General features: G+C 60.4%; 356 protein-coding genes, 3 tRNA genes, 2 rRNA genes, 3 pseudogenes and 2 riboswitches (2 of these 366 cut by a window edge). Of the genes and pseudogenes, 210 read left to right on the top strand and 154 right to left on the bottom strand.

Going from position 1 to position 390,104, the window contains the following annotated elements; genetic code table 11:
• From QEO92_RS22955 to QEO92_RS22915, 9 genes and pseudogenes are all read left to right on the top strand, one after another.
• A 23S ribosomal RNA gene (locus QEO92_RS22955) occupies window positions 1-2,246 on the top strand; it begins 704 nt to the left of the window's first position.
• Between the two features lie 274 nt (window positions 2,247-2,520).
• Window positions 2,521-2,635: ribosomal RNA gene (rrf, locus tag QEO92_RS22950) — 5S ribosomal RNA — on the top strand.
• Window positions 2,636-2,898: 263 nt separating this feature from the next.
• Window positions 2,899-2,975 (top strand) — tRNA-Met (locus tag QEO92_RS22945).
• A gap of 31 nt (window positions 2,976-3,006) precedes the next feature.
• Window positions 3,007-3,297: pseudogene (locus QEO92_RS22940) on the top strand (IS3-like element IS426 family transposase); the annotation flags it as partial.
• An 80-nt stretch (window positions 3,298-3,377) separates the two neighbouring features.
• Window positions 3,378-3,848 (top strand): IS66-like element accessory protein TnpA, encoded by a 471-nt coding sequence (gene tnpA / locus QEO92_RS22935; RefSeq protein WP_227704569.1) that lies wholly within the window; start codon window positions 3,378-3,380, stop codon window positions 3,846-3,848.
• A complete protein-coding gene (tnpB, locus tag QEO92_RS22930) occupies window positions 3,845-4,201 on the top strand; it encodes an IS66 family insertion sequence element accessory protein TnpB (RefSeq protein ID WP_227704568.1) in 357 nt (118 codons plus the stop codon). Before tnpA ends, tnpB begins: the two co-directional genes overlap by 4 nt.
• A gap of 48 nt (window positions 4,202-4,249) precedes the next feature.
• Window positions 4,250-5,824, top strand: a complete 1,575-nt coding sequence (tnpC, locus tag QEO92_RS22925) for an IS66 family transposase (protein ID WP_227704567.1) — start codon at window positions 4,250-4,252, stop codon at window positions 5,822-5,824.
• Window positions 5,821-6,384: a UPF0149 family protein gene (locus tag QEO92_RS22920; protein WP_227704566.1), complete on the top strand. Its 564-nt coding sequence runs from the start codon at window positions 5,821-5,823 to the stop codon at window positions 6,382-6,384. Before tnpC ends, QEO92_RS22920 begins: the two co-directional genes overlap by 4 nt.
• Window positions 6,385-6,831: 447 nt before the next feature.
• A protein-coding gene (locus QEO92_RS22915) for an IS630 family transposase (protein WP_227702725.1) occupies window positions 6,832-7,789 on the top strand; the annotation gives its coding sequence in 2 pieces (ribosomal slippage) (window positions 6,832-7,173 and window positions 7,175-7,789; 957 coding nt in all).
• 12 nt (window positions 7,790-7,801) lie between these two features.
• Here QEO92_RS22915 and QEO92_RS22910 read toward each other — a convergent pair.
• The gene (locus QEO92_RS22910; RefSeq protein ID WP_227704565.1) at window positions 7,802-8,590 is read right to left on the bottom strand and encodes a LysR family transcriptional regulator; all 789 of its coding nucleotides are present in this window, start codon (window positions 8,588-8,590) and stop codon (window positions 7,802-7,804) included.
• A 102-nt stretch (window positions 8,591-8,692) separates the two neighbouring features.
• Here QEO92_RS22910 and QEO92_RS22905 point away from each other — a divergent pair, with 102 nt between their 5' ends.
• Window positions 8,693-9,700, top strand: a complete 1,008-nt coding sequence (locus tag QEO92_RS22905; protein WP_037156321.1) for a zinc-dependent alcohol dehydrogenase family protein — start codon at window positions 8,693-8,695, stop codon at window positions 9,698-9,700.
• A gap of 451 nt (window positions 9,701-10,151) precedes the next feature.
• Here QEO92_RS22905 and QEO92_RS22900 read toward each other — a convergent pair whose 3' ends face one another.
• Window positions 10,152-11,144 carry a LacI family DNA-binding transcriptional regulator gene (locus tag QEO92_RS22900; RefSeq protein WP_227704564.1) on the bottom strand — a complete coding sequence of 331 codons (993 nt, stop codon included), beginning with the start codon at window positions 11,142-11,144 and terminating at the stop codon, window positions 10,152-10,154.
• A 182-nt stretch (window positions 11,145-11,326) separates the two neighbouring features.
• Here QEO92_RS22900 and QEO92_RS22895 point away from each other — a divergent pair, with 182 nt between their 5' ends.
• Genes QEO92_RS22895 through QEO92_RS22870 form a run of 6 tightly spaced genes read left to right on the top strand, consistent with a single transcriptional unit; the run spans window position 11,327 to window position 19,015 of the window.
• Window positions 11,327-13,174 carry a glycoside hydrolase family 2 protein gene (locus QEO92_RS22895; protein ID WP_227704563.1) on the top strand — a complete coding sequence of 616 codons (1,848 nt, stop codon included), beginning with the start codon at window positions 11,327-11,329 and terminating at the stop codon, window positions 13,172-13,174.
• A gap of 28 nt (window positions 13,175-13,202) precedes the next feature.
• The gene (locus QEO92_RS22890) at window positions 13,203-14,150 is read left to right on the top strand and encodes a carbohydrate ABC transporter permease (RefSeq protein ID WP_227704562.1); all 948 of its coding nucleotides are present in this window, start codon (window positions 13,203-13,205) and stop codon (window positions 14,148-14,150) included.
• A gap of 5 nt (window positions 14,151-14,155) precedes the next feature.
• Window positions 14,156-15,016: a carbohydrate ABC transporter permease gene (locus tag QEO92_RS22885; RefSeq protein WP_227704561.1), complete on the top strand. Its 861-nt coding sequence runs from the start codon at window positions 14,156-14,158 to the stop codon at window positions 15,014-15,016.
• 53 nt (window positions 15,017-15,069) lie between these two features.
• Window positions 15,070-16,362: an ABC transporter substrate-binding protein gene (locus tag QEO92_RS22880; RefSeq protein WP_227704560.1), complete on the top strand. Its 1,293-nt coding sequence runs from the start codon at window positions 15,070-15,072 to the stop codon at window positions 16,360-16,362.
• Between the two features lie 53 nt (window positions 16,363-16,415).
• Window positions 16,416-17,909 carry a sulfatase family protein gene (locus QEO92_RS22875; RefSeq protein WP_227704559.1) on the top strand — a complete coding sequence of 498 codons (1,494 nt, stop codon included), beginning with the start codon at window positions 16,416-16,418 and terminating at the stop codon, window positions 17,907-17,909.
• Window positions 17,906-19,015 carry an ABC transporter ATP-binding protein gene (locus tag QEO92_RS22870; protein ID WP_037156328.1) on the top strand — a complete coding sequence of 370 codons (1,110 nt, stop codon included), beginning with the start codon at window positions 17,906-17,908 and terminating at the stop codon, window positions 19,013-19,015. The genes QEO92_RS22875 and QEO92_RS22870 overlap by 4 nt, the downstream gene beginning before the upstream one ends.
• 119 nt (window positions 19,016-19,134) lie before the next feature.
• On the opposite strand, the gene QEO92_RS22865 is transcribed toward QEO92_RS22870, so the two are convergent.
• Entirely contained in the window at window positions 19,135-19,353 is a 219-nt protein-coding gene (locus tag QEO92_RS22865; RefSeq protein WP_037156329.1) for a tautomerase family protein, read from the bottom strand.
• A 24-nt stretch (window positions 19,354-19,377) separates the two neighbouring features.
• Window positions 19,378-20,118, bottom strand: a complete 741-nt coding sequence (locus QEO92_RS22860) for an SDR family oxidoreductase (RefSeq protein ID WP_227704558.1) — start codon at window positions 20,116-20,118, stop codon at window positions 19,378-19,380.
• Between the two features lie 101 nt (window positions 20,119-20,219).
• Between QEO92_RS22860 and QEO92_RS22855 the strand changes: the two genes are divergently transcribed.
• Entirely contained in the window at window positions 20,220-21,113 is an 894-nt protein-coding gene (locus QEO92_RS22855; protein WP_227704557.1) for a LysR family transcriptional regulator, read from the top strand.
• Between the two features lie 12 nt (window positions 21,114-21,125).
• Here QEO92_RS22855 and QEO92_RS22850 read toward each other — a convergent pair whose 3' ends face one another.
• The 6 genes from QEO92_RS22850 to QEO92_RS22825 are packed head-to-tail and all read right to left on the bottom strand — an operon-like array spanning window position 21,126 to window position 28,602.
• Window positions 21,126-21,581, bottom strand: a complete 456-nt coding sequence (locus QEO92_RS22850; RefSeq protein WP_037156332.1) for a MaoC family dehydratase — start codon at window positions 21,579-21,581, stop codon at window positions 21,126-21,128.
• 13 nt (window positions 21,582-21,594) lie between these two features.
• Window positions 21,595-23,244 carry a long-chain-fatty-acid--CoA ligase gene (locus tag QEO92_RS22845; RefSeq protein ID WP_227704556.1) on the bottom strand — a complete coding sequence of 550 codons (1,650 nt, stop codon included), beginning with the start codon at window positions 23,242-23,244 and terminating at the stop codon, window positions 21,595-21,597.
• 28 nt (window positions 23,245-23,272) lie between these two features.
• Window positions 23,273-25,036: an acyl-CoA dehydrogenase C-terminal domain-containing protein gene (locus QEO92_RS22840; protein ID WP_227704555.1), complete on the bottom strand. Its 1,764-nt coding sequence runs from the start codon at window positions 25,034-25,036 to the stop codon at window positions 23,273-23,275.
• Window positions 25,037-25,060: 24 nt separating this feature from the next.
• Entirely contained in the window at window positions 25,061-27,358 is a 2,298-nt protein-coding gene (locus QEO92_RS22835; RefSeq protein ID WP_227704554.1) for a 3-hydroxyacyl-CoA dehydrogenase/enoyl-CoA hydratase family protein, read from the bottom strand.
• A gap of 2 nt (window positions 27,359-27,360) precedes the next feature.
• Entirely contained in the window at window positions 27,361-28,482 is a 1,122-nt protein-coding gene (locus QEO92_RS22830; RefSeq protein WP_227704553.1) for a thiolase family protein, read from the bottom strand.
• A 27-nt stretch (window positions 28,483-28,509) separates the two neighbouring features.
• Window positions 28,510-28,602 (bottom strand): hypothetical protein, encoded by a 93-nt coding sequence (locus tag QEO92_RS22825; RefSeq protein ID WP_280107526.1) that lies wholly within the window; start codon window positions 28,600-28,602, stop codon window positions 28,510-28,512.
• On the opposite strand from QEO92_RS22825, the gene QEO92_RS22820 reads away from it, so the two are divergent.
• Together QEO92_RS22820 and QEO92_RS22815 are read left to right on the top strand one after the other, a co-directional pair.
• Window positions 28,582-28,713, top strand: a complete 132-nt coding sequence (locus QEO92_RS22820; protein WP_280107531.1) for a hypothetical protein — start codon at window positions 28,582-28,584, stop codon at window positions 28,711-28,713. The genes QEO92_RS22825 and QEO92_RS22820 overlap by 21 nt on opposite strands.
• 164 nt (window positions 28,714-28,877) lie before the next feature.
• Complete coding sequence (locus QEO92_RS22815; RefSeq protein WP_227704552.1) at window positions 28,878-29,504, top strand: TetR/AcrR family transcriptional regulator; 627 nt, start codon at window positions 28,878-28,880, stop codon at window positions 29,502-29,504.
• Between the two features lie 303 nt (window positions 29,505-29,807).
• Here the strand turns inward: QEO92_RS22815 and QEO92_RS22810 are convergent, their stop codons facing one another.
• The 3 genes from QEO92_RS22810 to QEO92_RS22800 all read right to left on the bottom strand — a co-directional run bounded on the left by QEO92_RS22810 (window position 29,808) and on the right by QEO92_RS22800 (window position 32,763).
• The gene (locus QEO92_RS22810; protein ID WP_227704551.1) at window positions 29,808-30,605 is read right to left on the bottom strand and encodes a DUF3313 domain-containing protein; all 798 of its coding nucleotides are present in this window, start codon (window positions 30,603-30,605) and stop codon (window positions 29,808-29,810) included.
• A gap of 149 nt (window positions 30,606-30,754) precedes the next feature.
• A complete protein-coding gene (locus QEO92_RS22805; protein WP_227704550.1) occupies window positions 30,755-32,092 on the bottom strand; it encodes a sensor histidine kinase in 1,338 nt (445 codons plus the stop codon).
• The gene (locus QEO92_RS22800; protein WP_227704549.1) at window positions 32,092-32,763 is read right to left on the bottom strand and encodes a response regulator transcription factor; all 672 of its coding nucleotides are present in this window, start codon (window positions 32,761-32,763) and stop codon (window positions 32,092-32,094) included. The genes QEO92_RS22805 and QEO92_RS22800 overlap by 1 nt, the downstream gene beginning before the upstream one ends.
• A 535-nt stretch (window positions 32,764-33,298) precedes the next feature.
• Here QEO92_RS22800 and fdnG point away from each other — a divergent pair.
• From fdnG to QEO92_RS22760, 8 genes are all read left to right on the top strand, one after another.
• Window positions 33,299-36,388 (top strand): formate dehydrogenase-N subunit alpha, encoded by a 3,090-nt coding sequence (gene fdnG / locus QEO92_RS22795; RefSeq protein ID WP_227704548.1) that lies wholly within the window; start codon window positions 33,299-33,301, stop codon window positions 36,386-36,388.
• On the top strand, window positions 36,385-37,356 hold the full coding sequence (gene fdxH / locus QEO92_RS22790; protein WP_280107476.1) for a formate dehydrogenase subunit beta: 972 nt from the start codon (window positions 36,385-36,387) through the stop codon (window positions 37,354-37,356). The genes fdnG and fdxH overlap by 4 nt, the downstream gene beginning before the upstream one ends.
• Window positions 37,356-38,042, top strand: coding sequence for a formate dehydrogenase subunit gamma (locus tag QEO92_RS22785; protein WP_227704547.1), 687 nt, complete (start codon window positions 37,356-37,358; stop codon window positions 38,040-38,042). The genes fdxH and QEO92_RS22785 overlap by 1 nt, the downstream gene beginning before the upstream one ends.
• Window positions 38,043-38,132: 90 nt before the next feature.
• On the top strand, window positions 38,133-39,053 hold the full coding sequence (fdhE, locus tag QEO92_RS22780) for a formate dehydrogenase accessory protein FdhE (RefSeq protein WP_227704546.1): 921 nt from the start codon (window positions 38,133-38,135) through the stop codon (window positions 39,051-39,053).
• A gap of 4 nt (window positions 39,054-39,057) precedes the next feature.
• The gene (gene selA / locus QEO92_RS22775) at window positions 39,058-40,458 is read left to right on the top strand and encodes an L-seryl-tRNA(Sec) selenium transferase (protein WP_227704545.1); all 1,401 of its coding nucleotides are present in this window, start codon (window positions 39,058-39,060) and stop codon (window positions 40,456-40,458) included.
• Window positions 40,445-41,239 (top strand): tetratricopeptide repeat protein, encoded by a 795-nt coding sequence (locus tag QEO92_RS22770; RefSeq protein WP_227704544.1) that lies wholly within the window; start codon window positions 40,445-40,447, stop codon window positions 41,237-41,239. Before selA ends, QEO92_RS22770 begins: the two co-directional genes overlap by 14 nt.
• Window positions 41,236-43,221 (top strand): selenocysteine-specific translation elongation factor, encoded by a 1,986-nt coding sequence (selB, locus tag QEO92_RS22765; RefSeq protein WP_227704543.1) that lies wholly within the window; start codon window positions 41,236-41,238, stop codon window positions 43,219-43,221. Before QEO92_RS22770 ends, selB begins: the two co-directional genes overlap by 4 nt.
• A gap of 158 nt (window positions 43,222-43,379) precedes the next feature.
• Complete coding sequence (locus tag QEO92_RS22760) at window positions 43,380-43,553, top strand: hypothetical protein (protein WP_227704542.1); 174 nt, start codon at window positions 43,380-43,382, stop codon at window positions 43,551-43,553.
• Window positions 43,554-43,599: 46 nt separating this feature from the next.
• Here QEO92_RS22760 and QEO92_RS22755 read toward each other — a convergent pair whose 3' ends face one another.
• From QEO92_RS22755 to QEO92_RS22740, 4 genes are read right to left on the bottom strand one after another with little or no spacing between them, the layout of a single operon-like run.
• On the bottom strand, window positions 43,600-44,070 hold the full coding sequence (locus tag QEO92_RS22755; protein WP_227704541.1) for a hypothetical protein: 471 nt from the start codon (window positions 44,068-44,070) through the stop codon (window positions 43,600-43,602).
• Entirely contained in the window at window positions 44,067-44,396 is a 330-nt protein-coding gene (locus QEO92_RS22750; protein WP_227704540.1) for a hypothetical protein, read from the bottom strand. Before QEO92_RS22750 ends, QEO92_RS22755 begins: the two co-directional genes overlap by 4 nt.
• 27 nt (window positions 44,397-44,423) lie before the next feature.
• Window positions 44,424-44,618 carry a hypothetical protein gene (locus QEO92_RS22745; RefSeq protein WP_227704539.1) on the bottom strand — a complete coding sequence of 65 codons (195 nt, stop codon included), beginning with the start codon at window positions 44,616-44,618 and terminating at the stop codon, window positions 44,424-44,426.
• Between the two features lie 9 nt (window positions 44,619-44,627).
• Window positions 44,628-44,822, bottom strand: coding sequence for a hypothetical protein (locus QEO92_RS22740; RefSeq protein ID WP_227704538.1), 195 nt, complete (start codon window positions 44,820-44,822; stop codon window positions 44,628-44,630).
• 128 nt (window positions 44,823-44,950) lie between these two features.
• On the opposite strand from QEO92_RS22740, the gene QEO92_RS22735 reads away from it, so the two are divergent.
• The 4 genes and pseudogenes from QEO92_RS22735 to QEO92_RS22725 all read left to right on the top strand — a co-directional run bounded on the left by QEO92_RS22735 (window position 44,951) and on the right by QEO92_RS22725 (window position 46,650).
• On the top strand, window positions 44,951-45,199 hold the full coding sequence (locus QEO92_RS22735) for a helix-turn-helix domain-containing protein (RefSeq protein WP_227704537.1): 249 nt from the start codon (window positions 44,951-44,953) through the stop codon (window positions 45,197-45,199).
• Window positions 45,192-45,290, top strand: a pseudogene (locus QEO92_RS33150) (hypothetical protein); the annotation flags it as partial. The gene QEO92_RS22735 and the pseudogene QEO92_RS33150, both read left to right, overlap by 8 nt.
• A 99-nt stretch (window positions 45,291-45,389) precedes the next feature.
• Complete coding sequence (locus QEO92_RS22730) at window positions 45,390-45,644, top strand: hypothetical protein (RefSeq protein WP_227705239.1); 255 nt, start codon at window positions 45,390-45,392, stop codon at window positions 45,642-45,644.
• A gap of 43 nt (window positions 45,645-45,687) precedes the next feature.
• Window positions 45,688-46,650, top strand: a complete 963-nt coding sequence (locus QEO92_RS22725; RefSeq protein WP_227704536.1) for a site-specific integrase — start codon at window positions 45,688-45,690, stop codon at window positions 46,648-46,650.
• A gap of 37 nt (window positions 46,651-46,687) precedes the next feature.
• Here QEO92_RS22725 and QEO92_RS22720 read toward each other — a convergent pair whose 3' ends face one another.
• The 4 genes from QEO92_RS22720 to QEO92_RS22705 all read right to left on the bottom strand — a co-directional run bounded on the left by QEO92_RS22720 (window position 46,688) and on the right by QEO92_RS22705 (window position 48,180).
• Window positions 46,688-47,164 (bottom strand): DUF2335 domain-containing protein, encoded by a 477-nt coding sequence (locus QEO92_RS22720; RefSeq protein ID WP_227704535.1) that lies wholly within the window; start codon window positions 47,162-47,164, stop codon window positions 46,688-46,690.
• Window positions 47,115-47,366, bottom strand: a complete 252-nt coding sequence (locus QEO92_RS22715) for a hypothetical protein (protein ID WP_280107475.1) — start codon at window positions 47,364-47,366, stop codon at window positions 47,115-47,117. The genes QEO92_RS22720 and QEO92_RS22715 overlap by 50 nt, the downstream gene beginning before the upstream one ends.
• A 128-nt stretch (window positions 47,367-47,494) precedes the next feature.
• Window positions 47,495-47,857 (bottom strand): hypothetical protein, encoded by a 363-nt coding sequence (locus QEO92_RS22710; RefSeq protein ID WP_227704534.1) that lies wholly within the window; start codon window positions 47,855-47,857, stop codon window positions 47,495-47,497.
• Window positions 47,854-48,180, bottom strand: a complete 327-nt coding sequence (locus QEO92_RS22705) for a hypothetical protein (RefSeq protein WP_227704533.1) — start codon at window positions 48,178-48,180, stop codon at window positions 47,854-47,856. The genes QEO92_RS22710 and QEO92_RS22705 overlap by 4 nt, the downstream gene beginning before the upstream one ends.
• 181 nt (window positions 48,181-48,361) lie before the next feature.
• Here QEO92_RS22705 and QEO92_RS22700 point away from each other — a divergent pair, with 181 nt between their 5' ends.
• Complete coding sequence (locus QEO92_RS22700; protein ID WP_227704532.1) at window positions 48,362-48,901, top strand: hypothetical protein; 540 nt, start codon at window positions 48,362-48,364, stop codon at window positions 48,899-48,901.
• On the opposite strand, the gene QEO92_RS22695 is transcribed toward QEO92_RS22700, so the two are convergent.
• The 6 genes from QEO92_RS22695 to QEO92_RS22670 form a co-directional block, all read right to left on the bottom strand.
• Entirely contained in the window at window positions 48,896-49,609 is a 714-nt protein-coding gene (locus QEO92_RS22695) for a DUF3102 domain-containing protein (RefSeq protein ID WP_227704531.1), read from the bottom strand. The two genes, QEO92_RS22700 and QEO92_RS22695, sit on opposite strands and share 6 nt — an antisense overlap.
• 95 nt (window positions 49,610-49,704) lie before the next feature.
• On the bottom strand, window positions 49,705-49,893 hold the full coding sequence (locus QEO92_RS22690; RefSeq protein WP_227704530.1) for a hypothetical protein: 189 nt from the start codon (window positions 49,891-49,893) through the stop codon (window positions 49,705-49,707).
• Complete coding sequence (locus QEO92_RS22685; protein ID WP_227704529.1) at window positions 49,890-50,117, bottom strand: hypothetical protein; 228 nt, start codon at window positions 50,115-50,117, stop codon at window positions 49,890-49,892. The genes QEO92_RS22690 and QEO92_RS22685 overlap by 4 nt, the downstream gene beginning before the upstream one ends.
• Window positions 50,101-50,352, bottom strand: a complete 252-nt coding sequence (locus QEO92_RS22680; protein ID WP_227704528.1) for a hypothetical protein — start codon at window positions 50,350-50,352, stop codon at window positions 50,101-50,103. The genes QEO92_RS22685 and QEO92_RS22680 overlap by 17 nt, the downstream gene beginning before the upstream one ends.
• Window positions 50,342-50,620: a hypothetical protein gene (locus tag QEO92_RS22675; RefSeq protein WP_227704527.1), complete on the bottom strand. Its 279-nt coding sequence runs from the start codon at window positions 50,618-50,620 to the stop codon at window positions 50,342-50,344. Before QEO92_RS22675 ends, QEO92_RS22680 begins: the two co-directional genes overlap by 11 nt.
• Window positions 50,617-51,054 carry a DUF5681 domain-containing protein gene (locus QEO92_RS22670; RefSeq protein ID WP_227704526.1) on the bottom strand — a complete coding sequence of 146 codons (438 nt, stop codon included), beginning with the start codon at window positions 51,052-51,054 and terminating at the stop codon, window positions 50,617-50,619. Before QEO92_RS22670 ends, QEO92_RS22675 begins: the two co-directional genes overlap by 4 nt.
• A gap of 296 nt (window positions 51,055-51,350) precedes the next feature.
• Between QEO92_RS22670 and QEO92_RS22665 the strand changes: the two genes are divergently transcribed.
• Complete coding sequence (locus QEO92_RS22665; protein ID WP_227704525.1) at window positions 51,351-52,292, top strand: hypothetical protein; 942 nt, start codon at window positions 51,351-51,353, stop codon at window positions 52,290-52,292.
• A gap of 12 nt (window positions 52,293-52,304) precedes the next feature.
• On the opposite strand, the gene QEO92_RS22660 is transcribed toward QEO92_RS22665, so the two are convergent.
• Window positions 52,305-55,187: a tail fiber domain-containing protein gene (locus tag QEO92_RS22660; RefSeq protein ID WP_227704524.1), complete on the bottom strand. Its 2,883-nt coding sequence runs from the start codon at window positions 55,185-55,187 to the stop codon at window positions 52,305-52,307.
• Window positions 55,188-55,468: 281 nt separating this feature from the next.
• Here QEO92_RS22660 and QEO92_RS22655 point away from each other — a divergent pair, with 281 nt between their 5' ends.
• Window positions 55,469-55,813: a hypothetical protein gene (locus QEO92_RS22655; protein ID WP_227704523.1), complete on the top strand. Its 345-nt coding sequence runs from the start codon at window positions 55,469-55,471 to the stop codon at window positions 55,811-55,813.
• Between the two features lie 61 nt (window positions 55,814-55,874).
• Here the strand turns inward: QEO92_RS22655 and QEO92_RS22650 are convergent, their stop codons facing one another.
• The 7 genes from QEO92_RS22650 to QEO92_RS22620 all read right to left on the bottom strand — a co-directional run bounded on the left by QEO92_RS22650 (window position 55,875) and on the right by QEO92_RS22620 (window position 59,527).
• Window positions 55,875-56,252: a hypothetical protein gene (locus tag QEO92_RS22650; protein ID WP_227704522.1), complete on the bottom strand. Its 378-nt coding sequence runs from the start codon at window positions 56,250-56,252 to the stop codon at window positions 55,875-55,877.
• 238 nt (window positions 56,253-56,490) lie between these two features.
• A complete protein-coding gene (locus QEO92_RS22645) occupies window positions 56,491-57,084 on the bottom strand; it encodes a hypothetical protein (RefSeq protein ID WP_227704521.1) in 594 nt (197 codons plus the stop codon).
• Window positions 57,081-57,344 carry a hypothetical protein gene (locus QEO92_RS22640; protein ID WP_227704520.1) on the bottom strand — a complete coding sequence of 88 codons (264 nt, stop codon included), beginning with the start codon at window positions 57,342-57,344 and terminating at the stop codon, window positions 57,081-57,083. The genes QEO92_RS22645 and QEO92_RS22640 overlap by 4 nt, the downstream gene beginning before the upstream one ends.
• Window positions 57,345-58,156: 812 nt before the next feature.
• A complete protein-coding gene (locus QEO92_RS22635) occupies window positions 58,157-58,492 on the bottom strand; it encodes a helix-turn-helix domain-containing protein (RefSeq protein ID WP_227704519.1) in 336 nt (111 codons plus the stop codon).
• Window positions 58,489-58,644 carry a hypothetical protein gene (locus tag QEO92_RS22630; protein WP_227704518.1) on the bottom strand — a complete coding sequence of 52 codons (156 nt, stop codon included), beginning with the start codon at window positions 58,642-58,644 and terminating at the stop codon, window positions 58,489-58,491. The genes QEO92_RS22635 and QEO92_RS22630 overlap by 4 nt, the downstream gene beginning before the upstream one ends.
• On the bottom strand, window positions 58,641-59,333 hold the full coding sequence (locus QEO92_RS22625; protein ID WP_227704517.1) for a DUF1376 domain-containing protein: 693 nt from the start codon (window positions 59,331-59,333) through the stop codon (window positions 58,641-58,643). Before QEO92_RS22625 ends, QEO92_RS22630 begins: the two co-directional genes overlap by 4 nt.
• On the bottom strand, window positions 59,330-59,527 hold the full coding sequence (locus tag QEO92_RS22620) for a hypothetical protein (RefSeq protein WP_227704516.1): 198 nt from the start codon (window positions 59,525-59,527) through the stop codon (window positions 59,330-59,332). Before QEO92_RS22620 ends, QEO92_RS22625 begins: the two co-directional genes overlap by 4 nt.
• A 331-nt stretch (window positions 59,528-59,858) precedes the next feature.
• On the opposite strand from QEO92_RS22620, the gene QEO92_RS22615 reads away from it, so the two are divergent.
• The 4 genes from QEO92_RS22615 to QEO92_RS22600 all read left to right on the top strand — a co-directional run bounded on the left by QEO92_RS22615 (window position 59,859) and on the right by QEO92_RS22600 (window position 62,096).
• Window positions 59,859-60,374 (top strand): hypothetical protein, encoded by a 516-nt coding sequence (locus tag QEO92_RS22615; protein ID WP_227704515.1) that lies wholly within the window; start codon window positions 59,859-59,861, stop codon window positions 60,372-60,374.
• Window positions 60,371-61,534, top strand: coding sequence for a site-specific integrase (locus QEO92_RS22610; RefSeq protein ID WP_227704514.1), 1,164 nt, complete (start codon window positions 60,371-60,373; stop codon window positions 61,532-61,534). Before QEO92_RS22615 ends, QEO92_RS22610 begins: the two co-directional genes overlap by 4 nt.
• Window positions 61,535-61,602: 68 nt before the next feature.
• Window positions 61,603-61,698 (top strand) — tRNA-Sec (locus tag QEO92_RS22605).
• A gap of 14 nt (window positions 61,699-61,712) precedes the next feature.
• Window positions 61,713-62,096 (top strand): hypothetical protein, encoded by a 384-nt coding sequence (locus tag QEO92_RS22600; protein ID WP_227704513.1) that lies wholly within the window; start codon window positions 61,713-61,715, stop codon window positions 62,094-62,096.
• Window positions 62,097-62,142: 46 nt separating this feature from the next.
• Here the strand turns inward: QEO92_RS22600 and QEO92_RS22595 are convergent, their stop codons facing one another.
• From QEO92_RS22595 to QEO92_RS22560, 8 genes are all read right to left on the bottom strand, one after another.
• Window positions 62,143-63,213, bottom strand: coding sequence for a transglutaminase-like domain-containing protein (locus QEO92_RS22595; protein WP_227704512.1), 1,071 nt, complete (start codon window positions 63,211-63,213; stop codon window positions 62,143-62,145).
• Between the two features lie 112 nt (window positions 63,214-63,325).
• Entirely contained in the window at window positions 63,326-63,670 is a 345-nt protein-coding gene (locus QEO92_RS22590; protein WP_227704511.1) for a hypothetical protein, read from the bottom strand.
• Window positions 63,671-63,735: 65 nt separating this feature from the next.
• Complete coding sequence (gene selD, locus QEO92_RS22585) at window positions 63,736-64,785, bottom strand: selenide, water dikinase SelD (protein WP_227704510.1); 1,050 nt, start codon at window positions 64,783-64,785, stop codon at window positions 63,736-63,738.
• A gap of 301 nt (window positions 64,786-65,086) precedes the next feature.
• A complete protein-coding gene (locus QEO92_RS22580) occupies window positions 65,087-66,229 on the bottom strand; it encodes an OpgC family protein (protein ID WP_227704509.1) in 1,143 nt (380 codons plus the stop codon).
• The gene (locus tag QEO92_RS22575) at window positions 66,213-67,850 is read right to left on the bottom strand and encodes a thiamine pyrophosphate-binding protein (protein WP_227704508.1); all 1,638 of its coding nucleotides are present in this window, start codon (window positions 67,848-67,850) and stop codon (window positions 66,213-66,215) included. Before QEO92_RS22575 ends, QEO92_RS22580 begins: the two co-directional genes overlap by 17 nt.
• Window positions 67,851-67,915: 65 nt before the next feature.
• Window positions 67,916-68,719, bottom strand: coding sequence for a CE1 family esterase (locus QEO92_RS22570; protein WP_227704507.1), 804 nt, complete (start codon window positions 68,717-68,719; stop codon window positions 67,916-67,918).
• A gap of 44 nt (window positions 68,720-68,763) precedes the next feature.
• Window positions 68,764-69,246 (bottom strand): hypothetical protein, encoded by a 483-nt coding sequence (locus QEO92_RS22565; protein ID WP_227704506.1) that lies wholly within the window; start codon window positions 69,244-69,246, stop codon window positions 68,764-68,766.
• Window positions 69,247-69,275: 29 nt separating this feature from the next.
• A complete protein-coding gene (locus QEO92_RS22560) occupies window positions 69,276-70,604 on the bottom strand; it encodes a tetratricopeptide repeat protein (RefSeq protein WP_227704505.1) in 1,329 nt (442 codons plus the stop codon).
• 250 nt (window positions 70,605-70,854) lie between these two features.
• On the opposite strand from QEO92_RS22560, the gene QEO92_RS22555 reads away from it, so the two are divergent.
• A complete protein-coding gene (locus QEO92_RS22555) occupies window positions 70,855-71,352 on the top strand; it encodes a hypothetical protein (protein WP_227704504.1) in 498 nt (165 codons plus the stop codon).
• Complete coding sequence (locus QEO92_RS22550) at window positions 71,321-72,184, top strand: DUF1109 domain-containing protein (RefSeq protein WP_320443043.1); 864 nt, start codon at window positions 71,321-71,323, stop codon at window positions 72,182-72,184. The genes QEO92_RS22555 and QEO92_RS22550 overlap by 32 nt, the downstream gene beginning before the upstream one ends.
• Before the next feature lie 82 nt (window positions 72,185-72,266).
• Here QEO92_RS22550 and QEO92_RS22545 read toward each other — a convergent pair whose 3' ends face one another.
• Window positions 72,267-74,213, bottom strand: coding sequence for an FAD-binding monooxygenase (locus QEO92_RS22545; RefSeq protein WP_227704503.1), 1,947 nt, complete (start codon window positions 74,211-74,213; stop codon window positions 72,267-72,269).
• A 233-nt stretch (window positions 74,214-74,446) separates the two neighbouring features.
• Between QEO92_RS22545 and QEO92_RS22540 the strand changes: the two genes are divergently transcribed.
• From QEO92_RS22540 to QEO92_RS22525, 4 genes are all read left to right on the top strand, one after another.
• Window positions 74,447-74,956, top strand: coding sequence for a MarR family winged helix-turn-helix transcriptional regulator (locus tag QEO92_RS22540; RefSeq protein WP_227704502.1), 510 nt, complete (start codon window positions 74,447-74,449; stop codon window positions 74,954-74,956).
• 163 nt (window positions 74,957-75,119) lie between these two features.
• Window positions 75,120-75,290 (top strand): hypothetical protein, encoded by a 171-nt coding sequence (locus tag QEO92_RS22535; protein WP_161784793.1) that lies wholly within the window; start codon window positions 75,120-75,122, stop codon window positions 75,288-75,290.
• Window positions 75,291-75,386: 96 nt separating this feature from the next.
• Window positions 75,387-75,593, top strand: a complete 207-nt coding sequence (locus tag QEO92_RS22530) for a hypothetical protein (protein ID WP_227704501.1) — start codon at window positions 75,387-75,389, stop codon at window positions 75,591-75,593.
• A gap of 167 nt (window positions 75,594-75,760) precedes the next feature.
• Window positions 75,761-76,504, top strand: coding sequence for a GGDEF domain-containing protein (locus QEO92_RS22525; protein ID WP_037156379.1), 744 nt, complete (start codon window positions 75,761-75,763; stop codon window positions 76,502-76,504).
• On the opposite strand, the gene QEO92_RS22520 is transcribed toward QEO92_RS22525, so the two are convergent.
• From QEO92_RS22520 to QEO92_RS22425, 20 genes are all read right to left on the bottom strand, one after another.
• Window positions 76,501-77,907, bottom strand: a complete 1,407-nt coding sequence (locus QEO92_RS22520; protein ID WP_227704500.1) for a M20 family metallopeptidase — start codon at window positions 77,905-77,907, stop codon at window positions 76,501-76,503. The genes QEO92_RS22525 and QEO92_RS22520 overlap by 4 nt on opposite strands.
• A gap of 18 nt (window positions 77,908-77,925) precedes the next feature.
• The gene (locus QEO92_RS22515; RefSeq protein ID WP_227704499.1) at window positions 77,926-78,933 is read right to left on the bottom strand and encodes an ABC transporter ATP-binding protein; all 1,008 of its coding nucleotides are present in this window, start codon (window positions 78,931-78,933) and stop codon (window positions 77,926-77,928) included.
• Entirely contained in the window at window positions 78,930-79,910 is a 981-nt protein-coding gene (locus QEO92_RS22510; protein WP_227704498.1) for an ABC transporter ATP-binding protein, read from the bottom strand. Before QEO92_RS22510 ends, QEO92_RS22515 begins: the two co-directional genes overlap by 4 nt.
• On the bottom strand, window positions 79,907-80,851 hold the full coding sequence (locus QEO92_RS22505) for an ABC transporter permease (RefSeq protein ID WP_227704497.1): 945 nt from the start codon (window positions 80,849-80,851) through the stop codon (window positions 79,907-79,909). The genes QEO92_RS22510 and QEO92_RS22505 overlap by 4 nt, the downstream gene beginning before the upstream one ends.
• Window positions 80,848-81,819 (bottom strand): ABC transporter permease, encoded by a 972-nt coding sequence (locus QEO92_RS22500; RefSeq protein WP_037156390.1) that lies wholly within the window; start codon window positions 81,817-81,819, stop codon window positions 80,848-80,850. The genes QEO92_RS22505 and QEO92_RS22500 overlap by 4 nt, the downstream gene beginning before the upstream one ends.
• A 9-nt stretch (window positions 81,820-81,828) precedes the next feature.
• Window positions 81,829-82,998: an acetylornithine deacetylase gene (gene argE, locus QEO92_RS22495; protein WP_227704496.1), complete on the bottom strand. Its 1,170-nt coding sequence runs from the start codon at window positions 82,996-82,998 to the stop codon at window positions 81,829-81,831.
• Window positions 82,998-84,605 carry an ABC transporter substrate-binding protein gene (locus tag QEO92_RS22490; protein WP_280107474.1) on the bottom strand — a complete coding sequence of 536 codons (1,608 nt, stop codon included), beginning with the start codon at window positions 84,603-84,605 and terminating at the stop codon, window positions 82,998-83,000. The genes argE and QEO92_RS22490 overlap by 1 nt, the downstream gene beginning before the upstream one ends.
• Window positions 84,606-84,918: 313 nt before the next feature.
• Complete coding sequence (locus QEO92_RS22485; RefSeq protein WP_227704494.1) at window positions 84,919-86,880, bottom strand: 3-hydroxyacyl-CoA dehydrogenase NAD-binding domain-containing protein; 1,962 nt, start codon at window positions 86,878-86,880, stop codon at window positions 84,919-84,921.
• Between the two features lie 6 nt (window positions 86,881-86,886).
• On the bottom strand, window positions 86,887-87,282 hold the full coding sequence (locus QEO92_RS22480; protein ID WP_227704493.1) for a RidA family protein: 396 nt from the start codon (window positions 87,280-87,282) through the stop codon (window positions 86,887-86,889).
• The gene (locus tag QEO92_RS22475; protein WP_227704492.1) at window positions 87,260-87,691 is read right to left on the bottom strand and encodes an acyl-CoA thioesterase; all 432 of its coding nucleotides are present in this window, start codon (window positions 87,689-87,691) and stop codon (window positions 87,260-87,262) included. The genes QEO92_RS22480 and QEO92_RS22475 overlap by 23 nt, the downstream gene beginning before the upstream one ends.
• An 8-nt stretch (window positions 87,692-87,699) precedes the next feature.
• A complete protein-coding gene (locus QEO92_RS22470) occupies window positions 87,700-88,875 on the bottom strand; it encodes an acyl-CoA dehydrogenase family protein (RefSeq protein ID WP_037156399.1) in 1,176 nt (391 codons plus the stop codon).
• Entirely contained in the window at window positions 88,875-89,717 is an 843-nt protein-coding gene (locus tag QEO92_RS22465) for an enoyl-CoA hydratase family protein (RefSeq protein WP_227704491.1), read from the bottom strand. The genes QEO92_RS22470 and QEO92_RS22465 overlap by 1 nt, the downstream gene beginning before the upstream one ends.
• 63 nt (window positions 89,718-89,780) lie before the next feature.
• Window positions 89,781-90,227 carry a cupin domain-containing protein gene (locus QEO92_RS22460; RefSeq protein WP_037157218.1) on the bottom strand — a complete coding sequence of 149 codons (447 nt, stop codon included), beginning with the start codon at window positions 90,225-90,227 and terminating at the stop codon, window positions 89,781-89,783.
• 43 nt (window positions 90,228-90,270) lie between these two features.
• Window positions 90,271-91,068, bottom strand: coding sequence for an SDR family NAD(P)-dependent oxidoreductase (locus QEO92_RS22455; RefSeq protein WP_037156404.1), 798 nt, complete (start codon window positions 91,066-91,068; stop codon window positions 90,271-90,273).
• A gap of 10 nt (window positions 91,069-91,078) precedes the next feature.
• Window positions 91,079-93,427 carry a bifunctional salicylyl-CoA 5-hydroxylase/oxidoreductase gene (locus QEO92_RS22450; protein WP_227704490.1) on the bottom strand — a complete coding sequence of 783 codons (2,349 nt, stop codon included), beginning with the start codon at window positions 93,425-93,427 and terminating at the stop codon, window positions 91,079-91,081.
• A gap of 113 nt (window positions 93,428-93,540) precedes the next feature.
• On the bottom strand, window positions 93,541-94,368 hold the full coding sequence (locus tag QEO92_RS22445; protein ID WP_037156408.1) for an ATP-binding cassette domain-containing protein: 828 nt from the start codon (window positions 94,366-94,368) through the stop codon (window positions 93,541-93,543).
• On the bottom strand, window positions 94,368-95,228 hold the full coding sequence (locus QEO92_RS22440; protein WP_037156411.1) for an ABC transporter ATP-binding protein: 861 nt from the start codon (window positions 95,226-95,228) through the stop codon (window positions 94,368-94,370). Before QEO92_RS22440 ends, QEO92_RS22445 begins: the two co-directional genes overlap by 1 nt.
• The gene (locus QEO92_RS22435) at window positions 95,225-96,121 is read right to left on the bottom strand and encodes an ABC transporter permease (protein WP_227704489.1); all 897 of its coding nucleotides are present in this window, start codon (window positions 96,119-96,121) and stop codon (window positions 95,225-95,227) included. The genes QEO92_RS22440 and QEO92_RS22435 overlap by 4 nt, the downstream gene beginning before the upstream one ends.
• Window positions 96,114-97,121 (bottom strand): ABC transporter permease, encoded by a 1,008-nt coding sequence (locus tag QEO92_RS22430; RefSeq protein WP_037156415.1) that lies wholly within the window; start codon window positions 97,119-97,121, stop codon window positions 96,114-96,116. Before QEO92_RS22430 ends, QEO92_RS22435 begins: the two co-directional genes overlap by 8 nt.
• A 173-nt stretch (window positions 97,122-97,294) precedes the next feature.
• On the bottom strand, window positions 97,295-98,830 hold the full coding sequence (locus tag QEO92_RS22425) for an ABC transporter substrate-binding protein (protein ID WP_227704488.1): 1,536 nt from the start codon (window positions 98,828-98,830) through the stop codon (window positions 97,295-97,297).
• Window positions 98,831-99,159: 329 nt separating this feature from the next.
• Here QEO92_RS22425 and QEO92_RS22420 point away from each other — a divergent pair, with 329 nt between their 5' ends.
• The 4 genes from QEO92_RS22420 to QEO92_RS22405 all read left to right on the top strand — a co-directional run bounded on the left by QEO92_RS22420 (window position 99,160) and on the right by QEO92_RS22405 (window position 106,918).
• Entirely contained in the window at window positions 99,160-101,313 is a 2,154-nt protein-coding gene (locus QEO92_RS22420; protein ID WP_037156417.1) for an indolepyruvate ferredoxin oxidoreductase subunit alpha, read from the top strand.
• A 10-nt stretch (window positions 101,314-101,323) separates the two neighbouring features.
• The gene (locus QEO92_RS22415; RefSeq protein WP_227704487.1) at window positions 101,324-102,871 is read left to right on the top strand and encodes an indolepyruvate oxidoreductase subunit beta family protein; all 1,548 of its coding nucleotides are present in this window, start codon (window positions 101,324-101,326) and stop codon (window positions 102,869-102,871) included.
• 94 nt (window positions 102,872-102,965) lie between these two features.
• Window positions 102,966-105,548, top strand: coding sequence for a bifunctional lysylphosphatidylglycerol flippase/synthetase MprF (mprF, locus tag QEO92_RS22410; protein WP_227704486.1), 2,583 nt, complete (start codon window positions 102,966-102,968; stop codon window positions 105,546-105,548).
• Window positions 105,545-106,918 carry a virulence factor family protein gene (locus QEO92_RS22405; protein ID WP_280107473.1) on the top strand — a complete coding sequence of 458 codons (1,374 nt, stop codon included), beginning with the start codon at window positions 105,545-105,547 and terminating at the stop codon, window positions 106,916-106,918. The genes mprF and QEO92_RS22405 overlap by 4 nt, the downstream gene beginning before the upstream one ends.
• 1 nt (window position 106,919) lies before the next feature.
• Here the strand turns inward: QEO92_RS22405 and QEO92_RS22400 are convergent, their stop codons facing one another.
• The 3 genes from QEO92_RS22400 to QEO92_RS22390 are packed head-to-tail and all read right to left on the bottom strand — an operon-like array spanning window position 106,920 to window position 109,896.
• The gene (locus tag QEO92_RS22400) at window positions 106,920-107,429 is read right to left on the bottom strand and encodes a MarR family winged helix-turn-helix transcriptional regulator (protein WP_227704485.1); all 510 of its coding nucleotides are present in this window, start codon (window positions 107,427-107,429) and stop codon (window positions 106,920-106,922) included.
• A 31-nt stretch (window positions 107,430-107,460) separates the two neighbouring features.
• The gene (locus tag QEO92_RS22395) at window positions 107,461-109,050 is read right to left on the bottom strand and encodes a phytoene desaturase family protein (protein ID WP_227704484.1); all 1,590 of its coding nucleotides are present in this window, start codon (window positions 109,048-109,050) and stop codon (window positions 107,461-107,463) included.
• Window positions 109,051-109,110: 60 nt separating this feature from the next.
• Window positions 109,111-109,896 carry a cyclase family protein gene (locus QEO92_RS22390; protein ID WP_210056070.1) on the bottom strand — a complete coding sequence of 262 codons (786 nt, stop codon included), beginning with the start codon at window positions 109,894-109,896 and terminating at the stop codon, window positions 109,111-109,113.
• 321 nt (window positions 109,897-110,217) lie between these two features.
• Here QEO92_RS22390 and QEO92_RS22385 point away from each other — a divergent pair, with 321 nt between their 5' ends.
• Window positions 110,218-111,795 carry a phytoene desaturase family protein gene (locus tag QEO92_RS22385; RefSeq protein ID WP_227704483.1) on the top strand — a complete coding sequence of 526 codons (1,578 nt, stop codon included), beginning with the start codon at window positions 110,218-110,220 and terminating at the stop codon, window positions 111,793-111,795.
• 67 nt (window positions 111,796-111,862) lie between these two features.
• The gene (locus QEO92_RS22380) at window positions 111,863-112,378 is read left to right on the top strand and encodes a MarR family winged helix-turn-helix transcriptional regulator (protein WP_227704482.1); all 516 of its coding nucleotides are present in this window, start codon (window positions 111,863-111,865) and stop codon (window positions 112,376-112,378) included.
• Window positions 112,379-112,382: 4 nt separating this feature from the next.
• On the opposite strand, the gene QEO92_RS22375 is transcribed toward QEO92_RS22380, so the two are convergent.
• Together QEO92_RS22375 and QEO92_RS22370 are read right to left on the bottom strand one after the other, a co-directional pair.
• On the bottom strand, window positions 112,383-113,057 hold the full coding sequence (locus tag QEO92_RS22375) for an amino acid ABC transporter permease (RefSeq protein WP_037156432.1): 675 nt from the start codon (window positions 113,055-113,057) through the stop codon (window positions 112,383-112,385).
• A gap of 69 nt (window positions 113,058-113,126) precedes the next feature.
• On the bottom strand, window positions 113,127-113,924 hold the full coding sequence (locus QEO92_RS22370) for an ABC transporter substrate-binding protein (RefSeq protein ID WP_037157224.1): 798 nt from the start codon (window positions 113,922-113,924) through the stop codon (window positions 113,127-113,129).
• A 372-nt stretch (window positions 113,925-114,296) separates the two neighbouring features.
• On the opposite strand from QEO92_RS22370, the gene QEO92_RS22365 reads away from it, so the two are divergent.
• Window positions 114,297-115,001, top strand: coding sequence for a hypothetical protein (locus tag QEO92_RS22365; protein WP_227704481.1), 705 nt, complete (start codon window positions 114,297-114,299; stop codon window positions 114,999-115,001).
• Window positions 115,002-115,031: 30 nt separating this feature from the next.
• Here the strand turns inward: QEO92_RS22365 and QEO92_RS22360 are convergent, their stop codons facing one another.
• From QEO92_RS22360 to QEO92_RS22345, 4 genes are all read right to left on the bottom strand, one after another.
• Window positions 115,032-116,888, bottom strand: a complete 1,857-nt coding sequence (locus tag QEO92_RS22360; RefSeq protein WP_037156442.1) for a dipeptide ABC transporter ATP-binding protein — start codon at window positions 116,886-116,888, stop codon at window positions 115,032-115,034.
• A 1-nt stretch (window position 116,889) separates the two neighbouring features.
• A complete protein-coding gene (locus QEO92_RS22355; RefSeq protein ID WP_037156444.1) occupies window positions 116,890-117,747 on the bottom strand; it encodes an ABC transporter permease in 858 nt (285 codons plus the stop codon).
• A 1-nt stretch (window position 117,748) separates the two neighbouring features.
• A complete protein-coding gene (locus tag QEO92_RS22350; protein ID WP_227704480.1) occupies window positions 117,749-118,765 on the bottom strand; it encodes an ABC transporter permease in 1,017 nt (338 codons plus the stop codon).
• Between the two features lie 77 nt (window positions 118,766-118,842).
• On the bottom strand, window positions 118,843-120,378 hold the full coding sequence (locus QEO92_RS22345; RefSeq protein WP_052183078.1) for an ABC transporter substrate-binding protein: 1,536 nt from the start codon (window positions 120,376-120,378) through the stop codon (window positions 118,843-118,845).
• Between the two features lie 401 nt (window positions 120,379-120,779).
• On the opposite strand from QEO92_RS22345, the gene QEO92_RS22340 reads away from it, so the two are divergent.
• The 6 genes from QEO92_RS22340 to QEO92_RS22315 all read left to right on the top strand — a co-directional run bounded on the left by QEO92_RS22340 (window position 120,780) and on the right by QEO92_RS22315 (window position 126,536).
• Window positions 120,780-121,208: a hypothetical protein gene (locus tag QEO92_RS22340; RefSeq protein WP_037156446.1), complete on the top strand. Its 429-nt coding sequence runs from the start codon at window positions 120,780-120,782 to the stop codon at window positions 121,206-121,208.
• Window positions 121,209-121,218: 10 nt separating this feature from the next.
• A complete protein-coding gene (locus QEO92_RS22335) occupies window positions 121,219-122,832 on the top strand; it encodes an AMP-binding protein (protein WP_227704479.1) in 1,614 nt (537 codons plus the stop codon).
• Window positions 122,833-122,903: 71 nt separating this feature from the next.
• Entirely contained in the window at window positions 122,904-123,329 is a 426-nt protein-coding gene (locus tag QEO92_RS22330; protein ID WP_280107472.1) for an organic hydroperoxide resistance protein, read from the top strand.
• Window positions 123,329-124,507, top strand: a complete 1,179-nt coding sequence (locus tag QEO92_RS22325) for a thiolase family protein (protein WP_227704477.1) — start codon at window positions 123,329-123,331, stop codon at window positions 124,505-124,507. The genes QEO92_RS22330 and QEO92_RS22325 overlap by 1 nt, the downstream gene beginning before the upstream one ends.
• Entirely contained in the window at window positions 124,504-125,748 is a 1,245-nt protein-coding gene (locus QEO92_RS22320) for an SDR family NAD(P)-dependent oxidoreductase (protein ID WP_227704476.1), read from the top strand. Before QEO92_RS22325 ends, QEO92_RS22320 begins: the two co-directional genes overlap by 4 nt.
• Entirely contained in the window at window positions 125,745-126,536 is a 792-nt protein-coding gene (locus tag QEO92_RS22315; protein WP_227704475.1) for a cyclase family protein, read from the top strand. Before QEO92_RS22320 ends, QEO92_RS22315 begins: the two co-directional genes overlap by 4 nt.
• Here the strand turns inward: QEO92_RS22315 and QEO92_RS22310 are convergent.
• Entirely contained in the window at window positions 126,515-127,057 is a 543-nt protein-coding gene (locus QEO92_RS22310; protein WP_227704474.1) for a winged helix DNA-binding protein, read from the bottom strand. The two genes, QEO92_RS22315 and QEO92_RS22310, sit on opposite strands and share 22 nt — an antisense overlap.
• Window positions 127,058-127,153: 96 nt before the next feature.
• Here QEO92_RS22310 and QEO92_RS22305 point away from each other — a divergent pair, with 96 nt between their 5' ends.
• On the top strand, window positions 127,154-127,960 hold the full coding sequence (locus tag QEO92_RS22305; protein WP_227704473.1) for an aspartate/glutamate racemase family protein: 807 nt from the start codon (window positions 127,154-127,156) through the stop codon (window positions 127,958-127,960).
• Between the two features lie 3 nt (window positions 127,961-127,963).
• Here QEO92_RS22305 and QEO92_RS22300 read toward each other — a convergent pair whose 3' ends face one another.
• From QEO92_RS22300 to QEO92_RS22290, 3 genes are read right to left on the bottom strand one after another with little or no spacing between them, the layout of a single operon-like run.
• Window positions 127,964-128,890 carry an NADP-dependent oxidoreductase gene (locus tag QEO92_RS22300; protein WP_227704472.1) on the bottom strand — a complete coding sequence of 309 codons (927 nt, stop codon included), beginning with the start codon at window positions 128,888-128,890 and terminating at the stop codon, window positions 127,964-127,966.
• A gap of 3 nt (window positions 128,891-128,893) precedes the next feature.
• Window positions 128,894-129,853, bottom strand: coding sequence for a C-terminal binding protein (locus tag QEO92_RS22295; protein WP_227704471.1), 960 nt, complete (start codon window positions 129,851-129,853; stop codon window positions 128,894-128,896).
• Window positions 129,854-129,862: 9 nt separating this feature from the next.
• Window positions 129,863-130,618: an HpcH/HpaI aldolase family protein gene (locus QEO92_RS22290; protein ID WP_037156465.1), complete on the bottom strand. Its 756-nt coding sequence runs from the start codon at window positions 130,616-130,618 to the stop codon at window positions 129,863-129,865.
• 252 nt (window positions 130,619-130,870) lie between these two features.
• Between QEO92_RS22290 and QEO92_RS22285 the strand changes: the two genes are divergently transcribed.
• From QEO92_RS22285 to QEO92_RS22275, 3 genes are read left to right on the top strand one after another with little or no spacing between them, the layout of a single operon-like run.
• A complete protein-coding gene (locus QEO92_RS22285; protein ID WP_227704470.1) occupies window positions 130,871-131,578 on the top strand; it encodes a GntR family transcriptional regulator in 708 nt (235 codons plus the stop codon).
• Window positions 131,575-132,669, top strand: a complete 1,095-nt coding sequence (locus tag QEO92_RS22280) for an LLM class flavin-dependent oxidoreductase (RefSeq protein WP_037156467.1) — start codon at window positions 131,575-131,577, stop codon at window positions 132,667-132,669. The genes QEO92_RS22285 and QEO92_RS22280 overlap by 4 nt, the downstream gene beginning before the upstream one ends.
• Window positions 132,666-133,175, top strand: a complete 510-nt coding sequence (locus QEO92_RS22275) for a flavin reductase (RefSeq protein ID WP_280107471.1) — start codon at window positions 132,666-132,668, stop codon at window positions 133,173-133,175. Before QEO92_RS22280 ends, QEO92_RS22275 begins: the two co-directional genes overlap by 4 nt.
• Before the next feature lie 40 nt (window positions 133,176-133,215).
• Here the strand turns inward: QEO92_RS22275 and QEO92_RS22270 are convergent, their stop codons facing one another.
• On the bottom strand, window positions 133,216-134,493 hold the full coding sequence (locus QEO92_RS22270; protein ID WP_227704469.1) for a cysteine desulfurase-like protein: 1,278 nt from the start codon (window positions 134,491-134,493) through the stop codon (window positions 133,216-133,218).
• A gap of 242 nt (window positions 134,494-134,735) precedes the next feature.
• Between QEO92_RS22270 and QEO92_RS22265 the strand changes: the two genes are divergently transcribed.
• Window positions 134,736-135,422, top strand: coding sequence for a GntR family transcriptional regulator (locus tag QEO92_RS22265; protein ID WP_227704468.1), 687 nt, complete (start codon window positions 134,736-134,738; stop codon window positions 135,420-135,422).
• Window positions 135,423-135,464: 42 nt separating this feature from the next.
• Here the strand turns inward: QEO92_RS22265 and QEO92_RS22260 are convergent, their stop codons facing one another.
• A complete protein-coding gene (locus QEO92_RS22260; RefSeq protein ID WP_227704467.1) occupies window positions 135,465-136,283 on the bottom strand; it encodes a sugar phosphate isomerase/epimerase family protein in 819 nt (272 codons plus the stop codon).
• Window positions 136,284-136,780: 497 nt separating this feature from the next.
• Between QEO92_RS22260 and QEO92_RS22255 the strand changes: the two genes are divergently transcribed.
• The 12 genes from QEO92_RS22255 to QEO92_RS22200 all read left to right on the top strand — a co-directional run bounded on the left by QEO92_RS22255 (window position 136,781) and on the right by QEO92_RS22200 (window position 149,092).
• Window positions 136,781-137,455: a TerC family protein gene (locus QEO92_RS22255; RefSeq protein ID WP_227704466.1), complete on the top strand. Its 675-nt coding sequence runs from the start codon at window positions 136,781-136,783 to the stop codon at window positions 137,453-137,455.
• Window positions 137,456-137,726: 271 nt separating this feature from the next.
• Window positions 137,727-138,683, top strand: a complete 957-nt coding sequence (locus tag QEO92_RS22250) for a VOC family protein (protein ID WP_227704465.1) — start codon at window positions 137,727-137,729, stop codon at window positions 138,681-138,683.
• 17 nt (window positions 138,684-138,700) lie between these two features.
• The gene (locus tag QEO92_RS22245; protein WP_227704464.1) at window positions 138,701-139,429 is read left to right on the top strand and encodes a PIG-L deacetylase family protein; all 729 of its coding nucleotides are present in this window, start codon (window positions 138,701-138,703) and stop codon (window positions 139,427-139,429) included.
• Window positions 139,429-140,100, top strand: coding sequence for a 4-carboxy-4-hydroxy-2-oxoadipate aldolase/oxaloacetate decarboxylase (locus QEO92_RS22240; protein WP_227704463.1), 672 nt, complete (start codon window positions 139,429-139,431; stop codon window positions 140,098-140,100). The genes QEO92_RS22245 and QEO92_RS22240 overlap by 1 nt, the downstream gene beginning before the upstream one ends.
• A gap of 175 nt (window positions 140,101-140,275) precedes the next feature.
• Window positions 140,276-141,331 (top strand): 4-oxalomesaconate tautomerase, encoded by a 1,056-nt coding sequence (locus QEO92_RS22235; protein ID WP_227704462.1) that lies wholly within the window; start codon window positions 140,276-140,278, stop codon window positions 141,329-141,331.
• A gap of 15 nt (window positions 141,332-141,346) precedes the next feature.
• Window positions 141,347-142,219, top strand: coding sequence for an NAD(P)-dependent oxidoreductase (locus QEO92_RS22230; RefSeq protein ID WP_227704461.1), 873 nt, complete (start codon window positions 141,347-141,349; stop codon window positions 142,217-142,219).
• Between the two features lie 176 nt (window positions 142,220-142,395).
• A complete protein-coding gene (locus QEO92_RS22225) occupies window positions 142,396-143,130 on the top strand; it encodes a GntR family transcriptional regulator (RefSeq protein WP_407721752.1) in 735 nt (244 codons plus the stop codon).
• Between the two features lie 146 nt (window positions 143,131-143,276).
• Entirely contained in the window at window positions 143,277-144,689 is a 1,413-nt protein-coding gene (ligM, locus tag QEO92_RS22220; RefSeq protein WP_227704460.1) for a vanillate/3-O-methylgallate O-demethylase, read from the top strand.
• 90 nt (window positions 144,690-144,779) lie between these two features.
• On the top strand, window positions 144,780-145,703 hold the full coding sequence (locus tag QEO92_RS22215; protein WP_227704459.1) for a methylenetetrahydrofolate reductase: 924 nt from the start codon (window positions 144,780-144,782) through the stop codon (window positions 145,701-145,703).
• Window positions 145,704-145,782: 79 nt separating this feature from the next.
• Window positions 145,783-147,033: a LysR substrate-binding domain-containing protein gene (locus tag QEO92_RS22210; protein ID WP_227704458.1), complete on the top strand. Its 1,251-nt coding sequence runs from the start codon at window positions 145,783-145,785 to the stop codon at window positions 147,031-147,033.
• Between the two features lie 92 nt (window positions 147,034-147,125).
• The gene (locus tag QEO92_RS22205) at window positions 147,126-147,905 is read left to right on the top strand and encodes an IclR family transcriptional regulator (RefSeq protein WP_227704457.1); all 780 of its coding nucleotides are present in this window, start codon (window positions 147,126-147,128) and stop codon (window positions 147,903-147,905) included.
• Between the two features lie 173 nt (window positions 147,906-148,078).
• Window positions 148,079-149,092: an amidohydrolase family protein gene (locus QEO92_RS22200; RefSeq protein ID WP_227704456.1), complete on the top strand. Its 1,014-nt coding sequence runs from the start codon at window positions 148,079-148,081 to the stop codon at window positions 149,090-149,092.
• Between the two features lie 54 nt (window positions 149,093-149,146).
• On the opposite strand, the gene QEO92_RS22195 is transcribed toward QEO92_RS22200, so the two are convergent.
• Window positions 149,147-149,959: an MBL fold metallo-hydrolase gene (locus QEO92_RS22195; RefSeq protein ID WP_227704455.1), complete on the bottom strand. Its 813-nt coding sequence runs from the start codon at window positions 149,957-149,959 to the stop codon at window positions 149,147-149,149.
• Window positions 149,960-150,146: 187 nt separating this feature from the next.
• On the opposite strand from QEO92_RS22195, the gene QEO92_RS22190 reads away from it, so the two are divergent.
• Complete coding sequence (locus QEO92_RS22190) at window positions 150,147-151,253, top strand: acyltransferase family protein (protein ID WP_227704453.1); 1,107 nt, start codon at window positions 150,147-150,149, stop codon at window positions 151,251-151,253.
• A 6-nt stretch (window positions 151,254-151,259) separates the two neighbouring features.
• Here QEO92_RS22190 and QEO92_RS22185 read toward each other — a convergent pair whose 3' ends face one another.
• Window positions 151,260-151,742: an Lrp/AsnC family transcriptional regulator gene (locus QEO92_RS22185; protein WP_227704452.1), complete on the bottom strand. Its 483-nt coding sequence runs from the start codon at window positions 151,740-151,742 to the stop codon at window positions 151,260-151,262.
• Between the two features lie 124 nt (window positions 151,743-151,866).
• Between QEO92_RS22185 and QEO92_RS22180 the strand changes: the two genes are divergently transcribed.
• Entirely contained in the window at window positions 151,867-152,499 is a 633-nt protein-coding gene (locus QEO92_RS22180) for a LysE family translocator (RefSeq protein ID WP_227704451.1), read from the top strand.
• Here the strand turns inward: QEO92_RS22180 and QEO92_RS22175 are convergent, their stop codons facing one another.
• The gene (locus QEO92_RS22175; RefSeq protein WP_227704450.1) at window positions 152,500-153,408 is read right to left on the bottom strand and encodes a LysR family transcriptional regulator; all 909 of its coding nucleotides are present in this window, start codon (window positions 153,406-153,408) and stop codon (window positions 152,500-152,502) included. It abuts the gene before it with no gap.
• A gap of 235 nt (window positions 153,409-153,643) precedes the next feature.
• Between QEO92_RS22175 and QEO92_RS22170 the strand changes: the two genes are divergently transcribed.
• The 20 genes and pseudogenes from QEO92_RS22170 to pbpC all read left to right on the top strand — a co-directional run bounded on the left by QEO92_RS22170 (window position 153,644) and on the right by pbpC (window position 182,578).
• Complete coding sequence (locus QEO92_RS22170) at window positions 153,644-155,707, top strand: hydantoinase/oxoprolinase family protein (protein WP_227704449.1); 2,064 nt, start codon at window positions 153,644-153,646, stop codon at window positions 155,705-155,707.
• Between the two features lie 4 nt (window positions 155,708-155,711).
• Window positions 155,712-157,421: a hydantoinase B/oxoprolinase family protein gene (locus QEO92_RS22165; protein ID WP_227704448.1), complete on the top strand. Its 1,710-nt coding sequence runs from the start codon at window positions 155,712-155,714 to the stop codon at window positions 157,419-157,421.
• Window positions 157,422-157,432: 11 nt separating this feature from the next.
• Complete coding sequence (locus QEO92_RS22160) at window positions 157,433-158,545, top strand: M24 family metallopeptidase (protein WP_227704446.1); 1,113 nt, start codon at window positions 157,433-157,435, stop codon at window positions 158,543-158,545.
• Entirely contained in the window at window positions 158,542-159,597 is a 1,056-nt protein-coding gene (locus QEO92_RS22155; RefSeq protein WP_227704445.1) for an aminopeptidase P family N-terminal domain-containing protein, read from the top strand. Before QEO92_RS22160 ends, QEO92_RS22155 begins: the two co-directional genes overlap by 4 nt.
• Window positions 159,594-160,880, top strand: a complete 1,287-nt coding sequence (locus QEO92_RS22150; RefSeq protein ID WP_227704444.1) for an MmgE/PrpD family protein — start codon at window positions 159,594-159,596, stop codon at window positions 160,878-160,880. The genes QEO92_RS22155 and QEO92_RS22150 overlap by 4 nt, the downstream gene beginning before the upstream one ends.
• A 63-nt stretch (window positions 160,881-160,943) precedes the next feature.
• Window positions 160,944-161,924: an ABC transporter substrate-binding protein gene (locus QEO92_RS22145; protein ID WP_227704443.1), complete on the top strand. Its 981-nt coding sequence runs from the start codon at window positions 160,944-160,946 to the stop codon at window positions 161,922-161,924.
• 60 nt (window positions 161,925-161,984) lie between these two features.
• Entirely contained in the window at window positions 161,985-162,779 is a 795-nt protein-coding gene (locus tag QEO92_RS22140) for an ABC transporter ATP-binding protein (protein WP_037156518.1), read from the top strand.
• Window positions 162,776-163,591 (top strand): ABC transporter permease, encoded by an 816-nt coding sequence (locus QEO92_RS22135; RefSeq protein WP_227704442.1) that lies wholly within the window; start codon window positions 162,776-162,778, stop codon window positions 163,589-163,591. The genes QEO92_RS22140 and QEO92_RS22135 overlap by 4 nt, the downstream gene beginning before the upstream one ends.
• Window positions 163,588-164,364 (top strand): ABC transporter permease, encoded by a 777-nt coding sequence (locus QEO92_RS22130; RefSeq protein ID WP_227704441.1) that lies wholly within the window; start codon window positions 163,588-163,590, stop codon window positions 164,362-164,364. Before QEO92_RS22135 ends, QEO92_RS22130 begins: the two co-directional genes overlap by 4 nt.
• An 18-nt stretch (window positions 164,365-164,382) precedes the next feature.
• The gene (locus tag QEO92_RS22125) at window positions 164,383-165,393 is read left to right on the top strand and encodes an amidohydrolase family protein (RefSeq protein WP_227704440.1); all 1,011 of its coding nucleotides are present in this window, start codon (window positions 164,383-164,385) and stop codon (window positions 165,391-165,393) included.
• Between the two features lie 103 nt (window positions 165,394-165,496).
• Window positions 165,497-166,303 carry an SDR family NAD(P)-dependent oxidoreductase gene (locus QEO92_RS22120; RefSeq protein ID WP_227704439.1) on the top strand — a complete coding sequence of 269 codons (807 nt, stop codon included), beginning with the start codon at window positions 165,497-165,499 and terminating at the stop codon, window positions 166,301-166,303.
• A gap of 303 nt (window positions 166,304-166,606) precedes the next feature.
• A complete protein-coding gene (locus tag QEO92_RS22115) occupies window positions 166,607-168,475 on the top strand; it encodes a TRAP transporter large permease subunit (protein ID WP_407722157.1) in 1,869 nt (622 codons plus the stop codon).
• Window positions 168,476-168,522: 47 nt separating this feature from the next.
• On the top strand, window positions 168,523-169,542 hold the full coding sequence (locus QEO92_RS22110) for a TRAP transporter substrate-binding protein (RefSeq protein WP_227704438.1): 1,020 nt from the start codon (window positions 168,523-168,525) through the stop codon (window positions 169,540-169,542).
• Between the two features lie 34 nt (window positions 169,543-169,576).
• The gene (locus QEO92_RS22105; protein WP_227704437.1) at window positions 169,577-170,458 is read left to right on the top strand and encodes an IclR family transcriptional regulator; all 882 of its coding nucleotides are present in this window, start codon (window positions 169,577-169,579) and stop codon (window positions 170,456-170,458) included.
• A gap of 16 nt (window positions 170,459-170,474) precedes the next feature.
• Window positions 170,475-171,644, top strand: a complete 1,170-nt coding sequence (locus QEO92_RS22100) for an acetyl-CoA acetyltransferase (protein ID WP_227704436.1) — start codon at window positions 170,475-170,477, stop codon at window positions 171,642-171,644.
• Window positions 171,641-173,269: pseudogene (locus tag QEO92_RS22095) on the top strand (acyl-CoA synthetase); the annotation flags it as partial. The gene QEO92_RS22100 and the pseudogene QEO92_RS22095, both read left to right, overlap by 4 nt.
• A gap of 111 nt (window positions 173,270-173,380) precedes the next feature.
• Entirely contained in the window at window positions 173,381-174,145 is a 765-nt protein-coding gene (locus QEO92_RS33145; protein WP_320443054.1) for a PCC domain-containing protein, read from the top strand.
• A gap of 2 nt (window positions 174,146-174,147) precedes the next feature.
• Entirely contained in the window at window positions 174,148-174,897 is a 750-nt protein-coding gene (locus tag QEO92_RS22085; protein ID WP_227704435.1) for an SDR family NAD(P)-dependent oxidoreductase, read from the top strand.
• Window positions 174,898-175,033: 136 nt separating this feature from the next.
• On the top strand, window positions 175,034-180,481 hold the full coding sequence (locus tag QEO92_RS22080) for an alpha-2-macroglobulin family protein (protein ID WP_227704434.1): 5,448 nt from the start codon (window positions 175,034-175,036) through the stop codon (window positions 180,479-180,481).
• A gap of 15 nt (window positions 180,482-180,496) precedes the next feature.
• Window positions 180,497-182,578 carry a penicillin-binding protein 1C gene (gene pbpC, locus QEO92_RS22075; RefSeq protein WP_227704433.1) on the top strand — a complete coding sequence of 694 codons (2,082 nt, stop codon included), beginning with the start codon at window positions 180,497-180,499 and terminating at the stop codon, window positions 182,576-182,578.
• On the opposite strand, the gene QEO92_RS22070 is transcribed toward pbpC, so the two are convergent.
• The 5 genes from QEO92_RS22070 to QEO92_RS22050 all read right to left on the bottom strand — a co-directional run bounded on the left by QEO92_RS22070 (window position 182,579) and on the right by QEO92_RS22050 (window position 187,973).
• Complete coding sequence (locus tag QEO92_RS22070) at window positions 182,579-183,424, bottom strand: ABC transporter ATP-binding protein (protein WP_227704432.1); 846 nt, start codon at window positions 183,422-183,424, stop codon at window positions 182,579-182,581.
• The gene (locus QEO92_RS22065) at window positions 183,421-184,278 is read right to left on the bottom strand and encodes an ABC transporter ATP-binding protein (RefSeq protein ID WP_052183085.1); all 858 of its coding nucleotides are present in this window, start codon (window positions 184,276-184,278) and stop codon (window positions 183,421-183,423) included. The genes QEO92_RS22070 and QEO92_RS22065 overlap by 4 nt, the downstream gene beginning before the upstream one ends.
• 2 nt (window positions 184,279-184,280) lie before the next feature.
• Entirely contained in the window at window positions 184,281-185,186 is a 906-nt protein-coding gene (locus QEO92_RS22060) for an ABC transporter permease subunit (RefSeq protein WP_152601265.1), read from the bottom strand.
• 27 nt (window positions 185,187-185,213) lie between these two features.
• Complete coding sequence (locus QEO92_RS22055) at window positions 185,214-186,218, bottom strand: ABC transporter permease subunit (protein WP_037156546.1); 1,005 nt, start codon at window positions 186,216-186,218, stop codon at window positions 185,214-185,216.
• A 159-nt stretch (window positions 186,219-186,377) separates the two neighbouring features.
• Window positions 186,378-187,973: an ABC transporter substrate-binding protein gene (locus QEO92_RS22050; RefSeq protein ID WP_227704431.1), complete on the bottom strand. Its 1,596-nt coding sequence runs from the start codon at window positions 187,971-187,973 to the stop codon at window positions 186,378-186,380.
• Between the two features lie 519 nt (window positions 187,974-188,492).
• Here QEO92_RS22050 and QEO92_RS22045 point away from each other — a divergent pair.
• From QEO92_RS22045 to QEO92_RS22020, 6 genes are all read left to right on the top strand, one after another.
• Entirely contained in the window at window positions 188,493-189,926 is a 1,434-nt protein-coding gene (locus QEO92_RS22045) for a M20 family metallopeptidase (protein ID WP_227704430.1), read from the top strand.
• A gap of 133 nt (window positions 189,927-190,059) precedes the next feature.
• Window positions 190,060-191,415 carry an aspartate aminotransferase family protein gene (locus QEO92_RS22040; RefSeq protein WP_037156550.1) on the top strand — a complete coding sequence of 452 codons (1,356 nt, stop codon included), beginning with the start codon at window positions 190,060-190,062 and terminating at the stop codon, window positions 191,413-191,415.
• An 80-nt stretch (window positions 191,416-191,495) separates the two neighbouring features.
• On the top strand, window positions 191,496-192,956 hold the full coding sequence (locus tag QEO92_RS22035) for a phospholipase D-like domain-containing protein (RefSeq protein WP_227704429.1): 1,461 nt from the start codon (window positions 191,496-191,498) through the stop codon (window positions 192,954-192,956).
• A 73-nt stretch (window positions 192,957-193,029) separates the two neighbouring features.
• Entirely contained in the window at window positions 193,030-193,860 is an 831-nt protein-coding gene (locus QEO92_RS22030; RefSeq protein ID WP_227704428.1) for an endonuclease/exonuclease/phosphatase family protein, read from the top strand.
• Window positions 193,861-193,947: 87 nt separating this feature from the next.
• Complete coding sequence (locus QEO92_RS22025) at window positions 193,948-194,922, top strand: threonine ammonia-lyase (RefSeq protein ID WP_227704427.1); 975 nt, start codon at window positions 193,948-193,950, stop codon at window positions 194,920-194,922.
• A 175-nt stretch (window positions 194,923-195,097) separates the two neighbouring features.
• Window positions 195,098-195,241, top strand: a complete 144-nt coding sequence (locus tag QEO92_RS22020) for a hypothetical protein (RefSeq protein WP_227704426.1) — start codon at window positions 195,098-195,100, stop codon at window positions 195,239-195,241.
• Between the two features lie 75 nt (window positions 195,242-195,316).
• Here the strand turns inward: QEO92_RS22020 and QEO92_RS22015 are convergent, their stop codons facing one another.
• Window positions 195,317-196,480, bottom strand: coding sequence for a M20 aminoacylase family protein (locus QEO92_RS22015; protein WP_227704425.1), 1,164 nt, complete (start codon window positions 196,478-196,480; stop codon window positions 195,317-195,319).
• Between the two features lie 438 nt (window positions 196,481-196,918).
• On the opposite strand from QEO92_RS22015, the gene QEO92_RS22010 reads away from it, so the two are divergent.
• The gene (locus tag QEO92_RS22010; RefSeq protein ID WP_227704424.1) at window positions 196,919-205,423 is read left to right on the top strand and encodes a glycoside hydrolase family 94 protein; all 8,505 of its coding nucleotides are present in this window, start codon (window positions 196,919-196,921) and stop codon (window positions 205,421-205,423) included.
• Window positions 205,424-205,506: 83 nt separating this feature from the next.
• On the opposite strand, the gene QEO92_RS22005 is transcribed toward QEO92_RS22010, so the two are convergent.
• A complete protein-coding gene (locus tag QEO92_RS22005; protein ID WP_227704423.1) occupies window positions 205,507-207,276 on the bottom strand; it encodes a glucan ABC transporter ATP-binding protein/ permease in 1,770 nt (589 codons plus the stop codon).
• Window positions 207,277-207,578: 302 nt separating this feature from the next.
• On the opposite strand from QEO92_RS22005, the gene QEO92_RS22000 reads away from it, so the two are divergent.
• The 6 genes from QEO92_RS22000 to QEO92_RS21975 all read left to right on the top strand — a co-directional run bounded on the left by QEO92_RS22000 (window position 207,579) and on the right by QEO92_RS21975 (window position 216,523).
• On the top strand, window positions 207,579-208,319 hold the full coding sequence (locus QEO92_RS22000; protein WP_227704422.1) for a LuxR family transcriptional regulator: 741 nt from the start codon (window positions 207,579-207,581) through the stop codon (window positions 208,317-208,319).
• Between the two features lie 134 nt (window positions 208,320-208,453).
• Window positions 208,454-211,915, top strand: a complete 3,462-nt coding sequence (gene pyc, locus QEO92_RS21995; protein WP_227704421.1) for a pyruvate carboxylase — start codon at window positions 208,454-208,456, stop codon at window positions 211,913-211,915.
• A gap of 178 nt (window positions 211,916-212,093) precedes the next feature.
• Window positions 212,094-213,281 carry an MFS transporter gene (locus QEO92_RS21990; protein ID WP_037156565.1) on the top strand — a complete coding sequence of 396 codons (1,188 nt, stop codon included), beginning with the start codon at window positions 212,094-212,096 and terminating at the stop codon, window positions 213,279-213,281.
• 128 nt (window positions 213,282-213,409) lie between these two features.
• Window positions 213,410-214,660, top strand: a complete 1,251-nt coding sequence (ispG, locus tag QEO92_RS21985; RefSeq protein WP_227704420.1) for a flavodoxin-dependent (E)-4-hydroxy-3-methylbut-2-enyl-diphosphate synthase — start codon at window positions 213,410-213,412, stop codon at window positions 214,658-214,660.
• A gap of 3 nt (window positions 214,661-214,663) precedes the next feature.
• Window positions 214,664-215,731: a histidinol-phosphate transaminase gene (hisC, locus tag QEO92_RS21980; protein WP_227704419.1), complete on the top strand. Its 1,068-nt coding sequence runs from the start codon at window positions 214,664-214,666 to the stop codon at window positions 215,729-215,731.
• 126 nt (window positions 215,732-215,857) lie between these two features.
• Window positions 215,858-216,523 (top strand): YiaD family glycine zipper/OmpA-like lipoprotein, encoded by a 666-nt coding sequence (locus tag QEO92_RS21975; protein ID WP_037156571.1) that lies wholly within the window; start codon window positions 215,858-215,860, stop codon window positions 216,521-216,523.
• 79 nt (window positions 216,524-216,602) lie between these two features.
• Here the strand turns inward: QEO92_RS21975 and QEO92_RS21970 are convergent, their stop codons facing one another.
• The gene (locus tag QEO92_RS21970) at window positions 216,603-217,517 is read right to left on the bottom strand and encodes a polyprenyl synthetase family protein (RefSeq protein ID WP_227704418.1); all 915 of its coding nucleotides are present in this window, start codon (window positions 217,515-217,517) and stop codon (window positions 216,603-216,605) included.
• A gap of 130 nt (window positions 217,518-217,647) precedes the next feature.
• Here QEO92_RS21970 and mtgA point away from each other — a divergent pair, with 130 nt between their 5' ends.
• The 4 genes from mtgA (at window position 217,648) to QEO92_RS21950 (ending at window position 219,977) form a co-directional block, all read left to right on the top strand.
• Entirely contained in the window at window positions 217,648-218,388 is a 741-nt protein-coding gene (gene mtgA / locus QEO92_RS21965) for a monofunctional biosynthetic peptidoglycan transglycosylase (protein ID WP_407722155.1), read from the top strand.
• Window positions 218,389-218,461: 73 nt separating this feature from the next.
• Window positions 218,462-219,109 (top strand): glutathione S-transferase family protein, encoded by a 648-nt coding sequence (locus QEO92_RS21960; RefSeq protein ID WP_227704416.1) that lies wholly within the window; start codon window positions 218,462-218,464, stop codon window positions 219,107-219,109.
• 147 nt (window positions 219,110-219,256) lie between these two features.
• A complete protein-coding gene (rpmF, locus tag QEO92_RS21955; protein WP_003535764.1) occupies window positions 219,257-219,442 on the top strand; it encodes a 50S ribosomal protein L32 in 186 nt (61 codons plus the stop codon).
• A gap of 127 nt (window positions 219,443-219,569) precedes the next feature.
• Window positions 219,570-219,977, top strand: a complete 408-nt coding sequence (locus QEO92_RS21950; protein WP_227704415.1) for a hypothetical protein — start codon at window positions 219,570-219,572, stop codon at window positions 219,975-219,977.
• A gap of 15 nt (window positions 219,978-219,992) precedes the next feature.
• Here the strand turns inward: QEO92_RS21950 and phaR are convergent, their stop codons facing one another.
• Entirely contained in the window at window positions 219,993-220,568 is a 576-nt protein-coding gene (phaR, locus tag QEO92_RS21945; RefSeq protein ID WP_227704414.1) for a polyhydroxyalkanoate synthesis repressor PhaR, read from the bottom strand.
• A 249-nt stretch (window positions 220,569-220,817) separates the two neighbouring features.
• On the opposite strand from phaR, the gene QEO92_RS21940 reads away from it, so the two are divergent.
• A complete protein-coding gene (locus QEO92_RS21940) occupies window positions 220,818-221,999 on the top strand; it encodes an acetyl-CoA C-acetyltransferase (RefSeq protein ID WP_227704413.1) in 1,182 nt (393 codons plus the stop codon).
• A gap of 127 nt (window positions 222,000-222,126) precedes the next feature.
• On the top strand, window positions 222,127-222,855 hold the full coding sequence (phbB, locus tag QEO92_RS21935) for a beta-ketoacyl-ACP reductase (protein WP_227704412.1): 729 nt from the start codon (window positions 222,127-222,129) through the stop codon (window positions 222,853-222,855).
• A gap of 247 nt (window positions 222,856-223,102) precedes the next feature.
• On the opposite strand, the gene QEO92_RS21930 is transcribed toward phbB, so the two are convergent.
• On the bottom strand, window positions 223,103-223,357 hold the full coding sequence (locus QEO92_RS21930; protein ID WP_037156587.1) for a YMGG-like glycine zipper-containing protein: 255 nt from the start codon (window positions 223,355-223,357) through the stop codon (window positions 223,103-223,105).
• A gap of 40 nt (window positions 223,358-223,397) precedes the next feature.
• Entirely contained in the window at window positions 223,398-223,553 is a 156-nt protein-coding gene (locus QEO92_RS21925; RefSeq protein ID WP_081952972.1) for a DUF3309 family protein, read from the bottom strand.
• A gap of 701 nt (window positions 223,554-224,254) precedes the next feature.
• On the opposite strand from QEO92_RS21925, the gene QEO92_RS21920 reads away from it, so the two are divergent.
• The 5 genes from QEO92_RS21920 (at window position 224,255) to QEO92_RS21900 (ending at window position 230,444) form a co-directional block, all read left to right on the top strand.
• Window positions 224,255-227,359 (top strand): helicase-related protein, encoded by a 3,105-nt coding sequence (locus tag QEO92_RS21920; protein ID WP_227704411.1) that lies wholly within the window; start codon window positions 224,255-224,257, stop codon window positions 227,357-227,359.
• Between the two features lie 4 nt (window positions 227,360-227,363).
• Window positions 227,364-227,732, top strand: coding sequence for an RNA-binding S4 domain-containing protein (locus QEO92_RS21915; RefSeq protein WP_227704410.1), 369 nt, complete (start codon window positions 227,364-227,366; stop codon window positions 227,730-227,732).
• Window positions 227,733-227,970: 238 nt separating this feature from the next.
• Window positions 227,971-228,309: a ferredoxin FdxA gene (fdxA, locus tag QEO92_RS21910; RefSeq protein WP_227704409.1), complete on the top strand. Its 339-nt coding sequence runs from the start codon at window positions 227,971-227,973 to the stop codon at window positions 228,307-228,309.
• A gap of 389 nt (window positions 228,310-228,698) precedes the next feature.
• Window positions 228,699-229,271 carry a CarD family transcriptional regulator gene (locus QEO92_RS21905; RefSeq protein WP_037156593.1) on the top strand — a complete coding sequence of 191 codons (573 nt, stop codon included), beginning with the start codon at window positions 228,699-228,701 and terminating at the stop codon, window positions 229,269-229,271.
• A gap of 309 nt (window positions 229,272-229,580) precedes the next feature.
• Complete coding sequence (locus QEO92_RS21900; RefSeq protein WP_037156595.1) at window positions 229,581-230,444, top strand: RNA polymerase factor sigma-32; 864 nt, start codon at window positions 229,581-229,583, stop codon at window positions 230,442-230,444.
• A gap of 11 nt (window positions 230,445-230,455) precedes the next feature.
• On the opposite strand, the gene QEO92_RS21895 is transcribed toward QEO92_RS21900, so the two are convergent.
• The 7 genes from QEO92_RS21895 to QEO92_RS21865 all read right to left on the bottom strand — a co-directional run bounded on the left by QEO92_RS21895 (window position 230,456) and on the right by QEO92_RS21865 (window position 239,037).
• The gene (locus tag QEO92_RS21895; protein ID WP_227704408.1) at window positions 230,456-231,922 is read right to left on the bottom strand and encodes a M48 family metalloprotease; all 1,467 of its coding nucleotides are present in this window, start codon (window positions 231,920-231,922) and stop codon (window positions 230,456-230,458) included.
• 329 nt (window positions 231,923-232,251) lie between these two features.
• Entirely contained in the window at window positions 232,252-232,959 is a 708-nt protein-coding gene (locus QEO92_RS21890) for a thiamine ABC transporter ATP-binding protein (protein ID WP_037156597.1), read from the bottom strand.
• A complete protein-coding gene (gene thiP, locus QEO92_RS21885) occupies window positions 232,952-234,571 on the bottom strand; it encodes a thiamine/thiamine pyrophosphate ABC transporter permease ThiP (protein WP_227704407.1) in 1,620 nt (539 codons plus the stop codon). The genes QEO92_RS21890 and thiP overlap by 8 nt, the downstream gene beginning before the upstream one ends.
• Window positions 234,572-234,581: 10 nt before the next feature.
• Window positions 234,582-235,571: a thiamine ABC transporter substrate binding subunit gene (gene thiB, locus QEO92_RS21880; protein ID WP_227705233.1), complete on the bottom strand. Its 990-nt coding sequence runs from the start codon at window positions 235,569-235,571 to the stop codon at window positions 234,582-234,584.
• A gap of 56 nt (window positions 235,572-235,627) precedes the next feature.
• Window positions 235,628-235,729, bottom strand: a riboswitch (TPP riboswitch).
• Window positions 235,730-235,948: 219 nt separating this feature from the next.
• Complete coding sequence (locus tag QEO92_RS21875) at window positions 235,949-236,404, bottom strand: response regulator (protein ID WP_227704406.1); 456 nt, start codon at window positions 236,402-236,404, stop codon at window positions 235,949-235,951.
• Window positions 236,405-236,562: 158 nt separating this feature from the next.
• Complete coding sequence (locus QEO92_RS21870) at window positions 236,563-238,383, bottom strand: ABC-F family ATP-binding cassette domain-containing protein (protein ID WP_227704405.1); 1,821 nt, start codon at window positions 238,381-238,383, stop codon at window positions 236,563-236,565.
• A 3-nt stretch (window positions 238,384-238,386) separates the two neighbouring features.
• Window positions 238,387-239,037 carry a thiamine diphosphokinase gene (locus QEO92_RS21865; RefSeq protein WP_227704404.1) on the bottom strand — a complete coding sequence of 217 codons (651 nt, stop codon included), beginning with the start codon at window positions 239,035-239,037 and terminating at the stop codon, window positions 238,387-238,389.
• A gap of 100 nt (window positions 239,038-239,137) precedes the next feature.
• Here QEO92_RS21865 and QEO92_RS21860 point away from each other — a divergent pair, with 100 nt between their 5' ends.
• The 4 genes from QEO92_RS21860 (at window position 239,138) to QEO92_RS21845 (ending at window position 243,408) form a co-directional block, all read left to right on the top strand.
• Window positions 239,138-239,977 (top strand): AAA family ATPase, encoded by an 840-nt coding sequence (locus QEO92_RS21860; RefSeq protein ID WP_227704403.1) that lies wholly within the window; start codon window positions 239,138-239,140, stop codon window positions 239,975-239,977.
• Window positions 239,978-240,030: 53 nt separating this feature from the next.
• Window positions 240,031-240,108, top strand: a riboswitch (SAM riboswitch).
• A gap of 70 nt (window positions 240,109-240,178) precedes the next feature.
• The gene (metA, locus tag QEO92_RS21855; RefSeq protein WP_227704402.1) at window positions 240,179-241,117 is read left to right on the top strand and encodes a homoserine O-acetyltransferase MetA; all 939 of its coding nucleotides are present in this window, start codon (window positions 240,179-240,181) and stop codon (window positions 241,115-241,117) included.
• Window positions 241,118-241,123: 6 nt separating this feature from the next.
• Window positions 241,124-242,305, top strand: coding sequence for a vWA domain-containing protein (locus QEO92_RS21850; RefSeq protein ID WP_227704401.1), 1,182 nt, complete (start codon window positions 241,124-241,126; stop codon window positions 242,303-242,305).
• Between the two features lie 80 nt (window positions 242,306-242,385).
• Window positions 242,386-243,408 carry an aldose epimerase family protein gene (locus QEO92_RS21845; RefSeq protein WP_037156611.1) on the top strand — a complete coding sequence of 341 codons (1,023 nt, stop codon included), beginning with the start codon at window positions 242,386-242,388 and terminating at the stop codon, window positions 243,406-243,408.
• A gap of 299 nt (window positions 243,409-243,707) precedes the next feature.
• Here the strand turns inward: QEO92_RS21845 and QEO92_RS21840 are convergent.
• From QEO92_RS21840 to QEO92_RS21825, 4 genes are all read right to left on the bottom strand, one after another.
• Window positions 243,708-243,782 (bottom strand) — tRNA-Gly (locus QEO92_RS21840).
• 193 nt (window positions 243,783-243,975) lie between these two features.
• On the bottom strand, window positions 243,976-244,629 hold the full coding sequence (locus tag QEO92_RS21835) for a cytochrome c family protein (RefSeq protein ID WP_227704400.1): 654 nt from the start codon (window positions 244,627-244,629) through the stop codon (window positions 243,976-243,978).
• 13 nt (window positions 244,630-244,642) lie between these two features.
• Entirely contained in the window at window positions 244,643-246,796 is a 2,154-nt protein-coding gene (locus QEO92_RS21830; protein ID WP_227704399.1) for a xanthine dehydrogenase family protein molybdopterin-binding subunit, read from the bottom strand.
• A gap of 3 nt (window positions 246,797-246,799) precedes the next feature.
• Entirely contained in the window at window positions 246,800-247,258 is a 459-nt protein-coding gene (locus QEO92_RS21825) for a (2Fe-2S)-binding protein (protein WP_037157263.1), read from the bottom strand.
• A 307-nt stretch (window positions 247,259-247,565) separates the two neighbouring features.
• Here QEO92_RS21825 and QEO92_RS21820 point away from each other — a divergent pair, with 307 nt between their 5' ends.
• The 4 genes from QEO92_RS21820 (at window position 247,566) to QEO92_RS21805 (ending at window position 250,100) form a co-directional block, all read left to right on the top strand.
• Window positions 247,566-248,075: a prolyl-tRNA synthetase associated domain-containing protein gene (locus QEO92_RS21820; RefSeq protein WP_037156618.1), complete on the top strand. Its 510-nt coding sequence runs from the start codon at window positions 247,566-247,568 to the stop codon at window positions 248,073-248,075.
• A 54-nt stretch (window positions 248,076-248,129) separates the two neighbouring features.
• The gene (trxA, locus tag QEO92_RS21815) at window positions 248,130-249,119 is read left to right on the top strand and encodes a thioredoxin (protein ID WP_037156620.1); all 990 of its coding nucleotides are present in this window, start codon (window positions 248,130-248,132) and stop codon (window positions 249,117-249,119) included.
• Between the two features lie 107 nt (window positions 249,120-249,226).
• Window positions 249,227-249,904, top strand: coding sequence for an LON peptidase substrate-binding domain-containing protein (locus tag QEO92_RS21810; RefSeq protein ID WP_227704398.1), 678 nt, complete (start codon window positions 249,227-249,229; stop codon window positions 249,902-249,904).
• 7 nt (window positions 249,905-249,911) lie between these two features.
• Window positions 249,912-250,100 (top strand): Trm112 family protein, encoded by a 189-nt coding sequence (locus QEO92_RS21805; protein WP_037156625.1) that lies wholly within the window; start codon window positions 249,912-249,914, stop codon window positions 250,098-250,100.
• Window positions 250,101-250,194: 94 nt separating this feature from the next.
• Here the strand turns inward: QEO92_RS21805 and QEO92_RS21800 are convergent, their stop codons facing one another.
• Window positions 250,195-251,409 carry a ubiquinone biosynthesis hydroxylase gene (locus QEO92_RS21800; RefSeq protein ID WP_227704397.1) on the bottom strand — a complete coding sequence of 405 codons (1,215 nt, stop codon included), beginning with the start codon at window positions 251,407-251,409 and terminating at the stop codon, window positions 250,195-250,197.
• An 87-nt stretch (window positions 251,410-251,496) separates the two neighbouring features.
• Between QEO92_RS21800 and tesB the strand changes: the two genes are divergently transcribed.
• The 6 genes from tesB (at window position 251,497) to QEO92_RS21770 (ending at window position 258,915) form a co-directional block, all read left to right on the top strand.
• Window positions 251,497-252,381 (top strand): acyl-CoA thioesterase II, encoded by an 885-nt coding sequence (gene tesB / locus QEO92_RS21795; RefSeq protein WP_227704396.1) that lies wholly within the window; start codon window positions 251,497-251,499, stop codon window positions 252,379-252,381.
• Window positions 252,382-252,593: 212 nt separating this feature from the next.
• Window positions 252,594-252,944, top strand: a complete 351-nt coding sequence (locus QEO92_RS21790) for a P-II family nitrogen regulator (RefSeq protein WP_037156631.1) — start codon at window positions 252,594-252,596, stop codon at window positions 252,942-252,944.
• Window positions 252,945-252,974: 30 nt separating this feature from the next.
• On the top strand, window positions 252,975-254,336 hold the full coding sequence (locus tag QEO92_RS21785) for an ammonium transporter (RefSeq protein WP_227704395.1): 1,362 nt from the start codon (window positions 252,975-252,977) through the stop codon (window positions 254,334-254,336).
• A 243-nt stretch (window positions 254,337-254,579) separates the two neighbouring features.
• Window positions 254,580-257,270, top strand: coding sequence for an FtsK/SpoIIIE family DNA translocase (locus QEO92_RS21780; RefSeq protein WP_227704394.1), 2,691 nt, complete (start codon window positions 254,580-254,582; stop codon window positions 257,268-257,270).
• 75 nt (window positions 257,271-257,345) lie between these two features.
• Window positions 257,346-258,005, top strand: a complete 660-nt coding sequence (locus QEO92_RS21775; protein ID WP_037156637.1) for an outer membrane lipoprotein carrier protein LolA — start codon at window positions 257,346-257,348, stop codon at window positions 258,003-258,005.
• Between the two features lie 106 nt (window positions 258,006-258,111).
• Complete coding sequence (locus QEO92_RS21770; RefSeq protein ID WP_227704393.1) at window positions 258,112-258,915, top strand: exodeoxyribonuclease III; 804 nt, start codon at window positions 258,112-258,114, stop codon at window positions 258,913-258,915.
• A 93-nt stretch (window positions 258,916-259,008) separates the two neighbouring features.
• Here QEO92_RS21770 and QEO92_RS21765 read toward each other — a convergent pair whose 3' ends face one another.
• Both QEO92_RS21765 and QEO92_RS21760 read right to left on the bottom strand, forming a co-directional pair.
• Window positions 259,009-259,464: a cyclic nucleotide-binding domain-containing protein gene (locus QEO92_RS21765; RefSeq protein WP_037156640.1), complete on the bottom strand. Its 456-nt coding sequence runs from the start codon at window positions 259,462-259,464 to the stop codon at window positions 259,009-259,011.
• A 16-nt stretch (window positions 259,465-259,480) separates the two neighbouring features.
• Window positions 259,481-260,164, bottom strand: coding sequence for a response regulator transcription factor (locus tag QEO92_RS21760; RefSeq protein ID WP_037156642.1), 684 nt, complete (start codon window positions 260,162-260,164; stop codon window positions 259,481-259,483).
• Between the two features lie 241 nt (window positions 260,165-260,405).
• On the opposite strand from QEO92_RS21760, the gene QEO92_RS21755 reads away from it, so the two are divergent.
• Window positions 260,406-260,954: a L,D-transpeptidase family protein gene (locus QEO92_RS21755; RefSeq protein WP_227705232.1), complete on the top strand. Its 549-nt coding sequence runs from the start codon at window positions 260,406-260,408 to the stop codon at window positions 260,952-260,954.
• Between the two features lie 17 nt (window positions 260,955-260,971).
• Here the strand turns inward: QEO92_RS21755 and QEO92_RS21750 are convergent, their stop codons facing one another.
• The 3 genes from QEO92_RS21750 to QEO92_RS21740 form a co-directional block, all read right to left on the bottom strand.
• Complete coding sequence (locus QEO92_RS21750; protein WP_227704392.1) at window positions 260,972-261,520, bottom strand: SixA phosphatase family protein; 549 nt, start codon at window positions 261,518-261,520, stop codon at window positions 260,972-260,974.
• Between the two features lie 110 nt (window positions 261,521-261,630).
• Entirely contained in the window at window positions 261,631-263,040 is a 1,410-nt protein-coding gene (leuC, locus tag QEO92_RS21745) for a 3-isopropylmalate dehydratase large subunit (protein WP_227704391.1), read from the bottom strand.
• A 78-nt stretch (window positions 263,041-263,118) separates the two neighbouring features.
• Window positions 263,119-263,247 (bottom strand): hypothetical protein, encoded by a 129-nt coding sequence (locus QEO92_RS21740; protein ID WP_152601252.1) that lies wholly within the window; start codon window positions 263,245-263,247, stop codon window positions 263,119-263,121.
• 117 nt (window positions 263,248-263,364) lie between these two features.
• Here QEO92_RS21740 and ppk2 point away from each other — a divergent pair, with 117 nt between their 5' ends.
• Together ppk2 and QEO92_RS21730 are read left to right on the top strand one after the other, a co-directional pair.
• Window positions 263,365-264,279, top strand: a complete 915-nt coding sequence (gene ppk2 / locus QEO92_RS21735) for a polyphosphate kinase 2 (RefSeq protein ID WP_227704390.1) — start codon at window positions 263,365-263,367, stop codon at window positions 264,277-264,279.
• Window positions 264,280-264,517: 238 nt separating this feature from the next.
• The gene (locus tag QEO92_RS21730; protein WP_227704389.1) at window positions 264,518-265,330 is read left to right on the top strand and encodes a phytanoyl-CoA dioxygenase family protein; all 813 of its coding nucleotides are present in this window, start codon (window positions 264,518-264,520) and stop codon (window positions 265,328-265,330) included.
• 180 nt (window positions 265,331-265,510) lie between these two features.
• On the opposite strand, the gene QEO92_RS21725 is transcribed toward QEO92_RS21730, so the two are convergent.
• The 3 genes from QEO92_RS21725 to rplS all read right to left on the bottom strand — a co-directional run bounded on the left by QEO92_RS21725 (window position 265,511) and on the right by rplS (window position 267,812).
• The gene (locus tag QEO92_RS21725; protein ID WP_227704388.1) at window positions 265,511-266,326 is read right to left on the bottom strand and encodes an amino acid ABC transporter permease; all 816 of its coding nucleotides are present in this window, start codon (window positions 266,324-266,326) and stop codon (window positions 265,511-265,513) included.
• Between the two features lie 4 nt (window positions 266,327-266,330).
• A complete protein-coding gene (locus QEO92_RS21720; protein ID WP_227704387.1) occupies window positions 266,331-267,128 on the bottom strand; it encodes a basic amino acid ABC transporter substrate-binding protein in 798 nt (265 codons plus the stop codon).
• Between the two features lie 138 nt (window positions 267,129-267,266).
• The gene (gene rplS, locus QEO92_RS21715) at window positions 267,267-267,812 is read right to left on the bottom strand and encodes a 50S ribosomal protein L19 (RefSeq protein ID WP_037156656.1); all 546 of its coding nucleotides are present in this window, start codon (window positions 267,810-267,812) and stop codon (window positions 267,267-267,269) included.
• Window positions 267,813-268,072: 260 nt separating this feature from the next.
• On the opposite strand from rplS, the gene QEO92_RS21710 reads away from it, so the two are divergent.
• Window positions 268,073-268,819, top strand: a complete 747-nt coding sequence (locus QEO92_RS21710) for a sulfite exporter TauE/SafE family protein (protein WP_210053482.1) — start codon at window positions 268,073-268,075, stop codon at window positions 268,817-268,819.
• Here QEO92_RS21710 and trmD read toward each other — a convergent pair.
• The 6 genes from trmD to QEO92_RS21680 form a co-directional block, all read right to left on the bottom strand.
• Window positions 268,801-269,496 (bottom strand): tRNA (guanosine(37)-N1)-methyltransferase TrmD, encoded by a 696-nt coding sequence (trmD, locus tag QEO92_RS21705; protein ID WP_227704386.1) that lies wholly within the window; start codon window positions 269,494-269,496, stop codon window positions 268,801-268,803. The genes QEO92_RS21710 and trmD overlap by 19 nt on opposite strands.
• Window positions 269,496-270,056, bottom strand: coding sequence for a ribosome maturation factor RimM (gene rimM, locus QEO92_RS21700; protein WP_227704385.1), 561 nt, complete (start codon window positions 270,054-270,056; stop codon window positions 269,496-269,498). Before rimM ends, trmD begins: the two co-directional genes overlap by 1 nt.
• A gap of 117 nt (window positions 270,057-270,173) precedes the next feature.
• Window positions 270,174-270,548 carry a 30S ribosomal protein S16 gene (gene rpsP, locus QEO92_RS21695; RefSeq protein ID WP_037156665.1) on the bottom strand — a complete coding sequence of 125 codons (375 nt, stop codon included), beginning with the start codon at window positions 270,546-270,548 and terminating at the stop codon, window positions 270,174-270,176.
• Between the two features lie 60 nt (window positions 270,549-270,608).
• Entirely contained in the window at window positions 270,609-270,926 is a 318-nt protein-coding gene (locus QEO92_RS21690) for a chorismate mutase (RefSeq protein WP_210053491.1), read from the bottom strand.
• A 15-nt stretch (window positions 270,927-270,941) separates the two neighbouring features.
• On the bottom strand, window positions 270,942-272,531 hold the full coding sequence (ffh, locus tag QEO92_RS21685) for a signal recognition particle protein (protein ID WP_227704384.1): 1,590 nt from the start codon (window positions 272,529-272,531) through the stop codon (window positions 270,942-270,944).
• A gap of 230 nt (window positions 272,532-272,761) precedes the next feature.
• Window positions 272,762-273,091, bottom strand: a complete 330-nt coding sequence (locus QEO92_RS21680; RefSeq protein ID WP_037156674.1) for a nuclear transport factor 2-like protein — start codon at window positions 273,089-273,091, stop codon at window positions 272,762-272,764.
• 829 nt (window positions 273,092-273,920) lie between these two features.
• Between QEO92_RS21680 and dapF the strand changes: the two genes are divergently transcribed.
• The 5 genes from dapF to QEO92_RS21655 are packed head-to-tail and all read left to right on the top strand — an operon-like array spanning window position 273,921 to window position 278,979.
• A complete protein-coding gene (gene dapF, locus QEO92_RS21675) occupies window positions 273,921-274,823 on the top strand; it encodes a diaminopimelate epimerase (RefSeq protein WP_227704383.1) in 903 nt (300 codons plus the stop codon).
• A complete protein-coding gene (gene mtaB, locus QEO92_RS21670; protein WP_227704382.1) occupies window positions 274,820-276,094 on the top strand; it encodes a tRNA (N(6)-L-threonylcarbamoyladenosine(37)-C(2))-methylthiotransferase MtaB in 1,275 nt (424 codons plus the stop codon). The genes dapF and mtaB overlap by 4 nt, the downstream gene beginning before the upstream one ends.
• Window positions 276,095-276,114: 20 nt before the next feature.
• On the top strand, window positions 276,115-277,689 hold the full coding sequence (gene ftsY, locus QEO92_RS21665; protein WP_227704381.1) for a signal recognition particle-docking protein FtsY: 1,575 nt from the start codon (window positions 276,115-276,117) through the stop codon (window positions 277,687-277,689).
• A 52-nt stretch (window positions 277,690-277,741) separates the two neighbouring features.
• Window positions 277,742-278,392: a septation protein A gene (locus QEO92_RS21660; RefSeq protein WP_227704380.1), complete on the top strand. Its 651-nt coding sequence runs from the start codon at window positions 277,742-277,744 to the stop codon at window positions 278,390-278,392.
• Between the two features lie 44 nt (window positions 278,393-278,436).
• Complete coding sequence (locus tag QEO92_RS21655) at window positions 278,437-278,979, top strand: DUF2585 domain-containing protein (protein WP_244446965.1); 543 nt, start codon at window positions 278,437-278,439, stop codon at window positions 278,977-278,979.
• Here QEO92_RS21655 and QEO92_RS21650 read toward each other — a convergent pair whose 3' ends face one another.
• The 5 genes from QEO92_RS21650 to ccmA form a co-directional block, all read right to left on the bottom strand.
• Complete coding sequence (locus tag QEO92_RS21650) at window positions 278,980-279,585, bottom strand: DsbE family thiol:disulfide interchange protein (RefSeq protein WP_037156686.1); 606 nt, start codon at window positions 279,583-279,585, stop codon at window positions 278,980-278,982.
• Window positions 279,582-279,767, bottom strand: coding sequence for a heme exporter protein CcmD (gene ccmD, locus QEO92_RS21645; RefSeq protein ID WP_037157268.1), 186 nt, complete (start codon window positions 279,765-279,767; stop codon window positions 279,582-279,584). Before ccmD ends, QEO92_RS21650 begins: the two co-directional genes overlap by 4 nt.
• A gap of 5 nt (window positions 279,768-279,772) precedes the next feature.
• On the bottom strand, window positions 279,773-280,531 hold the full coding sequence (locus QEO92_RS21640; RefSeq protein WP_227704379.1) for a heme ABC transporter permease: 759 nt from the start codon (window positions 280,529-280,531) through the stop codon (window positions 279,773-279,775).
• Window positions 280,532-280,575: 44 nt separating this feature from the next.
• Entirely contained in the window at window positions 280,576-281,235 is a 660-nt protein-coding gene (ccmB, locus tag QEO92_RS21635; protein WP_227704378.1) for a heme exporter protein CcmB, read from the bottom strand.
• Between the two features lie 322 nt (window positions 281,236-281,557).
• A complete protein-coding gene (gene ccmA, locus QEO92_RS21630) occupies window positions 281,558-282,202 on the bottom strand; it encodes a heme ABC exporter ATP-binding protein CcmA (RefSeq protein WP_037156692.1) in 645 nt (214 codons plus the stop codon).
• A gap of 269 nt (window positions 282,203-282,471) precedes the next feature.
• Here ccmA and acnA point away from each other — a divergent pair, with 269 nt between their 5' ends.
• The 4 genes from acnA to QEO92_RS21610 all read left to right on the top strand — a co-directional run bounded on the left by acnA (window position 282,472) and on the right by QEO92_RS21610 (window position 287,868).
• A complete protein-coding gene (gene acnA / locus QEO92_RS21625) occupies window positions 282,472-285,165 on the top strand; it encodes an aconitate hydratase AcnA (RefSeq protein ID WP_037157272.1) in 2,694 nt (897 codons plus the stop codon).
• Between the two features lie 317 nt (window positions 285,166-285,482).
• Window positions 285,483-286,220, top strand: a complete 738-nt coding sequence (locus QEO92_RS21620) for a sulfite exporter TauE/SafE family protein (protein WP_200884000.1) — start codon at window positions 285,483-285,485, stop codon at window positions 286,218-286,220.
• Window positions 286,221-286,431: 211 nt separating this feature from the next.
• Window positions 286,432-287,181: a DUF1223 domain-containing protein gene (locus QEO92_RS21615; protein WP_037156694.1), complete on the top strand. Its 750-nt coding sequence runs from the start codon at window positions 286,432-286,434 to the stop codon at window positions 287,179-287,181.
• 297 nt (window positions 287,182-287,478) lie between these two features.
• Window positions 287,479-287,868, top strand: a complete 390-nt coding sequence (locus QEO92_RS21610) for a DUF2794 domain-containing protein (RefSeq protein ID WP_210053518.1) — start codon at window positions 287,479-287,481, stop codon at window positions 287,866-287,868.
• Window position 287,869: 1 nt separating this feature from the next.
• Here the strand turns inward: QEO92_RS21610 and QEO92_RS21605 are convergent, their stop codons facing one another.
• The 4 genes from QEO92_RS21605 to QEO92_RS21590 all read right to left on the bottom strand — a co-directional run bounded on the left by QEO92_RS21605 (window position 287,870) and on the right by QEO92_RS21590 (window position 292,757).
• Entirely contained in the window at window positions 287,870-288,427 is a 558-nt protein-coding gene (locus QEO92_RS21605; RefSeq protein ID WP_227704377.1) for a GNAT family N-acetyltransferase, read from the bottom strand.
• A 108-nt stretch (window positions 288,428-288,535) separates the two neighbouring features.
• Window positions 288,536-289,273 (bottom strand): Bax inhibitor-1/YccA family protein, encoded by a 738-nt coding sequence (locus QEO92_RS21600; protein ID WP_037156701.1) that lies wholly within the window; start codon window positions 289,271-289,273, stop codon window positions 288,536-288,538.
• Window positions 289,274-289,506: 233 nt separating this feature from the next.
• Window positions 289,507-292,050 carry an ABC transporter permease gene (locus tag QEO92_RS21595; protein WP_227704376.1) on the bottom strand — a complete coding sequence of 848 codons (2,544 nt, stop codon included), beginning with the start codon at window positions 292,048-292,050 and terminating at the stop codon, window positions 289,507-289,509.
• Complete coding sequence (locus QEO92_RS21590) at window positions 292,047-292,757, bottom strand: ABC transporter ATP-binding protein (RefSeq protein ID WP_037156705.1); 711 nt, start codon at window positions 292,755-292,757, stop codon at window positions 292,047-292,049. The genes QEO92_RS21595 and QEO92_RS21590 overlap by 4 nt, the downstream gene beginning before the upstream one ends.
• A gap of 77 nt (window positions 292,758-292,834) precedes the next feature.
• Between QEO92_RS21590 and QEO92_RS21585 the strand changes: the two genes are divergently transcribed.
• The 3 genes from QEO92_RS21585 (at window position 292,835) to QEO92_RS21575 (ending at window position 294,750) form a co-directional block, all read left to right on the top strand.
• On the top strand, window positions 292,835-293,500 hold the full coding sequence (locus QEO92_RS21585; protein ID WP_037156706.1) for an arylesterase: 666 nt from the start codon (window positions 292,835-292,837) through the stop codon (window positions 293,498-293,500).
• A 66-nt stretch (window positions 293,501-293,566) separates the two neighbouring features.
• On the top strand, window positions 293,567-294,157 hold the full coding sequence (gene thpR / locus QEO92_RS21580) for an RNA 2',3'-cyclic phosphodiesterase (protein WP_037156708.1): 591 nt from the start codon (window positions 293,567-293,569) through the stop codon (window positions 294,155-294,157).
• A 185-nt stretch (window positions 294,158-294,342) separates the two neighbouring features.
• A complete protein-coding gene (locus QEO92_RS21575) occupies window positions 294,343-294,750 on the top strand; it encodes a YkvA family protein (protein WP_037156710.1) in 408 nt (135 codons plus the stop codon).
• A gap of 11 nt (window positions 294,751-294,761) precedes the next feature.
• Here QEO92_RS21575 and QEO92_RS21570 read toward each other — a convergent pair whose 3' ends face one another.
• Window positions 294,762-295,319 carry a sigma-70 family RNA polymerase sigma factor gene (locus tag QEO92_RS21570; protein ID WP_037156713.1) on the bottom strand — a complete coding sequence of 186 codons (558 nt, stop codon included), beginning with the start codon at window positions 295,317-295,319 and terminating at the stop codon, window positions 294,762-294,764.
• Between the two features lie 337 nt (window positions 295,320-295,656).
• Between QEO92_RS21570 and QEO92_RS21565 the strand changes: the two genes are divergently transcribed.
• The 5 genes from QEO92_RS21565 to QEO92_RS21545 all read left to right on the top strand — a co-directional run bounded on the left by QEO92_RS21565 (window position 295,657) and on the right by QEO92_RS21545 (window position 300,458).
• Window positions 295,657-296,160 (top strand): invasion associated locus B family protein, encoded by a 504-nt coding sequence (locus tag QEO92_RS21565; protein WP_227704375.1) that lies wholly within the window; start codon window positions 295,657-295,659, stop codon window positions 296,158-296,160.
• 218 nt (window positions 296,161-296,378) lie between these two features.
• Complete coding sequence (rlmN, locus tag QEO92_RS21560) at window positions 296,379-297,617, top strand: dual-specificity RNA methyltransferase RlmN (protein WP_463139868.1); 1,239 nt, start codon at window positions 296,379-296,381, stop codon at window positions 297,615-297,617.
• Window positions 297,618-297,704: 87 nt separating this feature from the next.
• Complete coding sequence (locus QEO92_RS21555) at window positions 297,705-298,658, top strand: ABC transporter substrate-binding protein (RefSeq protein ID WP_227704374.1); 954 nt, start codon at window positions 297,705-297,707, stop codon at window positions 298,656-298,658.
• A 127-nt stretch (window positions 298,659-298,785) separates the two neighbouring features.
• Window positions 298,786-299,667: an ABC transporter permease gene (locus QEO92_RS21550; RefSeq protein ID WP_037157277.1), complete on the top strand. Its 882-nt coding sequence runs from the start codon at window positions 298,786-298,788 to the stop codon at window positions 299,665-299,667.
• A complete protein-coding gene (locus QEO92_RS21545) occupies window positions 299,664-300,458 on the top strand; it encodes an ABC transporter ATP-binding protein (RefSeq protein ID WP_037156721.1) in 795 nt (264 codons plus the stop codon). The genes QEO92_RS21550 and QEO92_RS21545 overlap by 4 nt, the downstream gene beginning before the upstream one ends.
• 5 nt (window positions 300,459-300,463) lie before the next feature.
• On the opposite strand, the gene QEO92_RS21540 is transcribed toward QEO92_RS21545, so the two are convergent.
• The gene (locus QEO92_RS21540; protein ID WP_037156723.1) at window positions 300,464-301,105 is read right to left on the bottom strand and encodes a LysE family translocator; all 642 of its coding nucleotides are present in this window, start codon (window positions 301,103-301,105) and stop codon (window positions 300,464-300,466) included.
• Window positions 301,106-301,174: 69 nt separating this feature from the next.
• Window positions 301,175-302,032 carry an SDR family NAD(P)-dependent oxidoreductase gene (locus QEO92_RS21535; RefSeq protein ID WP_037156725.1) on the bottom strand — a complete coding sequence of 286 codons (858 nt, stop codon included), beginning with the start codon at window positions 302,030-302,032 and terminating at the stop codon, window positions 301,175-301,177.
• A 194-nt stretch (window positions 302,033-302,226) separates the two neighbouring features.
• On the opposite strand from QEO92_RS21535, the gene QEO92_RS21530 reads away from it, so the two are divergent.
• A complete protein-coding gene (locus QEO92_RS21530; RefSeq protein WP_227704373.1) occupies window positions 302,227-303,450 on the top strand; it encodes an argininosuccinate synthase in 1,224 nt (407 codons plus the stop codon).
• A 52-nt stretch (window positions 303,451-303,502) separates the two neighbouring features.
• On the opposite strand, the gene QEO92_RS21525 is transcribed toward QEO92_RS21530, so the two are convergent.
• Window positions 303,503-304,678 carry a multidrug effflux MFS transporter gene (locus tag QEO92_RS21525; RefSeq protein WP_037157279.1) on the bottom strand — a complete coding sequence of 392 codons (1,176 nt, stop codon included), beginning with the start codon at window positions 304,676-304,678 and terminating at the stop codon, window positions 303,503-303,505.
• A 22-nt stretch (window positions 304,679-304,700) separates the two neighbouring features.
• The gene (locus QEO92_RS21520; RefSeq protein ID WP_037156729.1) at window positions 304,701-305,165 is read right to left on the bottom strand and encodes a MarR family winged helix-turn-helix transcriptional regulator; all 465 of its coding nucleotides are present in this window, start codon (window positions 305,163-305,165) and stop codon (window positions 304,701-304,703) included.
• Between the two features lie 148 nt (window positions 305,166-305,313).
• Here QEO92_RS21520 and QEO92_RS21515 point away from each other — a divergent pair, with 148 nt between their 5' ends.
• Entirely contained in the window at window positions 305,314-305,955 is a 642-nt protein-coding gene (locus QEO92_RS21515) for a LysE family translocator (RefSeq protein WP_227704372.1), read from the top strand.
• Between the two features lie 14 nt (window positions 305,956-305,969).
• On the opposite strand, the gene QEO92_RS21510 is transcribed toward QEO92_RS21515, so the two are convergent.
• On the bottom strand, window positions 305,970-306,392 hold the full coding sequence (locus QEO92_RS21510) for a hypothetical protein (RefSeq protein WP_227704371.1): 423 nt from the start codon (window positions 306,390-306,392) through the stop codon (window positions 305,970-305,972).
• Between the two features lie 187 nt (window positions 306,393-306,579).
• Here QEO92_RS21510 and QEO92_RS21505 point away from each other — a divergent pair, with 187 nt between their 5' ends.
• From QEO92_RS21505 to ppa, 7 genes are all read left to right on the top strand, one after another.
• Window positions 306,580-308,670 (top strand): M3 family metallopeptidase, encoded by a 2,091-nt coding sequence (locus QEO92_RS21505; protein WP_227704370.1) that lies wholly within the window; start codon window positions 306,580-306,582, stop codon window positions 308,668-308,670.
• A 141-nt stretch (window positions 308,671-308,811) separates the two neighbouring features.
• Window positions 308,812-309,927 carry an ABC transporter ATP-binding protein gene (locus QEO92_RS21500; protein WP_227704369.1) on the top strand — a complete coding sequence of 372 codons (1,116 nt, stop codon included), beginning with the start codon at window positions 308,812-308,814 and terminating at the stop codon, window positions 309,925-309,927.
• Window positions 309,920-310,879: an ABC transporter substrate-binding protein gene (locus tag QEO92_RS21495; RefSeq protein WP_227704368.1), complete on the top strand. Its 960-nt coding sequence runs from the start codon at window positions 309,920-309,922 to the stop codon at window positions 310,877-310,879. Before QEO92_RS21500 ends, QEO92_RS21495 begins: the two co-directional genes overlap by 8 nt.
• 11 nt (window positions 310,880-310,890) lie before the next feature.
• Window positions 310,891-312,573: an ABC transporter permease gene (locus QEO92_RS21490; RefSeq protein WP_227704367.1), complete on the top strand. Its 1,683-nt coding sequence runs from the start codon at window positions 310,891-310,893 to the stop codon at window positions 312,571-312,573.
• A 132-nt stretch (window positions 312,574-312,705) separates the two neighbouring features.
• Window positions 312,706-314,523, top strand: a complete 1,818-nt coding sequence (gene typA, locus QEO92_RS21485; protein WP_037156742.1) for a translational GTPase TypA — start codon at window positions 312,706-312,708, stop codon at window positions 314,521-314,523.
• Window positions 314,524-314,723: 200 nt separating this feature from the next.
• The gene (locus QEO92_RS21480; protein ID WP_037156744.1) at window positions 314,724-315,230 is read left to right on the top strand and encodes a GNAT family N-acetyltransferase; all 507 of its coding nucleotides are present in this window, start codon (window positions 314,724-314,726) and stop codon (window positions 315,228-315,230) included.
• A 151-nt stretch (window positions 315,231-315,381) separates the two neighbouring features.
• Complete coding sequence (gene ppa / locus QEO92_RS21475) at window positions 315,382-315,918, top strand: inorganic diphosphatase (RefSeq protein WP_037156746.1); 537 nt, start codon at window positions 315,382-315,384, stop codon at window positions 315,916-315,918.
• Window positions 315,919-315,928: 10 nt separating this feature from the next.
• Here ppa and QEO92_RS21470 read toward each other — a convergent pair whose 3' ends face one another.
• Together QEO92_RS21470 and QEO92_RS21465 are read right to left on the bottom strand one after the other, a co-directional pair.
• Window positions 315,929-316,240 (bottom strand): DUF167 domain-containing protein, encoded by a 312-nt coding sequence (locus QEO92_RS21470; RefSeq protein WP_227704366.1) that lies wholly within the window; start codon window positions 316,238-316,240, stop codon window positions 315,929-315,931.
• Entirely contained in the window at window positions 316,237-316,527 is a 291-nt protein-coding gene (locus tag QEO92_RS21465) for a YggT family protein (protein WP_037156750.1), read from the bottom strand. The genes QEO92_RS21470 and QEO92_RS21465 overlap by 4 nt, the downstream gene beginning before the upstream one ends.
• Before the next feature lie 140 nt (window positions 316,528-316,667).
• Here QEO92_RS21465 and QEO92_RS21460 point away from each other — a divergent pair, with 140 nt between their 5' ends.
• Window positions 316,668-317,903 (top strand): MFS transporter, encoded by a 1,236-nt coding sequence (locus tag QEO92_RS21460; protein WP_227704365.1) that lies wholly within the window; start codon window positions 316,668-316,670, stop codon window positions 317,901-317,903.
• A gap of 14 nt (window positions 317,904-317,917) precedes the next feature.
• Here QEO92_RS21460 and QEO92_RS21455 read toward each other — a convergent pair whose 3' ends face one another.
• The 6 genes from QEO92_RS21455 to hemC all read right to left on the bottom strand — a co-directional run bounded on the left by QEO92_RS21455 (window position 317,918) and on the right by hemC (window position 323,810).
• Complete coding sequence (locus QEO92_RS21455; protein ID WP_407722151.1) at window positions 317,918-318,682, bottom strand: glutamine amidotransferase; 765 nt, start codon at window positions 318,680-318,682, stop codon at window positions 317,918-317,920.
• A gap of 17 nt (window positions 318,683-318,699) precedes the next feature.
• Complete coding sequence (locus QEO92_RS21450; protein WP_037156756.1) at window positions 318,700-319,179, bottom strand: tellurite resistance TerB family protein; 480 nt, start codon at window positions 319,177-319,179, stop codon at window positions 318,700-318,702.
• A 21-nt stretch (window positions 319,180-319,200) separates the two neighbouring features.
• Window positions 319,201-320,820: a heme biosynthesis protein HemY gene (locus QEO92_RS21445; protein ID WP_227704363.1), complete on the bottom strand. Its 1,620-nt coding sequence runs from the start codon at window positions 320,818-320,820 to the stop codon at window positions 319,201-319,203.
• Window positions 320,821-320,828: 8 nt separating this feature from the next.
• Entirely contained in the window at window positions 320,829-322,076 is a 1,248-nt protein-coding gene (locus tag QEO92_RS21440) for a COG4223 family protein (protein WP_227704362.1), read from the bottom strand.
• A gap of 89 nt (window positions 322,077-322,165) precedes the next feature.
• Entirely contained in the window at window positions 322,166-322,876 is a 711-nt protein-coding gene (locus QEO92_RS21435; protein ID WP_227704361.1) for a uroporphyrinogen-III synthase, read from the bottom strand.
• Window positions 322,877-322,880: 4 nt separating this feature from the next.
• Window positions 322,881-323,810: a hydroxymethylbilane synthase gene (gene hemC, locus QEO92_RS21430; RefSeq protein WP_227704360.1), complete on the bottom strand. Its 930-nt coding sequence runs from the start codon at window positions 323,808-323,810 to the stop codon at window positions 322,881-322,883.
• A gap of 84 nt (window positions 323,811-323,894) precedes the next feature.
• On the opposite strand from hemC, the gene tsaD reads away from it, so the two are divergent.
• From tsaD to QEO92_RS21405, 5 genes are all read left to right on the top strand, one after another.
• Window positions 323,895-324,992 carry a tRNA (adenosine(37)-N6)-threonylcarbamoyltransferase complex transferase subunit TsaD gene (tsaD, locus tag QEO92_RS21425; RefSeq protein WP_227704359.1) on the top strand — a complete coding sequence of 366 codons (1,098 nt, stop codon included), beginning with the start codon at window positions 323,895-323,897 and terminating at the stop codon, window positions 324,990-324,992.
• Window positions 324,989-325,978: an NAD(P)H-dependent glycerol-3-phosphate dehydrogenase gene (locus QEO92_RS21420; RefSeq protein ID WP_227704358.1), complete on the top strand. Its 990-nt coding sequence runs from the start codon at window positions 324,989-324,991 to the stop codon at window positions 325,976-325,978. The genes tsaD and QEO92_RS21420 overlap by 4 nt, the downstream gene beginning before the upstream one ends.
• 76 nt (window positions 325,979-326,054) lie before the next feature.
• Window positions 326,055-326,348 carry a YciI-like protein gene (locus QEO92_RS21415; RefSeq protein ID WP_037156768.1) on the top strand — a complete coding sequence of 98 codons (294 nt, stop codon included), beginning with the start codon at window positions 326,055-326,057 and terminating at the stop codon, window positions 326,346-326,348.
• Between the two features lie 8 nt (window positions 326,349-326,356).
• A complete protein-coding gene (locus QEO92_RS21410) occupies window positions 326,357-326,797 on the top strand; it encodes an EVE domain-containing protein (protein WP_227704357.1) in 441 nt (146 codons plus the stop codon).
• Between the two features lie 5 nt (window positions 326,798-326,802).
• Window positions 326,803-327,447, top strand: a complete 645-nt coding sequence (locus QEO92_RS21405) for a class I SAM-dependent methyltransferase (RefSeq protein ID WP_227704356.1) — start codon at window positions 326,803-326,805, stop codon at window positions 327,445-327,447.
• A 627-nt stretch (window positions 327,448-328,074) separates the two neighbouring features.
• Here the strand turns inward: QEO92_RS21405 and QEO92_RS21400 are convergent.
• A complete protein-coding gene (locus QEO92_RS21400) occupies window positions 328,075-328,659 on the bottom strand; it encodes a glutathione binding-like protein (RefSeq protein WP_227704355.1) in 585 nt (194 codons plus the stop codon).
• A 125-nt stretch (window positions 328,660-328,784) separates the two neighbouring features.
• Between QEO92_RS21400 and QEO92_RS21395 the strand changes: the two genes are divergently transcribed.
• The gene (locus QEO92_RS21395) at window positions 328,785-329,153 is read left to right on the top strand and encodes a winged helix-turn-helix transcriptional regulator (RefSeq protein WP_227704354.1); all 369 of its coding nucleotides are present in this window, start codon (window positions 328,785-328,787) and stop codon (window positions 329,151-329,153) included.
• Window positions 329,154-329,207: 54 nt separating this feature from the next.
• Here the strand turns inward: QEO92_RS21395 and QEO92_RS21390 are convergent, their stop codons facing one another.
• Complete coding sequence (locus tag QEO92_RS21390; RefSeq protein WP_227704353.1) at window positions 329,208-329,612, bottom strand: hypothetical protein; 405 nt, start codon at window positions 329,610-329,612, stop codon at window positions 329,208-329,210.
• Window positions 329,613-329,897: 285 nt separating this feature from the next.
• On the opposite strand from QEO92_RS21390, the gene sdhC reads away from it, so the two are divergent.
• From sdhC to QEO92_RS21310, 16 genes are all read left to right on the top strand, one after another.
• Window positions 329,898-330,290 carry a succinate dehydrogenase, cytochrome b556 subunit gene (gene sdhC / locus QEO92_RS21385; protein WP_227704352.1) on the top strand — a complete coding sequence of 131 codons (393 nt, stop codon included), beginning with the start codon at window positions 329,898-329,900 and terminating at the stop codon, window positions 330,288-330,290.
• A gap of 12 nt (window positions 330,291-330,302) precedes the next feature.
• A complete protein-coding gene (sdhD, locus tag QEO92_RS21380) occupies window positions 330,303-330,683 on the top strand; it encodes a succinate dehydrogenase, hydrophobic membrane anchor protein (protein WP_037156781.1) in 381 nt (126 codons plus the stop codon).
• A gap of 7 nt (window positions 330,684-330,690) precedes the next feature.
• The gene (sdhA, locus tag QEO92_RS21375) at window positions 330,691-332,532 is read left to right on the top strand and encodes a succinate dehydrogenase flavoprotein subunit (protein ID WP_227704351.1); all 1,842 of its coding nucleotides are present in this window, start codon (window positions 330,691-330,693) and stop codon (window positions 332,530-332,532) included.
• A gap of 13 nt (window positions 332,533-332,545) precedes the next feature.
• Window positions 332,546-333,463, top strand: a complete 918-nt coding sequence (locus QEO92_RS21370) for a glycosyltransferase family 25 protein (protein ID WP_227704350.1) — start codon at window positions 332,546-332,548, stop codon at window positions 333,461-333,463.
• Entirely contained in the window at window positions 333,456-334,235 is a 780-nt protein-coding gene (locus tag QEO92_RS21365) for a succinate dehydrogenase iron-sulfur subunit (RefSeq protein ID WP_227704349.1), read from the top strand. Before QEO92_RS21370 ends, QEO92_RS21365 begins: the two co-directional genes overlap by 8 nt.
• 265 nt (window positions 334,236-334,500) lie before the next feature.
• Window positions 334,501-335,028 (top strand): protease inhibitor Inh/omp19 family protein, encoded by a 528-nt coding sequence (locus tag QEO92_RS21360; protein ID WP_037157288.1) that lies wholly within the window; start codon window positions 334,501-334,503, stop codon window positions 335,026-335,028.
• Between the two features lie 28 nt (window positions 335,029-335,056).
• The gene (zapE, locus tag QEO92_RS21355; protein WP_037156790.1) at window positions 335,057-336,220 is read left to right on the top strand and encodes a cell division protein ZapE; all 1,164 of its coding nucleotides are present in this window, start codon (window positions 335,057-335,059) and stop codon (window positions 336,218-336,220) included.
• A gap of 176 nt (window positions 336,221-336,396) precedes the next feature.
• Window positions 336,397-337,359 (top strand): malate dehydrogenase, encoded by a 963-nt coding sequence (gene mdh, locus QEO92_RS21350; RefSeq protein ID WP_037156792.1) that lies wholly within the window; start codon window positions 336,397-336,399, stop codon window positions 337,357-337,359.
• A gap of 36 nt (window positions 337,360-337,395) precedes the next feature.
• Window positions 337,396-338,589, top strand: coding sequence for an ADP-forming succinate--CoA ligase subunit beta (sucC, locus tag QEO92_RS21345; RefSeq protein ID WP_037156794.1), 1,194 nt, complete (start codon window positions 337,396-337,398; stop codon window positions 338,587-338,589).
• Between the two features lie 19 nt (window positions 338,590-338,608).
• Complete coding sequence (gene sucD, locus QEO92_RS21340; RefSeq protein WP_037156796.1) at window positions 338,609-339,514, top strand: succinate--CoA ligase subunit alpha; 906 nt, start codon at window positions 338,609-338,611, stop codon at window positions 339,512-339,514.
• A 181-nt stretch (window positions 339,515-339,695) separates the two neighbouring features.
• On the top strand, window positions 339,696-342,692 hold the full coding sequence (locus tag QEO92_RS21335; protein WP_227704348.1) for a 2-oxoglutarate dehydrogenase E1 component: 2,997 nt from the start codon (window positions 339,696-339,698) through the stop codon (window positions 342,690-342,692).
• Between the two features lie 58 nt (window positions 342,693-342,750).
• Complete coding sequence (gene odhB / locus QEO92_RS21330; RefSeq protein ID WP_227704347.1) at window positions 342,751-344,004, top strand: 2-oxoglutarate dehydrogenase complex dihydrolipoyllysine-residue succinyltransferase; 1,254 nt, start codon at window positions 342,751-342,753, stop codon at window positions 344,002-344,004.
• A gap of 15 nt (window positions 344,005-344,019) precedes the next feature.
• Complete coding sequence (locus QEO92_RS21325) at window positions 344,020-344,436, top strand: MAPEG family protein (protein WP_227704346.1); 417 nt, start codon at window positions 344,020-344,022, stop codon at window positions 344,434-344,436.
• Between the two features lie 5 nt (window positions 344,437-344,441).
• On the top strand, window positions 344,442-344,945 hold the full coding sequence (locus QEO92_RS21320; RefSeq protein WP_227704345.1) for a hypothetical protein: 504 nt from the start codon (window positions 344,442-344,444) through the stop codon (window positions 344,943-344,945).
• 39 nt (window positions 344,946-344,984) lie between these two features.
• Window positions 344,985-346,391, top strand: a complete 1,407-nt coding sequence (lpdA, locus tag QEO92_RS21315) for a dihydrolipoyl dehydrogenase (RefSeq protein WP_227704344.1) — start codon at window positions 344,985-344,987, stop codon at window positions 346,389-346,391.
• Between the two features lie 365 nt (window positions 346,392-346,756).
• Window positions 346,757-347,257: a cytochrome b gene (locus tag QEO92_RS21310; RefSeq protein ID WP_227704343.1), complete on the top strand. Its 501-nt coding sequence runs from the start codon at window positions 346,757-346,759 to the stop codon at window positions 347,255-347,257.
• Between the two features lie 3 nt (window positions 347,258-347,260).
• On the opposite strand, the gene QEO92_RS21305 is transcribed toward QEO92_RS21310, so the two are convergent.
• Together QEO92_RS21305 and QEO92_RS21300 are read right to left on the bottom strand one after the other, a co-directional pair.
• The gene (locus QEO92_RS21305; RefSeq protein ID WP_227704342.1) at window positions 347,261-348,340 is read right to left on the bottom strand and encodes a TraB/GumN family protein; all 1,080 of its coding nucleotides are present in this window, start codon (window positions 348,338-348,340) and stop codon (window positions 347,261-347,263) included.
• Window positions 348,341-348,419: 79 nt separating this feature from the next.
• Complete coding sequence (locus QEO92_RS21300; RefSeq protein ID WP_227704341.1) at window positions 348,420-349,355, bottom strand: tyrosine recombinase XerC; 936 nt, start codon at window positions 349,353-349,355, stop codon at window positions 348,420-348,422.
• Between the two features lie 151 nt (window positions 349,356-349,506).
• Between QEO92_RS21300 and QEO92_RS21295 the strand changes: the two genes are divergently transcribed.
• From QEO92_RS21295 to QEO92_RS21255, 9 genes are all read left to right on the top strand, one after another.
• Window positions 349,507-350,412 carry a GNAT family N-acetyltransferase gene (locus QEO92_RS21295; protein WP_227704340.1) on the top strand — a complete coding sequence of 302 codons (906 nt, stop codon included), beginning with the start codon at window positions 349,507-349,509 and terminating at the stop codon, window positions 350,410-350,412.
• A gap of 28 nt (window positions 350,413-350,440) precedes the next feature.
• Window positions 350,441-351,577 carry an AAA family ATPase gene (locus QEO92_RS21290; protein WP_227704339.1) on the top strand — a complete coding sequence of 379 codons (1,137 nt, stop codon included), beginning with the start codon at window positions 350,441-350,443 and terminating at the stop codon, window positions 351,575-351,577.
• Between the two features lie 49 nt (window positions 351,578-351,626).
• On the top strand, window positions 351,627-353,849 hold the full coding sequence (locus QEO92_RS21285) for a primosomal protein N' (protein WP_227704338.1): 2,223 nt from the start codon (window positions 351,627-351,629) through the stop codon (window positions 353,847-353,849).
• A 70-nt stretch (window positions 353,850-353,919) separates the two neighbouring features.
• The gene (locus QEO92_RS21280; protein ID WP_037156820.1) at window positions 353,920-354,303 is read left to right on the top strand and encodes an AGROH133_08824 family phage infection protein; all 384 of its coding nucleotides are present in this window, start codon (window positions 353,920-353,922) and stop codon (window positions 354,301-354,303) included.
• Window positions 354,304-354,565: 262 nt separating this feature from the next.
• Complete coding sequence (locus tag QEO92_RS21275) at window positions 354,566-355,132, top strand: F0F1 ATP synthase subunit delta (protein ID WP_227704337.1); 567 nt, start codon at window positions 354,566-354,568, stop codon at window positions 355,130-355,132.
• Entirely contained in the window at window positions 355,132-356,661 is a 1,530-nt protein-coding gene (gene atpA / locus QEO92_RS21270; protein ID WP_037156825.1) for a F0F1 ATP synthase subunit alpha, read from the top strand. Before QEO92_RS21275 ends, atpA begins: the two co-directional genes overlap by 1 nt.
• A gap of 42 nt (window positions 356,662-356,703) precedes the next feature.
• Window positions 356,704-357,585 carry a F0F1 ATP synthase subunit gamma gene (locus QEO92_RS21265; protein WP_227704336.1) on the top strand — a complete coding sequence of 294 codons (882 nt, stop codon included), beginning with the start codon at window positions 356,704-356,706 and terminating at the stop codon, window positions 357,583-357,585.
• Between the two features lie 23 nt (window positions 357,586-357,608).
• On the top strand, window positions 357,609-359,039 hold the full coding sequence (gene atpD / locus QEO92_RS21260) for a F0F1 ATP synthase subunit beta (protein ID WP_037156829.1): 1,431 nt from the start codon (window positions 357,609-357,611) through the stop codon (window positions 359,037-359,039).
• Window positions 359,040-359,213: 174 nt separating this feature from the next.
• Window positions 359,214-359,621, top strand: a complete 408-nt coding sequence (locus QEO92_RS21255; protein WP_227704335.1) for a F0F1 ATP synthase subunit epsilon — start codon at window positions 359,214-359,216, stop codon at window positions 359,619-359,621.
• A 53-nt stretch (window positions 359,622-359,674) separates the two neighbouring features.
• Here the strand turns inward: QEO92_RS21255 and QEO92_RS21250 are convergent, their stop codons facing one another.
• Window positions 359,675-360,571 carry a LysR substrate-binding domain-containing protein gene (locus QEO92_RS21250; protein WP_227704334.1) on the bottom strand — a complete coding sequence of 299 codons (897 nt, stop codon included), beginning with the start codon at window positions 360,569-360,571 and terminating at the stop codon, window positions 359,675-359,677.
• Between the two features lie 70 nt (window positions 360,572-360,641).
• Between QEO92_RS21250 and QEO92_RS21245 the strand changes: the two genes are divergently transcribed.
• The 10 genes from QEO92_RS21245 (at window position 360,642) to QEO92_RS21200 (ending at window position 372,986) form a co-directional block, all read left to right on the top strand.
• A complete protein-coding gene (locus QEO92_RS21245) occupies window positions 360,642-361,826 on the top strand; it encodes an iron-containing alcohol dehydrogenase (protein WP_227704333.1) in 1,185 nt (394 codons plus the stop codon).
• On the top strand, window positions 361,826-363,325 hold the full coding sequence (locus QEO92_RS21240) for an aldehyde dehydrogenase (protein ID WP_227704332.1): 1,500 nt from the start codon (window positions 361,826-361,828) through the stop codon (window positions 363,323-363,325). The genes QEO92_RS21245 and QEO92_RS21240 overlap by 1 nt, the downstream gene beginning before the upstream one ends.
• 14 nt (window positions 363,326-363,339) lie before the next feature.
• Window positions 363,340-364,464 carry a mandelate racemase/muconate lactonizing enzyme family protein gene (locus QEO92_RS21235; protein WP_227704331.1) on the top strand — a complete coding sequence of 375 codons (1,125 nt, stop codon included), beginning with the start codon at window positions 363,340-363,342 and terminating at the stop codon, window positions 364,462-364,464.
• Window positions 364,465-364,532: 68 nt separating this feature from the next.
• A complete protein-coding gene (locus QEO92_RS21230) occupies window positions 364,533-365,426 on the top strand; it encodes a LysR family transcriptional regulator (protein WP_227704330.1) in 894 nt (297 codons plus the stop codon).
• A 168-nt stretch (window positions 365,427-365,594) separates the two neighbouring features.
• Complete coding sequence (locus tag QEO92_RS21225) at window positions 365,595-366,074, top strand: formate dehydrogenase subunit gamma (protein ID WP_227704329.1); 480 nt, start codon at window positions 365,595-365,597, stop codon at window positions 366,072-366,074.
• A complete protein-coding gene (locus tag QEO92_RS21220) occupies window positions 366,071-367,627 on the top strand; it encodes a formate dehydrogenase beta subunit (RefSeq protein ID WP_037156842.1) in 1,557 nt (518 codons plus the stop codon). Before QEO92_RS21225 ends, QEO92_RS21220 begins: the two co-directional genes overlap by 4 nt.
• Window positions 367,628-367,631: 4 nt before the next feature.
• Window positions 367,632-370,511 carry a formate dehydrogenase subunit alpha gene (fdhF, locus tag QEO92_RS21215; protein WP_037156843.1) on the top strand — a complete coding sequence of 960 codons (2,880 nt, stop codon included), beginning with the start codon at window positions 367,632-367,634 and terminating at the stop codon, window positions 370,509-370,511.
• A 4-nt stretch (window positions 370,512-370,515) separates the two neighbouring features.
• Window positions 370,516-371,343: a formate dehydrogenase accessory sulfurtransferase FdhD gene (fdhD, locus tag QEO92_RS21210; RefSeq protein ID WP_227704328.1), complete on the top strand. Its 828-nt coding sequence runs from the start codon at window positions 370,516-370,518 to the stop codon at window positions 371,341-371,343.
• A complete protein-coding gene (locus QEO92_RS21205; protein WP_227704327.1) occupies window positions 371,333-371,677 on the top strand; it encodes a formate dehydrogenase subunit delta in 345 nt (114 codons plus the stop codon). Before fdhD ends, QEO92_RS21205 begins: the two co-directional genes overlap by 11 nt.
• Before the next feature lie 259 nt (window positions 371,678-371,936).
• Window positions 371,937-372,986, top strand: a complete 1,050-nt coding sequence (locus QEO92_RS21200; RefSeq protein ID WP_227704326.1) for an aldo/keto reductase — start codon at window positions 371,937-371,939, stop codon at window positions 372,984-372,986.
• Window positions 372,987-373,054: 68 nt separating this feature from the next.
• Here the strand turns inward: QEO92_RS21200 and QEO92_RS21195 are convergent, their stop codons facing one another.
• The 6 genes from QEO92_RS21195 to QEO92_RS21170 all read right to left on the bottom strand — a co-directional run bounded on the left by QEO92_RS21195 (window position 373,055) and on the right by QEO92_RS21170 (window position 383,422).
• Window positions 373,055-373,534, bottom strand: a complete 480-nt coding sequence (locus QEO92_RS21195; protein ID WP_037156852.1) for a chemotaxis protein CheW — start codon at window positions 373,532-373,534, stop codon at window positions 373,055-373,057.
• Complete coding sequence (locus QEO92_RS21190; RefSeq protein ID WP_227704325.1) at window positions 373,534-375,321, bottom strand: methyl-accepting chemotaxis protein; 1,788 nt, start codon at window positions 375,319-375,321, stop codon at window positions 373,534-373,536. Before QEO92_RS21190 ends, QEO92_RS21195 begins: the two co-directional genes overlap by 1 nt.
• 233 nt (window positions 375,322-375,554) lie before the next feature.
• The gene (gene rocF, locus QEO92_RS21185) at window positions 375,555-376,484 is read right to left on the bottom strand and encodes an arginase (protein ID WP_227704324.1); all 930 of its coding nucleotides are present in this window, start codon (window positions 376,482-376,484) and stop codon (window positions 375,555-375,557) included.
• 39 nt (window positions 376,485-376,523) lie between these two features.
• Window positions 376,524-381,026, bottom strand: coding sequence for a translocation/assembly module TamB domain-containing protein (locus tag QEO92_RS21180; protein ID WP_227704323.1), 4,503 nt, complete (start codon window positions 381,024-381,026; stop codon window positions 376,524-376,526).
• Window positions 381,027-381,055: 29 nt separating this feature from the next.
• Window positions 381,056-382,981, bottom strand: coding sequence for an autotransporter assembly complex protein TamA (locus tag QEO92_RS21175; protein WP_227704322.1), 1,926 nt, complete (start codon window positions 382,979-382,981; stop codon window positions 381,056-381,058).
• Window positions 382,982-383,155: 174 nt separating this feature from the next.
• Window positions 383,156-383,422, bottom strand: a complete 267-nt coding sequence (locus QEO92_RS21170) for a glycine zipper domain-containing protein (RefSeq protein ID WP_037156862.1) — start codon at window positions 383,420-383,422, stop codon at window positions 383,156-383,158.
• Window positions 383,423-383,699: 277 nt separating this feature from the next.
• Between QEO92_RS21170 and QEO92_RS21165 the strand changes: the two genes are divergently transcribed.
• The 4 genes from QEO92_RS21165 (at window position 383,700) to hemA (ending at window position 388,900) form a co-directional block, all read left to right on the top strand.
• Entirely contained in the window at window positions 383,700-384,188 is a 489-nt protein-coding gene (locus tag QEO92_RS21165) for a (2Fe-2S)-binding protein (RefSeq protein ID WP_227704321.1), read from the top strand.
• Window positions 384,189-384,308: 120 nt separating this feature from the next.
• The gene (locus QEO92_RS21160) at window positions 384,309-386,654 is read left to right on the top strand and encodes a xanthine dehydrogenase family protein molybdopterin-binding subunit (protein ID WP_227704320.1); all 2,346 of its coding nucleotides are present in this window, start codon (window positions 384,309-384,311) and stop codon (window positions 386,652-386,654) included.
• Between the two features lie 13 nt (window positions 386,655-386,667).
• The gene (locus QEO92_RS21155; RefSeq protein ID WP_227704319.1) at window positions 386,668-387,465 is read left to right on the top strand and encodes an FAD binding domain-containing protein; all 798 of its coding nucleotides are present in this window, start codon (window positions 386,668-386,670) and stop codon (window positions 387,463-387,465) included.
• Window positions 387,466-387,685: 220 nt separating this feature from the next.
• Window positions 387,686-388,900, top strand: coding sequence for a 5-aminolevulinate synthase (gene hemA, locus QEO92_RS21150; RefSeq protein WP_227704318.1), 1,215 nt, complete (start codon window positions 387,686-387,688; stop codon window positions 388,898-388,900).
• 33 nt (window positions 388,901-388,933) lie between these two features.
• On the opposite strand, the gene dxr is transcribed toward hemA, so the two are convergent.
• Window positions 388,934-390,104: the 3' portion of a 1-deoxy-D-xylulose-5-phosphate reductoisomerase gene (gene dxr / locus QEO92_RS21145; protein ID WP_265105720.1), read on the bottom strand. 17 nt of this gene lie beyond the right edge of the window; only the last 1,171 of its 1,188 coding nucleotides appear in the window; its start codon lies off the right edge, out of view; the stop codon is at window positions 388,934-388,936.

Below are 390,104 nucleotides of genomic sequence, written 5' to 3'. Positions count from 1 at the left end.
CCTACAAGCAGTCGGAGGGCGCAAGCCTGACGGCGTACCTTTTGTATAATGGGTCAACGACTTAGTGTAACTAGCAAGCTTAAGCCGGTAGGTGTAGGCGCAGCGAAAGCGAGTCTGAATAGGGCGATTAAGTTAGTTGCATTAGACCCGAAACCGAGTGATCTAGCCATGAGCAGGCTGAAGGTTGGGTAACACCAACTGGAGGGCCGAACCCGCATCTGTTGCAATAGATTGGGATGACTTGTGGCTAGGGGTGAAAGGCCAATCAAACTCGGAGATAGCTGGTTCTCCGCGAAATCTATTTAGGTAGAGCGTCGAGCGAATACCTCAGGGGGTAGAGCACTGGATGGGCTATGGGGACTCACCGTCTTACTGATCCTAACCAAACTGCGAATACCTGAGAGTACTACTCGGCAGACACACGGCGGGTGCTAACGTCCGTCGTGAAGAGGGCAACAACCCTGACCTCCAGCTAAGGTCCCCAAGTCATGGCTAAGTGGGAAAGGATGTGAGGATCCCAAAACAACCAGGATGTTGGCTTAGAAGCAGCCATCATTTAAAGAAAGCGTAACAGCTCACTGGTCTAATCAAGGGTCTTTGCGCCGAAAATGTAACGGGGCTAAAGCCATGCACCGAAGCTGAGGCTTATGATCTTCTAACGAAGACATAGGGGTAGCGGAGCGTTCCGTAAGTCTGTGAAGGCGGACCCGTGAGGGCTGCTGGAGATATCGGAAGTGCGAATGTTGACATGAGTAACGATAAAGAGGGTGAGAGACCCTCTCGCCGAAAGACCAAGGGTTCCTGCTTAAAGTTAATCTGAGCAGGGTTAGCCGGCCCCTAAGACGAGGCAGACATGCGTAGTCGATGGGAACCACGTTAATATTCGTGGGCCTGGTGGTAGTGACGGATCGCGAAAGTTGTTCACTCTTATTGGATTGAGTGGGCAGCGGGGCGGTTCCAGGAAACAGCTCCACCTTATAGACCGTACCCGAAACCGACACAGGTGGTCAGGTAGAGCATACCAAGGCGCTTGAGAGAACGATGTTGAAGGAACTCGGCAAATTGCACGCGTAACTTCGGAAGAAGCGTGACCCCAGATTGGGCAACCATTTTGGGGTGGCACAGACCAGGGGGTAGCGACTGTTTATCAAAAACACAGGGCTCTGCGAAGTCGAAAGACGACGTATAGGGTCTGACGCCTGCCCGGTGCTGGAAGGTTAAGAGGAGGGGTGCAAGCTCTGAATCGAAGCCCCAGTAAACGGCGGCCGTAACTATAACGGTCCTAAGGTAGCGAAATTCCTTGTCGGGTAAGTTCCGACCTGCACGAATGGCGTAACGACTTCCCCGCTGTCTCCAACATCGACTCAGTGAAATTGAATTCCCCGTGAAGATGCGGGGTTCCTGCGGTTAGACGGAAAGACCCCGTGCACCTTTACTATAGCTTTACACTGGCATTCGTGTCGGCATGTGTAGGATAGGTGGTAGGCTTTGAAGCGGGGACGCCAGTCTTCGTGGAGCCATCCTTGAAATACCACCCTTATCGTCATGGATGTCTAACCGCGGCCCGTCATCCGGGTCCGGGACAGTGTATGGTGGGTAGTTTGACTGGGGCGGTCGCCTCCGAAAGAGTAACGGAGGCGCGCGATGGTGGGCTCAGAGCGGTCGGAAATCGCTCGTCGAGTGCAATGGCATAAGCCCGCCTGACTGCGAGACTGACAAGTCGAGCAGAGACGAAAGTCGGTCATAGTGATCCGGTGGTCCCGCGTGGAAGGGCCATCGCTCAACGGATAAAAGGTACGCCGGGGATAACAGGCTGATGACCCCCAAGAGTCCATATCGACGGGGTTGTTTGGCACCTCGATGTCGGCTCATCGCATCCTGGGGCTGGAGCAGGTCCCAAGGGTTTGGCTGTTCGCCAATTAAAGCGGTACGTGAGCTGGGTTCAGAACGTCGTGAGACAGTTCGGTCCCTATCTGCCGTGGGTGTAGGAATATTGACAGGATCTGTCCCTAGTACGAGAGGACCGGGATGGACATATCTCTGGTGGACCTGTTGTCCTGCCAAGGGCATAGCAGGGTAGCTATATATGGACGGGATAACCGCTGAAGGCATCTAAGCGGGAAACCCCCCTGAAAACGAGTATTCCCTATCAGGGCCGTGGAAGACGACCACGTTGATAGGAGGCGTGTGGACGTGCAGCAATGCATGAAGCTTAGCCTTACTAATCGCCCGATCGGCTTGATCGTTCTCATTGACCATGCTCATCAAGCGGAGCTTGATGATGCTTTTGTTCAGCGCTCACGCGCGTACGCCCTTCGGGCTGCGCTCCGCGGGGGCGCCGGACGACCGGCGACGGACTAGCGTCCTGTATGGGTGCCATACGCACCGCAGTACGAAATCCGTCCCAATCGACGTGTTCATAAAAACCAATCACTACCGACAGTTCACCAATCACTGTCGGAGTGAACCAGCTTCTCAACAATCTCCGGCCTCAACGGCCGGAGCATTGCCCTTAGCCGACCTGGTGGTCATGGCGGGGTGGCTGCACCCGTTCCCATTCCGAACACGGCCGTGAAACACCCCTGCGCCAATGGTACTTCGTCTCAAGACGCGGGAGAGTAGGTCGCTGCCAGGTCTGCTAAAGGCAATGCCGCTGAAAAAACAAAGCAAACAATCTTCTCATCACGAAAACAAACGGCCCATGCCGATCCCAAGGGCCGCCCGCAAAGCGGCCTTTCTGCTTTGCAGAACTGATGTGAATATGAGGAAAACGTCCCGTTATATCACCGGTGCGTCCCTCACATGAAACAACTTGGCAAAACCAAGTTGATCAGGCAGAAGATGCAAGCGCTTCGCGCTTACATCACCGCGATAAATCCCAAAGGGATTTACGCTTGGCGCGGGGTGGAGCAGCCCGGTAGCTCGTCAGGCTCATAACCTGAAGGCCGCAGGTTCAAATCCTGCCCCCGCAACCAGTTCCCCATCACAGATCTCGTTTCGATGGCGTCCGGCTCTGACATCCGTGACATGACGCCGGAGGCTGTTGAGAAACGCTTCGGCGCAACCCGAGCGCCGCATGCCATCGAGCATCTTTCTGATACCTGTTCGCCTTACACGGCGCGGGAAACCAGATTGTTCGCCCCGGCTCTTGATCTGACGCCATGCTTCACACCCGTCGCCAGTCCGCAATCGAACGGCATCTCCGAAGCCTTCGTCAAAACGATCAAACGTGACTATATCCGCATCTCAACACGTCCGGACGCTGAAGCCGCGCTCCGGCAGATCGATGGATGGATGTGAGCGCGACGAACACCCCACCTTTTCTTTTGTGAATGAGGCCGCGAGATAAGCTCCTTCATCTGCAGGAGTGGAATGGAATGGTTGGAGATCGCGCTGATGCCATGCTTGAAGTCATGGATGAAGGCATGGATGAAGCCAGGCATGAGGGAAGGTATCGTCGGATCGAGGTGATCACCGGTCGGCGCCAGCGGCGGAATTGGACTGACGAGGAGAAGGCGCGGATCCTTGCGGAGAGCGCAGAACCTGACGTGAACATCTCGGCCGTTGCCCGGCGCTGGGGCGTCAATCGCGGTTTGCTGAACGTCTGGCGTCGGGAAGCTGGACTGACGTCTCGTCGCTCTGCCAAGACCTTCGCGCAGCAGGCGATGTTCGTGCCGGTGACGGTGGTTGGCGATCGAGCGCCTCCCCAGAGCGCGTCGTCGGATATCGCTTCCGTTGCTTCCGGCCGAATTGAGATCGAGATTGCCGGAGCACGCATGACCGTGATTGGCTCGGTGGCGCCCGAGTTGGCGCAGGCGATCGTGGCAGCGTTGCGAGGACGCCGGTGATCGGAGTTTCGCCAAATGGCGTGAAGATCATGGTGGCGACGCAGCCTGTCGACTTCCGGCGCGGCATGAATGGCTTGGTGGCTTTGGTGGCGTCAGCGCTTGCGGCCGATCCCTATTGTGGCGATGTGTTCGTGTTCCGCGCCAAGCGTCTGGATCGGTTTCGCTGCATTTACTGGGACGGATCAGGCATGATCCTGGCAACGAAATGGTTGGAGGCGGGCAAGTTCGTTTGGCCGCCGATCCGCGATGGCGCGATGCAGATGAGTGCCCAGGAGTTATCGCTTCTACTAGCCGGCATTGACTGGACGCGCGTCAAGCGAAACGCGGTGAGGAAACCGTCAAAAGCAGGCTGATCCTATTGGTTTTGCTTGAAGATTCAGGCTCATATGGTAGGGTCTGTCATGCCGCTTCGACCCGATCCCTTGCCCCAGGATGCTGCGCAATTGACCCGGATCATTCTCTCGCTCGACGAAGAGAATGCCGATCTCAAGGCGCGCGTTGCCTTCCTTGAGCGCCAGCTCTTCGGGACGAAATCGGAGAAGATGACGGTGCTCCACCCGACGCAGGTGGCGCTCGATTTTGGCGATCTCAATGAGATTCCCGTTGCGGCCAATGACGATGTCGCGCCTGTCGCCGAGGACAAAACGAAGGCACGGCGATCGCCAGCCCGCAATATCGGCCGTTTGCCCAAACACCTTCCTCGTTATGACGAGATCATCGAACCCGAGAACAAGCTCTGCCCCTGCTGCTCATTCGAACTTCATTGCATCGGCACGGATGTCAGCGAGGCGCTCGACATCGTGCCGGCGGTTGTCCGGGTGAAGCGGACGATCCGGCCGCGCTATGCATGCCGGGCCTGCGAAAGCGTTGTTGTGCAGGCGCCCGCGCCGGCACGCGTGATGGACGGCGGAATGGTGACTACGGCGTTTGCCGCGCATGTCGCTGTTTCGAAGTTTGCCTGGCATTTGCCGCTCCATCGCCAGGCGCAGATGCTGGCCTCCTGCGGCGTGATCATCGATCGCGGCACGCTCGGTGCCTGGGTGACGCGGGTCGCCTGGTGGCTAGAACTTCTCTATGACGAGCTGCTTGCCTTCATCCGCTTGCAGCCGAGGGTGTTTTGTGACGAGACGCCGCTCCCGCGGCTTGATCCAGGGCGCAAACGCACCAAGGTCTGTCAGTTATGGGCGCAGGCGATCGACGATCGCCCATGGAATGGTCCGGCGCCGCCGGCGGTGGCCTATATCTTTGCCGAAAGCCGCAGTGCGCGCGAGATCGAGGGGCAATTGGCGTCCTTTGCTGGCCTGCTGCAGGTCGACGGATACCAAGCCTATAAGACCATAGCCAGGCGCCGAAGGAAGAGTAATGTCGCGCCCATGCGGCTGGCCTTCTGCCTTGCCCATGCCCGGCGCAAGTTTGTCGATGTCGTCAAGCTTACCGGCTCCTCGGAGGCTTTATCGATCCTTGCCAGGATTGCCGAGATCTATCGGATCGAAGCGAGACTACGCGGCGAAAGTGCCGATATCCGGCTCGTCGTGAGGCGTCGCGAGGCAGCTCCAGTCATGAGAGAACTGAACGCCCATCTCACCGAATTGAGCGACGAGGTGTCGGCGAAATCGGCGCTTGGCAAGGCCGTCACCTACACGCTCAACCACTGGAGCGGACTGGCAGCCTTCCTGGAGGATGGCCGGATCGAAGTGGACTCCAATGTGGTCGAGCGTTCGATGAAATCGGTGGCCCTGACGAGGAAGAATTCGTTGTTCGTGGGCAACGAGCGCGGTGGCAAGACCTTCGCGGTCCTCGCATCGCTCGTCAACACCTGTAAACTGAATGGTGTGGACCCCGAGGCCTGGCTTGCCGATGTGCTGGAACGCATCATCGCGGGCAAAGTGAAAGCCAGCGAGATGGAAGGTCTCCTGCCGTGGAGCTGGAAGGCTGAGCGCGAGACGATAACAGAGCAGGAGCGACGGGCGGCATGACGCACAACAGCCAAGAGACGACCGCACGACCGAAGCTTGATGATGAGGCGTTCGAGGCGTTTATCAGGGCACGTCGTCCAGCATCGCCAATCTGGTCAATGAGCGGTCTCGATGGTTATCTTACGGCTCTCATCATCGGCCCGAAGTTCATCGACCCACGCAAATGGATCCTGGAACTGACCGGCCCGGATGCCCTGAACCTGCCGATGGAGACAACGGAACATCGGGCCGTGCAGACGATCGTTGCGGAGTATAACCGCATCTCGGCGAGCCTTTCCGAAACACCGAAAGACCACCGGCCCAGGTTCACCAGGATCGATGATCAGACCTTTGATCCGTTCGATTGGGACCTCTGCTTTTTGTTGGGAACAGGATACGCGCCGAGGCTTTGGCAGCCGGTTCTTCGAGGTCATGCCGTCACTGGCGATATCATCGCGCCCATCCGCAACCTCGGCGAGACAAAACGGAAAGCGACCCGCCAGGATGCTACTGCCGTCGCCGAAGCACTCGTCAATATCCGAACCTACTTTATGCCGAAGCGGGCAAAGCAGACGTTCTAAAAGAAAGTGCTATTGCGATCCCGTCAACGCCGAAAGCAGTGGGCTGTTCGTCGCGCTCACGGATGGATCGAGGATCACATCGAAATCCATCCTCATTTCGCGCCAAGATGACTTCCCCTCGGCAGTTCATCCGGGCAAATCAACCCAGCCGGCTGTCTGGTGAAATGGGGAGCACTCCCGCCAGACTCTCGTCCATTCTGGAGGAAATTCGCAGTGGCGGGTCACCGGTCCGGACAAATGATCCGATTTCCAGAGATTCGCTTCCAGATTTCAGTTTGCGCCGTCGGCAGGCTACCCTCTGGTGATCCTCTTGAGGATGAGATTGAGCAAGGCGCGCAGGCGCGGCAATCTCTTGAGATCCCGATGATAGAGCGTCGGGCGGCTTTTGTGAATCTGTGGATTCCACTGGCTCCGATTTTATGATTCAACATGGCAGGAGGACTTGCCATGTCTCGGGCGTATTCATCTGATCTTCGTCAGCGGATTGTCGATGCGATATCTGAAGGCAAAACGCGGCGAGCGGCTGCGGCGGCCTTCAAGGTTTCGCCCGCCACGGCGGTACGGCTCAAGCAGCGTTCGGATCGAACGGGTTCGGTCGAGCCGTCCCGACGAGGACGGCCCAGCGGAGGCGGCAAACTGGGTCCTTACCGGGACGGCCTGATTGCCAAGGTGGAGGCACAACCGGATATAACCATGCCCGACCTAGCGGCGTGGCTGGAAGAGCGGCATGGCGTGAAGGCCGATCCCTCGAACCTGTCGAAACTGCTCTGCCGGGCAGGCTTCACTTATAAAAAAAACGATGATGGCATCGGAACGCGAACGCGCCGACGTGCGCCGAGAGCGTGATGAATGGCGCCGGCATCGCCAACCCGCGATGCAGAAGAACCCCGGACGTCTCGTCTTTGTGGATGAGACTTCGGTCAAGACCAACATGACGCCGCTGCGTGGCAGGAGCAAAAAGGGCCAGCGTTTGCAGGCGGATGCCCCTTTCGGCAAATGGAATACCCAGACCTTCATCGCCGGTCTGCGCTGCGATGCCATCACCGCTCCCTTTGTCGTCGATGGCGCCATGGATGGCGACAAGTTCGACACCTATGTGCGAACTCAGCTGGCACCGACGCTTCAGCCGGGCGACGTGGTGATCTGGGACAATCTCAACGTCCACAAGAGCCCCAGAGCGGCGGCGGCCATCGCCGAAAGAAAGGCATGGATATTGTTTCTGCCGCGATATTCGCCAGACAACAATCCGATTGAAATGGCCTTCTCAAAGCTCAAGACACTCCTGCGAAGGCAGAAAGCAAGAAACTACGACGATCTCTGGAAGGCCGTCGGGAAAGTCTGCGACCTGTTTACGCCACAGGAATGCTGGAACTATTTTCGGCAAGCCGGATGCGTTGCATATTAATCGCCCGACGCTCTAGCCGATCCAGGTGTCGCGGGATGGAGGTTGTTCACCCAAATCGATCAGTCGGAGGCCTGCGGTCGCATCCCCCAGCGGGCGGGGCAGCACCGCCAGCCCGGCGCCAAGGGCACAAAGTCGTGCCTGGATCTCCCGACTGTTGCTTCGGCACACGATCGTCGCGTTCGGAAGAGCCCGCGTCACCCATGCGACATCCGGCATACCGCCGAAAGCGGTGTCCATCAGGATCAACGGGCATCCCGCGCCGTCGCCTCTTCGCGCATTCGGGTGATCTGACCTGGCATAGAGACCGTAGGGAATTGTAACCAGCTTGCGCGCAATCACCTCCGGCTCGTCGAAGGGCGCGATGCGCATGACGATATCCGCTTCGCGGCGGGCGAGACTGTAGAGACGTGGATCGGTCAGTAGTTCAACGGTGACTTTCGGATGGAGTTGAGCGAACTCCGCAAGCACGGGGCTGAGCATGGTCGCGCCGAACCAGTCGGAGCATGACACGCGCAACAAGCCTTCGAGCCCGCCGACACTGCCAGCCAGCTTGCGCTGCATGGAAAGCGCCTCTTCTTCCATGCGGACTGCATGCGCAAACATCGCCTCACCTTCGTCGGTCAGGACGAAACCATCGCTGGTGCGCTGGAACAGCACCAACCCGACCGCTTCTTCGAGCGCGCGGAGCCGCCGGCCCATGGTCGGCTGCGTTTGTTTCAGGCGACGGGCGGCCGCTCCAAGCGTGCCCTCTCGAGCGATCGCGAGGAAGATGGGCAGATCGTTCCATTCAAGAGTGCGCATCGCGTTACCCATACATTTTCGCATGCTTTTCGTGCGATATTTATGATGGTCATGCAATTGAGTTGAGCACATATCTGGGCAATCAACAAGGAGACATGTCCCATGACCAATCCTGCGCAGAGAATGAAGGCCGCGTTCGTTGAGACAAACGACGGCCCCTTCCGCCTTGCCGAAGTTGCTCGCCCGACCGTCAATGCCGGCGAGATTCTCGTCCGTATTCATGCCAGCGGCGTCAATCCACTGGACGCCAAGATCAGAGCGGGTGCCGCAGCCCACGCCCGCCATCCGTTGCCGGCCGTGCTGGGCCTCGACCTGGCCGGCGTAGTGGAGGCGGTGGCTGCCGATGTCACGGCTTTCCGCCCCGGGGATGAGGTTTATGGCATGATCGGCGGTGTCGGCGGCATTCAGGGCACGCTGGCCGAGTATGCCTCCGTCGACGCCAGCCTGCTGGCGATCAAGCCGGCCAATCTGACCATGCGCGAGGCGGCCGCTTTGCCGCTCGTCACGATCACGGCCTGGGAAGGCCTCGTCGATCGCGCAAAGGTCCGGTCGGGACAGACGCTCCTCGTGCAGGGCGGCGCCGGTGGCGTCGGCCATGTCGCGGTCCAGATCGGCCTCGCGCTCGGCGCGACGGTATTCGCGACCGACCGCGCGGCCAAGGCCGATTTTATCCGCTCGATGGGTGCAACGCCTATCGACTATGCCAGCGAGTCGATTGAGGACTATGTCGGTCGCCATACCGGCGGCGCAGGTTTCGATCTGGTGTACGACACCGGCGGTGGCGCCATTCTGGATGCGTCGTTCCAGGCGGTCAAGCGTTTCGGCCATGTGGTGAGCAGCCTTGGCTGGGGCACGCATGCCCTGGCACCGCTTTCGTTCAAGGCCGGAACCTATTCGGGCGTCTTCACCCTTGCGCCGCTTCTCGATGGTGTTGGCCGCGCCCATCATGGCGAGATACTCAAGGCCGCTGCGGCACTGGTCGAGGCCGGCAAGCTCGTTCCGCGCCTTGATCCGCGGGTCTTCTCGTTCGACACTGTGACCGAGGCCCATGCCGCAATTAGCGATCGGACGGCTGCGGGCAAGATCGTCGTTTCCATCGTGGAGGCCTGATCCGCGCCAGGGCGTGCGTCATGGTTCGAAGGAGTAGCCACATGAGGAGCATTGAGGCGTGACCCATTTCATTTCGGATTGTGGCTGATTAAAATGATGCCGCTGGCGAAGTGAACCTTACCGCTGCAGCGCCATGACCGTTGTTCAATGAGGTTAAGCTCCGGAAAAAAATGCCGCTGGGTCGCGGGCTGTCCCGGTTACACGTGTGCGATCGTGCGCGATGCCGCGTTCGACGACTGCTCTTTCGCGTTTGTGGAGCCGGCTTTCATAGCGAGATGATTTTAGGTGGATGGCCTGTTTCCATATCGGTATATGCGGCCGCCGGCATCGACATAATCCGTACTGCCTGCCGAAGATTTGTTGCTCTAAGCAGGCCTCCCACCACGATCTCTTTCTCGCCGGAGTAATCAAAGATACGATTGATCAGGAGAGGTAGATATCTTCTACCTGTTCATTTGTTGGTGCTCATGCGCGCAACGAGCCGGCCCTGGATGGTCACCGTCTTGTCTGCCAGGTCAGCGTTGCCTGCCAGTTCGGCCAAGGCTCGCTCCCCCATTTCCGCAAAGGGCAGTGTCACGCTGGAGATTCCCAGGTCCCGCGAGAACTCGCGGTCGTCATAGCCGATAATAGCGAGGTCTTCCGGCACCTTCCGTCCCATATCGCGGGCCGCTGCCATGGCGCCGCGTGCGACGATGTCGTTGTGGCAAAAAATGCCGTCCGGCGGCTCTGAAAGCGCCAACAGGTCGCGTGCTGCGGCATAGCCGCTGGCATGGCCCCAATCGCTGGCACGCTCGAATTGGGTGCCGAGATTCAGGCCGGCCCGGTTGAGCGAACGATGATAACCGGCCAGGCGCTCAATGCTGGCGATCTGCCAGGGGTCGCCGGTGATCGTGGCGATGCGCCTGCAGCCGATCTCGATCAGGTGATCGGTCGCAAGCATGCCGCCATGGCGTTCAGCCGGCAGGATGGCAAAACCAATGCTGTCTTCACGGCGGCAATTGACCAGGACGTGGCGAAAATTGCCGAGCGAGGCCGGCGGCGAAACGATGGCCGTGAACGTGTTGGCATAGATGACGCCCTCGACCCCGAAACGGGCAAAGTTTTCAAGCGCCGCAATTTCACGGTCGGCGACGCTGTCGGTCACTTGAAGAACAATCTGCAGCCCTTGCGCATCGGCCCAGTTCTGCAGGCCATAGATCAAGTCGATTGGATAAGCTGCAGAGATTTCGTTGATCAACACGCCAAAGAGCCGCTTTCGCTCGGGATCAAGGTTTTCAATCAGCGGACCCGGCGAATAACCCAGTTCGCGTGCGATCTGCAGCACACGCTGACGCGTCGCCTCCGCGATCCGCACGCCCGGAATGCCGTTCAGGACGAGTGATACGGTCGTGCGCGAAACATTCGCAGCCCGCGCTACATCAACCATTTTGATTCGTTTTTTCATTCCAACCCCTGTTTTGCATAACCTCCTTGACAACAGGATTTTCGTCAAGCAGGTTGCTAAACAAATTTAGCAACCGCTCCTGAGGGCGGTTTCATATCTTCTCGCTGGGCGAACGGACGACGCAGACAAGTGTTTGCGCGGAGGGTTTCGTTTGTCCTTCGGGAACCGGAGGAGGATGTATCGTGACGATTCAGTGGCCTGTCATGGCCGAGTTCGCGCCCAACCCGCAATTCCATCGGGAGGGTTTGATCGATCTTTGCGGCCAGTGGGGCTTTGCTTTTGACGACGCCGATCTCGGCATGCTGGAAGGCTGGTGGAAACGAGCCGATGTCTTCGACAAGGCCATAACAGTCCCCTATCCGCCGGAATCGAAACTCTCCGGGATCGGTGCTCCCGGCTTTCATCCGGTGATCTGGTACCATCGCACTTTCCAGACCCGAAAGCTTGCACGCGATGAGCGCCTGTTTCTCCATTTCGGAGCTGTCGATTATGCTGCAAGCGTCTGGGTCAATGGCCAATGCGTTGCGACCCATCGCGGTGGCCACGTGCCGTTTTCCGCCGACATCACCGGTGTATTGATTGGAGAAGGCGAGCAGACGGTCGTCGTCCGGGCGGAAGATCAGCCGCGGGACGTCCGGGTCCCGCGCGGCAAGCAGGACTGGCTCGAAGACCCCCACGCCATCTGGTATCACCGCACCAGCGGGATTTGGCAGCCTGTCTGGCTGAGCGTAGTGCCGGCCCTGCATTTCACCGATATCCATTTCGTCCCCGACCTCATCAACGCCCGGGTCCGTTGCGAGGTCCGGCTCAATGCCGCGCCGATCGAGCCGACCTGGCTGACGTTGAAATTCGGCGTGAAGGGAAAGTCTCTCGCCGAACAGAGCGTCATGCTGGCCGATAGCGAACTGTGCTTCGATATCTCCATTCCGCAGATCGAGCACGGGACCTATCGCGATCATCTTCTCTGGACGCCGGAGAAGCCGAACCTCGTTGACGCAGAGATCACCCTCGAAGGAAAGATGCCGGACCGGGTGAAGAGTTATCTCGGCCTGCGCAGCGTGAGCGTCGGCAATCACCTCTTTCTGCTCAATGAGCATCCCTATTACCTGCGCCTCGTACTCGGGCAGAATTACTGGCCGGAATCGCATCTCGCTGCACCCGATGCCGCCGCCCTGCGCAAGGAGGTGGAACTCATCAAATCCATGGGCTTCAATGGCGTCCGCGTCCATCAGAAGATCGAAGATCCGCGTTTCCTCTATTGGTGCGACGTGCTGGGCCTGCTTGTCTGGGAGGAGATGCCGAGCGCTTATGCCTTTTCCAGTTCCATGATGGAGCGCTTGTCTCAGGAATGGATGGAGGCGATCCGCCGCGACAAGAGCCACCCGTGCATCGTCGCCTGGGTTCCGCTGAATGAAAGCTGGGGCGTCTCTCATATCGCCACGCGCGAGGATCAGGCACATTTTGCATCTGCGCTCTATCATATGACCAAGGCGCTCGATCCGAGCCGCCCCGCGATTTCCAATGACGGTTGGGAACTGGTCGAAAGCGACATCTGGTCGGTCCATGACTATGCCCCCGACGGCGAAGGGCTGAGCAGCCGTTTCCACAATCGGGAGGACATGGAGGCCATGCTGAAGGGGATGGGGCCAGCGCGCCGTCGTCTTGTTCTCGGGGGACGGGAACTCGGCGACAAGCCGGTCATGCTGACCGAGTTCGGCGGGCTGAGTTACACCCCGAAGCAAGGGGACAACTGGCATGGTTATTCCACCGTGAGCGATCCCCAGGAGTTCGAGGCTCGCCTGCGCGACCTGTTCCTGGCAATTGCCGCAAGCCCCAATCTGGCCGGCTACTGCTACACGCAGGTAACGGATACGGAGCAGGAGGCGAACGGACTGCTGACCGCCGCCCGCGTTCCGAAACTTCCCCTGGAAACCATTCGTGACATCACCACCATGCCTGCCGCCATCATGCCGCAAGAGAAGGTCGACAACGCCCGTCGCGTGGCGCGCAAGGCCGCCGGTCACGAATAGCCGAATAGATGTTGCGGGAGGCGACAGGATGGAGACGGTACAGACATCCCGATTGTTTTTCAGGCGCAAGCCGGTGCCGGTCGATGCACTCGCGCCGTCTCACCGTGGCGAGGCTCGCACCGCGTTCGTCTTTCTTCTGCCGTGGCTGTTGGGGCTGATCTTTCTGACCGCGCTTCCGATGGTTGGCTCCTTCGTCCTGAGCTTCAGCCATTACGACCTTCTTTCTCCGCCACAGTGGATCGGGCTGGAGAATTATGAGCGTCTCTTAGCACACGATCCCCGCTATCTGAAATCCCTCGAGGTGACGACGACTTATGTGCTCGTCTCGGTGCCACTCTCCATCGCAATGGCGCTGGTGATTGCGGTCACATTGTCGCAACAGACACCCACCGCCAATCTCTTTCGCGGCATCTTTTATCTGCCCTCGCTGCTCGGCGGCAGCGTCGCAGTCGGCGTGCTGTGGCGCCAGATCTTCGGCGGCAACGGGCTCGTCAACATGATGCTCGGCGGCCTTGGTTTCCAGACCACCAGCTGGATCGGTGATCCGCGCTACGCGCTCTCGACACTCATCATTCTCCATATCTGGCAGTTCGGTGCGCCCATGGTGATCTTTCTTGCGGGTGTGCGCCAGATCCCGAAGGAGATCGTCGATGCCTCCATCATGGACGGTGCAAGCCCCGTGCAGCGGTTTTTCCGTATCACGTTGCCGCTTCTGAGCCCGCTGATCCTTTTCAATCTCGTGATGCAGACGATCAACGCCTTCCAGGCCTTCGTACCGGCATTCGTGATCAGCGACGGCACCGGCGGACCGATCGACTCGACGCTTTTCTATACGCTCTACCTTTACGTCGAAGGCTTCCGGAACTTCCGTATGGGGTACGCGATGGCAATGGCCTGGGTGCTGCTCGCGATCATCGCCGTCTTCACCGCGATCTCCTTCTACGCCTCGCGCTTCTGGGTCCATTACGAGAGCTGACAGAGATGAGCACGATCACGGATATCAACACCGCTTTTCCGATCCGCCGTCTCATTCGCGTCGGCCTGCTTGCCGCTATCGCACTGTTGATGAGTTATCCGCTGCTCTGGCTGGTATCGAGCTCTTTCAAACCGGAAAGCATCATCTTCAGCGACGCGGGCTTCGATCTCAACCACTTCACCCTCCAGAATTATATCGAAGGCTGGACCAAGCTCGGAATGCCGTTCGGCGTCTTCATGCTGAATTCGGCGTTCATCTGCCTGCTTGCAATCCTCGGGAACCTCTTTTCCTGTTCGCTCGCTGCCTATGCCTTCGCCAGGCTGCAGTTTCCCTTTTCCAAGACGGCCTTCGCGATCATGCTGGTGACCCTGATGCTGCCGATGCATGTCACCATCCTGCCGCAATATATCGCGTTCCAGAGCATCGGCGCCGTCAACACGGTTCTGCCTCTGGTTCTGCCGAAGTTCTTCGCGGTCGACGCCTTCTTCATCTTTCTGCTGGTCCAGTTCATTCGCGGCATTCCACGCGATCTGGACCAGGCGGCTGAAATGGACGGCTGCAACAAGTACCAGATCTTCTGGTACATCATCTTTCCCGTCTGCCGGCCAGCTCTGGTCCTCGTTGCCATCTTCTCGTTCCTCTGGACTTGGAACGATTTCTTTTCGCAGCTCATCTACTTGAGCTCGGCCGAGAACTACACGGCGCCGCTGGCTCTCAATCTGTTCATCGATGCGACGAGCGGGGAATCCGCCTGGGGCATGCTCTTTGCGATGTCGGTGATAACCCTGCTGCCGCTGTTCGTGCTGTTCATGCTGTTCCAGCGGCAGCTCGCTGAGGGCATCGCGACGACTGGCCTCAAGGGCTAGGTCCGGCGGAACGCGTGATTATGAGGAGGAATGAAATAATGAGGAGGAGTGAAATGAGTTCAAGGAAATACGGCCTTTCCCTCGACCGGCGGCAATTGCTGAAAGTCAGCGTCGGCGGCACGGCCGCCCTTTGGCTGGGGCTCGGCGAGCAGGCTCTTGCCGCGAATGGCGGGGTGAAGGTGTCCTGGTATGGGGGGCAGGATACTCATGAGCGCATGCAGAAAGCGCTCAAGCTGTTTACCGAGAAAAATCCCGACATCCCGACTACGGTCGAATTCGCGCCTTTCAACGAGTTCTGGGACCGCTTGCCGGTGCAATATGCGGGCGGCGGGGCGCCGGACATGCACCGGCACTCGATGACCTATCTCTACAGCTATATCAAGCGCGGGCTGCTTGCCGATCTTGCTCCTTATATCGGCTCGACCATCGACATCTCCAAGCTCTATCCCGGTGTTGTCGATATCGGGACAATGAACGGCAAGACCAATGCAATCGGCAACAATCAGATCGCGTTCGCGCTTTTCTACAACAGGGAAAAGCTGGACAAGGCTGGTGTTACCGGCAAGCTCGACAATCTGACGTGGGATGGCTTCCGCGAAATTTCAATCGCCCTCGGGAAGGCCGGCGGCAATCGACACTATGGTACCAATGACAGCGGCGGTGTGCTGGCATTTCTCGAATTGTTCGTAACCCAGCGTGGCAAGTCGCTGTATGCCGAAAACGCACTTGGCTTCGAACAGCAGGATCTCGTCGACTGGTTTGCATTCTGGCAATCCATGCGCGATGAGCAGGGCGCTCCGCCGCCTGCCATTACCTCGGAAAGCACCGGCTTTCAGAACGCGCCCATGGTGCGCGACATGGCGGCTATGCAGACCGGCTGGTGCCAGCAACTCGTCTTCTTCCAGGCGCTGATGAAGCAGGAACTCGGCATTCACGCCTGCCCAAGCCCGGCGGAAGGCCCCGACAATGGCCATCTCATCCGCGCGCTCGACTTCTGGGCCGTGCCGGCGCGTTCGAAGAACGTCGACAAAGCAGCAAAGCTCATCGATTTCCTGCTGAACGACGAGGAAGCAATCGAAATCCTGGGGCTGACGCTCGGCGGTCCCGCCTCTGACAAGGCTTCCGATATTCTGTCGAAGTCCGTCGACAAGACGAGCGGCATGGTTCTCGACTATCTGAAGGGCCTGCGGGCTCATGCGTCGAAGAAGACACCGGGATGGATCGCCGGCCATGGGGAGCTGGAATCACTCCTGAAGCGCCTCAACGAGTCGATCGGTTTTGCCCAGACGACGCCCAAGGACGCTGCAGATGAGTTCTTCTCGCAGGCGGTTTCTATCCTCAGATGACGTGATGACGGCGGGCGACGCGTCCGCCGTCGCCTAATCAATGGAGCATGTCCGTGAATAGCAAACCCAATATCGTGCTGATCATGACAGATCAGCAACGGGCTGACTTCTTCGCCTCTGAAGGTTTTCCCGTCGATACCATGCCGCGTGTCGAGGCGCTCGGCCGGTCGGGCATGCGCTTCCGCCGCGCCTACACGCCGATGCCGACCTGCACGCCCGCCCGCACCAGCCTGATGACCGGGCGTTTTCCCAAGGCGACGCGTGTCAAGCAGAACTGGTCGCCGCAAGAGAATGTAACCTATGCCGTCGATCTGCCGCAGGTTCTCCGCGCGGCCGGCTATACGGTCAATCTGGCCGGCAAGAACCACAGTTATCTCGCTCCTGAGGATTTCGATTTCTATGGCGGTCCCTATAGCCACACGGACGGGCCCACGAACGGTGCAATGCCGCTTGCGAAGGAGTTCGACAAATGGCTCTTCGATCTCGACCATCATGTCTCGGCGGAGCCGACACCGTTCCCGCTGGCAACCCAGCTTTGCTCCCGCATTGTCGACGACGCCATACGTTGCGTCGACGACAATAGGGAAAAGCCCTTTTTCCTTTGGCTTTCCTTGCCGGAACCCCATAATCCCTATCAGGCGCCGGAACCCTACTTTTCCATGTTCCCGCCCGAGCAGATGCCCGGCCGTTACGGTTCGCGCGAAACCGCCATTACACGCGGAGGTCAGTGGCGATGGCTCGCCGATCTCTTCGAGGAAAAGCGCCCCGGTTATGATGCCGAATGGCGGCGTTATCGTGCGGTCTATGCCGGGATGATCCGTATGCTGGACGATCAGATAGCCCGTTTTCTCGATCATCTCGATGCGAAGGGTCTCGCCGACGATACGGTCCTGATCTTCGTCTCCGATCATGGCGACTATGCCGGCGACTACGGTCTGCAACGGAAGGGTGCGGGCCTGCCGGAATGCCTGATCCGCGTGCCGATGTTGTTCAGCGGACCCGGCATCGTCGCGCAGGAGAACGGAACCGACTTCGTCTCGCTTGTCGATATCTTCCCGACCATCTGCGAGATGATCGGTTCGCCGATTCCTGCCGGCGTCCAGGGCCGCAGCCTCTGGCCGATGCTGACGGGGGCCGAATATCCGAAGCGCGAATTCGACAGCATCTATTCCGAGCTGGGAATAGGCGACCTGCCTTACGAGCCGGGCGAACGGCCGGAACTCCATTTTCCCTATGAGGGCCGAAAGCTCGACGAACTGAATGCCGCGACACAGAGCGGGAACCTGAAGATGGTCCGCAGGGGCGACTTCAAGCTGACTTTCGATGTGATGGGCCGGGCCGAGCTATTCGATCTCAGCCGGGACCCTGGCGAGCTTCACGATCTTTACGGCGACCCGAGCCATGCCGCCACAAAGGCGGAGATGCTCGAGGCCCTCCTCGCCTGGGCGATACGCACGGAGGACAGCCTCCCGCGCGCCAAATACATCCCCAAGGTCGCCAGGCACGGCTGGTACTGGCTGGGCGAGAATGCAGGAGCAGGACAATGACCGCAATCAGCCTCAAGGATATCCGCAAGTCGTACGGCTCGCTGGAGGTGATCAGCAGCATCGACCTCGATATCGAACGGGGAGAGTTCGTCGTCTTCGTTGGACCGTCGGGTTGCGGAAAGTCGACGCTGCTGCGGATGATCGCGGGCCTCGAAGGTATCAACTCGGGCGACCTTATGATCGGAGACGTGCGCGCCAACGACGTACCTCCTTCCCAGCGCGGCATCGCCATGGTCTTCCAGTCGTATGCGCTCTATCCGCATATGGATGTCTACGACAATCTTGCGTTCAGTCTGAAGATCGCTCATGTCGACAAGGCGGAGATCGACCGCCGCGTCCGGCTCGCCGCGGAGATGTTGCAGCTTGAACCCTATCTCAAGCGCCGCCCGCGCCAGCTCTCCGGTGGCCAGCGCCAGCGCGTCGCGATCGGCCGCGCCATCGTGCGCGAGGCCGAGGTCTTTCTGTTCGACGAACCCCTGTCCAATCTCGATGCTGCGCTGAGGGTCGCCACCCGTATCGAGATCGCCAGGTTGAAAGAACGGCTCCCGGACACGACGATGATCTATGTCACCCACGACCAGGTCGAGGCGATGACGCTGGCCGACCGGATCGTCGTCCTGAACGGCGGCCGCATCGAACAGGTCGGCCGGCCCGTCGAGCTCTACGACAGCCCCCGGAACGTGTTCGTGGCCGGCTTCATCGGCTCGCCGGCCATGAACTTCCTGCCGGTCGATCTGGTGTTCGAGGGCGATGTCGCGCGCATTGCGCGCAGTGGCAAGCCTCTTCCGCTCGTTCGCTTCGCGGCCGGTGGCCGGACAGGCTGCGAGCGAGGCATCCTCGGCATCCGGCCCGAGCATATGCGGATCGGCACGGCCGAGCAGGCGCTGATTTCCGGACCGGTCGATCTGGTCGAACATCTGGGAGAGGTGACGATTGCCTATCTGCGGCTGTCCGACGATATTTCCGTAACCGTCAAGTTCGAGCGTACACGGGATTTGAAGAAAGGGGAGGTCCTGCACCTGACCGCCGATCCGGCCGATCTTCACGCCTTCGATCAATCGGGCTTGGCGCTGGCTCGTCCTGGCGGCGTTGAGGCAAGTGCTTAGACAGGAGCCGGAGAGACGCCGCACAGGCGGAAAGCAGGCATGGCAAAGTTTCGCTATTCCAACGGTCGTCAACCCGCCGTGAAATAGAGGATCGTTTCGCCATACCGGCATCCGGCCGCTTAACTGTTTTCCTTGCTGCGATAAATGTCCGGCAGGATGAAGATTTCGTCGGCGCGGCCGTATCCACCGTCCTTGACTTCCTCGATCAGGACCATCGTATGCGGTCGCGCTGCCTCGCTGAAATATTCGACGAGCATGTCCGTTGCGCGATGCACGATCTCTTCTTTCTGTGCGCGGCTAAGGGCGCCTTCCGGTGTCTTGATGTTCACGAATGGCATGGGGTTCTCCTGGTTCCTGAGGTATTAAATCATGCCGCCATTGGCGCGGATCACCTGACCGTTTATCCAGCCGCTTTGCGGGCTGGCGAGGAAGGCGACGACCGAGGCGATGTCATCCGGTTGGCCGAGACGGCCGAGCGGAATTGTCCGGGTGATGTTCTGCACCAATTCGTCGGACTTGCCCGTCATGAACATATCGGTTTCCACGGGGCCCGGTGCTACCGTGTTGACGGTGATCTTGCGCCGGCCGAGTTCCTTGGAGGCGACATGGGTCATGGCTTCGACGCCGGCCTTGCTGGCGGCATAGGCGCCGTAGGCCGGCCCATAAACGCCAACGACGCTGGAGGAAAAGTTGATGATGCGGCCGTCGTCGCGGAGCCGGCGGCCCGCTTCGCGAATGCCGCGGAACGTGCCGGTCAGGTTGACGGCAATATGCTGCTCGAAGGTTGCGTCATCCATGTCGGCAAGCGGCGCGAGCTTCATCATGCCAGCGTTGTTGACGAGGATGTCGACACCGCCGAAGCTTTTCTCCGCGGCGTCGAACAGATCGGCGGCAGCGGTCGGACTACCGATATCCGCCTGTACGGCAACCGCCTTGCCGCCGCTCCTTTCGATCTCGGTGACGACCGCGTCGGCAGCCTTGCGGCTTGTCGCGTAGTTCACCACGACGGCGATGCCGTCTCTTGCGAGCCGGAGCGCAATGGCTCGGCCGATGCCCTTCGATGCGCCGGTGACGATCGCGACGCGTTGTCCGTTGGTAGTCATGGCAAATTCTCCTTCGTTGATGAGCAAGAGATATTGCTGACACCAATCGAGAACAATTGTGAGCGAATTGACATGAGAATTCGTCTGTGGTGAACAAAGCCATGGATCGTCTCGACCGCATGCAGCTCTTCACCCGAATTGTGGAACGGCGTAGCTTTTCCGCTGCCGCTTCCGATCTCGGCCTTGCCCGCTCAACCGTGACCGAGTCGATCAAGCAACTGGAGGATGATATCGGCGTGCGGCTTCTCGAGCGGACGACCCGCCACGTTACGACGACGCTGGATGGCCGCGCCTTTTACGAGCGGTGTCTGGCGATCCTTGCCGAAGTCGACGAGGCGGAGAACATTTTTCGAGATGCCCAGCCGCGCGGCCTGCTCAGGGTCGATGCGCACGGATTTCTCACCCGTACGTTTCTGCTGCCGCGGCTCCACGAATTCCTCGACCGTTATCCGCTGCTCGAACTGCAGATCGGCCAGGGCGACCGATTGGTGGATCTTGTGCGCGAAGGAGTCGATTGCGTCATCCGCGCCGGCGAGGTGGCCGACAGCGGGTTGATCATGCGGCGGCTGGGCACGATCAGCGAAATCACCTGCGCCAGCCCGGCTTATATCGAAAGGCACGGCATGCCGCAGTCGCCCGATGCGCTGGCCGGGCATGCAGCGGTCGGTTTCATCTCGTCTCGCACCGGGCAGATCATGCCATTGGAATTCATGGTTGGGGGCGAAGTGCGTTATGTCACCCTGCCGGCCCGGTTGACGGTCAACAATTCCGACACGCTGATCGATCTCGCGCGACGGGGCTATGGCCTCATGCAGGCACCGCGCTACCGCCTGCAGCCGGATATCGACGAGGGCGCCTTGGTCGAGGTTCTCGCCAGCTTTCCGCCACCGCCGACACTGCTTTCGGCGCTCTACCCGCAGAACCGCCAGCTTTCGCCGCGGGTGCGCGTCTTCATCGACTGGATTGTCAAGGTGTTCGCCGAAGCAGGGCTTTAAGCTCAGCCAGGTTCATTTCCGCCACGCTACGATTCTCGGCGTGAAGACTTGTACGATCTCGCCCTTCTGGTTGATCGTCTCGCTGCGGAAGGTGACGAGCCCGCGCTCGGGCCGCGAGCGCGAAGGCGCGATACTCACCACCTCGCTTTCGACATGGATACGGTCGCCGGGCCATGTGGCGCGCGGCCAGGAGATTTCCCCGCCCGCGCCGATCAGCCCGCCGGCAAGCGGCAGGCTCTGCACCAAGAGCCGCATGGTGATCGCGGCCGTATGCCAGCCGCTGGCCGCAAGCTTGCCGAACAGGCTGTTGCGCGCCAGTTCCTCGTCGAGATGGAAGAACTGCGGATCGTAGCGTCCGGCGAATTCACGGATTTCGTCAAGTTCCATCACATGGGAAGGGCTGGTGAAACGCTGTCCGAGTTCGAGGTCGTTGAGATAGAGCTTCACCGTCTGCGCATCGTCGGTCATTTCGCTTTTCTCCTCAGCCGGCCAGCGTCCCGTCCGGGGAGCGCCTGGCGTATTCGTCGAGAACGATCTGGCGGATCGCGGTCTTGAGCAGCTTGCCGGTCGCCGTATGCGGCAGTTCCTCGACCACGATCACGTCGTCGGGAATGCTCCACTTGGCGATCTTGCCGGTATAGACGTCGAGCATGTCGTGGCGGGTGAAGGTCTGGCCGGGCTTCACCACCACCACGAGGACCGGACGCTCGCCCCAGCGGGCGTCGGGCGCGGCGACCACGGCCGCTTCCTTGATCGCCGGATGGGCCTGCGCGATGTTTTCGAGCTCGATCGAGCTGATCCACTCGCCCCCGGATTTCACCACGTCCTTGGTCCGGTCGACGATCTGCACGAAGCCGTCAGCGTCCATGGTGACGACGTCACCGGTGTCGAACCAGCCTTCGACGGCATGCGCCGGGCTCTCCGGCGTGTTGTAGTATCCGGCGGCGATCCAGGGGCCGCGCACCAGCATGGCGCCGAAGGCCTTGCCGTCGCGCGCCACCGGCTTGCCGTCGCTGCCGTCGACGCGGAACTCCATGCCGAACAGCGGACGGCCCTGCTTGGATTCGCGCATGAGCCTCTGCTCCGCCGAAAGCGACTGGTGCTTCGGAAGAAGCGTTGCCGCAAGCCCGATCGGGCTTGTTTCCGTCATGCCCCAGGCATGACGAACCGTGACCCCCATGTTGTGAAAGCGGCTGATCATGATCGGCGGCGAGGCGGAACCGCCAATGGCGACGCGCTTCAGCGTCGAGAAGCTCTGGCCGTGGGCGTCCATCCAGTCGAGCAGACCGAGCCAGACCGTCGGCACGCCGGCGGTAAAGGTGATGCCCTCGCTTTCGAACAGTGAGTGAAGGCTAGCACCGTCGAGGTTCGGGCCGGGCATGACCAGCTTTGCGCCGACCATCGGGGCGGCAAAGGGCAGGCCCCAGGCATTGACATGGAACATCGGCACGACAGGTACCACGGCATCCGTGGCGGAGAGATTCAAGACATCGGGAAAGCTGATCGCCATGGCATGCAGCACGCTGGAGCGGTGACTGTAAAGCACGCCCTTCGGGTCGCCGGTGGTGCCGGAGGTGTAGCACAGGCCCGACGCCGTATTCTCGTCGAACTCCGGCCAGTCGAATTCGTCGGATTCAGCCGCGATCAGCGTTTCGTAGCAGACGAGGTTCGGTAGAACCTCCGACTTCGGCATATGCGCCTCATCGGTCATGATGACCACGGCCGTCAGCGGCGCCAGTCGGTCGGCCAGCGCTTCGAGGATCGGCAGGAAGGTGAGGTCGGAGAAGAGCACGCTGTCGCCGGCATGTTCGATGATGTAGCCGATCTGCTCGCGGAAGAGGCGCGGATTGATCGTGTGGCACACGAAGCCCGATCCGGAAACGCCGTAATAGAGCTCCATATGCCGGTAGCCGTTCCAGGCAAGCGTGCCCACCCGGTCGCCATGCTGCAGGCCGAGCTTCTGCAGAGCGTTGGCAAGCTTCTGGCTGCGCTTCGAAAGATCGGCGTAGGTGTAGCGATGGATGGGGCCTTCAACGGTCTTCGAAACCACTTCCGTGCCGCCGTGATAGGTCGCTGCATGACGCAGGATCGATGACACGAGCAGCGGTGCATTCATCATCATGCCAAGCATGGTCTTCTCCTCCCAGGGAACGGTTCAATCAGAACAGGTCGGCGTCGAGCGCCATGATGTCAGATGCGCCGGCGCGGACGGCCGCGTCGAGCGCCACGGTCTGAGGCAGCAGGCGGGCGACAAAGAAGCGGGCAAGCGCAAGCTTGCGCTGCTTCAGCGGCGTCGTTGCATCGGCTGCGGCCTTTTCGGCCATGCGCACCCAGAGCCAGCCGAAGCTCACCAGCGCGAAGAAGCGCAGGTAGTCGGTGGCGCTCGCTCCGGCCTCCACCGGATCGACGCCCCTGGCCAGCAGGTCTTCCGTCAATTTCTCGAGCCGGGCAAGGGCCTCGATGACCGAGTCCTTCACGGCCTCGAGTTCGGCCGAACCCTTCGTTGCCGAAAGCCCGCTGCGCACCAGTGCGAAGAAGCCGCGCGCCACATTGCCGTTTTCCATCGGCAGCTTGCGGCCGACGAGATCCATGGCCTGCACGCCGTTGGTGCCCTCATAGATCTGGGCGATGCGGGCATCGCGCACATACTGCTCCATGCCCCATTCGCGGATATAGCCGTGGCCGCCGAACACCTGCTGCGACATGACCGCGATCTCGAAGCCGAAATCGGTGAAGGCGGCCTTCACCACCGGCGTCAGGAGCGCGACGAGACCATCGGCCTTGCGGCGTGTCTCCGCGTCCGGATGACGGGCGGCGATGTCCATCTGCAAGGCGGTCCAGACGGCAAGCGCACGGCCGGCTTCGGTCAGCGATCGGCCGGTCAAGAGCATCTTGCGCACGTCGGCATGTTCGATGATCGGCACGGGACCACGCGCGCCGTCTGCGGAGCGGCCCTGCAGGCGTTCGCGGGCGTAGGCGACGGCCTTCTGGTTGGCGGCCTCGCCGATGCCGAGACCCTGAATGCCGACGAACAGTCGCTCGGCATTCATCATCGTGAACATGGCGTTGAGGCCGCGTCCGGGCTCGCCGACCAGCCAGCCGATGGCGCCGTCATAGTTCATCACGCAGGTCGGCTGGGCGTGAATGCCCATCTTGTGCTCCAGCGAGCCGACCGACATGCGGTTGCGCTCACCGAGCGAGCCGTCTTGCCTGACGAGGAACTTGGGCGACAGGAACAGGCTGATGCCTTTCACGCCCTTCGGCGCGTCGGACAGCCGTGCCAGCACCAGATGCACGATGTTGCCGCCGAAATCCTGGTCACCGGAGGAGATGAAGATTTTCGTGCCCTTGATGGCGTAGGAGCCGTCCCCCACCGGCTCGGCGCGGGTGGTGAGCAGGCCGAGGTCGGTGCCGGCTGAGGATTCGGTGAGCGCCATGGCGCCCGTCCATTCGCCCGAGATCATCTTCGGCAGATATGTCTGCTTCAGCTCGTCGCTTGCATGGTGGGAAATCGCCTCCACCGCGCCGCGCGTCAGCCCCGGGAACAGGCCGAAGGAGAGGTTGGCCGACGACAGCATCTCGTCCAAGAGGATCTGCAGCACGCGCGGCAGACCTTGTCCGCCGAAGTCCGGGTCGCCGGAAAGCCCGCCCCAGCCGGCCTCGACGAAGGACTTGTAGGCCGCCGCGATGCCCTTCGGCGTCGTCACCAGCCCGTTTTCCAGCTTGCAGCCTTCCTCGTCGCCGGGGCGGTTGAGGGGTTCGAGGATCTCGGCGCAGAACTTGCCGCCTTCTTCCAGAACGCTTGTCGCCAGTTCGGTGTTGACCTCTTCGTAACCGGGCAATGCCGCCATCCGGGCGTCGAAGTCGAAGACCTCGCCGAGCAGGAACGTCACGTCGTCAACGGGGGGGATATAGCCAGCCATGGGAGTTTCCTTGCCTCTTCTTGTTCAGTTGCGCAGCGGCTTGCCGGTCGCCAGCATGTGCTTGACGCGGTCGACGCTTGCAGGCGTTGCGAGCAGGTCGATGAAGGCCTCGCGCTCCAGCGCGATCACATCGTCTTCCGTGAGCGGTTTCAGCGGATCGGCGGAAGGGCCGCCGGTCAGGACGTTGGCGAGCGCAAGCCCGACGACGCGGTCATGGGCGGTGGCGCGTCCGGCCATCGTCTCGCTGTCGAGAATGTTGCCGATGGCGGATGCTCCCGACGAGCCGGCCATGGCGATCACCGGCGGCTCCGGCGTCACATAGTTTTCAGCGAGCGCCAGCGCCTTCGCCTTGGCGTCGGCGATCAGCCGGCTGCGGTTCGTGGTAATGCCGTCGGACGCCCTGAGGAAGCCAAGATTGCGGGCGTCGAAGGCGCTTGTCGAAACCCTGGCCGGCGCGATCAGGTTGAACGCGGCAATCGCCGGAGCGACCGGCCCGCGCAGGGCGGCGGTGGAGGCCGAGAAGCGCAGCATCATCTCCTTGCAGCCGCCCCAGCCCGGCACCACGCCGATGCGGGTCTCGACGAGGCCGATGGAAAGCTCCGCATGGGCCTGGATGGCGTCGCAGTGGAGCAGGATCTCGCAGCCGCCGCCGAGCGCCAGCCCGGCCGCCGCGCCGACGACCGGGAAGGGGGCGTATTTCACCGCCTTGAAGGTGCGGTGGCCATGGTCGATGAAGGCGCTGAGCGCCTCGCGACCGCCCTTTTCCACCGTGTCGGGGAACACCCGCAGGTCGGCGCCTGCGCTGAACACCGGGGAATCGCTGCCGATCACCAGCGCCTTGAAATCCTTGGCCGTCCGTTCGACCGCCTTGTTGACGGCGTCGAGCAGGGCCGGATTGTAGGTGTTCATCTTGGTGCGGAATTCGAGGCAGGCGACGCCGTCGCCGAGATCCCAGAGGCTTGCCGCACCCCAGTCCTCCACCGGCTTGCCGGCGAGCTTGAGATCGGAGAGGAGCAGCACGCCGTCACCCTTGGCGACAGGCTCGACCTTGCCGTTCGGCAGTAGGTTCGCGCGCCGGCCGTCCACGACCGAATAGAACCCGCCCCTTTCGGCGGCGAGCGAGAGATAGGCGGGAACGGCAAGGCCGCGCGCTTCAAGCCGTGCCTTCAGCCAGCCGGCGCCTAGCCGGTCGATCAGCTCGAACGGACCCTGCTTCCAGCCGTAGCCGGTGCGCATGGCCTCATCCACGGCATCCGGCGTATCGGCGATCTCCGGCACCAGCAAGGCGGCATAGGCGAGCGATTTTTCCATGACGATCGCGGCATAGCGGCCGCCGAGGCCGGGATGCTCCATCAGCGCGCGCGGATCGCCGCCGCAGGCATCAAGGCTTTCGGAGGAAACCGCCTTCTGCGGCCGGTAGTCGCCGGTCTTGAGATCGGTCACATCGCGCGACTTGCGGTCGGGCGAAAGGCGCACGAAGCCCGCACCGCTTTTGCGGCCGAGGCGGTTTTCCGCGATCATGCGGGCGATCAGCGCCGGTTCGGCGTCGTAATCCTTCACTGCATCGCCTTCAGGCGTCGCGTTCTGCAGGCTGCGCAGGATGGTCGGCATCAGGTCGATGCCGACCAGATCCAGCAGGCCGAAGATGCCGGTCGATGGAATGCCGAAGGGCTTGCCGATGATCGCGTCGGCTTCCTCGACATCGAGGCCGAGTTCGATGGCCTCGTTCTGCGCCACCACCATCCAGTAATTGCCGATGCGGTTGCCGATGAAGCCGGGTGTGTCCTTGCAGTTGACGACGCTCTTGCCGAGGCCACGATCCGCGAAATCACGGATCGTCGCGGTCACCTCGGGCTTGGTTGCCTTGCCCGATACCAGTTCCAGCAGCCGCATGATGCGCGGCGGATTGAAGAAATGGGTGATGAGGAAGTCGCCGGCGAAACCCTCCGGCAGGCCTTCGAGCAGCGAATGCAGCGGAATGGTCGAGGTGTTGGAGGAGACGATCGAGCCCGCCTTGCGCACGCCGTCGACGGCGCGGTAGAGCGTCTGCTTGATCTCCAGCTTTTCCGCGACCGCCTCGACGATCCAGTCGGCATCGGCGAGAAGCGCCAGGTCGTCTTTGGTGGAACCGGTGCGGATTCGCTCCGCAAAGGCCGGGTCCATGAAGCCGCCCGCCTTGAGCTGGCGGGCGACGCCGCCGTCGGCGAACTTTTTCTCCATGTCGAGCAGGACGACATCGAGCCCCGCATTGGCGAGATGGGCGGCGATGCCCGAACCCATGACGCCCGCGCCGATGACGGCGGCTTTCCTGATCGTGGTCATGATCACGCAGCCTCCAGAACCATGGCGATACCCTGGCCGCCGCCGATGCATTGGGTGGCGAGGCCGTAGCGTCCGCCGTCGCGCTTCAGGAGCAGGGACGCCTTGCCGACGAGGCGGGCGCCGGTGGCGCCCAGCGGATGGCCGAGCGCGATCGCGCCGCCGTCGCGGTTGAGGCTCTTCGGATCGATGCCGAGGTCGCGGCAGCAGGCGAGAACCTGCACGGCAAAGGCCTCGTTCATTTCGATCACATCGAGGTCGGCAGCGGAAATGCCGGCGCGCTTGAGCGCTTTGCGGCTGGCTTCCACCGGGCCGATGCCCATGATTTCAGGCGCGCAGCCGGCGACGGCATAACCGGAGATGCGGGCGAGGGGCTCAAGGTTATGGCGCTTCACGAAGTTTTCCGAGCAGACGAGCGTCGCGGATGCGCCGTCGGTGAGCGGTGAGGAATTGCCGGCCGTCACCGAGCCGCCGGCCTTGAAGGCCGTCTTGAGGCCGGCGAGCTTTTCGGCATCCGTCTCGCGCGGGCAGCCATCGGCGGTGACATCGCCGACGGGCGTGATCTCGGCGGCCAGCCGGCCATCGGCGCGGGCGGCGAGCGCCTTTTTCTGGCTTTCCAGCGAATAGGCGTCCTGCTCCTCGCGCGAGATGGCGTAGCGGTCGGCGAGGTTCTCGGCGGTGAAGCCCATGTTGAGGAAGGCGGTGCGCTGGGTGTCGCTCCAGGCCGGGTTCGGCATCGGGTTGAAGCCCATCATCGGCACACGGCTCATGCTTTCCACGCCGCCGGCGACGAAGACCTCGCCTGCGCCCATCGCGATGGCACCGGCGGCCATCTGGATCGCCTGCATGGAGGAACCGCACCAGCGGTTGACGGTGGAGCCGCCGACCGATTGCGGCAGGCCGGCAGTCAGCGCCGCGCAGCGGGCGATGTTGAGGCCCTGTTCGCCTTCCGGAAAGGCGCAGCCGAGGTTCACGTCCTCGATTTCCGCCGGGTCGATGCCCGAGCGACCGACCAGCGCCTTGATGACGCCGGCTGCGAGATCATCAGGACGAACGCCGGCAAGCGCGCCGCGATAGGCGGGCGTAAACGGGCTGCGCAGGTAGTCGACGATATAGATTGCGGTCATGGTCTTTTTTCCTGTCCGGAACGGGCGTCACATGGTGGGATAGTTCGGGCCGCCGCCTTCGGGCGGGACCCAGGTGATATTCTGCGACGGATCCCCGTGATGTCGCAGGTGTTGAAGCACGCAGTTCTGCTCGTTGATCGCGAAATGGGGATTAGTCCCCGCCTGCTCGTCGACGTCGGCGGCATAGCCGGGCCGGCTCGGGTGTCGCTCAATCTCTCCTCCTCCAGCTGACGGTGGCATTTGTATCAAACGATTGTTACAGTTCGCAAGTGCGAAAATCGGCGTGACTGCGGCGGAGCCCTGTGGAGAGCTTTTCGAGCGGCATTTGGGAAAAGCGCGTGTCTGCGCTAAGAGCGTGACGAGAGCTATGCCTGCAGTAGGATAATGAGAGAGTAATGACCGACGAGAGCAGCCGGGAAGAAGCAGCGGCGCCGCGGAGCCGGTTGGCCGATGCTTTGGTGGAAAGCGGTCTGAGCCAGCGGCATCGCGACATCCTGGAAGCCGCTGCGGCCCTCTTTGCCGAGCGCGGCTATGCTGCGACCTCGGTTCGCGATATCGGCGAGCGGGTGGGGCTGCTCGGCGGCTCGCTCTATCACTACATCAAGTCAAAGGAAGCGTTGTTCGTCCGCATCCACGATATTGCGCTGCAAGTGGCCGGGGATCGCATTCTTGCCGCCGTTTCGAAGCTCTCCGATCCCTGGGAGCGGCTGGAAGCGGCTTGCGTTACGATGCTGGAGATCCAACTCGATCCGAATTCGCTCACCATGCCACTGATGAACGACTTCGCCTCCGCGCCGCCGGAGATCCGTGGGCGGTTGGTCGAAAAGCGCGATGCCTTCGAGTTGATTTTCCGCGATCTGATAGCGGACCTGCCGCTCGATCCGTCACTCGATCGCGGCGTCTATCGCCTCTTGCTGCTCACGCTACTCAACAATGTCAGCGGCTGGTACAGGCCAGGCCGGATGACACCGGAGCAGATCGGCCGCCAGATCGTCCGAATCTTCCACCATGACGGTGACTAAAGGAAAGCTGCGCGAAGCGAGGCTGGAGAATTCCGTCTGCACACCTCTTCCATTGCCGTGCCGGTGATCGTGTCCGGAACAACGGTCGCTTGCGTTTCGATGATCTGGATCCGGTCTGCCATGACTCTTAAAGAGACTGTGGTGCGGTATATCGGCCCGTTGTCCGAGATTGCGAAACGGATCGCCAAAAGCGCCGTTGCCGGTTAGGCGGATCGAGGAGACGGGTTGCGAGTTCAGCGGCGATGGCACTTGGCCAATTGTGATTTGATACGCCTCCGCACCGCCGCCTGCGTGTATGATCGGTCAATGTGTCACGATCGGTTTGGGCTTCTTCTCGGTCCATTGCGGCGGCGCGCCATATTTGGAGGCCACGGCTCCGATCAGGCCAGGTGCCCGGCCGAAGGCATCGCAGGCGGCATATTTAGGCTTGCCACCAAACCAGGATTGCATGCGCTGCCTGGACGGGAGCGAGATATCCAATCCCTTCGGTTCCTTGCCGGCGATCAGCACTCGCGAGAAGTCGCTCGCAAACTTCGTCGCCAGACCATAGGCGTCGCCGACTTCGGAAACGCGCGGGTTGTTCTGAATCGAGTTCGCCCCGCGCGCCCACAACATCGCGGCGCTCTGGACGCCATTGCTATCCACCGCTTCAGCTTCGACGGCCAATCCTCCAAGGCCGAAAGGCAGGCGTGGCACGCTGACGGGCAGGATGAAGCCTGTCCCGACACTGACGACAGTCGCAGCGCCCGCCATCGCCTTGTTGGTTGGAACAATGTCAGCGACGACCGAGCGGACCGTCAGATCGGCTGGTTCACCGGCTGAGACCATTTGATATTTATCGCTCAGCGATACACAAAGCGCCCGGTCGAGAGCGTTCGACACCAATGCGCGATCGGTCTCCGATTTGATCCGCACCGCGGCGCCGAAGGAGAAGGTTGTCGGCACGATCCGAACCGTCTTCACCCGGGCGAGCTGTTGCCCATCGACATAGAGCCGCTTCTTGGCAATCGTTCCCTTGGGAGGGCCGAGATTGCTGTAGGAGGTCAGCGTTCCGGTCTCCTTTATGGGCACCGAAGTGCATCCGCTGATCACCATGGCCATGAGCAGTGCCAGACACGCGAATAAAGACGGTCTCGGCGGGTTGTGGAAAAATCGGCGAAATGGATGGGGGTTGCTGTGCACGCTCTCTGGCCTCCGTCGGTGATACTGGGAGGACAGTGCGAGCGAAGAATTGCCGCAGCATTACGAACTCAAAGCTGCATTGCGACCTGCGTTCCCGCAGAGCTGCTTTTCATGCTGACCCGGCCCCCGTGATTGGCAACGACCTGCTTCACCAGGCTCAGACCAAGGCCCGCGCCTGTGCTCTTGGGGGTGACGCGATAGAACGGTTCGAAAACGAGTTCCTGATGTTCAGCCGGTATGCCAGGCCCTTCATCGGCCACATCGATCAGCCCGTCGGCCGAGACCGAAATCGTGATCATCCCGGCATTGCCCCCGTGGTCGATCGCATTGCGGACGAGGTTGCTGACCGCTCTTTGCAAGGCCGAGCAATTGCCCTTGCGTTTGACGCTCTCCACGTCGCTCTGAAAGGAAATCTGGTAGCCAGCAGCGATCGCTAGCGGAGCGAGGTCCGCTACTACCGTCCGGGCAATTTCGACGAGATCGATCGTTTCATCGAGATCCGTCGCTTGATCGTTACGCTCGAAATCGAGGAGCTGCTCAGCAGTCTCAGCTAGGCGCGCCACGTCTTGCAACAACCGCCTGCGTTCCTGGCCTTCGGACATTCCATCGATCCGCGTCTGCATGATGGCGATCGGCGTCCTGAGCTCATGTGCCGCATCGATCAGGAAGCGTTGGCGTTTCCTGAATTCACTCTCAAGCCGTTCAAGCGCATCGTTGAATGCGATCACCAGCGGAGTGACCTCCTTTGGGATGCCATCCACCGGAAGGCGTGTTCCCGGCCGACGCGGCTCGATCTGCGATGCCTTTCGAGCGACGTCGCTCACACGCGCAAGGGCGCGGCCCACAATTCGAGGAACGGCAAGAAAGATCGCAGGCAGGGCAAGCGCGAGCAACGAAATGTAGATCGGGTAGGCCCTGCTCAGAAGGGCGAGGACGGGCCAGCCCTTGTCCGCGACGCCGCCAAACAGAATTCTAACTTCACCCACTGCCGCTTCGGCGGTTTCGACAGTTGCGATCTCGTTTGTCATTGCGGACCCCCGTATGTCCGCGTCATCGAACAGATGAACCAGGCGGGCGAGTTCGGCATAGGCAGGGGGGATGGCGCCATAGGATACGAAAGCGCCATCCGTGGTGGCCGCGACATACCATAGCTGGCCGTTCTGCTCCTTCAGCGCCTTGAGCTCCAGCGTTTCCCGCAGCTCCAGATGTCCCTGTCCATCGCGTGCCGCAGCTCCGGCTATCACCGAGCCAATCGTTTCCTCCATGGCGATGTTCGGCGACATGATGGTGGTGGCCCAGATGCAAAGACCGATGATCACTGCGGCGATCACGGCGATGATGACGAGATTGAGCTGCCAACTCAGCTTCCACCATAAGGATGGGTTAGGCCTGTTTGCCGCGCGCATTATTCTTCCTTCAGCAGATAGCCGACGCCTCGGATGTTGTGGATCGTCACACCGGCACCGGCATCCAGCAATCGCTTCCGCAATCGGGAAATATGTGCATCGAGTGCATTGGATTGGATTTCTTCCTCATAATTGTAGACTGCGGCCTCAAGCGTCGGTCGAAGGACCGTTTTGTCCTTCCGCTTGGCGAGCGTCACCAGAACCAGGAGCTCGCGCCTTGGAAGATCGAGCGGCATCGAGTCTATCGTGACATTCAGATGCAGGGGATCAATCGTCATCCGACCGGCGGCGATGCCGGGCTCTGCGAGATTGGACGGCCTTCGAAGGACCGCACGCAAACGCGCCAAAAGCTCTTCGACAAGAAAAGGCTTGCCGAGGTAGTCGTCTGCGCCGGTCTCCAATCCCTCGACGCGTTCCAATGGTTCATTCCTTGCCGTCAGCACGATGATCGGTGTGTCGGTTCCCGATCGCCGCAATTTCGGAATGAGCGTCAGCCCTTCGCCGTCGGGCAGGCGCCGGTCCAGCAGGATTGCATCATAGGGGTGCTGCCGCGTCAGTTCGGCGGCGTCTGCGAGATGCATTGTATGGTCGGTGAGGATGCCGTGCTTGGTCAGTGCCACCGACAGCGCATTTGCCAGCTCCTTCTCGTCCTCTATCAGCAGAATTCTCATCGCCCCTTAGCCTCTCGTCCTGCCTCTTGTCGGCTGCAAAGGTTGCAGCGGCATTACGGAGCTTGAAAGGCAGTCAGGTAATGCAGCCGCAATTGTCGAAGCTTACCAAACAAGACATCCGCCCATCGAACGTCGGCGGCTCGCAATAGCGAATTATATGGTCTGGAAAAACAGTGAGCTATCTCGAACCTATTCTGTGCTTCGTGGCCAGGTATTTCCTGTCAGCCATTATATTGGGCGCGCTTTTGGGAGGGCCGCTCGCCATCCTGCTCATGAAATGGAGTTCGATCAAAGCGCTCATGTGATAGCGTTTCCATCCCTCCGCGATCTTGTCCGTGCCCGTTGCTATTTCGAAAGCCGGCCCGCGATGCATCCCAGTCTTTACGACGGGTCCGGCCACTTCGGCGATCAACGTCTCCCGGGATAGAATCGAGTGAAGACCGATCAAATTTTATAAGCTATAATCGTGACTTGACTTCATAATACCTGAACATACAGTTTCAACTGGTCATATCTCGAATGGAGGAGGCTACCCATGAATGTCGACCTCTCGCGGCGCAGCTTTCTGAAGCTGGCTGGAGCAGGTGTTGCGGCAACGTCTCTCGGTGCGATGGGTTTTGGCGAGGCTGAAGCCGCCGAAGTCGCGCATGTCCGGCCTTTCAAGCTGACGACGACCGCCGAAACGCGCAACACCTGTCCGTACTGTTCCGTCGCCTGCGGCGTCATCATTTATTCGAAGGGCGACCTTCGCAAGGGTGAGGCTGCCGACATTGTCCATATCGAAGGCGATGCCGATCATCCGACCAACCGCGGTACGCTCTGTCCCAAGGGGGCGGCGCTCAAGGATTTCGTGAAGTCCCCGACCCGCCTCAAATACCCGATGCACCGCAAGCCGGGTTCGGACAAGTTCGAGCGCATCTCCTGGGATGAGGCGTTCGATCGCATTGCGCGCCTGATGAAGGATGACCGCGACGCCAATTTCGTAGCGACGAATGCCGCGGGTGTTCCGGTCAATCGCTGGACGACCGTCGGCATGCTGGCTGCGTCGGCGACCACCAATGAAACGGCCTGGGCGACCTTCAAGTTCGCCAAGGGGCTGGGAATAGTCGGTTTCGATAATCAGGCACGCGTCTGACACGGCCCTACGGTGGCGAGTCTCGCCCCAACTTTTGGCCGTGGAGCAATGACCAACTCCTGGACCGACATCAAGAATACCGACCTCGTCGTCGTCATGGGCGGCAATGCGGCCGAAGCGCATCCCTGCGGCTTCAAATGGGTGACCGAGGCCAAGGCCAATCGCGGCGCCAAGCTGATCGTGGTCGATCCGCGCTATACCCGTACGGCGTCGGTTTCGGACTACTATGCCCCCATCCGACAGGGAACCGATATCGCCTTTCTGAACGGAGTGATGAAATACTGCATCGACAACGACAAGGTGCAGTGGGAATACATGAAGGCGTTCACCAACGCCTCCTACATCGTCAAGGACGGCTTCGGCTACAAGGATGGCCTCTTCACGGGCTATGATCCGGAAAAGCGCGACTATGACAAGTCGACCTGGGATTATGTGCTCGGCGATGACGGCTTCGTCACGACGGACCCGACGCTTCAGAACCCGCGTTGCGTCTGGAATCTGCTGAAGGAGCATCTGGCCCCCTACACGCCGGAAATGGTCGAACGGATCTGCGGCACGCCGAAGGACAAGTTCCTGAAGGTCGCCGAGATGATCTCGGAATGCTCATCTCCGACGAAGACAATGACGTCGATGTATGCACTCGGCTGGACGCAGCACTCCTATGGCTCGCAGAATATCCGAGCCATGGCCATGTTGCAGCTCATCCTCGGCAATATCGGGGTGCGTGGCGGCGGCATGAATGCGCTTCGTGGCCACTCCAACATCCAGGGTTTGACCGACCTCGGCCTGATGTCGCATCTGCTAACCGGCTATCTGACGATGCCGAGTGAAAAGGACGTGGATTTCACGACCTATATGTCGACCCGTCAGTTCAAGCCGTTGCGTCCCGGCCAGACGAGCTATTGGCAGAACTACAGGAAGTTCATGGTTTCCTTCCAGAAGGCCATGTGGGGCGATGCTGCGCGCGCCGACAACGACTGGGCCTTCAACTACATCCCCAAGCTCGACGTGCCGTCCTATGACGTGCTCCGCATGTTCGAGTTGATGTATCAAGGCAAGGTCAACGGCTACATCTGCCAAGGTTTCAACCCGCTTCTTGCCTTCCCCAACCGGGACAAGAACACCGAGGCGCTGTCAAAGCTCAAATGGCTCATCACCATGGACCCGCTTGAAACCGAGACGGCGCGGTTCTGGGAAAACCACGGCGACTTTAATCCCGTCGATACGGTCTCGATCCAGACCGAGGTCTTCCAGCTGCCCACGACCTGCTTTGCCGAAGAAGACGGTTCGCTCACCAATTCGGGCCGGTGGCTGCAATGGCACTGGGCGGGCGGAACTCCCCCCGGTGAAGCACAGCACGACACCTACATCATCGCCCAGATATTCCTGAGGATGCGGGAGTTGTATCGCAAGGAAGGGGGTGCCTTCCCCGATCCGATCCTGAACATGTCTTGGGATTATGCTGATCCGAACGAGCCGACGGCGGAGGAACTGGCGAAGGAAATCAACGGCCGTGCACTGACCGACCTCATGGACCCGACCGATCCGACGAAGGTCCAGGTTGCCGCCGGCAAGCAGGTGTTGAACTTCTCGCAATTGCGCGACGACGGATCGACGATGTGCGGCTGCTGGATCTATTCCGGTAACTTCAACGAGCAGGGCAACAACATGGCTCGGCGCGACAACCACGATCCGGACGATACAGGCGCCTATCTCGGCTGGTCCTTTGCCTGGCCTCTCAACCGCCGCACGCTCTACAATCGCGCTTCGGCCGATCTGCAGGGCAGGCCGTGGGATCCGAGCCGCAAGCTGCTCGAATGGGACGGTTCGAAATGGACGGGCTACGATATCCCCGACATCGCGCCGACGGCCAAGCCGGAGGACGTCGGTCCCTTCATCATGAACCAGGAGGGAACCGCGCGTCTGTTCACGCGCGGAATGATGCGCGATGGTCCGTTCCCGGCGCATATGGAGCCTTTCGAGTCTCCGGTCGCCAACGTCTTCAATCCGGAAATGCGGGGCAATCCCGTCAGCCGTGTGTTTGAGACGGACGTGGCGCAGATGGGGCTTTCGGACGAGTTTCCTTATGCGGCGACCTCCTACCGGCTCACGGAGCACTTCCATTACTGGACCAAGCACAACCGCGTGAACTCGGCACTGCAGCCGGAATTCTTCGTCGAAATCTCCGAGGAACTCGCCAAGGAGAAGAACATCGAGAATGGCGGTTGGGTCCGGGTCTGGTCGAAACGCGGTTCGGTCAAGGCAAAGGCGGTGGTGACGAAGCGCATCCGGCCGCTCATGTGCGACGGCAAGCCGGTTCATGTGGTGGGTATCCCGCTTCATTGGGGTTTCACCGGTTCAGCGAAGAAGGGCTTCGGTCCGAACTCGCTGGCGCCCTTCGTCGGTGACGCCAACATCGAGACGCCGGAATACAAGGCGTTTCTTGTCAATATCGAGCCATCGACGGCACCGCAGGAGGCTACAGTATGATGGACAGTCCTCGCACCGCTGTCAGCAATCCGCCGGTCCAGCCGATGGAAAGCAACCTCACCGAGCGGGATCTCATCCGCCGCTCGGCTACCAGCGAACTGCCGCCGCCTGAGCGGCAGCTCACACCAGTCGCCAAGCTGATCGATGTCTCCAAGTGCATCGGTTGCAAGGCCTGCCAGTCCGCCTGCGTGGAGTGGAACGATACGCATCCGGAAATCGGTGCAAACGTGGGGTACTATACGAACCCCCATGATCTCACCGAGGACATGTTCACGCTCATGCGCTTCACGGAATGGGTTAATCCCGAGACCGACAATCTCGAATGGCTCATCCGCAAAGACGGCTGCATGCATTGCGCGGATCCCGGTTGTCTCAAGGCCTGTCCGGCGCCGGGTGCGATCGTGCAGTATTCAAATGGCATCGTGGATTTCGTCCACGAGAACTGCATAGGCTGCGGCTATTGCATCAAGGGCTGTCCCTTCAACATTCCACGTATCTCCAAGGTGGATCACCGTGCCTATAAATGCACCCTCTGTTCCGACCGTGTCGCGGTAGGTCAGGGGCCGGCCTGTGCCAAGGCCTGTCCGACCCAGGCGATCGTGTTCGGCACAAAGGAGGATATGAAGAAGCACGCGGACGACCGCATCGCCGACCTCAAATCCCGTGGTTACGCGAATGCCGGGCTCTACGATCCGCCGGGGGTTGGCGGCACGCACGTGATGTATGTCCTGCATCACAATGACAAGCCGCATATCTATGCCGACCTGCCGGATGATCCCAAGATTTCCGGCGTGGTGCAGGCCTGGAAAGGCGTGACCAAATACACAGGTCTTGCCGCAATGGGGCTTGTGGCTGCCGGCGCGATTCTCCACGGCGTCTTCGGCCGGGCCAATCGCGTGCAGCCCGAAGACGAGGAGAATGCGGAAAAGCTCGTCGATAGCGCCGAGGGCCGCAGGGAGGAAGCCTGATGAGCGAACCGTGGGATGTTGAATCCGATGATGCCATCCATCGCGGACCGCCGGTCACCGTCGATCGTTATGGGCCGGGCAAGCGCGTCAACCACTGGATCACGGCCTGCAGCCTGATCCTGCTTCTGCTTTCGGGAATGGCCCTGTTCCACCCGTCGCTGTTCTTCCTCACCGGGCTTTTCGGCGGGGGGCAGAACACCCGTATGCTGCATCCCTGGATCGGCGTGGTGCTCTTCGTCAGCTTCTACATCTTCTTCTTCCAGCTCTGGAAGGCCAATCTCTTCACCAAGGCGGACATGGGGTGGTTCACGGGTATCCGTGACGTGATCGGCGGACACGAGGAGCGTCTTCCCGAGATGGGCAAATACAATGCCGGCCAGAAAGTGATCTTCTGGGCGATGGCCTTGCTCATCATCGCGTTGATCGCCACCGGCATCCTTATCTGGGATCAATACTTTTATGATTACACGTCGATCGAGACGAAGCGCTTCGCTGTCCTGATCCATGCTGTGTCGGCCGTGCTCATCATCTGCGTGTTTATTGTCCATGTCTATGCGGCGATTTGGACCCGCGGAACCATTCGTGCGATGACGCGCGGTTCGGTCACTGGCGGATGGGCCTGGCGCCACCACCGCAAGTGGCTCAGGGAACTGGCTGGACGCGGGCGAATTGATCCTGCAGAATAGTCATGGAAGCGCATTTCGAAAAGTGTGACGCGGTTTTCGGCAATATGCGTGACAGAACAAGAGCTGTGGCCGGTCGGCCCGCGAGGTGAAATGTCCGTATCCCCAGTACAGCCCGATCCCTCGATGATCGGTGGTGTTTCCAAGGCTCCGTTTGCCTTGATGCCCAACCCGGTGCGCCTCTTGAAGGAGCGCGCCAATCGTTTCGAGGTTCTCGCCGAAGGCAGTCGACTCGCTCCCTATCTCAAATTCCTGGCAGGAATCGCACAGATCCAGAGCGAGCTAGCATCCACCCTGTCTCCGCTTGAGCTGATCCCTGCCGATCAGGTCGAGCGAGCGCGTGCGAATGCCATGCCAGCGATCGATCGTTTGGCGATGGTCTCGTCACCGGATTGCCGGCAGGTGCTTCAGCAATTCCTGGAACGGATGGAAGGATTGGAGAAGCCTCCTGTCGCCGCAGAAGCGCTTGCGCAGGTTCGCGCTGCCGACGATGAGACATTCAGCTGGATGATCGGCAATGTCGTGGCGGACAACCTGCCGGTCGAAAGCCTGGCCCATCATCTTTACATTGCTGCGGCGATCCAGATCCACGCGGCGCGCCTCGCCGCCGGCCTTGATGGAAGCAGGCTCGTGCCGATCGGCATCGGCGTCTGTCCCGCCTGCGGCGGCAAACCTGTCGCTTCCATGGTCATCGGTTTCCATGGCGCGGAAGGTGCGCGCTATGCCTGCTGTTCCTTCTGCACCACGATGTGGAACGAGGTCCGCATCAAATGCCTTGCCTGCGGCTCCACCAAAGGCATTGGCTACCGGGCCGTCGAAACCGGCGATGAAGAGGCGACCATCAAGGCGGAGGTCTGCGACAGCTGCAACAGCTGGGTAAAGATTCTCTACCAGAACAGGAATCCTTCGCTCGAGGTCGTCGCTGACGATGTCGCAAGCCTCGGACTCGACCTGCTGATGAAGGACACCGAATACAAGCGAGCAGGTTTCGATCCATTCCTGATGGGCTACTGATCCGATGTCGGGACCTGCCGATCTGCGAGCCTTGCCCTCCGTCGATCAGATGCTGAAAGCGCCGGCCGCTTCGCCGCTTGTCGAGCGGCATGGTCGGACCGTGGTGACGGACGAGCTGCGCACGGTGCTCGGCGAAATCCGCATTGCCGTGCGCGGTGGCGGTTCATTGCCCGATGAAGACGGCATCCTCGCCTCTTTGGCGAGCCGCCTCGACTATCGAGACCGCTCCAACCTTCGCCCGCTCTTCAACCTGACCGGTACCGTGCTGCACACCAATCTCGGTCGGGCGCTACTTGCCGAGGAGGCGATTGCGGCTGCGATCGACGCCATGCGGGAAGCGGCAGCATTGGAATTCGACCTCGATACCGGCAGGCGCGGTGAACGCGACAGTCATCTGCGGGCACTGCTCTGCGAATTGACGGGTGCAGAAGACGCGACCATCGTCAACAACAACGCCGCAGCCGTTCTGATCGCCCTCAACTCTGTCGGCGCAGGACGTCAGGCGCTCGTCTCGCGTGGCGAACTGATCGAGATCGGCGGCGCTTTCCGCATGCCGGACATCATGGAGCGCGCCGGCGTCGACCTCGTCGAGGTCGGCACGACCAACCGCACCCATGCGAAGGATTATATCAAGGCGATCGGTCCCGAAACGGCCCTGATCCTCAAGGTGCATACGTCGAATTACCGGATCGAAGGGTTCACCAAGGAAGTCCCGGGCGCCGAGCTTGCGGCTATCGCCCATGAGGCGGGAGTGCCGCTCCTCAACGACCTGGGTTCGGGCACATTGGTCGACCTGTCCCGCTACGGTCTCGGCAAGGAGCCGACGGTGCGCGAGGCGGTCGCCGAGGGTGCCGATCTGGTCACGTTCTCGGGCGACAAGCTGCTCGGCGGTCCGCAGGCGGGTTTCATCGTCGGCCGTGGGGATCTGATCGCCGAGATCAACCGCAATCCGCTGAAGCGGGCGCTACGTGTCGACAAGATCCGTATCGCGGCCATGGCGGCGACCTTGAAGCTTTACCGAGATCCGGATCGACTGGCCTCTCGCCTGCCGACGCTTCGCATGCTGTCTCGGCGGGAGCCGGAGGTGCGGTCGCAGGCGGAGCTGCTGGCTCCACAAGTCGAAGCGCTTTTGGCGCGCAAGGGTTACGTGGTGGAGGTCTGCCGTTGTGCGAGCCAGATCGGTTCGGGCGCGCTTCCGGTGGATACAATCCCGAGCGCGGGACTCAGGATCACGGCGTCCAGCGGAAGTGCGCTTGAGGCGCTGGCGGCCTTGTTCCGGTCTCTCTCCCGCCCGATCCTGGGACGGCTGCAGGACGGCGCGCTGATCCTCGACCTGCGCTGCCTGTCCGATGACGCGGCGCTCCTGGAAAGCCTGTCCGAGGGCACCGGCCATGCGGTGGCTTGATCGTATTCGAGGCCGCAAGTCCGAGGCGGCGCCTGAGGCCGATCCGATGGCCGAGGCGCTGGCAGCAGCCAAATCAGGCGACTATGAAACGGCGTTGCGGATATGGGAGCCTTTGGCGCGTGCCGGCGTAGCGCGTGCGCAGAACAATATCGGCGCCTGTTTCGCCGAAGGGCTCGGTGTGCCCAGGGATCGTGAACTGGCGCTCAAATGGCTGGAATTGGCCGCCGATGCCGGCGATCCGCTGGGAGAGCGCAACTACGCCGCCTTCCACATGCAAGGGCTCACCGGCACCGATGCCGATTATGGCATCGCAGCCGAATACTACCGGCGCGCGGCGGAAAGAGGTGATGCGCCGGCCCAGGACATGCTGAGCTGGATGCTGCTGGAAGGCGAGGTCATGACCGCCGACCCGGCCGAAGCGCGGCGCTGGGCAGAAAGCGCCGCGGAAGCCGGCATCGCGTCTTCGATGACGCGGCTCGGCATGCTCTATCATAATGCGCTAGGCGTCGAGCGCGATCCCGAAAAGGCCGTCCATTGGTGGCGGAAGGGGGCGGAAAGGGGCGATGCCGATGCGCAGGCGATGCTGGGGGCCGCTTGCCACATGGGAGCCGGGACCACGCGCGACGGGGTCGAAGCCCTGGCCTGGCTGATCCGGGCGACGAACGCGGGCAGCGCGTTGGCAAAGCCCTTCATCGGGCCGGCTCGCGACAGGCTTTCGCCAACGGAAATCCAGGAAGCGGAACGTCGTGCCTCAGAGCCGCTTTCGAAGGAGGCGTCATGATCGTCGGCACGGCGGGGCATATCGACCATGGCAAGACAACGCTCGTCAAGGCATTGACCGGCGTCGACACCGATCGCCTCAAGGAAGAGAAGGCGCGGGGTATCACCATCGATCTCGGCTTCGCCTATGCCCGGTTCGCAGGGGAAGCCGTTACTGGCTTCGTCGATGTACCCGGCCATGAACGTTTCATCCATACCATGCTCGCCGGTGCCGGCGGTATCGACTATGCCTTGCTGGTCGTTGCGGCGGACGACGGCATCAAGCCGCAGACACTCGAACATCTGGCGATCCTCGATTTGCTCGGCATCTCTCGCGGGCTCGTCGCGATCACCAAGGCAGACCTTGCCAATCCTGCCCGCCTTGAGGGCCTGACGGCGGAAATACGGGGAATGCTCTCGTCGACGAGCCTCAGGGAGGCCGAGATACTTCCCGTTTCCGCAACGACCGGACAGGGGATTGAGCTGTTGAAGGAACGGCTGGCGGAGGCCGAAGGGGCGACAATCGCATCGAGCGCCGATGGTCGCTTCCGGCTCGCCGTTGATCGTTGTTTCACGCTTTCTGGGGCAGGCACCGTGGTCACCGGGACCGTGCGTTCGGGTTCCGTTGGTATTGGCGATCAGGTTGTGGTGTCACCATCGGGCCTTGCTGCGCGCATACGATCCCTTCATGCCCAGAACCAGCAGGCCGAGCGCGGTTTTGCCGGGCAGCGTTGCGCGCTGAACCTTGCGGGAGAGGGGATTTCCAAGGATGCCATCACTCGCGGCGACATGGTCGTCGATCGCTATCTGCATGCGCCGGCCGATCGCATCGATGCGGAGCTTTCGGTGCTTGAAAGCGAGCCGAAGCCGATCGGCGAATGGTTTTCCGCCCGTTTCCATCACGGCAGCGCCGAGGCCGGTGTCCGCATCGTGCCGCTCGAAAATCCGGTGCCGCCGGGCGGGAGTGGCAGGGTCCAACTCGTCCTTGACCGTCCGATCGCCGCGGCTGTCGGCGACCGCTTCATACTGCGGGATGTTTCGGCCCAGCGCACGATCGGCGGCGGGCGGCTTGTCGATCTCAGGGCTCCCTTGCGCAAGCGGCGGTCTTCCGAGCGACTGGGTTTCCTGAAGGCGGCCTCCCTGCCTCATGCAGGTGGTGCGCTTGTGGCTTTGCTCGACGTTCCGCCTTTTCTGGTCGAACTCGATGTCTTTGCCCGCGACAGGGCTTTGTCGGAAGAGGAATTGCAGGCTGCGATCAGTTTCGCGGCGGCTGAGGTCATCGAAAGCGCTTCGGCACGTTATGCGCTCTCGGCGAACAAACGTGCGGGCTTTTCCGATGATATTCAGCGGGTACTGACCGCTTTCCATGCGGAGAATCCCGATCTGCAGGGGATTGGCCGCGAGCGCCTGCGGCTGCAGGTGACGCCACGGCTTCCGGCGCCGGCCTTTCTGGTGACGCTCCGGGCCGAGCAGGTGCTGGGACGCCTGGTGCTGGAAGGCGCGTTCGTGCGGCTGCCCGGGCATGAAGTCCGACTGAGCGATAAGGAAGAGGCACTCTATGCGCAGATCCTTCCGCATCTTGAAGGGGAGGAAAGGTTCCGTCCGCCTCGCGTGCGCGATTTCTCCGAAATGCTTGGCGTCGACGAACGGGAGGTCCGTCGCGTCCTGAAGCTCTGCGTGCGGCTTGGCCGCGTCGACGAAATCCGGCATGACCACTTTTTCACCCGTCAGGCGACGGCAGAAATGGTCGAGATCATCAAGGATGTCGCGGCCAATGTAGAGCGGGGGGAATTTTCCGCAGGTCTCTTCCGCGACCGCGTCAACAACGGTAGAAAGGTCGCGATCGAAATCCTCGAGTTCTTCGATCGTCAAGGGGTGACGCTTCGGCGCGGTGATATTCGTCGCGTCAATCCGCACAGGCTCGACCTTTATGGCGGGCCTGCTCCTGAGGCAGTTGAAGGAAGAGATTCGTCCCCGGTGGGGCGTCCGGACTTCAAATTCTAGCGCCGGCATCGTAGCTTGTCCCCTCGTGTCATCTGGTATCCCGCAAAATATGCGCTCTCTCTGCGTCTGATCCTTTCCCGTCCCTGCGTGTTTTCATCCGTGCTACCGAGTTCGGTAGCAAAATGGTAGCGGCCTGTTCTGTAGATGTTCCAAGCTCTATGACCTTCAAAGCTCTCGTCAAAACTGCCGACCTCAAGCGCATGGCCTCAGTGGCCAAAAGCGAGAATGTCACCATCGAACTGGAGGTCGATGGGGTTATCGTCCGGGTGAAACCCAATGAGGTTGACGATGACCGAAAGCACTCCGCACTCCCCGATGACTTTGCCCTCTGAAGGATTGCCGAAGAGAAGCCGTCTTCACAAAGGATGAACCGGGCCATCAGACGTACTTGCCATAGCCAGGCGAGTCGCGCGTGTCATCGAGCGCCTTGGCGGCCTTGCGTCGGTCCTGGATCTTCTCCCGCAAGAGCTTTCGGCCAATGTGGTGGCCGTCGCCGTCAAAGGTGAGGCCTCGATCGCCAGGAATGAGCGCTGTGTCCGGCACGTCAGCCGGCAGCCATCCGTCCAAAGCCATTTGAGCGGCTTCCTCGGGCACGTGGACGCGAAGGCCCATCGGATTCGACCAGCCAAGGCTCGGCTCGTCGTTGCCTTCTTCACGGGCATCGTGCGGCTCGTCCTGTATATCGCCGCCGTGTTCGTTTTCCTCCTCGCGATCCTCGTCCGCGGGGTAGGTATCGGCCAAGTAGGGCTCGAGGTCGCAGTCACCGTCGAGGAGGTCGAGGAGCGCGATCAACTCCTCGATCTTCGCCTCCAGACGCCGGCGGGTGGTGATGACGACGCGCTGGTTCATGACCGCACCGCCTTTCCGGTTCCTCCGGTGGGAAGCTGGCCGCTGATCAGGACGAAATGATAGTCATGATCCACGTGGACCTTCCAGCCTTCTTGCTCGGGGTGCATGGCGGCCATGGCATCCATCAGGGCATTGGAATGGTACAGGACGAGTTCGGCGGGAGTTGCAATCTTGAGAAACGCATCAACGGTCATGGGCTCCTGCGGCATCACTGCCTTTGCGGCAGCAGCGACCGGAAGCGAGGCGGCGGCCGCACCACCCACGAAGAGGCGGCGGGTGATTTTCGGCAAGCCTTCAGCGGCTGCCTGAACGAGCTTGTTCGGCATTGTAGATCTCCAGATTGTTAGGTTTTGTCAGGTTGTCGGCATGTTTCGGATCTGCTGCTCGGCCTCACGGTAGGCAGCAATCACCGCATCGCGCGGCTCGTCGATGAACTCCGGCGGGCAGCGATCGTAGGAAAAGAGGATGTCGTCGAGGCTGACCTTGCGGGGATCGACATAGCTACCCCGCCCGGTCGGCGTCAGTATCGTGGGCTGAGCGGCGGCCATGTGACAGCCTCAGGCCAGTTCGAGAGCTTCGAGGTTCCGGCGCCACTGCAGCGAGGCACCAGCACCACCGATGAAGCGCGGCGGCTTGGGAACCGGAACGACCAGGGCCGCGCCGTTGTCGCGCTCGGCACGTTCGAAGGCTGCCTTGAGAGCCGGGTTGGTGAACAGGCTGGACAGGCGGATAGTTTCGATCTTGTTGCTCATGACACTTTTTCCTTTGCGGATAACCATTTTCTGTTTACTAATAAACCAGAATGATTAACCATCGTCAACAGGAAATGTTTACACGTAAGCAAAAAATGTTTATGTGTTGAGCATAGCAAGAGGAACTGATGTTGCAAGCCAATCAAATCCGGGCCGCTCGTGCCCTTCTCAACTGGTCCCAAAGTGAACTCGTCGACAAGACTGGACTGTCGCTTACGACCATCCGACGCATGGAAGACGATAAGATTGGTCCCGAACGCAGTTCTGCCGGCAATGTAGCCACGGTGACCAAGACCCTCGAGGAGGCTGGTATAGCTTTCCTTGACGGAGGTGAGGACAAGCCGGGCGGCCCGGGCGTGAGGATGAGCAATGACTGAGCCGCCGAACAAGCCCCAAGTTTTCACGCCGGCAATGCTGGCGGAGCGTTGGGGATGTTCGGAACGGCAAATCCGTAAAATGATCTCGACGGGCGCGTTGCCGGCTTTTCGGGTGGGCAAGCTCTTTAGGGTACGTAGAGACGTCGTCGAGGGACTGGACCCGACGCAGGAGCAAGATCGAGAGACAGAAATGTCCTCAAAGACTGCCGACGCTTTCTCCTATCCGCCGCGCGGCATGTCGCGAGAGGAAGCGGCCCGATACATCGGTGTCGGAACGATGAAATTCGATGAAATGGTGTCCGACAAACGAATGCCGAAGCCGAAGAGGATCGACGGCCGCGTGATTTGGGATCGCATTGCACTGGATGCCGCGTTCTCAGATCTGCCGACAGACGGCGGCAACATGGTCGACGAGCTGCGGTCTCGCCGGTCATCGCATACCTAACGAGAATATCACTTATCGCTACTGATCAACCTGGGGAATGATCATGTCCGCATTGTCACTGGTGAGCCCGCAGCCTGGCTTAGAGGCTGTTTCCGATCTCAGCGCCGATGCGCTCGACTATGGCCGCGCTGCGCTGTCTGAGAACACCATGCGGGCCTACAGAGGCGATTGGCAGGAGTTCGAGGCATGGTGCGCTGTTCGGCAGAGATCGCACCTGCCGGCCTCCCCTGCGACCGTGGCGAATTATGCATCGTCGCTTGCCTCTGCCGGCAAAAAGGTGCCGACGATCGCCAGGAAGCTGGCGGCCATTCGCTTCTTCCACCGCGGCGCCGGCGAGGAGAACCCGACGGACAATGCGGGCGTGGCAGCCATCCTGAAGGGTATCCGCCGCACGGTAGGCACAGCGCCCCGCCAGAAGGCACCGGCCACCGTGGACGTCATCCATGCCCTCTTGGCTCGGATCGATGCGGACACGCTCCAGGGCAAGCGTGACAGGGCTCTGTTGCTGCTCGGGTTCGCCGGCGCGTTTCGCCGGTCGGAGCTGGTGGCAATCACCGTCGAGGATCTGACGTTCTCGGATGAAGGCGTGGATGTCTTCCTGCCGAAGTCCAAGACCGACCAGGAGGCGAAAGGCCAATCGGTGGCCGTGCTAAACGGGAAGGCGCTCAAGCCCACTGACAGGCTCAAGGAGTGGCTTTCTGCAGCCGAGATAACATCTGGCCCGATCTTCCGCCGCATCAACCGTGGCGACCATCTGACGGACGAGCCATTATCAGCTCAGTCGGTGGCGCTGATCGTGAAAAAATATGCGGACGCAGCCGGTCTCGATGTCGAGAAGCTTTCCGGCCATTCCCTTCGCGCCGGGTTCGTCACGTCGGCCGCTGAGAACCGGGCCTCGATCAGCCGTATCATGGAAGTGACCCGGCATCGCGATCCGCGGACGGTGGAGACCTACGTCCGCCGCGCCGATCGGTTTAAGGATCATGCCGGAGATGGGTTTCTGTGATGCTCTGAGGGGAGGAATTGGGGGGGGTGGGAAAGACTTATTTTGAGTGACGGCCTTTGATGAAGGCAGCCACGACACCGGCTACGCCGACGCCTAGGATCATGCCGGCAAGAACGTTGTTTCCATACATGCCTACACCCGCAGCTGCGGCGATGTCGACTACCAAGGCAGCCATCCCATAGCGCATACCGCGCTTCTGGTCGGCAACTTGGGCGCTGACAATCCTGCTTTCCATATCGATGTTGTGCTGCTGCTGGCGCTCCGCCATTTGGATGATGCGCTCGGCGGAGCCAGGAAGAATTTCCTCATACTCGCGAAGATGGCGGGGATGCGCGATCGGGCCGGAGAACTGCTCCGACATCATCATCATGACCGTGCTGACGACTTGACCACGTGCGCCAGAAGGAACGAGCGGACCAATGCGCCGCTCAATCTCCTTGGCGAATTCTGCTTCTTCCGGTGGTTTAGGCGGCGCGGGGACGGTGCTTCTTGGTTCGGGTGGGCGCTTTGCCAATGCTCTCTCCATAGGAACGAGTAGCATCGGACAAATTGCGCCCTACCTCTCGCCATGCGCGTTCAACGCTACCGTCGAACTCCACAGGGCGCTTGATCTTGGAGCCAAGAAAGATATTTGCAGGCGACGTGAAGCCGCCGACAAATCCCTTGCAGAAGGATTTGCTGAACATGCTCATTCTTTTCACCTGGTTCTTTTCCATGGGGCTTATGTTAGCGCACAAAGCGATGCTTTCAACACAATTATGGTGAATATTAGTTAACGTTTTGGAATTGCGCGAAACTTGCCGCTCAATCCGGCGTCCCTCCGGGCGGGCCATGTACCCTGCCTTCAACATCTGATCGTGAACTCGAAAATCGGCTCCTGCAACAGATAGCCATTGGTGATCTTGCAGGAAGAAAGAGCCTTGTGCTTTGCGAGGTACTGCTCAGCGGCCTCCTGATAGGCACCTTCCGATGGCAGGACATTGCCTGCCCCGAATGTGAGACCCTTGGCAATCCCCTGCCCCATCGCGCCGGCGAGAGTGCTGGATACTGCCAACCGCTTGCCGGTCGGATGCTCATAGACACGGAATTCGCCGTACTGCGTCTTTACGATCTCGTGAGCAGACCCGTATTCGGCAGATTTCGCGATCAGTTCCTTGCTCGCACACCCGGCCAGGAAGATTACTGCGACCAGCAGAATATTCCTCATGCCCGGACTCGCTTCTTGCCGAACTGGATCTTGGCTGTGGTCCCGTCGGTGAACGTCGCAGTTCCCTCGCCGCCCATGAGGTCATTGTCGCGGACCAAATCAATCGTGCCGCGTTGGCCGCCGGTGCAAGTGAACGGGACGGATAACCGCTTGGCAGTCGAGAACTGGTCATAGGTGCCATTGCACCTATTGCCCGATGTCCCGGTCATCTCGAACGTGCCGGCGCTCATGGAGGCCGTTGCAGAGCCGGTGAAGCGCTCTCCGGTGCTGGTTACACCGGCCGCCGGAACCGTAATGGATCCGCAACCGGTCAACAAAGACATGGCCAGCAAAACTGCCGGCGTCCACCTCATGTGCATAATCTGTCCCCCCGAAGCTGAAACGCATCCCCATGCTCGGTTGATAACGCCTCATGATGCACGCTGGAGTCAAGCCGCTGATCGCGATAACCGTGATTATCGCTACCTGTTGAAGCAGGTCTGATCAACCGTTACGAACGTCCACATGAACGTCACCCGGGCAAGCGAGCTTCCCATGACCAGAGCCTCTTTTCGACAAGCCGACATTGAACGGATCATTCGAGCGGCGGAGAAGACCGGCGCCACCGTTCAGGTCGACCTCCGCTCACTGGTCGTTACGATTTTCCCGGGTACCGGCTTGCTTCCCAAGCCCGCTCCACCTCTCCATTTCACCCCGGATGGCAAAGAGAACTGGGGAAGTGAGGACTGGTCCGATACCGATACCCCGGATGCCATGGGTCGGGTCTACAGCAATGCGCCAGAACCAATACAGCCCCCGCTCGACTTTCGAGAGAAAGATATGATGGAGCGACTCGTGGCGCTCGGCGTGGGCAATAGGGTTCATTCCTCGGGGCATCGCAACTTCGGTCCATCGACCCAAAATAAGCTCCTAGATCGCGGCTATGTCGAGGTGACGCACCAACCTGGCAATAAATTCAACGATGACGAGATCTGCCTCACAAAAAAGGGGATGGCCGATTGGAAGGCTTTGAAAGACTTCCGCTCGAAATATTGGTCACTATGAGCGCGCTGATCTTGCGAGGCGCATGTAGTTGAGGGCGGTCGCATAGCTCACGCCTGCTTTTTCTCGGACCCATGGGAGCCATTCGCCCGCCGGCAGGCTCTCCTTTACCCGAATAAACTCCAGCCCGAGCGCTATCGCCTCCTGCCTCTGCATGTCGCGGGGCGACGGCATCTCCTCCGCCTTCTGAATACGCCGCATGAAGCTGTAATCAACCTCTTTGTCAGCCTTCTTGCCGCGGCTGTAGTGAACAAGCATGACATACATGGCGCCGGCCAATGCATGCCGCTGATGAGATATCCCCGACAGCTCGTTACAATGCCACATCAGGAAGCCCATCGGGATCTTGTCCCAAGCATCGAACCACGATGTCAGGTCGGTCTCAATCCACTCGCTACAGGCCAGGATAAGGTCACTGGCGGCCCAGAGCGAGGTTTGGGTGATCAGTCCATGGTTGCCCTTCGTTTCGCTCAGCGTCGAAAGGACGAGGCGCGCATGCCCTTCCCCGTGCTTCTGCATAATCCGGTCGATCGAGGCCGTCGCACGCGTCTGCCCCGGCTTCGGATATTCATTTCCCGGGATGATCTCAATGCCGAACTCAGCGCAGATCGCTCGCACTCGAGCTTCGCGAGCACCGCCGATGGCGACAGAATGGGGGATGTCATCAAGCGCAACTGTTGATGTCGGCTCAACCTTGTTAACGTGAAGCACGGCGGGAGCTCCTGGGCAAAAAGAAAGGCCGAACCTCGGAAAGGCCGGCCGATCCTTCGCGCCAGTTCATCCGTGGTCGCATCATGATGCATAAATCAGAATGATGATTTGCGCAATTCCATCAAACTGCGTGGTGATTTCTGGGCCGGGATAACCAGCGTGTCGGACACACTGCCATCGACATCGACGAACTCGATCTCGATATCCTCGCGCTGCTGATAATCAGGTGAACGGACCGCAGCAGCGGCCTCAAGTTTCACGAGCCTGCGTTCCGTGCCCTTCATGCGTTAACTCCTTCCGCCCGGTCCTTGAGGTAGGCCATGAGATCGGCGGAGGAGAGCCCGAGTAATCGCGCTGTCGCATTGGCATAGGATTCGCTCTCCCGCCGGCCACCGTTGTCGTCGACGAACGCCCGGATCATCGGAAACGGGCTTGTCCGATCATCGTTGGCGACGACAGGGGCATATTTCTCCAGCCGGGAAAGGCGAGTGTCAAAGCCGCTCGGCATCGCTCTTCTCCTCTTTCGCGAGAGGTACAAGGATGCGCTCGAAATCGAGCAGCTCATCATCGGTGAATTGCTGCAGGCCTCCGGAATTGAAGCGATCGACATAGCCTTGCAGTGCCTGACGGTCCTCTTCGGGCAGGGCCAAGTAGGCCGGCGAGGTTGTCCAGTCGACCTCGGGTGTTGCCTGCTGTATCGAGCTTTCGAGGCGAGCGAGCCGGTTGCGGAGATTATTCGACATCGATGATCAGGCCTCCATTTGCGCCAAAGCGGGCGATATAGAATTGTTCAAGCACATCAAGCTCATGATCGGTAAGCGCTTCCATGGCGGACGTCGGATCATGCGGGAGATATGGGCGTAGCTTTGCCATGATGGTTTCAACTATCGTCTGCCCCTGCTGGTCGAGGCTGAGATAGAAAGGATCATTTGCCCAATCCCAATGGATAATGCTGTCGCCGTCGGCAACCTTCTGCTCCAACCTGGCGAGCCTGCTCGATGCGTTCTTCATCGGCCGATCCTTTCCTCCAGCGCCTTCAACCGCGCTTCATGCTCCACGGCCTCTACAGCGGTCACGTAGCGGCCACAGAGCGCGGCAATGGCGTCTGCCTCGTCTGTGGTGAGATCGCCCTTGGCGACCGCTTGGAGGAGCGCTGAGAGGGCGCCGGGCACGTCGGCAGCACTGGTCACCTTGGGAAAGTTCTCGACGGTCACGATACGGCCTTTGCGGACAGGTGCGATCCGCTCCATGCAAAGCCGCAGTGCCGTGCTGTCGCCGTTGAGAGCCGCCTTGATGGCAGTGCGGGTCAGCCTCGTGGCATCCTTCCCGAGCAACTGCTCGATGGCGAGCGTGGTCTGAGACCGGGCGCCTTTCGGCTTGCCGGGATTGCCCTTGGTGAACCTGCCTTTACGGTCGCGGGGACCGTTATCCTTTTCCGTTGTCAATGCGGCCTCGTCCGTTCTTCGATCCGTAAATGATGCGGCTGAGCGACCACAGCAAGCGTACTGGCACCGCCCGAAATGCTATCATTTGCGCTCATTCCGATGGGCAGCCAAGGCCGTAAAAACCCCGTATTTCCGGACCTTTCCCACTGTCGAGAATTCCCGTTATCGCTAGTCATCCGTTCCGCCTGATCACGATGATCGGCAGAGAACCACGACGCAAGCCTATGGGGAATTGGAAGCGTGCGGTAATATTGTCCTTGGTTTGCGAACTGACTGAGCTATGGGGGGAAATTGCGATGGCCGATCAAGATGAGTCCGAGTCTAACCTTTTCTTATTTGGAGCCGGGGCAAGTAGATTCAGCCCCGGCATATTGCCGCATGCTCCGCCGTTGGGGCCGCAATTGTTCGAGCAGCTTCATGAAGCTGATCCATTCTTCGGCCGACTGCCGTCACCGGCAATGCAACTCTTTGGCTCGGGCAATTTTGAGGGCGCGGTAGGCCTCTTGGACATGAATTTCCCAGAGTACATGCCGACCTTTCAACGGCTTATGGCAAAGTATTTCACGCGGTACCGGCCAGACCATCAACGCGCAACTTATTACCACTTGCTGTTCCGTTCGCTGATTTCGAATGACATTGGTTTCGGTGTCGCTAGCCTCAATTATGAGGTGGTGGCTGAGATGGCGCTACAGGAGGAGTTAACCGCGGCAGGCTATTCCAATAGGGTCTTAGGAGGCATCTTTAAACCGCACGGATCATGCAATTTCATCTTGGACTTCGGCTCTAACCACCTTCACAATGTGACAGTCGTTAACTCCAATCCCCATGGAGGAGACTTTTTGGCGCCTGTTCGGGTCATGGAATTGGAGGCTGCCGCCGAGGCACTGCGGAATCCTGCAAACAAAATCGCACCCGCGATATCAAACTATGGTCAGGGCAAGCGCACAAGGAATAGCGCCCCATTTATAGATAGTCATCGGGCACAACTGGCGACGATGATCGAGCAGGTAAAGAACGTTATAATCGTGGGCGTATTCTGCGACCCCGAGAGCGATCCTCACCTTTGGAATCCGATCAAAAAGCGAGAGAGAGGCGTCTGGGTGATCAATCCAGATATGTCACTCTATTCGCGGCATATTCCTCCGGCAGTGCAGCTATTCTCTACTTTCGAAGCGATGGTAGCGCCATCGGGCTGGACGACCCTGGAGGCGGTTCTCAACTCCAAGAATACGCGGTAAATTTCCCTCATTTTAAAGGGATATAGCTTCTTCCAGCCGATTAAGTCTACGCCTCTGATAAGCCGCCTCAACGGCGAAGCACTCATTGTAACGGAGGCTGTAGCGGTTCCCTGCTGCCACGGCCTCAGCAAGAAGACGCTGGCCAATCTCATTGCCTTCGGGATCATGGATTGGCTCGTAGACAGCCGGCTGCTCATCCCATTCGTCATAGCAGAGCAGGCCAAGTTCGAAGGCATTCAAGCCGCGCGTCGCGAATGCCACCTGGACCTGTTGCGCAATAAGACCGAAATGCAAGCGGGCGGCATCGCCTTTGTCGGCGACGGCATCATTGAACTTGAAGCCGACCCACTGAACATCACCCCAGGCGTCGAGTATTGCATCTTCGATGGCTCCGATCTGTTGCTTCAGCCGCTTATCCGATGTCCCGATTGTCGCAGTGCCTGCAAAGAACTGCGCAAACCGCAGCGCGCTCGTGCCGAACGCTTGCGTGTTGTCTGCTCCTGGCGTGATGTTTCCGCTCGAGTTATAGGTCAGTCTGTTTGCGCCGCCAGCGGTCACCGCGACGTTGCCATTATCGTAGGCTCGCACGAATGACGATGCGGTCCAGTTTTCGATCGTGGTGTCGCGGCCGGAGCGAAGGGGTTTAAGGTGAAGGTGCCCGTTCAACTCGGTGACGGGACCGATCTGCAGGCTGTCGATGACGCCGCCACGTGGCCGGAAGAGACGGCGGTCCTGGTCAACCGTGCCATCATCGGCCTTCATGCGGAGATTGCGTGTCTCGCCCACCTGAGCAGCCGCCGGCACCCAGAAGTTGGAGGGATCGGCGGCTTCCGTGTTTTGAGGTGAAGCGATCATGTGGCCGCCGCCTTCGAACTGCGGATTATCGAACAGGGTATCCTGGCAATCGTGCATATGGACGAGGACCTTCTCGCCGGACTGCCATTTGCAGTTTGTAAATTTCACCCCACGAAGCGGATAACCGCTGATTTCCATTGCGCGGCTGTCGATTATCCCCAAATCCCCGGCAAGATCACCGGACACGTGATCAAGGCCGTAGAACATGCAGTCCTCGTATTCCGTGTTGGCAAAGCCCGCGGAAGGATGGCGGACTTGGAAGATGCCCGACGGATCTGGGTTGACGCCGGTGAAGGTGAGCGCGGTCCCCACTTTGGTCTTTCCCGTGTACGAATAGGTGACGTTATCGGAGCCACGGAACGAGCCTGTTGCGGGCCAATAGTTCTCTTCGGAGAAATAGATCTGGACGCTGTTCGATGTGGTGGCGTCCACATCCCAACGGTCGGGCGCGCGGATGAGCGTTCGAGCGCCCTGGAACTTGCACTTTCGAAAGTGGTTGCGCTCGGCGCGGCTGGCAATATCGGTGGTAACGACAAGGGCGTGGTCGGCTTCCCGCCATCCGCCGATTACTTGGACGTTGAAATCGTCGACATACTCGCCGTTTCGCACCACATAGCCCATGTCCCACTCGTCGCCGAGCGAGGTGATGGCTGGGTTGCTCCAGTCAGAAATACCGTCCGTTCCGATCCAATTGCAGATGCGGAGGTTTCGCAGACCGCCGTACTGCACGTTCTCCTTGACGAGCACGGCGGCAGAAAACTGCCGAATGGTTGCCGGCGTGGTCCCGGCCGCGTCATCATCGTAAGCCGACCACAGCTTGAAATATTGGCCTGCGTTCTCAGGGTCTTCCTTCCATCCGCCGCCATACTTCATCGACGTGATGCCAGGGAATGTGACCTGCCGGCTGCCGGTGTTCCTGTACAACAGGGTCGTGCCTTCCCAGGTCTTCGGGCGCTGAGGGTAGCGCGGCTCACACTCACCGACGCCAGCGCCTTCAAGATAGATACCGCTCGTCCGTTCGTATCGAACCGTTTTCACGTAGATGCCGCGTTCCGCGAAGACTTGACCGGCGCCATGGGCAGAACGGAAGGCGTCCGCGTCGGCGAACGCCACGTCGTTCGCAGCTTCCGCGTCATCGACGGCCGGTCCACCGTTGAGGGCCATCAACTCTTCGGCTGTGTAACCAATCGCGCCGAACATCTCGACGTGGATGTCTTGCCCGCCAGCAACGGCCCACCATGCGCCGTCAGCCGACTGCTTGTGCCACGGCTCGACCGGTGACGGGGTCGAGATGCGCTGCTTGAGATGCCCGCCACCATCACCAGGCGCATAATAGCCGGCGGTTCTGACGAAATTCAGACCAGCGGGGATCGATGCACTGGTGAAGTCGGTCTCGGTGTTGAAAACAAAACCGGCATTGGCGGCGGCAAGAGCCGCATTGGCAAAGCCCTCGGCTGCCGCAAGAACTCCGGCGCTGGTCTGATCGCTGAGAAGCCGAAAGGTTGAACCCGAGGCGATACCCAACACGGTCATGCCCGCCGTCAGGCCGCCGGCTGCCACGTCACCCCCGCTATTGGTCTTTATCGTGAGCGGGGACGCCCCGTTGAAGGAAATGGTGACTGGTGAGCCGGTATTGGTGTCAGCAACCTCCAGCCAGACAAGGGCTGAACTGGAAACCGGGATGGGTGTCGTCGCTTGAATCGCGTCCGGACTACCGGCGCCTGCGTCGTCGGCGATAATGAAGCCGAACGGAAGGTCGGAGATCCTCAGCCACGATCCTGTGCCAGAGGCGCCGAGCTTTTTGTACACCCCATTGTTCTCAGCGACGGGATCGCCAATTACCCACGCCATGGAGTTGACCGCCGGCGAAAGGTCGCTCTCCATCGTCGACTTGAAGACGTAGGCCAGGCCGCTATTCGACGTGATGGCGTTGATGATGCCCTCGACCCACGCGCCCCACTGACGGATCAAAAACTTGGGCGGCTCTTGGGGCATGCTGCTAGGACCATCTGCCCAGATAGTGGCGGCGAGTTCAACCATGAATGAGGCTCCATCTGAGGGATGGCCCACGTCATCCGACGTTGGCGGGCGCCTTGCCTAAGGGCGGATCGGCTGGCGGCCGAAGCCGCAATTCGTGTTGATCGCAGAAGACCACAGACAGCTAAGGCTTTGAATTGGAAGCGTCCGGTAGCGTTTTCCCGTTCTCCCATTTTATGGCTGCCCCACGGCTATCTGGCTTTGCCTAAAACGCGTAGTTTCTGAGGAAGAGTATGTTAATCCGGACCCTGTACACGGCATCTCGCTACAGAGGAGACTTCAGCGTGTTCCGGAATGCGGTTCTGATCTTAAGCCTGTCGGCCACGATTGCTGGCTGCCAATCCAAACCTACATCTGAGCCGGTGAATTTGCCGAATGCTGCAACCTATTGCGCAATCGAACTCAAGAAACTCGAACCACGGTCGAAGGTCGAGATTGCTGGCTGGACCCGGTCAAAAACCGATATCTACGGGCCGGCAGGACCGGCGGAGTTCACGCTAGACAATCAGGAAAAGTTGATAGAGATCCCCTACGCAGTTACACCCAAGGATGAGGTGCCGGGGCAGGCATGGAGGGCGTGCATGCTTAAGTCTGGCTATGACACGACAAAAATCAATCTGACGTTCTAAACCATCTGGGTTTCTCGGGTTAAGTCGATACGGTCCCGAGAAACCCGTTTATCGTTACCGATCACTCGCCCTTCCAGGCGTTGCCCATGTCGCGAACCATCTGCTCATGCGCTCTCTCGTGATCGGCGAGCTGAGACATCGGCCGCCCATCCCGAGCGAAAGGCTGTCCGGGCGTCTTGTTGTCGTTGACGGGGGCACGGTGAGCATTGGCCATCTGCTCGACCATGTGGTCACGAGCTGCTTCCACCCTCGCCTCGTCCGCGGTCATCTCCCGCGGCTCGACGATCGCGCCGTCACAGATCGCCTGAAGTTCGTTCGCCGGCATGCCGCCGTTCCAGAAGCCCTTGAATGCGTCGTAGATCGGCAGATCCTTCGCCTGTGAGAGCGGCATACCGCGCACGCTGTCGCGCATGGCCTGCTTTTCGGAATCGGTCATCATGGCAATCTCCTTTTGAGCCGTTGGCAAGCCATCCACGAGGAAAGTTGAAACTCGGACGGCAGCCCCGTCGACGAGGACGCCATCCTTGAACGCACCGCAGATGCACGTCTTGTGTCCCTTGTCTCGGCAATCGCAGATGATCATTGCACTTCCTTTCGAATGTTTGCGGCGGAGAGGCGAACCCTCACAGAACCCCTCCCCGCCACGGGCCCCGACGGTAACCAATCGACCAGGGCAATCACTGTTTCGGCCAGAGGTAGCCGCTGATCGTTCCGTCCCGCTTGAACTTGGGCAGGCGGGTCACGTCGAGGAGGCGCGGCAACGTCTCGTCGATGTTCACCCCCCAGGTTTTGCCAGCGTCGCGCGCGATGCCCTCGGCCGGCTCTACCCACTGGCCAACCGATGCGGCTTTCAGGCGCCGGTTGTTGCGGTCGAGGCGATCGAGAAGCGCGGCGATCTTCTCGGACAGGTCAGCGTAGGCCTGTAGGTCTTTCACCAAGACGTCACGCTCGGCAATGGCTGCTTTGAGTTCCTTCTCCGCGGCCTCGGCCCGCTCGCGCTCAATCGCTTCTGACTTGAGCTCTTGAAGCTTTTCCGTCGCCCGTTCGAAACGCCGCCGGCGGAAGTCCGCATCCTCCATCGCCTTGCGGGCCGCCGCGACAGCATCCGGCCGCGTGGAGGGATCGAGGGCGAGCTCACTGGCGCGCTCGCTGGCGGCCTTCGCTTCCTGATCTGCCTGGGCCACCTCAGCGAGGAGGTCGGAAAGCTCCTTTGAGGTGAGCTTGGCGCCGAAGGCATCGGCAATGCGTGTTTCGAGGTCCGGCTTTTTCACGGGCGATTTCCTGCCTGGTGGTTGTCGTTGTCGCTGATGTCGGGGAGATCGCCGGGCTCGAACACGCCAGAGAACTGGCTACCGGAGGCGCTGAGCTTCTCGGCCGCGGCCCGCAAGACCCATTCGTTGACGGACACGCCGGCGCGGCTGGCAGCGGCGAAGAGAGCGGCACGGAAGCCGGACGTTACCCGGCCGCCGGTCAACATGACGCTGACGATCGGATCTTTCTGCCTGCGCTGTCTGTTAGCGATAAGCGTCATTCTCGTGACCCTCTGATCTCCATTTCGAGATGCAGAAGAACACTGTTTTCAGGCTATGGGGATTGGAAGCATCCGGTAGCGTTTGACTCACAGTGGTGAGAGGTTTTCCGACAAGGCGGAGGCCCCAGAGCGAATATGCTTCAACGCACATGGACATCGAGGATGGCGTTGATATTGCGGCGGTCTATCGGCGGCAGGAGAGGTATTGAGGAGGCGAGCCCTCGTGAAACCCGCCTCCTCAGCAGTTGCTATTTTTGGACTGCGACCGCTACCAACTTCCACCGGATTGGAGCCGGCGGGTTATGCTGGTGGTGGTTTTGAGGAGGGAGAGGGTTCCCTTTGTTCGCTGCGATCTCATCACCGCAATGAACGCATCGATAAATGCCCGAGTCAGGAGATATCCATCCTGGCTGCCGTTCATGCTTTAAGTTGTCATGCTCGATTTGCTTGAAGTATTTCGAATCATTGTAAAGAACCATGCCGCATCCTTTCTTTGGTTGGCCAAAGTAGAGCAGCATGCCGAGCGAGATTCGAAAAGGACTTTTCGATAGATACTTTAGAAAACTGCCGATCTCCACAGTCTCTGCCGAATCATGTGGATAAAACAGGCGTGAAGCGACGATGGATCGTTGACAGCAATGCAAATCCTGAAAACGCCAGGCCTGGGCCCAGGCGATCGCCAGAGTTTACGGCGACAAATCGGACATCGTGTCCAATATCGACACTACCGCTCTCTACGCTCTCGCTGCCCCGAAAACCCCGCTCGAAGTCCGCGAGGAAGTCGAGAAGATGATCGAGGCTGGCGCTCCAGATCACTCCTGAACGCCTACGTCGTTAAAATAACGCAGCACCCTCGGATGGTTGCGCTTGCCGGCACGAAGCAGCTCCAGGGCCGCCGGATCGCCATGAAATACCATCCACAAGCCCGGCGCCGATATCCGTATCGGTGCCCCATGCATCGCACCACCAATGCCATACCACTTGCACCATTTCCGTATGGTCTTGTCAGTTTTGCCGGTAAGATGGCAAGCCTGCTTGATGTTGATCTCCTCGCCATTCTTGATCAGGATCGGCCACGGCCCCAGGCCATCGCCGGAGAGCATTTCGCTGCCGCTGAACAGGTCGTCATCGTCGCCGTCGTCGCTCATGCGGCAGTCCTCCGAAGTGGGACCACATCCCCGTTCTTCACCGGGAACGGATATGGCTGAGCGCAGATACGCTTGATGATCGCCGGCATCAGATCGATCACTTCTGCCTTCGGCCGGCTGTCTGCCCATTGAAAGAGATCCATCTGACTCACGCTGCGCTCCTTGCTTCCTCAAGAACACCTTCCAAGTCGAATTGACTGAAATCGCCTGCCATCATCCGGCGGACGCACTCATCCATCCGAGCCTGCGGGATGCCCTTGCCGGAGAGTATCCTGCGAGCTTCAGCGGCCGATGGAGGGACTGGAAAAGCAGAAAACATGCTCTCCCTATCCTCATCTTCCCTTCTTTCCAGAGCCCAGCCATCTGACTTTGGCGCTGACGGTGAATGTGTTTCTGATTCTAACGGTGATGGTGATGGTGATGGTGATGGTGTTTCGATCGGCTTTCCATCGGCTTTGCCGTTTGCTTTGCCATTTGGTTTAGCAATTGCTTTTTGTTGGCTTTCCATCGGCTTTTCTTCCGACTTGCGAGGGCGACCACCTTTCTTGCCGTTCTCAGCCATTTTCTCCCGCTTTTCCTCCGAGGCTTTCCGGAGTTCAGCGGTGCGCTGGTGGTGCCATTGCCAATCGAAGAGGGGGGCTAAAACGTCACGGATTGAGGGCCACTCTTCCCGATCAGCCAGGCAGATTCGGCGCAAACGTTCTTCGTCCGAGGGCAATTCGCCGTGCTGCCACTGGTGAAGCCGTAGCCGCATATGGCATCCGTATTCGGAAGGGCTGAGGGCGGATGTCTCCGCCAGCTCGTCGCCGATGAAAATCTGCATCCACGGAAGATGTGTCATCCGAACGCCTTTCTGCAGGTCCGGAAGCGCTGCGCCATGGCGATCGCCTCGCATGCCTCAACAGCCGATAGCGAGAACTGGGAGCGAAGCACTGGCACCGCGGGATTGGGTGGCGGATTTTGATCGGCGAGCCATTGAGCGGCTAGGACGACGCTCTCGCTGTGCTCGTGCTCGGGAGGGCTGAGGGTGCTCATGCTACCCTCCCGATCGTCGTCTTCAATCCAAGACTTTCAGCCAGCGGAACAACGGGAACCAGCACCCGGCCCCCTACATTGATCGTCTGAAAGTCGCCGCGCTTGGCGGCATCATAAGCTGCATTCCGGGCAAGTCCGAAGAACAGCCGGCCTGCGTCTGGGACAGATATAGTAGGTCGAGCGAGTGCTTCTTCTAACGTCATTTGTCTCTCCAAAAATCAGCGCCACTTGTGCCGATTTTTAGATTATCGGTTCGTTATAGATTTTTCAATACCCACTTGTGCCACTTGTGCCGTTTTTATATGCTCCGATAAAAAGAGAGGGTGCCCGAATGGTTAAGCCGCGCGAGAACCGCGTTCCGATTATGATGTCAGAAGAAGAACTTCAGGCGATCGATGACTGGCGCTTTGCCAACCGAATAGCTACTCGATCGGATGCCGTGAGGAGGCTCGTCCAGCTTGGAATTCTCTTCGATGAAGATGCAGATAACCTCACGAAAGCGATGGTCGGCGTCTACGATCTGTTCACTCAGAGAGCAGTCGCCGCAGCGGGCTTGCTTGTAGACGAGAGCACGGGGCTTGACGGACGTCAGGAAGAATACATTCGTCAGATGAACCGGCTCGCCGTCGACACCATTGAGGAGCTACACGCGCTAATGCATTCACTTAATTCAATTGTGGCGCCGCGTGACGCGATCAAAGCGAATGAACCGTTCGAACAAGCCCGCCTTGGTTTCCTTGCCGCCAAGGCTGAAGCGGCGGCTGCTTTGCTGCAGCAAAAAATTGACGTTTACGAGCTCAAGAAGAAGCGTGATGCCGGTAATGATATTGAGGATTCCGGGCTATGAAAGGACACATCCGCGAACGCTCTCCCGGCCGGTGGGCCATCGTCCTCGACGTGCCTGATCCTGCCACGGGCAAGCGCCGGCGCAAGTGGCATGCCTTCCACGGCACCAAGCGTCAGGCGCAGGTTGAATGCGCCCGCCTTATCTCCGAGCTGAAGGGTGGCGTCTACATCGAGCCCGACAAAACAACCGTGGCTGTTTTCCTCAACCGTTGGCTGGAGCATGTGAAGCCAACCGTCTCCCGCAAGACGCATGAGCGATACACCGAGCTCTGCGTGAAGGCCCTGGCACCGCTGCTGGGCGATGTCACGTTGTCGAAGCTCAAGACCGAGCGGATAGATGCTGCGCTGTCCAAGGCGCTTACCACCGGCCGCCATGACGGCAAGGGCGGGCTTTCCCCTACGACGGTGCGCCATATGCGCCGCGTGCTCGTGATGGCCCTCAATCAGGCTGTGACGTGGGAGCTGCTGGCGAAGAACCCTGCAGCCGTCAGCAAGGCGCCGAAGCAGGAGCGCAAGCCCATGCTGGCCTATGACGCGCCACAGACGGCGATGCTGTTGCAGGCGATCGATGGAAAGCGCCTGCATATTCCGGTTCTCCTGGCGGTCATGTGTGGCTTGAGGCGAGGGGAGATCGCAGCGCTGCGGTGGAAGCACATCGACTGGGCCGGCGCCCGAGTCTCGATCATCGAGAGTGCGGAGCAGACGAGTGAGGGCGTCCACTACAAGGAGCCGAAATCGGGCCGTAGCCGCGTTGTCGATCTGTCGCCCTCGGTGGTGGCTGCCCTGAAAGCACATAGGGCGAGGCAGGCCGAGGGATTGTTGGCGCTGGGCATCAGGAGCACCGACGATACGTTCATCGTAAGTGACCATGAGGGGACTCCTCTCAAACCGAGAATGCTCACCGACGGATGGCTGCGCCTGCTGGACCGGCTGGACCTGCCGAAGATCCGCTTTCATGACCTTCGCCATACCCACGCAACACAACTGCTGTCGGCCGGCGTGCATCCCAAGATCGCCAGTGAACGCCTGGGCCACTCGACGATCGGCATCACGCTCGACCTTTATTCACATGTGATGCCGGGTATGCAGGCAAACGCCGCAGCACAGATTGACGAGATGATCCGTCGTGCGGTAGGGGACACTGGCGAAGGCAAAGGGTAGCAAAGCGGTAGCAACAACCGGTTTTCGCTACTGTCGTTTCTGGTGAAATGGCAATGAAATCAATGCCTGGAAGAGAATCATGCCCGGTGGCATGTCCGGACTTCAAATCCGGGTGGGGCAGCGAGGCTGTCTTGGGTGGGTTCGACTCCCATTCTCTTCCGCCATCAGGAGGCCGTTCGTGATCCTCAAGTCCCAGGAAACCGACTTCGACGATTGGGTGGTCGCGACTTACGGAGAGGTAGGGTCTTTCACCATGCTCTTCGTACTGGTGCGGGTCGGAGAGACCAGCGTCGATCTGCTGCGTTCGGCCTATCTTCACGTCGTCGGAGACGAGCTGCGCTGGCCGGACATGGTGCAGCTTTTCAGCAGCGCCGGCGTCGAATGGTCGGGCGCCGTCTTCTATCGGGCCGGCCGAGAAGGTCTCGTGGAGGACCGGGAGGCCAAAGCGAGGCTTTCCTCGCTGGTCCGCAAGCTCAACGAGGACCGATCCCTGATCCGTGATGGAGAGTTCTTCAACACCGATGGGTTGAGGCTGACAATCGAGGAAATCCAGCCGCACTGAGCCGGCTGCTGGTGGTTCACCTCGCGCGCGATCGCCAATCCGATATTCAGGCTGTCACTTCTTTCGAGGTGATGGAATAGGCGAAGGTCTTCGGGCTGAGGCAATCCAGTTCGCCACGCGAGGTGATCGCAGCAGGGTACATCAGGAAGCCCTGCTGCAGATCTCCTCCGGGCAGAACGAAATCCCGGGCCGTGTTGTATCCCACCCAGTTCATTTCCCAGTTGCCATAGGCCTTTTCGCGGAAAGCCCGGACGGAGGCATTGTCAAGCGGCAGGTTTTCCTCGAGCACGACCTTGCGAACGTCTGCCGGATCGACCGCCACCCAGCCATGGGCGTCGAGATAGACTTCGGCGCGACAGTGCTGCGCTTTGGTAACGTCGCCGGAACGGCCGAGGCTCTTGAAATCTGTCGAATCGGCGACCCGGATGCCGAACACGTCACGGGCAGGCAGGCCGGCAGCACGTGCCAGCGCCACGAACAGGCTGGAAATGTCGGCGCACTTGCCGCCGAAATAGCCGCTTTCCAGCATGTCCTTGACATTGCCGACGCCGCAGCCATCGATATTGGCATCGCGGAAGGTATTGTCGATCACCCAGTCATAGATCGCCCGGGCGCGGTCTTCGGGGCGGTCGCGCCCCTCGACGATGCGCATCGCGGTCGTCTTAACGATGCCGTCCACCGGCATGCTGGGCGTGCCGCGCAGTTCGTGTTCGAGTTCCTCCGCCGTTGCGGAAACCCGGTCCCTCGTACCGCGATTGCGGGTGGCGACGCGCTGGATCACGTCGATCGTGCGCTGCGGTTCGCCGCTCCAAGTGACATGAAGGATGTCGGCATTGGAGGCAGGATCCTTCTCGATGCGGATGTCGCTGCTATTCGATTCCCAACGCGGCGTCTCCGCCTTCTGGTAATCACCGGCGGACTGGATGACCGGCAGCCAGAGTTGCGCCGGGCCTTCGGTCCGCTGGAGGTCGATCTTGGTGGAAACCTCGAAAGTGCGCCAACCGGCGTCGGTCCGGGTGGTTCCCTCGGCACGGGCCTCCGCCGCTCCTCGTGTGATCCAGGCGGTCGCCAAGGTGGCAGTCGCTGCGTTTGTCAGAAATCGGCGGCGGTTCAGCATGATCCAAACTCCCGTTTGATCGTGGCGCGATCACTCACTCCCTTAAAAGCATTACAGCCATGTTCGCTGCTTGCAACAGAATTGACAATCATCACGGCAATCGTGACCGGATTCAGCAATCCGCCGGTGCCGGGGTTTCGGGAGCCATGGCAAGATCGAGGCCGCGCGCGGTCGGCGGCTGCCAGGTCGTCGAACCGCTGGTCGCTCCTTGAGGATTCGTGCCGATATACGCGCCGCCCGTGCCGCCGGTCCAGCCAGTCGATCCGCTGTTGCCGGGCGCGGTGCCGTCGGCGCTCTCGCGGTCGGGTGCCGTTGCCGGCTCCGCCCTGCCGGCAGCCGTGGCGCAATTGGCCTTTTCATTTGCGGTCTGCGCCGATGCCGGCTCTGACATGGAACTCAGCAGGCAGAAAGCGACTATAGCAAGCGTGGGAAAGGGGACGATTGTCAGGTTTCGCATGGCGATCTCCTTTTCATCGTTCACCAACGACGTTCGGGTCCGCTTGTTCCCGGCAGCGATCGCGATCAGGGAACGACCCTGATCCCGGCCGCACCCGCTTCCGCGGTTCCGATAATGCTCGCAAGCGGATAACCGTCGAGGCGGATCTTGTCGACCAGTGCCTCAGCCTTTTCCGGCGCGCATGCGACCAGAAGACCGCCTGAGGTCTGCGGGTCGGCAAGCAGCAGGCGTTGCCAGTCGGGCAGGCCCTCGGGAAGTGCGACATCGACGCCGTAACTTGTCCAGTTGCGGCCGGAGGCACCTGTGATGAAACCCTGTTCTGCGAGCGCCTTCGCCTGCGACAGGAAAGGAATTGAGGAGAGCTTCAGGACCAAGGACAGGTTGGAAGCACGCGCCATTTCAAGCCCGTGGCCAAGGATGCCGAAACCGGTCACATCCGTGATTGCGTGGACGTCAGGGTCGGTGGCGAGGTCCGCGCCGATGCGGTTGAGGAGTGTTGTGGAACCGATCATTTCCTCATAGCTGCCGGGCGGCAGAGCGTTCTTCTTGATTGCCGCCGAGTAGATGCCGATGCCGATACCCTTGGTCAGGATCAAGGCGTCTCCAGGTCTTACTCCACCATTGCGGCGAACCTGATCCGGGCGGCAGATGCCAATGACTGCAAGCCCGTAAATCGGCTCAATGGAATCGATGGAATGACCACCCGCGATAGGGATACCCGCCTCGGCGCAGACCGAAGCACCCCCCTCCAGGACCTTCGCAATGATCTCCGGAGCAAGCTTGTTGATCGGCATCCCAAGGATCGCCAATGCCAGAATCGGTTTGCCACCCATTGCGTAAACGTCGGAAATGGCGTTGGTCGCTGCGATCCGACCGAAATCGCGCGGGTCATCGACCATCGGCATGAAGAAATCGGTCGTGGCAATCATACAGGTGTTGTCGTCAACCTGCCACACAGCCGCGTCATCAGCCATCTCGTTCCCTACGAGGAGCTGAGCAAAAGGTTGGACGGCCGGTTGGGCAGAAAGCAAGCTTTGCAGAACCGAAGGTGCGAGCTTGCAGCCGCAACCTCCACCGTGGGCGAGTTCTGTCAGACGGATCGCAGGCGTGTCCATGGAACCTCCGGTGGATTGCTTGAGGACCTCGGCAACATTCAGCATTTCGAAGACATGAATGCAAGTATGCGAAAAATGCGCCTGTGTTCTTTCGCGCCATAGGGGAGAAGACCGTAACATTCCTGGCACCGGTTATGCCAGTTCCGGGCCATCGGCTGTCGCCTCCTCCGGGCTTACCGTCAGCGCTGAACGGCTCAAACCGATGTCATGATTGCCGAAAGCGGCTGGATACCCACTGCCAGAGTCGTACAGCGCGCGATGTTTCGTCAGACTTCGGGATGGGTAAGGGGGCATGCGGCTTTTACGACTTCCAGGGGGAATTCTTGAACCACCGAACCAGATAGGCGGTTGCGATCAGAAGGCTGAAGCCAAACAGGTTCGCGGCGGCTTCTGTGAAGACCGTGCGACCTGTCTGATCAAGAGCAATCCCGATTATTTGTGCGATGACCATGCCGGTGACGAAAACGGCAAGTGACTGCTGGCCGACGACGACAAGAATACGCACGGCCGGACCGTGCAGCCGCGATCCTCGTTCACCAACGATGTGAACTGCGATGTAACAGAGCGCCAGGAAGTGTACGAACCGCAGAATGCCGAAGCGGGTCTTGTCGGTGAGAGGGGTGATGAGGTCCGCAACGCTGCGGAAAAAGGGATGCATCTCCAAAAAATGTACCCAGGCGAAAGGTATCGTGATGAGGACGATCGCTGCGGCCAAAACCATGAGGCGCCGATCATAACCGGGCGCGGGCAATGTGCCGCGCATCAGAAAAAAGCCGGTGAAGAAGATGAGTTGCCAGCCAAACGGATCGAAGAACCAGGGACGGTCGGACCACGGTTCGGCAGAAAGGCTGGCGTAGCCAAACTGCGATGCCAGCCAAAGCCCGATCATCAGCACGAATGGAAGGATCTTGTTGATACGACTTGCCAGCAGCATTACCGGCAGGAGCGCCAGAACGACCATATACATCGGCAGGATGTCGAAGTAGTTCGGCACGTAGCGCAGGGTCAGCAGCGCCGCCAGAAGGGAACCCGGATCCTGGATGAAGGGCAGCAAATTCAGGCTGCCCAGATAGGAAACGCCATCCGGGCGCGTTCCCGCTATTGCCATCAATGCGACAACGGTGACGAAAACCGAAATATGCGCCCAATAGATCTGCCACAGGCGTCGCGCGACCCTTGCCATGAGAGCCATGGTCCCGGCCCGATCAAAGGTGGTGCCGAAAGCGATCGCGGAGGCCATTCCAGACTGGAAGACGAACATCTCGGTTGCGTCGGAAAAGCCGAAGCGGGCAGGAATCCACAATGCCCAGCCATCGTAGGGGATATGGGCTATCAGGATGATCAGCATGCCGACGCCGCGGAAGAAATCCAGCCGCAGGTCGCGCTCACGCTTGACCGGAGGCGCTGCCGTACCGGCAGAAGCGATCTTAGAAGGCGTCCTCATATGCGCTTGCGGCGAAGCGGCAGCAAATGAGGGTGAAGCCTGCGCGGGTTCTTGCCGCCGTAAGCTCGTTACGGAAGTCATCGATAGTCTCCACATTGATACCGTATCCGCCGAAGCCTTTTGTTACTGCGGCAAAATCCGTAAGCCCCAGAGCTACGCCCGCGGGGGCCAAACCTGCTGCGGCCTGTTTCTGGGCGATGAGCGCAAGGCTCTGATCCTGGAAAAGCACGATGGTGATCGGCTGACCGAGGTCACGCAGGGTCGCGAGCTCTCCTATTCCCATCTCAAGCCCGCCGTCGCCCATGACGGCAAACACGCGACGATCCGGATCAGCAACCTTCGCTCCGATCGCGAGTGGCAGTGCCGCCGCCATGGTGCAGAAACCCGCCGATTGGAGCAGCGTCAGCGGCCGACGCGCCACCCATTGCTGGGAGAGCAGGATGCGATGGGCGCCGCTGTCGACGGTGACGACGGTGTCATCCCGGATTTCGGATTGCAGCGTTTCAATGATCGCATGAGGACCCCAGTCGTCCCTTGCTGCAAAGAGACTACGAAGCTTTGCTTTGGCGAAAGCCGGCTCGTCCCGTACCCATGTCCTCCGCCGCGTCGCAGAATGCGCCAGTATGCCAACGAACGGCGCGATATCCGCGACCACGCGTGTACCGGCATGGTGCATGGCATGATCGGGTGCCGTTCCGGTGATTTCCACGAGCGTCGTCGCATCCTTGACGAAATCCAGCCAGCCGAGACGCATCTCGATCGGATCGTAGCCGATGGCAAGCACGAGATCGGCGCTCGCCACAAGCGGTAACAGAATGGCATCGGCCCGTGGCGAGAGCCCTGCGCCACCAAGCGAAAGGTGGTGATTTTCCGGTATCAGTCCCTTTGCCTTGTAGGTCGTGATCACCGGCGCCCCGGTTGCCTCCGCCAAGGCAAGCACGGCGGTGCCCGCACCACTGCGGGCAGCTTCAAAGCCGGCGACGATCAAGGGGCGTTCGGCGCGTTTGAAGCGGTCTGAAAGCGCCATGATGGAAGGATCAGTTGTCGTCACCATCGGCCGCAGCACCTGAGGAGGTGCAACCAGAGGCGATTCCAATGCTTCCATTTCCGCGACGGCCGGAGAAAGATCCAGGTGGACCGGCCCCATGGGGTCGGCCATTGCGAGCGCAATGGCGCGGGCGACCGTCGAGGCGGCGCTTTCCGGCTCGACCTCGAAGGATGCCTTCACCAGAGGCTGCAGCAATTGGGCGTGATTGATGACCTGATGTGTGTAGCGAGCCCGCGTGGCACGATCGACGATGCCGGAGATCACGATCAACGGGACACGCTCCTGGTTGGAGTCGGCAATGCCGTTGACCGCATTGGCAAGACCCGGGCCGATCGTCGTCACCAGCATCTGCGGTTTGCCGGAAATCACGCTCGCCCCGGAGGCCATGATCGCAGCCGCCGTTTCGTGGCGAGCAAGATGGAACGCGATGCCGGCTTTCTGCAATCCGTCTATCAGCGTCACAACCTCTCCGCCCGGCATGCCGAAAGCGTGCCTGACGCCATGATTATGCAAGGTGCGGGCGATGGTGTCCGCCACCCTCGTGCTACCACCTTTCGCCTGATTATCGGACATCTCTATCTCACGCTTAATGGATTGGCCTCGCCCCGAAACGGTTTGCCTTTTCCGGAGCAGGTTGCTCATTTCGGGTAGCCGAGGGCGGTCAGCCCGGCATCCAGAAGATCGGGTCGGGCCTCATGCCCGCCGTCATGAATGCAAAGAATGCTCTCGCCGCGCAAACAACCGGGAACGTCGTCGCAGACGATACCGTCGATCGTGCTCTTGTGAGCGGCGGGCAGGTCGCATCGCGCCCTCTCACGGTAAATGGCGACACTCTTGAGTGCGTCGCCCTGATGAAAAGTCTTGCCGATTGCCCTGCCGGCTAACGGAAATGTTCTATCTGCCGTTCCGTGGAAGTGGATCATCGGCGGCAGATTGCCGGTACAGTCCGCTGCCTTGGGCAGAGGGTCCCAGAACACACCGGAAAACGTTACCATAGCGGCCACCCGGCCTCCCTGTTCACAGGCGGTGTACCATGCCATGGAAGCTCCGATGGAGAAGCCGCCGACGATCACTTTTTCCGACGCGAAGCCATATCGGTTCTGGAGGTCGTTCAAGACATTTCCGATGAAGCGCCTTTCGTCGCGGTCGCGCCGTGGTGCGCCTGGATACGACCAGCCGCCGGCAAGCCCATCGACGGCGACATAGGCAAGATGATGAGCAAGCGTCGTACCCACGAGAGCGCGCTGTCGCATCTGCAATTCCGCAGAACTCTTGAAGCCGTGGAAGTAAACGTAGGCGCCCCTTACGTCGCCATCTTGCGGCAGTTCGATGCGGTAGTTGCCGCCGTCCACCGTGCATGCGACATCTCCGCCGCAATAGGAGCCGGCAAGCCCCGGATCTGCGCCGAGACAGAGGGCTGCCGCGAGCAAGCGCTGGAACATCGGTCTCCCCGAGATCGATGCGCAAAGATCGAGCAAGCGTCCCGTCACCTTCCAAACGCCCGGATGGTATAGGCGACTGTGACGCCGAAGATGATATGCCCGGCGAGCGAAGCCCAGGTCAGCGGAATGAAACCAAGAAAAGGCGGCAGCCCGGCGACAAGATGGGCCATCACGAAGAGCGCAAACACCCATAGCCCGGCGCCGAAGCCGATGCCGGTCAGGAGCAAAGGCAACTGCGGGAAGACGATTCGTTGCAGAGGCCGGGCGATGAAAAGATAGCCGATCGGATAAAACACGATGCCGACCGTGGCATGGATCGCCTCGGCCAGAAGCAGATTGTTGAAGCCGAAGACCGTTTGCACAAGTGCCGCGGGCTCCAGGGGGCCGCCGACGAGCAAAGGCGTAATCAGGCGCGCCCATATTTCCCAAGCAATGTCCGCGGCGAGGCCGGACACGATGATAGTTTTTCCAAGGCCGGGCTCGATTGTCGGGAATATGCTCGGTTTCTGCATTTCCATCATGGTCATTTCATTCACCCTCATATGTTGCGTTGAGGTCAGGCCGACAGCTTCATGCCGGCAGATTGTTCGATCGAGCGGATCAGGCGGTCCTCCGCTTTCAGATGCCTGCGCATATGACGGATTCGGGAGATGCCTGCGTTGTCGCCACGGCTGCCGACCGCCTTTGCAAGCGCGAGGACGAAGAAATCGCGTTGTGCGTTGCTGCCGCCGATCTTTGGCAGATTGACAATCACCCGATCGAGCATCTGCCTGTCCGCCGGGGCGCCGAGTCCCGCAAGCATGCGTGCCATCGGCACGCCGATTTCGGCTGCGACCCGTGCCTGGTCGCCGATACCCATGGCTTTCTCCTCTATCTCTATGACGAGTTCGGCCGCGCCAACCCGATCTCCGATCGCGACCAGTGCCGCGAGATTGTGAAGAGCTGCGAAGATGAGGGTCGTGTCCCGCCGCCTTGCCCGGGCGATGCCGGCGAGGTCATGCCAGCGCGATCCCACATGAACACTCATCTGGTTCAACCGCCACAGGAGCGAGACAGCATTTGCCATATCCCTGAAATCATCCGTCTGCTGGGGACGCACTTCATCGTCGTAGAGCTGAAGGACACGCTCATGGTCGCCGCGTTCGAGGTGCAGCAAAGCGAGATGCCAGGCCATGTGAAAGGAGAAATTGTTGCAACGTGACCAGGCGCTTCGACTGTTCTCGAGCCAATCGACGCCCTCCCGGGTCTGTCCGCGCATCTCGAAGACATGCGAGACCGCATGCAGGCCCCAGGAATCATCCGGCTGCAAGACCACCGCTTTCTGTCCCGCTTTCATGGCCTCCTCATAGCGACCGGTTTCTTCCAGCGAAAAGGCATAACAGCCGAATACGAAACCGGCGGAAAGGCTTGCTGAATCAAGGCCATCTACCGCTCGTGAACTCGCCGTCAGCATTCCGGCGGCATCACCGAGCATGAAGCGAAGGGCGTGTGAGAGCTTGAAAGGAAGGAAAGTCGCCGGGCGGTCGGCAAAGCCGCAATCAAGCGTGTCGATGGCGCCGGAAAATGAGCCCCCGCTGGCTGCAGCCAAGGCCTTCACAAGTACCTGTTCGTCTGCCGTTCCACCGTTCTTCCTCGTCAGTGCTGCTCGGGCCTCGGCGAGCGCTACTTCGGCGCCGGCGGCCAGTTCCGAGCGAGCAAGGATGAGGTTTGCAAAACCGGTAAGCGCGTGTGCGGCAACATGATCTGGATCGGCGGCAAGCGTTGCCTGCAGCGATGCGCCCGTACTCGGACGGTGCGTTGCAAGACCATAGACAGCTTGCTCGAAAGCTCGCCGGGCTTCGGCGCTGTCGCTGCTGGTGATCAGATCATAGGCATCGCAGTTCATGTCAGACTCCTTGGGGAAGCCGGCGGACGGGAAGATTTCCGGAAGCAACGGCTGTCGGATTGGCACCGATAACGGCCTTTACGGGTTGGCCACCGAGTTCGTTACATCAGGCGATGATTTTTCTGCTGGGGCGATCGCGGCCGGGCCCTCCAGGGAAAATTTGAAGGCGGATGTAACGAAGCGGTTATCCTGGGCGAACTAGGCTCAACGGACTTCCCGGCCGCATGCATCAACAACAGGAGCCGATCGGATGGATGTCAGGAAGAATGATGAGCGCTTTCCGTTTCGCCGAGTTGACGACACGCAACATCGTTCCGGCGGGCACGACGTGGTATGGGATGAGATGATCACGCCGGAACTGTCCATCCTGCTGCCCGTCGGAACGACCTTGGAGGCGCGGCTGCGCGATCCTGCCGGCACCGGTGACGGTCATTCCGCGAGAAAACTTGTCCTTCTTGGAGCGGATGGCGGAAAGGCTTTACTCCTCAATCCTTCCCATGCCCTCGATCCCGTGGAGGATTTCCAAGGGGCTGCCGTTTTGCGGTGTCATCGCGGAAGCCGCATCATTCAGCTATGGGGGCGGTTTCGACCCAGTCCGGCCAGGGACCTGCGGTTCGAGCTGATCCTCTGGCAGGTTTGGCCGGCAGGCTCTGCCGAAGCGCGGCAGGCAACGCGTCGGCTCGAAGAGTATCAGCAGATGATCAGACGTCTCAGGCTTGAAATTGCACTTCAGCATTGCCAGCAATAGCCGGAGCATTGTTCTGCAGAGGGATATATCGAATGACGATATCCGCGCGCCCAATCGGGCCATGGCTCTTGTGGCGCTGATTGGCTACATTGTTGCTGATTGGCTGCGGCGTTGTGAGAAGAAGCTGGTGCGGATCTTGACCGCTGTGAGCGCATCAAGTCGTTCGTTGATAACGAGGCAGAGTGGAGTGAATGGATTGAATACCGATGATTTGATCAATCTCCTGGCGCAGGATGCTCCAGTCCGCGTTCGCCTTGGGCGAGCGTTGATGGCGGCGCTGGTGATCGGAGCTTCGGTGTCCGCGATTGTTCTCGTCTCGACCGTCGGGATTCGCGCGAATATGGTGGAGGCGCTTCAAACGAGCCGCGTCGATTTCAAGATCGCCTTGACGTTGATCCTTGCGATAGTCGGGTGCAACCTGGTCTTCAGGATCGGCAGACCTGGCGTTGACATCAAGGCGCACGTGCTTGCATTTTTCCTGCCACTTATCCTGCTTGTGGCCGGTATCCTTGTCGAACTGTTCGTTCTGCCCATGGATGCCTGGAAGGCGAGCATGATCGGACGTTATCCAAACGTCTGCCTGATCTTCATCCCGCTTCTGTCGCTGGCACCCTTCATGGCATTCTTTTGGGCGTTGAAGCATGGCGCCCCGGAAAACCCAGGTCTCGCCGGAGCAGTCGCGGGTTTGGCAGCGGGAGGGATCGGGGCTGCCATTTATGCCTGGCATTGTCCTGATGACAGCCCCCTGTTTGTGGGGAGTTGGTATATGATAGCAATCGCTATCATGACCTCCTTAGGTTATATTTCAGGGCGGCGCTGGCTTCGCTGGTAGGAGAGGGCCGTTGGTGCCGTTGGTTCTGCCGATCTCGGAACCATTTCGTACGTCGGTGTAGGCACTCCCATTGAGACTTCGTTCAGTTCTTCTGCATCATGAAGCCGTCGAAGAAGGCGGCAAGTTCGATATGCGCGCCGAGAGGGAGAACATGCGCGACGTATTGGTCCGGCCGCACGACTAGCAAACATCCCTGTTCCCGATCGATACCGCGCATGTCGAAAATATCATTGCCACTTTTCAGGTCGGGGCAGAACATCTTCTCGTAATCGCGAAGCCCCAGGCGTCCCTTTGCCGGAAGGAGGAGGGAATGCATGGCCTCGACGGCGAGTTCGCGATGGCCATGCTGAAAGACCGCGCGGACATCGATAACGGCATCGATGTCCGTGCCAGCCGGCGTATATTTCCCGACGGGGGATTCGTGCGCGTCGGCGAGGAACTCGCATAGGGACCGAATGCCGGAGCCGGCGGCAATGGGATCTCCGGTGCCGGCGAAAGCATAGAGGCGCCAGCGGCCGTCCGCCTTCGCGGCGTGGCCGAGCTGAACCGGCTTGGCATCCGCGAGGCGAATGACCGGCGCGGAATGAAAGCGTGTGCCGATCGTAAACCCCTTCGCCAGATATTGATGGGTCGATTCGCCTGTGAGGATGGACGGGCGGTAATGGGTCGCCGTTCCCGCCGTATAACGTCCGTGCCTGACGAAATATTCCCGGACCTCCGCCGGATCGACGCCTTCGCCATCCGGTGAGGATTTCAGGGGGGCACTCAACATCTTGGCCCATTCGCGGTCGAAATCGATCAGTTCTTTGGCGATAGCCTGTCGTTCCGCCGAGTAGCTGTGCAGAAGTTCGGGCGAGCAGCGACCCTGAAGGACGGCTGCAAGCTTCCAGCCCAGATTGAGCGCGTCCTGCATGGAGACGTTCATACCCTGGCCTGCCTTGGGACTGTGGGTATGGCAGGCGTCGCCGGCGATGAACACATGAGGCAGACGCGTCTCGATTTTCCCTTCGGGCACGTCATCGAACTTGTCGCAGAGCCGCTGGCCTATCTCATAGACGGACCACCACGCGACTTCCTGCACCTCGAGCGTATAGGGCTTTAGAATCCGCTGTGCTGCGGCAATCAGGTGGTCGACGGTGATGTTTCGATTGGCCACCCGTTCGTTTTCGTTGAGTTTGTCGAGCTCGACGTAGATGCGGACCAGATAGCCGCCTTCCCGCGGAATGAGCACGATGCTGCCTTCATTGGCGGATTGGATCAGCGCCTTGAGGCGAATATCGGGAAAGTCTGTGACGGCCAGCACATCCATGACCCCCCAGGCCTGATTGGCCGAATCGCCCTTGAGTTCCCGCCCGAGTGACTTCCTGACGACGCTGCGCGCGCCGTCACAGCCGACCACGTAGCGGGCCCTGATGGTCTCCACCCGCCCTTCGTGCGAAGGATCGAGTCGCTCGAGCCTGGCCGTCACGGGATGGCCGGGAGGCTGATCGCGGGAGGCTGACGGCGGATCAATCTGAAGGTCGAGGAGGCGCCGCGCGTAGTGCGGCTCCAGCCGGCTCGGCGATCTGCGCATGACATCCAGATAGAAATCATGCACACGCGCCTGATTCAGGATCACATGGGGAAACTCGGAGAGACCGTCCTCGACGTCCTGAATCCTGCCGTGGCGAACGATCTTTTCCCGTTCGGCATCGTCCGGTTTCCAGAATGACGTCTCGTTGACCCAATAGGCTTCCTTCAGCACGCGCTCGGCAAAGCCGAAGGCCTCGAACATTTCCAGAGTGCGGCAGGCAATGCCGTCGGCTTGCCCGAGTTGCAGGGGACCGGATTTCTGATCGACGATGCAGGTCTTGATGTCGGGAAAGGCTGCCAGTTGGGCGGCGAGCGTCAATCCGGCCGGCCCACAGCCGATAACCAGAACATCGACTTCTTCGGGAAGCGGATCCGAACCGGATGACGTCGTGTGCTGGCCGGATGGCTCCGAAATTGCCGGATCTCCGGTCCGGAACCCGTTGAGGTGAAATTGCATGGATGTATCTCCTCCGCGTGTCTTGCTGGGTATCCGTCTCATCCTGGCTGCAACCGTACCCCGCGGCTGCCATAGGCTTCGGTTTGCTGGCTGCCAGTATCGACGGTTGAACCGCCTCGTGGTTTAAGTTGTTGCGACGATGTGAGAACGACGAGCCTGGGTCGTCGCGATAATTAATCAGTATGCTGATTATATGTATGCTGTCAAGGCGAGGATCGGTCATGGAGAGATCGGTGAAAGACAACAATGACATGCCGGGGCACTTGGCCCGCCGGTTCCAGCAGATTGCCGTTGCCGTCTTCCATGCGGAAGCAGAGGCCGCCGGCTATGACCTGACACCCGTTCAATACGCGGCGCTGGCTGCGATCAGCGCGAATCCGGGCATTGATCAGGTGACGCTCGCCGGGTTGATAGCCTACGACCGGACGACCATTACCGGCGTCGTGGATCGACTGGTGCAGAAGGGCTTCATCGAGCGCCGTGCGAGCAAAAGGGACAGGCGTGCGCGCGAACTGGAGATCACGGAGGCGGGGCGGGAAACGCTTTCCGGTATCATGCCGGCGGTTGAGGCGGCGCAGCGCATGATGCTGCGAGGCCTGAATGCAGACGAGTCGGAGGAACTCCTGCGGCTTTTACGCAAGGCGATCGCCGCCGGTAACGAACTCAGCCGGGCGCCGTTCCGGGAGGCTTCGGCGGATGTTGCGAAGACCGCTGGCAGGATCGAAAGCGATCGGGATGGGTAGTGCGCCTGGCCCTTGATGTTTGGCGTGCACTCGAACCTGCGACCAAATCCCTTGCCTGCCTTGCTCGCCGTTCATATTGTTGCAGAACGTCATGGATGGGGCGGTAAGAATGTCCGGTGAAGAGCGCGCGCGTATCGATTGCCTGGATGAAAGGGGAAACTCTGTGTCAGTATTCAAGGCCATCCGGAGCCGCGGCGATGGGCATCGGGAGAGCAGAGAAACTGGCACCGTCACCCGCTTCGTTTACTACACCTCCGATGGCTATCTGGTGGAACCGCTTTCGGATGGAAACTTTCAGGTCGTCCTTTCGGGCGAAATCCTGACACGCCTATGATGTCGGATGTGCCGGTACGGCGCTTCGAGCGTTGATTTCCCTCAAAGCAATTTAGATGCCGTGCAAGTAAGGTCCCGTAAGAAAAGGACCAAAAGAATGTCTCGTGCACCTGATGCTCAATTCACTCACGAACAGATCATGATTTATAAGTCGCTGATCCACGACCTGGAGCGGGGCTTTCCCGAACTTGCCGATGTTGAGTATACTGCTGACCACCCGTCAGCGGCAACGTTGCATCGACTGATGACTTATCGCGAGTCCGTCAAGATCCTAAAAGGATTCGTCAGGCAGGGCGACGAATGATGTTTGGGCACATGGCGAGCCATATTGTCATTGGCCGACCGCTTATCTGACGCTTCAGGACGCCTAAAGACATGTCAAAACCTAGGATGTTTCGGGATTGGTTCAGCCTATGTTAAAGTCAGCAAGCTTAAGAGAGGCCCCGATATTCATTCCTCGCGGCTCTTTCGATGCGCATCGTCCTCGCCAAGTCATTGCTGACCGGTCTGCTGTCGCTGCTTGCCTCCCTCATTCTCTCATTCAGCATCGTTCCGATGCTCGGTGGAGAGGTGGCCGGAGCCGGTCTCATAATGACCATCGTTTGCCCGCTGGTTATCTCCATTCCAGCTTCGGCCGTGCATTTCCGACAGGCTGAAAAACTTCGGCGCGCAGAAGTGGCAGCCTCGGAGGCACTCCAGAAGCTGGCGATCGCATATGAAGAGCTTCGCCTACAATCACGCCGGGATGGGTTAACCGGGCTTCTCAACAGAAATGCATTCCTTGAAGAATTGGAAACCTTCAGCCGCAAAGGCGTGGCGGGTGGCCTACTATTCCTGGATCTCGATTATTTCAAGTCGATCAATGATGGGCATGGACATGCAACGGGCGACGAAGCTCTCCGTCGGACAGGACAAATACTTGCGGCCTATCAAGGAGAATTCGACATTGCAGGCCGCCTTGGAGGAGAGGAGTTTGCGCTTTTTCAGAGTGATTTGACGGCTGAAGCGATGTTGCGAAGATGTGAGGAAATTCGCGGATTGATCGACTGCATGGATTTTCGTTCAGCCTCCGGATCAATTATCTCCGTATCGGCGAGCATCGGAGCATTTTATTGCGTTCCTGGCTTTGATCCTCAGGAATGCCTCAAGGCTGCGGACGCAAATCTCTACAAGGCGAAAACGAGCGGCCGAAACCGGGTCGTTTTGTCAATCTAACCGGCCTGCCGGTCAGCGGCTGTTTCACCGATATCCCAATAAAGACCGGCCATCATGGCAAGTCCCTCGCGAACGATGCTGACCGGCAGGTGCTCGTTTGGAGCATGTTGCAGGCAGCCGGGATAGGAATGCGGAATCCAGATGGTCGGCAGGCCGAGCAAATCGGAGAAGATGTTGTTCGGCAGTGAACCGCCGAGATTGGGCAGGATGGCCGGCGGAGCGCCCAACGTCTTCTCGGTCGAGGCGACGATACGTCTGACCCAGGGATGGTCGGGATCGAGGCGGCTGGCGAGGAAGATCGCGTCGGTGGGATCCTTGACGACGACGCGGTCGTAACCGGCATCGATCAAAGCCTTGCGAACGGCCGGAACGACCTCATCCGGATCGACGCCGACCGGAAAGCGGAGCTGCACGCGGGCGCGGGCTTTGGGCGGGATGGCGTAAAGCGGCTGGGCGAGGTTGCCGCATTCCATCTCCATGACCTCGAAGGAGCTCCAGGCGAAGACTTTTTCCTCGGGCGTGAGGCCCGGCTCGCCCCACCACGGCTCGATCGGCGGATCGTCGGCGGCCGGGGTGATCTCGCAATCCTTCAGCGCCGCGCGGACGTTTTCCGGGATGTTCCCAGGTGTCATCTCGCGGACCTTGATCCTACCTGTCCGATCCACCAGCGCCGTAATCGCATGGCAGAGCTCTATGCCGGGATTGGAGAGGATGCCGCCCCAATTGCCGGAATGCTGAAAACTTTCGCGCGCATTGATCTCCAGATGAAAGGACATGCCGCCGCGGGCGCCGAGAAAGATCGTCGGCCGTTCCAGTGCCAGGCGAGGACCATCGGAAGCGATGAAGACGTCGGCCTTGAGCTCGTCCTTGTGGGCAGCGCACATCTCTTCCAGGCCGAGCGAACCGGACTCTTCTCCCATCTCAATCAGATATTTGAGATTGAAGCCAAGCGAGCCTTTGACTGCCAGCAGAGCCTCGATCGCGGCAAGGTTAATCGTGTGCTGACCCTTGTTATCGGCCGTGCCGCGGCCATACCAGGCGCCGTTTTTTTCCGCCATCTCGAAGGGGGATAGACCTTCCTCCCACTGACCATCCAAACCGGCGACAACGTCGCCATGGCCGTATTGCAGGATGGTGGTGTAGTTGGGGTTCTCAACCCGCTCGGCGATCAGGAAGGGGCCTGGAGCCAGGTCGTTCTGGTAGATCTTCGTCGCGAAGCCGAGGCGTTCGAAGAAGGGCTGCATGTCCCCAGTTACATAGCGCCAAAGGTCCAGCCTGTTGGCCGCGACACGACTTGCCGACGGGATCGCGACGCGCTTGCGGAGCGCCGCTTCGAAGGAGCCGTCGTTGAGATAACCCACAGCCTTTTCGATCGTCGCCTGGCGGGAAGGGGCAGTCGTCATTGGGGCATCCTCGGGATTTCAGGCGGTTCTGGCTTTGGCGATCGGCAGGATCGCCTGCCCGTTCGACAGATCGAGATCGAAATGGCAGCGGAACATGCTGTCGGCTCCGGTCGTTTTCTTCGGCGGCACCGTGCTGCGACAGATATCCTTCGTGAAGGGACAACGCGTGTGAAAACGGCATCCGGAGGGCGGAAAGGCCGGGTTGGGCAGTTCGCCAGCAATCGGATGTAGCGTGCGGTCGCCAGTATCCATATCCGGGGCGGCATCGATCAAGAGGCGCGTATAGGGATGGCGAGGCCTGAGGAACAGCTCTTCCGACGGTGCTGCCTCCACCAGTTCACCGAGATACATGACGCCGATCCTATCGGCCATGATCCGCACGACCGAGAGGTTGTGGGTGATGAACAGGCTGGTGAGTGCCAAGTTCTTCTGCAGGTCGCGCAAAAGGTTGAGAATCTGTGCCTGGACTGACACGTCTAGCGCCGAAGTCGGCTCGTCGAGGATCAGGAATTCCGGTTCGCCGGCAAGCGCGCGGGCGATGCAGATGCGCTGCCGCTGGCCGCCGGAAAATTCCTGAGGGTATTTTTCGGCATCCGCCGGCGACAGGCCGACCTGAACGAGCAGTTCGTCGACGCGGGCGCGGATCGCCGCCCGGCCCCGGCGCAGCTTATGGACGCGGATCGGTTCGGCGATGATATCCTCGATCGTCCAGCGGCCGTTCAGTGACGAATAGGGGTCCTGAAAGATCATCTGGAGGCGTGGCGTCTTGCCGGCTGCATCCCTGCGGAAGGCGATCGCGCCGGAGGTCGGCTCCATGAGGCCGGAGACGAGGCGGGCCAGCGTCGACTTGCCGCAGCCACTCTCCCCGACGAGGCCCAGAGTTTCTCCATGCCGGACAGCGAGGCTGACGTCGCTGACCGCTTTGGTGCCGCTAGTGTCGTTCTTCTTCAGCCGTTCCAGAAGGCTCTGATTGCGGCGATAGACCTTGCTGACGTGGTTGAGAGTAAGGAAATCCCGGGCGCTCATGCAATCTCCTTTTCCAGCGGGTGGAAACAGGAAAACGCAACGCTTTCCTTCATGGTCAGCGGTGGTGCTGCCGAGCAACAATCGCCTTCGGCCTTAAAACAACGCGGATTGAAGGCGCAGCCGGGCGGAACCGCGCCGAGCCCCGGCATGGCGCCGGGAATCTGGTCGAGCCGCATCTCGCCATTGGCCGATGGCATCGGCGTCGCGCGGATCAGTCCATGGGTATAGGGGTGTTTCGGCGCGTTGAAGAGTTCGCCGACAGGGCTGATCTCGGCAACGCGGCCGGCGTAAAGCACAGCGACGCGGTCGGCCATCTTGGCGATGACACCGAGGTCATGGGTGATCAGCATCATGCTCGCCTTGCTTTCGCGATGCAGGTCGCGCATCAGTTGCAAGATGTGGGCCTGGACCGATACATCAAGCGCGGTCGTCGGTTCGTCGGCGATCACGAGCGCCGGATTGGCGCAGAGTGCCAGCGCAATGACGATACGTTGCCGCATGCCGCCGGAAAGCTGGTGCGGATAACGCTTGAATTGCGTGTCAGGGTTCGGCAGGCCGACCCGTTCGATCCATTCGAGCGCCTTTTTCTTCGCCCGATCGCCACTGATCTTCAGATGCGCCTCGATCGTATCGCAGAGCTGCCGGCCGATAGTGATGACCGGGTTGAGGCTGGTCATAGGGTCCTGGAAGATGAAGCCTATCCTGCCGCCGCGCACGCGACGCATCGCCTTCGGTGACAACTGGTCGAGACGCTCCCCGGCAAGCGAAATGGTGCCGCCGGTGCGTTTCAGGGGCGGCACGAGAAGGTCGATGATCGCAGCCCCCGTTATCGATTTGCCGGCACCGGATTCGCCGACGATGCCGAGCACCTCTCCCGGATCCACGGAGAAGGAGACCTTGTCGAGCGCTGTGATCAGACGGCCGTCGCGGTTGATGGTGACCGTCAGGTCGCGGACGTCGAGAAGCGGTGTCGTCACGAGCGTCCCCTTAGTCGCGGATTATAAACGTCACGCAGGTGGTCGCCGAGGATGTTGACCGACACGACGAAGGCGACGAGCACGAGGCAGGGCCAGACGGAGATCCACCATTCGCCGGATTGCAGAAAATTGTTGCCATTGCGGATCAGCGTGCCGAGAGACGGCGAGGTGACCGGGATTCCGATGCCGAGGAAGGAGAGCGTTGCCTCGGTGATGATGGCGATGCCAAGATTGATGGTTGCGATGACCAGAACCGGTGCCATGACGTTCGGCAGGATGTGCAGGATGATGATCGACAGGCTGCTGCGGCCGGTGATGCGGGCGGCCGAGACATAATCCTGGTCTCGTTCGATCATCACGGATGAACGGATCGTGCGCGCATACTGGACCCAGAAGGCGATGCCGATCGAGAGCACGACGATGGCGATCGCCGTCATGACGCTCCGCTCCTGTCCAAGCGCGGCGCGAGCTGCCCCGTCGATGATCATCGCGAGCAGCAAGGCTGGATAGGCGAGCTGAACGTCGGCGAAGCGCATGATGAAAGCATCCACCTTGCCACCGACGAAGCCGGCTATCAGGCCGAGACTGCCGCCAAGCACGAGACCGATGATGACGGACAGGAAGCCGACGATGATCGAAGTCCGCATGCCATAGGCCATGGCGGTCAGGAGGTTGCGACCCTGGTCGTCAGTGCCGAGTGGGAAATCCGGCATACCGTCTACCATCCACATGGGCGGAATGAAGCTGTCCATCACCGACATGCCGGCGAATTCGAAGGGATTCTGCGATACCAGCGGCGTCATGAAGGCATAGACGAGCAGCGCGAAGATGACGAGGGCGCAGGTGGTCGGCCCGGGTGCCTTGCGCATGGCGCGCAGAAGTTTCGACAGGCGGCTGCGGCGGACTGTCGGAACCGAAGGGGTGTTGACGACAGGGGTCATGATTGCCTCCTCAACACGCGGGCATCGATCAGCGGGTAGAGCAGTTCTACGACCAGATTAATGACCATGAAGACCAGGCCGACGAAGATCAGATAGATGGCGATAACCGGAATATCTGCCGCCTGGATCGATTGCAGGAAGAGCGAACCGAGGCCCGGCCAGGCGAAGACGTTTTCCGTCACCACCGAAAAGGCGATGATGTTGCCAAGCTGCAGGCCAAGCATGGTGATGACCGGCAGAAGCGTGTTCTTGATGGCGTAGACATACCAGATGCGCGCTTCCGACAGACCGCGGGCGCGGGCGAAGCGGATATGCTCGCTTTGGCCGACTTCCATGAGCTGGGTGCGCAGCATTCGGATGATAAACGCGACTTGGAAGGTGGAAAGCGTCGCTGCCGGCAGGATGATCGCTCGCCAGCCGGAAACGGAGAGCAGGCCCGTTGTCCAGAAGCCGAGATCGACGACCGTGCCGCGCCCAAATGACGGCAACAGACCCATTTGCACGGAAAAGACGGCGATCAGCAGCAGGCCGACGACGAAGTTCGGAAGCGTGATGCCGGCCGTCGAGATCAGCATGATGAAGCGGCCGAACAGTGAGTTCGGATGCACGCCGCAATAGATGCCGGCTGGCACGCCAACGAGGATGGTGATGAGCAGGCTGACGAAAGCGAGTTCGATCGTCGCGGGCATGCGCTCGATGATAAGTTTCGCCACCGGGTCCTGAGTGCGGTAGGAGAGGCCGAAATCGCCCTGCAGCAGGTTGCCAAGAAAATGCACGAAGCGCGTGCCGATCGGCTGGTCGAGGCCGAGCCTGGCGATGAGTTCCATCCGCTCCGTCACGGTCGCATCGGCCGAGAGGAGTGCCGCCAGCGGGTCGCCGATATTGGCGACCAGCAGGAAGGCGATGAAGCTGATCACGAGCAGAACGATGACCGTCTGCACGATCCGGGATGCGGCATAGTTCAGCACTTCAAATCCTCAGCAGCAGGTGTCACCAAGCTGGTCAAGAAAGGCGATGCATTTCTCCAGCTCGGAAATCGCAATCGACTCGTCCGGCTGATGTGCATCGGCGATATCGCCCGGGCCGATGACGACCGACGGAACACCGGCGATCTGGAAAATGCCCGCTTCCGTGCCGTAGGAAACATAGCGCGGCTCCGAGCGTCCGAGAAGCTTCAGGAGCTCTGCGTCGAGTATCGGATCGTCGTTCGGCTTCAGGCCGGGAATGCGTGCCTGCACATCGAAGAAGACACCGGAGGCTGGGTCGATAGCCTGCATGGCAGGATTCAGCTTTTCCACCGCGAAACGCTGCATGCGCTCGAACACCGCCACTTCGCTCTCGCCGGGGATGATGCGCATCTCCCAGAAGAAATCGCAGTTCTCGGCGACGATATTGCCGTGCAGGCCCCCCTTGATGACGTTGACGGAAATCGTCGAATAGGGTGGATCGAGGCCCTCGAACTGCGGGCCATTGCGCATGTCCTCGCGGATGCGGTTGATCTCGGCGATCATGTCGCCGGCTGCCATGACGGCGTTGACGTAGCGGTCTGGCTGGGAGGAGTGACCGGGCTTGCCCTTGACGCGGCACCAGCCAATCAGGCCGCCCTTGTGCGCGGCGATCATGTCCATGCTGGTCGCTTCGCCGATGACGGCGAGCCGCGGCTTCAAGTCGCTTTGCCCCACCCATTCGGCCATCGAGCCAACACCGGTGCAGCCGACTTCCTCGTCATAGGAGAAGGCGAGATGGATAGGCTTCTTGAGTTTCTTTTGGGCCATGCCAGGTGCTGCAGCGAGACAGCAGGCGAGGAAGCCCTTCATATCGGTCGCGCCGCGGCCGATCAGCCGGCCGTTCGCTTCCCTCAGCGTCCAGGGATCGCCGGACCATGCCTGACCTTCCGTCGGCACGACGTCCGTATGGCCGCTGAAGATGATGCCGCCAGGCGCTTCGGGGCCAATCGAAATAAGGACGTTCGCCTTGTTGCCTTCGGCATTCGGAAAGCGCCGGACGCGTCCTCCGAAGGGGGCGGCCTGGTCTTCCACGTATTTGATCAGGTCGAGGTTGGAGACGGCGCTGACCGTCGGAAAGGACACGAGACTTGCAAGCTGTTTCGTGATGTCCTGTGTCGTGATGCCGGGGGCAATCGTCATTATTTCACCGCGAAATAGCGCAGCGGATAGGCGAGGTCGGCTGGCTGCACAACGGTGACATTGTCCTTCACGCCCCAGAGAATGTTGAGCTGGTGAAGCGGAATGAAGCCGACATCCGCCTTGATGAGCTTGAAAGCCTGCTGGATGAGATCGGTGCGCTTCCCCTGGTCGGTTTCCTTACCAATGGCGGCGATCAGCTTGTCGACCTCGGGATTGGAATAACCGCCGATATTGAAGGCGCCGAGGCCGCTCTTCGGATCACGGGTGGCGGCAATCGAGGTCAGGAAGATATGGGCGTCATAGGTCGCCGGCGAATAGCCCAGCATTGCAAGGCTGGTATTGTATTCCGGCGGGTTCACCTGGGTCGCCCAGCGGCTGGTAGCCTGGGCGCGAGGTTCCACCTTGATGTTGATGCGGGCAAGCGAGGCAGCGACCGCGAGGCAGGTGGCTTCGTCGTTCATAAAGCGGTCGTTGGTGCAGTCGAGCGTGACGGAAAAGCCGTTCTCGTAGCCGGCTTCCTTCATCAGTTCCTTGGCCTTGTCGACATCCGGCTTGACCGGTGCACCGAGTTCCGGATCGAAGCCGTTGATCTCCTTACCGATCGGCAGGCCGACGGGAACCGAATAGTTGCGCATGATGCGCTTCTGGATCGCCCCGGTATCTATCGCCAGTTCCATGGCCTGGCGGACCTTGAGTTCCTTGAAAGGGTTCTTGGCCTTCTCGCTGCCGAAGATCAGGCTGTCTCGTGCAACATCCGGCTGGACATAGATGGTGCGCAGGTCCGGCCCGGCCTTGACATGTAGGCCATCGGCCTTGTCGATACGTTCGGCATCCTGCGGCGGTACGCCGTCGATCAGGTCCACTTCGCCGGAGATCAGGGCCGAGACGCGAGTGGAAGGATTTGGGATCACGAAGAAGGTGGCATTATCGATATTGCCGGCCTTCTTGTCCCACCAGCCAGAATTTGTGGCGAAAACGGTCTTCACGCCCGGATCGCGCTCCTTGATGACGTAGGGGCCGGTGCCCATGGCGTTGCGGTTGGCGAAGGTCTCGGTGGCGTTGTTGGCGGCACCCGGCTGTACGGCGCCGTTCGCCTCGGCCCACTCCTTATCCATGATGTACCAGTTGGTGATCTGGTTCGGCAGGATGGGGTTGACGGCGCGTGTCCTGATACGGATCTTATAGTCGTCAACCTTTTCGATCGAGGCGATGGAGTTCAGGTTTGCCTTGATGCCACCCGCCTGGCCGCGGGTCAGCGAGAAGACCACGTCATCGGCAGTAAACGGATTTCCGTTCGAGAACTTGACGCCCTGGCGCAGAGTGAATTCCCAGGTCGTGTCGTCCGTCTGTTTCCATTCGGTCGCAAGTGCCGGCTCGATCTTCTGTTCGGCGTTGCGGCGGACCAGTGGTTCATAAACATTGGCGAGAACGGCGAAAATCAGGGTATTCGAGACAGCATGCGGATCGAGCGTATAGGCATCCAGCGGGCCGGCAAATTTGAAATCCGCGGCTTGGACGCTGGTGGCCAGCGGTGCCGTCAGGGCGGCCGCGGCGATCGTGCCCAGCAGCATCTTACGTTTGAATGCGGGAAACGAGAAAGGCATCATGATCTCCTATGCGCCACGAGAGAGTCGGAATGCGGCAACGACGCGGCAGATATTTTAAATTTAAAATATCTCAGCAAAGGAAGCTCATCAGATGAGGACATGCAGCGTTCCCTGTCGTTGCTTGGAGTTGCCTACTTGCGAGGCTTGGGCAAACAATAGGCGTTTTGAGGAAACATGCAAGCAATTTTGATCAAATGAGCGAAACTCTTTTGGCGAGGAAGTGTGCGGCAGCAGGCGACCATCCCGCCTGCATTAGCAGGAGGCAGGACGCAAGAGATTTCAATGTGTTATTTCAAAGACAGAGATTTGCAGATCAGGTCCTGGCGAACATCGGGCCGCCCTTATGGGCTGGAAAGCCGTAGCCGTTGATCATCACCAGGTCGATGTCGCTCGGCCGTGCGGCGATGCCTTCGGCCAGCAATGCTTCGCCTTCGGCGGCCATGGCCTTCAGCATCCGCTCTTGAATCTCACTTTTCGGGAATGCGCGCGGTGTAATGCCCTTTTGGGTACGGGCGGCTTCGATGATCGCGGTCACATCCGGATCGATGGTGCGCTTGCCATCCGGATAGGCATACCAGCCGCGGCCGGCCTTCTGGCCGAACCGCCCCATTTCACAGAGCGTATCGGCGATCCCGACGTAGCGTGTAGCGGGATCGCGGGCGGCGGCCTGGCGCTTGCGGCGCGCCCAGGCGATCTCAAGCCCTGCCATGTCGTAGACGGCGAAAAGGCCCATAGGGAAACCGTAATCTTCCAGCGCCGCATCGATCTCGTGTGGCAGAGCCCCATCTTCCAGCAGGAACTCGGCCTCGCGGCGATAGGCGGAGAAGATGCGGTTGCCGATGAAGCCTTCAGTAACGCCGGCGACGACCGGCAGCTTTCTGAGCTTCTTGGCGACGGCGAGCCCGGTCGCCAGAACATCCGGCGCGGTTCTGGCGCAACGGACAATTTCCAGCAGCCGCATGACATGCGCCGGAGAGAAGAAATGCATGCCGAGCACCCGCTCCGGATAAGCGGTCGCGGCGGCAATTTCGTCCGGGTTCAGATAACTCGTGTTGGTCGCCAGCACTGCACCCGGACGAATGACTTTGTCGAGACGGCGGAAGAGGTCGATCTTGACGGCGAGATCGTCAAAAACGGCTTCAATGACGAGATCGCAGGGGGCGAGGTCGGCGTCCGATGCCGTCACCGAAAGCCGGGCCTTTTGCGCCTCGAAACCGTTCTGATCTAGACGGCCGGAAGCGAGATTGCGTTCCAACAGGCCGACGATGCGCTCGCGGCCTTTTTCGGCAGCCTCCGCCGTCTGGTCGAGGCCGATGACCGTGTAACCTGCTGCGAGGGCGACGATCGCAATGCCGCTGCCCATCAGGCCGAGGCCGCAGATGCCGATCGTCTTGACTGGGCGAGGCTCAATGCCTTCGAGCCCTTCGACCCTGGAAGATTCCCGTTCGGCGAAGAAGACGTAGCGGAGTGCCGCAGCTTCGCGGCTATCGCGCAGGGTCAGGAAGGTGGCTCGCTCGTCAGCCAGACCTTCGGTGAGAGGGCGGTTAGACGACGTGATCAGACGCACGGCTTCGGCCGGTGCCTTCTGACCGCGCGCTCTGCCGAGAATTCTAGCGGCGGCTCTTTCGATTTCGGCCGCCTCATTGGTGGCTATGCTCAACTCGCCCGTGCGACGGAGCTGTTTGCCTGACAGTTTTTGCGCTGCCGAAATGGCGGTTTCGACGAGATCGGCCTTGGCGATTTCATCGATGATCCCGAGCGAGAGAGCTTCGTCGGTCTTTGCAGAACGGCCCGAGGTGATGAGGTCCAATGCGGCCGGGATGCCGATCAGGCGCGGCAGACGCTGGGTGCCGCCGGCGCCGGGAACAATGCCGAGCTTGACTTCGGGCAGACCGACTTGAGCAGTGGAAGAAGCAACTCGATAATGGCAGGCGAGCGCAACTTCCAGGCCACCACCGAGGGCTGCCCCATTGAGCGCCGCGACGACCGGCTTCGACAGCTTCTCGATCTTTTCAATAACAGCCGGCAAGGTCGGCCCTATAGCCGGCTTGCCGAATTCCCTGATGTCGGCACCGCCGATGAAGGTCTTACCGGCGCCTGTGATGACGACGCCTGCCACATTGGCAGTCGCTTCCGCATGGACAAGCGCCTTTTCAAGCCCGCTGCGGACGTCGGCAGACGTCGCGTTGACCGGCGCATTGTCGATGGTAACGACCAGAATCCCGCCTCGGGTCATAGCCGAGACCGTGGACGAAAATTTGATCGCGTCGTTCATGGCTGCCTACTCCGGAATGACTGCTGTTGCCTGGATCTCGATCTTGGCGCGGTCTTCCACCAGAGCAACGACCTGCATGGCGGCCATGGCCGGAAAATGCTTGCCCATGATCTCGCGATAGGCCTGGCCGATACCCTTCAGATTGCCGAGATATTCCGCCTTGTCGGTGAAGTACCAGGTCATGGTCGTGACATGTTCAGGCCGCGCACCGGCCTCTGCCAGTATGGCAACGACGTTCATGAGCGTTTGACGCACCTGGCCCACAAAGTCGTCCGTCTCGAATTGGCATTGGGCATTCCAGCCGACCTGCCCGCCGACGAAGACCTGGCGGCCGGTGGCGGCCACGCCATTGGCGTAGCCGATCGGTTTTGCCCAGCCTTCAGGCTGCAGAATCATGTGCATCGTTCTTCTCCAAATGCTGTGTAAGCGCAGTGCGCATATCGTCCGGCCATGGGCAGGCCTTGTGTGTTTCGAGAGAGGTCGCGACCAGCCGCTGCTTGGCGGTCCAGAGCAATCGATCGCCAGCGCGCACCTCATGTTCGAGATCGACCGAACTGGTACCGATCCGCATCACCTTGATAGTGAAATCCATCATGTCGCCGTGGAAGCCGGGGCTCTTGAAGGTGAGATCCAAAGTGACCGTCGGAAGACCGATCTTCCGCTCGTTGATCAACTCCGGCCAGGGAAAGCCGATCGCCCGAAAGAACTCTTCGTAAGCTCCGACCAGGATGTCGAGGTAGGAGGGGAAATAAGCGATACCGGAAGGATCGCAATCACCGAAGTTCAACCGGCGGGAAATGGTATAAGCCATGGTTGCCCTCACGCCTTCAACAGTTCGCGGGCGATGATGAGCTTCTGCACCTCGGTCGCGCCCTCGTAGATGCGCAGCGCCCGGATCTCACGATAAAGACTCTCCGTGATTTCGCCGCTCCTGACGCCGCGGCCGCCGAAAATCTGCACGGCGCGGTCGATGACCTTTTGTGCATTTTCGGTGGCTACCATCTTCGCCATTGCCGCTTCCTTGGTGGTCGGCAGGCCCTGCACGTCGCGGCGCCAGGCGGCGCGGTAGGTCAGAAGAGCGCCCGCATCGATCTCGGCTGCCATGTCGCCGAAAGCGGCCTGGGTAAGCTGCAAGTCGGAAAGGTGGTTGCCGAACATCGGCCGCGCCTTGGCATAGGCGACCGCCTCATCGAGCGCCCGCTTGGCGAAACCCAAGGCGGCAGCTGCCACGGATGCGCGAAAAATGTCGAGCGTCCGCATGGCGATTTTAAAACCTTCGCCAGGAGAACCAAGCATCCGCGAGGCCGGAATGCGGCAGTTTTCGAAGCGGATCGTCGCCAGCGGGTGCGGGGCGACCACCTCGATGCGCTCGGCGATCGAGAAGCCCGGATCGTCGGCGAAGACCACAAAGGCTGAAATGCCGCGCGTGCCGGGCGCCTCACCGGTACGGACGAAGACCGTGTAGACATCGGCGATGCCGCCGTTGGAAATCCAGGTCTTTTCGCCATCAAGTACATAGTGGTCGCCTTGCCTGCGGGCCGAGCAGGCCATCGCGGCGACATCCGAACCGGCGTCCTTTTCGGAGAGCGCGAAGGCGGAAATCCACTCGCCGGACTGCGCTTTGGGCAGTATGGTGCGGCGCAGGTCGTCCGTGCCCGAAAGGCCGATTGCACCGGTGCCGAGGCCCTGCATCGCGAAAGCGAAATCGACAAGCCCATCATGCCAAGCAAGCGTTTCGCGGGTGAGGCAGGCAGCGCGGCTATCGATCGGCTGGCTGCCGCCGGCGCCGGTTGCGGCATCCAGCAGGCCGGCTTCCCCCAGCGCCTTGACGATCGCGCGGCAGGCGCCGTCCGTGTCCGAATGGTCGATATGGCTCAGTGCGCCGGAGGCCGCGAAGGCATCGAGCTTTTCGGCTAGCGCCTTGTGGCTGTCATCGAAGAACGGCCAGCCGAGGAAATCGCGAGTCGGCCCTTTGAGAGTGGTGGGAGCCGCCATCAGTTACCCTCGAAGACTGGTTTGCGTTTCTCGGCGAAAGCCTCGAAGGCGCGGCGGAAGTCCTTGGTCACCATGCAGATCGCCTGGGCCTGAGCTTCGGATTCGATCATTTCGTCGATACCCATCGCCCATTCCTGGTTCAGCATGGTTTTCGTCATCGTATGGGCAAACCACGGTCCGGCCGCCAGCGAATGGGCAAGCTTGACGGCTTCCACCTCGACCTGATCGGCGGCGTGCAGGGCATTGTAAAAACCCCAGGCCTGGCCTTCGGCGGCGTTCATCGTGCGGCCAGTGAAGAGCAGTTCGGCGGCGCGGCCCTGGCCGATGATACGCGGCAGGATCCCGCATGCGCCCATATCCGCGCCGGCAAGACCGACGCGAGTAAAGAGGAAAGCCGTCTTCGCTTCCGGTGTGGCAAGCCGCATATCGGAAGCCATGGTGAGGATCGCGCCGGCGCCGGCACAGATACCATCGACGGCTGCAATGATCGGTTGCGGGCACTTCTTCATCGCCTTCACGAGGTCGCCGGTCATGCGGGTGAAGGCCAGAAGATCCGGCATGGCCATGTGAGTGAGCGGCTCGATGATCTCGAAGACATCGCCGCCGGAGGAGAAATTGCCGCCGGCGCCCGTCAGCACGATCGCGCGGATGTCCGATGCGTAGACAAGATCGCGGAAGAGATCGCGAAGCTCGGCATAGCTTTCGAAAGTCAGCGGATTCTTGCGCTCCGGCCGGTTCAAGCGGATCGTCGCGACGCGGCCGCCTTCGCTCACTTCCCAGAGGAAATGCTTGGGCTGGTAATCGCGAAAGCCGCGCTTCATTTCGTTCATCGCGTCGCTCATGCTTCTTCCTCTCCCGTAATCGACTGATCGCCTTTTCAGGTGGCCGGAATTGTCTTCTGTGTCTCAGTCGTTGGCCGAAGGCGGCAGGAAATCCACCTCGTGTGCGGCGGAAACTTTCACGATTTCGTCCACATCGGTCATTTCGTGCAACGCCTCGAAAAGCTGGTGGAGCTTGCGGGCCGGCGAGACCCAGAAGAGCGCCCGGCACGGTTTGTCGGACTTGTTGAAGTAACCGTGCGGGATACCGCGCGGCATACGGACAAGATCTCCGGCCTTTGCCTTGACCCATTGGCCGTCGAGCTTCAGATCGAGCTCACCTTCCTGCACGAGGATGAATTCATCCTGGGTCGGATGAATGTGCACCGGTACGAACTGCCCCGGCAGACTGTTGGTTTCAAAGGCGAAGGTGTCGTCGCAGACGGCTTTTGGAAAATAGACCTGGCCCAGGATGTTCCAGGTGATACCCCTATATCCGCTGCCGTTCTCGGTAATGCCCTTTTCCAGTTCCATCGTGATCTCCCAGGTTTCGTTTCCTTGGTTCATGTCGGGCCGACTAGCCTGCCAGGATTTCTCCCCCGGCAACCGCAATTGCCTGCCCGGTGATCGCTGCAGCGCCGGGCGATGCCAGCCACAGAACCGTGTCCGCGACCTCTTCCGGCCTCACCAACCGCCCCTGCGGATTGCTCTTGGTGAATTCCTTCAGCGCCTGTTCTGCGGTCCGGCCGGTCTTGGCGACGATCGTCTCGATCGAACGGGCGATCAGCGGCGTATCGGTAAAGCCGGGGCAGACGGCGTTAACGGTGATGCCGGTCTTCGCCAATTCCAGCGCGAGCGAGCGGGTGAGGCCGATGACGCCGTGCTTGGCGGCGACATAGGCGGAGACATAGGCGTAGCCGGTCAGGCCGGCCGTCGAGGCGATATTGATGATTCGGCCCCCGGTCCCGTGGGCCTTCAGGTCCGGCAGCACGGCCTGAGTGACCAGGAATACGCCGGTGAGATCCACCGACATGACCCGGTTCCACATATCGAGCGATGTCTTCTCGAACGGCGCGCTCGGGCCTTCGCCTGCATTGTTGACGAGGATGTCGACGGGGCCGAAAGCGGCCCGCGCCGTCTTCAGACCATTGTCGATCGCCATTTCGTCGGTGACGTCGAAGCCGTCTGCGACGCAGGTCCTCTCTGTGCCAAGCGTTGCGGCCAGCGCTTCCAGCGGTTCCGCCCGGCGGCCCGCCAGCGTCACGTGCGCGCCGGCCTCCACCAATGCCGTAGCGATCGCCGCACCGATGCCGCTCCCCGCGCCGGTGACGAGGGCATGGCGGTTGGCAAGCCTGTCCGAAATCGCTTCGCTCATGACGCGATCCTTATTTCGCCACCACAGCCGGGCCGACCGCCGGAGGGGCTGCCGCCGCCGCAGCGCGGGCGAGGTTGGTTTCGTACTGCGCCTTGCCGGAATAATACTGCTTCGGCCAGGGAATGTTCGTCAGGCCGATCTTCGCCGCCTCGTGCAACACCCAGGCCGGATCGGCGAGATGCGGACGGGCCACCGCGCAGAGATCGGCGCGGCCGGCAGCAATGATCGAGTTTGCGTGATCCGCCTCGGAGATTGCGCCGACGGCAATCGTCGGGATACCGATCTCGTTGCGGATCTTGTCGGAGAACGGCGTTTGGAAAAGGCGGCCGTAGACCGGCTTTTCCTCTTTCCATACCTGGCCGGACGAGCAGTCGATCAGATCAGCGCCGGCTTCCTTGAACATTTTCGCAAAGATTGCCGCATCTTCCGGCGTGTTGCCGCCCTCGAACCAGTCATGGCAGGACAGACGTACGGAAATCGGCTTGTCTTGCGGCCAAACCTCACGGATCGCCTTGAAGACTTCCAGCGGATAACGCGCCCGGTCCTCGTGGCTGCCACCATATTCGTCATCCCGCAGGTTTGTCAGCGGCGAAAGGAAGCTCGACAGAAGGTAGCCGTGGGCGCAGTGCAGTTCCAGCCAGTCGGCGCCTGCCTGTGCCGCATATTTCGCGGCGCGGACGTGATCGGCCTTCACCCGGTCCATATCGGCGCGATCCATCGCCTTCGGCACCTGGCTGTGCTTGAGATAGGGGATGGCGGATGCCGAAATCAATGGCCAGCCGCCGTCCTCCAGGGGTTGGTCGATACCTTCCCAGGCGAGCTTGGTCGATCCCTTGCGACCGGCATGGCCGAGCTGGATGCCGACCTTTGCGGTGGAATTGTCATGCACGAAGTCGATGAAGCGTTTCCAACGCACCGCCTGCTCGTCGTTCCAGAGGCCAAGGCAGCCGGGTGTGATGCGTGCATCCGGCGAAACGCAGGTCATTTCTGCAAAGACGAGGCCGGCGCCGCCGAGCGCACGGGAGCCGAGGTGGACCAGATGGAAATCGTCCATCAACCCGTCCTTCGCCGAATACATGGCCATGGGCGACATGACGATGCGGTTCGGCAGGTGGGTTTCCCGCAGCGAATAGGGCGTGAACATCGGCGGCAGGGTGCGGCCGTTGCCGCTCACATCGAGGCCGTTCTTCCTGGCGAACCACCGTTCGTAGCCTTCCAGCCATTTCGGATCGCGCAGGCGCAGGTTCTCGTGGCTGATACGCTGGGAGCGGGTCAGCATGGAATACATGAACTGTTCCGGTTCCAGCGTGTCGGCATAACGCTGGCCGACCACTTCGAACCATTCCATGGCGTTACGGGCCGCATTCTGGATGCGGGCGACGTCGACGCGGCGAATTTCCTCGTAGGTTTCGAGAACCTGCGGGATATTGTTCCTGGTGTGGCCCAGCTTGTTGAACTGGTTGGTCAACTCGATCGCGTCGTCGATCGCGAGCTTGGTGCCCGAGCCGATCGCGAAATGGGCGGTGTGGGCGGCGTCACCCATCAGCACGACATGTGAATTGCCGTTGAAATGGCTCCACTTGCCGCAGATCAGGCGGTTGAAGTTGAGCCATGCCGAGCCGCGCAGATGGCGCGCATTGGTCATGAGCTCGGAGCCTTCGAGTACCTCCGAGAACAGCTTCTCGCAGAAGTCGATGGACTGCTGCTGGTCCATCTGGCCGAGGCCGTGCTTTTCGTAAGTCTCCTCGGCCGTCTCGACGATGAAGGTCGAGGTCTTGTCGTCGAATTTGTAGATATGCGCCTGGAACCAGCCATGTTCCGTCTTGCGGAAGTCGAAGGTGAAGGCGTCATAGAGCTTGTGGGTGCCGAGCCAGATATATCGGTTCGGGCGCACAACGAGGTCAGGCTGAAAGACTTCCGGATAACGGTTGCGGATCTTTGAATTGAAGCCGTCGGAGGCGATGATCAGGTCGGCATCCGGATAGTCAAGATCGCCATTGGCCTCCGTCTCGAAGACCAGTTCCACGCCGAGCGCCTCGCAGCGGCGCTGCAGGATGTTCAGAAGCTTCTTTCGGCCGATGCCGACGAAGCCGTGGCCGGAGGTGCGCTGGCGCGTGCCCTTGAAGAGCAGCTCGATATCGTCCCAATGGTTGAAGGCATCCTCGATCTCGGCCGCACTTTCCGGATCCCATGCGCGCATGGAAACCATGGTTGCGTCGGAGAAGACGACGCCCCAGCCGAACGTGTCATAGGGTCGGTTTCGCTCGATCACCGAGATGGAATGCTCGGGATGAAACTTCTTCATCAGGAGCGCGAAATAGAGACCTGCGGGACCACCACCGACGCAGACGATGCGCATATCCAAATCCTCCTGATGTTCCGTCTCATTATTTTAAGTTTAAACTATATGGCGTTCGAGCAGGGCGTCAAGCTGATAATTTCCCCCCGAGTCCGGTTTTGTCGGGCGCCTGTTCAGGTTTCGGTTCTTCGCTCCAGCCAGCCCGGATCGTATTCCGGAAGCGGGATCGCATCGAGAAGCGCGCGGGTGTAGGCAGCGGAAGGGCTTGCAAAAACCTGCTCGCAGGGCCCTTCCTCGACAACCTTTCCGAGCCGCATCACATAGACATAGTCGCAGACGGCTCGAATGACAGAGAGGTCATGGCTGATGAAGGCCATGGCAAGTCCGAGTTCGCGGGAAAGGCCCTTCAACAGTTTCAGCGCCTGTGCTTGGGTGGAGACGTCGAGGCCGGAGACAATTTCATCGGCCAGTACGAAATCGGGCTGCATCAGGACGGCACGCGCAATGCCGATGCGCTGGCGCTGGCCGCCGGAAAGCTCGTGCGGGTATCGCTCGACGCAAGCGGCGGGCAGGGATACGCGGTCAAGCACGGATTTTACCTGTTCCAGCGCCGTTGCCGCGTCGCCGGCCAGGCCATGCAGCAGGAGCGGACCCGTCAGAATGCGGCGGATCGTGTGGCGCGGGTTCAGCGACGCCATGGGGTCCTGGAAGATCATCTGCATGCGCCGGCGCAGCGGCCGCATCTCGGTTTCCGGGATATGGGTAATGTTACGACCGTCGAAGGCGATCTTGCCGGCGGAGACATCGACGAGGCGGAGTAGGGCACGGCCGAGCGTCGTTTTGCCGGAGCCGGATTCGCCGACGATGCCGACCGTCTGGCCCTTGCCGATGCGGATATCGACGCCGTGCAGGACGGGCGTCGAGGGTTTGCTGCCGAACAGGCCGGCGTGCTTGGCGTAGGTGACTTTGATGCCGGTGGCGACGAGCAGGTTCTGATCCATCAACTGATCCCGATCTCCTGGCGAAGTTCGCGGAAGACGGCTTCCGGCACGGGCTCCAGTCCCGCATCCGGCCGGTCGTAACGGGGGCCTGCAGCAATCAGCGCCTTTGTATAGGCGTGTTTCGGGTTTTCCAGCACGTTGCGCACCGGTCCTTCCTCGATGACCTTGCCAGCGTAAAGCAGCGTGACGCTGTCACAGATCTGCGCCACGATGCCGAGGTCATGGGTAACGAAGAGCACGCCGGTGCCGCGCGCCTCCTGCATGTGGCGGATAAGGCGGAGGATTTCTTTCTGTACCGTCACGTCGAGCGCGGTCGTCGGTTCGTCAGCGATGACCAGTTCCGGCTCGACTGCGAAGGCAGCGGCAATCAACACACGTTGGCGCATGCCGCCGGAGAGCTGATGCGGAAAGCTTTTCATCACCCGGTCGGGATCGCGGATCTGCACGTCGGCCAGCAATTGCAGCGCATAGGCCTCTGCTGTTCTGGCGGACATGCCGCGCTTCAGTTTCAGACCGTCCGCGAGCTGTGCGCCGATGCGGCGGGCAGGATTAAGGGCCGTCTGTGGATCCTGTGGAATCAGTGCGATTTCCGAGCCCATAATGCTGCGCAGCTCCGGCGGCTTCATGCTCAAAAGGTCGCGGCCTTTGAAATTGATCCAGCCGCCTGTGACACGCACCGTTCGTGGCAGGATGCCGAGTATGGCCTTGGCGATCGTCGATTTGCCGGCGCCGCTTTCGCCAACGAGGCCGCGGACGCCACCGTTCTTCAGCGTCAGGCCGACATCGCGCAGGACCGGCATGCCGCCTTCGCGGTCGGAAACGGCGGAAAGACCGGTTATGGTGAGCAGGTTTTCCGTCATCGTCTGAGCACCGGATCGAGCGCCCGGCGCAGGCCGCTGCCGAGCTGATTGAACGCGAGAACCGTGGTGAACAGCACCGCGAGCGGCGCCACAAGCAGCCACCAGGCATGGTGGATGAGCTGGCGCCCCTGCGCGATCATGCCGCCCCAGGTGGGTGTGTCGGACGAGACCGACAGGCCGACGAAGGAGAGGATAGCTTCGACAACGACGACAATGCCCATTTCGAGACTCACCAGCGCGATCAGTATCGGCACGATATTGGGGAAGATTTCCCGCGTTAGGATTTTCATGCGCGGGAAGCCTGCGGTGCGGGCGGCCGTCACGTAATCGAGTTGTGACTGGGCGAGCGTTTCGGCGCGCACGACGCGGCAGAAGCGGGTCCAGTCAATAATGACGATCGCAGCGATCACCGAATGCACGCCGGAGCCGAAGACTGCGACGAGCAGGATGGAGAGCAGGACCGGCGGGAAGGCCATCCAGATGTCGACGATCCTTGAGATGATGCGGTCCGCCCATCCACCATACCAGCCGGCCAGCAGGCCGAACACAGTGCCGATCAGCGCCGCGAGGCTCGCCGAGACGAAAGCGACGAGCAAGGCGATCCGGCTGCCGTAGATCAGGCGGGATAGGACGTCGCGGCCGAGGTCATCGGTGCCAAGGTAGTAACCGGGTTCAGCACCGTCGAGCCAGGCGGGCGGCAGCGAGCCCAGCATCAGATCCTGTTCCAGCGGATCCTTTGGCGCGATGAAAGGCGCGAAGATCGCGATGACGACCAGGAGCAGGATGAAGCCGCCGCCGAACAGCACTTGTCGTTCGGCGAACAGGTTCCGCAATCGTGACGGGGTGCGACGAGGCTTGGCCGCCGGGCCAGTGATGGCGATGGGCTCAGCCATGGCGGAGCCTCGGATTAAGCGCAGCGGCAAGCAGGTCTACGGCGAGGTTGATGACGATGAAGATCGCACCAAAGACCAGAACGAGGCCCTGGATGAGCGGCAGGTCACGATTGATGACGGCGTCAATCGCCATGTTACCGATGCCGGGATAGGCGAAGATGCGCTCGACGATGACCGTGCCACCGACGAGGAAGGTGAATTGTACGCCAGTGAGCGAGAGGGCGGGGCCGACGGCATTGCGCAGCGCCTCCTGCAGCACGAGCCGCAATTCCGACATGCCTTTCAGCCGTGCCAGCAGCACGTAATCCTGTACCATCGCTTCCAGCAGCGCTTCCTTGAGAATGCGGGTGATAACGGTCGCAAGCGGCAGGGCGAGTGCCAGGACCGGCATCACCATATGGGCGGCAACATCGAAGAAGACGTCCAAGCGGAACCTGATGAGGCCTTCGAGGAGATAGAAGGGGGTGAAGAAATCGATCGATAGCGTCGGGTCGATGCGGCCGGAGAGGGGGAAGATAGGGATGAAGACGCCAACAACCAGAACCAGCGCAAGCGCCCATACGAAATCCGGCACGGCGAGCAATACGCCATTGGTCGCGTCGATTGCCGGTTCCAGCGGCGTGCGCCGGAAGAGCGTGCCGACCACAGCGACCGCGCCGCCGACAGCCAAGGCGACGATCAAGGCCGCGAAAGCGAGCTCAAGGGTGGCGGGCAAGCGCCCAAGCAGCAGTTCCAGCACGTCGCGGCGGAGCGAGATTGAGGTGCCGAAATCGCCCATCAACACGGACTGAAGCCAGACGCCGAACTGCGCCGGCAAGCTGAGGTCAAGGCCGTATCTGGCGCGCAGTGCGGCGATGTCGGCGGGACTGGCTCCCGGCGCGATCATCATCGCGATCGGATCGCCCGGCACGATCCGCAGGAGCACGAAGACGATCGCGGCGACGCCGAGCAACGTCACGGTCGCCACGATCAGTCTGTTGAGGATGGATATTGCGATCATCGGTTCATGCGGGTCCTTTGCCCCTCACCCTTCCCGCAAGCGGGGCGAGGGAACGTGCCTCACGCGACGCTGGGACTTTGGCAGGCGGTGCGGCTATCCCTTCTCCCCGCGTACGGGGAGAAGGTGGCGGCAGGCGGATGAGGGGCCACGAGACCCCTGTGGCAAAATGCCGTTTAGACCTTTGACACCAGCGTCGGCTGCAGCGCGCCGGAAACGTTCGGCACGATCTTCAGCTTCTCCTTGTAGACGATCGGTTGGACGTATTGCAGCAACGGGATGACGTAGCCCTGTTCGGCGATGTATTTGCTGACGGCCTTCCAGCCGTCGATACGCTTCTTCTCGTCCTTTTCGCCCCAGAGCAGCATGATCATGTTGTCGAGGTCTTCCGTGTTCCAGACCGAGTGCGGCGAGGGTCCGAACATGGCGAAGCCGGTGGAGGTCGTCGGGTCGCCGATCGCGTTGCCCCAGTTGTAGAAGGCGGCGGGCGCCAGTTGGTCGGCGGCCCGCAGTTCGTAATGCTTGGCGATCTCGTAGACCTCGATCTCCGCCTCGATGCCAACGCGGCGCCACATGCCGACGATCGCCTGGATCATTTCGTAATCCTTCGGCTTGAAGCCGCGCGTCGTCTGGATCTTGAATTTGACAGGCTTGTCGGTGGAATAGCCGGAAGCTTTGAGCAGGTCCTTGGCTTTTGCCTGGTCATAGCCGACCTTGATGGACGCGTCATAGGCATCGTATTCCGGTGCCTCGAGCGTATCGATCGGCACGCCATAGCCGCGCAGCAGCCGATCGACGATCGCTTTCTTGTCGATCGCATGATGGGCGGCGAGGCGCACGTTCTTGTCGAGCATGGCGTCGATGTTGTTCAGGAAGATCATGCCGATGTCGGAGATCGGCGTGACGGCCCCTTTCAATCCGGCCTTCCCCTTCAGGCGGTCGTATTCTTCATAGGGAATTTCGAGCGTGATGTCGGACGAGCCGGACTCGATTTCTGCCACACGGGTAGTCGCATCCGGCACGAACTTGAAAACGACCGTGTCGAAGACCGGCTTGCCGCCGTAATAGTTCGGGTTGGCTTTGAGGCGCAGGAAGGCATTGCCTTCATAGGCGTCAACCATGTAGGGGCCGGTGCCGACCGGCTTCTTCTCGAACCCTTCCGCGCCGACCTTCTCGTAATAGGCCTTCGGCATGACATAGCCGGTCAGGAAGGCCATCCATTTGAAGAAAGTCGGATCGAACTGTTTCACGTCGCCGGTTATGCGCTTTCCATCGATCTTGTAATTGCCGGCAGTCGACCAGACGAACTGGATCGGATTGCCGGTTTCCTGTTTGGCTGCGCGCTCCAGCGACCAGACGACATCCTCCGGCGTGAGGTCGGAGCCGTCGTGCCATTTGACACCTTCGCGGACGTCCATCCAGATCTGCGTTTTGTCGTCGTTCCACCCCCAGGCGGTCAGAAGGCCGGGCTGGAAAGAAAGATCCGGGCCTTGGCCGATGAACTGGTCGAAGATCGAGCGGTAGATCGCCTGGATTGTCGGGTTGACAGCTGACGGGCCGACCGTCGGATCGAAGGAGGGCAGGTTGACGTTATAGGCAATGGTCAGCGTCGAACTGTCCTGCGCAAAAACTGCGTTACGTCCGCAAAATACACCTGTCAGAAAAGTAGCCGTGCCCAGGCCCAATGCCTGGCGCCGGGAGAGCGTCATCATGATCTAACTCCATTGTTCCCACTCGGCCAAACTTGCGGACAGGCCGTCCGTGTCGGGCTCGTTCGTTTGAATGGTTTAACGTTAAAATAAGTGTCGAATGGCGGCAAGGGTTATTTGCGGCCAAAACAAGTGTTTTTTATTCCTGCACGATCCAATAATATGCAATTGCATATATAAATGTTCTGACAAGTGACGCTTGTGACTCATCAGAATCCCAAAATTCAGCTGGACGCCTTAGTGGAAATTGTGAATTGACAAATGCATGACGTCAAAAATATGGTTTTGCAAATGTTTATAGCTTGAGGCCGACGAGGCGAAGGGGAACTGCCATGGCTGAGCGATCATTTGCCCGCGAAGTCGAGGATCTGAAGCTTAGAGAAGGTGAAATCTTTCGGGGCGAGGGCATCCTGGCGATCACCAAGGCGCTGCTGCAATCGGGCGTCTCCTATGTCGGCGGTTACCAGGGCTCGCCGATCTCGCATCTGATGGACGTGCTGGCCGACGCCAAGGATGTTATGGAAGATCTCGGCGTGCATTTCGAGACGTCCGCGTCCGAGGCCGCCGCTGCCGCCATGCTGTCGGCGTCGGTCATGTATCCGGTGCGCGGCGCCGTGACCTGGAAATCGACGGCCGGCACCAACGTCGCCTCGGATGCGCTCTCGAACCTTTCCTCCGGCGGGGTCAACGGCGGCGCGCTGATCATTCTCGGCGAGGATTTTGGCGAGGGCTCTTCGATCATGCAGGAGCGTTCCCACGCTTTCGCCATGAAATCGCAGATGTGGTTGCTTGATCCGCGGCCGAATCTGCCTTCAATCGTTCAGGCGGTCGAGGATGGTTTCCAGCTTTCTGAAGCATCGAACACGCCGGTCATGCTGGAAGTGCGTATCCGCGCCTGCCATGTGCATGGCCAGTTCGTTGCCAAGGACAACAAGCGGCCGACTTATACGCTGAAGCAGGCGCTCGAAAATCCAGTGCGCGACGTGAACCGTATTGTGCTGCCGCCGGCAAACTTCATTCACGAGAAGGACAAGCTGGAGCGCCGCTGGCCGGCAGCCGTCAACTTCATCAAGGAGAAGAAGCTCAACGAGTTCTTCGGTCCGGAAGAGGGTGAAATCGGCATTATCATGCTGGGTGGCATGTATAACGGCGTCATGCGCGCCCTGCAGCAACTCGGACTGGCTGACGTCTACGGCAATTCATCGATCCCGCTCTACGTGATGAACGTCGCCTATCCGATGATCGACGAGGAGGTCGTCGATTTCTGTGTCGGCAAGAAGGCCGTGATCATGGTGGAGGAAGGCGCTCCGGAATATATCGAGCAGACGATGCATACGCTCCTGCGTCGCCGGGACATTCAGACGAAGCTCCACGGCAAGGATATCCTGCCGCTTGGTGGAGAATATACCGCACCGGTGATGATGAAGGGTTTGAAAACCTTTATCGAAATGTATGACCGAATCCTGCTTGGCAACCAGCCGCCAGTTCCGGACCCGACACCGATCCTGAATGATCCGAAAGTCAAGGCGCTGGCGGAAGTCGTGCCCGCCCGTCCGGCCGGCTTTTGTACTGGCTGCCCGGAGCGTCCGATTTTCGCGGCCATGAAGCTGGTCGAAAAGGAACTCGGCGAGCATCACGTCTCGGCGGATATCGGCTGCCATCTCTTCTCGATCCTGCCGCCCTTCAATATAGGGGGCACGACGATGGGCTATGGTCTCGGCCCGGCTTCCGCCTCGGCTTTCAATGTCGAGGCGGACAAGCGTTCGATCGCCGTCATGGGTGACGGCGGTTTCTGGCACAATGGTCTTGCCACCTCGGTCGGCAACGCGGTTTTCAACAAACAGGACGGCGTCATTCTCGTCGTCGACAATTATTATTCGGCGGCGACCGGCGGGCAGGACATCCTTTCATCGCGCGCTATCAATCCAAACCGCAAGACGAACAATTCCATTGTCAATGCCGTGAAAGGCATCGGCGCCACCTGGGTGCGCCAGATCGACCGCACTTATGACGTCGCCAAGATGCGCGACACGTTGAAGGAAGCGCTGACGACCAAGGAGAAGGGGCCGAAGATCATCGTGGCCTCCTCCGAATGCATGCTGAACAAGCAGCGCCGCGTGAAGCCGCAATTCGCCAAGGCGGTGAAGGATGGCAAGCGCATGGTGAAGGAACGGTTCGGGGTGGACGAAGACGTCTGCACGGGTGATCACGCCTGCATCCGGCTTTCCGGCTGTCCGTCGCTTTCGGTCAAGCATACCGATGATCCCCTGAAGGATGATCCGGTTGCGGCGATCGACAATAGCTGTGTCGGCTGCGGCAATTGCGGCGAGGTTTCGGAGGCTGCGGTCCTCTGTCCGTCCTTCTATCGCGCCGATGTCATCCACAACCCGACCGGCTGGGACAGGTTCGTCTCCCATATGCGTAACAAGGTCATCGGGTGGCTCCAGGCCCGCCGCGCTGCCGGTCGCATCGTGTTCGCGGATTAAGGACAAGGTTATGAACGAAACCGTGAACCTGAAGACGCTGATCGCTTCCGACAAGCCGCTGACGCTCGCCATTCTCGCCATGGGCGGCCAGGGCGGTGGCGTGCTCGCCGACTGGATCGTTGCGCTTGCTGAAGAGCAGGGCTGGATGGCGCAATCCACCTCAGTGCCGGGCGTCGCCCAGCGCACCGGCGCCACGATCTATTACATCGAGATGCTGCCGGCCAGGGATGGTGTCTCGCCGATCTTCTCCCTGATGCCGACACCGGGCGATGTGGATGTCGTGCTCGCCGCCGAGCTGATGGAGGCTGGCCGTTCGGTTCTTCGTGGCCTCGTGACGCCGGACAAGACGGTGTTGATCGCTTCGACGCACCGCTCGTTTGCAGTCGGCGAGAAGGAAAAGCCGGGGGACGGCATCGGCGATCCGACGGTTGTGGTCGGCGCCACGGATTTCGCCGCCAAACGGACGATTGCTTTCGACATGGATACGCTGGCGCTCAAGAACGGCAGCGTGATTTCCGCCTCGATGTTCGGCGCACTGGCTGCAGCCGACGTCCTGCCCTTTTCCAAGGATGCGTTCGAAGCGACGATCCGTGGTGGAGGCAAAGGCATCGAGGCGAGCCTGAAGGCCTTCAATGCCGCGTTCGACCGGGCCAGGGCGAGGCCACGGGACGAGATAAGCGCCTCGCCGCCGAAGCGTTTCGACGCCATGCCGGAAACGGCCGGTCATCCGGAGCTCGACCGGTTGGTGCATCGCCTGCGTGCCGAATTTCCGGAAGTCGCCTTGCCGTTGCTGTTTGCCGGCGTCAAGAAGCTCGCGGATTTCCAGGATCCGGCGTATGCCGGCGAGTATCTTGATCGTGTGGGTCAGCTCCATGCTCTCGACCGTGCCAATGGCGGCGAGGAGAAGGATTATGCCTTCACAGTTCAGTCGGCGAAATATGTCGCCGTTGCGATGGCTTATGACGACGTGATCCGTGTTGCCGACCTGAAGACCCGCGGCAGCCGCTTCGACCGGGTACGCAAGGAGGTCGGCGTCAAGCAGGACCAGATCCTCTACATGACCGAATACATGCATCCGCGCATGGAAGAGGTCTGTGGCGCGCTGCCGAAGGGGCTTGGTCTCTGGGTCGAGAAGCGTCCAAAGCTGTTCTCCTGGCTCGACCGACGCATCAACAAGGGCCGCCGGGTGCAAACCGGCACCCTCTTCTGGTTCCTGACGCTCTATACGCTCGCGGCGCTGCGCCGTATCCGTCGCGGCACGTTGCGACACCTGCGCGAGACCGAGCACCTCGAGGCTTGGCTCAATGCGGCGACTCCGCTGCTCTCGCGGAACTATGATCTTGCAGTCGAAGTGATCAACAATCGTCGGCTGGTGAAGGGCTATTCCGATACCCATGCGCGGGGACTTTCGAAGTTCGACCGGGTGATGTCGGCGCTGATGACACTTAGCGACCGCGAGGACGGTGCGATCTGGATGAAACGTTTGCGTCAGGCTGCACTGCTCGACGAGAACGGGATCGCGCTTGACGGCGCCTTGAAGACAGTCGCCACGCTTTAAGCATATCAGACACATTAAAGCCGCGATCCCGTTGCTTTTGCCGCGCATCTGACCAAAGTCTGGATGCGCAGTTCCTCGGCACCGGTAAATCACCATGACAACCACGGATCGTCAGCCTGGCCGCTTTCGAGATATCATCGAGGCGTACCGCTCTTACATCATCGCGCTCGCGGTGGTGGTGGTGTTCGCCTTCACAACGTTCGCCATTTACAATCTCACCACCGAGGTGAGCTATGACGATGTGATCGAAGCGCTCGGCAATACGCGGTGGCCTGCAATCGGGCTTGCTGTCTTCTTCACCATGCTGAGTTTTGCGGCGCTCGTCGGCTACGACATGAACGCGCTAGCGTACATCGGCCGCACCTTGCCGTTTATGCCGGTCGCGATGACCGCTTTCAGTGCCTATGCGGTCGGCAACACGGCCGGATTCGGAGCCCTGAGCGGCGGTGCTATCCGCTTTCGCGCTTATTCCCGCCTTGGCCTTTCACCAGATGATATCGGTCGTGTCATCGCCTTCGTGACACTGGCCTTCGGGATCGGATTGCTCGCCGTCACGGCACTGGCCTCGCTCGTCACGGCACCAAGGATCGGAGCGATTCTGGGTGCCGATGGTGGCTGGATCCGTGCCGGAGCAATCCTGATCATCATCATGCTATCCGTCCTGGTGATATCGGGGCGTGATGGGCGGACGATTTCGATCGGCAGTCTGAGCATCCGTCTGCCGGATACCCGCACGTCCTCGCAGCAGTTCCTCATCACAGCGCTTGATATTGCCGCCTCGGCCTCCGTCCTCTATGTCCTCCTTCCGCAGACGAATATTGGCTGGCCTTCGTTCCTCGCTATCTATGCCACCGCCGTCGGCCTCGGAGTCCTGAGCCATGTGCCTGCCGGCCTTGGTGTCTTCGAAACCGTGATCATCGCAGCACTCGGCAATACGGTCAGCATCGATCAAGTGCTCGGCAGCCTGGTTCTTTACCGTGTCGTCTATCACGTTCTGCCGCTGCTCATCGCGACGCTCGTGGTCATCGGCGTCGAGATACGTCAGCTTGCCCATCATCCGGTGGCTTCCACATTACGCAAGCTGGAATTCCGGCTGGTGCCGCCGCTGCTTGCAGCCTTTGCGATAATCGCCGGCGCAATGTTGATCTTTTCAAGCGTGACGCCGACGCCGGATTCCGACCTGAATTTCCTTTCCAATTATTTACCGCTGCCGTTCGTGGAGGGCGCACATTTCCTTTCCAGCATCCTTGGCCTCATCCTCTTTGTGGCAGCGCGCGGCATAGGCCAGCGGTTGGATGGAGCCTGGTGGACGGGCATGGTCTGTGCTGTTCTTGCGCTCGTCTTCGCTTTCGTGCGCGCGATCGCTCCTTTTGAAGCCATCTTCCTCGTCATTCTGCTGGTCGGTCTTTTTCTCAGCGCGAAACAGTTCAATCGCCGGGCATCGCTGTTTGGGCAGGTGCTATCGCCGAGCTGGATTGCCGCCATGCTCATTATCGTGGCTACGGCCGCCACAGTGCTGCTTTTCGTCTACCGCGAGGTGGAATACAGCCACGAGCTCTGGTGGCAGTTTGAGTTTTCCGAAGAGGCGCCACGCGGCCTGCGTGCTGTTCTCGGCCTGGCGATCTTCGCGGCGTCCATCTCTTTTTACAGTCTGTTGCGGCCGGCCACCCGGCGCTCGCCGCCATCAACCGCGGACGATCTCGGACGGGCAATCCAGATCGTGATGGCGCAGGACAACGCCGATGCCAATCTGGTCCGGATGGGAGACAAGCGCCTGATGTTTTCCGAGAGTGGCCGTGCCTTTCTCATGTACGGCATTCAGGGACGGTCCTGGATCGCCCTCTTTGATCCCGTCGGACCGCAAGAGGAGACGGCAGATCTCGTCTGGCGTTTTGTCGAAGAGGCGCGCAGTCGGGGGGGCCGTGCAGTGTTTTATCAAATATCGCCCGGCCTGCTTTCCCATTGCGCCGATGCCGGGCTGAGGGCCTTCAGGCTTGGCGAACTTGCGATTATCGATCTTTCGCATTTCGATCTTAAAGGCGGTCGTCTCGCCGGACTGCGGCAGGCTGTCAACAAAGGCATGCGCGAGGGGCTGGAGTTCTCGGTCATCGACGCGCCGGAGGTGATGGCTTCAATCGAGGAACTCAGGCAGGTCTCCGATAGCTGGCTTGCGGAACACAACACGCGCGAAAAGACGTTCTCGCTGGGCGCTTTTCGAGATGATTATGTCGCTTCGCAATCGGTGGCGGTTTTGCGTAAGGAAGGTCGAATTGTCGCTTTCGCGACGCTTTTGATCACCGATACGAAACAGGAAGGAACGGTTGATCTGATGCGCTTTTCGCCGGAAGCACCGAAAGGATCCATGGATTTTTTGTTCGTGAAAGTCATGGAATATCTGCGCGATGCCGGCTATGCACATTTTAATCTCGGCATGGCGCCACTTTCGGGAATGTCCACGCGCGAAGTTGCGCTCGCATGGGACCGGATTGGCAGCGTCGTATTCGAGCACGGCGAACGGTTCTACAACTTCAAAGGATTGAAAGCTTTCAAGTCGAAGTTCCATCCCACCTGGGAGCCGCGCTACCTCGCCGTGGCGGGCGGGGTTAGCCCTGCCATAGTGATGATGGACGCGACGCTTCTGATCGGCGGCGGCTTGAGAGGAGTGGTTGGTAAATGATGTTCCTGCGGTTTTTTTGCATCATCGCGCTTGTTGGCTGGCTCTCCTGCGTCACGACCGCCGTCGCTCAGCAGCAGGATTATCATACCGGCCTGATCCCGTCGCCGCGTATCATGGTGCCGAAGAGCGGAGATGATCTCCAGGGCATCGTTTTCCTGATCTCGGACGGGCAGGGCTGGGGCGTGCGGGAGGAGGCGCAGGCCCAAGCTCTGCTGAATGCCGGCGTGGCAGTCGTCGGCATCGATTTTCCGGCATATATCAAATCGCTTGCTGCCGATGATGGCGAATGCGTCTATATGGTATCCGACATCGAGGATGTTTCCCAGCAGGTGCAGCGACGGATCGGCAATCCGGATTATCGTCATCCAATCGTGGCCGGGATCGGAGAAGGCGGGGCACTTGCGCTTGCCATGATCTCCCAGAGCCCGAATGCAACTATAGGCGAGGCGATCGCTGTCGATCCGGCAGCCGGCATCCCACTCGCCAAGGAACTCTGCACCCCCGCCTCGAAACAGAAAATTGGCGATCGCACGGTCTATGGGTTTGACGACGGTGCCCTGCCGGCCGCGGTAACAATCATCTCCACTACATCCGCCGATCCTGCCGGCAAGGCGCATGCCCAGCGGCTGAAGCAGGAGCATCCGGAGGTGGAACTAGCCGATTCCGGCTCGACTGCGGAAGAGGCTTTGTCAGAGGTTCTGCTGGCTCATATTGCGGTGGCAGGACAAAGCGGCCAGCCGCTCGACTTGCCGCTGACGGTACTCGATGCAAAGCCAGCTATGAACACGATGGCGGTAATTTATTCCGGTGATGGCGGCTGGCGTGACCTTGATAGTGAGGTGGGTGGTTACCTGCAGTCTCAAGGCATCCCGACAGTTGGGGTAGATTCGCTGCGTTATTTCTGGTCCGAACGCACGCCACAAGGAACGTCGGATGATCTGGCAAAAATCATCGAGCACTATCGCCGGCAGTGGGGCATCCAGAACGTGCTGCTGATCGGTTACTCTTTTGGAGCCGATGTGCTGCCCGCCACCTACAATCTCCTGCCGGTGGCCGATCGGGAAAGGGTGAGGCAGATCACACTGCTCGGGCTGTCTCACCAAGTGGACTACGAGATTTCCGTCACAGGTTGGCTCGGTGTCGCCGCCGCGGGCAAAGGCGGCGATCCGATGAACGACATCGCAAAGATCAATCCGAAAATTATCCAGTGTGTCTATGGCACGGACGAGGACGATGACCCGTGCCCAACGCTGAAGGACCGCGGCGTCGAGGTCGTGCCGATCGAAGGCGGGCACCATTTCGATGAGAATTATCAGGCGCTCGGCAAACGCATCCGTGACAGCCTGCAAGCACGGCTTGCAAACAGGTAGGTCATATCTCGTGCTTGCGGATGTTCAGGAGGATTTTATGCAACGTGCCTGTGAAGGCACGATACTCCTCCTCGTCTATGCCGTCGAACATTTGTAGCAGCGAATCGTACATGGTCGGCCAGAAGCGAGCGAAGGCATCCCGTCCGTCTTCGGTGATCGTCACGTCGCGGATGCGCATGTCCTCTGGCCGCGGCGTGCGGCGGATATAACCCTGATCCTCGAGAGAATCGAGCGTGCGGCTCATTGTCGACTGCTCGATGACAGCGAAAACGGAAAGTTCGTTGATGGTGAGTGAGGCGGAGACACTCAGGACAGCCAGCGTGCGCATCTTGGCAGTCGAGAGTTCGTATTCGCGCAACTCCTCCGCCATATTAGAATTCCAGCGGGCGATGATGCGGTTCATCAGATAGGGGGCGAAGTGATTGAGGCCGATTTCCCCCATCGTCGGCCGATCCACCTGATCACCTTCCTGACGCCGGCGTAACACCACACCTGAAAACCGTTCTGCCATGAGCCCTCTTGATATTTTCGGCCGCTGCGTTTCAGCGCAACGACGATGCAAGCAGAAAACCGGAGCCGCCGGCAAGCCCAGGACCTGGATGGGTCGAGGCGCCGATATGATAAAGACCCGGCACGTGGGTGCGGTGGTTAACAGACGACTTAAAGGGCCGCCAGAGGAAAAACTGATCCAGGCCGCAAAAGCCGCCATAGGGGTCGCCACCGACAAGGTTCATGTTCATCCCCTCAAGATCGGCGGGACAATAAGCGCGGCGGGCAAGCTTGATGTCGGCAAAGTTCTCAATGTGACGGAAAAGGATTGCCTCGATGCGGTCTGCATAATGTTCACGCACTGCCTCTGTCCAACTGCCATCTGCAGGTACGGCGATCTCACCGGCTGCATCGCCCTTGATAACGCGCGGAGCCTCCGGAAGCTGAAGCCAGAGGATCGATTTGCCTTCCGGTGCGCGTGAGGGGTCGAAACTCACGGGTTGGCCGACGCAGACAGTTGGCTCGGCGGGCAGAAGGCCGCGCTCGCATTCGTTGGTGGCGCGTGAAACGCCATCGAGTCCAGGCGTCAGGTGCAGCAGCGCGACTTTGCCGAGATCGGGATCGCCCTTCCAACGAGGTGGCGCAGAAAGCGCATAGTGAATTTGCATGTCGCCTTTGCCGTAGCGGTAGCGGGCGACGCCATCGGCGACTTCGGCAGGTATCGGCTGTGGCCAGTCCTTCAGTAGCCGGTCGTAGATCTGGTTTGGAGTTGTGGAGCAGATGACGCCGGACGTCGCCTGGATCGCCTCACCACTTGCCAACCGGATACCGGCGGCCTTGTTGCCCTGGCCGGCAAGGATACGCTCGACATCTGCGCCGGTGCGGATCGTGCCTCCCTGATTCGCGATCAAGCGTTCGAAAGCGGTTACGAGATTGGCTGCTCCGCCCTTGACGATCGGGCAGCCGGCAAGCTCGATTGCAAAACCGATGACTTTCAGCATCTCGGCCGAATAGGCGCTTTCCGGCGCCAGCCCGCAATGCAACACCCAGGGCGCCCAGAGCGCATGCGCAGCCTCGGACCTGTAGGTGGTTTCAAGGTAACCACGGGCAGGTTTTAGTGCGTCTCCGAACCAGGCGGCAAGCTGGCGGAGGCCTTTGCCCCAGCCCTGCTTTGCGACGGTCTTCAGCGTCGTGCCGGACCAGAGCGCGCCGCCAAGCAGTGAGAAGAGGAAGGTTGCGTCCGCACCGAGCGCATTCATCTCGCGGTCGAAAGCCTTGCCGTCGCCTTCAGCCAGCGCCTCGAAGTTGGCAATGTTGCGCTGCCGGTCCTTTGAGAAGATCACCGAAGAACCATCCGGTCGCAGCACGCCGGTCGGCAGGTCGGCGTGAGCAAATTCCAGGCCGTGATCTTCCAGGTCCTTGCCCAGCACGCCATAGGCGGGCGAGGTCAGGAAAAGCACCATTGTGGTTGCCATCACATCGTGAATAAAGCCTGGCTCGGTGATTTCCTCGGTTCGCAGGCAGCCGCCGATGCGGTCGTTTCGTTCGAGAACGAGGACTCGTTTGCCCTTCTTCCCAAGCATGGCGGCAGCGACCAAAGCGTTGATGCCGCTGCCGACGACGATGTAATCGAAATCCGCCATAGCGCCCTCTTTGCCGGATATGGAAAAGGCCGGACCGCGAACGATCCGACCCTCAGAGATTTAGCCGGCGATGAGAGCCAGTGCGCGGACCGGCGAGCCGGTGCCCTTGACGAACTTGAGCGGCGCTGCGATCAGCACCGCCCCCTTGGGCGGAAGCTGGTCGAGGTTGGACAGCGAAGCCAAGCCGTATTTGTTGTTCTTGTGCATGAGGTTGTGCGCCGGGAAAGGTGGGTTCATGCCGCCGGCCGAACCGGCATCGGTGCCGACCGTTTCCTGACCCCAGCCGATGATACCTTTGGAAAGCAGGTATTCGATCGCTTCGGCGGTCGGGCCCGGCGAATGCGGGCCGTTCTCGTCGGCGTTCAGGAAGGTTTCGGTAGAGCCGTTGCGCTTGTACCAATCGGAGCGCATCAGCACCCAACTGCCTGCTTCGATCTCGCCGTGCTCGGCTTCCCATTCCTTGATGCTGTCAACGGTCAGCAGGTAATCCGGGTTTTCGGCGGCTTCCGTGGAGCGGTCGATGACGTTGACCGGCGCCACGAAATTCTGCGGCGGAATGGTGTCTGTTGTGTTGTTCGGGTTGTCCTTGCCGGTGATCCAATGACAGGGCGCATCGAAATGTGTGCCGGTGTGTTCACCGAGCTCCAGCCAATTCCAGGCCCAGAACGGACCGTCCTGATCGTAGGCGGAGATCGTGTGGACCGCGACTTTCGGCGTGTTCTTGCCGAACTGTGGCGGCAAATAGAGCACCGGCGTATCCGGGCCAAGCGGCGCTGTCAGGTCGACCACCTTGACCGAGCCGGAAAGAAGAGCGGAAGCGAGATTGGAAAGCGTGTTGGAAGACATGATGCCGAGTTCCCCTTGAATGACCGGTTTCGTGAGCCGGGCGGCAGGCCGGTTTCCCCCGCCGGATGCCGCTAACCGATGGGCGAGCCTATTTCAGAAAATATGAGGATGCAAGCAATCGAGCGCCGCTACCGCGCGCAAAAATTTGCGTGCTCCGTTCGAGCACGGAGTTCATGGATTCCTCCGGAATAAGCGGCTCCATCTTGCATTGAGAAGAGGTTCTCCTGCGTGTCGTCGTGCTGTTCTCAGGCTGCGACCCCTTGATGCCGATTACGGAAAATGTATGCATATGGATAAATAATGTGATCCAGGGTAACGGCGATGACGGCATATGATGCGGTGGTGATTGGGGCAGGTCATAATGGGCTTGCGAGCGCCATTCATCTCGCCGCACGAGGCTGGTCGGTAGCCGTCATAGAAGGCAAGCAGGAGCCGGGAGGCGCGGTGAAGACAGGTGATTTCACGCTGCCGGGATTCAGGCACGATCTCGCGGCCATGAATCTGTCGATGTTCGCCGGCTCGCCGTTCTTTGCGACATATAAAGACGAACTGATCGCCCACGGGCTCGGCTTGGTACCCGCCAAACGCTGTTTCTCGAGCGTTTTCAGAGACGGCACCCATCTCGGCGTCTCGACCGATCTCGAAGAGACGGTCGGAGCAATCGAGTCGATCTCGTCGCAGGATGCGGCGGCATGGCGAGAACTCTTCGCCGAATTCGGCTCGGACGCCCCGCATATCTTCGGGTTGCTTGGTTCGCCCATGCCGTCGCTTGCTGCGGCGAAAGTGCTCTGGAAGGCTTGGCGTGAAAAGGGCACTGGCTGGCTTTATGACACGGCACGCAAGCTGCTCGCTTCACCTCGCGATTTCCTCGATGCCCGCTTCCAAAATGACAAGGTCAAAGCGATGATGAGCGCCTGGGGCTTGCACCTCGATTTTGCGCCGGAGGTCGCCGGTGGAGCGCTGTTCCCATATCTCGAAAGCATGGCGAATCAGGCTTTTGGCATGGTGATCGGCCAAGGCGGCGCCGATACGATCATCAAAGCCATGACTGGATTGCTGCAGGCAAAAGGCGGCGAACTGATGCTCGGCAGGCCGGTTGAGCGGGTCGAGATGTCGAACGGCACGGCAACAGGCGTCAAGCTGGCAGACGGCCGGGTGATTTCCGCCCGCAAGGCGGTCATTTCCAACGCCCATCCGAGACTGCTGTTCGGCAAGCTGGTCGATGCCGATCCGGCCCGTGAGTCATTCGATCGCAAGGTCGAAAGATTCCGCGCCGGGCCGGGCACGATGATGATCCATCTGGCAATGGATGGTCTGCCGGACTGGAAAGCCGGCGAGGCATTGAAGGGCTTTGCCTATGTGCATGTGGCGCCGGACCTGGCGATGATGTCGCGGGTCTATTCGGAGGCTATGGCAGGCTTGTTGCCGACTGAACCGGCGCTGGTCGTCGGCCAGCCCACGGCGCTCGATCCCTCGCGCGCGCCGGAGGGCAAGCATGTTCTCTGGGTGCAGGTTCGCGTACTGCCGGCGGGGATCCGCGGCGATGCTTCCGGCACGATTGCGGGAACCGACTGGGATCAGGTGAAGGAAGCCTATGCCGATCGGGTGCTGGACATTCTGGAGGACTATGCCCCTGGTACGAAGGCGAAAATCCTCGACCGCGCAGTGTTTTCCCCGCTTGATCTCGAAAGGGAGAACCCGAACCTGATCGGCGGCGACAATCTTTCCGGCAGTCATCATCTCGACCAGAATTTCCTGTTCCGGCCGGTCGCCGGTTATTCTCGTTACAAAACGCCGGTGAAGTCGCTCTATCTCTGCGGCGCCGCCACCTGGCCGGGCGCTGGAACTGGGGCCGGATCGGGATTCATGCTGGCAAAGATGCTGGCCGGCAAGAGCTGAACACGATTCCTTTGACATTTCAAATATCAGCTTCTAGAGCTTGGTCGAGTGAAAGGGCTGTATTGGGATGGCAGAAGCGGACGTAATCAATGTCGACCTGGAGATTATCGTCCATGGCGTGCAGGGGCGTTCCAAGCCGGAATTGCGTCTCTGGCTGCGCATGTTGTCTACGACCAAACTGATTTCGCAGGAAATCCGCCGGCGGCTTCGGGCCGAGTTCGGCGCCACGCTGCCGCAATTCGATCTCATGGCACAGCTCTATCGTGAGAAGGACGGGCTCCGCCTCGGTGAACTTTCCAAGCGCACGATGGTCACGAATGGCAATGTCACTGGTCTGGTCGAACGGCTGGAGGCGGATGGCTACATCCAGCGGTTGACGCCGGATGCCGACCGGCGCGTTACCGTCGCGAAGCTCACCGACAATGGTACGATATTCTTTGCTACGATGGCCGCCGCGCATGAGCGCTGGCTACAGGAGATGATGGCGGACGTCGATTCTCGTATGATCTCGGGGCTTTGGTCGGAAATTGGGGCAGTCAAAGTCTCGGCCAGCAACCATCTCTCGGGCGCGGCCTTCGAATAGGGCTTTACCGCTTCTTTTCCTTGCTGAATTTCTTTTCAAGCAGACTCACCAACCGCACCATCGGCCAAAGAAAGGCGATGTAGATCAGGGCTGCGCCGATCAGCGGCGTCGGGTTGGCATATAGCGCCTGCGCATCCAGGCCCTCCTTCATCAACTCCGCCAGAGCCACCGTGGAGGCAAGCGATGTGTCTTTGAACATCGAGACGCAATTGTTGGTAGTCGGCGGGATGACGATGCGAACCGCCTGCGGCAATACGACTTTGCGCAACGTTACGATGAAGGAGAGACCGAGAGCCGCGGCGGCTTCGAACTGACCCTTCGGAATACTCTCGATGCCGGAACGGAAGACCTCGGCCATGTAGGCGGCCATGACAATCGTGAAGGCCAATATCGCGCAGGTCCATGATGACAGGCGGATGCCGATGAAAGGCAATGCGAAATAGATCAGCATCAGCACGACCAACATGGGCGTCGCACGGAAGATGTCGATATAGAAGACCGTGGCATAGCGTAGCGGTTTCGGCCCGTAGAGGCGCAGCAAGCCGATCACGAGGCCGCAGGGAATGCCGAAGCCGATACCGGCAATTCCGAGCAGGAAGGTGTTCACCAGCCCGCGCAGCAACGCCGGAAACGCATCGCCGAGAACCCCGAGATTGAAGAACGTATCGAGGAGGGTCATGTCCGTCTCTCATGAAAATGCCGGCCGTTTCCGGCCGGCATGGATGGAATTTGTTCGATGGAAGCCGGCTTAAGGCTTCGGCAGCGGCTGTTCGGTGGCAGTGGCGGAGTCTGCGGCGGGATCGGTGCCGAACCATTTCTTATGAATGGCGATGAGGGTGCCATCCTTCTTCATTGCGGTAAGCGCATCGTTCGCCTTGCCGAGCAGCGGATGATCCTTGGTCATCATCAGGCCGTATTGCTCCCCGGTTTTGATGCGGACCTTGACCACGAGGTCTTTCATCTTAAGGAAAGCATATTCCATACCCGGCACGTCGCTCACGGCGGCATCAGCACGACCGGCGGAAAGGTCCATCAGCAAGTCCTGCTGGGCGTTATAGCTCTTGATGTCGCTGATGCCGTATTTTTCCTTGTTTTCCTTGGCCCATTTGTCGCCGGTGGAGCCGGCGAGAACGCCGACGACCTTATCCTTGAGATCCTCGACCGCGGCGAGCTTGGCCTCTTTGCGGGTGGCGATCCCCATGTCGGAATCATAGTAGGGCTGGGTGAAGGATTGGCTGCCGAGGCGTTCCTTGGTGATCGTGATCGAGGAGATTGCCACGTCGATGCGCTTGGAGGCCGTCGCGGCGAAGAGTGCCTGGAAGCCGAGGTCGGAAATCTCGACCGTCATGCCGAGGCGTTTTGCCACTTCATTGACGATGTCGACTTCGAAGCCTTCGAACTTGCCGTCGGCGGTCTTGTATTCGAAGGGCGGGTTGCTCGGATAGGAGCCAACGACGAGCGCTTCGGCCGAAGCAAAGCCAGCGCTGGCGATGAACAGGGTTGTTGCGCCTGCAATGCCTATAAAGGCGCGGCGAAAAAAGGGCATGATCATAGATTTCCTTCCCTCTGGTTTTGACCGGGAGTATTCTCCGCCGGACCGGATACGGTTTTTTCTTGTCGTCGATAAATGGAATAAACGAAACGGGCTCTCCCCAAGAGCAATCCGGCAGCGTTCCATATCCTCGTTTACGGCGCGAATGAGCGGATCGTGCTCGAAAACCCGGCGACTTTCAAGCGAAAAGATTGAAGCTTAAATCATATAAGATCCAACCAATTCCGGGAAAAATCGAGCCGCGAAATAGTTTAGGTTTAAAGCTTGTTTTTTCCTTCCGCCGGTTCGATAGTCGAGCATTGACAGAGAAGCGGAGGCCGCCCCGCATGTGTTGCGACCTCACAATGTAGCAGGGAAAGTCCAGCCATGCGTTTTGCATATTTCGCGTTTTTCGAGAATGTGGACGGAAGCCAACTCGTAGTGAGCAAGGCGGATGTCGAGACCGTCGCCGAGATCATCAAGCTGACGCCTGGCCTCACCTCGGCCAATCTCTATACACCCGAGGTCACGAGGGACATGTACAACAAGGATGAGCAGTCCCCTGTCTTCGGCATGCAGCTTTATTTCAACGAGCTCACCGAGCTCGAAGAGGCAATGGCGCCGACAGGCCACCTGCAGCAGCTTGCAGCATCCGGCGTGCTTGCGAGTATCCGCGGGGCGAAGGCGACACAGCAGGCAATGTATGTCCGGCATTTTCCGGTCGATGACGGCAAGCTCGATATTGAGAAGAACGGAAATCCCTGTTCCTACGTGGTGCATTATACCGGGCCGGCCGAGGACCTGAACGTCTGGATGCATCACTATGTCAGCCATCATCCGCAGGTCATGCGCACTTTCCCGGGCATCAGGCAGATCGAGGTCCTGTCGCGCATCGACTGGTGCGGCTTTCTGCCGTGGGAGCGGGTCAACCATATGCAGCGCAACCGGGTGATGTTTGACAGCCAAGTGGCATTGCAGGCGGCGCTGCAATCACCGGCGCGTGTTGCCATGCGCGAAGATTTCAAGACCTTCCCGCCCTTCGAAGGCGGCAATTCCCATTACCCGATGGAGACCAGGATCATTGTTCCGTGAAGCGCGGTTCCGCCGGGCCTGAAGAATAAATTACTCGACCTGATATCCTGCTTCTGCCAAAACCGGCGACCATTCCAGATTGACGTCATCCGGAGGTACTGCGGCAAGCAGGCTGCGGGTATAGGCATGCTGCGGATCGGCGAAGACGGTTTCCGTTCTGCCGCTTTCGACGACTTCTCCACGATACATGACCATGACCCGGTCGCAGAGGTAACGGACGACGGAAAGGTCATGGCTGATGAACAGCATCGAAAAGCCGTGCTCATCGCGCAGCTTCAGGAGAAGGTCGAGAAGCTGGGCCTGGACTGAGACGTCGAGGCCGGAGACGATCTCGTCCGCAACGAGGATGCGCGGCAAAGTACAAAGGGCGCGGGCGATGTTGACACGCTGCTTCTGGCCTCCGGAAAGCTGGGAGGGGAAACGCATGGCTGCGTCAGGCGGCAGGCCGATCTCCTTCAGAAGTTCGGCGGCGCGGCTCATGCGTTCGCGCGAGCTGTTGTGCAGGCCATTGGCCTCGTTCGCCTGAGTGACGATGCTGCCGATGCGCCTGCGCGGATTGAGCGCCGATTGCGGATCCTGGAACACCATCTGGATATATTCCCGGCGATAGGCTTTTTCCGCATTGCCGTTGGCCGTCACATCGCGGCCGGCAAGCGTGATCCTGCCCTCGGTCGGGGTGTCGAGGCCGACGACGAGGCGGGCGAGCGAGCTCTTGCCGCTGCCGCTCTCGCCGACAATTCCCACGAATTCGCCTTCGCCGAGGGTAAAGTCGACGCCGTTCACGGCCTTGAAGCTGCTGCGCCTGGCAAACGGGCTCCAGGCGGTCGTATAGGCCTTGGTGAGTTTTTCTCCGTTGAGGTGGATTTTCGTCGAGACGATCTCGCGGCCGGGGGCTAGAAGCGGTGGCATGATCTCCGGCGTCTTTTCGGTGCGGATGCAGGCGGCGATATGGTTCGGGCCGATATCGGCGAGCGGCGGTTCGCTTTCGGTGCAGGCTTCGACGGCGTTTGGACAGCGTGACGCGAAACGGCAACCCTTAAGCTCCTTCAGCACGCGCAAGCCCGGCATGCGCTCGGGCAGAATGAACAGACCGCGGCGCGGGCCACTGATCGTGGGATTGGCAAGCTGCAGACAGCGCGTGTAAGGGTGCGCCGGTGCCGAAAAGAGCTGTTTGGCGGGACCGCGTTCGGCCGGGCGGCCTGCATATAGCACCATGATCTCGTCGCTGATCTGGGAGGCGAGACGGAGGTCATGGGTGATGAAGATTACCGCGGTGCCGTCGCGCTTTTGCATCTCTGCGATCAGCTTGACGATACGCGCCTGGATCGTCACGTCGAGTGCGGTCGTCGGTTCGTCGGCAATGAGCAGGCGGGGCCGGCTGGCAAAGGCCATGGCGATCAGAATGCGCTGACACATGCCGCCGGAAAGCTGATGCGGGTATTTTTCCAGCAGTGCCGAGCCATGCGGCAGGTGTACCGACTCGAATTCCTTCAGTGCTCGCTCGCGCCAGTTCTCGCCGGGGGCGAGGCCGATGCGCAGAAGGTGCTCCTTCATCTGCTGGCCGACGCTCAAGACCGGGTTGAGGCCGGAGAGCGGCTCCTGCGGTATGAAGGCGATGTCACGTCCGAGAAGGTTCCGGCGGCGTTCCGGCACCATGCTCACCAGATCCTCGCCATCGAACTCCAGCGTGCCCCTGGTGACCGCAAAACCTTTCGGCAGGTATTGCGAGATGGTGCGGCCGATCATTGATTTGCCGGCGCCGGATTCACCCACGAGGCCGAGGATCTTGCCTGGTCCCAGCGAGAAGTTGAGGTCTGTCAGGACCGGAAAGCTTTCCTTGCCGCCGAGCGATTCAACGCAGAGACCTTGTGCGGAGAGAATGGCCATATCAGGTACGCTCCGTCTGCGTCAGGCGCGTGTCGAGCGTGCGGCGCAGCCCATCGCCCAGGATGTTGAAACCGAAGACTGCGAAGAAGATCGCAAAAATCGGCGCGATCAGGTTGAACGGTGCTTCGTAGATATTCTGGCGGGCATCGGCGATCATCTGACCCCAGGCGGGGGTTTCCGAACCGACGCTCATGCCGACGAAGGAAAGGATCGCCTCGACGATGACGGCGACACCCATTTCGAGGCTCATGAGGGTAATCAAAAGTGGCAATGTGCCCGGCAGTATCTCACGGGTAATGGTGCGCCAATGTGAGAAGCCGACAAGCTGGGCGGCGGCGACATAGTCGCGGCGTCGCAGCACGATCACCTCGCTTCTGAGCACCCGACAGAAGCGGGTCCAGTCGACGAGGATGATTGCCAGCACAACGTTGCGCAGGCCGGTGCCGAGGCCGACCATGAGGATCAGCGACAGGATGACCGGCGGAAAGGAGAGCCAGATTTCAACGACGCGGCCGATCAGCCAATCCACCCAGCCGCCGAAGTAGCCGGCGACATGGGCGAAGATCGCGCCGAGGATCATGGCGCCGACCGATGCGGTGAAGGCGACGGTGAGGGCAACGCGGGCGCCAAAGATCAGGCGAGAGAGAATACATCGGCCAAGGCTGTCGGTGCCGAGCGGAAACATCGGGTCCCCGCCATTGGCCCAGGCGGGCGGCGTGAGGATGGCGAGAAGGTTCTGCTCGTTCGGATCGTTCGGCGCGAGATAGGGTGCGAAGACAGCGCAGATGCCGAGGATGGAGATGATGACAAGGCCGGTCTGAACGCGGCCGGATTTCAGCCAGAGGGGAAGTGGTTGCATGTCAGCGCATCCTCAGTTTCGGGTTGAGGATTAGGTAGAGACTATCGACCACGATGCTGATCACCAGAACCGCGATGCAATAGGTGAGCCCCGCCCCCTGGATGATCGGCAGGTCGGCGTTGCGAATAGCATCGACCATCAGATTGCCCATGCCCGGATAGGAATAGATGATCTCGACGAGCAACGTGCCTCCAAAGAGGAAACCGAACTGGACACCCATGAGGCTCAGTGTCGGCAGGATGGCGTTCTTCAATCCGTGGCGGATCAGGATCCGTTTCTCCGAAAGTCCGCGCAGCCGCGCCTGCTGGATATAGTCGTCCTGATAGGCGTCGAGCAGGCTGGAGCGCAGCACGCGCATCAGGGAGGGGGAAAGCGCTATGCCGAGCGCGAGACAGGGTAGGATCATATGCTCCAGCGCATTGAAGAAGGTCGAGATATTGCCGGTGACCAGACTGTCGATCAGCAGGAAGCCTGTGACAACCGGTCGTTCAAAACCGGGGCTCAGCCGCCCTGTGAATGGCAGAATCTCGAAGAAGACCCCGAAAATCAGGAGCAGGAAAAGGCTCCAGAGGAACTCCGGTAGAGAGAGCAGCAGTATGGAGATGAAATCCATCACGGCTTCGGCGCGGGTGCCGCGCACGTAAAAAAGGAACAAGCCGCCGGCAAGGCCGAAGACGGTAGCGACCATCATGGCGATGACGGCAAGCTCGATCGTGGCTGGCAGCGTGCCGCCGATCAGCGATGTCACATCCTGGCGGAAATGGATGGAACGGCCGATATCGCCATGCAGGAGTTGATTGAGCCAGATGCCGTATTGTTCGTAGAGAGGCCGGTCGAGCCCCATTTCCGTACGCATCGCCTCGATCTCCTGGACCGTGGCATTCGGCGGCAGCGACATGGCGGCCGGATCGACCGGCAGGATGCGCAGGATGCAGAAGTGAAGCGCGGAAACAACGAGAAGGATCGGTATCGCGGTCAGCACGCGCTTTACCAGCAAATTGGCAATGGTCGCAAACATGCGCATGCCCCGTATTACGATATCAGGAAAAGGGGGCCGGACAGGCCCGGACCCCGAACAGTTTCATCAGGCCGGCATCAGGACCAGGACATGGTGCTGCCCAGAACCCAGGCATTGCCGTACTTGACGTAGTTGAGGTTCTTCTTGCGCACCAGTGTCTGGACGCTCTGCAGGATCGGAATATTGGCGCCGGTTTCGACGGCTTCCTTGGCCACTTCCTTGTAGCCGGCAATGCGTTTTTCATAAACCGGCTCGACGAAGAGCTTGAGGATCTTGTCGCCGATCTCCTGACCCTTCCAGGCACCGAACGGCATCTTCGGGTTCATGAGATAGCCAGAGAAGATTTCGGGGTCGCCGGTAGCATTGTCGAAGCTGTAGAGGGTCGCTTCCGGCAGCTGGCCGCCGCGGTTCAGCTCGAAATATTTCGAATATTCGATCTGCTGCAGCTCGACCTTGAGGCCGACTTTCTGCCACATCTGGACGAGGGCGCGGGCAATATCGAAATCGCTCGGGAACTGGCCGTTGGTGGCAGCCAGCGTGAAGGTCGCCGGCTTGTCGGCCGTGTAACCGGCATCCTTCAGCAGTTTCTTCGACAGTTCCGGATCGTAAGCGAACTTGTAGTCAGGCAGGTAACCTGGCGTGCCGGGTGTCGCCGGAATGGAGAGCGGTACGGCGGCACCACCGTAGAAGGCCTTGGAGAGCGCTGACTTGTCGATCGCATGATGGGCAGCAAGGCGCACGGCCATGTCGCTGAAGCCCTTGTCGTTGCGCATCTGCAGCAGGATCAGGCGGGTGAAGGGATTGATCTCGGCGGTCAGGCCCTCGGTCTTGCCGAGGCGTTCGGCTTCGCGGACCGGGATGTTGACAGTCAAGTCCACCTGGCCGGATTGGATGGCTGCGGTGCGCGCCGACGGATCCTTGATGATATCGATCGTGACGCGCTTGACCTTCGGTTTGGCACCGAAATAGTCATCGTTGCGCTCCAGCACAATGCGCGAGTTCATCTGATAGTCCACGAGCTTGTAGGGACCAGTGCCGATCGGCTTCTTGGCGAATTCTTCGGGACCAACAGATTCGACATATTTCTTCGGCACAAGATAGCTGCCGAGGAAGGCAAGCCATTGCGGTGCGGTCGGGGTCGGGGCGGAGAATTTCATCACGCCACTCGTCGGCGAAGTAATTTCGATATCCGTCAGCGTGCGCCAGGAATTGGCAATATCCAGTTTCAGGCCGGATTTCACGCGCTCGACGAAGGTGTATTTGAAGTCCTCCATCGTCATCGGATCGCCATTGTGGAATTTCACGTCGCTACGGATCTCGAACGGCATCGAGAGACCGTCCGGCTTCAGTTCCCATTTGCTGATGAGATTGGGAATGAGCTTCAGGTCGGGCGCCTGGTCGAGTGGCTGGTCGAAGACAAGTTTGAAGATCGGCTGCGCATCCGGCACGAAGCGCAGGTTCGGATCCCAGGACGGCACGTCGCTCGGCCAGCCGATGGTGACGTTGTCGGTATCTGCAGCGAAAGCGAAGGTGGCCTGCGAGAGCACGGAGCCGCCCACGGCGGCGAGGCCGAGCATCTGCAGGAGATTTCTGCGGTCAATTTCAAAAGTCATGACGATCCCTCTGGTTCTGCCCATCGGCACGGGCCGATGGACCTGCGGCGGTTTGTGAAACGCAAGCCTGCAATCCTGTCAGGGGCTTCTGATGGTTCTGTTTGGTGCCGTTCTTTGCGGCCGTCCCCTCGACAATTGAGGGGATCGTAGAACGACGTATAAATTACTTCAAGCCTAAAATTTAAGATCGCGGGGAAGCGAGAATCGAATCGACCAGAACGTGCAAAATGCCGGAAATCATGGCTTTCAAGATGCCGCCTGGTTGAAATTCAGAGCAGCTGTCAATTGCAGACGACTGAACTCGAAGCCTTCGTCATAAAAATCATTGACGTTCTTTCCAATTATTTTATGCTTAAAATGTCTTTTAGAGAGACAGCTCCACAGGTTTAGAAAGGGACGCCATGATCGATCCGCATTGCCATTCCAGCAGCGTCATGGTGAACCGCCCGGCGGTGGCCGCCTTCGAGCTTATGTCCGACGGTCTGAAACAGGGTCAGTGGGCATGGGGCAGCTTGAATCGCACCGAGGTGGAGCCTGGACTCTTCCGCGGTACATCGACGTTCACCGGCAAGCCGACTTATGTGCGTCTCCATGTTGATCACACCCGGCTGCAGGTGGACTACGAAGTCGGCGCGACGAAGGAGGCTATGCAGTTCCGCAACATGTCGCGGGTCATTCCGGGTGAGCTTCTCCGTATGGGGCCGGATAGATGCGTGGTGACGCTGCTCACCTGGCGGCTCGAAACGCAGACGGATGCGGAATGGATCCAGTTCGGGACGATCCATGAGGCCGAGATGTTCCTGATCAAGGGCCTGCTGGAAAGAGGTTGAGGACAAGACGATGTATTCTCCCTACCTGCTGTTCGAACACCAGGCGCTGAAAAATCCCGATGCGCCGATGCTTATTGCGCCGGCAAGCGCCAAGCTTCCCTATGCGCCGGAGGGTTTTCGCTACAGCTATGGTGAGGTTTTCGCGCGGATTAGCCTTCTGAAGCGGAAGTTCGCAGAAGCGGGATATGGGATTGGCTCGCGCATCGCGCTGCTCCTCGAAAACCGGCCGGAATTCTTTGACTACTGGTTGGCGCTGAATGCAATCGGCGTGTCGATCGTGCCGATCAATCCGGATTTGCGCCGCGACGAGCTTCTCTTTCAGCTCGACATGGCCGAAGCATCGCTGATGGTCGTGATTGCCGAGCGGCTGGGCGAATTGCGCGACATCAAGCCCAGGAAGGTGTCGGTACTTGCCCCCGGCGACGATATCCCGTCGTCTCCGGAACCCCACGAAGCGCGACCGGGCGGGCCGGACCAGGAATGTGCGCTGCTCTTCACATCCGGAAGCACCGGCAAGCCGAAAGGCTGCATCCTTTCAAACAGGTACTTTATCACTGTCGCCGAATGGTACACGACCCAGGGCGGCATTGCCGAAATGGGCGAGGGAGCGGAAGTGGCGCTGACGCCGCTGCCGATGTTCCATATGAATGCGCTCGGCTGCACGGCGGTCGGCATGATCATGAAGGGTGGTGCGATCGTACCGCTCGACCGGTTCCATGCAAGTTCCTGGTGGGCTTCGATAACCGATTCCGGCGCGACCATCATTCATTGTCTGGGCGTCATCCCGGCGATCCTGCTCCAGCTCCCAATCGTTAAAGCGGAGCGTGCGCACAAGGTGAAATTTGCGTTGGGGCCTGGTGTGGATGCGCGCCATAAAATCGAGTTCGAGGAGCGCTATCGCATTCCGATCGTCGAGGCCTGGGCAATGACCGAGACGGGCGGACGGGCCGTAACAACAACAGCAGCGGACGACTATACGCCGGGGCTTCGCTGCATCGGTCGGCCGCGCGCCGGTATGGATTTCCGTATCGTCGATGATGCGGGGAATGATGTAGAGCTTGGCGAGCCGGGTGAACTTCTCGTACGTGCAAAGGGCGCAAACCCGCGGGATGGTTTCTTTAGCGGCTACCTGAAGGATGAAAAAGCGACCGAGGAGGCCTGGGAGGCCGGCTGGTTCCATACCGGTGATGTCGTCCATGCCGACGAAAAGGGGCTCCTCTATTTTTTCGATCGCAAGAAGAGCATCGTGCGGCGCAGCGGCGAGAACATCGCCGTGCTGGAAGTCGAGGCGGCGCTTGCCAAGGATGCGAGCGTGAAGGCTTCCGCCGTAACGCCGGTGCCGGACGACCTGCGCGGCGAGGAAGTGTTCGCTTTCATCGTCGAAAGCGAGAAGACCGAAGTGGGCGAACCGGCCGAAAAGGCGAGGCAGATCGTCGAGAGGGCGGGCGCCCATATCGCCTATCATAAACTGCCAGGTTACGTGGTCTTCATCGACAAATTGCCGGTGAGCTCTACCCAGAAACTGCAGCGTGGTGAGATCAAGACGATGGCGGCGAAAGCGGTCGAAGAAGGTTCGGCAATCGATCTGCGCAAATTGAAGGCGTCGATCCGCAAGGCTGGCTGACGCCGCTTCCGCGTTGGGTCGTTTTCTTCTATGCTATGAATCAAAGCTTAAATTTCTATATGGAGGCTCGCGTGATCCCAGACAAGATCCTTTACGAAACCGCCGTTATCGCCCATGGCGGGCGCGAAGGCAAAGCCCGGAGTGTCGACGGCAGCTTTTCGGTCAATCTTTCCGTGCCGAAGGGTCTGGGAGGGCCAGGTGGCGAAGGCACCAATCCGGAACAGCTTTTCGCTGCCGGTTATGCAGCCTGCTTCCTCGGCGCGGTGAAGCTGGTTGCCCGCAACAGGAAGGTTGCGTTGCCGGATGATACCTCGATCACGGCCAAGGTGGGCATCGGGCCGGTGCCGGTCGGTTATGCGCTAGCAGTCGAACTGGTCGCCTCCCTGCCGGGCATCGATCGGGCGGTGGCCGAAGAGATCGTCGCCGGCGCACACGAGCGCTGCCCCTATTCGAACGCCACACGCGGCAATGTCGATGTCAAGCTGACGGTCGCCTGATGGCCTTTTCCCGCGCGCGAAAACCCTATGATGGCGTGGTGCTGACGGTGCCGGTGACAGTGCCCTATCAGCGCTATTCCATTGAAAGCGCGCATTGGTGGATGGGCAGGGCGTTACGGGCGCTGTCAGAGGGTGCAGGCATCAGTCATCGGGATTTCGACGGCTTTTCAGTTTCGAGCTTCACGATGGGGCCGGACAGCGCGATCGCACTGACCCAGCATTTCGGGCTTTCGCCGCGATGGATCGATCATGTGCCGATGGGTGGCGCGGCCGGCATCGTTTCGATCCGACGGGCGGCGAGGGCAGTGCAGGCGGGTGATGCAGATATCGTCGCCTGTGTCGCCGCAGATACGAACCAGGTTGATACCTTCCGCAAGACGCTTGCCAACTTCTCCCGTTTTGCGCAGGACGCTTCCTATCCCTATGGCGCCGGCGGCCCGAACGCCAGTTTCGCTCTGATCGCCCGTCACTACATGGATTGCTACGGCGCGACGCGCGAGGATTTCGGCAAGCTCTGCGTCGCCCAGCGCGATAATGCACTCAAAAACCCGCATGCGCTGATGAAGAAGCCTCTGACATTGGAGCAATATATGGCGGCACGACCGATCGCCGAACCGTTCCACCTGTTCGATTGCGTTATGCCCTGCGCGGGGGCCGAGGCGTTTCTGGTGATGCGGGAAGACACGGCGAAATCGCTCGGGCTGCCGTTCGTACGACTGCTTTCCGCCATCGAGCGGCACAATGCGTTTCCGGATGATCCGGTACAGGTACGAGGCGGCTGGGTGGTTGATCGGGACGAGCTCTTTGGCATGGCCGGGGTGGCCTCGGACGACATGGATTTTGTCCAGACCTATGACGACTACGCGGTCATTTCGATGGTGCAGTTCGAGGATCTGGGTTTTTGCGGCAAGGGTGAGGGGCCGGATTTTGTGCGCCAGCACACATTCACGATCGATGGCACCTTCCCGCATAACACATCTGGCGGACAGCTTTCCGTTGGGCAGGCAGGTGCGGCCGGCGGACATCTCGGGATCACCGAGGCGATGCGTCAACTGCTTGATGCGGCAGGTGGCACGCAGGTGAAGGATGCGAAGCTCGGTCTCGTTTCCGGCTTCGGCATGATCAACTACGATCGTGGGCTTGCCTCTGCGGCGGCCATACTGGCGAGGGCGTCATGACCGAACCGCTCGCAAAACCGAAACGCAAAAATCCGCTCGCCCGCACGCGCCAGCCGTTGTCGCCGCCGTCGACGCGCAGCCGCAAGGCGCATGGATTGACGCTTGCGGCTGCGTCCGGCCGATTCACGCTGCAATGTTGCAGTGAATGCGGACGATATACCTATCCTCCCCGTGAAGCCTGCCCGAACTGCCTGTCATCCGACCTACGGTTTCAGGATACACCGACCGGCGGGGTTCTGCTCTCGGAAACCAGGATCGACGTGACCAGCGATCCCTACTACCGTGAGCACACGCCCTGGCGGGCCGGCCTGGTAAAGCTCGATTGCGGACCGAGCATCGTGACGCATCTACATGGCGATTGTGGTGGGCCAGGCAATCGAGTGGTCCTGTCGCTGCAACTCGACAGGAGTGGCCAAGCAGTGTTCTTCGCCAAGCCTATTCCGGAGACGCCAAACATGGAAGACGACCTTCAGTGGCGGGAGTTGACCGCCGATCCCAAGCATCGGCGGGTGCTGATCACCGATGGCCGCAGTCCGGCGGCTGTAGCGCTGGCGCAGGCCTTGAAGAAGGCGGGTGCGACTAAGATTTTTATAGGCGTTTCGGATCGCTGGAAGCCGTTCAACGAACAGAAGTCACTTGAGGCGATCGACGGCATCGAACTCGTCGACCTGGACCTTACAAATGCGCGTTCAGTCCATGAGCTTGCCATGGATATCGGCGCCAAGGTGGAAATCCTGATCAATACGGCCGATCACGTCCGCCCTGTGCACCTCTTCGATGTTGGTGCAGCCAATACAGCTCGGGATTCCATCGACCATACGGTGATGGGCCTGATGCGGCTGGCGCAGGCCTTCGGGCCGGTGATGCGCTCGCGGGGCGCTGATGGTCCGACCGGAGCCGTTGCCTGGGTCAACGTGCTCTCAGTCCACGGGCTCAGCAATGCGCCGCAATTCGGAGTCCATTCCGCCGTGCATGCCGCTTGCCTGTCGCTGTCGCAATGGCTGCGCAGAGAGCTGCGGCCTGGAGGCATCCGGGTGATCAATGCCTTTTCCGGCCCACTTGATACCGAATGGTTCCAGACCGTGCCGCCGCCCAAAGTCGCACCGAAGGCGTTGGCGGACGCAATCGTCGACGGGCTGAAATGCGGGATCGAGGATATTTATGTCGGGGACGTGGCCAAGGATATCGAGGCGCGGCTCTTCGACAATCCAAAAGCCGTCGAACGGGAGGCTGGTCAATGAGCGGGGATATTCTGGACGCATTTGCCCGAGCACTGGCGAGCGGTGCGGTGCGTGTCATCGATCTCACTCATACGCTATCGCCGGATTTTCCGGTCATCGTCATGCCGCCGGAGCTTGGTCAATCGGCCCCGTTCCGCATGGAGCGGATTTCGCGTTATGATGCCTCAGGGCCTGCCTGGTACTGGAACAACCTTTCGTTCGGCGAGCATACCGGCACGCATTTCGACGCGCCGGTCCATTGGTATACCGGTCGCGATCTTCCACTCAATACCGTCGATACCCTGCCGCCGGCCGACATGATTGCGCCGGCCTGCGTGATCGACTGCTCAGCCGAAGTAGCAAAGGATGCGGATTTTCTGCTGACGGTTGCCGAGGTGACGACATGGGAGGAGAAGCACGGCCGCATTCCCGCTCGGTCCTGGGTGCTTTTGCGGACAGACTGGTCGAAGAAGAGGGGCGCCGCCTATGCCAACCTCGGAGCGGATGGCGCTCATACACCGGGACCGGATGCCGCGGTCATGCGCTTTCTGGTCGAAGAGCGTGGCATTATCGGGTTCGGTACCGAGACGATCGGTACGGATGCGGGACAGGCCGGGCATTTCTCGCCGCCCTATCCCGCCCATCATTACCTGCACGGCACGGGACGTTATGGGCTGCAGTGCTTAACCAATCTCGACAAGTTGCCGCCGACTGGCGCCATGATCGTCGCGGCCCCACTCAAAATCCAAAACGGCTCGGGAAGTCCGCTGCGCGTGCTGGCTTTGGTTCAGGAGCGCTCCACCGGATGAGATCCGCTTGCCACGCGCCGGGCGGCGGTGTCGTAGAAACTCGTGAGCAGTTCCAGCATTTCTGTCGCATTTCCAAGCCCCTTTTCCGCGTGATCCATCTTCTGGATCAGCGAAACCAGCAAATGCCGGCGCAGCAAACGGTAGTCCTGTGTCAGTTTAGTGCCCTTTCGGGTCGGTACATAGAGCGTATCCTTGCGCGACCGGCCCTTGACGCGTTCGATCAGTTGCAGGGTCTGCAGCTTCTTGATGGCGTATTGAATGTTGGCGGTGTCGTCGCGGCCGAGCAGGCGGGAGATTTCCCCAAGCCCTTTCGGTTTGTTGCGATAACGGATCGTGTGCAGGATCGCGGTATCGAGGCCGCTCAATCCGGCTCCTGCAAGCTCACTCGAACATTCCGACTGCCAGCGCAGGAAGGCGGCCGAAATCCGCCAAAGCGACCATTCGAATTCCGTCAGCGCGGCCTCCGACATTTCGACGGTCGCGTCGCTCAGGGGGCTTTCGGGCGAGGTCGGCGAAATCATGAGGCTCTCCAGGCTGATTCTGTGCGTGGAGTAAAGCCTTAAATCGATGTTTTGACGAGGCAGAATCGTAGAGAAACGCGAAGGAAAGGGGATAACATGCGCATCTTCTGGCAGAGCTTTATCGATGCCACCGCGAGCGCCGGCTACATGACGCGGCTCTCGGATTATCTGAACGGGATTGCCGAACCGGGCACAACGGTCGATGTCTTCGGCATCAGCCCGCCGGACAGACATTTCGGGCGGCTAGCGGAATTCCGCTGTGCGGCGATTGCGATCGATAACGGGCTGGAAGCGGCGAGCCGCGGTTACGATGCGGTAGTCATCGGCCATTTTCAGGATCCGGGTCTCTATGAACTCAAGTCGGCGCTCACCATCCCGGTGATCGGCGCGGGCGAGGTCTGCATGCATTACGCTGCCCGGCTCGGCCGACGCATGGCGCTCATCACGCTCGATGACGTTTTCCAGGTCTGGCACTACGAACAGGCCGATCTCTATGGCCTTGGCAATCGTGTGAAGCACGTGGCCGGGCTGAACTGCGAGCCATCCGATTTCAGTGCCGCCTTTGCTGGCGACGATAAGGCGCGACGCCGGATGTTGGCAAATTTTACCGCTTGTGCGGAGCCATTGGTTCGGGATGGTGCGGATGTGGTGGTGCCGGCGGGAGTGCTGCCTGGCCTGCTCGTCGGTGGTGAATACGGTTTCAAGGTGCTGCATGCGCCGGTGGTCAACACGGCCGCAGTGACGTTGAAAAGCGCCGAAATGGATGTGCGACTGCGGAACATCAATGGCATTGAGGTGAGTCGCGGACCGTTCTGCGCGCTTGCCAATGAGCACGCGGTCGAAGATTTCCGGACTTTCGTCGCCAAAGGCCGGGGAGCGCCGCTTTTTCCCAGCGGCACCTGAGGATCACATCGTCAGCATCAGACGTCCTCGGGAAATGGCGCCTTCCTCCATTAGCCGATGGGCTTCGGCAGCCTCAGAAAGCGGCATTGTATGGGCGACTTGGGGCTTCAGCACGCCGGCGCCGGCGAGATCCATCACCGACTGCAGCACGGACTTGTCATCGCTCACCATAGCGCGGGTGACAGTGACGCCGAATTCGGCGCTGCGATCCTTGATCGGATCGGCGACCAGCCAGACGAGGTGACCACCCTTCTTCAGGACCTTGTAGGACTTGTCATGGACTTCACCGCCCATAAGGTCGAAGACGAGATCCTGATCTTTCAGAGCCTCGGAAAAATCTTCCAGGTCATAGGCAACGATGCGGTTTGCACCGAGGCCCAGTACGTAGTCTCGATTGGTTGATCGGCAAGTCGCGGTGACGTCCGCACCAAGATGGCGGCAGAGCTGGACAAGCAGGCCACCCACCGCACCGGCGCCGGCGTGAACGAGCACCTTGTCGGCGGATTTGACCTCCGCGGTACGCAGCGCGATCCAGGCACTGAGGCCAGCATTGGTCAGCGCCACGGCTTCGACGGTCGAGAGCTTGTCCGGGATTGCGACGGCATGTTTTTCATCGGCGGCGATCATTTCCGCATAACCACCCTGGGTGAAGACGCCGGCCATGACGGCAACTCGATCGCCAACCTTGAATTCGGTGACGCCATCACCGGCGGCGATCACAGTTCCGCCGGCATCACGGCCAGGCACGCTCGGCATGGGCAGGGTGAAATGATTCTGCAGATACCCGGTACGAAGCTTCCAATCGAAGGGTGTGACGCTGGCGGCTTCGATCTTCACGAGGATCTGACCAGGCGCGGCGACCGGATCCGGAAGGTCGATGTAGTGCATCACATCGGCTGGGCCGTGCTCGCTGTATTGGATGGCCTTCATGTCTTATTCCTTGAAATTGACCGGGTATCTCGGCTTTTCGCCCCTCAACACGGCTGCGACATCCGCAAATACCTTGCTGCGGACTTCGGTGTAGCTCTGCGTCGAGTAATGGGCCGCGTGGGGTGAGACGATTACCTGATCCAGTGCGAGCAGTGGGTTGTCCGGTGCGGGGGGCTCCTTTTCGAACGTGTCTATGCCAGCGCCGGCAATGTGGCCGCTCTGAATTGCCTCCGCAAGAGCCGCTTCGTCTACGAGCCCGCCACGCGAGACATTGATCACATATGCGCCCTTCTTCATCTTATTAAGTGCTTCGGCCGAGATGATCTTGCGGGTCTCGGGCGTTGCCGGAATGTGCAACGAGATGAAATCGGCTTGAGCGAATAGTTCATCCAGGGAAACCGGTCGGGCGCCGGTGGCCGAAATTCGTTCGGCCGAGATATATGGATCGTAGGCGATGATTTCATAGCCAAAAGCCCTTGCCTTTGCTGCTGTCAGGCGACCGATCTGTCCGAAGCCGATGAGACCAAGTATCTGCTCGCTCGGTCTCGTAATGCCGGCGCCGTCGTCCATCGCGAGCCAGCGGCCCTGGCGCACGGCGCTGTCATAGACTTTGAGCTTCCGGGCTAGTGACAGGATCAGCGCCAGCGCATGGGTGCTAACCTCATCGATATTGGAATCCGGCACGTAGGTGACCTGGACGCCAGCTTGTGTGGCTGCCTCGACATCGATCGAATCCAGGCCGACGCCGAAACGACCGATAACCTTGAGGTTCTTGAGCTCCGATAAAACGCGGGCGGTGATCGGCTCACGCAGCACCATCAGCGCCTCGGCGTCCTTCGCCTCGGCGATCAATGCCTCCTCGGTCAGCAGGGTCTTTTCGATGAACTCGGCGCCGAGACCTTCGAGATAGGCGAGTTGTTCCGGTTCGACGGCGAGCATGCCATCTGTCTTGATGATCTTCATGGCCAGACCTCATGCGTTGCGGGCGGCAGCGACACCGGCAGCAAGGCTTGCACCGAGAAACATCGTGTCGCTGGCGAGCATGAAGAAGGAAATGCCGGCTTCCGCCCATTTGCCGACATCATCGGCTGAAGGGCGAAAGATACCGACCGCCTTGCCGGCCTCGCGGGCGGCGTTGGTGATGGTGGTGATCGCTGCGTTAAGCTTTTCCGCGCCTGCCGGACCCATCGCGTCGATCGAGACGGAGAGGTCCCCAGGGCCGATGAAGATTATATCGACGCCTTCGACTGCAGCGATTTCCTCGACATTCGCAAGGCCTTCCGCCGTCTCGATCTGTATCGCCAGCACGAGGCTCTCGTTGGCGGCCTTCAGGTAATCGGGAATGCGGTAGCCATAGGCGGAAGCGCGGCCAGGGCCGACCCCACGTTCGCCAACTGGCGGATAGCGGGTCGCCATCACGGCGGCTTTGGCCTGAGCGGAGGTCGAAACGCGTGGAACCAGCACGCCCGCAGCACCGGCATCGAGCGCCGAGGCGATCCATTCCGATGCGTGGCTCGGAACCCGGACCAGCGCCGGTATGTGATGAGCATCAGAAGCCCGCACGAGATTTTCGATCAGTTCGCGGTCGATCTGCGAGTGTTCGGCATCGATGCACAGGAAGTCGAGCCCGGTCGCGGCGGTTACTTCGATCGCGACGGGATGGGGAATGGCGGCAAAGGTTCCGATCACCCGTTCATAGCTGATGCACTTCTTGCGGAAATCGCTCATGACAATCCTCTGGAAATTTATTCTCTTTATGGGCTGGCGGTGCAGGGCCTCTTGGTGGGCAAAGGAAAGTTTAAGCCTAAAATTATTGAAGCTGCAAGCCGAATAACGGAAATGGTGAAGACTAAATTCACCCTGCTGCGGTGGGTAGATCAGTATACGGAATATGGCGAAATCAATTGATGGATGAGCCATTGTAACAATAATCCTTTGAAACTTGAAATAAACCGTATACGAATAAACACGGAGATTTCGATGGTGAAACCGAGCGACAATCTGGTGGATACGGTTTATTGCGACCTGCGGTCGAAGCTGCAGAGGAGCGCGATTTCCCCATCCGTTAGATTGGTTGACACGGAGATCGCCGCGACAAATGGGATTTCCCGCATGCCGGCCCGCGAGGCGCTGCTACGCCTGGTGGCGGAGGGCTATTTGATCGGCACCACGCGTGGCTTCGCCGTCAGGGAATTGTCGCTCGAAGATATTTCCGGGCTATTCGAGGTGCGGCGCCAGCTCGAGCCTCGGGCAGCCGCGAGTGCGGCCCGCGACATGACATCGGATATCGAGGAAGAACTCACCGCAGCGATGAACCGAGTAGAACAGATGCTCAACAGCGACGATATCTCGGGATTGCTGGCGGCGAATGTGGAATTTCGCAATGCCTGGCTGAAGGCAGTGTCGAACCCGCATATGGCGGCAACCATCTCCCGTTTCATGGATTATTTCCAGTCGGTGCGGCTCGGTACATTCACCGATCCCGCGACGGCTGAGCGATATATCGACGGCCTTTCCCGGATCTATTCGGCTTTTCTCGCCCGTGACCCCCTGATGGTCCAGGACCGCATGACGCTTTTCATGTTCGCGGCGGAGGAGGCCTATCTCTCCGTTCGCCGGCGCCAGTTGCAGGAAGCCGCGGAAACACGCCCCGGCCGAAGAAGAAACACCAGGAGAGGAACAGCATGATCAAGCAGCATCCGCTGAAAGGTCCCAGCAAACTGAAACTCGGCGTGTTTTCCGCCAATGCGGATGGTGGCCTGGCAATCACTGACGTGCCGGAGCGATGGCAGGCCCGCTGGGAGGACAATCTCAATGCAATTCAGATTGCCGATCGCGGCGGGCTCGACTTCTTCTTGCCGATCGCCCGCTGGAAGGGTTTCGGTGGCAAGAACAGGGTGCGGGAATGGTCCTTCGAAACGTTCACCTGGGCGGCAGGACTTGCCTCCGTTACGGAGCGGATCGGCCTCTTCATGACTGTGCATGTGCCGCTCGTGCATCCGCTTTATGCAGCAAAGGCGCTCGCGACCGTCGACCATATCAGCAGCGGTCGCGCCGGGCTCAACATCGTCTGCGGCTGGAATCCGAAGGAATTCGGTATGTTCGGTGTGCCGCTGGTGGAAAAGGGCTATGACCAGGCAGACGAATGGCTGCAGATCATGGAGCGTGCTTATGTCTCCGATGCACCCTTCGATTATGATGGCACTTATTATCAGCTGAAGGATGTCGTCAGTCGTCCTGCTAGTCTTCAGGCGCCTCGGCCGGTCACCATGAATGCGGCCTTCGGCGGGCCGGGCCGGGATTTCGCGGCCAAGAATTGTGACTATCTCTTTACAACCTTCACGGAGATTTCCGAGGCCGGAAAACATGTGGAGGACATCAGAAGGCGAGCGGACAAGCTCGGACGGGACGTTGGCGCCTACACGGTCTGCCACGTCGTCTGCCGTGAGAGCCAACAGGAGGCGGAAGACTATTACGAACGCTACGCTGTGACACTTGCCGACCACGAGGCGGTCGATGCGCATATGGCCGGCAAGAAGGAATTCTCTCAGTCGCATGACAAGGATGCCTACGACCGCTACCGCAAGCGGTTTGCCGGCGGTGCCGGCGGTTATCCGTTGATAGGCACGCCGGAGAAGATCGCCGAGGACATGATTGCAATTTCCGAGCAGGGTTATTCAGGCATCGCCCTGTCATTCGTGAACTATACCTATGAACTACCCTTTTTCTGTGATCGAGTGATGCCATTGCTCAGGCAAGCGGGGCTGCGAGTCGAATGACGATCAATTCCATTCATGATGAGGTCGAGGCAACGCGGCTTGCCTTCCGCGATGGGATGTCGCGGTTGGCCGCAGCAGTCAATATAGTGACAACCGATGGGCCGGGTGGCCTCGCAGGTTTCACAGCGTCTGCCGTCTGCAGCGTAACAGATAGGCCGCCGACGCTCCTCGTCTGCCTTAATCGGTCGAGTTCGGTGGCCGGCATGTTCGAGAGGAATCGGGTGCTTTGCGTCAATACGCTGGCGTCCGGTCACGAAGCAATGTCGAAACTGTTCGGTGGATCGACGCCGCAGGAAGACCGATTTGCTGTCGGCGATTGGATAATGAGCACCACCGGTTCACCGCGGCTGACGGATGCAATCGTATCTTTCGACTGCGAGGTGGAGAGCGCCATCGAAAGCGGGACGCATCACGTTCTGTTCTGCCGAGTCGTTGGTATCGCGCATGGCGCGGATGAGGAAGAAGCGCTCATTTATTTCCGCCGGCGCTACCATCACATCAAATGAAAGAGGTCCGGCGGAAGCGCTTCGGCCGGACCTCACGATTTCAGTTCGTCTTGGCGATAATCTCGCCAAGCACCTTGTCGAAGCGGTCGATCTCTTCCACCTTGTTGTAGTGGACCATGGAAACGCGCATGCAACCTGTTTCCATGGTCAAGCCAAGCCGTTTCATCAGGCGTGGCGCAAACATGTGACCATCGCGGCTGCCGATATTGTTTTTACCCAGTTCTGCGGCGATGTATTGCGGCGTTAGCCCCGGAATGTTGAAGCAGATGGTTGGGACGCGCTTCTCGATCTGACTTTCATCGGAAATCCCATAAATCGCAGCACCATGCTTCTTGAGAACCGCGAGCATCTTTTTTGACAATGTCTGTTCGTAAGCTCGGATTGCGCCCATGGCGGCTGCGATTGCATCACGGCGGGAATGTTGACCTGCGCCCAAGAATTCGTGGCCGATCTCTTCGAGATAACGAACGGCGGCGTCCATGCCGGCGACGTTTTCATAGGTGAAAGTGCCGACCTCGATCTTGTAAGGGGGCACGTTCGGGATGAAATCCTCCTTGAACGTCGGCAGTTTGACGAGCGCGTCGTAGCGGCCCCAGAGGAACCCCATATGAGGGGAGAAGTTCTTGTAGCCGGAGCAGACAAGATAGTCGCAATCCCAGGCCTGCACGTCGATCAATCCATGTGGGCCGTAATGCACACAGTCGAGGAAGACCTCAGCCCCGGCCGCATGGGCAAGCTTGCCGACGGTTGCGACATCGACGATGGTGCCGATCGAATGGGCTGTGACCGTGCAGGCAACGAGGCGTGTCCTGTCGTTCAAAAGCGGGTTCAGATCATCGGTGTGCAGCATGCCGTCATCGCGCATTTTCCACCAGACGATCTTGGCGCCCTCGGCTTCGAGCGCCAGCCAGGTGGCGATGTCGGCGTCATGGTCCATGTCGGTGACGATGATCTCGTTACGCTCCTGCAGCATCTTGGCGATGCCGAGGCTGACGAGCCGGATGAAGGATGTGGCATTGAGGCCGAATGAAATCTCCTCCGGTCGGTAGGCGTTCACAAGAATGCCGACGCTGATACGGGCGTTTGCAACCGTTTGATCGACGCCCTGACTGTGCAGATAGGGCGCCATGCGCTGCACGTTACAATCCACGAGATGATTCGCGACCGCATCGACTACCGCCTGGGGTACCTGGGCGCCGCCGGCATTTTCGAAGAAGATGAAGTCCCGGTATTTCTGTAGTGCCGGAAACTTGGCTCGAATCTTGTCGACTGGAAAAGCCTTGGCGATGTTGTCGCCGGCTGAAACGCGCGTATCCATGGAATTCTCCCGGGTATCGGATTGGAGGAAGGCGGAAGGTGACAAAAACCTCTCCTCGAGTTATCTTCGTCGCCGACACATGAGCATTTGATCAAATCCTAGGTGTTTTATTGTGCCGACAGCATTTGATCAAGGAGAGAATCGCTTCGAGAAGAAGCTTGCGCACACGGGCAATTAGGCTTGAAGAGCAAGGCCTCTTATGCGAGGCCTGGTTGTGATTCGACGGATAGCAGAGGGTAAAAATGGCGGATACCGGGCTTTCGAAGGTGACGTCGCGGGTGACGGTTCAGGACACGGTCTACGAACAGTTGCGCCGTGCGCTGATGTGGGGTTCGTTTGCTCCTTCCCAGGCCATTACCATCTCTTCGCTGGCAACCGAGTTCGGCACCAGCCACATGCCTGTGCGCGAGGCGCTTCGGCGGCTTGCCGCGGAGAACGGGCTGGAGATCGGTCACAATGGCTCGGCGCGAGTGCCGGCCGTTTCACGTCAACGACTTGACGATCTGTGCCAAGCGCGAATCGCGCTTGAGGGATTGGCGACTGAACTCGCGGCGGCGCGTGTGACCAACGAGGACATGGATCGGTTGGAAGCGCTTGCCCGGGAACATGAGGAGACCGGCAAGGCCGGTGACGTCTACGGTATGTTGCGCAAAAACCAAGCCTTCCATTTCAGCATTTACGAAATGTCGGGCTCGGAGGTGCTGCCGCAACATATTGAAATGTTGTGGCTGCGTTTTGGCCCCTATATGCGGATGCTGACCAACTATGTGGAAAGGGAATTCGACAAGGGTGTCGTTCATCCCTTCTCCTCCTATCATTTCCAAATCGTCGCGGCATTGCGCGAGCGAAACGGCGTGCTCGCCCGGGAAATGATGGTGGGCGATATTCTCGCGACGCAAGTGCTGCTGCGAGATATGTGTTCGGAATAATCCCGGCGGTATCGCCGGGATCATGCTCATTCAGTCAGCAGATCACTGACCGAGACCCAGCAAGGCGAGATACTCCACCGAAGCAGGTATCTTCGACTTGTCCTTGATCTCAACGATCAGGCGCGGATTGTTGGTGAGATCGGCAAGCGCGGCGAAGACAGAACGCCAGAGGATATTGCCTTCGCCGAGCGCCCAATGGCGGTCGGCATAACCATCAGCATCCTGCAGGTGGACGTGGTGCAAGCGATCGCCGGCGGCCTTCACGTAATAATCAACCGGTGGCGCGCCTGTGGAGCCGTGGGCATAATGGGCATGGCCGGTATCGATCGAAACGGCGACGGCCGGGGAGTTGAAACTATCAGCGAGCGCAACGCGGGCGTGCTGGTCAATATCCTCGATGTTTTCGAGAACGATCACAACACCTATGTCTTCCGCCTGCTTGACGGCATCGCGCATAGTGAGATGCACGTATTCGAGCACCCGGTCGCGCTCGCCCTTGTTGTTGTCAAGATTGTTGTAGGACCAAGTGGAATAGGGGCTATGGGAAACCATCTGGGTCGCGCCGATGGCAGCGCAGACATCGAGGCCCTGCCTCATGCGTTTGGCGACGACAGCACGGATATCCGGATCCTGTGAAGCGATGGTGAAGCCCCAGAACGGACCGTGGATGCCAAGGCGGCCCTGGTAGCCGTTGAGCAGCTTCCTGGCGCGCTCGGCGAGTGCCGCCCAATCGCCGTTCAGGACGTCCGCGGTAGTGAAGTCCTGGAGCTCGAGATCGCGCTGCTTGTCAAAGAGCCAGTTGCGATGGATTTCGAGTTCGTCGAGCGTCATGGCGGCGCCGATCACGGGAGGGGGAGACATGAAAACTCCATCAAACAGAAGAGATGTCGGGAAGTGGAACTGGAAGAACGCCCGGGGTATCGGGTCCATGACAGGGTTTTGTGTCGCCAATATTACATGTGTAACACGAAACTGCGAAACTCGTATCCGATGTCAATTTCTCATCTCAAGCCGCGGTCGATAAATCGGCCGCGGCTGTTCTTTTGTCCGCTGAAGATGTGACAATGGGCCATCGACCGATTTTCGGGGAGCGGAACTTGGCTCGCAAACTCACCACTTGAGTTTTTGCAGTTGTCCCGCTAAATCTCACGCCACCAGGACCGGGCCCCTCTGGCAGTTCATATCTGAGCTGTGATGTCGGACTGGAATTGTCCAACTTAGGTGCCTGGTGTTCGTGGAGGTCATCCGACAGAAGCGGTGGCGAATTCTACGGCAGGCAGGAATGCCAGCCGTATGCACCCCGTCGAATTGTCTTCACGACATAGGCACGCCCGCGCTTTTAAGAGATTGGGTGCCAAATGATGGAATTTTTCACGCCGGAGGCGTTGTCCGCCCTCCTGCAAGTTATCATGATCGACCTCGTGCTTGCCGGCGACAACGCGATCGTCATCGGCCTTGCCGCCGCCGGCCTTCCGAAAGAACAGAGAACGAAGGCGATCCTAGTCGGCATCATCGCAGCGACCGTTCTGCGCATAGGCTTCGCGCTCGCAACCACGCAACTCCTGCAGATCGTTGGACTATTGCTGGCCGGCGGTATCCTTCTTCTCTGGGTTTGCTGGAAGATGTGGCGCGAACTGCGCACGCCTCACCACCAAGAGGAAGAAGCGAGCGAGGCGCTTGAAGAGACCGATTTCAACAAGGACGGAACGATTGCCGGAGGCGCTCCGCGCAAGACTTTCGCCCAAGCCGCATGGCAGATCGTTATTGCCGACGTTTCCATGTCGCTCGATAACGTGCTTGCGGTTGCTGGTGCCGCTCACGAACATCCCGAGGTTCTCATCTTTGGTCTGATTCTGTCCATCGCGCTGATGGGGGTTGCCGCGAGTTTCATCGCGCGCCTGCTCAACAAGTATCGCTGGATCGCGTATGTCGGTCTTGCCGTCATTCTCTACGTTGCACTTGAGATGATCTGGCGCGGCGGGATCGAGGTCTGGGGTGAGGCGCAGGCCTTCGTGCCGGGTCTCGGTACCTGATCTTTCTGGCGCGGCGGTCCTTTCGCCGCGCCTTTCCCCTGGCGCGTGTTCGTTCCCATCTTCTCCGGCGCCAACCGCTTTTCCCATCTCAACCAAAACTTATGCCGCGGCAGTAGAACCTATTCGTCAGGTCGCCGATCTGCTTCTATGTCTTCACAAAGCCGTGGCGCCTCGGGTGCCGGGCCGCGTCGAGGTGGAGGACGCGGCTGCGATTTTGGAGGAGAATACGCCTCTCCACCGGGCGCTGGTGAACGACCACCTAGGAAAAGCCATGACCGAACCCTGTTATGATGTCGCCCATCTGGGCCATGTAGAACTTTATTCAGACCGGTTTGACGAAACGCTCGATTTCTTCGTCCGGGTCTACGGACTTACCGAAAGCGGCCGTGAGGGAAACAGTGTCTATCTTCGCGCTTATGACGACTATGAATTCCACACGCTGAAGCTCACCAAGCATCATACGACCGGCGTCGGCCATATCGCCTATCGTACTTCTTCTGCGGAAGCGCTGGAGCGACGCGTCAAGGTAATCGACGAAATGGGTTGCGGCGTCGGCTGGATCGATGGCGACCTCGGCCATGGTCGGGCCTATCAGTTCAAGAGTCCGGACGGCCATCTCTTCGAGCTTTATTACGACACCAAGGAATATGTCGCGCCGCCGGAAGAAAAGCCGGCGCTCAAGAACATTGCCCAGCGCTACCACGGCCGCGGCGCATGCCCGCGCCGCCTTGACCACGTCAACTTGCTCGCCGCCGATGTAAGCCTGGTCCGCGAGTTCATGACCAAGGCTCTCGGCAGCCGCGTCACTGAAATGATCCAGCTCGACAACGGCCGTATCGGCGGCTGCTGGTTCACCATCAACAACAAGACCTATGACCTCGCCTGCTCCGAGGACCACACTGGTGCTCATGGCCGTTTCCACCATGTCACATATGCCTGCGACCAGCGCGAGGACATCCTGCGCGCCGCAGATATCTTCCTGGAAAACGGCGTGCATATCGAATCCGGCCCGCACAAGCATGCGATTCAGGGCACATTTTTCCTTTATGTCTGGGAGCCGGCTGGCAACCGAGTCGAACTCGCCAATGCCGGTGCGCGGCTTATCCTGCGTCCGGACTGGAAGCCCGTCGTCTGGACCGAGGCTGACCGCAAGAAGGGACAGGCGTGGGGCATGAAGACGATCGAGACCTTCCATACGCACGGCACCCCGCCAGTCTCCCAAAAGTAAGAGCAAGAGGCATTTCCATGGCAAAGACAGCATTGGTCATCAGCGCCCATTCGGCCGATTTCGTCTGGCGGTGCGGCGGTGCGATCGCCCTTCACGAGGAGAAGGGTTATGAAGTCACCGTCGTTTGCCTTTCCTATGGCGAACGCGGTGAAAGCGCCAAACTCTGGAAGAACCCGGGCATGACGCTGGAAAAGGTGAAGACCGAGCGCCGCAAGGAAGCGGAAAACGCCGCGAAGGCGCTCGAGGTTACCGATATCCAGTTTTTCGATCTTGGTGATTATCCGCTCGTCGTGGATCAGGAAGCCAAGTTCAAGCTAGTCGAAGTGATCCGCAAGGTTCAGCCGGAATTCATGCTCTCCCATTCCAGATGGGATCCCTACAACACCGACCACATGTATGCGACGCAGGTGGCGCTCGACGCGCGCATGATCGCCCAGGCCTGGGGCCATAATCCGGGCGAGAAAATTCTTGGCGCGCCGCAACTCTATCTTTTCGAGCCGCACCAGACCGAACAGATGGAGTGGAAGCCGGACGTCTTCCTCGACATTTCGCCCGTCTGGGAGAAAAAGTGGGCGGCTATCCAGTGCATGGAAGGCCAGGAGCACCTGTGGCATTATTACAAGAATGTCGCCGAGAACCGGGGCAACCATTTCATGCGCAATTCAGGCGGCCAGTCCGGCGGGCGCAAGCCGACCCATGCCGAAGGCTTTCAGTCGGTCTTCCCGCGTACTGTGGATGAACTCTGATGTCGGTCGTCGTCCAGAACATCGAGCGTGCGGATCAGTCGGTCATCGACCGGCTGGCCGGTTGCGGCGTCGCTACAGTGCATGAAGCGCAGGGCCGAAAGGGCCTGCTCGCCAGCTATATGCGGCCGATCTATCCGGGCGCGCGTCTTGCGGCGAGTGCCATCACGATCTCTGCGCCTCCCGGCGACAACTGGATGCTGCATGTGGCGATTGAGCAGATCAAGCCGGGCGATATCCTGCTGCTCGCCCCGACGAGCCCCTGCGAGGATGGTTATTTCGGTGATCTCCTCGCAACGTCCGCCCAGGCGCGCGGCTGCAAGGGCCTGATCATCGATGCGGGCGTCCGTGACGTGGTCGATCTCACCGCCATGAAGTTCCCAGTCTGGTCGAAGGCGGTCTATGCCCAGGGTACCGTCAAGGAGACGCTCGGTTCGGTCAACATCCCGGTTGTCTGCGCCGGCGCCTATGTGCGGCCGGGCGACGTGATCGTTGCCGATGACGACGGCGTCTGCGTGGTTGCCCGCGAGGAAGCCGAAGCGGTTGCCAAGAAGGCGGAAACCCGGGTCGCCGCCGAAGAAGACAAGCGCAAGCGGCTCGCGGCTGGCGAACTCGGCCTCGATATCTATAACATGCGCGGCAAGCTCGCCGAAAAGGGCTTGAAGTACATTTAAGCGTGCGTTTTTGCGTCATCCTCGGGCTTGTCCCGAGGATCTACTGACATCGGCCGTCGCAGATCCTCGGGTCAAGCCCGAGGATGACGGCGGAGAAGGTTGAAACCTTTTCCGCCATACGCGGCAGCGAAAGTTGCTTCTCCTTTTCCGACAGGGGAGAAGAGGAGGTTGGAGAATGACTGACACTGAAACCGGCGTCCGCTGCATGTGGATGCGTGGCGGCACCTCCAAGGGCGGATATTTCCTCGCCTCGGACCTGCCGGCCGATCGCGACGACTTCCTGCTGCGGGTCATGGGTTCGCCCGATCCCCGCCAGATCGATGGCATGGGCGGCGCCCATCCGCTGACGTCGAAGGTGGCGGTGGTCCGGAAATCCGAGCGGGAAGGGGTCGATGTCGACTATCTCTTCCTGCAGGTCTTCGTCGATCAGCCGATCGTCACCGACGCGCAGAACTGCGGCAATATTCTCGCCGGCGTCGGGCCTTTCGCCATCGAACGCGAGCTGGTGCCGGTCAAGGGCGACAAGACCGAAGTCTCGATCTTCATGGAAAACACCGGGCAGATCGCCATCGCGACGATCGAAACGCCCGGTGGCCAGGTGACCTACAAGGGCGACGCCCGGATCGACGGCGTGCCGGGCACGTCCGCGCCGGTGCCGATCGTGTTTGCGGATACGGCCGGCTCCTCCTGCGGCGCGCTGCTGCCGACCGGAAATGCGGTCGATGTAATCGATGGCGTTGCCTGCACGCTGATCGACAACGGCATGCCCTGCGTCGTCATGCGCGGCGATGTGCTCGGCATTACGGGCACGGAAAGCCCCAAGGATCTCGAAGCAAACCAGGAATTGCGGGCGAAGCTGGAAGCGATCCGCCTGAAGGCTGGGCCGATGATGAACCTCGGGGACGTCACTAAGAAATCCGTTCCGAAGATGACGATGGTCTCGGCGCCGACAGCGGGCGGGGCGATCTCGACGCGCACCTTCATTCCGCACACCTGCCACGATGCGATCGGCGTGCTCGGCGCGGTCAGCGTTGCGACGGCCTGTCTTCTGCCGGAGGGCCCGGCTTCGGAACTGGCCGTTATTCCTCAAGGTGACGAAAAGCTGCTGTCGATCGAGCATCCGACCGGCGAGATGAGCGTCATCGCCACCATGAAGGACGGCGAAGTCTATCGTGCAGCGGTGCTGCGCACCGCGCGCAAGCTTTTCGACGGTACGGTTTTCGGCGACTGAAGATAGGACACAGATATGAGGATCGCATTTCTGGGTTTTGGCGAAGCGGCACGCGCTTTTCACGACAGCCTGGCGCCGAAGCTCGGAGACGGTGAGTTCCGTGCCTATGACCTCCTGCTCGACAATGCCGACAAAGCGAGCGAAATGCAGGCGGCAATGACGACCCGTGGTGTCCGGCCGGAAGCGTCGCCTGCCGGTCTTGCCGATACCGAATGGATCTTCAGTGCGGTCACCGCCGACCAGAGCCTCAAGGCTGCCCAGTCCATCGCGCCGCATCTCGGCCAGGGCGCCCTCTTGATCGACATCAACTCGGTCTCCCCCGGCCGCAAGCGCGAGACTGCCGCGCTGATCAACGAAACGGGCGCCGACTATCTCGACATGGCCGTGATGGCGCCAGTCCATCCGAAGGGCCATGCGACCCCCGTTCTGATTGCCGGCAAGAGTGCTGCCGGGCTTCTGGAGCGCTTGCGTGATTTGGGCTTCAGCGCCGATGTCGCCGGAGAAGCCGTGGGCTCTGCGACGGCCATCAAGATGGTGCGCTCGGTATTCGTAAAGGGCCTGGAAGCGATTACCGTCGAGGCGCTGCTGGCGGCAGAGGCGTCGGGCTGTTTCGAGGAAATCCTGGCTTCGCTTTCCGGCAGCTTTCCGGGGCTCGACTGGTCTAAATTCCCGGATTACCAGTTTGAGCGCACCACCCGCCACGGTCGCCGCCGGGCTGCGGAGATGCGCGAAAGCGGCGTAACGCTCGACGCGCTGGGGCTGAACGGCGGTCTTGCCCGCGAGATCGCCGCCGTTCAGGACGAGATGGCGGCAAGCGGCGTGAAGCCGGCGGCCGATCTCAGGGACACCGTTGCGCGGGTTCTTTCAGCTCGGCGGCAAGGCAAATAAGCTCGTCTCTTCAGTGCGTTCCTTGTATACGCGCTGATCTTTTCCGCTTGAAATACCGTCCGTCATCCACAGCCTGAACCCCTGTATACATGAGGCTTGGCCAATCCATCAGATGTGGCTAAGATTTGTGATCGGCAGGCGGAAGTTGCGCGCCCTGTCCGGACAAAGGTGCGGATTTGGAAGAGACCTCGAGAACGACCCACACGATGCGCGCGCTGATGGAGCTGCGCAAGAAGATCCTGAGCGGCGATTATCCCGGCGGCACCCGACTTTTCGAGGTGTCGCTGGCCGAAACGCTGCAGATTTCCCGTACACCGGTACGCGAGGTGATGTCGCGCCTTGCTGAAGAGGGACTGCTTGACCGTCTGGCGAATGGCGGTTTCGTGGTGCGAAGCTTCACTTATGCAGACGCGGTCGACGCGATCGAACTGCGTGGCGTATTGGAAGGAACCGCGGCGCGGCTCGCTGCCGAGCGCGGTGTTTCTCAAGCCGGATTGGACCAGCTTCGGGACCTTCTGGCGCGGCTTGAGGAATGTTTCGGCCAAGCATTGGATGAGGTGGATCTGGAAGCTTATTCCGAGGCGAATGCCAAATTTCATGCAGGCCTCGTTGAACTTTCCGGAAGCACGGTGATCCAGCGCGAAGTCGACCGTGCCACGCGGCTTCCCTTCGCTTCGCCTTCGGCGTTTCTCTCCGGCCGGGCACATGTAGTCGCCTTCCGTCAATCCCTTCACATCGCGCAGGACCAGCATCGTTCGCTGGTGTCGGCGATTGCTGGCCGGGAAGGTGCGCGGGCGGAATTCATCGCTCGCGAACATGCGCGCATTGCCCGCAAGAACCTCGAATATGCCGTCTTCGAGGATCCGGAATTGATGCTGACGGTTCCGGGCCTCGTCCTCCTCAATTCCTGACCGGTTCGTCACGAGTTTTCCACTGAACGGAAGCCTTCGGTTTACCAATCCGAGGGCGACTGTCAGCCTGCCGAATATTCCCACTTGCATTTGTGCGTTGATGTCGTCATGTATACATCAGACTTCAAACCACAGGGAGGAATTCCGTGACCCAAGCCAATCTTACTCAAGTTTTGAAGGATGCCGGCAACACTGTAGAGCACCTGCGCAACTCCAAGACCGGCATCTATGTATACCCGGTTGTCGCTCCGGAGTTTTCCAACTGGCGTTCCGAACAGGCTGCATGGCGTGAAGGCGCCGTTCTCTTTGACCAGTCGCATCACATGGATGAATTGGTCGTCGAAGGTCCGGATGCCGCCAAATTCCTCGAAAGCCTGTCGATCAACAGCTTCGCCAATTTTGGCACCAATCGCGCCAAGCACTATGTTCCGGTCACGCCGGCCGGTCATGTCATCGGCGACATGATCATCTTCCGCGAAACCGAGGAGAAGTTCGTCCTCGTCGGCCGTGCTCCGACCGCGAACTGGCTGCTCTACAACGCTTCGCTCGGCAAGTATAACGTCAAGCTCACCCACGACCCGCGCTCCCCGTCGCGTCCGGATGGCAAGCTGGTTACCCGCATCCATTACCGTTTCCAGATCCAGGGTCCGGATGCGCCGAAGGTCTTCGAGAAGATGAACGGCGGCCCGATCCCGGATATCAAGTTCTTCCACGTCGACTGGATCAATGTCGGCGGCCGCAAGGTTCAGGCTCTGCGTCACGGCATGGCCGGCGCTCCAGGTCTCGAAATCTGGGGTCCTTATGCGGAGAAGGACGAAGTCCGCGCCGCCATCATCAAGGCAGCTGAAGACGCCGGCGTCGACCTGCGTCCCGTCGGTAGCCGCGCCTATGCCACCAACACGCTGGAATCCGGCTGGATCCCGTCGCCGCTTCCGGCGATCTATACCGGCGCCGAACTGCAGGCTTATCGCGATTGGCTGTCGGCGCAGAGCTACGAAGCCAGCGGTTCGATCGGCGGCAGCTACGTCTCCGACAATATCGAAGACTACTACCTGAACCCCTACGAGCTGGGTTACGGCGTCTACGTCAAGTTCGATCACGACTTCGTCGGCCGTGCAGCCGTCGAGAAGCAGAAGGAAACGCCGCAGCGCCGCAAGGTCACTTTCGAGTGGAATTCCGACGACGTCGTCAAGGTCATCGCTTCGGCTTTCCAGCCCGGCGAACAGGCCGCCAAGTGGATCGACTTCCCGCTCTCCAACTACGCCTCGTCGAGCTTCGACAAGGTTCTGAAGGACGGCAAGGTCGTCGGTCTCTCCATGTTCAACGGCTATAGCTATAACGAGCGCTCCATGCTGTCGCTCGGCGTCGTCGATGCGGACATCAAAGAGAACGACATCCTGACGTTGATCTGGGGCGAGCCGGATGGCGGTACCTCCAAGACATCGGTTGAGCAGGGCCATAAGCAGGCCGAGATCCGCGTTCGCGTCGCGGCTGTGCCCTATGCCCAGGAAGCACGTGAAAATTACGCCGAAAGCTGGCGCACAAAGAAAGCCCTCTAACTGCATGGCGTGCGAGAACGGGTTTCTCGCACGCCGCTCCGTCCATTTCGGCCGGGCGTTCATCTTGGAGCAGACGGGGGAGGATCAAGGATGGCACTTTTAAATCTATTCAAAGGAAAGCAGGAAGAGAGGTTCGTGGAGCCGGCCAGCTTCAGGGAGCTCATCGAGGGGTATTCGATCGAGGTCATGCCGCGCACGGCGGCGAAGATCGAAGACTTCAAAGCCCTGCTGCCAAAGGGTACACGGGTGTATATCGCCCATATCGACGGCACGCCGATCGAGGAGATGGTCCAGACGGCAAAACGCCTGAGCATGGACGGCTTTCCCGTGATGCCGCATTTCCCGTCGCGCATTATTCCAAGCGCTGCTATCCTTGAAGATTGGATCAAACGCTACCACAACGAAGCGGGGATCGAACAGGCACTGCTGCTCGGAGGTGGCGTCTCGACCCCGGCAGGCGACTTCGACAGCTCGATCCAGCTTATCGAGACTGGCCTTTTTGACCGATATGGCTTCAAGCGCCTGCATGTTGCCGGCCACCCGGAAGGCAACAAGGACATCGACAGGGACGGCGGCACGAAGATCGTCGACGAGGCATTGAAGTTCAAGCAGGCCTATTCAGAACGCACCGATGCTGAAATGGCAATCACCACGCAGTTCGCTTTCGATGCCAAGCCGGTCATTGCCTGGGCCGAACGCATTGCTGCTGCTGGCATCACGTTGCCGATCCATCTCGGCATCGCCGGACCAACCAAGCTGCAGACGCTCATCAAATTTGCGATCGCCTGCGGTGTCGGTCCGTCCCTCAGCGTCCTGCAGAAGCGCGCGCTCGATCTGAGCAAGCTGCTTACACCCTATGAACCGGACGAGTTGCTGAAGAATATCGCCGACTACAAAGCTGTTCATCCGGAAAGCCTGCTTCAATCCATCCATGTCTTCCCGCTCGGCGGTATCCGGGCCAGCGCCGAATGGATGAACGAACAACTGGCCGGCGAGCGCAACGTCGCTATGTGATTTTCCTGGGGCGAGGCGTGTGTTGAACTCGCCTCGCATCCGCTGCCGGGAGGAGTAAGGCAGGGGAGGATATCGAGGGATGAACTATCCCAATCTGCGGCATATTCGACTGTTCTGCGCCTGCCTGCGTGCCGGCTCGCTGACGCAGGCTGCCGATATCGTCGGAGTCACTCAACCCGCTGCATCGCAAGCGATTTCCCGCCTTGAAGATCTCTTTGGCGCCCGTCTTCTGGAGCGTGGCCCTGGCCATGCCATGGCAACGCCGGAAGGTCGCGTCGTACAGGCCCGTTCCCAGCGGGCGCTGGAGCTTATTCATGCCGGCTGCAAGGAACTCCAAATCGATTCCGGATCGCGCAGTCTGAGTACCGATACACGGTTGACGATCTCTCATCTCAGGGCACTGCAGGCTTTTTCCCAGGCGGGTGGATTTCCTGGGGCGGCACGCATCCTCGAGCAGTCGGGAGCCGCGGTTCAGCGTACGGCGCGCAACGCGGAAGCGATTTTGGGAATAGGCCTTTTTGAGGCAGACGGAAGGATCACGCGGCTTACCAGCGCCGGTCATGCGGTCGCCCGATGGGCCGGCCTTTCTCTGAAAGAGCTCGGCAATGCCATGGAGCAGGTGCAGGAACTGCGCGGCAACTTCGACGGCTTGATATCGATCGGCGCGCTACCTATGGCGCGTACGACGATCGTACCCGACGCGATCGCGTTACTGGCTTCCACCTATCCGTTGGCGCGTTTCGAGATCCTGGAGGGCAGCTATGAGCAGCTTCTCAGCGACCTCGAAATGGGACATATCGATTTCCTCATCGGCGCTCTCCGCAGCCATGTAGCGCCCGTACTGGTTCAAGAACCGCTTTTCGATTTCCGGCTCGCGGTTGTCGCCGGTGCCGGCCATCCGCTTTCGGACAAGGCGGACGTGTCAATCAACGATCTTGCCGCGTACCCCTGGGTGGTGGCGCGCAAAGGTACGCCGAACCGCAGCACGTTCGACGCACTGGCGGCGACGTTCCCGGAAGGACGGCCGAAACAAGGAACTGTAGAGACAGGTTCGCTGACGGCGCTACGCGGCATTCTCATGCAATCGGATCGATTGGCATTGCTCTCCCGGCATCAGCTCAGGCATGAACTGAAGGCCGGGTTCCTGACGCTCCTGAATTACGAAGTGCCGGCGATGCCGCTTTCCATCGGGATCACCACGCGCTGTAACTGGCATCCGACCGCCCTCCAAGCGGAATATTTGTCGGCGATCCGCCGGGTCGTTGCGGGGGAGGCGACGGCAAATGCCGCAGAAGGAGCACGTCTATCCGCGCTGAGAGCAGCCGAATAGCGCCACTTGCCATTGCGCATTTCGCGTTTATCGTTATTTCCGCTTATGTTCGGCCGTCCGATGTCGCGCCGTTGAAAGAGAGCGGGAGCATCTTGATTAAAAAAGCCGTCAACAGTCTCGAACGCCTGCAGGCTGTGCTTGACGTTTTCACTGAAGACCGTCTGGAATGGACGCCGGAAGAACTGATGGAAGAGCTCGGCTACAGCCGACCGACGCTCTATCGCTATCTGAAAATTCTGAAGGACCGTGGATTCCTCACGTCGATGCCCAATACCGGATTCACGCTCGGGCCGAGAGTGGTGGAGATGGATTATCTCCTCAGGAAATCCGATAATCTTATCCTGTCGGGGGCACCGTATTTGCGGAAGCTCACCGAACGGTATGAGTGCACCGCGCTTCTGGTCCGCTGGTACGGGGAGAAGATTCTCTGTGTCGATTCCTTGAGTTCCAGCCGTGAGGCGATCAGCAGCTATCCCCGCGGCCGGCCGATGCCGCTCAGTCGCGGTGCGATCGGTCGTTCCATCATCGCATTTCTGCCGCGACGCAATCTGGTGCCGCTGATCAAGCGCACGCTTCACGAATGGCAGGCGGCAGGCGTCGGCGACAGCGTAGAGGCCGTCCTGAACGGGCTCAAGTCGGTCCGCAAGAAGGGGTATGCCGTGGCCTATGGCGAAGTGACACCGGGCGTTACCGGTTTTGCCGCGCCAATTTTCGATGCCGGCCAAAGCCCTATCGCGAGTTTTTCCGTGACGATAGCTCAGGATCAAGCCAGTGGTCCCGCCGTAGAGGAGATCGGTCTGGAAGTTCGCCTTGCAGCCGGTGAAATCAGCGCGGCACTCGCTTCTCACAGACATAAAATTCCGAGTCAATAATCTCATATTACAAGAAAATTTATTGACTTTTGGTGAGCGTCTTCGCATCTTGGCGCGACGGAGCGTGGCCGTGACGTTGGCATATCTCCGCTCGCAGATTTTTTGGAAGCGTCGGCGCACTGTACTTTTCGAACTCGCGGTGCCGCACGGAGCAAATCAGGAGGAACCATTCCATGAAGAAGATCGATATTTTCAATCACATCTGGCCGAAGCCGTTCTTCGATCGCCTGATTGGCTATATCGGCACCATGACGGACGTCACCATGCGTAGCGGAGCGGTGCCGATGATGACCGACCTCGACCGTCGTTTTCAGGTCATGGACATGTTTGGCGAAGATTATCAGCAAGTCCTGTCGCTCGCGTCGCCGCCGCTCGAAAAGCTTGCCGGCGCCGAGCGTGCGCTTGACCTCGGTCAGATCGGCAACGACTCCATGGCCGAACTTTGCCAGAAATATCCGGAACGCTTCCCAGCCTTCATCGCCACGGCGCCGATGGAAAATGAAGAATGGATGATGAAGGAAACCAGGCGTTGTATTGAGGATCTCGGTGCCTCCGCCATACAGATCTTCACCAACTACAGCGGCAAGCCGCTCGATCTGCCGCAGTTTGAGCCCTTCTTCGAATATATGGCGAAATCCGGCAAACCGGTCTTCCTGCATCCGTCGCGTGGCGCAAACTTCCCGGATTATCTCACTGAAGACCGTTCGGAATACGAGATCTTCTGGACCTTCGGCTGGCCATACGAGACCTCGGCGGCCATGGCTCGCCTCGTCTTCTCGCGTGTCTTCGACAAGTACAAAGGCTTGAAGGTCGTCACCCACCATGCCGGGGGAATGGTGCCCTTCTTCGAAGGCCGCGTCGGCGCAGGCTGGGACCAGATGGGCAAGCGCACTTCCGATCGTGACCTTTCGGTCGTGCTGAAGGCGCTGGAGCGGCCGCATTTGGAATATTTCAAGGAATTCTACGCCGATACGGCGAGCTTTGGCTCGACCAAGGCCATTGAACACGCGATCGAATTCTTCGGAGAGGACCGTGTCGTGTTCGCATCCGATGCGCCGTTCGACCCGGAAGGCGGCCCGATGTATATCCGCGAGACCATCAAGGTTCTCGACAACATGAACATCTCCGATGCCACCCGGCAGAAGATCTATGAGGGCAATGCCAAGAAGCTGCTTGGCCTGAAGTAAGCGATTACTATTTGTACCTTCCCAAACGCGCGGATCCCAGGGTCTGCGCGTTTTTCATTGTCCCGGCCCTGCAAGCCGGGCGATATAGCGTTCTGCCGACCGGGTGACGATCTCCTGGCCGTTTCTTCGAACATTCTGGTGCGAAAAGGCGCCATAGATGCGTTCGAACGGCCAGGGTGCCAGCCGCTCGGCAACATCGGCGACTTCCACGGCGCTGAGCGGCAGCATGTTGGGATAGCTCCACATGAAGGAAACATAGTCGGCTCCAGGTGTCACCTGCACGATGTCGCCGGCGAACAGCACGCCCTGGCCATCATCGCTTGCCCAATGCAGCATCGTACCGCCGGCGAAATGCCCACCACCGCGGACAAGCGTTATGGCGGAGGATAGGACAAGTGCATCGTCCTCCCACAACCGGATGTAATCCGAAGGGCGGCAGACCCACTCCTTGTCGGCGGCATGCAGATAGATTGGCGCATCGAAGGCCGCAGCCCAATCCTGCATAGTCGTGTAATAATGCGGATGCGAAATGGCGATGGCGCTCAAGCCGCCCAGAGCTTGAACGATCGCCTTTGTGGCGTCATCGAGTAACGCGATGCAATCCCAAAGCACGTTTCCCTCCGGGGTCTGGAGCAGCAATGCACGTTGGTTGATTGCAAAAGCCGGAACCGTCTGGATCGCCATCAGGCCAGACTCAAGCTGGAGCCAGGCGTTGCGATGTGTTCGTGCGAGTTTCTCCGTGGTCGTCCACGCCTGACCGGAAGCTGGAACGTACTGACGTTCATCATTGCAGATCGGGCAGGCTGCTGGCACTTCATTCGTCTCGCCAAAGGACGTGCCGCAAGCGGAGCAGAGAAAAACAGTCATCGAATCCTCCCTCGTTATTGGATCGTGCTGTCATGAAACAGATAAGAAATGATATTCGCGGCAGAAAGGAAAGTGTTGCTTGTCATATGGACAATCGGGAGGTTCACATTCGCACTGATGGATTCATCTTTTCCAAAGGCAGCCGCGGTAAGGTCCGCGCTAATTTTCTTCGCGCACTGAGGATCGGATGACGAGCCCGAAGACGTCACGGCTGCTGAACCTGGATATCCTGCGCCTCATTTCGGCGTTGATGGTGCTGACGTTCCACTACGGTTTCCGGATGGGGATTTTGGGCGAAGGCGGCGGCCTAGGCTTTCCGGAACTGGCACCTGTCGGCATGTGGTTCGATACGGGTCTGCTGATCTTCTTCGCGATTTCCGGCTATGTCATCACCATGTCGGCGGAGGGGCGTTCTGCCTATGATTTTGCCGCGGGGCGTTTCGCCCGGCTGTGGCCGACTTTCATCGTCTGTGCAAGCCTAACGGCCGTCGTGCTTACCATTTGGCCGGTGCCGACGATCGATCCCCCGACCGTCGGACAGTGGCTGGCGCATGCTGTGATCATCTCGCGCGGGTTTGGCCAGCCATTCCTCGACGGCGCCTATTGGACGATCGCCTACGAGATGATCTTTTACGGCTGGATCTTCCTGATGATCGCGACGGGTGTTTTCAACCGCGGCTGGCGCGTTGTCGTGCTGGCTTGGCTGGCAATTTCCGTCATCAACGAGATGATAATCGGCAGCGGTGCGATCCAGAAACTGCTGATCACCGAATATTCCGGATACTTTGCCTTCGGATTGGCGCTTTATAAGACGCAAAAGCAACTCTCGATGGCGAGCCTCCTCGTGTTGACTGCGGCTGCCTGCTGGGCGATCGTGACGCCGTTCCTCACCGAGCCGGATTTCGTCGAAATGTACGGACTGAACCGGAGCACTTTAGGCCTTGCTTCGATCGGGCCACTGGCGCTCGGCGTGATGACCTTGTGCGCGACAGCGCCGTCGCTGCGTATCTCGCCAGCACTGGCGATCGGCCTCGGTGGGCTAACCTACCCGCTCTATCTGCTCCACCAGAACATCGGTTACGCCGTCTTTGCGCATTTCGGCACGGAGCAGAACCGCTGGACTGTGGCCCTCATGCTGATTGCGGTCCTGCTTCTCGTCTCTTGGGGGATCGCCGGAACCGTCGAGCCAAGGGCGCGGCGGGCGATCATCCGTCTCTCCCTCCGCCTCAAGGAAGTATTCCTGCGGTTCAAGTCGCGGGATGCCTTTGAAGCCCAGCAGTCGGTCAAGAAGTAGGCCCGGTTATTGCGGCAAGTGCCCGAGAGGCAACGGGACTATTTCCTTCAGAGTACGGATTGCGAAATTGCTGCGAATATCGCTGACGCCCGGCAGGTTGAGCAGCGTGCCAATCAAAAGCTGCTCATAGGCGGCCAGATCCGGCACCACGACTTGCAACAGGAAATCCGCCTCGCCCGACACGAGATGACAAGCGATCACTTGAGACACATTCTGGATCGCGTCGCGAAATGCATCGGGTGCCGCCCCATGATGGCGCTCGACCTTGATGCCGACGAAGACCGTCAGTCCGAGCCCCAGTTCACCGCGGCTCAGGTTTGCGTGATAGCCGGCAATCACGCCCGCCTCCTCGAGAATCTTCACCCGCCGCAGACAGGGAGACGGTGACAGGCCGACCTCATCGGCAAGTTCCACATTGGTCAGCCTTGCATTGCGCTGCAGGGCGGCAAGGATTTTCCTGTCGATGGCGTCAAGCTTCAAGTTTGGCATGTGTTTGATACATTGAGCTCTGAATTAGCTTCTTATGCCAATTTTCTCTCATTTTCTGGTCATCTTCGCAAGGACATGCCTCGGCTCCCGGCACTAAAATCACAGTGGACTAAAGGAGATCGACATGACCGACCTCTGGATTTTTCTAGGTACGTTGACCGTGGCCTATTTGGTCCCCGGGGCGGATATGGTGCTGGTTCTGCAGACCGGGACGGTGCGGGGGCGATGGCATGCCCTGGCGGCTGCTATCGGGCTCGGTATCTCGCGTGGTGCTCATGTGGTGTTGGCAGCGCTTGGCCTCGCGGCATTGCTGAAGACCTCTCCGATTGCCTACGAGATCGTCAAGATCTTCGGCAGCCTCTACCTTGTGTGGCTCGGGATCAATATCCTGAGGGCGGCCTCTCTCCTGCCCGAGCCGGGAATGATGGCGGGGAAGCAGCCTGCCTCCTATCGCGGCGATATCGGCCGCGGCATGCTCACCAATTTCCTCAATCCCAAGCCGCTGCTGTTCTGCTCTGTGCTGTTGCCGCAGTTCATCCGCCCGGCGGGAGGGGACGTCGCGGCGCAGTTTCTGTTCCTGGGCATCGTTCTGGTTTTCGTGGGGTTTGCCTTCGATACGATGCTGGCCTCCGCAGGCTCGGCGCTAGGTCGCTTCCTGAGGTGCCATCCTCTGGTTCAGGCTATCCAGAAGTGGATGTTTGCATCGCTGCTGATCGGCTTTGGTATACGCTTGGCGCTGTCCGGCCGACCGCAATAGTCAGGCGAAGGCTTTGTGGTTGGTCCTGAGATAATCCATCAAGTCTGCCGCCGGCTTGGAGAGCGGCCGGCGAAGCGAGGCGATCTGGCGCACGTCGAAGGTCAGATCGTCGCCGGCGAAATCAAGTTTTGCGAGTAGGCCGCGTTCGATATCGGCCGCCACGCTTCTTTCCAGCGAGCAGGCGATGCCGACGCCGGCCGCCACGAATTCGCGCAGGAACATGTATTCCGTCGCCTGGGCCGCGACCTTCACATGTGCGATGCCGGCATTGGCAAGCAGTTTCGAGACGCCGCGTCCGAACTGTGAGGATGGCGGTGGGCCGACGAAGTCGTACCGTGCTATATCCTGCGGCCTGATTCGACTGCGGCGGGCGAGCGCGTGGTTCGGGGAGGCGATCAGCACTAGCTTCTCCCGCCCGATGATCTCGGCGTGCATGCCGCGGATATCCTCGTTGCCGAGAAAACAACCGACGTCCGCCAACCCGTCACGTACTTCGGAAAAGACATCCTCCTGCTTGCCGATGCGCAGGACGAGCTGGATATCCGGCCGAGCCAAGGCGAAATCGGTGATTTCCTTCTTCAGCACGTAATTCGCGAGGCTGCGCTGGCAGGACAAAACCACCTGCTGACCTGTCTCTCCGCGAATTTTTATCACCTCGGCCCGCAGGTCGTCGGCTTCCGCTAGCAGTTCGCGCGCATGTTGCAATACGCTTCGACCGATCTCGGTCAACAACGGCTTGCGGCCGCGCCGGCGCACGAAGACCTGGCCGCCGATTTCCTTCTCGATCGCCATGATATGCGCGCTGACGGAAGGTTGAGCGATGCCGAAACGATCCGCGGCGGCCGCGAAGCTTCCCTCCTCGACCACTGCAACCAGGACTTCCATGCGCCGAAGCGTGACATTGAACATGGTGATAACCTATAGCCTATAGGCTATCAAACCTAAAGCCCTCAAACCCGTTGCTAGTTGTCGTTCGAATGGATCAAATGCTGTTCGAGGATGAGGAATGACTTGGAACATTCTGATTTGGGAGCCTGATGGGACCACCGTCAGCCGGAGCGTTCCTGTCGCCTGAGGCCGAGGTTTCGGCCAATCCCTGAAGAGACAGCATTCCGCGCGCCGTGGCGTGCGGACAGGAGGACGCATGAATATTGTCGGAATTGATATTGGCGGTACGTTCACCGATCTTGTCGGTTATGTCGACGGAAAGATCGTGACGTCGAAGACCTCGACGGTGCCGGCCGATCCGACCCAGGGCATCGCCCGCAGCTTGGAACTCGCCGATTGCGACCCGAATGAGCTCAACGAAATCCTGCATGGCTCGACCATCGCCATCAACACCGTGCTGGAGCGCAAGGGCGCCCGCACGGCGCTGATCACGACGAGCGGTTTTCGCGATGTCTACGCGATCGGCCGCTCGAACCGCATCCAGGCCTTCAACCTGTTCTTCAAGCGCCCGCAGCCGCTCGTGCCGCGCAGCCTGACCTTCGAAATTCCGGAACGCGTCCTGGCTTCCGGCGAAGTTCTGCAGGCCCTCGACGAGAGGACGGTCGCGGGCATCATCGCGGAGATCGAGGCCGCCGGCGTCGAATCCGTCGCGGTCTGCCTGCTGCATTCCTGGGCCAATCCTGCTCATGAACGTCGCGTCGGCGATATGCTCCGCGAGGCGCTGCCGAATGTCTTCGTCACGCTGTCGCATAAAATTCTCCGCGAATACCGTGAATACGAACGTTCCTCGACCACCGCGCTCAACGCCTTCGTCGGCCCGCGCGTCGAAGGTTACCTGAAGCGGTTGGAAACCTACCTCCGGTCCGGCGCCTTCGGCGGCAAGATCCATATCATGCGCTCTAACGGCGGCGTCATGTCGATCGGCCAAGCGCAGGAACAGCCAGTATCAATGATGGAATCCGGCCCGGTTGCCGGCATGATCGGCGCGGGGCGTCTTGCGAAATTGCTCGGTCTGAAGCGCTGTATTGGTTTCGACATGGGCGGCACCACCGCCAAGTCGAGCCTGATCACCGATGGAGCGCCTGCTATCGAAACCGGTTATGTCATTGGCGAAGAGGCCGATGGCCAGCCGATGCAGCTGCCGGTCGTCAATATTGTCGAAGTCGGCGCCGGTGGCGGTTCGATCGCCTGGGTCGACAATGCCGGCGGCCTGCATGTCGGTCCGCAGAGCGTCGGCGCCGATCCGGGCCCGGCTTGCTATGGCAAGGGAGCGGATCTGCCCGTTGTGACCGATGCGGATCTGATCCTCGGCCGCATCAACCCGCAGCGCTTCCTGAACGGCGGCATGCCGCTCGACAAGTCCGCGTCCGAAAAGGCGATGATGAGCAAGGTCGGCACGTCGCTGGGGCTCAATGCGGTGGAAGCAGCACTCGGTGTCGCAAAGATTGCTGACACGTCCATGTCGCTTTCGGTGCGCGCCGTCTCGATCCACAAGGGCATTGATCCGCGCGATACGGCGATGATCGCCTTCGGCGGCGCAGGTCCGCTGCATGCGATCGCGATCGCCCGCGAAATCTACATCCCGCAGGTCATCATCCCGAAGCTGCCCGGCACCTTCTCCGCGCTCGGCATGCTGATGGCCTCCTGGCGCCAGGATTTCGTGCAGACCTTTATCGGCCGGGTCGGCGAACTGTCGGAAGACGCGGTCAACAAGGTTTATGCGGAACTTGTCGCCAGCGCCCGCGAGCAGATGAAGCGCGACGGCATTTCCGAGACGGAAGCAGATTACCGCTTCTTCGCCGACCTGCGTTATGTCGGCCAGGAACATGCGATCTCCATCCCGATCGAGAGCACAGCCCAGCTTTCCGGCGATACGAGCGAGGTCCGCAAACGCTTCGACGCCGAGCATGACCGCCGCTACAGCCAGTCGGCGCCGACCGAAGCGCTTGAAATCGTCAGCCTGCGCCTCGTGCTTACCGCCGCCCGCACCGACAACGTGGCCGAGGAATGGCTGTCGCGTCCGTGGGAGCCGGAAGCGGAGGTCGAAGTCGGCAGCCGCGACGTCGTCTTCGACGAGGCGTCGAAGCCGCTCAAGACCGCGATCTACTGGCGCCCGGCTCTGCCGGCCGGCTTCAAGCTCACCGGCCCTGCCGTCATCGAAGAACCGAATTCCACCATCCTGATCCATCCCGGCGACGAGGTTGTCGTCCATGAAGCCGGCCATCTCCTGGTGACGCTCGCCAAGCAGAGCGAGGAATAAGATTATGACTCTCAAGAAGAACGATCCGATCACCGTCGAAGTCGTCCGCAATGCCATCGTTGCCTATGCCGATGAAATGGCCGAGGCGCTCTGCAAGTCCGCGTACAACATGATGATCTATGAGGTCCGCGACTATTGCTGCGGCCTGATCGACACGACCGGCCGGATGATCTCGCAGAACCGCGGCGGCCTGCCGATCTTCCTCGCCGACCTCGGTATCGCGGTCGAGGACGGCATCAAGAAATACGGGCTCCAGGGTTTTGACCAGGGCGACGTCCTTGTCATGAACCACGGCCATATCTGCGGCCAGCACCTCAACAACGTCGTCGTCTACGCGCCCTGCTTCCATGACGGCGAACTGATCGGCTTTGCCGCCAACCGCGCGCATTGGGTGGATATCGGCGGCGGCCGCCAGGGTTTCGGCTCAAATGCGACGACCGATATTTTCTCCGAGGGCCTGCAGATGCGCTCGCTGAAGATCTATAAGGCCGGCGAGCTGAACGACACGCTCTATCAGATCATCCAAGACAATATCCGCTATCCGGATGCGAGCCTCGGCGACCTGCGTGCCCAGATCGCGTCCTGCCAGATCGGCGCGAAGCGTTTTTCCGAACTCGTCGCCCGCTATGGCCGCGATGTGGTGGAAAGTTGCGTCGAGACCATCTGGGACCACGCCGATAAGGCGGTGCGGCAAGTGATCGAGCGTATTCCGGACGGCACGTATTCGGCCGAAAGCTATCTCGACAATGACGGCCGCGATCTGGCGACCCCGCTGAAGATCGCCGTCAGGGTGATCGTGTCCGGCTCGACCATCAGCGTCGATTTCCATGGCATGCATCCGCAGGTCAACGGTCCGCTGAATTCCGGCCGCTCGGGCGGTATCGCGGCGGCCCGCGTTGCCTTCAAGGCGCTCACCTCGCCGGAACTCGACGTCAACGAAGGCTGCTTCCGGGCGCTCAATGTCGACCTGCCGGACGGCACGATCCTGTCAGCCCGTCCGCCGGCGGCGCTCGGCCAATGGAGTATCGCGCTGCCGACCGTCATTGACACCATCCTCAAGGCGCTTGCGCCGGCCGTTCCGGAGCTCATCCCGGCCGCCCACAAGGGCGACATGGGCGGCTGCTCGTTCTTCGGCTTCTACGATGACGGTTCGCGCTTCCTGCTGATGAACATCTTCGGCGGCGGCTGGGGCGGTCGCCCTCATGAGGACGGCGAGTCCGCGGCGGTTTCCGTCTGCCAAGGCGACGTGCGCAACACGCCGGTCGAATTGCAGGAGATCAAGTATCCCTTCATCATCGAAAAGCATGCGCTGAGACCGGATTCCGGCGGCGCCGGCGAACATCGCGGCGGTCTCGGCATCGAGCTGACCTACCGCTGCCTGCGCGCCTGCCGCGGCAATATCAACTTCGACCGCACCGTCACCCCGCCCTGGGGCCTGCATGGCGGCCATACCGGCGAGGTCAGCGTGGCGATCATCGATCGCGCCGACGGCACGCAGCAGCGGGTCAACAAGGCGACCGACGTGCAGTTCAAGCCGGGCGACCGCATCACCTTCCTCACCGCCGGCGGCGGCGGGTATGGCGATCCGCGCAATCGTTCCCGCAGTGATCTGGAAGAGGATATCGCCAACGGCCTCGTTTCGACTGAGGCGGCGGTTCGCGACTATGGTTACGGCGAACCGGCCATGCCGCACCGCATCGCGGTAAACGGCTGAGGAGCGTGGCGATGATCGGCGAAATCCGCAAGAAACGGTTGATCGAGGCGATGGTGGATGCGGGGCTGGATGGCCTCGTGCTCTACGGCAATGCCTGGCAGAACGACTATCTGCGTTATGCCGCCGATTTCGGCATTCTGGAGGGCGAGGGGCTGGCGGTCGTCACCCGCGACGGTGAGGTGACGCTCTATCTCGACGATGAACTTGAAGGCGAGCGTGCTGCGGTCGAATGCCCGGAGGTGAAGACCTCGATTGCCAACGATCTGATCGGCACGGTGTCGGACGTCATCGCCCGGCTGGGCAACAGCCGCATCGCCGCCGGTCCGAAGCGTCATCTGCCTTACGGACTTGCCGCCCGGCGCGGCGACCTGCGCTTCGAGGATGCGACGGCACTGCTCGACCGGCTGCTGATGGTGAAGTCCATCGACGAGCTAAATGCGGTGCGCAGCGCGGCCCGTCTGGCTGACGAGGGTTACGCGGTGTTCCGCAGTGCCGCTGCCGTCGGCAAGAAGGATTACGAGCTGATCGCGGAGATCGAATCCTTCTTTCGCAATGAAGGTGTCGACGACAATTTCATGATCATCGGCGTCGGTGGTCCGGAAGTGCGCGGCATGGCGCCGCCGCTCGGCAAGGTGCTGAAGCCCGGCGACCTGGTGACGACCGAGCTCACTCCTTGCGTCAACGGTTATTACGTGCAGATCTGCCGCACGCTGGTTGTGGGCGAGCCGAACGAAGCGCAGCGCAAGGTCTTCGGTATTTATAACGACGCGCTCGAAGCCGGGCTTGCAGCGGTAAGGCCGGGCGTCACCGCTGCCGATATCGCTCGCGCTGAAAACGACATTTTTCGCGCCCACGGTTTGGGCGAATATGTGACCAGCGAATATACCCGCGTGCGCGGTCACGGTCTCGGCCTCTTCCCGGATACCAAACCGCATATCCTCGAAGACGTGAATACAGTGATCGAAGAAGGCATGTCGTTGATCGTACACCCGAACACTTACAATCCCGAGATCGGCTATTTCGTGCATGGCGACTCGCTGATCGTCCGCGCCGATGGGCCGGAAATCCTGACGACAACGCCGCGCCAGCTGTTCTCCGTCGATGCGAAGAGGGTTGCGGCATGAGACATGGTCTGATCCTCTGGCGCGAAGACGAACTCTCGCTTTCCGACGTGAAGGCGCGGCAGGTCCGCCTGCAGCAGGCGATCATCGCAGCCGGCCTGGATGGCGTCCTGATCTACACCAACCATGTACGTTCGGCTGGCGTCACCTGGGTTTCCGGCTTCACGCCCTACTGGTCGGACGGGCTGGTTCTGGTGCTGCGCGAAGGTCTGCCGATCTTCCTGACGGCGCTTTCGAAGCGCGTCGGCGAATGGGTGAAATCCGTCGCTCCGACTTTCGAAGTGGCGCACTCGCCATTCCCGGGCAAGCTCGCCGGCGAGCGGCTGGCCAGGGTGGGCGCCAAACGCCTCGGCGTCGTCGAACTGGACCGCATGCCGGGTGGTGTTGTGGAAGAGATTGCCTCGGTCCTGCCGGTCGAGCTTTCCGATGCGACTGACCTCTTCACCAAAGTGCGTGGTCAGGTCGATGGGGCGGAACTCAATCTCGTGCGCCTGACGGATGGGATCGCCCGCGAGGCCTTCAAGGCCGGTGATGCAGCTTCGAAATTTGCCGGCGATTTCACCGGTCCCGTCGAACGGGCGGTGCGTCTAGCCGGCGCCGAGGAATGTTATGTGGCTGTTGCGCCCGATCTTTCGAAGGATCGCTGCTTCATCCGCACTGGCAAGGCGGAACTCGGCCGCACCTTCGCGGTGCGCCTTTCGGTCGCCTATAACGGCATCTGGGTCCGCCGCATAGAAACCTTCTCAGCCGTTTCCGAAATCGCGGCGCGCCTTGCCTCTGTGAGCGTGGAGATGGACCGGGCTTCTTCCGCCCATCCGGCCGACGGTTCGATATCGGCTTTCTATGTGCCTGATGGGGCCAAGCTCATCGACTGGCATCTCGAAGCGCCCTACGGCACGCGGCCGCTCAAGATCATCGCAGATGCCGAGAAGCCGCTCGCCGCACCGGTGCCGTACGGCATCCTGACGACGGCCTTTACCCTGGACGGCGAGACGATCGTTGCCGCGCGGCCGGTCGGGATTGGTGATACATGGCGACGAGAGGCGGCCGAATGAACGCACGTGATCTCGTTTCCATTCTTTCGGTGATCGATGGCGGGGGCCAGAAGCTCCGCGATCTCGTGAGCCTGCATACCGTCGACGCGCTCGCATGTCTGGCGGCCGGCGCCGGTTCGAGGGAAGGTTCCTCACTTCTCGCCTTCTATCGCGAAACCGGTGCGGGCGACGCAGTCTCCTCTGCTGCGGGCGCGTCGGCGGTTATCCGTTTCACGGAATGGGATGCGATCCATGTGCCCTCCTGTGCGACGCCCGATCCCATGGCGGTACCGGCAGCGCTGATTTTTGCGGGGGACTATGAGACCTATGTGAAGGCCGTTGCCGCCGGCCACGCGGTCGGCCTAGCCCTTTCGGAAGCCGTCGGCGGCGTGTCGGCGCTGCCGGAAACCTGGCCCGGCCTGTTCGCGGCGCCGGCTGTAGCGGCGGTCAGCGCGGCCATCGCGCTCGGCTTGCCAGATGAACAGGTCGCGCAGGCGCTGGTGCTCTCCATGGCCGGCAGTTCGGGTCGCAACGGCCGCCCGTCCGGCAATCCTTCGGCCCGCTGGCTGGTGATCGGTGAAGCGACGCTGAAGGGCATTCGTTCGGCGCTTGCCGCGAAGGCAGGCATCAAGGGGGATCTCGATCTCCTCTCATCCGGCTGGATGAAGGGACAGGCGGCTTCGGCCGGTGCGCTCGAATCCCGGCATGTCGATCCGGCCGCGATTGCGCGGGTAGCCGCCAAACCCTTCGTTTCGGCCCGTCAGGGCATCAATGCCATCCAGGCGTTTGCGAGCCTTCTGCAAAAAGGCGTCGATCCGGCTGCCATCGAGGGCGTGCATGTCTTTCTGCCGCCCGTGGCCGTGCCGGTGGTCAGCCGGCCCCTCCTTGCGGAGGATCGCCTTTCGACCATCGCTCATCTCGGCCTGCAGCTTGGCATTGCGGCATTCGAGCCGGCCCGCCAGATGGATGTGGATCGCAGCCGACCGTTCGGTGCGGAAGCACTCTCATTTGCAAAGCGTGTGACGGTTTTCGCCGATGACGGCCTGACGGGCGAAGGTTGGCCGGCGCGGGTTGTCGTCTCGGAGAGGGGACAGGCGCGCGAAGCCATCTGGCCGCAGAGTTCCAATGAAAACCCAAAGAAGGTGCTCGACCGCAAGATCGAAAGCCTGTCGCCGGCTACGGCGCGGTCGTTGAAGCGGGTCGAAACGGCTTTCGTGGACGGTGATCCTTCGGTGGTCGCCGAAGCGCGCAAACTGATGCTGGGCCTGACCGATTTCCCGGCCTCGAAAAGCGAGGCCGCCTAAGGGCAAGAGATCAAACATAACAGATGCCGCAGAGGAGTGCCGGCATTGAACAAGGAGGAGAAAATGCTGAAATTTCTGAAAATTATAGCGACGGCGGCGGCTCTGACCGCGCTGTCTTGGAGCGGGGCAAGCGCGCAGGCGATCGAGAAAAAGGACATCACGATCGGCTTGCCGCTCAACACTTCGACATTGCTGCCGATCTACGTCGGCGATGCCAAGGGCTTCTTCACGGAAGAGGGTGTCAACGTAAAGGTCGTCGCCTTCAAGGGTGGAACGGAACTGGTGCGCGGCATGGTGGCCGGTGCGGTGGATATCGGCGTCGGCGCCTTTTCCGAAGCGCTGGTCGGCGTCGAGACTGGCCAGGGCGTGAAGGTCTTTTATGGCGGCTTCAACATGGCGGTCTTCGATTGGTATGCCGTGCCGTCGATCAAGACGCTCGAGGAAGCCAAGGGCAAGCGTTTCGGCATCTCGACCTTCGGTTCCTCAACCGACTTCCTGACCCGATATGCGCTTTCGACCAAGGGCATCAATCCGAAGACGGACGTGCAGATCGTGCAGGGGGGCGGCTCGGTTCCGCGCCTTGCCGCGATGGAAGCCGGTCAGCTCGAAGTCAATATCTTTGCGACGCCGGAAAAGTTCATGGCGGCGGATCGTGGTTTCAACCTGGTTCTGCAGCAGAAGTCGATCGCGCCGGACTTCCCTTTCCACGTCTTCTACGCGCGCGAGGACTTCATCAAGAACGATCCGAACGCCATCAAGGCCGTGCTGCGCGGCTTTGCCAAGGCGGTCCGCTGGGCCAAAGCGAATAAGGACGAGTCGGTCAAGCTTCTGGCTTCCAAGCTCGGCCTTGAAGAGAAGTATCTGAACCGCGGCTATGACGATTTCATCGATGAGATCTTCGAAGACGGCCGTATGCCGAGCGAGGTCGGCATGAAAACCTTCTGGGACATCGGCATCATGAACGGCACCTACAAGGAGCCCATGCCGGTCGAGAAATACTGGGTCGGGACATTCCACGACACCTACAACGAATGGAAGCCGTAAATCTTTTGTATGATAGTATGGCAAGAGCAGGCGAAAGCCTGCTCCGGGAGGAGGCAGGAAGTGGCGCAGATTGAAATCCGCGATCTCGGGATCGATTACCGGAAACCAAAAAGCAACGAGGTGTTTTCCGCGGTCGATGATGTAGCGCTGTCGATCGAGAAGGGCGAATTTGTCACCATCGTCGGCTCCAGTGGTTGCGGCAAGAGCACGCTCCTGATGGCGGCGGCCGGGCTTGTGAATCTGTCGCGCGGTTCGATCCGGATCGATGGCAAGGAGGTTACCGGGCCTGGTCCCGATCGTGCCGTTGTGTTTCAGGAAGCGTCACTTCTGCCCTGGCGTTCGGTCCGCGGCAATGTCAAGTTCGGGCTCGAGATGCAGCGCTGGAATGGCGGAGACCTGAACGAACGGGCCATGCAGATGATCCGCCTCGTGGGTCTCGGTCGTTTCTCCGACTATCATCCGCACCAGCTTTCGGGCGGCATGCGCCAACGCGTCAACATTGCCCGCGCGCTTGCCGTCGATCCCGAAGTTCTTCTTATGGACGAGCCGTTTGGGGCGCTCGACGCCCAGACCCGCGAGATCATGGGCACCGAACTCCTGCGCATCTGGGAGCGGGACAAGAAGACGGCGCTGTTCGTCACCCACGATATCGACGAGGCGATCTTCCTTGCCGACAAGATCGTGGTGATGGGCCGCAACCCCGGACATATCAAGGAAGTCATCAAGGTGGATCTGCCACGTCCGCGCGATGAGGCCGTGCTCGACAGCGAGGACTTCAACAATCTCCGCAGGCGGCTGCGTGCCCATCTTGCGGAGGACATGTCCAGCATGCAGCTGGTGCAGGAGGTCGCATGAGATCGGCAGAGATGACCGCCGCACCGGCGGAAACCCGGCAGATTTCCCTTTCCGTCTTGCGGCCGTCACGCTCGACGGTGGTTGGCCTCGTTGCGGTTCTCCTGTTCCTCATCCTGTGGCAGATCGCGCCCCCGATGGGGTGGGTGAACGGTCGCTTCACCAGCAGGCCAACGGAAGTTTTCCTCGCGGCTCTCGATATCTTCCGGAACGATAGTTTTCTTTATCATGCCCGCATCAGCCTGACTGAGTTCGTTGCCGGTTTCGCCTTGGCGATCGTCGTCTCCATCCCGCTCGGCGTGCTTCTCGGCACGTCGAAGACCGCCCGTTATCTGATCGATCCGCCGCTGATGGCACTTTATATCGCGCCGACGCTGGTGCTGCTGCCGATCCTTGTCATCTGGCTCGGCATCGACATGGCGCCGAAGATCGCCGTGGTTTTCCTGGGCGCAGTCTTTCCGATCGTGCTGAACACCATGGCGGGCATGAGCGAAGCCGATTCGCGGCTCCTTCGTATGGCGCGTTCGTTCGGGGCGTCCAGGTTCGACATTTTCACCCGCGTTCTGGTGCCTGGTTCGTTGCCGGCGCTGCTGACGGGCATCCGGCTGGCAGTCGGTCGCGCCGTACTTGGCGTTGTCGTCGGCGAGCTTTTCGTGTCGCAGGCCGGCATCGGCTATCAGCTCAATCTCTACGGCCAGGCTATGCGCATCGACCGCTTGCTGGTCTATGCGCTGATCGTCAGCGCCTTCGGCTACACGCTGACCATCATGGTCCGTTCGGTGGAAAACAAGATTCGCGACTGGAGGTCGAAATGATCGAGCTCTTTTATCGCCGCCAGGCGTTGTTCCTCGGAACTCTGTCCATGATCGGCATCGTTGTCCTGTGGCAGATCGCTGTTGACGGAGGGTTCATCAATCCGTTCTTCATCTCGACGCCGAGCCAGGTTTGGGCGGAGTTCATCGTTCAGTTCGAGGACGGTCAGGTCGCCGCTAATGTCGGCGCAACGCTCTATTGCTTCGCGTGGTCGATGGGGCTTGCGACTGTGGCAGGCATCGTGCTCGGCATGCTGGCCGGCTGGTTCCCGGATGTAGAGGCAGCACTCGAACCTTTCATCTGGTTCAAATATTCAGCTCCCACCGTCGCCTTCTATCCGCTCTTCGTGGCTTGGCTTGGCTACGGCACGCCGACGATCATTGCGATCGCCCTTCTCTTCGCGCTGACGCCGATCTATGCCAATACCCTGTCAGGTATCAAGAATACCGACCGTGATCTTGCCAAGGCCGCCCGTTCCTTCGGGGCGAAACCATTGGACATCTTCCTGCAGGTCGCGTTGCCGGGTTCCGTGCCGGTGATGATGGCCGGCCTTCGCCTCGGCGTCGGCCGCGCGCTGACGGGCGTTGTGGTGGCCGAGCTCTTCGGTGCCAATGCCGGGCTCGGCTACGCGATCACCTATTACGGCCAGCTCATGCAGACGACCAAGATGATGGTGTCGATCGTCATCGTCATCCTGCTCGGCGTCATCCTGACCCAGATCCTGTCGTTCCTGGAATCCAAGACCGACTCCTGGCGTATCGATACCGCCCGCTGAACATCCGAGGATAAGCCCATGAAGATCATCGATTCCCATTTCCACTGGTGGCCGCGGTCGATTTTCGAGCCGCTTCTTAAGCGCGAAGGCTATCCGAAGGCCGTCGTGAATGCGCGTGGTGGTTATACCTACCACGGTGCCAACGGCCGGCGCGGGACGGTGGCGAGCTGGAAAGAGTGGTTCGACCTCGATGAAGAGCTCGCCTATATGGACAGCCTCGGCCACGACATTTCCGTCGTTTGCTCGATCGGCCCGCTATCGGTCTATTTTTCCGAGCTGCCGGTTGAGGAGGGGCGTGATGCTGCGCTCGCCTGGAACGAGGAAATGGCCTGGGCGCAACGGCGCTATCCGGGTCGTGTCTGGGCATCCGCTGCCGTGCCACTGGTCGATACCAGAGTAGCGATCGACGTGCTGGACGATGCCGTCAACCGGCTCGGACTGATGGGCGTCAACCTGCCGGGAAGCGTCGGCAAGGAAGGCATGATCGATGACGAGCGGCTGGAGCCGTTCTACAGCAGGGTCGAGGAACTCGGCCTGCCGATGTTCCTGCATCCGACCGATGCGGTCTTCGCCGATCTCCTGCAGGGGTATAACGATGCGCTGCATCTGAGCCTCGGCCGCGTCATGGAGGTGAGCGCTGCGGCCTCGCGTCTCATCCTCTCCGGCATGATGGAACGGCATCCGGGCCTCAAGATCGTCATGTCGCACACGGGCGGTGCGTTGCCCTATCAGTCAGGCCGCATGGACAAGAATTCCGGGACCGCCGGCCTGCCCAAGCCTGTCAGCCATTATCTGCACCGCATGTTCACCGATACCGTCTCGCCGCACTCGGCGGGCATGAAGTTTGCGATCGAATATTTCGGCGCGGATAACGTCATGTACGGCACCGATTATCCCTGCTGGGATCCGGCCGTCTGCCTGAAGCTGCTCGAGGAGATAGAAATGACGCCGGCGGTGAAGCAAAAAATTTTTCACGACAACGCCGTGCGTATCCTCGGACTGAAGATGCCGGCTGCGGCTGCCGCCTGATTGCATTTCTGCACATGATCTGTTCGTCATTGAACATGGACCGGATGGCGAGCTCATCGTAAGTTGCCGCAGACCGCCGGGAGGGCGGTCTGGAGGAGCATTTATGGATCGCATGAAGAATAAGGTCGTTCTCGTGTTCGGCGCCGGCTCGGCCGGTCCAGGTTTCGGGAACGGCAAGGCTGCGGCCGTCGCCTATGCCCGCGAGGGCGGCAGCGTCGTCTGCGTCGACGTCAATCTCGATGCTGCGAAGAATACGCTCGATGTCATCGAATCCGAAGGTGGAACGGGTCTGGCACTGGCCGCCGATGTCACCAAATCCGCCGACATCGCGGCTGTCGTCGAGAAGACCATGGAACGCTTCGGGCGTATCGACGTGCTGCACAACAATGTCGGCATCAATGCGCCGGGCGGTGCTGCGGAGGCCACCGAAGAGAGCTGGCGGCGGGTGATGGACGTCAATCTCACCAGCGCATTTCTCACCTGCAAGGCAGTTCTGCCGATCATGGAGCGCCAGGGAAACGGCGCGATCATCAATATTTCGTCGCTCGCTTCCATCCGGTGGACCGGTTATCCATACGTTTCATATTATGCATCGAAAGCTGCGCTCAATCATTTCACCCGCGCGGTCGCGGTCGAATATGCCGCCAAGGGCATCCGAGCCAATGCCGTCCTGCCGGGGGTTATGGATACGCCGCATATCCAGAAGCAGATCAGCGGCTACTATGGTTCGGCTGAGGAAATGAAAGCGAAACGGGATGCGCTTTCACCGATGAAGCGGCAGGGAGACGGCTGGGACATCGCTTGGGCATCGGTTTTCCTGGCTTCCGATGAAGCGAAATATATTACCGGCATCGAGCTGCCGGTTGATGGCGGGTTGCATATCACGGTTTCCGGGAGTGTAAATTCCTGAGAGCCATTGGCCATTCCACAGTGTGGATCGATTCGGCAATTTTTTCATTGTCCGGGCGTTTTTGGACTTGCCTAAACTCGATGGGTTACGCACACTCCCACAATCCGAAGAGGATTGTGATCCATAGTATGGATCAGGGCGGATGGCTGGAGGAGCCTGCCGTCGGGAGGAAAAGGGGCGAATCATCGGGGAGGATGCATTCGTCTTTTGCGGTAGAGACTGCGATCATTCCGGAGCTAAGTCCTTCAGCCTGCGCGATCCGCGCGCAGCAGAGGAGGATGACGCGTGACAGCAGCCCATAACATGATCGAGCCCATGGACGAGGCGTCGTTGCTCGCGGGCCTCGAAGGCGTGGCGCCTCAGCAGACCGGTTCCGCCTGGATGCGGCCCGTCGAGGCGATTGCTGCGGTTTTGCTCGTCGTGATCATCGCGCTGCTTCTGGCCGGCGTTATTTCCCGTTACATTTTCTCCTTTCCCATTATCTGGATCGATGAGGTTGCGTCGATCTCCTTCCTCTGGCTTGCGATGCTGGGTGCGGCGATGGCCGTCGATCGCAGCGAACATCTGAGGCTGACGCTTTTTGTCGGCATGCTGCCGGAGAAGGTGCAGGCTTTGGCAGGGACTTTCACCATGCTGCTGGTGGCTGTTTTTCTGGGTGCCATGCTGCGACCGGCCTATGAATATGCTATCGAGGAATCCTTCATCACCTCGGCAGCGCTCAACATCCCGATGAGCTATCGCGCCGCCGCGCTGCCGGTTGGCGTGGCGCTTATGCTGGTTCTGGCGCTCGCCAATGCGTTCAAAGGCTCCAGCATCAGGCAGATCGCCATCTCCCTCGTGGTCATTGCCGCCGTGACCGGTCTGCTCTGGCTGATCGGTCCTGGTCTCAGAGAGATCGGCAACTGGAACATCCCGATCTTCCTTGTCGGGTTGGTGGCGCTGTTCCTGGTGCTCGGCGTACCGATCGCCTTCTGCTTTGGGCTCGGGACGTTGGCCTTCCTCGCATTCACCACCTCCGTGCCGGTTTTCGTGATGATCGGTCGTATGGACGAGGGTATGTCGAGCATCATCCTGTTGTCGGTGCCGATCTTCGTGCTGCTCGGCTGCATTCTCGATGCGACGGGCATGGGCAAAGCGATCGTCGAATTCCTGGCCTCATTGCTCGGCCATGTGCGAGCCGGCATGTCCTATGTGCTGCTCGGTTCGCTCTTTCTGGTTTCCGGTATTTCCGGCTCGAAGGTATCCGACATGGCGACCGTCGCACCGGCACTCTTTCCGGAAATGAAACGCCGTGGCCACAAGCCGCCGGAAATGATAGCGCTTCTGGCGACGGGCGCTGCAATGGCGGAAACCGTGCCGCCTTCGATCGTGCTGATCGTGCTGGGGTCTGCAGCCGGCGTCTCGATTGCCGGGCTCTTCACCTCCGGTTTCGCGATCGCCATGGTGCTGTTGCTGGTGCTTGCGGTGCTGGCACGTTGGAAATCCAGACATGAAGCCATGGAAGGCGTGCGCCGGGCGCCGCTTACCGTCATCAAGAAGACGCTGATGGTTGCTGCGCCGGCACTTGTCCTGCCCTTCCTGATCCGCACCGCCGTCGGCGAGGGTATTGCGACCGCGACCGAAGTTTCGACGATAGCGGTGCTCTATGCGATGATCATCGGCATGGTGCTTTACGGCGGTATCAGCCGGAAGCGGCTCTACGGAATGCTGGTGGAAACGGCGGCACTTTCCGGTGCGATCCTGATGATCCTGGGCGCTGCTTCCGCCATGGCCTGGGCTCTGACCCAGACGGGTTTTGCCGCGCAGCTGGTGGAAGCCGTTCAGGGACTTCCGGGCGGCTGGATGACATTCATGGGTGTTTCCATCCTGATCTTCATGGTGCTCGGCTGTGTGCTGGAAGGACTTCCGGCGATTGTGCTGATGGCGCCCATCATGTTCCCGGTCGCCCGCTCGCTCGGGATCAACGATATCCATTATTCCATGGTGGTCGTGACGGCGATGAATATCGGCCTTATGACCCCGCCGATCGGCATTGGTTTCTATATCGCCTGCAAGATCGGCAATGTTTCGCCGGATGAGGCCATGAAGGCCATCTGGCCCTATATCGGCGCACTGATGATCGGCCTCCTGGTGATCGCAGCCGTGCCCACCTTCTCGACGGTTTTCCTCTGAAGGCCGTGAGATCATAAACCCGGGAACTGAAATCGGAGGAGGATTTCATGAACGTCAACCGCAGAACGCTTCTTCTAGGCGCCGCCACGACCGGCCTCGCCACGACATTTTCGATCCGCACGCGTCCGGCCAATGCAGCCGAATTCACTTATAAATTCGCCAACAACCAGGCGCTGACCCATCCGATGAATATCCGCGCCAAGGAGGCGGTCGCGAAGATCCAGGAGGAGAGCGGCGGCCGTATGGCGATCAATATCTTCCCGTCGAGCCAGCTCGGTGCGGATACGGACATGTTGAACCAGGTTCGGTCCGGCGGCGTCGAAATGTTCAGCCTTTCGCCGATCATCCTCTCTACACTCGTTCCGAATGCATCGCTCAACGGCGTCGGCTTCGCTTTCCCCAGCTACGATCAGGTCTGGCCGGCCATGGACGGAGAGCTCGGCAAGTATGTACGTGGCGAGATCGAAAAGAAGGGCCTGCTGACGCTCGAAAGAATCTGGGACAACGGCTTCCGCCAGATCACCTCATCCAAAGGGCCGATCGAAACGCCGAAGGATCTCGAAGGCTTCAAGATTCGCGTGCCGGTGAGCCCTCTCTGGACTTCGATGTTCACGGCCTTCGGCTCGGCGCCCGCGTCCATCAACTTCGCCGAAACCTATACCGCACTGCAGACCGGCATCGTCGACGGCCAGGAAAACCCGCTCGCGATTCTGACGACGGCAAAGCTCTACGAAGTGCAGAAATACGTCTCGATGACGAACCATATGTGGGACGGTTTCTGGATCCTGCTGAATCGTCGCGCATGGCAATCCTTGCCTGAAGACCTGCAAGATATTGTTGCCAAACATTTCAACGCCGCCGCCGAGTTGCAGCGCAAGGATGTCATGGGCCTCAACGCCACAGTCCAGGCGGAATTGGAAGGCAAGGGCATGAAGTTCAACAAGCCGGACGGCGCTCTCTTCCAGGAAAAACTGCGCAGCGCCAACTTCTACAAGGACTGGAAGGCTAAATACGGCGATGAAGCCTGGGCGATCCTCGAAAAGGCTATCGGCAAGTCGCTGAGCTGAACGGCACCCCCGTAAACATGAGTGAAAGCGGCAAATGGAACAGGTGATCGAAAACCTGACGGGTCTTCGGCAAGGTGCCGCTTCCGGATCGGGCGCACAGGCGGTGGAGCGGGCATTGCAGCTTCTCTCCATCGTCGGTCGCGGGGCGGAGAAAGGAGTTGCTTTGAGCGATGTCGTTGCCGACAGCGGTCTAAACAAACCAACCGCCCGGCGCCTTCTCATGGCGCTGATGCGGTCTCGCCTCCTTGAGCAGGATGAGCTCAGCCGCCGTTATTATCTCGGCGGGGAACTCTATGTGCTCGGCATGCTGGCCTCACGCCGGCATGGTCTGCTGGAAATGGCAGGCGAAAGCCTGAAACGGCTTTCCGGACTGTCTGCGGATACGAGCTTTGTCTCGATGCGCCGGGACGACTATGCCGTCTGCCTGCATCGCGAAGAGGGCACGCATCCGGTACGTACCCACGCGTTGCTGACCGGCGACCAGAACCCGCTTGGGATCGGTGCCGGCTCGCTCGCCATGCTGGCGGCTCTACCGGATTCGGAAGTGGAGGCGATCGTCGGCAGGATCGAAAGCGTTATCGCGGTCCAGTATCCGGGATACTCGCCGGAGACCATACGCGAAGACGTCGCCCGCACGCGGGAAGCTGGCTATGCATTGAACCCGGGTCGGGTGATCGCCAATTCCTGGGGTATCGGCATGGCGATCCTGCTGCCGGACGGGCGGCTTGCCGGCGCGTTGTCGATTGCGGCGATCGACAGCCGCATGGGTGAGGAGCGCCAGAAGGAACTTGCCGGGTTGCTGCGGCAGGAGGTGGAACGGGTGCAGAGCAAGCTGCGGACGCTCTTCAGTTCCCAGAAGCCCGTGACGCAAACCATACGGCAGCCGGCGCGGCCCCGAACGCCCGAACGTGTTTGAAACGAAGGAGAAGGTCATGTCAGGAGCACAGATTGTCGGTTGGGCGCATTCGAAATTCGGCAAGTCAGAGGCCGGCTCGACCCGGGAACTGATGGCCGAGGTGATCAATCCGGCTTTGGAGCATGCCGGCATCACGGCAAGCGATATCGACGGGATTTTTGTCGGCGTTTTCAACAACGGCTTTTCGAAGCAGGATTTCCAGGGAGCGCTGGTGGCGATGGCAGCCGACGGCCTCGATCACGTTCCAGCCGTACGCATGGAAAACGCCTGCGCGACGGGCTCGGCCGCGCTTTATTCGGCGCTTGATTTCATCGCTTCCGGGCGCGGCAGGATCGCGCTCGTCGTCGGTGCTGAAAAGATGACGGCGCTACCGACAAAAGAGACAGGCGATATCCTGCTTTCAGCATCCTACCGCGAGGAGGAGGCAGATGTCGAAGGCGGTTTCGCAGGGCTCTTTGGCCGCATCGCGAGCCACTATTTCCAGCGATATGGCGACCGCTCGGAAGAACTTGCGATGATCGCGGCGAAGAACCATGCCAATGGCATGAAGAATCCCTATGCTCATATGCAGAAGGACTTTGGCTTCGATTTCTGCAACACGGTTTCCGACAAAAACCCCTATGTCGCGGCTCCACTCCGCCGGACCGACTGCTCGCTTGTGTCCGACGGAGCAGCAGCATTGGTGATCGCAGCACCGGAGGTTGCCGCCGGCATGAAGCGTGCGGTGGCCTTCAAGGCACGCAACCATGTGAACGACATCCTCGCCATGTCGCGGCGCGATCCGATCGCCTTCGAGGGCGCTCGCATGGCCTGGCAAAAATCGCTCGCCGAAGCAGGCCTCTCTCTCGATGATCTCAGTTTTGTCGAGACACATGACTGCTTTACCATTGCCGAGCTCATTGAGTACGAGGCGATGGGGCTTGCCAAACCCGGAGAGGGTTACCGCGTCATTCGCGAAGGCATCACCCGCAAGGACGGCCGCCTGCCCGTCAATCCGTCCGGTGGGCTCAAATCGAAGGGGCATCCGATTGGAGCGACGGGTGTTTCCATGCACGTCATGGCGGCGATGCAGCTTTGCGGCGAGGCGGGCGAGATGCAGATACCGGGTGCGGCGCTCGCCGGCGTTTTCAACATGGGCGGCGCGGCGGTCGCCAACTATGTTTCCATCCTGGAGCGGACGAAATGAAGGCGATCGCCTCGGTTGCCGCCGACGGTCAGGCCGATCCGAGAGGTGGGCTTAGTCCACGCTCGACGCGGGTGATGAACCTTGCCCGCTTCGTGACACAGGCCATGCGCCGCGAACCGGGAGGCGTCGCACTCGTCTGGGCGGACAAGACCTGGACCTGGGCGGAGTTCGAGTCGCGTATCGATGCAATGGCAACGGCGCTGCAGGAGCGTTTCGGGGTCGTCAAGGGCGACCGCATTCTGGTCCAGTCGCAGAACTGCAACCAGATGTTCGAATCCATGTTCGCCTGCTTCCGGATCGGAGCAGTCTGGGTGCCGACCAATTTCCGACAGACACCGGAGGAAGTGGCGTACCTCGCCAAGGCAAGCGGCGCGACCGGAATGATCTGCAACGCGTCCTTTCCCGATCATGCCCGGGTGACACGCGAAACGAATGCTGAGATCGGCTTTGTCCTCAGCATCGGCGAGACCGATCTCGGCCCCTCCTACGATGCGATCGTAGAGGAGTTTTATGGGAAAAAGTCAGTCGAGGCGCGCGTCGAGCGGGATGATCCCTGCTGGTTCTTCTTCACCTCCGGCACGACTGGAAGACCGAAGGCTGCGGTGCTGACTCACGGCCAGATGGCGTTCGTTATCAACAATCATCTCTGCGATCTGATGCCGGGTGTGACCTCCGCCGATGCGGCGCTGGTCGTCGCGCCGCTTTCCCATGGTGCGGGCGTGCACCAACTCACGCAGTTGGCGCATGGGGTGAAGACCATCCTATTGCCGACGGAGAAATTCGATATCGACGCTGCCTGGGCGCTGATCGAGACGTGGCGCGTCTCGACGATGTTCACCGTGCCGACAATCCTGAAGCTCCTGGTCGAGCATCCGGCGGCTGAGAAATACGACCATTCCTCGCTGCGCTACGTCATCTATGCCGGCGCGCCCATGTATCGCGAGGACCAGAAATGGGCTTTGAGAAGCCTCGGCCCGGTCATCGTGCAATATTTCGGGCTCGGCGAGGTGACCGGCGCGATCACGGTGTTGCCTCCGGCGCTGCATTCGGCGGAAGACGGCGCGGGCGTGAAGATCGGTACATGCGGCATCGAACGCACCGGCATGCAGGTCTCGATCCAGAACGACACGGGCGAGGAGGTCGCTCCCTTCGAGACAGGCGAAATCTGTGTCATCGGCCCGGCGGTCTTTGCCGGCTACTATGACAATCCGGAAGCCAATGAAAAGGCGTTCCGCAACGGCTGGTTCCGCACCGGCGACCTCGGCCATATGGACGACCAGGGCTTTCTCTACATCACCGGGCGCGCGTCCGACATGTATATTTCCGGCGGTTCGAATGTCTATCCGCGAGAGATCGAGGAGAAGCTTCTTACGCATCCCGCGATCAGCGAAGTGGCAGTCCTCGGCGTACCGGACCCGCTCTGGGGCGAGGTCGGTTATGCGATTTGTGTTGCCAAGCCGGGCGTTTCGGTCAGCGAAGAGGAGATGTTCGCTTTCATCGACGGCAAGATGTCCCGTTACAAGATGCCGAAACGCTTCATCTTCTGGGACGCGTTGCCGAAATCCGCTTATGGCAAGATCACCAAGAAGATGATCCGCGAGGAATTGCAGGCGCGGGGTGAGTTAGATCTGAAGCCGGCTAATGAGAGGCCGGCGCTGCGGCAGCTTAAGCATCCGGGACCGATCGCGCCGGTGCGGCGAGAGGCAGTGCGGACTGTGCTGCAGCCTATCGAAGGCATGTTACGGCCCGGCGAGACCTTTATGGCTGGTGTGGCGCGCGTTTTTGCCGAAGTCGGCTGCAAAGGCGGTTTCGTCAACATCGAAGGCGGTGCCTGCGATCCGTTCCGCTATGTGCTGCCGGCTTTCTCTCCCGATAAAGAGCATGCCGCCTGGTACAGCGCGACCTTCGCGCCGGAAGCGGGTGGCAAATTCGAGGCTGCGACGGCGATCTTCGGTGAACGTGAAGGCTCGCCTTTCCTGCATTGTCACGGCATCTGGGACACGGGTGAGGGCATGTTGCGCATGGGGCATGTTCTGCCGTTCGATAGTGTGGTGAGCCGGCCGATCCCCGTCAGAGGTTATGGAAGTGCGACCGCGACCTTCGATTCCGTTTCCGACCCGGAGACGAATTTCACGCTCTTTTCAGCCAAGGGGGAAAGCGGCGCGGGGAACGGTATCCTGCTTCGGGTGCGGCCCAACGAGGACGTGGGTATGGCGATCGAGGAGGTTTGCCGGGAACACGGCATCGAGAGCGCCCATATTTACGGTATCGGCAGCATCAATGAACCGGTCTTCGAGGATGGACACCGGGTCGCTTGCATTGCCACCGAGATCGCTATCGAAAACGGCTCGCTTGAAAATACGGCGGATGGGCTTCGGGCCTCTATCGATGCGGCGGTCGTCGATACGGACGGCACGATCTATCACGGCCGGCTTGCGCGCGGCGACAATCCCGTCGGCGTCACATTCGAACTGGTCATCATCGAAAAACGAGGAAGCTGAACATGCGGAGCGTCGTCGTCACGGGTGCGGGATCGGGGATCGGCCTTTCGACGACGGAGCTTCTGGTCGATGCCGGCTGGCATGTGGTTGCCGCCGATCGCGACGCTGACGCATTGGCGCGTCTCGATGAGAAGATGGGGAACCGCACTGCAATGCTCACGCCCGTCGCACTCGACGTGACCGACGAGGCGGCTGTGGCGCGGCTTGCGGATCAATGCCATTCGCTCGCCGCTCCGCTTGCCGCGCTCGTCAACAGCGCGGGAATCGCAGCCAATGTTCGTTTTGCCGACACGACCACGGACATGCTGAGGCGAATCTACGAGGTGAACGTTGTCGGAGCCTTTGCCCTCTCGCAGGCGCTGGCACCGGTCCTGCATGAAAACGGCGGCGGTTCGATCGTCCATATCGCATCGGTTTCCGGCATCAAGGGCAATCTCGGTCGTTCGGCTTATGGCGCCTCCAAAGGTGCACTGATCACGCTCACGAAAATCATGGCCGTTGAACTCGCCGATGACCTGATCCGCGTCAACGCCATCGCGCCGGGGCCAATCGAGACACCGATGGTCAAGGAAAACCATACGGCCACTACCCGCGAGGAATGGCATCGCACCGTTCCAATGCGGCGCTACGGGCGGCCGGAAGAGATTGCTTCGGCTGTCGCTTTTCTCATCGATGATCGGCAGTCTTCCTATATAACCGGACAAATTCTAGCGGTCGATGGAGGCTTCACGGCGGCGGGCCTGATGGCCTGATCCGTTCCGGCACAGATCCTCTTTTGTGACAGCATCTTCACGAAATTCGGCAGCATCAGGTGCCGAGGTTCGTTGACAAGTCCTTGCATAAATTAGAAAACTGGCTCATCCGATGGCAGCCACGGGGGGACGTATCATGTCTAGGCGCGCATTTTTCGGCTTTTCCGCTCTTCTTTTCTCCTCGCTTGCTCTGGCCTCGCCCCTGGCTGCGGCTGAGCGCCGCGTCGAGACGACGCAGGACGGCGATTATCTCGGCTTTGATCTGAGAACCGTCAAGAATGTCAGCCAGGCCCAATGCGAGGCGGCTTGTATCGGCGACAATGGCTGCAAGGCCTTCACCTACAATACCAAAGCTAAATGGTGCTTCCTGAAGTCGGATTACGGCCAGCTCAACTCTTTCCAGGGTGCCGTTGCCGGCAAGATCGTGGAGATAGCGGCAGAGCCGGATCTCGGTGCGCCACCGAAGCTCACCTTCCTTTCGCAAGACCTGCTGCAACAGGCGCGTGAACAGAAGGACGGATTGACGCTCGGCGACAACCAGCAGGGTTACGGGGTCGAGAACCTGAAGACCATCGCCCAGAGCGAACTTCTCCGCGGTAACGTCGATACCGCAATCTATAACTTCAAGGGCGCCCTTTCCCTCACACCGGATGATGGTGCGCTCTGGATTGAGCTTGCCCGCGCTGCAGGCACGGCAAAGGACAACAGCAGCGCCGATAGCGAAGGGTCGCTTGCCGCGATCAACGGTTATGAGCTCTCCCGCACGACGCAAAGCCGCGCCGATGCGCTGGCGGTTCTCGCCGCAGCGCTGGCCAAACAGCAGAACTACCGATCAGCGCTCAACGCCTATAAGGCAAGCCTTGCCCTGGTGAATGCCCGCACCGTCGAGGCCGCTTACAACGATTTGCGTGATCGCCAGGGTTTTCGCGTGACCGGCAATACGGTTGATGCCGACAGTGCAAATCCACGTGCCTGCGTACAGTTCTCGGAGCCTCTGGTGAAGACCGGCGTGGACTACGCACCGTTTGTGGTGCTTGACGGCCAGGCGCCGAAAGCGATGGAAGCCAAGGACAACCAGATCTGCGTCGAAGGCCTGACACACGGTCAGCGCTACAAGCTGTCGCTTCGTCGTGGCCTGCCTTCCTCCGTGGACGAGCCGCTCGTCGCACAGGTCGATATCGACATTTACGTCAAGGACCGCTCGCCGATGGTGCGTTTCACCGGCGACAGCTTTGTGTTGCCTTCGACCGCCCGCCGCGGCATTCCGATCATTTCGGTCAACACGGAAAAGGCGGATCTGAAACTTTACCGCATTGGTGACCGGAACATCGCATCGTTGCTCGCCAATTCGCAGTTCCTGACCCAAATGGACGGCTACAATGCCAACCAGATCGAAGAGCAGAACGGCGAACTCGTTTGGCAAGGCACGATCGACACCGGCCAGGAACTCAACAAGGACGTGGTGACGAGCCTTCCGGTCGACGAAGTGCTGCCAACCCGCAAGCCGGGCGTCTATGTGCTGACCGCCGCTGCCTCGAATGCCGTGACCCAGGAATGGGATAACAAGGCGACGCAGTGGTTCGTGGTGTCCGATATCGGTCTTACGACCTATGCCGGTACAGACGGCCTGCATGTCTTCGCCCGCTCGCTCGGCACTGCGAAACCCATTGCCGGCGTCGATCTGCAGCTCCTTGCGAAAAACAATGAAATTCTCGGCACCGCCAGGACTGATGTGGATGGCCGCGCCGTCTTCACTGCGGGTCTGATGCGTGGCACCGCGGGAATGGTGCCGGCGGTTCTGACCGCTCAGAATAGCGGCCAGGATTACGTCTTCCTAGACATGACGCGTGCCGGTTTTGACCTTTCAGACCGTGGGGTGACGGGCCGGCCGGCGCCCGGCGCAATCGACATCCTGCCCTGGACCGAACGCGGCATCTATCGACCCGGCGAGACAGTTCATGCGAGCGCGCTTGCCCGCAACATCGATGCGACGGCGATCGAAAATCTGCCGCTCACCTTCGTGTTTCTGCGTCCGGACGGCGTCGAGGATAGGCGCATGGTCAACAATGGCTCGCTCGGTGGCTATGCGCTCGACCTACCGCTGCTCGAGACCGCCATGCGTGGCACCTGGACCATGCAGATTTTCACCGATCCGAAAGGCTCGGCGATCGGCGAGAAGACTTTCCTGGTCGACGATTTCGTGCCGGACCGCGTCGAGTTCGACATGACGAGCGAGGCAAAGGAAATCGAAATCGGCCAGCCGGTATCGGTCAATGTCGATGGTCGCTTTCTCTATGGTGCACCAGCCGCCGGCCTCGATCTCGAAGGCGAAATCACACTGAAACCAACGCGTGAGAATGCCGCCTTTCCTGGTTTCCTATTCGGCCTCGCTGATGAGGAAGAAACGGAAGCCGTGCGCATTCCGCTTGATGCGCTGGAACCTACCGACGAAGATGGCAAGGCGACTTTCGATGCTGCCGTCAGCGACGTGCCCTCGACGACGCAACTTGTCAATGCGGACATCGTGGTGCGTATGCAGGAGGCCGGCGGCCGCGCCGTCGAGCGCTCGCTCGCTCTGCCGGTCAAACCGGATGGCGCGCGGATCGGCATCAAGCCGGAATTTACAGGTGACCTTGCCGAAAACTCGGTCGGCAACTTCACCGTGATCGTCGTTGATGCGGATGGCCGGAAGCAGCCGATACAGGGCTTGCCCTGGAAACTGATCAAGGTCGAGCGCGATTATCAGTGGTATCGCGATGGCTCCTCCTGGCGTTTCGAGCCGGTAACCCGCACCAGTCAGATCGCCAATGGAACCGTGAACGTAACGGCTGACGGTGGCAGGATTTCGGTTCCGGTCAACTGGGGCCGTTATCGTCTGGAAATCGAGGCCACCGAAGTCGGTGGTCCGGTTTCCAGTGTGGAGTTCGATGCCGGTTGGTTCGTGACCGCTACCTCGACCGAAACCCCCGATGCGCTGGAAATCGCGCTCGACAAGCCAAGCTACAAGGTCGGCGAAACCGCCAGGCTCAAGGTTTCGTCGCGTTATGCCGGTGAACTGATGGTCACCTCTGGTTCCGAGGACCTGATCTCGGTGCAAAATGTCAGCGTTGGTCAGAGTGGCGGCGAGGTGGAGGTTCCCGTCACGGCCGATTGGGGTGCCGGGTCTTACGTCACCGCGACACTTTATCGTCCCGGCGAGGCACAGGAGAGCCGTATGCCGATGCGTGCCATCGGCGTTACCTGGCTGAAGGTCGATCCCGAAAGCCGCGATCTGCAGGTGTCGATCGATGCGCCGGAAAAGACGTTGCCGCGCCAACCGCTCGATATTTCCGTGCAGGTGGCAGGAGCAGGTGCCAATGAGAATGCCTATGTCACGGTTGCTGCGGTGGATGTCGGCATCCTCAATCTCACACGTTATGAGCCGCCGGCGCCGGATGATTGGTATTTCGGCCAGCGTCGTCTCGGCCTTGAAATCCGCGACATCTACGGCAGACTGATCGACGGCTCGCTGGGTGCGACCGGGCGGTTGCGCACCGGCGGCGACGTCGGCAGCGTTGCGTTGCAGGGCAGTCCGCCGAAGGAAAAGCTGGTCGCCTTCTTTTCGGGACCGGCGAAGCTCGACGCTGAAGGCAAGGCCAATGTCTCCTTCGACATCCCGCAGTTCAATGGCACGGCGCGTGTCATGGTGGTCGCCTGGTCGAAGACCGGCGTTGGGCATAGCGTGAAGGATGTGGTGATCCGCGATCCGGTCGTGATCACCGCAAGTCTGCCGCGATTCCTGGCGCCCGGCGACGACAGCAATTTGAGGCTCGATCTTGCCAATGCCGATGGACCTGCCGGCATTTACGACCTCAGTGTCACGACGAGCGATGCGGTCGCCGTCGGTCAGAGCGGGATCAAGCCGGTGGAACTCGCCGCAGGAGCCAAGACCAGTGTCACACTGCCGTTGGTCGGTATCGAGCCGGGTGACGGGACTGTGTCCATCCGCCTGTCGAATGCGTCCGGCCTGTCATTAGAACAGGTGCTCAATATTCCGGTACGGCCGGCTGCGATGCCGGTGACCGAGCGACGGCTGGTCGATCTCCGGCCCGGCGCCAGTGTCACGGTCGATTCCAACCTGCTCGCCGATAGCGTACTTCAGGGCGCTTCGGTTAGCATCAATGTCAGTCGCTCGAACGCCTTCGACATTCCGGCATTGCTGATGAGCCTCAGCCGCTACCCTTACGGCTGTGCCGAGCAGACGACCAGCCGGGCGTTGCCACTTCTCTATCTCAGCGAGATGGCGGTACAGAACGGTCTGGCCGACGATGCGGAGGTCAAGAAGCGGGTGAAGGATGCGATCGATCGCGTGCTCTCCTACCAGTCCTCGGCGGGCAGTTTCGGCCTGTGGGGACCCGGCGGCGGCGACCTCTGGCTCGATTCCTATGTGACGGACTTTCTTTCCCGCGCCCGGGAGCAGGGGTATGACGTCCCGGAACAGGCGTTGGTTCAGGCTCTCGAAAGCCTGCAGAACTCGCTGGGCTACACCAACAACGTCCGCGATCAGGGCAACGAGATCGCTTATGCACTCTATGTGCTCGCCCGCAATCGCAAGGCAGCGATCAGCGACCTTCGCTATTACGCGGACACGGCATTGAACGACTTTCCGACACCGCTGGCCAAAGCGCATATCGCTGCTGCCCTCTCGCTTTATGGCGATGCCCAGCGGTCGAAGAGCATCTTTGCGGACTCCCTGCAGATGTCGGAACAGGCGCAGATTCACAAGGTGAGCCTGGTGCGCTCCGACTACGGCTCGTCGTTGCGCGACGGCGCTGCAGTGTTGGCGCTTGCCGCCGAAAGCAAGCCGGTGCCGCCGATCGTCCCGGCATTGGCGGACATTGTTGCCAGGGAGTGGAGTGCCAAGAAGTACACAAGTACCCAGGAACAGACCTGGATGCTGCTCGCCGCTCGTGCTTTGCAGAAGGGTGATGACAACCTGCGGCTCAATGTGAATGGTGCGGACCATCGGGGCACACTGATGTCGCAGATGACGGGAGATGCGCTCATCGATCATCCGGTGACGATCCGCAACGATAGCGGCGATCCGTTGTCTGCGGCGATCACAACGGTGGCTGCGCCGGCCCAGCCGCTGCCGGCCGGCGGTGACGGCTTCGAGATCACCCGCACCTACTACAATATGGCCGGTGAGGAGGTGAATGTCAGCGAGGCGCAGCAGAACGAGCGTTACGTCGTTGTTCTGAGCATCACCGAAACCAATGAATGGCCATCGCGTATCGTCGTCAGCGATCTGTTGCCGGCAGGTTTCGAAATCGACAATCCGAGCATTGTCAACAGTGCCAGCCTCACCAACTTTGATTGGATCGAGGAAGTACAGGCCGCTCATACCGAATTCCGCAATGATCGTTTCGTTGCGGCCTTCGACCGGAGCGCCGGCGACAATCGGCAGATCACGCTGGCCTATGTCGTCCGCGCCGTAACACCGGGCGTCTACGATCACCCGGCCGCGCAGGTGGAGGACATGTATCGTCCGCAATTCTCGGCGCGCACCGCGACGGGCAAGATGGAGGTCGTCGTCAAGCAATAAGCGGCGGCTCAATCAATGAAGCGCAGATGGAAATTCTCGATCGGTCTAGCCATCAGCCTTGTCGCTGCGGCGGGGCTGATCGTCGGCCTTGACGCAGCCGACAGGGCCTTTCCGCCGCCGCTTGAAAAGACGCATGTCTTCTCGGCAGAAGTGCTGGACGCTGACGGCGAGCTGTTGCGGGCCTTCGCGACGCCGGAAGGGCGCTGGCGGCTGAAGACGACGACTGAAGATGTCGATCCGCGCTTCCTGAAGATGCTGATTGCCTATGAGGACCAGCGTTTCCGCAGCCATTCGGGCATCGATCCTCTGGCGCTCGGCCGTGCAGCACTGCAACTCGTCACTAACGGCCGGGTCGTCTCCGGCGCTTCCACGCTTTCCATGCAGGTGGCGCGGCTGATCGAGCCGCGCGAGACCCGTTCCGTCTCCGCCAAGCTGCTGCAGCTTGTCCGCGCCCTTCAGATCGAGAGGCGACTGAGCAAGGAGCAAATCCTCGAGCTTTATCTCACGCATGCGCCCTATGGCGGCAATCTGGAAGGTGCGCGCGCAGCCAGCCTTGCCTATTTCGGCAAAGAGCCACGCCGCCTGTCGGTGGCAGAGGCGGCGCTTCTGGTAGCACTGCCGCAATCGCCGGAAGGCCGGCGGCCGGACCGGCATCTCAACGCCGCCAAAGTGGCGCGCGAGCGGGTGCTGATGAGATCTGCCGTCGTGGATTTGTTGGGAGATGGCGAGGCAGAACGGGCCGCGGGTGATGCGATCCCGACGCGGCGCCTGCAGTTGCCGGCCTATGCCGCGCATCTCGCCGAAGCGGCGATCCGCAGGCAGCCGAAGGCCCAGGAATACAGGACGACGCTCAAGCGCAGCATTCAGCAGGGGCTGGAACAGGTCGCCCGCGAGGCGGCGACAAAGCTCGCGCCAAAAATTTCGCTCGCGATGGTGATGGCCGATGTGACGACCGGCGCGATCGTCGGCGAAGTGGGATCGGCCGATTATTTCGATGCCAGCCGCTCCGGCTGGATCGATATGACGCGCGTCTACCGCTCGCCAGGCTCGACGCTGAAGCCTTTCATTTATGGCCTTGCCTTCGAACAGGGCCTTGTCAGCCAGGAGACGATCATCGAAGACAGGCCAGCGGATTTCTTCGGCTACAGGCCAAAGAACTTCGATATGAGTTATCAGGGCGATGTGAGTGTCCGGCAGGCATTGCAATTGTCGCTCAACGTGCCGGCGGTGCGACTGCTCGATGCGGTCGGGCCATCGCGGTTGATGATCCGCTTCCGTCGTGCCGAGGTGCGCCCGGTTCTGCCGCCCAACGAGGCGCCAGGGTTAGCAATTGGTTTGGGTGGAGTGGGCATTACGCTGAAGGATCTGGTGCAGGCCTATGCAGCGCTTGCCAATCGGGGCATTCCGGTCAGGGTCGGCAACGGAATCAAGGATCAGCCTAGCGCGATCGAAGGTGAGCCGCTGCTGGAGCCGCAGGCGGTCTGGAATGTCGCGGATATCCTCTCGGACGTCCTGCCGCCGCAAGGAAGCCGCAGGCTTGGCATCGCCTACAAGACCGGTACGAGCTACGGCTATCGCGATGCCTGGTCGGTCGGATTCGATGGGCGATATGTGCTGGGCGTGTGGGTCGGTCGACCGGACAATGGTGCGGTACCAGGCATTGCCGGTTATCAGACGGCGGCACCGATCCTCTTTGAAGCATTCTCGAAATCCGGCGTGCCGATCACGCCTTTGCCTCCAGCACCTGCGGGCGCCATACGGCTTGCGCAGTCCGACTTGCCAATCAGCCAGCGGCGTTTCTCGATGACGGCGAATGGTCTCATTTCCGCATCCGCGCGGGAACCGGCGCCACAGATCGTTTATCCGCCCGAAGGTGCGCGGGTCGACCTAGGCGCCCAAACCGGGGAAATCTCGCCACTGGTGTTGAAGCTGCAAGGCGGGCGGTCGCCTTTCCGCTGGCTCGCCAACGGCAGGCCGCTTAGCGACATTTCCCGCCGCCGTACCAACGAATGGACGCCCGACGGCGCCGGCTATTCAACGCTGACGGTGATCGACGCTGCCGGTCGGGCCGCCAGCGTCAGAGTGTTTGTGGAGTAGTCAGGCGACGGCTTTTGCCGCGTTCTTCCTGGCGATACGGGCGCGGATGGATTCGATATCCGCGCGGGGCGTCGCGGCGAAAAGCGTGCGTGTATATTCGTGCTTCGGGTCGGAGAAGACCTCGTCGCGGGTGCCATACTCCACCGCCTCGCCGAAATACATCACCATCACCTCGTCGGCGATATAGCGCACCACCGAAAGGTCGTGGCTGATGAACACGTAGGTGAGGTTGAACTCGTCCTGAAGATCGGCAAGCAGATTCAGCACCTGGGCTTGTACCGAAAGGTCGAGCGCCGAAACCGGCTCGTCCAGCACCAGCAGCTTCGGATTCATCATCAGCGCGCGGGCAATGGCGATGCGCTGGCGCTGGCCGCCCGAGAACATGTGCGGATAGCGGTTGTAGTGCTCCGGACCGAGACCGACCTTCTTCAGCATTTCGTTGGCGCGATGCCGCCGTTCCTCCGCCGACATGCCGGTATTGATCGCCAGCGGTTCGCCGAGCACATCGCCGATCTTCTGGCGCGGGTTGAGCGAGCCATAGGGGTTCTGAAAGACGATCTGCACCTTCTGGCGCATCTCCTGAGTCAGGTGGCCGGGACGCGTATCGACCTTCTTGCCGTCGATCAGCAGATCACCGGAGGTCGGCTCGTCGATGAAAGTGATCATTCGGGCGAGTGTCGACTTGCCGCAGCCGGATTCGCCGACGATCGCAAGTGTCTTGCCGCGTTCGAGCTTGAAAGAAACGCCTTTTACCGCATGGATGATCTTCTTCGGCTTGAAGAGGCCACCCGGCAATTCGTAATCGCGCTTGATATTGCGCACTTCGAGCATGGTGTTTTCAGTCATGCGCTTACTCCCGGAGCTGGTTCCGGATTGCCGTCAAAGAAGGCGGAAACGGTGGTGAGGCGGTCGCCGGTGGCATTTTCCGGCAAGGCCGCCAGCAACGCCTTCGTATAGTTGCTCTTCGGGCTCTCGAAGAGGGAAAGCACGTCGGCCTCCTCCATCTTGCGGCCCTTGTACTGCACGACGACGCGGTCGGCGGTCTCGGCTACGACGCCCATGTCATGGGTGATCATGATCAGGCCCATGCCGTTCTTGGCCTGCAGCGACATGATGAGATCGAGGATCTGCTTCTGGATCGTCACGTCGAGCGCGGTGGTCGGCTCGTCGGCGATCAGGAGCTTGGGATTGCAGGCGATCGCGATCGCGATCATCACGCGCTGGCACTGGCCGCCGGACATCTGGTGCGGAAAGTGGTTCAGCCGCTCTTCCGGATTGGGCAGGCCCACCTGCTTGAACAGTTCGATTGCACGAGCGCGGCGTTCCTTTTTGCCGAGGCCGAGATGGATGCGCAATACTTCCTCGATCTGGAAGCCGACCGTGAAGCACGGGTTCAGGCTGGCGATCGGCTCCTGAAAGATCATCGCGATATCCTTGCCGATCAGCTTGCGGCGCTCAGCCGGGCTGATCTTCTGAATGTCGCGACCTTCGAAAAGCATCCGGTCCGCTGTAATCTTCGCGGTCCAGGGGAGAAGCCCCATGACGGCAAGCATGGCGACGGATTTCCCCGAGCCGGATTCGCCGACGATGGCGAGAACTTCGCCCTTTTCGACGGACATGGAAACGCCGTCAACGGCCTTGAACCAGCCGGTTGCGGTTTCGAACTCGACGGTGAGATTGTCGATTTGCAGAAGCGCCATGTTCAGGACCTCTTCAGTTTCGGGTCGAGCGCATCGCGCAGACCGTCGCCCATCAGGTTGATGGCAAGCACGGTAACGAGGATTGCAAGGCCGGGGAAGGTGACGACCCACCAGGCGCGCAGAATGAATTCCCGTGCCTCGGCGAGCATCGTGCCCCATTCCGGGGCCGGCGGCTGAGCGCCCATTCCGAGGAAGCCGAGAGCGGCTGCATCGAGGATGGCGTTCGAGAAGGAAAGCGTCGCCTGGACGATCAGCGGCGCCGTGCAGTTCGGCAGGATGGTGCGGAACATCAGCCTGAGCGGGCCGGCACCGGCAAGGCGCGCCGCCGTCACGTAATCGCGAGTCTTCTCGGCCATGACCGCTGCACGGGTCAGGCGCACGAAATGCGGCTGGAGGGTGAGCGCAATCGCAATCATGCCGTTCGTCAGGCTGGGGCCGAGGATCGCGACGAGCACGAGTGCCAGCAGCAGCGACGGGAAGGCGAGGATGATGTCCATCAGGCGCATGATGACGGTATCCACCCAGCCGCGGTAATATCCGGCAATGAGGCCGACCAGAATGCCGCCGGTCAGCGACAGCGTCGTCACGAAGACGCCGATGAAAAGCGAATATTGCGCGCCGTAGATCAGGCGCGAGAGGATGTCGCGGCCAACCGGATCGGTGCCGAGCAGGTAGCTGGCGCGTCCGCCTTCGGTCCAGATCGGCGGCACAAGAACCGCGTCGCGATACTGTTCGAAAGGCGAATGGGGCGCGATGAGAGGCGCAAGAACAGCGACAACAACGAGCAGAAGGAAAACGAAGAGGCCAATGACGGCGCCACGATTTTCCGAGAAATAGAACCAGAATTCCTTTAGCATCTGGCGGCGCAGCGCAGCGCTGGACACTGGTTCAGGCGCCTTGTCGACCATGATATCGGCCATGGGATTTTCTCCTTCTTAATGCCGGATACGGGGATTGATCAGGCCGTAGAGTAGATCAACGATGAGGTTGACGAGCATGATGATGCCCGCGATCAGCAGCAACCCGCCTTGGATAACGGGATAGTCCCGACGGAAGACACTGTCGACCATCCACTTGCCGATACCCGGCCACGAGAAGATCGTTTCCGTGAGAATGGCACCAGCAAGCATGACGCCAATCTGCAGGCCAATCGTGGTGATGACCGGGATCATGGCGTTGCGCAATGCATGAATGCCGACGACACGGAAGGGCGATAGGCCTTTCGCGCGGGCGGTGCGAACGTAATCTTCCGACAGGACTTCCAGCATGGCCGAACGCGTCTGGCGGGCGATGACCGCGAGAGGAATGGTCGCCAGTACGATCGAGGGAAGTGCGAGATGGCTCAGCGCAGAGGCGAAGGCGCCTTTCTGGCCGGAGAGCAGCGAGTCGATCAGCATGAAGCCGGTGACCGGCGGGAAGAAGAACATCAGCGAGATCCGGCCGGAGACCGGAAACCACTGCAGGATACCAGAAAAGAAGATGATGAGCAGGAGACCCCACCAGAAGATCGGCATCGAATAGCCCACGAGGGCCACGCCCATCAGCGCCTGATCGAAAAACGATCCACGCTTGATCGCCGCGATCACACCTGCCGGGATACCGAGTGCGACAGCGATGATGATCGCACAGAGCGAAAGCTCGACCGTGGCGGGAAAGAGCGCGAGGAACTGGTCGAGAATCGGTTTCTTCGAAACGATGGAAGAGCCGAAGTCCCCGGTCAGAACGCCTCCGAGATAATCCAGGTATTGAATTACCATTGGCCGGTCGAGGCCGAGCTGCTGACTGATCAACGCGTGGCGCTCCGGCGACATGACGCGTTCGCCCGAGAGCAATGCGACAGGATCGCCTGGCAGCAATCGGATAAACGAAAAGGCGATAATCGAGACCCCGATGAAGGTCGGGATCAACACGGCAAGACGCCGCAACAGGAAGCCAAACATTCTAAACCTTCGATGGTTTTTCGGTCTTGGCCGATTCATGGGGTTGTCAAGCCATGGAAACGGCAATTGAGGCGTCATCGCCACATTTTTCGGCGTCTCATAAGAAAATGCCGCGGGAAACGCAACGCGTCCCGCGGCAAAAATATCGTGAGTGTCTAATTATTCGGCGATATCGACGGCTTCGAAGGTAAAGTCGCCAAGCGGGCTCTGGGTAAAGCCGGTGACACCCTTGCGCATCGGGACGACGGAAAGGGAGTGATCGAGTGTCGCCCAGGGAGCTTCCTTCTTGAAGACGGTCTGAGCCTGTTCGTAGAGTTTGGTGCGCTCGGACTGATCAGACGTGACCTTGGCCTTCTTCACCAGATCGTCGAACTCCTTGTTGCACCACTGAGCACGGTTGTTGCCGCCGACGGCATTGCAGCCCAGCAAAGTGTCGAGGAAGTTGTCCGGATCGCCGTTGTCGCCGGTCCAGCCGAGGATAACGGCACCGTCACGATCCTTGGCCTTGGAGCGATCCAGGTATTCAGCCCATTCGTAGGACACGATCTCGACCTTGACGCCGATCTTGGCAAAATCGTCCTGGATGATCTCGGCGGCGCGGCGAGCATTCAGCATGTAAGGACGCGAAACCGGCATCGCCCAGACCTTCATGGAGAGGTCCTTGACGCCGGCATCAGCCAGCATCTTCTTGGCTGCGTCGAGGTCATACGCATCATCCTGAGTGGATTCATTGTAGGACCACATGGTCGGCGGGATCGGGTTTTTAGCGGGCGTTGCCATGCCCTGGAAGACGGCGTCGACGATGGCCTTCTTGTTGATCGCCTTGTTGAGCGCCTTGCGGACTTCGACCTTGTCGAAGGGAGCCTGGGTGGTGTTGTAGGCGAAATAAGCTACGTTCAGGCCTTCCTGTTCCAGCACGGTCAGGTTGGGGTTGGACTTCATGGACTGGACGTCGGCGGCGTTCGGATACGGCATCAGGTGGCATTCGCCGGCCTGCAGCTTCTGGTACCGAACGGCTGCATCAGTCGTGATCGCGAAAACGAGATCGTCGATCTTCGGCGCCGGACCCCAATAGTCGGCGTTCTTTTTGTAGCGGATGACCGCATCCTGTTGATAACCGACGAAGATGAACGGACCAGTGCCGACCGGCATCTGGTTGAGCTGCTCCTTCTTGCCGGTCTTGTCGAGGCTGTCGGCATATTCCTTCGACATGATCGAAGCAAAGGGCATGGCAAGGTTGGCGAGGAACGGAGCTTCCGGCTTGTTCAGCGTGAACTTCACCGTGAGGTCGTCAACTTTCTCGACGGACTTGATGAGCTCCGGGAAACCCATGCCGGCAGCATATTCCCAGGCTGCGCCGGGGATATACTGATTCCACGCATTCTTCGCATCAATCTGACGACCAATGGAGAAGACGACGTCATCGGCATTCAGGGTGCGGGAGGGCGTGAAGAAGTCGGTCGTCTGGAACTTCACGTTCTGCCGCAGCTTGAAGGTGTAGACAGTGCCATCCTGCGAAATTTCCCAGCTTTCCGCGAGACCCGGCTCCGGCTGCGTCGTGCCCGGCTTGAACTCGAGCAGACGGTTGTAGATGGGATGAGCGGAAGCGTCGAAGGTCGTGCCGGCGGTGTAAAGGCCGGGATCGAAACCTTCCGGAGAACCTTCGGAGCAGTAAACGAAGGTCTTGGCGCTGGCTGCACTGGCAAAGAACGTTGCCGACAGAAGTGCTGCGGCAAGGGTGAGCTTGTATTTCATAACGGTCTCCCTGTGACCTCTGGCCGGTTGCCCGACCCGGTTGATTTGTGTCGTTAGGATGATGCGCCGCAGGGCGCTTCAAGCTTGATATTCTTGTTATTCACCTCCCGGTCGGCGAAACTTGCCGTCGCCCATTACAGTAATTTCTCCTGACGACCTGCCCCAGCTTGCGCCGCGCATCTCCACCTTGGTCGCCTTTGGCATCGATCGGGATCGCCCGTATCGAATTCCGCTTGCATTTCATTTTTTAGAAAAATTTCCACAAATTTGGCAAAATCCCCGTATGTTCTTATTATTTTAGATCCATTCCTTGGATTTTCGGCGGGCTGCGGCGCGAGAGCATAGCGATTATGATCTCGTTGTCGAGATGCTAAAATTCGCATGCCGATCACATCCGCTTTTCCAATGCCTCATCTTTCCGTAGCGTCAATTTTGCTGCGTCGCCGCATTGTCATCGAGCCAAAATGGAGTACGGTTCGGGCCTCCCAGAGGCATAGGCGTATCGAGGCAACGATTTTTATGACGACAGGCAATTCCAATCTCCCGCTCGTTTGGGATTTCATAGACCGCAAGACGGAAGTGTTCACCGATCTTGCGGACCGTGTCTGGGAGACGCCGGAAACTTGCTACATGGAGAAGCTTTCCGCCGCCGCGCACCGCGAAATGCTGGAGGCGCAAGGTTTTCGGATCACGGAAAATGTGGCCGGCATCCCGACCGCTCTCATCGGCGAAGCGGGCGAGGGCGGGCCGGTGATCGCGTTCCTCGGCGAGTACGATGCCCTGGCCGGCCTCAGTCAAAAGGCGGGTGCGGTTCACCAAGAGCCGCTGATCCCCGGCGCCAATGGTCACGGCTGCGGCCATAACCTCCTCGGCTCGGCTTCGCTGCTTGCGGCGACCGCGCTCAAGGATTGGCTGGAAATGACTGGCACGCCCGGCCGCGTGCGCTATTACGGCTGCCCGGCGGAAGAAGGCGGCGCCGCAAAGGCGTTCATGGTGCGGGCCGGCGCCTTCGAGGATGTCGACATCGCCATCAGCTGGCATCCGAGCAATTTCGCCGGCGTGCAGCGGGAGACCTCGCTTGCCAACTGCCGGATCGATTTCACTTTCACAGGTAGGGCAGCGCATGCTTCGGCCGTGCCGGAGCTTGGCCGCAGCGCGCTCGATGCCGTTGAATTGATGAATGTCGGTGTCAATTATATGCGGGAGCACATGCCTTCCGATTGCCGCATCCACTATGCGGTCCTCGATACCGGCGGCATTTCGCCGAACGTGGTGCAGGCGCATGCCAAGGTTCGTTATGTCGTCCGTGCGCCTGAACTGCCTGGCCTTCTGGCGTTGATCGAACGTGTGAAGAAGATCGCCGAGGGGGCGGCGCTGATGACCGAGACCAAGGTCGAAAGCACGATCCTTGCAGGCGTTTCCAACCTCATCGTCAACAAGCCGCTGATGGATGCGATGCAGGACATCTGGGACAGCATGGGACCGCCGCCTTTCGATGAAGCCGATGTTGCGTTCGCCGAGAAGATACGTGCGACTCTGACGCCGGAAGATATTGCCGTGAGCTGGAATCAGGAACGCCTCGAGCCAAGGGACATCCCGCTGGCGGATTTCGTCCTACCAGCTCACAACGAGGTGAGGCAAATGGGCGGGTCGACGGATGTCGGCGATGTGAGCTGGGTCGTGCCGACCGTGCAGGCCTATGGTGCGACGCTCGCCGTCGGCACCCAGCTTCATACCTGGCAGGTGGTGGCGCAGGGGCAGAGCGCGCTTGCCCACAAGGGCATGGTTTCCGCCGCCAAGGCGATGGCTGCGACCGGCCTTGCGGCAATCGAAAGCGAGCAGCTTCGTGAAGCCGCTTGGGGGGATCTCAAGAAGCGTCGCAAGGGCCAGGAATACACCAGTCCCATTCCGCCCGTCGCCGAGCCGCCCGTCGCGGCGATGACGGTCAAATGACCAAATGCGCTGATTGACGCGTCAATTATTTTGAACGGTGTTCGGCTTGAGCGCGGCGATTTGGGCTGTCCAATCTCGCCGTTTCCGCCTATGAAATTTTTATGCGTTCCGCATGTTTCACAGGAGGTCCGTCGTGACTATTCAGCCCAATTCCATCGAAGCCCGCGACAAGGCTTACCAGCTTCATTCCTACACCAATGCCCGGGCGCTGGAGCGTGACGGTTCACTGGTGATCGATCGCGGCGAGGGCGTCTATGTCTATGACAACAATGGCAAGAAGTATATCGAGGCCATGGCCGGGCTGTGGAGCGTTGCGGTCGGCTTTGGTGAGAACCGTCTCGTCGAAGCGGCCGCCAGGCAGATGGCGAAGCTCCCATACTACCACACCTTCACGGCTCGCAGTCACGGTCCCTCCGTCGAACTGGCCGAGAAGCTGATACAGATGGCACCTGTGCCGATGTCCAAGGCCTATTTCACCAATTCCGGTTCCGAGGCCAATGACACGGCGATGAAGATGGTCTGGTATCGCTCGAATGCCTTGGGCAAGCCGGAGAAGAAGAAAATCATCTCCCGTATCAAGGGCTATCATGGTGTGACGATCGCCAGTGCCAGCCTGACCGGCCTGCCGAACAACCATCGTTCCTTCGACCTGCCGCTACCGGGCATCTTCCATACGACCTGCCCGCACTACCGCGTCTTCAAGCAGGAAGGTGAAACCGAATCGGCCTTCGTCGAGCGTTGCGCGAAGGACCTTGAGGATCTGGTTCTGCGGGAAGGTCCGGAGACGGTTGCGGCCTTCATCGGCGAACCGGTCATGGGGGCCGGCGGCGTCATCGTGCCGCCCGCGGGCTATTGGGAAGCAATCCAGAAGGTACTGAAGAAATATGACATCCTCTTCATCGCCGACGAAGTGATCTGCGGCTTCGGCCGCACCGGTAAGATGTTCGCCACCGAGACTTTTTCGCTGGAACCGGACATCATCACCGTCTCCAAACAGATTTCGTCGTCCTACCAGCCGATCTCAGCGCTGCTGATCAACGAGAAGGTTTACCAGCCACTTGCCGACGAATCGGCGAATATCGGCACATTCGGCCATGGGGTGACGGCAGCCGGCCATCCGGTTGCAGCGGCCGTGGCTCTGGAGAACATCGCGATCATCGAGGAGCGCGATCTTGTCGGCAACGTGCGGGCGTTGGCACCGAAATTCCAGAGCCGGCTGAAGGCAATGGAAAGCCATCCTCTGGCGATCGAGGCCCGTGGCACCGGTCTGATCGGTGCCTTGGAACTCAAGCCGCGCGACGGGTTCGCTGCCGGCGAACTCGGCCCGAAGCTGCTTGCAGTCATGCTGGAAAAAGGGCTCATCTCGCGCGCCATCGGTGATTCACTGGCGCTTTGCCCGCCAATGATAATTAGTGAGAGCCAAGTGGATGCGGTCTTCGACCTGTTCGAAGACTCGCTCAACGCTTTCCAGAAGCAGCTTTCTGCCTGACAGTCTTTCGGAGCCGGACTTAATAAGGTCACCGTTCGGCTCCGATTGCGCAAAATGCGCGCGCGCCTATATTTCGCGTCATGCTTGAGCTCGCTGAGACCTATTGGCCGCATATCCTCTTCACCATTTCGGTCCTGGCGGGAACGGCAGCGGCGATTCATGCCGCCATGACGAAAGAGGAGGTGCGTTCTGCGGTCGGTTGGGTCGGCATCATCGTCCTTTCCCCGATTGTCGGGGCGCTACTCTATCTGATCGCCGGTATCAATCGCATACGCCGTACCGTCATCAGCGATCGTCGAGCGCTGCTCCAGGGAGATATCCGCGCTCATTTTGCTTCCTATGACGCTACCGATGATCTGGTGACCGGGCAATTCGGTTACAGGTTCCGAGCAATGAAAACACTTGGCGATCGTGTGACGCATCATCGCCTGACGACCGGCAACACGATCCTGGCGCTCGATACTGGCGACGAAGCTTATGGCGCGATGCTGGAGGCGATCGGCCAGGCGCAACGCAGCATCATCCTCGAGACCTATATCTTCGATCGCGACCGGATCGGTCAGCGATTTGTCGACGCGCTGATCGCGGCCGTAAAACGCGGTGCCGAAGTGCGCATTCTGATCGACGCCGTCGGCGCCCGGTATTCGGTGCCGAGTGTGCTCGGCATACTCCGAGATGGCGGCGTCACGGTCGATGTCTTTAACGGCAACGTCATTATGGGGCTGCGATTGCCCTATGCGAATCTCAGGACCCACCGGAAAATCCTGGTCATCGACGGCAGGGTGGCTTTTACCGGCGGCATGAATATCCGCGAGGGCTTTTCGCGCGAATTCAGCCGCGAGAAATGTTCCCTCGATACGCATTTCAAGATCACGGGGCCGGTCCTGGCCGATCTCTTTGCAATTGCCGCGGCTGATTGGCGATTTGCGACTGAGGAAATGCTGACAGGGGAACCCTGGGCGCTCGATCCGTCCGAAACGGAGCCAGGGAATCCGGTTTTCATTCGGGCGGTTTCCTCCGGTCCCGACCGGAGCGTCGAGACGAACCACAAGATGCTGATGGGTGCTTTTTCCGTGGCGCGCTCCTCAATCCGGATCGTCTCGCCCTATTTCCTGCCGGACCGGGAACTGATCACCGCACTGATTACTGCAGCACGGCGCGGTGTGGCAGTCGATATCGTCGTGCCCACCGCCAATAATCTCGTTCTGGTCGACCGTGCGATGACGGCGCAGTTTGACCAGATGCTGAAGACCTATTGCCGTATATGGCGTGCTTCGGGGCCTTTCGACCATTCCAAGCTGATGGCAATCGACGGATGTTGGGCCTATATCGGTTCCTCAAATCTCGATCCACGGTCGCTGCGGCTCAATTTCGAGGTGGATCTTGAAGTTCTCGATCGCCATTTTGCCGAAGCGCTGGAACGAAGGATCGATCTGGCGATTTCTTCGGCGACCGAAGTGACGCTTGATGGATTACAGTCCAGGCCCTTCCTCGTGCGGCTCATCGAGCGGGTGCTTTGGCTGGGTTCGCCTTATCTCTAGTGATGATGGGAAAAGCTGGATCAGCAAGCGGATTATCGTATAGTTTGTGTGTATGCGAATAGCCTTTCAGATCATGCGTGAAAAACGCCCAAATCTCTCAGCAAGCATTCTGGCATCCATCCGAGCGCACAAGACTCGGGGCGTGGGGGGCCATGAGCCCCATGATCGCAGCAAGGGCATGCTGATCGCCTCCTACAATGTCCATAAATGCGTTGGCGTCGACGGCAAGTTCGATCCTGCTCGAACCAGCCATGTGATCCGCGAGATCGGAGCCGATGTGCTCGCCCTCCAGGAAGCCGATACCCGGTTCGGCGAACGGCGGGGGTTGTTGGATCTTGCGTGGATGGAGCGGGAGACCGGGCTTTTTCCGGTCCCTGTCAATGGAGTCACCAAGGCTCATGGCTGGCATGGCAACGCGGTCTTCCTTCGCGAGGGCCTGGTCCGCGATGTGCACCAGGTGAAGTTACCCGGGCTTGAGCCGCGTGGTGCGCTTATCACGGAACTCGAACTCAAGGACGGCAGCATGTTCCGTATCATTGCGGCGCATCTCGGCCTGCTCAACCGCTCGCGGCATCAGCAGGCGCGCGTCATTCTCGATATCCTGAGTTCGCGCGAAGAGCAGCCGACCGTATTGATGGGCGATCTCAACGAATGGCGGCTGGGCGACCGGTCCTCGCTCAACACGCTTGCCTCCGTCTTCGGCTTGCCTGCAGCCGTACCGAGCTTTCCCTCTCGCTTGCCGGTTCTGGCGCTCGACCGGATCATGGCGAACCGCCCGGGGCTCATCGACGCCGTGAAGACCCATGATACGCCGCTTGCCCGGCTTGCCTCCGACCACCTGCCAATCAAGGCCGTGCTGAAGCTCGGCAAGCTGCCATTTGCCGAGGCGGTAGAGACCGGCTGATGCTGTTGCTTCAATCTTTACGGCGGCCAAAGGCATCGTTAGGGTTGCCAGCCGGCCCATCCCCTCTCCCCTCGACTGGATTTTCGCATGACTGATATCGCCATGATCGAAGCCGCCCGTGTCCGCCTCGCTGGTCACGTGCGCCGAACACCGCTGCTTTCTTCTCCATTCCTGGACGAGATCGCCGGTCGGCGCATCTTTGTAAAGCCGGAATGCCTGCAGCATACGGGCTCTTTCAAATTTCGGGGGGCCTGGTCTGCGATTTCGGCTCTACCGACAGAGGTGCGCGCCAAAGGGGTGATTGCCTTTTCCTCCGGCAACCATGCACAGGGTGTCGCGCTAGCGGCCAGAATGCACGGTATTCCGAGCGTCATTGTCATGCCGTCCGACGCTCCCCGCATCAAGATCGAGAACACTCGCGCCTATGGCGCCGAGGTTGTGCTTTACGACCGAGCCAACGAGGATCGCGATGCAATCGGCGAGAGGCTATCGCGGGAGCGCGGTCTGACGCTGATCAAGCCTTTCGATGAGCCGCTGGTTATTGCCGGTCAGGGAACGACCGGTCTTGAAATTGCAGAGCAGGCCAAGGAAGAGGGGATCGGGAAGGCGGATGTTCTCGTGCCGACAGGTGGCGGCGGGTTCATTTCCGGCGTTGCGCTGGCACTCGAAGCGAAGGCACCGCAGTTCCGTGTCCATCCTTGCGAACCGCAGGACTTCGACGATGTGACGCGCTCTCTTGCATCCGGAAAGATCGAGCGGAATGCGGCGCAATCCGGTTCACTCTGCGATGCAATCATTACGCCTCAGCCGGGCGACATCACATTTCCGATCATGTCGCGGCTCTGCGGCCCAGGTCTCGTCGTTACCGAGGACGAGGCGCTTCATGCGGTGGCGCTTGCCTTCAGCCGCCTGAAGATCGTGGTCGAGCCGGGTGGTGCCGTGGCGTTGGCGGCTGCTCTTTTTCATGGTGAGACACTGGGCGACACGGTGATTGCTGTGTGCTCCGGCGGCAATATCGACGTCGACGTCTTCCGCCTGGCGCTCGACAAGTTTCCTACCTAATTGCCGGTCGGCGTGGCCGGGGTATAATAAACTGTTAACTCGTCAACGCCGCCGTTAAGAAAAAAGGATTTTCTACGGCAAGCGGATCGGATGGAACATTATCTCTATCGAGTTAATCGTGATAAGTTAACATAGGGCTGCTCTGAAAGGGCAAACCAGAACCCGGGAGATATCCATGCAGCGAGCTCAGCATCAGACACGGTCCTTCCCAGTTCGCAACGCTGCCTTCACAAGCAAATGGCAGTGGGTTACCAATACCGCTCTGGTGATCGCAGCCTTCATCTTCGTTGGCGCAGTGACGCTCGGCCTGTTCCCTTAAGCTTCCGATCCTTTCCAGGATCACGCCATACACCTCCCGTGCTCTACCGGCTCGGGAGGTGTTGCATTTTTCAGGCTATTTCATCGGCAGATAGGCTTCGGCAAGTTCCACCCAGAAGCTCGTGCCGATCGGTAACGCGTCATCGTTGAAATCGAATCGCGGATGATGCAGCGGCGGGTCGTTGTCACTGCGCTTGGTACCGAGGAGAAAATAGGTCCCTGGTCGCTCTGCCAGCATATAGGCAAAATCCTCGCTGCCCATCGATGGACGCGGCAAATCGACGACCTTTTCCTCGCCGAACACCCGCTTGGCAAGATTGCGGACGAACGCCGTTTCCGTCTGGTGGTTGATCGTCGCCTCATAGCCGCGTTTATAGTCTATCGTCACAGTCATGCCGTAGCTTGCCGCCTGACCTTCGGCGATCATGCGAATGCGATTTTCCAGTTCATTGCGGACGATCGGATCGAAGGAGCGGATCGTCAGAACCATCTCCGCCCGCTCTGGAATCACGTTGCTGGCCGTGCCGGCATGAAAGGCTCCGACGGTAACGACCGTCGGATCGAGCGGATGAACGTTTCGCGAGGCGATTGTCTGCAGCGCCATGATGATGCTCGCACCGCAGACGATCGGATCGGCGGTGTCCTGCGGCTCGGCACCATGGCCGCCGCGGCCGTTGACGACGATGTGGCATTCGTCAACCGCCGCCATCATGGCGCCGTCCTTCACGCCGATCTGCCCGAAAGCCAGGCTTGGATCGTTATGCAGGCCGAAGACCGCGTCACAGGGAAAGCGCTCGAAAAGGCCGTCGTCGATCATCAGCTTTGCCCCGCCGAAATTTTCCTCGGCTGGTTGGAAGATCAGGTGGATCGTGCCGTCGAAATTCTTCCGCTCCGCGAGGATCCTGGCGGCTCCCAGTAGCATGGCGGTGTGGCCGTCATGACCGCAGGCATGCATCAAGCCCTTGTTCCTGCTGGCATAGTCGACGCCAGTCTCCTCCTCGATCGGCAATGCGTCGATATCGGCACGGATAGCGAGGGCGCGACTGCTGACGCCATTCCTGAGTGTCGCGACGAGCCCGGTCCGGCCAAGGCCGCGAGTGACTTCGTACCCGAACTCGATGAGCTGCCTGGCGATGAAATCAGCCGTGTTGAACTCCGAAAGTCCGAGCTCGGGATATTGATGAAGGTAGCGGCGGATCGCTATCAATTCGGCCATGTAATTGGAAAACTGGATCGTCATTTCTCAAAGTACCGGAATTTCGATTGGATTGTTTGCGGGCGAACCGAGGCCATATCTTTCCGCTCGACATATGAATAGCAGCGTGAGCCGCCGGAGGTAACCTGCCGGCGATCAAATTTCACGCCATGCAGGAGTATCTAAGAGGAGAAATGCGTACATTGCATCTGTGTGGAAATTCCGCGCATTATCCATAGCCCACTTCCGTTCAGCCTCTATTCAGGCTGCCCCGGCTAGAGGCGGAAGATGTGTCAATCCGCGAAAAGCGGGCAATAGATTTCGGTCAATCATTTGCAATATCGAGGCCGCCCTCTATTTCCCTTCTTCGCGGATTTGCGTCAGATGGTCACCATAATCAAAATGATAACTGGCGCTTCTGATGCAGGCCGAGTAAGGCGAGGCCGACAAACCCCCAAGAGTTTTCACCCAGAAGCCGTATCCATGTCCCTTCACAATACGTCGCCAGTTTCCTCACGCGAAACCGAAGCCAAGCAGATAGACCACAACGATTCCATCCGCTCGACTTACTTCAACATCGACGGTTTGAGGGAATGTGGCGAGAAACTCGGGCGGGAGGGGACGTCCGGCCTGCCCGGCTTCGCGGGATTCGATTTCTTTCAACGTCTCAAGGAGAATGAGAAGGAGATCTTCCGGGTCTATCGGGCGGCCGCTGTCGATGTGGATGCCGGCGCGACAATTACGCCGGCTGCGGAATGGCTGCTCGACAACTACTACATCGTCGAGGAAGCGATTCAGGAAGTCCGCCGCGATTTTCCGCGCAAATTCTACCGCCAGCTTCCGACGATGACGGTTGCCGGCGAGGAAATGCCGCGTGTTCTGGCGCTTGCCTGGCTGTATGTCGCCCACACGCACAGCAGCTTGTCCCATGACGGGCTCGGGGCGATGGTCGAAGGCTTCCAGCTCAACGAGCCGCTTCAGATCGGCGAGCTCTGGGCGTTGCCCTCTTTCACACGTTTTGTCCTGATCGAGAACCTTCGCCGCATCGCTACGCGCGTCGACCGCTCTCGCAACATGCGCCGTCGCGCGAATGAAGTTGCCGACGAGATTATCCGTCTCAACGACGAGACCGCGAGCGCCGGGTTGCTCAAGGGCGTTGAAGATCTGACGAACGACAACACCTTCACTACTCAGTTTCTCTATCGCTTGCGCAACGCATCTCAGACGTCCGGCTTCGCGATCGCCTGGCTGGAGCAGCGGCTGGAGCAGGCCGGCACCGATACCGAAGAAGTGATGCTCGCCGAGCAGAATCGCCTTTCGTCCGGCAACGTGACGATGGGTAACATCATCAAGAGCTTGCGCGAGATCGACGATACGGAATGGAGCGTATGGTTCGAGGAAGTCTCGCAGATCGACAGGATCTTCCGCGAGCGTACAGACTATCAAGCTCTCGATTTCGGATCGCGCAACGCTTATCGAAACCGCATCGAACAGGTCGCCCGCCGCTCTCGTAGAAGCGAAGCGGAAGTGGCGGAAGTGGCGATCCGTTTGGCTGAAGAGGCGGCTGCCCAGGAAAATGCCGATCCGCGCGAAACCAATATCGGCGCTTTCGTCGTGGGCCGCCGGCTGAAGGAACTGGAAGCGGCGGTCGGTTACAAACCGCTCTTGGTCCAGCAGATCGTGCGTCTCGTCCGTCGCCTCAACTGGTTCGCCATCGCCGGGCCTGTCATTTTCCTGACGGTATTGGCAATGGCGATCGCCGGCTGGTTCCTCGTGCAGGCGGACATGCCGCTGCCGGTCGTTTTCTTCTTCTTGCTGATGTTTGCATTGCCGGCTTCCGAAGGTGTGACGGGCCTTTTCAATACACTCGTCACTTACGTGGTAAGGCCGGCGCGGCTCGTTGGTTACGAATTCAAGGAAGGCATTCCGGAGGAGGCGAAGACGCTTGTCGTGGTGCCCTGCCTGATTTCGGACCGCGATACGGTCGACGAACTCGTTCGCAACCTTGAAGTCCACTATCTCGCCAATCCGCACGGCGAGATCTATTTCGCGCTCTTGAGCGACTGGCGCGACGGCAAGTTTGAGGAAACAGACGCTGACCTGGAAATTCTCGATTATGCCAAGCGCGAGGTCGCTGCGCTTGCCGCCAAATATGCCCGTGACGGTAAAACACGCTTCTACCTCTTGCACCGCCGCCGCCTTTTCAACCCAAACGAGGGCGCCTGGATGGGGTGGGAGCGCAAGCGCGGCAAGCTGCACGAACTGAACCTTCTGCTCCGCGGCGATCGCGATACCACCTATCTTCCGGGCGCCAACATCGTGCCGGAAGGCATCCAGTATGTCATGACGCTCGATGCCGACACGCGCCTGATGCGCGACGCGGTGACGAAACTCGTCGGCAAGATGCATCATCCAATCAATCGACCAGTGCTCGATCCGAAGTCGAACCGCGTGATCCACGGCTATGGTCTCATGCAGCCACGCGTGACGCCTTCGCTAACGACCGGCAAGGAAGCCTCGGTCTTCCAGCGTGTCTTTTCGGTCGGACGCGGTCTCGATCCTTATGTCTTCACCGTCTCCGATGTCTATCAGGACCTCACCGGCGAGGGTAGCTTCACCGGCAAGGGCCTGTACCATGTCGATGCTTTCGAGGCTTCGCTCAAGGGACGGATCGACGAGAACTCGGTGCTTTCGCACGACCTCCTCGAAGGTTCCTTTGCACGTTGCGCGCTGGTGACTGACGTGGAACTGGTCGAGGACTTCCCGATCCGTTACGAGGTCGAAGTCTCCCGCCAGCATCGCTGGGCCCGTGGCGATTGGCAGCTTCTACCGTATATTCTTGATCCGAAGCGCGGCGTCACGGCGCTTGGCCGCTGGAAGATGATCGATAACCTGCGCCGCTCGCTCACGCCAATTGCCTGGTTCTTCGCTTCCGTACTTGGTTGGTATTTCATGGATCCGCTTGGCGCGCTGATCTGGCAGATCCTGCTGATCTTCTCGCTGTTCGTCGCTCCGACCTTGTCACTGGTTACCGGCCTTCTGCCGCATTCCACAGACATCGTCCCCAGAGCGCATTTCTACTCCGTCTGGTCAGATATCCGCTCCGCCAATGCGCAGGTTGCGCTTCGCGTCGTCTTCATTGCGGATGCCGCCTGCATCATGACGGATGCGATCACCCGCTCTCTCTATCGCCTGTTCTTCAGCCGCAAGCTGATGCTGGAATGGCGAACCGCTGCTTCAATCCAGTCGAGTGCGCAAGGCAGCCCGCAGGACTACTACAAAGCGATGTGGCATGCTCCGGCGATTGCGGTTCTCAGCATCATCCTCTCGGCAATTCCCGGCGACAATGCTTTCCTCGTCGGCATCCCGTTTGCCGTACTCTGGATCTTCTCGCCGCTCGTCGCCTGGTATGTGAGCCAATCGGCGGAAACGGAAGATCGTCTCTTTGTGCCGGAACCGGTGTCGGTTGAGCTGCGCAAGATCGCCCGCCGCACCTGGCGCTACTTCGAAGCGTTCGTCACGCTCGAGCAGAACTATCTGCCGCCGGACAATTTCCAGGAGAAACCGGATCCGATCATCGCCAAGCGCACGTCGCCTACCAATATCGGCGTCTATCTGCTGTCGACGATTTCGGCGCGGAATTTCGGCTGGATCAGCTTTACCGACACGATCGAGCGCATCGAGCAGACTATTTCCAGCATAGAGAGAATGGACAAGTTCCGCGGCCATCTCTTCAACTGGTATCACACCGACACGCTGAAACCGCTCGGCCCCCGCTACGTCTCGTCGGTCGACAGCGGCAACCTCGCCGGTCATCTGATTGCAATCTCGTCGGCTTGCCGTATCTGGTCTGAGGCGCCGTCTGCGCACCTTCAGGGCAATCTCGACGGTATCGGGGATGTCGCGGGCATTCTCGCCGAAACGCTGAAGGCACTGCCGGACGACCGCAAAACCGTTCGTCCGTTGCGTCGTCGCCTCGAGGAGCGCATTGCCGGCTTCGGCAATGCGCTTGCCGCCGTTAAGCGTGAACACGAATTTGCTTCGATTCGCATCATCAATCTGGCAGTGCTCGCGCGCGATATCCAGAAGCTTGCGACCAATCTCGACCATGAAGTGCGTTCGACGCAAAGCGAGGAGGTCACCCGCTGGGCTGCATCGCTCGTCAATATCTGCGAGGTGCATATCGCCGATAGTGTCTTCGACAATGCCAATATCGAATCGTTGCGCGAGCGGTTGATCGCCTTGCGGGACCGCACCCGCAATCTTGCCTTCTCGATGGACTTCAGCTTCCTGTTCCGTAAGGAACGCCGGCTGCTGTCGATCGGTTATCGTGTCGAAACCAACGAGCTGGACGAAGCCTGCTACGACTTGCTGGCATCTGAATGCCGCCTCACCAGCCTTTTTGCGATCGCCAAGGGCGACATCCCGACCGAACACTGGTATCGCCTCGGCCGCCAGGTCGTGCCGATCGGCGCACAGGGTGCGCTCGTTTCGTGGTCCGGCTCGATGTTCGAATATCTGATGCCGCCGCTCGTCATGCAGGAGCGTCAGGGCGGCATTCTGAACCAGACGAACAATCTGGTGGTCAAGGAGCAGATGAATCACGGCAAGCGTCTCGGAACGCCCTGGGGTATTTCCGAAGCGGCTTTTAATGCCCGCGACCATCAGTTCAACTACCAGTACACGAATTTCGGGGTCCCGACCCTTGGTCTCAAGCGCGGTCTTGGGCAGAATGCGGTGATCGCGCCTTACGCGTCGATCCTTGCTAGCCAATATGATCCCATCGCGGCCGCGGAAAATCTGGAAGAGCTGCGCTCGCTCGGCGCACTTGGCATGTTCGGCTTCCACGATGCGGTCGATTTCACCCCGACCCGGGTGCCGGAAGGCCAGCGTTGCGCAGTGGTCTACAACTACTATGCCCATCATCACGGCATGTCGATCGCAGCGATTGCCAACGTCGTCATGAACGGTCTGTTGCGCGAGCTCTTCCATTCCGATCCGGTGATCGAAGCGGCCGAACTGCTTCTGCAGGAAAAGGCGCCGCGTGACATACCGGTCATGAGCGCCAAGCATGAGGAGACCCCCGGAAAGGGCCAGGGCGAACTGCTGCGCCCGGAAATCCGCACCATCAACAATCCGGCCTCCAAGGAGCGTGAACTGGTGCTTCTGTCGAACGGCCATTACTCGGTCATGCTCACGGCCACCGGCTCCGGTTATTCCCGCTGGAACGGCATGTCGGTCGCCCGCTGGAAACCCGACCCGACGGAAGACCGCTGGGGGCAGTTCCTGTTCCTGCGCGATACCACGACCGGTGACTGGTGGTCCGCGACCACCGAGCCGCGACGTGCGGAAGGCGAGCAGACGAAAGTCATCTTCAGCGATGAACGCGCCGAGTTCCACAAGACGATCGGCGACCTGACGAGCATCGTCGAATGTATCGTCGCAACGGAACACGATGCGGAGGGGCGCCGCTTGACGCTGCTCAACATGGGGACCGAGGACCGCTTCATCGAGGTAACTTCCTACCTCGAGCCCGTGCTGGCGGCAGAAGATGACGACAATGCTCATCCGGTCTTCTCGCGCATGTTCGTCCGCACCGAGATCGGCAAGCGTGGCGACGTGATCCGCGCCTGGCGCAACAAGCGCAACCCGAATGATCCGGATATGATCATCGCGCATCTGGCGGCCGACAATGCGGGCTCGGCGCGTCCGACCGAATTCGAAACGGATCGCCGGAAGTTCCTGGGCCGCGGTCGTACGCTTTCGGAGGCTGCCGCATTCGATGACGGTGCGACACTCTCTGGCACCGACGGTTTCACGCTCGACCCCATCCTCTCGTTGCGCCGGGTCGTTCGCGTACCAGCCGGCAAGAAGGTGAGCGTCATATTCTGGACGATCGCCGCGCCGAAGCGTGACGAACTCGACCAAGCAATCGAACGTTACCGTCATCCGGATGCGTTTCAGACCGAGCTCACCCAGGCCTGGACACGCACGCAGGTACAGATGCGCCATCTCGGCGTATCGTCCCAGGATGCTGCGGCCTTCCAGCATCTGGCGCGCTATCTCATCTATCCGGACATGCAGCTTCGCGCTGATCAGTCAACGATCCAGGCCGGCATGCAACCGCAGTCGTCGCTCTGGCCGTCCTCCGTCTCGGGTGATTTCCCGATCTTCACGCTACGCATCAATGACGACAACGACATGGCGGTCGCCAAGGAAGCGATGAGCGCGCAGGAATACCTGCGGTCACGCGGTGTGGTCTCGGACCTCGTGATCTTCAATGAGCGTGCCGCGTCCTACGCGCAGGAAATGCAGCATGCGATCGAATATCTCTCCGAAACCGCCCGCCGGCTCGGTCAGCAGGAAGGCCAGCGTCAGCACGTCTTTTCGCTTCGACGCGACATCATGGAGGAGGAGGGATCGGAGAGTCTGATCGCCGCTTCGCGCGTAGTCCTTCATGCACGCAACGGCAAAATCAGCGACCAGCTCAATCGCGCTGCCTCTATCTTTGCGCCGCCGAAGGATCAAGAGGTCGAGATCGATCGTCGCCCGCTGTCGAAGGGCGAGATCTTCCAGGCTCCGACAGAGATCGAGACAGCCGCCGATCTGGACTTCTGGAACGGCTACGGCGGCTTCTCGAAGGATGGCAGCGAATATGTCGTCCGCCTGCACGGTGGTCAGGCTACGCCTCAGCCGTGGATCAACGTTATCTCCAACGAGAAGTTCGGTTTCCATATCTCGGCGGAAGGAGCAGGCTTCACCTGGGCGCAGAATTCCCGCGACTACCAGTTGACGCCGTGGTCGAACGACATGGTCATCAATCGGCCCGGCGAAGCGTTCTACGTTGCCGATCGGGACAGCGGTGCCATCCTCACGCCATTTGCCGCTCTGTCGCGCAAGCCGGAAGTCAAGTTTGAGGCTCGGCACGGTCTCGGCTATTCGGTCTTCACCTCCGAGGATGATGGCCTGAGGCTGGAACTGATGCAGACGGTCGATCGCACACGTCCGGCCAAGCTATCGTCGTTCTTCCTGCGCAATATTGGCTCCGAGACCCGTAAGCTGCGAGTTTACGGTTATGCGGAATGGCTGCTCGGCAGTAATCCGGCGCGATCGATTCCGTTCATCCTGTCGAGCCGCGACGAGGAAACAGGAGCGCTCTTTGCGACCAATCCCTACAGTATCGATTATCGCCGTTTCGCTTTCATGGCGATGAAGGAGATGCCGTCCGGCTTCACGGCCAGCCGCCGTGAATTCATCGGCAGGTTCGGTTCGGTGCAGTTGCCGGCGGCGGTTACGTCCGCTTCAGCGCTCAACGGCTCGCTTGATCTAGACGGCGATCCGTGCGCGGCGCTTTGCTGCGATATAGAGCTCGCGCCGGGCGAGGAAAAGAAGCTCACCTTCTTCCTCGGGGACGCGGATACGAAAGAGGATGCACAGGCGCTTGTCGCTGAACTGCGCAACGAAGAGTTCGATGCGGCTCTCAAGACAAATCGCGACTTCTGGAAGGGGTTCACCGGGCGTCTCAAGATATCGACGCCGGATAAGTCGCTCGACAACATGGTCAATCACTGGCTGCCCTATCAGGCATTCGGTTGCCGCATCCTGGCTCGCACGGCCTTCTATCAGGCATCTGGAGCCTTCGGTTTCCGTGATCAATTGCAGGATACGCTGGCCTTCCTGGTGCATGAGCCCTCGCTTGCCCGCCGCCAGATCGTCAATGCGGCCTCGCGGCAGTTCAAGGAAGGCGATGTGCAGCACTGGTGGCTGCCAAATTCCGGCGCCGGTGTCCGCACGATGATTTCCGACGACGTGGTCTGGCTGGCTTATGCGGCGCATCAGTATGTCGCGGCAACGGGCGACAAGTCGCTGCTGGATGAAGAGCTCGCCTTCCTGGAAGGTCCGCTTCTGGAAAAGCACAAGCATGATGCTTTCTTCAAACCGGAGATTTCGTCCGAGACGGCGAGCCTCTACGAACATGCGGCGAAAGGGCTTGACCTTGCGATCGTCCGCACTGGCGATAATGGCCTGCCACTGATCCTCGGCGGTGACTGGAATGACGGCATGAACAGAGTTGGGGTCGGCGGCCGTGGCGTGAGTATCTGGCTTGGCTGGTTCCTTGCAAGTGCTCTGCGGAACTTCCTGCCCTACGCGCAGGAGCGGAACGACCGTCAGCGTGTCGAGCGATGGACGGCCCATCTTGAAGGCTTGAGGCAAGCTCTGGAGAAGGCCGGCTGGGACGGTAGCTATTATCGTCGCGGCTATTTCGACGATGGGTCTCCGCTCGGTTCCGGCTCCAGCGATGAATGCCGTATCGATTCACTCGCCCAGTCCTGGAGTGTCCTTTCCGGCGAGGGCGATCCGGATCGTGCCCGCCAAGCCATGAATGCGGTGCTCGACAAGTTGGTCGACGAGGAAGCGGGCATCATCCGCCTCTTCACGCCGCCGTTTCAGGATACCCGCAAGGATCCAGGCTATATCCGCGCATATCCGCCGGGCGTCCGGGAGAATGGCGGTCAGTATACCCATGCGGCAATCTGGGTTGTGCTTGCTCTGGCGGCGCAGAAGCGTGGCGACGATGCCTGGAAGTGCTTCCAGATCCTCAATCCGATCAACCACGCGCTCGACCGCTCCGCAGCAGAGACCTACCGCGTGGAGCCTTATGTGATATCGGCCGATGTCTATGGTCATGGGCCGTACACCGGGCGAGGCGGCTGGAGCTGGTACACAGGCTCGGCCGGCTGGCTCTATCGCGCGGCGGTTGAGGGTATTCTTGGCCTTCGGCGCCAAGGAGATAGGCTCTTTGTCGACCCGGTCCTGCCGACCGGCTGGAACGGCTTTACCGCCGAACTTACGATCGACGACGTGGTTCACAAGATTGAGGTCGAAAACGGCAAGGTGACTGTCGACGGCAAGGCGGTGAACGAAACGGAGGGTTTTCTCTTGGGCACATCCGCTGCCAGGAAATTGTCAGAGCCGGCTCATAGCTAATACCTGCCGGTAAGAATCAACCAAAGAAAACCCGCCGCCATATAAATGGCGGCGGGTTTTCTTTGGTAGTCGGGAAGATCAGATCAGGCGGGTTGCGCGACTGCTCCGGCCTCATTTCTGGTGTCGTCGTCAGTCAGGATGCCGCTGGCTTTGAGCAGCGAAGCGAAACGCCCGCCACTCTGGCTGAGCTCATCGTAGCTGCCCATCTCGATGATGCGACCATTGTCGAGGAAGATCACCTTGTTGGCATCCCGGATGGTCGACAGCCTGTGAGCAATGATAAAGGTCGTCCGGTCCTTGCGCAGTCGATCGATCGCTGCCTTTACACGGGCCTCGGTTTCCACATCGAGCGCGCTGGTCGCCTCGTCAAGGACCAGAATCGGTGCGTTCTTGAGGATGGCACGCGCAATCGCGATGCGCTGACGCTCGCCACCGGAGAGGCGGTTGCCGCGCTCGCCGACCGATGTATCGTAACCGCTGAGCCGGCTTTCGATGAAGTCGGTTGCGGCTGCTGCCTCGGCCGCCTTGGCAATTTCCTCCTCGGTCGCACCCTCGCGGCCGAGACGGATATTCTCACTGATCGAACGGTTCAGGAGGCCGGCATCCTGAAAGACGGTAGCGATCGATTGACGCAGCGATTTGCGCGTCACGGTGCCGATATCCGTGCCATCGATGAGGATATTGCCTTCCTGAGGATCGTAGACCCGTTGCAGGAGATTGATGAGAGTCGTTTTGCCGGCGCCGGTTGGGCCGACAATCGCAACTGTTTCTCCGGCCTTGGCAATAAAGGAGATATCATGCACCCCCTGCTTCGTGTTTGAAAAGCCGAAGGAGACATTGCGGAATTCCACTTCGCCCCGCACCGCGTCGAGTTCGCGGGCATCGGCCGGCTCGGCGCGTTCTTCGACCGAATCTTCAAGGGCGAAGAAGTCTTCGAGCTTGGCACGCGCCTCGAAAATCTGGGTGGCAAACTGGCGCAGCAGATCGAGGCGACCGATCAGGAGGTTCGCAAAACCGATAAAGGCCACGACATCGCCAACCCGCAATTCGCCCCGCTGTACCAGGAGAGTTCCTATGACGAGGATAACGCCCATGGATACGGTCGAAGCCGTGCGGTTCAGCGCGCTCGCAAGCGCCCACCAATCGAGCACCGGATATTGGGCGGCGAGCAGATCCTTGGTGTAGCCTCTGAGAGCCTTGGTCTCAGCCTCGATGCGATTGTAGCTATGCAGCACCGAAACATTGCTGATCGAATCGCTCACATGCGAAAAGACTGTGTGATAATGGTTTTCGACGGAAGCTTGTCCTTCCTTCGTGCGGTTCATCACCGTCACGCCGATGATCCAGTAGAGCACGCTCAGGACCAGCAATACGATGCTGAGCCGCCAATCCATCGATATCGCCGTAGGGACGAGGAGGATAAGTGCTACCGCCGTCGCGAGATGGGTGCGCATGAATTCGAGCCAGAGGCCGAACAGGCTCTCTGCTGCCCGAAGAAGAGTGTGTAGTGCGTTCGACGTACCGCGCTGATGATGCCAGGAGAGCGGCATGGATATGATTCGCCCGAAGGCTTCTGTCAGCAGTGACGCCCTGCGGCCATGAGCAAGCCTGTCCGCCTCCCGGGCGACCAAGACGTAGGCAACAGTGTTGAAGACGCCGAATCCCGCCCAAAGCGTGAGCACCGGCGCCACCGGGCCGCCGGATGAAATGGCATCGATGATCCGGCCGAAGAGAATTGGTTCGGCAATGGTGATGACGGCAAGCACGATGTTTGCGATGACGACCGCGGTTACCCGCCACCGGTTCTTCGCCAGATATTTGAGAGCTCGTGCATAAACCTGGAACAGCGTCAAATGGCGCAACCTCTTGATATGAAGCCGCCATCGCGGCCGGCACTTGAAACTTAAAGATCGGAAAAGGCAATTCCGCGACGGAGATAATGTCCTTCTGCCAGAAATGTTTCATAAAGAGCAAGGCTTCGCGTCATCGGCGGCCCCGTCGGGTTGCCGGCTTCCCTCACGAAACCGTCAAGGGCTAGATTTCGCGGTGTACCTTCAATGAATGATAACTATGCTAATCGATTATGTACGAGGGAATTTATAGAAATTTAACGTAAACCAAAAGACGCCAAGAATGGGCATATCAGGGGGTGGTTTTGAATATTCAACTGATCGTGCAACTCTTGGTACTTGTTGGGGAAGTCAAGACAGAGGCGGAATTAACGGCTGAACTCGAATCCCTGCTGAAGGCTTATGGCTTTGAATATTACAGCGTGCTCGTCCAGCCTCGACCCAATCAGGACCCTGCGCGTGTGGCGCTGGCCAGCCGCTGGCCAGCGGGCTGGCCGGAAATCTATGCTGGTCGCAAATACGTTCTCGTGGATCCGGCGATCCGAATGCTCAGCATCGGGCAGAGGTCCATCCGCTGGCGCGACGCTATCTTCGCGCTCAGGAACGACCCCCATAAGCAGCGCATGCAGCGGATGATGCAGGAAGGGATCCGTTACGGTCTGCAGGATGGCTACATCTTTCCCGTATATGGCCGCATTGGATTGCTTGGCTATATGACGGTCGGAGGTCGGCCCGTCGATCTTTCGCCGGCCGAAATGGCACTTTTTGATGCGGCCGCGAAGAAGGTGTTCTGGCGCTTTATGGAGCTGCGCGGCCAGGCCGAAGAGCTGGAAACCGTTGCAAATGTGGATACGCAGCTCACGCGCCGCGAAATGGAAGTCATCAGTCTGCTTGCAGATGGCCTGACTTCTAACGAGATTGCCAGGTCGCTCGATATTTCAAGCCATACGGTAGACTGGTACATCAACGGTCTGCAGGAGAAATTGAGGGCGAAGAATCGGCAGCATGTGGTCGCTTCCGCCTTTCGTTTGGGCCTTGTCATCTGAGCGCACCAGCGCCTTGAAACCATCTGACACAAATTTGACATCCGGCATCCGTTCAAATTGCGCTTGCCTGATTAAGGCGATATGACTTTCTTTGCAGTGCAGCATTTTTCTCGATGGCACGTGGGAGGTCCGTTTTGCCGATTTCGAAAATTCTCGTTGCCAACCGCTCTGAAATTGCCATCCGCGTCTTCCGGGCCGCCAATGAGTTGGGCATCAAAACGGTTGCGATCTGGGCGGAGGAGGACAAGCTCTCGCTGCATCGCTTCAAGGCTGATGAAAGTTACCAGGTCGGCCGCGGCCCACATCTTGACCGCGATCTGGGGCCAATCGAGAGCTACCTATCGATTCCGGAGATTATCCGCGTCGCGAAGCTTTCCGGTGCCGATGCCATTCACCCAGGTTATGGCCTGCTGTCCGAAAGCCCTGAATTCGTCGAGGCCTGCAATGCTGCGGGCATCACGTTCATAGGGCCAACCGCCGAGACGATGCGGCAGCTCGGCAACAAGGTTGCCGCCCGCAATCTTGCGATTTCCGTGGGCGTGCCGGTGGTTCCAGCAACCGAGCCGCTGCCCGACGACATGGCCGAAGTGGCGAAGATGGCCACGCAGATCGGCTATCCGGTGATGCTGAAGGCGTCCTGGGGTGGTGGCGGGCGCGGCATGCGCGTCATCCGCTCCGAAGCGGATCTCGCCAAGGAAGTAACGGAGGCCAAGCGCGAGGCCAAGGCTGCCTTCGGCAAGGACGAGGTCTATCTCGAAAAACTCGTCGAACATGCCCGCCATGTCGAAAGCCAGATACTCGGCGATACGCATGGCAATGCCGTGCATCTCTTCGAGCGTGACTGTTCGATCCAGCGCCGTAATCAGAAGGTCGTGGAGCGGGCTCCGGCGCCTTATCTCACGGATGCCCAGCGCCGGGAGCTGGCGGACTATTCACTGAAGATTGCCAGGGCGACGAATTATATCGGCGCCGGCACGGTCGAGTATCTGATGGATGCCGATACCGGCAAATTCTACTTCATCGAAGTGAATCCCCGCATCCAGGTGGAACATACGGTGACTGAGGTCGTCACCGGCATAGATATCGTCAAGGCCCAGATCCACATCCTCGAAGGGGCGGCGATCGGCACGCCTGAATCGGGTGTCCCGTCACAAGAAAACATCCGTCTCAATGGCCATGCGCTGCAATGCCGTATCACCACGGAGGATCCGGAGCACAACTTCATTCCGGATTACGGCCGCATCACCGCCTATCGCTCGGCAGCCGGCTTCGGCATTCGCCTCGATGGCGGGACGGCCTATTCCGGCGCGATCATCACCCGCTACTATGATCCGCTGCTCGTCAAGGTGACGGCATGGGGCGCTTCGCCCGGAGAGGCGATCAGCCGTATGGATCGGGCGCTGCGCGAATTCCGTATCCGCGGGGTTGCGACCAATCTGACCTTCCTCGAAGCGATCATCGGCCATCCGAAGTTCCGCGACAATTCCTATACGACACGCTTCATCGACACGACGCCGGAGCTCTTTGAGCAGGTGAGGCGGGCCGATCGCGCCACCAAACTGCTCACCTATCTTGCCGACGTCACCGTCAACGGCCACCCCGAGACCAAGGGTCGGCCCATGCCTTCTGAGCAGGCCGCAAAGCCGATCGTGCCTTACATTAACGGGCCTGTTCCCGACGGAACCAAGCAGCTTCTCGACAATCTCGGTCCAAAGAAATTCGCCGAATGGATGCGCAATGAAAAGCGCGCCCTTGTGACGGACACAACCATGCGCGACGGACACCAGTCGCTGCTTGCCACCCGCATGCGGACCTATGACATCGCGCATATTGCCGGTGTCTATGCACGCGCGCTGCCGAACCTCTTTTCGCTGGAATGCTGGGGTGGTGCGACCTTCGATGTGTCCATGCGCTTCCTGACGGAAGATCCATGGGAGCGCCTGGCGCTCATACGTGAGGGAGCGCCGAACCTGTTGCTGCAGATGCTGCTGCGTGGGGCCAACGGCGTCGGCTACAAGAACTATCCGGACAATGTCGTGAAATATTTCGTCCGGCAGGCCGCGAAGGGCGGAATCGATCTCTTCCGCGTCTTCGACTGCCTGAATTGGGTCGAGAACATGCGCGTTTCCATGGACGCGGTCCAGGAAGAGAACAAGCTGTGCGAGGCGGCGATCTGCTATACCGGGGACCTCCTGAACTCTGCACGCCCGAAATACGATCTCAAGTATTATGTCGCGTTGGCTGAGGAACTGGAGAAGGCCGGTGCCCATATCATCGCGCTCAAGGACATGGCTGGTCTCCTGAAACCCGCTGCGGCACGTGTGCTCTTCAAGGCGCTGCGCGAGGCGACTTCCCTGCCGATCCATTTCCATACGCATGACACGTCCGGCATATCGGCGGCGACGGTTCTTGCCGCAGTGGAGGCAGGCGTCGATGCGGTCGATGCGGCCATGGATGCCTTGTCCGGAAACACGTCGCAGCCCTGCCTCGGCTCGATCGTCGAGGCGCTCGCCGGGTCCGAGCGCGATCCTGGTCTTGATCCGGAATGGATTCGCCGCATCTCCTTCTATTGGGAAGCGGTGCGGGCCCAGTATGCCGCCTTCGAGAGCGACCTCAAGGGGCCGGCTTCCGAAGTCTATCTGCACGAGATGCCGGGTGGCCAGTTCACCAATCTCAAGGAACAGGCCCGTTCGCTCGGCCTCGACACCAAGTGGCACAGGGTGGCGCAGGCATACGCGGACGCCAACCGGATGTTCGGCGATATTGTCAAGGTAACACCGTCTTCCAAGGTGGTGGGCGACATGGCGCTGATGATGGTCAGCCAGGACCTCACTGTTGCAGATGTCGAGAACCCGGACAGGGACATAGCCTTCCCGGACTCGGTCGTTTCGATGCTAAAGGGTGACCTCGGTCAGCCGCCGGGCGGTTGGCCGAAGGCATTGCAGAAGAAGGCGCTCAAGGGAGAGAAGCCCTATACGGTGCGGCCGGGCTCTCTGCTGCCGGACGCCGATCTTGATGCCGAGCGCAAGACGATCGAGGATAAGCTCGGACGCGAAATTGATGATTTCGAGTTCTCATCCTATCTCATGTATCCCAAGGTCTTCACCGACTTCGCCATGGCGGTTGAGACATACGGCCCCGTCTCGGTTCTGCCGACGCCCGCCTACTTTTATGGTCTGAAGGACGGAGAGGAACTGTTCGCGGATATTGAAAGGGGCAAGACACTGGTCGTCGTCAATCAGGCAATCAGCCAGACCGACGCACAGGGTATGGTGACGGTGTTCTTCGAACTCAACGGGCAACCGCGCCGCATCAAGGTGCCGGACCGGGCGCATGGTGCTTCAGGGGCCGCGGTTCGTCGCAAGGCCGAGGTCGGCAATGCCACCCATCTCGGTGCGCCCATGCCGGGTGTACTCTCCCGCGTCTTCGTGTCGGCCGGTCAGGCTGTGAAGGCGGGCGATGTTTTGCTTTCCATCGAAGCAATGAAGATGGAAACCGCCTTGCATGCGGAAAAGGACGGCACAATCGCCGAGGTGCTGGTAAAGGCCGGCGACCAGATCGACGCCAAGGACCTCCTGATCGTCTACGGCGGCTGATCTCCAGTCGTCTCCGTGGCTTCTTAGTCAAGGCCACGAACCGCTCGCGCAATCAACCGTGGGGGGCGACGCGTTGCGGGTTTCTTTCCGATACAATTTGTGAGAGGGAAGTGGCCGCTGCAATATTGCAAGTCTAATCGATTTAAATATGGTCGCGGCAGCTGCAAGGAATGATCTCATGGATAGCCGCGCTCCCCTGACCAAGTCCGTTCACCATCGTGCCTTCATCACTCGGGAAAGAGCTGGCGTTTCGCTGCTCTTCCTGATGAATGGCTTCATGATTGGTGCGTGGGCGCCGAAGATTCCGGAGTTTGCAGGCCGGTTGGGCCTCAGCGAGAGTATGCTCGGGGTGATGATCCTGATCTTCGGCCTCGGTTCGCTGGTGATGATGCCGCTTGCCGGAAGCCAGATTGCCCGGTTCGGCTCGAGCCAGGTTGCGAAATGGACGTCGGTGCTGCTTACGCCGACGCTGCTGCTTCTCACCTGGGTTGGCAACATCTGGACCGGTGCGGTAGCGATCTTTCTGTTCGGGGGACTGATCGGTGCGATGGACGTAGCGATGAACGCCAACGCGGTCTCGGTCGAGAAACACATGCGTAGGGCCATCATGTCCTCCTGCCATGCGTTCTGGAGCCTCGGCGGCCTTATCGGTTCGTCGACTGGCGGCTTCCTCATCGAGCATATCGGCGTCTCCGCGCATGCGATCCTCGTTACCGTGCTGGCCGCGGTGATGATCGGCGCCGCCTGGCCGACCGTGCTCCACGACGCGCCGCATCCGGAAGAAGGCAGGCATGGAAGTCGCCTTCCGCTTTCGCCGCTTCCCTGGCTGATTGGCATCATGGCACTTTTCTGCATGATCCCCGAAGGGGCGATCCTCGACTGGGGGGCCCTCTATCTTCGCAACGAACTTGCGGCTTCCGTGTCGCTGTCGGGCTTCGCCTTCGCCGCCTTTTCGCTCACCATGGCGGTGATGCGATTTGCAGGAGATTTGATCCGCGACCGCTTCGGCGCGGTCACGACGTTGCGCGTCTGCGCCGTTATCTCCATCCTCGGTCTGCTGGTGATCGGCTTTGCACAAAGCACTCCGATGGCGATCGCCGGCTTTGCGCTGACTGGCATCGGGATCTCCAACATCGTGCCCATCGCCTTTTCCGCTGCCGGCAACCTGCCGGGCATGGCCGCTGGCGTTGGCCTCTCGGTCGTGACGACCATGGGGTATTCAGGAATCCTTGTGGCGCCGTCGGCGATCGGATTCATCGCCGAGCATACCGGTCTAGCCGTAATCTTCGTTGGTCTCTCTGCGTTGATCGTCGTGGTCCTCCTGCTGTCGCCGCTTGCCCGGCATGCGGACAACGCGCATCACTGAAGGCAGGATGCCGGGAGGTTGGCCAAGCCGAGCTGCACGAGATAAAGTGAGCGCTGTGCCAGTTGACAAGCCGCAAGCCATACGCCACCTGAAAGGCGCTCCAACTGCTGAAGGCGACGAGAAGCTCCATGTCCTCACCCGTCGATTATGATCCGAAGCCGCGCCGCGCCACCGTTGCCGTCGATGTCGGCGGCGTCATCGTCGGCGGCGGTGCGCCGGTCGTAGTCCAATCCATGACCAATACGGATACGGCGGATGTGGATGCGACGGTAGCGCAGGTTGCCGCGCTTTACAGAGCGGGTTCCGAAATTGTCCGCATCACCGTTGACCGTGACGAAAGCGCCGCTGCCGTGCCAAAGATCCGCGAGCGCCTGTTGCGTCTCGGGATGGATGTGCCGCTGGTCGGCGACTTCCACTATATCGGCCACAAGCTGCTTGCCGATCATCCGGCCTGCGCCGAGGCGCTTGCGAAATACCGCATCAATCCGGGCAATGTCGGCTTCAAGGATAAGAAGGACAAGCAGTTCGGCGACATTGTCGAGATGGCGATCCGCCATGACAAGCCGGTGCGGATCGGCGTCAATTGGGGTTCGCTCGATCAGGATCTCCTGACCACGCTGATGGACCGCAATGCGGCTGAAGGTTCACCGCTCTCGGCCCGCCAGGTCATGCATGAGGCGATCGTCCAATCGGCGCTGATCTCCGCCGAACTTGCCGAACAGATCGGCCTGCCGCGTAACCGGATCATCCTGTCGGCCAAGGTCAGTCAGGTGCAGGATCTGATCGCTGTCTATTCCATGCTTGCCGAGCGCTCCAATCACGCGCTTCATCTCGGCCTTACCGAAGCCGGCATGGGCTCGAAGGGCATCGTCGCATCGTCTGCTGCCATGGGTTATGTCCTGCAACAGGGGATTGGCGACACGATCCGCGTCTCGCTGACGCCGGAGCCAAACGGCGACCGCACTCGCGAAGTGCAGGTGGCGCAGGAGCTTCTGCAGGTCATGGGTTTCCGGCAGTTCGTGCCGGTCGTCGCGGCGTGTCCCGGTTGCGGCCGCACCACGTCGACGGTCTTCCAGGAACTCGCCCAGAACATCCAGAACGACATCCGCAAGAACATGCCGGTCTGGCGCGAGAAATATCCGGGTGTCGAAGTGCTCAATGTCGCGGTCATGGGCTGCATCGTCAATGGTCCCGGTGAGAGCAAGCATGCGGATATCGGCATCTCGCTGCCGGGTACGGGTGAAACGCCGGCTGCGCCTGTCTTCATCGACGGAAAGAAGGCGATGACGTTGCGCGGGCCGAACATCGCGGCCGATTTCGAAAAGCTCGTCATCGACTATATCGAGAACCGTTTCGGCCAGAAAACGGCCGCCGAATAAAGCATGAGCCGGTATTGGTCCCCGATCGTCGACACGCTGAAGCCCTATGTCGCCGGCGAACAGCCGCGCATCCGGAATCTCGTCAAGCTCAACACTAACGAAAACCCCTACGGCCCTTCGCCGAAGGTGCTTGCTGCCATCCGTGCGGCTGCCGACGACGGTCTGCGGCTTTATCCCGATCCCTCGGCGACGGTGCTTCGCGAGGCGATCGCCGCGCGTTTCGGCGTGCAACCGGACGAGGTTTTCGCAGGCAATGGTTCCGATGAGGTGCTGGCTCATACGTTCCAGGCGCTGCTGAAGCACGACAAGCCGCTGCTCTATCCGGATATAACCTATAGCTTCTATCCGACCTATAGCCGGCTCTACGATATCGAGGCGGTCGAGATCCCGCTCGACGAGGCCTTCCGCATCCGGCTTGCAGACTACGATCGATCCTGCGGCGCGATCATCATTCCCAACCCCAATGCGCCGACTGGTGTCGCTCTGTCGCTTGCGGAAATAGAGACGCTGGTGGCCGGACATGCGGATGCGCCGGTGGTGATTGATGAGGCCTATATCGACTTCGGCGGCGAGACCGCAGCGGGTCTGATCTCCCGCTATCCAAATCTGCTGGTCGTTCAGACGCTGTCGAAATCCCGATCGCTGGCTGGTATGCGTGTCGGTTTCGCGCTCGGTCAGCGGCCGCTGATCGACGCTCTCGAGCGGGTGAAGGACAGTTTCAACTCCTACCCGCTCGATCGGCTTGCGCAGGTCGCCGCCACCGCGGCCGTCGAAGATGTGGATTGGTTCGAGACCTGCCGGCATAAGATTATCGCCACGCGCGAGCGGCTGACCGGCGAACTTGAAAGGCTTGGCTTCGAGGTGCTGCCATCGCAGGCGAATTTCGTCTTTGCCAGACATCCAGACCTGCCGGGTGCGGAAGTCTATGCCGGGCTGCGTGCCGAAGGCGTGCTGGTGCGGCACTGGAACAAGCCGCGAATCGCCGACCATCTGCGCATCAGCATCGGCACGGATGCTGAATGCGAGCGGCTGATCGAAGTCCTGAAAAGCCTTCCGCCGGCTGCGAAATGATGCAGCAAAACGTCAGGCTTTTTCCCAGTCGATCATGAGCGGCGAGGACATGTGGTCTCTCCTCGCTATTGCCGCAATTCATGGTAAATCAGGTGTCTTCACAGACGACGGGGACTTCGATTTACAATGCTCAAGAAAATTGCAATCGTCGCGCTTTCCGCGACCTATCTTTCCGCCTGCACCACGACCGATCCCTATACGGGTGAACAGAAGGTTTCCAACACCGCTGGCGGCGCGGCGATCGGCGCCGGCGTCGGTGCTCTCGCGGGCCTTGCCATTGGCGGCACAGGCAAGAACGGTGCCCGCAATGCGCTGATCGGCGCCGGCATCGGCGCGCTCGCAGGCGGCGGGATCGGCGCCTATATGGACAATCAGGAAGCGGAACTGCGCGCCCAGCTTCAAGGCACCGGCGTTTCGGTGACCCGCATGGGCGATCGCATCATCCTCAACATGCCGTCCAACATCACTTTCGCCACGGACCAGGATCAGGTGATTCCGCCCTTCTACCGGACGCTTGATTCAGTCGCGATCGTGTTGAACAAGTTCAACAAGACCTTCATCGACGTGAACGGCCATACGGATTCGACCGGCAGCCTGCAGCATAACCAGGGCCTGTCCGAACGCCGTGCTGCCTCCGTGGCGAATTATCTGGCAGGCCGCGGCGTCGATCAGCGCCGCATGTCGACCATGGGCTTCGGCCCATCGCAGCCGGTTGCTTCCAATGCGACGCCGGACGGACGCGCGCAGAATCGGCGCGTCGAAGTGCAGATCGCGCCGATCACGCAGGGCTGACAAAAAGCAAACCCTTTTCAGATGCGGCTTGTCCGAAGGTTCAAAGCCGGCAACGTATCGAACCAGCGTTGCCGGCTTTTTATTTTTCCCGACTGGCAATGAAGCGGGCCGTTTCCTGCAGGACTACAGCCTTCTCGCCAAAGGGCACCAGTAGATCAACGGCTTCCTTGGTCAAAGCGCCAAGCCGGTCTTCTGCCCAGGCCATGCCATGCAGCGCCACGAGCGTACCCTTTCCGCGTGCGGCGTCCTTACCCGTTGCCTTACCCATGGTGACGGCGTCCGAGGTCAGATCGAGCAGATCGTCAGCAAGCTGGAAAGCCAGCCCTATCTTGCGACCAAATGCACGCATTCTTTCGCGATGTCCCGGCTCCGAACCCGCGACGATAGCGCCCGCTTCGCAAGCAAAACGCAGAAGTGCGCCCGTTTTCATCGACTGGAGCGTCGTGATGCCCACCTCGTCCGGAGGAGACTTCTCTGCCGCGAGGTCGAGCGCCTGACCGCCGACCATCCCACCAAGTCCGGCGGCGCGAGCAAGCGCCAGCACAAGTTCTGTCTTCAATCGGTCGGCAAGTATAGTCTCCGGAGCGGCGATGATATCGAAAGCATAGGTAAGCAGGCTATCTCCGGCCAGGATTGCCGTTGCTTCGTCAAAGGCCTTGTGCACCGTCGGCCGGCCGCGACGCAGGTCGTCGTTATCCATGGCTGGCAGATCGTCGTGGATCAGCGAATAGCAGTGCAGGCACTCCAGCGCCACGCCTACCCGAAGCGCAGCATCCGGCGGTCCGCCGAGCAGGATCGCGCTTTCGCGGACCAGGAAGGGCCGGAGCCTTTTTCCACCATTCAGCGATCCATGCCGCATGGCTGCCATGAGATGCGGGGGGCGGACAATCTCTTCGGGAAGAGTGGCATCGGACAGCAGCGACGCAAGCAGAGCTTCCGTCTCGGCGGCGCTCTGCCGCAAGCGCTCTTCGAATACCGTCTTCGTGTCCGTCATGGCCGCTGTTTGGCATGCCGATGGCTGACTGGCAACGGCGATTTACCGGGTTATGGGAAGTTTTCGGCATCAGACTCGCCTTGGCTCCATTCAGAGTCTATGAAATCCAAAACAAGGAATGAGCGGGACATTGGACATCACGCCGGAACCGTACGTGCAGGAGGAAGAGCCCGTGAGGGATAGACGGCGCTCGTTTTTCCCTAATCTTGTCCGGCGGCTCGTACTGATCGGGATCACTCTCGTGGTGCTGCCTTATCTTCTTATCTTTGTTTATGCCCTGCCTTTCATTCATCCCGTCTCGACCCTGATGCTGTCGGAACTGGTGCTGTTGCGCGGTTACGACAGGCGCTGGGTGGATCTCGATGATATCTCGCCCAATCTCGTCCGTGCGGTCATGATGTCGGAAGACGGCCAGTTTTGTTTCCATGGCGGGGTTGACTGGACGCAGATGCGCGGCGTGGTCGAGGATGCGCTGGACGGCGAGGCGACGCGCGGAGCCAGCACCATTTCCATGCAGACGGTCAAGAACCTATTTCTCTGGAACGGCCGCTCCTTCATTCGCAAGGGGCTCGAATTGCCGCTTGCCATTGGGGCAGATTTCGTCTGGTCGAAGCGGAGGATGATGGAAATCTACCTTAACGTCGCCGAATGGGGGCCTGGCATTTATGGAGCGGAAGCCGCAGCCCGGCATCATTTCAAGATTCCGGCCTCGAAGCTCAGCTCCCGGCAGGCGGCGCTTCTCGCCGTCTCGTTACCCAACCCGATCACGCGGGTCGCCGGCAAGCCCGGTCGCGGCATGCAGCGGCTGGCCGGCATTGTTGAGCGCCGCGCGCGCAACTCCGGCGACTATATCAAATGCATTTATGATTGAGTTCTAGCGATTTCATTGGTCGCGCTCGGCTGTTGCGATTATAGGCTGAATGAACCAACCGGAGGCGTGGCCCATGGGAAAACTCACCCTTTACATCGGCAACAAGAACTATTCCTCGTGGTCCTTGCGTCCCTGGATTGCGATGACTGCGGCGGGCATTGATTTCCAGGAAGTGTTGATCCCCTTCGATTTTCCGGCCGGCAATCCGAAGTTCAAGCCTATTTCGCCGACAGGCAGGGTGCCCGTCCTGCACCACGGCAATATCCGCGTTTGGGAATCGCTGTCGATCATCGAATACGTAGCCGAGCTTTTTCCAGAGAAAGGCATTTGGCCGAAGGCGGCTGCGGACCGGGCCGTTGCCCGCTCGATCTCCATGGAAATGCTCTCCGGCTTCCGGGCGCTCAGAAATGCCTGCCCGATGAATATGCGGCGCCCGAAGCGCAAGCTCGATCTGCCGGAAGGCGTGATGGACGATGTGACGCGGATTGAGACGATCTGGCGTGAACTCCGGGCAAAGTCCGGCGGGCCGTTCCTGTTCGGCGCCTTTACCGGAGCGGACGCCATGTTTGCGCCCGTCGTCAACCGTTTCGACGTTTATGACCTCGTGACCGATGCCGGTACGCTTGCCTATATGGCGGCAATGAAATCCCATCCGGCCTGGATCAAATGGCAGGAGGCGGCGCTTGCCGAGTCCTGGATCGTGCCGGAAGACGAAGCCTAACGAGGCAATGTCGAAAAAATCCCAGCGGGGACTGGTCAAAGCCCTGCCGGACATGTATAAGCCCGGCAAATTTCCGAGATCGAGACGTGATGAGTTCGGCCTCAGTTCCGGCCGGGGATCATGTTTTGCACGAAGTGGAGTAACGAAATGGCTGTACCGAAGAGAAAAACGAGCCCGTCGAAGCGCGGTATGCGCCGCTCCGCCGACGCACTCAAGGCTCCGACCTATATCGAAGACAAGAACTCCGGCGAACTGCGCCGCCCGCATCACATCGACCTGAAGACCGGCATGTATCGCGGCCGTCAGGTTCTGACGCCGAAGGAAAACGCATAAGCGTTGCCACGGAAGTTCGCTTGAAGGGCCGGCCTTGCCGGCCTTTTTTGTTTCTGCCAAGCCTTGCGCAAAATGCAGGCCGGCATCACAGTTCGGCCCGTCCATTTCTCGTGCTCCGGAGCCGCTCATGCTCGCTGCATTGCCGCTGATGATCTTCCCGTTTGTTCTCTACAACCTTGCCATTTTCGGCATTCTGGGTGGCGGCGGAGTTGTTGCGCTTGGCAATATCGTCAGTTCGCTCCAGATGCTTTCCGGTGCCGTCTGGACGATGACGGTGGGCGACGCACTGATTGTCGTCGCACTCGTTTTTCTCTTTGTCGAAATCCTCAAGGCGAGCCGCAACGGTCGTGGCTCGCTTCTCAATCACATGCTGTCGATGCTGGTCTTCGTGGCCTACCTGGTTGAATTTCTGCTGGTCAGGGATGCCGCAACGCAGATTTTCTTCATCCTGATGACGATCACTTTCGTCGATGTCATCGGTGGTTTTGCCGTCGCAATCCGTTCGGCCGGTCGCGACGTTTCGATCGGACTCTGATCCAGGTTCTATAGATCAGAGATTATCGAGACGGTTCTGAAGATTGCGAAGCTGTTCCTTCAATTCGTCGATATCCTTCGAATCGGTCTTCTTGGCAGCCGAGGCAGGCGGCTGTGCCGTAAAAGGCGAGAACATCTGCAGAGCCTGGCGAAACATTTCCGTGTTGCGGCGCACCTGCTCTTCCATCATCTGCATGGGCGCCTGCAGGTTCTTGCTAAGCGGTGTATCGCCGAAAGCACGGGTCATCTGTTCGCGCATCTGCACCTGTTGATCGGTAAACGCCTTCATCGAATGTTCCAGGAAGGTCGGTACGACCATCTGCATCTGGTCGCCGTAATAGGAAATCAACTGCCGCAGGAAGGAAATCGGCAGCAGCGTATTGCCGGTTTTGGATTCCTGTTCAAAGATGATCTGCGTCAGCACCGAGTGGGTGATGTCCTCGCCGGTCTTGGCATCCTGGACGAGGAATTCCTCGCCTTTTTTCACCATCTTCGCCAGGTCTTCCAGCGTCACGTAAGTGCTGGTGCCTGTATTGTAGAGGCGCCGGTTGGCATATTTTTTGATTATGATTTCGCCTTCGGTCTTTGCCATGATTGCCTCCTGCTCCCGTCAATATGGTTTGGTTATATCGATTGGCTGCTTCTCCCGAAAGGAATGTAAGCCTAAATGAAGCGGACTTACAATCGATTTGTGCGATGCGGCGGTTGACTTGTTGCGCAGCAAACCCGCGAAAACTGAGGAGCATTTTTAGGGAAGGATCGTCGGCCTGCAGGATGTTTGACTCTGCGGTCAAGCTTTGTCAGTCTCGGAAATAAATATCTTAATAAGAGGAGACGTCCCATGACCAATCCATCCATCGTGATCGCGTCCGCCGCCCGTACGGCGGTCGGCTCATTCAACGGTGCTTTTGCCAATGTCCCGGCCCATGAACTGGGTGCTGCGGTGATCAAGGGCGCGCTTGCGCGTGCCGGTGTCGACGCGTCCGAGGTGGATGAGGTCATCCTCGGTCAGGTTCTGCCAGCGGGCGAGGGGCAGAATCCTGCCCGGCAGGCTGCGATGAAAGCCGGAGTTCCCAAGGAGAAGACCGCCTGGGGCGTCAACCAACTCTGCGGTTCAGGCCTTCGCGCCGTCGCGCTCGGCATGCAGCAGATTGCGCTGGGCGATGCGAAGATCATCGTGGCCGGCGGCCAGGAGTCCATGTCCATGGCGCCCCATTGCGCGCATCTGCGCGGCGGCGTGAAGATGGGTGATTTCAAGATGATCGATACCATGATCAAGGACGGCCTGACGGACGCCTTCTACGGTTACCACATGGGGATCACGGCGGAGAACATCGCTCGTCAATGGCAACTCTCCCGCGATGAGCAGGACCAGTTCGCCGTGTCCTCCCAGAACAAGGCGGAGGCCGCGCAGCTCGCCGGCCGCTTCAAGGACGAGGTTATCCCGTATGTCATCCAGACGAGGAAGGGTGAGGTGATCGTGGAAAACGACGAGTTTATCCGTCCCGGCACGACGCTCGATGCGCTGGCGAAGCTTCGCCCTGCCTTCGACAAAGAAGGGACGGTGACGGCCGGCAACGCTTCCGGTCTCAATGACGGAGCGGCGGCGGCTGTTCTGATGACGGAGGAGGAAGCTGTCCGCCGAGGTATCACGTCGATGGTTCGCATCGTTTCCTGGGCAACGGCGGGCGTCGATCCGCAGATCATGGGCACCGGCCCGATCCCAGCCTCCCGCAAGGCGCTGGAGAAGGCCGGCTGGAAAATCGGCGACCTCGACCTCGTTGAAGCCAACGAAGCCTTCGCGGCCCAGTCCTGCGCCGTCACCAAGGATCTCGGTCTCGACCCGTCGATCGTCAACGTCAACGGCGGCGCAATTGCCATCGGTCACCCGATTGGCGCTTCCGGTGCGCGCATCCTCAACACGCTCCTCTTCGAGATGAAGCGCCGCGGCGCGAAGAAGGGTCTCGCGACGCTGTGCATCGGCGGCGGCATGGGCGTCGCCATGTGCCTCGAAGCCATGTGATGGTCGTGGATGGCCCGCCAGCGTTAAAAAAAGCGCGGCGGGCTATCGCCCTGACGAAAGCCTGTCAAAATAAGTAAGTATCCGGTCACGCAGAAGGGCAGGATCAATCCGAGAAGGGGAAGGCAAAATGGACAGAGTGGCGTTGGTTTCGGGAGGGACGCGGGGAATCGGTGCTGCGATCTCTGTGGCGTTAAAGGCTGCGGGTTATCGGGTGGCTGCCAATTTTGCCGGCAATGAGGAAAAGGCAAATGCCTTTCATGACGAAACCGGAATTCCCGTCTTCAAATGGGATGTGTCCGATTATCAGGCCTGCGTTGAAGGTATAGCCGAGATCGAGACAGCGCTTGGTCCGGTCGAGATCCTTGTCAACAATGCGGGTATCACCCGCGACGGCATGTTTCACAAGTTGACACCGGAACAATGGAACGAAGTGATCGGCACAAACCTCACCGGTCTCTTCAACATGACACATCCCGTCTGGAGCGGCATGCGGGACCGCAGTTTTGGCCGCGTCATCAACATTTCCTCCATCAATGGCCAGAAGGGCCAGATGGGGCAGGTGAACTATTCCGCAGCCAAGGCTGGTGATCTCGGCTTCACCAAGGCCCTTGCTCAGGAGGGGGCGGCGAAGAACATCACCGTCAATGCGATCTGCCCCGGTTACATTGCCACGGAAATGGTTCGGGCCGTGCCGGAGAAAGTGCTGAACGAGCGGATCATTCCGCAAATCCCGGTTGGTCGCCTGGGTGAGCCGGAAGAGATAGCCCGATGTGTTGTTTTCCTCGCTTCGGATGAAGCGGGCTTCATCACTGGCTCGACACTCACGGCAAACGGCGGCCAGTTCATGGCCGGTTGAACTTTTCGCGCGTTAACCTTTACGTGGATTCTGTGGCGGAAATGTGCGTGAAACCATCTGTGACTATGGCTAACGCGCTGTTTTTCCACCAAATGTTGCGGTGAACAAACCGGGAAAAGGACAATGTCGCCGATTCGTCAGCGTTTCGTTCCGGCTTTGGTCAGAAGTTAACATAGGGCCGGTCAGGCAAAATAAAGCCGGCGTTGATTGCAACGCCGGCTTCCGAGAAATCCAGAATATACCAGCGCTAGCGGCAGCGCGCTTCGTAGGTGCGGCCGTACCGATCCCGATAGACACAGTAGCCGCGACGCTTCTCGGATTCGCCAATTGCAGCACCGACAAGACCGCCGGCCACAGCGCCTACCGCTGCACCACCCCAGCTATTGGTGACGGCACCGCCGATGACTGCACCGGTGCCCGCGCCGATCGCGGTGCCCTTCTCCGTAGAGGTGCACGAGGCGAGCGCGCCGATCATGCAGCCCACAATCAGAATCTTTTTCATGTTTATTCCCTTCCCTTGGTGACATACGGCTGCGCCGCTCTTAAATCCTGCCCATCAGCAACAGGATAATGATAATCAGGACGACGAGGCCCAATCCGCCCGACGGACCGTAACCCCAACCTCGGCTATAGCCCCAATTCGGCAGCGCGCCAATCAGGAGCAGGATGAGGATGATGAGCAATACCGTTCCGAGCATGATTTTCCACTCCGCTAGATAATCCGGTATGGATTTGGCGAGGAAACGCGCCTTCGCAAATTTTGTTCCAGGGGATCGACGCGGTGTCCATGTCACATGTGGTTAAAGACCGTTAGTCAACGTTAACGAGGGGCATTCGTGATTCGTGTCCGAGCCCTCCGAGGGTCGTTCTTATTGAGCTTCCAATCGGCAGATACCCACAACATCTTGTACGAACGAAACGAGAATATGGAAATGTCGGCGATTCGTCGATGATTCGTTCCGCCTTTGACCTGAATCTTAACATGGGCGGTTCAAACGGCTGAAGCCTTTGAACTCGTTGAAGAAAGGTTAACCATATCAAGGGATTGACTCCGTCGTCTCTCTGTGGGTGCGCAGCTTCCGGGTGAATCTCCAGGTTGTAGACACCCAAATTGAATGCAGATTCAGGATGTCGTGGCGGGAAATGGAGTCTTGTCAACATATAGCCGTGAACAAAGGCTGAATCCCCTCGAGTCTTCGATTCGTCTCCGATTCGTTCGCATCTGTTCCCGCAAGGGTGAAATCTGAACGGCTGAATGTTGGTTTGAGCGGGCCAAACCGAGATTCTGCGGCTGCAAAACCATTCTTCAGGCTTGCGTTTGTCGGCTGGGATCGCCATGTGTGGCATGGCTTCAGGTTTTCGCAAAGGCGAAGCCGAAGCCGTAAGTGATGCGCGGAACTTGGCTTTGAATTTCCAGCCCATGATGCCCACGGGGCGCGGCGTCACCGCCGTCCTCGGCCCCACCAATACAGGCAAGACGCATTATGCCATCGAGCGCATGGTTGCGCATGGCACCGGCGTGATCGGCCTGCCGCTTCGGCTGCTGGCGCGCGAGGTCTATACGCGCCTTGTCGAAAAGGTCGGGGTTTCCTGGGTGGCGCTCATCACCGGCGAAGAAAAGATCACTCCGCCGAACGCCCGCTTTTCAGTTTGCACCGTCGAGGCCATGCCGCGGGAGACGAGAGCCTCCTTCGTCGCGATCGATGAAGTGCAGCTTGCCGGAGACCTGGAACGCGGCCATATCTTCACGGATAGAATTCTGCATCTGCGCGGCCGCGACGAGACCCTGCTTCTGGGGGCCGCCACGATGCGGCCGATCCTTGAAAAGCTGCTGCCGGGTATTACCGTTGTCGAACGTCCGCGTTTGTCCCAGCTATTCTACGCAGGTCAAAAGAAGATCACCCGACTGCCGCAACGGTCGGCGATCGTGGCGTTTTCCGCTGATGAGGTTTATGCGATTGCGGAGCTGATCCGTCGCCAGCGGGGCGGGGCTGCGGTTGTCCTGGGCGCGCTCAGTCCGCGGACGCGCAATGCCCAGGTCGGGCTCTACCAATCGGGCGACGTCGAATATCTGGTTGCTACAGATGCAATCGGCATGGGTCTTAATCTCGATGTCGATCACGTTGCTTTTGCACAGGACCGGAAATTTGACGGTTATCAGTTCCGTAATCTCAATCCCGCCGAACTCGGCCAGATCGCCGGCCGTGCGGGCCGGCATCTGAGAGACGGGACGTTTGGTGTCACCGGACAGGTCGCGCCGTTCGATGACGAGCTGGTGGAGCGAATCGAAAGCCATCAGTTCGATCAGGTGAAAGTGCTGCAATGGCGCTCGAAGAATCTCGATTTTTCCACACTGCGTGCGCTGCGCGAAAGCCTGGATGTTTCGCCGACGATCACGGGACTCACTCGGGCGCTGCCTGCGACCGATAGCCAAGCCCTTGATCATCTTTCGCGTTATCCCGAAATCCAGGATGCCGCGACGACACCGGAACGGATCGAAAAGCTCTGGGAGGCCTGTGCACTGCCCGATTACCGCCGGATTGCGCCGGCACAGCACGCGGACCTTATTTCGACTCTTTTTTCCGATCTTGTGCGCTACGGAACAGTGAACGAGGATTTCATGGCGGAGCAGGTCCGCCGCGCGGACCGGACGGATGGCGAGATCGACACGCTGTCTGCCCGCATCGCGCAGATCAGGACCTGGACCTACGTCTCCAACCGTCCCGGCTGGCTTGCCGATCCGACACACTGGCAAGAAAAGACACGGGAAATAGAGGATAGGTTGTCGGACGCGCTACATGAAAGGTTGACGAAACGCTTCGTTGATCGCAGGACATCTGTGCTCATGAAGCGCCTGAGAGAGAATGCGATGCTGGAAGCTGAAATCAGTGTGAATGGCGATGTCTTCGTGGAGGGACATCACGTCGGGCAATTGGCCGGATTCCGGTTCACGCCCGTCACGGGGACCGAAGGACCTGACGCCAAGGCGGTGCAGGCGGCCGCCCAAAAGGCGTTGGCGCTGGAATTCGAGGCGCGAGCGGCGAGACTTTATGCATCCGGCAACAGCGATTTTGCTGTCGGCTCCGATGGTTTCGTGCGCTGGCTCGGCGAACCTATCGCCCGTCTTTCGGCAAGCGACCATGTGATGCGTCCGCGTGTCATCCTGTTGTCCGATGAGCAGCTCACCGGCAACGCCCGCGAACACGTGCTCGCTCGCATCGAGCGCTTCGTGAACCATCATATCGCGACGGTTCTAAAGCCGCTTGACGACCTATCGCGTGCCGAGGATCTGCAGGGTCTTGCCAAGGGGCTTGCCTTTCAGCTCGTCGAAAATCTTGGCGTACTCTTCCGTCGCGACGTCGCCGAAGAGGTGAAGTCGCTCGATCAGGATGCGCGTGCCTCGATGCGGCGCTATGGTATTCGGTTCGGCGCCTATCACGTCTTCATGCCGGCGCTTCTGAAGCCGGCCCCGGCCGAACTCATCACGCTTCTCTGGGCGTTGAAGAACGACGGCCTCGACAAGCCCGGTTACGGCGATCTCATCCCGGCGCTTGCTGCTGGCCGCACCTCGGTCGTTGCGGATCCGAGCTTCGAGCGAATGTTCTACAAGCTCGCGGGCTTCCGCTTCCTCGGCAAGCGCGCAGTGCGTATCGACATTCTCGAGCGCCTGGCGGATATCATCCGTCCGCTCCTTCAGTGGAAGCCCGGCACGACGCCGCGTCCGGAAGGCGCTTATGACGGTCGTCGTTTCACGACCACGACTGCGATGCTCTCCATTCTCGGCGCGACGCCGGATGACATGGAGGAGATTCTGAAAGGGCTTGGCTATCGTGCTGATGCCGTGATGGCGGAAGAAGCGCAGGCCTTCCTTGAGACTCAGAATGTGGGCGCTGCCGGTGCTGCGACTCCCGCTGCAGCCGAAGAGGTCGCGGTGAGCGATGGTGCTGACCCAACCGACGCCTCGGGTGGCGAAGCCTCGGGGGGAGTGATTGAGGGAAGTGTTGAACTTGCCCCTGTGGAGGCTGTAGCGGAAGCCGCAACCGAACGGGCGTCTGCCGCTGTTTCGACAGATGGAGATGAAGCAAAACCTGCCGAAGCCGAGGAGCCGAAGCCGGTCCTGCTCTGGCGTCCAGGTGGTGGCCGAGACAACCAGCGGAGCGGGCGTCAGCAAAATGGAGATCGCCGGGGTCACGGCGGACAGCGGAATGCCGGCGGGGAACGGCCCCAGGGATCCCAAGGTCATCGTGATGATCGTCGTGATGCACGTCAGAACGGCGATCGAGACCGACGGGACGGCGGAAGGCCGAATCGCGACAAAAACCGGGGGGATCGCCCGAATCGTGGGGAACGCCCCGAAGGCGGCCAGCGGCCTGAGCGAAACGACCGCGGCAAAGGGCCGCAGCCGGCCCGTTTCGAAGCTAAGCCGCCACGCAAAGAGAAACCGATCGATCCGGATTCGCCCTTTGCAAAACTTGCAGCTCTCAAGGAGCAGATGAAGAAGTGAGGCCATGACGGAAAAAGAGCTACCGGACGGTTCGCGACAGCGCATCGACAAGTGGCTTTTTTTCGCCCGCATCGTGAAATCGCGTTCGCTTGCCCAATCGCTGGTCGCCGCGGGTGCAGTGACGGTGAATGGAGAGATCTGCAGTCAGTCCAGCCGTACGATAAAACCTGGAGACCGCATTGAGCTTGTCCTGGAGCGGCGGGATGTCATCCTTGTCGTTCGTGCCGACGGCCATCGCCGAGGTCCGTTTGAGGAGGCTAAGCTTCTCTATGACGACCTGACGCCGTCTCCGGACAAGCAGACGCGGCTCACGCCTTTCGAGCGGGCGCAACGTGGCCTTGGCGCGGGCAGATTCGGTGGCCCCGATCGCTGAAAGAACCGGAAACCGATAAAGGGTCATGCTGAGGAATAAAGCTTCTCCAATTTGGCCTCGGCAGGATTGTTTAACCTTGCTAAGCAAGGCCAAAGGCTTTACCTGACAGTCGAAAAGCCGGATTGCCTGCCTCCTGTCCTCTTTTGCAGTAAGGGTTTCGCCTCTCCCGGCTTTCCGGTGTGCCGGCGCTTTCCTGCCGTCGACACGACCGTTGTCCGCGATAGTCTTGGAGTGCCGCATGACGTATGTCGTGACCGACAATTGTATCCGCTGCAAGTACACCGACTGTGTTGAGGTTTGCCCGGTCGATTGTTTCTATGAAGGCGAAAATTTCCTGGTCATCCATCCGGATGAATGTATCGACTGCGGCGTCTGCGAACCGGAATGTCCCGCCGAAGCGATCAAGCCGGATACCGAGCCGGGTCTCGACAAGTGGCTGAAGCTGAATGCCGAGTTCGCCCAGGTCTGGCCGAACATCACTGTCAAGCGCGACCCCTTGCCGAATGCCAAGGAGATGGACGGCGTCGAAAACAAGTACGATCAGTTCTTCTCTACGGAACCCGGAAAAGGGGATTGAGCTTTGCCGAAATGGCATGGCTCGACAGAGGCCTCGAATCACCCTGCCTTTTTGATGGGCAGAGGGTTGGCCGTGCCCTCTGAGCACATGCGAAAGCAAATTATTGATTTCCGCACTTTTTTGTGGTACACATGGCGAACTGTTCCACAAGGTGGCACTGGCGTGCCCAAAAAACATCACGAAAGCAACAGATCATCCAAAACGCGGTATCCGTGACATTGCAACGCTCGAATGTTGTCGATCGCAATTCGCGGTGGGATCTGTTTTTCGCGCGCGTTGGTCGGACCAGTATGGAGTGACCCGACGGTATCCCCCGTCTCATCCGGGCCTGACCGACCCGGTTTCCCCGACCCGAAAAACGGGTGAGTAACAGGGAGTTTGTGAAACGAATGACGACCCAGCAGAAGAAGAATTCTCCCGCCCGCCAAGGCTTCAAGACCGGCGAATCGATTGTCTATCCTGCTCATGGTGTAGGTATGATCACTGCCATTGAAGAGCAAGAAGTCGCGGGCATGAAGCTCGAACTTTTCGTTATCGATTTCGAAAAGGACAAGATGCGCCTCAAGGTGCCGGTCGCAAAGGCCGTGAGCATCGGCATGCGCAAGCTGTCCGAAACGGATTTTGTCGAACGCGCCCTCAAAGTTGTTCAGGGCAAGGCACGTGTGAAGCGCACCATGTGGTCGCGCCGTGCCCAGGAATATGACGCCAAGATCAATTCCGGCGATCTGATCTCGATTGCTGAAGTGGTCCGCGACCTTTATCGCGCAGAGAACCAGCCGGAGCAGTCCTATTCGGAACGGCAGCTCTATGAAGCTGCCCTCGATCGCATGGCTCGTGAAATTGCTGCGGTGAACAAGATGTCCGAAACGGAGGCCGTTCGCCTCGTCGAGGTCAATCTTGCCAAGGGGCCGAAACGCGGCAAGACCATCGAAGAGGATGAGGCTCAGGAAGAGGCAGCTTGATCTTTTTCATCATCGCATTCTCTAAAAAACCCGGCCTTGGAGCCGGGTTTTTTATTGGAACTTTTTCCACTGCCACGCGTTAACCCGCCGGTACGGCGAACTGACACTGCATCGATGCAGTTTTGTTTCGCCCCCGGAATACGTATCGCGGGCGGATATTCAGGCTCTCGGGCCGATGTGAACTCCCGCGAAGCTCAAACGAGGGGAGCAAAGGCAGCAGGTCTCCAGATACGCATCACGGGTCCCGTGAATCGTGTCGGAATTCCCCCTTGCTGTTTTTGTCGGATCAGACCGTTCACGGAGAACACGATGACAGCCATGTCCGCAGACCGAACCATGATCAAGATAGCGATGTCCGCTCCCTATCTCGCCCGAGAGGAAGAGCGCGATCTGGCGGTCCGCTGGAAGGACGATCGCGATCAGGAGGCACGCAACCAGATCGCCCTTGCGCATATGCGTCTCGTGATCGCCATGGCTTCCAAGTTCCGCGGGTTCGGATTGCCGATGAGCGACCTTGTTCAGGAGGGCTATGTAGGGCTGCTGGAGGCGGCGGCAAGGTTTGAACCGGCACGGGATGTTCGTTTTTCCACTTATGCCAGCTGGTGGATCCGTGCTTCCATGCAGGATTATATTCTTCGTAACTGGTCGATCGTTCGTGGCGGCACCAGTTCTGCCCAAAAGGCGCTGTTCTTCAATCTCCGCCGGCTACGCGCCAAGCTTGCCCGCGGTGACAGCAATCTGACTGCCCGCGCCATCCATGAGGAGATCGCTGTCGCTCTTGGCGTCAGCGTAGCCGACGTCCAGACGATGGATGCACGCCTTTCCGGCAATGACGCTTCGCTGCAGGCTCCGTCGATAGCCGGTGATGCGGATAGCGGCGAGCGATTGGACCTGCTTGCGAGCGCCGAGCCACTGCCGGATGAGCAGGTTTCCGGCATGATAGATGGCGAACGGCGCCTGAAATGGCTGCAAGGCGCCCTGACCAAGCTCAATGACCGGGAAAAGAAGATCATCCGCGCACGCCGCCTGACAGACGAAGGGGCGACGCTCGAAGCTCTCGGCGCTGAGCTCGGCATCTCGAAGGAGCGTGTCCGACAGATCGAGAGCCGCGCCATCGAGAAACTCAAGCTGGCATTGGTTTCCGCCAATCCGCAGATGGCTGCCGTCTGCTAAGCGAGTTTCGGCTATTCAGAAATGATCTTGACCTTCTGGCCGGGCGACACAACCGCACCGGCCGGTAATGCATTGATCAGTTTGAAGAGATCGAGTTTTCGATCCGTGCCCATCATGCGGAGGGCGAGCGAGGCGACCGTGTCGCCTTGGGCGACCGTGACGATGCGCACCCGTAGCGGCTTCAAGGAGGCAATCTCTTCCCGCGTCATGCGCCGAAAGCTTGACCGCAAGACGTCGGCCGTCGTCTGCAGGGTGGCACTTCCCTTGGGTACGGCGGTAAGGAACCGGAAAATCTTGTTGTCGACGCGGATGACCGTGACGTCGAAATCCCAGCGGTCGGCGGAAGCGCGTGCGTTTGCCCCAGGCAATCCATTCACTTCGATCTGACGTACCGTATCGGGTTGCAGGCCAGCCACCCAGCCGCTTGTCAGGTAATTGGTCAAGCTGTTGTTGTCGTCGGCGGCAACACCATCAAAACGGATGGCCGTTTCGCCCGGGCCTGTCGCCAGAACAGCTTCCACCTTGTTGTCGATGCGGAAATCCCGTGGAACGTCGAAGCGGATGCCGAGCCCGCCATGGAGGAAAGTCTCGCCGCGGACATAGCCCTCCTGAGGGCTATCGCCGTAAAGCAGCCCGTCGATGCCTGCAAGATAATAGTCGCGCCCCTTGTCGCCCACCGTTCCCTCCTGGCCGAAATTGCGGGCATGGCGGCGTGCCAGATCGACGCGCTGAGTGGAATTCGGGTGGCTCGAGAGGAAGTCGAGGCTCTGGTCGCTGTCCGGATCCACAGCCGAATAACGGGCATAGGCGGCCATGGAATCGAGAAAACGGGCAGCAGCGTAAGGATCGTAGCCGGCTTCTCCGAGCATCCGCACGCCGATTACGTCGGCTTGCAGTTCCTGCTGGCGCGAGAAGGCTGCAAGTCTAAGCTTGCCGCGGGCGAGCGCCTGTTTGCCGGCGAGGTCGCTGGAAAGCACTTCCGTCACGACGCGGCTTGCAATGACCTCCGCTTCCTCCCGGCGCTGGCGTTCGATACCGTGGTTGGCGGTTACGTGGCCCATTTCATGGGAAAGGACCGCTGCAACTTCTGAGGCATCGTTGGCGAGCGCCAGCAGGCCGCGCGTTACGTAAAGATAGCCGCCCGGCAATGCGAAGGCATTGATTGCCGGCGAATTCAGAATGGTGATCCGGAAAGACTGGTTCGGGTTCTCGGAGACTGCCGTCAGCGCGCCCGCAATGCGGGCGACCAGTCGCTCCGTCTTGGCGTCGCGATATTCTCCGCCATAGCTTGCGACGATACGGGGATGCTCCCTTGCACCCATCTGCGCCCGGGGATCGTTCTTTTGTACTTCATCGACGATCTGCGGTGAGTTCGAGGGCGAAACGTTGGGTGTATAGGCCTGTTCGAAGATCGACTGGCAGCCGGCCAGCACGACGCCGCTCAGCAGGAGGGCGCCCAGAACTCGAAGGCCCGCCATGAAGCGGGCTCTCTGCAAGATAGCCGGGCTCGCCGTATCGCGCCTCATCGTCCTCGTGTTTCGCACCATCATTCCCACGGCCCGCCTTCCGGCTTCGAAAGGTTCCCTTCAACCCAAACCGGTTCATTCTCCATCTCCGCTTAGCGATTTTCGCGTCGCATGCACAGATAGTTATTGAGATATGTCTTACCGGCGCGTTTGCAAAGAAAAACCCCCGTCGCTTTGTGGCGATGCCATTGCGTCACGTCCAAATTGTGGCGAGCCGGATAACGGACGGTTCGTCACGGTTTCGAAACGTGATCCGGAAAAAGGGCGACCAGACGACCTGATCAGCCGGAGAGGAATTCAGCGAGTGCCGGGATATCACGCCTGGCAAGGAATTCCGTTGTGGGTGCCTGGAGTAAAATTTGCCCGTGATCGATGAAGATGGCATGGTCGGCAAGCCGCCCGACCTCGTCCGGATCATGAGTGACGATCAACACGGTATTGCCTACCTCGCGGTGCAGTTCGAGCAGCAGCTTCGCCATCGAAAGGCGAAGACCCGGGTCGAGCGCCGCAAAGGGCTCGTCCATCAGCAGAACAGGCTTTTTGCGCACCAGTGCCCGGGCGAAGGCGGCCCTCTGCCTCTCGCCACCCGAAAGCGTGCCCGGCATGCGCTTCTCGAAGCCATCGAGGCCAACCCGTTGCAGCGCCTTGGAGATCGCTCTTCGATCGTCTGCGGAAAGCCGCAGCGATGGGTTGATGCCGAGGCCGATATTGGTGAACAGATCGAGGTGCGTGAAAAGATTGTTGTCCTGGAAGATCAGCGAAACCGGGCGTCCGGAAGGATGCTCGTGCGTCACGTCCTCGCCGCCGACCAGTACATGGCCCCGATCCGGCGTTTCAAAGCCGGCCACAAGGTTCAGCAAAGTCGATTTGCCGGAGCCCGACGGGCCGGTCACTGCCGTCACAGCGCCGGCAGGCAGGCTACAATTGAAACGAAAGTCCTTTGTGCCAAGCCGGAGTTCGACCTTGTCCAGCACGACGCCATCAGTCATGTCTCGCCTCCTTTTGGCCGACCGTGCCGAGCATGGTCAGCAACAGGCAGATGATGCCAAGGAGGAGTGCCAGCCCGTCAGCGTCGTTGGTGCGATAGCTGGATAGCCGGCTGTAGACAAGCCAGGGAAGCGTCGTGAGATCGTTGGAGCCGAATAGTGCTACCGCGCCGAGATCGCCGAGCGACAGGGCCATCGCAAAGGAGAGGGCCGTCAAAAGGGGTCTTATCAGGACGGGCAGGTCGATTCGTTGAAGCTTTGCCAAGCCGGAAATCCCGAGACTTGCCGATAGTCTGCCCGATTGCTGACGGTGGGTCTCGATTGCCGGCGCGAGCACGCGCATGACGAAGGGCAAAGCCATCAGCATGTTGATCAAGGCCAGCAAAGCCGGCGCAAAACGGGTCACATCGCCGATGGGGCGCAGTGTGAGGAACCAGCCGGTCCCAAGCACGACAGGCGGGACCAGGAGTACCAGGGAGGACATGCCGCCAAGCAGGGCGGAGAATCCTCCGGCGACTTTTCCAGGTCGCTTCATATCGGCCACAGACCCTCGAGCGGCAATGATTGCCAGCGATGTAAGGACGGCGAGCAAGCCGGCGGTAAGTGCGATGGCAAAACTCGTCCATGCGGCGCGAAGGAAGGCGATGCTGGTCGCAAGGTTCCAGAGATTGGCCTTCAGCCCGGCAGAGACAATCGATGCCAACGGCAGAACCAGAAAGGCGGTGGCGACCGAAATGGCGAACGCATCCCAAAGTCGCGCGGGCACGGTCCGACCGTCGAAACGACGGGTCGCCTGACCTGCTGTCATGCCCGCATCGTCCGGTATGGGAAACCGCGCCATGGCGATCAGGATCAGCGCGGTAACGCCGATCTGCAGGAGCGCGAGCACGACGGCGCGCGGCGGGTCGAAATCGAAACGCAGCGATTGATAGATCGCAACTTCGAGCGTCGTTGCCGAAGGTCCGCCGCCGAGCACGAGCACGAGCGTGAAACTGGTGGCGCAGAGCATGAAGATCAGGCCGGCAATGCCGGGAATGACGCGTTGCACAGCCGGCCACTCGATGAACCGAAAGACCGAAAATGGTCGCATGCCGAGGCTGGAGGCGAGCTGCCAGTATTCCGCCGGAAGCCGCTCCAGCGCGGCGAGCAGCAGCCGGGCGGCGAGCGGCAGGTTGAAGAAGACATGGGCCAGCAGAATGCCGGTAAGTCCGTAGATGCTGACTGGCTGGTCGAGGCCGAGTTTCAACAGCAGGCTGTTGATCACACCTTGCCGGCCCCAGATGCCGATAAGACCCAATGCGCCGATCAGCACCGGCAGGCCCATGGGAACCGCCATCAACCGGATAATCCAGACACGTCCTGGAAAACGGGGGCGGCGCGCAAGCGCCAGCGTAACGGGTATGGCAAAGGCGATGGAGAGCAGTGTCGAAAGCACAGCCTGCCATAGGGTGAAGCGCAGGATCCGCCAGGTATAGGCCGTGAAGAGCCGGGCTCCTGTGTCCCCAGCATCCCATGAAAGCAGCGCGGTGACAGCAATGCCGACGAAGAGGGTGATGCCAAGGAGGCTCAGCAGGCCCCAGGCAATCCCCCGTCGTCGTTGGGCGCGGGTCAGCAAGGCGGAGGTCTTAGTTCATGCTCATGGCGGTCAGCCATTCGTCGATCCAGGCCTGCCGGTTCTTCGCCACCTCGTCCGAGCCCATCAGGAAGGTCGTTTTCGGCTGCACGAGCTTGTCGAAGGCGTCCGGCAACGGCTCGGATGTCTTCGAAATCGGCATCATCCAGTTGGTGGTGGGGATAATGTCCTGAAAGGCTGGCGAGACCATGAACCTGAGGAACTGTTTGGCCAGATCCTTGTCGGACGCGTTTGTCAACATGCCGGCCACCTCGATCTGGATGTAGTGGCCTTCCGAGAAGGATGCGGCCTGGTAGCGTTCGGTCTTTTCCTCAACCATGTGATAGGCGGGCGAAGTGGTGTAGGAGAAGACCATCGGCACCTCGCCCTTTGTGAGAAGACCATAGGCTTCCGACCAGCCGGGGGTGACTGTCAGCACACGCTTCCTGAGTTTCGCCCAGGCTTCCGGCGCCTTGTCGCCGTAGACCGACCTCACCCAGAGCAGCAGGCCTAGTCCCGGCGTCGAGGTGCGCGGATCTTCGATCGCGATTTTCTGCGAAGGGTCGCCTTCCACCAGTTCCTTCAGGCTCTTGGGCGGATTCTTCATCACCTGCGTATCGTAGACGACGGCAAAATGACCGTAGTCATAGGGGATGAAAGTATCGTCGGTATAATTTCCGGGCACACTGACAGCGGATGTATCGAGGCCGTGCGGTTCGAAAAGGCCGGTTGCCTTGGCTTCCGAAATCAGGTTGGTGTCCAGGCCGAGCGCGATATCGGCATCCGTCTTCTCGCCTTCGAGCTTGAGGCGGGTGAGGAGCGCCACACCATCGGCAACGCCGACGAAGTTGAGCCTGCAGGTGCAGCTCTTTTCGAAGGCTTCCTTGACCTTCGGGCCGGGCCCCCAGTCGGAGACGAAGCTTTCATACGTATAGACAGTCAGTGTCTTTTCCTGCGCCTGAGCGGACAGTGAAAAGGAAAGGGCGGCTGCGGCCGCGAACATCGAAAGAACGATCTTGCGCATCAGCGCCTCCTCTTTTGATTGTGGGAATAGGCGCTGATGGGAAGCCGTCTAATCCCTCCGCCGGTCTTAACCGGATCAGGTTCCGCGGGTTGGCAAAGCCTCTCAGCCACACTGGCGTGGCACCCCGTTAGAGCGAATCAGGTGTAGCGGCGGTGGGATCGGCTGGCAAGAGGCTGCGCCGCGATCAGGCAGCGCTCATATCCATCTACATGATTTCCCAGACGTGGCCGTCCGGATCCCGGAAGCTGCAGCCGTACATGTTTTTTCCTCTTTGTCCCCATCCAACGCACATGGGCGCGTTCGCCCCAAGGATGAGTAAGAGAATGTAAAACCGACATCGCAGCCAGGGTTTTTCTCTAGTGGTGCGGGTTCCGGCGGAACACCTTGAGTTCGCGCGGAACGGCTGCCATGCCGTGAAGCCGGTTGGCAATGGCATAATCGATCGTCCTTTCCATGACTTCCGGCATGACGGGCTTCGTGAGAACACCGAGAGAACCTTCCACGCCATCTTCGAGATCATCAGGGGTCGCGGTCATGAAGATGACCGTCACGCCATATCGTTCGGCAAGCCGCCGTCCAATCTCGGGACCGGTCCTTCCATCGGTCAGATTGACGTCCACGATCGCGATATCGGCGCGCGGCGCCAGTTCCAGGGCATGTTTTCGGGCATTGGCAAAGCCCGCCACCTTCAGTCCCATATTTTCGACAGTTTCGGCGATATCGAGAGCGATCAGGAACTCATCCTCCACGATCAGCACCCGTTGACTCGTCACCTCACTGGGTGGCCGACGACGCGTTACATTTGTCAGCATTGGACGTCCCCGCACGGTTTCCGGTCCTTAATTCGGATCGAGGGCGACGACCGGCGCCTCGACCATGAACGCAGGCAGAACGAGCAGGATGGTGGATTGTTCCGTTTTGCGACAGACGCCCCTGCCGAAACGGTTATTAGAGTTAATAATTCGTTAGTTCAGCTCTCCAGCTCTTCCCGCAGCATCTCGAGCTCGAGCCATTCTTCTTCCATTTTCGTCAGTCTTTCGCGCAGGCTTTCCATTTCCGCCGCAAGCTTGTGGAAGGCGGCAGGGTCTTTGGAAAAGAGGTTCGGGTCCGCCATCTTCTTCTCGCGGACTGCAATTTCTTCCTCCGCCTTGGCAATTTCCTTCGGCAGGTTTTCGAGTGCGAATTTTTGCTTATAGGAGAGCTTTCCCTTGGCCTTGGAGGCTTCAGCCACCGGCGCGGCGGCCTCTGTCTTCTGCCGTTCCGTTCGCTCTGTCTTGCGCTTCTCCTCGATCGCGCCTCTCCGTTGGGCCAGCATGTCCGTATAGCCGCCGGCATATTCGATCCAGCGTCCGTCCGGCGCCTCCGGATTGGCCGGGGCGATCGTCGAGGTCACGGTGCGGTCCAGGAAATCGCGATCGTGGCTGACGAGGATCACCGTGCCGTTGTAGCCGGCGACAATTTCCTGCAGCAGATCCAGCGTTTCGATGTCGAGGTCGTTGGTGGGTTCGTCGAGAATCAAGAGGTTCGAGGGCTTCGCCATGATGCGGGCGAGCATCAGGCGGGCACGTTCACCACCGGAAAGGCTCTTGATCGGTGTCCTGATCTGTTCCGGCTGGAACAGGAAGTCCTTCATGTAGCCTGCGACATGCCGCTGCTCGCCATTGACCAGCAACGTCTCCCCGCGGCCGTCTGTCAGGTAGTGGGAGAGCGTCTCCTCCGGATTCAGGTTCTCGCGCTTCTGGTCGAGCGTTGCGATCTCAAGATTGGTGCCGAGCTTGACGGTACCGCTATCTGGTGCGAGCTGCCCGGTCAGCATCTTGAGCAATGTCGTCTTGCCCGCGCCGTTAGGCCCTACGAGGCCGATCCGGTCGCCGCGATGAACCCGGATCGAAAAAGGTGCGACGATCTGCCGATCATAGGCTTTGGTGATGTTCTCCGCCTCGATCACAAGCTTGCCCGATTCACGACCTTCGGTGACCTGCGCCTGGACGGTCCCTTGGGGCCCTTTGTGGCCGCGATAGGCTGCTCGCATGGATTGCAGATCGCCGAGGCGCCGCATGTTGCGCTTGCGGCGCGCGGTCACGCCATAACGCAGCCAATGCTCCTCGCGCTCGATCGCCTTGCCGAGTTTGTGCTGTTCCAGCTCTTCAGCCTCCAGCACTTCGTCACGCCATGCTTCGAAATGAGCGAACCCCTTGTCGAGACGGCGAGAGATGCCGCGGTCGAGCCAGACGGTCGCGGTCGAAACCCGTTCGAGGAAGCGCCTATCGTGGGAAATCAGTACCAGTGCGCTCCTTGTTTTCCGCAACTCGTCTTCCAGCCATTCGATGGTCGGCAGGTCGAGATGATTGGTCGGCTCATCCAGCATCAGGATGTCCGGCTCGGGTGCCATCACACGGGCGAGCGCGGCGCGGCGGGATTCGCCGCCCGAAAGCGTCTTTGGGTCTTCCTGGCCGGTGAGGCCGAGATGTTCGAGCAGGTAGGTAACGCGATAGGGATCATCGCCCGGGCCGAGGCCCGTTTCTGCATAGGCTTGCACGGTTGCATAGTCGGCAAAATCCGGCGCCTGTTCGAGGTAGCGGATCGTCGAGGCCGGATGGCGGAAGACTTCGCCTGACTGCGGCTCGACCATGCCGGCGGCGATCTTCATCAGCGTCGACTTGCCGGAACCGTTGCGACCGACGAGGCAGATGCGGTCGCCTGGCTCCACCTGCAGGCCCGCCCCAGCGAGCAGCGGCGCGCCGCCAAAGCTCAGGAAGATATCGTCCAGTTTCAAGATGGGGGGTGCCAAAAGTCAGGCTCCTGTCATGTCGTAGGGGCGAGCAAGGATCATCGCTCTGCCGGCCTTCAGATGGAATTCCACCGGTCCTTCTGCAATGTTCGAGACCGTACGAGAAGAGCCGAAGGGAAGCCCAAAATTGTGGAGCGGATAACGCGCACCAATGATGTCCAGGCCTTCCAGTGCCGAAAAACCGATGATCGAAAAGAGCGAGCCTTTCGGCAAGTCGAGCTTTTTATCCCCCGGCAGCAGCGGCACCGCCTCCTCCTCGCCGGACGTGAGCAAAATGTCGAAGCCGCGTTCGGCAAGGCTTATGGCATGGAAGAGATGCTGGAGCGCGTGATCGCTCCGTTCCCCGCCGAGTGCACCGACGAAAATCAGCCGTGCGGCGCCGCGGTCGATCGCTTCCGTAGTGGCGATCTCACCGTCTGTCTCGGTCTTGGCGGGCGGATAGGTTTGCTGTTTCACGCCCGGCCATTGTCTTGCAAGTTCGGCATCGGTGGAATCGAAATCGCCGACCCACAGTTCGGGCTCGACGCCGAGTGTCGCTGCATGTCGCATGCCGCTGTCAGCCGCGATGAAGCGGCTGGTACTGGTCGCTTCCAGCAGTCGGTCGGTGACGGTGAGATCGCCGCCAAGCAGGATGGTAAAGGTCGAATGGCTCATGGTCACTGCCCTTAGCGTAAAGGGACCTCATTGGGAAAGCTGTTGCACCGCCGAAGCCAAGCTTTTAGTTTGCGGCTCGCTTTTCAATCGGGATATCAGGATGCAGTTTCAGGGTACAGCGGACTATATCGCGGACAAGGATCTGATGGTGGCGGTGAATGCCGCGATCCGGCTCGAGCGCCCGCTGCTGGTGAAAGGCGAGCCGGGTACCGGCAAGACTGAACTTGCCCGGCAGGTGGCAGCAGCCCTTGGTCTCGATCTCATCGAGTGGAACATCAAGTCCACCACAAAGGCACAGCAGGGCCTCTACGAATATGATGCGGTCTCGCGCCTGCGCGACAGCCAGCTCGGCGACGAGCGGGTCCACGATGTCGCGAATTATATCCGACGCGGCAAGCTTTGGCAGGCCTTTGCGGCGGACAGGAAGGTCGTCCTGCTGATCGACGAGATCGACAAGGCGGATATCGAATTCCCGAACGACCTTCTGCAGGAACTCGATCGGATGGAATTTCACGTCTACGAGACCGGCAAAACGGTCAAGGCTAGAGTCCGGCCCATCGTCATCATCACTTCGAACAATGAGAAGGAGCTTCCAGACGCTTTCCTGCGCCGCTGCTTCTTCCACTACATTCGTTTCCCGGATGTCGAGACGCTGTCACGCATCGTCGAGGTGCATTATCCGGGTATCAAGCAGACCCTCGTGCGCAACGCATTGATGCAGTTCTATGAAATCCGCGAGATGCCGGGGCTCAAGAAGAAGCCGTCGACGTCAGAGGCGCTCGACTGGATACGTCTCCTCGTTGCAGACGATGTCGACCCGGCCGATTTGCGCGGGGACGTGAAGAACGCGCTGCCGAAGCTGCATGGTGCGTTGCTCAAGAACGAGCAGGATGTCCATCTTTTCGAGCGGATCGCCTTCATGGCGCGGCGCGAGCGGTAAGCGGAAGATTTTGCTCCCATTGACGACAGGCATAGCAAGGCGTATTTGAAGGTCCGTAGTTTCGTGGTGATTTGGCCGGCCGGCTTGCAGCCACGTAAAAAAAGTCGCTAAAGGGCCGCGAGAAGATGACTTCCCCAGATCATGCTTCCCCGGGCCGGCTGCGATTTTTCGTCGCCGGTTTTTTATTTCGTGGGTTTAGACATGCCGATCAAGATTCCCGATACGCTGCCTGCCTTCAGCACCCTCGTTTCCGAGGGCGTGCGGGTGATGACCGAAACTGCGGCGGTGCGGCAGGACATTCGTCCGCTCCAGATCGGACTTCTCAATCTCATGCCCAACAAGATCAAGACAGAGCTGCAGATGGCGCGTCTCGTCGGCGCGACGCCGCTGCAGGTGGAGCTGTCGCTGGTGCGAATCGGCAACCACAGGGCCAAGAACACGCCGGAAGAGCATCTGCTGGCTTTCTACGAAACATGGGAAGAGGTGAAGCACCGCAAGTTCGATGGCTTCATCATCACCGGTGCACCGATCGAGACACTGCCTTACGAAGAGGTCACCTACTGGGACGAGATGGAGAAGATTCTCGACTGGACAACCACCAATGTCCATTCGACCATGAATGTCTGCTGGGGTGCGATGGCGGCGATCTACCATTTTCACGGCGTGCCGAAATACGAGTTGAAGCAGAAGGCCTTCGGTGTCTACCGGCACCGCAATCTTGCTTCCTCCTCCGTTTATCTCAACGGCTTTTCGGATGACTTCCAGGTGCCGGTATCGCGCTGGACGGAGGTGCGCCGCGCGGATATCGAAAAGGTACCAAGCCTTGAAATCCTGATGGAATCAGACGATATGGGCATCTGCCTCGTGCATGAGAAAAGGGGAAAGCGTCTCTACATGTTCAATCATGTGGAATACGACTCCACCTCGCTGGCGGATGAGTATTTCCGGGATGTGAATGCCGGTGTCCCCATCAAGTTGCCGCATGACTATTTCCCGCACAACGACGATACTCTGACGCCCCTGAACCGCTGGCGCAGCCATGCGCATCTTCTCTTCGGCAACTGGATCAACGAGATCTACCAGACGACGCCCTACGATCTGGAGAAAATCGGCGAGCCGGAGAAGACCGGCGCGGAATAGGTCAGCATGTTCATTCCCTTCTTCCTGCACCTAAAGGAGGCGAAGGTCCCGGTAACGCTCCGGGAATTCCTGGCGCTTCTCGAAGGCATGGAAGAGGGGCTGGCCGATTTCGACGTCGAGGCTTTCTACTTCCTCGCCCGCACGGCGTTGGTGAAGGATGAACGCCACATCGATAAATTCGACCAGGTCTTTTCCTCCTATTTTCGCGGCCTGGAGATGGTCTCCGGCAAGCCGGGCCTCGATACCCAGAACATTCCCGAAGAATGGCTGCGCAAGCTCATCGAAAAACACCTGACCGAGGAAGAGAAGAAACTCGTCCAGTCGCTCGGCGGTTTCGAAAAGCTGATGGAGACGCTGCGACAGCGGCTCGAAGAGCAGAAAGGGCGCCATCAGGGCGGGTCGAAATGGATCGGCACCGGCGGCACTTCGCCCTTCGGCGCCTATGGCTATAACCCGGAAGGCGTGCGCATCGGGCAGGACGAATCCCGCCATCGCAGTGCAGTGAAGGTCTGGGACAGGCGCGAATTCAGGGATTTCGACGACAAGGTCGAACTCGGCACGCGCAATATCAAGCTGGCACTGAAACGGCTTCGGCGCTGGGTGCGGGAGGGCGCGGCCGAGGAATTCGACCTGCCCGGCACGATCCGTTCCACCGCCGAGCACGGCTACCTCGACGTGCAGACAAGGCCGGAGCGGCATAATGCCGTGAAGCTTTTGATGTTCTTCGATGTGGGCGGGTCGATGGATGACCATATCCGCATCGTTGAGGAACTGTTTTCCGCCGCGCGGGCAGAGTTCAAGCATATGGAGCATTTCTACTTCCACAATTGCCTCTACGAAGGCGTTTGGAAGGAGAACCTCCGTCGCGCCGAGCGAATGGCAACGCTGGATCTCATCCGCAGCTATGGTTCGGACTACAAGGTGATCTTTGTCGGTGACGCTTCGATGAGCCCCTATGAGATCACCCATGCGGGCGGTTCCGTCGAGCACTGGAACCAGGAGCCCGGCGAGGCCTGGATCAGGCGTATCACCGATCATTTCCACCGCTGCGTCTGGCTCAATCCGGTGCCCGAAAATCAGTGGCGCTACACGGCCTCGATCGGGTTGATGCGGCAGTTCATGACCGAACGGATGTTTCCAATGACGCTCGGCGGGCTTGAACAGGCGACGCGCACACTCGCCCGCTGACGGATTTTGCTTCCCGTGACATTGCAGCTTGCCGCCAAATCACGCAGGTTGCCGCCAAATGTCCGGTGGAGGAAAAGGTCATGACGGATCAGAATTTCGAAGTCTTCGGCACGACGGAAAATGGCGAGCCCGTTTATCGCGTGAGAATTGCCGGCGGCGGATTGACCGCGAGTATCATTACATGGGGCGCCGTGATCCAGGATCTCAGGCTGGAGGGCCATCGGCCGCCACTCGTGCTGGGGTTCGAGGCTTTCGATCCATATCCGATCCATTCGCCGTATTTCGGGGCAACGCCCGGCCGTTGCGCAAACCGCATCTCCGCCGGCCGTTTCACGCTCGACGGAAGACAATACCAGCTTGAAATGAACCAACCGGGGATCGGCCACCTTCACGGGGGTACGGATGGTCTTGGCCGCAGCAACTGGTCGATCGTCGATCACGCGGCTGACAAGGTCGTACTTCAGATCACCGATCCCGATGGCCGCGCGGGCTATCCCGGCAATTGCACCGTGACCGCCACCTATCAGCTCAAGGACCACGGCGTGCTGTCGGTGATCTACGAATCCACGACTGACCAGCCGACACTCGCCAACATCTGCCAGCACTCCTATTTCAATCTTGACGGCCGTGAAGACGCCCTTGGTCACGACATTATGATCGCCGCCGATCAGTTGGTCGAAGTGGATGAGAAGCAGTTGCCGACCGGCAGACTGACGTCAGTCGCCGATACGCCTTTCGACCTGCGGGAGATGGGGCCGATGAAGCGGTTCGACGACGGCAAACAGGTCCTGTTCGATCACAACTACTGTCTGTCGCCGGAACGGACACGGAAGCGTTCCGTGGCGCTGGCGCGCAGCGTCTATTCCGGCGTTTCGATGGAAGTGCGGACCACCGAGCCCGGTGTGCAATTTTATGCCGCCTTCAAGCTTCAGGAAATCCCGGTGCCGGGCCTCGAAGGTCGCCGTTACGGCCCCTTTGCCGGGTTTTGCCTGGAAACCCAGGTATGGCCGGACGCGATCAATCATCCGAATTTCCCGAACGTTGTGCTGCGTCCGGGCGAAGTGCTGCGGCAGGAGACAGACTATGTCTTTTCGAAGCAGTGAGCGGGGATAAGCTTGGCTCACCCATGTGGCAGGCGGGGTGCGAAATAGATTCGATGATGGGAAGTCGAACCGCTTCGACATGAGACTTTGGCCGTCGACAGGAAAGTCGGCGGCACAAGCCGGGTCTGCACTATAGAATTCAAGCAGCGACGCTTCCGGCTTCATGCACTATGATCTGGGATATATCGACTTGGAGCAGCGAACTTTGCAAACCATCGACAATCCGTTCGGCACGAGATTGTCACCCATGTCTTAGGGACGATCTGTTACCTATGTCTCCGGTATGGACAGAGAAAAACTGGAGCGGGCGAAGGGATTCGAACCCTCGACCCCAACCTTGGCAAGGTTGTGCTCTACCCCTGAGCTACACCCGCTCATCAAGCCACCGGTCCGGGGTAGATCGCTTGGACCGTGGGTCGCGGCTGTTGCCGACGACGGGCGCTATATGGCCCAGACTTTTTTCAAATGCAACAGGGAAATGACGATTGGCGGCAAGAAAAATTACGATCCGCCCAAACTCCTGACAAACCGCCGGTTCCGCACGTGAACCGGCGGCCGCTTTGTGCCTCAGGAGGCGGGACAGGCCGCGCCGGTTTTCACCCAGGCATCGATGAGCTCGCCGAATTCAGCCTGCGTGCCCGGCACCGGTTCGCGGCCGGCGCCGGGTGCCCAGCCCCAGCCGACGAGTTCGTCATGCGCCATGTGCTCGACCAGTTCGTCCATGGTCATCTCGCCATTGCGTGCCGGATCCTTGATCTGCTGACAGATCTGGCCCAGCGTCTTGCCTTCCCAGGCCATCTCGATCGGCGCAAGGTGCCAGGCAGGATTGCCCGGGATGCTCTTGATCGTGTCTGCCTGGCCCACGACCGGAATATTCTCGGCGCCGTGGCAGGTCGTGCACTGCATGCCGGGCAGACCCATCCCGCCGTCGCCGCGTAAGACCGGCGGTTGATGCGGGCGCATCGACGCGCCCTGCAGCGGCCGGTCGGTGGCAGGATGACAGTTTACGCAGCGCGGGTGCTGGATGACCTTGCCCGCTTCCTGGAAGAGCGCCACCGAGCGTTCCTGCTCGTTGGCGATCGACTGGAAGGAGGCGGCTGGCTTCAGCGTCCTGGCATCGGCCTGGGCGTCCTGCGCCACCGAGACGGGTGACAGCACCGTGCCGACACCCACGAAAAGACAGGCGGCGGCAACGCCGGTGAATGCGAGTTTCCAATTCATCGGGCGTTGATCCTCAAGCCGAAACGATATTGACGATCGGGAGCTTTCTGACAGGTGCTCCCGTGAGGCGCCGCCAGGCATTGGCAACCGCCGGGCCGACGGGCGGCACGCCGGGTTCGCCGACGCCGCTCGGCTTCTCGGTCGACTTGATGATCTCCACCTCCACGTCCGGCATCTCGTTGATCCGGATGGACCGGTAGTCGTGGAAGTTCGACTGGATAATCTTGCCGCCCTTGCCGAGGGTCACCGCATCGAAGAGGACTGCCCCGAGGCCGTAGCCGATGCCACCCTCCATCTGTGCCTTGATGACGTTCGGGTTGACGGCCACTCCGCAATCGACCGCACACCAGACCTTATGGACATGCGGAGCGCCATCGGTCCCGACCGAGACTTCGACGACCTGACCCACATAGGTGCTGAAGCTTTCGACCACCGCGACGCCGCGAGCGCGGCCTTTCGGCACTTGTCCGCCCCAGTTCGCCATCTCGGCAGCCTTCCGGAGCACACCCGCGTGGCGAGGTTCCTCTTTCAGGAGGGCAAGTCGCCCTTCGACGGGATCCCTGCCGATCTTCTCGAAGAGTTCGTCCACGAAAGTCTCGACCGCAAAGCCCGTATGCGTGTGGCCGACCGAACGCCACCAGAGCGGCGGCACGGCGAGCGGAACGTTGTGCGAGGTTACCTTCAGGTTGGGGATCGCATAGGGCAGGTTCGAAGCGCCTTCGACCGATGTCTGATCGAGATCGGCCTTGCCCATGATCGACTGACCGACGATCACCTGTTCCCAGGCCATGATCTCGCCATCGGCATTGATCGCGCCGCGCATCCTGTGAGCATACATCGGGCGATAGAAGCCGCCGCGAATGTCGTCCTCGCGGGTCCACATATGCTTCAAGGAACGACTGCGGTCGCTGGCGGCGTAAACCGACGCTGCTTCCTGCATATAGGGCGAGCCAAACTGCGCCCTGCGGCCGAAGCTGCCGCCGGCGAGCTGGGTGTTGACCCGCACTTTCGATTCGTCGAGTCCGAGAATTTGGGCGGCCGTCGCCTGGTCCATGCCCGGGAACTGCGCGCCGTTGTAGATATCCACCGAGCCGTCATCCGCCTTGATGAAGACCGCGTCCAGCGGTTCCATCGGTGCGTGCGCCAGGAAGGGGAAGACGATCTCGGCTTCCACCGTCTGCAGACCCGATGCGTTGAAGGCTTCCTCCACATTGCCTTTGCCGGCTGCTTCAAGCCCCTTCTCGCCGAAGAGCTTGACATAGTCGGCGGACAGTTCCTCCGAGGAGCGGGTCTCGGCCTTGGAGAGATCCCATTCGATGCTCAGCGCATCGCGGCCCTTCAAGGCGGCGAAGGTGTTTTCCGCATAGACAGCGACGCCTTGAGGCACCTGCTTCACGTCGACGACGCCCTGCACCTTGCGGGCTTCGGTATCGTCGAAGCTCTTCACCGTCGCACCGAAATGCTCCGGATGGGCGACCACCGCGATCAGAAGGTTGTCCGGGGTGATATCGAGCGTGAAGATCGCCGAACCATTCGTCTTGCCATGCGTGTCGAGCTTCGGCAGATCGGTGCCGATCAGCACGAAATCCTTCGGGTCCTTGAGCTTCGGCTCCGCAGGGGGAGTTTGTAGGGCCGCCTTTTCGGCGAATGCCCCGAAACCGCTCTCCCTGTTGGATGCGGCATGTCTGATGCGGCCCTTTTCGACAGTGATCTCGGAAGCGGGGACCTTCCAGTCTTCGGCCGCGGCGGCAATCAGCATGGCACGCGCGGTCGCGCCGGCTTTTCGCATCTGCTCATAGGCATTGGCGATCGAACTCGAGCCGCCGGTGCCCTGCAGGCCGAAGAGCAGGTTTGCATAGATCTTGTTGTCCGTCGGCGAGTGAACGGCGCGCATCTGGCCCCAGTCGGCGTCGAGTTCTTCGGCAACCAGCGTTGCGAGGCCGGTGAATGGGCCCTGGCCGAATTCGATATGCTTCGACAGGACCGTCACCGTGTCGTCGGTGCCGATTTTAACGAAGGCGTTCATCGGGGTCAGTGCGGAACCTCCGCCCGCCTGCACGCCGGTCGGGGCCGCGGCAAGAAACTTGGGCGCGATCGCCACGCCGATGAGAAGGCCCGAGCCGGCCAGGAAGCCGCGGCGGGTGGCAGCGATATCATGCAGTGTCATGGCTCAGCCCTCCATCGAATTGGCGGCATTGTGGATCGCCGCCCGGATGCGATGATAGGTGGCGCATCGACAGATGTTGCCGGTCATCGCCCCGTCGATATCCGCATCCGTCGGCTTCGGCACCATCTGGAGCAGGGCGACCGCCGACATGATCTGCCCGGATTGACAGTAACCGCATTGGGGCACGTCCAGGCCAGCCCAGGCGGTCTTGATGGCTTCGGCTTCTTTTCCGGAAACGCCTTCGATCGTGATGACCTCGGAGCCTTCGACCACCGAGATCGGCAAGATGCAGGAGCGATGCGGCATGCCGTCGAGATGCACGGTGCAGGCGCCGCATTGGGCTATTCCGCAGCCATACTTCGTTCCGGTGAGTTTTTCGAAATCACGAATAACCCAGAGGAGGGGCGTGTCGGGGTCGCCGTCGAACGTTCGTTCCTGTCCGTTGAGCGTGAAGGTGACCATGAGCGGACCTTTCTTGTGAGAAGCCGGCATACTGCGCCGGGCGATGGATGAAAGCGGCTGCTATCGGCCGAAAGCCGATATTCGGGACGCGGAAAACGGTGCGCCGGAATCAAATTAAAAATTGAGGCTTCTTATTTTTATGATGTTTGCGGGGGGCCGCTCCAATCGGATGACCCTCCGGTTAGATTAGGTTGGTCGACCAGCTTGGCAAGATCAAGCGTCTCACGAAATCGTGTGCACTTGCTTGGCCGGCGGCAACATTGGGGTTATAGTTCGCCTGCCCACCAACAGAGCCCATCCCTCAAGAATGACCGACACTGCTCCGAAAACCGCCGAGGACCTGTTCCGTTTCCTCGACAGCCTCAACATTCCCCATTCCACCAAGACCCACCCGCCGGTCTTTACCGTGGCGGAATCGGAAAGCCTGCGTGACGAGATTCCCGGTGGCCATACCAAGAACCTCTTCATAAAAGACAAGAAGGACCGGTATTTTGTCCTGACGGTGGAGGAGAACGCCACGGTCGATCTGAAGACGGTTCACAAGGTGATCGGCGCCGCAGGCCGCGTCTCTTTCGGCAGGCCGGAAAAGCTGATGGAATATCTCGGCGTCATTCCGGGTTCGGTGACGATATTCGGTGCCTTCAACGATACCGGACGACATGTTACCTTCGTGCTGGATGAAGATCTTATGAGGCACGACATCATCAATGGTCATCCGCTATCGAATGACGCCACGACATCGATCGGCCGCGACGATCTCATCCGCTTTCTGGAGGCAACCGGCCACACGCCGCTTGTCTTGAAAGTGACAGACTGACATACGATCTTTGTGGCCAAGATAGAACCATAAAGCGTTCCCTGGAGAGCATTCATGAGCGGCACAGACAACCCCTATGGCGGTTCCTTCGGCGCCAGCGGCTATGGCGGGCAGATGACCGCTTCGGCGAAGTACGGCGCGGAGCCTGCCGCGACCTCAGCTGGCGGTTCCCCTATCAAAGATACGACGACGGCCGGCTTCGCCAAGGATGTCATCGAGGAATCGCGCGGTCAGCCGGTCCTTGTGGATTTTTGGGCGCCCTGGTGCGGCCCCTGCAAGCAGCTCACGCCCATTCTCGAAAAGGTGGTCAATGAAGGCAAGGGTCGGGTCAAGCTCGTCAAGATGAACATCGACGACCATCCGTCGATCCCTGGCCAGCTCGGCATCCAGTCGATTCCGGCTGTCATCGCTTTTGTCGATGGCCGTCCCGTCGATGGGTTCATGGGTGCAGTTCCGGAAAGCCAGGTACGCCAGTTCATCGACCGGATTGCGGGGCCTGCCGGCGCCGATCAGGCGGCCGAGATTGACGCGGCGCTTGCCGAAGCCGAAACGATGCTCGCCGGCGGTGACGTCCAGGGGGCAGCCCAGCTCTATGGAGCGGTACTCCAGGCCGATCCGGAAAATGCAAAGGCCGCGGCGGGCATGATGCAGTGCCTGATCGCCATGGGCGATACGGCCCGCGCAAGCCAGATGCTCGCATCGCTTCCGGAGACCCTTTCCAAGGACCCGGCAATCCAGGCGGTCGCCAGGAAGCTCGAACAGATCGAGGAGGCTCGCAAGCTCGGCGATCCGGCCTCGCTGGAGCATCGGCTCTCGCTGAACCCGGACGATCACGAGGCACGTTTGATGCTTTCGAAGATCCTGAATGTTCAAGGCAAGCGCGAGGAGGCTGCCGAGCACCTGCTGATGATCATGCGCAAGGATCGCAGCTTCGATGACGACGGTGCGCGCCGCCAGCTTCTGGAGTTCTTCGAAGTCTGGGGACCGAAGGATCCGGCCACGATTTCCGCCCGCCGCCGCCTGTCTTCGATCCTCTTTTCGTAAGCGGGGATCGATTCGGCCAGGGAACGGTCTTGCGTTCTTCTGCCGGTGCCCCACATTATTTCGAGGGGCGACGGATTTGGACCTGTCGTCTGGGAGGTGTCGGTCCCATGCATGTGGGAAATGCGCGATATGTAAAGCGAGAGGATCTGCCGGGAACGGTTCCTGTTTTTCCGTTGACGGGTGCTCTGCTTTTGCCTGGCGGCCAGCTGCCCCTCAACATCTTCGAGCCGCGCTATCTTGCAATGTTCGATGCGGCGCTTGCATCCGACCGGCTGGTCGGTATTGTCCAGCCGTCACTTCTGGAGACCGGCGATCCTGCGGAAAGCCCTCGGCCCGCACTGTCGAGCGTCGGCTGCATCGGTCGCATCACGTCTTTTGCAGAGACAGGTGATGGCCGCTATATTACCTCGATCAGCGGTGTGTGCCGTTTCCGGCTGCTTGAGGAAGTGGGGGAGGGTCATCCCTATCGCACCTTCAAGATCGCGCCGTTCATGACCGATCTTTCGGCAGAAGATGATGAGAGCACCGTCGACCGCGGCGAACTTCTGCGCGTCTTCCGGGCCTATCTCAATGCCAATAAGCTGGAAGCGGACTGGGAAAGCGTCGAGCGCGCCGGCAACCGCACGCTCGTCAATTCGCTTTCCATGATGTCGCCTTTCGGTCCGGCCGAGAAGCAAGCCCTGCTCGAAGCCCCCGACCTCAAGACCCGCGCCGAAACCCTGATCGCCATCACGGAAATCTTCCTGGCGCGGGAGTTGAGCGATACCGACACGATACTCCAGTAAGGCTGTCATGGACGAGAAGCTCAGCAAGGTTGATCCCAAACTCCTCGACCTGCTCGTCTGTCCGCTGACCAAGGGGCGGCTGTCCTTCAACCGCGAAACCAATGAACTGATCTCGCAGGCGGCGCAGTTGGCCTATCCGATCCGCGACGGCATCCCGATCATGCTGGTTTCCGAGGCTCGCCGGATCGAGGACTGACGCCTGTCCTTATCCCCTAAATGCCCCTAACCTCTCCCCGCAGGCGGGAGGGGGGCTGGGGAACCGGATAAGGGGCAATGCTTTGAACGGCGCCTCAGATCGCCTGCCCGGCAAGCAACTTCGGTCCGCCCTCGCCGGTTTTACCCGCTGCCTGATCGACAAAGTAGCCCTTGAGCCTTGGCAGGCGGTCGACGATGCCGAGACCGAAGTCGCGGGCGATGCGGATCGGGGTTATATCGTTCGAGAACAGGCGGTTCAGGACGTCGGTCGTGACCCCCATGCGGAACGTGTCGAAGCGCCGCCAGGACTGGTAGCGCTCCAGCACATTCAGCGCTCCGATATCGAGGCCGAGCCGGTCGGCTTCCACGACCGTTTCGGCGAGTGCCGCGACATCCTTGAAGCCAAGATTGAGGCCCTGGCCGGAGATCGGGTGGATTCCATGTGCAGCATCGCCGGCAAGAGCGAAGCGCGGCGCGACAAAGGCGCGTGCCAGCGTCAGGCCGAGCGGGAAGGCGCGCCGTCCGCCGACCAGCCGCAATTCGCCGAGCTTATGCCCGAAGCGTCGTTGCAGTTCCTCCTCGAACACCAGGTCGTCGGAGGCAACCAGGCGTTCTGCTTCCGGCGTCCGCTCGGTCCAGACGAGAGACGAACGGTTGTCGGTGAGCGGCAGGATGGCGAAGGGGCCGGAGGGCAGGAAATGCTCTTCCGCCACGCCCTCGTGCGGCCGTTCATGGGCAACCGTCGCAACGATACCGGATTGGCCGTAGTCCCAGGTGACGGTCCTGATGCCGGCCATGTCCCGGAGTTTGGAGCGCACGCCGTCGCAGGCGACGAGCAGGCGGGTTTCAATGACGGAGCCATCCGAAAGGGAAACGGTGCAACGGGTGCTTTCCGTCACAAAGCCGGTGACGGAAAAGCCATGCCGGATGGATATGCCGAGCCTTTCTGCCACTCCGCGCAGCGCCCTGACGATCGTGACATTCGGGATCATGTGGGCGAAGGGCCGGCCTTCGTCGGCTTCTCCCTCAAATGTCAGGAAGACCGGTCTCACGGGGTCGGACGTGCGGCTGTCGGTCACGATCATCCTGTTGATCGGCTGGGCGTCGGGCGCGATTTCGTCCCAGACGCCGAATACTTCGAGCATGCGTGTCGCCGCGGCGATGATGGCGGAAGCACGCTCGTCTTTCTCCCAGGCGCCCGCCGGAGCGGCCTCGACCACTTCGACCTTCAGATGCGGGGCCGCCTGCTTGACTGCGACCGCGACCGCGAGGCCCACATAACCACCGCCTGCAACCAGCATATCCAGCATTGGCTTAAGCTCCCGTGAGACTTGAGAATATCATGCCATCCATATAGACCATCGGTCAGCCGCTTCCTATCGCCGGAGTTCGTCATAATGTCGCGTCAGGCCGAATCTTCGTCCCCCATGGAGCAGTTGATCGCGACGCTCGACCTCGAGAAGCTCGAGGAGAATCTCTATCGCGGCCTCAGCCCGGACGTCGGCTGGCAAAGGGTCTTTGGCGGCCAGGTCATCGCCCAGGCATTGATGGGTGCCCAGCGCACTGTGCAAGTTGATCGTTTCGTTCACTCGCTGCATGCCTATTTCATGCGCCCGGGCGATCCTTCCGTGCCGATCCTCTATCAGGTGGAGCGCATCCGGGATGGATCAAGCTTTACGACGAGGCGGGTGGTGGCCATACAGCACGGCAAGGCGATCTTCTCCATGTCCGCGTCCTTTCAGATCGAGGAGGGAGGGTACGAGCACCAGATCGACATGCCTTCCGTCACTCAGCCGGAGGATCTGATGGGGGAGAAAGAGTTCAAGGCGCTTTTCCTCGAGCACGCTCCGGAAGCAGTTCGGCGGTATTGGAACCGGGAACGACCGATCGAAGTGCGGCCGACCTCGCTTCTCCACTATCTGACCAGGGACAAGCTCGAACCACGTCAGGACATCTGGGTGCGAACGGTCGGCGAGGTGCCGGCCGACCGCCACTATCAGGCTGCCGTGCTTGCCTACCTTTCCGATATGACGCTGCTCGATGCCTCCCTCTATCCGCACGGCACGTCGATCTTCGATCCGACGCTTCAGGCCGCGAGCCTTGACCATGCCATGTGGTTTCATCGGCCTGTCACATTCGACGACTGGCTGCTCTACACGCAGGATAGTCCGAGTGCGTCTGGTGCCCGCGGCATGACCCGCGGCAGCCTCTACACGCGTTCCGGCGCGCTGATGGCTTCCGTTGCGCAGGAAGGATTGATTCGGAAAAAGGCAAATGAATAATAATTGTGCAAATTTTAAAATTTGCACAAGTTTTGGCCGCCTTTGCGCCATCCAGATGCCCGTTTCTTGGAACTGTTTCCAGAAATCTTTACTTTTCAATAAGTTATGGCTGCATTCGAATCTGGCACGCCCTTTGAATGTATCCTCCCAGTCGCTGTCATGATCTGCCGGCGATGAGGAGAGTCGGCCTGCATGCCGAGGACAAACAAAGGATGGGAAGCCAGATGAAAATCGTGATGGCCATAATCAAGCCGTTCAAGCTGGATGAGGTGCGCGAAGCCCTCACGGCTGTCGGTATCCAGGGCCTGACCGTCACCGAAGTCAAAGGTTACGGACGCCAGAAGGGACATACCGAAATCTATCGCGGCACCGAATATGCCGTAAGTTTTCTGCCGAAACTGAAGATCGAAATCGCCGTCCCCTCCGACCTCGTCGACAAGGCCGTGGAAGCGATCGCCTCGGCCGCCAAGACCGGCCAGATCGGTGATGGCAAGATCTTCGTTTATTCGATCGAGCAGGCCGTGCGCATCCGTACCGGCGAAACCAACACAGAAGCGCTTTGAAGCACGGGCTGACAGGGGAGTTCTCAAGCTATGCAATTTAACAAGATTTCTATGATCGGACGCATGGGTGCGGCCGTTGGCGCTCTGCTTGCGCCGGTGGTTGCCTTCGCACAGGAAGCTGCGCCGGCGGCTGCCGAGGCTGCCGCGGCCGCTCCGGTTCCGAACAAGGGCGACACCGCCTTCATGTTCATCTCCACCCTTCTCGTGTTGTTCATGCTGATGCCGGGCATTGCGCTTTTCTACGGCGGCCTGGTGCGTGCCAAGAACATGTTGTCCGTGCTCATGCAATGCACGGTCGCCGGTTCGGCCATCATGCTGGCCTGGGTCATCTATGGCTATTCTTTCGCCTTCGGCGGCGGGACCTCCCCCTTCTGGGGCGGCACGGCCAAGATGTTCCTTTCCGGCGTGACCATGGACTCCACGGCTGCGACCTTCTCCGATGGCGTCGTCATTCCGGAGTTCATTTTCGTGATGTTCCAGATGACCTTCGCAGCGCTGACGCCTGCCCTGATCGTCGGCGCTTTCGCAGAGCGCATCAAGTTCTCCGCCTCCATTCTGTTCTGCCTGCTTTGGGTCACCTTCGTTTATTTCCCGATCGCCCATATGGTCTGGGATGCAAACGGCCTTCTGTTCGGCTGGGGCGCGCTTGACTTCGCCGGCGGCACGGTCGTCCACATCAACGCCGGTCTTGCCGGTTTGATCGGCGCGATCATGATCGGCAAGCGTACCGGTTACGGCAAGGACATGATGGCACCGCACTCCATGACGCTTACGCTTGTGGGCGCTGCAATGCTTTGGGTCGGCTGGTTCGGTTTCAATGCCGGTTCCAACCTCGAAGCTTCCGGTGGCGCTATGCTGGCAACCGTAAACACCTTCATTGCCACAGCTGCGGCCGTCATCTCCTGGTGCATCGTTGAAACCTTCACTCGCGGCAAGGCTTCCCTCCTGGGTGCTGTCTCCGGCATGATCGCCGGTCTGGTTGCCATTACCCCGGCAGCCGGCATTGCCGGTCCGATGGGGGCGATCATCATGGGTCTGATCGTATCGCCGCTTTGCTATTTCTTCGTTTCGGTCATCAAGAACAAGTTCGGTTATGACGACACGGCAGACGTGTTCGGCATCCATGGCGTGGGCGGTTTCTTTGGCGCGCTTGCCACCGGCATCTTCGCTTCGTCGTCGCTGGGCGGCATCGGTTACGCCGACGGCGTGACCATGGGCGGCCAGTTCATGACGCAGCTCTATGCCGTCATCATCACCATCGCCTGGTGCGGTGTCGGTTCGGTCATCCTTTACAAGATCACCGATGTCATCGTCGGCCTGCGCGTCACCGTGGAAGCCGAGCGCGAAGGCCTCGACCTCGCCACCCACGGCGAAGCCGCCTACCACTCCTGATCCGGAACTGGCGGTGGCGGTTATCGCCGCCGCTCTTGGTCCCGTCGCAGCTTCCCCCCGAAGCTGCATTCGCCCGGACTTCGGTCCGGGCCTTTTTATTCGTATTTTCAGGTCTTCCGCCGCTCATCTTGGTTAAAGCCGCATTAACTATCGCTGCGCTAATCTTCGACGGAACTGTGTGAATTGGCCGGCGTCTGCCGATTCGCGCGAAGGGTTGCGTTCCAGGGATAGCGGACAGACACGATGGGCAGAAGCAGTTCGGCGGCTATGGCAAACCGGTCTACCCGCTTGGCGCTCACCGCCTTCGTCTGGAGGCAGGCGCTTGCGCTCGCCGGTTTCGGCATCTTCATTGCGCTGGCGCTTGCGGTCGCGGCTTTGGCCACCTGGAATGTCGCAGATCCGAGCTTTTCCTACGCGACCGATAACGACCCCACCAATATCCTCGGCTTTCCCGGCGCTGCCTTTGCCGACCTGATGATGCAGTTCCTGGGGCTTGCCAGCCTTGTGTCGCTTTTGCCGGTGCTTGCCTTCGCGCTGGCGTTGATATCCGGCCGCACCTATCATCGCATCCCGGCCCGGCTTGCGGCGTGGGGGGGCGGCACATTGCTCGCGTCGGCCACGCTCGGATGTTTTCCCGCCCCGCCCACCTGGCCGATCCCGAATGGCATCGGCGGCGTCATCGGCGACATGATCTTGCGGTTTCCCGCGCTTTTCGTCGGTGCCTATCCGACCGGCATGGTCGCAATCGTGCTCGGCTGCATCTTCACGATTCCCTGCGTCTGGCTGATGCTCTTTGCGGCCGGCCTGGTAGGCACAGCTTTCGATGAAAACGCCGAAGACGACGATCAGCCGGTGGCAGCCGCAAAGGCCCGTTCGAAGCGCGAGGAAATGGATGATGAGGACGATGAAGAGGGCGGCTTTGCCGGTTTCCTGGCATTCGGCGCGCTCACTCATTACTGGTACATAGCCCAGGCGCGGCTCCGTCGCCTTGCCGGCATCAAGCCGCGGGCCCGCACGGGTTTCGACCAGCCCTACGATTTCAACGAGGATGAGTTCGGCACGTTGAACGAGCCGGTCCGCGCCAAGACGTCTGCCGTGGCTGGCGGACGCCGTCTGGAACCCTCTCTTGACGGTCCTGCGGAGCGGGTCGCCGGTTCGCGCCGGATCGTGGCGTCGCCGCCGATTGCCGCTCATGATGACGATGACTACGATGACGATCCGCCATTCGACATGGATGACATGCCGACGCGTCCAGCCGGCATCCTGTCGGACGACGACGATGACGCGCCATTCGTCTCCTCCCGCGCACCTCTGGCCGGTCGCGTGCAACCGCGTATAGCGCCGGCTGCCGCGCCGCCGAAGCCCAGCGCTCGCGTCGCCCGTGAAGCTCAAGCCTCGTTCATTTCCCCGGATGGCTTCCAGCTTCCCTCCGTTCATCTTCTCAATGAGCCGAAGGCCGTTGCCCGCGATGCATCACTCTCGGCAGACGCACTGGAGCAGAATGCCCGCCTGCTGGAAGGCGTGCTTGAAGATTTCGGCGTCAAGGGCGAGATCATCCACGTGCGCCCCGGTCCGGTCGTCACGCTCTACGAACTTGAACCCGCCCCGGGCATCAAATCCTCGCGCGTGATCGGTCTGGCGGATGATATCGCCCGTTCGATGAGCGCGATCGCCGCCCGCGTCGCGGTCGTTCCCGGCCGCAATGCGATCGGCATCGAATTGCCGAACCGCACCCGCGAGACGGTCTATCTCAGGGAGATGATCGGCAGCAAGGATTTCGAGGGCAGCAAGGCGAAGCTTGCCATGGCGCTCGGCAAGACGATCGGTGGCGAACCGGTCGTGGCCGATCTTGCCAAGATGCCGCATCTTCTCGTCGCCGGCACGACCGGTTCGGGTAAGTCGGTCGCCATTAACACCATGATCCTTTCGCTTCTCTACCGTTACACGCCGGAGAAGTGCCGCCTGATCATGATCGACCCGAAGATGCTCGAACTTTCCGTCTATGACGGCATTCCGCATCTGCTTTCGCCGGTTGTCACTGACCCGAAGAAGGCGGTCGTTGCGCTCAAATGGACCGTCCGCGAGATGGAAGAGCGCTACAAGAAGATGTCGAAGATCGGCGTGCGCAATATCGACGGTTTCAACAGCCGCGTCGAGCAGGCGATGGAAAAGGGCGAGATCCTGACCCGTACCGTGCAGACCGGCTTCGACCGGCAGACGGGCGAGGCGGTCTACGAGACGGAGGAATTCGATCTCGAGCCGATGCCTTATATCGTCGTGATTATCGATGAGATGGCCGACCTGATGATGGTCGCGGGCAAGGATATCGAAGGGGCCGTGCAGCGTCTGGCGCAAATGGCGCGTGCGGCCGGCATCCACGTCATCATGGCGACGCAGCGTCCCTCGGTCGACGTTATCACCGGTACGATCAAGGCGAACTTCCCGACCCGCATCTCCTTCCAGGTGACGTCAAAGATCGACAGCCGCACCATTCTCGGTGAACAGGGCGCCGAACAGCTTCTCGGCATGGGCGACATGCTCTACATGGCCGGTGGCGGCCGTATCCAGCGCGTCCATGGTCCTTTCGTTTCCGATACGGAAGTGGAGGACATCGTCGCCTACTTGAAAACCCAGGGCGCGCCCCAATATCTTGACGCGATCACGGCCGACGACGACGAGGACGGAGATGGCGGAGGCCCCGCAGGCACTTCCAACCTGTCCGATTCGGATGATCCGTACGATCAGGCGGTGGCGATCGTGCTGCGCGACGGCAAAGCTTCCACCTCTTATATCCAGCGCCGTCTCGGCATCGGCTACAATCGGGCGGCTTCGCTCATCGAGCGGATGGAGCAGGAGGGGCTTATCGGGCCGGCCAACCATGCCGGCAAGCGCGAAATCCTCGTGCCGACCGAAGGCGATATTCTCGACCGGTAAGGCTTTCGTGATAAAGGAAAGTTGGCCATCAAGCCGCCGCCTTTCGCACGGAGGAATATACGGAAGGAGACCTGAATGAAGAACGAAAAAACCATCCTTTCAAATTTCCGTTCAAATGCGATCGGCCGCAGGCAGTTTTCTCTCGGGCTTGCGGGATTGGCGGCGGCGGCATTTGCGCCGGGCCTGGGCTTTGCCCAGGGCGCTCCCGGCTCGGTTGCGGCGCAGAAGATCGCCGATCATTTCTCGTCAGTCAAAACCATGATGGGCGAATTCGTCCAGTTCGGTCCGCGCGGCGAGCAAACCGGCGGTAAGTTCTATATCGAGCGGCCGGGCAAGCTGCGCTTCAATTTTGAAGATCCCTCACCGATCCGGGTGATCGCCGATGGCAAGAACGTCGTGATCGGCAACCTCAAGCTCAAGACGTGGGACATCTACCCGCTCTCCAAGACGCCGCTGAGCCTGCTGCTTGCCAGCCGCATCGATCTCGGCAACCAGATGGTCCGCGATGTGCAGGAAGAGTCCGATCTCACCACCATCGTTCTCGGCAACAAGACAGTCTTCGGCGATTCGACCATTACCATGATGTTCGATTCGAAGACTTATGACCTGCGCCAGTGGACGATCACCGACGCGCAGAACAAGGACACATCGGTGATGATCTACAATGTCCAGAACGGCGTGAAATTCGACGATAAGGTCTTCACCATTCCCTATGCGGAAGTCAGGAAGATGTAGCGCCGAGCGCTGCTCGAAACGAAGGGCCATGTGGAAAGCGTTGCCCTTTTCGCTTCTCACGGCATGAAAAATTTCCTAAACCTCGGCAATACGTCGGGGTTCAATCATGACATTTTCCATCACCACCTGGAACATCAATTCCGTTCGGCTGCGCATGCCGATCGTCGAGCAGTTCCTCGTCCGTCATAAGCCGGATATCCTCTGCCTGCAGGAAATCAAATGCCGGGAGGCGGAATTTCCGCTGCAGCCGCTCAAGGATCTGGGCTACCGGCACATCATTATTCACGGCCAGAAGGGATATCACGGCGTCGCCATCGCCTCGAAAGTGCCGCTCCTTGAAGATCACCGGCAGGATTATTGCGGCGTCGGCGACGCCCGGCATATTTCGGCGATCTTCGAGCGCGGTTCGCGGCGAATCCGGCTCCATAATTTCTATGTGCCGGCCGGCGGCGATGAGCCCGATCGGTCGATCAACCCGAAGTTCGGCCACAAGCTCGACTTCGTCGAGGAGATGAAGGCGCTGAAGGCGGGTGCGGTGCCCGGCATTTCCTCCATCCTCGTCGGCGATCTCAACATCGCGCCGCTGGAACACGACGTCTGGTCGCACAAGCAGCTCCTGAAGATCGTCAGCCATACGCCGGTCGAAACCGAGGGTATGAAGGAGGTCATCCGGCAGGGCGGCTGGCTCGATCTCATGCGCCATCACACACCGGAACCGACAAAGATCTACACGTGGTGGAGTTATCGTGCCAAGGACTGGGAGGCGGCCGACAAGGGCCGCCGGCTCGACCACATCTGGTCATCGCCCGACCTCGGACCGTTCCTCGATCGCATCGAGGTGCTGAAGGAAGCGCGCGGCTGGAACCAGCCTTCCGACCACGTTCCGGTGACGGCGGTGTTCAAGTTCTGAAATTCAAGGTGATGCCCGCCACTTATCCGCCTGCTGGCATCTTCTCCCCGCTTGCGGGTAGAGGGTCGGGGGGAGGGGCACTCGGTTGCAGGCTCAAGCGAACCTGTGTCCCATCGCCGCCGCTGCCTTGGCGAGGCTGGCGATATTGTCGCGAATGCGGCTCTCGATCACCCTGCCGACTTCAGGATATTCTTCCAGAAGACGGTGGAACAGCGTCCGGCTGATTTTCAGCGCTTCGGACTCCGTGATCGCCAGGGCTGTGAACTTCCGCTCCACCATGGTGACGAGCGCGAGTTCTGACAATAGCGTGCCGGGACCGACCGTCGCCTCCACCTTCATCTCGCCGTTGCGGTCCGACATCAGCAGTTCGAAGCGTCCCTTTGCTACGATGAACGCTGATTCCGCCGGTGACTTCTCCCGGAAGAGTTCCTGGCCGGGCGCCACCTGCCGTCGCTCCGCACCGAATGCGACAAGGCGAAGCTGGTCGTTGTTCATGTCCTTGAACAGCGGAACCTGGGACAACAGGCGGATATCTTCGGCGAGAGACATGGTCAGGTCCTGCCTGTCAGGGGACGATCTTGTAGCCGCCGTTTTCGGTAACCAGGATTTCGGCGCTGGAGGGGTCGCGCTCGATCTTCTGGCGCAGGCGATAGACATGGGTTTCCAGCGTGTGGGTGGTGACGCCGGAATTGTAGCCCCAGACTTCCTCGAGCAGCACGTCGCGGGTCACGACCTTCTGGCCGGCGCGGTAGAGATAGCGGATGATTGCCGCTTCCTTTTCGGTGAGCCGGATCTTCTTGCCGTCCTCGGTGGTGAGCAGTTTCTGGCTCGGCTTGAAGAGATAGGGGCCGACCGTGAACGTTGCGTCCTCGCTCTGCTCGTACTGCCGAAGCTGAGCGCGGATACGCGCCAACAGGACCGCGAAGCGGAAGGGCTTGGTGACATAGTCGTTGGCGCCGGCTTCGAGCCCGAGGATCGTATCGGAATCGGTATCATGGCCGGTCAGCATGATGATCGGCGCCTTGAAACCGTTCTTGCGCAGGAGTTTTACCGCCTCGCGCCCGTCCATGTCCGGCAGGCCGACATCCATGATCAGGAGATCGATCTGGGCGCTCTTGGCCGTTTGCAGCGCCTTGGCGGCATTCGGCTCCTGAAGGATCGAGAATTCATCGTAAAACGACAGTTGCTCGACCAGGGTCTCGCGCAGATCGTCGTCGTCATCCACCAGGAGTATCGTGCGGGCTGCCATGCTTCCTGCCTTTCGTCTTGTTCGCCTCGGCGCCTGCAATTTCCGCGTGCCGAACGCGATCAGAGTCCTCGATCTAAATCCCTACAGCATCGACCTGAAAATCGAAATCGATTTTCGGAAGGCAAGATGCCTGGAGTCAAATATGTTGGAGCGTCCCTTGTGCGTCCATAAGGACGCGCGACGCTCTCATGTGCTATGAATTCAAACGAAATCATATTCAAAGCAAAAACTTGTGAGAAAAATACAGCGTTTTCGCGGCCCGGGCCGCAAGCCGAATGTGATCGCCGTCAGGACGGCGCCGCGCGATCGCCGGCGAGCGATCGTATCCTTCGGCGGTATCGCATTGCCGGCAGCGATCGGCCGCTCCGGCACGAGCGCCTTCAAGCGGGAAGGAGACGGTGCGACGCCGATTGCCGCGATGCCTCTTCTTTATGGTTTCGTGCGTGGCGAGCGGGTGCGTCTGTCGCCGACGGCCTTGCCAATCAAGCGCATTCGAAAGGACATGCTTTGGTGCGACCTGCCGTATCATCCTTCCTACAATCGCCTCGTCAAGGCGCCCTTCAGGCCGAGCCATGAAGAGATGATGCGTGCCGACGGGCTTTACGATATTTGTCTCGTGCTCGACTGGAACATCACTTCGCGACGCCGCCATCGCGGTTCGGCGATCTTCTTCCACCTGATCAAGCCCGGCTACCAGCCGACCGCCGGCTGCATTGCCGTCAGCTTCCGGGACATGCAGCGGCTCATCCGGTTCATGAGGAAGGGAACGGTCGTGCAGGTGATCGGCTGATTCCGGGGCTCCGTCGCTCACTCAAGGGAACGTGGCGTGACAAAGCGCTCCAGGCGGCCGGACCCCTTGCCGATGCTTTGCCAGTCTCCCGCGTCGAAATCGATCACGGCAAGGCCGGCGGTCGGATATTTCTCCGCCATCGCCTGTCGGGCGTCTGCGTTGCCCGTCCCGACCAGGGTGAGCGCAAGTTGCTCGATGCCGGGATTGTGCCCGATGATCAGAACGCTGCGGCAACCGGGTTCGACTTGCGCCAGGATATCCAGAATCGTCGTTGCAGGTGCGGCATAGAGTCCGGCGAAATTGCGCGCTTCCACGTCCCTGGGCAACTTCTCGCGAACCAGCGCCCACGTCTCCTCTGTCCGCCGCGCCGTGGATATGAGGGCAAGATCAGGGACGAGTCCCTCGCGGGCCATATAGTCGCCCATCAGCGAAGCCGCTTTGCTGCCGCGCGTCGCGAGAGGCCGTTCCTTGTCCGTCACGCCTTCCGGCCATGCCGATTTCGCATGCCGCAGGAAGATCAGCCTGCGGTCCGTTTCATTCGACTGTTTTTGCGGTCGCTTGGACATGGTGGCCATTATGAGGGCAAAGCGGGCGCTTGTCTGCCTTTCAGGCCAGCATCAACAAAAATGCCGCCCGCGGAACGGGCGGCATGCGTCTGACCTCATGCGGCGAATGATTACTTCCACTCGCGGATATCGACGAAGTGGCCGGCGATCGCGGCTGCGGCGGCCATGGCCGGCGAGACGAGATGGGTGCGGCCCTTGTAGCCCTGGCGGCCCTCGAAATTGCGGTTCGAGGTGGAGGCGCAGCGTTCGCCTGGCTTCAGACGGTCGTCGTTCATGGCAAGGCACATGGAGCAGCCCGGCTCACGCCATTCGAAACCGGCTTCCTTGAAGATCTTGTCGAGGCCTTCGGCTTCCGCCTGTTCCTTGACGATGCCCGAGCCCGGGACGATCATGGCATTGACCGTGGAGGCCACCTTCCTGCCTTCGACGACCTTCGCCGCGGCGCGCAGGTCCTCGATGCGGCCGTTGGTGCAGGAGCCGATGAAGACGCGATCGACCGCGATATCGGTGATCTTGGTACCGGGCTTCAGGCCCATGTAGTCGAGCGCACGCCACTTGGAGGTACGCTTCGTCTCGTCCCGGATGTCGTCCGGGTTCGGCACCACGCCTTGAACCGAGACGACGTCTTCGGGGGAGGAGCCCCAGGAGACGATTGGCGGCAGGTTGGCGGCATCGAGAACGACGACCTTGTCGAAATGCGCGCCTTCATCCGTCTTCAGCGTCTTCCAGTAGTCGAGGGCCATGTCCCAGGCCTTTCCCTTCGGGGCGCGGGGCTTGTCCTTGATATAGGCGAAGGTCGTTTCATCCGGCGCGATCAGGCCGGCACGGGCGCCGCCTTCGATCGTCATGTTGCAGACCGTCATGCGGCCTTCCATGGAGAGCGAGCGGATCGCTTCGCCGGCGAATTCGATGACGTGGCCGGTGCCGCCGGCAGTGCCGATCTCGCCGATGATGGCGAGGATGACGTCCTTGGCGGTGACGCCCGGCGGAAGCTGGCCGTCGACGCGCACCAGCATGTTCTTCGCCTTCTTCTGCACCAGCGTCTGGGTAGCGAGCACATGCTCGACTTCGGAGGTGCCGATACCGTGCGCCAGCGCGCCGAAAGCACCATGCGTCGAAGTGTGGCTGTCACCGCAGACGATCGTCATGCCGGGCAAGGTGAAACCCTGTTCAGGGCCGACGATATGGACGATGCCCTGGCGGACGTCCTTTTCGGAATAATACTCGACGCCGAAATCCTTGGCGTTCTGGGCGAGCGCCTCCACCTGGATGCGGCTTTCTTCATTCTTGATGCCTTCGTGGCGGTCCGCGGTGGTCGGCACGTTGTGGTCGACGACCGCGAGGGTCTTTTCAGGCGCGCGGACCTTGCGGCCGGCCATGCGCAGGCCTTCGAAAGCCTGCGGCGACGTCACTTCGTGCACGAGGTGACGGTCGATGTAGAGAAGACAGGTGCCGTTTTCGTCTTCGGAGACGACGTGGTCGTCCCAGATCTTGTCGTAAAGGGTGCGGGGTGCGCTCATGGCTGTGCTGTCCGTAAAGCTGAATGGAACGAGGGATGTGGGTGTGGCAGCCGCAGGCTGCCTTCAAGCTGAGAAAGATCAGCTAAGTCGGTCGCAAAGCGCCCCGGAAACGCGCGCGAAGAAGCGTGCCGGCAGGCGTTTGTGGTCCTGCAGCACGATGAACTGGTTCGCGAGGCATCCGAATTTCGATCCCATAGCGGCTTCCATATCAGTTTCCAACGAAATCGGCAACGGGATTGCGTTGCGGACGACCTGTCGCATCGCTGTCATAAAGTTTTCGCCGAAACGTGCTTGATCTGGGCTTCCAAAACAGAGGGATGCTCAATGTCCGAACCCATTCACGAACAGCTCAGCCGCATCAAGGAAGAGATTGCCGACAGCTTCGATGAAGAGCTGGAAATGCAGATGGAGGAAGATCAGCTTGATGAGCTGGTCGTCGAGGGCATGTCAGGCCCCGCCGAGCAGACGCTGGACCGCAGGATCTATTTCCGCGAGCTCTTCCGTCTCCAGCATGAGCTTGTCCGCCTGCAGGATTGGGTCCAGTACAAGAAGCTGAAGATGGTGGTGATCTTCGAGGGCCGCGATTCCGCCGGCAAGGGCGGGGCGATCAAACGCGTCACCCAGCGCCTCAATCCGCGCGTCTGCCGCGTCGTAGCGCTCCCGGCCCCGACCGAGCGCGAGCAGAACCAGTGGTATTTCCAGCGCTATGTGCCGCACCTGCCGACGGCCGGCGAAATGGTGATGTTCGACCGCTCCTGGTATAACCGCGCCGGCGTCGAGCGGGTCATGGGCTTCTGCACGCCGGACGAGCTGGAGGAATTCTTCCGCTCTGTGCCGGAATTCGAGCGCATGCTTGTCCGCTCCGGCATCATTCTCGTGAAATACTGGTTCTCGATCACCGATGAGGAGCAGGAATTCCGCTTCAAGATGCGCATCCACGATCCGCTGAAGCAGTGGAAGCTCTCCCCGATGGACCTCGAAAGCCGCGTTCACTGGGAGGAATATACCAAGGCCAAGGAGGAGATGATGGAGCGCACCCACATTCCGGAAGCGCCATGGTGGGTCGTGCAGGCCGTCGACAAGAAGAGGGCGCGGCTCAACATGATTGCCCACCTTCTTGCGCAGGTTCCTTACGAGACGGCGCCGAAAGAGACGGTCATGCTTCCCGAACGCGTCCGCCATCCGGACTATATCCGCCATCCGGTGCCGCCGGACATGTACGTTCCGGAAGTCTATTGATGTAGATCGCGCCTCGCGGCCGTTGACGCTGCGGAGCGCGGACTTTACCTTGGTCCGATCATGATGATGAACACTCGCCATATCGCTTCGGTCTTCTTCATAGCCGCCTGAGCTGCAGGCCATGAAGAACACGAGCCAAGCCGCGACCCTTCGGGCCGGCGATGGTTCATGACCGAAACGCTCCGTCCCGAGCATCGTGCGTGCCGATGAAGCGGAGCATCAGCTGAGAGTTTTTAACATGACCGATCATCATCCTGCCCAGGCGCGGGCGCTGTCTGCTGCCGAGATCACTGCCTTCATCCGTGACGGCTTCGTGCGGATCGACGATGCCTTTTCCAAAGAGATCGCTGCGGAAGCTCGCAACATCATGTGGCGCGACATTCCTTTCGATCGTGACGATCCGAAAACCTGGACGCTGCCCGTCGTCCGGCTACCCGGCTATGGCGGCGGACCGTTCGAGATCGCTGCCAGCACAGCGGTTCTCCATCAGGCTTTCGACCAGCTCGTCGGCAAGGGCCGCTGGCTGGCGCGCAAAGGGCTCGGCAGTTTCCCGGTGCGCTTTCCGCATCCGGACAGTGCCGGCGACGACGGATGGCATATCGACCTCAGCTTCCCCGGGCTCCTGTCGAACCCGAGCGAACAGCATGACTTTTCCAACTGGCGGGCGAACTATACCTCGCGCGATCGGGCGCTGCTGATGCTCTTCCTGTTCTCCGATGTCGGGGAGAACGATGCACCGACCCGCATCCGGCCGGGTTCGCACATGGACATGGCGCGGCTGCTCGAACCGGCTGGCGAAGCGGGCATGCCGCCGATGAGGCTGGAGCATGTCGGCACCGGCCGCCCGGAGGTGCTGGCGACCGGGGAGGCCGGTACCGTCTATCTTTGCCACCCCTTGCTCATCCATGCGGCGCAGAAGCATCGCGGCACGGAGCCGCGTTTCATGGCGCAACCGCCGCTCGGTCTTGCGGAGCAATATCGATTGGAGCGTGAGAATGGCGGCTACTCGCCCGTCGAAATCTCGCTGCGTTTGGCGCTCGGAAGAGCTTGAGATGGAACGTGAGGCGGCCTCCGGGCCGCCGCCTAGGCTTTGTTTGACAAACGCTGCTCCGCCCTCGACGTCATCCTCGGCCTCGTGCCGAGGATCTGCTGCACCTCACGGGATAAAATGGTTGCAGATGCTCGGGACGGGCCCGGGCATGACGGAATATAGTTTGCAGTCTTCGCGCCTTCACCGCTCTGTCCGTCTGCGCATCCGACCCTCGATGCTGCGCAGCATGAGCGACAGGCCGATCGTCAGGATGAGGTAGATATAGGTGACGATGGAATAGGTCTCGAAGAAGCGGAAGGAACCGGCCGCATAAACCTTGGCCATCTGGGTGATGTCGGCGACGCCAAGCACCGAGACGAGCGATGAATCCTTGACCATCGAGACGAAATCGTTGGAAAGCGGAGGGAAGATCACCCGCATCGCCTGCGGAAAGACAATCAAGCGGAAGCGCTGGAAGCGCGTGAGACCAAGCGCCTTGGCCGCCTCGATCTGCCCTTCATTCACCGATTGAAAGCCGGCGCGAAAAATCTCGGCAATGAAGGCGGCATAGCCGATCGTCAGGGCAATCACCGCCCGCCACAGCAGCGAAACGTCGCGCACGAGAAGCGCTTCCGCCCATCCCCGCGCGATCAGCGGCGCCAGCGCCCAGTTATAGAGCGCCACGAAACCCGGTGCGCCGACGAAGGCAATATAGAAGAGCAGGACGAGGATCGGGATGCCGCGGATCAGTTCGACATAGAAGCGAGCGATCTGCCTCAGCACGACGTTGCCGGAAAGTCCGGCTAGCGCGATCGCCAGACCCAATGCCGTCGCAAGCGCGAAGGCGGCCAGCGTCACGCCGATCGTGATGCCGATGCCTTTGACGACGACACCGAAGACCTGCGCGTAGAGATCGCTGGCGGCTATGACAATTGCGAGGCCGAGGCAGAGAGCTCCGAATGCCACCAGCCACCAGGGGAAATCCTCAGGCCCGGCTTTCCAGCGCGGAGGCGCCATGCCCTTATTCGCCCATCTTGTAGTCGAGGAACCATTTCCTGTTGAGCATATCCAGCGTGCCGTCGGCCTTCAGCGCTGCGATCGCCGCGTTGACCGGCGCGACGAGGTCGGACCCCTTGTTGAAGATGAAGCCAAAATCCTCCGTGCCGAGCGGTTCACCGATGATCTTCAAGGAGCCGCCGGAGGCCTTGACATAACCTTCGCCGGCAGTGCTGTCCGTCAGCACCAGGTCAACGTCGCCCGCCTTCAGGGCCTGTACGGTCGCGCCGAAAGTCTCGAAGAGCTTGATCCGCGGGTTTTGCTCATTACCATCCAGAATCTCATAGACCGCAGTGTAGAATGGACTCGTTCCCGGCTGCGCGCCGATCAGTCCGTTGTCCAGGGCGGCAAAGCTCTTGGCATCGGTAAACCGCTTCTCGTCGCCGCGCACCAGCATGAGCTGCTGCGAGCGCATGTAGGGATCGGAGAAATCGACCTTCTCCTTGCGGTCGTCCTTGATCGTGATGCCGGTCATGCCGATGTCGTATTGGCCGTCGGAAACCGCCTGGATCATCGCGTCCCAACTGGTGTTCTGGTACTCGACCTTGAAATTCAACCGTTTGGCGATTTCGTTCATAGCGTCATATTCCCAGCCGATCGCCTGGCCGTTCTTGGGATCCACGAACTGCAGCGGCGGATAGGCGTTTTCGGTCACGATGACGACGGTCCGACCCTTCAGGTCCGGCAATTCGGCGGCAATACTCAGGGCCGGGGCGAGAGCGAGTGCAACAAAGCCGGCGAGAACGGTGCGTCGGGCGAGCATCGAAAAACTCCTAGAAGATCAGTCGTCCGAAATTCTCACATTTCAAAAGCGGATGGCAAGGCGCGTCATTGCGTCGACTGCGCCACAAACAAAAAAGGCGGCACGCCGGCCGCCTTTTCCGAAATGATTGTCCGAAGCTTATTCGGCAGAAGCTTCCGCAGCCTTGGCTGCTTCGGCAGCTTCTGCTGCGGCCTTTGCTTCTGCGGCTTCGGCTGCTGCCTTTTCCGCGGCAAGCGCCTGGGCGGCTGCGACCTTCTCGGCCTCGATACGTGCACGCTCCTCGGCGGCTGCGGCGCGCTCTGCTTCGTTCAGCTTGCGGGCGCGGGTATTGGTGTTCTCGACGATACGGGCCGACTTGCCGCGACGATCGCGCAGGTAGTAGAGCTTGGCGCGGCGGACCTTACCGCGGCGGACCACTTCCACGCTCTCGACCATCGGCGAGCAGATCGGGAAGACGCGCTCGACGCCTTCGCCGTAGGAGATCTTGCGGACGGTGAAGCTTTCGTTGAGGCCACCGCCGGAGCGGGCGATGCAGACGCCTTCATAGGCCTGCACGCGGGTACGGTTGCCTTCCGTGACGCGCACGTTGACGCGGACGGTATCGCCGGGGGAGAATTCGGGAAGCGTGCGCTTGGCTTCGATCTTGGCGACCTGTTCGGCCTCAAGCTGCTGAATGATGTTCATCGTTTCAAACCTTTGGTTCTTCTGAAACAGCCAGAGCGCTCGATGATCCCTGGGTCAAAGCCTCGGGATTTGCCTTGTCGGCAGAGCGGGTTCGCCATTCTTTGTTGCCGGTCGATGGGACAGATCCCATTTCCGCGTGGGCCAATACACGAAACGAACCCGCTTGTCATCCCTTGCATCGCGATTTTGTGACGAATGTGCCGGCCGTTGCCGCCTGGTTCCGAAGCAGCTATGTCACGCGTAAGGGATGAGGAAACACCATGACAATCACGATGATAGCGTTGCTCGCCGCCGCGGGCTTTCTGTCCGGTGCTGTGAATGCGATCGCGGGCGGAGGCACGTTCCTGACATTCGGAGCCATGACGCTTGCGGGCGTTCCGCCGATTTCCGCCAACGCCACGTCATCAATCGTACAGTTTCCTGGTTATATCACCTCGACGATCGCCTATCGGGATGAGATCGCCCACCGCTGGCGCAGTGCCCTCCTCCTGGCCATCGTCTCGGTCGTCGGCGCGTTTGCCGGCGCTTTTCTGCTCCTGTCGCTCGACAATCCTTCCTTCCGCCAGATCGTTCCCTGGCTGCTCGCTGCCGCGACGGCTGTATTTGCCGCCGGCCCCTGGCTGAAGCCGAAATCCTCCGCCGAACGGTCGGCGAATTCGCCTGCCTGCATCATCGGCCAGTTTCTGACATCCATCTATGGCGGCTTCTTCGGCGCCGGCATGGGCATCATGATGCTCGCGGTGCTGGGCATCACCACCGGCGGGACGTATCATCATCTCAACGCGCTGAAGAACCTGCTGGCGGTGCTGATCGCGGCAGTCGCCATCGTGGTTTTCGTGGGCGGCGGGGTGATCGCCTGGGCCGAGGCCATTGTCATGATTCCGGCCGGCGCACTCGGCGGATATGCGGGTGTGTGGATGGCGCGGCGCGTGCCGCAGGCCGTCATGCGCTGGTGCGTCGTTGCCGTCGGGATCGGCCTCACGGTCTACTATTTCGTGACCGGGTGATCGGAAAGAAGGTCCGGCCTGCGTTCGGCCGTCAGCTTCCTCGCTTCTTCGAGCCGCCATTTCTCGATCGCCGCGTGGTTGCCGGAGGTAAGCACCGCCGGAATTTCCTGCCCCTCGAAGACCTGTGGCCGCGTGTATTGCGGATATTCGAGGAGGCCGTCCTCGAAGCTCTCGTGGGTGCCGGAAAGCGCATTGCCCATGACGCCCGGCAGGATGCGGATAACGGCGTCGAGCAGCGTCAGTGCAGCCGGCTCGCCGCCCGAGAGGATGTAGTCGCCGATCGACACCTCTTCGAGGTTGCGCGCATCGATCACCCGCTGGTCGATCCCTTCGAACCGGCCGCAGACGATCACCACGCCATCGCTTGCGGCGAGCTCACGCACTCGTGCCTGCGTCAGCGGTCGCCCGCGCGGGCTCATCAGCAGGCGAGGCCGGCCGTCATCTTCGGAAACACGGTCGATCGCCTTCGCCAGAATATCCGGCTTCAGCACCATGCCGGCGCCGCCGCCGGCCGGCGTATCGTCCACCGTGCGGTGCCTGTCCTCCGCGAAATCGCGGATCTGCACCGTATCGAGCGACCACTGGCCACGCTCCAGCGCCTTGCCGGCGAGCGAAAAGGCCAGATGCCCCGGGAACATTTCCGGGTAGAGCGTCAGGATTGTCGCGCGGAAGGTCATCACTTGCCTTTGCGGGGAGGGGTCGTCCGACCGTCATCCGGATTCTCGATCAGCCCCGCTGCCTGCGGGTCGATGAGGATCTTGCCGTTTTCGAGGTCGATCTCCAGCACAGCCGCTTCCGAAAAGGGGATCAGCGCCGGTCGGCGGCCGGGACCCTTGAGCTCCAGCAGGTCGCCGGCGCCGAAATCATAGACGGCACTCACGGTGCCGTAGCTCTTGCCTGCCTCGTCGACGGCTTCGAGGCCTTCGAGATCAGCATAATAGAATTCGTCTTCTTCCAATTCCTCGTCCGGGAGGTTGTCCCGTTCGATGAAGAGTTCGAGACCGTTCAGAGCTTCGGCAGCGTTGCGGTCGTTGATGCCTCGGAAGCGGACGATCGCCATATTCTTCGCCTCGCGGATTTCGAGGATCTCGAAAACCCGCCCGTCCTCGCTGTGCAGGTGACCGTAATCGCCGAGCGCCGTCGGGTCGGCCGTATAGGAACGCACGCGTACCTCGCCCCTCAGGCCCTGAGCAGCGCCGATCGTTGCCATCAAAACGGGGTTTTCAAGCTTCGCCATGCGGGTCGTTCCGGTTGTATTGCGCCTCATTTAAGCTTTGTGCAATCAAAAGCAAACAGCAAAACGGGCAGCACAAAGATGTGCCACCCGTCAAAAGCGATCCGAACGGAGAGAGAATTATTCCGCTGCGGCTTCGGTGGCTGCGGCTGCTGCGTCGGCAACCTTCTGAGCCTTCTCGGCTGCACGCTCCTGGGCCTTCTTGCCCGGCTTTGCCTTTTCCGGGTTGCTGCGGGCTTCGCGCTGGGCAACGCCGGCTTCGGCGAGGAAACGCAGGACGCGGTCGGTCGGCTGGGCGCCGTTGTCGATCCAGTGCTTGATGCGCTCGGCATTCAGTTCGATGCGCTTGGCGTCATCCTTGGCGAGCATCGGGTTCCAGGCGCCGAGCTTTTCGAGGAAACGGCCGTCGCGGGGCGAGCGGGCGTCGGCAACGACGATATGATAGTACGGACGCTTCTTGGAACCGCCGCGGGCGAGACGAATTTTCAGGGACATTGATTTACTCCTTGGGTTTTTCTTGAGGCCGCCATCAGGCGGGCTGGTCTTCGATATGTTCTAAGCGGTTTCTTTCGTGCCGCCATGTTCGGCGGCGATGGCTTCATGATGCCGGATGACTTCCTTGATGACGAAGTTCAGAAACTTCTCGGCGAAATCCGGGTCCAGATGTGCTTCCTTCGCCAGACGGCGAAGGCGTTGGATCTGGTATTCCTCGCGCGCCGGGTCAGCCGGCGGCAGATCGTACTGGGCTTTCAGGACGCCCACTTCCTTGGTGCAGCGGAAACGTTCCGCCAGCATATGCACGAGCGCCGCGTCGATGTTGTCGATCGACTGGCGGTAGCTTGAAAGTCTTGCTTTGACTTCGGGGTCAACCACGAACGTCCTCCCTCATCACTTCTTCTTGGGCAGGCCGGGAAGCCCCGGGAAGCCGCCGCCCAAACCCGGCAAACCACCGGGCAGCTTGCCAGCGCCAAGGCCGGGAAGTCCGCCCATGCCGCCGCCGGGCAGGCCCGGCATCGAGCCCGGCTTCAAGCCTGCGGCCTCGGCCTGCTTCTGCAGCGCTTCGATCTGCTTCGGGTCGAGCTTGGAAAGGTCGGGCATGCCGTCCATCCCGCCCATTCCGCCGAGACCCATCTTCGAGGCAAGGCCGCCCATCATCTGCTTCATCATGCCGCCCTTGCCCTTGCCGCCCATCATTTTCATCATGTCGGCCATCTGGCGGTGCATTTTCAGAAGCTTGTTGATGTCGGAGGCATCGGTGCCGGAACCGGCAGCGATGCGCTTCTTGCGGGAATGCTTCAGGATATCGGGATTGGCGCGCTCAGCCTTGGTCATCGACTGGATAATGGCGATCTGGCGGTCGAACATCTTGTCGTTCATGCCTGAGGCGGCGAGCTTGTCCTTTATGCCGGCCATGCCCGGCATCATGCCCATGATGCCGCCCATGCCGCCGAGCGACTTCATCTGTTTCAGCTGTTCGGCGAGGTCGTTCAGGTCGAACTTGCCCGATTGCATCTTCTTCGCCATCGCCGCGGCTTTTTCCGCATCGATGTTTTCCGCAGCCTTCTCGACCAGCGAGACGATGTCGCCCATGCCCAAGATGCGGTCGGCGATGCGGCGGGGATGGAATTCCTCCATCTCCGTCATCTTCTCGCCGGTGCCGATCAGCTTGATCGGCTTGCCGGTGACGGCGCGCATCGAAAGAGCAGCACCGCCGCGGCCGTCGCCGTCCATGCGGGTCAGGACGAGGCCTGTGATGCCGACGCGTTCATCGAAATTGCGGGCCAGGTTGACGGCATCCTGACCGGTCAGGCTATCGGCGACGAGCAGGATCTCATGCGGATTGGACTTCCGCTTGATCTCCGCCATTTCCTGCATCAACGGTTCGTCGATATGGGTGCGGCCGGCAGTGTCGAGGATGACCACGTCATGGCCGCCGAGTTTTGCCGCCTGCACGGCGCGCGCAGCGATATCGGTCGGCGACTGGCCGGCGATGATCGGCAGCGTGTCGACGCCGGTCTGGACGCCGAGCTGACGGAGCTGCTCCTGGGCTGCCGGGCGGCGCGTGTCAAGCGACGCCATCAGCACTTTCTTCTTTTCGCGATCGGTCAGCCGCTTGGCGATCTTTCCGGTCGTGGTCGTCTTGCCCGAGCCCTGAAGGCCGACCATCATGATGACGACGGGAGCCACAGCATGCAGGTCGATGCCCACACCCTCCGAGCCCAGCATCTCGACGAGCTCGTCATGGACGATCTTGACGACCATCTGGCCGGGCTTGATCGATTTGAGGACTTCCGCGCCGACGGCCTTTTCACGAACCTTGTCGGTGAAGGACCGGACGACTTCCAGCGCCACGTCCGCTTCCAGAAGCGCACGGCGAACCTCGCGCAGGGCGGCGGAAACATCCGCTTCGCTCAATGCGCCACGGCCGGTCAGTCCACTCAAGATGGAGCCAAGACGGTCCTGGAGGCTTTCGAACATCGTTTCTTCCTTCTCGCGTTTCGGGGATTTCCAGAAACGTCGGGTCTCTCCGCGACAAAAACAAGACACAAAGCCAAAAAGCACCCGAGGGCGCAACGCGCTGTCGGGTGTTGACCTCCGGGCTCAGTCTATCGGCCCCGGTCGGCGGCTCCAAGTTCTCGACTTGTCAGCAGATCGCCGGGCTTAAACAGGAAAGGGGCGGGAAAGTCAAGGCTTGCCAGTGCACGTCCCTAAACGTCCCGCCCGAAGTAAACCTCGATCGAAGCGATCCGGTCACCCTGGAAGGTCATCAGTTCGAGATTGCGGAAAGCGCCGCCGGCGACCTTTTCTCCCTTGTATCCGACGACAACCTCATCGCCACTGACGAACAGCCGTTCCACGACGATATGGCTGAAGATCGGCGGTTGCGGCCAGCAGCGCTCGAAATACATGGCCTTGTCAATATGGTCGTCGCGTGGGCTCGAAAAAGTAAAATCATCCGTCAGCAGCGGATCGGTCAGGTCTTTTCGGTTGGCCAGGTAATTGGCGAAGAGCTTCCGAACGGTTTCCGCCTTATCCATATCCGTCTCCTTATCTGATTGCATTATGCAATCAGTTTGAGGCAAAGATATGGCGGCGTTGGTTGTTTGAGGAGGTCAGTGCGCCGATCCGATCTCCCCTTGAGGGGGAGATGCCCGGCAGGGCAGAGGGGGGTATGGTGAGGTAAATCAAAGCCTTGGCAAAAATCGACAGGAAAAACGTCTCTGTTCATCCCCGCCCTCTCACCTTGTACCTACAATCTCCCCGTCCCGCATCGGATACACCGGAAGGCGTTCCGGCGAGGCGGGGCTGGCGCGGGCGGTGAGGGTAAGACGCAGAACCTCATCGTCCGGGTCCGCGGAAAATGGTCTCCCTCCGGCGACACGGGGGAAGCGAAAAGGTTGCGGACCGGCCTTTCGCTTCTGATGCCCGAACAGCGCGCCGGGCGTGGCGAGCATGTCCCGCCCGGCTTTGCCGGGCGAAAGGTACATGCTCCACTTAAAGAGCCAAAGCCGGCTATCCGCGATCTCTGATCGCGGGCGGCTTTGGGGCGGCACACATGGTGGCCCGACGGATGGTTTCGCCGGATTTCTTGTCCGTCGATCCAATCGAAAGCCCGGCGGCAGAAAACCGTCCGGAAGGGCCAAGGCAGAGGGATCGGAGTCGCGGGCATAAACCGCCGAACGGGGCGCTGAGAGGTGCTACCCAAAACTAAAACTCAAGAGGCAGCTTTCAGCGCCCCGTCCGAAACGAAGTACCGACCATCACCAAGGGGTGAGTCTATCCATCTGCGCCCACTGGTAATTTCCCCGCATTTCCGCCATATACGCCCCAAGAGACCGGCATTTTGCCCGGAATGGATTGAGCGTCATGGCAGATATGGTCGAATTCGCGAAGATGAACGGGCTTGGCAACGAGATCCTGGTCATCGACATGCGCGGCCGCACCGACAAGGTGACGCCGGAGGCCGCCATTGCTCTGAACGCCGATCCTGCCTCCCGGTTCGATCAGATCATGGCGATCCACGATCCGAAGGCGGAAGGCACCGATGCCTTTATCGACATCCTCAACTCCGACGGTTCCAAGGCGCAGGCCTGTGGCAACGGTACGCGCTGCGTCGTCCAGGCGCTTGCCGCCGAGACCGGCCGCAAGGCCTTCACCTTCCAGACGGTCGCGGGCATTTTGAACGCTCGGGAGCACGAAGACGGCACGATCTCGGTCGACATGGGCAAGCCGGTGTTCGAATGGAACCGCATTCCACTCGCGGAAGAATTCTTCGATACGAGCCGTATCGAACTGCAGATCGGGCCGATCGATCGGCCGGTGCTGCATTCGCCGTCGGTCATGTCGATGGGCAATCCGCATGCGATCTTCTGGGTCGATCGCGACCCGATGAGCTTCGATCTCGAACGTTTCGGCCCGCTCCTCGAAAACCACCCGATGTTTCCGGAAAAGGCCAATATCACGCTGGCGCAGGTCTCATCCCCCTCGTCGCTCCGCACCCGCACCTGGGAGCGCGCTGCCGGGCTGACGCTCGCCTGTGGTTCGGCGGCTTGCGCCTCTGCTGTGTCCGCCGCGCGCACCGGCCGCACCGGCCGCAAGGTGACGATCGATGTCGCTTCCAGCCCGGTCCGCCAGCCGCTCGTCATCGAATGGCGGGAAGACGACCATGTCGTGATGACCGGCCCGGCCGAATGGGAATGGTCCGGCAAGGTCGATCCTCAAACAGGCAGCTTCACACGAGACCAGGAGCGGGAGGCCGGGGTCAATTGAGCGGCGTCGATGTCATCACCTTCGGCTGTCGGCTCAACACCTATGAATCGGAAGTGATGCGGGCCGAAGCCGAAAAGGCGGGGCTCAACAATGCGATCCTCGTCAATACCTGCGCCGTCACCGGCGAGGCCGTCCGCCAGGCCCGCCAGGCGATCCGCCGCGCCCGGCGTGAAAATCCGCATGCCCGCATCATCGTCACCGGCTGCGCCGCCCAGACGGAAAAGCAGACCTTTGCCGACATGGCGGAAGTCGATGCCGTGCTCGGCAACGAGGAGAAGCTGAAAAGCGTGTCCTACCGTGCGCTTCCGGATTTCGGCGTCTCGGCGGAAGAGAAGCTGCGCGTCAACGACATCATGAGCGTCAGGGCCACGGCGCCGCAGATGGTCAGACATATCGACGGGCATGTGCGCGCCTTCATCCAGGTGCAGAACGGCTGCGACCATCGCTGCACTTTCTGCATCATCCCCTATGGCCGCGGCAATTCCCGGTCCGTGCCGATGGGCGCCGTGGTCGATCAGGCCCGCAAACTCGCTGAAAGCGGCTATCGCGAGATCGTTTTGACCGGCGTCGATGCCACCAGCTACGGCGCCGATCTTCCCGGCCAGCCGTCACTTGGCTATCTGGCGAAGACATTGCTGAAACAAGTGCCGGAGATTCTTCGCCTGCGTCTCTCCTCTATCGACAGCATCGAGGCGGACAAGCACCTCTGGGACCTGATCGCTGACGAGCCGCGTTTCATGCCGCATCTGCACCTTTCCCTGCAGCACGGCGACGACCTGATCCTGAAGCGGATGAAGCGCCGCCATTCGCGCGCCGATGCACTCGCCTTCACCGAACAGGCGCGGCGGCTCCGACCCGATATTGCTTTCGGGGTCGACATGATCGCGGGTTTCCCGACCGAAACGGAAGAAATGTTCGGGAATGCCGCGACGCTTGCGGAAGAGGCCGGTATCTCCTTCCTGCACGTCTTCCCCTACAGCCCGCGGCCCGGCACGCCGGCGGCACGCATGCCGCAGCTCGACCGGGCGCTGGTCAAGGATCGCGCAGCAAGGCTGCGTGCCCGTGGCGAGGTGCTGCATCGGGCACACCTTGATCGCATGGTCGGCACCGAGCAGTCGGTCATCATCGAGAACAATGGCATGGCCCATACCGAAAACTTTTCGCTGGTTACGGCACCCGGCCTTGTTCCCCGCGACTTCAAGCGCGTTATCATTACCGGCCATGACGGCAGACATCTGGACATGCAGGTGATGCCTGCCCTGGCGGCATAACCGGAACGGATTGATCTCTCATGGCATTGGGCTTCATCAAACGCGTTTTCACCTTCGGCAAGCCCGCCGAAGAGCAGGCACCTGAGGCTGAAAGGCCGGAAGACGTTGCAGCCGTAGAAGCGGAGCTCGAACCGAAATCCCGCGACGAAGACCTGCCGGTTTCGCCCGTCGATCCGGTGGCGCCAACGGAGATCGAGACGGCGGGTGGACCTGCGGCGGATAGCGTCGGCGAGGATGAGGCCCGGTCGGCTGCGCCTTCCGAACCGGAAGCGACCGAGGACGAGGATGTTTCTCCGCTCCTTCCCGCTGCGGAAGCCAATACCGATATCGGCGTGGTGCCGTTGTCGCTTCTTCAAGCGGAAGCCGAGGCTGAGGAAGAAGAGGTTGCATCTGCGGAAGCACCCCCCTCTGCCCTGCCGGGCATCTCCCCTTCAAGGGGGGAGATCACGGATGAGCCGCCTCATCCGGCATTGGACGAAACTGCCGCGGATTCGAAGCCTGCTTTAGGGCAGGGAGCGAGCCGCGACTCGATCTCCCCCCTTGAGGGGGAGATGCCCGGCAGGGCAGAGGGGGGTGCTTCCTCGGAAGATGAGGCTAGAGAAGCCCCCGTCCTCCCCAAAGGTTTTTCCGCTTCCCGCCCGGAACCCCCGCCCGCGCCGGTTGCTCTTCAACCAAAACTCACCTGGTTCCAGCGCCTGCGGGCAGGTCTTGCCCGCACCTCATCGCAGCTTACCGGCCAGATCACGGCGCTGTTCACCAAGCGCAAGCTGGATGAGGACACGCTGGAGGAGCTGGAAGACCTGCTGATCCAGGCGGATCTCGGCGTCGAGACGGCCATGCGCATCACCGGTGCGCTGTCCTCGGAGCGCTATGGCAAGGACGTCACCGGCGAGGACGTCTCGCGCATCATGGCTGGCGAGATCACCAAGGTCCTGTCTCCGGTCGCCAAGCCGCTACAGCTCGATCTCAATCACAAGCCGCATGTCATTCTCGTCGTCGGCGTCAACGGCACGGGCAAGACGACGACGATCGGCAAGCTCGCAGCAAAGCTCTCCGGTGCCGGCCTCAAGGTCATGCTTGCCGCCGGCGACACCTTTCGCGCGGCCGCAATCGAGCAGTTGAAGATCTGGGCGGACCGCACGGGATCGGAATTCATCGGCACCAGGCTCGGTGCGGATGCGGCCGGGCTTGCCTATGACGCCTACGAACAGGCGCGCGCCAACAAATCGGATGTCCTCATCATCGATACGGCCGGCCGGCTGCAGAATCGCACCGAGCTGATGGCCGAACTCGAAAAGATCGTCCGGGTGCTGGGCAAGCTCGATCCGGACGCGCCGCATACGGTTCTCCAGACGCTGGACGCCACGACCGGCCAGAACGCCATGCAGCAGGTGGAAATCTTCCGCAACGTGGCGGGCGTCAGCGGTCTCATCATGACCAAGCTCGACGGCACGGCGCGCGGCGGCATCCTGGTTGCCATCGCCGCCAAGCACAAGCTGCCTGTCTATTTCATCGGCGTCGGCGAGGGCGTCGACGACCTCGAACCGTTCGAGGCGCAGGATTTTGCCAGCGCTATTGCCGGTTTGACGCATTGATGACACAGAAAGACGATTTGGCTTTGCCGGTACGAGTTTAAAGTTGGAACCCATGCAGACGATTGAAAGCGACATCACGCCGACCAAGGAAGAAAAGCAGCATCCCATGCTGAAGCTGGCGCTCGAAATCGGCCCGCTTCTTGTCTTCTTTTTCGGCAACCTGCGCGGAGAATGGCTCGTCGCGAAATTCCCGGCGCTTTCGGCGATCGGCGGGCCGCTTCTCATCGCGACGGCCCTCTTCATGGTGGCGACCGTCATTTCGCTGGTCATCTCGAAGATCGTTTTCCATCACCTGCCGGTCATGCCCTTCGTTTCCGGCATCGTGGTCATGATTTTCGGCTCGCTGTCGATCTGGCTGCAGGACGAGACCTTCATCAAGATGAAGCCGACCATCGTCAATTCGCTGTTCGGGGTGACGCTGCTTGTGGGGCTGATGTTCGGCAAATCGTTGCTCGGCTATGTCTTCAACGCCGCATTCCAGCTTGACGAAACAGGCTGGAAGAAGCTGACGCTCCGCTGGGGCATCTTCTTCCTGTTCCTCGCCGTGCTGAACGAGGTGGTCTGGCGCAATTTCTCCGATGCGGTCTGGGTCAACTTCAAGGTCTGGGGCACGATGCCGATCACCATCGCCTTCACACTCGCCCAGATGCCGCTCATCATGCGGCACACAATTGCCGAGCCCGCTGTGGAAACCGAAAAGTGACGGCATTCGACCTTTCCTCCTCCGGCTCCTCGTCAAAGCGCTGGCTGCTTGCCGCGCTTATCCTCTTCTTGGGCCAGATTGCCATTCTCTACTGGATGGGCCGTATTCCGATTTGCGAGTGCGGGTTCGTGAAGCTCTGGGAAGGCGGGGTGAACACCAGCGGCAACTCGCAGCACCTGTCCGACTGGTACACGCCGTCCCACATCATCCACGGCTTCCTTTTCTACGGTCTCGGCTGGCTGATCCTGCGCCGCGCGCCACTCACCGGGCGGCTTTCGCTGGCGATCCTGATCGAGGCGGCCTGGGAGATTGCGGAAAACTCGCCGATCATCATCGATCGCTATCGTACCGCGACCATGGCGCTCGGCTATACCGGCGACAGCATCATCAATTCGGCGATGGACACCGTCTTCATGGTGATCGGTTTCTTCGCCGCCGCGCGCCTGCCGGTCTGGCTGACGGTCGTGATCGCGATCTTCTTCGAGCTGCTGACCGGCTTCATCATCCGCGACAACCTGACCCTCAACGTGCTGATGCTCATTTGGCCGGTCGATGCGATCCGCGAATGGCAGGCGGCGCTGCCCTGATCAGCTCTTGGCGGCTGTCGCCTTTTCGATCGCCGGCATGAGTTCCTGGGTCAGGCTGCGCTCGTCGAAAGGCCCGACGCGTTTGTAGAGGATCGTGCCGTCCGGCCCCACCAGATAGCTCTCCGGAATGCCGTAGACGCCCCAGTCGATCGCCGCCTTGCCGTTCGGATCGACGCCGATTGCCTTATAAGGATTGCCGAGTTCACCGAGGAAACGCAATGCGTTGTCATTGCGGTCCTTGTAGTTGATGCCGACGATATTCAGCCGGCTGTCATCGGCCAGGGCCTTGAGGATCGGATGTTCCTGCCGGCAGGGCACGCACCACGAGGCGAAGACGTTGACGAGCGTCAGCTTGCCGGTGATCGCAGCGTCGGTCAGAGCGGCCGTGTTCGAACCTTCGAGCGGTGGGAGCGAAAGTGACGGGGCTTTTTTGCCGATCAGCGCCGAGGGGATGGCGGAAATGTCGCGGCCGTTGACGTCCTGGTCGTAGAGCATCTTGCCGGCAACGCCTGCAAAGCCGAGGAAAACAATGAGCGGGATCAGCGCCAGCGCGTAGCGTGCGAAGCCTTTGCGCTGTACCGGCTGGTTTTCGGTCTCGACGCTCATGATGCGTCACCCTTCGCCAGGTCACCCTTGGGCTGTGCTGAACGGCGGCGGATACCGGAGGCTTCGAGTTCCGCCAGTTCCTTCTGCCGGGCGCGGCCGTCAAGCCATACCCAGCCGATCAGACAGAGGGTAATCAAGGCGGTGACCGCATAGGACATGGAGATGTAGAACGTATGCGTCATCATCTTTAAGCCTCCCGTCCGGCCATGCGCGCCGCCATGCGGCGCTGGGCGGCAATGCGCCTGCGCCAGATCTCGTTGCGCATCGCCATCACATGCAGGGTGAAGAAGAGCAGCGTAAAGGCAATGGCCATGATCAGCAGGGGCCATAGAAACTCCGGATCGATGGTCGGGCCATCCATGCGGACGACGCTCGCCGGTTGGTGCAGCGTGTTCCACCAGTCGACCGAAAACTTGATGATCGGAATGTTGACGAAGCCGACGAGGATGAGAACGGCGGAGACGCGCGCGGCCCTGGAGGGATCGTCCATGGCGCGGTTCAGCGCGATCAGGCCGAGATACATGAGGAAGAGCACGAAGACGGAGGTCAGCCGCGCATCCCAGACCCACCAGGTGCCCCACATGGGCTTGCCCCAGAGCGAGCCGGTGGCGAGCGCAATCAGCGTGAAGGCGGCGCCGAGCGGGGCGGCCGCCTTGTGGCTGACGTCGGCGAGCGGATGGCGCCAGACCAGCGTGCCGATCGCCGAAGCGGCCATAACCGTGTAGCACATCATCGACAGCCAGGCGGCCGGCACATGGATGTACATGATGCGCACCGTCTGGCCCTGCTGGTAATCGCCTTCCGTCGTGAAGCTCAGATAAAGCCCTATGGCAAAAAGGATCGCCGTGATCGACGCCATCCAAGGCAATATCCGGGCCGCAAGTGCCAGGAAGCGTGTCGGATTGGCGAGATCGCTGAACTTGGTGATGGCGAGGCTTTCTGACATGGAATCTTTCTAAACTGCCATAGCGCTAGATGTCTTGATTCTAGTCAATCGCCGGCATTCTTCAACGCCAGTGCCGCACCGAGCGGGCCGAGAACGGCAAAAAACATCGTGATCGCCACTAATATCAGGAAAGGCGGCATAAACGGGGCAGGATCCTCGACCGCCGCGTAGGAAGCGCTGACACCGAAGATCAGCACCGGGATAGCAAGTGGCAAGACGAGGATCGAGACAAGCAGGCCGCCGCGGGGCAGTGCCACCGCGACCGCGGCGCCGACCGCGCCAATGAACGTGAGTGCCGGCGTGCCGACCAGCAGCGTCAGCATGGTGGCGCCGATCGCCATTTCGTTCATGTTCATGAAGAGACCGAGCAGCGGCGAGGCGATGACGAGTGGCAGGCCGTTGCCGAGCCAATGTGCCAGGCATTTGACGAGCACCGTCAGGACCAGCGGGTGCTCCTGCATCAGCAGGAGGTCGAGAGACCCATCTTCTCGATCGGTCTGGAACATGCGGTCGAGGCCTAAAAGGGCGGAAAGCAGTGCGCCGATCCAGACGATCGCCGGGCCGATGCGCGACAAGAGATTGAGGTCCGGGCCGACGCCGAAGGGGATGACGGCGACCACCGTCATGAAGAACAAGACGCCGATCAGCGCCCCTCCGCCGGCGCGCACCGAAAGTTTCAGGTCGCGGAGAAGGAGGGAGATCATGGAAAGCGCTCCGCCATTGCTCCTGGCCCTTCGCTTCGTCTCATGGCGTTCGGCGCTGCAATCGATTCACTGGATCGATTGCTCTGCACCGCAGATCGCGTCTCACTCCCCTCTGCCCTGCCGGGCATCTCCCCCTCATGGGGGGAGATCGGCAAGACGCACAGGCTTCCCAAAATGTCGATCGTATTCAACACCGCTTCGGCAGCCGAAAGCCTGTGTTTGGGCCGAGACTTCGCCGCTATTCGATCTCCCCCCTTGAGGGGGAGATGCCCGGCAGGGCAGAGGGGGGTAACGAGGATATGAAGAGGGAAGTAAAAGGCCATCACCACATCCCCTCCATCACACCCGTAAATCCTGTCATCGGCAGTTCTTTCGCATTCTCCAGCCCTAGCGGCTGGTGGGTCGCGGCGAGCACGATGCCGCCATCGGCCAGGTGCGCCTTGATCAGGTTCGTGAAGACGCTTTCGGCGTTCACATCGAGTGCCGCGGTCGGCTCGTCGAGGATCCAGACCGGCCGATGAGCGACAAGCAGCTTGGCGAAGGCCATGCGGCGCTGCTGTCCCGCCGAGAGGTAACCGAAGGGAAGATGGGTGATGTCGCCGAGGCCGACGGCTTCCGCCGCTTCACTGATGGAGACCCCCTGGCCGCCCTCGAAATCGCCGAGGAACTCCTTCCAGAAGGAGAGGTTTTCAAAGACCGAGAGTTCCGCCTTCATGGCGTTGCGATGGCCGAGATAGTGGCAGGCCTCGGCCGCGCGCATCCCTGATTCGGCTGCGTCGGAATGCCATGTCACCCGACCGGTTTCGGGATGCAGCAATCCCGCCACCACCCGCAGCAGGGTTGATTTTCCGGACCCGTTCCGCCCTGTCAGAACAAGGCTTTCACCGGTCCCCAGGTTAAAAGAGATGCCCTTGAAAATCAGGTCCTGCCCGCGTCTGGCGCTCAAATTTTCGGCCGTCAGCCGCATGTCGGAGACCTTCGTTCGGGTTTCGCTCGCCCCTATCCAAAAAATTGTTCGAGATGGGGCTTCAAGTGTCTGGAACCCTTCTTAGAAATTATCTATAAGCACTGCAACCACGCCAGCGGCCGGCGTGATTTCCATCTTGCGCCGAACCTGAAGACCCACAAATCTTCTCGTGCGGACAGCGGAAATGGTCGCACCCGCATCCTGATGTGCATGAAGTGCATAGGCGTCCGCACGCGCGTGTTGGCTCTATATCAGCGGGGTTGTTTTCCGTGACCAAATCTCTCGACAGCTTCAATTGTCGTTCCGTCCTGACCGTGGGCGGCAAGGACTACGTCTATTACAGCCTGCCCAAGGCAGAGCAGAACGGTCTTCCGGGCGTCTCGAAGCTTCCCTTCTCCATGAAGGTCCTTCTCGAGAACCTGCTCCGCTTCGAAGACGGCCAGTCCGTCACCAAGGAACAGATCCTCGCTGTTGCCGAATGGCTGAACAACAAGGGACAGACCGAAGCCGAAATCGCATATCGCCCGGCCCGCGTGCTAATGCAGGATTTCACCGGCGTTCCGGCGGTGGTCGACCTTGCCGCGATGCGCGACGGCATCAAGGCGCTCGGCGGTGATCCGGAAAAGATCAATCCGCTCGTTCCGGTCGATCTCGTTATCGACCACTCGGTCATCGTCGATGAATTCGGCACGCCGCAGGCCTTTGCCCGCAACGTCGAGCTGGAATACCAGCGCAACGGCGAACGCTACCGCTTCCTGAAATGGGGCCAGCAGGCGTTCAAGAATTTCCGGGTCGTTCCGCCCGGCACCGGCATCTGTCACCAGGTCAACCTCGAATATCTCGGCCAGACCGTCTGGACCAAGGAAGAGGATGGCGAAACGGTCGCCTATCCTGACACCTGCGTCGGCACCGATTCGCATACCACGATGATCAACGGCCTCGGCGTTCTCGGCTGGGGTGTGGGTGGTATCGAAGCAGAAGCCGCCATGCTCGGCCAGCCGGTCTCGATGCTGCTGCCGGAAGTCATCGGCTTCAAGCTGACCGGCAAGCTGAAGGAAGGCGTCACCGCGACCGACCTCGTGCTGACCGTCGTGCAGATGCTGCGCAAGAAGGGCGTGGTTTCGAAGTTCGTCGAATTCTTCGGCCCGGGCATGGACAACATGCCGCTCGCCGACCGTGCCACGATCGGCAACATGGGTCCGGAATACGGCGCGACCTGCGGCTTCTTCCCGGTCGACGGCGAAACGATCAACTATCTCAACATGTCCGGCCGCACGAAGGAGCGCATCGCGCTCGTCGAGGCCTATTCGAAGGCGCAGGGCATGTGGCGCGAGGGCGACGGTTCCGACCTCGTCTTCACCGATACGCTGGAACTCGACCTCGGCGACGTCGTGCCGTCGATGGCCGGCCCGAAGCGCCCGGAAGGCCGCATCGCGCTCGAAAACATCGCGTCCGGCTTTGCCGGTTCGATGGACACCGACTACAAGAAGCCCGGCCAGCTCAATAACCGCTATGCGGTCGAAGGCACCGACTTCGATCTCGGGCATGGCGATGTGGCGATTGCCGCCATTACGTCCTGCACCAACACCTCCAACCCGTCGGTGCTGATCGCTGCCGGCCTTCTCGCCCGCAATGCGGTCGCCAAGGGCCTCAAGACCAAGCCCTGGGTCAAGACTTCGCTGGCGCCCGGATCCCAGGTCGTCGGCGAATATCTCGCGAAGTCCGGCCTGCAGGCTGATCTCGACAAGCTCGGTTTCAACCTCGTCGGGTTCGGCTGCACCACCTGCATCGGCAATTCCGGTCCGCTGCCGGCGCCGATCTCCAAGACGATCAACGACAAGGGCCTCATCGTTTCGGGCGTGCTCTCGGGCAACCGCAACTTCGAAGGCCGCATCTCGCCGGACGTCCAGGCGAACTACCTTGCCTCGCCGCCGCTCGTCGTCGCCTATGCGCTCGCCGGCACGGTGCAGAAGGACCTGACTTCCGAGCCGCTCGGCGAAGACCAGAACGGCAAGCCGGTCTACCTCAAGGATATCTGGCCGACCTCGAAGGAAGTGCAGGAATTCATCCTGAAATACGTCACCCGCGAACTTTACGAAACCAAGTATGCCGACGTCTTCAAGGGCGATGCAAATTGGCAGGCGGTCAACGTTCCTCCGGGGCAGACCTATGCCTGGGACGACGACTCGACCTATGTCCAGAACCCGCCCTACTTCGTCGGCATGGGCAAGAAGGGCAGCGGCATCAAGGACATCAAGGGCGCCCGCGTCCTCGGTCTCTTCGGCGACAAGATCACCACCGACCACATTTCTCCGGCCGGTTCGATCAAGGCCGCTTCGCCCGCCGGTGCCTACCTTACCGAGCACGGCGTCGCGGTTGCCGACTTCAACCAGTACGGCACACGGCGTGGCAACCATGAAGTGATGATGCGCGGCACGTTTGCCAATATCCGCATCCGCAACCACATGCTCGGCCCGAACGGCAAGGAAGGTGGCTACACCATCCACTATCCGTCGAAGGAAGAGATGTCGATCTATGACGCGGCCATGAAGTACAAGGCTGAGGGCGTTCCGCTCGTCATCTTCGCCGGCGTCGAATACGGCAACGGGTCGTCGCGCGACTGGGCGGCCAAGGGCACCAACCTGCTCGGCGTCAAAGCGGTCATCGCCCAATCCTTCGAGCGCATCCACCGTTCGAACCTGGTCGGCATGGGCGTCGTACCCTTCGTTTTCGAGGAAGGTACGACCTGGGCAAGCCTTGGTCTCAAGGGCGACGAGACGGTCACCATCGAGGGCCTGGAAGGCGACATCAAGCCGCGCGAGTGGAAGACCGCCAAGATCACCTACGGCGACGGTACGGTGAAGGAGATCAACATCCTTTGCCGCATCGATACGCTCGACGAGGTCATCTACATGAACAACGGCGGCATCCTGCAGACCGTTCTTCGCGATCTTGCCGCCTGATCTTGTCGGATGGTCACCCGCCGGCGAAGGTCGGCGGGTGAATTGCGGAAGAGTGTAGATTCCCACTCAAATCCCCTCACCTGCGATTTCCAGCACTTAGCTTTCAGCTAAGATGTTGAAATCGCTTTCTCTCCCCAAGGGGAGAGATCGGGATGCCGCGCTGCCACGAGTCTACCTCTCCCTTGGTGGGAGAGGTTACAAAATCAAGAGCTTAGCGTAGCTAAGTCTTAGATTTTGTTGATGAGGGGGTAAGCCCTACCTCCAATACATGTGTCGCCTCTCATCCAGGTGAGACTCGCTAACTTAAGGTTCCGCCCTTGACCGTCGTCATCCTCATTGGAATGGCCGTCATCGTTTTCCTGACATCGCTGCTTTCGGGGATTTTCGGAATGGCGGGCGGGCTGATCCTGCTTTGGGTGCTGCTCTTCCTGTTTCCCGTCGGGACCGCAATCGCCATCCATGGCGTCATCCAGATGGTGTCCAACGGCTCGCGCGCCTGGTTCTCCCGCGCCTATATCGACTACAGGATCCTCGGTATCCTCGGCCTGGGCCTCGTCATATCGAGTATCATCCTTTTGATCGTCGACTATCAGCCGGATATCATCGTCGTATCGATCGCGATCGGCCTGATGCCGATCCTCGTCTGGCTGCCGGTCTCGAAGCTGCAACTCGATGCGTCCAAGCCTCACCACGCCCTCATCTGCGGGTTGATCGCCGGAGCATTGACCGTGGGCGTTGGCGTTTCCGGTCCGACGATCGACATCTTCTTCATCCGAACGATGATGGACCGGCGCAAGGTAATCGCCACCAAAGCCGCGGTGCAGGTCGCCTCGCATGCAACAAAGGTGGCGTTCTACTGGAACGCGGCAACCGCACTGCCGCCGACCGACTGGATCTCGATCCTGATCGCCGCGCCAATCGCCATCCTCGGCACGCGCGCTGGCAACGACATCCTGCAGAGAATGACGGATCAGAATTTCCGCGCCTGGACGCGCTGGATCGTCACCGGCATCGGAGCCGTCTATTTCACCCAAGGGCTGCTGAAACTGATCTGACTTTGCCGGGACCTCTGGAGGAAGGTGTGGCATGCCCACAATCGCCGCTGACAAAGCCGATCAATTATCCGGTCCTCACCCCTTCGTGACTTTCTCTTGAGGGGGCGGGACGGTTACCTTCCGCCATCCGATCCTCCAGGCCATTCGATTGTTCTTGATCACCAGGGGCAATCGTGGATAACAGTTGCCCTGATAAAAAGGTCTGCCACCCATGCTGTTCCGTCTCCGCTCCATTATCGTGCTTGCGGGCCTGCTTTATGCGGGCGTCGCTCCGGCGGGGGAGGTAAGGGCGCCGAAGGGCGTGGTCGAACTTTTCACGTCTCAAGGTTGTTCCTCGTGCCCTCCGGCGGACGCCACTTTAGGTGAGCTGGTGGCGCAGGGCGATATCATCGCGCTCTCCTATCACGTGGACTATTGGAACTATCTCGGCTGGACCGACACGTTGAGCTCGAAGGAAAACACCGAGCGGCAATACGGCTATGCCAAGACATTCGGCCGCAGCGGCGTTTATACGCCGCAGGCGGTCATCAACGGTCGGGATCACGTCAAGGGCAAGGATCTCTCCATCATAAACGGCAAGGTGAAGGAACTCCGCGAGACGGACAAAGGGCTCATCGTACCGGTCACGGCTGCCATGCGCGGCGACGAGATCGAGATCGAGATCGGCGGAGGCAAGGGGCAGGCCGATGTCGTCGTCGCCTATTTCACAAAACGTCAGCAGGTGGAAATCACAAAGGGCGAGAACAGCGGCAAGACCATGGACTACTGGCACAGCGTCTATGACGTGCAGTCGGTCGGGACGTGGAACGGCCAGAGCATGAAACTCACGCTGCCGGGCAAGCTGATGGGCAAGTCCAAGAAAGACGGCTGCGCAATCCTGTTACAGACGTCCGGTCCGGGTGGTGAGCCGGCGGCAATCCTCGGCGCAACGATCCTGATGGCCGGCCGCAAGAAATACTGACCGCGAAGCGGTTCGTCGGCTCATTGTGCTTTTCGGAATAAGGTGTCGGCGGCCCGGTCCAGGAACATTGGGGGGCTGGGGGTAAGGGTCAATGCACCAGACCGGGCCATATGGCGCTGAAATCGCGCCAACCAACGCGGAGCAATCTCGCTTCGAAATCGGGCACTGTTTTGTTCGAAATGGGGCAAGAATAAAAACGTATGAACGCGCATGAGGCTGGCTTCGGCCCGGGGTTGATTTTTTAAGGCTCTCGGGCACACTGTCACATCTCCGACATCTAGTGATTTGGGAGCCTTGATGACCGATCAGCCGGAATTGCCCGGGGGAGAAAGATCCCAGGATGCACCCGTCGTCGTCAATCTCAGCGAATACCGGCAGAGCCGCGATCCCGTTCCGGTGACGTTTCATCGGCGCGAGCTTGACGCGATCTTAAAAATCTACGGCCGCATGGTCGGAGAAGGGGAGTGGAAGGATTACGCGATCGACCACCTCAAGGATCGGGCGGTCTTTTCCATCTTTAAACGGTCGGGCGAGACGCCGCTCTTCCGGATCGAGAAGAATCCCAAACTGGCCAACAAGCAGGGCGCCTACTGTGTGCTCAATACGCACGGTATGACCCTGAAGCGCGGCCACGAACTGCCGCAGGTCCTCAGGGTCTTCGACAAGATGCTGAAGCTCATCGACTGATCTATTCGGTGAAGAGCGTCCCGGGATAAACAGCCGGGTCGGGGCTGGTCGTGGTACCTTCGCCCAGTGCAATCTGCATCATTACCGTGTCCAGCCATCTGCCGTGCTTGAAGCCGGTGCCCTTGAGCGTGCCGGTCAGTTCGAAGCCGAGGCTTTGATGCAGTGCTACGGAAGCCGGGCTCGCGCCACCGATGACGGCCACCATCTGCCGGAAGCCGAGAGCGGTGCAACGGGCGAGCAGTTCTCGCAGAAGCGCCTTTCCCACGCCCCGGCCACGGGCTGCCGGAGCGAGGTAGATCGAATCCTCCACCAGCCAGCGATAGGCGGGGCGGGTCCGGAAGGCCGAAGCGTAGGCATAGCCGAGAAGCGTGCCTTCCTCATCTTCGGCGGCGATATAGGGATAGGCCCTGGCCCTGATCGCCTCGTAACGGCTCGTCATCTCGGCCTGGTCGGGCGGGATGATCTCGTAACTCGCGATGCCGTTCAGCACGCTGTCGCGATAGATTTCGGTGATGGCGGGAAGATCGGCTTCTGTAGCGTCGCGGAGGCGGAAGGTCATTGGCGGGCGGGTTTGTGGAAGGTGACGATCGAACCTATGCCGAGGCGCGCGAGCGGGCAATAAAAAAGCGGCCCGCCGGGCCGCTTTTTCAGTTCTTGTTCCACGCCGTTATTCTTCGCGATTGCCGAGGAACTGCAGCATGAACATGAAGAGGTTGATGAAGTCGAGGTAGAGCGTCAGGGCGCCCATGATCGCCTTGCGGCCCATGACTGCGACCTCGTCGCCGTCGTAGTACATTTCCTTGATCTTCTGCGTATCGTAGGCGGTAAGACCTGCGAAGATCAGGACGCCGATCACCGAGATGGCAAAGCCCATCGCAGATGACTGCAGGAAGATGTTGACGATCGAGGCGATGATCAGACCGAAGAGGCCCATGATCAGGAACGAGCCGAAGCCGGACAAACTCTTCTTGGTCGTGTAGCCGTAGAGCGACAGGGCGCCGAACGAGGCCGCGGTGACGAAGAAGGTCTGGACGATGCTCTGGCCGGTGAAGACTAGGAAGATCGAGGACAGCGACAGGCCCATCAGCGCGGCATAGATCCAGAAGGTCATCTGCGCAGCCGGGACGCTCATCTTATGGACGCGGAAGCTCAGGAAGAAGACCATCGCCAGCGGAGCCAGCATGACCACCCACTTGAGCGGAGAAGCATAGAGAAGCTGGGCGAAGGCCGGATTGGAAACCGCCAGAGCGTAGGTGCCATAGGCAGCTACACCGGTGATCGCCAGACCGAGAGCCATCAGGTTATAAACCCTGAGCATGTAGGCGCGAAGGCCTTCGTCGATCATGGCACCGGATTGGGCGCGGGTCTGCGCCATTCGGTTCTGGTAGTTGTTGAAGTCAGCCATTGTTTCCTCTTTAAGCTCCGGAATTATTCACGGTGTCGGGCCCCCTTTTTCAACAGACCCAGGCGCCGCTGCGGAGCTCCAGCAAGCCTGCTGTCAATATGATGTGAGATCGATTTACATACAAGAGGCGTGAGAAGCGAAAACGCAAACCAAAGCGGCGATTTAGCAACCTATGGGACGCTTTGACAGTAATTTGATCCGAGAGTTAACGGAAAATGCTACCGATGCTTGAATCAGAGCTCCCGAAGGACCGGCGCGGCCTTTTGGCCGAGGATGCGCCAGGTGCCTGCAAGCCCGATTCCGACCGTCAGGACCAGTGAGACAACGAGCGTGACGACTGCGACATCGGGCAGGAAGGCCGACGGTATCTTCATGATGCGGCTCACGACGAACCAGGCAGAGATGCCGCCGGCGAAAAGGGCGAAGACGGCGGTCGCGGCGCCCAGGATCATGTATTCGTAGCTGAAGGCGCGCATCAGCATGTTACGGGTGCCGCCGAGGGTCTTGAGGATGACGGCATCATGGGTGCGGGCCCGGTTGCCCGCGGCGAGGGCGCCGGACAGAACCAGGACCGAGGCGATGAGCGCGACAGCCGCTGCGGCGCGGATCGCCGTCGCCAGCTGACCGACGAGCCGGTCGACAATGTCGATCGCGTCCTTCACCCTGACGCTGGTGATGGTCGGATAGGCATTGGTCACGGCCCGGAGGATAGAGGCCTCCTGCTGAGCCGTGGCGGAGGGATCGGTCAGCGTGGCGAGCCAGGCATGCGGAGCGCCACGGAAGGTATTGGGCGAGAAGACCATCACGAAGTTGATGGAGAGCGATTCCCATTCCACCTGGCGTAAATTGGCGATGCGAGCCGTGATGTTGCGGCCGAGTACATTGACAGTGACGGTGTCGCCGAGCTTCAGGCCGAGTTCGCCGGCTTCTTCCGCCGAGAAGGAGACGAGCGGCTCGCCGGAGTAATCGGCCGGCCACCACTCGCCTGCCGTCAACGTCGAATTATCGGGCAGCTTTTCCTCGTAGGTGATGCCGCGGTCACCGCGCAGCACCCAGCGCCCGGCGGGCGGCACATTCATCTGCGTCACGTCCTGACCGTTGAAGGCAAGAATGCGGCCGCGCAGCATCGGCACCTGGGTCACTTCTCCTTCAGGCATCTGCTGTTTCAGGATATTCAGGAAACCATCCCGTTCGGCCCCCTGAATATCGACGAAGAAGAAGTTCGGCGCCTGCCGGGCGATCTGGCCTGTGAGCTGCCGGCGCATGTTGCCGTCGATCAGCGCCAGCGTCACGAGGAGGGCAAGACCGAGACCCAGCGACAGGACGACGGAGGGCGTGAGAGCGCCGGGCCGATGGATATTGCCGATCGCAAGCCTCAGGGCCGGCGAGTTCACGCGCGGGCTTCTTCTCGCGAGGGTGGCAATGAGGACGGCGACGAGACGAAGCAGAATGAAAGCGCCTGCCACCGCGGCCAGGAAGACCGAGGCGATGAACCTATCCTCGGCCGAGGCGATCGAAAGCGCGGCGAGGGCAGCCAGCGCCAGACCCGCGGCGATAATATAGGGCCAGGAGGGCAGGCGTGTGTTGTCGAATGTCTGTTCGCGGAAGAGCGCTGTTGCGGGCACTTCACGCGCATGACCAAGCGGCAGTATCGCGAAGGCGAAGGTGATCAGAAGGCCGAAGAGAGCGGCGAGCGCCAGCGCCGACGGATAGAAGGTCGTCTCCTTCGGTACGGGCAGAACGCCTTCCAGGAATTGCAGCGCAACAAAAGGCGCAACTGCACCGATGACAAGCCCGATGACGATGCCGATCCCGGCAAGAGCCAGGATCTGGATGAGATAGATCAGCGTGACAACCGGAGCCGGTGCGCCCAGGCACTTGAACGTCGCGATCGTCGTGCGCTTCGCATCGAGGAAGGCCCGCACGGCATTGGCCACACCCACGCCTCCGACGATCAGGGCGGTCAGGCCGACGAGCGTCAGGAATTGCGAGAAACGGTCGACATTCTCGGTCAGCGACGGCGCCGCACGATCGCTTACACGTATCGACCAGCCAGCGCTTGGGAACTCCTGGTTGGCACGAGCCTGAAGCGTCGAACGCGTGGATGGATCGTCGAGCCGCACCTTATAGGCATGTTCGACAAGGCTGCCGGTGGTGATCAGGCCAGACGCAACGAGCGCATCGCGGCTGACGAGCAGGCGCGGCGCAAAACCGAAGCCGTCGGAAAGAGCATCGGGCTCAGCGGTGATGGTGCCGCGCAAGGTCAGCCTGGTATTGCCGAGCAGGATCTGGTCGCCGTCCTTGATGCCGAGGCGCTCCAAAAGCAAAGGAGCGGCCAGCGCGCCGAACGCGTCACCGTTCTTTGCAAGGAGATCGACAAGCGGCGCCGACGGTTCGGAACCGAAGGTGCCGTATAGCGGATAGGCGTTGTCGACAGCTTTCACCTCCACCAGAGCCTGATCCGAACCGTCCGGCTTGCGTGCCATGGAGCGCAGGCTGGTGGAAACGGAGACCTGGCCGAGGCTATCGAGGAAGGCGCGCTCCTCGCCCGTCGCTTCCCGATTGTTGAGTTCGAAGCGGACGTCTCCTGCCAAAATCTCCTGGCCCTGGCTTGCGATGGCGTCCGTAATGGCGCGCGAGACGGAATTCACCGCGGCAATCGCGCCAGTGCCAAGCGCGATGCAGGCGAGGAAGATATAGAAACCCGCCAGGCCGCCGCGCATTTCCCTGAGCGCCAGGCGGAAGGAAATGGCAATGCGGGGGAGTGTGCGTCTCATGCGGAAACCGCCTGCACCGGAACCTGAGGCACCGTATCTGCGACGATCTCGCCGGAACGGACACGGATCTGCCGCGAGCAGCGGGCCGCAAGCGCATTGTCGTGGGTGACGAGCAGCATGGTCATGCCGCGTTCGGCCTGCTTTGCAAAGAGGAGATCGGCGATCTGCCGCCCGGTCTCGGTGTCGAGATTTCCGGTCGGTTCGTCGGCGATCAATACGGCAGGCGAAGGCGCCAGCGCCCTGGCGATCGCCACGCGCTGCTGTTCGCCGCCCGAAAGCTGGCCCGGATAGTGGGTCAGCCGCTCGCCGAGGCCTACGGCGGTCAGCTCCCTTTTGGCGGTATCGAATGGGTTCTTCACATTGGCGAGTTCGAGCGGCACGGCGACATTTTCCAACGCCGTCATGTTGGCGATCAGATGAAAGGACTGGAAGACGATGCCGATATTGCGGCCACGAAAGTCGGCCAGAGCATCCTCGGACAGCCTGTGGAGAGCAACGTCGTCGATGAATATTTCACCACTGTCCAGGCGCTCCAGGCCGGCCAGAACCATCAGAAGCGTCGACTTGCCGGAGCCTGAAGGGCCGACAATTCCCACCGCTTCGCCGGCACGGATTTCAAGGTCGATCTTCTTCAATACATGCACGGAGGCTGCCGCACTACCCAATGTCAGGTCAGCCTTCTTCAGCGTGATGATTGTTTTAGTCAAAGCGAACCGTCCTATATTAGCCGTGAAGCTGAACCCGAATGCCGCGTTGCGGTAGCGTCCAATCTAGGAGACGGATCGTGAGTTTTAAAGCAAGCCTCCTTCACTTCATCGTCATGTTCACGCTCTGCTTTGCCGTAATTCCGGCGGCCGCACAGGATACCGGAGGTCGGAGCGAGCCGATCCAGCTTGTCGGCTTCGGGGACAGTCTGATGGCCGGATATCAGCTTGCTCCTCCCGAATCCTACACGGCGCAGCTCGAGGCAGCGCTGAAAGCGAAAGGCCATGATGTCGCCGTCACCAATGCCGGCGTTTCCGGCGATACGACGTCCGGCGGACTTTCCCGTATCGACTGGTCGGTGCCGGACGGGACGGATGGCGTGATCCTGGAGCTCGGCGCCAATGACGCCTTGCGCGGGATTTCCCCGGAGCAGTCGGAGAAGAATCTCGATGCGATCCTCGCGCGCCTCAAGGAGCGGAACATTCCGGTTTTCCTGGTCGGCATCCTCGCTCCACCGAACATGGGTGGTGATTATGCGGAACGCTTCAATCCGATCTACAAGCGGCTTGCCGACAAATATGAAATTCCGCTTTATCCCTTTTTCCTCGATGGTGTGACCACGGTGGAGGGCATGCAGCTTGACGATGGCATGCATCCGAACGCCAAAGGGGTTTCGGTGATGGTCGAGAAGACGATCCAACCGGTCGAAAGCTTCCTGGGGGAGATCAAGGCTAAACGAAAATAATATCTTGCACGGAACCCTGTTGCGTGATTCGCTGTTAGCATCTGCAAGAGATTCGAGGAGGTCCCCATGCCGAGACTTTTCACCGCCCTCGAAATTCCGCGCAATGTGGCCATGAGCCTCTCACTTCTGCGCGGCGGGCTTCCCGGGGCCCGATGGATCGATGTCGAGAATTACCACATCACGCTACGCTTTATCGGCGATGTCGATGGACGCACGGCCGACGAGATTGTTGACCGGCTGGATCGGATCGACAGGCCGGAATTCCAGGCGACGCTGACGGGGATCGGTTCCTTCGGTTCCAAGAAGCCGCATTCGATCTGGGCCGGCGTTGCTCCTTCGCCGGAAATGTATGCGCTCCAGGCGGAAATAGAGCGGATCTGCCAGCGGATCGGCCTGCCTCCCGATCCGCGCAAGTTCATGCCGCATGTGACGCTGGCGCGGCTCAAGAATTGCCGTCTGGACGATGTGGTGCATTACCTCTCCGGCCGCGGTAATTTTTATACGGCGCCCTTCACCGTCGGGCGTTTTGTGCTGCTCTCATCGAAAGAATCAGTCGGTGGCGGCCCCTACCTCACGGAAGAGGTTTTCCCGCTGCGGGAGGTTGGCTACAGTCACGCCTATAGTGCCGATCTGGAGCCGGTGAAAGGCCTCCTTTAATTTGAACCGGAATGGCTCAACAGCCACTCGAAGGTGGGCGCGCTCCTGACCGCACACGTGGCGGGAAGCCTGCCCGATCGCGATCGCAAACTTGCCTGCGCGATGGACAATGCATCCTTCCGTCGCAATTGAACTTCACCGTCCAGCTCCCATATTGAGGCATGCGTTGAGCGAACGGAGCAGATATGGACGACGTGAAGATCGGCGAGATTCTCTTGCCGGGCGACGAGGATACGCAGAACCGCCAGGAGCGGCAGGTGCGCGCCAAATTCTGGCCAACCCTCAAGCGGGCTGTCCGGCAAATACCGCTCAGCCGCGACCTGATTGCCGCGTACTATTGCGCGATCGATCCCCGGACACCGGTACGCGTGCGTGGTGTGCTGCTCGCCGCACTCGCCTATTTCGTTCTGCCGGTCGATTTTCTGCCCGACTTTTTCGCCGTGGTAGGATTCACCGACGACCTCGCGGTGCTGGCCGCAGCCTTCCGGATGATTCAGGGGCACATCGCCGACCGGCACTATGAGGCCGCCGATCTGGCCCTCACGGATGATCCGGATGTAACTGCCGGACCTGCGGCGGATGGTCGCAGGTAGCCTTGTATTTTCTATGACGGCTCTTCCAGCGCCCTTCGAAGGCGTTCGAAGGCGAGCCTGATTCGCGATTTCACGGTGCCGAGCGGCAGGCCGGTGGAAGATGCGATTTCCGAATGGGACTGGCCGAGGAAGAAGGCCGCTCGCACAAGTTCCATCTGCTCGTCGGGAATTTTGGAGAGTGCTGCGCGCACGCGCGCATCCCGCTCCTCCCTTTCAAAAAGGGTATCGACACCCGGCGCCTCGGTGACGAGAAACAAGGGTTCATAGGCGTCCATCCGCTGATGTCTGGCGCGGCGTTCCGTATCGATGCGGCGATTGCGTGCGATACGGAAAAGCCACGTAGACAAGGAGGATTGGGCCGGGTCGTAGAGGTGGGCACGGTGCCAGAGGATGGTCATCACTTCCTGCACCAGTTCTTCCGCTTCATCCGGCTTCATCGCGCGTTTGACGAGCCAGGACTTCAGACGCGGCGCAAAATAATCAAACAGCGCCGCGAAAGCCATCTGATCGCGCTCACAGGCCACTGCCTTTGCCAAGCTGACGAAGTGGTCTTTCTTGTCCAGGTCCATTTATTCTGCGCAAACTTTCTGATGAGATTCGCGTCATATTCGACCATTCTAATGTCATTGGAACAATTAGGAAAAGGACAAACTCTTGCCCCAATCCTTGTGTCACTGGCATCGACGAAACGCACGAAATTCCCCGCCGGGTAAGGGGTCGGGGGCCATTGCGAGGAGAGAGAAACCGCGCATGGGTAAAGGGGCGGATTGGGACATTCATCGAATTCCGACGGCGCGATTGACGGTTTGGTAACCAGAAACAAGTCAAAATGGGCCGAATCAGGATCATGCCTGGCAAGGCTTGCCCGCTCGGGCCGTTGTAAGAAGACAAAACCGGCAGGAGACCATGTCTGTAAGAATAATTGTAACCGCATTGGCACTGACGCTGGCTAGCGCCGGCATCGCTTCAGCCCAGACGCCCACCCGCATACAGCAGTTCAAGGCATGGGGTGCCTATTCCTACAAGTCGGGCAGCAGCACCGTCTGCTACGTGCTTTCGGTTCCGACCACCAAGGAACCGGCTGCGGTCGATCATGGCGATATCTTCTTCATCGTGTCGCAGCGCCCTGGCCAGAACATTTCCTACGAGCCGCAGGCGATGATGGGGTATCCGCTGCAGGCGAATTCGAAGGTCAACGTGACGATCGACGGCAAGAATTTCGTGATGTTTACCAAGGACAAGGCTGCCTGGGTCGAGAATGCGGCGGAAGAGCCGGCGCTGGTTGCGGCGATGAAGACAGGTCACAACATGAGCGTGAGTGCGGTCTCCGGCCGCGGCACCAAGACCTCCTATGCCTATTCGCTGTCGGGCATTTCCGCCGCGCTGAAGCAGATCGAATCCTGCAAGTAAGTCCGCTTCCGTGCTATTCCATGAAGGCCGGTCATCGATCGGCCTTTCGTATTTCTCAAGAATAGTGACGCGGCGGCAATTTGATGATAAAGCCCCGCCTCAACAATGGTGCGGCGCTTGAATTGCCTTCCGGACCAATCCAGATTTCACAGACAGACATGCCTTTCCTCTTCCTGCAGGAGCGCGGGACGGGGTGATGTATTCGATGGGATAACAAGATGTCGGTTTCCGAGGCCGTGATGGCCCCCCTCAAGACGCCGCTCGTGCCGCGTCCGGACCTGATGAGCGGCAAGCCCTCGCTGATCGGGCTGACGCGCGAGGCGATGGCGGACGCGTTGAAGGAAAAGGGCGTGCCGGAAAAGCAGGTGCGCATGCGGGTCAGCCAGCTCTGGCACTGGCTTTATATCCGCGGCGTATCTGACTTCGATGCGATGACCAATGTCGCGAAAGACATGCGCGAAATGCTGAAGGCACATTTCACCATCGCGCGTCCGGAAATCGTCGAGGAACAGGTCTCCAACGACGGCACCCGCAAATGGCTCCTACGTTTTCCGCCACGGGGGGCAGGCCGCCCGGTGGAGGTCGAGACCGTCTACATCCCGGAAGAAGGCCGGGGCACGCTCTGCATATCGAGCCAGGTCGGCTGTTCGCTGACCTGTTCCTTCTGCCATACCGGCACGCAGCGTCTGGTGCGCAACCTGACGGCGGAGGAAATCCTTGCCCAGCTTCTGCTCGCGCGCGACCGGCTCGGCGATTTCCCGGGTACGGATACGCCGCCTGGCGCATTCGTGCCGACCGGCGAGCGCAAGATCACCAATATCGTCATGATGGGCATGGGCGAGCCGCTCTACAATTTCGAGAACGTCAAGACGGCGCTGCTGATCGCGACGGATGGCGACGGGCTGTCGCTGTCGAAGCGGCGCGTCACGCTCTCGACCTCCGGCGTCGTGCCGGAAATCTACCGGACCGGCGAGGAGATCGGCGTGATGCTGGCGATCTCGCTGCACGCCGTGCGCGACGAACTGCGCGACATGCTGGTGCCGATCAACAAGAAGTATCCGCTGAAAGAGCTCATCGAAGCCTGCCGCAGGTATCCGAGCCTGTCGAACGCCCGCCGCATCACTTTCGAATACGTGATGCTGAAGGATGTCAACGACAGCCTGGAGGACGCCAAGCTGCTGGTGCAACTGCTCAAGGGCATTCCGGCCAAGATCAACCTCATTCCGTTCAATCCCTGGCCGGGCACGAACTATCAGTGTTCCGACTGGGCGCAGATCGAGAAATTCGCCGACTTCATCAACCAGGCGGGGTACGCCTCGCCGATCCGCACGCCGCGTGGCCGGGATATCCTCGCCGCCTGCGGCCAGTTGAAGTCGGAATCGGAACGCATGCGCAAGACCGAGAGGCTTGCCTTCGAGGCGATGATGATCGCCGGCCATGGCGAGGATGAAGAATAAGCCGGATTGACGGTTACTTGGGCCCCGTCGATTGATTTTGGCGCTTCCTTTTCCTAAAAGCGCTGAAATCTAAACGGAGGACATCCCATGCGTTCGGTTCTGCTTGCCTTTGCCGCCACTCTGGCGGTCTCTCTGCCGGTTCGGGCGGAAAATGTTACGGTTGCGGTGACGGCGATCGTGGAACATCCAGCACTTGACGCGACGCGCGATGGCGTGCGGGATGCACTGGCCGCAGCCGGCTACAAGGACGGCGAAAACCTCAAGTTCATGTATGAATCGGCGCAGGGCAATCCGGCTACGGCTGCGCAGATCGCCCGCCAGTTCGTCGGCGAAGATCCGAACGTGATCGTTCCGATCTCCACCCCCTCTGCGCAGGCGGTTGTATCCGCCACCCGCGATATCCCCGTGGTCTTCACGGCTGTTTCCGATCCGCTGGCTGCGCAGCTCGTGAAGGACATGGAAAAGCCGAGCGGCAATGTGACCGGCCTTTCGGACATGTCTCCCGTAGGAGAGCATGTCGCCCTGATCAAGGAGATCCTGCCCGAAGCGAAGACCATCGGCTATCTCTACAATTCCGGCGAGGCCAATTCGGTGGCACTTCTCGCCGTGATGAAGGTGGAAGCCGAAAAGGCGGGTCTGAAGATTGTCGAATCCGCGGCCACCAAGTCGGCCGAGGTGCAGGGTGCTGCCCGCGCTCTGGTCGGCCGCGCCGATGCGATCTACATTCCGACCGACAACACGATCATCTCCGCGCTGGAAGGCGCAGTCGCCGTTGCCCAGGAAAGCAAGCTGCCGCTTTTCACGGCGGATACGGATTCCGTCTCGCGCGGCTCGCTGGCGGCGCTCGGCTTCAACTACTACGATGTCGGCAAGCAGACCGGCGAACTGGTCGTGCGCGTCCTCAAGGGCGAAAACCCGGGCGATATCCCGGTTAAGGTCGCCAGCGGCAGTGATCTGGTCGTCAACAAAAGCGCCGCGGCAAAGATGGGCGTCACGTTGCCGGAAAGCGTTCTTAACCGGGCGAGCCGTGTGATCGAGTAAGTTCGCGCCGGAGATAGTCAGGCAGGACCGCTCCCATCCCGGTGGGAGCGGTTCGTGCAATTTTAAACGAAATTGCTGCCGCTCCGGCATGTCGGGGCGCAGAGACGCGAAACAAAGGGCTGGCAACGTGAGTCAGATCGCTTTCTGGGGAGCCGTGGAGCTGGGGCTGGTCTATGCCTTTGTCGCTATCGGCGTTTTCCTCGCCTTCCGGGTCCTGGATTTCCCCGATCTGACCGTCGACGGGTCCTTTCCCCTCGGCGCGGCCGTAACGGCGGTTTTGATCATTGCCGGCGTCAACCCCTGGCTTGCCGCGGCTGTGGCAATGGTCGCGGGGGCCATCGCCGGGATGGTCACGGCGCTTCTCAACGTCCGTTTCCGCATCCTCAACCTGCTGGCCTCGATCCTGACGATGATCGCGCTTTTTTCCGTGAACCTGCGCGTCATGGGAAAGCCGAATGTCGCGCTGATCAACGCGGATACGATGCTCAGCCCGTTTTTTGGACTGGGGCTCAGGGACTTCTATGTGCGGCCGCTTTTCGTCGGCGTGCTCGTCCTCTTCGCGGTCATTCTCGTCTGGCGTTTCCTTGAAAGCGATATGGGCCTTTCGATGCGGGCGACGGGCGCCAATTCCCGCATGGCCCGCGCTCAGGGTATCGATACGAGCCGGCAAATCTATCTTGGCATGGCGCTTTCGAATGCGCTCGTCGCACTGGGAGGCGCGCTTTTCGCTCAGACGAACGGCTTTGCGGACGTGACCTCCGGCGTGGGCACGATCGTTGTCGGTCTCGCCGCCGTCATCATCGGAGAGACGCTGCTCGGCACCCGCGGCATCCTCGTCGCGTTGATCGGATGCGTGCTCGGCTCGATCCTCTATCGCATTGCCATCCAGCTCGCGCTTTCGACCGATATGCTCGGACTGCAGGCGTCAGACCTCAATTTCGTGACGGCGGTGCTTGTCACCGTGGCGCTTGTTCTGCCGCGCCTTCGCCGTGGAGGGACTGCCTCGTGATTTCGCTCAGGGATATCAAGGTTGTTTTCGGGCGTGGCACGCCGCTGCAGAAGCAGGCGCTGAACGGTGTCAACCTTACGATCGAGGAAGGCTCCTTCGTAACGGTGATCGGCTCCAATGGTGCCGGGAAATCGACGATGCTCGGGGTTCTCGCGGGCGATGTCATCGCCACCGAAGGTCAGGTGATGATCGGCAGCAGCGACGTCACGCGGAAGGGAACCGCTGCGAGGGCCGGTCTGGTCGCACGCGTCTTCCAGGACCCTCTGGCGGGTAGCTGCGGATCGCTCTCGATCGAGGAGAATCTTGCCCTTGCCGCCCGACGCGGCGAGAGGCGCGGTCTGGCCGCCGCACTCGGTCCACGCCGCCGCGAACTTTTCCGGGAACGGGTCGCCGACCTCGGCCTCGGCCTCGAAAATCGCATGAGCGACCGGATGGACCTGCTCTCCGGCGGCCAACGCCAGGCGGTCTCGCTGGTCATGGCGACACTTGCCGGCTCGGAGGTACTGCTCCTCGATGAGCATACCGCAGCACTCGATCCCGGCATGGCGGAATTCATCATGAACCTCACCCAGAAGATCGTCTCCGAACGCAGGCTGACGACGCTGATGGTGACCCATTCCATGCGCCAGGCGCTGGATTTCGGCCATCGCACGGTCATGTTGCATGGTGGCGAGATCGTCCTCGATGTAGCGGGAGACAGCCGCAAGAACCTTCAGGTGGAGGATCTGATCGCAATGTTCCGCAAGATGCGCGGGCAAACCCTGGATGATGACGCGCTGCTGATCGGCTGATCGGCTCAGCGCGCCTGGGTAAAGAAGATCTTTGCCGCGAAGATCGAGAAAACGCCGGCGAAGGTGTAATCGATGCCGCGCAAAACCTTCGGATTGGCCTGCAGCCAGCCGGCCAGCCCGTCGGCCGCGAGCACGACGATCAGGTTCACCGGCATGCCGATCACGATGAAATAGAAGCCGAGGAAGATCAGCTTCTCGGTGACCGCCGGATCGCCGGCGGTGACGAATTGCGGCAGGAAGGTCATGAAGAAGATGATGACCTTCGGGTTGAGGATATTGACCCAGAAGCCGGTCGAAATGTTGGCAAGCGCGCTGCTCTTCGTTCGTTCCATCTTTTCTACCGAAAAGCTGGAACCGAAGCGGATTGCCTGGATGGCCAGCCAGAGAAGATAGGCCGCACCGCCGGTCTTCAGGATGAAGAAGGCGGTTGGTGATGCGGTGATCAGAGCCGAGATGCCGAAGGCGACGAGCAGCGTATGGCAGACGACGCCAAGACTTGTGCCGAGCACGACGAAAAGCGCCGGGCGGCGCCCCTGCGCAAGTGCACGGCTGATCGACAATGTCATGTCCGGTCCCGGCGTCAGCGCCAGAAGCAGGCCGGCGGCCGTGAAGGCGAGAAGGGTGGCAAGGCTTGGCAGGAAATCCATAGGCGTTCTCGAATAGCCGGTAATGAGATGCACCATTACCCGGCTTTCGAGGCCATGTGAATTCGTCCGTCAGCGTTTGGAAATGAATTCCTTCGATATTTCGGCGAAATCCGGATGCCAGCGCGACAGCGGCGGGCGGTTCTCGATGATGTCGCCGGTTGCCCAGAGCATACGGCGCTCGTCGGTTGCGCGGTCGACATCGTTGTCGGGGCAGAGGATATAGAAGTCGCCGCGTTCAAGGCTCGTCAACATGAATTCGACCGTCTGCTCCGGCGTCCACGCGCCGGCCGGTTTTTCCGCGCGGTCTCCCTTGGTGAGGCCGGTGAAGACGAAGCCGGGGATCAAGAGATGCGCCGAGACCCGGCAGTTCGGCGTGTTGCGCAGCTCATGCTGCAGGGCTTCCGTGAAGGCTTTGACGCCCGCCTTCGCGACGTTGTAGGCCGGATTGCCCGGTGGCGTGGTAATGCCCTGTTTCGAGCCCGTATTGATGATCAGCGCCGGTTCGCCATGCGCGATCATGGCCGGCCCGAATGTCTGCGTTCCGTGGATCACACCAAGCAGGTTGACGGCAAACGTGCTGTCCCAGCTTGACTGCGGTCCGAATATCGAGCTCCCCGGGCTGATGCCGGCATTGTTCATCAGCACATGTACGCGGCCGAAGCGCTGAAGCACTGCGCGTTCGAGAGCGGCAATCTCATCCGGCCTGGAGACATCGGTGCCGATCGCGACGACATCCGTTTCACCATCTTCGTGAAGGGCTGCGACTTCGCGGCACGCATCCGAAAGCCGGTCGCCTTCGAGATCGGCGAGCACGACGGACAATCCCATGCGGGCGAATTCTCGTGCTGCAGCAAGACCGATGCCGGACGCGGCACCGGTGATGACGGCGACATTTTCCTTCTTCAGAGCGGGATGAGTAACGGCCATGAAAGTCTCCTCTATGACGCTGCTGTTCAAAGGTAGGCGCGGATATGGAGCCTATAGCAGAACGCGTCAACATGACATGACGGTTACGCTTCCCCCGGTTTTTCTTGCGCGTCCCAATAAACTCGCTAAAAGTGCCGCAATTCCCCGATCCGACGGTTTTAAACCGCCGCCACCCGCAGACGGACTAAATCGACATGGCACTCCCGAAAGACGTAAAGAAGGTCGTCCTCGCCTATTCCGGCGGTCTCGACACCTCGATCATCCTGAAATGGCTGCAGACCGAACTCGGCGCCGAAGTGGTGACCTTCACCGCCGACCTCGGCCAGGGCGAAGAACTGGAGCCGGCGCGCAAGAAGGCCGAGATGCTCGGCATCAAGGAAATCTTCATCGAGGACGTGCGCGAGGAATTTGTGCGCGATTTCGTCTTCCCGATGTTCCGCGCCAATGCCGTCTATGAAGGCGTCTATCTGCTCGGCACGTCGATTGCCCGCCCCTTGATCTCCAAGCATCTGATCGAGATCGCCAGGAAGACCGGTGCCGATGCGATCGCACACGGCGCGACCGGCAAGGGCAACGACCAGGTCCGCTTCGAGCTTTCGGCCTATGCGCTGAACCCGGACATCAAGATCATCGCTCCATGGCGCGACTGGGCCTTCAAGAGCCGCACTCAGCTACTTGAATTTGCCGAACAGCACCAGATTCCGGTTGCCAAGGACAAGAAGGGGGAAGCCCCCTTCTCCGTCGACGCCAATCTTCTGCATTCGTCCTCTGAAGGCAAGGTGCTGGAGGACCCGGCACAGGAAGCGCCGGAATACGTGCATATGCGCACCATTTCGCCGGAAACGGCTCCAGACAAGGCGACCGTCATCAAGGTTGGTTTCAGAAAAGGCGACGCCGTCTCCGTCAATGGTGTGGCGATGTCGCCCGCCACGCTGCTCGCAACGCTCAATGACTATGGCCGCGATAACGGCATCGGTCGGCTCGATCTCGTCGAGAACCGGTTTGTCGGGATGAAGTCGCGCGGCGTCTACGAGACCCCCGGCGGCACTATCCTGCTTGCCGCTCATCGCGCGATCGAGAGCATCACGCTCGACCGTGGTGCAGCCCATCTCAAGGACGAGCTGATGCCGCGCTATGCAGAGCTCATCTACTACGGCTTCTGGTTCTCGCCGGAGCGCGAAATGCTGCAGGCCGCTATCGACAGGAGCCAGGAGCATGTGGAAGGCGAAGTGACGTTGAAGCTCTACAAGGGCAATGTCATGGTCATCGGCCGCGAGAGCGAAAAATCGCTTTACTCAGACAAGCTGGTCACCTTCGAGGACGACCAGGGCGCTTACGACCAGAAGGATGCAGCGGGCTTCATCAAGCTCAATGCGCTGCGCCTCAGAACGCTCGCCAAGCGCAATCTCGCGAAATAGCCGTAGAATTCGGATTGTTGATGCCCGCTTCCTCAAAAGGAGGCGGGCTTTTTCATGCCTTGCTGCTGGCGCTGCGGAAGCCGATGTAACCGAATACCGCCATGATATGCATGGCTGGAATGATGATGCCGAAGGCGGGCAGCGGCGAGCCGATCGAGGCGGCGGCGACCCCGCCGACAAAGCCCGCTCCCATCTGGATGAAGCCCATCATCGCCGAGGCGGAGCCGGCAATGTGCGGAAAGGGAATGAGGCCCGCCGCGGTGATATAGGGTACGATAAACGCGATGCCGAATGCGCAGAGCGCCACCGGGATCATGATGGATGCAAACGAAGGTGGCAGAAAGTGAACGGAAAGCGCCATGGCAATGGCGCCGGAGCCGCTGAACAAAAGGCCCACAGCCGGAGCGCGCTCAGCCGGCAGCCATCTTGAGACAATCCGCAGGCATATGGACCCTGTCAGGTAAAAGCCGGACTGCATCAGCATGCTCATGCCGAACTCAGTCGGCGTGAGCCCTACCTTCTCGATCATGATGAACGGCAGGACGGCTGCCTGAGCATACATGGAGCCGACGGCGCCTGCGAGAACGAGCGCGGTAAACAGGAAGCGGGGAAGCCTGATGATTTCCGCATAGGCCTCGATAAGGCGAAGCGGTTTCAACCGGCTGCGATCCGGCACCGTCGTTTCCCTAAGACAGACGGTGGAGAGGAAGACCAGGAGTGCGCCGAAACCGACCATCAGCAGAAACACGGACCGCCAGCCGAAGGCGGCCAGTGCGAGACCGCCGATCGTCGGTCCGAGGGACGGACCTACCGCCAGGATGATGCCCATCGTATTGATGATCCGCGCCGCGTCACCGCCATTGAACTGGTCGCGAACGATGGCGCGCGACACGGTGATGCCGACGGAGGCGCCGATCCCCTGGACAAGCCGGCCGGTGAGAACCCATTCGACCGACGGGGCGAAGGCGGCGAGCAAAGAGCCCATAAGGTAGATGATAAGGAAGCTCAGCGAGGCAGTTTTGCGGCCGAAGGCGTCCGAAACCGGTCCCGCGACCAGTTGAGCCAATGCAAATCCAGCAAAATAGAGAGACAGCGACATCTTGATCGCCGCTTCCGTCGTGGCGAAGGCGCGCACCAGTTCCGGCATGGCCGGCGTGTAGATCGCCATGGAGATCGGCCCGATCGCCGTCAGCAGGGCGCCAATGATCGTGGTGCGGCGCTCGCTCATCGGCGCGGGGATGGGCGGCATATTATCGGTTTTCATCGGATGCTGTCTGGGACCCATGGGAAGGATTGGCGGCCTGAAGATTAGCGTTGAAGACGGCGAGCGTCTCGCGCAGGATACGATTGCTTTCCTCGCTCAGACCTTCGGTCGCTTGTGCCAGAATGATGTCCAGCTCCTTGCGGATCGCTTTGATCATCTCCTCGGAAGCCGGTTTCAGCGTTATGCGTTTGGCGCGCCGGTCCACGGAACATTGCTGCCTCTCTATCAGCCCCAGTGACTGCAGCTTGTCGAGATAGGCGCAGAGCGTCATCGGCTCGACGCCCATGCGGGCCGCGATATCGAGCTGCCGACTGCCGCCGGCCGCGGCGATATTCATCAGTGCGCGCGCCTCACCCGGCGTCAGGCCAAGACCCGCCTGCGCAATGCGGCGCTCGAAGGCGGCGCGCAGAAGGCGTGCACTGTCGACGATCAGAAAACCCAATGTGTCCATTTTCCAGCCCCTCCATTCTTCGGAGGATTTCGTAAGGTTCCCTTACTATCTTTCGCGTGCAAGGCAAACGGAAAACCCAGGTTCGATCTGCATTGACACGGACAAAACCGGCGGCAAAACTGTCGCAGTCTTCCGTCGGAGCCCATCCATGTCCTCTTCCTTGCTTGCAGGCACCTTTCTTGCGGCGCTCGCCTATACGCTCATTCCCGGCCCCGCGTTTCTCGCGCTCCTTGGTATCGGGGCGGGGCAGGGGCGTCAGGCGGGCGCTTTTTTCATGGGTGGGCATCTGGCTGGAGACATTCTCTGGTCGGCGCTGGCGCTGGTGGCGATCATCGGTGCGAAGACGATCGGCACGACCTTTTTCGACGTGCTCGGCGTCATCTGCGGGCTTTATCTCGGCTGGATCGGCTGGAGCGCGCTCAATGCGAAGCCGAAGGATGGAGGCGGTGCGCTGATGGCGGTCGAAAGACCGTTGCGGCGCGGCCTGATCTTCGGGCTCACCAACCCAAAAGGTTATCCGGTGGCGCTTGCGACTTTCACGGCATTGCTTGCCGGTTCATCGGACGCGCTGGAATTTTCCGGCCTGCCCATGCTGCTTGCCGTTTCCCTGCTCGGCTTTCTCACGGCCGACATCGTGCTCATCGGGATTATCGGCGCAGGTGTCGTGCGGCGCTTCTACCGTCGGCATGAGACGGTGATCGTCAGGCTTTCCGGACTGCTGTTCATCGGCTTTGCAGTGCAGGCGCTCTGGCATTCGGCGCCCAGTCTTTTCGGATACCGCCGCGCCTGAGCGCGACTGGCCTGTCATACATCCAGGAAGGCCATCACCGAGCGCAGCACGTCGGCGCGGCGCGTATCACCGAGCGACATGGCGATTTCGAGCTGGTTGCGGTAATAATCGTGAAAATCGAAACCGGTCTCGTCGGTCACCTGCGACAGGTCGATCAACTGCCCCTGAGCATCGATGGCGTGGGTTGGGAGTTCTTCGGAGAGCGTGGCATAAGTCTCCTGGTCAATCTTGCCGGCCTGATAGTTCTGCCAGGCCAGTTCACGAAGATCCCGCGGCGTGATCGCCGAAAAATCCACCGGCGAATCGACCGTCTCGGGCACCTGAAAGGCAATCTGGCCGTGCCGGCTTTCCTGCTGCGAAGACTTTTCGATCTTGCCGTTGCGGGAATTGTCCCGTTGCAGAAAATGGGTGGACCAGCGCAAGGAACTGATTTCCATGGCCATATCCTTGATCATCGGATACCGCCCAAAAGGTACCTGCGAATACTGCACTGCGTCAAATAGTTAATAACCGTTAATTATCAGGTATGATTTTTTGTCCGAGACTGAAAAGGAGGGCACGGATACCTATTCTCGCCGCCTTCTCCTATATGAATGATGACGCATCGTTTTTGAGGGATATTTCATGTCTTCCGATCTTCCGCTGAACCCCGCCCTTGTGGAATGGAATGGTCATCACGGACTGCCGCGTTTCGACGAAGTGAAGGACGCGGATTTCTCGCCGGGTTTCAATGCGGCGCTTGCCAGCCACGAAGCGGAGATCGATGCGATCGCCAATAACCCGGCGGAGGCGACATTTGCGAATACGGTCGTGGCACTGGAGATTGCCGGTGACGAGCTTTCGCGCATCTCGGCGCTGTTCTGGGGCAAGGCCGGGGCGCATACGAACGAGACCATCCAGGCGCTGGAACGCGAGATTGCGCCGAAATTGTCCCGCCACTATTCGAAGATCGGAATGAATGCCGCGCTCTTCGCGCGCATCGACAGGCTTTGGGAAACCCGCAAGGAACTCGGCTTGACTGTCGAGCAGGAACGGGTGCTCGAACGGCACTGGAAGGGCTTCGTCCGTGCCGGGGCGAAGCTGCCGAAGATCGAGCAGGAGCGGCTTGCGGATATCAATGAGAAGCTTGCCGGCCTCGGCGCCCGTTTCGGGCAGAATGTGCTGGGCGACGAAAAGAGCTGGTCGCTGAAGCTTTCCGACGAGGCCGAACTCGACGGCCTGCCGGGATTCCTGCGTGATGCCATGGCGGCCGCAGCTCGCGAGCGGGGCGAGCAGGACGGATATGTCGTGACGTTGTCGCGGTCGATCATCGAGCCCTTCCTGACCTTTTCCACCCGCCGCGACCTGCGGGAGCAGGCTTTCAAAGCCTGGGTTGCAAGAGGAGAAAATCCCGGAGAGACCAACAATCTCGGCATCGTGCGCGAGACGCTGGCGTTGAGAGCCGAAAAGGCGAAGCTGCTCGGATATGAGAATTTCGCGGCCTTCAAGCTCGACAACACGATGGCGAAGACACCGGAGGCGGTGAATACGCTTCTGAGCCAGGTCTGGGAGAAGGCACGCGCCAAGGCGCTGGAGGAAGAGGCAAGCCTCGGCGGCCTGATCGCCGAGGAGGGCAAGAACCATGAGGTCATGCCATGGGATTGGCGCCACTATGCGGAAAAACTCCGCCAGCGGATGTTCGATTTCTCCGAGTCGGAGCTGAAGCCCTATCTGCAGCTCGAAAAGGTGATCGAGGCCTGTTTCGACGTCGCGGAGCGGCTTTTCGGCATCAAGGCGGTCGAGGTGAAGGGTGTTGCCACCTATCACCCTGACGTGCGGGTGTTCGAAGTCTACGACAAGGATGGTTCGCTGAAGGCTCTGTTCCTTGGCGATTATTTCGCCCGTTCCTCCAAGCGTTCCGGCGCCTGGATGAGCTCGTTCCAGTCGCAGCACAAGCTGATGCTGAAGAACGGCAGGAAGGGTGAGCTGCCGATCATCTACAATGTCTGCAACTTCGCCAAGCCCGCCGAAGGCAAGCCGGCCCTGTTGTCGCTTGATGACGCCAAGACGCTGTTCCACGAATTTGGCCACGCGCTGCACGGCATGCTGTCGGACGTCACCTATCCGTCGGTTTCCGGCACCGGTGTCGCCCGCGATTTCGTCGAACTACCTTCACAGCTTTATGAGCATTGGCTGACCGTGCCGGAAATCCTCGAAAAATACGCTGTGCATTACGAGACCGGCGCGCCGATGCCGAAGGCCTTGCTGGACAAGGTGCTGGCGGCCCGCACCTTCAATGCCGGATTCGCGACCGTGGAATTCACCTCGTCCGCGCTGGTCGACATGGCTTTCCATGCGGACGGGCCGGTCGGTGATCCGATGGCGGTGCAGAAGCAAGTCCTTGATGGGATCGGCATGCCGTCCTCGATCGTCATGCGTCATGCGACGCCGCATTTCCAGCACGTGTTTTCCGGCGATGGCTATTCCGCCGGCTATTATTCCTACATGTGGTCGGAAGTGCTGGATGCCGACGCCTTCTCGGCTTTCGAGGAAACCGGCAACGCGTTCGATCCGGTGATGGCCCGCAAGCTCAAGAACAATATTTATTCCGTCGGCGGGTCGATCGATCCGGAGGAGACCTACAAGGCTTTTCGCGGCAAGCTGCCCGACCCGCAGGCCATGCTCAAGAAGAAGGGGTTGGCCATGGTCGAGGAACTTACCGGCAGCGACGCCTAGCTGAGGCTTTTCCCGGATCATTGCTCTAGCGCCGGGTGTGACAGGTTGGCGGCGCACTTTGGAGTATCTGGCTACCTGTCACATGACTGTTATGGAACCTTAATATGCAACCGGCATCGCCCTCATTGATGCCGGCCCCCCATGACGTCTCATCTCTCAGCGACCGATGCTGCCGTCTCGACGGCCGCGCTGGAATTGCATTATGGCGTGACGCCGGTGCTGAAAGGCATCGACATTTCGCTTTCCAAGGGGAAAACGCTGGCACTGCTTGGCCCTTCCGGTTGCGGCAAGACGACCTTGCTGCGGCTGGTCGCCGGATTGCTGGCACCAACCAAGGGCTCTGTCGCGATTGCCGGCCAGGTGGTCGCGGATGCCGCGACCGGCAGTTTCGCGCCGCCCGAGAAGCGCAATCTCGGCATGGTCTTCCAGGATTATGCGCTCTGGCCGCATCTGACGGTCGGCGGCAATGTCTCTTTTCCGCTCGAAATGCGTGGCATCGGCCGGGCGGAGCGACAAAGCCGGACGATGCGGGCGCTCGAACGCGTGGGCCTTGCCGCCTATGCCGACCGCCGGCCAAGCGATCTTTCGGGCGGCCAGCAGCAGCGGGTGGCGATCGCCCGCGCCATCGTCGCCGAACCGCAGCTCATTCTTTTCGATGAGCCTCTTTCAAACCTCGATCGCGAACTGCGAGAGAACATGGTCGGCGAGCTTGCCGAACTGATCGCGACTCTCGGATTGACGGCCATCTATGTCACGCATGACCACAGCGAAGCGTTGACGCTTGCAGATGACGTTGCCGTCATGCGCGGTGGCCTGATCGAGCAGCTCGCCTCTCCGGATGAACTGGTCGAGCGGCCGGCATCGCCGGAAGTGGCGGACTTCCTGCGGCTCGGCGGCATTGCCGATCTCGAATACCGGGACGGGCTCTGGTTCTTCAAAGGCAGTGATGTGGCATTGCTCCGGGATGCCGGCCGCGCCGGCGCGGCCTCTCGTGTCCTGATCCCCATTGCCTCCATCACGCCGGGAGAGATAGCGCCGGGCCGTCTGGCGGCGACCGTGTTGCGTTCGCAATTTCGCGGCGACGGACACCTCGCGACCGTTTCGCTCGCCGGGCTCGCTAAAGTCGAATTGCAGCTGTTGAGCCGTGTCAAGCTGAGGCCGGGAGACGGTATCGGCCTTTCGATCGATCCGGATCAGCTCCGCTGGTTCGGCAATAAAGTTCATTCATCCAAAGAGGAGAATTTGGAACATGCTTAAGTTATTGAAGAGCATTACTTTCGGCGTCGTCGCCGCGGCGTTGGCGGCGGGCGTCGCCCATGCCGACATCACAGTCTACACCGCGGGTCCGCAGAGCCTCATCGACAAGCTGTCGGCCGGCTTCACCAAAGAGACCGGCATCAAGGTCAACGTCTTCCAGGCCACGACCGGCAAAGTGATGGCGCGTATCGAGGCGGAAGCTTCCAACCCGGTCGTCGACGTTCTGATTTCCGCGTCCTGGGACACGGCCACCGACTTCGCCAAGCGCGGCTGGCTGCTTGCCTATACCAGCCCGAACGCCGCGAAGGTGCCAGACTTCCTGAAGACCGACACGGCCGTTGCCCAGGGCATCTCGGCGCTCGGTATCGCCTGGAACACCAAGAGCGGTACGCCGAAGCCGTCCGAATGGGCGGACCTTACCAAGTCGGAATACAAGGATCTCGTCAACATTCCGGACCCCGCTCAATCCGGTTCCGCCTTCGAACTCGACGCGGCTCTCGCAAACCAGGACGAATTCAAACTCTTCAAGGACCTGAAGGCCAATGGCGCGATTATCGCCGGCGCCAATGCTGAAGCCCTGAACCCCGTCCTGCAGGGCGCCAAAGCCGCCGTCTTCGGTGCCGTCGACTACATCACTTTTGCCGCGAAGGCCAAAGGCGAGAGCGTCGATGTGATCTTTCCGGCTTCCGGCACGGTCATCGCGCCACGTCCGGCTATGATCCTCAACTGGTCCAAGCATCAGGACGAGGCCAGGAAGTTCATCGACTACATGCTCTCCGACGAGGGGCAGAAGATGATTGCCGACACGAAGCTCATGCCGGCCCGCACCGATATTCCTGCCGACAGGCCGCTGATCAGCGACCTGAAGCTGCTGAAGTATGATACCGCCGACGTCTACGGCAAGCGCAAGGAAACGCTGGCTGAAATCACCAAGATCTACGGCGGCAAGTAAGGAACGGTCGGATGAAGGTGAACGGCGGCATCGGCGGTGCGGCTCCGGCTGCCTGGCTCGCAATCGCGGGACTGATCGTTATCGTCGCCATTCCCTTCATTGCCGTGGTGCTGCAGGGCATTTTCCCCGATCTCGGACAGGGTTCGTTCGCGGGCCCTTTCTCCTCCTTCATCGCGACGCTAGGTGATGGTGCGCTGATCGGCATGGCCGCAAATACCGTGCTGCTCGGTGGCTGCGTGGTGCTTGCTTCGGCACTGATTGCCGTTCCGCTCGGGGTTTTCCGGGCACTCTACCGCATCCCCTTGGCGCCGGTCTGGGATGTGCTGCTGCTCGTGCCCTTCATGATCCCGCCCTATATCGCGACGCTTGGCTGGATCATGACCTTGCAGCCGCGGGGATACCTGCAGCAGCTTGCAGGCTTCAATCTCGCGCCTTTCCTATTCTCGCTGTTCGGCATGACGCTGGTCATGACGTTCAACACGTTTCCGGTCGTCTATTTCGCGGTGTCGCGCACGGTCGAGGCGGTAGGAGCTCGCTATGCGGATGTTGGCCGGGTGTTCGGCGCAACGCCGGCTCGCGCCTTCTGGCGGATCACGCTGCCGCTTTCGGCGCCCGGTCTCGCCGCGAGTCTCATGCTCGTTTTCGCCGCGGCCATCGAGGAATACGGCACGCCGGCGGCGCTCGGTCGGCGCGCCGGTTTCCAGGTGCTCGTGACAGGCATCGATCTCAGGATCACCGATTGGCCGATCGATTTGCCGGGCGCGGCGCTCCTGTCGATCCTACTTGTCGCCATGTCGCTGGTGACGTTCCTGGCGCAGCGCTGGATTCTCGCGCGGCGCTCGTACCAGACGGTCGGCGGCAAGCCGACGGCGAAGGACAAGCGCCCGCTTGGGGCGCTGAAAATCCCCGTCATGATCGCATTTGCTGTCGTAGCGTTCCTGGCGACGGGCGTGCCGCTTCTCGCAATCCTGTCAACGGCGCTGTCACGGACCATTTCCGGCGGACTGGCGCTGGACAATATCAGCTTCGCCAACTTCCAATCCGTCTTCGCCAACAGCGCCGGTGCGCTGGTGGCTCTCGCCAACAGCTTCTCGCTCGGCATCGGCACGGCGCTGATCACCGGCCTTATCGGCGTGATGGCCGCCTATACTGTGGTGAAGACGAAGATTCCAGGCCGCATGACCATCGACGTGATGACCATCCTGCCGAATGCCCTGCCGGGCATCGTCGTGGCTGTGGGCCTGATCCTCGCCTGGAACATGCCCTGGCTGCCGGTGACGCCCTACAACACCGCCTTCATCCTGCTGCTTGCCTATTGCTGCATCCTACTGCCACAGCCGGTGCGCTATACGACGGCGGCATTCCAGCAGATCGGCGACAATCTGGAGGCGGCGGCGCGCGTCTTCGGCGCGAGCAGTTTTACGGCCTTCCGCCGCATCCTTCTGCCGCTCGTCTTCCCGAGCCTCGCTTCCGCAATGCTGCTCGTCTTTGCGCTCGCCTCGCGCGAACTGGTCGCCTCGGTGGTCGTCGCCCCGGTCGGCATGCAGACGATTGCGACCTTCATCTGGCGGCAATTCGAGCAGGGTTCGATCGGGCTCGGGATGGCCATGGCCTTCATTGCCATCCTGATCACCACGCTTCTGCCGCTTCTTCTGCTGACGCTCCTGAGGCGCAGCGGCCTCGTGGCGGAGTAACCGTGTTCGCCGCCCTTGATTGCAATTGTAACCGCATCCCCTTTCGCGAATGCGAAAAAAAGGATATGAGCCCGCCAACGAAATTTGGCGCGTCCTCCCGTTCATCGCGCCGCAGCCTCAGAGATCTTGAATATGGCACTTCGCAACATCGCGATCATCGCGCACGTTGACCATGGGAAAACGACCCTCGTCGACGAACTTCTGAAACAATCCGGTTCGTTCCGTGAAAACCAGCGCGTCGCCGAACGCGTCATGGATTCGAACGATCTGGAAAAGGAACGCGGCATCACCATTCTCGCCAAGGCAACTTCGGTTGAATGGAAGGGAGTTCGCATCAATATCGTCGACACGCCCGGCCACGCCGACTTCGGCGGTGAGGTCGAGCGCATCCTCTCGATGGTGGATGGAGCGATCGTGCTCGTCGATGCGTCCGAAGGCCCGATGCCGCAGACCAAGTTCGTGGTTGGCAAGGCACTGAAGGTTGGCCTTCGCCCGATCGTCGCGATCAACAAGATCGACCGTCCGGATGGCCGCCATGAAGAAGTCATCAACGAGGTCTTCGACCTGTTCGCTAATCTCGATGCGACCGACGAGCAGCTCGATTTCCCGATCCTCTACGGTTCCGGTCGCGACGGCTGGATGAACTTCAATCCGGAAGGCCCGAAGGACGAAGGTCTCGCGCCGCTGCTGGACCTCGTTCTCAGCCACGTTCCGGAGCCGACGGTCGAAGAAGGTCCGTTCCGGATGATCGGCACCATCCTCGAAGCCAATCCTTTCCTCGGCCGCATCATTACAGGCCGCATCGCTTCCGGGTCGATCAAGCCGAACCAGAGCGTCAAGGTCCTCGGCCAGGACGGCAAATTGATCGAAACCGGCCGGATTTCCAAGATTCTTGCCTTCCGCGGGATCGAACGCCAGCCGATCGAGGAGGCACAGGCAGGCGACATCGTCGCGATCGCCGGCCTCTCAAAGGGCACTGTGGCCGATACTTTCTGTGATCCCTCGGTCACAGAGGCCATGAAGGCCCAGCCGATCGATCCGCCGACCGTTACGATGTCCTTCATCGTCAATGACTCGCCGCTCGCCGGTACCGAAGGCGACAAGGTCACCTCGCGCGTCATCCGCGACCGCCTTTTCAAGGAGGCGGAAGGCAATGTCGCGCTGAAGATCGAAGAAGCCGAAGGCAAGGATTCGTTCTTCGTCTCCGGTCGTGGCGAATTGCAGCTTGCCGTCTTGATCGAGACCATGCGCCGGGAAGGGTTCGAGCTGGCCGTATCGCGTCCGCGCGTCGTCATGCACAAGGACGAGTCCGGCAACCTCATGGAGCCGATCGAGGAAGTCGTCATCGACGTGGATGAGGAGCATTCGGGCGTCGTCGTGCAGAAGATGTCCGAGCGCAAGGCCGAGATGGTCGAGCTGCGGCCTTCGGGCGGCAATCGTCTGCGCCTGCGTTTTTATGCTCCCACCCGCGGCCTGATCGGCTACCAGTCGGAATTGCTGACCGATACGCGCGGCACGGCAATCATGAACCGTTTGTTCCATGATTATCAGCCTTACAAGGGACCGATCGGCGGTCGCGTCAATGGCGTGCTTCTGTCGAACGGTTCCGGCGAAGCCGTGGCCTATGCCATGTTCAATCTGGAAGATCGCGGTCCGATGATCATCGAGCCGGGCGAAAAGGTCTACCAGGGCATGATCATCGGCATCCACAGCCGCGACAACGACCTGGAAGTGAACGTGCTGAAGGGCAAGCAGCTCACCAACATCCGCGCCGCCGGCAAGGACGAGGCAGTGAAGCTTACCCCGCCGATCCGCATGACCCTCGACCGCGCGCTCTCCTGGATCCAGGACGACGAGCTGATGGAAGTGACCCCGAAGTCGATCCGTCTGCGCAAGATGTATCTCGATCCGAATGATCGCAAGCGCTACGAAAAGTCCAAGATCGCTTGATTTCATAGCTGTTTGAACCTTCCCGAGCCCCGGCAGCGATGCCGGGGTTTTTTCTGTGTCTTCGCAGCGGCGAGACTTGTGACAAAGGTTAAAAACACGTTAACGTCTTCTCGTCGTCCACATGAAAGGTCTGTGGGCAAATCCTCCTACACCCAATGGTGAAATGGCGGATTGACCACGACAGGGCTTAAAGTAGCGTTATGAAAACGTTGTCGATCGATGTCCGCCGGGCGGAACCGGAAGACGCAAGAGCCATCTCGGAGGCGCACCGTGAGGCATGGACCCAGGCTTATGCCGGGCTCATTCCTTACAAGCCGCTGACGCAGATGCTGGAGCGCCGGGGCGAAGCCTGGTGGCGCAAGGCGACACGTGGTCCCGCAACGCTGCTGGTTCTTGATGTCGCCGGTGCCATTGCCGGTTATGCGACAATCGGGCTGAACCGGGCACGCGCCCTGCCCTATGACGGTGAGGTTTACGAAATCTATCTGCGGCCTGAATTCCAGGGGATCGGGCTTGGGAGACGTCTGTTTGGCGAGAGCCGGCGGTTGCTGAGATCGCTTGGCTGCGAAGGCCTTGTCGTCTGGTGCCTCGAAGACAGCGAGCATGCGGCGAGTTTCTTCCGCCGGCATGGCGGAGCGGATGTCGCTGAAGGCATGGAGGATTTCGGCGGCACGCAGCTTCGCAAGATCGGCTTCGTCTGGCCCTGATCGGCCGTACTGCTGCCACTTTCTTAATTTTAGCGTTTTCTAATTTTATAGCTGACGCTGGGAGTTAACAATCCTCCCAAAGCCTTGTTGCTTTGCAGCATGATTCCCGCTATCGACGGATACCTTTGTCGAACCTGACCCGAGGAAAAGAATGCGTATCGATGCGATTTCCGTTGGCAAGAATCCGCCAGACGACGTCAACGTCATTGTCGAGGTGCCGGTAGGCGGCCATCCGATCAAATACGAGATGGACAAGGAAGCCGGTGCGCTGATCGTCGACCGCTTCCTCTACACGCCCATGACCTATCCGGGCAACTACGGCTTCGTGCCGCACACGCTGTCGGAAGACGGTGATCCGATCGACGTCCTCATCTGCAATACCCGCCCGCTGGTTCCGGGCTGCGTCATCAACGTCCGGCCGATCGGTGTCATGGTCATGGAAGACGATGGCGGCAAGGACGAGAAGATTCTGGCCGTGCCGGTGCCGAAGCTGACGCGCCGCTACGACAAGATCGCCAACTACTCCGACCTGCCGGAAATCACGCTGAAGCAGATCGAGCACTTTTTCGAGCACTACAAGGATCTCGAGCCCGGCAAGTGGGTGAAGATCGGCGGCTGGCAGGATGTAGGCGTCGCGAAGAAGCTGATCCTCGAGGCCGTCGATCGTTTCAATGCGCAGAAGAAGTAAGCTGGCAGGCTTATAGAAGCTTCTTGAGTTTCTCTTCCAGATCCTCCGGGTCGCCGTCGATCCGGAGGATTTTTTTACGCGCAGTTTCGCCGGAAATGATCGAAATGGAGGATTTGGGAAGCCGGAACGTGTCGGCGATCAGCAGGATCAGCGCCTTGTTGGCCTTGCCGTCTTCGGGAACCGCCGTGACGCGCGCCTTCAGGAAAGCCTCGCCGTCGGCCGCGATCTCAACGCCTTCGACAACATTGCGACCTGCATTCGGCGTCAGCCGGATTGCAAGCCTCAGGTGATCGGGATGCCTGCTGTAAGGGGTGTTGTTCACGCGACCAGCGGATAGATCGACGTCCACATCAGCGAACGGATGAAGAAGATGATCAGGAGCAGGATCACCGGGGAAATATCGATGCCGCCGAGATCGGGCATGAAGCGGCGGATCGGGCGGAGCGCCGGCTCAGTCACGTTGTAGAGGAAGCGGCCGATCGCGTCCACGAATTGGTTTCGTGAATTAATGACATTGAAGGCATAGAGCCACGAGAAGATGGCGCTGGCGATCAGCACCCAGGTGTAAAGGTTCAAGGCCAAATCGATGGTCTGAAACAGGGCGAGCATTCACGTCTCCATTTCGTTATTGACAGACATGTAGACATTGGCGAACTAACGGGCAAGTGCCGCACTTGGGCCTCATCCAAATCATGTTTAACGGGGGACGGGGACGATGCTGGTTCCGGCTCCGCTGAAAGTGCTATTAAATGTCGATTTCCGCCTCGGGCGATCGTTTCGCCGCCTTCCGGCATTCATCCTATACGCGGTTTTTCTTCGCCCGCTTTCTTTCCGCCTTTTCGATCCAGATCGTCAGCGTCGCAGTTGGATGGCAAATGTACGACGAGACGCGCAATGCGCTCTATCTCGGCCTGATCGGGCTTTTCCAGTTCCTGCCGTCTCTGCTCCTGATCCTTGTTACCGGCTCGGTGGCCGACCGCTATAACCGCCGCGCCATCGTCGCCATCTGCATGGTGGTCGGAGCGCTCTGCGCCGGCGCTTTGTTGGCGCTGACCGTCACGCACACTTTTACACCCTGGCTGGTTTTCGCAATTCTGATCGTTTTCGGTATCGAACGCGCCTTCATGGGACCGGCGGTGCAGTCGCTCGGGCCGAATCTCGTGCCGGAAGAGGATCTGCCGAATGCGGTTGCCTGGAACTCCTCTTCCTGGCAGACGGCAGCGATCCTCGGCCCCGTGGTTGGCGGCCTGCTTTACGGCGTCAGTGCAGTCGTGGCTTACACCGTTGCCTTCGCCTTCCTGGTGCTGGCAGGCCTTTTCGTTTTCCTGATACCGAAACCGGCACAGAGGCGTGCCGCCAACAAGGTGAGCTGGGAGGAGATTCTTGCCGGCTTCCGCTTCATTTCCAGCGAAAAGATCGTGCTCGGTGCGATCTCGCTCGATCTCTTTGCGGTCCTGCTCGGCGGCGCGGTGGCGCTGATGCCGATCTTCGCGCGCGATATCCTGGAGCTCGGCCCTTGGGGTCTCGGCATGCTGCGGGCAGCTCCGGGAGTTGGGGCGATTGCGGTGGCAATATACCTCGCCTTCCATCCGATCCGCCATAAGGCGGGCCTTGCCATGTTCATCGGCGTCGGGCTTTTTGGCGTCGGCACGCTGATGTTCGGCCTGTCGGTAACGCCCTGGCTTTCCATCTCGGCGCTCATGCTGATGGGGGCGTCCGACATGATCTCGGTCTATGTTCGCGAGACCCTGATCGCTCTTTGGACGCCGGACGAGGTCCGAGGCCGCGTCAACGCCGTCAACATGGTTTTCGTCGGTGCGTCGAACGAGCTCGGGGAATTCCGCGCAGGCACCATGGCCTCGATCTTCGGCGCCGTGCCGGCCGTCGTCATCGGCGGCGTCGGCACGCTCGCGGTTGCGATCATCTGGTCGCTCGGTTTCCCGAGACTCCGCAGGATCGACAGCCTGGAAGCACCGATGCGATAACGTTGCCAGCGGATTCAGCCGGTCTGCAGGGCCGGCTTGCGCACCGGCTTGCTCTTCCCCTCCGATGCAGCCGGACGATCGAAGACGATATCGAGGAAATTCCAGAGCCATTCCTTCAGCGGCGCGTCGAAGATCATCCGGCCCTCGAGATGTTCGCGGCCCTGCTGGGCGTTCGGCATGATGAAGCGATGTTCGCCATGCACGACCCAGCGCTGCATCATGGCGCGCGTCAGTTCCGCATGGAACTGCAGGCCCCAGGCGTTCTCGCCGTAGCGGATTGCCTGGTTCGGATAGGCATCGCCTTCGGCCAAAAGCTGGACGCCGTGCGGAACGTCGAAACCTTCGCGGTGGAAATGGTAGACCATTTTAGGCCAGTGCGTCAGCAGACGACCGTGCTCCGTCGGGCGCAAGGGGTACCAGCCGATCTCGGTGAGACCGTCCTTGTCCGGCCCGACGCTGCCGCCCAGATGCCGGATCATCATTTGAGCGCCGAGACAGATACCGAGATAGGGTTTGTTTTCCTTGAGCGGCACGCCGATCCAGTCGATTTCGGCTTTCACGAAGGGGTCTGGATCGTTGGCACTCATCGGCCCGCCGAAGATCACGGCACCGGAATGGCCTGCCATGGTTTCGGGCAGGAGATCGCCCAGGACGGGGCGGCGGATATCGAGCGGAAAACCCTTGTCGATCAGCATCTGGCCCACGCGGCCTGAGGAGGAGCGCTCCTGGTGCAGCACGATCAGCACGGGGAGCTTTCCGGTACGACGGGAAGGAAGCATCAGCATCTTGTATACCCTCAGTCTCCTCCCTGATCTCCTCCCGTTGCGCGCATCGCCGCCTGCTGGCGCTGCAGAACCCTGTCCCGCGCCGAGACGCCCAGAAGATCGGCGATCCTCCAGATCACGTGATCTTCGATCTCGCTTCGCTGACCGTCCGCGTAGACGATATCCCAAAGAATGCCGAGGAGCTCGACGCGATCGTTCTCGTCGACGAGATATCGTCTAAGATCGGAAGTAAAACGATAATAGTCAACCGCCTCGCTGCCGGCCTGATGACCAATCTCGATCAGCGCCTTCAATCGTTCCTCGCTGAGGTCGTAGCGCTCGCGCAGCAGGTTGCGGAACTTCTGCTGTTCCTCCTCCGAGACGTTGCCATCGGCTTCCATGACCTGGAAACAGAGCGCGACGAAAGCGACCCGAGGATCGTCCGGCGCGAATTCCTGTGAGTGGTGCGGTGATGTGAGAGTGTGGAGAAAGGCCTGAATGCGGTCCAACATCTATATTCAGGCCCTCGCTTTCTAAAAGAGCCGGAGCCTTGTCGGAGGCTGCGCGGCATCGGGATCTTTCACACCCGGATCATCTGGCGGACGGCCGAAAAAGGGAACCGGCTCCTCCTCACTTTCCGGCGATTTTCCAGTCTTTGAGGTCACATTCCCGGGAGCCGGTGTTTTTGCTGCAACAGCTATTTCTGTCTGCGGGGGCTTCGCAGGTTCCGAGGACGGGGAAACCGGTACGATGATCGGCTTGGACGGCTGTTCCACTCTTGTTTCCGGCCTGATTGCGGAAACAGGCGGCAGGCTGGCTATGGCTTCCTCGGCGGCGAGCGATCCTTCCTCGATCGGTCCTTCGAGCTGGCCGAACGGCGCCTTCCATTCGAATGCATCAAGCCGGCCTGTCACCGGCGAAAGCGGCAGCCACTTTTCCGAAACGAAGCCATCCGCAACCCAGGCGGGATCCCGCGGCGCACGCAGCGCCTGCGCCATCCAGTGGCGTACACGTCCCTGATCTCCGGTCTCCGCCTCCTCGATATCGGCCAGCAGCAGATAGGCGGCCTCGCGGGAATCCATGCGAGCGGCGGCCTCTGCCTTGGCGCGCGCCTTCCGGAATTCATGCGCGTCGAGCGCGGCCTGGGCGACGGCCAGCAGGGACTCGACGTTGTTCGGGCGGAGCGCTTCCAGCTTCTCGGCACGCTTCAGGCGATCGGTCGTGCTGTCACCGCTGCGGGCGCGGACATAGGCGCGGGCAATGTCCGGATGCGGCCCGAGCTTCCAGACGCCTTCGAGAACGGTGGCTGCCTTGCGGACATTATCCTCACGCAGCCAGGCCTTTGCGGCAATGACGGCGGCGGGCACGAGATCCTTGGCAAGCTTCAGGGCCGCCATGGCGTCGTCGCGGGCGCCTTTCGGGTCGCCCTCCAGCCGGTCGTCGGCCTTGGCGGTCAGCAGCACGGCCTTCCAGCGGTCGGCCTGGTTCTTGTCGATGACGCTTGCTGCGCGTTGCTGATCCAGCAGGCGGATCGCATCCTCCCACCGGCCGGCCTGGCTGCGGGATTCCAGCGTCGCCTGCGCCGCCCAGGGCAGGTAGGGGGCATGTTCCACGGCCTTTTCGGCATATTGCCGTGCGGCCTCGTTGGCTCCCAGCCTGCGGGCTTCCATGTAGAGGCCCCGCAAGCCCAGCTCGCGGGTCTCCGGATCCTCGGCCATCTGCTCGAATTTCTGGCGCGCTTCGTCATGCTTGCCCTCGATGAGGGCGGTCTGGGCTTCGAGGAGGTGGATCAGCGGCTCCTGGTCGGCGCGCAGAAGGCCGCGGGTGCGGACACTCATCTTGCGGGCTAGCAACGCGTTGCCCGCGCCGGCGGCGATCAATCCCGTCGAAAGCGCCTGATAGCCGCGGTCGCGCTTGCGGGCCCGGAAATAGCGGCGGACGGAATAGGGCGAGGTCCAGATCACGCCGACGATCCACCAGAGAATCATCGCGGCTGCGACAAGCGCAACGACCATGGTGGCGGCAACCATGATGCTCGTCTCGATCAGGTGGTCCTGCCAAGTGATGGAGATGAGACCCGGGCGATCGGCAAGCCAGGAGAAACCCCAGCCAAGGGCCAGCACGACAACGAGGAAAATGAGAAGTCTGATCATCTAGGGCCTCAGCCTTGAGTGCCGGCGACGGCACGCGTCAACGTTCCGCCCACGAGATTTTCCACCTGAATGCGAGCATCGAGTTTCTGCTTGAAATCGCGAGAGACCACCTTTGCCGGCTCCGGCAGCGCATCCCATTCGCGGGCGGAGGCCTGGAGGTTGCCGTTGCGCAGCCCTTCTTCCAGGCGGGCGACAATCGCCTCCGGCGTATCTCCCTGGACATCTCCGACGCGCCGCACCTTGACCACGGATATTGCCGAAGACAGAAGCCGGTCGACGATGCCCTGGTTCGGGTCCGGCTGGACGACGGCTTCCAGCATGGCATCGGCCATGCGCGGAAACTCGCGTTGCAGGTCGGCGCGGGAGGGGATCCCGCCTGCTGCAAATTTCTGGAGATCGGCAACCGCCGGATCATCGCCGGCAACGCTCGCAAAGGTCTGGAGTTCGGTCTCGAACGACCCGCCGCGATCGATGGCCGCCTTCAAAGCCGCGGCGGCAATGGCGCGGGCAATTTGTTGTTCCGGGCCACGGTCATTGAGCCGGGTTTCAATTTCCTTGACCCGGTCTTCGACAGCCAGTCCGTTGCTTGCCGTCGATTCGATCGCCGAGCGCAGTGTGTCGACATCCGTCTTCATCGCGGCAAGCGCCTGTTCGGACACGCCGCCGACTGGAGCATTTGCCGAAGCTTCAAGGGCCGCGACGCGATCGGTAAGCGCCGTATCCGCAGCCGGCGAGGCCGGCCTGTCGCGAAGTGCCGCAACTTCCTGCCGCAGTTCTGCAAGCTCCGACGAGACGGGGGTTATGTCGACGGCCGGCGCACGCGTTGCTGCGGGCAGATAGCCTGCGTATTGCATGCTGCCGGCAAGGGCGAGTGCCACGATGCCGCCGAAAACTCCGGCCGCGACGAGGGTCGATGTGGCGGGGCTGGTGCGGGGATGCGGTGCAGGCGTCGGTTCCGGTTCCGGGGTTACGGTTGCGGATTTCGGCTCTTCCGGAATTTCGTCATCCTCGACGATCGGGGAACTCTCGGTGGTGGAGGGGGGCGCGACGGGTTCGTCCGTAATGTCGCCCTTTGCTTCCTGGGGCTCCACGGATGTCTCCGAAGCTTCCGCGACCTGTTCAGCGGACGTCACCGGTTCGTCGGTATCGTTACTGCGGACCGGCTCCGCGACTACATCCGATTCCTCGGCCGTCAGATCGATCGTGACCGGTTCTTTTTCTGCCTTCGACCGGCGGGGTGGTTTTTCCGATACCATCTCGACCTCTTTTTGCATGCGCTCACAGGAAATTAGTCGGTGGGTGAGTGGAAGGAAAGGGGCGGGCGGGATTTTGCCGCGGGCCGCGACTAAAGAAGGGCAAGAAGCCCGTCTTCGTCAGGGTGTTCAGCGATCTTGATGTTTCTGTGAAATTCATATGGCACGACCCCGGCGACGTTATCGCTGAGGCAGAGCATCCGCATGGCTGCCAGAGCCGCAGCGTGCGGCACTGCGAAATCAAAGAAGAGGCGCGCATTCTCGCGGGAATAAAGAAGCACTGCGTTGGCCGGCGGATCGAGCAATGCATGCCGGATAATGTCCTCATCATAAGCTATGGGTGACATCTCGTAGATTTCCGCCGTCACAAAAGGCACCTTCTTCGCATGCAATCCCTCCTCGAATTTCGGCGAGCGCGGTTTTCCAGCCAGATAGAGGAGGGGAGCGGCGAACTCCGGCGTGCGGCTTGCAATCAGTTCGGCGAGTGCGGCTCCGGTGCCAGGCCCGACGCAGATGTTTTGGAAGCCCGCTTCTCCCGCCGCCCTGGCGGTGGCATCGCCCACGACATAGAGCGTTTCTTCGAGATAGGGTTTAAGGCGATCCGCCAGGGCCGAAAGGACCCGGACGGCTTCGGCACTGGTCACGGCAAGCGCGGCATGTGGTTTATCGAAGGCATCTTCCGCCAAGTCCGCGCGGTGCCGTGCTTTCGTCAGCGGCAGAAGAACCGGCTCATGGCCGAGGCTCCGCAGCCGTTCGGCCGACCGGCGGGCGGAGTTTTCCGGACGGGTGACGACGACCCGCACAGGCTCAACTCCAGCCTTCGAAGAAATCGGTGCCTGCGGCTACGCGCACCGCTTCGCCCGCCTTGCGGCCCAGTGTCTCGGCGTGCTCGCGGTGACCTTCCACCTCGATCGAGTGCTCCTTCCCGCCGTCCGGCGTCAGGATAAGGCCGGAGAATTTCATGTGATCTCCCTCGCAGACCGCGTAACCGGCAATCGGCGTGCGACAGGATCCGTCCAGAGCTGCAAGGAATGCGCGTTCGCAGGAGACCGCGTCGTAGGTCGCCCGGTCGTTGATCGCCTCCAGCAGAGTATCGATGCGGGCATCGCCGATGCGGTTTTCGACGCAGATCGCGCCTTGCGCCGGGGCAGGGGGAAAGTCGGCCGGGTCCAGCAGTTCGGTGACGACGTCTTCCTTGGCAAGGCGTTTCAGGCCGGCATAGGCGAGAAGGGTTGCATCGACCTCCCCCTCGCTCAGCTTACGCAAGCGCGTGTCGACGAGGCCGCGGAAGGTGATGACGTCGATGTCCGGCCGGATGCGACGGATCAGCGCCTGGCGGCGGAGGGATGATGATCCCACCGTGGCGCCGTCGGGCAATGCAGTCAAAGTTGGTGCGGTGCGGCCGATGAAGGCGTCGCGGAAATCCTCTCGCGGCAGATAGGCGGCGAGCCGCAGACCGTCAGGCAGTTTGGTGGGCATGTCCTTGGAGGAGTGCACCGCGAAATCGAGATCGCCGGAAAGAAGTTGCTCCTCCAGTTCCTGGGTGAAGAGGCCTTTGCCGCCGAGCTCCGTCAGCGGCCGGTCGTTGATCCGATCGCCGGTCGTTGACAGCACGACGATCTCGAACATCTCTTCCGGCAGGCCATGCGCGGCCATGAGCCGGGCGCGTGTTTCGGAGGCCTGGGCGAGCGCCAGCGGGCTGCCTCGCGTACCGATCCGAAAAGGTTTTGTTTGCATCCGCGTCATTCCGTTGTTACCGGAAGCTCTCGTAAACCTCTTTCTTCCAGCTCGCAATCAACGATGGGCAGTCAACGATAGGGCATGGCGACCTTTCTTCGCATCCTGGGCATCGAAACTAGCTGCGACGAGACCGCCGCAGCGGTGGTCGCGCGTCATGAGGACGGCCGCGGCGAAATCCTTTCCGATGTCGTGCTATCCCAACTCGACGAGCACAGCGTCTATGGCGGAGTGGTGCCGGAGATCGCGGCACGTGCCCATGTGGAGGCGTTGGACGGACTGGTCGAGGAGGCTCTTCACCGCGCCGATGTATCGCTCGACGAGATCGATGCGGTTGCCGCGACCTCCGGGCCGGGCCTGATCGGCGGACTGATCGTCGGGCTGATGACGGCCAAGGCGATTGCACGCGCCGCCGGCAAGCCATTGCTCGCCATCAATCATCTCGAAGGCCATGCGCTGACGGCGCGGCTGACGGATGGCCTTTCGTTCCCCTACCTCATGCTGCTGGTATCCGGCGGTCATACGCAGCTCGTGCTGGTGCGCGGCGTCGGCGAATACGAGCGCTGGGGCACGACGATCGATGACGCGCTCGGAGAAGCCTTCGACAAGACGGCAAAGCTGCTCGGTCTGCCCTATCCCGGCGGGCCGGCCGTGGAAAAAGCCGCACAGAGCGGCGATCCGGACCGTTTCTCCCTTCCACGTCCGTTGGTCGGCGAGGCGCGGCTCGATTTTTCCTTCTCCGGCCTTAAGACTGCCGTGCGGCAGGCGGCGACCGAAATCGCTCCGCTTTCCGAACAGGATGTCGCCGATATCTGCGCCTCATTTCAGAAGGCGGTTTCCCGCACGCTGCGCGACCGTATCGGCCGCGGGCTGGCGCGTTTCAAGGAAGAGTTCGCCAATCTCGACGTCGATCCGGCTCTTGTAGTGGCTGGAGGCGTCGCGGCCAATCAGGAAATCCGCCGCACGCTGCAGGCGCTCTGCCTGGAGCATGGCTTCCGCTTCATCGCCCCGCCGCTTCGGCTTTGCACGGACAATGCGGCGATGATCGCCTGGGCGGGCCTCGAGCGGCTGGCGGAGGATTTTCCGGCTGATCCGCTCGATGTCGCGCCGCGCTCGCGCTGGCCGCTGGACAGCCAAGCCCAGACCCTGCTCGGCTCCGGCAAGCGGGGTGCCAAGGCATGAAGGGCCAGGAACGTGTCGTCGTCATCGGCGCGGGAGCTTTCGGGACTGCGCTTGCCGCCGTGATCTCGCTGGAGGGCCGATATCCGGTGACGTTGATCGGCCGCGACCCTGAGCTGATGAGCGACCTGCGTGAGGATCGCGTGCATGACGCAGCGCTTCCCGGTGTGCCGCTGCCGGATGCGCTGGAGTTTTCCGTCGAGCCGGATGCGATCAGCGAGGCGAGCCTTGTACTTTTCGCCATGCCTTCCCAGGCGCAGGCGGATGCGGCACGGCATTACGGTCCCTATCTCGCCAGGGATGCGGTGGTGGTCATCTGCGCCAAGGGAATAGACAAGTCTTCGGGCAAGCTGCTGACGGAGGTGCTGGAGGCGGAATTGCCGCATCATCCGATCGCCGTTTTGTCCGGCCCCGGTTTCGCTGCCGATATCGCGCGCGGCCTGCCGACCGCCATGGTGATTGCTGCGGAGGACAAGGCTCTCTCGGAACGACTTGCAAACATGCTCTCGGGCCGCACGTTCCGGCTCTACGCCTCGACCGACCGGATCGGGGTGCAGCTCGGCGGTGCGCTCAAGAACGTGCTGGCGATCGCCTGTGGCATCATCGAAGGCGCGGGCCTCGGGGATTCGGCGCGTGCTGCGCTGATCTCGCGCGGGCTTGCGGAGATGTCGCGGCTCGTCCAGGCGATGGGCGGCAGGGCGGATACGGTTCGTGGGCTTTCGGGGCTCGGCGATCTGGTGCTGACCGGCACGAGCCATCAATCCCGCAACCTTCGCTTCGGCATCGCGCTCGGCAAGGGCGAGCCCGCGGAGACTGCCGGCGGTCCGCTGGTCGAGGGCTTTCATGCGGCTTCGGTCGCGGCCCGGCTGGGGGAAAAGTTCTCGGTCGAGCTTCCGGTGACCGAGGCGGTGGCGGCGATCATCGACGGGAAGCTCGATATCATGTCGGCCATGGAGCAACTCATGACACGGCCGATCAAAACCGAATAACAATTCTTTCGTGACCGCGCATATTGCCCGAAAACCGCTTCCAACTTTTCGGGATGCGCTCTTAGGAGAAGACCCGATGCTGTTTGCCTTTCTCTGCACCGACAAGCCCGGCCATCTGAACGTCCGGATGGAGACCCGTCCCGCTCATCTCGAACATCTGAACAAGCTCAATGCGGAAGGTACGCTGAAGATGGCAGGCCCCTTCCTCGATGACGAAGGCAAGCCGAACGGCAGCCTGGTGATTGTCGAGGCCGCCGACATGGAGGCTGCCCGGACGATCGCGGAAGCCGATCCCTATTATCTCGCCGGTCTCTTCGAGAAGGTCGAAGTCAAACCGTACAACTGGGTCTTCAACAAGCCGGCGGAGTGAAGCGAGAGATGGCGTACTGGCTTTATAAATCCGAACCTTCTTCCTGGTCCTGGGAACAGCAGAAGGCCGCTGGCGCCAAGGGTACCGAATGGACCGGGGTGCGCAATTACCAGGCACGCAACAACATGCGTGCGATGAAGATCGGCGACAAGGGCTTCTTCTATCATTCCAATGAGGGGCTTGAGATCGTCGGCATCGTCGAGGTCTCAGCGCTGTCGCACCCCGATTCGACCGCCAAGGACGATCCCCGCTGGGACTGCGTCGATGTCCGCGCGGTCACGGATATGCCGAAGCCGGTGACGCTGAAGGACATCAAGGCGAACCCGAAGTTCGAGAAGATGTCGCTCGTCACCTCCATGCGGCTTTCCGTGCAGCCGGTGACGGAAGAGGAATATTTCGAAATCTGCAGGCTCGGCGGTCTCGACAATCCGCCGCGCTCGCCGGACTGAGCGATTTGAAGACCGATCCCAGGACCTTCATCCTCGAAAACACCGATCTCATGCCGCCGCCGCATGTGCCGGAAATCCGGCTGCATCTTGCGACCGAAGCGCATGAGCTCTGGCTGAAGACAGAAGAGGATCTGGACAAGATCGGCCTGCCGCCGCCCTTCTGGGCCTTCGCTTGGGCGGGCGGGCAGGGGCTGGCGCGCTTCATTCTCGACCATCCGGAAACGGTAGCCGGCAAAAGAGTTCTGGATTTCGCCAGCGGTTCTGGGCTGGTGGCGATTGCCGCGAAGCTTGCCGGCGCCCTTGATGTGCTGGCGGCGGATATCGATCCCTGGACGGAAACTGCAGTCAGCCTGAATGCGGCGGAGAACGGGGTCGAACTTCGGTTCACGCGCGAGGACCAGGTTGGCAAGGCGGTCGATGCGGACGTGATCCTTGCCGGTGACGTCTTCTACGACAGAGATTTCGCCGGGGCGCTGATCCCCTGGTTTACGCGGCTTGCAGGCGGGGGGAGGCTGGTTCTGGTGGGCGATCCGGGGCGGAGTTATTGTCCCAAGGACCGCCTGGAGCAGCTCGCGGTGTATGACGTGCCGGTGACGCGGGTGCTGGAAGACAGCGAGGTAAAGCGGACGACGGTCTGGCGATTCCGGTAGGCACACCAGGACCATTCCCGCGCAGTCTCCTGCCGTGGTTTTCAAAGAACAGTCCGGAGAAGCGCACGCGAATGCGGAACCTCGGATTATAGTAATAAAAGTGGCTCCACATTCGCGTGGCCTTCGGCGTTCTTTCGGGGCTTCCGGCCCCTACAGGTGATCCTCTCGCCTCGCTGCGTGGCTTCATTCGCGGTCTCCTTTCGGGAAACCTTGCCACTTGCACGGCTATACCGAACCGGACATGGCTGTCCGGGGGAGGCTTGATAGGAGCAACCGCCTTTCGGCACGCGCTCCATGGTTTTCACCTCTTCCACCTTTCCCGCACGTTACGGTTCCGATGGAAGCGCCGGCTCCCGCCTGCCCGCGAACGTCTCGCGAAACACTCCGGCAACGGAAGCGGGGCAATTCTAGGCATGACGCAAGAGGGCGGGGATGAAAGGGAGTGATTTTTTCTGCCGATTTCTCCCAAGGCCTTGATTTGCCTCACCGCACCCCCCTCTGCCCTGCCGGGCATCTCCCCCTCAAGGGGGAGATCGGATGGGCGCACCGGCTTCCCCTTGCGTGGAGGGCTGACACGGCACGCCGGCCAGTAGAACGTGCCCGGTCAGCTCGTCCGTAACTGAAGGATCACGCCAGTCCTTCCTCGGCGAATGCCTGGATGACCGAGGATCGTACCCTCATACGGTCGAAGCAGGCCTGCAGGTTTTCCGGCAGTTCGACCCCGCTTTTCGGTGCGACCATCAGCACCCAGAACAGGTAGCAGTCGGCGATCGTCATCTCGTCGGCGATCAGGAATTGCTTTTGGCCCATCTGGTCGGCGAGGATGGCGAAGGCCTTCTTGAGTTTTTCGCGGGCGCGGACTTTTTCGGGCTCCGGAAAATCCCTGAAGAAGGGGGCATAGTTCGTGTGAATCTCGGACGACATGAAGGCGAGAGCTTCCAGCGTCCGCCACCGTGCGATGCCTCCCTCGGGAAGAAGCTTGCCGCTCCGTTCGGCGATATAGTTCAGGATGATCTGGTTTTCCGTCAGGATCGTACCGTCCTCGAGTTCGAGGGCGGGAATGTAGCCTTTCGGGTTGATCGACAGGAAGTCGCGGCCGTCTTCGGTTTTCTTTTCGCGATCGATGCCGGATAGCCCGTAGGGAAGGCCGGTCTCGATGAGGGCGATATGATCGGCCAGGCTGCAGGCTGCCGGGTAATAAAAGAGCTTCACGGTGGTCTCCTTGCGATAGACCCGCCTGAGGGCTTCTTCCCGTCGGGATGGTCCATATTGTTGACCACAGCCATTTATGTGACCTAAAAATGCCCGTCAAAAGCATATTTTTAGGAGCAGGTCAGATGGATGTGACCGCCAAACCGGCACATGCTGGCTGCAAGGCCGTCAGCGAGATCCTGAGCCGCGTGGGCGACAAATGGACGATACAGGTCGTTGTGGCCTTGAGCCTGGGTTCGCGGCGTTTCAACGGGATCAAGCGGCATGTCGGCGGTATCTCGCAGCAGATGCTGACACGCACGCTGAAGACACTGGAACGTGACGGTATGGTCGAGCGAATCGTTCACCACAGCTCTCCGCCACAGGTCGAATATTCGCTGACGCCGCTCGGCTATTCCCTGGCCGAGACTGCGCATCAGCTTGCCCAATGGGCGGCCGCCCATCAGTTGGAGATAGAGGGCAATCGCCTTCAATACGACGCGCGTTCACCGTGAGACGGGCTGCGGCCGCTCATATTGCGATAGCGGTATTCAGCTTGCCTTCCGGTCTCAATTCCCGCCGCGGATGACGCAGGCACCGGCCTCGTAGATGCAGGCGTTGACGGGCGCGAAAGCATCCTCCGTTTCGCCGGCGACATCGATGATCTTCACGGAAGGCGAAACCGAGCCGCTCCCTGTCATTGATATAACGGGGCTCGTGAAGGGCGTGTCCCGATAGCTCCGCAGGATATAGACGCTACGGCTTGCGGTGCGGGCTATGTCGAACGTGCCGCTGAAAATGCCGGGCTTGCTGACAAAGGCGGCGAGGTCGCTATTGGAGACAAATGCACCGGCGGGCGCGGATAGATAGTGCCAGTGGCCGTAGTCGCGGTCGCCCGCCTGCGATGGGGACGACAATGTCGCTGCCAGCACCAGGCCGGCAACGAAAACAGGCTTCATGCGATTCGCGATCATGGCGAACTCCGGCAAAATCGTTAACGAAACGTTAACATGAAACGGCCTCGCTCGTCGCGCCGGCAATGAGTTCTTTGCAAATCGTGGTTAATGTGAGCGCCGGGTTCGAGCCGATGTCGCCTTGAGAAAGACACAATCGATTAAATTTGAAATCCGTTTGAATTGTTCTTGTCGTCCGTGATTTCGAAGATTAAACCACGCCGATGATGCAATGCACATTTCTTCGGCATCGTGCATTGTTGGGCGCCCGCCCTTAAATACCGCATACGACGCCGCGAGGTTCTGATGGCGAATGTGACAAATAACCGGCCTCTGTCGCCGCATCTGCAAATCTATAAATTCATTCCCACCATGGCGATGTCGATCGTCCACCGCATTACCGGCGGAGCGCTCTACTTCGGCACGCTGCTTGTTGCCGCCTGGCTGATCTCGGCCGCTTCCGGCGAGGAATATTTCAACTGGGTCAACTGGCTGTTCGGCTCGCTCATCGGACAGCTCGTGCTTTTCGGCTATACCTGGGCCCTCATCCACCATCTGCTCGGTGGTCTGCGCCACATCATGTGGGATCTCGGCTATGGCTTCGAGAAGGAATTCTCGACCATGCTCGCCAAGGCCAATCTTGTCGCTTCCATCGTCCTGACTATCCTGGTCTGGGCGGTCGTGCTTATCGTTCGCTGAGGAGACAGGATCATGGATATGCGCACTCCTCTCGGAAAAGTCCGCGGCCTTGGTTCGGCCAAGAGCGGTACGGAGCATTTCTGGCGCGTCAGGACCACGTCCGTCGCGCTCGTTCCGCTCCTCGTTTTCTACATCGTCTTCCTGATCATCTATGCCGGCAGGCCCTATGCCGAAGTGGTCGGCGCACTCGCCAATCCCTTCGTTGCCACGATCAATGCGCTGACCATCGTCGCCAGTATCGTGCATATGCGTCTCGGCATGGAAGAAATCATCCAGGATTACATCCATTCCGAAGGCATGAAGATCGCTCTTCTCATCCTCAATGCCTTCTTTTCCTTCCTGATCGGCGGCCTCTGTCTTCTCGCCGTCCTGAAAATCGCGTTTGCAGGATAATCCCGTTATGGCATCGATCACACCCATCGCCCAGACCGGCAAGGCCTATATCTATGTCGACCATTCCTATGACGTGATCGTCGTGGGCGCCGGTGGCGCTGGCCTGCGCGCCACGCTCGGAATGGCCGAGCAGGGCTTCAAGACCGCCTGCATCACCAAGGTTTTCCCGACCCGCTCGCATACCGTCGCGGCACAGGGCGGCATCGCCGCCTCGCTGCAGAACATGACGCCGGACAGCTGGCAGTGGCACCTCTACGACACCGTCAAGGGCTCCGACTGGCTCGGTGACGTCGATGCCATGCAGTACATGGTCATGGAAGCGCCGAAGGCCGTCTATGAACTCGAGCATTACGGCGTGCCCTTCTCGCGCAATGAGGAAGGCAAGATCTATCAGCGTCCGTTCGGCGGCCATATGCAGAACTATGGCGAAGGCCCGCCGGTGCAGCGCACCTGCGCTGCCGCCGACCGCACCGGTCACGCGATCCTGCACACGCTTTATGGCCAGTCGCTCAGGAACAATGCGGAATTCTTCGTCGAATATTTCGCGCTCGACCTGATCATGTCGGACGACGGCCGCTGCACCGGCGTTGTCGCCTGGTGCCTGGACGACGGCACGATCCATCGCTTCGCTGCCAAGATGGTGGTGCTGGCGACCGGCGGTTACGGCCGCGCCTATTTCTCGGCAACGTCCGCCCATACCTGCACCGGCGACGGCGGCGGTATGATCGCCCGCGCCGGCCTGCCCCTGCAGGACATGGAGTTCGTGCAGTTCCATCCGACCGGCATCTATGGTTCGGGCTGTCTCATCACCGAAGGCGCACGCGGCGAAGGCGGCTACCTCGTCAATTCCGAGGGCGAGCGCTTCATGGAACGCTATGCGCCTTCGGCCAAAGACCTCGCCTCCCGCGACGTTGTTTCCCGTTGCATGACGCTGGAAATCCGCGAAGGCCGCGGCGTCGGCAAAAACAAGGACCACATCTTTCTGCATCTCGACCATCTCGATCCGGCCGTCCTGCACGAGCGTCTGCCAGGCATTTCCGAGAGCGCCAAGATCTTCGCGGGCGTCGACGTGACCCGTGAGCCCATTCCGGTCCTGCCGACCGTGCATTACAACATGGGCGGCATCCCGACCAATTTCTGGGGCGAAGTCCTGAATGCCAATGCTTCCAACCCGGAACGGATCGCACCCGGACTGATGGCTGTCGGCGAAGCGGGCTGCGCCTCGGTGCACGGCGCGAACCGTCTCGGTTCCAACTCGCTGATCGACCTCGTGGTTTTCGGCCGCGCCGCTGCGATCCGCGCCGGCCAGGTCATCGACAGGGCCGCGCCGGTGCCGGCCCTCAACAAGGCCGCCTGCGACAGGATCATGGAGCGTTTCGACGGCCTGCGCCATGCCAGCGGCTCCACGCCGACCGCCGTGCTGCGCGACAAGATGCAGCGCGCCATGCAGGAAGACGCGGCCGTGTTCCGCACCCAGGAATCGCTCGAATCCGGCTGCCGCCGGCTTTCGGAAATCTGGGGCGAGCTCAAGGACATCAAGGTCACCGACCGTTCGATGATCTGGAACTCCGACCTCGTCGAGACGCTCGAACTGCAGAATCTGATGGCAAATGCGATCACCACGGTCTACGGCGCGGAAGCGCGCAAGGAAAGCCGCGGCTCTCACGCCCGCGAGGATTATGCCTCCGGCCCGTTTGCCGGTCGCGACGACGTAAACTGGCGCAAGCATACGCTCGCCTGGGTGAGCGAGGCCGGCGAGGTGAAGCTCGACTACCGCCCGGTCCATACCGAACTCATCGCAGAAGGTATCGATCCGCACAAGATCGAGCCCAAGGCACGCGTGTACTGAGGCCATGACAGCCATGCCGTCCATCGCGAATTCTGCCGAGAAAGTGCCCTTCGGGCGTCTTCTCGGCATATTCGCGATCAATCTCGATCGCTCGCCTGACCGGTGGGCCGAGATCGAACGGCATTTCGGCCATCTCGAATGGCCGCTTGAGAGGATTGCGGCCGTCGATGCACGGAACAATCCTCAAGCCGTTCTGTCCGTTCGCGGGCAGTCGCTGCGGTTTCCACCGGACGGCGTGGCCTGGAACGGCCACCGCAACCGGCTCTTCATGCTGACGGAAGAAGCCTGTCTCGCCGGTCATGTGCTGACTTGGCGGCGGTTTCTTGCCTCCGATTTCACCTATGCACTCGTGCTGGAGGACGACGCAGAGCCGCAGCCCGGTTTCGCCGAGGCGGTTTCCGAATTGCTCAGTTCGGATCTCGGCGTCGATATCGTCAAGCTTGAGGGCGTTTTCCGCCCGGGTGGCCGCAAGGTGATAACGATACGTCAACTTGGTGAACACAGGCTGGTTCGTTCGCTGCGCCCTGCATCGGGTTCGGCCGCGTATCTGGTGACGCGCCGAGGTGCGGAGCACCTGCTTGCGGGTGTCGACCAGAACTGCGTGCCGGCCGACGACTTCCTCTGGAGCGGTGCCTACCACGATTGCGACGTGGCGCATCTTGCCCCCTGGGTCATCATGCAGTCGGGCTCGGCGAGCGTGATCGCCACCGACAAGACGTCGAAACGGGCGCATGTCCGCGCGCCGTTCGGCCGGGCCGCACGGATGCCGCTGCTCCGGGCGCTGGAGCGGCTGAAGCTTGTCTGGGCGGCGATCAAAGGCCGGCCCCTGAAACTTTTGAACACGACGGTCGCCCCGTGGGCGCCAAATGGTTATAACCTGAAAGACAGTATGGCGCTTGCCGCCAAGGATCGGAAGTCTAGCAATGGTTGAACTCGCTCTCCCCAAGAACTCCCAGATGACCGAAGGCAAGGTCTGGCCGAAGCCGGAAGGCGCCAAGAACGTTCGCGAGTACCGCGTGTATCGCTGGAATCCGGACGACGGCCAGAACCCGCGTATCGACACCTATTATATCGATGTCGATGATTGCGGGCCGATGGTTCTCGACGGTCTGCTCTATATCAAGAACAATATCGACCCGACCCTGACGCTGCGCCGCTCCTGCCGCGAAGGCATCTGCGGTTCCTGCGCGATGAATATCGACGGTACCAACACGCTCGCCTGCACCAAGGGCATGGACGACATCAAGGGCACCGTGAAGGTCTATCCGCTGCCCCACATGCCGGTGGTGAAGGACCTTGTTCCGGACCTCACCAATTTCTATGCCCAGCACCGTTCGATCGAGCCCTGGCTGAAGACGGTTTCGCCGCCGCCGGCCAAGGAGTGGAAGCAGAGCCACGAGGATCGCCTGAAGCTCGACGGTCTCTACGAATGCATCCTCTGCGCCTGCTGCTCGACCTCCTGTCCGAGCTACTGGTGGAACGGCGACCGCTATCTCGGGCCGGCCGTCCTGTTGCAGGCCTATCGCTGGCTGATCGATAGCCGCGACGAAGCCAAGGGAGAGCGCCTCGACAATCTCGAGGATCCTTTCCGGCTCTATCGCTGCCACACGATCATGAACTGCGCCCAGACCTGCCCCAAGGGTCTGAACCCGGCCAAGGCGATCGCCGAAATCAAGAAGATGATGGTCGAGCGCCGCGTCTGAGGCGCTCGGGCGTCTGTTCTTCCTTGCGGCCCGCTCCCGTATTTCGGGGGCGGGCCGATTTCTTCCTCGCCGGCGAATGATCGTCCAAAACAGCGCCGGCGCCCTGTTGCTTGCCGAAACCGATCGAAGCGTTCTGCAGGCCCGAACTCGCAACAGGCGGTCAAATTGTTCCAGTCACACTTGATTAACCAAGGGGCTTTACGGTAATTCGGTCTCAATTCAGTGGCATTAGCGGCGGATACCGACTGAAAGCGGGAGTTAGATGATGCAGTTCAGATATGTGGCGACGGGCCTTGTTCTTGCGATAGCACTTGCCGGTTGCCAGCGTACTTCATACAGTCCCTACAGCGACTTGCCTTCTCAACCCGCTCCTCTTCAGGCCCAGCCCGTTCCGTCGGTGCAGGGCGGGCAGCTTCCGCCTCCGGGCGGCGCATCGCAGTTCCCCACCGCTCCGGCTGCCAACCCGAACATGGCTGCGGTTGACCCGAATGCGGCGGCGCCGGCGAGTGCTCTCGACGTCAAGAAGGAAGCCATGGTCGGCAACTGGCGTGTCTCGAATGCCGGCGCCTCCTGCGACATGTTCCTGACGCTCACCAATCTCGGGGGCGGTTCGCGCGGCGGAACCCGCGGTTGTGTCGGGGAACTGACGACGATGGGATCCTGGGACGTGTCGGGCAAGATGGTCCAGTTCAAGAACCGGGCCGGCGACGTCATCGGACGGGTCTACAAGAGTGCCGACAACCGTTTCGACGGTACGATGAATTCCGGACAGCCGGTCAGCCTGAGCCGCTGAGCGGCTCCACACATTTGAGAGCGTCCGGTTGGAACCCATCCCCGAATACACGGCGAGCGTCGGCGAAGAGCTGAAGGCGCTGACGTTGTCGGGTGCGTTGACGGCCGATGCCGCCCAGCTCGATGTGGCGGCGAGGCTCGACCATGTCCTGACGTGCCTTAGGGAAACGAAGCCGGCGAAGAAGAAGAGCGCACTCGGCTGGCTATTCGCCAGGGGCGGCGGGCGGCCGCGGGAAATCCGCGGTCTTTACGTCCATGGCAGCGTCGGGCGCGGCAAGACCATGCTGATGGACATGTTCTTCAAGAAGGCGCCGACGGAGAAGAAGCGCCGCGCGCATTTCCACGAGTTCATGGCGGATGTGCACAACCGCATCCATGAGCATCGGATGAGGGTGAAGCGCGGTGAGACGCGGCAGGCCGATCCGGTGCCGCCGGTCGCCGCAGCGCTTTATGCGGAGGCTGAGCTTCTCTGCTTCGATGAATTCTCCGTGACCGACATTACGGATGCAATGATCCTGGCGCGCCTTTTCACCGAGCTTTTCAATCTCGGTTGCGTATTGATCGCGACCTCCAATGTGGCACCGGAAAACCTCTACAAGGACGGGCTCAACCGCGGGCTCTTCCTGCCGTTCATCGCGCTGCTCAACAAGTATGTCGACGTGGTGACGCTCGACTCGCCCAACGATTATCGCATGCAGAAGCTTGCGAGCCTGCCGGTCTATGTGACGCCGCTCGATGGGCGCGCCGACGCGGCGATGGAGGCCGCCTGGCATCAGGTGACGGAAGGCAAGAGGGCCGAACCGGCCGAGATCCCGAGGAAAGGCCGCAGTATTCACGTTCCCGCCGCCGCCGGACGCGCCGCGCGCTTCGATTTTTCGGATATCTGCGGCAAGCCGCTGGGTGCTTCCGATTATCTGGCCATCGCCGGTCGTTTTGATACCGTTTTCGTCGAACATATTCCGCAGCTCGGACCGGACAGGCGGAACGAGGCAAAGCGGCTGATCAACCTGGTCGATGCGTTTTATGACCATGCGGTCAGACTCTACGTTTCCGCAGCGACGCCGCCGGAGGATATTCTCCTGGAGCGGAAGGGGACGGAAGGCTTCGAATTCGACCGAACCGTCTCGCGCCTCTTCGAGATGCGCAGCCCCGACTATCTTGCACTGCATCAGGAAAAACGCCGCCGAGTTTGAAGTTTCGGTGACATTATATCTTACGTTTACGTAAGAATTTTATTATCTAACCGATTGAAAAATATACTCACAAAATAATCGATTGCCATTTTTCCCGTATGGCTGTATGCGATCGTCCACATTGGCGGATCTGCCCTGGTCTGCTGTGGATTCAGATCTCGAAAGGAAGCTTTTCGATGGCGCGCAAGAAGATCGCACTTATTGGTTCTGGCATGATCGGTGGCACGCTGGCGCATCTCGCCAGCCTGAAAGAGCTGGGCGACGTCGTCCTCTTCGACATCGCCGACGGTATTCCGCAGGGCAAGGGCCTCGACATCGCCCAGTCCGGTCCGGTCGAAGGTTTCAATGCGAAGCTCTCCGGCGCCAGCGATTATTCGGCCATCGAAGGCGCCGACGTCTGCATCGTCACCGCCGGTGTTGCCCGCAAGCCGGGCATGAGCCGCGACGACCTGCTCGGCATCAACCTCAAGGTCATGGAGCAGGTCGGCGCCGGCATCAAGAAATATGCCCCGAACGCCTTCGTGATCTGCATCACCAATCCGCTCGACGCGATGGTCTGGGCGCTCCAGAAATTCTCGGGCCTGCCGAAGAACATGGTCGTCGGCATGGCCGGCGTGCTCGACTCGGCCCGTTTCCGCCTCTTCATCTCCGAAGAATTCAACGTTTCCGTTCAGGACGTCACCGCATTCGTTCTTGGCGGCCATGGCGATACGATGGTGCCGCTGGCACGCTATTCCACCGTTGGCGGCATTCCGTTGACCGACCTTGTGAAGATGGGCTGGACCACCAAGGAGCGCCTCGAAGAGATCATCCAGCGCACCCGTGACGGCGGCGCCGAAATCGTTGGTCTGCTCAAGACTGGTTCGGCTTACTACGCTCCGGCCGCATCCGCGATCGAGATGGCCGAATCCTACCTCAAGGACAAGAAGCGCGTGCTGCCTTGCGCAGCCTACCTTTCCGGTCAGTACGGCGTGAAGGACATGTATGTCGGCGTTCCGGTGGTTCTCGGCGCCGGTGGTGTCGAGCGCGTCATCGAAGTCGAATTCAACAAGGATGAAGAGGCGGCTTTCCAGAAATCCGTCGGCGCAGTCGCCGGTCTTTGCGAGGCCTGCATCAACATCGCCCCCGCTCTGAAGTAATGGGCGCGCTGAAATAATCGAAACAGGGATTGACCCATGAATATCCATGAATATCAGGCCAAGGCTCTGCTGAAGAGCTACGGTGCGCCGGTGGCCCAGGGCGTGGCCATCCTGAAGGTCGAAGAGGCGGAGGCGGCTGCGAAGTCGCTTCCCGGCCCGCTCTACGTCGTGAAGAGCCAGATCCATGCCGGCGGCCGCGGCAAGGGCAAGTTCAAGGAACTGCCTCCGGAAGCCAAGGGCGGCGTTCGCCTCGCCAAGTCGATCGAAGAGGTCGTCGCCAACGTCAAGGACATGCTCGGCAACACGCTGGTGACCGCGCAGACCGGCGAAGCCGGCAAGCAAGTCAACCGCCTCTATATCGAAGACGGCGCCGATATCTCCCGTGAGCTCTATTGCTCGCTGCTGGTCGATCGCTCGGTCGGCCGCGTGGCCTTCGTCGTCTCGACCGAAGGCGGCATGGACATCGAGGCCGTCGCCCACGATACGCCCGAGAAGATCCACACGATCGCCATCGATCCGGAAGCCGGGGTGACGGCTGCCGACGTCGCTGCGATCTCCAAGGCTCTCGAGCTTACCGGTGCTGCCGCAGAGGACGCCAAGTCGCTCTTCCCGATTCTCTACAAGGCCTTCGACGAGAAGGACATGTCGCTTCTCGAAATCAACCCGCTGATCGTCATGCAGAACGGCCACCTGCGCGTCCTCGACGCCAAGGTTTCGTTCGATGGCAATGCGCTGTTCCGTCACGATGACATCAAGGCGCTGCGCGACGAGACCGAGGAAGACAGCAAGGAAATCGAGGCCTCCAAGTGGGACCTCGCCTATGTAGCGCTCGACGGTAATATCGGCTGCATGGTCAATGGCGCCGGCCTCGCCATGGCGACGATGGACATCATCAAGCTTTACGGCAAGGAGCCGGCGAACTTCTGCGACGTCGGCGGCGGCGCCGGCAAGGAGAAGGTCGCTGCAGCCTTCAAGATCATCACCGCGGACCCCAAGGTCGAAGGCATTCTCGTCAATATCTTCGGCGGCATCATGCGCTGCGACGTTATCGCCGAGGGCGTTGTCGCAGCCGTGCAGGAAGTCGGCCTGAAGGTTCCGCTCGTCGTGCGCCTGGAAGGCACCAATGTCGAGCTCGGCAAGAAAATCCTGAATGAGTCCGGTCTCGCGATCACTGCGGCTGACGACCTTGACGACGCGGCGAAGAAGATCGTCGCGGCGATCGAAGCCTAACCTGGAAGGACCGCAACCAATGTCTATTCTCGTCAACAAAGACACGAAGGTCATCGTCCAGGGCCTGACCGGCAAGACCGGCACCTTCCATACGGAACAGGCGCTCGCCTATTACGGCACCAAGATGGTGGGCGGTGTTCATCCCAAAAAGGGCGGCGAAGCGTGGTCATCGGGCGTCGACGGCACGTCGCTGCCGATCTTCACGTCCGTTGCTGAAGCCAAGGAAAAGACCGGCGCCGACGCGTCCGTCATCTATGTCCCGCCGGCGGGCGCCGCCGACGCGATCATCGAGGCGATCGAAGCCGAGATCCCGTTCATCACCTGCATCACCGAAGGTATCCCGGTGATGGACATGGTTCGCGTCAAGGCTCGCCTCGACCGATCCAAGTCCCGCCTGCTCGGCCCGAACTGCCCTGGCATCCTGACGCCGGAAGAGTGCAAGATCGGCATCATGCCGGGCTCCATCTTCCGCAAGGGTTCGGTCGGTATTGTTTCGCGTTCCGGCACGCTGACCTACGAAGCGGTCTTCCAGACCTCGAACGAAGGCCTCGGCCAGACCACGGCCGTTGGCATCGGTGGCGACCCGGTCAAGGGCACCGAGTTCATCGATGTGCTGGAAATGTTCCTGGCCGATGACGCTACGCAGTCGATCATCATGATCGGCGAAATCGGCGGCTCGGCGGAAGAAGATGCGGCGCAGTTCCTCAAGGACGAAGCCAAGAAGGGCCGCAAGAAGCCGATGGCTGGCTTTATCGCCGGCCGCACGGCTCCGAAGGGCCGCACGATGGGCCATGCCGGCGCTGTCGTTTCCGGTGGCAAGGGCGATGCGGAATCGAAAATCGCGGCCATGGAATCGGCGGGTATCAAGGTGTCGCCGTCTCCGGCCCGCCTGGGTAAGACGCTGGTTGAAGTCCTCAAGGGCTGACGCCACATAAGAGCAAGCTTCGGGCAGGCGAAAAGGAACATGGTTCGCCTGCCCGTATTTCGCGTAAAGCGCGCGTGACATTCCGCATCTGCGGTCTATGTCACACCATGAATGAAAGCGGCGGCCGACGCTCTTCGGCCTCAATTACGGCAGGAGGCGGGCGCGGCGCCCGCAAGAAACCATGGCACGGCAAGAAGCCAACGAGCAATTTCTCATCACCTCTTTCCTGGACGGTCAGAATGCAACCTATATCGAGCAGCTCCATGCCCGGTATGAGGACGATCCGAATTCGGTTGCACCGGAATGGCAGGCTTTCTTCAAGGCGCTAGCCGACAATCCGGACGATGTGAAGAAAGCGGCAAACGGAGCTTCCTGGCAGCGCAAGAACTGGCCGATCGCCGCCAATGGTGAATTGGTCTCAGCGCTCGACGGCAACTGGCCCGTTGTCGAAAAGGCGATCGAAAAGAAGGTCCAGGCGAAGGCCGAAGCCTCTGCCGCTGCCTCCGGCAAGCCGATCGATCCCGCCGCTGTCCTGCAGGCAACCCGCGACAGCGTGCGTGCCATCATGATGATCCGCGCCTACCGCATGCGTGGCCACCTGCATGCCAAGCTCGATCCGCTCGGTCTTGCAGCTCCGGTCGAGGATTATAACGAGCTTTCGCCGACGGCCTACGGCTTCACGGAAGCCGATTACGACCGCAAGATCTTCATCGACAACGTGCTCGGCCTCGAATACGCGAGCATTCGCGAGATGATCGAGATTCTGGAGCGCACCTATTGCTCGACGATCGGCGTGGAGTTCATGCACATCTCCAACCCGGAGGAGAAGCAGTGGATCCAGGAGCGCATCGAGGGCCCGGACAAGGGCGTTGAATTTACTCAAAACGGCAAGAAGGCGATCCTGCAGAAGCTGGTCGAGGCGGAAGGCTACGAGCAGTTCCTCGACGTCAGGTTCAAGGGTACGAAGCGTTTCGGTCTCGATGGCGGTGAATCGCTCATCCCGGCGCTGGAGCAGATCATCAAGCGCGGTGGCCAGGAAGGACTCGAGGAAGTCGTTCTCGGCATGGCGCATCGCGGCCGCCTCAACGTGCTGACCAATGTCATGGGCAAGCCGCACCGCGCCGTCTTCCACGAGTTCAAGGGCGGTTCCTTCAAGCCGGACGAAGTCGAAGGCTCGGGCGACGTGAAGTACCACCTCGGCGCATCCTCGGACCGTGAGTTCGACGGCAACAAGGTGCACCTGTCGCTGACGGCCAATCCGTCGCATCTCGAAATCGTCAACCCGGTCGTCATGGGCAAGGCCCGCGCCAAGCAGGACATGCTCGCCAAGGTCTGGGAAGGCGATATCATCCCGCTGCGCGAGCGCGCCAAGGTGCTGCCGCTGCTGTTGCACGGCGATGCGGCCTTTGCCGGCCAGGGCGTGGTTGCCGAAGTGCTCGGCCTTTCCGGCCTGCGCGGTCATCGCGTCGCCGGCACGATGCATTTCATCATCAACAACCAGATCGGCTTCACCACCAATCCGGCCTTCTCGCGCTCGTCGCCCTATCCGTCCGATGTTGCCAAGATGATCGAGGCGCCGATCTTCCACGTCAACGGCGACGATCCGGAGGCGGTCGTCTATGCAGCAAAGATCGCGACCGAATTCCGGATGAAGTTCCACAAGCCGGTTGTTATCGACATGTTCTGCTACCGCCGCTTCGGCCATAACGAAGGCGACGAGCCGGCGTTCACGCAGCCGAAGATGTACAAGGTCATTCGCGGCCACAAGACGGTGTCCCAGCTTTATGCCGACCGCCTGATTGCCGAAGGCCTCGTGACCGAGGGCGAATTCGAGAAGATGAAGGCTGATTGGCGCGCGCATCTGGAGGCCGAGTTCGAGGCCGGCCAGAGCTACAAGCCGAACAAGGCCGACTGGCTGGATGGCCAATGGTCCGGCCTGCGCTCGGCCGACAATGCCGACGAGCAGCGTCGCGGCAAGACGGCCGTGCCGATGAAGCAGTTGAAGGAGATCGGCCGCAAGCTTTCGACGATCCCGGAAGGCTTCAGCGCGCATCGCACCATCCGCCGCTTCATGGAAAACCGTGCGCAGATGGTCGAAACCGGTGAAGGGATCGACTGGGCGATGGCCGAGGCTTTGGCGTTCGGTTCGCTTGCAACGGAAGGTACGAAGATCCGCCTCTCCGGCCAGGATTGCGAACGCGGCACGTTCTCGCAGCGCCATTCGGTCCTCTACGATCAGGATACCGAAGACCGCTATATTCCGCTTGCCAACCTGTCGCCCACACAGGCCCGTTACGAAGTCATCAACTCCATGCTCTCGGAAGAGGCAGTGCTGGGCTTCGAATACGGTTATTCGCTGGCCCGTCCGAACGCATTGACGCTCTGGGAAGCCCAGTTCGGCGACTTCGCCAATGGTGCGCAGGTCGTGTTCGACCAGTTCATCTCGTCGGGCGAACGCAAGTGGCTGCGCATGTCCGGTCTCGTTTGCCTGCTGCCGCACGGTTACGAAGGCCAGGGGCCTGAACACTCGTCGGCCCGCCTCGAACGCTGGCTGCAGATGTGCGCGGAAGACAACATGCAGGTCGCCAACTGCACCACGCCGGCCAACTACTTCCATATCCTGCGCCGGCAGGTGAAGCGCGACTTCCGCAAGCCGTTGATCCTGATGACGCCGAAGTCTCTCCTGCGGCACAAGCGGGCGACCTCGGCGCTTGCCGAAATGGCGGGTGAATCCTCCTTCCATCGCCTGCTTTGGGATGATGCGGAGGTCATCAAGGACGGTCCGATCAAGCTGCAGAAGGATTCGAAGATCCGTCGCGTCGTTCTCTGCACCGGCAAGGTCTATTATGATCTTCTGGAAGAGCGCGAAAAGCGCGGCATCGACGACATCTACCTGCTGCGCATCGAACAGCTCTATCCATTCCCGGCCAAGGCGCTCATCAACGAGCTTTCCCGCTTCCGCAATGCGGAAATGGTCTGGTGCCAGGAAGAGCCGAAGAACATGGGCGCCTGGGCCTTCATCGATCCCTACCTGGAATGGGTGCTCGCCCATATCGATGCGAAGTATCAGCGGGTCCGCTATACCGGCCGGCCGGCTGCGGCTTCGCCCGCGACAGGCCAGATGTCCAAGCATCTGGCGCAGCTCGAGGCCTTCCTCGAAGACGCGCTCGGCGGCTGAGACATCAGCCGCCTTCCCATCCTTTCAAAAACACATCTGACAAACACGGAAACAGATCATGGCCACCGAAATCCGCGTCCCCACCCTCGGCGAATCCGTCAGCGAGGCGACCGTCGGCACCTGGTTCAAGAAAGTCGGCGATACGGTCAAGGCCGATGAACCGCTCCTTGAGCTCGAAACGGACAAGGTGACCGTAGAAGTGCCGTCGCCGGCAGCCGGCGTGCTCTCCGAGATCGTTGCCAACAATGGCGAGACCGTCGGTCTCGGCGCGCTGCTCGGCCAGATTGCCGAAGGTGGTGCAGGCGTTGCGGCTGCCGCACCGGCCGCCAAGCCCACTGAGGCCGCTCCGGCCAAGGTTGCCGAGGCTGCTGCGGCTGCTCCCGCAGCAGCCTCGGCACCGGCTGCCGCCGCGTCCTCCATGCCGCCGGCTCCGGCTGCCGCCAAGATCGCCGCGGACAACAACATTTCCACCGCCGATATCGAAGGCTCGGGCAAGCGTGGCCAGGTGTTGAAGGGTGATGTGATCGCTGCCGTCGCCAAGGGCATTTCCGCACCGGCGCAGGCGCCTGCCGCACCGGCTGCGCCGCGTCCGGTTTCCTCGGCCGATGATGCTGCCCGCGAAGAGCGCGTGAAGATGACGCGCCTGCGCCAGACGATCGCCCGCCGCCTCAAGGACGCGCAGAACACCGCCGCCATGCTGACCACCTATAACGAGGTGGACATGAAGGCCGTCATGGATCTGCGCAACAAGTACAAGGACATCTTCGAGAAGAAGCACGGCGTGAAGCTCGGCTTCATGGGTTTCTTCACCAAGGCGGTCACCCATGCGCTGAAGGAACTGCCGGCCGTCAACGCCGAGATCGACGGGACCGACATCATCTACAAGAACTACTGCCATATCGGCGTCGCCGTCGGCACCGACAAGGGCCTCGTCGTTCCGGTCGTGCGCGATGCCGACCAGATGTCGATCGCCGAGATCGAAAAGGATATCGGCCGCCTCGGCAAGCTTGCCCGTGACGGCGCGTTGTCCATGGCCGACATGCAGGGCGGCACGTTCACGATCTCCAACGGCGGTGTCTACGGCTCGCTGATGTCCTCGCCGATCCTCAATGCGCCTCAGTCCGGCATCCTCGGCATGCACAAGATCCAGGAGCGTCCGGTCGTCATCGGCGGCCAGATCGTCATCCGTCCGATGATGTATCTGGCGCTTTCCTACGATCACCGCATGGTAGATGGCAAGGAAGCCGTGACCTTCCTGGTCCGTGTGAAGGAGAGCCTGGAAGATCCGGAACGCCTGGTTCTCGATCTCTAAGACGGGATTGCAATGATGGAAGCGCTCGGGGTTACCGCAACGCCTTACATGACGCTGCTGGCCCTGAGCGTGATCCTGCTCGTTGTCCACATCTCGGTTCAGGCCGTGCTATCGACCCGCGAACTCGGCCGCGACTGGAACGCAGGGCCGCGGGATGAAGGACTGGAGCCGAAAGGCAAGTTGGTTGGCCGCGCCGCGCGGGCGTCGAAGAATTTTCAGGAGACCTATCCGGCCTTTATCGGGCTTCTGCTCGGAGTCGCCTTTGCGGGTGACGATGCCTCGGGTTTGGGACTGATCGGTGGCTGGATCTGGTTCATCGCCCGCCTCATCTATCTGCCGCTCTATCTGGCAGGCATCCCGTATTTCCGGTCGTTCGTCTGGCTGATCGGTCTCGCCGGGCTTGGCGCCATGATGATCGCACTATTCCGGTGAATGCGATGAAAGCACCCTTCAAGACATGGCTTGTTTCGCTCTGCCTGCTGCCGGGAATGGCGGAGGCCCAAGAACGATGCGCACTCGAGAAGGCGGTGTTCACCGAGGCGGAAGCCGGGACGACACTTTCGTTCAGGCCGGTGGGCTCGGATGCGGCGGTCGTCAGCCATCTGTTCACGATCATCGGGGGCAAGCTGAAACTCGACGGCCACATCATGTATGACGAGGAAACGCGCCGCCCGGGCGGCATGGTGATGAACAACTGCCCTGAGGGCGATGCGACGGGAGCGGAGCTCAGGGCTTGTACGATCTGGACAGGCGTCCCCTATATCCTCGATGTGGCAACCGGCCATATCGACATATTGGGACCGGAAGGAAGCGAGGCTCCGGACGCGATCCTGATGCCGGGGTTCGGCCCTGCGATCCGCCATTCGGCGCTCTGGGACAAGAGCGGTCTCAGGCAGGTTCCCTGGGATCTTTATGAATTCAAGGAATGCAAGGCGGCGTGAGCTCAGCTCCTCCGCAGGTTATCAAGAGAAGGATTTGTCATGGCTTATGATCTCGTCGTAATCGGAAGCGGCCCGGGCGGTTATGTTTGCGCCATAAAGGCAGCCCAGCTCGGCCTCAAGGTCGCGGTGGTGGAAAAGCGCGCCACTTACGGCGGGACATGCCTCAACATTGGCTGCATTCCTTCCAAGGCGCTGCTGCACGCTTCCGAGATGTTCCATCATGCAGTCCATGGCATGGATGCGCTCGGCGTTGAGGTTTCTGCTCCCAAGCTGAACCTTGAGAAGATGATGGCGCACAAGGATGCGACGGTGAAGTCGAATGTCGACGGCGTTGCTTTCCTCTTCAAGAAGAACAAGATCGACGGCTTCCAGGGTACCGGCAAGATCGTCTCAGCGGGCAAGGTTTCGGTGACCGGCGAGGATGGCAAGGTTCAGGAGATCCAAACAAAGAACATCGTCATCGCCACCGGCTCCGACGTTGCCGGCATTCCGGGCGTCAATGTCGAGATCGATGAAAAGGTGATCATCTCCTCGACCGGCGGCATCGCGCTTGAAAAGGTGCCGGAGCAGCTGATCGTCGTCGGCGGCGGCGTCATCGGGATGGAACTCGGTTCGGTCTGGTCGCGCCTTGGTGCCAAGGTCACTGTCGTGGAATATCTCGACAAGCTGCTCGGCGGCATGGACGGCGAAGCGGCAAAGCAGTTCCAGCGCATGATGGTCAAACAGGGCATGGATATCCGCACCGAGGCCAAGGTTACCGGTGTCGAAAAGACCGCCAAAGGTGCCAAGGTCACCTACGAGCCGGTCAAGGGCGGCGAAGCCCAGACGCTTGAGGCGGACGTCGTGCTGATCGCTACCGGCCGCAAGCCTTATACCGAGGGTCTTGGCCTGGAAGCCGCCGGAGTCAAGCTCGACAACCGCGGCCGCGTCGAGATCGACGGTCATTTCAAGACCAATGTCGACGGCATCTATGCCATTGGTGACGTCGTTCGCGGCCCGATGCTGGCCCACAAGGCGGAAGACGAGGGCGTGGCGCTTGCCGAAATCCTTGCCGGCCAGCACGGCCATGTGAACTACGACGTCATCCCGGGCGTCGTCTATACCCAGCCGGAAGTGGCTTCCGTCGGCAAGACGGAAGAGGAATTGAAGGCGGCGGGCATCGCCTACAAGGTCGGCAAGTTCCCGTTCACGGCGAACGGCCGCGCCCGCGCCATGCTGGCAACCGATGGTTTCGTGAAGATCCTGGCCGAGAAGGAGACCGATCGGGTCCTCGGCGGTCATATCGTCGGCTTCGGCGCCGGCGAGATGATCCACGAAATCGCCGTGCTGATGGAATTCGGCGGGTCGTCGGAAGATCTCGGCCGCACCTGCCACGCACACCCGACCATGTCGGAAGCGGTCAAGGAAGCGGCGCTCGCCACCTTCTTCAAGCCGATCCACATGTAGAAAATGCCAGAGATAGAACGTTGAGAAGCCGCGGGATGGAAGCATCCCGCGGCTTCTGCTTTTTGGCTTGGCTTGCTTGTGCATATTGCCGCAGGGCCTGCTCACCTCATCCTGATCTGCATCAAAGAGTTAGCAGGATTTTAGCCGAAAACGGCTCACGCTTTCAGACATCCCACTCTGGTTTCATCGATGCTGGCCGATATGGGAAACCGGCTGTCTTGCTCCGGCATTCGTTCGTAGAGACCGGCCTTTTTGCGGAACAGCAAATCCAGGATTAAATCTCTGTCATCTTGCGGATCGTTGCTTGTGGACAGAGCTGCGGCTTCTATAGTTTCCATCGATAAGATATTGAAAAGGTAGAAAAAATGGAAAGCGTTACTCCAGTTTCCTTCTCGCTTCCGCAGCGTGCGGTGCATTGGGCCACCGCATTGCTCGTCTTCTTCAACCTCTTGTTCACGGAAGGCATGGAAGAATGGAATCGCGCCGTTCGTCGCACCGGCAGTGCGACAGCGGAACAGGTCGCCAGCGCCAACATCCATGCTTATGTCGGTATTGCGATCCTCATTCTTCTCGCTCTCCGTATCATCCTCCGTTTCACGTCCGGGGCACCGGCGGCACCGCCGGAAGAACCCGCTCTCTTCAGGTTCGGGGCCAAGCTGGTGCATGCAGCGCTCTACGTCTTGTTGATCGCGATACCATTGACAGGCATCGGCGCCTATTATCTCGGCAACAGCCAGGCGGGCGAAGTGCATGCGGAGGTTCTGAAGACCCTGCTCTGGATCGTCATCGCCGCCCATGTCCTGGGCGCACTGATGCATCAGTTCTACTGGAAGACCAATGTCCTGCGGCGCATGACGGTTGGCTGAGGCTCAATCGGCCCGCGTGACCGCGAATCCCTGCCGGCGCAGGAGTTTCACGAGCCCTTCCTCGCCCGGCAGGTGAAGGGCGCCGACGGCGATGAATGCTCCGCCTTCCGCGAGAATGGGGGCGGCACGATCTGCCATCACGTGGTTGCGCTTGGTCACGACCAGTTTCTCGAATTCGGCGTAACCCGCATCGTCGTCGCCTTCGGGAGCGATGGTCTTGAGCAATGGCATGATGAGGCCGATGTCGCCGGAGAGATAGAGTTCGGTCATGGTCTCGAAGACATCGTCCATCTTCGGGCCAAGCCTGACAGTTTCGACCAGCGATTTCAGGTGGAACTCGACCGGGATGGCGGCCATGGCCGAGAGCTGCTCGACAAATGTCTCAAGGCCCTTCACCGGCTTGCCGGCGGCAACGGCATCGAGAGCGATCCGCTTGTCCAGAAAATCGGGGTTTGCAGCCTTCCGTGCCATCTCGCATGCGGGAAGCGATACGAATGCCATCAGCATCCAGGGCTTCATGCGCGAGACGGCAGCAAGCGGAATGCCGCGCTGCTTCAAGCCCGCTTCGAGCAGGGCGACGTCCTCCTTCGGCAGCAGCTTTTCGATGGAGCTGCCGTCCGTGAACATGGTGAGTTCGGGCTTCGCCAAAATGCCCGCCATCGCCTTCTTCTCGTCGAGGATCTCGTCGGATTCGATGACGATCGTGCTGCTCTTCGCCTGGGCATCCGCCGCTCCGGGCGGCATTTTCAGGACCCGCGGATCGGAGACATGCATGGTTCCGAGAAGATACGAGGTAGCGACGCCCTCTTTTCCGATCTTCCAGAAGATGCCCCTGCCGTTCGGCACCTTGTCAGTCTCCGTCACGAGTTGCTGATAGGCGGTGGGATTTTCAATCTTCATTTCGTCAAGGAGATTTACGCCGTGACATACGGGCGTTTGCGCTTGCGCAGGCGACAGCGAGCCAAGGACGAGAAGAAGGGAAGCAAGCGCAATCAGATGCGCAGCCGCAATCAGCCACAGGGTGAGACTTTGAGCGCGCCTGAAAAAGGCGCCAGCGGGAGAGGCGAAGGCGGGAGTCGTCATGTCATCCGTCCGGAAAGGCTGCCGGCATATTAGCCATAGGCTCTAGATAAGCACTTAATGCAGGTAGTTAATGAGATATTTACGCTCGCGGGTGGGCGCGGTCGTAGACTTCCAGCAGCCGGGACGAATCGACGCCGGTATAGACCTGGGTCGTCGAAAGGCTGGCATGGCCCAGGAGTTCCTGGATGGTGCGCAGATCGCCGCCACCGGCCAGAAGATGCGTGGCGAAGGAATGGCGCAGCGCATGCGGCGTTGCCGTTTCCGGCAGGCCGAGGGCGCTCCTGAGCTTCTGCATCTCGCGCTGGATGATCGCCGGCTGCAGCGGCCCGCCGCGCGCGCCGCGGAAAAGCGGCTCGTCCGCGGCGATATGGAACGGACAAAGCTTCCTGTAGGTCGCCACCGCATCGAACACGATCGGCAGCAATGGCACGATGCGCGTTTTGCCACCCTTGCCGGTGATACGCAGCGTTGTCGAACCGGGGGCGAGGTCGGCGGGCTTGAGGCCTAGCGCTTCCGAGATGCGCAGTCCGCAGCCATAGAGCAGGGTGAGCACCGCGGCATCGCGCGCGGCGATCCAGGGTTCCTCCTGCAATTGGGCGTCCGTAGTGACGAGGTTCAGCGCCTGGCGATCGGTGAGCGGCTTCGGCAGGGATTTCGGCTGCTTCGGCGCGCGGATTGCGCCGGCGGCTGCGGCGTTCACCAGGCCCTTGCGCTCCAGATAGCGCAAGAAGGAGCGAAGTCCTGCCAGATGGCGGCCTAGCGAACGTGCGCCGGACCCTTCCCGACGGCGCGCGGCCAGGAAGGCGCGCAGATCCGCGGGACGCAGGGTATGGATATCGGCAAGCCTGGCCGGACCTCCCAGGTGAGCGGTCAGGAATGTCAGGAATTGCCGCGTGTCGCGCTCATAGGCATCCAGGGTGTTGTCGGAAAGGCGACGTTCGTTCGCCAGGCTCTGAAGCCATTCGCGGCGTTTTGCGACCAGATCGGGTGCGGCAATAATCAGCAGTTCGTTCATTCCCGGACCCGGTTGAATTCTGAGAAAAGCCGCCCCAGATTGCTACCGACGGCGTTACGAAATTCCTAAGCCCTATTTTAGTCCATGTAACAATGTCATCGTTCGATCATACAGGCTGCGATATAATGGCGGCCTGCCAGCGGGAGTTTCTATGGCGCGCCGTGATTCCACCACCACGTTCGGACAGTTCGCGGAGACAATCGCTCTCGTTTCTCAAGGCAAGCCCGGCCATATCGTTGACACGCTGATCGCCGAGCGCGGCGAGCGCATCGTGAAGAATCCGCTTTGGCCAGTGATGCGACCGTTTCTCTATGCGCTGCTGCGCTACGGCAAGGCAATCGAATTCGCGGACGATGTTGCCAGCATGCCCGGCTTTCAGTCCTTCGAATATCTGAGCAATGTGCTGCAGCTGGATATTGCGATCGCCAATGCCGAGCGCATTCCTGCCGCGGGCGGTTTCATCCTTGTCAGCAATCATCCGACCGGTATTGCCGATGGCGTCGCTATCTTCGACCTGCTGAAAGAGCGCAGGCCTGACATGATGATCTTCGCCAATCGCGATGCGATTCGCGTAAACCCGCGCTTTGCCGAAATGATCATTCCGGTCGAATGGCGGGAAGAATACAAGAGCAAGCTGAAGGCCCGCGAAACTTTGGTTCTGACCAACAAGACGGTAGAGGACGGCAAGGTGATGGTGCTCTTCCCGTCGGGCCGCATCGCCTATTGGGCGGACGGGAAGCTCAATGAACGCCCCTGGAAGACGTCGGCCGTGGGGCTGGCGCGCAAATACAACATGCCCATACTGCCGATCCATATGCGGGCACGCAATTCCGGCCTGTTCTACTGGTTCGCCAAGTGGTCGACCGAACTGCGCGACATGACGGTATTCTACGAACTTTTGAACAAGAAGGGCGACCGTTTCGATTTCACCATCGGCCAGATGATCCAGCCGGATCAGCTTGAAGGTGATGCGGCCGAGGTCACCAAGGCACTGGAGCATCATACCGTCTTCGAACTTGCCGCCAATGGTGATGCGAAGTTCATGCCTCGCTTCTAACTTGCGCGGGATCGTGTAGAAGTCGGACATGCTGCTTCGCTCGATGTTCGCCCAGAACTACCGCTCGCTCCGGTCAATTCGCATGGATCTTTCCGGTGTCAACCTGTTCATCGGCGAGAACGGCGTCGGAAAGTCCAACCTCTACCGCGCTCTTCAACTCGTTCAGGCGGCTGTGCGGGGCAATCTGGCTTACGAGATCGCGGCCGAAGGCGGCATGGCGTCTGCGCTCTGGTCCGGCCCGAGGCGGGAGGAGAAGAATTTTCGGATCAAGTTCGAGGCGGAGGTGCTGGACGAGGAGCGGGCCATCACCTTTCGCTATCGGGTCGAGGCGGGGCTTCGCCCGCCCATCGACGCAGCGGGCTTTGTCTTCGAGCCGCAGGTGAAAGCGGAAGAGCTGTCGGTCGAGACGGGTTCGCGGCCGGTGACGATGATGAAGCGCGCCGGGCCGGGCATCATGGTGCGGGGAACAAGCGGGCGGATGGAGGAATATCCCGAACAGGCGATGACGTCCGAGACGGCGATCGCGCTGCTTGGCGATGCCGGGCACTACCCGGAAGTCGGCGCCTTTCGCCGCCTGGTCGATGGATGGCGGTTCTTTCACGGGTTTCGCACGGACCGGGACTCACCTTTGCGGCAGCCCTGTCTCGCTGTGACCTCTCCTCTCCTGGATCAGGACGGCAGCAACATGGCCGCGGTCTTTGCGACGCTGGTGCACACGCGCGGGGATACGGTGGAGCTCGACCGGGCGGTTGCGGCCGCTTTCGGCGGGGCGAAGCTCTCTGTGCCGGAGCCCGGCGAACATGCGGAATTCGGTCTCGTCTTTCCGGATTTTCCGCGGCGGGTGTTTCAACCGCGCGAGCTTTCCGACGGTCAGATCCGTTTTCTGGGACTCGCGGCCGCGCTGATGTCCTATCGCCAGCCGCCACTGATTGCGCTCAACGAACCGGAAACCAGCCTGCACCCGGACATGCTGCCGCCGCTTGCCGACATGATTGCGGAAGCCTCCCGCTCCAGCCAGATCTGGATTGTCACGCATTCGGAAGTGCTGGCTGCGGCGGTCGAGGCGCGTTGCGGCAGCCGGCCACGCAGAGTGATCAGACAGGGGGGCGCCACCTGGATCGAAGGCATGAGGCTGACGGGGGTCATCGACACACAGGATGAGTAGCCCTCTTCAGGGTTCACTTTTGTTCCGCGTCGGGGCATGTTCGCCGCCCATGGGCAAAGATTCGTCCGATCTCTTCGGTTCGCTGTTTAAAACACCGCCATTGGTTAAAGTGGTGCCGGTCCTGGTGCCGCTGCCGGTGCCGGGCGCCTATAGCTATGCGGTTCCGGAAGGCTTGGCAGTGGAGCCCGGCTCGGTCGTGCAGGTACCAGTCGGGCCGCGGCAATTGATCGGCGTCGTCTGGGACGGCGAGAACGACGACAGGCTCGATCCGAAGAAGCTCCGACCGATAACGCTCGCCTTCGATTGCCCGCCGCTTTCAAAAGAAATGCGCGATTTCATCGACTGGGTTGCGAACTATACGCTCTCGCCGCCCGGGTTGGTGGCACGCATGGCTATCCGGGCGCCGGCGGCCCTCGAACCAGAGCCGATGGTGGAGGGCCTGCGTTACCTCGGCGGCCGGCCGGAGCGTCTGACGCCTGCGCGGACCCGGGTGCTCGATCTGGCCAATCAGGAAGACATCCCCTGGACCCGCAGCGGGCTGGCGCATGCGGCCGGCGTCTCATTAAGCGTCATCGACGGGCTCACCGCACAGGGCATATTCGAAACGGTCTTCCTGGCCCCCCCTCCCGTCGTCGCCAGGCCCGATCCGGACTATATCGCGCCGCGCATCGAGGGACCGCAGAAGGAGGCCGCCGCGGAGATCGTCGACTCGATCCGGACCGGCGGCTTTTCCACGTCGCTGATCGACGGCGTTACCGGCTCCGGCAAGACGGAAGTGTATTTCGAGGCAATCGCGGAGACCTTGCGGCGCGGCAAGCAGGTCCTGATCCTGCTGCCGGAAATTGCGCTGACGGCGAGCTTTCTCGAACGTTTCCAGGACCGGTTCGGCGCCAAGCCGGGCGAATGGCATTCCGATCTTTCGCCGCGCATGCGTGAAAAGGTCTGGCGCGGTGTTGTGACGGGCGAGGTGCAGGTCGTGGCCGGCGCCCGCTCCGCGCTCTTTCTGCCTTTCGAGAACCTCGGGCTCATTATCGTCGATGAAGAGCACGATCCCGCCTACAAGCAGGAAGACCGCGTTTTCTATAATGCCCGCGACATGGCCGTGGTTCGCGCCCGGATCGGTGATTTTCCGATCGTGCTCGTCTCGGCGACGCCATCGGTCGAAAGCCAGGTCAACGGGCTTTCCGGTCGTTACAACACCGTGCATCTGCCGACCCGTTTCGGCGATGCGGCGATGCCAGACCTGCATCTCATCGACATGCGACGCCACCCGCCGGAGCGCGGCGGCTTTTTGTCGCCCCTGCTGATCCGGGCAATTGCCAAGACGATCGGGCGTGGTGAGCAGGCGCTGCTCTTCCTCAACCGCCGGGGCTACGCGCCGCTGACGCTCTGCCGCGTCTGCGGCCATCGTTTCCAGTGCCCGCAATGTTCGAGCTGGCTCGTGGAACACCGTTTCAAGAACCAGATCCAATGCCATCAATGCGGTTACTCCGAGCCGACGCCCGAAGCCTGCCCGGAATGCGGGACGCTCGATCATCTCGTCGCCTGCGGGCCGGGCGTGGAGCGGATTGCCGAGGAAGTGGAGAAACATTTCCCCGATGCGCGGACGATCGTCATGTCCTCAGACCTGCTCGGCGGCGTCAAGCGCATGCGGCTGGAGCTGGAGGCGATCGCCAAGGGCGATGCCGATATCGTCATCGGCACGCAGCTCGTCGCCAAGGGGCACAATTTCCCGCTGATGACGCTGGTCGGCATCGTCGACTCCGACCTTGGACTGTCGAACGGCGATCCGCGGGCGGCGGAGCGCACCTTTCAGCTCCTTTCCCAGGTGACCGGCCGAGCGGGCCGGACGGGTCGCAAGAGCCACGGCCTGCTACAGACCTTCCAGCCGCAGCATCCGGTCATGCAGGCGATCGTTTCGGGCGACGCCAGCGCTTTCTACGAGCGCGAGATTGCCGAGAGAGAAAAGGCGATACTCCCTCCCTTCGGTCGACTCGCCTCGCTGATCGTATCGGCCGATACGCGGGCGGATGCGGAAAGCCATGCCCGCGGGCTCAGAGCCGCTGCGCCTAAGGTTAGCGGCATTTCCGTGCTCGGACCGGCGGAAGCGCCGCTTGCGCTGGTGCGGGGCCGGCACCGTTTTCGGCTGCTCGTACATGGGCGGCGCAATTCCGACATGCAGGCCTTCCTCCGGGCGATGCTGGCAAACGGGCCGAAGCAGCGTGGGTCGGTGCAGATCCAGCTCGATATCGACCCGCAGAGCTTTCTCTAAGTCGCCACTCTTAGCGAGTTGTTTACCGCTTGCGCTAAAATCAGACGATTCGAATAAGGGCGAGAACCGGATGGAACTCTATTTTCCCACTGAACTCGGCGAACAACTCGCTTTCGTGTGCGCCGCGGCAACTGCTGTTCTCGGCCTCGTCGCTTTCCTGTTCCCGGCTTTCGTCCTGCGCCTGACGGCATTCCAGATCGGCGAAGTGCGGCCGGAGGGGTACGCTTCCGTTCGCGCCGCGGGAGCGCATCATCTTGGGCTGGGGCTGACGGCCATCATGCTGGCCCAGGACTGGATCTATATGGTGCTCGGTATCGCACTCGGATTCGCAGCCACCGGACGTCTCGTCTCCTGCGCCTTCGACCGGGCCTTCACCCTTCGAAATATCGCATTTTTCTTACTTCAGGTTGTGCTGGCGGCCGGGCCGCTCGCCTATGTCTTCGGGACGATTTGACGCCTCAATTTGAGGCCGCGGACCACAATTGCCTGAAAATCCCTCCGCTTGCGGGATAAAATGCGGTTCAAGCCCTTGCATCCAAGGCTTTTTCCTCTATCAGGCGTGTTGCGGTGGCCTACATCCTATGCTAGACGAACCGCGAAAGTCGGAAAGGGTAGGGCGCCCGCCCTGCAGGTTCTGAGAAATAATCAAACGATTTCAAGGTCTTGCTGCACCTTTTACGGAAGGTTTGGCGCTTGGATGGCAATACAGGGAAACTGTGCCCGTGGCAGACACGTCCCAGCTTATTTCCGGTGTAGCGGAGCGTTACGCTTCCTCGCTTTTCGAACTGGCTCTGGAGGCTGGTTCGGTCGACAAGGTCGGTGCCGATCTTGATCGTTTTCAGGTGCTGTTGGACGAAAGCGAAGACCTGCGACGCCTGGTCGCAAGCCCGGTTTTTTCCGCCGAGGAGCAGCGGAAAGCCATCGTCGCCGTTGCCGACAAGGTTGGCATCACGGGCCTCGTCGGCAATTTTTTGAAGGTCGTTGCCGGCAATCGCCGCCTCTTCGCGCTCCCCGGCATGATCCGCGCCTATCGCGAGATCGCTGCGGCGCATCGCGGAGAAATCACCGCCGAGGTCACTTCGGCATATGCGCTTTCCACGGCGCAGGAAACTGAGCTCAAGTCGGCGCTGAAGGGCGTTACCGGCAAGGATGTGGCAATCGCCGTGACGGTCGATCCGTCGCTTCTCGGCGGTCTCATCGTCAAGGTCGGCTCTCGTCAGATCGACACCTCCCTTCGCACCAAACTTTCCACCCTTAAGCTTGCACTGAAAGAGGTTGGCTGATGGATATCCGCGCCGCGGAAATTTCCGCAATTCTGAAAGATCAAATCAAAAACTTCGGCCAGGAGGCTGAGGTTTCCGAAGTCGGCCAGGTTCTTTCCGTTGGCGATGGTATCGCCCGCGTTTATGGTCTGGACAATGTCCAGGCCGGTGAAATGGTCGAGTTCCCGGGCGGCATCCGCGGCATGGCGCTGAACCTCGAAGCCGACAACGTCGGCGTGGTTATCTTCGGCTCCGACCGTGCCATCAAGGAAGGCGACACCGTCAAGCGGACCGGCGCCATCGTTGACGTTCCGGTTGGTCCGGAACTGCTCGGCCGCGTCGTCGACGCGCTTGGCAATCCGATCGACGGCAAAGGCCCGATCAATGCAACCCGCCGTTCGCGCGTCGACGTGAAGGCTCCGGGCATTATTCCGCGCAAGTCGGTTCATGAGCCGATGTCGACCGGTCTCAAGGCCATCGACGCCCTCATCCCGGTCGGCCGTGGCCAGCGCGAACTCGTCATCGGCGACCGCCAGACCGGCAAGACCGCCATCATTCTCGATACGATCCTGAACCAGAAGGCCATTCACGACAACGGCCCTGATTCGGAAAAGCTGTACTGCGTCTACGTCGCCATCGGCCAGAAGCGTTCGACCGTTGCCCAGTTCGTCAAGGTTCTCGAAGAGCGCGGCGCCCTGCAGTATTCGATCATCGTTGCCGCTACGGCTTCCGACCCGGCCCCGATGCAGTATCTGGCGCCGTTTGCCGGTTGCGCCATGGGCGAATACTTCCGTGACAACGGCCAGCACGCCCTGATCGGTTACGACGACCTTTCCAAGCAGGCCGTCGCCTATCGTCAGATGTCGTTGCTGTTGCGCCGTCCGCCAGGCCGTGAAGCCTACCCGGGTGACGTCTTCTACCTGCATTCCCGCCTTCTGGAGCGCGCCGCAAAGCTCAACGACGACCGCGGTGCCGGTTCGCTGACTGCTCTGCCGGTCATTGAAACCCAGGGCAACGACGTTTCGGCCTTCATTCCGACCAACGTGATCTCGATCACCGACGGCCAGATCTTCCTCGAAACTGACCTCTTCTACCAGGGTATCCGCCCGGCCGTTAACGTCGGTCTGTCGGTTTCCCGTGTCGGTTCTGCCGCACAGATCAAGGCGATGAAGCAGGTTGCCGGTTCGATCAAGGGTGAACTCGCCCAGTATCGCGAAATGGCTGCCTTCGCCCAGTTCGGTTCGGATCTCGATGCCGCGACACAGCGCCTTCTGAACCGCGGTGCCCGCCTGACCGAGCTCCTGAAGCAGCCGCAGTTCTCGCCGCTCAAGACGGAAGAGCAGGTTGTGGTGATCTTCGCCGGCGTCAACGGCTATCTCGACAAGATTTCCGTCGCGGAGGTCGGCAAGTTCGAGCAGGGCCTGCTGTCCTACCTGCGTACCGAAGGCAAGGCTATCCTCGATACGATCCGTAGCGAGAAGCAGATTTCGGACGACACGCGCGCGAAACTCAAGGCGGCTCTCGACAGCTTTGCCAAGTCTTTCGCCTGAGAACGGATCAAGCCCAACTAACCCCCAGGGGACCGATAACGGATGCCTTCACTTAAGGATCTGAAAAACCGGATCGCCTCCGTCAAGGCGACGCAGAAGATCACCAAGGCGATGAAGATGGTCGCCGCGGCGAAGCTGCGCCGTGCCCAGGAGGCGGCCGAGGCCGCCCGTCCTTATGCGGAGCGGATGAACAAGGTGCTGGCCGGCCTTTCGGCCGCCAACGCCGGCAATGCCGAAGCGCCGTTGCTGCTGTCGGGAACGGGCAAGGATCAGGTTCATCTCCTGATCGTCGCGACCGGCGAACGCGGTCTGGCCGGGGGCTTCAACTCCTCGATCATCCGTCTTGCCCGCGATCATGCGCAGAAATTGCTCTCCCAGGGCAAGACGGTGAAGATCTTGACCGTCGGCCGCAAGGGCAACGACGTCCTGCGCCGCAGCTTCAAGGAAAATATCGTCCACTACATCACCTTCCGCGAAGTCAAGCAGCTTGGTTTCGTGCAGGCGGATGAAGTGGCGCACAAGGTATTGGACCTATTCAATGCCGGCGAGTTCGACGTTGCGACTTTGTTCTTCGCGCGCTTTCAGTCGGTGATTTCGCAGGTGGCAACTGCTCAGCAGATCATTCCGGCAAAGTTCGAAGCGAGCGAGGCAGCGAATAACGGGTCTTCGGCGCTCTACGAATATGAGCCCGGCGAACAGGAAATTCTCGAAGACCTGCTGCCGAAAAACATCGCGGTGCAGATTTTCCGGGCGCTGCTTGAAAACAACGCTTCCTTCTATGGCGCGCAGATGTCCGCGATGGACAGCGCGACGCGCAATGCCGGTGAGATGATCAACAAGCTGACGCTTTCCTACAACCGCCAGCGTCAGGCGCAGATCACCAAGGAACTCATTGAAATCATTTCGGGCGCGGAAGCGCTCTGAGGTAAAGAAAGAGGGTAAGAATCATGGCTACCGCAACGGGCTCGTCCCTCGGCAAAGTGACCCAGGTTATCGGCGCTGTCGTTGACGTCGCTTTCGACGGCGACCTTCCGGCGATCCTGAACGCGCTTGAGACCGACAACAACGGCAACCGCCTCGTTCTCGAAGTCGCGCAGCACCTCGGTGAAAACTCTGTTCGCACGATCGCGATGGACTCGACGGAAGGTCTTGTCCGCGGTCAGCAGGTCACTGATACCGGCGCTCCGATCTCGGTTCCGGTCGGCCCGGAAACGCTTGGCCGCATCATGAACGTCATCGGCGAGCCGGTCGACGAAGCTGGCCCGCTCAACACCGAGCACAAGCGCGCCATCCACCAGGATGCTCCGGCCTACGTAGAACAGTCCACGGAAGCCCAGATCCTCGTCACGGGCATCAAGGTCGTCGACCTTCTCGCCCCTTACGCGAAGGGCGGCAAGATCGGCCTCTTCGGCGGCGCAGGCGTCGGCAAGACGGTTCTCATCATGGAACTGATCAACAACGTCGCGAAGGCGCACGGCGGCTACTCCGTTTTCGCCGGCGTCGGCGAGCGGACCCGTGAAGGCAACGATCTCTATCACGAAATGATCGAGTCGGGCGTCAACAAGCATGGCGGCGGCGAGGGTTCCAAGGCAGCCCTGGTTTACGGCCAGATGAACGAGCCGCCGGGCGCCCGCGCTCGCGTCGCTCTGACTGGCCTGACGGTCGCCGAAGATTTCCGCGACAGGGGCCAGGACGTTCTGTTCTTCGTCGACAACATCTTCCGCTTCACCCAGGCAGGTTCGGAAGTGTCGGCTCTGCTCGGCCGTATTCCTTCGGCCGTCGGTTATCAGCCGACGCTTGCAACCGACATGGGCCAGATGCAGGAGCGCATCACCACCACGACCAAAGGCTCGATCACCTCGGTTCAGGCCATCTATGTTCCGGCCGACGACTTGACCGACCCGGCGCCGGCGACCTCGTTCGCCCACCTCGACGCGACAACGGTTCTTTCCCGTTCGATCGCCGAAAAGGGCATCTACCCGGCCGTCGATCCGCTCGACTCCACCTCGCGCATGCTCGACCCGATGGTCGTTGGTGAAGAGCACTACGACGTGGCTCGTAAGGTCCAGTCGACCCTGCAGCGCTACAAGGCGCTTCAGGACATCATCGCCATCCTTGGCATGGACGAACTGTCGGAAGAGGACAAGCTGACGGTTGCCCGTGCCCGCAAGATCGAGCGCTTCCTGTCGCAGCCCTTCTTCGTCGCCGAAGTCTTCACCGGTTCGCCGGGCAAGCTCGTCGCGCTCGAAGACACGATCAAGGGCTTCAAGGGCCTCGTCAACGGCGAATACGACCACCTTCCGGAAGCAGCCTTCTACATGGTCGGCTCGATCGAGGAAGCAGTCGAGAAGGCCAAGAAGCTGGCGGAAGCGGCCTGATCCTGAACGAGATGGCGCGCGGGAAAATTTCCGGTGCGCCGTCATTGCATAGAACACAGAGCATCTCGGCTAAAACAGAATCGCCTTTGATGCTCTGACTTTTGTTTTCCCGCGATTCCGGATGCAAAACCGCTAGGAATTTTTGCTGGAATTGCTCTAAGGAAGTGGACCGTTATGGCCGACGCTTTCAATTTTGAACTGGTTTCGCCCGAGCGTCTCCTCGTGTCGGAGAAGGTCACCGAAGTGGTGATTCCGGCCACTCTCGGCGAAATGACGGTGCTGGCCAACCACGCGCCGACGATGACGACCATCAAGCCGGGCGTGGTTTCCGTGAAACTCGCCTCCGGCCAGGTCAACAAATACGTGGTGTTCGGCGGCTTCGCCGACATCCTGCCGACCGGCTGCACGCTGCTTGCCGAATCCGCCGTGCCGCTCAGCGAAGTGACGCGCGAGACGCTGCAGCGGCGGATCGAGGTTACACAGGCCGAGATCGATAAAGCCCAAAGCGATGAGCACAAGACCAAGCTGGAACTGTTCCTGGCAGAACTGACCCATCTCAACGGCATCGTCATGCCGGCCTGAGTGCCCAACCATTCAAGAATTGCTGGCGGCCCAAAAGGCCGCTTTTCTTTTGTCTATTGACCTGCGAGCAGGTGCTGATGCAGGCGCGCCGCCCCCGGTGAAAGGGAGCGGTAGCGTGGCATGCCAAGATAATAGCCGTAACCGGTTTCGATCCGATTCGATCCGACTTCGATCAGTGCCCCGGATGCAAGTTGTTCCGCGATCAGTCCGATGCTGCCGAGTGTGATGCCTTCGCCCTGCAGGGCCGCGTCGATTGCCAGCGAATAGGTGGAAAAGGAAAGCCGCGGGTTCGGCCACCTTTTCGGCGGATGCGGGATGCGCGTGAACCATTGCCGGAACGAGATCCAGTTGGCGTTGAACCGCTCGTAGTCGATCAGATCAAGATCGGCAACTTCATCGGCAGTTAGTGATGCGGCATCCAGGCCTCTTCGGGCAAGATAGGCGGGAGAGGCGACCGGCACCAGGATTTCCTTCCTCAGCAGTGTCAAATTCCAGCGCGGGTGTTCGCCGGTGGAATAGAGGATGACGAGATCGTTGGCCTCGGACGCCAGTTCCGATGGTGAATCCGTCGTCAGCAGCCGTACGGAAACGGAGGGACTTTCGTTGTCGAAATCCTTGAGCCGCTTGCCGAGCCAGAGATGCGAAACCGAGCCGCTTGCAGCAATCGAGATGATTTCGCGCCCGCCGCCACGGAAGGGTTCAAGGCTTTCCTCCAGATATTCGAGCATTGCGCGTACTCGCTGGAAAAGCCGCTCACCCTCCGGCGTCAGGGCCAGATTGCGGCCGCGGCGGGTGAAGAGCTTTGCGCCGAGTTGATCCTCCAGCCCCTGGATGCGGCGGCTCACGGCGGCTTGGGTGATATGAAGCTCACGGCCGGCGCGGGAAAAATTCATGAAGCGGCAGGCGGCGTCGAAGACGCGAAATGCTTCCAGAGGAATGCGGTCGAGCATCACGTTTCTCCATAATCTCAAGTCATCCAATATCCCGAAAAACCGATGGATTTGAAGAGCTGAGATTGTGATGCAGACTGAAGGCATTCCCAAACCGGATTTGCTGCCCGTGTCATTCTCGACTTCTTCCATTCCTCGTATCCGCTTCGCCGCCGGGGCGTTTCGTGAGATCGCATCCGCCGCAAAGGCCTTTGAGGGTGCGCGAACCGCCTTGATCGTGATGGATGGCTTCCTGGTCTCTTCGGGATTGGCCGGGGAAATTGCTGGCGATCTGGCCGAGATCGGGATTGAGGCGCGGCTTTATTCGGATTTTTCCGGAGAGCCGAAGCTTGCGCATGTGCGAGCCGCGACCGAAGCGGCCAGAGGCGCTGATCTAATGATCGGTGTCGGCGGCGGTTCGGCGCTGGATATCGCCAAGATCGCAGCCTGCTGTGCGACGTCCAGCGACGATCCGATGTTCTATGCGCTTGCCGCCAACCAACTGCCGAGGAATCCGCTCAAGAAGATCATGGTGCCGACGACAGCCGGCACGGGATCGGAAACGTCCGCGACGAACATTTTTACGGGTCCGGAAGGCAAGAAGCTGTGGATCTGGGGGGTGGAGACCAAAGCGGACCTCGTCATCCTCGACCCGAAGCTGACGATTTCGCTGCCGCCGCATCTCACGGCCTGGTGCGGCATGGATGCCTTCATCCACGCTTTCGAGGCCTCGACCAACCGCAATGCGCATACGGGTGCCAAGCTCTATGCTTATGAGGCGATGCGGCTCATCGCCGGCTCGCTGGAAACGGCGGTCAAGGTGTCTGGCAATCTCGATGCGCGCGGAAAGGTGCTGCTCGGCTCCTGTTATGCCGGCGTCGCGATCGACAATTGCGGGACGGCGGTAGCCCATAATATCAGTCATGCGCTGGCGGGGTTGGCGCCCGTGCATCACGGGCTGGCCACTGCGCTCGGCTTCGAGGCGACGTTGCCGTGGCTCGTCGAAGTCGATACGGCCGATCTGCATGCCGCAGCCAAAGCGATCCGTCTCGATGATGCTGCGGCGCTGCCGGCCTTCGTCTCAGACATGATGGATCGCTGCGGGATAGTGCGCGCGCTGCCGAAGGCATTCGAACCCTTCAATGCCGCCGATCTGGCCGCAGAGATGCGTGCGCCGGAAAATCAGCCGATGCGGCGTTCGACAATCCGCGACATGTCCGATGCGGATATCGATGCGTTCGCCGACAAGATCATGTCGCTCCCGAGGACCCTCTGATGACCGGAATCTACACCCGCGACTACTGGGAAAAGAAACTATCGACGCTGACGCTGGAAGGCCGGCATTTCATCGATGGCGAATATCGGGCCTCGACGTCCGGACAGACCTTTACCCGCGTTCGCCCGATGGACGGCAAGCCCGGCGCGGAACTGGCTCGCGGCAATGCTGCGGATATCGATGCGGCGGTTGCTGTGGCACGAGCAGCGTTCGAAAGCGGCGTCTGGCGAAGCCAAGAACCGCTCGAAAAGAAAAAGGCCATGCTCCGTTGGGCGGAGTTGATCCGCGCCCATGGCGAAGAGCTTGCGCTGCTGGAGACGCTTGATGTCGGCAAGCCGGTGCTGGCATCGCTGAACGTCGACGTGCGGCTGTGTGCGGACGGCATCCAGTATTATGCCGAGATGATCGACAAGATGTATGACGAGATTGCACCGAGTGGACCGAACGCCCTCGCTCTGGTGCGCAAGGTGCCGCTCGGCGTTGTCGGAGCGATCACGCCCTGGAACTATCCGATGATCATTGATGCCTGGAAGCTCGGGCCAGCGATCACGGCCGGCAATTCCGTGGTGCTAAAGCCTGCCGAACAATCCTCGCTTTCGGCGATCCGGCTCGCTGCATTGGCTGTCGAGGCGGGGCTTCCGGCGGGCGTGCTGAACGTCGTTTGCGGTTATGGCGAAGAGGCCGGCAAGCCGCTGGCGCTGCATATGGATGTGGATATGATTGCCTTTACCGGCTCGACCGAAGTGGGCAGGCTGATCATGGGATACGCGGCGCAATCGAACGTCAAGCGCGTGGCACTGGAACTCGGCGGCAAGTCCCCGCTCGTCGTCTTCGCGGATGCCGATCTCGATGCCGCCGCTTCGGCCGCTGCCTGGGGGTGCTTCTACAATTCCGGCGAAACCTGCCATGCCTCGACCCGGCTTCTCGTGCAGCGCTCGGTTCAGGACGAACTGATCGGGAAGATAGAGGCGGTGACGAAAAGCGATATTGTGCTTGCGCATCCCTTCGAGCCCTCGGCACAGATCGGCGCTCTGATCGAGGAAGCACACATGCAGAAGGTGCTCGGCATGATCGCGACCGGCGAGAAGGAAGGTGCACGGCGTGCCTTTGGTGCCGAGCGGGTGCTTTCGGACACCGGCGGTTACTATGTCTCGCCCGGCGTGTTCGTGGACATGACCAACGACATGAGCCTCGCCCGGCAGGAAATCTTCGGCCCGGTCCTGGCGACTATCCCCTTTGATACGGAGGAAGAGGCGCTGAGGCTTGCCAACGACACGATCTACGGGCTTGCCGGCGCGGTCTTCACGAAGGACATGGACCGGGCGCACCGCTTTTCCGAAGCAATCCATGCCGGCACTGTGTGGATCAACACCTATGACATGTCGAGCTTTGCAACGCCCTTCGGCGGATTCAAGCAATCCGGCTTCGGGCGCGACCGTTCGGTGCATGCGATCGACAAATATTGCGACTACAAGACCATCTGGCAGCAGTTCGGATAGGCGGGGGAGGGGACATGAGCCGGATCGCATCGATAGAAATTTCGCATCACCGCCTGGAGCTCGATCCGCCTTTCAAGGCAAGCTGGGACGGCCGGCCGCGGCATCATTTCGACGCGACGATCGTCCGGGTGCGGGACGAGGATGGGCGCGAGGGTATTGGTTCCGGTGATCTGATGAAGGGATTCGACGGCCATGAAGACCTGTTCATCGGTCAGGATCCGCGTCATATCGAGCGACATTACGAGGTTCTGTCGCACATCAACTTCCATTACGGTCGCTGCTGGCCGCTCGATCTGGCACTCTGGGATCTTGCGGGCAAGGTAACCGGCGAGCCGGTCTGGCGCATGCTCGGAGGGCGAACCGATCGTGTCCGGCTCTACGCTTCTTCCGGCGTGCTGCGAGATCCCTCCGCAATGGCGGAACAGGCGGAGCATTATGTCCAGGAAGGGTTCACCGCTATGAAAGTGCGGTTCTCCTCATCCGCCGGCGGGCGTTCGAGCTGGCGCGACGACGTGAAGGCGCTGGAAGCGATCCGCCTTCGTGTCGGCGATCGGCTGGAACTGATGGTCGATTGCAATCAGGGTTGGCGCATGCCCTGGGACACGACGCTGCCCTGGACCTTCAAGGATTCGCTCATCGTGGCGCGCGAACTCGAACGGCTCAATATCTACTGGATGGAGGAGCCGCTGCATCGTTCCGACCTCAAGGGCATGAAAGCGCTCAGAGAGGCGACCTCGGTGCGGATCGCCGGCGGCGAGATGACTCGTGAGCTTTACGAGTTCCGTGACATCATCGAGGAACGGGCCTTCGACGTGATCCAGCCGGACGTGGCGCTGGTCGGCGGTATCACCGGCTGCCGTCGGCTCGTCTATCAGGCGCGCGAAGCGGGCGTGATGTTCACGCCGCATAGCTGGACGAACGGGATCGGCGTGCTGGCGAATGCGCATCTGACGGCCGGCGCAGGCGATGCTCCCTTTCTCGAATACCCTTACGACAATCCGGAATGGAGCGAAGCGCGGCGCGATTTCCCGCTTGTCCAGCCGCTGACGCATGAAAATGGCTGGCTGGAACTCGGTGAGAGTCCCGGTCTCGGCATCGTGCTGAACGAGGAGCGGTTGAAGGCCACGCGGATCGGTTAGGGTCATCGCTGCCAACCGGCTTGTATGCCGGCGCGCAACGCGTTAGCGCTGGTGCCAGGAGGTTTGCGATGATCGACAAGTTGGAATTCTTCATCGCGCTCGCACGCGAAGGCCATTTCGGCCGGGCAGCCGAGGAATGCGGCATCTCGCAGCCATCGCTTTCGGCAGCGATACGGCAGCTTGAGGAGAGCCTTGGCGTGCAGCTCGTGGTTCGTGGCTCCCGGTTCCAGGGTCTGACGCCGGAGGGACAACGGGTGCTGGAATGGGCGAAGCGCATCGTCGGCGACACGCGCACCATGCGCGAGGAGATGCGGGCCGCGCGCAAGGGGCTTGCGGGCCACATCCGGCTCGCGGCGATCCCGACCGCGCTTGCCATGATACCGCGGCTCACAGAACCCTTCCAGGCAAAGCATCCGGACGTCACCTTTTCGGTCGTCTCGCGCAATTCGCTGCAGGTACTCTCCCAGCTCGACAATTTCGAGATCGATGCGGGGATCACCTATCTCGACAACGAGCCGCTTGGCCGCGTCACGAGCGTGCCGCTCTATTCCGAACATTATAATCTGGTCACGGCAGTCGGTACGCCGTTGGCCGATCGCGAGCGGGTGACCTGGAAGGAGATGGCCGATCTTAGGCTCTGTCTGTTGACGCCGGACATGCAAAACCGCCGGATCATCAACCAGCATCTCGCAGATGCCGGCGTCACCATAGAGCCGATGCTTGAGTCGAATTCTATGGTCGTGCTGCTCTCGCATGTTGGCACTGGCCGATGGGCGAGCATCATGCCGCGCAATGTGGCTCGTTCATTCGGATTCGCCAAGCAAATTAGCACGATTCCGATCGTTGAACCTGAGGCCAGTCATATCGTCGGATTGGTGGCGACGCATCGAGAGCCGTTTACGCCGCTGGTCTCCGCTCTATTGCACGAAGCGCGCAACCTGAGCCCTGCGGCGATGGATTGATAGTTTTTTTCTATCGATCAACCAATCTCCTTTATTGACGGTTGCGACATGCGTTGCGAGAGTCCGCCTTCATAGGTGAAGTACGACCGCCGGAGGGCTTCGCCAGCTTTCTGATCCGCAAATGGTCGAAAAGAGGGCCGTGTCGGATCAGCCGGGAGGCTAAAAGATATGAACATGCGCATTTCCGCTGGTGAGTTCACCGAGCGGTCGCTTCAGATCATCAGGGATCTGAAGCATCTCGAAGGCCCGATGTTGCCGATCCTGCATGCGATCCAGGCGGAGTTCGGTTATGTGCCGGAGGAAGTGAAGCCGATCATCGCCAGCGAACTCAACCTGTCGCGCGCGGAAGTGCATGGCGTCGTCACTTTCTACCATGATTTCCGCGAGCATCCGGCCGGCCGGCATGTGTTGAAGCTCTGTCACGCCGAGGCCTGCCAGTCGATGGGCAGTGACCGTATTGCCGATCGTGTCCGTGAACTTTTCGGGATCGACTTTCATCAGACGACGCTGGACGGCGCCGTCACGCTGGAGCCGGTCTACTGTTTGGGCCTTTGCGCCTGCGCGCCGGCTGCAATGCTGGACGGAGAGGTTTACGGCCGCGTGGACGAGCACTGTCTTGATGAGATCATTACGGAGGTGCGCCGATGACGGTGGCAATCTTCGTGCCGCGCGATGCCGCTGCGCTCGCGCTCGGAGCCGAAAAGGTGGCGAAGGCGATTACCCAGGAGATCGCAGCCCGCGGCCTCGATGCGAAAGTGGTGCGCAACGGCTCGCGCGGCATGTTCTGGCTGGAGCCGCTCGTCGAGGTTCGCAATGGGCATGGCCGTGTCGCCTACGGCCCGGTGAAGGCGAGCGATGTGAAAGGCCTATTTGATGCCGGATTCCTGACGGGCGGCGATCATCCGCTCTGTCTCGGGCTGACGAAGGATATTCCGTTCCTTCGTCAGCAAACGCGTCTTACTTTTTCCCGGTGCGGGGTTACCGATCCGGTTTCCCTTGATGACTATCGGCAGTATCAGGGGCTGAAGGGACTGGAAAAAGCGCTCTCCATGGCTCCTGCCGAGATCGTCAGGGAAGTCACTGACAGCGGCCTGCGCGGACGTGGTGGAGCGGGCTTCCCGACCGGCATCAAATGGAAGACGGTTCTGGATGCGGCCGGTCCGCAGAAATACATCGTCTGCAATGCCGACGAAGGGGACAGTGCGACCTTTGCCGACCGTATGATCATGGAGGGCGATCCCTTCGTGCTGATCGAAGGCATGATCATTGCGGGCGTCGCGACCGGTGCCACCAAGGGTTATGTCTATATCCGTTCCGAATATCCGCATGCGATCGAGACGATGACGGAGGCGGTCGAGATCGCCCGTGTCGCCGGTATCCTCGGACCGTCGGTGATGGGGTCGGCGCATGCGTTCGACATGGAAATCCGATCGGGTGCCGGTGCCTATGTCTGCGGCGAGGAGACCTCGCTCCTCAATTCTCTCGAAGGCAAGCGGGGGATCGTGCGCGCCAAACCGCCGCTGCCGGCATTGAAGGGGTTCCTCGGCCGTCCGACCGTGGTCAACAATGTCATCTCGCTTGCTTCCGTGCCGGTCATCATGGATCGGGGGGCGGCCTTTTATCGCGATTTCGGCATGGGCCGGTCGCGGGGCACGATCCCGATCCAGATCGCCGGCAATGTCAAATATGGCGGGCTCTACGAGACCGCTTTCGGCCTGTCGCTGGGTGAGATCGTCGATCATATCGGCGGCGGCACGGCAAGCGCACGGCCGGTAAAGGCGGTGCAGGTGGGCGGCCCGCTGGGCGCCTATTTCCCACGTGCTCTGTTCGATACGCCGTTCGATTACGAAGCCTTTGCGGCCAGGGACGGATTGATCGGCCATGCGGGGATTACCGTTTTCGACGACACGGTGGATATGCTCAAACAGGCGCGGTTCGCGATGGAATTCTGCGCCATCGAAAGCTGCGGCAAGTGTACGCCGTGTCGTATTGGCTCGACACGGGGCGTGGAAACGGCCGACAAGATTGCTCAAGGCGTCGAGCCTGAGAAGAACAAGGCGCTGTTGGCGGACCTCTGCAACACGATGAAGTTCGGCTCGCTCTGTGCATTAGGCGGCTTTACGCCCTATCCGGTGATGAGCGCGATGAATCACTTCCCGGAGGATTTCGCTCCAACACCCTTTATCGAAGCGGCGGAGTAACATCATGTCCCTCGTTCACGAAATCGACTACGGCACGCCGGCGTCCGGATCCGAAACCCAGGTGACGCTTACGATCGACGGGCGGCAGATCACCGTGCCGGAAGGCACCTCGATCATGCGCGCCTCGATGGAAGCCGGCATCCAGGTGCCGAAGCTTTGCGCCACCGACATGATCGACGCTTTCGGCTCCTGCCGCCTCTGTCTCGTGGAGATCGAAGGCCGCGCCGGAACGCCGTCCTCCTGCACTACGCCGGTCATGCCTGGCATGGTCGTCCACACCCAGACAAACCGGCTGAAGGACATCCGCCGCGGCGTGATGGAACTCTATATCTCCGACCACCCGCTCGACTGTCTCACCTGCGCCGCCAACGGCGACTGCGAATTGCAGGACATGGCCGGCGCGGTGGGACTCCGCGACGTCCGTTACGGCTACGAAGGCGACAATCACGTCAAGGCTCGCAACAATGGCGAGATCAACGCCAAGTGGATGCCGAAAGACGAATCGAACCCTTACTTCACGTATGACCCGTCGAAGTGCATCGTCTGTTCGCGGTGCGTGCGCGCCTGCGAGGAAGTGCAGGGTACGTTCGCGCTGACGATCGAAGGTCGCGGTTTCGAGAGCCGCGTCTCGCCCGGCATGCACGAGCATTTCCTGGATTCGGAATGCGTTTCCTGCGGTGCCTGCGTACAGGCCTGCCCGACCGCGACACTCACGGAGAAGTCTGTGATTGCCATCGGCCAGCCGGAACATTCGGCCGTCACGACCTGCGCCTATTGCGGCGTCGGCTGCTCCTTCAAGGCGGAGATGCGTGGCGAAGAACTCGTCCGCATGGTGCCCTACAAGGATGGCCAGGCGAACCGCGGCCATTCCTGCGTCAAGGGCCGTTTCGCCTATGGCTATGCGACCCACAAGGACCGCATCCTCAACCCGATGATCCGCGAGAAGATCTCCGATCCGTGGCGCGAAGTGACCTGGGAAGAGGCTTTTGCGCACGTGGCGTCGGAATTCAGGCGCTTGCAGTATCAGTATGGCCGCGACTCGGTCGGCGGCATCACCTCGTCGCGCTGCACCAACGAAGAGACCTTCCTTGTGCAGAAGCTGATCCGCGCCGGCTTCGGCAACAACAATGTTGATACCTGCGCGCGCGTCTGCCACTCGCCGACCGGTTACGGCCTCGGCCAGGCTTTCGGGACCTCGGCCGGCACGCAGGATTTCGACTCCGTCGAACACACGGACGTGGTGATCGTCATCGGCGCCAATCCGACTGATGGTCATCCGGTTTTCGGCTCGCGGCTGAAGAAGAGGTTGCGCCAAGGTGCCAAGCTGATCGTCATCGATCCGCGCCGTATCGATCTTGTCCGCACGCCGCATGTGGAAGCCGCCTATCACCTGCCGTTGCAGCCGGGCACCAATGTCGCCGTGCTGACCGCGCTGGCGCATGTCATCGTCACCGAAGGCCTGTTCGACGAAAAGTTCATCCGCGAGCGCTGCGACTGGTCGGAATTCGAGGACTGGGCAGCCTTTGTGTCCGAAGAGCAGCACAGCCCGGAGGCGACGGAAAAATTCACCGGCGTGCCGGCCGACCTCGTCCGCGGCGCGGCCCGGCTCTATGCCACCGGCGGCAACGGCGCGATCTATTACGGCCTGGGCGTCACCGAACATAGCCAGGGCTCGACGACGGTCATGGCGATCGCCAATCTTGCGATGGCGACCGGAAATATCGGCCGTCCGGGGGTCGGCGTGAACCCGCTACGCGGCCAGAACAACGTGCAGGGTTCCTGCGACATGGGCTCCTTCCCGCATGAACTGCCGGGTTATCGCCATATTTCCGACGACGCGACCCGCGACATCTTCGAGAAGATGTGGGGGGTGACGCTCAACAACGAGCCGGGCCTGCGTATTCCCAACATGCTGGATGCGGCCGTCGAGGGTACGTTCAAGGGTATCTACATCCAGGGCGAGGACATCCTGCAGTCCGATCCGGACACCAAACACGTTTCGGCAGGGCTTGCCGCGATGGAATGCGTGGTGGTCCACGACCTCTTTTTGAATGAGACGGCCAACTACGCGCATGTCTTCCTGCCGGGGTCGACCTTCCTCGAAAAGGACGGGACGTTCACCAATGCCGAGCGCCGCATCAACCGAGTCCGCAAGGTGATGAGCCCGAAGAACGGTTACGCCGACTGGGAAGTGACCCAGAAGCTTGCGCAGGCGATGGGGCTCAACTGGAGCTATACCCATCCATCCGAAATCATGGACGAGATCGCCGCGACCACGCCGAGTTTCGCCCTGGTTTCCTACGACCATCTCGACAAGATGGGTTCGGTTCAATGGCCATGCAACGAAGCCCATCCGGCCGGCTCGCCGATCATGCATGTCGACGGTTTCGTGCGCGGCAAAGGCAAGTTCATCCGCACGGAATATGTCGCGACCGATGAACGCACAGGCCCGCGCTTTCCGCTGCTACTCACCACCGGCCGCATCCTCAGCCAGTACAATGTCGGCGCCCAGACGCGACGCACCGACAACGTCGCGTGGCATACGGAGGACCGGCTGGAGATCCATCCGCATGACGCCGAGCAGCGCGGCATCAAGGACGGCGATTGGGTGAAGCTTGCCAGCCGCTCCGGTGATACGGCGCTCAGGGCACTGATCACGGACCGCATGGCGCCGGGCGTGGTCTATACGACTTTCCATCACCCGAACACGCAGGCAAACGTGATTACCACCGACTTCTCCGACTGGGCGACCAATTGCCCGGAATACAAGGTGACGGCGGTGCAGGTTTCGCCCTCCAACGGTCCGACCGAATGGCAGAGCGACTATGAAGAACTGTCTCGCCGGTCGCGGCGGATCGCGGGGAAATTGGAGGCTGCGGAGTAACCGCATGAATCTGCTCAAGACCACCGCCACAGTCCCGGAAATCGCTCGTCGTAATGGCGTCATTCGCGCCGGTTCGCGGGTGGTGCCCGAGGAGGTGCCGATCGCCTTTTCCTATGGCGGTTCCACCCATGCGGTCATGATGGGCACGCCCGCCGATCTCGAAGATTTTGCCGCGGGCTTCAGCCTGACGGAGGGTATCATCACCTCGGCGGACGAGATAGAGGAGATCAGCGTCGTCGATGAAGGGCGTGGCCTCGACGTGCAGGTTACGCTTGCCGAAGATAAGGAAGATGCCCTTCGTACCCGCCGGCGGCATATGGCCGGGCCGGTCGGCTGCGGGCTTTGCGGTATCGAGTCGATCGATCAGGCGATACGGCCCGTGCCGGATGTTTCGGCCGTCCTGCTGGCGCTGACCTTGAAGGACGTCACTGATGCTGCCGCATCGCTCAACGATGCGCAACCGCTGCATGCCGAGACCCATGCGGTTCACGGCGCCGGTTTTTTCGTGCCCGGCAAAGGCCTGATCGCAGTACGCGAGGATGTCGGCCGCCATAATGCTCTCGATAAGCTGGCCGGCGCATTGGTTCGGCAGGGCATCGAAGGCCCGTCCGGCGTGGTCGTCGTCACCAGCCGGATTTCGGTCGAGATGGTCCAGAAGACGGCGATTCTCGGCAGTGCCCTTCTGATCGCCATTTCAGCGCCGACCGCGCTTGCCATCCGCACGGCGGAAGAAGCGGGTATGACCCTCATCGCGCTGACGCGCGGCGAGGATTTCGAAGTCTTTACGCGTACCGATCGCATTACCACTGGAGTTGTCGCCGATGTCGCATGATCAGGGGCTGGAAAAACTGATCCGGATGGCGAACCAGATCGCCACCTTCTTCATGTCGCAGCCGGAAAACGTACGTGCCGAAGGGGTCGCCACACATATCAACAAGTTCTGGGAGCCGCGCATGCGCTGGCACCTTTTCGAGCATCTCGACAACGGCGGCGAGGGGCTTCTGCCGCTTGTCATCAAGGCTTCGGTGCTGATCCGCCGACCGGACGCCAAGGCCGGATCGGGCGTCGGCATCGGAGAGGACGCGGAGGAGGGGGCGCCCGGTGGCAAGGGACCGGCATCGGGAGAATCGCTTTCCGAACCGAGCATCCCGGAAGTCAGGGCCTGATAGCGCGAATTTCTGTCTTCCGGATCGCGAAACAACGATTGCCGAGCCGCGTCATCCCAGGGCGGCGGACGAATCTTCGCTCACATAAAAGTTCTCAAAAAAACGGAGGCGGCTCCGATTGACGAAGCGGGAATGCGATCTAGATTGATCGTGGAGCCTGACGCCGCTTTCCCCAAGCTCATCCCGCGCGTTCCGCGCGCCGCCCGGCTCCGTACAGATTATCTCGATCTTCAGCCTTCAGTGCACACGGGAGTTTTCCATGCGCTACAATCAGCTCGGTAATACGGGTCTTTTCGTTTCAGAAATTTGCCTCGGCACCATGACGTTCGGAGAGGCGGGCGCCGCCTCGCAATGGAGCCAGATCGCCGGCGTCGGACAGGACGCCGCCGACAGGATCGTCGAGCGATCGCTGGCTGCCGGCGTCAACTTCATCGATACGGCAAACGTTTATTCGCTCGGCAATTCCGAGCGTATTCTCGGCCAGTCTCTCAAAAATCTCGGCGTAGCGCGCAAGGACGTAATCATCGCCACCAAGGTTCATGGCCAGATGGGCGACAAGCCGAACGATCGGGGTTCTTCGCGCGGCCATATCATGGATTCCGTAGAGCAAAGCCTCGAACGGCTGCAGACGGATCATATCGATCTCTATCAAGTTCATGGCACGGATACGGTGACGCCGATCGATGAGACGTTGCGGGCGCTGGACGATCTCGTGTCACGCGGCCTCGTGCGTTATGTCGGCCTTTCCAACTGGGCGGCCTGGCGCATCGCCAAGGCGCTCGGCATTTCCGAACGCAAGGGCTTTGCCCGTTTCGAGACGGTGCAGGCCTATTACTCGATCGCCGGTCGTGATCTGGAGCGCGAGATCGTTCCGTTGATGCAGGAAGAGAAGCTTGGTCTGATGGTCTGGTCGCCGCTCGCCGGCGGTCTGCTTTCCGGAAAGTACGGTCCCGGTGCGTCAAGCAACGGCGAAGGCCGCCGCGCGAGCTTCGATTTTCCGCCGGTCGATAAGGATCGCGCCTGGGCCTGCGTTGCTGTCATGCGCGAAGTAGCCGCCAAACATGGCGCGAGTGTCGCGGAAGTGGCGCTGGGCTACATCCTGGCCAAGCCGTTCGTGACCAGCGTCATCATCGGAGCCAAACGGTTGGAGCAGCTCGAAGAAAATCTCAAGGCGGTGACCTTGAGGCTCGATGCCGATGATATGGCGAGGCTGGACGAAGTGAGCGCACTGCCGCCGGAATATCCTCGCTGGATGCTCGATCGTCAGGGGGCTGGACGCAGGCCTGCCCCGTTCGAACCAAAGGAATGATCATCAAATAAAGCAAAAGCCGCCGGCGATGTCGCGCGGGCGGCTTTGCAAGCTTATCCGTGGTCCGCTTAGGCGGCCAGGTCTTCCGCCTCGGTGCCCTTGAACATCTTGGCGAGATTCAGGAAGCAGATCATCCCGTTCTCGTTTGCGATGATGCCTTCCGAGAAGGATTTGTCGAAAGAGGCGGAAATCTCCGGAACCGGCTGAACCTGGCTCGAGGGAATGGTGAGGATATCGGAGACGCGGTCGACGAGCATGCCGATCACCATGTTATGCACCTCGGCGACAACGATGGCGCTGCGCTCGTTGGCGACCGTGCTCTTCATGCCGAGCTTGTAGGCGAGGTCGATGATCGGGATGACGGAACCGCGCAGGTTCATGACACCGATCACGTCCGGTGGCGCATGCGGGATCGGGGTCGAAGGGGCCCAGCCGCGGATTTCGCGGATTGTCGTCGTCTTCACGCAGAACTCCTGTTCGTGCAGACGAAAAGCTATGATCTCCAGCGTTTCGCCGCTGTAGCTTGTGGAGTTGATTGTCGTAGCCATCAGAATTCTTCCCAACTATCCGTTGCCTGGGCGGCAGCGGCTCCCCCTGATGCGGCGCGCGCGACCGTTGCCATGAGATTGCGTGCCGGCGATGCGACAGGGCGTGCATCAGGTCGCGCTTGAGCAATTCTATGCGAAGAGTGTTGCCCAAATCTAAATTGTGCCAGGAGATTGCGCAGGGTTTCGGCTTCGCGGGCCAAGCTGTGGCTGGCTGCCGTCGTTTCCTCGACCATGGCCGCATTCTGCTGTGTGTTCTGGTCCATCGAATTCACGGCGTTGCTGATCTCGCGGATCCCCGTGGATTGTTCACGGGATGCTTCCACGATCGCGACGACATTGCCGTTGATGTCCTCCACCTGGGCGATAATCTGTTCCAGGGCTTTGCCAGTCTCTCCAACCAGGGCAACGCCACGCTTGACATGTTCCGAGGAGGTGGAGATCAGGGTCTTGATTTCCTTGGCTGCGGTAGCGGACCGTTGTGCGAGTTCCCGGACTTCCTGGGCAACAACCGCGAAGCCCTTTCCGGCTTCGCCCGCCCGTGCTGCTTCGACGCCTGCGTTGAGTGCCAGGAGATTGGTCTGGAACGCGATATCGTCGATGACGCCGATGATGTTCGAGATTTCTTTGGAAGAGTTCTCTATCTGATCCATCGCGCCGACGGCATTGCGAACAACGGCGCCTGAATGTTCGGCGCCGCTCTTCGTGCGAGAGACAAGGCCGCCTGCTTCTTCGGCGCGCTTGGCGCTGTCGGTAACCGTTCGGCTGATCTCTTCCAGCGCCGCCGCAGTTTCTTCGACTGCCGCTGCCTGCTGTTCCGTCCGCTTTGCCAGGCTGTCGGAGGCCTGGCGGATTTCGCTGGAGCCGCCGGCGATGCCTTCTGCATTCTCGCCGACCGTACGCATAGCCTCTGCCAGCTTGGCGACCGCCTCGTTGAAATCGATACGGATCTTTTCCAGCGTCGGGATGAAAGGCTTCTCGATCTGAGCCGTGAGGTCACCATGGGACAGCGCGGTAAGGCCCACGGCAAGATCATCGACAGCGCGCACCCGCTCGGTAATGTCGGTCGCAAACTTGACAACCTTGAAGACCCGGCCATCGGCATCGAAGATCGGGTTGTAGGAGGCCTGGATCCAGACCACCTTGCCGCCTTTGCCGATGCGCTTGAATTCCTGGGCGATGGCTTCGCCGCCCGCCAGCTTCTTCCAGAATTGACGATAATCGGGGCTGTCACGGAATGCCGGCTCGCAGAACATGCTGTGATGCTTGCCGGCAATCTCGGCGAGCTGGTAGCCGAGGCAGGACAGGAAATTATCGTTGGCGGTCAGGATCTCGCCGGTCGGTGTAAATTCGATGACAGCCTGGATCCGCGAGATCGCATTGATCTTCCCTTCGTCTTCGGCGGCCTTCAGCTTTGCGGCAGTGATGTCAGTCGCAAACTTGATGACCTTGTAGGGCTTACCGCCGGACATGACCGGATTGTAGGACGCCTGAATCCATATTTCGCGGCCCCCTTTCCCGATCCGCTTGTAGGTAGTGGCATCACATTTGCCGCTACCCAGGTGCGCCCAGAAGTCCTTGTAGTCCTGTGACCTCGTATAAGCCGGGTCGCAGAACATGCTGTGATGCTTGCCGACAATCTCGGAGAGCGTATAGCCGAGTGCCTTGCAGAAATTTTCGTTGGCCGTGAGGACGTTTCCGGACAGATCAAACTCGATGATCGCCTGCGATTTACCGAGCGCTGCAAGTATTGCTTTTGCGTCGGCGCCTGGAAGAGAAAGGATGGACATGGACTTGGTCTGCTCCAGCTTGTGAGTTGAGCTTCGTCTCAAGTCGCCAGTCGCTTCTTTGCGAAATAAGCACCGCGCTGCATGGGGTACTTGAGTCTCACAAGAAGTAGCCCATAAAAATTAACGTCAGGTCAATGATTTGCTTTATGTCCTTGGGGAAAATACGTACATAAACTTTATTATATCAATTTTCTACATGAAAGGCGTGCATTTTTTGTGTTTGCCGCTGATGATCAAGCCGAACGGGTCGGGCGATCCAGGACCCGCCGGCCGAAGAGGCTTGCCGTCAGTTCCACCATGATCCGCGCGCTCTTGCCGCGATCGTCAAGGAACGGGTTCAGCTCGACGAGATCGAGCGAACAGACAAGTCCGGTATCATGCAACATTTCCATGATCAGATGCGCTTCGCGGAAGGTTGCGCCTCCCGGTACGGTGGTGCCTACTCCCGGCGCGATATCCGGATCGAGGAAATCCACGTCGAGGCTGACATGCAAAAGACCGTTGGCGGCGTTTACCCTATCGATCACCTGAAGCATGATCGCTGCGATGCCGTTCTCATCGATGGCGCGCATGTCGAAGACGTTGACGCCGTGCTCGGCGATCATCTTCCGCTCGATTTCATCGACGGAGCGGATGCCGATCTGGAAAACATTCCGCGGGTCGACCATGGGGCGGTCGCGGTCGAGGATCGGTGCGAATTCCGCCTGTCCTGTGAAGAAGGCCACCGGCATTCCGTGAATATTGCCTGACGGCGAGGTTTCCGGCGAGTTGAAATCCGCATGAGCATCGATCCAGAGCACGAAGAGTGGCCGGCCGATCCCGGCAGCGTAACGGGCCATGCCCGGCACGCTGCCCATGGAAAGGCTATGATCCCCGCCCATGATCACGGGTATCGTACCGGCTTTAGCCTTTTCATAGGTCCGGTTTTCCAGAGCCCGCGCGAAAGCGCCGACGATCGGCAGATTCTTGGCATCCTGCCGCTCTTCGAGATCGGTTGCAGGTTCCGGGCGCAGGTCTCCGCTATCGCTGACGCGGAACCCCAGGCCTTCCAGCGACTTGACAATGCCAGCCAGACGGAAGGCTGCCGGGCCCATGGCGCACCCGCCGCGGCCGGACCCTTCTTCCAGGGGAACGCCGATCAATGTGATGTCCTTGGAGTTCATTCTCTTCTCCGGGAAAGGCAGGATAAATGAGGCTCGAAATCAGTATTCTCGCTCGTAAAAGATGCCGGCCTTGCCGCCTTCTGTCCCGGCGCCGGCCTTGAGTTTCACGCCTCGGCCGATATCGAGATTGATCGTGGCCTCGGCGCCGCCGGAGCCGCCCTGCTCGACCTGCACATAGGTACGATTGTTGATGTAGCGGCCGACGGAGACGGTCGTCTGGCCCGTCTCGTCGGTGTTGATATCGAGGTCGTCGACGCCGAGATTGCTGCGCAGGGTTTCGAGAAGGGAGGTGGAACCACCACCGGCGAGCTGGGTAACGGCATCGGCGAGCTGGGCGATCTGCAGCGGCGAAAGCCGGGACATGGACTGGCCGAAGATCAGCCGCGCCAGGACCTCATCCTGCGGCAGGGCGGGCGAAGAAGAGAAGGTGATGGTCGGATCGTTCGCCACGCCGCTGACCTTCACGATGATTGTCGTCTGGGCCGAGGTCGTGCTGGCTTCCATGTTCAGGACCGGGATCAGCCCGCCGCCGAAGGTGATTTCACCTTCCGTGAAATCGAGCCGCTTGGCGAGGATGACGATGCGTCCACGGCGCATTTCGAAACCGCCGGAGACGATGGGATCTACTGCTGTGCCGGTTATGGTCAGGTCACCGCCGAGTTCCGCATCGATACCGCGACCGCGGACGAAGATGCCGTTGGGAGCGCTGATCTGCAGATTGAGGGCGATCGGCCTCGAACTGCCGGTTGCCTCCCTGGGACGGAGTTCCTCCATCTGTCGCAGCACATCGGGTGGGGCATTGCGGTGATGGATGTCTATTTCCGCAAGCGAGGTCGGGAGCCGAGCAGGCACGGTGATCGCTGCCTTGGTCAGCGTTACCCGGCCACCAAGGACGGGGCCTGACGTCAGCGGGCCGGTCAGGGTCAAGGCGCCGTCGGCCGTTGCGGCAAAGAGGGTCCCGTCCGCATAGGTTGCCCGCGCCAGCGTGATCCTCAGATCGGCCGGAAAGCCGGAGCCGGGCGTAATGCCGACCGAGCCCTGGATCGAGATGCTGCCGCCGCCTGAGAGCTCGCCGGAGAGCTGGGAAATATTGGCGTTGTTACCGTTGAAGGAGATATTGGCGGCAAGATCAGTAACGGCAAGGTTGCGCCGCACGTCGACAAGCCGTGCGCCGGATGAGGAGGCCGTGCCAGTGATCGCCGGCGCCGAAGCCGTGCCGCCGATTGCCAGATCGATATTGCCGGTACCTTCCAGCACGAAGCCTTGAGCGGCAAGCTGGCCGGCGAGGATGGAGAAGGGCAATTGCCCGTTGAATTTGAGGTTGAGAGGCTTTTCGCCAGCCAGTGAAACCGAACCGCGGCCCGCAAGCGAGATGCCACCGCCACCCGAAAGTCTGGTATCTACGGTGACTGCAGCATTCTGGAAAGTCCCGTTTGCCGTGACGTTCAGTGGTGCCAGCCCCGCAGATGCGGTCTGGCTGACGCCGGCATCGGCCCAGCGAAGATCGTAACGGACGGCAGGCGCTTCCGGCGTCCCGGTTGCGGTGACTGTCCCGGAAATTGTGCCGCGGGCGCCCAGGTTCGGCGCGAAGGCGTTGATCAGGCTTGCGGGCACCGCATTGGCACGGGCGTTGATGTCGAGAGCCGGAACACCGTTCTGAAGGAGAACGCGGCCGGCGGCGGACAGGTCGAGGCCGTCGGACCCCGTCAGGCGGGTGGTGTCTAGTGCGATCGTCCCATTGGCAAAGCTTCCGCTTGCTTCGAGGCGAAACGGACTGATGCCAGCATCGCGCGTCTGGCGAAGCTGTGCATCATTCCATTCAAGATCATAGCGGATGGCAGGAGCGGACGTGGACCCCGTGGCGTTCACGGTGCCGGAGATCGTGCCGGCAGCGTTGATCGCCGGAACGAAGGCATTGAGCAGGTTCGCAGGCAGTGCGTTGATATTGGCCGTCAGGTCGAGGGATGAGCCCGCAGTGCCGTTAACGGTGACGCTGCCGCTGCCGGTCGCGAGCGTTAGTCCGGCAAGCCGCGCACCACCATTGGCGATGGCAATACGGGTGGGGGCGGCAAGCCGAACCGGGATGTTGCGTGGCGAGGCGGTGAAATTCTCTATGCCCACCGAGATCTCGCCATCGGTCTGGACATCACCAACGGCATTGAGCGGCGCATTGTCGTATTGGGCGGTGAGGTTGAAGCCTGTCCTGCTGCCGCTATGGCTGACGTCAAGGTTGATGTCGCTGACGCCAACGGATCCGGCGCCGATGCGGGCGGCGCGCACGGTGCCCTCGGCCGCAATCGCCTTTATGTCCGGAATGGCAAGATCGATGTTCGGCTGGACGATCTCGATCGAACCGCGGCGAAGCGCATTGCCGGAGGCCCGGATTGCGGCGCCGGCCCGGCCATCCGTATTGCTGAAAGTCACGGAGCCGCGGAGATCGCCCTGGGCCTGTTGGGCGGCGAGTGCGGCAAGCATCGAGACATCCGGAAAATCGAAGTTCAACTGGCCTTCCGGCAGGAAATCGGGTGAGAAGCTCAACGCACCATTGAGTTTGTTGGGGCCGACCTCGGCGCTGATTGACGGTGCGCTCGTACGGCCCTGTGTCGAGATTATATCGGCGTTGGCGCGGATCGGCTGGCCGTCCAACGAGCCCGTGGCCGTCAACTTGCCCCTGGGTGCGTTCGGGTCGGCGGTACCGTCGAAGACAACGCTCATGTTCTGGAGCTTGCGGCCGACGAGACGTGCGTCCGCGGAATTGAGAACGGCCTTCACGCCCATTGCGGCGAGCGGGCCGTTGACAGCGATGTCGAACCCCGCAGCGCCCTCGCCTTCGGGCAGCCAGCGCTTCAAGTCCGGCATGCGGCCGGCAAGGTGGCCGGTCACGGTCTGGTTTTCGAGAACAACGTTACCATTCGCCTCAACTGCATTGGAGCGCATCACGAAGTTTTCGAGGCTTACACGGCCACGGCCGTCGGTCGCCGCGTTGACATAACCTTCGGCCGAAAGTTTGCCCTCGAACTTCGAGACCAGCGCGGCCGGCAGCACGGCAGGGTTTGCGAAGACACGGAAATTACCAGTGACAGCCTGCTTCGACATGTCATAGGCGCCAGAAAGTGTGCCATTGACATTGGCGCTGTCAAAGGTCGCCGCGTCGAGGCCGATCGCCGGCGGCGCGAGCCTGAGCGGCGCATCCAGCGTCACAGGCCCGCCGATGATTCGATCGAGGCTATCGTTTGTAAAGTCCGTGCGAGCAACGGTGAACCGGCTGCGGATACTGCCTGCGCGATCGATGAGATTGAGATCCTCGCTTTCCGCCTGCAGACGGATTTGCCCGAAGCGACCTTGCGGCAGTTCGGCGGCGCTCAAGGCAGCCGTTGCGTTGAAGCGGGCCGAGGATGCGGCACCCGTCAGGGTGAAATTGATGCTCTCGAAAGAAAACCGGCTCTCCTGACCGCTGATCGGCCAGACGAAGGCTACCGGACCGTTGGTGCCGGCGAGACCCGCAGTGAGGCTGTTGTCGCCCGTTGGATCCCAGACCCCCTGTGCGGAAATCTTCACGGCGCCCGAGGTGAGGTTGCCGCGTTCGATGTCGACGCGGCCGGAGTCGGCATAGATTGCGGCGACATTGATATCGGTCGTGCCGTCGAACAGAGGCCGGAACGCGGGCGGCAACAGGGTTGCGAGCTGGCCGCCGCCAGTCACCTCGACGCGGTGCCTGCCGTCCTCGATGAGCATGTGCTTGCCGTCGACGGCGATGACCGGGGTGCCGCCGACGCTGCCCTGCAATTTGCCGGCCCAATCGGAAAGCGGACCTTCGCCGTCGAGCGCCAGTTCCACCGCAGGCGCGCCCGGCAGGCGCAGGAGGCGGGCAAGCAGACCACCTTGCGGCTCGGAGACAGCGGCTTTCAGTGTCAGACGATTCTCGGAGGGGGCGTAGACCACATCGGCGGATGCCTTTGCATCCGGCTCATCCTTCCGGGTTGCCTGCAAATCGAGCGAGATGTCGGGTCCGGTCGCATCTATCGAGCCCTTGACCGAGAGGGAGAAATCCCGTCCGGAAAGCGCCTGAGAGAGATTGATGTCCGGCAGGTCGATCTGTGCGACGCGGATGCCGATCGGGAGAGGGGATCCTGAAGAACTCGAAGTCGTTTGAGGTGCTTCCGGAGTGTTCGAGGGCCGCGGCGGACGGATGAAATTCACGGTCTCGGCGGAAATACGTTCGGCACGGAAAACACCTCCGGCCAACGCCGTTGGTGACCAGTCAACCTTGATGCCGCCGATCTGGGCGTAAGGCCCTGCCTTGTCGGAAAGGGTAAGCGTGTCGATCCGCAGATCGCCGGTCAAAAGGCCCTCCGGCCGCGAAAAGGTGATGGTTCGGTCCGGGGTGGAAACAATTGCGGAGATTCGGTCTGCCGCCACCCGTCCGCCAACGGGAGTGAGCGCCACGAAAAGGAGAACACCAAGCGCCATGACGAACAGGATCGCGGCCGCGCCAAGCACGGCTTTCACAACCCATTTCAGCAGGCGAACCATCAGCGTCATGCCCGATATGCTACCTTTCCATCTGCCTTTCAGAATGCCTGTCCTATACCAGCATAGATCCCGTATTGGCTGCCGCCATCGTAACGCTGCAACGGAATTGCGACGTCAAGTCGGAGCGGCCCAAAAGGCGTGGCATATCGTACGCCAATCCCCGCTCCCGCGCGTATATCAGAAAAATCAGGCATGATTCCGGTCGACACGGTACCGACATCGATAAAAGGTACAATGCCGATACTCTCTGACACTTTTACCCGTACTTCGAAAGAGCCCAGCGTATAGGATCGCCCGCCCGTCGGCTCGTCGGCACTGTTATAGGGCGAAATTTCCCGATAGGCATAACCGCGCACCGATCCACCGCCTCCGGCGAAGAATCTGCGTGTCGCCGGAATGCTTTCAAGATCGTCGGCACCGACCAATGTACCGGCCGCAAGCCGGCCCGCGAGCACGATGCCATTTTCTTCCCCGAAGCCGAGATAGCCGGAGATCGAACCTTCGAATGAGGAGAAGACCGTGCCGTCCAGAAGCTCATAGCTGGGCTTTGCCGCAAGCGTGGCGTGATAACCTTCTGTAGGGTCGAGCTTGTTATCGCGGGCGTCTCGTTCGAAACCGACCGGCAGACTGACCGTGAGGTACTGGTTCTTGCCGAATGCGTCATCGGTATTGATCCAGGCCACTTCGCCGCCGCCGGTGAGCTTGTCTCTTTCGTTCAATTCATAAGCAATGCTGGCCGAATAGGTGATCGATTGCGCCTCGTAGGCATCCGGCGTCTCGCTCTTGGCTTCGAGACGGGATTCGAAAGTAGCCTCGGGCACGAAGGCACCGGGTTTGGTGAATATGATGCCGGCGGAGTAGTCGTAGGTGCCGAGATCGGTCGTGGCTCCGATGCCGGACACCTTGCCCTCGATACGCAGCGATTCGGCCTCGCCGAACAGATTGCGATGACCCCAATAGCCTTCAAGGCCGATTCCGTCGATCGAGGAGTATTCGGCGCCGAAGCCGAAATAACGATGTTTGCCTTCTGAAACCTCGATCGTCAGCGGCAGCGAACCATTCGGAGCGAGTCTATCCGCCTCGCGGATCGTCACGCTCGAAAAGACACCGAGCTCGCGCAGGCGGTCATTCGCCTTCTTCAGTTGCTCCGGCGAATAGCGCCCGCCTCTGTCGAGCCGCGAATAACGGCTGATGAAGGCGGCATCGACGGTGCGCGAGCCCTTGACGGCCACCGCACCGAAAGGCGCCATGGGACCACCGACAGCACCAAGCACGACATCGATGGTATTCGTCCTGTGATCGGCGGTTACCTGTCGCTCGGTAAGCTTTGCAAGCGGCCGGCCCTCATCCTTCAGATCGACGAGAAGCTGCTCGCCGGCTTTGAGGATGAGGCGAGATCCGGCTTTTCCGCCGGGAACCAGGTCGTATTTTGCGGGATCGCGTCCGACGGCATCTCCTTCAAAACGCACTGAGCCAAGCTTGAAGACCGGACCGGGGGCGATGCGAACCGTCACCGGAACCGGCGCCGCGTGATTGAAGGTCGGATTGGGTGGCAAGCTGTCTATGTCGGTGCCGTCGACGGAAATATGTACGGTGCCGCCGTAACGCGCTTCTTCATAAAGAACGGCGATCAGTCGGTCGCGGTCTTCCCGTGCCTTGATGATGACACCAAGATCGCCGGAGATGGGCTGCTTCTCGTCGGTGACGAGCGACGCCGCATTTTCGAGGCGCTCCTTGAGATCCTTGTCCGCATCTCCCGTCTCGAGTGTCACGTCGTACCGGACAGGATCGATGACCTCGACCGTCTCCTCTTCATCCCCGAAGAGCGTTATGCCGAATATCTTGAAGGCGTAGGCATCGTTTGCGAGCGGCGGAGCAAACAGAAAGGCGGCGACGAGCATTGCGACGATGCCTGCTCCCCTCAGCTTCCGGTCCTTTTCCCGCCCCGTACTTTTGTTTCGCATACGCAAATTAACTGTCGACGCCTCGGCTTTGAGTCCTCATAGCCCCCAACAAAACCTATCTAACGGCAAAAGAAGGGGCGGGGTACCCCTTGTCTGTCCTTCGCGATGATTTCATGAAAGAAAAAGCCCCGAAGCGTGCTCCGGGGCCACACATTCCGCCGGCAATCCGAGCGTTTATCGGTAACCGCGCGGGCAATCGTCGACATAGCGACGGCCATAGCGGTCGCGATAGTAGCACTGACCGGGCTGTTCGGCGACGGAGCCGATCAATGCACCCGATACGCCGCCGATCGCGGCGCCGACAGCCGCACCGCGGACGTTGCCTGTCGCGAGGCCACCGATCACGGCACCCGATGCAGCGCCGATGCCAGCGCCTTGTTCAGTTGCGGTGCAACTCGCGAGCGATGCGCCAAGCATCAGAAGCACGATGGCTTTCTTCATGACATTTCTCCTTATGTCTTATTATGGCCGGCCCTTCCGCGGCATCCGCCAGCAAGCTCCAGCACTATCGCGGGAACAATAGGGTGCGATGTAGAAGAGTCCATATGCCGCCTTCATTTCTTTGAGGAATTTGTCCTCGAATCGCTCGTGGAAGCGTCAAGACGGGTTCCGAGGCCGACCAAATAATTGACGTTTCCATAGAAAGTAGCAGTTGATCCTCTCCGTAAAAAAGCAAATGATGATGCCCGTATCCGGGAGAGATGCGAGGAGGAAAATGATGACGAAAGTGACGCTGACCGTGAACGGCCGCACGATGAGCGGCGAATGCGAGGATCGCACCCTGCTCGTGCACTTCATCCGCGAAAAACTTGGTTTGACCGGAACGCATGTGGGATGCGACACGACCCAGTGCGGCGCTTGTGTCATCCATATGGACGGCCATTCGGTCAAAAGCTGTTCCATCCTCGCGGTACAGGCTTCCGGTTCAACGATCACAACGATTGAGGGGCTGGCCGGCCAGGGCGAACTGCATCCGGTGCAGGCGGCCTTCAAGGAGCACCACGGACTTCAATGCGGCTTCTGCACGCCCGGAATGGTGATGACGGCGGTCGACATGATCAAGCGTGAAGGCGGTTCGCTGACAGAAGAGAAGGTCCGCGCAGGGCTGGAAGGCAATATCTGTCGCTGTACCGGTTACCACAATATCGTCAAGGCCATCCTCGCCGCCGATGCCGAAATGGCATCGGGCCGTCAAGCGGCGGAGTGAAGGCAAGCGAATAGGGAGTAGCGAATAGCGAATTGGCCGCTGGTTTGGCCCGTCGCTACTCGAACTCCCTCTATTCGCTACTTCCTATTGGCTATTCGCTCATTTCTGGAGGAGATGAAAATGGGTGTTGAAGGAATCGGTGCACGCGTAACCCGCAAGGAAGACAAGCGTTTCCTGACCGGCAAGGGGCGCTATACGGACGACATGATCGTCCCCGGCATGAAATCCGCCTACTTCATTCGCAGTCCGCACGCGCATGCCAGGATCAAGAGCTTCGATGCGAGTGCCGCGAAGTCCATGCCGGGCGTCATCGATGTGCTGGACGGCAAGCAGCTGCAGGCCGATGGCATCGGCAATCTCATCTGCGGCTGGATGATCCATTCGAAGGATGGCTCACCGATGAAAATGGGCGCATGGCGGCCGCTCGCCGCTGAAACCGTGCGCTATGTGGGCGATGCGGTTGCGATCGTCGTGGCGGATTCCATCGGTGAGGCCCGCGATGCGGCGGAAGCCGTCGTCATCGACTATGAGCTGCTTCCGGCCGTCACCGAGGCGACCGCAGCGCTGGAGGCTGGAGCGCCGCAGCTCCACCCGGAAGCATCAAACAACCTGATCTTCGACTGGCAGCTCGGCGATCCGGATGCGACCGACCGGGCGATCGCGTCGGCCGCGCATGTCACCGAGATCGAGATCGTCAACAACCGGCTTTCGCCGAACCCGATGGAGCCGCGCGCCACGCTCGGCATCTATGATGCGGCCGAAGACCACTACACCTGCTATACGACGAGCCAGAACCCGCACGTGGCTCGCCTTGTCATGAGTGCGTTCTACAATGTCGCGCCGGAAAACAAGCTGCGCGTCATCGCGCCGGATGTGGGCGGCGGTTTCGGCTCGAAGATCTACATCTATCCAGAAGAGATTGTCTGCCTGTGGGCTTCGAAAAAGACCGGAGTGCCGGTGAAATGGACTTCCGACCGCACAGAAGCCTTCCTTACCGACGCCCACGGCCGTGACCATATTTCCAAGGTGAAGATGGCCTTCGATGCGGACAACCGCATCACGGCGCTGAAGGTCGACACGATTGCCAATCTCGGCGCCTATATGTCGCTCTTCTCCTCGGCCGTGCCGACCTATCTCTATGCGACGTTGCTTTCCGGCCAATATGCGATCCCGGCGATTCATGCCAATGTCCGCACCGTCTATACCAATACCGTGCCGGTCGATGCCTATCGCGGCGCCGGGCGCCCTGAAGCCACCTACTTGCTTGAGCGCACAATCGAGACGGCGGCGCGCGAGCTCGGCGTCTCGCCGGCTGAACTGAGGCGGAAGAATTTTATCCGTTCCTTCCCCTATCAGACGCCGGTGATCATGAATTACGACACCGGCGATTACGAAGCTTCGCTCGAAGCTGCGATGCAGGCGGCCGACTGGAACGGCTTTGCTGCCCGTAAGGCACAGTCGGAAGCCAGTGGCAAGAAGCGCGGCATCGGTATGAGCTGTTATATCGAAGCTTGTGGTATTGCACCGTCGCAGGCGGTCGGTTCGCTCGGCGCAGGTGTCGGTCTTTGGGAATCGGCGGAAGTACGGGTGAATGCGGTCGGAACGATTGAGGTTCTGACCGGCTCCCATAGCCACGGCCAAGGTCACGAAACCACGTTTGCCCAGCTCGTCGCCGGCCGACTCGGCGTGCCGATCGACAGCATCAACATCGTTCATGGCGATACCGACAAGGTGCAGATGGGCATGGGCACCTATGGTTCCCGCTCCGGCGCAGTCGGCATGTCGGCGATCGTCAAGGCACTCGACAAGGTCGAGGCCAAGGCAAAGAAGATCGCGGCGCATCTGATGGAGGCGGACGAGCAGGATGTCGTGATCGAAAACGGCGAGTTGAAGATCGCCGGTACGGATAAAGCCTTGCCCTGGTTCCAGGTGGCGCTCGCCGCCTATACGGCCCATAACCTGCCGGCCGGTATGGAGCCCGGGCTTAAAGAAACGGCTTTCTACGATCCGGCCAACTTCACCTTCCCGGCCGGCTGCTATATCGCGGAGGTCGAGATCGATCCGGAAACCGGCGAGACGGACATCATCCAGTTCGTCGCCGCCGATGACTTCGGCAATATCATCAATCCGCTGATTGTAGAGGGCCAGGTGCATGGCGGTTTGGCCCAAGGCATCGGCCAGGCGCTGCTCGAGGCTGTGCACTATGATTCGAACGGTCAGCTCCTGACGGCGAGCTTCATGGATTACGCCATGCCGCGCGCCGACGACCTGCCGTCCTTCAAGCTGTCGCACCAGAACACGCCTTGCCCAAATAATCCGCTCGGTATCAAAGGATGTGGTGAGGCAGGTGCGATCGGCTCGCCGCCGGCGCTGATCAACGCCATCACCGATGCGATCGGCAATAACGGGCTTACCATGCCAGCGACCCCGATGAAGGTCTGGCAGGCGATGCACGCGGCTCATTGAGGAGGAATGGACAATGTATGCAACCAGCTATCACCGGGCTTCCTCCGTGGAAGATGCCGTCAAACTCCGCGCCGCGCATGAGGAGGGTAAATATCTCTCCGGCGGCATGACGCTGATCTCGACCATGAAGCAGCGGCTCGCCGCGCCGACCGATCTCATCGATCTCCGGCATATCGCGGCTCTGCGCGGGATTTCGATCGACGGCCGCAAGGTGACGATCGGCGCCGCCACGCCGCATGCCGATGTCGCCGGTTCCCGTGAAATTCGTTCCATTTGCCCTGCGATCTGCGAGCTCGCAAGCCATATCGGAGACCCGCATGTGCGCCATATGGGCACGATCGGGGGCTCGATTGCCAATAACGATCCGGCGGCGGATTATCCGGCTGGCTTACTTGGCCTTGCTGCGACGGTGATTACCGACCGACGTTCGATCGCGGCGGATGAGTTCTTCACGGACCTATTCGAGACCGCCCTTGAGGATGACGAGATTGTGACCGCCGTCTCCTTCGATGCGCCGGAAAAGGCAGGTTATGCGAAGTTCAACAATCCGGCCTCGCGCTTCGCGATGGCCGGCGTCTTCGTGGCAAAGACGTCCAGTGGCGTGCGTGTCGCCGTGACCGGCGCCGGCTCGAACGGTGTCTTTCGCCATTCGGGCTTCGAACAGGCGCTTGCTTCCGACTGGTCAGCCGATGCTCTGTCGAACATCGCGGTGGATTCGTCCAATCTTCTCTCGGACCTGCATGCCAATGCGGAGTATCGCGCCAACCTCGTGAAGGTCATGGCGAAACGAGCCGTCGTTGCTGCGGGTTGATAACCAGTCGCGATCCGAACCGGAAAGGAAGGAGCGCAGGCGCTGCTCTTTCCTTCCTCATTGACGTGGATCAATTATGACATTGCCGATACTGGCTAAGTCTTTTATTGGAATAATTCAAAAATACGGGCCTTTTGCCGCAGGTGGGTTTTATCACGCATCGCGGGGTTGACGAAAAGCGCGACTGAAACCAAAACCAAAGCAGGTTCTGGAGTGTGACATGGATTTCGAGGCATTTTTCAAGAGCGAACTGGACGGGCTTCACACGGAGGGTCGTTATCGGGTGTTCGCCGATCTCGAACGGCATCGTGGCAATTTCCCGCGCGCCACACGCCACACTCCCGACGGTCCGAAGGAAGTAACCGTCTGGTGTTCCAACGACTATCTCGGCATGGGCCAGAATCCCGCCGTGATCGAGGCGATGAAGGAAGCCATCGATCACTGTGGCGCGGGTGCGGGAGGCACCCGGAATATTTCTGGAACGACGCACTACCACGTTCTCCTCGAGCGCGAGCTTGCCGATCTGCATGGCAAGGAAGCGGGCCTGATCTTCAACTCGGGCTATATGTCCAACTGGGCAACGCTTGGAACGCTCGGCCAGAAGATCCCAGGGCTGATCATTTTCTCCGATGCGCTAAACCATGCGTCGATGATCGAGGGCATCCGCTACGCCAAATGCGAACGGGTGATCTGGAAGCACAACGATCTCGATGACTTGGAGGCGAAGCTCGCGGCCGCCGATCCGAGCGCGCCGAAACTGATCGCCTTCGAATCCGTCTACTCGATGGACGGTGATATTGCCCCGATCAAGGAAATCTGCGATCTGGCCGACAAATACGGAGCGATGACCTATCTCGATGAAGTGCATGCGGTCGGCATGTATGGCCCGCGTGGCGGCGGCATTGCCGAGCGCGAAGGCCTGATGGATCGGCTGACGGTCATCGAGGGGACGCTTGGCAAGGCGTTCGGTGTGATGGGTGGCTATATCGCTGCCTCCACAGCACTTTGCGATTTCATTCGCTCTTTCGCCTCCGGCTTCATCTTTACGACGGCACTGCCGCCGACATTGGCTGCCGGTGCGCTTGCTTCGATCCGGCATCTGAAGGCAAGCCCCTTCGAGCGCGTCCGTCATCAGGATCGCGTTCGCAAGTTGCGCACCATGCTCGACCAGCGCGGCATTCCGCACATGCACAATCCCAGCCATATCGTGCCGGTCATGGTTGGCGATGCTGCAAAGTGCAAATGGATTTCGGATATCCTGCTCGATACCTGCGACATCTATGTCCAGCCGATCAACTACCCGACCGTGGCAAAGAAGACCGAACGCTTGCGCATCACTCCGACTCCGCTGCATTCGGATGCCGATATCGAGCATCTGGTCGGCTCGCTGCACCAGCTCTGGTCGCGTTGTGCGCTGGCAAGGCACGTCGCGTGACCGGTCTGAAAATCGGATAAGCCAAATGGCCGCTTATGCGGCCATTTCATTTTTCGCGATGATTTCACCGGCCCGCCTGCGGGCTTCTGCATCCGCCGCGAAAACCTCGTCCATGGTCGTGGCTGCGCCGTAATCTGCCATGCTGTCCATCACCTGTTCGGTAATGTCGGCCATATTCAGGAAGCCGATGCGGCCGGCACAGAAGGCGTGGAAGGAGGTCTCTTCTGCTGCATTCATGGCTGCGCCCTGTATGCCGCCGCGTTCAAGCGCCGTTCGCGCGAGCCGCAGTGCAGGGAAGCGCACTTCGTCCGGGGCTTCGAAATCGAGACGTGCGAGTTTCGCGAAATCCAGCCGTTCGACATTGAGCTTCGGCCGGTTCGGATAAGTGAGCGCATAACCGATCGCGGTGCGCATGTCCGGGCAGCCGAGCTGGGCAAGCACCGAGCCGTCCGTGTACCCGACCATGGAATGGATGACCGATTGAGGATGGACGATCACCTCGATCTGGTCCGGCTTCAGATCGAAGAGGTGTTTCGCCTCGATCATCTCCAAAGCCTTGTTGAACATGGAGGCACTGCCGATCGAGATCTTCAATCCCATCGACCAGTTAGGATGGGCACGGGCGGTCTCTACCGTAACGCCCGCCATCGCCTCGCGTGTCCAGGTGCGGAAGGGGCCGCCTGATGCAGTCAGAACGATGCGTTCCACGGCATGATGCTGGTCGTCTTCCAGCGACTGAAAGATTGCGCTGTGCTCGCTGTCGACCGGAATCAACCGCCCGCCGCCTTCGGCAACCGCGTTGATAAAAAGCTCACCGGCAGAGACCAGGCACTCCTTGTTGGCAAGGGCGATGTCGGCGCCTCGTTGTGCGGCGGCCAGCGTCGGTGCGAGCCCCGCAGTGCCCACGATTGCCGCCATGACCCAGTCGGAATCCCGCGCGCCCGCTTCGATCAGTGCGTCGCGCCCGGCGGCCACTTCAATGTCGCTGCCCGCAAGCGCGTCCTTCAGGGCAGAATATTGAGCGTCATCGGCAGTAACGGCCAGTCTCGCGCCGCAGGCCTTAGCCTGTTCGGCCAGGAGGGCGATATTGGCATTGCCGGTGATCGCAACGACGTCAAAAGCCTCACGACCGCCGAGCTGATCCACGACATCGAGCGTGTTGACGCCGATCGAGCCTGTGGAGCCAAGAATGCTGATGCGGCGT

Source organism: Neorhizobium petrolearium, from assembly GCF_029854435.1.
GTDB classification, from domain to species: domain Bacteria; phylum Pseudomonadota; class Alphaproteobacteria; order Rhizobiales; family Rhizobiaceae; genus Neorhizobium; species Neorhizobium petrolearium.
The sequence above is the reverse complement of the archived record's forward strand: the minus strand, read 5'-3'. Positions and strand labels throughout refer to the sequence as shown.

Excerpts from the sequence above, each read along its gene's own strand:
- tnpA (WP_227704569.1), top strand. The coding sequence starts at position 3,378 with ATGGTTGGAGATCGCGCTGATGCCATGCTTGAAGTCATGGATGAAGGC.
- tnpC (WP_227704567.1), top strand. The coding sequence starts at position 4,250 with ATGCCGCTTCGACCCGATCCCTTGCCCCAGGATGCTGCGCAATTGACC.
- QEO92_RS22920 (WP_227704566.1), top strand. The coding sequence starts at position 5,821 with ATGACGCACAACAGCCAAGAGACGACCGCACGACCGAAGCTTGATGAT.
- QEO92_RS22910 (WP_227704565.1), bottom strand. The coding sequence starts at position 8,590 with ATGCGCACTCTTGAATGGAACGATCTGCCCATCTTCCTCGCGATCGCT.
- QEO92_RS22905 (WP_037156321.1), top strand. The coding sequence starts at position 8,693 with ATGACCAATCCTGCGCAGAGAATGAAGGCCGCGTTCGTTGAGACAAAC.
- QEO92_RS22900 (WP_227704564.1), bottom strand. The coding sequence starts at position 11,144 with ATGAAAAAACGAATCAAAATGGTTGATGTAGCGCGGGCTGCGAATGTT.
- QEO92_RS22890 (WP_227704562.1), top strand. The coding sequence starts at position 13,203 with ATGGAGACGGTACAGACATCCCGATTGTTTTTCAGGCGCAAGCCGGTG.
- QEO92_RS22885 (WP_227704561.1), top strand. The coding sequence starts at position 14,156 with ATGAGCACGATCACGGATATCAACACCGCTTTTCCGATCCGCCGTCTC.
- QEO92_RS22880 (WP_227704560.1), top strand. The coding sequence starts at position 15,070 with ATGAGTTCAAGGAAATACGGCCTTTCCCTCGACCGGCGGCAATTGCTG.
- QEO92_RS22870 (WP_037156328.1), top strand. The coding sequence starts at position 17,906 with ATGACCGCAATCAGCCTCAAGGATATCCGCAAGTCGTACGGCTCGCTG.
- QEO92_RS22865 (WP_037156329.1), bottom strand. The coding sequence starts at position 19,353 with ATGCCATTCGTGAACATCAAGACACCGGAAGGCGCCCTTAGCCGCGCA.
- QEO92_RS22860 (WP_227704558.1), bottom strand. The coding sequence starts at position 20,118 with ATGACTACCAACGGACAACGCGTCGCGATCGTCACCGGCGCATCGAAG.
- QEO92_RS22855 (WP_227704557.1), top strand. The coding sequence starts at position 20,220 with ATGGATCGTCTCGACCGCATGCAGCTCTTCACCCGAATTGTGGAACGG.
- QEO92_RS22850 (WP_037156332.1), bottom strand. The coding sequence starts at position 21,581 with ATGACCGACGATGCGCAGACGGTGAAGCTCTATCTCAACGACCTCGAA.
- QEO92_RS22845 (WP_227704556.1), bottom strand. The coding sequence starts at position 23,244 with ATGCTTGGCATGATGATGAATGCACCGCTGCTCGTGTCATCGATCCTG.
- QEO92_RS22840 (WP_227704555.1), bottom strand. The coding sequence starts at position 25,036 with ATGGCTGGCTATATCCCCCCCGTTGACGACGTGACGTTCCTGCTCGGC.
- QEO92_RS22835 (WP_227704554.1), bottom strand. The coding sequence starts at position 27,358 with ATGACCACGATCAGGAAAGCCGCCGTCATCGGCGCGGGCGTCATGGGT.
- QEO92_RS22830 (WP_227704553.1), bottom strand. The coding sequence starts at position 28,482 with ATGACCGCAATCTATATCGTCGACTACCTGCGCAGCCCGTTTACGCCC.
- QEO92_RS22820 (WP_280107531.1), top strand. The coding sequence starts at position 28,582 with ATGTCGCAGGTGTTGAAGCACGCAGTTCTGCTCGTTGATCGCGAAATG.
- QEO92_RS22815 (WP_227704552.1), top strand. The coding sequence starts at position 28,878 with ATGACCGACGAGAGCAGCCGGGAAGAAGCAGCGGCGCCGCGGAGCCGG.
- QEO92_RS22810 (WP_227704551.1), bottom strand. The coding sequence starts at position 30,605 with ATGGCCATGGTGATCAGCGGATGCACTTCGGTGCCCATAAAGGAGACC.
- QEO92_RS22805 (WP_227704550.1), bottom strand. The coding sequence starts at position 32,092 with ATGCGCGCGGCAAACAGGCCTAACCCATCCTTATGGTGGAAGCTGAGT.
- QEO92_RS22800 (WP_227704549.1), bottom strand. The coding sequence starts at position 32,763 with ATGAGAATTCTGCTGATAGAGGACGAGAAGGAGCTGGCAAATGCGCTG.
- fdxH (WP_280107476.1), top strand. The coding sequence starts at position 36,385 with ATGATGGACAGTCCTCGCACCGCTGTCAGCAATCCGCCGGTCCAGCCG.
- QEO92_RS22785 (WP_227704547.1), top strand. The coding sequence starts at position 37,356 with ATGAGCGAACCGTGGGATGTTGAATCCGATGATGCCATCCATCGCGGA.
- fdhE (WP_227704546.1), top strand. The coding sequence starts at position 38,133 with ATGTCCGTATCCCCAGTACAGCCCGATCCCTCGATGATCGGTGGTGTT.
- selA (WP_227704545.1), top strand. The coding sequence starts at position 39,058 with ATGTCGGGACCTGCCGATCTGCGAGCCTTGCCCTCCGTCGATCAGATG.
- QEO92_RS22770 (WP_227704544.1), top strand. The coding sequence starts at position 40,445 with ATGCGGTGGCTTGATCGTATTCGAGGCCGCAAGTCCGAGGCGGCGCCT.
- selB (WP_227704543.1), top strand. The coding sequence starts at position 41,236 with ATGATCGTCGGCACGGCGGGGCATATCGACCATGGCAAGACAACGCTC.
- QEO92_RS22760 (WP_227704542.1), top strand. The coding sequence starts at position 43,380 with ATGACCTTCAAAGCTCTCGTCAAAACTGCCGACCTCAAGCGCATGGCC.
- QEO92_RS22755 (WP_227704541.1), bottom strand. The coding sequence starts at position 44,070 with ATGAACCAGCGCGTCGTCATCACCACCCGCCGGCGTCTGGAGGCGAAG.
- QEO92_RS22750 (WP_227704540.1), bottom strand. The coding sequence starts at position 44,396 with ATGCCGAACAAGCTCGTTCAGGCAGCCGCTGAAGGCTTGCCGAAAATC.
- QEO92_RS22745 (WP_227704539.1), bottom strand. The coding sequence starts at position 44,618 with ATGGCCGCCGCTCAGCCCACGATACTGACGCCGACCGGGCGGGGTAGC.
- QEO92_RS22740 (WP_227704538.1), bottom strand. The coding sequence starts at position 44,822 with ATGAGCAACAAGATCGAAACTATCCGCCTGTCCAGCCTGTTCACCAAC.
- QEO92_RS22735 (WP_227704537.1), top strand. The coding sequence starts at position 44,951 with ATGTTGCAAGCCAATCAAATCCGGGCCGCTCGTGCCCTTCTCAACTGG.
- QEO92_RS22730 (WP_227705239.1), top strand. The coding sequence starts at position 45,390 with ATGTCCTCAAAGACTGCCGACGCTTTCTCCTATCCGCCGCGCGGCATG.
- QEO92_RS22725 (WP_227704536.1), top strand. The coding sequence starts at position 45,688 with ATGTCCGCATTGTCACTGGTGAGCCCGCAGCCTGGCTTAGAGGCTGTT.
- QEO92_RS22715 (WP_280107475.1), bottom strand. The coding sequence starts at position 47,366 with ATGGAAAAGAACCAGGTGAAAAGAATGAGCATGTTCAGCAAATCCTTC.
- QEO92_RS22710 (WP_227704534.1), bottom strand. The coding sequence starts at position 47,857 with ATGAGGAATATTCTGCTGGTCGCAGTAATCTTCCTGGCCGGGTGTGCG.
- QEO92_RS22705 (WP_227704533.1), bottom strand. The coding sequence starts at position 48,180 with ATGTCTTTGTTGACCGGTTGCGGATCCATTACGGTTCCGGCGGCCGGT.
- QEO92_RS22700 (WP_227704532.1), top strand. The coding sequence starts at position 48,362 with ATGAACGTCACCCGGGCAAGCGAGCTTCCCATGACCAGAGCCTCTTTT.
- QEO92_RS22690 (WP_227704530.1), bottom strand. The coding sequence starts at position 49,893 with ATGAAGGGCACGGAACGCAGGCTCGTGAAACTTGAGGCCGCTGCTGCG.
- QEO92_RS22685 (WP_227704529.1), bottom strand. The coding sequence starts at position 50,117 with ATGCCGAGCGGCTTTGACACTCGCCTTTCCCGGCTGGAGAAATATGCC.
- QEO92_RS22680 (WP_227704528.1), bottom strand. The coding sequence starts at position 50,352 with ATGTCGAATAATCTCCGCAACCGGCTCGCTCGCCTCGAAAGCTCGATA.
- QEO92_RS22675 (WP_227704527.1), bottom strand. The coding sequence starts at position 50,620 with ATGAAGAACGCATCGAGCAGGCTCGCCAGGTTGGAGCAGAAGGTTGCC.
- QEO92_RS22665 (WP_227704525.1), top strand. The coding sequence starts at position 51,351 with ATGGCCGATCAAGATGAGTCCGAGTCTAACCTTTTCTTATTTGGAGCC.
- QEO92_RS22660 (WP_227704524.1), bottom strand. The coding sequence starts at position 55,187 with ATGGTTGAACTCGCCGCCACTATCTGGGCAGATGGTCCTAGCAGCATG.
- QEO92_RS22650 (WP_227704522.1), bottom strand. The coding sequence starts at position 56,252 with ATGATGACCGATTCCGAAAAGCAGGCCATGCGCGACAGCGTGCGCGGT.
- QEO92_RS22640 (WP_227704520.1), bottom strand. The coding sequence starts at position 57,344 with ATGACGCTTATCGCTAACAGACAGCGCAGGCAGAAAGATCCGATCGTC.
- QEO92_RS22635 (WP_227704519.1), bottom strand. The coding sequence starts at position 58,492 with ATGAGCGACGACGGCGACGATGACGACCTGTTCAGCGGCAGCGAAATG.
- QEO92_RS22625 (WP_227704517.1), bottom strand. The coding sequence starts at position 59,333 with ATGACACATCTTCCGTGGATGCAGATTTTCATCGGCGACGAGCTGGCG.
- QEO92_RS22620 (WP_227704516.1), bottom strand. The coding sequence starts at position 59,527 with ATGAGCACCCTCAGCCCTCCCGAGCACGAGCACAGCGAGAGCGTCGTC.
- QEO92_RS22615 (WP_227704515.1), top strand. The coding sequence starts at position 59,859 with ATGGTTAAGCCGCGCGAGAACCGCGTTCCGATTATGATGTCAGAAGAA.
- QEO92_RS22610 (WP_227704514.1), top strand. The coding sequence starts at position 60,371 with ATGAAAGGACACATCCGCGAACGCTCTCCCGGCCGGTGGGCCATCGTC.
- QEO92_RS22595 (WP_227704512.1), bottom strand. The coding sequence starts at position 63,213 with ATGCTGAACCGCCGCCGATTTCTGACAAACGCAGCGACTGCCACCTTG.
- QEO92_RS22590 (WP_227704511.1), bottom strand. The coding sequence starts at position 63,670 with ATGCGAAACCTGACAATCGTCCCCTTTCCCACGCTTGCTATAGTCGCT.
- selD (WP_227704510.1), bottom strand. The coding sequence starts at position 64,785 with ATGGACACGCCTGCGATCCGTCTGACAGAACTCGCCCACGGTGGAGGT.
- QEO92_RS22580 (WP_227704509.1), bottom strand. The coding sequence starts at position 66,229 with ATGAGGACGCCTTCTAAGATCGCTTCTGCCGGTACGGCAGCGCCTCCG.
- QEO92_RS22575 (WP_227704508.1), bottom strand. The coding sequence starts at position 67,850 with ATGTCCGATAATCAGGCGAAAGGTGGTAGCACGAGGGTGGCGGACACC.
- QEO92_RS22570 (WP_227704507.1), bottom strand. The coding sequence starts at position 68,719 with ATGTTCCAGCGCTTGCTCGCGGCAGCCCTCTGTCTCGGCGCAGATCCG.
- QEO92_RS22565 (WP_227704506.1), bottom strand. The coding sequence starts at position 69,246 with ATGACCATGATGGAAATGCAGAAACCGAGCATATTCCCGACAATCGAG.
- QEO92_RS22560 (WP_227704505.1), bottom strand. The coding sequence starts at position 70,604 with ATGAACTGCGATGCCTATGATCTGATCACCAGCAGCGACAGCGCCGAA.
- QEO92_RS22555 (WP_227704504.1), top strand. The coding sequence starts at position 70,855 with ATGGATGTCAGGAAGAATGATGAGCGCTTTCCGTTTCGCCGAGTTGAC.
- QEO92_RS22545 (WP_227704503.1), bottom strand. The coding sequence starts at position 74,213 with ATGCAATTTCACCTCAACGGGTTCCGGACCGGAGATCCGGCAATTTCG.
- QEO92_RS22530 (WP_227704501.1), top strand. The coding sequence starts at position 75,387 with ATGTCTCGTGCACCTGATGCTCAATTCACTCACGAACAGATCATGATT.
- QEO92_RS22525 (WP_037156379.1), top strand. The coding sequence starts at position 75,761 with ATGCGCATCGTCCTCGCCAAGTCATTGCTGACCGGTCTGCTGTCGCTG.
- QEO92_RS22520 (WP_227704500.1), bottom strand. The coding sequence starts at position 77,907 with ATGACGACTGCCCCTTCCCGCCAGGCGACGATCGAAAAGGCTGTGGGT.
- QEO92_RS22515 (WP_227704499.1), bottom strand. The coding sequence starts at position 78,933 with ATGAGCGCCCGGGATTTCCTTACTCTCAACCACGTCAGCAAGGTCTAT.
- QEO92_RS22505 (WP_227704497.1), bottom strand. The coding sequence starts at position 80,851 with ATGACCCCTGTCGTCAACACCCCTTCGGTTCCGACAGTCCGCCGCAGC.
- argE (WP_227704496.1), bottom strand. The coding sequence starts at position 82,998 with ATGACGATTGCCCCCGGCATCACGACACAGGACATCACGAAACAGCTT.
- QEO92_RS22490 (WP_280107474.1), bottom strand. The coding sequence starts at position 84,605 with ATGATGCCTTTCTCGTTTCCCGCATTCAAACGTAAGATGCTGCTGGGC.
- QEO92_RS22485 (WP_227704494.1), bottom strand. The coding sequence starts at position 86,880 with ATGAACGACGCGATCAAATTTTCGTCCACGGTCTCGGCTATGACCCGA.
- QEO92_RS22480 (WP_227704493.1), bottom strand. The coding sequence starts at position 87,282 with ATGCACATGATTCTGCAGCCTGAAGGCTGGGCAAAACCGATCGGCTAC.
- QEO92_RS22475 (WP_227704492.1), bottom strand. The coding sequence starts at position 87,691 with ATGGCTTATACCATTTCCCGCCGGTTGAACTTCGGTGATTGCGATCCT.
- QEO92_RS22470 (WP_037156399.1), bottom strand. The coding sequence starts at position 88,875 with ATGGCGGCTCCCACCACTCTCAAAGGGCCGACTCGCGATTTCCTCGGC.
- QEO92_RS22465 (WP_227704491.1), bottom strand. The coding sequence starts at position 89,717 with ATGAGCGACGCGATGAACGAAATGAAGCGCGGCTTTCGCGATTACCAG.
- QEO92_RS22460 (WP_037157218.1), bottom strand. The coding sequence starts at position 90,227 with ATGGAACTGGAAAAGGGCATTACCGAGAACGGCAGCGGATATAGGGGT.
- QEO92_RS22455 (WP_037156404.1), bottom strand. The coding sequence starts at position 91,068 with ATGAGCGAAGCGATTTCGGACAGGCTTGCCAACCGCCATGCCCTCGTC.
- QEO92_RS22450 (WP_227704490.1), bottom strand. The coding sequence starts at position 93,427 with ATGCGCATCGTCTGCGTCGGTGGTGGTCCCGCAGGTCTCTATTTCGCG.
- QEO92_RS22445 (WP_037156408.1), bottom strand. The coding sequence starts at position 94,368 with ATGGATCAGAACCTGCTCGTCGCCACCGGCATCAAAGTCACCTACGCC.
- QEO92_RS22440 (WP_037156411.1), bottom strand. The coding sequence starts at position 95,228 with ATGACGGAAAACCTGCTCACCATAACCGGTCTTTCCGCCGTTTCCGAC.
- QEO92_RS22435 (WP_227704489.1), bottom strand. The coding sequence starts at position 96,121 with ATGGCTGAGCCCATCGCCATCACTGGCCCGGCGGCCAAGCCTCGTCGC.
- QEO92_RS22430 (WP_037156415.1), bottom strand. The coding sequence starts at position 97,121 with ATGATCGCAATATCCATCCTCAACAGACTGATCGTGGCGACCGTGACG.
- QEO92_RS22425 (WP_227704488.1), bottom strand. The coding sequence starts at position 98,830 with ATGATGACGCTCTCCCGGCGCCAGGCATTGGGCCTGGGCACGGCTACT.
- QEO92_RS22420 (WP_037156417.1), top strand. The coding sequence starts at position 99,160 with ATGGCTGAGCGATCATTTGCCCGCGAAGTCGAGGATCTGAAGCTTAGA.
- QEO92_RS22415 (WP_227704487.1), top strand. The coding sequence starts at position 101,324 with ATGAACGAAACCGTGAACCTGAAGACGCTGATCGCTTCCGACAAGCCG.
- mprF (WP_227704486.1), top strand. The coding sequence starts at position 102,966 with ATGACAACCACGGATCGTCAGCCTGGCCGCTTTCGAGATATCATCGAG.
- QEO92_RS22405 (WP_280107473.1), top strand. The coding sequence starts at position 105,545 with ATGATGTTCCTGCGGTTTTTTTGCATCATCGCGCTTGTTGGCTGGCTC.
- QEO92_RS22400 (WP_227704485.1), bottom strand. The coding sequence starts at position 107,429 with ATGGCAGAACGGTTTTCAGGTGTGGTGTTACGCCGGCGTCAGGAAGGT.
- QEO92_RS22395 (WP_227704484.1), bottom strand. The coding sequence starts at position 109,050 with ATGGCGGATTTCGATTACATCGTCGTCGGCAGCGGCATCAACGCTTTG.
- QEO92_RS22390 (WP_210056070.1), bottom strand. The coding sequence starts at position 109,896 with ATGTCTTCCAACACGCTTTCCAATCTCGCTTCCGCTCTTCTTTCCGGC.
- QEO92_RS22385 (WP_227704483.1), top strand. The coding sequence starts at position 110,218 with ATGACGGCATATGATGCGGTGGTGATTGGGGCAGGTCATAATGGGCTT.
- QEO92_RS22380 (WP_227704482.1), top strand. The coding sequence starts at position 111,863 with ATGGCAGAAGCGGACGTAATCAATGTCGACCTGGAGATTATCGTCCAT.
- QEO92_RS22375 (WP_037156432.1), bottom strand. The coding sequence starts at position 113,057 with ATGACCCTCCTCGATACGTTCTTCAATCTCGGGGTTCTCGGCGATGCG.
- QEO92_RS22370 (WP_037157224.1), bottom strand. The coding sequence starts at position 113,924 with ATGCCCTTTTTTCGCCGCGCCTTTATAGGCATTGCAGGCGCAACAACC.
- QEO92_RS22365 (WP_227704481.1), top strand. The coding sequence starts at position 114,297 with ATGCGTTTTGCATATTTCGCGTTTTTCGAGAATGTGGACGGAAGCCAA.
- QEO92_RS22360 (WP_037156442.1), bottom strand. The coding sequence starts at position 116,888 with ATGGCCATTCTCTCCGCACAAGGTCTCTGCGTTGAATCGCTCGGCGGC.
- QEO92_RS22355 (WP_037156444.1), bottom strand. The coding sequence starts at position 117,747 with ATGCAACCACTTCCCCTCTGGCTGAAATCCGGCCGCGTTCAGACCGGC.
- QEO92_RS22350 (WP_227704480.1), bottom strand. The coding sequence starts at position 118,765 with ATGTTTGCGACCATTGCCAATTTGCTGGTAAAGCGCGTGCTGACCGCG.
- QEO92_RS22345 (WP_052183078.1), bottom strand. The coding sequence starts at position 120,378 with ATGACTTTTGAAATTGACCGCAGAAATCTCCTGCAGATGCTCGGCCTC.
- QEO92_RS22340 (WP_037156446.1), top strand. The coding sequence starts at position 120,780 with ATGATCGATCCGCATTGCCATTCCAGCAGCGTCATGGTGAACCGCCCG.
- QEO92_RS22335 (WP_227704479.1), top strand. The coding sequence starts at position 121,219 with ATGTATTCTCCCTACCTGCTGTTCGAACACCAGGCGCTGAAAAATCCC.
- QEO92_RS22325 (WP_227704477.1), top strand. The coding sequence starts at position 123,329 with ATGGCCTTTTCCCGCGCGCGAAAACCCTATGATGGCGTGGTGCTGACG.
- QEO92_RS22320 (WP_227704476.1), top strand. The coding sequence starts at position 124,504 with ATGACCGAACCGCTCGCAAAACCGAAACGCAAAAATCCGCTCGCCCGC.
- QEO92_RS22315 (WP_227704475.1), top strand. The coding sequence starts at position 125,745 with ATGAGCGGGGATATTCTGGACGCATTTGCCCGAGCACTGGCGAGCGGT.
- QEO92_RS22310 (WP_227704474.1), bottom strand. The coding sequence starts at position 127,057 with ATGATTTCGCCGACCTCGCCCGAAAGCCCCCTGAGCGACGCGACCGTC.
- QEO92_RS22305 (WP_227704473.1), top strand. The coding sequence starts at position 127,154 with ATGCGCATCTTCTGGCAGAGCTTTATCGATGCCACCGCGAGCGCCGGC.
- QEO92_RS22300 (WP_227704472.1), bottom strand. The coding sequence starts at position 128,890 with ATGAAGGCCATCCAATACAGCGAGCACGGCCCAGCCGATGTGATGCAC.
- QEO92_RS22295 (WP_227704471.1), bottom strand. The coding sequence starts at position 129,853 with ATGAAGATCATCAAGACAGATGGCATGCTCGCCGTCGAACCGGAACAA.
- QEO92_RS22290 (WP_037156465.1), bottom strand. The coding sequence starts at position 130,618 with ATGAGCGATTTCCGCAAGAAGTGCATCAGCTATGAACGGGTGATCGGA.
- QEO92_RS22285 (WP_227704470.1), top strand. The coding sequence starts at position 130,871 with ATGGTGAAACCGAGCGACAATCTGGTGGATACGGTTTATTGCGACCTG.
- QEO92_RS22280 (WP_037156467.1), top strand. The coding sequence starts at position 131,575 with ATGATCAAGCAGCATCCGCTGAAAGGTCCCAGCAAACTGAAACTCGGC.
- QEO92_RS22275 (WP_280107471.1), top strand. The coding sequence starts at position 132,666 with ATGACGATCAATTCCATTCATGATGAGGTCGAGGCAACGCGGCTTGCC.
- QEO92_RS22270 (WP_227704469.1), bottom strand. The coding sequence starts at position 134,493 with ATGGATACGCGCGTTTCAGCCGGCGACAACATCGCCAAGGCTTTTCCA.
- QEO92_RS22265 (WP_227704468.1), top strand. The coding sequence starts at position 134,736 with ATGGCGGATACCGGGCTTTCGAAGGTGACGTCGCGGGTGACGGTTCAG.
- QEO92_RS22260 (WP_227704467.1), bottom strand. The coding sequence starts at position 136,283 with ATGTCTCCCCCTCCCGTGATCGGCGCCGCCATGACGCTCGACGAACTC.
- QEO92_RS22255 (WP_227704466.1), top strand. The coding sequence starts at position 136,781 with ATGATGGAATTTTTCACGCCGGAGGCGTTGTCCGCCCTCCTGCAAGTT.
- QEO92_RS22250 (WP_227704465.1), top strand. The coding sequence starts at position 137,727 with ATGACCGAACCCTGTTATGATGTCGCCCATCTGGGCCATGTAGAACTT.
- QEO92_RS22245 (WP_227704464.1), top strand. The coding sequence starts at position 138,701 with ATGGCAAAGACAGCATTGGTCATCAGCGCCCATTCGGCCGATTTCGTC.
- QEO92_RS22240 (WP_227704463.1), top strand. The coding sequence starts at position 139,429 with ATGTCGGTCGTCGTCCAGAACATCGAGCGTGCGGATCAGTCGGTCATC.
- QEO92_RS22235 (WP_227704462.1), top strand. The coding sequence starts at position 140,276 with ATGACTGACACTGAAACCGGCGTCCGCTGCATGTGGATGCGTGGCGGC.
- QEO92_RS22230 (WP_227704461.1), top strand. The coding sequence starts at position 141,347 with ATGAGGATCGCATTTCTGGGTTTTGGCGAAGCGGCACGCGCTTTTCAC.
- QEO92_RS22215 (WP_227704459.1), top strand. The coding sequence starts at position 144,780 with ATGGCACTTTTAAATCTATTCAAAGGAAAGCAGGAAGAGAGGTTCGTG.
- QEO92_RS22210 (WP_227704458.1), top strand. The coding sequence starts at position 145,783 with ATGAACTATCCCAATCTGCGGCATATTCGACTGTTCTGCGCCTGCCTG.
- QEO92_RS22200 (WP_227704456.1), top strand. The coding sequence starts at position 148,079 with ATGAAGAAGATCGATATTTTCAATCACATCTGGCCGAAGCCGTTCTTC.
- QEO92_RS22195 (WP_227704455.1), bottom strand. The coding sequence starts at position 149,959 with ATGACTGTTTTTCTCTGCTCCGCTTGCGGCACGTCCTTTGGCGAGACG.
- QEO92_RS22190 (WP_227704453.1), top strand. The coding sequence starts at position 150,147 with ATGACGAGCCCGAAGACGTCACGGCTGCTGAACCTGGATATCCTGCGC.
- QEO92_RS22185 (WP_227704452.1), bottom strand. The coding sequence starts at position 151,742 with ATGCCAAACTTGAAGCTTGACGCCATCGACAGGAAAATCCTTGCCGCC.
- QEO92_RS22180 (WP_227704451.1), top strand. The coding sequence starts at position 151,867 with ATGACCGACCTCTGGATTTTTCTAGGTACGTTGACCGTGGCCTATTTG.
- QEO92_RS22175 (WP_227704450.1), bottom strand. The coding sequence starts at position 153,408 with ATGTTCAATGTCACGCTTCGGCGCATGGAAGTCCTGGTTGCAGTGGTC.
- QEO92_RS22170 (WP_227704449.1), top strand. The coding sequence starts at position 153,644 with ATGAATATTGTCGGAATTGATATTGGCGGTACGTTCACCGATCTTGTC.
- QEO92_RS22165 (WP_227704448.1), top strand. The coding sequence starts at position 155,712 with ATGACTCTCAAGAAGAACGATCCGATCACCGTCGAAGTCGTCCGCAAT.
- QEO92_RS22160 (WP_227704446.1), top strand. The coding sequence starts at position 157,433 with ATGATCGGCGAAATCCGCAAGAAACGGTTGATCGAGGCGATGGTGGAT.
- QEO92_RS22155 (WP_227704445.1), top strand. The coding sequence starts at position 158,542 with ATGAGACATGGTCTGATCCTCTGGCGCGAAGACGAACTCTCGCTTTCC.
- QEO92_RS22150 (WP_227704444.1), top strand. The coding sequence starts at position 159,594 with ATGAACGCACGTGATCTCGTTTCCATTCTTTCGGTGATCGATGGCGGG.
- QEO92_RS22145 (WP_227704443.1), top strand. The coding sequence starts at position 160,944 with ATGCTGAAATTTCTGAAAATTATAGCGACGGCGGCGGCTCTGACCGCG.
- QEO92_RS22135 (WP_227704442.1), top strand. The coding sequence starts at position 162,776 with ATGAGATCGGCAGAGATGACCGCCGCACCGGCGGAAACCCGGCAGATT.
- QEO92_RS22130 (WP_227704441.1), top strand. The coding sequence starts at position 163,588 with ATGATCGAGCTCTTTTATCGCCGCCAGGCGTTGTTCCTCGGAACTCTG.
- QEO92_RS22125 (WP_227704440.1), top strand. The coding sequence starts at position 164,383 with ATGAAGATCATCGATTCCCATTTCCACTGGTGGCCGCGGTCGATTTTC.
- QEO92_RS22120 (WP_227704439.1), top strand. The coding sequence starts at position 165,497 with ATGGATCGCATGAAGAATAAGGTCGTTCTCGTGTTCGGCGCCGGCTCG.
- QEO92_RS22115 (WP_407722157.1), top strand. The coding sequence starts at position 166,607 with ATGATCGAGCCCATGGACGAGGCGTCGTTGCTCGCGGGCCTCGAAGGC.
- QEO92_RS22110 (WP_227704438.1), top strand. The coding sequence starts at position 168,523 with ATGAACGTCAACCGCAGAACGCTTCTTCTAGGCGCCGCCACGACCGGC.
- QEO92_RS22105 (WP_227704437.1), top strand. The coding sequence starts at position 169,577 with ATGGAACAGGTGATCGAAAACCTGACGGGTCTTCGGCAAGGTGCCGCT.
- QEO92_RS22100 (WP_227704436.1), top strand. The coding sequence starts at position 170,475 with ATGTCAGGAGCACAGATTGTCGGTTGGGCGCATTCGAAATTCGGCAAG.
- QEO92_RS33145 (WP_320443054.1), top strand. The coding sequence starts at position 173,381 with ATGTTACGGCCCGGCGAGACCTTTATGGCTGGTGTGGCGCGCGTTTTT.
- QEO92_RS22085 (WP_227704435.1), top strand. The coding sequence starts at position 174,148 with ATGCGGAGCGTCGTCGTCACGGGTGCGGGATCGGGGATCGGCCTTTCG.
- QEO92_RS22080 (WP_227704434.1), top strand. The coding sequence starts at position 175,034 with ATGTCTAGGCGCGCATTTTTCGGCTTTTCCGCTCTTCTTTTCTCCTCG.
- pbpC (WP_227704433.1), top strand. The coding sequence starts at position 180,497 with ATGAAGCGCAGATGGAAATTCTCGATCGGTCTAGCCATCAGCCTTGTC.
- QEO92_RS22070 (WP_227704432.1), bottom strand. The coding sequence starts at position 183,424 with ATGACTGAAAACACCATGCTCGAAGTGCGCAATATCAAGCGCGATTAC.
- QEO92_RS22065 (WP_052183085.1), bottom strand. The coding sequence starts at position 184,278 with ATGGCGCTTCTGCAAATCGACAATCTCACCGTCGAGTTCGAAACCGCA.
- QEO92_RS22060 (WP_152601265.1), bottom strand. The coding sequence starts at position 185,186 with ATGGTCGACAAGGCGCCTGAACCAGTGTCCAGCGCTGCGCTGCGCCGC.
- QEO92_RS22055 (WP_037156546.1), bottom strand. The coding sequence starts at position 186,218 with ATGTTTGGCTTCCTGTTGCGGCGTCTTGCCGTGTTGATCCCGACCTTC.
- QEO92_RS22050 (WP_227704431.1), bottom strand. The coding sequence starts at position 187,973 with ATGAAATACAAGCTCACCCTTGCCGCAGCACTTCTGTCGGCAACGTTC.
- QEO92_RS22045 (WP_227704430.1), top strand. The coding sequence starts at position 188,493 with ATGACGACAGGCAATTCCAATCTCCCGCTCGTTTGGGATTTCATAGAC.
- QEO92_RS22035 (WP_227704429.1), top strand. The coding sequence starts at position 191,496 with ATGCTTGAGCTCGCTGAGACCTATTGGCCGCATATCCTCTTCACCATT.
- QEO92_RS22030 (WP_227704428.1), top strand. The coding sequence starts at position 193,030 with ATGCGTGAAAAACGCCCAAATCTCTCAGCAAGCATTCTGGCATCCATC.
- QEO92_RS22025 (WP_227704427.1), top strand. The coding sequence starts at position 193,948 with ATGACTGATATCGCCATGATCGAAGCCGCCCGTGTCCGCCTCGCTGGT.
- QEO92_RS22020 (WP_227704426.1), top strand. The coding sequence starts at position 195,098 with ATGCAGCGAGCTCAGCATCAGACACGGTCCTTCCCAGTTCGCAACGCT.
- QEO92_RS22015 (WP_227704425.1), bottom strand. The coding sequence starts at position 196,480 with ATGACGATCCAGTTTTCCAATTACATGGCCGAATTGATAGCGATCCGC.
- QEO92_RS22010 (WP_227704424.1), top strand. The coding sequence starts at position 196,919 with ATGTCCCTTCACAATACGTCGCCAGTTTCCTCACGCGAAACCGAAGCC.
- QEO92_RS21990 (WP_037156565.1), top strand. The coding sequence starts at position 212,094 with ATGGATAGCCGCGCTCCCCTGACCAAGTCCGTTCACCATCGTGCCTTC.
- ispG (WP_227704420.1), top strand. The coding sequence starts at position 213,410 with ATGTCCTCACCCGTCGATTATGATCCGAAGCCGCGCCGCGCCACCGTT.
- hisC (WP_227704419.1), top strand. The coding sequence starts at position 214,664 with ATGAGCCGGTATTGGTCCCCGATCGTCGACACGCTGAAGCCCTATGTC.
- QEO92_RS21975 (WP_037156571.1), top strand. The coding sequence starts at position 215,858 with ATGCTCAAGAAAATTGCAATCGTCGCGCTTTCCGCGACCTATCTTTCC.
- QEO92_RS21970 (WP_227704418.1), bottom strand. The coding sequence starts at position 217,517 with ATGACGGACACGAAGACGGTATTCGAAGAGCGCTTGCGGCAGAGCGCC.
- QEO92_RS21960 (WP_227704416.1), top strand. The coding sequence starts at position 218,462 with ATGGGAAAACTCACCCTTTACATCGGCAACAAGAACTATTCCTCGTGG.
- rpmF (WP_003535764.1), top strand. The coding sequence starts at position 219,257 with ATGGCTGTACCGAAGAGAAAAACGAGCCCGTCGAAGCGCGGTATGCGC.
- QEO92_RS21950 (WP_227704415.1), top strand. The coding sequence starts at position 219,570 with ATGCTCGCTGCATTGCCGCTGATGATCTTCCCGTTTGTTCTCTACAAC.
- phaR (WP_227704414.1), bottom strand. The coding sequence starts at position 220,568 with ATGGCAAAGACCGAAGGCGAAATCATAATCAAAAAATATGCCAACCGG.
- QEO92_RS21940 (WP_227704413.1), top strand. The coding sequence starts at position 220,818 with ATGACCAATCCATCCATCGTGATCGCGTCCGCCGCCCGTACGGCGGTC.
- phbB (WP_227704412.1), top strand. The coding sequence starts at position 222,127 with ATGGACAGAGTGGCGTTGGTTTCGGGAGGGACGCGGGGAATCGGTGCT.
- QEO92_RS21930 (WP_037156587.1), bottom strand. The coding sequence starts at position 223,357 with ATGAAAAAGATTCTGATTGTGGGCTGCATGATCGGCGCGCTCGCCTCG.
- QEO92_RS21925 (WP_081952972.1), bottom strand. The coding sequence starts at position 223,553 with ATGCTCGGAACGGTATTGCTCATCATCCTCATCCTGCTCCTGATTGGC.
- QEO92_RS21915 (WP_227704410.1), top strand. The coding sequence starts at position 227,364 with ATGACGGAAAAAGAGCTACCGGACGGTTCGCGACAGCGCATCGACAAG.
- fdxA (WP_227704409.1), top strand. The coding sequence starts at position 227,971 with ATGACGTATGTCGTGACCGACAATTGTATCCGCTGCAAGTACACCGAC.
- QEO92_RS21905 (WP_037156593.1), top strand. The coding sequence starts at position 228,699 with ATGACGACCCAGCAGAAGAAGAATTCTCCCGCCCGCCAAGGCTTCAAG.
- QEO92_RS21900 (WP_037156595.1), top strand. The coding sequence starts at position 229,581 with ATGACAGCCATGTCCGCAGACCGAACCATGATCAAGATAGCGATGTCC.
- QEO92_RS21895 (WP_227704408.1), bottom strand. The coding sequence starts at position 231,922 with ATGGCGGGCCTTCGAGTTCTGGGCGCCCTCCTGCTGAGCGGCGTCGTG.
- QEO92_RS21890 (WP_037156597.1), bottom strand. The coding sequence starts at position 232,959 with ATGACTGATGGCGTCGTGCTGGACAAGGTCGAACTCCGGCTTGGCACA.
- thiB (WP_227705233.1), bottom strand. The coding sequence starts at position 235,571 with ATGTTCGCGGCCGCAGCCGCCCTTTCCTTTTCACTGTCCGCTCAGGCG.
- QEO92_RS21875 (WP_227704406.1), bottom strand. The coding sequence starts at position 236,404 with ATGCTGACAAATGTAACGCGTCGTCGGCCACCCAGTGAGGTGACGAGT.
- QEO92_RS21865 (WP_227704404.1), bottom strand. The coding sequence starts at position 239,037 with ATGAGCCATTCGACCTTTACCATCCTGCTTGGCGGCGATCTCACCGTC.
- QEO92_RS21860 (WP_227704403.1), top strand. The coding sequence starts at position 239,138 with ATGCAGTTTCAGGGTACAGCGGACTATATCGCGGACAAGGATCTGATG.
- metA (WP_227704402.1), top strand. The coding sequence starts at position 240,179 with ATGCCGATCAAGATTCCCGATACGCTGCCTGCCTTCAGCACCCTCGTT.
- QEO92_RS21850 (WP_227704401.1), top strand. The coding sequence starts at position 241,124 with ATGTTCATTCCCTTCTTCCTGCACCTAAAGGAGGCGAAGGTCCCGGTA.
- QEO92_RS21845 (WP_037156611.1), top strand. The coding sequence starts at position 242,386 with ATGACGGATCAGAATTTCGAAGTCTTCGGCACGACGGAAAATGGCGAG.
- QEO92_RS21835 (WP_227704400.1), bottom strand. The coding sequence starts at position 244,629 with ATGAATTGGAAACTCGCATTCACCGGCGTTGCCGCCGCCTGTCTTTTC.
- QEO92_RS21830 (WP_227704399.1), bottom strand. The coding sequence starts at position 246,796 with ATGACACTGCATGATATCGCTGCCACCCGCCGCGGCTTCCTGGCCGGC.
- QEO92_RS21825 (WP_037157263.1), bottom strand. The coding sequence starts at position 247,258 with ATGGTCACCTTCACGCTCAACGGACAGGAACGAACGTTCGACGGCGAC.
- QEO92_RS21820 (WP_037156618.1), top strand. The coding sequence starts at position 247,566 with ATGACCGACACTGCTCCGAAAACCGCCGAGGACCTGTTCCGTTTCCTC.
- trxA (WP_037156620.1), top strand. The coding sequence starts at position 248,130 with ATGAGCGGCACAGACAACCCCTATGGCGGTTCCTTCGGCGCCAGCGGC.
- QEO92_RS21810 (WP_227704398.1), top strand. The coding sequence starts at position 249,227 with ATGCATGTGGGAAATGCGCGATATGTAAAGCGAGAGGATCTGCCGGGA.
- QEO92_RS21805 (WP_037156625.1), top strand. The coding sequence starts at position 249,912 with ATGGACGAGAAGCTCAGCAAGGTTGATCCCAAACTCCTCGACCTGCTC.
- QEO92_RS21800 (WP_227704397.1), bottom strand. The coding sequence starts at position 251,409 with ATGCTGGATATGCTGGTTGCAGGCGGTGGTTATGTGGGCCTCGCGGTC.
- tesB (WP_227704396.1), top strand. The coding sequence starts at position 251,497 with ATGTCGCGTCAGGCCGAATCTTCGTCCCCCATGGAGCAGTTGATCGCG.
- QEO92_RS21790 (WP_037156631.1), top strand. The coding sequence starts at position 252,594 with ATGGGAAGCCAGATGAAAATCGTGATGGCCATAATCAAGCCGTTCAAG.
- QEO92_RS21785 (WP_227704395.1), top strand. The coding sequence starts at position 252,975 with ATGCAATTTAACAAGATTTCTATGATCGGACGCATGGGTGCGGCCGTT.
- QEO92_RS21780 (WP_227704394.1), top strand. The coding sequence starts at position 254,580 with ATGGGCAGAAGCAGTTCGGCGGCTATGGCAAACCGGTCTACCCGCTTG.
- QEO92_RS21775 (WP_037156637.1), top strand. The coding sequence starts at position 257,346 with ATGAAGAACGAAAAAACCATCCTTTCAAATTTCCGTTCAAATGCGATC.
- QEO92_RS21770 (WP_227704393.1), top strand. The coding sequence starts at position 258,112 with ATGACATTTTCCATCACCACCTGGAACATCAATTCCGTTCGGCTGCGC.
- QEO92_RS21765 (WP_037156640.1), bottom strand. The coding sequence starts at position 259,464 with ATGTCTCTCGCCGAAGATATCCGCCTGTTGTCCCAGGTTCCGCTGTTC.
- QEO92_RS21760 (WP_037156642.1), bottom strand. The coding sequence starts at position 260,164 with ATGGCAGCCCGCACGATACTCCTGGTGGATGACGACGACGATCTGCGC.
- QEO92_RS21750 (WP_227704392.1), bottom strand. The coding sequence starts at position 261,520 with ATGTCCAAGCGACCGCAAAAACAGTCGAATGAAACGGACCGCAGGCTG.
- leuC (WP_227704391.1), bottom strand. The coding sequence starts at position 263,040 with ATGAGCGCACCCCGCACCCTTTACGACAAGATCTGGGACGACCACGTC.
- QEO92_RS21740 (WP_152601252.1), bottom strand. The coding sequence starts at position 263,247 with ATGGAAGCCGCTATGGGATCGAAATTCGGATGCCTCGCGAACCAGTTC.
- ppk2 (WP_227704390.1), top strand. The coding sequence starts at position 263,365 with ATGTCCGAACCCATTCACGAACAGCTCAGCCGCATCAAGGAAGAGATT.
- QEO92_RS21730 (WP_227704389.1), top strand. The coding sequence starts at position 264,518 with ATGACCGATCATCATCCTGCCCAGGCGCGGGCGCTGTCTGCTGCCGAG.
- QEO92_RS21725 (WP_227704388.1), bottom strand. The coding sequence starts at position 266,326 with ATGGCGCCTCCGCGCTGGAAAGCCGGGCCTGAGGATTTCCCCTGGTGG.
- QEO92_RS21720 (WP_227704387.1), bottom strand. The coding sequence starts at position 267,128 with ATGCTCGCCCGACGCACCGTTCTCGCCGGCTTTGTTGCACTCGCTCTC.
- rplS (WP_037156656.1), bottom strand. The coding sequence starts at position 267,812 with ATGAACATCATTCAGCAGCTTGAGGCCGAACAGGTCGCCAAGATCGAA.
- QEO92_RS21710 (WP_210053482.1), top strand. The coding sequence starts at position 268,073 with ATGACAATCACGATGATAGCGTTGCTCGCCGCCGCGGGCTTTCTGTCC.
- trmD (WP_227704386.1), bottom strand. The coding sequence starts at position 269,496 with ATGACCTTCCGCGCGACAATCCTGACGCTCTACCCGGAAATGTTCCCG.
- rimM (WP_227704385.1), bottom strand. The coding sequence starts at position 270,056 with ATGGCGAAGCTTGAAAACCCCGTTTTGATGGCAACGATCGGCGCTGCT.
- rpsP (WP_037156665.1), bottom strand. The coding sequence starts at position 270,548 with ATGTCCCTGAAAATTCGTCTCGCCCGCGGCGGTTCCAAGAAGCGTCCG.
- ffh (WP_227704384.1), bottom strand. The coding sequence starts at position 272,531 with ATGTTCGAAAGCCTCCAGGACCGTCTTGGCTCCATCTTGAGTGGACTG.
- QEO92_RS21680 (WP_037156674.1), bottom strand. The coding sequence starts at position 273,091 with ATGGATAAGGCGGAAACCGTTCGGAAGCTCTTCGCCAATTACCTGGCC.
- dapF (WP_227704383.1), top strand. The coding sequence starts at position 273,921 with ATGGCAGATATGGTCGAATTCGCGAAGATGAACGGGCTTGGCAACGAG.
- ftsY (WP_227704381.1), top strand. The coding sequence starts at position 276,115 with ATGGCATTGGGCTTCATCAAACGCGTTTTCACCTTCGGCAAGCCCGCC.
- QEO92_RS21660 (WP_227704380.1), top strand. The coding sequence starts at position 277,742 with ATGCAGACGATTGAAAGCGACATCACGCCGACCAAGGAAGAAAAGCAG.
- QEO92_RS21650 (WP_037156686.1), bottom strand. The coding sequence starts at position 279,585 with ATGAGCGTCGAGACCGAAAACCAGCCGGTACAGCGCAAAGGCTTCGCA.
- ccmD (WP_037157268.1), bottom strand. The coding sequence starts at position 279,767 with ATGACGCATACGTTCTACATCTCCATGTCCTATGCGGTCACCGCCTTG.
- QEO92_RS21640 (WP_227704379.1), bottom strand. The coding sequence starts at position 280,531 with ATGTCAGAAAGCCTCGCCATCACCAAGTTCAGCGATCTCGCCAATCCG.
- ccmB (WP_227704378.1), bottom strand. The coding sequence starts at position 281,235 with ATGATCTCCCTCCTTCTCCGCGACCTGAAACTTTCGGTGCGCGCCGGC.
- ccmA (WP_037156692.1), bottom strand. The coding sequence starts at position 282,202 with ATGCGGCTGACGGCCGAAAATTTGAGCGCCAGACGCGGGCAGGACCTG.
- QEO92_RS21615 (WP_037156694.1), top strand. The coding sequence starts at position 286,432 with ATGCTGTTCCGTCTCCGCTCCATTATCGTGCTTGCGGGCCTGCTTTAT.
- QEO92_RS21610 (WP_210053518.1), top strand. The coding sequence starts at position 287,479 with ATGACCGATCAGCCGGAATTGCCCGGGGGAGAAAGATCCCAGGATGCA.
- QEO92_RS21605 (WP_227704377.1), bottom strand. The coding sequence starts at position 288,427 with ATGACCTTCCGCCTCCGCGACGCTACAGAAGCCGATCTTCCCGCCATC.
- QEO92_RS21600 (WP_037156701.1), bottom strand. The coding sequence starts at position 289,273 with ATGGCTGACTTCAACAACTACCAGAACCGAATGGCGCAGACCCGCGCC.
- QEO92_RS21595 (WP_227704376.1), bottom strand. The coding sequence starts at position 292,050 with ATGAGACGCACACTCCCCCGCATTGCCATTTCCTTCCGCCTGGCGCTC.
- thpR (WP_037156708.1), top strand. The coding sequence starts at position 293,567 with ATGCCGAGACTTTTCACCGCCCTCGAAATTCCGCGCAATGTGGCCATG.
- QEO92_RS21575 (WP_037156710.1), top strand. The coding sequence starts at position 294,343 with ATGGACGACGTGAAGATCGGCGAGATTCTCTTGCCGGGCGACGAGGAT.
- QEO92_RS21570 (WP_037156713.1), bottom strand. The coding sequence starts at position 295,319 with ATGGACCTGGACAAGAAAGACCACTTCGTCAGCTTGGCAAAGGCAGTG.
- QEO92_RS21565 (WP_227704375.1), top strand. The coding sequence starts at position 295,657 with ATGTCTGTAAGAATAATTGTAACCGCATTGGCACTGACGCTGGCTAGC.
- rlmN (WP_463139868.1), top strand. The coding sequence starts at position 296,379 with ATGTCGGTTTCCGAGGCCGTGATGGCCCCCCTCAAGACGCCGCTCGTG.
- QEO92_RS21555 (WP_227704374.1), top strand. The coding sequence starts at position 297,705 with ATGCGTTCGGTTCTGCTTGCCTTTGCCGCCACTCTGGCGGTCTCTCTG.
- QEO92_RS21540 (WP_037156723.1), bottom strand. The coding sequence starts at position 301,105 with ATGGATTTCCTGCCAAGCCTTGCCACCCTTCTCGCCTTCACGGCCGCC.
- QEO92_RS21535 (WP_037156725.1), bottom strand. The coding sequence starts at position 302,032 with ATGGCCGTTACTCATCCCGCTCTGAAGAAGGAAAATGTCGCCGTCATC.
- QEO92_RS21530 (WP_227704373.1), top strand. The coding sequence starts at position 302,227 with ATGGCACTCCCGAAAGACGTAAAGAAGGTCGTCCTCGCCTATTCCGGC.
- QEO92_RS21525 (WP_037157279.1), bottom strand. The coding sequence starts at position 304,678 with ATGAGCGAGCGCCGCACCACGATCATTGGCGCCCTGCTGACGGCGATC.
- QEO92_RS21520 (WP_037156729.1), bottom strand. The coding sequence starts at position 305,165 with ATGGACACATTGGGTTTTCTGATCGTCGACAGTGCACGCCTTCTGCGC.
- QEO92_RS21515 (WP_227704372.1), top strand. The coding sequence starts at position 305,314 with ATGTCCTCTTCCTTGCTTGCAGGCACCTTTCTTGCGGCGCTCGCCTAT.
- QEO92_RS21510 (WP_227704371.1), bottom strand. The coding sequence starts at position 306,392 with ATGGAAATCAGTTCCTTGCGCTGGTCCACCCATTTTCTGCAACGGGAC.
- QEO92_RS21505 (WP_227704370.1), top strand. The coding sequence starts at position 306,580 with ATGTCTTCCGATCTTCCGCTGAACCCCGCCCTTGTGGAATGGAATGGT.
- QEO92_RS21500 (WP_227704369.1), top strand. The coding sequence starts at position 308,812 with ATGACGTCTCATCTCTCAGCGACCGATGCTGCCGTCTCGACGGCCGCG.
- QEO92_RS21495 (WP_227704368.1), top strand. The coding sequence starts at position 309,920 with ATGCTTAAGTTATTGAAGAGCATTACTTTCGGCGTCGTCGCCGCGGCG.
- QEO92_RS21490 (WP_227704367.1), top strand. The coding sequence starts at position 310,891 with ATGAAGGTGAACGGCGGCATCGGCGGTGCGGCTCCGGCTGCCTGGCTC.
- typA (WP_037156742.1), top strand. The coding sequence starts at position 312,706 with ATGGCACTTCGCAACATCGCGATCATCGCGCACGTTGACCATGGGAAA.
- QEO92_RS21480 (WP_037156744.1), top strand. The coding sequence starts at position 314,724 with ATGAAAACGTTGTCGATCGATGTCCGCCGGGCGGAACCGGAAGACGCA.
- ppa (WP_037156746.1), top strand. The coding sequence starts at position 315,382 with ATGCGTATCGATGCGATTTCCGTTGGCAAGAATCCGCCAGACGACGTC.
- QEO92_RS21465 (WP_037156750.1), bottom strand. The coding sequence starts at position 316,527 with ATGCTCGCCCTGTTTCAGACCATCGATTTGGCCTTGAACCTTTACACC.
- QEO92_RS21460 (WP_227704365.1), top strand. The coding sequence starts at position 316,668 with ATGTCGATTTCCGCCTCGGGCGATCGTTTCGCCGCCTTCCGGCATTCA.
- QEO92_RS21455 (WP_407722151.1), bottom strand. The coding sequence starts at position 318,682 with ATGCTTCCTTCCCGTCGTACCGGAAAGCTCCCCGTGCTGATCGTGCTG.
- QEO92_RS21450 (WP_037156756.1), bottom strand. The coding sequence starts at position 319,179 with ATGTTGGACCGCATTCAGGCCTTTCTCCACACTCTCACATCACCGCAC.
- QEO92_RS21445 (WP_227704363.1), bottom strand. The coding sequence starts at position 320,820 with ATGATCAGACTTCTCATTTTCCTCGTTGTCGTGCTGGCCCTTGGCTGG.
- QEO92_RS21440 (WP_227704362.1), bottom strand. The coding sequence starts at position 322,076 with ATGGTATCGGAAAAACCACCCCGCCGGTCGAAGGCAGAAAAAGAACCG.
- hemC (WP_227704360.1), bottom strand. The coding sequence starts at position 323,810 with ATGCAAACAAAACCTTTTCGGATCGGTACGCGAGGCAGCCCGCTGGCG.
- tsaD (WP_227704359.1), top strand. The coding sequence starts at position 323,895 with ATGGCGACCTTTCTTCGCATCCTGGGCATCGAAACTAGCTGCGACGAG.
- QEO92_RS21420 (WP_227704358.1), top strand. The coding sequence starts at position 324,989 with ATGAAGGGCCAGGAACGTGTCGTCGTCATCGGCGCGGGAGCTTTCGGG.
- QEO92_RS21415 (WP_037156768.1), top strand. The coding sequence starts at position 326,055 with ATGCTGTTTGCCTTTCTCTGCACCGACAAGCCCGGCCATCTGAACGTC.
- QEO92_RS21410 (WP_227704357.1), top strand. The coding sequence starts at position 326,357 with ATGGCGTACTGGCTTTATAAATCCGAACCTTCTTCCTGGTCCTGGGAA.
- QEO92_RS21395 (WP_227704354.1), top strand. The coding sequence starts at position 328,785 with ATGGATGTGACCGCCAAACCGGCACATGCTGGCTGCAAGGCCGTCAGC.
- QEO92_RS21390 (WP_227704353.1), bottom strand. The coding sequence starts at position 329,612 with ATGATCGCGAATCGCATGAAGCCTGTTTTCGTTGCCGGCCTGGTGCTG.
- sdhC (WP_227704352.1), top strand. The coding sequence starts at position 329,898 with ATGGCGAATGTGACAAATAACCGGCCTCTGTCGCCGCATCTGCAAATC.
- sdhD (WP_037156781.1), top strand. The coding sequence starts at position 330,303 with ATGGATATGCGCACTCCTCTCGGAAAAGTCCGCGGCCTTGGTTCGGCC.
- sdhA (WP_227704351.1), top strand. The coding sequence starts at position 330,691 with ATGGCATCGATCACACCCATCGCCCAGACCGGCAAGGCCTATATCTAT.
- QEO92_RS21370 (WP_227704350.1), top strand. The coding sequence starts at position 332,546 with ATGCCGTCCATCGCGAATTCTGCCGAGAAAGTGCCCTTCGGGCGTCTT.
- QEO92_RS21365 (WP_227704349.1), top strand. The coding sequence starts at position 333,456 with ATGGTTGAACTCGCTCTCCCCAAGAACTCCCAGATGACCGAAGGCAAG.
- QEO92_RS21360 (WP_037157288.1), top strand. The coding sequence starts at position 334,501 with ATGCAGTTCAGATATGTGGCGACGGGCCTTGTTCTTGCGATAGCACTT.
- mdh (WP_037156792.1), top strand. The coding sequence starts at position 336,397 with ATGGCGCGCAAGAAGATCGCACTTATTGGTTCTGGCATGATCGGTGGC.
- sucC (WP_037156794.1), top strand. The coding sequence starts at position 337,396 with ATGAATATCCATGAATATCAGGCCAAGGCTCTGCTGAAGAGCTACGGT.
- sucD (WP_037156796.1), top strand. The coding sequence starts at position 338,609 with ATGTCTATTCTCGTCAACAAAGACACGAAGGTCATCGTCCAGGGCCTG.
- QEO92_RS21335 (WP_227704348.1), top strand. The coding sequence starts at position 339,696 with ATGGCACGGCAAGAAGCCAACGAGCAATTTCTCATCACCTCTTTCCTG.
- odhB (WP_227704347.1), top strand. The coding sequence starts at position 342,751 with ATGGCCACCGAAATCCGCGTCCCCACCCTCGGCGAATCCGTCAGCGAG.
- QEO92_RS21325 (WP_227704346.1), top strand. The coding sequence starts at position 344,020 with ATGGAAGCGCTCGGGGTTACCGCAACGCCTTACATGACGCTGCTGGCC.
- QEO92_RS21320 (WP_227704345.1), top strand. The coding sequence starts at position 344,442 with ATGAAAGCACCCTTCAAGACATGGCTTGTTTCGCTCTGCCTGCTGCCG.
- lpdA (WP_227704344.1), top strand. The coding sequence starts at position 344,985 with ATGGCTTATGATCTCGTCGTAATCGGAAGCGGCCCGGGCGGTTATGTT.
- QEO92_RS21310 (WP_227704343.1), top strand. The coding sequence starts at position 346,757 with ATGGAAAGCGTTACTCCAGTTTCCTTCTCGCTTCCGCAGCGTGCGGTG.
- QEO92_RS21305 (WP_227704342.1), bottom strand. The coding sequence starts at position 348,340 with ATGACGACTCCCGCCTTCGCCTCTCCCGCTGGCGCCTTTTTCAGGCGC.
- QEO92_RS21300 (WP_227704341.1), bottom strand. The coding sequence starts at position 349,355 with ATGAACGAACTGCTGATTATTGCCGCACCCGATCTGGTCGCAAAACGC.
- QEO92_RS21295 (WP_227704340.1), top strand. The coding sequence starts at position 349,507 with ATGGCGCGCCGTGATTCCACCACCACGTTCGGACAGTTCGCGGAGACA.
- QEO92_RS21290 (WP_227704339.1), top strand. The coding sequence starts at position 350,441 with ATGCTGCTTCGCTCGATGTTCGCCCAGAACTACCGCTCGCTCCGGTCA.
- QEO92_RS21285 (WP_227704338.1), top strand. The coding sequence starts at position 351,627 with ATGGGCAAAGATTCGTCCGATCTCTTCGGTTCGCTGTTTAAAACACCG.
- QEO92_RS21280 (WP_037156820.1), top strand. The coding sequence starts at position 353,920 with ATGGAACTCTATTTTCCCACTGAACTCGGCGAACAACTCGCTTTCGTG.
- atpA (WP_037156825.1), top strand. The coding sequence starts at position 355,132 with ATGGATATCCGCGCCGCGGAAATTTCCGCAATTCTGAAAGATCAAATC.
- QEO92_RS21265 (WP_227704336.1), top strand. The coding sequence starts at position 356,704 with ATGCCTTCACTTAAGGATCTGAAAAACCGGATCGCCTCCGTCAAGGCG.
- atpD (WP_037156829.1), top strand. The coding sequence starts at position 357,609 with ATGGCTACCGCAACGGGCTCGTCCCTCGGCAAAGTGACCCAGGTTATC.
- QEO92_RS21255 (WP_227704335.1), top strand. The coding sequence starts at position 359,214 with ATGGCCGACGCTTTCAATTTTGAACTGGTTTCGCCCGAGCGTCTCCTC.
- QEO92_RS21250 (WP_227704334.1), bottom strand. The coding sequence starts at position 360,571 with ATGCTCGACCGCATTCCTCTGGAAGCATTTCGCGTCTTCGACGCCGCC.
- QEO92_RS21245 (WP_227704333.1), top strand. The coding sequence starts at position 360,642 with ATGCAGACTGAAGGCATTCCCAAACCGGATTTGCTGCCCGTGTCATTC.
- QEO92_RS21240 (WP_227704332.1), top strand. The coding sequence starts at position 361,826 with ATGACCGGAATCTACACCCGCGACTACTGGGAAAAGAAACTATCGACG.
- QEO92_RS21235 (WP_227704331.1), top strand. The coding sequence starts at position 363,340 with ATGAGCCGGATCGCATCGATAGAAATTTCGCATCACCGCCTGGAGCTC.
- QEO92_RS21230 (WP_227704330.1), top strand. The coding sequence starts at position 364,533 with ATGATCGACAAGTTGGAATTCTTCATCGCGCTCGCACGCGAAGGCCAT.
- QEO92_RS21225 (WP_227704329.1), top strand. The coding sequence starts at position 365,595 with ATGAACATGCGCATTTCCGCTGGTGAGTTCACCGAGCGGTCGCTTCAG.
- QEO92_RS21220 (WP_037156842.1), top strand. The coding sequence starts at position 366,071 with ATGACGGTGGCAATCTTCGTGCCGCGCGATGCCGCTGCGCTCGCGCTC.
- fdhF (WP_037156843.1), top strand. The coding sequence starts at position 367,632 with ATGTCCCTCGTTCACGAAATCGACTACGGCACGCCGGCGTCCGGATCC.
- fdhD (WP_227704328.1), top strand. The coding sequence starts at position 370,516 with ATGAATCTGCTCAAGACCACCGCCACAGTCCCGGAAATCGCTCGTCGT.
- QEO92_RS21205 (WP_227704327.1), top strand. The coding sequence starts at position 371,333 with ATGTCGCATGATCAGGGGCTGGAAAAACTGATCCGGATGGCGAACCAG.
- QEO92_RS21200 (WP_227704326.1), top strand. The coding sequence starts at position 371,937 with ATGCGCTACAATCAGCTCGGTAATACGGGTCTTTTCGTTTCAGAAATT.
- QEO92_RS21195 (WP_037156852.1), bottom strand. The coding sequence starts at position 373,534 with ATGGCTACGACAATCAACTCCACAAGCTACAGCGGCGAAACGCTGGAG.
- QEO92_RS21190 (WP_227704325.1), bottom strand. The coding sequence starts at position 375,321 with ATGTCCATCCTTTCTCTTCCAGGCGCCGACGCAAAAGCAATACTTGCA.
- rocF (WP_227704324.1), bottom strand. The coding sequence starts at position 376,484 with ATGAACTCCAAGGACATCACATTGATCGGCGTTCCCCTGGAAGAAGGG.
- QEO92_RS21180 (WP_227704323.1), bottom strand. The coding sequence starts at position 381,026 with ATGACGCTGATGGTTCGCCTGCTGAAATGGGTTGTGAAAGCCGTGCTT.
- QEO92_RS21175 (WP_227704322.1), bottom strand. The coding sequence starts at position 382,981 with ATGCGAAACAAAAGTACGGGGCGGGAAAAGGACCGGAAGCTGAGGGGA.
- QEO92_RS21170 (WP_037156862.1), bottom strand. The coding sequence starts at position 383,422 with ATGAAGAAAGCCATCGTGCTTCTGATGCTTGGCGCATCGCTCGCGAGT.
- QEO92_RS21165 (WP_227704321.1), top strand. The coding sequence starts at position 383,700 with ATGACGAAAGTGACGCTGACCGTGAACGGCCGCACGATGAGCGGCGAA.
- QEO92_RS21160 (WP_227704320.1), top strand. The coding sequence starts at position 384,309 with ATGGGTGTTGAAGGAATCGGTGCACGCGTAACCCGCAAGGAAGACAAG.
- QEO92_RS21155 (WP_227704319.1), top strand. The coding sequence starts at position 386,668 with ATGTATGCAACCAGCTATCACCGGGCTTCCTCCGTGGAAGATGCCGTC.
- hemA (WP_227704318.1), top strand. The coding sequence starts at position 387,686 with ATGGATTTCGAGGCATTTTTCAAGAGCGAACTGGACGGGCTTCACACG.